This is a genomic window from Pseudoalteromonas sp. J2K-J031, from assembly GCF_058197095.2.
In genome coordinates this window covers 403,699-727,018 of the sequence record NZ_CM200280.1, presented here as the reverse complement: position 1 = coordinate 727,018, position 323,320 = coordinate 403,699, and the positions used below count along the sequence as shown (strand labels likewise).

At 41.1% G+C, this 323,320-nt stretch carries 278 protein-coding genes and 12 pseudogenes (1 of these 290 cut by a window edge); 177 read left to right on the top strand and 113 right to left on the bottom strand.

Translation table 11 applies throughout. From position 1 onward, the window contains the following. Nucleotides 1-410 precede the first annotated feature (410 nt). The 3 genes from AC3KZC_RS20435 (at nt 411) to AC3KZC_RS20425 (ending at nt 6,017) form a co-directional block, all read left to right on the top strand. The gene (locus tag AC3KZC_RS20435) at nt 411-1,646 is read left to right on the top strand and encodes an AAA family ATPase (protein WP_490577210.1); all 1,236 of its coding nucleotides are present in this window, start codon (nt 411-413) and stop codon (nt 1,644-1,646) included. A gap of 13 nt (nt 1,647-1,659) precedes the next feature. Then, nucleotides 1,660-2,631 carry a transcriptional regulator gene (locus AC3KZC_RS20430; RefSeq protein ID WP_490577209.1) on the top strand — a complete coding sequence of 324 codons (972 nt, stop codon included), beginning with the start codon at nt 1,660-1,662 and terminating at the stop codon, nt 2,629-2,631. 203 nt (nt 2,632-2,834) lie between these two features. Beyond that, the gene (locus tag AC3KZC_RS20425; RefSeq protein ID WP_490577208.1) at nt 2,835-6,017 is read left to right on the top strand and encodes a DEAD/DEAH box helicase; all 3,183 of its coding nucleotides are present in this window, start codon (nt 2,835-2,837) and stop codon (nt 6,015-6,017) included. A gap of 117 nt (nt 6,018-6,134) precedes the next feature. Here AC3KZC_RS20425 and AC3KZC_RS20420 read toward each other — a convergent pair whose 3' ends face one another. Continuing rightward, the gene (locus tag AC3KZC_RS20420) at nt 6,135-7,313 is read right to left on the bottom strand and encodes a benzoate/H(+) symporter BenE family transporter (RefSeq protein ID WP_490577207.1); all 1,179 of its coding nucleotides are present in this window, start codon (nt 7,311-7,313) and stop codon (nt 6,135-6,137) included. A gap of 112 nt (nt 7,314-7,425) precedes the next feature. On the opposite strand from AC3KZC_RS20420, the gene AC3KZC_RS20415 reads away from it, so the two are divergent. Next, entirely contained in the window at nt 7,426-7,989 is a 564-nt protein-coding gene (locus tag AC3KZC_RS20415) for a helix-turn-helix domain-containing protein (protein WP_490577206.1), read from the top strand. Nucleotides 7,990-8,622: 633 nt separating this feature from the next. Beyond that, nucleotides 8,623-9,447, top strand: coding sequence for a BrxR family helix-turn-helix transcriptional regulator (locus AC3KZC_RS20410; protein WP_490577205.1), 825 nt, complete (start codon nt 8,623-8,625; stop codon nt 9,445-9,447). A gap of 3 nt (nt 9,448-9,450) precedes the next feature. Here the strand turns inward: AC3KZC_RS20410 and AC3KZC_RS20405 are convergent, their stop codons facing one another. Then, nucleotides 9,451-9,675, bottom strand: coding sequence for a hypothetical protein (locus AC3KZC_RS20405; protein WP_490577204.1), 225 nt, complete (start codon nt 9,673-9,675; stop codon nt 9,451-9,453). Between the two features lie 246 nt (nt 9,676-9,921). Here AC3KZC_RS20405 and AC3KZC_RS20400 point away from each other — a divergent pair, with 246 nt between their 5' ends. The 9 genes from AC3KZC_RS20400 to AC3KZC_RS20360 all read left to right on the top strand — a co-directional run bounded on the left by AC3KZC_RS20400 (nt 9,922) and on the right by AC3KZC_RS20360 (nt 16,622). Beyond that, nucleotides 9,922-11,484, top strand: coding sequence for a DNA recombination protein RmuC (locus AC3KZC_RS20400; protein ID WP_490577203.1), 1,563 nt, complete (start codon nt 9,922-9,924; stop codon nt 11,482-11,484). A 4-nt stretch (nt 11,485-11,488) separates the two neighbouring features. Next, nucleotides 11,489-11,830: an HIT family protein gene (locus tag AC3KZC_RS20395; protein ID WP_490577202.1), complete on the top strand. Its 342-nt coding sequence runs from the start codon at nt 11,489-11,491 to the stop codon at nt 11,828-11,830. Next, nucleotides 11,830-12,942 carry a DNA alkylation repair protein gene (locus tag AC3KZC_RS20390; protein ID WP_490577201.1) on the top strand — a complete coding sequence of 371 codons (1,113 nt, stop codon included), beginning with the start codon at nt 11,830-11,832 and terminating at the stop codon, nt 12,940-12,942. The genes AC3KZC_RS20395 and AC3KZC_RS20390 overlap by 1 nt, the downstream gene beginning before the upstream one ends. Nucleotides 12,943-12,971: 29 nt before the next feature. Beyond that, nucleotides 12,972-13,232, top strand: a complete 261-nt coding sequence (locus AC3KZC_RS20385) for a DUF5062 family protein (RefSeq protein ID WP_490577200.1) — start codon at nt 12,972-12,974, stop codon at nt 13,230-13,232. Between the two features lie 13 nt (nt 13,233-13,245). Next, nucleotides 13,246-13,452, top strand: a complete 207-nt coding sequence (locus tag AC3KZC_RS20380) for a hypothetical protein (protein WP_490577199.1) — start codon at nt 13,246-13,248, stop codon at nt 13,450-13,452. 203 nt (nt 13,453-13,655) lie between these two features. Continuing rightward, entirely contained in the window at nt 13,656-14,042 is a 387-nt protein-coding gene (locus AC3KZC_RS20375) for a hypothetical protein (RefSeq protein WP_490577198.1), read from the top strand. Next, nucleotides 14,039-15,631 (top strand): PepSY-associated TM helix domain-containing protein, encoded by a 1,593-nt coding sequence (locus AC3KZC_RS20370; RefSeq protein ID WP_490577197.1) that lies wholly within the window; start codon nt 14,039-14,041, stop codon nt 15,629-15,631. The genes AC3KZC_RS20375 and AC3KZC_RS20370 overlap by 4 nt, the downstream gene beginning before the upstream one ends. Then, the gene (locus AC3KZC_RS20365) at nt 15,628-15,957 is read left to right on the top strand and encodes a DUF3325 domain-containing protein (protein WP_490577196.1); all 330 of its coding nucleotides are present in this window, start codon (nt 15,628-15,630) and stop codon (nt 15,955-15,957) included. The genes AC3KZC_RS20370 and AC3KZC_RS20365 overlap by 4 nt, the downstream gene beginning before the upstream one ends. A 326-nt stretch (nt 15,958-16,283) precedes the next feature. Then, on the top strand, nt 16,284-16,622 hold the full coding sequence (locus tag AC3KZC_RS20360) for a DUF3718 domain-containing protein (protein WP_490577195.1): 339 nt from the start codon (nt 16,284-16,286) through the stop codon (nt 16,620-16,622). Between the two features lie 106 nt (nt 16,623-16,728). On the opposite strand, the gene AC3KZC_RS20355 is transcribed toward AC3KZC_RS20360, so the two are convergent. Continuing rightward, nucleotides 16,729-17,118, bottom strand: coding sequence for a DUF2750 domain-containing protein (locus tag AC3KZC_RS20355; RefSeq protein ID WP_490577194.1), 390 nt, complete (start codon nt 17,116-17,118; stop codon nt 16,729-16,731). 219 nt (nt 17,119-17,337) lie between these two features. Between AC3KZC_RS20355 and AC3KZC_RS20350 the strand changes: the two genes are divergently transcribed. Next, nucleotides 17,338-19,074, top strand: coding sequence for a substrate-binding domain-containing protein (locus AC3KZC_RS20350; RefSeq protein ID WP_490577193.1), 1,737 nt, complete (start codon nt 17,338-17,340; stop codon nt 19,072-19,074). 114 nt (nt 19,075-19,188) lie between these two features. Next, nucleotides 19,189-19,953, top strand: a complete 765-nt coding sequence (locus tag AC3KZC_RS20345) for a hypothetical protein (protein WP_490577192.1) — start codon at nt 19,189-19,191, stop codon at nt 19,951-19,953. Nucleotides 19,954-20,051: 98 nt separating this feature from the next. On the opposite strand, the gene AC3KZC_RS20340 is transcribed toward AC3KZC_RS20345, so the two are convergent. The 3 genes from AC3KZC_RS20340 to AC3KZC_RS20330 all read right to left on the bottom strand — a co-directional run bounded on the left by AC3KZC_RS20340 (nt 20,052) and on the right by AC3KZC_RS20330 (nt 25,858). Then, on the bottom strand, nt 20,052-22,250 hold the full coding sequence (locus AC3KZC_RS20340; protein ID WP_490577191.1) for an ATP-binding protein: 2,199 nt from the start codon (nt 22,248-22,250) through the stop codon (nt 20,052-20,054). Continuing rightward, entirely contained in the window at nt 22,247-23,419 is a 1,173-nt protein-coding gene (locus tag AC3KZC_RS20335) for a sugar ABC transporter substrate-binding protein (protein WP_490577190.1), read from the bottom strand. Before AC3KZC_RS20335 ends, AC3KZC_RS20340 begins: the two co-directional genes overlap by 4 nt. Before the next feature lie 834 nt (nt 23,420-24,253). After that, the gene (locus AC3KZC_RS20330) at nt 24,254-25,858 is read right to left on the bottom strand and encodes an isocitrate lyase (protein WP_490577189.1); all 1,605 of its coding nucleotides are present in this window, start codon (nt 25,856-25,858) and stop codon (nt 24,254-24,256) included. 296 nt (nt 25,859-26,154) lie between these two features. Here AC3KZC_RS20330 and AC3KZC_RS20325 point away from each other — a divergent pair, with 296 nt between their 5' ends. Next, nucleotides 26,155-28,335: a malate synthase G gene (locus AC3KZC_RS20325; protein WP_490577188.1), complete on the top strand. Its 2,181-nt coding sequence runs from the start codon at nt 26,155-26,157 to the stop codon at nt 28,333-28,335. 713 nt (nt 28,336-29,048) lie between these two features. Here the strand turns inward: AC3KZC_RS20325 and AC3KZC_RS20320 are convergent. From AC3KZC_RS20320 to AC3KZC_RS20295, 6 genes are all read right to left on the bottom strand, one after another. Further along, on the bottom strand, nt 29,049-29,771 hold the full coding sequence (locus AC3KZC_RS20320) for a YebC/PmpR family DNA-binding transcriptional regulator (protein ID WP_490577187.1): 723 nt from the start codon (nt 29,769-29,771) through the stop codon (nt 29,049-29,051). Between the two features lie 258 nt (nt 29,772-30,029). Beyond that, a complete protein-coding gene (locus AC3KZC_RS20315; protein WP_490577186.1) occupies nt 30,030-30,659 on the bottom strand; it encodes a hypothetical protein in 630 nt (209 codons plus the stop codon). A gap of 302 nt (nt 30,660-30,961) precedes the next feature. Then, nucleotides 30,962-31,975: a low-specificity L-threonine aldolase gene (gene ltaE, locus AC3KZC_RS20310; RefSeq protein WP_490577185.1), complete on the bottom strand. Its 1,014-nt coding sequence runs from the start codon at nt 31,973-31,975 to the stop codon at nt 30,962-30,964. Between the two features lie 78 nt (nt 31,976-32,053). Then, complete coding sequence (locus tag AC3KZC_RS20305; protein WP_490577184.1) at nt 32,054-32,641, bottom strand: HAD family hydrolase; 588 nt, start codon at nt 32,639-32,641, stop codon at nt 32,054-32,056. 304 nt (nt 32,642-32,945) lie between these two features. Then, complete coding sequence (locus tag AC3KZC_RS20300; protein ID WP_490577183.1) at nt 32,946-33,440, bottom strand: DUF6702 family protein; 495 nt, start codon at nt 33,438-33,440, stop codon at nt 32,946-32,948. 5 nt (nt 33,441-33,445) lie between these two features. Continuing rightward, nucleotides 33,446-35,920: a M1 family metallopeptidase gene (locus AC3KZC_RS20295; RefSeq protein WP_490577182.1), complete on the bottom strand. Its 2,475-nt coding sequence runs from the start codon at nt 35,918-35,920 to the stop codon at nt 33,446-33,448. 168 nt (nt 35,921-36,088) lie between these two features. Between AC3KZC_RS20295 and AC3KZC_RS20290 the strand changes: the two genes are divergently transcribed. The 3 genes from AC3KZC_RS20290 to AC3KZC_RS20280 all read left to right on the top strand — a co-directional run bounded on the left by AC3KZC_RS20290 (nt 36,089) and on the right by AC3KZC_RS20280 (nt 37,700). Beyond that, a complete protein-coding gene (locus AC3KZC_RS20290; RefSeq protein ID WP_490577181.1) occupies nt 36,089-36,730 on the top strand; it encodes a glutathione S-transferase family protein in 642 nt (213 codons plus the stop codon). A 274-nt stretch (nt 36,731-37,004) separates the two neighbouring features. Further along, nucleotides 37,005-37,235 carry a hypothetical protein gene (locus AC3KZC_RS20285; RefSeq protein ID WP_490577180.1) on the top strand — a complete coding sequence of 77 codons (231 nt, stop codon included), beginning with the start codon at nt 37,005-37,007 and terminating at the stop codon, nt 37,233-37,235. Between the two features lie 231 nt (nt 37,236-37,466). After that, the gene (locus tag AC3KZC_RS20280; protein ID WP_490577179.1) at nt 37,467-37,700 is read left to right on the top strand and encodes a hypothetical protein; all 234 of its coding nucleotides are present in this window, start codon (nt 37,467-37,469) and stop codon (nt 37,698-37,700) included. 29 nt (nt 37,701-37,729) lie between these two features. On the opposite strand, the gene AC3KZC_RS20275 is transcribed toward AC3KZC_RS20280, so the two are convergent. Next, complete coding sequence (locus AC3KZC_RS20275; RefSeq protein ID WP_490577178.1) at nt 37,730-39,847, bottom strand: TonB-dependent receptor; 2,118 nt, start codon at nt 39,845-39,847, stop codon at nt 37,730-37,732. A gap of 447 nt (nt 39,848-40,294) precedes the next feature. Between AC3KZC_RS20275 and AC3KZC_RS20270 the strand changes: the two genes are divergently transcribed. After that, nucleotides 40,295-42,613, top strand: coding sequence for a S8 family serine peptidase (locus tag AC3KZC_RS20270; RefSeq protein WP_490577177.1), 2,319 nt, complete (start codon nt 40,295-40,297; stop codon nt 42,611-42,613). A 196-nt stretch (nt 42,614-42,809) separates the two neighbouring features. Here AC3KZC_RS20270 and AC3KZC_RS20265 read toward each other — a convergent pair whose 3' ends face one another. Beyond that, nucleotides 42,810-43,166: a hypothetical protein gene (locus tag AC3KZC_RS20265; protein WP_490577176.1), complete on the bottom strand. Its 357-nt coding sequence runs from the start codon at nt 43,164-43,166 to the stop codon at nt 42,810-42,812. Between the two features lie 492 nt (nt 43,167-43,658). Here AC3KZC_RS20265 and AC3KZC_RS20260 point away from each other — a divergent pair, with 492 nt between their 5' ends. The 4 genes from AC3KZC_RS20260 (at nt 43,659) to AC3KZC_RS20245 (ending at nt 49,538) form a co-directional block, all read left to right on the top strand. Beyond that, complete coding sequence (locus tag AC3KZC_RS20260) at nt 43,659-44,402, top strand: substrate-binding periplasmic protein (protein WP_490577175.1); 744 nt, start codon at nt 43,659-43,661, stop codon at nt 44,400-44,402. 81 nt (nt 44,403-44,483) lie between these two features. Next, nucleotides 44,484-46,526, top strand: a complete 2,043-nt coding sequence (locus AC3KZC_RS20255; RefSeq protein ID WP_490577174.1) for a glycoside hydrolase family 97 protein — start codon at nt 44,484-44,486, stop codon at nt 46,524-46,526. A gap of 173 nt (nt 46,527-46,699) precedes the next feature. Continuing rightward, on the top strand, nt 46,700-48,760 hold the full coding sequence (locus AC3KZC_RS20250; protein ID WP_490577173.1) for a TonB-dependent receptor: 2,061 nt from the start codon (nt 46,700-46,702) through the stop codon (nt 48,758-48,760). A 565-nt stretch (nt 48,761-49,325) separates the two neighbouring features. Then, nucleotides 49,326-49,538, top strand: coding sequence for a hypothetical protein (locus tag AC3KZC_RS20245; protein ID WP_490577172.1), 213 nt, complete (start codon nt 49,326-49,328; stop codon nt 49,536-49,538). A 33-nt stretch (nt 49,539-49,571) separates the two neighbouring features. On the opposite strand, the gene AC3KZC_RS20240 is transcribed toward AC3KZC_RS20245, so the two are convergent. From AC3KZC_RS20240 to AC3KZC_RS20225, 4 genes are read right to left on the bottom strand one after another with little or no spacing between them, the layout of a single operon-like run. After that, entirely contained in the window at nt 49,572-51,950 is a 2,379-nt protein-coding gene (locus AC3KZC_RS20240) for an ADOP family protein (RefSeq protein ID WP_490577171.1), read from the bottom strand. After that, nucleotides 51,935-52,609 (bottom strand): ABC transporter ATP-binding protein, encoded by a 675-nt coding sequence (locus AC3KZC_RS20235; RefSeq protein ID WP_490577170.1) that lies wholly within the window; start codon nt 52,607-52,609, stop codon nt 51,935-51,937. Before AC3KZC_RS20235 ends, AC3KZC_RS20240 begins: the two co-directional genes overlap by 16 nt. Nucleotides 52,610-52,612: 3 nt before the next feature. Then, on the bottom strand, nt 52,613-53,830 hold the full coding sequence (locus tag AC3KZC_RS20230) for an HlyD family secretion protein (protein WP_490577169.1): 1,218 nt from the start codon (nt 53,828-53,830) through the stop codon (nt 52,613-52,615). After that, complete coding sequence (locus AC3KZC_RS20225; RefSeq protein WP_490577168.1) at nt 53,823-54,350, bottom strand: thioredoxin family protein; 528 nt, start codon at nt 54,348-54,350, stop codon at nt 53,823-53,825. The genes AC3KZC_RS20230 and AC3KZC_RS20225 overlap by 8 nt, the downstream gene beginning before the upstream one ends. Nucleotides 54,351-54,960: 610 nt before the next feature. On the opposite strand from AC3KZC_RS20225, the gene AC3KZC_RS20220 reads away from it, so the two are divergent. From AC3KZC_RS20220 to AC3KZC_RS20185, 8 genes and pseudogenes are all read left to right on the top strand, one after another. Further along, nucleotides 54,961-55,266, top strand: coding sequence for a hypothetical protein (locus tag AC3KZC_RS20220; RefSeq protein WP_490577167.1), 306 nt, complete (start codon nt 54,961-54,963; stop codon nt 55,264-55,266). A gap of 89 nt (nt 55,267-55,355) precedes the next feature. Next, the gene (locus AC3KZC_RS20215; protein WP_490577166.1) at nt 55,356-55,859 is read left to right on the top strand and encodes a hypothetical protein; all 504 of its coding nucleotides are present in this window, start codon (nt 55,356-55,358) and stop codon (nt 55,857-55,859) included. An 88-nt stretch (nt 55,860-55,947) separates the two neighbouring features. After that, nucleotides 55,948-56,979: pseudogene (locus AC3KZC_RS20210) on the top strand (transposase). A gap of 407 nt (nt 56,980-57,386) precedes the next feature. Continuing rightward, nucleotides 57,387-57,818, top strand: coding sequence for a PH domain-containing protein (locus AC3KZC_RS20205; protein ID WP_490577165.1), 432 nt, complete (start codon nt 57,387-57,389; stop codon nt 57,816-57,818). Between the two features lie 161 nt (nt 57,819-57,979). Then, entirely contained in the window at nt 57,980-58,480 is a 501-nt protein-coding gene (locus tag AC3KZC_RS20200; protein WP_490577164.1) for a prepilin-type N-terminal cleavage/methylation domain-containing protein, read from the top strand. A gap of 582 nt (nt 58,481-59,062) precedes the next feature. Beyond that, a complete protein-coding gene (locus AC3KZC_RS20195; protein ID WP_490577163.1) occupies nt 59,063-60,598 on the top strand; it encodes a carbon-nitrogen hydrolase family protein in 1,536 nt (511 codons plus the stop codon). Nucleotides 60,599-61,101: 503 nt separating this feature from the next. After that, a complete protein-coding gene (locus AC3KZC_RS20190; protein ID WP_490577162.1) occupies nt 61,102-62,397 on the top strand; it encodes a S41 family peptidase in 1,296 nt (431 codons plus the stop codon). A 244-nt stretch (nt 62,398-62,641) separates the two neighbouring features. Then, entirely contained in the window at nt 62,642-64,180 is a 1,539-nt protein-coding gene (locus tag AC3KZC_RS20185; RefSeq protein WP_490577161.1) for an Ig-like domain-containing protein, read from the top strand. Nucleotides 64,181-64,495: 315 nt separating this feature from the next. Here the strand turns inward: AC3KZC_RS20185 and AC3KZC_RS20180 are convergent, their stop codons facing one another. The 8 genes from AC3KZC_RS20180 to AC3KZC_RS20145 all read right to left on the bottom strand — a co-directional run bounded on the left by AC3KZC_RS20180 (nt 64,496) and on the right by AC3KZC_RS20145 (nt 77,738). Beyond that, nucleotides 64,496-66,784, bottom strand: a complete 2,289-nt coding sequence (locus tag AC3KZC_RS20180) for a beta-N-acetylhexosaminidase (RefSeq protein WP_490577160.1) — start codon at nt 66,782-66,784, stop codon at nt 64,496-64,498. Between the two features lie 96 nt (nt 66,785-66,880). Beyond that, a complete protein-coding gene (locus AC3KZC_RS20175) occupies nt 66,881-69,403 on the bottom strand; it encodes a TonB-dependent receptor (protein ID WP_490577159.1) in 2,523 nt (840 codons plus the stop codon). A 117-nt stretch (nt 69,404-69,520) separates the two neighbouring features. Beyond that, nucleotides 69,521-72,211, bottom strand: coding sequence for a TonB-dependent receptor domain-containing protein (locus tag AC3KZC_RS20170; protein WP_490577158.1), 2,691 nt, complete (start codon nt 72,209-72,211; stop codon nt 69,521-69,523). Nucleotides 72,212-72,294: 83 nt separating this feature from the next. Then, nucleotides 72,295-73,332, bottom strand: a complete 1,038-nt coding sequence (locus tag AC3KZC_RS20165; RefSeq protein ID WP_490310619.1) for a FecR family protein — start codon at nt 73,330-73,332, stop codon at nt 72,295-72,297. Nucleotides 73,333-73,350: 18 nt separating this feature from the next. After that, entirely contained in the window at nt 73,351-73,887 is a 537-nt protein-coding gene (locus AC3KZC_RS20160) for an RNA polymerase sigma factor (protein WP_490577157.1), read from the bottom strand. 69 nt (nt 73,888-73,956) lie between these two features. Next, nucleotides 73,957-74,379, bottom strand: a complete 423-nt coding sequence (locus AC3KZC_RS20155) for a chitobiase/beta-hexosaminidase C-terminal domain-containing protein (RefSeq protein ID WP_490577156.1) — start codon at nt 74,377-74,379, stop codon at nt 73,957-73,959. A gap of 30 nt (nt 74,380-74,409) precedes the next feature. Next, a complete protein-coding gene (locus AC3KZC_RS20150; protein WP_490577155.1) occupies nt 74,410-74,541 on the bottom strand; it encodes a hypothetical protein in 132 nt (43 codons plus the stop codon). 278 nt (nt 74,542-74,819) lie between these two features. Beyond that, complete coding sequence (locus tag AC3KZC_RS20145; RefSeq protein ID WP_490577154.1) at nt 74,820-77,738, bottom strand: choice-of-anchor Q domain-containing protein; 2,919 nt, start codon at nt 77,736-77,738, stop codon at nt 74,820-74,822. Between the two features lie 496 nt (nt 77,739-78,234). Here AC3KZC_RS20145 and AC3KZC_RS20140 point away from each other — a divergent pair, with 496 nt between their 5' ends. The 3 genes from AC3KZC_RS20140 to AC3KZC_RS20130 all read left to right on the top strand — a co-directional run bounded on the left by AC3KZC_RS20140 (nt 78,235) and on the right by AC3KZC_RS20130 (nt 80,451). Next, nucleotides 78,235-78,918, top strand: a complete 684-nt coding sequence (locus AC3KZC_RS20140; RefSeq protein WP_490577153.1) for a pseudouridine synthase — start codon at nt 78,235-78,237, stop codon at nt 78,916-78,918. 14 nt (nt 78,919-78,932) lie between these two features. Then, a complete protein-coding gene (locus AC3KZC_RS20135; RefSeq protein ID WP_490577152.1) occupies nt 78,933-79,748 on the top strand; it encodes a spermidine synthase in 816 nt (271 codons plus the stop codon). A gap of 244 nt (nt 79,749-79,992) precedes the next feature. After that, a complete protein-coding gene (locus AC3KZC_RS20130) occupies nt 79,993-80,451 on the top strand; it encodes a hypothetical protein (RefSeq protein WP_490577151.1) in 459 nt (152 codons plus the stop codon). A gap of 72 nt (nt 80,452-80,523) precedes the next feature. Here the strand turns inward: AC3KZC_RS20130 and AC3KZC_RS20125 are convergent, their stop codons facing one another. Further along, nucleotides 80,524-81,447: a LysR family transcriptional regulator gene (locus AC3KZC_RS20125; RefSeq protein WP_490577150.1), complete on the bottom strand. Its 924-nt coding sequence runs from the start codon at nt 81,445-81,447 to the stop codon at nt 80,524-80,526. Between the two features lie 131 nt (nt 81,448-81,578). Here AC3KZC_RS20125 and AC3KZC_RS20120 point away from each other — a divergent pair, with 131 nt between their 5' ends. The 3 genes from AC3KZC_RS20120 to AC3KZC_RS20110 all read left to right on the top strand — a co-directional run bounded on the left by AC3KZC_RS20120 (nt 81,579) and on the right by AC3KZC_RS20110 (nt 84,234). Further along, the gene (locus AC3KZC_RS20120) at nt 81,579-82,274 is read left to right on the top strand and encodes a type 1 glutamine amidotransferase domain-containing protein (protein ID WP_490577149.1); all 696 of its coding nucleotides are present in this window, start codon (nt 81,579-81,581) and stop codon (nt 82,272-82,274) included. Between the two features lie 20 nt (nt 82,275-82,294). Beyond that, complete coding sequence (locus AC3KZC_RS20115) at nt 82,295-83,452, top strand: iron-containing alcohol dehydrogenase (RefSeq protein WP_490577148.1); 1,158 nt, start codon at nt 82,295-82,297, stop codon at nt 83,450-83,452. Nucleotides 83,453-83,625: 173 nt separating this feature from the next. Beyond that, complete coding sequence (locus AC3KZC_RS20110) at nt 83,626-84,234, top strand: glutathione S-transferase family protein (protein WP_490577147.1); 609 nt, start codon at nt 83,626-83,628, stop codon at nt 84,232-84,234. Nucleotides 84,235-84,687: 453 nt separating this feature from the next. On the opposite strand, the gene AC3KZC_RS20105 is transcribed toward AC3KZC_RS20110, so the two are convergent. Beyond that, nucleotides 84,688-84,966: a hypothetical protein gene (locus tag AC3KZC_RS20105; protein WP_490577146.1), complete on the bottom strand. Its 279-nt coding sequence runs from the start codon at nt 84,964-84,966 to the stop codon at nt 84,688-84,690. Between the two features lie 245 nt (nt 84,967-85,211). Here AC3KZC_RS20105 and AC3KZC_RS20100 point away from each other — a divergent pair, with 245 nt between their 5' ends. The 12 genes and pseudogenes from AC3KZC_RS20100 (at nt 85,212) to AC3KZC_RS20045 (ending at nt 94,670) form a co-directional block, all read left to right on the top strand. Further along, nucleotides 85,212-85,814, top strand: a complete 603-nt coding sequence (locus tag AC3KZC_RS20100) for a hypothetical protein (RefSeq protein ID WP_490577145.1) — start codon at nt 85,212-85,214, stop codon at nt 85,812-85,814. Between the two features lie 112 nt (nt 85,815-85,926). Further along, a complete protein-coding gene (locus AC3KZC_RS20095; RefSeq protein ID WP_490577144.1) occupies nt 85,927-86,562 on the top strand; it encodes an HAD family hydrolase in 636 nt (211 codons plus the stop codon). A gap of 557 nt (nt 86,563-87,119) precedes the next feature. Beyond that, a complete protein-coding gene (locus AC3KZC_RS20090) occupies nt 87,120-87,548 on the top strand; it encodes a glutathione S-transferase family protein (protein ID WP_490577143.1) in 429 nt (142 codons plus the stop codon). Between the two features lie 43 nt (nt 87,549-87,591). Beyond that, complete coding sequence (locus AC3KZC_RS20085; RefSeq protein WP_490577142.1) at nt 87,592-88,413, top strand: transposase; 822 nt, start codon at nt 87,592-87,594, stop codon at nt 88,411-88,413. Nucleotides 88,414-88,437: 24 nt separating this feature from the next. After that, nucleotides 88,438-88,704 (top strand): annotated as a pseudogene (locus AC3KZC_RS20080) (transposase); the annotation flags it as partial. A gap of 94 nt (nt 88,705-88,798) precedes the next feature. Further along, complete coding sequence (locus AC3KZC_RS20075) at nt 88,799-89,773, top strand: transposase (protein WP_490577141.1); 975 nt, start codon at nt 88,799-88,801, stop codon at nt 89,771-89,773. 268 nt (nt 89,774-90,041) lie between these two features. Next, nucleotides 90,042-90,728: pseudogene (locus AC3KZC_RS20070) on the top strand (transposase); the annotation flags it as partial. A gap of 255 nt (nt 90,729-90,983) precedes the next feature. Further along, nucleotides 90,984-91,577, top strand: a complete 594-nt coding sequence (locus AC3KZC_RS20065) for a hypothetical protein (RefSeq protein ID WP_214552263.1) — start codon at nt 90,984-90,986, stop codon at nt 91,575-91,577. 270 nt (nt 91,578-91,847) lie between these two features. Then, nucleotides 91,848-92,369: a GrpB family protein gene (locus AC3KZC_RS20060; protein ID WP_490577140.1), complete on the top strand. Its 522-nt coding sequence runs from the start codon at nt 91,848-91,850 to the stop codon at nt 92,367-92,369. 604 nt (nt 92,370-92,973) lie between these two features. Continuing rightward, on the top strand, nt 92,974-93,144 hold the full coding sequence (locus AC3KZC_RS20055) for a hypothetical protein (RefSeq protein ID WP_490577138.1): 171 nt from the start codon (nt 92,974-92,976) through the stop codon (nt 93,142-93,144). A gap of 138 nt (nt 93,145-93,282) precedes the next feature. Next, nucleotides 93,283-93,474 carry a hypothetical protein gene (locus tag AC3KZC_RS20050; RefSeq protein WP_490577137.1) on the top strand — a complete coding sequence of 64 codons (192 nt, stop codon included), beginning with the start codon at nt 93,283-93,285 and terminating at the stop codon, nt 93,472-93,474. Nucleotides 93,475-94,133: 659 nt separating this feature from the next. Continuing rightward, nucleotides 94,134-94,670, top strand: a complete 537-nt coding sequence (locus AC3KZC_RS20045; protein WP_490577136.1) for a hypothetical protein — start codon at nt 94,134-94,136, stop codon at nt 94,668-94,670. Nucleotides 94,671-95,986: 1,316 nt separating this feature from the next. Here the strand turns inward: AC3KZC_RS20045 and AC3KZC_RS20040 are convergent. Further along, nucleotides 95,987-97,762, bottom strand: a complete 1,776-nt coding sequence (locus tag AC3KZC_RS20040; protein ID WP_490577134.1) for an SLC13 family permease — start codon at nt 97,760-97,762, stop codon at nt 95,987-95,989. A 627-nt stretch (nt 97,763-98,389) separates the two neighbouring features. Further along, on the bottom strand, nt 98,390-99,475 hold the full coding sequence (locus tag AC3KZC_RS20035) for an SGNH/GDSL hydrolase family protein (protein WP_490577133.1): 1,086 nt from the start codon (nt 99,473-99,475) through the stop codon (nt 98,390-98,392). 390 nt (nt 99,476-99,865) lie between these two features. Here AC3KZC_RS20035 and AC3KZC_RS20030 point away from each other — a divergent pair, with 390 nt between their 5' ends. Continuing rightward, the gene (locus tag AC3KZC_RS20030) at nt 99,866-102,190 is read left to right on the top strand and encodes a TonB-dependent receptor domain-containing protein (protein ID WP_490577132.1); all 2,325 of its coding nucleotides are present in this window, start codon (nt 99,866-99,868) and stop codon (nt 102,188-102,190) included. 76 nt (nt 102,191-102,266) lie between these two features. Here the strand turns inward: AC3KZC_RS20030 and AC3KZC_RS20025 are convergent, their stop codons facing one another. The 5 genes from AC3KZC_RS20025 to AC3KZC_RS20005 form a co-directional block, all read right to left on the bottom strand. Further along, nucleotides 102,267-103,355 (bottom strand): MBL fold metallo-hydrolase, encoded by a 1,089-nt coding sequence (locus AC3KZC_RS20025; RefSeq protein ID WP_490577131.1) that lies wholly within the window; start codon nt 103,353-103,355, stop codon nt 102,267-102,269. 82 nt (nt 103,356-103,437) lie between these two features. Next, entirely contained in the window at nt 103,438-104,121 is a 684-nt protein-coding gene (locus AC3KZC_RS20020; protein ID WP_490577130.1) for an RES family NAD+ phosphorylase, read from the bottom strand. Beyond that, nucleotides 104,105-104,494, bottom strand: coding sequence for an MbcA/ParS/Xre antitoxin family protein (locus AC3KZC_RS20015; RefSeq protein ID WP_490577129.1), 390 nt, complete (start codon nt 104,492-104,494; stop codon nt 104,105-104,107). Before AC3KZC_RS20015 ends, AC3KZC_RS20020 begins: the two co-directional genes overlap by 17 nt. Nucleotides 104,495-104,578: 84 nt before the next feature. Then, a complete protein-coding gene (locus AC3KZC_RS20010) occupies nt 104,579-106,168 on the bottom strand; it encodes a Na/Pi cotransporter family protein (protein WP_490577128.1) in 1,590 nt (529 codons plus the stop codon). 221 nt (nt 106,169-106,389) lie between these two features. Then, entirely contained in the window at nt 106,390-106,836 is a 447-nt protein-coding gene (locus AC3KZC_RS20005; RefSeq protein WP_490577127.1) for an SRPBCC family protein, read from the bottom strand. Between the two features lie 227 nt (nt 106,837-107,063). On the opposite strand from AC3KZC_RS20005, the gene AC3KZC_RS20000 reads away from it, so the two are divergent. Then, entirely contained in the window at nt 107,064-107,642 is a 579-nt protein-coding gene (locus AC3KZC_RS20000) for a YceB family lipoprotein (RefSeq protein ID WP_490577126.1), read from the top strand. 133 nt (nt 107,643-107,775) lie between these two features. Next, complete coding sequence (locus tag AC3KZC_RS19995; protein WP_490577125.1) at nt 107,776-107,997, top strand: hypothetical protein; 222 nt, start codon at nt 107,776-107,778, stop codon at nt 107,995-107,997. A gap of 340 nt (nt 107,998-108,337) precedes the next feature. On the opposite strand, the gene AC3KZC_RS19990 is transcribed toward AC3KZC_RS19995, so the two are convergent. Beyond that, nucleotides 108,338-109,585 (bottom strand): glutamate-5-semialdehyde dehydrogenase, encoded by a 1,248-nt coding sequence (locus tag AC3KZC_RS19990; RefSeq protein WP_490577124.1) that lies wholly within the window; start codon nt 109,583-109,585, stop codon nt 108,338-108,340. Next, nucleotides 109,582-110,685, bottom strand: a complete 1,104-nt coding sequence (gene proB / locus AC3KZC_RS19985; protein ID WP_490577123.1) for a glutamate 5-kinase — start codon at nt 110,683-110,685, stop codon at nt 109,582-109,584. Before proB ends, AC3KZC_RS19990 begins: the two co-directional genes overlap by 4 nt. Nucleotides 110,686-111,213: 528 nt before the next feature. Here proB and AC3KZC_RS19980 point away from each other — a divergent pair. Continuing rightward, nucleotides 111,214-111,705, top strand: a complete 492-nt coding sequence (locus AC3KZC_RS19980; protein WP_490577122.1) for a MarR family winged helix-turn-helix transcriptional regulator — start codon at nt 111,214-111,216, stop codon at nt 111,703-111,705. A gap of 197 nt (nt 111,706-111,902) precedes the next feature. After that, complete coding sequence (locus AC3KZC_RS19975; protein WP_490577121.1) at nt 111,903-112,442, top strand: CIA30 family protein; 540 nt, start codon at nt 111,903-111,905, stop codon at nt 112,440-112,442. A gap of 107 nt (nt 112,443-112,549) precedes the next feature. On the opposite strand, the gene AC3KZC_RS19970 is transcribed toward AC3KZC_RS19975, so the two are convergent. After that, nucleotides 112,550-114,625: a GSCFA domain-containing protein gene (locus tag AC3KZC_RS19970; protein ID WP_490577120.1), complete on the bottom strand. Its 2,076-nt coding sequence runs from the start codon at nt 114,623-114,625 to the stop codon at nt 112,550-112,552. Between the two features lie 211 nt (nt 114,626-114,836). After that, entirely contained in the window at nt 114,837-115,496 is a 660-nt protein-coding gene (locus AC3KZC_RS19965; protein WP_490577119.1) for a hypothetical protein, read from the bottom strand. Between the two features lie 192 nt (nt 115,497-115,688). On the opposite strand from AC3KZC_RS19965, the gene AC3KZC_RS19960 reads away from it, so the two are divergent. The 3 genes from AC3KZC_RS19960 (at nt 115,689) to AC3KZC_RS19950 (ending at nt 117,354) form a co-directional block, all read left to right on the top strand. Further along, complete coding sequence (locus tag AC3KZC_RS19960) at nt 115,689-116,336, top strand: DsbA family oxidoreductase (protein ID WP_490577118.1); 648 nt, start codon at nt 115,689-115,691, stop codon at nt 116,334-116,336. 388 nt (nt 116,337-116,724) lie between these two features. Further along, nucleotides 116,725-116,934: a cold-shock protein gene (locus AC3KZC_RS19955; protein ID WP_009836427.1), complete on the top strand. Its 210-nt coding sequence runs from the start codon at nt 116,725-116,727 to the stop codon at nt 116,932-116,934. A 210-nt stretch (nt 116,935-117,144) separates the two neighbouring features. Beyond that, nucleotides 117,145-117,354: a cold-shock protein gene (locus tag AC3KZC_RS19950; RefSeq protein ID WP_009836427.1), complete on the top strand. Its 210-nt coding sequence runs from the start codon at nt 117,145-117,147 to the stop codon at nt 117,352-117,354. A 545-nt stretch (nt 117,355-117,899) separates the two neighbouring features. Here the strand turns inward: AC3KZC_RS19950 and AC3KZC_RS19945 are convergent. The 4 genes from AC3KZC_RS19945 to AC3KZC_RS19930 all read right to left on the bottom strand — a co-directional run bounded on the left by AC3KZC_RS19945 (nt 117,900) and on the right by AC3KZC_RS19930 (nt 123,437). Continuing rightward, nucleotides 117,900-118,403 carry a DinB family protein gene (locus AC3KZC_RS19945; RefSeq protein WP_490580450.1) on the bottom strand — a complete coding sequence of 168 codons (504 nt, stop codon included), beginning with the start codon at nt 118,401-118,403 and terminating at the stop codon, nt 117,900-117,902. 262 nt (nt 118,404-118,665) lie between these two features. Then, nucleotides 118,666-120,687 carry a S9 family peptidase gene (locus AC3KZC_RS19940; protein ID WP_490580449.1) on the bottom strand — a complete coding sequence of 674 codons (2,022 nt, stop codon included), beginning with the start codon at nt 120,685-120,687 and terminating at the stop codon, nt 118,666-118,668. A 1,103-nt stretch (nt 120,688-121,790) separates the two neighbouring features. Continuing rightward, nucleotides 121,791-122,492, bottom strand: a complete 702-nt coding sequence (locus tag AC3KZC_RS19935) for a hypothetical protein (RefSeq protein ID WP_490580448.1) — start codon at nt 122,490-122,492, stop codon at nt 121,791-121,793. Between the two features lie 270 nt (nt 122,493-122,762). Continuing rightward, the gene (locus AC3KZC_RS19930) at nt 122,763-123,437 is read right to left on the bottom strand and encodes a hypothetical protein (protein WP_490580447.1); all 675 of its coding nucleotides are present in this window, start codon (nt 123,435-123,437) and stop codon (nt 122,763-122,765) included. Between the two features lie 1,491 nt (nt 123,438-124,928). Here AC3KZC_RS19930 and AC3KZC_RS19925 point away from each other — a divergent pair. The 3 genes from AC3KZC_RS19925 (at nt 124,929) to dld (ending at nt 127,653) form a co-directional block, all read left to right on the top strand. Beyond that, complete coding sequence (locus AC3KZC_RS19925) at nt 124,929-125,486, top strand: DJ-1/PfpI family protein (protein WP_490579402.1); 558 nt, start codon at nt 124,929-124,931, stop codon at nt 125,484-125,486. A 64-nt stretch (nt 125,487-125,550) separates the two neighbouring features. After that, the gene (locus AC3KZC_RS19920) at nt 125,551-125,949 is read left to right on the top strand and encodes a ribbon-helix-helix domain-containing protein (RefSeq protein WP_490579401.1); all 399 of its coding nucleotides are present in this window, start codon (nt 125,551-125,553) and stop codon (nt 125,947-125,949) included. 15 nt (nt 125,950-125,964) lie between these two features. Then, nucleotides 125,965-127,653, top strand: a complete 1,689-nt coding sequence (dld, locus tag AC3KZC_RS19915) for a D-lactate dehydrogenase (protein WP_490579400.1) — start codon at nt 125,965-125,967, stop codon at nt 127,651-127,653. Nucleotides 127,654-127,781: 128 nt separating this feature from the next. Here the strand turns inward: dld and AC3KZC_RS19910 are convergent, their stop codons facing one another. The 4 genes from AC3KZC_RS19910 to AC3KZC_RS19895 all read right to left on the bottom strand — a co-directional run bounded on the left by AC3KZC_RS19910 (nt 127,782) and on the right by AC3KZC_RS19895 (nt 133,584). After that, a complete protein-coding gene (locus AC3KZC_RS19910) occupies nt 127,782-129,290 on the bottom strand; it encodes a polysaccharide deacetylase family protein (RefSeq protein ID WP_490579399.1) in 1,509 nt (502 codons plus the stop codon). Between the two features lie 244 nt (nt 129,291-129,534). After that, nucleotides 129,535-130,986, bottom strand: a complete 1,452-nt coding sequence (locus tag AC3KZC_RS19905; RefSeq protein ID WP_490579398.1) for a chitinase — start codon at nt 130,984-130,986, stop codon at nt 129,535-129,537. A 451-nt stretch (nt 130,987-131,437) separates the two neighbouring features. Then, complete coding sequence (locus tag AC3KZC_RS19900; RefSeq protein WP_490579397.1) at nt 131,438-132,517, bottom strand: DUF418 domain-containing protein; 1,080 nt, start codon at nt 132,515-132,517, stop codon at nt 131,438-131,440. Nucleotides 132,518-133,035: 518 nt separating this feature from the next. Further along, on the bottom strand, nt 133,036-133,584 hold the full coding sequence (locus AC3KZC_RS19895) for a GAF domain-containing protein (protein WP_490579396.1): 549 nt from the start codon (nt 133,582-133,584) through the stop codon (nt 133,036-133,038). A gap of 801 nt (nt 133,585-134,385) precedes the next feature. Between AC3KZC_RS19895 and AC3KZC_RS19890 the strand changes: the two genes are divergently transcribed. The 4 genes from AC3KZC_RS19890 to AC3KZC_RS19875 all read left to right on the top strand — a co-directional run bounded on the left by AC3KZC_RS19890 (nt 134,386) and on the right by AC3KZC_RS19875 (nt 138,574). Then, entirely contained in the window at nt 134,386-135,756 is a 1,371-nt protein-coding gene (locus tag AC3KZC_RS19890; RefSeq protein ID WP_490579395.1) for a DUF4397 domain-containing protein, read from the top strand. Nucleotides 135,757-135,867: 111 nt separating this feature from the next. Next, on the top strand, nt 135,868-136,464 hold the full coding sequence (locus AC3KZC_RS19885) for a thymidine kinase (RefSeq protein WP_490579394.1): 597 nt from the start codon (nt 135,868-135,870) through the stop codon (nt 136,462-136,464). 256 nt (nt 136,465-136,720) lie between these two features. Continuing rightward, nucleotides 136,721-137,404, top strand: a complete 684-nt coding sequence (locus AC3KZC_RS19880; RefSeq protein ID WP_490579393.1) for a substrate-binding periplasmic protein — start codon at nt 136,721-136,723, stop codon at nt 137,402-137,404. A 3-nt stretch (nt 137,405-137,407) separates the two neighbouring features. Then, a complete protein-coding gene (locus AC3KZC_RS19875; RefSeq protein WP_490579392.1) occupies nt 137,408-138,574 on the top strand; it encodes a carboxylesterase family protein in 1,167 nt (388 codons plus the stop codon). Nucleotides 138,575-138,586: 12 nt separating this feature from the next. On the opposite strand, the gene gloA2 is transcribed toward AC3KZC_RS19875, so the two are convergent. Next, complete coding sequence (gloA2, locus tag AC3KZC_RS19870) at nt 138,587-138,970, bottom strand: SMU1112c/YaeR family gloxylase I-like metalloprotein (RefSeq protein WP_490579391.1); 384 nt, start codon at nt 138,968-138,970, stop codon at nt 138,587-138,589. A 3-nt stretch (nt 138,971-138,973) separates the two neighbouring features. Further along, nucleotides 138,974-139,909 carry a 23S rRNA (adenine(1618)-N(6))-methyltransferase RlmF gene (gene rlmF / locus AC3KZC_RS19865; RefSeq protein ID WP_490579390.1) on the bottom strand — a complete coding sequence of 312 codons (936 nt, stop codon included), beginning with the start codon at nt 139,907-139,909 and terminating at the stop codon, nt 138,974-138,976. A 281-nt stretch (nt 139,910-140,190) separates the two neighbouring features. Between rlmF and AC3KZC_RS19860 the strand changes: the two genes are divergently transcribed. Further along, entirely contained in the window at nt 140,191-141,096 is a 906-nt protein-coding gene (locus AC3KZC_RS19860; RefSeq protein WP_490579389.1) for an alpha/beta fold hydrolase, read from the top strand. Here AC3KZC_RS19860 and AC3KZC_RS19855 read toward each other — a convergent pair. From AC3KZC_RS19855 to AC3KZC_RS19845, 3 genes are all read right to left on the bottom strand, one after another. Beyond that, entirely contained in the window at nt 141,093-142,529 is a 1,437-nt protein-coding gene (locus AC3KZC_RS19855) for a tetratricopeptide repeat-containing sulfotransferase family protein (protein ID WP_490579388.1), read from the bottom strand. The genes AC3KZC_RS19860 and AC3KZC_RS19855 overlap by 4 nt on opposite strands. An 88-nt stretch (nt 142,530-142,617) precedes the next feature. Then, nucleotides 142,618-145,236, bottom strand: coding sequence for a TonB-dependent receptor plug domain-containing protein (locus AC3KZC_RS19850; RefSeq protein WP_490579387.1), 2,619 nt, complete (start codon nt 145,234-145,236; stop codon nt 142,618-142,620). A 301-nt stretch (nt 145,237-145,537) separates the two neighbouring features. Continuing rightward, nucleotides 145,538-145,693, bottom strand: a complete 156-nt coding sequence (locus AC3KZC_RS19845) for an oxidoreductase-like domain-containing protein (RefSeq protein ID WP_490579405.1) — start codon at nt 145,691-145,693, stop codon at nt 145,538-145,540. Between the two features lie 160 nt (nt 145,694-145,853). Between AC3KZC_RS19845 and AC3KZC_RS19840 the strand changes: the two genes are divergently transcribed. The 3 genes from AC3KZC_RS19840 (at nt 145,854) to AC3KZC_RS19830 (ending at nt 148,444) form a co-directional block, all read left to right on the top strand. Beyond that, nucleotides 145,854-146,243, top strand: coding sequence for a hypothetical protein (locus AC3KZC_RS19840; protein ID WP_490579386.1), 390 nt, complete (start codon nt 145,854-145,856; stop codon nt 146,241-146,243). A 484-nt stretch (nt 146,244-146,727) separates the two neighbouring features. Beyond that, a complete protein-coding gene (locus AC3KZC_RS19835; RefSeq protein ID WP_490579385.1) occupies nt 146,728-148,089 on the top strand; it encodes a leucyl aminopeptidase family protein in 1,362 nt (453 codons plus the stop codon). Nucleotides 148,090-148,126: 37 nt separating this feature from the next. After that, nucleotides 148,127-148,444 carry a heavy metal-binding domain-containing protein gene (locus AC3KZC_RS19830; RefSeq protein WP_490579384.1) on the top strand — a complete coding sequence of 106 codons (318 nt, stop codon included), beginning with the start codon at nt 148,127-148,129 and terminating at the stop codon, nt 148,442-148,444. A gap of 95 nt (nt 148,445-148,539) precedes the next feature. Here the strand turns inward: AC3KZC_RS19830 and AC3KZC_RS19825 are convergent, their stop codons facing one another. After that, nucleotides 148,540-151,293 carry a choice-of-anchor B family protein gene (locus AC3KZC_RS19825; RefSeq protein ID WP_490579383.1) on the bottom strand — a complete coding sequence of 918 codons (2,754 nt, stop codon included), beginning with the start codon at nt 151,291-151,293 and terminating at the stop codon, nt 148,540-148,542. 76 nt (nt 151,294-151,369) lie between these two features. Here AC3KZC_RS19825 and AC3KZC_RS19820 point away from each other — a divergent pair, with 76 nt between their 5' ends. Next, nucleotides 151,370-152,122 (top strand): MbnP family copper-binding protein, encoded by a 753-nt coding sequence (locus AC3KZC_RS19820; RefSeq protein WP_490579382.1) that lies wholly within the window; start codon nt 151,370-151,372, stop codon nt 152,120-152,122. Next, a complete protein-coding gene (locus tag AC3KZC_RS19815) occupies nt 152,119-153,258 on the top strand; it encodes an MbnH family di-heme enzyme (RefSeq protein WP_490579381.1) in 1,140 nt (379 codons plus the stop codon). The genes AC3KZC_RS19820 and AC3KZC_RS19815 overlap by 4 nt, the downstream gene beginning before the upstream one ends. 25 nt (nt 153,259-153,283) lie before the next feature. Here the strand turns inward: AC3KZC_RS19815 and AC3KZC_RS19810 are convergent, their stop codons facing one another. The 4 genes from AC3KZC_RS19810 to AC3KZC_RS19795 all read right to left on the bottom strand — a co-directional run bounded on the left by AC3KZC_RS19810 (nt 153,284) and on the right by AC3KZC_RS19795 (nt 156,788). Beyond that, nucleotides 153,284-153,733 carry a GNAT family N-acetyltransferase gene (locus AC3KZC_RS19810; RefSeq protein WP_490579380.1) on the bottom strand — a complete coding sequence of 150 codons (450 nt, stop codon included), beginning with the start codon at nt 153,731-153,733 and terminating at the stop codon, nt 153,284-153,286. A 286-nt stretch (nt 153,734-154,019) separates the two neighbouring features. Next, a complete protein-coding gene (locus tag AC3KZC_RS19805; protein ID WP_490579379.1) occupies nt 154,020-156,158 on the bottom strand; it encodes a TonB-dependent siderophore receptor in 2,139 nt (712 codons plus the stop codon). Between the two features lie 130 nt (nt 156,159-156,288). Then, complete coding sequence (locus AC3KZC_RS19800; protein WP_490579378.1) at nt 156,289-156,558, bottom strand: hypothetical protein; 270 nt, start codon at nt 156,556-156,558, stop codon at nt 156,289-156,291. Continuing rightward, on the bottom strand, nt 156,555-156,788 hold the full coding sequence (locus AC3KZC_RS19795) for a hypothetical protein (RefSeq protein WP_490579377.1): 234 nt from the start codon (nt 156,786-156,788) through the stop codon (nt 156,555-156,557). The genes AC3KZC_RS19800 and AC3KZC_RS19795 overlap by 4 nt, the downstream gene beginning before the upstream one ends. 128 nt (nt 156,789-156,916) lie before the next feature. Between AC3KZC_RS19795 and AC3KZC_RS19790 the strand changes: the two genes are divergently transcribed. The 6 genes from AC3KZC_RS19790 to AC3KZC_RS19765 all read left to right on the top strand — a co-directional run bounded on the left by AC3KZC_RS19790 (nt 156,917) and on the right by AC3KZC_RS19765 (nt 167,123). Next, a complete protein-coding gene (locus tag AC3KZC_RS19790) occupies nt 156,917-158,086 on the top strand; it encodes an efflux RND transporter periplasmic adaptor subunit (protein ID WP_490579376.1) in 1,170 nt (389 codons plus the stop codon). Further along, complete coding sequence (locus tag AC3KZC_RS19785) at nt 158,083-161,259, top strand: efflux RND transporter permease subunit (RefSeq protein WP_490579375.1); 3,177 nt, start codon at nt 158,083-158,085, stop codon at nt 161,257-161,259. The genes AC3KZC_RS19790 and AC3KZC_RS19785 overlap by 4 nt, the downstream gene beginning before the upstream one ends. A 290-nt stretch (nt 161,260-161,549) precedes the next feature. Beyond that, nucleotides 161,550-162,299 (top strand): ABC transporter ATP-binding protein, encoded by a 750-nt coding sequence (locus tag AC3KZC_RS19780; RefSeq protein WP_490579374.1) that lies wholly within the window; start codon nt 161,550-161,552, stop codon nt 162,297-162,299. 20 nt (nt 162,300-162,319) lie between these two features. Continuing rightward, nucleotides 162,320-164,320, top strand: a complete 2,001-nt coding sequence (locus AC3KZC_RS19775; protein ID WP_490579373.1) for a TonB-dependent receptor — start codon at nt 162,320-162,322, stop codon at nt 164,318-164,320. A 12-nt stretch (nt 164,321-164,332) separates the two neighbouring features. After that, entirely contained in the window at nt 164,333-165,775 is a 1,443-nt protein-coding gene (locus tag AC3KZC_RS19770; RefSeq protein ID WP_490579372.1) for an ABC transporter permease, read from the top strand. Further along, the gene (locus AC3KZC_RS19765) at nt 165,768-167,123 is read left to right on the top strand and encodes a DUF3526 domain-containing protein (RefSeq protein ID WP_490579371.1); all 1,356 of its coding nucleotides are present in this window, start codon (nt 165,768-165,770) and stop codon (nt 167,121-167,123) included. Before AC3KZC_RS19770 ends, AC3KZC_RS19765 begins: the two co-directional genes overlap by 8 nt. A gap of 114 nt (nt 167,124-167,237) precedes the next feature. Here the strand turns inward: AC3KZC_RS19765 and AC3KZC_RS19760 are convergent, their stop codons facing one another. Beyond that, nucleotides 167,238-171,449, bottom strand: coding sequence for a DEAD/DEAH box helicase (locus tag AC3KZC_RS19760; protein ID WP_490579370.1), 4,212 nt, complete (start codon nt 171,447-171,449; stop codon nt 167,238-167,240). A 1,139-nt stretch (nt 171,450-172,588) separates the two neighbouring features. Here AC3KZC_RS19760 and AC3KZC_RS19755 point away from each other — a divergent pair. The 7 genes and pseudogenes from AC3KZC_RS19755 to AC3KZC_RS19725 all read left to right on the top strand — a co-directional run. After that, nucleotides 172,589-172,858 (top strand): annotated as a pseudogene (locus AC3KZC_RS19755) (response regulator); the annotation flags it as partial. Nucleotides 172,859-172,861: 3 nt separating this feature from the next. Next, nucleotides 172,862-173,881 carry a sigma-54 interaction domain-containing protein gene (locus AC3KZC_RS19750; protein WP_490579404.1) on the top strand — a complete coding sequence of 340 codons (1,020 nt, stop codon included), beginning with the start codon at nt 172,862-172,864 and terminating at the stop codon, nt 173,879-173,881. Nucleotides 173,882-173,892: 11 nt separating this feature from the next. Further along, the gene (locus tag AC3KZC_RS19745) at nt 173,893-175,203 is read left to right on the top strand and encodes a sensor histidine kinase (protein ID WP_490579369.1); all 1,311 of its coding nucleotides are present in this window, start codon (nt 173,893-173,895) and stop codon (nt 175,201-175,203) included. Nucleotides 175,204-175,675: 472 nt separating this feature from the next. Then, nucleotides 175,676-176,143 (top strand): nuclear transport factor 2 family protein, encoded by a 468-nt coding sequence (locus AC3KZC_RS19740; RefSeq protein WP_490579368.1) that lies wholly within the window; start codon nt 175,676-175,678, stop codon nt 176,141-176,143. A gap of 120 nt (nt 176,144-176,263) precedes the next feature. Further along, the gene (locus AC3KZC_RS19735; protein ID WP_490579367.1) at nt 176,264-176,569 is read left to right on the top strand and encodes a hypothetical protein; all 306 of its coding nucleotides are present in this window, start codon (nt 176,264-176,266) and stop codon (nt 176,567-176,569) included. 125 nt (nt 176,570-176,694) lie between these two features. Further along, entirely contained in the window at nt 176,695-177,108 is a 414-nt protein-coding gene (locus tag AC3KZC_RS19730; RefSeq protein WP_490579366.1) for a GNAT family N-acetyltransferase, read from the top strand. Nucleotides 177,109-177,214: 106 nt separating this feature from the next. Then, nucleotides 177,215-177,457, top strand: a complete 243-nt coding sequence (locus AC3KZC_RS19725; protein ID WP_490579365.1) for a hypothetical protein — start codon at nt 177,215-177,217, stop codon at nt 177,455-177,457. A 400-nt stretch (nt 177,458-177,857) separates the two neighbouring features. On the opposite strand, the pseudogene AC3KZC_RS19720 reads toward AC3KZC_RS19725, so the two are convergent. Beyond that, nucleotides 177,858-178,769: pseudogene (locus tag AC3KZC_RS19720) on the bottom strand (IS110 family RNA-guided transposase); the annotation flags it as partial. 528 nt (nt 178,770-179,297) lie between these two features. Between AC3KZC_RS19720 and AC3KZC_RS19715 the strand changes: the two are divergent. From AC3KZC_RS19715 to AC3KZC_RS19675, 9 genes and pseudogenes are all read left to right on the top strand, one after another. Beyond that, on the top strand, nt 179,298-179,468 hold the full coding sequence (locus AC3KZC_RS19715; protein WP_490579364.1) for a hypothetical protein: 171 nt from the start codon (nt 179,298-179,300) through the stop codon (nt 179,466-179,468). Nucleotides 179,469-179,606: 138 nt separating this feature from the next. Further along, nucleotides 179,607-179,798 (top strand): hypothetical protein, encoded by a 192-nt coding sequence (locus tag AC3KZC_RS19710; RefSeq protein WP_490579363.1) that lies wholly within the window; start codon nt 179,607-179,609, stop codon nt 179,796-179,798. Nucleotides 179,799-180,550: 752 nt separating this feature from the next. Next, nucleotides 180,551-180,805, top strand: coding sequence for a type II toxin-antitoxin system Phd/YefM family antitoxin (locus AC3KZC_RS19705; RefSeq protein WP_490313741.1), 255 nt, complete (start codon nt 180,551-180,553; stop codon nt 180,803-180,805). Next, nucleotides 180,798-181,067, top strand: coding sequence for a Txe/YoeB family addiction module toxin (locus AC3KZC_RS19700; RefSeq protein WP_490579362.1), 270 nt, complete (start codon nt 180,798-180,800; stop codon nt 181,065-181,067). The genes AC3KZC_RS19705 and AC3KZC_RS19700 overlap by 8 nt, the downstream gene beginning before the upstream one ends. A gap of 345 nt (nt 181,068-181,412) precedes the next feature. After that, nucleotides 181,413-181,825: pseudogene (locus AC3KZC_RS19695) on the top strand (hypothetical protein). 295 nt (nt 181,826-182,120) lie between these two features. After that, nucleotides 182,121-182,981, top strand: coding sequence for an alpha/beta hydrolase (locus AC3KZC_RS19690; RefSeq protein ID WP_490579361.1), 861 nt, complete (start codon nt 182,121-182,123; stop codon nt 182,979-182,981). A gap of 276 nt (nt 182,982-183,257) precedes the next feature. After that, nucleotides 183,258-183,539 (top strand): type II toxin-antitoxin system Phd/YefM family antitoxin, encoded by a 282-nt coding sequence (locus AC3KZC_RS19685; protein ID WP_053315988.1) that lies wholly within the window; start codon nt 183,258-183,260, stop codon nt 183,537-183,539. 218 nt (nt 183,540-183,757) lie between these two features. Further along, a pseudogene (locus tag AC3KZC_RS19680) lies at nt 183,758-184,010 on the top strand (transposase); the annotation flags it as partial. A gap of 147 nt (nt 184,011-184,157) precedes the next feature. Next, a complete protein-coding gene (locus tag AC3KZC_RS19675; protein ID WP_490579360.1) occupies nt 184,158-184,538 on the top strand; it encodes a VOC family protein in 381 nt (126 codons plus the stop codon). Between the two features lie 160 nt (nt 184,539-184,698). Here AC3KZC_RS19675 and AC3KZC_RS19670 read toward each other — a convergent pair whose 3' ends face one another. Then, nucleotides 184,699-185,640 carry a LysR family transcriptional regulator gene (locus AC3KZC_RS19670; protein ID WP_490579359.1) on the bottom strand — a complete coding sequence of 314 codons (942 nt, stop codon included), beginning with the start codon at nt 185,638-185,640 and terminating at the stop codon, nt 184,699-184,701. A 157-nt stretch (nt 185,641-185,797) separates the two neighbouring features. On the opposite strand from AC3KZC_RS19670, the gene AC3KZC_RS19665 reads away from it, so the two are divergent. After that, the gene (locus AC3KZC_RS19665) at nt 185,798-187,846 is read left to right on the top strand and encodes a TonB-dependent receptor (protein ID WP_490579358.1); all 2,049 of its coding nucleotides are present in this window, start codon (nt 185,798-185,800) and stop codon (nt 187,844-187,846) included. Between the two features lie 67 nt (nt 187,847-187,913). Here AC3KZC_RS19665 and AC3KZC_RS19660 read toward each other — a convergent pair whose 3' ends face one another. From AC3KZC_RS19660 to AC3KZC_RS19650, 3 genes are read right to left on the bottom strand one after another with little or no spacing between them, the layout of a single operon-like run. Next, a complete protein-coding gene (locus AC3KZC_RS19660) occupies nt 187,914-189,536 on the bottom strand; it encodes a PepSY-associated TM helix domain-containing protein (RefSeq protein WP_490579357.1) in 1,623 nt (540 codons plus the stop codon). After that, nucleotides 189,533-189,823 (bottom strand): hypothetical protein, encoded by a 291-nt coding sequence (locus tag AC3KZC_RS19655; RefSeq protein ID WP_490579356.1) that lies wholly within the window; start codon nt 189,821-189,823, stop codon nt 189,533-189,535. The genes AC3KZC_RS19660 and AC3KZC_RS19655 overlap by 4 nt, the downstream gene beginning before the upstream one ends. Continuing rightward, the gene (locus AC3KZC_RS19650; protein ID WP_490579355.1) at nt 189,813-190,079 is read right to left on the bottom strand and encodes a hypothetical protein; all 267 of its coding nucleotides are present in this window, start codon (nt 190,077-190,079) and stop codon (nt 189,813-189,815) included. Before AC3KZC_RS19650 ends, AC3KZC_RS19655 begins: the two co-directional genes overlap by 11 nt. A gap of 302 nt (nt 190,080-190,381) precedes the next feature. Here AC3KZC_RS19650 and AC3KZC_RS19645 point away from each other — a divergent pair, with 302 nt between their 5' ends. Beyond that, nucleotides 190,382-192,439 carry a TonB-dependent receptor gene (locus AC3KZC_RS19645; protein ID WP_490579354.1) on the top strand — a complete coding sequence of 686 codons (2,058 nt, stop codon included), beginning with the start codon at nt 190,382-190,384 and terminating at the stop codon, nt 192,437-192,439. Nucleotides 192,440-192,932: 493 nt separating this feature from the next. Here AC3KZC_RS19645 and AC3KZC_RS19640 read toward each other — a convergent pair whose 3' ends face one another. Together AC3KZC_RS19640 and AC3KZC_RS19635 are read right to left on the bottom strand one after the other, a co-directional pair. After that, nucleotides 192,933-193,577 carry an NAD-dependent epimerase/dehydratase family protein gene (locus tag AC3KZC_RS19640; protein ID WP_490579353.1) on the bottom strand — a complete coding sequence of 215 codons (645 nt, stop codon included), beginning with the start codon at nt 193,575-193,577 and terminating at the stop codon, nt 192,933-192,935. A gap of 242 nt (nt 193,578-193,819) precedes the next feature. After that, entirely contained in the window at nt 193,820-194,473 is a 654-nt protein-coding gene (locus AC3KZC_RS19635; RefSeq protein WP_490579352.1) for a DUF1826 domain-containing protein, read from the bottom strand. Nucleotides 194,474-194,703: 230 nt separating this feature from the next. On the opposite strand from AC3KZC_RS19635, the gene AC3KZC_RS19630 reads away from it, so the two are divergent. The 3 genes from AC3KZC_RS19630 (at nt 194,704) to AC3KZC_RS19620 (ending at nt 198,073) form a co-directional block, all read left to right on the top strand. After that, the gene (locus tag AC3KZC_RS19630) at nt 194,704-194,991 is read left to right on the top strand and encodes an MBL fold metallo-hydrolase (RefSeq protein ID WP_490579351.1); all 288 of its coding nucleotides are present in this window, start codon (nt 194,704-194,706) and stop codon (nt 194,989-194,991) included. 28 nt (nt 194,992-195,019) lie between these two features. After that, nucleotides 195,020-195,211 (top strand): hypothetical protein, encoded by a 192-nt coding sequence (locus tag AC3KZC_RS19625; RefSeq protein WP_490579350.1) that lies wholly within the window; start codon nt 195,020-195,022, stop codon nt 195,209-195,211. A 129-nt stretch (nt 195,212-195,340) separates the two neighbouring features. Then, complete coding sequence (locus tag AC3KZC_RS19620) at nt 195,341-198,073, top strand: CHASE domain-containing hybrid sensor histidine kinase/response regulator family protein (RefSeq protein ID WP_490579349.1); 2,733 nt, start codon at nt 195,341-195,343, stop codon at nt 198,071-198,073. A gap of 229 nt (nt 198,074-198,302) precedes the next feature. Here AC3KZC_RS19620 and AC3KZC_RS19615 read toward each other — a convergent pair whose 3' ends face one another. After that, entirely contained in the window at nt 198,303-200,288 is a 1,986-nt protein-coding gene (locus AC3KZC_RS19615) for a flavohemoglobin expression-modulating QEGLA motif protein (RefSeq protein WP_490579348.1), read from the bottom strand. 512 nt (nt 200,289-200,800) lie between these two features. Between AC3KZC_RS19615 and AC3KZC_RS19610 the strand changes: the two genes are divergently transcribed. The 9 genes from AC3KZC_RS19610 (at nt 200,801) to AC3KZC_RS19570 (ending at nt 208,320) form a co-directional block, all read left to right on the top strand. Next, nucleotides 200,801-200,935 (top strand): hypothetical protein, encoded by a 135-nt coding sequence (locus AC3KZC_RS19610; protein WP_490579347.1) that lies wholly within the window; start codon nt 200,801-200,803, stop codon nt 200,933-200,935. Nucleotides 200,936-200,962: 27 nt separating this feature from the next. Continuing rightward, nucleotides 200,963-201,505 carry an isochorismatase family protein gene (locus AC3KZC_RS19605; protein WP_490579346.1) on the top strand — a complete coding sequence of 181 codons (543 nt, stop codon included), beginning with the start codon at nt 200,963-200,965 and terminating at the stop codon, nt 201,503-201,505. 9 nt (nt 201,506-201,514) lie between these two features. Then, nucleotides 201,515-202,006: a rod shape-determining protein gene (locus AC3KZC_RS19600; protein ID WP_490579345.1), complete on the top strand. Its 492-nt coding sequence runs from the start codon at nt 201,515-201,517 to the stop codon at nt 202,004-202,006. 73 nt (nt 202,007-202,079) lie between these two features. Then, nucleotides 202,080-202,745 carry a YoaK family protein gene (locus AC3KZC_RS19595; RefSeq protein WP_490579344.1) on the top strand — a complete coding sequence of 222 codons (666 nt, stop codon included), beginning with the start codon at nt 202,080-202,082 and terminating at the stop codon, nt 202,743-202,745. Between the two features lie 492 nt (nt 202,746-203,237). Next, entirely contained in the window at nt 203,238-203,813 is a 576-nt protein-coding gene (locus AC3KZC_RS19590; protein ID WP_490579343.1) for a porin family protein, read from the top strand. A 177-nt stretch (nt 203,814-203,990) separates the two neighbouring features. Next, complete coding sequence (locus AC3KZC_RS19585) at nt 203,991-205,175, top strand: DUF547 domain-containing protein (RefSeq protein ID WP_490579342.1); 1,185 nt, start codon at nt 203,991-203,993, stop codon at nt 205,173-205,175. Nucleotides 205,176-205,607: 432 nt separating this feature from the next. Next, nucleotides 205,608-206,057, top strand: coding sequence for a GNAT family N-acetyltransferase (locus tag AC3KZC_RS19580; RefSeq protein ID WP_490579341.1), 450 nt, complete (start codon nt 205,608-205,610; stop codon nt 206,055-206,057). An 86-nt stretch (nt 206,058-206,143) separates the two neighbouring features. Further along, nucleotides 206,144-206,563, top strand: coding sequence for a thioredoxin TrxC (gene trxC / locus AC3KZC_RS19575; protein ID WP_490579340.1), 420 nt, complete (start codon nt 206,144-206,146; stop codon nt 206,561-206,563). Between the two features lie 686 nt (nt 206,564-207,249). Next, a complete protein-coding gene (locus tag AC3KZC_RS19570; protein ID WP_490579339.1) occupies nt 207,250-208,320 on the top strand; it encodes a DUF3083 family protein in 1,071 nt (356 codons plus the stop codon). Nucleotides 208,321-208,416: 96 nt separating this feature from the next. On the opposite strand, the gene AC3KZC_RS19565 is transcribed toward AC3KZC_RS19570, so the two are convergent. Further along, nucleotides 208,417-209,028 (bottom strand): superoxide dismutase, encoded by a 612-nt coding sequence (locus AC3KZC_RS19565; protein WP_490579338.1) that lies wholly within the window; start codon nt 209,026-209,028, stop codon nt 208,417-208,419. Nucleotides 209,029-209,040: 12 nt separating this feature from the next. Next, nucleotides 209,041-209,508: a DUF2753 family protein gene (locus AC3KZC_RS19560; protein WP_490579337.1), complete on the bottom strand. Its 468-nt coding sequence runs from the start codon at nt 209,506-209,508 to the stop codon at nt 209,041-209,043. 279 nt (nt 209,509-209,787) lie between these two features. On the opposite strand from AC3KZC_RS19560, the gene AC3KZC_RS19555 reads away from it, so the two are divergent. Next, nucleotides 209,788-210,237, top strand: coding sequence for a 3-phosphoshikimate 1-carboxyvinyltransferase (locus tag AC3KZC_RS19555; protein WP_490579336.1), 450 nt, complete (start codon nt 209,788-209,790; stop codon nt 210,235-210,237). Nucleotides 210,238-210,671: 434 nt separating this feature from the next. Here the strand turns inward: AC3KZC_RS19555 and AC3KZC_RS19550 are convergent, their stop codons facing one another. Next, the gene (locus AC3KZC_RS19550) at nt 210,672-210,812 is read right to left on the bottom strand and encodes a hypothetical protein (RefSeq protein ID WP_490579335.1); all 141 of its coding nucleotides are present in this window, start codon (nt 210,810-210,812) and stop codon (nt 210,672-210,674) included. Between the two features lie 374 nt (nt 210,813-211,186). Here AC3KZC_RS19550 and AC3KZC_RS19545 point away from each other — a divergent pair, with 374 nt between their 5' ends. Then, nucleotides 211,187-213,058: a collagenase gene (locus tag AC3KZC_RS19545; protein ID WP_490579334.1), complete on the top strand. Its 1,872-nt coding sequence runs from the start codon at nt 211,187-211,189 to the stop codon at nt 213,056-213,058. A 6-nt stretch (nt 213,059-213,064) separates the two neighbouring features. Here the strand turns inward: AC3KZC_RS19545 and AC3KZC_RS19540 are convergent, their stop codons facing one another. Continuing rightward, nucleotides 213,065-214,390 (bottom strand): IS4 family transposase, encoded by a 1,326-nt coding sequence (locus tag AC3KZC_RS19540; protein ID WP_518525921.1) that lies wholly within the window; start codon nt 214,388-214,390, stop codon nt 213,065-213,067. Nucleotides 214,391-214,486: 96 nt separating this feature from the next. On the opposite strand from AC3KZC_RS19540, the gene AC3KZC_RS19535 reads away from it, so the two are divergent. Continuing rightward, nucleotides 214,487-216,736 carry a collagenase gene (locus AC3KZC_RS19535; protein WP_490580207.1) on the top strand — a complete coding sequence of 750 codons (2,250 nt, stop codon included), beginning with the start codon at nt 214,487-214,489 and terminating at the stop codon, nt 216,734-216,736. Between the two features lie 258 nt (nt 216,737-216,994). Here AC3KZC_RS19535 and AC3KZC_RS19530 read toward each other — a convergent pair. Beyond that, a pseudogene (locus tag AC3KZC_RS19530) lies at nt 216,995-217,726 on the bottom strand (integron integrase); the annotation flags it as partial. A 203-nt stretch (nt 217,727-217,929) separates the two neighbouring features. Next, entirely contained in the window at nt 217,930-218,226 is a 297-nt protein-coding gene (locus AC3KZC_RS19525; protein ID WP_490580206.1) for a site-specific integrase, read from the bottom strand. 242 nt (nt 218,227-218,468) lie between these two features. Between AC3KZC_RS19525 and AC3KZC_RS19520 the strand changes: the two genes are divergently transcribed. The 13 genes from AC3KZC_RS19520 (at nt 218,469) to AC3KZC_RS19460 (ending at nt 225,502) form a co-directional block, all read left to right on the top strand. Continuing rightward, complete coding sequence (locus tag AC3KZC_RS19520) at nt 218,469-218,903, top strand: hypothetical protein (protein ID WP_490580205.1); 435 nt, start codon at nt 218,469-218,471, stop codon at nt 218,901-218,903. 116 nt (nt 218,904-219,019) lie between these two features. Beyond that, a complete protein-coding gene (locus AC3KZC_RS19515; protein ID WP_490580204.1) occupies nt 219,020-219,601 on the top strand; it encodes a tetratricopeptide repeat protein in 582 nt (193 codons plus the stop codon). Nucleotides 219,602-219,708: 107 nt separating this feature from the next. Then, complete coding sequence (locus tag AC3KZC_RS19510; protein ID WP_490580203.1) at nt 219,709-220,173, top strand: DUF4262 domain-containing protein; 465 nt, start codon at nt 219,709-219,711, stop codon at nt 220,171-220,173. 141 nt (nt 220,174-220,314) lie between these two features. Next, on the top strand, nt 220,315-220,701 hold the full coding sequence (locus tag AC3KZC_RS19505; protein ID WP_490580202.1) for a hypothetical protein: 387 nt from the start codon (nt 220,315-220,317) through the stop codon (nt 220,699-220,701). A gap of 113 nt (nt 220,702-220,814) precedes the next feature. Next, on the top strand, nt 220,815-221,105 hold the full coding sequence (locus AC3KZC_RS19500; protein ID WP_490580201.1) for a hypothetical protein: 291 nt from the start codon (nt 220,815-220,817) through the stop codon (nt 221,103-221,105). A 119-nt stretch (nt 221,106-221,224) separates the two neighbouring features. Further along, nucleotides 221,225-221,572: a DUF6176 family protein gene (locus tag AC3KZC_RS19495; RefSeq protein WP_490580200.1), complete on the top strand. Its 348-nt coding sequence runs from the start codon at nt 221,225-221,227 to the stop codon at nt 221,570-221,572. Between the two features lie 109 nt (nt 221,573-221,681). Further along, the gene (locus tag AC3KZC_RS19490; protein ID WP_518525930.1) at nt 221,682-222,098 is read left to right on the top strand and encodes a hypothetical protein; all 417 of its coding nucleotides are present in this window, start codon (nt 221,682-221,684) and stop codon (nt 222,096-222,098) included. Nucleotides 222,099-222,280: 182 nt separating this feature from the next. Continuing rightward, complete coding sequence (locus tag AC3KZC_RS19485) at nt 222,281-222,613, top strand: hypothetical protein (RefSeq protein ID WP_490580198.1); 333 nt, start codon at nt 222,281-222,283, stop codon at nt 222,611-222,613. A 104-nt stretch (nt 222,614-222,717) separates the two neighbouring features. Beyond that, nucleotides 222,718-223,008 carry a hypothetical protein gene (locus AC3KZC_RS19480; RefSeq protein ID WP_490580197.1) on the top strand — a complete coding sequence of 97 codons (291 nt, stop codon included), beginning with the start codon at nt 222,718-222,720 and terminating at the stop codon, nt 223,006-223,008. Nucleotides 223,009-223,131: 123 nt separating this feature from the next. Continuing rightward, nucleotides 223,132-223,623, top strand: a complete 492-nt coding sequence (locus AC3KZC_RS19475; RefSeq protein ID WP_490580196.1) for a hypothetical protein — start codon at nt 223,132-223,134, stop codon at nt 223,621-223,623. Between the two features lie 107 nt (nt 223,624-223,730). Next, nucleotides 223,731-224,183, top strand: a complete 453-nt coding sequence (locus tag AC3KZC_RS19470; protein ID WP_490580195.1) for a GIY-YIG nuclease family protein — start codon at nt 223,731-223,733, stop codon at nt 224,181-224,183. A 100-nt stretch (nt 224,184-224,283) separates the two neighbouring features. Further along, a complete protein-coding gene (locus AC3KZC_RS19465) occupies nt 224,284-224,685 on the top strand; it encodes a hypothetical protein (protein ID WP_490580194.1) in 402 nt (133 codons plus the stop codon). Nucleotides 224,686-224,887: 202 nt separating this feature from the next. Next, on the top strand, nt 224,888-225,502 hold the full coding sequence (locus tag AC3KZC_RS19460; protein WP_490580193.1) for a helix-turn-helix domain-containing protein: 615 nt from the start codon (nt 224,888-224,890) through the stop codon (nt 225,500-225,502). 28 nt (nt 225,503-225,530) lie between these two features. On the opposite strand, the pseudogene AC3KZC_RS19455 reads toward AC3KZC_RS19460, so the two are convergent. Continuing rightward, nucleotides 225,531-225,689, bottom strand: a pseudogene (locus tag AC3KZC_RS19455) (IS110 family transposase); the annotation flags it as partial. Nucleotides 225,690-225,907: 218 nt separating this feature from the next. On the opposite strand from AC3KZC_RS19455, the gene AC3KZC_RS19450 reads away from it, so the two are divergent. The 4 genes from AC3KZC_RS19450 (at nt 225,908) to AC3KZC_RS19435 (ending at nt 230,286) form a co-directional block, all read left to right on the top strand. Then, nucleotides 225,908-226,129 (top strand): hypothetical protein, encoded by a 222-nt coding sequence (locus tag AC3KZC_RS19450; protein WP_490580192.1) that lies wholly within the window; start codon nt 225,908-225,910, stop codon nt 226,127-226,129. Between the two features lie 208 nt (nt 226,130-226,337). Beyond that, nucleotides 226,338-226,808: a patatin-like phospholipase domain-containing protein gene (locus AC3KZC_RS19445; protein WP_490580191.1), complete on the top strand. Its 471-nt coding sequence runs from the start codon at nt 226,338-226,340 to the stop codon at nt 226,806-226,808. A gap of 198 nt (nt 226,809-227,006) precedes the next feature. Further along, on the top strand, nt 227,007-229,427 hold the full coding sequence (locus AC3KZC_RS19440) for a PAS domain-containing hybrid sensor histidine kinase/response regulator (protein WP_490580190.1): 2,421 nt from the start codon (nt 227,007-227,009) through the stop codon (nt 229,425-229,427). A gap of 469 nt (nt 229,428-229,896) precedes the next feature. Continuing rightward, a complete protein-coding gene (locus tag AC3KZC_RS19435) occupies nt 229,897-230,286 on the top strand; it encodes a hypothetical protein (RefSeq protein WP_490580189.1) in 390 nt (129 codons plus the stop codon). A gap of 126 nt (nt 230,287-230,412) precedes the next feature. Here the strand turns inward: AC3KZC_RS19435 and AC3KZC_RS19430 are convergent, their stop codons facing one another. Continuing rightward, on the bottom strand, nt 230,413-230,811 hold the full coding sequence (locus tag AC3KZC_RS19430) for a hypothetical protein (protein ID WP_490580188.1): 399 nt from the start codon (nt 230,809-230,811) through the stop codon (nt 230,413-230,415). Between the two features lie 312 nt (nt 230,812-231,123). Between AC3KZC_RS19430 and AC3KZC_RS19425 the strand changes: the two genes are divergently transcribed. Continuing rightward, on the top strand, nt 231,124-232,191 hold the full coding sequence (locus AC3KZC_RS19425; protein ID WP_490580208.1) for an endonuclease/exonuclease/phosphatase family protein: 1,068 nt from the start codon (nt 231,124-231,126) through the stop codon (nt 232,189-232,191). Between the two features lie 239 nt (nt 232,192-232,430). Here AC3KZC_RS19425 and AC3KZC_RS19420 read toward each other — a convergent pair whose 3' ends face one another. Further along, nucleotides 232,431-235,244: a bifunctional aconitate hydratase 2/2-methylisocitrate dehydratase gene (locus tag AC3KZC_RS19420; RefSeq protein WP_490580187.1), complete on the bottom strand. Its 2,814-nt coding sequence runs from the start codon at nt 235,242-235,244 to the stop codon at nt 232,431-232,433. A gap of 590 nt (nt 235,245-235,834) precedes the next feature. Continuing rightward, entirely contained in the window at nt 235,835-236,791 is a 957-nt protein-coding gene (locus tag AC3KZC_RS19415) for a calcium/sodium antiporter (RefSeq protein WP_490580186.1), read from the bottom strand. 742 nt (nt 236,792-237,533) lie between these two features. Between AC3KZC_RS19415 and AC3KZC_RS19410 the strand changes: the two genes are divergently transcribed. The 8 genes from AC3KZC_RS19410 to AC3KZC_RS19375 all read left to right on the top strand — a co-directional run bounded on the left by AC3KZC_RS19410 (nt 237,534) and on the right by AC3KZC_RS19375 (nt 247,012). Beyond that, the gene (locus AC3KZC_RS19410; protein ID WP_490580185.1) at nt 237,534-238,781 is read left to right on the top strand and encodes an amino acid deaminase; all 1,248 of its coding nucleotides are present in this window, start codon (nt 237,534-237,536) and stop codon (nt 238,779-238,781) included. A gap of 12 nt (nt 238,782-238,793) precedes the next feature. Further along, nucleotides 238,794-239,648, top strand: a complete 855-nt coding sequence (locus AC3KZC_RS19405) for a MurR/RpiR family transcriptional regulator (protein WP_490580184.1) — start codon at nt 238,794-238,796, stop codon at nt 239,646-239,648. A 2-nt stretch (nt 239,649-239,650) separates the two neighbouring features. After that, entirely contained in the window at nt 239,651-241,120 is a 1,470-nt protein-coding gene (locus AC3KZC_RS19400) for an N-acyl-D-amino-acid deacylase family protein (RefSeq protein WP_490580183.1), read from the top strand. After that, a complete protein-coding gene (locus AC3KZC_RS19395; RefSeq protein ID WP_490580182.1) occupies nt 241,113-241,496 on the top strand; it encodes a RidA family protein in 384 nt (127 codons plus the stop codon). Before AC3KZC_RS19400 ends, AC3KZC_RS19395 begins: the two co-directional genes overlap by 8 nt. A 129-nt stretch (nt 241,497-241,625) precedes the next feature. Beyond that, nucleotides 241,626-243,074: a sodium:solute symporter family protein gene (locus AC3KZC_RS19390; RefSeq protein WP_490580181.1), complete on the top strand. Its 1,449-nt coding sequence runs from the start codon at nt 241,626-241,628 to the stop codon at nt 243,072-243,074. Beyond that, entirely contained in the window at nt 243,067-244,056 is a 990-nt protein-coding gene (locus tag AC3KZC_RS19385; protein ID WP_490580180.1) for a PfkB family carbohydrate kinase, read from the top strand. Before AC3KZC_RS19390 ends, AC3KZC_RS19385 begins: the two co-directional genes overlap by 8 nt. Next, entirely contained in the window at nt 244,053-246,422 is a 2,370-nt protein-coding gene (locus AC3KZC_RS19380) for a beta-N-acetylhexosaminidase (RefSeq protein ID WP_490580179.1), read from the top strand. Before AC3KZC_RS19385 ends, AC3KZC_RS19380 begins: the two co-directional genes overlap by 4 nt. Before the next feature lie 341 nt (nt 246,423-246,763). Then, on the top strand, nt 246,764-247,012 hold the full coding sequence (locus AC3KZC_RS19375; protein ID WP_490580178.1) for a hypothetical protein: 249 nt from the start codon (nt 246,764-246,766) through the stop codon (nt 247,010-247,012). An 8-nt stretch (nt 247,013-247,020) separates the two neighbouring features. On the opposite strand, the gene AC3KZC_RS19370 is transcribed toward AC3KZC_RS19375, so the two are convergent. Next, nucleotides 247,021-247,263: a hypothetical protein gene (locus tag AC3KZC_RS19370; protein ID WP_490580177.1), complete on the bottom strand. Its 243-nt coding sequence runs from the start codon at nt 247,261-247,263 to the stop codon at nt 247,021-247,023. A 208-nt stretch (nt 247,264-247,471) separates the two neighbouring features. On the opposite strand from AC3KZC_RS19370, the gene AC3KZC_RS19365 reads away from it, so the two are divergent. Further along, nucleotides 247,472-248,628 (top strand): IS3 family transposase gene (locus AC3KZC_RS19365; protein WP_518525887.1). Its coding sequence is split into 2 segments (ribosomal slippage): nt 247,472-247,718 and nt 247,718-248,628, totalling 1,158 coding nucleotides; the frame shifts between segments, so codons are not numbered across the junction. An 815-nt stretch (nt 248,629-249,443) separates the two neighbouring features. Here the strand turns inward: AC3KZC_RS19365 and AC3KZC_RS19360 are convergent. The 4 genes from AC3KZC_RS19360 to AC3KZC_RS19345 all read right to left on the bottom strand — a co-directional run bounded on the left by AC3KZC_RS19360 (nt 249,444) and on the right by AC3KZC_RS19345 (nt 253,679). Further along, a complete protein-coding gene (locus tag AC3KZC_RS19360; protein WP_518525929.1) occupies nt 249,444-250,412 on the bottom strand; it encodes a transposase in 969 nt (322 codons plus the stop codon). Nucleotides 250,413-250,710: 298 nt separating this feature from the next. Beyond that, nucleotides 250,711-251,130, bottom strand: a complete 420-nt coding sequence (locus AC3KZC_RS19355) for an IS1096 element passenger TnpR family protein (RefSeq protein WP_518525928.1) — start codon at nt 251,128-251,130, stop codon at nt 250,711-250,713. A gap of 386 nt (nt 251,131-251,516) precedes the next feature. Next, on the bottom strand, nt 251,517-251,897 hold the full coding sequence (locus tag AC3KZC_RS19350; RefSeq protein WP_518525927.1) for a hypothetical protein: 381 nt from the start codon (nt 251,895-251,897) through the stop codon (nt 251,517-251,519). A gap of 807 nt (nt 251,898-252,704) precedes the next feature. Further along, a complete protein-coding gene (locus tag AC3KZC_RS19345) occupies nt 252,705-253,679 on the bottom strand; it encodes a transposase (protein WP_518525926.1) in 975 nt (324 codons plus the stop codon). 86 nt (nt 253,680-253,765) lie between these two features. Between AC3KZC_RS19345 and AC3KZC_RS19340 the strand changes: the two are divergent. Together AC3KZC_RS19340 and AC3KZC_RS19335 are read left to right on the top strand one after the other, a co-directional pair. Next, nucleotides 253,766-254,455, top strand: a pseudogene (locus tag AC3KZC_RS19340) (IS3 family transposase); the annotation flags it as partial. Nucleotides 254,456-254,464: 9 nt separating this feature from the next. Next, nucleotides 254,465-254,881: pseudogene (locus tag AC3KZC_RS19335) on the top strand (DDE-type integrase/transposase/recombinase); the annotation flags it as partial. Nucleotides 254,882-254,980: 99 nt separating this feature from the next. Here AC3KZC_RS19335 and AC3KZC_RS19330 read toward each other — a convergent pair. The 5 genes from AC3KZC_RS19330 to AC3KZC_RS19310 all read right to left on the bottom strand — a co-directional run bounded on the left by AC3KZC_RS19330 (nt 254,981) and on the right by AC3KZC_RS19310 (nt 258,701). After that, nucleotides 254,981-255,865: a TolB-like translocation protein gene (locus AC3KZC_RS19330; protein ID WP_490577508.1), complete on the bottom strand. Its 885-nt coding sequence runs from the start codon at nt 255,863-255,865 to the stop codon at nt 254,981-254,983. 502 nt (nt 255,866-256,367) lie between these two features. Then, nucleotides 256,368-256,829, bottom strand: coding sequence for an IS1096 element passenger TnpR family protein (locus AC3KZC_RS19325; RefSeq protein ID WP_490577509.1), 462 nt, complete (start codon nt 256,827-256,829; stop codon nt 256,368-256,370). A gap of 277 nt (nt 256,830-257,106) precedes the next feature. Next, nucleotides 257,107-257,556, bottom strand: a complete 450-nt coding sequence (locus tag AC3KZC_RS19320) for a hypothetical protein (RefSeq protein WP_490577510.1) — start codon at nt 257,554-257,556, stop codon at nt 257,107-257,109. Between the two features lie 273 nt (nt 257,557-257,829). After that, the gene (locus AC3KZC_RS19315; protein ID WP_490577511.1) at nt 257,830-258,150 is read right to left on the bottom strand and encodes a hypothetical protein; all 321 of its coding nucleotides are present in this window, start codon (nt 258,148-258,150) and stop codon (nt 257,830-257,832) included. Between the two features lie 290 nt (nt 258,151-258,440). Further along, nucleotides 258,441-258,701, bottom strand: coding sequence for a hypothetical protein (locus AC3KZC_RS19310; RefSeq protein WP_490577512.1), 261 nt, complete (start codon nt 258,699-258,701; stop codon nt 258,441-258,443). Nucleotides 258,702-259,612: 911 nt separating this feature from the next. Between AC3KZC_RS19310 and AC3KZC_RS19305 the strand changes: the two genes are divergently transcribed. Then, nucleotides 259,613-260,197: a DedA family protein gene (locus AC3KZC_RS19305; RefSeq protein WP_490577513.1), complete on the top strand. Its 585-nt coding sequence runs from the start codon at nt 259,613-259,615 to the stop codon at nt 260,195-260,197. Nucleotides 260,198-260,314: 117 nt separating this feature from the next. Beyond that, nucleotides 260,315-261,520, top strand: a complete 1,206-nt coding sequence (locus AC3KZC_RS19300; protein ID WP_490577514.1) for an MFS transporter — start codon at nt 260,315-260,317, stop codon at nt 261,518-261,520. 39 nt (nt 261,521-261,559) lie between these two features. Here AC3KZC_RS19300 and AC3KZC_RS19295 read toward each other — a convergent pair whose 3' ends face one another. The 4 genes from AC3KZC_RS19295 to nhaR form a co-directional block, all read right to left on the bottom strand. Continuing rightward, complete coding sequence (locus AC3KZC_RS19295) at nt 261,560-262,609, bottom strand: lipocalin-like domain-containing protein (protein WP_490577515.1); 1,050 nt, start codon at nt 262,607-262,609, stop codon at nt 261,560-261,562. 20 nt (nt 262,610-262,629) lie between these two features. Next, nucleotides 262,630-265,113, bottom strand: a complete 2,484-nt coding sequence (locus AC3KZC_RS19290) for an FtsX-like permease family protein (protein WP_490577516.1) — start codon at nt 265,111-265,113, stop codon at nt 262,630-262,632. Beyond that, on the bottom strand, nt 265,106-265,762 hold the full coding sequence (locus AC3KZC_RS19285; RefSeq protein WP_490577517.1) for an ABC transporter ATP-binding protein: 657 nt from the start codon (nt 265,760-265,762) through the stop codon (nt 265,106-265,108). Before AC3KZC_RS19285 ends, AC3KZC_RS19290 begins: the two co-directional genes overlap by 8 nt. Before the next feature lie 259 nt (nt 265,763-266,021). Then, a complete protein-coding gene (gene nhaR / locus AC3KZC_RS19280) occupies nt 266,022-266,921 on the bottom strand; it encodes a transcriptional activator NhaR (RefSeq protein WP_490577518.1) in 900 nt (299 codons plus the stop codon). 113 nt (nt 266,922-267,034) lie between these two features. Between nhaR and AC3KZC_RS19275 the strand changes: the two genes are divergently transcribed. Next, nucleotides 267,035-267,346: a hypothetical protein gene (locus AC3KZC_RS19275; RefSeq protein WP_490577519.1), complete on the top strand. Its 312-nt coding sequence runs from the start codon at nt 267,035-267,037 to the stop codon at nt 267,344-267,346. A 212-nt stretch (nt 267,347-267,558) separates the two neighbouring features. Here the strand turns inward: AC3KZC_RS19275 and AC3KZC_RS19270 are convergent, their stop codons facing one another. Beyond that, nucleotides 267,559-267,735, bottom strand: coding sequence for a DUF6435 family protein (locus AC3KZC_RS19270; protein WP_490577520.1), 177 nt, complete (start codon nt 267,733-267,735; stop codon nt 267,559-267,561). A gap of 419 nt (nt 267,736-268,154) precedes the next feature. Between AC3KZC_RS19270 and AC3KZC_RS19265 the strand changes: the two genes are divergently transcribed. From AC3KZC_RS19265 to AC3KZC_RS19255, 3 genes are all read left to right on the top strand, one after another. Then, nucleotides 268,155-268,457, top strand: coding sequence for a hypothetical protein (locus tag AC3KZC_RS19265; protein ID WP_490577521.1), 303 nt, complete (start codon nt 268,155-268,157; stop codon nt 268,455-268,457). Next, complete coding sequence (locus AC3KZC_RS19260) at nt 268,423-268,848, top strand: hypothetical protein (protein ID WP_490577522.1); 426 nt, start codon at nt 268,423-268,425, stop codon at nt 268,846-268,848. The genes AC3KZC_RS19265 and AC3KZC_RS19260 overlap by 35 nt, the downstream gene beginning before the upstream one ends. Nucleotides 268,849-269,133: 285 nt before the next feature. Next, the gene (locus AC3KZC_RS19255; RefSeq protein WP_490577523.1) at nt 269,134-270,459 is read left to right on the top strand and encodes a methyl-accepting chemotaxis protein; all 1,326 of its coding nucleotides are present in this window, start codon (nt 269,134-269,136) and stop codon (nt 270,457-270,459) included. Between the two features lie 174 nt (nt 270,460-270,633). On the opposite strand, the gene AC3KZC_RS19250 is transcribed toward AC3KZC_RS19255, so the two are convergent. Together AC3KZC_RS19250 and AC3KZC_RS19245 are read right to left on the bottom strand one after the other, a co-directional pair. Continuing rightward, entirely contained in the window at nt 270,634-270,855 is a 222-nt protein-coding gene (locus AC3KZC_RS19250) for a hypothetical protein (RefSeq protein WP_490577524.1), read from the bottom strand. Between the two features lie 371 nt (nt 270,856-271,226). Continuing rightward, nucleotides 271,227-271,883: a nitroreductase family protein gene (locus tag AC3KZC_RS19245; RefSeq protein WP_490577525.1), complete on the bottom strand. Its 657-nt coding sequence runs from the start codon at nt 271,881-271,883 to the stop codon at nt 271,227-271,229. Between the two features lie 121 nt (nt 271,884-272,004). Here AC3KZC_RS19245 and AC3KZC_RS19240 point away from each other — a divergent pair, with 121 nt between their 5' ends. Beyond that, entirely contained in the window at nt 272,005-272,943 is a 939-nt protein-coding gene (locus tag AC3KZC_RS19240) for a LysR family transcriptional regulator (protein ID WP_490577687.1), read from the top strand. 69 nt (nt 272,944-273,012) lie between these two features. Here the strand turns inward: AC3KZC_RS19240 and AC3KZC_RS19235 are convergent, their stop codons facing one another. From AC3KZC_RS19235 to AC3KZC_RS19205, 7 genes are all read right to left on the bottom strand, one after another. Continuing rightward, complete coding sequence (locus AC3KZC_RS19235; protein ID WP_490577526.1) at nt 273,013-273,744, bottom strand: hypothetical protein; 732 nt, start codon at nt 273,742-273,744, stop codon at nt 273,013-273,015. A gap of 194 nt (nt 273,745-273,938) precedes the next feature. After that, a complete protein-coding gene (locus AC3KZC_RS19230) occupies nt 273,939-275,606 on the bottom strand; it encodes a sensor domain-containing diguanylate cyclase (RefSeq protein WP_490577527.1) in 1,668 nt (555 codons plus the stop codon). 503 nt (nt 275,607-276,109) lie between these two features. Next, nucleotides 276,110-276,637 carry a hypothetical protein gene (locus AC3KZC_RS19225; RefSeq protein ID WP_490577528.1) on the bottom strand — a complete coding sequence of 176 codons (528 nt, stop codon included), beginning with the start codon at nt 276,635-276,637 and terminating at the stop codon, nt 276,110-276,112. A gap of 77 nt (nt 276,638-276,714) precedes the next feature. Then, a complete protein-coding gene (locus AC3KZC_RS19220; protein ID WP_490577529.1) occupies nt 276,715-278,031 on the bottom strand; it encodes a sensor histidine kinase in 1,317 nt (438 codons plus the stop codon). Nucleotides 278,032-278,035: 4 nt separating this feature from the next. After that, nucleotides 278,036-278,770 carry a response regulator gene (locus AC3KZC_RS19215; protein WP_490577530.1) on the bottom strand — a complete coding sequence of 245 codons (735 nt, stop codon included), beginning with the start codon at nt 278,768-278,770 and terminating at the stop codon, nt 278,036-278,038. Between the two features lie 31 nt (nt 278,771-278,801). Then, nucleotides 278,802-279,221: a DUF3019 domain-containing protein gene (locus tag AC3KZC_RS19210; protein ID WP_490577531.1), complete on the bottom strand. Its 420-nt coding sequence runs from the start codon at nt 279,219-279,221 to the stop codon at nt 278,802-278,804. Nucleotides 279,222-279,231: 10 nt separating this feature from the next. Beyond that, on the bottom strand, nt 279,232-280,263 hold the full coding sequence (locus AC3KZC_RS19205) for a MipA/OmpV family protein (protein WP_490577532.1): 1,032 nt from the start codon (nt 280,261-280,263) through the stop codon (nt 279,232-279,234). A 387-nt stretch (nt 280,264-280,650) separates the two neighbouring features. Here AC3KZC_RS19205 and AC3KZC_RS19200 point away from each other — a divergent pair, with 387 nt between their 5' ends. The 4 genes from AC3KZC_RS19200 (at nt 280,651) to AC3KZC_RS19185 (ending at nt 282,165) form a co-directional block, all read left to right on the top strand. Then, nucleotides 280,651-281,079 (top strand): VOC family protein, encoded by a 429-nt coding sequence (locus AC3KZC_RS19200; protein WP_490577533.1) that lies wholly within the window; start codon nt 280,651-280,653, stop codon nt 281,077-281,079. A gap of 7 nt (nt 281,080-281,086) precedes the next feature. Continuing rightward, the gene (locus AC3KZC_RS19195) at nt 281,087-281,302 is read left to right on the top strand and encodes a DUF6500 family protein (RefSeq protein WP_490577534.1); all 216 of its coding nucleotides are present in this window, start codon (nt 281,087-281,089) and stop codon (nt 281,300-281,302) included. Between the two features lie 153 nt (nt 281,303-281,455). After that, on the top strand, nt 281,456-281,953 hold the full coding sequence (locus AC3KZC_RS19190) for a DUF3429 domain-containing protein (protein WP_490577535.1): 498 nt from the start codon (nt 281,456-281,458) through the stop codon (nt 281,951-281,953). Further along, a complete protein-coding gene (locus tag AC3KZC_RS19185) occupies nt 281,950-282,165 on the top strand; it encodes a TIGR02450 family Trp-rich protein (RefSeq protein ID WP_490577536.1) in 216 nt (71 codons plus the stop codon). Before AC3KZC_RS19190 ends, AC3KZC_RS19185 begins: the two co-directional genes overlap by 4 nt. A 186-nt stretch (nt 282,166-282,351) precedes the next feature. On the opposite strand, the gene AC3KZC_RS19180 is transcribed toward AC3KZC_RS19185, so the two are convergent. From AC3KZC_RS19180 to AC3KZC_RS19170, 3 genes are read right to left on the bottom strand one after another with little or no spacing between them, the layout of a single operon-like run. Then, the gene (locus AC3KZC_RS19180) at nt 282,352-283,185 is read right to left on the bottom strand and encodes a hypothetical protein (protein ID WP_490577537.1); all 834 of its coding nucleotides are present in this window, start codon (nt 283,183-283,185) and stop codon (nt 282,352-282,354) included. Then, nucleotides 283,182-284,744: a hypothetical protein gene (locus AC3KZC_RS19175; RefSeq protein WP_490577538.1), complete on the bottom strand. Its 1,563-nt coding sequence runs from the start codon at nt 284,742-284,744 to the stop codon at nt 283,182-283,184. Before AC3KZC_RS19175 ends, AC3KZC_RS19180 begins: the two co-directional genes overlap by 4 nt. A 5-nt stretch (nt 284,745-284,749) precedes the next feature. Then, a complete protein-coding gene (locus AC3KZC_RS19170) occupies nt 284,750-286,222 on the bottom strand; it encodes an OmpA family protein (protein ID WP_490577539.1) in 1,473 nt (490 codons plus the stop codon). Between the two features lie 412 nt (nt 286,223-286,634). Here AC3KZC_RS19170 and AC3KZC_RS19165 point away from each other — a divergent pair, with 412 nt between their 5' ends. Both AC3KZC_RS19165 and AC3KZC_RS19160 read left to right on the top strand, forming a co-directional pair. Further along, nucleotides 286,635-288,776, top strand: coding sequence for a TonB-dependent siderophore receptor (locus AC3KZC_RS19165; protein ID WP_490577540.1), 2,142 nt, complete (start codon nt 286,635-286,637; stop codon nt 288,774-288,776). An 83-nt stretch (nt 288,777-288,859) separates the two neighbouring features. Further along, nucleotides 288,860-289,957: a PepSY-associated TM helix domain-containing protein gene (locus tag AC3KZC_RS19160; RefSeq protein WP_490577541.1), complete on the top strand. Its 1,098-nt coding sequence runs from the start codon at nt 288,860-288,862 to the stop codon at nt 289,955-289,957. Between the two features lie 127 nt (nt 289,958-290,084). Here the strand turns inward: AC3KZC_RS19160 and AC3KZC_RS19155 are convergent, their stop codons facing one another. The 3 genes and pseudogenes from AC3KZC_RS19155 to AC3KZC_RS19145 form a co-directional block, all read right to left on the bottom strand. Next, the gene (locus tag AC3KZC_RS19155; RefSeq protein ID WP_490577542.1) at nt 290,085-290,519 is read right to left on the bottom strand and encodes a BLUF domain-containing protein; all 435 of its coding nucleotides are present in this window, start codon (nt 290,517-290,519) and stop codon (nt 290,085-290,087) included. A gap of 124 nt (nt 290,520-290,643) precedes the next feature. After that, complete coding sequence (locus tag AC3KZC_RS19150; RefSeq protein WP_490577543.1) at nt 290,644-292,899, bottom strand: TonB-dependent receptor family protein; 2,256 nt, start codon at nt 292,897-292,899, stop codon at nt 290,644-290,646. Between the two features lie 638 nt (nt 292,900-293,537). Next, nucleotides 293,538-294,005: pseudogene (locus tag AC3KZC_RS19145) on the bottom strand (peroxidase family protein); the annotation flags it as partial. Between AC3KZC_RS19145 and AC3KZC_RS19140 the strand changes: the two are divergent. From AC3KZC_RS19140 to AC3KZC_RS19130, 3 genes are all read left to right on the top strand, one after another. Further along, nucleotides 293,981-294,376, top strand: coding sequence for a hypothetical protein (locus tag AC3KZC_RS19140; protein ID WP_490577544.1), 396 nt, complete (start codon nt 293,981-293,983; stop codon nt 294,374-294,376). The pseudogene AC3KZC_RS19145 and the gene AC3KZC_RS19140 sit on opposite strands and share 25 nt — an antisense overlap. A 68-nt stretch (nt 294,377-294,444) precedes the next feature. After that, nucleotides 294,445-294,978: a hypothetical protein gene (locus AC3KZC_RS19135; RefSeq protein WP_490577545.1), complete on the top strand. Its 534-nt coding sequence runs from the start codon at nt 294,445-294,447 to the stop codon at nt 294,976-294,978. A 635-nt stretch (nt 294,979-295,613) separates the two neighbouring features. Further along, complete coding sequence (locus AC3KZC_RS19130) at nt 295,614-298,265, top strand: glycosyltransferase (RefSeq protein WP_490577546.1); 2,652 nt, start codon at nt 295,614-295,616, stop codon at nt 298,263-298,265. A gap of 581 nt (nt 298,266-298,846) precedes the next feature. On the opposite strand, the gene AC3KZC_RS19125 is transcribed toward AC3KZC_RS19130, so the two are convergent. Beyond that, nucleotides 298,847-300,595: an LTA synthase family protein gene (locus AC3KZC_RS19125; protein ID WP_490577547.1), complete on the bottom strand. Its 1,749-nt coding sequence runs from the start codon at nt 300,593-300,595 to the stop codon at nt 298,847-298,849. A gap of 444 nt (nt 300,596-301,039) precedes the next feature. Here AC3KZC_RS19125 and AC3KZC_RS19120 point away from each other — a divergent pair, with 444 nt between their 5' ends. The 8 genes from AC3KZC_RS19120 to AC3KZC_RS19085 all read left to right on the top strand — a co-directional run bounded on the left by AC3KZC_RS19120 (nt 301,040) and on the right by AC3KZC_RS19085 (nt 308,868). Next, entirely contained in the window at nt 301,040-301,846 is an 807-nt protein-coding gene (locus AC3KZC_RS19120) for a helix-turn-helix transcriptional regulator (protein ID WP_490577548.1), read from the top strand. 94 nt (nt 301,847-301,940) lie between these two features. Next, nucleotides 301,941-302,495: a YbhB/YbcL family Raf kinase inhibitor-like protein gene (locus AC3KZC_RS19115; protein WP_490577549.1), complete on the top strand. Its 555-nt coding sequence runs from the start codon at nt 301,941-301,943 to the stop codon at nt 302,493-302,495. Nucleotides 302,496-302,901: 406 nt separating this feature from the next. Beyond that, a complete protein-coding gene (locus AC3KZC_RS19110; protein WP_490577550.1) occupies nt 302,902-303,831 on the top strand; it encodes a polyprenyl-phosphate transporter in 930 nt (309 codons plus the stop codon). A gap of 430 nt (nt 303,832-304,261) precedes the next feature. Beyond that, complete coding sequence (locus tag AC3KZC_RS19105) at nt 304,262-304,588, top strand: hypothetical protein (RefSeq protein WP_490577551.1); 327 nt, start codon at nt 304,262-304,264, stop codon at nt 304,586-304,588. Between the two features lie 334 nt (nt 304,589-304,922). Further along, nucleotides 304,923-305,189 (top strand): hypothetical protein, encoded by a 267-nt coding sequence (locus AC3KZC_RS19100; RefSeq protein WP_490577552.1) that lies wholly within the window; start codon nt 304,923-304,925, stop codon nt 305,187-305,189. Nucleotides 305,190-305,461: 272 nt separating this feature from the next. Next, nucleotides 305,462-307,720 (top strand): Orn/Lys/Arg family decarboxylase, encoded by a 2,259-nt coding sequence (locus tag AC3KZC_RS19095; RefSeq protein ID WP_490577553.1) that lies wholly within the window; start codon nt 305,462-305,464, stop codon nt 307,718-307,720. A 149-nt stretch (nt 307,721-307,869) separates the two neighbouring features. Next, nucleotides 307,870-308,394, top strand: coding sequence for a lipocalin family protein (locus AC3KZC_RS19090; protein WP_490577554.1), 525 nt, complete (start codon nt 307,870-307,872; stop codon nt 308,392-308,394). A 48-nt stretch (nt 308,395-308,442) separates the two neighbouring features. Continuing rightward, a complete protein-coding gene (locus AC3KZC_RS19085; protein WP_490577555.1) occupies nt 308,443-308,868 on the top strand; it encodes a hypothetical protein in 426 nt (141 codons plus the stop codon). Between the two features lie 16 nt (nt 308,869-308,884). Here the strand turns inward: AC3KZC_RS19085 and AC3KZC_RS19080 are convergent, their stop codons facing one another. Continuing rightward, nucleotides 308,885-309,295: a hypothetical protein gene (locus tag AC3KZC_RS19080; RefSeq protein ID WP_490577556.1), complete on the bottom strand. Its 411-nt coding sequence runs from the start codon at nt 309,293-309,295 to the stop codon at nt 308,885-308,887. A gap of 355 nt (nt 309,296-309,650) precedes the next feature. On the opposite strand from AC3KZC_RS19080, the gene AC3KZC_RS19075 reads away from it, so the two are divergent. The 3 genes from AC3KZC_RS19075 (at nt 309,651) to efpL (ending at nt 312,847) form a co-directional block, all read left to right on the top strand. Further along, nucleotides 309,651-311,669 carry an EAL domain-containing protein gene (locus AC3KZC_RS19075; RefSeq protein WP_490577557.1) on the top strand — a complete coding sequence of 673 codons (2,019 nt, stop codon included), beginning with the start codon at nt 309,651-309,653 and terminating at the stop codon, nt 311,667-311,669. Between the two features lie 118 nt (nt 311,670-311,787). Next, nucleotides 311,788-312,144, top strand: a complete 357-nt coding sequence (locus AC3KZC_RS19070) for a RidA family protein (protein ID WP_490577558.1) — start codon at nt 311,788-311,790, stop codon at nt 312,142-312,144. Between the two features lie 127 nt (nt 312,145-312,271). Further along, a complete protein-coding gene (gene efpL, locus AC3KZC_RS19065) occupies nt 312,272-312,847 on the top strand; it encodes an elongation factor P-like protein EfpL (protein WP_490577559.1) in 576 nt (191 codons plus the stop codon). A gap of 46 nt (nt 312,848-312,893) precedes the next feature. On the opposite strand, the gene AC3KZC_RS19060 is transcribed toward efpL, so the two are convergent. Next, on the bottom strand, nt 312,894-313,379 hold the full coding sequence (locus AC3KZC_RS19060) for a hotdog fold domain-containing protein (RefSeq protein WP_490577560.1): 486 nt from the start codon (nt 313,377-313,379) through the stop codon (nt 312,894-312,896). Nucleotides 313,380-313,585: 206 nt separating this feature from the next. On the opposite strand from AC3KZC_RS19060, the gene earP reads away from it, so the two are divergent. Together earP and efp are read left to right on the top strand one after the other, a co-directional pair. Then, nucleotides 313,586-314,719, top strand: coding sequence for an elongation factor P maturation arginine rhamnosyltransferase EarP (gene earP / locus AC3KZC_RS19055; protein ID WP_490577561.1), 1,134 nt, complete (start codon nt 313,586-313,588; stop codon nt 314,717-314,719). Nucleotides 314,720-314,765: 46 nt separating this feature from the next. Further along, nucleotides 314,766-315,338, top strand: coding sequence for an elongation factor P (efp, locus tag AC3KZC_RS19050; protein ID WP_490577562.1), 573 nt, complete (start codon nt 314,766-314,768; stop codon nt 315,336-315,338). 234 nt (nt 315,339-315,572) lie between these two features. On the opposite strand, the gene AC3KZC_RS19045 is transcribed toward efp, so the two are convergent. The 4 genes from AC3KZC_RS19045 to AC3KZC_RS19030 form a co-directional block, all read right to left on the bottom strand. Beyond that, nucleotides 315,573-315,926: a replication protein RepA gene (locus tag AC3KZC_RS19045; protein WP_490577563.1), complete on the bottom strand. Its 354-nt coding sequence runs from the start codon at nt 315,924-315,926 to the stop codon at nt 315,573-315,575. After that, complete coding sequence (locus tag AC3KZC_RS19040; protein ID WP_490577564.1) at nt 315,913-316,581, bottom strand: AAA family ATPase; 669 nt, start codon at nt 316,579-316,581, stop codon at nt 315,913-315,915. Before AC3KZC_RS19040 ends, AC3KZC_RS19045 begins: the two co-directional genes overlap by 14 nt. A 33-nt stretch (nt 316,582-316,614) precedes the next feature. Then, nucleotides 316,615-316,920: a PilZ domain-containing protein gene (locus AC3KZC_RS19035; RefSeq protein WP_490577565.1), complete on the bottom strand. Its 306-nt coding sequence runs from the start codon at nt 316,918-316,920 to the stop codon at nt 316,615-316,617. Nucleotides 316,921-317,081: 161 nt separating this feature from the next. Continuing rightward, a complete protein-coding gene (locus tag AC3KZC_RS19030; RefSeq protein ID WP_490577566.1) occupies nt 317,082-318,155 on the bottom strand; it encodes a ketoacyl-ACP synthase III in 1,074 nt (357 codons plus the stop codon). Nucleotides 318,156-318,383: 228 nt separating this feature from the next. Between AC3KZC_RS19030 and AC3KZC_RS19025 the strand changes: the two genes are divergently transcribed. The 8 genes from AC3KZC_RS19025 to AC3KZC_RS18990 form a co-directional block, all read left to right on the top strand. Then, nucleotides 318,384-319,694: a metal-dependent hydrolase family protein gene (locus AC3KZC_RS19025; protein ID WP_490577567.1), complete on the top strand. Its 1,311-nt coding sequence runs from the start codon at nt 318,384-318,386 to the stop codon at nt 319,692-319,694. Beyond that, on the top strand, nt 319,684-320,088 hold the full coding sequence (locus tag AC3KZC_RS19020) for a nuclear transport factor 2 family protein (protein WP_490577568.1): 405 nt from the start codon (nt 319,684-319,686) through the stop codon (nt 320,086-320,088). The genes AC3KZC_RS19025 and AC3KZC_RS19020 overlap by 11 nt, the downstream gene beginning before the upstream one ends. Nucleotides 320,089-320,129: 41 nt before the next feature. Continuing rightward, nucleotides 320,130-321,353 carry an ATP-binding protein gene (locus AC3KZC_RS19015; protein WP_490577688.1) on the top strand — a complete coding sequence of 408 codons (1,224 nt, stop codon included), beginning with the start codon at nt 320,130-320,132 and terminating at the stop codon, nt 321,351-321,353. A gap of 7 nt (nt 321,354-321,360) precedes the next feature. Then, a complete protein-coding gene (locus AC3KZC_RS19010; RefSeq protein WP_490577689.1) occupies nt 321,361-321,879 on the top strand; it encodes a response regulator transcription factor in 519 nt (172 codons plus the stop codon). 123 nt (nt 321,880-322,002) lie between these two features. Then, nucleotides 322,003-322,413 (top strand): DUF1761 domain-containing protein, encoded by a 411-nt coding sequence (locus tag AC3KZC_RS19005; protein ID WP_490577569.1) that lies wholly within the window; start codon nt 322,003-322,005, stop codon nt 322,411-322,413. Between the two features lie 42 nt (nt 322,414-322,455). Next, nucleotides 322,456-322,707 (top strand): hypothetical protein, encoded by a 252-nt coding sequence (locus AC3KZC_RS19000; RefSeq protein WP_490577570.1) that lies wholly within the window; start codon nt 322,456-322,458, stop codon nt 322,705-322,707. A 197-nt stretch (nt 322,708-322,904) separates the two neighbouring features. After that, nucleotides 322,905-323,162 carry a CBU_0592 family membrane protein gene (locus tag AC3KZC_RS18995; RefSeq protein ID WP_490577571.1) on the top strand — a complete coding sequence of 86 codons (258 nt, stop codon included), beginning with the start codon at nt 322,905-322,907 and terminating at the stop codon, nt 323,160-323,162. A gap of 22 nt (nt 323,163-323,184) precedes the next feature. After that, nucleotides 323,185-323,320: the 5' portion of a hypothetical protein gene (locus tag AC3KZC_RS18990; RefSeq protein ID WP_490577572.1), read on the top strand. The gene runs 851 nt beyond the window's last position; only the first 136 of its 987 coding nucleotides appear in the window; its start codon is at nt 323,185-323,187; the stop codon falls past the right edge of the window.

Sequence of the window (323,320 nt, the reverse complement as noted above, 5' to 3'; positions counted from 1 at the left end):
ACCTGTTAATTATACTTTTTTGGCTTTATAAAACGCCGTTTCACTTAGTATCTTACTGATCTGAATGCCAACTTCTGTTTATAACAATGTTGATAACCTGTGCTCATCCTGTATTTAACTTTAAAGGTAAGTATAATACTGATCTCTATGTACATATAAATCTGATCTTAACCAAGTAAAATACTGATCTAAGTTTTTATATATAATTCAAATATATCAGTTACTTAAGGTGGATTTATTCGCTCTTATCCTTTTATTACCTTAATACTAACCATATTCATCCTTATTTAATTATTCTAATAAAGTAATAAATTATTTTATTTATTACTTTATTAGAATGTCCTCTACTTTAATGGTTTACTTGTTTTTCAATGGACATTATACTATCTGCAATTAAGAGGGTTCATTGAATGACAATAAAAAAATCAGCGTTAGATACTTATAAATTGCTCAAAGCAACAGCGACAGTTGCAGAGCAATCTTTAGAAGGACGCATTCAACATTATCGAGCTCATATAAAAGCCGAAGACAAAGAGTTACGTACGTACACACAAAAAGCGGCAGCAGATTTACTAGGATGTAATAATAGAACCTTAAAAAGAAAGCATGACCAAGGTGATTTTGACATTCTTGATATAAAACGTGGAGCAAATGGTCACTACGCTTATACTTTAAGTAATATCTATGCAATGGCTGATATTATGGGGTTATCTCCGAGTCATCGTTCACCTAGTGATAAACTTCAAGTCATTGTGGTTAATTCTTTAAAAGGTGGCTGTGGGAAAACCACAAGCTTAGTGAATATTGCAGCAGCTTTAGCGACTACGAATATTAAACGTTACCGTATTGGTATTATAGATCTTGATCCTCAAGGCTCTTCTTCTAGTTTCTTCCCTCCTATTGCCCATGACCCAATCACGGTTGGTGATCTTATGCGTGATTGCATTGAACTTGATGAAAACGAAGTATGGTCAGATGTCGTTTCTTCTGCCTTTTTACCTACCCACATTCCTAATATTCGTATTTTACCATCAGGGATGGATGACTTTTATTTTGAACATGAAACAGCAACACAATTAAAAGATCATATTGGCTATGATCAAACGCGTCACTACCATAAATTATTAGAAAAAGTGATAGAACCTGTTGCTAGTGAATTTGATTTAATCTTAATTGACACAGCACCATCACTTAACTTCATGTTTTATAATGCATTAATGGCTTCTACAGCAATGTTAATACCTGTTCATCCAGAAGCGGTTGATTTCGATGCTAATAATAAATATTTGAAACGTTTAGGCGAGATTTATCACACAGTTGCGGCACTTGGCCATGATGGCTGGGATTTTATGCAGTTTTTAGTCACCAACTACGTCAAAGGCAACCACTCACAACGAGACATTGTTAAAGATGTAAGAAGTGCTTTTGGTCGTCAAGTAATGAGCTATCCGATAAATCACAGCGCTGCTATTACCGCCAGTTCGTCATCATTTAATACCATTTTTGATCAAAAAACGTCTGACAGCTTAGCAAGCAGAGAATCACTGATCAAAGCACAAGAAAATATAAAAGATGTTGTTGATGAGCTTGAAATGCTGATCCGTTCAAATTGGGCTTCGACCCAATGCACATTAGAGTCAGCATAAGTAAGGAACTTCCATGGTTAAAAAACGTAAAAATGACACTCGAATCGATCCATTCTCAACTTTTGTCGAAACGAGTAACCTTGATGCTTTACTTGAAAGTGCAAGTGTTGGTCAACAAATTACAATGCCAGCACCCGCAGATCCTACGCGATCAATCAAACTAACATGTAAGATCATTAAATATAATGAAATAGACCAAGTTACAAAGGTTTATGGTAAAAACCGTCGTGTTCAATCGTTATTAAATGAACAAGCGGTTGCTGATATCTTACCCGCTATCAAAGCAGATAAACGCAATCAACATCCAGCACTTTGTTGGTCAAAAGATGGATTTGAATATGTTCTTGCTGGCTCTCGACGCCGCAAAGCGTGTTTATTAGCCCATGCTGATTATATTGTTTTAACGTCTACTGATTTTACTGACGAAGATGCGAAAATTTTGGCTATATCATCAGATCAATACATCGCCCCAAGTTTATGGGAGCTAGGCCAAGCATACAGTGAAACAAAACAAGACTTGATTAACTTAGGCAAAAAAGGTTCATACCGCGAAATCGCTGAAATAGAAGGTGTTTCGCATACAGCCATCGCTGATGCGCTTAAAGCCTATGATAAAATACCCAATGAAGTCATAGCTCTTTACCCTACAGCTAATTTAGTGGGCCGTGAAGTAGCTAAAAAAATTATTGCGGCTATAGAGCTTAATCAATCAGCTTTTTTCGATTCTGTTGCTCAAATTAGAAATAATTTATCTCAGTATCAACAAGAAAGTGACGAAAAAACAGCCATAGCCTTAACAAAAGCGCTGGTAGAGCAGCCTGTTACGGTGTCTGAAACTCATCGTGAAAAACTCGAATTTAACAGCGAATATATTATCGGTCATCGAAATCAAAAAACCGGTGATTTAGTGATTAAAATAGATAATCGAGTACTGACAGATAAACGTTTTGAACAGCTAGAGAAATTACTAACAAATTTTAATTAAACTAGTCGATATGGTTAAACTGTTTATTTTTAAGCTTGAAGTTAGTATAAAATTGATCTGAGGTAAATTTATTACCTCAGATTTACCCTCATTTACTTCATATTATCATCAACTTGAGCAATTCTAATTTATACCTTTTAATGCTTTAGATCTCAGTTCTAACAGCATATACTGGCTGGATAATTCGATTTTTGCAGAGTGTTATGGCTAAAGGCTTTACCAAAAAAGATTTATTGTCCTTGTTTGATGAAATAAAAACAGAACAAGCCCGCGAATTTCCGCTTACTGAAATTTTTTTAAAGCGATACTTTAAACCTGCAGTACTCGAAAATGCTAAGCAATTTTTAACCAATAATCAAATTGGCCAAATTGATGCGAGTAGTGACTTTTCGCAGATCACCTCTGAAGTGTTTAATCATGTTTCAGAACCAAGTCATCAACATATACAAATTATTCGTGATAACGCGAATATCACCTTAAATGCGCATTGTTCGTGTAAAGTTCAGCGAAAATGTAAACATATTGCAGCTGTATTATTGAAGTTAAAAACAGAGCATTCAGGTGAATTTGGGCAGCATTATTTATTACACGACTGGTTTAATCAGCTCGAAAAATTAAAAGTAAATCAAAAGCCACAAAATAAAGATGTCATCTTATTTGTCATTGAGCCATTTAAAGACTCATTGGTTGTTACCCCAAAAGTTGCTTCAGTTGCAAAAAATGGCAAGTTTGGCCTTGGACGTTTATTGACCGAAAAACAGTTAAGCAGCCAAGTGACCCCCGAAAATATTGATGAAGCAGATTTTCGCTTAATTAGTTGGATCCGTTCACAAAATACTTTCGGTAAACTCATGCTCGAAGGGCAATGGGGAGCTATCGCCTTACTCAAATTGATAGCTACTGAGCGCTGCTTTTGGCAAGACTCTCGTGATCCTTTAGTGATGACACAAAGTCGGTCGCTTGAATTTAATTGGCACTCAGAAACTGATACTCTTTCGCTCCATGCCCATGTGATGGGAAGTAAAGCGTGGCAATTATTTAACACTGTCCCGCCTTATTTTATTGATATTGAGCAGTCTGTTATTGGTGAGCTCATCACACCCTTGCAAGGTGATGAAATTAAGCATCTTTTAACAATGCCGGTGATTAATAAGGCCATGCAAAGCCAGGTTGAAAAGCGTTTTAACCAGTTATTCGGTTTATCTGTTATCAAACAAGATGGCGAGGTAAGCCGTAAACTAAAAAAGTTATCAATTAAACCTATTATCAGTTATGACTCAATTCAACAAACTCCGTTGATACGCTTACAATTCCAATATCCAAACCAACTGTATAATAGCCAAAGTAATGCAGGAGTCAGTGCTGGTGAGCGCAACTTTAGTTTTGAAAACACCTGTATTAATCGACTAAAAAATGCTGGGTTTGTTGACTGTAAAGGCCCTTTACATGATGTTGAATATTACAGTTTGGCTATTTCAGCAGAGCGCTCAGCGCTGTGGCATTGTTTTGTGCATGAGATAGCGCTGAACTTGAAAAAAGATGGTTGGCAGATAAATGGCCAAGCGCTAGAGCTAAATGAAGTTTCTCAAGCTCAATTGTTAGTACACCTTAGCCGAGATAAAAAAAATAAACTTGTACTAGAACCTTACTTTTACTTATCAGAAAAACGCTATTCATTTGCTGATTTTCTCACTGTGAGCTCTCTATGTAATAATACAGCGCAGTGTTTTTATTACATTTGTTTGCCAAATGAGCATTGGGTGGCATTTGCCAAAGATGACGTTGAGATCTTACTTGGTTTTTATCAAGAGTTTTATCAAGGTAAAAAATATCCTAAACGCCTTAATTTACCCTTAGCTTATGCGCGAAAATTATCAGGCTTACACAAATCTCAAATTACCAGTGACGAACCTAACCTGCTAGAGCTTACTCAGCTGGTCGCAAAAGACGATTTTGGTGCAAAGCTACAAGTACCTAAAAAGCTCAATGCTACGCTGCGTGACTATCAGTTACATGGACTTCACTGGTTGCGTTTTTTAAAAAAATTCCAATTAGGTGGCATTTTAGCGGATGATATGGGCCTTGGGAAAACCTTGCAAACTATCGCTTTTTTACTTGCTGAGCAGGGTAAAGCAAAAAGTAAGTTGCCTTCTTTAATTATCTGTCCAACTAGTTTAGTTAACAATTGGCTGCAAGAATTACAGCGTTTTGCCCCAAGTTTATCGGTTGTTGTTAGCTTTGGTAGTCAACGACAGAAGCAGTTTGTTAAGCTTTCAAAAGCCGATTGCATCATTACCACCTACCCTTTGCTTGTACGTGATGAAGCCATTTTTAATGATTTAGTGTTTGAGCACGTTATTTTAGATGAGGCGCAAACCATCAAAAATATTAATGCTAAAGTATCTCGTCATGTTAAAGCGCTAAATAGTAATTTTAATTTGTGCCTAAGCGGGACTCCGGTTGAAAACAACTTAAGCGAGCTTAAATCCCTGCTAGATTTTGCAATGCCAGGATTATTACCGTCACAAACCCACTTTAAAGAGTTTTATCAAACGCCGATTGAAAAAGAGCACAATCAATTACGCGCCGATCAACTTAAAGAGCTGGTTAAGCCTTTTTTGTTGCGTCGAACTAAAGCACAAGTCGTCACTGAGTTACCGGCAAAAACTGAAATGGTCAAAATGCTCGAGTTGATGCCTTCTCAGCAAAAATGTTATGGCGAAATCCGTCAAAAAATGGAATTTAAACTCAAAGATCTCTTTGCTGAAATTGGGATTGATAAAAGCCGCTTAGCATTTCTTGAGGCCTTGTTGAAATTACGGCAAATATGTTGTTCGCCTCAATTGTTAAGCGACAATGGATCGCAGTTTAGCTTTACAGATAGTACAAAGCTCGATTGGCTTGCAAAACACTTACCTGAAATGCTGCAACAAGGCCGTAAAGTCATCATTTTTAGTCAATTTACGAGTATGTTGAGTTTAATTGAGCAGCAGTTACAGTTACTTGATTTAGGTTATGCAATTTTAACCGGCCAAACTCGTGACCGCCAAAGTGCGGTGGACTCTTTTCAGCAAGGTGAGAAAAGTATTTTTCTAATTAGCTTAAAAGCCGGAGGCACTGGGTTAAATTTAACCGCTGCTGATACCGTTATTCATTTTGATCCCTGGTGGAATCCAGCCGTTGAGCAACAAGCAACCGATAGAGCGTATCGAATTGGTCAGAAAAAACCGGTGTTTGTTTATAAATTAATTTGCCAAGATACTATTGAAGAGCGAGTTTATGAAATGCAGCAAAATAAAGCCGCATTAGCCGAATCGTTTTTTGATGCGGCCAGTAAGCAATTTAGTGTGAGCTCTGCTGAAGAAATTTTAGCGTTATTAAAATAATTTAATTATTTTTTGAACTTATAACTGGTTACTCGGTCTATCTTAATAGTTGTGATTTGTTACTCGTTACTGGTTTCAATTTGTTACTCCTTTGTTTGTTTTTGTCTAAAAGCCAACCTAATTAGGTTGGCTTTTTCTTTTTATAAATTTTTGAATTGCCAGTGTAAAACTACCGGCTAAAATCCCCCATAGTGGCGAGCCAATATTCATTAGCACTAAATCTGACGCAGTAACCAAAAAAGTGATCATGGCAGCTTCTAAATAATAGGTTTCAGATAACGCTAATTTTAAGCTGCTTGCTATGGTGCTAAACAATGCGATACCCGCTAAGGCAAGAATGAAAGCACTTGGCAGTGCATCTAAAACGCTTATTAACGTACCGCTGCCAATGGCAAGCAATATGTAAAAGAATCCGGCTGCAACACTGCCTAAAAACCGTTTTTTTGGGTCTGCATTCACTTCGGGGGTCATGCATATGGCTGCAGTGATGGCCGCAAAGTTAATCGCATAACCGCCAAAGGGTGCTATTAGTATATTTGTGGCGCCTGTAATGGATAATGTTTTTGAGATTGGCACACGATAATCATGCGCTTGCATAACAGCAATACCAGGTAGGTTTTGTGATGCCATAGTCACAATAAAAAGGGGTAAACCGATATTCAATAGCGCAGGCAAGCTAAATTGAGGTTGAGTGAAATGTAAGGTTGCTAGCGTAAACTCTAGAGAAGCAAAATTCAGTAATTGTAAAAACCAAGCCGAAATCAAGCCTATCGCGAGTACCAAAATCATACACCATTTTGGGCTTATCAATTTAGCAAAAAGATAAGTGGTTAACATGCTTGAGATAAGCACCGTGTGCTGCGGCAATAAATTAAACACTGCAATCCCAAAGCCCACTAAAATACCAGCAAGCATTGCACTGGCTAAAGGCAATGGAATACGGCGCATTAGTTTTTCAAATGCACCCGTTACACCAGAAATAAAAATAAGTACCGCACAAAAAATAAACGCACCAGTCGCTTGCTCAAGTGTAAAACCTTGCGTGCTTGAAATGAGCAATGCAGCTCCTGGTGTTGACCAAGCAATTAAAATAGGCACACGGTAAAGCACTGATAACGAGATCGAAAGTATTCCCATACTTAAACCCAGCACTAAAAGCCAGCTTGCAACTAAATTAGCATCGCCGCCTAAATTAATCACAGCTTGGTAAATAAGCGCTATTGAACTCGCAAAGCCAATTAATACGGCAATAAACCCTGCGGTTAATGCATTTACACCTTGGTGTATTTGTTGCATTTTTGGCTGTTATCCTGTGCGTTATAACGTATATTGATTTTAAACTAGCATTGTATGTTATAACGCACAAGCTGCCTTTGGTTATTTTTTGATACTTTTCTAAGGTAATATTATGAATATTCAGCCCTACAGCCTTGATGTTGGCAGGCAGTTAAAATTGGTCCGACAACAGCGTAATTGGAGTTTAGATTATTGTGCGCGCCATACAGGCGTATCTAAAGCTATGCTCGGTCAAATCGAGCGAGGAGAATCAAGCCCAACGGTGGCTACGCTTTGGAAAATTGCGACTGGCTTTGCTTTGCCCTTGTCTTACTTTTTATCAAGTGAGGGTTTAAGCACAGGGCTTAAAGAACCAGATGATACTTTTGCTCACAGTTCATCCTCCTCAGATGATTTACAAATAAAAACCTTGCTGCCTTTTGCAAGCGATACTCGGTTAGAGTTGTTTCAGATTGTGATTAAGCCAAATCATAGTCATTTATCCTTAGCTCACAATCAGGGGGTGATAGAGCATATTGTGGTGTTAAGCGGTGAAATGGAGTATTTGTGCAACGAAAAGTGGATGTGTTTAACTGCTGGTCAGGTCGCTAAGTTTTATGCCGATCAGCCTCATGGTTACCGTAACCAAACGCAGCAAGCAACACTGTTTCATAATTTAATTTTCTATGGGAACTAACGCACTAAAAATAAAAGTTTTTATCAGATATTAAATAACCTGAGCTCTGGATAATAAATTTATCTCCAGCGGCTACTTTCAACGCTAACCGCGTTGAATTTACTTACAATAGGCCAGCTATTGACGCGTAAATTCGCCTTGTTATCCTTAAAAGTTTCCGGCTACAGACTTGAAAAAACATTGACCAATTCAATATCAATACGTTAGTAAATCTCTTAACCAAAGCTCAAGTTAAATAATAATAAAAAGATTGAAGATTTTTTTGAACTTAATGAATTATCGCTAGTCTATATTTACAGTGCTTAGGCGCTATCCCTGATAGTTAGATTTCCCCCTTTGATTACTAAATTTAGTAATAATGGCCAACCAATAGGTTGGCTTTTTGTTTTGTGTGCTCGAAATTTTTTGTTTCAGTCTGTCGTAATAAAAGTATGTTTTTATTTTCAATTTATATTGAACTAAGTGATTTTAGTGCGGTCTATTAATACAGTTGAACTGCGTTATCCCTGTTAGTTTTAAATTGTTTTCCCCCGATTGATTACTATTTATAGTAATGTTGAAGCCAACCTTTTTAGGTTGGCTTTTTGTTTTTTCATTGTACTATCAACAAGGTATTTTTATTGGAGCTAGGCAATGAGAAAAGATGACTTAGTACGATTTCAGTTAATAGAAGTCATTTTACTTTGGGAGGGCCGTTTAACTGCGCGCCATTTAATGGATTATTTTTCAATTAGCCGCCCTTCGGCGCAAAAAAGTATTACTGATTACAAAGAGGTTAATCCAACGGGATTTGAACGCAGCAATAGTGAAAAAGGCCACCTTGCTGTAGCAGGGTTTGAACCTTTGTTTATCTCACGTGATTTTAGTCAATATCAGCAATTTTTTGCAGCGCAGCATGGATCTGGCTCTGCATCGCACTTTGCAATTGAAGTGCTGCCTATACCGCAGCGTAATATCACGCCTGAGTGGGTGCGTCCTATCTTACTGGCCATTAAACAATCCCTGCGTCTTGATATTGGTTATTTGTCTTTATCAAGCCCTGATTATGAAGACCGAATTATCCAACCCCACAGTATTGTTTATGATGGATTTCGCTATCACGTTCGAGGATTTTGTGAGAAAAATCAGGACTTTCGCGATTTCGTACTATCGCGTTTTAATGGTGAATTTGTATTTGAGGGTGAGGCAACGCACACTGGCGCTGACGATACACTTTGGCATACGTGGCTTGATGTCGTTATCTGCCCAGATCAGCGTTTAGGGTTAAAGCAACGTCAATTCATTGAGTTCGATTATCAAATGCAAGCTGGTAAAAAAGTGATCCGCACCCGTGCTGCATTACTCAATTATTTATTACAGCGCTTAAGAGTTGATATTTATCAAACAGATGCGCAATCGCAGCAAATTATTATAGAACCTGAATGTCGCAAGGTCCTGTCGCCATTTTTAAACCGCTAAGGATTAAAATAACCATAAAGTAGCCCAGCTTAGCACTAACATGCTCAATAAGCTCAGCGCTTCTAGGATTGGGATGATTATCTTAGTACTCCAATCTTTATATTGTTGTTTTTTTAGCTGCGTAATTTTATGGCTAATAAACGCTATTTTTTCAGGTTTTACCCAAGCTGGATTAATTGATCGATAGGCTTGCTGTAATTGTTTTAATTCTTGTGCAATTTCACTCATGCATTTGACTCGTTGATGTTTGTATATCGCCATTTAAGCGGATAAAAATCATCTTGAATAGAGCCGATTTTTTGACCTGTAAAGGCCCTTTACAGTATTGAGCGCTTCTGCTGATAAATGGACCATTATTGGCTGATTATATGTAAAGATCTTTTACATATCCTGCTCTTAGTTGGGATTTGATAGTCGCCTCAACGCCATTCAAGGGTATAATCAACTTTATAAGAATAACGGTAAAGGTATGTTATGTCGGTTGAATTTTCTTGGTTGTACTTGCAGCCTTATCTATTAGTTGCCTCATTTCCACTGTTGCTTTGTGCTTTAGTGTGTTTTTTTAAAGTTCGTCACCTCAATCAGATTTTATCCGATAGCGAAAATAAGGTGCTCGAATTAACAACGCTCAATCAAGACAATCAAATCGCATTGGCGCATGCTAAAGGGATAGAGCCGCAGCTTGAGTATCTCAAATCTGAGTTGCAAGTTGTGCAGTTGAATAATCAAGAGTTGCAGATTGAATTGCGTACGAGCAAAGAGCAGCAACAACATTTTAAAACGCGTTTAATTGAGTCGCAGCAACAAAGCAAACACTATCAGAGCCAATGGCAAAGTAGCCAGGAAAAATTAACCGATTTATCGGTGCAGTTAGCTGCTTTGCAAAGCAGTTTAGTTGAAAAAGAATTGAGTTTTAATGCACAACTAGCGCATATTGCGACCAGCAAGGCTGAGTTAGGTAAAGAGTTTGAAAACCTAGCTAATCGGGTTTTATCGCAAAAAAGTGCAGAATTTAAAACACTGAATCAAGAAAGTGTGCAGCAGCTATTGCGACCTATGCAAACTGAAATGAAAGGATTTCGTGATAAAGTTGAGGCAATTCATAGTGAAGAGTTAAAGCAGCGTAGCGAGCTTAAAACCGAGTTAATTAACTTACAAAAATTAAATCAAGATATTACCGCACAGGCTCAACAACTCACTAATGCATTACAAGGACAAAAAAAGGTGCAAGGCAATTGGGGTGAGCTAATGCTTGAAAACGTGCTCGACAGCGCGGGATTAAGGTTAGGCCTTGATTACAAGCGTGAGGTTAATTTTCAAACCGATGAAGGGAAGCTTCGTCCTGATGTGGTGGTGTATCTTCCTCAAAACCGCCATTTGGTTATCGATGCTAAAACATCTCTATCGGCTTATACCCGTTATGTGAATGCAGAATCAGAACTAGATGCACAAGTTGCTTTAAAGCAGCATGCGCAAGCTATGAACGATCGCATTAATGAATTATCGAATAAAGATTATTTTAAGTTGCCGGGATTAAACTCGCCTGAAGTGGTGGTGCTATTTGTGCCAATCGAATCGGCTTATGTTGAGGCGTTAAAATACCAACCTGACTTGTACCAAAAAGCGATAGAGCGCCAGGTTTTAGTTGCAACCCCGACAACGTTACTGACCAGCCTTAATATTGTTAAACAACTGTGGCGTTTTGAAGATCAAAGTAAGCATACGGCGGAGCTTGCCAACAGAGCTGAGCGTTTTTATAACAAACTCAATAGTTTTTTATCGAGTATGCAAGGTGTTGGTAAGCAACTTGATAAAGCTAAAGAAAGCTATGATAAAGCATTTGCACAGCTTTACAGCGGTAAAGGCAATTTAATTAAACAAGCGGCTGAATTTAAAGATTTAGGTGTGAGCGTGCAAAAAGAGCTCCCTGCCCCGTTGGTTGAGCAAGCACATTTAGAACTCGGTACTGCAAATAAGGATGATGAGCCTTCGGTACTGCAATTTAATAGTCAATCTGTCACTCATTTTAGGGAGTAATGTTATGAGCTATCAAGGAAATGATTTTTACTGCGATCAAGTATTGAGTGGCAAAATTAAGCCAAACATAGTTAAAGAAGATGAGCACTGTCTCGCTTTTTATCATACCAAACCCTTTTGGCCTGTGCATATTGTGGTGATCCCCAAGTTACATGTGCCTTCTTTGACGCAACTTGGGCCATACAGCGCAGCTGATTTACAGCATTTAATCGGTTTTGTAGCCGAGGTCGCTGCTATGGTTGAAGCGCAATATGGCGCAGCACGAGTGCTTACTAATTTAGGTCAATACCAAGATTCAAAACATCTTCATTTTCATGTCAATTTTGGTACTCCTAAGGAGGCATAATGGCGTTAATGAAACATGGGTTAGGTGAACCTGCCATCACCCGTATCGCCAATGCCATTGCCGGTGTAGACCCAAGCTTTGATGCTACCTTATTTATCAAATCAGCATTATGTGGTTTGGATGATTTAGCGCTCAAACAGCGCGTAAACCATCTTATTGAGTGTTTGCATCGTGGTTTAAAAAAAGATTTTGGCTCAGTCTGCCAGCTTTTTGTCGCGGTTATTCCTTATTGGCAAAAATCGGTATCAAATGAGCCTCATTCTACTTTTGCTGCTTGGCCGCTGGTTGATTATGTCGCCAAACATGGTTTAGATGAACCAGAGCTTGCACTTGATACCTTAAAGCAATTAACGTGTTTGTTTTCGGCCGAGTTTGCAATTCGCCCTTTTATTGAGCGTTACCCTGATCTTTGCCATCGTTATTTTTTAATTTGGGTAAAAGATGAATCCGAGCACGTGCGCCGCTTAGTATCTGAAGGCACGCGACCGAGATTGCCTTGGGGGCAGCGTTTAACTGTGTTTATTGACGATCCTACACCTAATTTAATGTTGTTAACCGCGCTTAATAATGATTCAAGTTTGTATGTGCGTCGCTCTGTTGCAAATCATCTTAATGACATTACAAAAGATCATCCGGATGTTGTGCTTAACACCTGTTACGCATGGCAATTAAAGTCTAGCCCGCAAACACATTGGATTATCAAACATGCAACGCGTAGTTTAGTTAAACAAGGTCACCCCGAGGTCTTTAAATTATTAGGTTATGGTGAAAATGTTGCGCTGATGCCTGTGGCTTTGTCTATCACACCATCACACATTGCAATGGGCCAAGTCATTGAGTTTGAGTTTTGTATCCATGCAATGGGTGATAGCGTTCAAGCTTGCGTTGTCGATTTCGCGATTGATTTTGTCAAAAGCAATGGCAAAACCAGCCGCAAAGTGTTCAAATTAAAAAATATCAGGTTACAGCCAATGGAGGCTGTGCACTTTAAAAAAAGTTTTTCGTTTAAAAAAATCTCTACACGACAATATTATGCAGGTAGTCATCAGCTTAGTATTTTAGTTAACGGCAATGAAGTTGCTTCACAGACTTTTATGCTGACAACGCCTTAATTGTTTTATGTATTACTCAAGGATTGCAGATGAAAAAACTTAAAAATGAAAGTGGGCTGTTAAAAAAAGCGATTGTTATTGGTGAGAAATACGCGCTTAATCGCGGTTTTAAAGGATTTGAACCAACGGTATCGGCCAATCAAAAAGTCGAAATTTTGTATCGTTTACTTATCAATGACAAGCTCATTCAACCTCTGGCGTTCGGCCATGAAGATATCCCTCACATGAAGCATAAATTGGCGATTTGGATCGCTAAGCAATTACCCAGTGATCATCCATTACTGCAATAAGATAGGCTTATTTATGAATGAAAAACATAACAATAAAAAAGAGTTATTAATTCTGCCCTTGGTATTAGTGGCAATTTTAATTCCTGTGGTTGGTCATTGGTTAATGCAACCGCGTTTATCGGATCATGATTGGTTAGTTTATACTTTGGCCGCACTGCCTTTTTTATTGTTTGTGTTGGTTATTTGGGCTTATAAAATAGCAGTTAAAAATGATCAATAAACGTCGTTATACTTCTTTGCGCTTTGCTTGAGATGAATTTACCCAATACGGGGTTGATTTATTAAAAGCAAAGCAAGGTAATGCAATACAGTTTAATGAGTTACACCTAAACAGTATTGCAAATGAGAACTACTATCTTTTGTGTTTGTCCTGTATATAATGTCATCCTTATTCGCTATTGTTATTTAAAATAAGGGATTAGGATGTTAGCACATCAATTTCGTAGTACTGATCAGCCCGATCAGACAACTCATTTATTACCAACGACGGCACTTCTTCGAACAAAACTTACTTTTTCAGCCTGTTTCACCGCTTCATTGCAGTATCGTTTGCAGGTATTGTCTCGTTTTTGCGCAGCCGTGCTTGGCGGCTATTTGCTTTGTGCGAGTTTAACCGCGTTTTTACCCTTCATTCTGCCTCTTAAACCTACCGATGCAGTGTTATTCACTTTATCGTTGTCGGTCTTGATGTATGCCATCAGCTTTATTTCAGCGTTTTATTTTCAGTCTTTAAAGTACATTTGGAGCTTTTTTATCGGTGGTACGCTGCTGTTTGTTGGTCTGAGCGTTTTGCTGCAGGGTTCGCTATGAAAGAGAGTTTTTTTCGCAGTATGACCTGGCTGCATACTTGGGTTGGATTAACAGTGTGCTGGTTGCTATTTTTAATCTTTTTTGCGGGAACGTTGAGCTTTTTTCGTCATGAAATAACGCTTTGGAGTCAACCTGCGTTTCATTCAATAGCGCCTACTCAGTTCGATATTCAAGCGCAAAATCAACAACTCGATTTTGCGTTTAAGCACTTATCTACCCGCGCGCCTGATGCCGATAATTGGCGTATTAGTTTACCTAATGATCGCGAACCTGCACTTGCTCTGACGACTCAAGCTGCACGTAACGAAGATAAAGGCAGAGGTCAGCGCGATACGTATTATTTTGACCCTAATACGTTTGATGAGTTAACGGATTATCGACCCACAGCCGGTGGTAACTTTTTTTATCGCCTACATTTTGATTTACATTATATTGATCGTACTTTGGCGCGCTGGCTTGTGGGTTTTGCGAGTTTGTTTATGTTAATTGCCTTGATCTCGGGCGTGGTGATCCATAAGCGTATTTTTAAAGATATGTTTAGTTTTAGGCGTGGTAAAGGCAGCCGTACTTGGCTCGATGGGCATAATTTAAGCTCTGTTATTGCACTGCCTTTTCATTTAATGATCACGTATACGGGCATAATTACATTAATTTTTCTTTTTTTCCCCTACCCTATCTTGAGTACTTTTAATGGCGACTTTAAAGCATTCACCCAAGAATTAAGCGCAACAAAGATACAATATCAGCGTAGCAATATTGCTGAGCAACACGCACCACTTGAGCAAATCCTGACTCAAGTTCATCATACTTGGCCTTATGTTGCGCTTGATTCTGTTACGGTAAGCTATCCATCAGATCAATCAGCCACAATGACATTTAGGGCAAGTACATTAAAAACACTGCGCGATGAACCCCCAACGTTGGTATTTGATGCCAATACTGCGCAATTATTAGCTTCATCTGGGTTAAATTTTAGCAATAGTGAAACACTATTTGATTCAATGACTGCGCTGCATACCGCTCGCTTAGCACAGCCTATTTTACGGTGGCTTTATTTTCTGTGTGGCATTGCTGGCTGCGTGATGATTGCTACAGGCTGCGTTATGTGGGCTAAACGTATCAAAGAGCGCTTAAAGTCCAATAACGCTCCTTCATTTGGTCTAAAACTGGTAGAAACACTCAATGTGGCAACCATTATGGGCCTTCCTTTAGCCACCGCAGGGTTTTTATACGCAAACCGTTTGTTACCCAATACCTTATTAAACAGAGCAGACAAAGAGATAGCATGCTTTTTTATCATTTGGGCAATGGTTTTAATCATTACTTGTTTTAAACGAGACCGTTTGGTGTGGCGATACTTAGCTTTATTAATTGGTGCGGTATTCACAGCGCTACCCTTGGTCAATAGTGTGGTACTTGATGGTAACGTATGGATTTACTTTAATGCCAAACAGTGGGTGTTACTGAGTGCTGACTTATTGTGCCTAATGGTTGCTTTTGTTGCCTTTATGCAATATCAAGCATTAAGTACACCAACAACACCGTTAGTAAAAAGTCGATCTGATTTGAAACAAGGGCTGACATCATGATTTCGTTGGTTATTTTTTCACTTACATTAGTAAGTTTTAACTGCTTTGCACTCGCAAAAGCCAATCATTATCGCGATGTCTTTCAAGTGCGCCCTAATCAACGGATCAGTTTTTTATTAACTCTTGTCGCTTGGATCATTATATTACTAACTATGGTGCTGTCTTATCACCATTATGAAGGGTACGGCATTTTACTTTGGTGTGGTTTTATGGCGGCAAGTGTACTGATTATTGCCTTGCTATTTACATATAAAGCTATATTAATTAAGTGGTTAGCGCTAATTTCGCTTCTTGTTAGTATGTGTGTCGGGCCTTTTTTTATTTAGGCTGTTATTAAACTTAAAGGGCTTGATGGCTTTTTTATTAGCGAGTGTTAGTAAAACTCTGCTCTGTAATGATAGGAGCTTTATTCGACGATAAAGTTCTTATCATTTTTTAGGTTTTATCTTTCAAACTGTACGATGAAATGTAAAATAATGTGTCCCTCCAAAAATCTCCCTTTAGGTATTTGACTGAATTGTAAGTAGTTACATACCTTGTAACTGTTTGGAACATCACGTTGACATTCTGCTCATGATTCATTGATAAAAGATTTTAGGCATCGACTAGAGTTAGCAATGTTCATTTTGAACATTATTAATTTGGAGGATGTATGAATAAGTTCACTCGTGCAATTATTACTTTAGCTGCAATTGCAGCGCCACTTTCTATTAGTTACGCAAAAATGGATCCCCATTTACACAATGCCTTGGTTGAAACTTGTATTGCAGTTAAAGCAAATAGCCCTTTGCAATTGCGTAATCAATTGAAAGAATACAATTTAAAAGTAGGTACAATTCGCGATAAATTAATGTGTAATGGCGAATCGGTATATCAATTTGCATTGACCCACAATGCAACACGCACTGCAAATGTCATTAATCGAGGTTCAGTTTCTATTTCTGAATTAGCGAGTTTGCCACAAGAAAAGTATTCGGTCTGGATTAATTAAACACTATTAAAAGGCTGGTTATGTGATAGCAATAGCGCAAAAAAATAAAAAGGGAGTAGTAAAACTCCCTTTTTATCTTTTATCTCAGCAAGTTCACTTAGCGTTATTATTTCTTTTTTGCTTGTGCAGTGAGTTCAAAGTCAAATTCATCTGGGTAGATAATTAAACCATCTTGATCCGGCACGGGAAATACAGCAATAGCTAATTCATCGTCCGCCAAGCCATTAGTCCAATCGTTTTTCCACTTTGTTAAACTAATTGCTTGTGCTTGGCAATCTTGCCAATCACCGGTAGCCCACAGCTCGGCAAATTCTTGATTCGGCCACACGGGTACACAATCTTCATCATCAGTATTGAGCATCACACAGCCGTGTTCATCCGTTAAAATCCAAATTTCATTATTGGCCACAACTTCTTTTAATAAATACTGATAACGTTGTTGGTTGTCGTTTTTTAAAATAGCAGCGATTTTTTGTGCTTCGAGCGCTGTACTCATAAAGTAGCCCCTTAATTAGAGTGATGTGTTATTGGCATAAATCCGATTTAAATATGGTAACAGCTTTGTAGGCGGTTTAATAAAAATAGTGCACACCTTAGCATCTGCTTTTTTATTTCTCAGCCAGCGTAAAATGTAAACCCCCTTTACAGTGTCATAAATATGCCATTAAAACTTTTTATTATGTGCGCAATTAATATAGTAATGAGGGGAATATCGGTGCAAAACCAATCGGTTAATCAAATCGCAGATCAAGAACGAGAGTTGCTCAGTCTATTTCAATCTTTAGAGCAACTGTCATTAAGTCAATTTGATATTACAATTTCCAGTCAAAAAATGTTTGATGATGATGAATACCGTAATCTTGTTTTATCTGAATTATATGAATTTAATCACCCCGAGTTTATCACTATCATTGACCGCTGCCATTGGCTATACAAACAAATAAATCAGGCTGCAGTGCATGCGGCTGCGCCTGAGGTGATTGCACAAACTCATTCAGCTAATAATAAAAAATCGATTTTAATGATTGTCAGTGGGTTAGTTTTATTAGTGTTATTACTTGTGACATATCAATGGATGTCCCCATTTCAATCTCAGTCGCCAGTTGTACCGAGCACAACACCGGTTGTCGCACCTTTGCCCGTGGTGTCGGCTGCACCTGTAGCCAATAGTGTTAATGGGATTAATTTACCTGTTCAACATGCCGAGGTTGCTTTTAGTGTGCATGGTTCAAATACAATAGGTGAAAAACTTGCCCCTGCATTAATCGAAGCGTATTTTTCGGAGCATGGAATTACAGAGTTTGTCTGGCAGCATGGCCTCAATCCGGTTGAACGTAATGTGCAATATGTTGCAGAGGGTCAAGTGTTTCAAATTAATTTACACGCACATGGTTCTACAACCGCATTTAAAGGTTTGGAGCTTGGGCATGCTGATATAGGGATGTCATCACGAAGAGTAAAACCGACTGAAGTTGAACGTTTACGCTTAACTTTGGGCGATTTAAGCAAAGTTGGTAATGAGCATATTATTGGCCTTGATGGGCTTGCGGTGATCGTTAATCAAAATAACCCAGTGAGTAAGTTGTCAACCGACACACTAGCCAAAGTTTTTGCTGGAAAAATCAATAATTGGTCACAAATAGGTGGCTCAGATTTACCCATAAAGTTATTTGCCCGTGATGTAAAATCAGGCACATGGGATACTTTTAAAAACTTAGTTCTCAGCAAGTTCGATTTATCACTTGCACAAACTGCTACTCGTTTAGAGTCAAGTACTGAGCTTTCGACTCTAGTCTCACAAGATGAAGCTGCAATTGGTTTTATTGGTTTAAATTACATTCAGTACAACAAGGCGTTGGCGATTTCTGAAGGCGAAGGCACTACCGCAATTTTTCCAACGCGCTTTACCATCGGAACAGAAGATTATGCCCTTGCGCGTCGCCTCTATTTATACACACCCACTAATGCCAGTAATCAAGTTAAAGAGTTTTCGCAATTTGCTATTTCGAGTGCAGGCCAAGCGATAGTTGAAAAAGCAGGGCTAATTTCGCAAAACATAAAAGTAGAAAGTGTTTACCCACAGGCCCAAGCGCCTGAAATTTATAATCATTATGCAGACTTAGGTAAGCGTTTATCACTTAATTTTCGGTTTAACTATGGCGATCAAGATTTAGATAACAAAGGTAAGCGTGACCTTGATCGGTTAATTGAATTTATGGAAGAAAATCCAGGTCGCCGCTTGGTATTAATGGGCTATTCCGACAGCATTGGAGCAAAACTTAAAAATACGCAGCTGTCACTTAATCGTGCTAAAGCGGTTGAAAAAGAATTACAAGCTCGGGGTATTGCAGTAATGGCGGTTGAAGGACTGGGTGAAGCTTTACCGGTTGCAAACAATGATAACGAAAGTGGCAGAGAGCGTAATCGCCGTGTTGAAGTTTGGTTATTATAGGGCTGCGCACTTGTGAGAGATTGCTGACAAAAAGGGGGGTGATTGCCCCTTTTTCATTTTATTGTCATATATTTTTTTTATCATGCGGCTAACAATGACAAAGGGGTGAATGAAATGTTTGCTGTTATTTCTGATAAAAACAATTTAATTGCGGTATTTCAAAAGTATTCAGTTGCTGAAGCGTTACAGGTGAAATACAACTTAAAGCATGCATTGGCTGCATTAAATATTCCATCCCCTGCTCTTTTAGCCAGCATGGCTGCTGAAGGATTATCGCTTGAAGATTTTGATAGCAATCACAAGCTCCCCCATCAAACCGCTAATGCTGATTCAGTATTGCGTAGCCATTTAAGACCACTTTTTTTAGATTTAAATCAGCTCAACTCTGTTCTATCGAGTTTAAGCATGCGCCAAGCGATTGAAGTGCGAGAGTTGTTTAGTTCGCTCATGCCGTATTTAAAATTACCTTCTGAGAACTTATTAGCCCAAATGGAGCAAGAAGGATTATCGCTTAATCGGTTAGGGGTAAAAAACGTGACACCGCAGGCTACTGTGTCGAATGATAAATTACAGAAAACAAAATCTTTGCTAGGTCAGGCATTGCAACAAAATCCTGAAAAATTGCGTTTGCAGCAGCAAATAGCCGCAGCGAAAGCAAAACTACAACACAATGATGTAACAAGAGCCAAAGCTGTGTTATCAAACGCACTTGACAGCAATGCCCACTTTGGCGAAGTCACTGTAAAAAAGCCTGAACTGAGCTTAGTACCCAATCGCGACCTCACACCGAGCAATGAGGCGCTTAATCATAATGCGTCGGCATTGACGCCAAAAATCTCTTTGCAAGAAGCACTTGAGCGGGCGTTAGCCTCAGGGTAATGGTCTTTAATACTCTTTTGAACCCGCAGTATTAGCACCATCAGTACAAGCAAAGTCAGTACTAACACTGTCAGTTCAAAACAGTTAGTTCAAAACAGTTAGTGCAACCACGTTTTTAGCAGCTCAACCAATTTTGAGTATTCAATTGGCTTAGCTAAATGCCCTACCATACCAATCTTAAGGCACTTTTCGATATCGCTCATCATTGCATTGGCGCTGACAGCAACAATGGGGGTCGAAAATTTATTCTGCGCCAGTAAAATCTCACTGGCATGGTAGCCGTCCATCACGGGCATTTGTATATCCATTAAAATCAAATCAAACGTATGATTAGAGGCCAGCTCAACGGCTTCTTGGCCATTATTTGCCAGAACCGCTTCAAGCCCTAGCTGCTGCAAAAACTTGGTAATGACTATTTGGTTAATTGGGTTATCTTCAGCAACGAGTAATTGATACGCTTTGTGACTAAATAGCGTTTTTGCATCTTCTTTTTGGTCAAGTTCTAACAATACGGGGGCGCTTTTTTTGAGGCTCAGCGCCACTAAAAATGTTGTTCCTACATGCTCTGTACTGCTTAACGAGATTGTCCCATCCATTAGCTCTACTAAGCGCTTACTAATGGATAAACCAAGCCCTGTGCCGCCAAAACGCCGAGTCGTATCAGCTTGGGCCTGAACAAAAGGCTTAAACAGGTTGTTAATCATATTTTCAGCAATACCAATGCCGGTATCACAGACACTGATCTGGAATTCAATCTGATCATCATCCACCGCCGCTGCGTGTAATTTCAAGGTCACTTTGCCTTTTAAAGTGAATTTAATCGCATTAGAAAGTAAGTTAGTAAAAATTTGTTTTATGCGCATTTCATCGCACCACACCCAATGAGCGGTTTGAGCCCGAAACTCAAGCTGAATGCCTTTGGCTTTGCTGGCCGGTTTAAACAAGGTGACCACATCGCTCAAAAGCTGCGTTAAGTTAGTGGGGGCAATATGCAAGGTCAGCTGATTGGCCTCTATTTTTGATAAATCGAGGATATCGTTAATGATGGTAAGCAGCATTTTACTCGAACTATTTATATGGTGGAGGTACTCGGCTTGCTCTTGGGTTAATTGAGATGTTTGCAGCAGCTGTACAAATCCTAAAATTCCATTCATTGGGGTGCGTATTTCATGGCTCATGTTGGCCAAAAATTGGGTTTTGAGTTGTTCAGAGCTTTCGGCATCGAGTTTGGCTTTGTTGAGCTTTAAAATATGGGTGTTAATTGTTTCAGCCATTAAATTTAATGAGTTAGCAATCGATTGAAACTCAATATAATTAAATGACATCTGTTTATTTTGGTAATCACCATTAGCAAAGGCGTCGCTCATAAGCTCAATTTGTTTTAATGGTTTGTTTAGTTTGTTGGTTAGTAACTTACTGAGATAAACACATAACACAATTAAGAAGCTAATTAAGAATCCTGCTAAAAACATGCTTTGTACGACCACGGCTAAATAGGGCTTTTCCGCTTCTAAAATGGCAAATTCGAGCGTTTTTTTGCTGCCGTCGTTTAAGTACACAGGCATGATTGGTGCTGTTTGGCGAATGTAGCTTTGCTTGTTTGGTACAAATGCATCGAATGACAGGTTATTTTCGATAAAGAGCTGATATTGATTAATGTCACCGTTTTCAACGCGCATGAGCCAAGTTAACAGATCAGAAAAAGCCAGCACATTGACCAGTGCACCCGTTATTTCATAAGGGGTGTCGAGTAAATCAAGTTCATGTATTAAAGGAGTAATAATTGCTAAAAAAGGCTCTTTTGGGTTGTTATGGGGAAATAATTTACTGATTTGTGTATCTTTGAGTACATAAACCATAGGTTCTAAATATTGATTTTTTAGCGCATTTAATACTATGGGCGAAAGTTGTTCGGTATTGACCGATAAAGATGCAAGCGGGTGTGATTCAACAACAAAACCATCAAGGTCAAAGATAAATGAGGCGCTAATCACCGGATTACTTTGGGCAAAGTCGTTTAAGTTACGAGCGGCTAAGTTTGAATAAATGATATTAATTGGTAACTGATTAATGACTTTATTATTACTGAGTCTGCGGGTAAGGTGCTTTTGCTCAATAATAAGTTGTTTTAAATCTGCAGCACTGTTTTTTGCATGCCAACTCACCGTGGTATTCGCTTGCGCCAAGGTATTGTGATAAAAATTAAACGAAAAGACGCCCGCAATAAGTAATAACGGGGTGATCACTAATAATAAAATACTAACAAAAAGAGTTCGGCTAAACTGTTTTACTTTCATTTAGCGGCCTTTCGTTCAATTGAGCGCTCAGCAATTCGTTGCATGTAAATTGATGCTTTTTCACTACTCATGGCCCCGCTGCCATATCGAGTAAAGCCTTTTAGCATGGCCTCCCAAATAATCGCCATATTTTGATTTACAGGCATAGGTATCGATTGCGATAAGGTGTTCATTATTATATTTAAGTCATGGTCATCAGAGCGTTTAATCTGAGCAAGAACCTTTTCATGTACCGGTAAATCATGAAGTTGCATCCTAATTTCATTTTGAATTGCTTCGCTTTGCATGAATGTGGCAAATTGGCTCAGGATTTCTTTTTTTGGTCCACTTAAGGCATTGTTTGGAAATGCAATCACGTAACTTGAATAATAAGAGCGCATTGCATGATGATTGATATTTGGCAGAGGCGCTAAACCAAAGTCGGCTCCTAATGCTTCTTTAAATGGGCCAAAAGCCCAGACTCCATTAATAGTATACGCAGATTTACCTTGGCTAAATTGGTCAAAGGCACAGCGGTAATCACATTGATTGTCTACTATTTTTTGCTTTGATAATTGCCAAACAAACTCAAGGGCATTTTGTACTTCATCATTATCAAAATTAGGCATGATGCCCACTACTGGCTTCGCCTCAAACGCAGTTAAAAATGGAATAAACCAATACATTTCCATAAAACTCCAGCTAATTAAAGGTAATGATGTTGGTAGTTGCTCGCGCTGAGCGATTAAGGTTTGCCAATCAGATGCGGCTTGTTTGATCCATTTTTTATTGTAATACAGCAATAAATGATTCCCTGAAATAATGGGAATACCTAATGTGCGACCATTAATGTTTGCGGTGGCTTGTGTATTTGAATGGGTATGGGGCGAAATGAGTGCCGCAGGTATTTCGCTAAAATTCACCTCTTTATCAAGCCCTAAATGGTCGGCCGGAAAAATCACTATGTCTGGCGTCGCATTTTTTTCAGCGCTACGTAAAATTCTGACCTTTAAATCGGCTTGATCAAGCCATGTTATTTTTGTTTCGATACCCGTGGCATCGCGAAATTTCTCTATTAAGAGTTTTAGTTTTTCATTTTCATAGGTATGTACAATTGTTATGTCAGCAGCAAGGCTTAATTGGCTTATAAAAAGCAAACTTGGGATAAGCCAGGCATTAAGATTCAGCACTGTATATTTCCTATTAATTTTAAAAAGCAATATTAGTTATGACATAAAAAAAGGAAAAAACCTATAAACTGATTGATTTAATTTGCCTTTTTTTGCCCTATCCGACTGCGACTCATTTAGTATTACAGCAGTTAATATTCTTTATTTTTTAGCTGAATAAAGCAGGTGTTCTAGCAGCGTTTAGTTGGTAAAAATCTGATCTATTGATGTTGTTGACTGTGATCATTGAAGTTGCGGTGTACGGGATCAGTAAAATACTTAGTAAAAATCTGATCTATGCATGTGTTGATGCATGCAAAAAGAGGTTTTTATTGGATTTGCGCGAGTAAAAGCGCTGTTATAACGGTTTATTTATATATTTTTAATGCTTTGGATTGTTAATGAGTTAGTAATAATACGATCCAAGACAGATTGGGATAAAATTCGGATTAGTTAGTAAAAAATTGATCTGGAAAAAGGCACAGGCTTTGAGTTAATAAAATAATGATCTGTAATGCTGCTTGAATATAAGGTGCTTTATATTTAAACAGTTAGACTCTTTCATTAACGAATTCCTGTTTATGTTCAACGGTGTTGCCAGATAACGATTGACTATTTTGCATTGAGATTGTTGGTAGGTAATATAGAAAATCATTTAAATTCAATTGGTTATTGTGTTTTTATGTTGTTGAGTTAAAGAAAAGGCGAGTACATTGTTTTACTAAGTGGTGCAGGGAGGGGAAGATTGATGGCACATTGTTCCCTTGGTATAAAACTGATCTCTATTTTATTTTGGCCATAAAAAAAGGCTGTTGCCAGCCTTTAGAATACCGTTAGGAAATAACAGTGTGTGGGTTAAAACTGATTCATGGTATTGGCTTCGCCACCTGCTTTAAGGGCGTTTTCACCTGAGAAGTATTCTTTGTGAGTATCGCCAATGTTTGAGCCTGCTAAGTCTTGATGCTTAACCGACGCTTGTTCGCGGCGAATTTCTTGGCGTTGTACATCACGTACATAAGCCAGCATACCTAAATCACCAAAGTAACCTTCAGCCAAAATATCTGTACTGAGTGCTGCGGTGTGGTACGTCGGTAACGTGATTAAGTGGTGGAAAATACCTGCCTCACGTGCGCCATCGCGTTGGAAATTTTGTACTAATAAATCGGCTTCTTTAGCAAGGTCGGTTGCATCCATCGTGCTATGCATTAAGGCTTTGGCATCCACACTTGGATCCGGATATGCGCTTACGTCTTTACCTTGCGCTTGCCATTCTTGATACACTTGTTCACGGAATTTTAGCGTCCAGTTAAACGAAGGTGAGTTGTTGTACACTAACTTGGCATTAGGCACGGTTTCTTTAATCTCGTTTACGAGTTCAGCAATTTGTTTAACATGTGGTTTTTCAGTTTCAATCCACAGTAAATCAGCACCAGATTGAAGGCTGGTTATACAATCGAGTACCACACGTTGTTTTTCAGTACCTTCACGAAATTGATATAAACCGTTATCTAAACGTACTGGTTTAACAAGTTGACCATCGATTTTCATCGTCATATCGCCATCTTTTAAGTCGTCAGGGCTGTTTACCGGTGTCGTATCTAAGAAGCTATTGTATTGACTTGCTAAGTCGCCAGGTGTGCGAGATACCGGAATTTTTTGCGTTAAGCTTGCGCCTAATGAGTCGGTACGCGCCACAATAACCCCATCATCCACTCCAAGTTCTAAAAACGCATAACGTACGGCGTTAATTTTCGCTAAAAAGTCTTCATGTGGCACGGTTACTTTACCGGCTTGATGCCCACATTGTTTAGCGTCTGATACTTGGTTTTCGATTTGAATACAGCATGCACCGGCTTCAATCATCTTTTTAGCCAATAAATAAGTGGCTTCTTCGTTTCCAAAGCCAGCATCGATATCAGCGATAATTGGCACAATGTGAGTTTCGAAGTTATCAATTTGATTAATAATTGCCGATACATCACCGCCAGTTGCACGGGCTTTATCTAAGTCTTTGTAAAGGTGGTCAAGTTCGCGTGCATCAGCTTGTTTTAAGAAGGTATAAATTTCTTCGATTAGGTTCGCTACAGCTGTTTTTTCATGCATGCTTTGATCAGGCAGCGGGCCAAAGTCAGAGCGAAGTGCTGCAACCATCCAACCGCTTAAATAGACATAGCTTTTTTTGGTGGTTTTTTGATGACGCTTAACTGCCATCATCATTTGTTGTGCGGTAAAACCATGCCAGCAGCCCAATGATTGTGTGTAATCGTTATGATCTTTATCGTAATCGGCCATATCTTGACGCATGATTTTAGCTGTGTATTTTGCAATATCTAACCCGGTACGAAAACGATTTTGTAAACGCATGCGAGTTGCGTATTCAGGATTAATAGCATTCCAAGCAGTGCCTTGGATTTGGCATAAGGTGCTGATATGGTCAATTTCTTGTTGATATGTCGACATAATAAAATTCCTTTAAACGGGTTGCGATACTAATTCAGTTATTTTCTTAATTGTGAGAGGCGACTAATTCTTCGGTTGTTTAGCGCTTAAATAAACACTAGGCCCATTTGAATTGATTTAGTTAATTTATACTTGTTATCACCAGTATTTACTTCGTGAATGGTATTTTTTGCCTCATAACGAGCTTTTTTACTTATTTCACGATAAGTTAATTAACAATCGTTAACGTGTGTGATTTTGAAAGTTGATTTAAACCGCACGTCACATTTTTCATTTCGCTTAGGGGTAGCAAGATTATGGCCGAACGAGTTTCGCATTCAGGGATGCAAATTGATTCACAATTATTTGAATTTATTAATTTAGAAGTACTGCCAGGTACAGGGATCAGCAGTGATAGCTTTTGGCCTAAATTTGCGGCGGTGGTGAATGAGTTAACACCGATTAATCGCGCCTTGTTGACTAAACGTGACGACTTCCAACTGCAAATTGATTTATACCATCAGAGCCATTTAGAGTTTGATCTAGCACAATATCGGACATTTTTAACCCAAATAGGCTACTTAGCCCCTGATGTGGGCGACTTTTCAATTACCACTGCGCAAGTTGAGCCTGAAATTGCTCTACATGGTGCGCCGCAGCTGGTAGTGCCTGTCAGTAACGCTCGTTTTGCGCTTAATGCTGCCAATGCTCGCTGGGGCTCTTTATACGACGCACTGTATGGTACGGATGTTATTAGTGAGGCTGATGGTGCAGAAAAAGGGGGAATTTATAACCCAGTTCGAGGTTATAAAGTCATTGCCAAGGGCCGTGATTTTCTTGATTTAGCTATTCCGCTTTCAACTGGTTCGCATCGTGATAGTACTAATTATTCTATCATTCATGGTCAATTATTAGTGACCCTTAATGATAGCCGCCAAATATGCTTAGCTCAGCCTGAAAAACTGCGTGGTTATGTTGGTCAGCCACAAAATCCAAAAACAATATTACTGCAAAATAATGGCTTACATTTCGAAATTAATATTGATCATGCCAGTGCTATCGGTTCGTCAGATCCGGCAGGTATTAAAGATTTAGTGCTTGAAGCTGCGTTAACCACCATCATGGATTGTGAAGACTCAGTTGCTGCCGTTGATGCGCAAGATAAAGTACAAGTTTACCGAAACTGGCTGGGTTTAATGCAAGGCACGCTCACTGAAAAGCTCGAAAAAAATGGCCAAGTGATCGAACGTAAATTAGCTCCAGATCATCATTATACTAACTTGCAGGGTGACAGTTTTAGCTTAAAAGGCCGCAGCATGATGTTTGTGCGCAACGTGGGTCATTTGATGACCAACCCTGCCATTTTAGATCAAAACGGCAATGAGGTTTTTGAAGGGATCATGGATGCGATGATCACTTCTTTAGCTGCACTGCATGATTTAAAGGGCTTAAGTTCTGTACAAAACTCGAGCGCTCACAGTATTAATATTGTGAAACCTAAAATGCATGGCCCAGAAGAAGTCGCATTTAGTAACTTGTTGTTTAACCGAGTTGAAGATGCGCTAGGTTTAAGCCGCAATACCATAAAAATGGGCATTATGGATGAAGAACGTCGTACAACTGTGAATTTGCCGCAGTGTATTTTTGAGGCTAAAGAGCGTGTGGTGTTTATCAATACAGGCTTTTTAGACCGTACCGGCGATGAAATTCACACCTCAATGGAAGCAGGCGTAGTTTCACCTAAAGCGCAAATTAAACAAGCTAAGTGGATCCAAGCTTATGAGCTTTGGAATGTTGATATTGGCCTTAAATGTGGTTTAAGTAACAAAGCCCAAATAGGTAAAGGCATGTGGCCTATTCCAGATCAGATGGCGGCCATGCTTGAGCAAAAACTGGCTCACCCACAATCAGGTGCGAATACGGCATGGGTGCCCTCCCCTACTGCGGCAACATTGCATGCAATGCATTACCATCAAGTTGATGTGTTTGCAGTACAAAAGCAGATTCTTGACCGTCCTATTGCTTCTTTAGACGATATATTAACCCCTCCCCTTCGCTCTTCAGACGTAAAATTAACTGCTGAGCAAATTCAAGCTGAGCTTGATAACAACGCACAGGGTATTTTAGGGTATGTGGTGCGCTGGATAGATCAAGGAATTGGTTGCTCTAAAGTGCCCGATATCAATAATGTTGGCTTAATGGAAGACAGAGCTACACTGCGTATTTCAAGTCAGCATATTGCTAACTGGCTTAGACATGGGATCTGTTCTGTTGAACAAGTCATTGAAACAATGAAACGTATGGCTGCGGTTGTTGATTCTCAGAATGTTTCAGATCAGAATTATACTAACATGGCAGGTTCAGAACAAAATTTTACTAACAGCATCGCGTTTCAAGCGGCTTTAGAGCTTGTGCTCGAAGGTTGTAAACAACCAAATGGTTATACTGAGCCTGTTTTGCATCGTCGTCGCCTCGAAAAAAAGTGCCAACTGGTATAATTTGAGCTTAAAACACCTTTTTACTAAGCCATACTGATTTCAGTATGGCTTTTTTCATTTTATCTTGTAATAAAATTGTAAAGGGGGTTTACAGTGTTAGATTCCTGTACTTCATTTCTCTTTGAGCTAGTAATTTATTGATCCAAGTGTGATTGAGTTAATAAAAATCTGATCCAACGCATAAAAATATTACCTATCGCTTGCTCAAATCTTCCTACTCTCTTCAAAATAAGGCTCAATTCAGTAATAAACAGAGACATAAAGCTTTTTTAGCTCAATTATTTAACACATTATGCGCTTTCACTGGGGATTTTAATGATCTGGGGGCTTAGTTAGTAAAAATCTGATCTTAAATAACTAGGTTAGTAAAATCGTGATCTGATTTTATTGTGTTAGTTAAAATCTGATCTGGATCATTGCTATATTTAAAGTTAATTATCGATTTAGAGGTTTGAGACTTGAGGTTTTATACCAATCACGATAAGTAAGTGATCAAAAATGGCGTAGGAAAAACGCTTGAGAACAAGGCATATTTTTTCGATAAGTCGTTATTCTACAATCAAAAAATCTAACGAAGTTATCGAGTGTTTTAACAAGCTAGGGTGAGCAGTTATTTATTACGATTGGTATTAGAGGAGGGTAATTAATTAAATTTTATAAGTAAAAAACCGAGTATTAAACTCGGTTTTTTATTCATGCCTAATCAGCTTTACTTAATTTTTAACGATGGCATTGTGATACACATGTTGTACATCATCAAAATCTTCAAGCATCGCCATAAATTTTTCAAATAATGGGATGTCATCACCGGTGATTTCGGTGGATGTTTGTGGCACAAAAGTGATTTCGTCTATTTCAAAGTTTACATCACCAAAGGCTTCAATAATGGCTGTTTTTGCTTTGAAGTATTCAGTAGGTGGTGCAAGTACCGAAATTAAGCCCTCTTCAGATTCAACATCGGTTACATCCACATCAGCCATCATTAATGCTTCAAGTACGGCATCTTCATCATCGCCTTGAAAGCCTAAAATAGCTAGGTGATCGAACATGTGAGCTGCAGTGCCTGGGCTACCAATTTTTGATTCTGTTTTAGTAAATGCTAACCGTACATCTTTAATGGTACGGTTTGGGTTATCAGTTAAACAATCGACAATCACCATACAGCTACCTGGACCAAAGCCTTCGTAACGCGCTGGTGAGTAGTCTTCCCCTGCTCCACCTTGGCTTTTTTCAATTGCTTTTTCGATTACATGAGCTGGAACTTGGTCTTTTTTAGCTTTTTCGATTAAACGACGTAAAGATAAGTTTGCATCAGGATCAGGGCCACCACTTTTAGCTGCTACGTAGATTTCCTTACCGTATTTTGAATTCACTTTTGTTTTGGCCGCAGCCGTTTTCATCATTGAACCTTTACGTACTTCAAATGCTCTGCCCATCTTCTTCACTCTTAATCTTGGGAAATTGTCGTTGCCCGATTTTACCAAGTGATGCTCTTAAGGGCTAGTAGCACATTTAATTTAGCTGCATTTTTTATTCATCCAATATTTATGAAATTAAAAACACCCATTATTTAACATAATGCTTAAGAAGCTTAATTAAGCCGTCTATATAATGTTAGAAGTTAGGTGCAAGGCTGCGATTTTTTGTTGGCAATTAACGGTTAAGTGAAAACAATTCAAAAAATTACTAACTCACTAAAGCTGTTTAAATGCTTCAAAAAGATTGGCTTCTAGAGTTGTATCTTGATTGATTGGAACAGATAACCTGAGGTTATAGCCTTCGGGCACTGTTGATATTTTTGTATAAATCATCGAACCCAGAGGATGATTGGCGGTTATTTTATCAAGAGTGGATTGTGCTTCGGCTTTAGAATTAAAATTTTGTGCTAATACGGCACAATAATTATGATTGCAGCCAACATCATAAAAATAGCCTGTCTCTTGGGTGTATAAATCAAAAATATTGTTGAGGAATTGCGTTTTTTGCGAAGCGGATAGGGTATTGTTTCCTTGAAAATGAGCAAGCCAGTCGAGATCATCACTGATTTTTGCAAGTTCAATCACAGTGGCAAAATAAGGTTCTTGCACCTCTGGGCCTTCTTCATCGGCGATGTCGGGTAAAACATTGATAGATGGCGATTGGGCTTTATTGTTTGATAAAGCTTGCTGCGGATGGTTAGTGTTTATAGTTGGTAGCTGCTTAGCGGTGACTTCATATTGATTGAGTGATTCAGTTTGAATATTTTTATCAGTTAAAATGTCACTTTTGAGCAGTAAAAAGCAAAGTGAAAATCCTAAAAGACCGCAGCCTAACTCTTTTTTCATCACATTCCTTGTTTGGTTTTTTTAGTCATTAATATAAAGTGGACTGCGAGTGTGGCAACTTATTTTATAAACTGAGCTGGTGAAAGTAGAATCATATCTATACTGTGCTATTGATATGATTTATTTGAGTTTATAGTTAAAAATGCTAAAGCGTTAAACATCCATAGTCAATTAATTTGTTTCTAATATGTGTTTTTTGATGAAGGTCCGTTAGAGAAAAATGACGCTTTCTCTAACGAATCAGTGATGCAACTGAGCCTTTGCTTGGCTGCGCTAGCTTTTTACTGGCAATGCTATAAAAACTAACCCGCTAGGATATGTTTTAGAGTGTGAACAAACTGTGCTATATCCTCTTTACTAATATCCAAATGCAATACCAAGCGCATTAAATGGTTTGGGGTGACTAGAATATCGTGTTCTTTAAGGGTGGCTGCAAGGGCATGAACATCAATGCTTGAGTCAATTTTTACAAACAGCATATTGGTTTGTATGTGATCGAGATTAACCTCAAGGCCTGTAATGGTGTTTAAACATTCACCTAAGTAGCGTGCATTGGCATGATCATCAGCTAAACGCTCTACATTTTGCGTTAGGGCAATGTGCCCTGCAGCGGCCAGTAAACCGGCTTGGCGCATGCCGCCGCCCAGCACTTTGCGCCAGCGTCTGGCTTTAGCTATCAGTTGTTCATTTCCAAGCAATAAAGAACCAATTGGAGCGCCAAGGCCTTTTGATAAACAAATGCTGACCGAATCAAAATGTTGGGTGATTTCGGTAATATCAACATTGAGTGCCACTGCCGCATTATAAACACGTGCGCCATCTAAATGCAGGCTAAGTTGATGTTGATTAACAAACTCTCGAGCTTTGGCTAAATAACTGAGTGGGAGCACTTTGCCATTGATGGTGTTTTCAAGGCTGAGTAATTTGGTGCGAGCAAAATGAGGGTCGTTTGGCTTAATCGCGGCTGCTAGCTTGTTAAAATCTAAGGAGCCGTCTTTTTCGTTTTCAATCGGTTGAGGTTGAATGGAACCAAGCACCGCCGCACCGCCGCCTTCAAATTTGTAATTATGAGCGTGTTGGCCACATAAATATTCATCGCCACGCTCACAGTGCGCCATTAAAGCCAGTAAGTTAGCTTGAGTGCCTGAACTACAAAATAAGGCAGCGGCAAAACCGTGGCGCTGCGCCGCAAATTGTTCAAGATGATTAACGGTAGGGTCGTCGCCATACACGTCATCACCAACCAAGGCATTGGCAATAGCTTCGCGCATTTGGGTGCTCGGGCGTGTCACGGTATCTGAGCGAAAATCAATCATAATCAAGGGCTCCAAAATCATCAAGGTTATTGATTATGCCAGATAGCCGCGTTGATACAATCGGTTAAAATCGGTAATTTAGCGTAACTTTTCAGTGAGTTGATCAAAGTGATGCACAATGATATCGGCCTTGTGTGCATAATGGGGGATCTCACTTTCCACATATAAACAGCTGCGCATGTTGGCATTAATGGCGGCATCAATATCGTAAACATAATCGCCAACGTACATTAACTCTTCGGTGGGAATTTGCCATTGGTTGGCCAATTGAACTAATGCGGTGGGGTCGGGTTTTGCTGGCGCATCATCGCGGGTGATTAAGGTGCTGATATTAATTTGGTTATTGCGCATTTTGATTTCAGCGGCTTGTTTAAAATTGCGCGTTACAATTGCTGTTGGCAGCCCTTTTTGTTGCAATGCAGTAAGAAAGTTCGCAACACCTGGGAGTATAACCGCATCGTAGGCATCGTCTAATTCATGCTTGTGCACATGCGCTAAAGCGTTTGCTTTTTCAATATCGCAATTGATATTGGCGATAAACGTCAGCAAATCTTGGTCGGTAGGGCAATTTATTTCTTTTCGGATGAGTGCAAAGTCGAGTTTTGAGCTTACTAAGGTGCCGTCTAAGTCAAAAATAAAACCACGGATGTTATTAATTTCTATCATCTATTCTTATCTTGATTAACTTTATTTGGCTATACGCGCTAGTATGGCAAATAGTTTTATTAGGGAACAGATTCTTTTTTACAATAGCGTTTATTTTGAGTGTAAAGGGGCTTTACACTCGAAGTTCATCACAGTGATACGTAACTGGTTTGGTGCTTCTTGGCAAGTCACTTTTTTAACTGTAAAGGGGCTTTACAGTATTAATTGCCTCGCTCGATTGGATTGTTAGCCTAGCAAAGATCTAACTACTCACTTGGGTTGAATAAGAAAGCCATCAGATTTGATGGCTTTGAGATGTTGATGTTTATTGTGATAGCTCAGTGCTTAACCATTGGTCTTCGCCAGTGAAGGTAAGGGTTTTTATCTCGCCTTTTCCTTCAATATTGACCATGTTGACTTGCGATGGCCAAAGCTCACGCAAAGCGCCATGGGACATTCTAAATCCCTTCACTTCTTTTGGCGTGGCTGTTTCTTGATAAACCCAAAAGAATTTACCTTCAACTTGATGGCCAACACTGTGTAAATCAAGTGGCTCGCCCGCTAAGCTTTGCAATTTAAATTGCCCCTCAACATAGCGAGCAAATTGTGCTTGTGTCGCGTTATCTTGCATTAAATCAGCATTTTTATTGTAAAGATGCTGAATGGCATGCTCACTATCGTGTAAATAAAAACGATGCATCACTTCAAGGTTATTGGTGCGCTCATTAAATAATACAGTGGTAATGGCTGCTTTGAGCTGATGCGCCCAAGCAGCCTGACTGAGTACTAATAATGTGACCATGATCAGTGCTTTAAACATAATAGTTAGTTTTGCTCCGTTTCAGTGGCATTTTTATCATCAGTTTTAGCGTCTTTACTGTCTTTATCGTCTTTTTCAGTTTTCAGCTCAGTTTTACTATCTTGCATAATGTCGCGATTAACTTTGCTGGTTGGTTTTTTCGCTTTAAATACTTCAATGCGTGATGGAATAATACGACGTGGGTAATAGTTGTTTTCGATATCAACATCGGCCGTTTCCCAGCTTGGGTCAATCGCAATATCTTTAAGTACTTTGGTTTTATCAGTCACAATTAATTTCTGTACTTTTTGACTATTACGACGCCAGATCTCCGCTGGAATGTATTGATCTTCTACTGTGCCATCGGTGTATGTCAGTTGCAGTAAAATAGGCATCACTAAGCCACCTAAGTTAGAAAACTCAAAGACATAATAATTTTTATCTTCATTGACTGCGCGCTCAAGAGTTTTACGTTCCCAAGGTTTTAACCCTTTAAGGAATTTGTTGTACTCATTGCGCTCTTTATTTGTGACGGTAAAGCGGTCATTTTCGTCATAAAAATCGGTGATATCTTTATTTTTATCAACCCACAATACTTTACCTTCTTCTTGATTGCGTTTGACGTGCATTGAAACCGGCTTATTGAGCTCTTCTTCACGTAAACGGTCAAAATCAATATCAGGATTTTTTGTATCTAAACGCAGTTGGTAGACTTTATCGATTGAGATATCAACGTGATCGGTGGTGTAAAACCAGCCACGCCAGAACCAATCTAAATCGACACCTGAGGCTTCTTCCATCGTGCGGAAAAAATCAGAAGGAGTAGGGCGCTTGTATTTCCAGCGGTTAGCGTATTCTTTAAAGGCAAAATCAAACAACTCACGGCCTAAAATCACTTCGCGTAAAATATTGAGTGCCGCAGCTGGCTTACTATAAGCGTTAGGGCCTAAGTTCAACACGCTGTCTGACTGCGTCATGACGGGCACTTGATTTTGTGATTTCATGTAATCTACGATATCACGTGCTTCTACACCCCAAGGGATCATTGGATCCCACTCACGACCAGCAACGCCATCTAAAAAGCTATTTAAGCCTTCATCCATCCAAGTCCATTGGCGCTCATCTGAATTGACTATCATAGGGAAGTAGATATGGCCAACTTCATGTATAACCACACCAATCAAAAAGCGTTTTTCGGCTTGCGTGTAGGTGCGACTACCATCTTTTTGTAGTTCAGTCCGTGGGCCGTTAAAGGTGATCATCGGGTATTCCATGCCACCGACAGGGCCATTGACCGATTGCGCTACTGGGTAGGGGTAATCAAACGAGAAACGAGAATACACTTCCATAGTGTGAATGACGGATTCAGTTGAGTATTTTTTCCATAAATCACCGCCTTCTTTTGGATAAAAAGACATCGCCATGACCAGTGGGCGCTCTTTACCGCCTTGCTGATACCCTTTGGCATCCCAGATAAATTTACGTGATGAAGCAAAAGCAAAGTCACGCACATTATTAGCTTTAAATTGCCATGTTTTTTGTTTATCTGTGCCTTCTTTTTCGTTTTCTAGCGCTTCTTCTTCAGTAACGATAAACACAGGGCGGTCGGCTTTTTTCGCCTGTTCTAAGCGTTTTTGTTGCTCTTTAGTCAGCACTTTGCTGGCATTAGTAAGCTCGCCCGTTGCAGAGACTAAATGATCTGCAGGCACAGTGATGGCTACATCGTAGTTTCCGAACTCAAGCGTAAATTCACCGCGACCTAAAAACTCTTTGTTAGTCCATGCTTCATAGTCAGTGTATGCAGCAAGACGCGGAAACCATTGGGCAAGTAAAAAGATATCGTTACCGTCTTCTTCAAAGTGCTCGTAGCCAGAGCGTGAATTAACCGCATCTTCTTCAACAATGTTAAAGCCAAAATCTAAGCTCAAATCAACACTTTTGCCAGGTTTGAGAGGTTGGTTTAAATCAACCCGCATTAATGTACCCACCACTGTGGCATTTAGGGCTTTACCAGATGAGTCTTTGATATTACTTAACGTGTAACCTAATTCGGTATCGCTCATAAACTGCTGACGACGCAATTGATTTAAGCTTAATTTTGCTGGTTTGCTTGATGGGCCGCTTTGTAAATCGCTGCTATAAGTGGTGGTCATTTCAGCGATAGAATCATTTTTATAGATATTTTGGTCTAGTTGTAACCATAAATATTTTAAGGTATCGGGCGAGTTATTTTGATAACGAATTGTTTGTGAACCTGATAAATAACGTTTTTGTTCATCTAGTGCGACTTTTATTTTGTAATCGACTTGTTGCTGCCAATATTGATGGCCTGGTTCACCTGCAGCATTTCGATAGACATTAGGCGTGGGGAGTACTTCATCAAGCTGGCGAAACTTATCGGCATAGTTGCCTTTAGTTTGTTCGACAACGCCCGCCTGTAACGTACTACTCACGACCAAGGGCAGCAAGAGTACTGCGATTTTTGATAACTTAAATTTCATGGCTGTTCCTGTAAAAGCAATGTTATGATTTTGTTATCGTTTGACCATTTCAAATCTGACATAAATAAGCAATCAATTCGCGACAAATGTCATAAATTTAAGTTAGTTGTACAATCGTTTGCATAATTGTTTGAGACACCCCCAATCTATAAATTTTACGAGGTTAACATGCTTACATTATTTGGTACTCCACGCTCTCGTTCGTTACGAGTTTCATGGTTGCTCGAAGAATTAAAATTACCGTGGCAGTATCGCTTTATTGATTTTGGGAAGGGCTTGCAGCGCCAAGCTGATTTTTTAGCGATTAGCCCCGAAGGCAAGGTGCCTGTTTTACAAGACGATACCGTAGTTTTGACAGAATCTGCTGCTATTTGTTTGTATATTGCGCAAAAGTACGGTCAAGGTAGTTGGTTGCCAGCAGCGGGCAGTGCGCAAAGTGCTCAACATTGGCAATGGTGTAGTTTTATTATTAGTGAGCTTGAGCAGGGCCTTTGGACCATGGCGAAACATAAGTTTGCACTGCCAGAAGCACAGCGATGCCCAGCTGTAATTGAAACTGGTTTGTGGGAATTTAACAAAGCGGCTCAGACTGCTGCTATTTGGTTAAAAGATAGCCCTTTTACGTGTGGTACAGAACCTTTGGTAGCTGATATTTTATTAGCGCACACTCTTAATTGGGCGGTTAAATCGGGGTGTGAATTACCGCAAAACCTAGACGCATTTCGTAAAGCGATGAGCAGCCGCCCTGCGATGCGTGTTGCATTAGATAAAGAAATTGAGGCGGCAGAGCAACAGAAGTTAAGTGATTAATTCAAGTGCTGATTTGGCATAATACCAATCGTAATAAATAACTGATCACCCTAGCTTGTTAAAACACTCGATAACATCGTTAGTTTTTTTGATTGTAGAATAACTACTTATCGAAAAAATCAGCCTTGTTCTTAAGCGTTTTTCTTACGCTATTTTTGATCACTTACTTATCGTGATTGGTATAAGCCGATTATTCCAAGTCGCCTATTTCAATTCATCAAAAGTTCAGCCTCGCTCTTTTATTGTAAGGTAAAGTCACAAGCTAGGTTGAGCGATGAATTATTATATTTTAGCCAAACGCCACAAGTTTATTGCCATCACTGCGGATCACCATATTTATCAGTATCATATTGCTCAAGGTTATATTTTTGTCACTAAAGTCAAAGCATGGAATGAAAAAGCTGCATTAAAAGCCGTTTCTCGGCATTCGGGTGTTATCAACACTATTTCATCGACGACTCACTGGCTATTATTGTTGGTTTTGATGGGATTTATTATTGCTTAAATTGAACTGTAAAGGGGCTTTACAATGATGCAAGTGCATAAAAATCGGCACTGTGCATTTTTGCTTAAGCTAATAACTAAAAAGTTAGTGAAAAGGGTTGTAATTAAGGCCTATTTGTAATTAAATTCGGCCCACTTTTTTGCAGTGATTATTGCAATAATCGATAGTTAATTTGTTGGCGTGTTGTAAACACTGTTTAAAACAATCAAAAATTAAAAGAATGGTGCGCAGATGGATTTTTATGTCCTGAAGAAAAATAACGAGCTCACTGCTATCCCTGCAGATGAGGTCGTGTGTAAAAACTATCTTGAATCTGGTTATAGTTATGTTGATAAAGTTGCAGCCTGTACCGAAGCTGCTGCAATTAATAAATTAAAAACTAAAAAATTAAAAGTGATGCGCTTGCCACTTTTGTTTAGCAGTGTTGTTGTATTAACGGCATTGTTTTTTTTAGTTAAGCGTTAAGCAGCCAATCCTTTGGCTGCCTGGTAGGATTAAAAGTCGAAACTGACGCCTAAGTTAACTGTGGTACCAATACTTTTTGTATTGTATCCCTTATACGTAAAACTTTGTGAACGTGCAGAGTAGTAATCTTGGTTAAAGAGGTTTTCGATACCAAAAAAAGCGTTATAGCCAGAAAACGCAATTTTCCCGCTCAAATTGACTACTTGATAGCTGTCAACTGGCCCTTGATCTCCCACATATTCCCCATTTACTTTCTCAAACCGTTTACGATTACCGACATGTAAATAGTTTAGGGTTAAGCTCGCATTATCGAGTGCTTGCCAACGTAAGTTAAGCGTTGCTTTTGGCGCTGATATTTGTTGCGCACCAAGATACACATCTTGTGCGGTATTTTTACCTTCTACCCAACTGTATGTGGCATTAACTGACAAGTCAGAATTGATTTGATAGTTAACTAATCCTTCATACCCCCAAATCTTTTGTGGTGCGCGTACGGGTTCGTAGACGCCAGTAGCGGCGTTAAATTTATTGGTCGTGCCCAGCTCAGAAGTACTTCGGTATGCGGCTACTTCAAAACGTAAATTATCAAATTCAGAATTAAAGCCTATCTCGTAATTGTCGATAATTGACGCTGCAGTTTGAATGTCTGCAATATCATTTACGGTTGCGGTACGTAATAAGCGGCCGGTATCGGAAATATCAGCACCCTGCGAAAAACTGATGAATGGGCTAAATTCTGGGAAAGCATTGTATTTTGCCCCGAGATTATAGGTTGTTGCACTGTAGTTTAAGGTATCGCCTTTAACTTGCATCGCGACGGAACACTGAGTGATTGTGCGGCATAACTTTAGCGTTTGATAATCATCAACTGCCAAGTCGATAGATTCTTTACGCAGGCCAGCTTTGAGCACTAAATCATCAGCGACAACCCACTTAGTTTGTAAAAAACCAGCGATATTATCCATGTCCATTTCAGGCACCCAAATGCGACCATCGACCATAGGTTGTGAGGTCACATCATTCAATGCGTCAATACCATAAATGAAGGTGCTTTCGACTTTATCAAAATCAAATTGGCTATTAGCGGTGAGGCGCAATCCTGATTTATCTGACTTAATTAGTGACTGACCACCGTCATATCCTTCACTTTGGTTAGCCAGTGCCGCAGAAAAGAAGAATACGTTTTCAATTGTTTGTTTATATAAATCAATGGTTAGCTGGGTATTGTCAAGCAATGCCAAGTCAGTGTACTTGAGCATAAAGTTATGATTGCCTCTGGGGCCTTGTGGTACACCTTTAATCTCAGTCCCTGCTGGGGCTTTTATCGCATAGGTTTTTTCGCCCGTATTGACGCTGTTTGTTACATCAATTAAATCGGATTGCTGTTGTGATTTATAAAAATTGTAAGTCACTTGCACTGACTTATCATCATCGATTTGATAACCCAATTTAGCAAAAACGTTTTGAGTTTCACTGTCAGAAAGGCCATACATCAAACCTGGGACATCACCTTGAGCATCGCGTTGTAAGCCGTTTTCTTCATATGAAGCACTCACAACATAACTTAGGCTGTTTTGTTGGCCATGAAGGTTTGCGTTGTAACGCATGCCGAGGCTGTCATCGAATTTTACCGCACTAAAGCGACTTGAAATGCTTGCTGAGCCTGCAAGTTGCTTATCGCTGGCTGCTTTTTTAGTGATGTAATTAATAATACCGCCTGCAGCACCATTACCATAAATACTGGTTGCTCCTTTGATTACTTCAATGCGTTCAATGGCGCTAGGGTCAAGGGATTTTATTCCTAAAGAACCATTACGAAGCGGAGTCGATTGTGGTACTCCATCAATCATCACAAGTGGTGCTCGGCCCCGAAGGGTTTGTGTCGCATTGCTTGCGGTACCGGTCGACGGCGCCATACCAGGCACGAGTTGCGCCAGCATATTTTGTAATTCAGGCGTTATTTTTAACTGTTCTTGGATGTCAGTTTGGCTAATGATGGTGATAGAAGCAGGAACTTCGTCAATATTTTCAATGACACGACTACCAGTGACGATAACGCGTTCAATGTTTTCACTTTTTTCATTGGGTGCAGCGTGAAGTAAGCCGCTTAAAGTGGCTGCAATTAAGGTTAGAGATGTACGTAACATATAGAATTCATTCAATAAATTTTAACGCATCTTAATGATAATCATTGCTATTTGCAATTGTTTTATCTATCAACTTTTGAGGGTCGTTCTCGTGACTACATAAAAGTGCCAGCGATGTCATTGCGTTCGATGCAATAAAATTGTTTTGCCATCATTTTTTAGGCCAAAAAATCATTAAATAGGGTGTTAATAGGTAATTGTTACTAAAATAATGGCTTTTATTGCCCTTTTTTATCTTTTTGTTGGCGTTTTAAGCCCTGCAAATCAAAAGTGCTTAATAGTACTTTATTTATTTTCCTTTAATTTCAGTGGTATAATTAATTTGTAAATTATTTGTTTACAGTCGTTAACAATATTGGGGTTAATTAATTGTTAAGTTTCTGTGTGTGGTGTTATCTTCAGACCTGTCCCTAGGGACAATAACTCGATTTATCACAGGAATATCTCATGCAAAATAAAACCAATAAAAAAGTAACTCAGTTACTGATCACCGCAAGTACGTTATCAATGGCGGTATCAACAGCGTTGTACGCAGCGCAGCCACAGGGTGTGCAAATTTCTGATGATGTAAATTCAGCGAAGAAAATTTCGCCATTACCAAAACGTTACATCGTAAAATATAAAACTGGCACTAATGCAACTTTCGCTTTAAATAATGTTGCTGCTGTGAGTGATGTAGACGTCAAAGCTAAATTAGCCAGTTTAGGTGCAAAAATTAAATCAGAGCATCCGGCATTAAATATGTTAACAGCCGAGTTGTCTGCTGCGGATATCATCGCATTGCGCCTTGACAGCAATGTTGAATATGTAGAAGAAGATTTACCACGCCGTTTGATGGCGCAAACTCAACCATATGGGATTAGTATGGTTCAAGCCGATCAAGTTGATGACTATGTTGCATCTGCAGCGGCTGGCGGTAAAAAAATCTGTGTTATCGATTCTGGATTACAGCTACCACACGAAGATATGGGCGCACGCAACGATACGATTGGTGGTACTAATGACAGTGGTACAGGTAATTGGTATGCGCACGGTGGCCCACACGGTACACACGTAGCCGGTACTATTGCTGCACTTAACAATGGGTTAGGTGTTCGTGGTGTGATTGGTTCAAATCCTAATCTACATATCGTTAAAGTATTTAATGAAGCAGGTTGGGGTTATTCGTCCGAATTAGTTGATGCAATTAATGCGTGTAAAAATGCAGGCTCACATGTTGTTAATATGAGTTTAGGCGGTGCAGGTTCAACAACAACTGAAAAAAATGGTATTAAAGCAGCTTACGATAGTGGCATGTTATTAATTGCAGCGGCAGGTAATGACGGTGTTGCAACAAGTACCACAGACGCAATGAGTTACCCAGCGTCCTATGACTCAGTCATGTCAGTTGCTGCCATTGATAGTGCAAAAGTACTGGCTGATTTTTCGCAAAAAAATAGCCAAGTAGAAATTGCAGGCCCAGGTGTTGATGTTTACTCAACCTATCCTAACGGTTTAGGTTCAGTGATTGATTTAAACGTTGCTGGTACAGCATACACAGCCAATGCGATGGAAAATCAAGGCCAAGCATCAGGATCACTGTATGACTTTGCAACAGGTGAAAGTATTGATAATGGCGCTGCAGGCCGCATCTGTTTAATCCAACGTGGTAATATTTCTTTCCACGATAAAGTGAAAAATTGTGAAAGTTCAGGTGGCGTCGGTGCTGTTATTTATAACAATGCTGCAGGCTCATTTGGCGGTACATTAGGTGATACAAATACCACTACTATCCCTGGTGTAACGGTATCAGACACTGATGGCGCAGCAATGAAAACTAAGCTGGGCTTATCAGCAAGTATCAATATTGGTGCGGGTGATTATGGCAAAATGAGCGGTACTTCAATGGCTTCCCCTCATGTTGCAGGTGTTGCAGCCCTTGTATGGAGTCACCACCCAAGCTGTACTAACGTCGAAATTCGTAATGTACTTAATGCGACAGCGCAAGACTTAGGTGCGACCGGGCGTGATGTTAAGTTTGGTTTTGGTTTAGCACAAACCAAAAATGCGATTGATTACATTACCGCAAATGGTTGTGATGGTAATGGCGGTACAACACCTCCACCACCGCCAACAGGCGATACTGTACTTGTTAATGGTGTTGCGAAAGCAAATCTTAGCGCTGCAACAGGTAATGAACTTGTGTTCACTATGGATGTGCCAGCAGGCGCAACAGCGATTAACTTTGCAACTGCCGGTGGCAGCGGTGATGTTGATATGTATGTAAAATTTGGCTCAGCGCCAACCGATTCATCATATGATTGTCGCCCATATAAAAATGGTAATGCCGAGTCATGTGATGTAACTAATGCGGGTGGTACTTACTATGTTCGCCTTAAAGCATACAGCTCGTTTTCAGGCGTTAGCTTAACGGGTGCTTTTACTGAAGGTGATACGGGTGGCGGTACAGGTGGTGAACTTCCTGTGATTGACCAAACTCAAACTAATGTATCTGTGTCACGTCGTAGCTGGACACGTTACACCATTGAATTAGCCACTGGGTATTCATCACTTGATGTAACACTTGCAGGTGGTTCAGGTGATGCAGATTTATTCATCCGTCATGGCGCACAATCAACAACATCAAGTTTTGATTGTAAATCAGAAAACTCATCTAACAATGAATCATGTACACAAGTTTCACCAGCTGCAGGTACTTGGCACATCGATGTATATGGTTACAGAGCATCATCGGGCATGACTTTAAGAGTTAAAGCAAATCCATAATAAGAATAAAAAGCGATGTAAGAAGCTTATTTAGCCAAAGGGTCACAGCAATGTGACCCTTTTTTATGGTTGAGTAAAACAGTAAAGGGGCTTTACAGTAACTCAGTTTTTTTTAGTAACCTAGCAGTACCTAATTGAAGGTGCGATGCATTAACTCAAATACGTTAGTCGTAGCCCAATAAAAATAGGCTGGTTTTTATTTACCGACGCATTCACACGATTGTTTTACGATACGACCATTTTTAGTGGTTGTAGTACACACCTCATCTTCGTTATCAGCATTACATGCCACAGCTTGAATATTGGTTGTGTCGCTGTGGGAGTTAAACATTGATGAAGGCATATTTTTTGATATAAACACTTTTATCCCGGTTACTTTGTCATGGGAAAGTTGTTTTATAAAATTATCGGAACGAGCTAATTCGGGGTAACTATAGTTCAGCTCTTTCAGAGCAAGTGCAACAGATGCATCCTGTTCTAATGTAGTATTAGCGGAGGCGGCCGTTATGGTGGCAGTCATAAATATGGCTAATAGTATTTTTACGCTTTTCATACCTATCCTTACTGTAAAAAGTTGTTTTGATAGCCAAGGCATTGCGTAATAATGCTCTTTATAAACCTAATCCTTGGTCAAAAAGTAACTTAGCACCCTAAAAATCCTTTCACAAGATGTTTTTAATATTGGTACGGTGTGGAGAGGATAACTTTTTTGTTATCAAGTCTGGTTTAGAGTAGTTGGTTTTAATGTTCAGTTGATTCTTGATAAAAATAAACAGGAAATATCCCTTTGGCGTTCAATCATGGTATTTAAGGGCTAAATAGCCAAGCTTGAAAGCAGAGCAATACTGAGCAAATTTTTAATTGATGGCGCAATTAGGCTTGCTTATGTGAAAGCGCATTGTTCACCATATTTAATTTGCCCCTCAAGGTAAGCTTTTTGTAAAGCCCCTTTACAGTGTAACTAATTAGCGATTACTGAGTTTACAGGCATAAAATAATTGTTTGCCTATACTTGTAAATACCTTGCGTTTTTTATCGACTTTTAATGATTAAAGAATTCTTTTTGCCTTTAGCTCTTCTTTTTGCATGTAGCACATCAAATGTGTTGGCAAATTCAATTACCTTACAAGTTGTCACTGAAGAGTGGCCGCCGTTTAACTACACTAATGAACATGGCGAGATTGTTGGCCGCTCTACGAAAGTAGTAAAGGAAGTGCTGTCACAGGCCAATATTGACTATACATTACACAGCTACCCGTGGATGAGAGCAATGCATATTGCCCAATCTCAACCGAATGTAATGATCTATTCTATTTACAAAAACGCAGAACGAGAAAACTGGTTTCAATGGGTTTGTCCATTAATTCCCGCGGTGAAAATTTATGTGTATCGTTTGCGTAGCCGCCCTGATGTACAAATTAAAAACATCGCAGAGGCGTCTAAATATCGCACTGGCAGCAATAAAAACGATAGCAGTCACAAGTATTTGCTTAACCATGGTTTTGTAGCAGGAGAAAATTTAGATCTCACTAATGATTCTGCCGCGACTATTCGTAAATTTGTTGCTGGCAGGCTCGATTTTTTAATGCAAACTGAGTATTCGATGATCACCCAACTCAAGGCGTTAGATCTTGAATACAATCATGTCGAAAAACTATTTGCGATTAAAGAATATGATTTTGGCGCCCCTTGTTTAGCCTTTAGTTTATCGACCCCAAAAGAGCTGGTTGAGCGAGTAAGTACAATTTTACAGTCCTACCCGCATGATGAGAAAAGCCCCCTCAATTAAATTGAATACGTATGCAAACCTTCTGCTTTTTTGTCATCTCAAGGTAATCTGAAGCCCCTCTCATAAAATAAGAATTTTAAAATGCGACTGATTAGCTTAGCGTTATTAGGTTTGAGCGCCACCGCACAGGCTCAAACTGTCACGGTTAGTTCGCCAGACGGTCAACTGACTGTTAGCATCAACGATGATCAAAATTATGTGCAGTATCAAGTGTCGTTTGCAGACCAAGTGGTTATTGCGCCGTCTAATTTAGGCATGGCGTTTAAGCACCAAGCAGCCTTTGCTGAAGGGTTTAAAATCAACAAAGTGAGCCGAACAGAACAAGACAGTACATGGCAACAGCCTTGGGGTGAGCAGCAAAATATTCGTGATCATCATAATGCCTTGACGTTGATGCTCCAAAGTGACGATAACCAGTACGGTCGTTATGCTGTCACCTTTAAAGTCTTCAATGATGGCATTGGCTTTCGCTATGAAGTACCTGCACAAAAGGGCTTTGAGCACAGTGAAATAACTGACGAGCTGACAGAATTTGCCATTGCTGATGCCAACCAAAGTACCGCATGGTGGATCCCCGCACGGGGCTGGAACCGTTATGAATATGTGTATCAGACCACGCCACTTGAACAAGCAGCCCATGTTCATACCCCGTTTACTTATAAAACCCGCAATAATGTTCATGTCAGTATTCATGAAGCGGCGTTGGTCGATTATGCGGCCATGACCCTCAATCAGCGTCGTCCGGGTACGTTTAAGGCCGATTTAACGCCTTGGTCTGATGGCATTAAAGTAAAAAAACAAGGCGGATTTACAACGCCGTGGCGCACCATTCAAATTGCCAAACATGCCACCGGCTTATTGAACTCACACTTGATCTTAAACCTCAATGAGCCAAATAAATTGGGCGATGTCTCTTGGGTCAACCCAGGTAAATACATCGGGATTTGGTGGGGTATGCACATTAACGAACAAACCTGGGGTAGCGGCGAAAAACACGGTGCCACGACTAAAAATACGCTTGAGTACATGGACTTTGCCGCAAAATATGGCTTTGATGGCGTGTTAGTTGAAGGGTGGAATATTGGTTGGGATGGCGACTGGTTTTTTAACGGCGATGTGTTTAAGTTTGACCAAGCCTATCCTGATTTTGATATCGATGCCGTGAGCGAGTACGGTAAAAAAGTCGGGGTGAAACTCATCGGCCATCATGAAACATCAGGCAATGTGACTAATTATCGCAACCAGATGCCCGCCGCTTTCGCGTTGTATAACCAAGCGGGTGTGGCGCAAATTAAAACAGGCTATGTCGCCGATGGGGGTAATATCAAACGCATTGACGAGCAGGGGATTGCCCGAAAAGAGTGGCACGATGGCCAGTTTATGGTAAATGAATACCTGTATAACGTTGAATTAGCGGCTAAATATAAACTCAGCATCAACACTCATGAACCGATAAAAGACACAGGGTTACGCCGCACTTATCCTAATTGGATTAGCCGTGAAGGCGCGCGAGGCCAAGAGTTTAATGCATGGGGGACACCGCCAAACCCACCAGAGCATGTACCGATGCTGGCTTTTACACGTATGTTGGCAGGCCCAATGGACTTTACGCCTGGCATTTTTGATATGGGTTTTAATGGCTTGGGCGATAAAACCAATCGACCACAAACAACACTTGCCAAACAGTTGGCATTATATGTTGTTTTGTATAGCCCGATTCAAATGGCGGCTGATTTACCCAAAAATTACCTAGCCAAACCTGATGCGTTTCAGTTTATTCAAGATGTGCCGACAGACTGGCAACAAAGTATTGCGTTGGCTGGAGAAGTCGGTGATTACGTGGTGTTTGCCCGCCAAGCAAAAGCCAATGCGCGATATAACGGCGATGATTGGTTTTTAGGGGCGGTCAGTGATGAAAACGCGCGTGACATCAGCGTTAAACTCGACTTTTTAGATGCCAAACGCCAGTACGAAGCGCAAATATACCGCGATGGCGACAAGGCCGAGTGGAAAAACAACCCATACGACTTAGTGATCGAGCAGCGCCTTGTAACCGCCAAAGACACATTAACCTTAAAGCTTGCTACCAGTGGTGGCACGGCTATTCGCTTTAAAGCCCTTTAAATAACTACGTTATAGCTAGTCAATAAGTTACTTGTCCAAAGCCCTGCGGTAAATTAAGCAGGGCTTTTTTGTATCTATCGTATTTATTGGTTGTTTATCGCGATTGGGTGAGCTGTGCACTAAAAGTCATTAGTATAACGTATCAGTTAGCCTTATTACTTAGTGGACACCTTATGACACTGCGCCGCTCACACCTCTTTGTTCTTCTTGCACTTTCGCCTACAGCGATGATGGCCAATGAGTTAGCCGATATCGAACGCATTACCACGACCGCAACCCGAAGTGCGGGCAAGTTGACACCATTGCCTTTTGTGATAAGCACAGTATCGCAAACAGATCTTAAATTAGTTGCACCAACCCATATTGAACAAGTGCTTAAACAAGTGGCTGGGGCGAATGTTCAGCATGGCAATGGCCAAGAATATTTACCAGCATTGCGATCGCCTGTGCTTTCCGGTGCGGGGGCGTGTGGCGGCATTTTAACAGCCGAAGATGGCATTGCTCTTCGCGCGGCAGGATTTTGTAACATTAACGAACTCTTTGAAGCGCACACAGAAATGGCCGAGCGCATCGAAGTGCTTAAAGGGCCGGGTTCAGCACTTTATGGCTCGAATGCCGTGCATGGGGTGATCAATGTTATTACACCCGACAGTACACAAGACCGCGGCTTTGCAGGGCTCGATTTAGGTTCGTTTGGTTATAAACGGGCTAAGTTTCAACAGGGCTATGACATGGGCGACTCAGGGCTTGGTATCAGTACCAGTGTGACGCGTGATAGCGGTTACCGCGACGATGAAAATGTCGAACAAGAAAAACTGAGCCTGAGGTATCGCCTTGAAACTGATGAAGTCTCGGTGATGTCGGGGCTGACATTTACTCATCTTGATCAACAAACCGCAGGCTTTATTGAAGGTTTTGAAAGTTATAAAGACCCAGACATAGCACAAAGCAATGCGTACCCTGATGCGTTTCGTAAAGCACAGGCGCTGCGGGCTTGGTCGCAATTTACGTGGCAAGACGAGCGCAGTACATTCGTCCTTACCCCGTACTTTCGGGATCAAAAAATGACCTTTTTTAAGCATTTTTTGCCCGGTACACCCCTTGAAGAAAACGCCCAAACCGGGGCCGGGCTGCAATCATTATGGCGATACCAAGCGCACACAGAACTGCGCGTTGACGTGGGGGTTGACGCCGAATATACACAAGCTCAAATGCAGCAATATCAAGCCAACCCCACTGAAGGCTCTGCTTTTTTAGTGGCCACTGTGCCGCAAGGCAAACATTATGATTATGATGTAAGCAGCACCGTCTACGCGCCGTTTTTTAATCTACATTCGCAATGGCAAGCACTGAGCATTGACGTAGGAGCGCGTTATGAGTACCTCAGTTATGACTACGAAAATAACATGGCAGCAGGGCGCAATCGCGATGATGGCACACCATGTGGAATGGGAGGGTGCCGATATAGTCGCCCACAAAGTGGTGAAAATAGTTTTAGTACTTGGTCGCCAAAACTGGGGCTGAGTATTGCCCTAAACGACAATAACGTAGTGTACAGCAATCTTTCAAAAGGTTATCGCGCCCCGCAAGCATCGGAGCTTTATCAGTTAGAGCGCAAACAAACCGTCGCCGATTTAGCACCCGAAACAGCAAGCAACTTAGAAATGGGCTTAAAAGGCAATATTGCAGCGTTAAGCTATGTATTATCCGCTTATACGATGGATAAAAAGCAGGTTATTTTCCGCGACAGTGACTTTTTCACCATTAACGATGGCAAATCATCTCATCGTGGCATCGAGCTCGAATTTGATTATGCGATTAACTCTGATTGGCAACTGCGCTTTGCCGCCACCCATGCCAAACACCGGTATGAGTCAGACCAACAGCTGGGTGAGATTAATATCAAAGGCAATGAGATGGACACCGCACCGCGTAATATCGCCAATGTGCAGTTAAATTGGCAACCGAGCGACTCTATCAATACCTCCTTGGAGTGGCACCATGTTAGCCGTTATTTCACCGATGCTGAAAACCGCTATGAGTATGAGGGGCACCAGTTACTGAATGTGCGCGCCAGCTGGCAACCGACAGTGCATCTGAACTTGACCCTGCGTATCAATAATTTAGCCGATACCGCCTATGCCGATCGCGCCGATTACACCAGCTTTAGCGGCGACCGGTATTTTCCAGGCAAACCGCGCAACTTAGCGATGACCATGCAATATAGTTGGTAATCGGTTGTTTTGTAGGTGCAAGCCTGCTTGCGAAGGCGAGCGAAGCTCGGCAGATTTTTTCTTTAAGATAATCAAATTTTTAAGCCAAAGGCAAAAAGCGAGCCCATTGATTCTGTGATTTTTCACCACAGAGTTCACTGAGGCGCTGCGCTACACCGAGCTTTTTAGGATTAAGTTGTTGGTGAATTGTAGTTCGGGTTTTAGCCTGACAGCTTTATCAAAGCATTCGTAGTTGTTAAATCAACAGCCGATTTTATAATCAAAAACTGCTTTTTAAATCGGCATCGTTGCCGCACTGGCGACGGCAGCCAAAGAGGGGCTGACGCTCACCCTCTTTGGACACTCTCAGCGCTACCGACATCACGCTGTATTCTGCAAATAATCAATTGATGTGAAATCACAGTAAAAGCAGCCATCAATTGTTTATTTTCATGGCGTGATCACGGGGGGGGATTGGCATCGGTGTGAGTTTTGAGGTTTGAGTTTTGCGTAGGTGCAGCTTGCTTGCGCAGGTGAGCGAAGCTCTGCAAAATACTCAAACTAAATCAAATTAGAGTGGGTGTCTTTGTTATTTGTTCTTTCTAAGCGTTATCAGTTTGCCTATCAGCTGCGATATTACGGCCATGGCAGTGCTAAAAGGCGTTACACCTTAGGCAATGACACTGAGCAGATGACTCAACAAGCTAACTTTGCTGATAAAAAAGATCTGAAAAGTGCTATTAGTCGTGGCTTTAAAACGTTTGCACCCATCAAGATGAAAAGCTGCTCGGTCTTATAAACGCGATTAAAGCAGCTCTTTGTCTTAATCAACTTAGTCTTCTCTTAAAGAGCTCATCGGGTTGGATTTATAGATGAACTTTCTAAGAGGGGCTATACAGCTGCTTACGACACATAATATAAACACTATGACAGTAATAATTAGGTAAAAAAATGACAGAGTGGAGAGGCTCTTTAGCACCTGTGTTAGCAGCCAAATACCACCCAATGACAGCACAACGGTCATCGTTAGCGCAAACCAAGTGTTTTTTGCTAATTGAAGTAAAAAATCGGTAATTAATCGTTGGGGGTGCGCCCCAAGTGCTAATTTCAATCCAAACTCACTTCGCTTTGATACGCATAGGTTGTAACACAAGCTGTAGCAGCTAATAGTGGCCACAACGAGTCCCACACCGAGTAAAATCACCGAAAAGACTAAAGTAATAAAAATCCGGCTGAGTCGGTTATTTTGTTCTTGTTCTAAATTAATGATGCTTGAAATATTGATATGGTGTTTAAACGGCTGCAGTAATTGCTCAAGCTCGTTGGCGGGCAATGACTTTTGGTGATCATGGCGAATAACTAAGTGATAGTTATCGGCCGAGTTGGTTGGGCTGTTTAATTTTAATGGCCAGTAAGCGATACCAATATCATGGTCGATAAAATGGGTAAGGAAAGGGTTGGCAATGCGCGATTCGGGCACGGTGCCTAACACTTTACGGATCCCCGCTTCGGCTAATAGGCTCTCACTATGTTGGCCCAGCTGTTGGATTTTGTCATGCAGTAATTCACTGGCAATAATATCGCCAGAATGGTGATATTGAGTTAATTTTGGAATTAATAATGGGCTTTTCATTACTGAAAAATAATTGTCACTGATGAATATTTTATGAAAGGCTAGATCACCCAAACCCGTTGCTTGGTACTGAATTAAATTACCGGCCAAGTCCAATGGAGAGCTACTGATTAGTGCTGCGTCATAATTGAGTTGTTGGGTACTTTTGAGTAAATGGCGAAAATGCGTTAAAGATTGGGGTTCCCCATGATAGTGGACACTCTTGAGTGCAATGGCGGTGATGCCGCTTACTTTATGGGTCCATGCTTGATAAAAAGTCGGTCCTTGCCACTGAAACAGCACCGATCCGCACAGCAACATAACCAAACTCACACACAGCTGTAATGAAAAAATCATGTTTTGCAGTGGCCCGTGTTGGCTTTTTGAGACCCCTTTACTGGCTGTTTTTATCAAGTTAGCCAGTGGTGAATGGATGATCTGTTTATTTGGGAGCCAGATCAATAAGGCGATTAATCCTAAGATCAGCCCCCCGAGTAGTAAGGTGATATCCAGCGGTGGAAACAACGAATGTGCACCAAGTTGATACAAACTGAAGCTTTGCACTGTTTTGCTAAATAACAATGAAATGGGTAGGGCGATAATGATCGATGCAGCTAAGAGTATCCCCAGTTCTATGGCTTGAGGGATGGCTAACTGCCATGCACTTGCGCCTAAGGTGAGTCTTAATGCATGGTTTGTTTTTAACGCTAGGGTTTGGCTGGTTAATAAATTGATTAAAGCGCATATCAAAACAGATGAAAAAATGCCCGTAGTGATGAGGTAAAAAAGGCTCAGCCATTTTGTGGCACCATTAAGGTGTTCAAGTAAAGGTGTGACGAGTGTGATCACGTTAGCATGGTGATAAGTGGTCGAACTGAGTACTGACTCGACCTGTTGTTTGTTTTTGGCTGTGAATGAATTAGCTTGGCCTATCAGGATAATGTCTTGGCTGGTATTGTCAGGTTGTTTGCGCTGTGCAAACCATAACGCTATCGGTCCTTTTAGTGTGGTGACCGCTTGAATATTTTTATAGGGAGGGACCCGGTAATCATGTGGTAGTACGCCACTGACAGTGATGATCTGATTGTTGCTAATTAACGTTTGGCCAATAATATCTGAGCGCCCAGATAACCTATCTTGCCAAAACTGATATGAAATCATCACTTCATGTGACTGCGCAGGTAATTGGCCCAGTAGTGGTGTCACGCCTGTAATCGCCCAATAGTCATCAGAAACATAACTGCTAAAATACTCTTGGAAGGCCCCATTGATGGTTCTGATTTTTTGAAGTTTCAGATACAAGGACGCAATGCGATCAAATTGTGTTTGTTGTCGGATAAACTGATTAATGATAACCAAGTTTACTGGGGCGTGATGCTCGGTTTGTATCGAAATATCATAAAGCGCCCCGATGTTCGGATACCCCAATTCTTGCTCGGTCAAGCCACTGGCTGTTTTGAGGCTACTCCCTAATAAGGCGATTAATATTGCAAAACAAAACACAATGGTGAGACTTTGTAATTTTCGGCTGTTTAAGCGAGAGCAAGCGACCTTGTACTGACAGCGCCAAAAATAGGAGTCAGTTAAACAGCTTGGCATGATTGCAGCTCACCGTCACAAATTCGTAAAATACGCTCTGCCCTAGATGCAAAGTTAAGATCATGGGTCACTAAAATGATGGTGCAGCCTTGTTTGTGGGCGTCATCAAGCAATGCCATTACGATTTCACCATTTTTACTGTCTAAATTTCCGGTAGGCTCATCGACTAACAATAATTTCGGGGCGGTCACCAAGGCGCGAGCTACAGCAACACGCTGTTGCTGTCCACCTGATAATTGATGGGGGAAATGGAGCAGTTTTTCGGTTAAATCGAGTTGTTTTGCAACGGCGTCGACTTTTTGTTGAATACTCAACTTATCAAGATTTCGGTAAAGGAGTGGCAAGGCAATATTATCAAATACACTCAGCTCTGCGAGCAAATGAAACGATTGGAAAATAAAACCAATATGTTGATTTCGAAAGGCAGCTTGTGTTTTGACCCCCATAGAGGTGACTTCTTCATTTAAAAAAACATACTGCCCTTGGCTGGGGTGATCCAGTAGGCCGAGTATCGACAGTAGCGTTGATTTTCCACCGCCAGATGGCCCTGTAATGGAGACATATTCACCTTGTTCAACAGTGAATGAAAGGTCTTTTAGTACATGCTGGGCACAGTGCTCTTCGCCATACCACTTATTGAGGTGTGTTATTTCGATCATCGCTTACAACACATTAATCGTTTGCTGACCTTGCAAGTCATCGAGTTGAGAGATCAGAATTTGTTCGCCTTGTTTGACACCCTCAGTAATTAATAAAAACTCACGGTCGAAATGAGAGATACTCACGGGTTGTTTAATAAGCTGCTGTTGCCCTAGACGATAAACAAACATGTGTTCGTCAGTATGACTAAAATAAGCCGGGCGGCGAATAAAGATACTGTCGGGCTTGATGGCTAACACGGCTTTTGCCGATACCTCGAGTTGATTACGAGCGTGAGGGAGTGCCAGATCTGATACATCTAATTGCACAACAACAAAACCATCAAGCAACTCACTTCGCACCCGTGTCACCTCAGCGGTTAAGGTGTGTTGTAAGTAGCTAATGTTGACCTGTGTCTTGGGAATAATGGCTCCAGCATCTTCAGCTGGAAACTTGAGCTCAACTAGGTTGGGTTTCAGTTGCTTAATTTGGGCAATTTTTTGACCAAATGATAATAAATCGCCTTTGTTGACTTCAATGTTTTCAATAATACCGGTACTGGTGCTGACAATTTCGAGCTTTTTTAAGTCTTCTTGTGCTTGTTCTACTTGTCTTTGTGCTTGTGAGATTATTAACTTTTCAATATTAATGCGCTGATTGTTATTTGAGCGGGTCAATTCTAATCGGCGTTGCAGTGACTTAACTTTGTTATGGGCTTTATTGAGTGCTACTTGCGCCTGATTAAATTGGATCTCTGAAATAATCTCAATTTCACGTAATGCTTGCTGAGCTTTAAAGTCAAGTTGCGCCACCGTTAAATCGTCTTTGGCATCGGTAATATCGTTTTCGAGTAGGAGTAAGGTTTGTTGTAAATCAGCTTGCAGCTTTTTTAGTTGGAGCTGTGCTTTATTTAACTCAGACTCTCGGGTTAATAACTCTCGCTCCAGATCGGGGTTATGCAGTAAAAATAAGGGATCCCCGGGTGTGATCTGATCCCCTGAATTTACATAAATCTCTTTGATTATACTGCTGGAGGGTGCTGAAAGCGTTATGGCTTGATTGGAGATAAACTTGCCAAAGCCATGGCTATAGTGGTGATAATCACCCAATTGCACGGTATCAAACACTAACGTATGTTTAGGCACCCCTTTGCTCGACAATGCGCTGTAAACACTGATGAGTAGTACTAAGAAGAGTGCGATTCCAATCCAAACTTTTTTGGAGAGCAAGGTGTTAAGCATTTGGTTGGCTCAATAAATATGCAATTGTTTCGTCGCTATAACCAATGTGTTTGTCAGTGACAATACCTTGCGAATTAATTTGATAAACCGTTGGAGTAAATGGGCTGTCAAAGTATCCAAAATGGCGATTACCTGATGCTTTAAGGTAAGTCACCTTCTGATTTGGTTTAAGGTTGGTGGGCAGCTCATTAAAATAGAGCACAATTAGTCGGGGGCTTGAAGGAGTCTGCTGTTCAATGAAGTCATTGACCATCAATTTACAACCAGGGCAACTCGCGTCAGCGAGTAATAGATTAACAGGTTGGTTTGTCATCTCGCTAAGTTGGATCGCTTGGCCAGATAAATTAACAATAGGCACATCTTGTATGAGGGGTTGGCCAATATCGCCGTTGTTAATGGTTATATGGACACGCTCTTGGTGAGACATTAATCCAAGTTGACCGCGCAGCTCCCCAGAAACGGTTATCGAGATGACCAAGGTGGTAATAATTAACAGGATGATGAGTTGAACTTTTTTCACAGTAACATTCCATTTTACTAGTAGGGAGCTTGGCTCCCTACTATTGACAATTTTAATAGCGGATTAGGGCTGTTCAGGAGCTGAGTCTGTTATACATGTTGTTGTACAGCTCTTATACAAGCCCCATAGGACACTTGTGCACGAAGTTGTGCATGAGGCTGCTGCCACATTCAGTGAAAACAGAGCAACAACAGCTGTCGCACTTAAAATTGATACTTTTTTTCATTATCAATTTCCTTATGTTGATATTTTATTTAAGCACTTTCGAAAGTACCAAATAAGGTACGTAGTATTTGTACCCAAGTCAACATGCGATTAATCGTGCTGATATTTTTGGGATTATGCAAGCTTGATGTGGTTTAGATGTGCTTTATTTGTGATGGTCGGCTTTTTTTGCGGGGTGGGACGTTTTTATTTATGAGCATGCATAACAAAAATTTATCTCATTAAACCAACAGATTTCGGAAATAACATTGACCCCCACTTTTATTTGTTGGCACTGTACGTTTGTTTTTTGATACTTTAACAGTGGGTCGAGTCCATATATGTCTTAGTTGTTTGTATATATAATGGTCATTCAAGCCTGTTCAGATGTTCATTTGGCACTGGTATGGCTCTAGTTGGAAGTGGTTTAGCTGTACTAGGTGCCTGTGTAGTAGAGCCAACTAAACTAATGGGTTTAAGCGCTGGAACTTTGTATGCTGGAGCAATTGTGCAACATTCAGATTCACAGCTAAGTTGCCAAAGAAGCTATAAAGCCGCTTTTAATGAATGGAAAACCTGTACTGAAAATAATCCAGATAACGGTTCTGGTGGTGGTTCTGCTGGTAGCGTATGCACAGAGACTACTCATCACGAAGTTTGCACCGGTGGCGGTTGCACTAGATGGAGCGAAATTAAGGTAGTCGCTTGTTAGTAATATATTAAAACTCGCATGCACCTATATTTTTGTGCATGCGTTTACTTAGCTAAATGAATTAAGTTAAATATTAAAAGGAATTTTTTGTGCAAGCTCTTATGAAAAATAGATATCAAAACATTGTATTATTTATTTGTTTTATAGTTATTGCTTACGCCTATATCACGGAAAAAACGTCCATAGCGGTTGCAAGTTTCGGTGTTTTTATCTTGTTATCGTTTATAAGTTTGAATACATTTAATAACTTCAAAAATCAAACTTTAAGCATAAAACTATTAAGCATAGCGTTTGTGTTTAGTGCTATCGGGCCTTTTCTGCTGTTTAATATGTCTTTACCAGCCAATACCGCTTTTTTTTATTTACCTGCATTATTATTAATCATCATTTATTGCAAACAAGCATATACAGCGGGTCAATACCAAACACTCAAAACTTATATAAAGAGCGTTCAAGCGCATAAAAAATTGATTTTTATAGTTACTTTTTTTATGTTCCTGCCTTCAGCATTTTTAGCTGAGTCAGCAAAGGTTCTAATATTGCACACGGGCTCGCTTTGCGTGTATCTATCAGTTCTGCTAATAAATAAATAAACTAATAAACAAGACACCCACTTTTATTTATTTGTTTTACACCTACTGCTTATTTTAAAATTATCTGATCAACAATTAGACAGTTAATATGGCAACGGCACGTAAAAGACAGGTGAGTCTGGTTGATACCAAATATTATCACTGTATTTCACGCTGTGTTCGGCGGGCATTTTTGTGTGGTGATGATAGGGTAACAGGTAAAAACTATGAACATCGCAGACAATGGGTAGAAGATAAGCTGCTAACGCTTGGCAAAGTATTTTGTATCGATGTATGTGCTTATGCTGTGATGAGTAATCATACGCATATTGTGTTGTATGTCGATGATAAAAAAGCGAAGCGGTTGAATGATAAAGCCATACTTATACGTTGGCATAGGTTATTCAAAGGCACGCCACTGACGCAACAATATCTACAAGGCGATAAGCTCGATAAGGCTCAACAGTTCTTTTTAAATCGCACAATTGCAGATTATCGTGAACGATTAGCGGATATCAGTTGGTTTATGCGTGTCCTCAATGAAGATATCGCCAGAAAAGCCAACAAAGTAGACAACTGCAGCGGGCGATTATATTCGCTGCCATCCATGGCGCTCACCCTTCGGGCTGCCTAGTGGCATTAAAATTCATTCCAGATGAATTTTTGGGAAGGACGCTTTAAATCTCAAGCACTTTTAGATGAAGCAGCATTAGCGGCTTGCATGGCGTATGTTGACCTCAACCCCATCAGAGCGAAAATGGCCAACACACCAGAAGACTCAGACCATACCAGCGTTCAAAAACGCATAAACGCCGCCAAAGACGCCAAACAACCTAAATCACTCGCCCGTTTTGCCGGAAGTCCCACAAAGCACCCACCTAAAGGGCTACCATTTGAGCTAATGTCGTATTTAGAGTTAGTTGAATTAACAGGCTGCTGTATGCGAGAAGGTAAACGCGGATACATAGAGCAACAAATACCGCCACTTTTAGCGCGATTAAATATTCTGATGCTCACTACACGCTTTACTAAGATGTTTAAAGGAGCGGTTGGACGACCCAATAAGCTTGGTGGCTACTATGCCCATTTAGAAAGAAAGCGGCGAACCAACATCAGCCAGTGTGAAAAGCTGCTGGGCTAAATCACCAATCAACCCTAAACAGACAACCACTCTAAGATGCTGACTAAGTAGATAAAACTGCGCCTGCCACTGCGTTGTCGAGCCCCAAACCTTCGAATAAAACCAAACAATAATCGATTGAGATACTTTTTGTGTGAAAATACACATGTATTGGCACTGTACGTTTGTTTTTTGATACTTTAACAGTGGGTGTCTACGTCATTCTATTATCCTGTTGTGAATAAGAATCCGTTGTGATCTGCTTTAATCCCAGATTCATTAATAATTACTTATAAGTGTCTGTTTACATAAATAAAATACATTGGCATTATAAAGTGGCACTTTCTTTAAAATCGCGAGTTTGCATGCTGGTATTTTTTTGAAAGTAGTGAGGTACATTTCGATAAATTTACAAAATAAGGATATATATGGGACGTTATATTGAAAGCGCGCTTACTCAGGGTGAGAATATTATTTATGAGGGTAAGACAAGTGTATGGTCTTTGCTGCCATTATTAGTATTAGGCTTATTTACTATTGTTTTATCTGGTATTGGAATTATTTTTTGGATCATAGCCGCAATACGCTATTTTTCAACAGAACTTGCTATTACGAATAAACGAGTTATCGCAAAATTTGGCTTCATTAGTCGCACAACAATAGAAATTAATATCCAAAGAATTGAGAGCATTCAGGTTAACCAAGGAGTTCTTGGTCGGTTCTTAAATTTTGGCTCGATCATTGTATCAGGTGCTGGTAACCCGCAAGCACCTGTGCCCGGTATTTCTGACCCTTTAATCTTTCGTCGAGAGTTTTTAAACACGCAAGAGCAGTTATCAAGTTCGACAATGTCCGTTTAAAAAAGCCAATTATTCAATGATATTTTTGATGTGTTTATTTACGAGTGGTGTGTTTGAGATATTTTGTTTTGAATGCATTAAATCAAGGTAAGTAATTAATATTAAAATTTATTTTGTGAACAATATATGGCGTATATCAGATCAATACGGACATTTTATTCATGTACAAAGTTAACACACATGGTTTTACCCTTATAGAGCTAATTATTGTCATTGTTATTTTAGGCATATTGTCGGTGACTGCAGGCCCGAAGTTTTTAGGTATGCGCTCGGAGGCGATTATTTCAACGTCTGAAAGCCTTAAAGGGGTGATAAATAACGCTTCAACTTTGGTATATATGAAAGCGGTAATTGCGGGTGTCGAAAAGTCACAGTCGGCATCAATCACTATCAACGGTCAGACTATTGAAGTTGTGTATGGCTACCCGGCAGGTACAAAAAACGGGATCAGTGCAGCGATTGAATTTGACGAAGGGGATTGGGCTAATAATCAGCGAGACAGCGATTGGCACAGTCGCGCGAGCATTTTTCCTGGTGCATGGGTGTATTGGCATGGCAGCTTTACTCAAGATGCAGGAGCGCTGCAATGCTATTTGCGTTATCGTCAACCTGTGGCCGTTAATACTAAGCCTATTATTGATTTTGAATTTAGAGATTGTTAACTAACCTGAGCTCTGGTTAAGAGATTTAGTAACGTATTGATTTAATTTATATAAAATTCCAGACATTCTCCATGCGGAGATTTACAGGGATAACAAGACGAGTTTACGCGTCAATAGCGAGTCTATTGCAAGTAAACTCAACGTAGCTATTGTTTAAAATAGCCACTGGAGATAGATTTATTATCAAGAGTTTAGGTTAACTAGTTCCAATTTTTATTTATTCGATTAGATATAACAGTATTGGGTGATAATTGGTTTAGTTTTCCGCAGTGTTTAATTATGCTTTTTTGTTTCAATATTTGCACACTGCGGTGCCGCTTATAAAACCTAGAAAATTCCCCGTAATTTTTATGGGTGGTTTTAATGTTGTTACAAGATTTTCTCAAATAAGGTTGCTTCTGATTTTATTTGAAAAAAATATAAATAAAAACAAGCAACTAATCAGTATTTTATTTACTGTCTTTGTTATTTGGATGTAAATTTTCACTGCTGGTCAGAGCTCATTTTTGATATACTAGAAATAACTTTTACGTAGCGCCGATATTTTATATTGGCAATGCATTGTTTTATATAGGAAAACTTATGGAAGCAAATAGCGTTATTGTACGTCATTTGACGTTACAAGACATGGCTGAATTACGTGCAGCAAGTGAGTCAGTTTATTTAAATCGTGCTTTAGCAACGTGGAGTGAACCGATTGTTGAAGCATTACTCACTAAGTTTCCTGATGGTCAAATCTGTGTCTGTGTTGATGGTAAAGTAGTGGGCTGTGCTTTTTCGCTTATTATTCGTTATGACGATTTTGGTGATGACCATACTTATTCGCAAATCACCAGCAATATGACGTTTGAAAGTCATGACCCTAAAGGTGATTCACTTTATGGCATTGAAGTATTTATTCACCCAGATTATCGCGGCTTGCGCCTTGCGCGCCGTTTGTATGATGCCCGTAAAGAGTTGTGCGAAAACTTAAATTTACGCGCAATTATGGCCGGTGGCAGAATGCCAAACTACGCCCAAAATTCCGATGTTATGTCAGCTAAACAGTACATCGAAAAAGTAAAAATGAAAGAACTGTATGACCCCGTATTAAGCTTTCAATTAGCCAATGACTTTCATATCCGAAAGCTTTTAACGGGTTATTTAAGTGGTGATAACGAGTCAATGGAGTACGCAACACTTCTTGAATGGCCAAATATTTTTTACACTAAATCGGTGAAATTAATTAATGCGCCTCGCTCAGAAGTGCGCCTTGGCTTAGTGCAATGGCAAATGCGCTCGATGAAAGGCATTAATGATTTGTTCGATCAAATGGAATTTTATGTTGATGCTGTCTCGGATTACAAAAGTGATTTTGTTATGTTTCCGGAGTTGTTTAATGCACCGTTAATGGCTGAATTTAATCATTTACGTTTAACCGAAAGTATCCGTCGTTTGGCTGAATATACTGACCAAATCCGTGAGAAATTCATTGAGTTAGCCATTACGTACAACATCAATATTATTACTGGTAGTATGCCGAATTTTGTTGATGGACAGCTTTATAATTCAGGCTTTTTGTGTCGTCGCGATGGGTCGTGGGAACGTTACGATAAAATTCATATGACGCCGTCTGAGGTTAAAAATTGGTCAATGGTTGGCGGTAAAACGCTAAAAGTGTTTGATACTGACTGTGGTAAAATTGGTATTATTATTTGTTATGATGTTGAATTTCCTGAATATTCAAGGATATTAGCTGACCAAGGTATGAACATTTTGTTTGTCCCATTCTTAACTGATACACAAAATGGTTATACTCGCGTACGTCATTGTGCCATGGCGCGAGCCATTGAAAATGAATGTTATGTTGCCATTGCTGGGGCGGTCGGTAATTTACCTAAAGTAAATAATATGGATATTCAATATGCACAATCAGCGGTATTTACGCCTTCTGATTTTGCTTTCCCAACAACAGGGATTAAAGCCGAAGCCACGCCGAATTCAGAAATGACGGTAATTGTTGATGTGAATATTGATTTACTTAAACAATTACATAGCCATGGCGCGGTTCATACTATGCGTGATAGACGCCACGATCTGTACACCATTAATGTGACTGAGAAAGCCATTAAATCGTAACAGATCTTAAAATAGACACTGGCCGAGGTAAGCAACGACCTCGGCTTTTTATTGCCTCTTTACTTCCTACCTCGTTAATTAACCGCAATATTTTCTTACAAATCAGTATGTTTTTTTATTGAATGTCGGTTGCGTGAGTGTTTTTATATTTATGATATCGTTCACTTAAATACTGGGTAATTACTTAACCTGAGCTTTGGTTAAGAGATTTACTAACGTATTGATATTGAATTGGTAGATGTTTTTTCAAGTCTGTAGCCGGAAAATTTTAAGGATAACAAGGCGAATTTACGCGTCAATAGCTGACCTATTGTAAGTAAATTCAACGCCGTTAGCCTTAAAAGTAGCCGCTGGAGATAAATTTATTATCCTGAGCTCAGGTGACTTATGTTCAGGCAGCAATTTTTAAAGTGAATTGTGCTGGCCTCAGGTGTAATGGGCCAAAACCTGTTATTGAGAACTCAAACTAACTCGAAGCACACAGCAAATAAGGACGTAGACGAATGACTGTAAAAATTGGCAAAGGATTGGCTCTTGTGATGTTAGCAAGTATGGCCACGTTAACCTATGGGAATGCTCACAAAACAGGGACGATAAGCGAAGAAGCCCAGCTTGACGTGATCAATACCTTGGCATTACAGATTGAGCAACAAAGTATTGACTCACAAGTGGGTAAACGTGTTGCTGAGCACTTAACTAAACAATATAACGCTTATAAATACTTAGGGTTTGATCAACCTGCAGACTTTGCCGCTAAATTAACCCATGATCTGCAAACTGTGTTACAAGATCCTTCAATTGTGGTATCGGCAATTGAACCCGACCAATCGCCAGTTGAAAGAACTACCAAAGCCTCGAATCACATCACACTCGTTAATGATGAAATAGCACTGATTGAACTTGATTTGCACAGTACACCCGCACAAATCGATACCCTTTTTAGCCAAGTAACAGATGCTGAAGTTTTGGTATTTGATTTGCGCCACAGCCGCAGCCCAAGTAATGCCAACACCGATGTGCTAGTGTACACCGTCAGTTATTTATTTGAACAACCTACAGAGTTATATCGTATTGATAAGGCTGACAAACAGCAGGCGGAAATCATTACAACTATTGCCACGGTGAACGGTACAAAACGGGGGCAAGTGCCCGTCTATGTGCTGACCAGCGAGCAAACTGGCGCGGTAGCAGAGCGTTTTACCAGTGCCTTGCAACACCTTAAACGAGCCTATGTTGTTGGCGCGCCGACTGCAGGGCAAGTTGATATCTTTAAGCAAGTAAATCTGCACCCACATCTTAAAGTGGCATTGCCGATTGGAAAGTTTATACCTGTAAATGGTTTAACACCACCACAAAGCCAGATGCAGGGTGTGCAGCCTGACTTATTGGTAACGCCATTTTTAGCATTTCAAGAAACCCAACCACTGGCCACGCAGTCGGCGATTGAATACCGAGTGTTACAAGGACGCGGCACACCACAAGAAACCTTTTCGCAAAATAAAGCGCAGATCCATTATTCAGATTGGCGCTTTTTTGGCAATGATTGTGCGCTTGAATACCGACTTTCAGAACCTATGTACAACGCCAATAATCAACGGTATCAGTTCGCCTATCAGCTGCGTTATTACGGACACGGCAGTGCAAAAATGCGTTATAGCTTAGGCAATGCCACCGAGCAAATGACCCAACAAGCCAATTTTGAAGATAAAACCGACATAAAAAGCGCCATCACGATAGGGTTTAAGTCGTTTGAAGCCATTAAGATGAAAAGCTGCGCTGTGGTGTCATTGAGTTCATGATAAAAGCACCTCAAAGAATAAGTAAGTTGTGTTAGTAAGTAAAAAATGAATAAGACTACAGCTTAAAAGGCTTTGTTTTTAAACATTTTTTTACAATTAACTCGCCTATTTCACTTGTTCCTTAAAGGGTACGCATGTTATATAAGGTTTCATCTTTTTATTACGTATCGGCCGTCAATTATTTGGCAAAAATGAGCTGATAAAAGGTCATGCGTTATTTTTCACATTGGAGGTGGTTTTATTTATGAAGCTCAAAATTTTAAGTTTAGTTATATCATCTGTATTGTTAACCGGCTGTGGGAGTTCTGATAAAAAAAGCACACAGACCGAAGTCCAAAGTGTATTTGAGGTCCAGCCAGTAATGACGGTTGCGGGCAAGGAAGATAGCCCATTAGCTGTAGTCATTACAGCCAATAAAGTCCCTGCTGGCACAGAGACCATCGTTTTAGAATTAGTTGCTCAACCTACGCTTGGCGAAATATCGGGCGTATACCCAAATTTAAACTATGTGCCGGTGGCAGACCAATTTGGTGATGATACTTTTAGCTTTAAACTAAAAAAAGGCACTAAAGAAAGTAGTACGGTAAAAGTTAATATTACCCTTGCGGCTGTTAACGATGCGCCAGTAATTACAGGAACTCCTGTTGCTGCTGTGCAAGCGAATGAAACGTATCATTTTGCTGCAGAGGCTTCAGATATTGATTCGCAGCAATTGAGTTTTAGTATCGACAATAAACCGGATTGGGCGTCGTTTGATACTGTAACGGGAGTATTAAGTGGTATGCCTTCAAACCAGCATGCAGGTACAAACAGTGGCATTGTGATACGTGTCTCAGATGGTGAGTCTGAAGCTGCTTTACCTGCATTTGATATTGAAGTGATTGCCGTTCCTTGGGTTAAATTCGGTGATTTACCGGGTTTTGAAGGTGCGCATTTAAATACTCAGTTAACCGGTAATGATCTGTATGCGCTGACACATCATTTTGCGATAGCCTCTGCTATGTTGTGTGCAAGTGCCGAACCGAGCGCTCCGATGTTGTCATATTGGGATATTGCACAAAATACTTGGCAAAAACTGAGCTCACCGCAATCGAGTCGTTATTATTATCAATCAGAACTTGTTGATAAAAAGCTTTATCTCTTTGGTGGTACCGAGGCGTGTTCAAGTGGTGCAAATGCACAGGCTAATATGGAAGTGTTTGATACACAAGAACAAACCTGGCAAACGTTTGCAGCACCAATCTTTGCGCCGTTTAGTAATCCGCTACAAGCGAGTTGTTCATTTAACGGTGAGGTCATTGCGTTTTCTAAAAATGGTCAACAGCAACGCCTTAATCGTTTAAATACAGTGGACAACAGCTGGCAAGCAACAGAGCTACCTGAAAACTTTAATGAAATACAGCATTGTTTTAGCAAAGGTGATGCGCTTTTTGTTATCCAACGTCAAGACGAGCAATTACTGTTAAGCCAATTTGATGTGACAACTCACAGTATTTTAAATTCAGAATTAATCCCTAATTTTAAGGCCGGTGTTTATTATGACACCGCACTGACAGGCAATACGTTATACCTGTTAAGTGCAAAAAACTTTGTGCAATTTGATTTTGATTTAATGCAATGGAAAACGCTTACTGCTAATCCGTTTGCGGTTGAGGTGCAAGATACAACTAGCTATTATTTACGTGACTTTAAAACGGTTGCCTATGGTAATACGCTGCTGTCGGTCGGTGGCGCTTATACTAATCATTATGGTAAGGCGATTTATCAATATACGCCGCAATAGTTTAGTTCATTGATACTGATTTAAAAGGGCTCGCAGAGCCCTTTTTTGTTGCTGATTAGCCTTATTCATTAAACTCAATACTGGATAATACATCAATCTCAGGCTGCTATTTTTAATGTTCGCCAGCAATTGACGCGTCACTTTGTCTTGTTGGCTTTTAAAATATCTAGCTAGAGCTAGATAACTTTAAAATTTACAGTTAATTCAATGCGTTGTTAAATCTATTATCCAGAACCGAGGTTCATTAAAAATCAAGCGTCTCGCGATGTGAGCGTTTTTGAGCCTAGCCATATTTAGTTTTAATTGTAATCATTATTAAAAAATCGCAATTTCATCAATATAAAGCGGCAATTTTGGGATTTGTGGATCGGTACTATTTTTGGCATTAACAGCATGCACTTTTACATAACGTGCGCTCTGTTTACCTAACTCTAAGCTAAGAAGGGGCCCATTTATTTCACTTGCCTTTAATTGTATTACTTGTTGCCAATGTTGCTTGTCATTCGATACCCACACTGATACTGCAATGGGTGGGTGTAATTGGCGATGCCGTCCAGCATCAATGCCCATCATAATGTGCTCAAATGAGGTTGGCGTTTCAAGGTCAATAATCGCCTCTAGGTCGGTATCATAAAAAATAGCGAAGTTATCTGCGCGGTAAAACTGGTCAAAACCAAAAATACCATCGTTGAGTTTTTGTTGCCCATTTTCTTGCGCTGGGTGCGTTAAGGTGATGGATTTACCAACCGCTTTATGGTGGGCAAAACTGATTTGTACAGGCAAAGAATAGCGCGACAAGCTAGGCTCAAATAGTCGCGCACTGACACTGACAATCTGCTTTGAACTGTCAACTAACACAGGTTCACTATAAAAATGCTCCAATGTCTCATGGGCGAGTTTAACTAGAATTTGGCCATCAATTTGGCTGGTGATTGTTAAGTGCGATTGACCCGGCTTGACTTGCTTAATGGTAATGTCAGGCACTAAATGACTGAGTGATAAATGAATGTTTTGCGCTTGATAGCGAGCAAATAATTGCGGTAATTTTTGCAGGAACATAGACCAATTGCGTTGTTTAGGTTGGCTCCAAACCCCTTCTGAAAAAGCGGCAATACGTGGAAAAAGCATGTATTGGGCTTGTTGTGGTGTTTTGATGTACTCAGTCCACAGTGCGCCTTGTGCACCTAATACTAAATGATGCTGTGATGCGGGCAGTGCCGCAGGAATAGGCTCATATAAATACACGTTTTTGAGGGTGGTTAAACCATGAATTGCTTTTGGCTCAGATTGCGACAGGGATTGGTAAGCATCAAAATAAACAAATTGGTAAGGGCTCATAATCACTTGATGGCCCAGATTTGCGGCTGTTACCCCACCTTCTTCGCCGCGCCAGCTGGTGACTAAGGTATTTGGGGCTAAACCCCCATCTAATATTTCATCCCAACCGATCATTTTTTTGCCAAGCGCAGTTACTATCTTGCTGACGCGGCCAATAAAATAACTTTGTACTTGCTCTGCGCTAGTAAGTTGTTGCTCTTGCATTAGTTGCTGTACAAAGGGGCTTTCGAGCCATTGTTTTTTGATGACTTCATCGCCCCCAACATGAATATAAGGGGCAGGAAAAAGCGCTGCGACTTCTTGATAAACTTGCTCTAAAAAAGCAAACGTTTGCTCGGTTGGGCATAAAACGGCTTCAAAAATGCCAAAGTTATCTTCAACTTCAGGGCGCTCACCGCTACAACCAAGCTCTGGGTAGGCAGCTAAAATGGCGGTACTGTGGCCTGGAATGTCGATTTCAGGAATGACCATTACATGCCTTGCTGCCGCATAAGCTACGACTTCTTTAATTTGTGCTTGCGTGTAAAGCCCCTTTACAGCTGTGGTATCAAACATGGGTTGGTAGTCATAGGTGTGGCCCAATACTGTTTGATTGCGGATTGACCCAACTTCAGTGAGTTTAGGGTAAGCCTTAATTTCGATGCGCCAGCCTTGGTCATCGGTTAAATGCCACTGAAATACGTTGAGTTTATGAAAGGCGAGCCAATCAATGTAGTTTTTAATGAAGGCAATATCAAAAAAATGACGGCTAACATCAAGGTGCATTCCGCGATAGCTAAAGCGTGGGCTGTCGTTAATCACTATTGCAGGAATATCCCAACTGCGTTGATTAATGGGGTGTGTGGCATAAATATCGGGTGGAAGTAATTGTAATAACGATTGCATGCCATAAAACAGTCCGGCGCTATCAGGGGCGCTGATCACGACCTGTTGTGGCGTGACAGTTAACTGATAGCTTTCTGGTGTGGTTTGGCTGCTATCAAGTTTGTTATCAAGTTGAAAATGAATATGGTTATTGCTCACCTTTGAGCGCTTTACTAGAGGTTGTTGGTAACCGGTGATGGGGGCAACAGTTTGGTAAAACAGGGTGGCAGTGGCGTGACTTGATGCACTGTCATAACTGATTGTGGTTTGGTTATTGAATGCAAAGACACCACTTGAAACCGTGATGTGTTGCGGCTGTGGCACTATGGTGATTAAAGGAGCGGCAAACAGCCAAAAAGAGCAGGCTAATAGGCTAATGCCAGTCAAAATTTTACAGTACATCGAGAACTCCAATAGAAAAAGAAAACCCAAGCGTTGGCAGACGTTGGGTTTTTGGTTAGGTTCAAGGGGAAGTTGAACAAATTTTAAAGATACAGGTTAAAAATCAAAGGTGAGTGATGCACTGATGGTGCGCCCTAAAATGGGGCGAGCATAGTAATACTCATAACCTGCTTGTTGGTCATTAATGGCACGAGGATTGCCTTCTGTTAAGCCAATTTCATCGGTTAGGTTTGCTGCTTTAACATGTAGGCGCAAGGCTGAGGTAAATTGGTAATTTACCCCTGCATCCCATGTGGTATAGGCGGGCAATTCAAATTTATTTTCGCCATCAGAAAAACGATCGCCTAAATGATGCATGGTTAAATACACATCGCCGTTATCAAAATAATAGGTTGGGGTGATGCGCAATTGCATTTTTGGGGTGCGTTTAACTTGGTTGTTTTCCCAATGCTTAAAATCGCCTTCAAAGCCCGACATTTTGGGATCTTGTACCACACCGGTTAGCTCAATTTTTAAATCATCGGTTGCGTGCCATGCGGCTTCAAATTCGATGCCATCGGTAATGGTATCGATGGTTTGATTGGCGACTGCACCGTTACTTGATGTAAAGTTACGCTCGGTTAAATCATTAAACTTGGTACGAAATAAAGTAGCAGAGGTCCCAATGGTATCACCAGAATAACGCAGGCCAAGTTCGCTAAAGGTCAAATTCACCACATCGCTAAAGTCGGCCGTTTTACCGCTGTGGATCCCTTGGCCATGGCTTAATAAGCGCGGCATTTCAAAGGCGTCGGCATAACGGCCAAACATCGCCATGTCTTTATTAAAGGTGTAATTAAACCCGACTGTCCATGCGGCTTCGGTTTCGTTGCGGGTTTGATTATAAAATTTACTCGATGGCATATCGGCATAGTTATTGGCCATGATGTTATCGCTGTCATCACCATTGGCATTAAACGCGCCCAAAATTGGCACAGCAAATTGCGTACCTGATGCGGTGCTATCCAAATTAAGCCATTCAATACGAATACCGGCATCAAGGCGTAAATCATCGGTGGCTTGAAATTCATCATTAATAAATAAGGAGTGTGAGCTTGAAGTACCAAATGCGGTGGCTTGGCCCCAGCCCGGAGCATAACCTGTTGAACCGTTATCGGTTAACTGGCCCACAACATCACCGCTGTTATTGACCGCAACGATATCAAGGCGACGGGCATTAGAACGTACTTCAGTTAAAAATTGTGATTCCCATTTGTCAACAGGTAGGGTATCGGCATCAACATAAGCAAACAACCAACCAAAGGTAAGGTTGTTTTGCTCGCCTTCGTAAGTGAACGAGGCTTTATTTACAAACTGCTCTGCTTGGTAGCTTGAAAATAATGGGTAACTCGTTGTCACTAAGCCATTGCCATTAAGTTGGCTTGGGTCGTTAATTAATTGCTCGTCTCCCACATATCGATACATAGCGCGCACAGCACCGTCATCAGCAAAGCGGCTTAACATGCCTTGTACATCGGGTTGTGTTAAGCGCTCGTTTGCATTCATTAAGGTTGAATTATCAAAGTTGAGCAATATGTACATGTCGTTATCAAATTTTGAATAACGCCCGGCGACGTTCATTAACCAATTATCATTAAGCTCCCAATCTAAATTAAAGCCAAGGGTTGAAAATTGGGTATGCTGGCCATCTTTAAGGTCGCGTGTTACGTAATTGCCATCCGCTTTGCGATAGCTTAATAAACGTTGGTCGTTGCCAATCAAAGTGCCACTTTGTGGATCAACTCCTGGGATCCCAGTTGGATTTTGTTGATCTTGTAATGGAATTGGCACATAAAAAGTGGTGTGATCATTGAGGTGTTTGGCTGATAGCGTTAACTGGCCTTGTTCAAATTCTCGCACCAAGGTCAGGCGGACTTGGCCACCATGATCAGCTGTAAAGCCCGTATCTCGCACACCTTCAGAATGACGATAAAAACCACCGACCGCCATTTTCCAATTGTCGCTAATTGGCGTGCCGTAAAACAGTTCGGTTTTGATCATGCCGTAATCAGCAGTCGATACGCGAAGTGTGCCTTCTTCGATATCATCGGGTTTACGGGTAATAAAGTTGACCAGAGCTGCTGGGCCATTGACCGTCAGTAAACCCGATGTGCCGCCTCGTACCGCTTCCATATTTTGAATGGTGATGTCTTGGCGCTGGTAAAAATCAACCCAGACTCCATCGTACACGACAGGCAAGCCATCCTCTTCTACGCCAATATACCGAAACCCTTCACCGCCGCGTAGGCCGCGAGGTGCAACATTGTTATTGGTTTCACCGCCGGAATCTTCGACCCAAAAACCAGGCACGACTTCGAGTAAGTCGGCAGTGCCAAGGGGTTGCTCTCGTTCGAGTTGTTTTGCATCTAAGGTTGTAATGGAGACTGATGACTCAAGTTTGGTTTGGCCACGACGAGTAGTACCGGTGACGATGATTTTTTCAAGATCGAGTAATTTTTTGCCCTCTTCAGCGGGGGCATTTTGCTCGGCAGCTGCAGCGCAGCAGAGTAACGCGCTGCTGATGGCCAAGCCAAGACATGAACGATTAAAGCGTGGTTGTTTTTTTTGTTGATTAGACATGTAATTTCCCTAGTTGACGATATTAAAACCCCGATTTTTAAACTCGGTTATTTGTTAAACGCTCGGACAACTCAATTTGGGAATATAAAAGTACGTTTATCTGCAAAAATGCTGCGCTTAAAATTGATAACTCATACTTAAGCTTAAAGCGCGGCCAAAAATAGGGCGGGCATAATATTGATTTTGTTGATGAATTAAGCCACTTCGTGGGTTGCCTTCGGTTAAGCCTATGGTATTAAAAAGGTTAGTGATACTGAGCCCAAAAGTGAGCTGTTCACTCAGTGCCCATTGTGCGCTTGCATCAACAACGTAGTAAGCAGGCAGTGCAAATTGGTTGGCCACATCAGAATAACGCGTGCCGATATACGAAGCGGTGAGCGCCAGCTCGCCCTGCGAAAAGCGATATTTAGGTGTAATTCGCAATTGGGAATTAGGGGTGCGGGTAATTTGGTTATTGTTATATTGGCTTTCTGAGAGTGTGGTTGGAATGCCTTTAAAACGTCCTTTTTGCCATACAGCTACACCACTGACGGACCAATGTTCCGAAAAATTTTTTGCAAATTCAAGCTCCATGCCATAGGTTTGTGTGCTAATAAAAATCCCCAGCTGGGTATTTTGGTTGCCTTGATAAACAGTAAAAGGCAATGGGTCGAATTGGGTTTCAAACAAACTGGCGCTGATGAATCCCGAGGTGTCGGCAATGCGCGTACCCCACTCAATAAAATGAAGCTCAACCGGCTGGCCAAATCCAAGAGTTTCAGGAATGGAATCAAGATAAGGGCCATAACCGAGGGTATTACCAAAGTTGAGTAATTTGGGCATTTCAAAGGCATTGGCCATACGAACATAGGTTGCAGCCGCATCAGCAAATTGCCAGTTAAGCCCTGCACTGATGGCGGTTTTGGTAAATTGCTCGGATTTTTCAAAATTATAAGGACTACTTTGATTGATGGTTTGATGCTGCGAATATTGGCTTTGCTGATCAGTCTTGGCGCTTGAGGTTAAATGTAACCACTCAGTTCGTGCGCCAAAATCAACCGTCAGTGTGTCGGTCATTGAGTAGCGGACATTGCCATAAACCGAATGAGACTTGGCTTCGCCTTGGCCTGTTATATAAGCGGGTCCCGAAAAGGATAAAATACCCGCCGGATTAAGCGTTGCCACTTTTTGGTTAAATGAATCAATTGCAACGGTTTCGATTGGGTTAGGTTGATGGGTGACATCTGTTAAAATTTGCCCTAACCAGCGATCATGAGGTAGCTCTGAAAAGTCATTATAGGCCCACAAAGAGCCCAGCATAAGTTCAGTGTGTTCATTGATTTGCCAATTAAGGCTTAGGCGATTAATCCACTGAATTTGCTGATATTCAGCATACAAAGGGTAAGAAAATGTCACTAAGCCATTATTGTTTAGTTGTCCGGGATTAAGATATTGCTGCGTCACAGGAGAATAAAGCGCAGCGGTTGTGCCAGGATAGTGTGCTAAAAATTGGTTTACGGGTGCACTGGTTAACCAATTTTTGGCGAGTAGTAATGTTTCATTACCTTGATTCATTAAAGTATATAACGTGGTGGATAAATCAGAAAGTCGACTTTTATTACTCAGTTGCAGTGTGTCACTCAGCGATAAATCAAGTAAGTGAGTCAGACTCATCGCGCGGGTTTTTTGTCCATCGGCCAAATCATAACGGCGTTCTTTTCCATCATGGGGTGCAAAAAAATAGCGTAATTGTGGGCTTAATAAGGTACTGGTGCCTGCATCTAACGAGGTAATGGCAGAGGGTTTTTTTTGGTTTTGCATAGGAATAGGTGAAAAGAAACTGGTTTTATCATCCAGATATTTCACCACCCATTGTTGGGTATAATGCGCCGCCATTTGATTGATTCGAATGCTGAATTGACCACCTTGGTCGCTGGTAAAACCAGGTTCACGAATGCCCGTTGATTGGCGATAAAATCCACCAAATAATACGTACCAGCTATCACTGAGTGAATGGCTATATACGCCATCAAGTCGTTGATAACCATAATTAATAGCATGGGTTAATTTTAATTTTTTCTGGTCACTGTCGCCAGTTTGGCCAATAAAGTTAACGTTGGCCGCAGGGCCATTGACGCTAAAAATACCGCTGCTGCCGCCGCGCACAATTTGAATGGCGGCGGTGGTAAAATCTTGGCGTAAGAAAAAATCGGGCCATATGCCATCGTAAACAACAGGCAAATCATCTTCAAGCAAACTAATAAAACGAAACCCTTCACCACCACGCAGCCCTCTGGGAGCGACATTATTGTTGGTTTCTCCGCCTGAGTTTTCGACCCAAAATCCTGGGGCGTTATTAAAGGTATCGGCGGTACTAAACGGTACTTGATTGTAAAGTTGGTCAGAATTTAAATACGTAATCGATAATGAGGAGCTTAAAATAGATCTATTTGAGCTGCCTTGACCTGATACTAAAATACGCTCAAAGACAGAGGCACTTTGATTACCCTCATCTACTGCCGATGGCCGTGTGGTGATCACCACGGTATTGAGCTCAGGGTATAAGGTGTATGTCCAAGGTGTATGCGTCAGGAGGTGGTCAAGCTCAGCGCTTAAACTTGCAGGTTGGGTTAATCTGCGCACCCTAGGTTCTGCATCAAGGGGGGCCATACTCAGTTGCCAATGATGGTGTTTGGCGACATTAAATAAGGCGTCAGTGAGGGAGAGTGTGCTTGTAGCGAGGGCGGAGAGATGCCACACACTGATGCACAGCATAAAGGCGCAGCGTGAGAAAATGTGTAAAAACGATGAATGCTGTTGCTTGGCCATGTTCCCTTTTTTGAGCAGTCAGGTGAGAGTTTTGACTGCTCAGTGTGTGTGAGTTTATGTCATTGAGCGATTGAACTTAAGTCTTACTCTTGTGACGCCCGCTTTTGCAGGATGCGGGTATTGTCGACCTTCACCAATTTTATTTGATATAAATGGGCAAGCGAGCTTAACCATTGCTCGACCTTATCGTGATGGACTTGGCCCGAATATTTGTAGCTTGCAATGTCGTTGTCGGCTAGATAAATATTGAGAGTGGTAAAACGTCTAATGTCATGCAAGACCTCACCCAGTGGTACATCATGGTATTCTAATAATGGGCTTTGCCATTCAAATACTTGATGTACATCATAAGGCTGCTTTGTTGGGATTAACGCTTGGCTAAGCTCGGTTTGTTCACCCAATTTCAGCGTCACACTGTGTGTGCTGTTTGCTGGCATCGCCGCTACTTTTCCTTCTAACACCGCGACATTGACATGATTAACATGAGCTTTAACGACAAACTCGGTGCCAATTGCGGTGGCGCTGTGCCCTTGGTGGCTCACGACAAACGGGCGCTTTGGATCTTTGGCTACTTTAAATACAGCGATACCTTGCAGTAACTCGATGGCCCGTTTATTGGGGTCAAAAGCGACACTCATTTTGCTATCAGCGCCAAGCGTGACTTGGCTGCCATCGGCTAATTGCCAGCTTTGGTGAGTGGCCGTTGTGGTTTGATAAATAATGGGGCTGTGGGCAGCCAAAATTGGAGTCGGACTATGTTTATCAATTAATTGTGATTGTTCAAATGGTATAAAACTAAACGTGATAACAAACAAGGCGCACGCCGCTATGCCCGCAGGCCACATCGGTGCTAAGGAAAAACGACTTTTAATTGTCTGGCGCACTGTTTGCCACCAGGTTTTAGCATTCGGCTTTGGTAATTCGTTTAGGCAATCTGTTGGGAGTTCGCCAGCCAACCCCCACATGATTTGTAGCTTGTTAAATTCCTGCTGATGGCGAGTGTCTTGTTCAAGCCATGCTTTAAAAGCTTGCTCAGTTTGAGTGCTGTTATCTTCTTCTAATGCTAATAACCAGTTCACAGCTTCATCTGCAATGCGGTTGGGCTCAGGTGTTGTTTTCATATTCATAGACTGCTTGTCTCAAAGTTCATGTTGCAAATGGTCATAGCAATGACGAATAGCACGTAACACATATTTGCGAACCATGCTTTGGGAAATGTCGAGTTGTTCACTAATTTGCTCATAACTGCATTCTTTTACTTTATATAAAATAAAGGCTTGTTGGCACTTTATCGGTAATTGTTTTATTAATACCGCCATTTGACCCAGTAACTGATGATGTTGGTTTGATTGCTCTGGACCGGATAAGGTATCAATTGAATTGATTTGCAGCTGTTCATCAAATTCAATGGGGCTTCTGGCCTGACTGCGTAATCTATCTATGGTTAAATTATTGGCAATTTTATATAAATAGGCCGCAATGTAACTTTCGATTTCTGGTTTGTCTAACCCTAACAGTTTAATAAAGGCTTCTTGAGCAATGTCTTCGGCTTCTCTTTGTACTAAGCCTTTTTTCATTATGTGATGAATCAGTTTTTGGTGATGCTGCTGATAAAGCTGCCGCACTTGTTCATTTTGTGATACCTGATCTTGTGGTTTGTTCAAATTGAGCTGCACCTAAGACTCCTATTTGGATAGAAAACGTGCGTTAATGGGGCAAACATGCTGCCCCATTGTTAAATACGATTACGGCATAACATAATCAGCGCGGCTGGTTTTCCCTGCGTGATTCTTGGTTCTCACCATCACTTTATCTGTGGGTGCAATATCAACGGGTTGATAATAAGGCAGCCAAGTTTGACCTTCATCCACAGAGTACTCTACTTGCATCCCAATAAAACGCGTATTAGCCAATAGTTTACCTTGCTCAATTTTGGCTCCAGCCAGTGGGATCCTAAAATTGACACCAGCGACATCGGTAATTTGGTTTTGTAAATCAACGGGTTTTACATAATTGAGTAACGGCAAGGCATACTGACCAAGCGTATTGGTAAAGGTATGCCATGCAGCGTCAATTGGAGAAACGCCATCTTGGTTTAATGGCGTTAATGCAGGCATATCTTGCACCCAAGCACGTTCGGCAGCGCCTAATAATTTAGGAAAAACCATGTAATCTAAATACAATAATAACGGCCAACCCTAATTGGTTAATGACTCAAGGCTATTGTTATGAATTGTCACGCTGCCAGAAAGTGTCGCAAAGGCATTCGGTGCGATAGTTGCGCATACTAAGCCAATCGCAAGAGGCTTTATTGCAGATTTAATCATCACGGTTTGTTTCCTGTTGGGTTAGTTATTATTAATTGCTATTAAAGGAAACGTTTTACGGCGCGATTTTGGGAATAAAAAAGAGATTAAATTTGAAAAGAGTGCACTGCCTCTCGTGAGTTGGGCACCCGAGCATCTTGAAAGACAACGGGTATAAACTTCTTAAGAAAAATATCTAATGGCTGACCCTGTTGGCTTTCGAGCTGAATGTGATAGATAATTACGTTATTATCTATCACATCAGTCTCGCGATTATAATCATTAAACTTAATCAATAAGCATTAGTTTATTTGAAACTCGAACGCACCAATATCAATCAATTTAGAGCCGTTATTATCACCATCTAAAGGTCTTTCAGTTCCATTAATATCAACATAAAGTGTTATGTCGGCACCTGCATCGATACTCGGTGAGTTAGCTTGTTGATAACCTAGATAATTAATGAGTGGATCCGCAAGCACACTGCCTGTCTCTTTTTGCTTATTCAGCATATTGAAAAAAGGAGTCTCAACGTCAAAAATAAGGTTGTTAAGGAGGTTAAAAGTAGATGCGGCAGAGAAGTCTTTTAAGGTACTACTGTAAGAGCCATTTTCTATAATAAACCGTGAGTTAGATATAATATTATTGGTCATATTGACCTCATAATGAGGTGTTACACCAGATCTATAGACTAACTCTAATACTCTGCCAATACCTTGAAAAGTATTATTATTCATGGTTATTTTAGCTTCAGGATAAGCACGAATAAAATCGCAGGCGAAGTAAATATCGGGGTGGGTTAGTAAGTTGCCTGAATACACATTATTTATTGCATTAATTGTTGTAGCTTTTGCATCTGTATAATAATCGCTAGTTTCAATAGAGGGGCAATGGTAGCGGTCGCGAATATAATCATAAAGATACCCTGTATCTAAAGCTGAACCTATGAAGCGATTTTGCGCTAAAGTCAGTGTGCTATTGTTCATGATAGTCGTCGAAGGTAAATGGTATTGTGTTCCATCGAACAGGTTATTGTTTATTTGCGAATGGCCTTCGTCAACCGTAATGTAGTGGCTTGCCAACGTAAAACCAATGAGTTGGCTACTTTGGCCAAGTTTAATTGTGGCTTCGTTAAAAAAAGGGTCGCCATCGCGATTGAAGTACAGTGTGGCGTTTTGTGATTGTGCTTGAAGTTGTATTTGCTTATTACTTAAGTCGAGCGGCCCCAAATAAATCCCATTTGGTACTGTGATTATGCTCATGCTTGAGGCTGTGTCTATCTGTTGCTGGATCCCTTGAGTTGGCTGCCCTACGACTAGCGGAAATTTTGCAAACCCAATCGCTTGCTCGTTAGTGGTATCACTTTTGGCTGTAAAACTGATATGCCCTTGACCTTGAGTATAACCAGAAATGGTTAATTTAAATTTATTATATGCATTCCTATAGCCGCTATTGTCAGTAAAAATCAGATGGTCATTTTCCAAGCAGTTATACCACGTATAGGTAGTTTGTTCATAACACTGGGCTGATAATAAGGTTGCAAATTCAGGCAGTTGAAGTTGAACTTTAAAATGATTCAACGGATCAATAGTACCTGAAGCGGTCTCTTTTTGTATAAAACTAAATTCAGCTTCTTTTTGGTTACCCACTAACATTACCATATTAAGTTGATCTGTAGGCACGTTAAAACCAAATTGAGCATCAATGGGAAGCCTGGCTATCTCGATTGTCGCATTATCATTTGTGGTATCAAAATCATGCCCTAAGTAGGTGACTTTAGCTAAAAGCGAGCTGGTAACTGCCAAAGTGTTATTTTTGTCTGCGGTTAAATACACTTTATGGTTTTGGCTACCCCCCGGTTTTAAATGATTAATTTGACAAGATAGCTGTAAAAGGTCCTCTGATACGGTACAAAGGCGATGTGATTGGTATGTTTTGCTATCAAATTGAGTGGGTGCTTGAGTTGTGTAGTTAACATTGGCAGTCGCAGTTTGGCTAGAATCAACATTGCTTGATATTAAGGCATCTACTTCAATAGTCGCACCATAACTTTTAGGCTCATGAGTGAGCGATATACTGATATCTGCTATCTTAGGGAGAATTTTAATATTAGTCGGGTGACCCCAATAGTGATACTCATCTAAGTTGCTATAGCCATCACCATCAAAATCGAGAGCTGCATCGGTGGCATCTAAGGGGTTAAATCCAAATGCGACTTCCCAGCCATTTGTCATCCCGTCGCCATCGTCATCAGCGAAGTCAAACAACATTGAAGCATTAAAGTATTCGTGTAAAAAAATGTATTCTGTTTGTGTTGCCGTGGCGTTAGCTGCATTTAAATGCGTTATTCGATAATAAGGGTAGCTTGAGGTAAGATTACCTCGTTGTTCACTATAAAACTCTACCGCAAGTGTTGAAGAGCTGTCGTTCGCGCCTTTAATGGTAAGGCTACCTTGTTCTTTAAGTGCCGAGCCTAGGGTTTCAAGCATAAAAAGCTCGGTAGTACGAACTTGCCAGTACCCTAAATCAGAGTCGTATATATCGCCTCTAACATAAAAACTATTATTATGGCTACACCAACCACTTGGACCGCCAACGCGGTAGGTCTTAAAATTAGAATAGAGCAGTTGATGCTTAGTTTGCGGGTCGGTAAATAACAAGTTATGGAGCTCTTCAGTTTTTGCACAATCCTCACCCAGCTCTTTGAATTGTGATGTGCCACTGAGTACTCTTTCACTGATTAAATCTGTGTTTAATAAGCTTTTGACTTGAATATTTTCAAAGATAATCGTGCTATCAATGAGTTCACCATTTGCTGAAAATTTATTTGCTCTGATAGTTGCTTTACCATTTGTGAGCATGCCATCTTCAGAGCAGTTATTAAAGCTAACTTGTTTTTCGTTATCAGAACTGCCATCTGCAATGCTTAAATTGCCTCCACCGCTACAAGTAGCCCCTACACTACCATGGTCATCGTTATAATCGGGAAGTAATTCTGGTGCGAGTAAGGCAATGTATGCATACACTTGGCCTAATGTTGCATTATTTAGCGCCGCGGGTGAAGCGTTGCCAGTATAAGCTTCTTTTACATTGATATATTGACTCAATGGGTCTGTTGAGGATTTACTTGGCTGTTGAGGGGATGTGTCGGGAGCACTATCAGAGCCGCCTCCACAGGCTGAAAGTAAACTAAAACAGCAGATTAGTATTATACGATTCATATAATAAACGTCCTTTTATTATTGTTATTTGAGCGCTTATTGAATTGAAAATATATAAGTCTCTGAGTCTTTTTGTGAGCCCAGATCATACCCTGCTATTTTAAAGTATTCAATTTGGAGACTGATAAAGTCTTATTTTTAACACGTATGCAGCATCATTTAAAAATAAAAATCATTTATATCTTTGAAATTAAATAATTTATTTTATTGCATTACTTACCTCATTATTTGATTGGGCTTTTCTATCAGCTAATCGCGTGGCTGCTAAATAGTGTTATGATTTATCTCGGTTTATAAAAAGCGGGCAATATTTCCCCTTTTTTCATGCAAGCTGCACTTTAAATGTAAGTCTTTATGCACAAAAGCAGTGTCTTTTTCTGGGTTATAAATAGTTTATATGATCGGGCTTTATATTTTTGGTGTATTTTGTTCTCTATCCTAAAACCCTTATTACTTGTAGTTACCTCTCAAGCAGTTAGACTAGCGACTGACTTTTATGTACGAGTACGTTTTTTTGCAGCCTTTACCTGACTCATTTATTGCGCCTAAGTGCGAGCAAGCCATTGAGATTTTATATCAAGATGAGGCGATTTTACTCATCAACAAACCAAGTGGTTTATTGAGTTTGTCGGGTAAAAATCCGGCGAATTTAGACTCGGTACATTATCGTTTATGCCAAGATTTTCCAGCGGCCACTTTGTTGCACCGCCTTGATTTTGGCACTTCGGGCATTATGTTGGTGGCGTTAAATAAAACGATTAATGCGGCGTTGATGAGTCAGTTTCAACAACGAGCCATTCAAAAAACCTATACCGCGATTTTAGCTGGGCAGTTAACACCGCTAAGTGGCTCAATTAATTTACCGATTGCTAAAGCTGAATTTCCGCGCCATGCGGTGTGTTTGCAAAGCGGTAAACACGCGCAAAGTGATTATGAAGTGCATAGCTATTGCAAACACACCGATAGCACAAAGGTGACTTATTTTCCGGTGACGGGGCGCACCCACCAATTGCGCATTCATAGCCAAGCCATTGGCCACCCGATTTTAGGCTGCGATCTGTATGGCACAGCGCACAGTTTAGCCCAAGCGTCACGTTTGATGTTGCATGCAACGTCGCTCACCTTTAGGCATCCTGCTACCTTGCAGCTTGTTGAAGGCGTGTGCCCATGCCCCTTTTGATAAGGTAACAGGCTATGTTAAAGCCCGACTTAACCACCAATTTAAGTATCAACTCAAGCACCTTAGACTTTAATTTGCCCAGCGAGTCGATTTTTTGTGAAACGGTTCACGATACGGTGCTTGACGTGAGGCAGCAGCACCACTACCGCTGGCTATCTATGACGCCAATTGACGCGCCGAAATCCTCGGGGTCTGCGGTGCAAGGGGTGATTGACTTACACCATCCCCATCAGCTTTATTTACCTTATTGCCAAGCTATGTTGTTATTTTTACTTTGGAAACCTTCGGTCACATCGGTTTTAAATTTAGGCATGGGTACTGGTTCGTTTGAGCGTGCGTTTAAAGCAGTACCTTACGTAAGTTGTACATCGGTTGAGGCTAATGCTACCGTTGTGGCACTTGGCAAACGCTATTTTGCTATTGCAGACAATACCCCTGTCGAAATCACTGCAGCGCAGCAATATTTGGCACAAACAGGGCCGCAATTTGATGTTATTTTGTGTGATTTATTTACTGATAAACACCCAAGCGAATGTATTTATCAAGGGTCGTTTTATCAAAATCTTGCAAAAACACTTGCTCCACAAGGCTGTGTGGTGATGAATATAATGGTTGAAAATGAGGCGCAACTCATTGAGATTTTAACTAGCCTACGTACGTATTTTGCATCAGTGATGTTGGTTGATTTTGCAGATTATCGAAATATTGTGGTGTTTGCATCGCAAGATTTATTGCCCACTCGCGCAGCTTTGCGTTCAGCCTTGCCTTTTAATAATAAGGTCTTGGCAATTGATTTTGAACCGTTTATTTCTCGCCTTATTACGCTTTAAACAGGTTTATAACGAAATAAATGTCATTTTGGGTACAGATCGGACCATTTACACTTTTTAAACGTTTATTATCTCACTGCTAGCATAATCCTTTTGGCTGAGGGTGAGATGACGAACCTTCCTGTAAAACAGGATGGTTAAACTCGGTCACTTCCATTTTTTATCCTTATTTGGCTTGTATGCTAGCGCCAGCATTCGTTTTATTAACCGTAATATCAAGCGTAAATCTTACAAGGGATTGAATATGGATACATGCCTTCAGCAATTTTTAGATGTGTGGCAGCCTTATCAAAAAGAGTTGTTTAGTTATGTGGATTGCGATTTAGATAAATTTCTCGACAATCATTGCACAACTTTAGGTACAAATCAGTTGATTGACGTAAAAAAGCGTAAAGAACTTATTTATGACTTATGTAAACAAGTGCAGTGCACGTTGCTCGATATTGGTGAAAGCAACTTAGTTATTTCGCCAATGTACCACTGGAATGAGCTGTTGGTTAAATACCCTAAAATTAATCAGATTGGTTTTCAAACCCCTTTTAGTTTTTTAAGCCATTGGCTGTCTTTACATCATTTAACGCAATTGACCAAAGAAGATGGATTTCGTGAGGCATTACTACTTGTTGACCGTTATATTGCTTTGCTTGAATACAAATACGAACAAAGTGCTGAGCGTGCCAAACACCCAGTCCAAGTTTCATAATCAGTTATTGGGCTGCCGTAATACGCTGGTTAGTCATGTTAAAAAGAGATTCAGTTTTCTTTACAGCTCTTTTTACCCTCGCTGAGCATGTAACGCTTGGCGGTCGATGCGAATAAAATAGTCTTTTAAATAATCAATTAGCAGCCTGAGCTTTTTTGAGCTGGCACTGCCGGGCGGAAACACGCCATAAATATCAATATTACTCAGTTGATAGTCATCTAAGATAGTTTCAAGGGTGCCTGCTTGAATTTTAGGCCAAGCATCGTACACCGGAATGCGCCCTAAACCGTGTCCACCTTCAATAAAGGCGGTACGTGCGGCGGCGTTATTGGTGCTGATACTGCCTTTAACCGCCACGCTGTAAGAACGGCTGCCTTTACTGAGCTTAATTGCCCCTGAGGTGAGTTTGTAAATTACCCAATCGTGTTGTTCAAGCTCGGTCGGGGTGGTGGGGCGACCATGCTTTTTAAAGTAATCGGGTGAGCCGCACAAACACGTGGCAAGGGTTGAAAGTTTGCTCGCTTGTAAGTTTGAATCAACCAAAGGTGCGCCCCGAATGGCCAAATCAATCCCCTCTTGCATAATGTTAACTACCTCATCGGTCAGCATTACATCAAGCTCAATTTTAGGATAAAGGCGGCGAAATTCATTCAGCGCGGGCACAATCATTTGCAAACCCGCATTAACTGGGCAGGTTATTTTTAATAGGCCTTCGGGTTCGTGTTTTAGGTTTTCTATTTGCTGATTAGCAAGGGCGGCTTGCTCGGCAATAATGCGACACGACTGATAATACTCATTGCCTGCTTGAGTCAAAGAGAGTGATCGTGTTGAGCGATTAAGTAATTTTACCCCCAATTGTGATTCGAGCTTTTTAAGATGATAACTCACCACCGCGCGCGATAAACCTATGTGTTTTGCTGCTGCGGTTAAGTTGCCTTGTTCAACCACTTGGGCAAACACCACCATGCTTTTGAGTTGTTCAAATGACACATTCATTGCGTTATTGTATCAATAATTCTAACAGTGAAGTTCATTTTATCCATATTGTTAGATTTAGCTAGTAGGCCTACACTGGTTTCACTGATTAAAGGTCAGTTAATCGTCAAACCCAATAACGAGGCGTCACAATGAATAATGTAGCAAGCAAACATGTATTAATGGTTCTCACTTCTCACGATAAATTAGGCAACCTTGATGAAAAAACCGGTTTTTGGGTTGAAGAATTTGCCGCACCTTATTATGCCTTTATTGATGCGGGCGTGAAGGTCACGCTTGCCTCACCGCTAGGCGGCCAACCGCCCATAGATCCAAAAAGTGAATTAGCTGATTTTCAAACTGCCGCAACACAACGTTTCGATAACGACGACGCGGCAAAAAACCAATTAGCCAATACCTTAGTACTGGCCGATTTAAACGCAGCCGATTACGACGGTGTATTTTACCCAGGCGGCCATGGCCCACTTTGGGATTTAACCGATAACGCCGCATCTATCGCTCTGCTTGAAGCCTTTTTAGCCGCCAATAAACCAGTGGCTGCGGTATGCCATGCAACCGCTGCCTTACTAAACATTAAAACTGCCACAGGTAACTTTGTCGTAAAAGGCAAAGCAGTAACCGGTTTTAGTAATACCGAAGAAGAAGCCGTGCAATTGACCGACGTAGTGCCGTTTTTACTTGAAGATGAGCTAAAAAAACGGGGCGCAGATTATCAAAAAGTGGCCGATTGGCATGCTTTCTCCGTACAAGATGGATTGCTGATCAGCGGTCAAAACCCTGCTAGTTCAGAATTAACCGCCGAAAAACTATTAACAGCAATGGCTTAACAATTAATTAGGAATAAAAAATGTTTAATTTTAGCTTTGAAAACAGTACTCATATTCATTTTGGCGAAGGTCAAATAGCAGCCATTACCGATGCCATTCCTAAGTCGGCACGCATTTTAGTGACCTACGGTGGCGGTTCAATTAAAAGCAATGGCGTGTACGACCAAGTAGCAACCGCACTTAAAGATCATACCTGGTTTGAGTTTTCAGGCATTGAGCCCAACCCAAGTTACGATACGTTAATGAAATCTCAAGCACTAATTCGTGAACATAACATTGACTATTTATTGGCTGTAGGCGGTGGTTCTGTGGTTGATGGCACTAAATTTATTGCCGCTGCAGCACTTTATGAAGGCGACGATCCGTGGGATCTGGTTGCAAAGCAACAGCCTATTAGCGCAGCGTTACCAATTGGTTGTGTACTGACGTTACCAGCCACTGGTTCTGAAAGTAACATTGCCGCCGTGATCACTCGCAATGGCGACAAGCTTCCGTTTATGAGCCCGTTGGTGCGCCCAGTGTTTGCAGTATTAGATCCTGCGGTAACGTTATCGCTCTCCGATCGCCAAATTAGTAATGGCGTAGTCGATGCCTTCGCTCATATTATGGAGCAATACCTGACTTATGACGTTAATGGCAAAGTGCAAGACCGCTTTGCCGAAGGCTTATTACTGACCTTAATTGAAGAAGGCCCCAAAGCCCTTGCAGATGAAACCAAACACGATTTAGCGGTACGTGGCAACATTATGTGGGCAGCCACCATGGCATTAAATGGTTTAATTGGTGCTGGTGTTCCACAAGATTGGACCACGCACATGATTGGCCACGAATTAACGGCGTCTTATGGCATTGACCACGCACGTACGTTATCAATTGTATTGCCTGCGGTTATGAAAGTATGCAGCGATGCAAAACGTGAAAAATTATTACAATATGCATCGCGCATTTGGCAACTGAACGATGGTGATGACGCATCGCGTATTGCCCATGCCATAGCCTTAACTGAAGACTTCTTTACCACCATGCAAGTGCCAACGCGTTTGTCGCATGTTGAACTTGCAGACGATGCGATTGATGGTTTAGTGAATCAACTTGCTGCGCATGGCATGGTGAAGTTAGGTGAAAAAGGTGCGGTAACGCTTGATGTAAGCCGTGAAATTTTAGTGGCAGCGCTGTAAATCGCTGCCTTGTAAGGAAAGCAAAATGACCTCAAAGGTAACGGCTACAAAACACAGTCAATGGTTACGGGCATCAGGTCCTGTTTGCACTCTAAAATTGAGTGATTTTAATTTTGCACCCAACACTTTTTTAATTTAATCGGTACGAGTTTTTTATTTTATAGGAAACAAATATGTTAACCGTTCATCATTTAAATCAATCCCGTTCAAAACGGGTTTTGTGGTTACTCGAAGAGCTTGGCATCGCTTATCAACGCATTGATCATCAGCGTGATGCCAATTCGCGCCTAGCGCCAGCGAGCTTAAAAGCCATTCACCCATTAGGCAAAGCCCCTGTGATTGTTGATGGCGACATCACCTTGTGCGAATCGGGCGCAGTGCTTGAGTATATTCTTGATCAAGCGGGCGACTCAGCCCTTCGTCCAGCACGCGGTAGCGCCGATTATTATCGTTATTTAGAATGGTCACATTTTGCCGAAGGTTCGCTGGCATTGCCCGTGATCACCAGCTTATTACTGACGATGGAATCACGCACCGGCACGCAACCCCTAGATGGCTATATCGACAAAGAAAAGCAGGTTGATTTTAGCTATATCGAAGCAACACTCACCTCTCGCCCTTATTTTGCTGGTGATAACTTTACCGCCGCCGACGTCATGATGGCCGTAATGCTCGAGTTTGCCGCCAACTTAGGTTTATTAGCCGACTACCCGCACACACTCGCATACCTAAAAACCATGCAGCAGCGCCCAGCCTACCAAACCGCCGCCCAAATAGGCTAACTTTTTGTAGGTGCAAGCCTGCTTGCGAAGGCGAGCGAAGCTCGGCCGTTTTTGTGGGTCGGGCTTTGCCCGACATTTGTTGCATTGTGATTTTTCACCACAGAGCACACCGAGGCGCTGCGCTACACCGAGCTTTTTAGGGCTAGGTTGTTGGCGAATGGTAGGTCGGGTTTTAGCCCGACAGCTATTTAACAGCATTACTCGTTTTCACAGCAACAACAGCTTTTAAATTGAAAAACCGCTTATCAAATTAGCATTGTTGTCGCGCGGGCATGGGCAGCCAAGGGGAGGCTATCGCCGGTCTCCCCTTGGAACCCTCGGCGCCCCAGATTTTCAAAAAATAGGCAAACGACTCTTCAAAAATACTTTTGATGTGAACCATAAACGCCATGAAGCGGCATCCATGCCTTAGCATGGCTTGCTCGACTTCCTGTCGCGCATTATTCATCAAATCTATTTTTTCAGGTTTGATTTAAGGGGGAATTGTTTGCATCGGCGTGAGCTTTGATATTTGCGTAGGTGCAAGCCTGCTTGCGAAGTCGAGCGCAGCTCGGCAGGTTTTTCTTTAAGATAAATTAAATTATTTAGCCAAAAAGCAAGGCGCGACCCCATTGATTCTTCTTTTAAGTCTAGGGTAGCACAATGCAAGACCTGACCCCGTGATTGTGCTTTGACCCCGTGATTGTGCTTAAAATCATAAATGGAGTTTAGAAACGGTGAGTGCGTTTTCATAGATACCTTCCTTAATGCATGTATATATATATACAGTGTTGATGGGTTTCTCGTATAGTCAAGAAAACGAGCCACTGGGTCGTTTTCACTCCAAAGTAATTTTAGCCTTATGAGGAAGAAGGCTTTTTGTAGCAATATGTTATCCAATATGATAAAAATTCCGGAAGTAGAAACTCGAGACGGTTCACGGTAGAAAAACGACCCAATCGCTCGATATTAAATTGTTATGATTCAAAGAGGGCTCGGTGGCTCAATTAGACTTTTACGCAAATAGACAAGATATGTTTGATGTAATTGATTATATGTTTGATTTATCTCCTATGAGGCTTTTTGAAGCGAATTCTAGAGTGGATCAAGAAATAATGGAGTTCAAATCAAGCAAAGAACTTTCTGACTACCTTAATCTTCAAGAAAATCATTATGGTGTTTTTGTCAGAGGTTTTTGGGAGTCTGTCACTGTCAAACCAAAACCAAGAAGAATTAACTTAAATCCATCCATTGGTAATTTTAAATATGATTTTAACGGTGCTGGTGTATTTCAACTTCTCCAAGGTAGACCCCATGATTTAGCTGATAACTCATTAAACTTAAGTTGTTTCTCTCATTGGAATGAGAAAGGAGCACTTCAAAGAGCAAATTACTCAGACGACGATATCATGGGAGTTAATTGGGCGGAGTTTAAAAGCCTGTCTGGTAAACTTCATAGACATGTTCGAAATAAAATGGTTAAGGCTAAACTCTTTAAACGGCCAATTCTAAATGGTGCATATTCGGATTTGGAAAAAGGCGGTAAACTTTTTGGACAACCTGGAGTTTATTCCTTAGGTTCGGTAGAAATTGAATCATAACAAGTCATTAAAGCAGGACAAAAAACAGTTGGTTTTTGCTCCTTCGTCGCTTATTTTAACCAACTATTTTTAGCCTCTTAATGAGGCGTTATAAGCCAAAGGAATCTGCACTGTGAATCACGTAATGTTTGATATTGATGGAACACTTATCGAATCATATGATTTTGATTCTGAGTGTTTTACCGAAGCAGTTAAGGAAGTCACTGGATATGAGATTGATACCAATTGGTCTCGCTATAAACACGTAACGGACACTGGAATCCTTAATCAGTTTTTTAAAGAAACGAACATAGAGAATTCCGAAAGTGCTCATGAAAGCATTAAGAGTGTTTTCTTATCTAAAATACAAACTCGAATTGCAAGGAAGCCAATTAGTGAAATAGTTGGTGCCTCTGCATTTATCGCCAGTTTAAAAGAGTTAGAGAATGTTACAATTTCGCTTGCAACTGGCGGTTGGTATGAAAGTGCCATTTTAAAATTAGAGTCTGCTGGCATTGATATTTCAGGCATTCCAATTGCTTCTGCTAATGATCATCACTCAAGAATCGAGATTATGAAAATTGCTGAAAAAAGAGCGGTTAAGGAAACTCGTTTATCATTCACATATTTTGGTGATGGAAGTTGGGATTTGAAAGCCTGCAAAAAACTTGGTGTTAACTTTGTTTTAGTTGGTGATAAACTCAAACATAATCAGTCAATTACAAACTTTAAAAAACCAAACGAAGCATTTGCGTATATTGGCTTATAACAAGTCATTTAAACGGACGCGTAACAGTTGGCTCGCGCTCGTTCCTCGCTAAGTTTAGCCAACAGTTTCGCGCCGCTTAATGAGGCGTTATATGCCAAAGAGTATGAATTGAATATCGTTATTTTTTTGATTTTATTTACCGCTTATTTTGGGTGCTGCTTAGTTGCTGTAAAACTCCATAAATACGTGGCAGATAAACTCAAAACTGTTAAGAAACAAGGGTGGTTTAATTTATTAGCTCAGTATTTTTGGTTTCTCTTATTCATCATTTCTTATATTCCGTTCAGCATATTTTTCCCAGCTTGGCTTAATTCACAGGTCAGAGTCCTTCAAGAGTCTAAAAATGTAACTGGTATCCTAATATTAGTCGGGTGTTTTACATTGGCAATTACTATGTGGTTAGGGTATAAAAAGTCTAAGCAGAACAATTGGTAACTGGCATATAACAAGTGCCTAAACCAAAGGACGCAAAACAGCAGGCTTGCGCTCCTTCGTCGCTAATTTTAGCCTGCTATTTTGCGCCGGTTAGGCAAGCGTTATATTAAAAAGGAAGTCCAGTGAAACTCTTCGGTCGTACAACGTCCTTTAATGTCCAAAAAGTACTTTGGTTATTAGAAGAATTAAATGTAAATTATGAGCATAAGGAACTTGGTGGCCGTTTTGGTGGGTTGGATGATCAAGACTTTATTAAATTAAACCCAATGAAAAAAGTGCCGGTTTTAATTGATGGAGGTAAATCTGTTTGGGAATCGCACACTATCTTGAGGTATTTAGCTGCGAGTTACGGAAATGAAAATTGGTATCCTGCCTGTCCTTATGAGCGCTCATTAAGTGAACGATGGTTAGATTGGTCGCAAACAGTTTTTCAGCCTGCGTTTATGGGAACATTTTGGGGCTATTACCGAAAGCCAGAAAATAAACGTGATATGGAAGCGGTAAATAAAATACATGACACCCATAAATATCTCGTTGAAAAACCACAATAGAGGGTCTAATTTTAATTAATCACTTCGAGTTTTGGTGGTTCTCATGGCACAAGCAAGACGTTCGTTAATTGATTTAGACTCCACACCTTATTATCACTGCATCAGTCGCTGTGTTCGCAGGGCATTTCTAGCGGGTTTTGATAAATACTCAGGTCAAAATTTTGAACATCGACGTGTGTGGTTAGTTGAGCGATTTAAACGGCTATCGCAAGTGTTTGCCATTGATATTGCGGCCTATGCGGTGATGTCGAATCATTACCATTTGGTGCTTAGGGTCGATAGAAGTAGGGCATTAAACTGGTCAAAGGATGAAGTGATTGAACGCTGGTATCAGTTGTATCACGGCACAATTTTGGTTGGCCGCTATCGTAAAGGTGAAAAGCTCGATAAAGCCTATATGTACAGCGTTGATAAAACGGTCGAAGTTTGGCGAGCTAGGCTTTACGACATCAGTTGGTACATGCGTAACCTTAACGAATTCATTGCCAGAGAAGCCAATAAAGAAGATAACTGCACAGGCCGATTTTGGGAGGGGCGCTTTAAGTCGCAAGCTTTACTGGATGAACAAGCCGTACTCAGTTGCATGATGTACGTCGATTTAAACCCAATCAGAGCCAAAATGGCCAATAATCTGCAAGATAGCGACTTTACGTCTATTCAAGAACGCATAGTTCATTATAAAAAACAGACCACATCAGAAAACATCGAACACACTACCCAGCAACCAAAGCAACTCATGGCGTTTGGCAGTAACCAAAACAATCAAACCATTCCCTTTAGGTTATTAGATTATTTAGAAATAAAATACATGACACCCATAAATATCTCGTTGAAAAACCACAATAGAGGGTCTAATTTTAATTAATCACTTCGAGTTTTGGTGGTTCTCATGGCACAAGCAAGACGTTCGTTAATTGATTTAGACTCCACACCTTATTATCACTGCATCAGTCGCTGTGTTCGCAGGGCATTTCTAGCGGGTTTTGATAAATACTCAGGTCAAAATTTTGAACATCGACGTGTGTGGTTAGTTGAGCGATTTAAACGGCTATCGCAAGTGTTTGCCATTGATATTGCGGCCTATGCGGTGATGTCGAATCATTACCATTTGGTGCTTAGGGTCGATAGAAGTAGGGCATTAAACTGGTCAAAGGATGTACATAAAATACATGACACCCATAAATATCTCGTTGAAAAACCACAATAGAGGGTCTAATTTTAATTAATCACTTCGAGTTTTGGTGGTTCTCATGGCACAAGCAAGACGTTCGTTAATTGATTTAGACTCCACACCTTATTATCACTGCATCAGTCGCTGTGTTCGCAGGGCATTTCTAGCGGGTTTTGATAAATACTCAGGTCAAAATTTTGAACATCGACGTGTGTGGTTAGTTGAGCGATTTAAACGGCTATCGCAAGTGTTTGCCATTGATATTGCGGCCTATGCGGTGATGTCGAATCATTACCATTTGGTGCTTAGGGTCGATAGAAGTAGGGCATTAAACTGGTCAAAGGATGAAGTGATTGAACGCTGGTATCAGTTGTATCACGGCACAATTTTGGTTGACCGCTATCGTAAAGGTGAAAAGCTCGATAAAGCCTATATGTACAGCGTTGATAAAACGGTCGAAGTTTGGCGAGCTAGGCTTTACGACATCAGTTGGTACATGCGTAACCTTAACGAATTCATTGCCAGAGAAGCCAATAAAGAAGATAACTGCACAGGCCGATTTTGGGAGGGGCGCTTTAAGTCGCAAGCTTTACTGGATGAACAAGCCGTACTCAGTTGCATGATGTACGTCGATTTAAACCCAATCAGAGCCAAAATGGCCAATAATCTGCAAGATAGCGACTTTACGTCTATTCAAGAACGCATAGTTCATTATAAAAAACAGACCACATCAGAAAACATCGAACACACTACCCAGCAACCAAAGCAACTCATGGCGTTTGGCAGTAACCAAAACAATCAAACCATTCCCTTTAGGTTATTAGATTATTTAGAACTCGCCGATTGGAGTGGACGGCACATAGACCCAAAAAAGCGCGGTGCAATTAGCAAAGCTCAACCCAAAATATTAGTCGAGCTGGGTATAGAAACTGCTGTGTGGCTTGAAACCGTACAAAATTTCCGGCGACAATACAGCAACTTCGCAGGCCAACCGAGTGTGCTTAGGCAATGCGCCCATCAACATCAACAAAGTTGGTATCGCGGAGTCGGCTAGTCACAATCTCTAATCTGTATTTAAGTAAACAAGGCATCAGCCTAGTTTTACCATGCCTGAAAACCGGATATTTCATATAAATTTATATTTACTCAATACTCACTAGCGGTTTTGTTGGTATAAAAGCGCAATATATATGTCTTTCAAGCAGTCGTTAATCAATCCATTACTCCCTTTGAAATAGACTTTGTATTGTTTTTTAATATAAATTATTTAAAATCAATGAGGTATTTATGAGTGTCATGTTTTTTGCTATGTTTTTTGCTGACAGCTTGATAAATTAAACACCGATAAAATCATAGACAAACACTCCATTAAATTTACCGCAGATAGTGGCTTTAACAGCGAAGCGAACCTTGAGTTCATGGCGCAAAGTGGCTTTGATAGTTACATAGCTGATAATCAGTTTAGAAAACGCAACCCGCTGTTTAAAGAGAGCGAAACCTACGAAACAGAGCAAGAAAAACGCCGATTAAAACGCAGTCAAGGCAAGCCACGGTTATTCACCTCAGATGACTTCCACTATGATGAAGCAACCCAAACCTGCCGCTGCCCCGCAGGCAATGAGATGTGGCGAAGCGGCATTAATGTAAACAGCCATAACCAACAATACACCCGGTTCTGCGGTTATTTAAAAGACTGTAAAATCTGCCCACTGCAACAGCAGTGCATGCGAAAAGCACCGATAAAAACAGGGCGGCAAGTGCAGTTTAAAAATGATGAATCGCGCAAAAAAGTCAGTTACATCGACAAAATGAAAGTCAAAATAGACAGCCCAATGGGGCGACGACAATACAGTAAGCGACTTGGCTGTATCGAGCCCGTGTTCGGGAATATTACGGTAAACAAAGGCATGAATAAACTGACCTTACGGGGTCAAACGAAAGTGAATGCGCAATGGCAACTGTATTGCTTGGTTCATAATATCGAAAAACTGCAAAATAGAATGCATTAAGCCGGGGAAACCCTTTTTACCCTTAAAAAAGCCGCAAAACCCCTATTGAAACCGCAAGAAAACCCACCTAAAACCTCGATTTAAAATATTAACTCAAAACAGCCTAAATGATTGAATCAAAATAGGAACTCAGTTATGGTTTGCTGATTAATAGCAACAAATGTAAAACGAGTAATTCTACAGACTCGTTATGTACTAAGGCACGGATATACAATCAGGAATTTTATAATAACCAAGGAAACCAAGGAGTAGTAAATGGTTAGAACATTAGTAGCTGCATCAATTCTATTATTAGCGGGCTGCGCGAGCCAACGTCCAGATCTTTCACTGGAAGAGTGGAAGTTAAGGGAGTATAAGAATCACAATAAAGAGGAAGTAATCGCAGCTGCACGAGAAGTTATTCGCCTTTCAGATCCAAGTGATGTCAACTTTGAAAATACTAGGGATGGATTTAATGCAACAAGAACATCACTTGGCTATTACGTAGTAGCAAATGAAATTGATGCATACGCATTTAATTTTGTCGCTCAAGAAAAAGATGGTGTTACAAGAACTAGATTAGAAATAGAAGAAACAGAGATAAATCAGAGCCTTCTAACTTTGGGGTTGCCAGTAGGTAAAAACGGAAAGCCAGACCACCCTTATGTATATGACCTTTTTTACGCTCGTATGGCATATTTACTCGGCGATAAAGATGAATGGCATAGGTGTGATGATGCAGTGAGTCGTGTATCTGCTAGATACGGTTTACCTAATGACGCTAGAAAGCTCGGAATGGCATCTATATGTGGAAAGTTTTCTGATGACAATATTCCTAATTCAGCATCTAAAAAAGTAGATCTGTTTTAAACAAAGCACATAACAAAGCGTTTAAGGCGGATTCGTAACAGTTGGCTCGGTTCCGCTTCGCTTCACATTTTAGCCAACTTTTACTCACCACTTAACGCGGCGTTGAGGCTGTAGAATTACTCTTTTTTAAGAAAAACAGGCTGTTTTCTGGGCTCCAAATGCATTAGCTAATGCCTTAAATGCGCTTAGAATTGATTACAGGAGCTCGTTTTTTAGTTAAATTTGGCTGTTGGAGTTTTTCTACAGTCTCGTTAGGAAAATGGAGGTAATATGAGCTTCAGAGTAGTAGAAGTTGTGGAATATCGAGATGAATGGGTAAGTGACTTCATTCGAGAAAAGAGAGTTATTCAGTCAGCGTTAAACTCTGACAATATTGTTGCTATTCATCATATTGGCAGTACTTCCGTAAAGGGTTTGTGTGCCAAGCCAATTATTGACATTCTTATCGAAGTGAAGAACCTTGATGCTTTAGATGCAAAAACTGATCATATGAACTCAATAGGTTACCGGGCAAAAGGTGAGTATGGAATTCCAGGTCGTCGTTATTTCCAAAAAGGTGGAGAGCAGCTTACTCATCAAATTCATGCTTTTGTTTCAGGCTCAGAGGGAGCGAATAGGCATCTTGCTTTTCGTGACTATCTTATTGCTTTTCCATCAGTAGCTTTAGCATATGGTCGTCTGAAACAAGAAGGTGCAGCAATATGTAACAATGACATTGGTGTGTATTGTGACTATAAGGATAGCTTTATTAAAGAGCACGAAGCTACAGCGTTGAAGTGGAAATTTGCCTAACAAGATAATTGGACTCCCAACCTATACACTGAAGTAGAAATTATTTCCGGAGCAAAAATATGTGACACCCACAAATATCTCGTTGAAAAACCACAATAGTGGGTCTAATTTTAATTAATCACTTCCTGTTTTGGTGGCTACTTTTTGCAAAAAAGGGGCGCAAGCAAGACGTTCGTTAATTGACTTAGATTCCACCCCTTCTATTCCCATTTAACAAAAGCACTGCATCAGTCGCTGTGTTCGCAGGGCATTTCTAGCGGGTTTTGATAAATACCCAGGTCAAAATTTTGAACATCGACGTGTGTGGTTAGTTGAGCGATTTAAACGGCTATCGCAAGTGTTTGCCATTGATATTGCGGCCTATGCGGTGATGTCGAATCAGCAAAATGCCGGGAGCATTTTACAACAGCGAAGCTGGTCGTTAGGTGTAAGGTAGGAGCCTGAAATATTACCATTTGGTGCTGAGAGTGGACAGAAGTCGCGCATTAAACTGGTCAAAGGAGGAAGTGATTGAGCGCTGGTATCAGTTGTATCACGGCACAATTTTGGTCGACCCTTTCTTAGGGATAGCAGGCGTAAAGGTGAAAAGCTCGATGAAGCCTATATGTACAGCGTTGATAAAACGGTCGAAGTTTGGCGAAATCGTTTATATGACATCAGTTGGTATATGCGTAACCTTAACGAGTTCATTGCCAGAGAAGCCAATAAAGAAGATAACTGCACAGGCCGATTATATTCGCCGCCATCCATGGCGCTCACCCTTCGGGCTGCCTAGCGGCATTAAAATTCATTCCAGATGAATTTTTGGGAGGGGCGCTTCCTTTTAAATTAAGAGCAATCGCAAGCGCTACTGGACGAACAAGCCGTACTCAGTTGCATGATGTACGTCGATTTAAACCCAATCAGAGCCAAAATGGCTAAAAACCTGCAAGATAGCGACTTTACATCAATTCAAGAGCGCATCGTACACTACAAAAAACAGTCCACGTCAGAAAACATCGAACACGATATCCAGCAACCAAAGCAACTGATGGCGTTTGGCAGTAACCAAAACAATCAAACCATTCCTTTGAAGTTATTGGCCTCTTTTATACTAACAGGCTAGAACTCGCCGATTGGAGTGGACGGCACATTGACCCAAAAAAGCGCGGTGCAATTAGCAAAACTCAACCTAAAATACTGGTCGAATTGGGAATAGAAACCGCCGTTTGGCTTGAGGCAGTACAAAACTTCCGACGACAATACAGTAACTTTGCAGGTCAACCGAGTGCGCTTAGGCAATGCGCCCATCAACATCAACAAAGTTGGTATCGCGGAGTCGGTTAGTCACAATCTCTAATCTGTATTTAAGTAAACGAGGCATCTGCCTCGTTTTACCATGCCTTAAAACCTGATAATTCGGAAAGTTTCAGTCAATTTATGCACCTAAACGGTGTTGATAGTAAAAAGCCGTAGCATCACATTCCCTCAAGCCGTAGTTATTCAATCTTTCACTTCCTTTGCTATTAAACTTGGTCTTGTTTTTTAATGCAAACTATTTAAAATCAATGAGATATATTTTAGTGTCGAATATTTTATTTATCTTAAAGAAGCCGCAACCCCCCATAGAAACCGCAAGAAAATCCATCAAAAACCCCGATTTAAAATATTAACCCAAAACAGCCTAAATAATTGAATCAAAATAGGAACTCAGTTATGGTTTGCTGATTAATAGCAACAAATAAAAACGAGTAATCCTACAGGCTCGTTAGGTAAAACGAAAGTATGGCGTTTCTTCTACTTTTTATTTATATCTGTTTAGTTTGTGGTGTAGTGTTTTATGCGAAAAAACGTAAAGCATATAGCCATTTCAGGTACTCAATAAGTGAATTGGGTGAGTTAGGCTCTGAATATGAAAAGCAGGTTTCATATTTTGTATTTTTACCCGTAGGACTGGGTTGCTTAATTGTTTCTTTTGTTACTTATACCAGTAATTATCCTGCTGCATTTTTATCTGGTGCTATTGGCTTGAGTTATCTTCTAAGTGCATTTTTTCCGTGCGATCCAGGAACACCTTTATTAGGAACTTGGAAAAACTCCATACATAATATTATTGGTGGTGCTTGTTATGCTGCGATGGCATATCAATTAAATGAATTAATGGACAGCGGAGCAACATGGTTTATAGAATTAACTTTTACATTGCTTTGTACTTTCCTATTAATATTTCTCGTTGGATTCCCTAAAGGTTTTATTGGTCTAGCTCAGAGGTTAGCTGAAACAAGTATATTTTTAAGTACGGCTTTGTTACTTTTGGTGTAAGTTTTACCAAACGAAAAACACATGATATCCATCAATATCTCATTGAATAAATAGGTTTTTAAACTTATGTGCTTATGATAATAACCTTTTAAACCTCGTTGTAGCGCAGTGCTTCGGGAGCTCTGTGGTGAAAATGTTTTATATCTGAAAAATACAAAACAGACTAAACGATTGATTCAAAATAGGAACTCAGATAAGGTTCACACCTTAAAAATTAATTATTCAACGAGTAATGTATTATATCGGTTGGGGTGTGATTGAATTACTCTAAATAGTCATTGTCAGCAACGTGACCTTTTGCAAGCACCACCGATAAACCTGAATTGATAACGTGTTTAGATGCAATTAATAAACGTTATTGCACAGGCATGCCTGCTTATGAAAGCCCCTATATTAGCTATGGCTATTGATACGGGCATTTTAGCAACACGATATACCGCTCTTGGGGCTAATACCAATCGTAATAAGTAACTGATCACCCTAGCTTGTTAAAACACTCGATAACTTCGTTAGATTTTTTTATTGTAGAATAACGACTTATCGAAAAAATCTGCCTTGTTCTCAAGCGTTTTTCTACGCTATTTTTGATCACTTACTTATCGTGATTGGTATAATATTTCAATTATTAGATCTAGACAAAAAAGCCCAATCATAGAGCGTATTGACGGATGCTGATTGGCTTTTTGTTACAGCGTGATAGGTTTTTTACCAATATAGTTAACATTAAAATGAAAAAGACAGAGCCTCTCTATGCCCGCCCTTTTAACTTTATCACTTTTTTTCCTCGTGGTGAAATGTACTTATTTGTATCCTGAGTCCTTTAAAGCCTGATTTTAATTCCTGTAAAAGCAATGAACTTTTGCTTTATTTTTAATCGGCTATTAACAAAAAAGATTGAGATAAAATAGGGACTAAGTTATCGTCTGTGCGTTGATTTAAATGAGATTTATTTGAGTAGTTTTACAGCTCGTTATGTGGTTATGGAGAAATATTAATATGCATTTATCAGATTTTATAACGGCTTGGCTACCGCTTATTCTTCTTTGGCTTATACCTATTATTTTAATATCCAGATCGAAAAATGTGTCAAAAAACGAGAAGTTAGCGTGGATTGTTGCCAGTATATTTATCAGTTGGGTATGCTTAATTTTGTTTTATTTACTTGCACCGCTTAAATCAGATCGCGAGTAGTTTCTTTATTCTCAACGGGTATTGGCAGGTGGTTTCTTATTATTTTTGTTGCTACTTATTTCTTTTTCTAAACAAGCCCTGCATCGCTGCCTGTGTATGCAGGGCTTTTTTAACCTAAACGGATATTAAGCCTGTAAAGGCCAAAATGTTGCCAGTAAAAACAGCGTGATAGTGCCAATGAAAATGTTCATCGGTAGGCCCACTTTAATAAAATCACTGAACTTATAATTGCCCGGTCCCATTACCATTAAGTTGGTTTGATAACCGAGTGGCGTGGCGAAACTGGCAGACGCCGCCATCATGATGGCCAGCACAAAAGGCTCGGGGTTTAACGCGGCTTTTTCGGTGATATCAAGGGTCAGTGGCAGCATTAATAAGGCCGCGGCATTGTTGGTGATGATCTCGGTTAACACTGACAAGGTGATATAAATTAAGATCAGCAGTAAGACAGCATTGCCCGCACTCATGCTGACGATGTTTTCTGCTAAAAAGCTCGACACACCGGTTTTTTGCAGTGCCGCGCCCAGCGCAAAAGAGGCGGCAATGGTGATCAGCACATTGAGATCTAAACTGCGTTCAGCCTGTTTAACACTTAAACACCCCGTAGCAAGCATCGCGCCTGCGGCAAGTAACGCCGCATTAAGCATATCTAGCCAACCAAAGGTCGCCGCAGTGATGGCGGACAGTAAAATTCCCCATGCCAGTTTAGCTTTATCATGGTTGGGGTGTTCGTGATCTAGCTCGTTAATTAACAAGAAGTCTTTATTGTATTTTTGGCGGCTCACAAACGCAGGGCGAGCTTCTAGCAATACTGTGTCACCCGCTTGCAGGGTAATGCCACCTAAGTTGCCAGTTAAACGCTCACCATTACGCGCAGCGGCCAGTACCACAGCGCCGTATCGGTTACGAAATTGTGCATCGCGGATGGTGCTGCCAATGGCTTCACAATGGGGCGAAATCACCGCTTCTACTAAGCGTCTTGCCGATTGATTATCTTGCAGTGACGACTCACTATCTAAATTATCGGGAGCTACAAGACCATTGATATTTAACAAGTCGGTGATTGCTTCGGTTGCGCCAGCAAATACTAAGCGGTCATTGCTGCGTAAAATTTCTTCGGGCGAGACGGCACTTAACACTGTGTCATTACGTTCAATTTCAATCAGATAAATACGCTTTAAATTACGAAGGCCTGCTGCGGCAATCGACTTTCCAACTAAGGGGCCATTTTCTTTCACCATCACTTCTAGGGTGAATTCACGAATGTTAGCAAATACGGTTGGGCTGGTGTGATGCGGTAATAGCTTTGGCCCAAACCAATACATGGCTGCTAAACCTGCAATAGCAACAGGTAAACCAATCAGGGTGATGTCGAACAAGCCAAAACCAGCGGTGCCCGTGAGTGTTTGATATTGACCATTAACCACTAAGTTAGTGCTGGTTCCTATGAGGGTAATCGTGCCGCCTAAGATCGCGGTGTAGCTTAGGGGGATCATTAGCTTTGAGGCTGGAATATTGATTTTTTTCGCCCATACATTCAGCGCAGGGATTAAAGTTGCAACAACAGGTGTGTTATTTAAAAAAGCGCTCAAGGTAACCACGGGTAGAAAAATTTTTAACAGTGCTTGGCGCTCGGTTTTGGGGGTTCCTAATGCTTTATTTACCAGTAAAGCAATACCGCCAGAGGCATGAATACCGGCAGCGACAACAAACATGGCGGCAACGGTAATTAAACCTGCATTGCTAAATCCGGCTAACGCTTCGGGGGCAGAGAGCACACCGCACACACTTAGTATGGTTAGTGCGGCCATCATTACTAAATGTGGGCTGAGTTTGGTTATGATTAAGGTAAATAACACCAGAAAGGTAAGGCCTAGAGTTAGCCAGCCATCAATGCTCATTTGTTGGATCTCATCGAGTTTAGTGCCGACATAATATTCCTTTTTTTATAACTTTGAATGGCTATTTTGCTGCAAGTATATTCTAAATAAGAATAGCAAATAACAAGAATAGCCCCCGAACGCTAGGCGTTGGTTTGATTTAATTATGATGGTTGGTTAAAGGTATGTTGGCGTGAAATGGCACGTTAATGTGAGGCTAAAGAGCGCATCACATCAGGCCGTTTATTTTAAAATACAGCTTAATACCAATCGTAATAAACCTGAGCTCTGGATAATAAATTTATCTCCAGCGGCTACTTTCAACACTAACGGCGTTGAATTTACTTACAATAGGGCAGCTATTGACGCGTAAATTCGCCTTGTTATCCTTAAACGTTACCGGCTACAGACTTGAAAAAACATCTACCAATTCAATATCAATACGTTAGTAAATCTCTTAACCAAAGCTCAGGTTAATAAATAACTGATCACCCTAGCTTGTTAAAACACTCGATAACTTCGTTAGATTTTTTGGTTGTAGAATAACTACTTATCGAAAAAACCTGTTTTGTTCTCAAGTGTTTTTCCTACGCTATTTTTGATCACTTACTTATCGTGATTGGTATAACTCAGTGCTTAGTTTTATTTTTACCAAATATCTTTGGTTTGTATATGGTTGATAATGGTATCTGCAAGTTGGGCATTATCTTTGGCTGAGGGATGAAAGTGGCAACCTTGATAGTCTAACTCGCTGAAAATGATTGAGTCGACATTGTGCATCCCATCGGTTTTGAGGGTCGCGACCACCTTGGTGACTTGCGTTGCAATTTCACCTGCTAATTGATCTGACGCCATTAAAATAAAATGGGTATTTGGATGGGCATTGTGCAGTGACTTAACAAAATGCACATAGTGATTGATGTAATCTTGTTGAAGCGCAGTGCGTGTTTTCCAGCGTTCGGTTTCATTAAGGTCGGTTGAAAAATCGTTAGTGCCTAAGCCAATCACCACAATGTGTGGTTGCCAATCACTGGCGTAAAGATCATGACTGTTGAGCTGCGTAAATGGGTAAAGGCTAAACAGGTTTTTATGTGGTGAATGGCCGTTGTAATTGCGTACCATGCCAAAACCAGAAGAAGCATTAATTTGGTAGTCTGCATTAAAGTGCTTGGCTACAAGTGGGCCAAAGGCCAGCTGTGAGTGAGTAGTGGCAAATACCTCGTCATCGGTACACACTCGAGTTTTTGAAGTGTTGCCATAACCAACTGTAAAGGAGTCACCAATAAATTCAATGCTGCGTTTTCTTTTGGGCATTGCTAATGCTTGGGTGTTTTTATCGCGATAAAAGCCCAAAAAACGACCGGTATTGGTTTGGGTTTCGGTTATTTTTTCAAGCCTAATTGTATGATTACCTGCTTTGAGGTTGTGTACTTGATACGCCAATTGTCCCGGTTTTTTAATTAATATCGGTGTTTCATTATCGATAATGAGCTGAAAATAATTGTTATCGTCATCGAATTTTAGGGTCAGTACATCGCCTGTTATTAAGGTTTTAAAGGCAGTTTCAAAGTAAATTGCAGGCCAAGAATAAGTGTACTGCGTATTGCCATTTGCATCTTGGGTGATGAGGGCGCGCCCGCCTAAATGTGCTGGCAGTTGCTGTAAATTAGCTGCGAAACAGGCATTAACAAAAAGCGATGCGCCGAGCGTTAAGCTAAAGATAATGCACTTCATAACAATCCTTTTAATCTTCTAAGTGTTTAATATTAAATCAAAATCATGCCACATCTATACGCCAAGCTGAAATAAATAATTGTGAAAACACAGCTCCATTTTTAACCTCAGTGTCGTGCTTTTTGTTTTCTTGGTGGCGCAATAATACTTTTTTACTTCACAACGACCGCTAATGCCGCGTTATGTGGCGATAAATCACATGCTCTAAATCAGGCAGTTTCTCAACATGCTTTTTATGGGGTTTTTAATCGGGGGTCGTGCCATTGCGTTATTTTTATCTGATACGCCATTTTTATTGTCATAAATGCAATTGCACATGCAAATGATAATGGTTATTATGCGCAACTTCGATATCAATGAATGTATTTAATTGCTTTTTAAGGAAGTACCATGAAACCTCGCCCGCTTTATTTAGCCTCAATTATCAGTGTATTACTCTCATCCGGTTCTGTTTTTGCTGAGGATGATGGCGCGCAAAATATGGAAGTCATGGTGGTGACTGCATCTGGTTACGAACAAAAATTAATAGACGCTCCAGCCAGTGTGTCGGTGGTAAGCCGTGCAGATTTACAAAATAAACCGTTTACTAGTTTGGCTGATGCACTACGTGATATTGAGGGCATTGATGTTGGTGCTGGGCAAGATAAAAACGGTAATATCAGCATTACTATGCGTGGTTTACCGGCCAATTATACCTTGGTATTGATTGATGGCCGCCGTCAAAGTGATGTCGGTAATATTGGGCCAAACAATTTTGGTAATAGCCAATTTATGTATATGCCACCGCTGGAAGCGATTGAACGTATTGAAGTGGTGCGTGGCCCAATGTCGACCTTATACGGTGCAGATGCTATTGGTGGGGTGATCAACATTATTACCCGTAAAAACATGGATAGCACGCATGGTAGCATGACATTGAGCAGTAATGTGCAAGAAGACAGCCAATATGGTAACGATAATAAAATTGATTTATACCTAACCGGCCCAAGTGGAGTTGAAGGGCTGACGTATGGCGTGCGTGGTAGTTTTTACGACCGCGCTGAAAGTGCACCGACGTATAGTGACAGCTTACCGCTACCGAATGGCTCAATGTGGGTCGATGATGGCAGTTTTGGCGATAAAAAAATTGTGGCCGCCCATAACTGGAATGCTGGTTTAAGTCTTAACTATCAATTTGATAGTAAAAATGACTTTGCGTTTGAGTATGACATTGCTAAACAGCGCTACGACAATACGCAGGGTCAAACAGGTACTTTAGATAGCCCTGTTAGTTTATGGCGAGTGAGTAAAGGGATTGTGCAACCACGTGTAGGTTATACGCCTTATCAACGTGTTGAGCGCGAGCAATTTGTATTTGCCCATGTGGGTCGTTATGACTTTGGTACGCTTTCAAGCAGCTTAACCCAAAGCCGCAGTGAAAATTTTGGCCGTTCTTTACCCCTTAATGTGCAAGAGCGTTTAGGTGTTCAGGCTATTTGGGATAACGCAGTGGCCGAGCAAGGCACCAGTAAACCTAAATTAACCGATGCTATTTATCAACAACTTGAAGCGCAATTTTTGCCACGTCCAGTGCGTACCTTAAAAATCGAAAATGTAATCTTAAATACCAAACTCGAATCAAATATCGATAACCACTATTTTGTGGTAGGCGCCCAATATTTTGATGCTTCGATGGAAGATGGCGTATTTGGTATGTATGGTGATGGCTTTCGCTCAGGGACCACGCAAGATCATCGCCAAAGCGCTATTTTTGCTGAAGATAATTGGGAATTAAGTCGCGAGTTAACAGCAACGTTTGGTGCCCGTTATGATCACCATAATATTTTTGGCTCACAAGTTAGCCCGCGTGCTTATTTGGCGTATGCGCCAAGCAATGAATGGACGTTAAAAGGCGGAGTGAGCACAGGGTATAAAACACCAGAGCCTAATCAGTTATTCCCTGGTATTACTGGTTTTGGTGGTCAAGGTACTAGGCCGTTTGTTGGCACGCCAGACTTACAACCTGAAACTAGCGTCAATTATGAAGTTGCCGCTTATTTTAATGGCAGCGAGGCATTAAGCGGTAATATCACCGTGTTTTATAATGATTTTAAAGACAAAATTATTAACCAAGACAATTTACCAAACTGTGAAGTTGCAGCCGCTAATACTCCCTGTGTTGAAATCGGTAAAGGTTGGGCGGGCGTTGGCAGCACCAGTTTTACTCAAGCAGCCAATGTGGATGAATCTCAAACTCGTGGTGTAGAAGTATCAGCGCGTTATCAATTTATTGAAACCTTAGCGCTTAGCGGTAATTTTACTTATACCGACAGTGAAGTGAAAAGCGGGCGTGACAGCGGTTTGCCGTTAGTGAACACACCAAAAAATATGTATAACGTGACGCTGGCATGGCAACCAATCGATCAACTGAGTGTGTCTTTGTTGGCTGAAATTCGTAGTGATCGGTTTCGTGGTACTGCTAATGTCGCAGGCCCTCAAGGGCCAGAAACACAAAAGTTATATTACAAGGCGTATGATTTATACCATTTAGCAGCGAGTTATAAGATTAATGAGAATCTTGCAATTAATGCACGTATTAACAATATCTTAGATGATGACTTATCAAGCAGAACGTGTTTGTTAGCAGCGTCACAAGACGAATATGAATGTACGTCTGATTACAATACAACGCAAAAAGCACGTAGTTACTGGGTGTCGCTCAGTTACAATTTTTAAGCAAAAGTAAAAAATTGTTTATCCCAAAGCCCGCGTGATTGCAGATCATGCGGGCTTTTTTATGACTTTTGGTTTATTACAACGTAACAGCATCACCTTCATTGAGTACAACAAGGGGCGTGGATGAACCCATTTGATCATACATATTTAATAAACGTACTAATGCCGAATGTGAACTGATGTCGCCCATTTTCCAACTGGCGTTACCATAACCCCACGGGATCATCACTTTACAGCCTAAGTCTTGGGCGGCTGTTAGGGCGTCTTCAGGAGTCATGTGCACATAGCGATACCATTTTGCATCCTCAGGATGATGGTAAGAAGCAATCGGTAATAAACAGATATCTATGTCGCCTAGTTGTTGTTTAATATCGGCAAAATGCGCCGAATAACCGGTATCACCGGCAAAAAAGAGCTTTTTACCTTTTGATTCTATAACCCAGCCATTCCAAGAGGCTTTAGCCCAATCTTCATATAAAAAAGGCACCCAAATTCGATTACTAAAATGATGGGCAGGCACGCTATGGATTGTGGTATCACCCACTTGCTGCTTGCTGTACCACGCCATTTCATTAATCTGATAACCGCCTTTTGGAAAATGATCGGCTAAACCCAGTGGCACATAAAAAGGCGTATTGGTCCCGATGTCAGCAATGTCTCGCTTATTAAAATGATCGTAGTGAACGTGTGAGTACATAATTGCATTGGCATGAGTGAGTTCTTGCTTACTTAATTGTGTAGGTAAATTACGATAAAAGCCGCTATTAAGTCGAAAGGCTAAATCAACCGGCCAATCAAATTGTGCTGTAACAGGGTCAAACAAAAATTGCTGGCCATTGTCAGTGGTCACTTGAAAACTGGCATGGCCAAGCCATTTGATTTTAAAACCACTGTTAAGGGCAAGCGTTGGCCTTGGGCCAATATATTGGCATTGCTCGGCGGGTTGGTCTGTTTTACATTGCAATTGAGGGTGAGGCTGATAACAGTTTTCTGTGCAGGTGAGCGGATAGGTTTTTTCACCGCTGTATTGGTTTACATAGCGGCCATCATCCCCTTTAAATACTTTACTTTGTGGTTGAATAATTTGGTTTATATGATTGGCTGTACTGCAGCCAGTGAGCAGGGTGATACTGCCAACTAATAGGATTTGAATAGAGTGTTTCATTGAGTTTTCAGGTGGTCAAAATTAACGCTAAAGCGATAGTAACCCGTTTAACAGAAGATTTCAGTAGCAAAATCTAAAGAGATTATTTCACTATACTGACTGCAAGCACATGTTCAATCTGTTGTTTTTTACCATTCCACACGTATTTATAATGGCCGGCTTGAATGGGAATGGTCACCGCTTTGGGTTTAAAGGCTGCAATGCATTGCCCGCCTTGTTCTCTAACACTGTTATAAATTAAGCCATTGCTGCCAAGGCTGCGTAGCTGTTTAGCAAATTGCTGGGGCGCAGAGTAATCATCTTGATGCAAATGTGCATAAGTATCTGCTCGAATATCATGCAGCGGCAGTGCTACTTTATTGATATAGCAGCGCATGGTGAGTTCGATATCGGGCTCTGCGGTGGCTGCTAAAAATTTTTCGCGGTGATAAATGGTTTCACTAAAGGCGGTATTGAGCTCTTTTGCACCGTAATATACGCCATATTCGCGGCCATCGGTAAAGCGTGTTGCAATGCCAATATGAGTAAATGCCGCCATCACCGGCGTTGAGCCAACCCCACAAATTCGCTCCTCACTGGGTACTAAAGCAAGGCAACCTGCTTGTTCGCGCAGCCTATCGTTGGTCAGTGATTCAATAGCAAAGACTATCTCTAAATCTTGTGGATCGGCAACATTTTCAAATAAATCAATAGGCGGAAAGTGACTCGGAACAAGGCGATAGACATTTTCCCAGTCTGGTAAACAACTATTAACCTCGTTGAGCATCAAGATACCTTCTTAAATCACTCAGTTGGATTAAGCTACCCTTGAGCATAAATTCAAGGGCGGTTTGGCCATTAAAGGCTTGGTTGGGTTTATGTGGCCACGCATCGGCTTGAGCGCGAGTTGGAAACAAAATCCCAAGCGCTTTATAAATCCCCATAATGTAAGAAATACGTTCAAGGGTATCGTAGGATAATGCCGATACTTTGCCTTTTTTCCAGTTGTAAAAGGTTGATTCGGCAGGTTTGCCAAGTAAGGTAATTTGATCTTTTCCTTTCACATGCCATGCATTCATGATGTTAAAAAACACGCTGAGTGCGACCTGTGCTGTTTTTTCGGGATGGGTATCTAATACCTGCGCTGTATTTGTTGACATGTTATGCCTCAACACCTTGCCTTAATAATGTAATGTTACTCTCCATATAAAGTAAATTCAAATTTTGCTTTATATTTGGTGTTTTTATTGTGGTGTCGATTCCAGTTCATCGGCTGACACTGTATTGCTATTATTTTCACTTAAGGGGGAGTCGAGTTGCTCAAAGGTATTTAATTGCAGCATTTGTTCAGTAAAACGTTTTGCTAAACTTGCACACTGCAATAAGTTATCTACTTCAGGCAAACCTTGCTGTAACGCGTTAGATAATATCGCCATTTTTAAATGCTGATAATCAGCCAGTGCCTCTTGCCAAGATTGTTGATCAGCAGTTTGGCATACATAGTGGGCTTGCTTTAACCATTGTGTCAGGGCTAAACGGGGTGATGCATCGTGCTGTGTACTTGCTAAATCAAGGCTCGAAATTTGTTTTAGTGCATTATTTGCATTATGTAAGTAATGACTTGCAATCAGTACTTGCGTGAAGCTATGGGCATGTTGTTCAGTTAATTGTTGCTGCGCGCAGTTTTGTACAAACAGGTTTAATTGATTGAGTCCTTGTTCAATTTGAGCCATCGCCGCCGGTTTTTGCTGTGGCTGTACCAAGCTTTGTAAATCAATGCTGAGCACCTGTGCGTAGAGTTGTTTTAATTCGGTTTGTGCGGCGCGCGTTGCTAAATCAGGGATTTGGCTAATATTGTTATCAAGCTGACTGGTTGTCCCTGTTCGCTTTTGATTAAAGCATCGTAGCAAATACGCTGACATACGAGGCTCTAGCGGCAGCATTAACATGACACCTAACAAATTAAAAACACTATGAAAAATAGTGACTGTTAAGGTTGCTGCTGAAGTAAAGTTTAAGGTGTGTTCAAGCCATGAAATGCCCAATAATAATGGACTGATAAGCAATAAAGCTACTACCGCGGTGACGCAGTTAAACAATACATGTGCAAATGCGAGGCGTTTTGCGTTTGCAGTCGCCCCTAATGTAGCTAATAAAGCGGTAGAGGTGGTGCCAATGTTGGCACCAATCACTGCGGCGGCTGCAAGTTCTAAACTGGCCAATTGAGTGGCAACTGCCGTTAAAATCAGCGCCAAGGCCGCACTGGATGACTGAGTTAATACGGTGAGCAAAGTACCTAATAGCAAACCTGCAATATAAGCATTACCAATCCATGCGCTAAACGCCGCTAAGTCAATTTGGCCCGTAAGTGATGAAAAGGTTTGTTGCAGCGCACCAATACCCATAAAGAGTAAGCCAAAACCAGCGAGCGCCATACCAAAAGAGCGTGCGCGATCACTCCAACCAAAAACTTTTAAAAATGCCCCGATACCAATTAAAGCAAATGTATAGGCATCGAGTTTAACGGTAAAACCAAATAAGGTGACGAGCCATGCGGTGAGTGTGGTGCCGACATTGCTACCAAAAATAACCCAAACAGATTGGCGAAAAGTCATTAAACTGGCATTAACGAAGCCGATAGTGGCAACGGTAACGGCACTGGACGATTGCACTAATGCGGTCACAAGCACTCCTGCAGCAAAACCTCGTGATCGGCTTTTGGTCCACGTGCCAAGTAAATGCTCAAGCGCTTTACCTCCCGCAAGCTTTAGCCCTTCAGTGAGTAACCACATACCAAGTAAAAATAATCCTAAGGCGCCAAGCAGTTGCAGCATAATGATCCTTGTCTTGTTAACGGAAAAAGTGCGCGTAAATACGCAACTTATAATTTACCATTTTAATAAACGTTATTGAAATCATAGAAGTATTACACATGATATTGATCAATGAAGTGTTAACTAAGGGAAAGTGAACAGGCTAAAAAGCACGATGAAAGCCAAAACGATGCTGTGAAAGTCGCAGCGCTGGATAAGAGATATATTATCCAGTTGTGAGTTTAATGAGTAATATTGGTTTCAACTAATTGAGCCAATAACTGCAAGGATTCTTGCCAAGCTAAATAGCAAGCTTCGGTTAAAATCACTTCAGGAATGCCTGCTTGTACAATGGTGACATCAGTTCCTGATATTAATTTTTTGAAGGTAATGGTGACGAGTACTTCACCGCTTAAATTAGGATCATCAAATTGGTCGGTATAACGAATACGCTGATCGGCAATGAGCTCTAAATAAGTTCCACCAAAAGAGTGTGCTTCGCCTGTGGCAAAGTTATGAAAGTTCAGTGAAAAAGTGCCGCCTTCGGTGGCATTGATATGTTCAACACTGCATGTAAATCCGTTTGGTGGTAACCATTTGCATAATGCAGGTCCATCTAAAAAAGCACGATAAACACGGCTTACAGGCGCGCGCAGGACGCGATGCAGCTCAATGGTGGATGTGGGCATAAAAACTCCTCTGTTAAGATAATTAGTAGGGTTTTTGTAATGTGACTTTTCAGTTATAGCAGAGCACACTAAGAGTGGTTAATTTTTAGCCTGATAGGAGTTTTAAACACTGTAAGCCATTTACTTTCTTAAAATCAGCACGTAAAGGCTTGAGTATTACTAAAGAAGCACGGTAGATTGGCGGCTATGATGAATTCAACGAAAAATTGTTAATACAAGAGGCGCATATGTCGTTAGTAAAAATGGGAAAAACGATTGTTGCTTTAGGGTGTATGGCGTATTTAAGTGCGTGTAGCAGTTTAAATTCAGTGCCTTTATACCAAGTGAGTGAAGCCAAACTCAACAGCCAAGTGGCTGGGCAATTGGCACAATTGACTCGTAATGAGCACATCATGGGGTTACCGGTCACGTTATCGGTGCAGCAAGCCGATTTTATTATTGGCCCTGAAGGGCGAGATGTTTTAAATATAGCCATCAAAGCGCAAGCGGCTGTGAGTGTGTTTGGTTTAAATTATCCGGTAACGCTTAACACCGCACTTGAAGCTTCACCTGAATATCGCAGCCAAGATCACAGTGTGTATCTTAATTCATTGCAAATTTTAAACTCCTCGATTAGCGCACCGGGCTATAAAGGAAATTTAAAGCCTATCGATCAGCGTTTTCAGAGTATGCTCAATGACTTTTTAGCTAATAATCCGGTGTATCGCTTAAATGAGGCTAATCCGACTGAGCGTTTATTAATGGCAATGCCATTAAATTTACGGATTAAAAGCGGAGCGATAGAGCTTACGCCTAAATTAAACTAGTACTTTGTCGCGTATCTTTACGCTTTGGTTGAGGGGGTCGATATGTTCATACACATTTGTTTACGATCATTCATTGGTGTTTTGTTATAATTTTGTTACTTTAATATCAGGTTCAAGCAGCGAAGAATAAAAGATGAATAATGATTTTAAAGGACTGTGTTTATTTTTAGGGCTAGTAGGGCTTGCCTATGTGGTCATGTTGCTTGTATTAGTGGCGTTTACAGGCCTTAAAATAGCTAAAAGTATTTTGTTTATTCTACTGTTGTCATCAAGTTTAATTGCATTTGGTTTAAAGCCCGAGGTTAGAGCAAGGATTATCAGTAGGGCAAAAGCAGCTTTTGGCCGTGCAAGCTAATCATCATTCAACATTATGATCACTGCCTGAAACCGATTTTTATCTCGTATTGATGTTACGCACGACTAAAGAGTCGCTTTTTAACAGTTTAAAATTAAAACGGTCGTTAAAGTAAACTTACTTTAACGACCGTTTTGGTTTGAGCTTAGATATTTTAAGCATCTAACACAACATTAGTAATACCAATCACGATAAGTAAGTGATCAAAAATAGCGTAGGAAAAACGCTTGAGAACAAGGCATATTTTTTCGATAAGTAGTTATTCTACAATCAAAAAATCTAACGAAGTTATCGAGTGTTTTAACAAGCTAGGGTGATCAGTTATTTATTACGATTGGTATTAAGCACGCACTTGGCCATTACCCGAGACTAAATATTTTTCGGTGGTCAGTGATTCAAGCCCCATAGGCCCATAAGCGTGCAGTTTTGTGGTGGCAATGCCGATTTCAGCGCCTAAGCCTAACTCGCTACCATCTGAAAAGCGTGATGAGGCGTTAATCATTACGACAGAGGCATCAACTAAACGTTGAAATAATGCAGCGCGCATGGGGTCTTCGGTGCAGATCACTTCGGTATGGTTACTGCCAAATTGATGAATATGATCTAAGGCTTGTGACATGTTATCGACCACTTTTATGGCTATTTCTAGGTCTAAATACTCTTCACCAAATTGATCATCGCCAAGTAACGTCGCGTCTTCAAAAAAAGCAAACGCGGTTTTACAGGCATTTATTTTTACTTTATGCATTTTAAAGGCATACGATACCAAAGGTAAAAATTGCGCCATAATATCGCGATGTACAATTAGGCCTTCTAACGCATTGCAGACACCGGTACGCTGAGTTTTACCATTAAGAAGTAGGTTAAGTGCTTTTTCTAAATCAGCTTCTTTATCAATGTATAAGTGACACACGCCTTTAAAGTGCTGAATCACCGGTATTTTACTGTTATCAGTAACAAAGTTTATTAAGCCTTCGCCACCACGGGGAATAATCACGTCGATGTGATCGCGTTGTTGCATTAAATCCATCAATAAAGCACGCTCCGCAGTAGGTACGACAGTAACGAGTGCTTCGGGTAAATCAAAAGAGCGCAATACACTTTGCAATACTTTTGCAATGGCTTTACTTGAATTGAGCGCTTCTTTACCACCACGTAAAATAACGGCGTTACCCGATTTAAAACACAGTGCTGCTGCATCAGCTGTCACATTCGGGCGCGCTTCAAAAATCATGCAAATTACGCCCAGGGGCATCCGCATTTTACTTATTTTTAAGCCATTCGGTTGCGTGCCTAAATCACGCAGTTGCCCCACAGGGTCGGGTAAACTGGCGACTGTTTCAATGCCATGAGCCATAGCTTCTATCCGTGCTTCGTTAAGCAGTAAGCGATCGAGCATGGCATCGGGAAGATTATCTTCTTTTGCTTGATTTAAATCGTCATGATTGGCCGCCAAAATAGCCGCTGAGTTGGCGCGTAATTGAGAGGCCATCTCGCGTAAAATTGTATTTTTTGTTTCTTCTTTTAAGGTTAATAACGTACGAGCCGCTTGAGCCGCTTGCTGTGATAACTGAGTAATGAGGTTCATACGTTCTCCAATAGCGCAAAATGTTTTTCTGAAATAATAGAATTATGTTGTGGGTGTGCAGTACCCACGATCTTAGGTGTGGTAGGTTGCTGTTTTACATAGTTAAGTAAACAGCTACTAAAGTTTGTAGTGGCCTTTGCCATGCGTGTACCATCATCACTTCTCAGTAAAATGGTATCCCCTACCGAGAATTCACCCTTCACCTCAAGAATGTCATCACTGGTGATGACCGGTGACTCAGGGCTAAAATGGTTTTTACTTTCATCAATAATGAGTTCGCCACATTCTTTGGTGGTGTGTGTCATCCAGTGTTGACTTGGTGAAAGCGGGCTTTGGCAAGCGACAAAATGTGTGCCTGGATTTTGGCCTTCAAGTAAATAATGGAACGACTGAGCTTTAAAACCATTAATGATGTACGTATCTATCCCTTGTGCTGCTGCTTTTTGTGCCGCCTCAATTTTGGTTTGCATACCCCCTGTGCCAGTGGTGCTGACAGCACCGCCTGCCATTGAAAAAATTTCAGGCGTAATATGGTCTACTTTCTTGAGTAATTGAGCATCACTGTATTTATGAGGGTTTTTATCATAAAGCCCATCTACATCGGTACAGATCAACAAGGCATCAGCATCAACAGCAGCTGCTGTCATGGCGGCTAAATTATCATTATCGCCTACTTTGAGCTCTTCTGAGGTGACTGTATCGTTTTCGTTGACTATTGGCATGATCCCACTATCGAGCAGTGACTCTATGGTGTCTTTGATACTGATGTAGCGTTCACGGTTACATAAATCGGCATGCGTTAATAAAATTTGCGCAACAGGCAAACCAAGCAGCTTATCCCACATAGCCATCATTGCGGTTTGGCCCGCTGCAGCCATGGCTTTTTTAAGTGCTGGGTTGGGTTGTTTGTCATCAAATAAATAGCGGCCGGCCGCTACTGATCCTGACGACACTAAAATGACTTGTTGGCCTTGCTGGCGAAAGTGGTGGATAAAATCAGCAATATTTTTTAGGTATTTTTCACTGCAGCCCCTGTCCGTTGGTGCAATAAGCGCACTGCCAACTTTAATAACTAAACGTTGCTTTTGTGTAATTGACATACGTCCTCTTTATTTAATTATCAGTGAAAAATGAGAATTTTTTGCTGTGACTACGCCTGCTAACTGCGCTTGTCTGAGTGATAACCAGCAAATATTAAGAGAAGTAAGATGGGATTGCTGATGAGACTGAGGTGCATGGTGCCCCATCAGGGTTTTGTAAAGCGTAGTGATAGATTGCACAGCCATACTACATTTAAGAAGGTTCATTTCATTCCTGTTTTAGATTGTATTCAATTTAATAATCGCGTGGGCTATTGCCAGAGTGATTAAGTTATTTCATATAAAAACCTATATGAAACAGTTGAATATTACTTTTAGTGTATCATCACTTTCAGTTTTAACGTCAAACTTGATTCACTACTAATAATTAGTGTTCTACCTATTATATTGCCCTTAAATTGGTTGCAATTCAACCTTTTTAAATTTTTCATTTTTAAGGTGTTGTTTTTAAACGCTTAAATATTTATTTTTATAATCTAATCTATTTTTGTTAGAATTGAATTAATTTGAGTTGTATTGAGTTGTGTTATGAAACAGTACCAAGAGCTTTTAGTATCAATAAGACAAGTGATCCGTGCCATTGATTTATATTCAAAAAAGCTAAGTAAAGAAACAGGCCTTACAAGCCCTCAATTGTTGGTATTACAAGCTATCTCACAGCAAGATGGCGTGATGGTAAAAGAAATTGCTGAACAAATTAATCTCAGTTCAGCCACCATTACCAGTATTTTAGATCGTCTCGAAGCAAGAGAATTAGTTATTAGAGAGCGTTCAACCACAGATAAACGTAAAGTAGGGATCTCTTTAACAAGTAAAGGTGTTGATATTATTAAAGATTCACCGACAGCACTGCAAGAGCACTTTATTGCCCGATTTGAATCCATGCAAGAGTGGGAGCAGTCACAAATGTTGGCGACGATGCAGCGGATCGTAAGCATGATGAATGCAGAGAACCTTGATGCATCGCCAGTCCTCGAAGTGGGGCAACTACAAAAGCAAACTACAAGCGAAAATAGTTAGAGTACAAACAATCAGCATTAAGGGTAAGCGTGTTCACATTAGTTTGGTGTGCTGAGATGTGATGCCTTAAGGTGCATTTTTGTGAGCTAAAATGTGAGCTAAAATGTGAGCTAAAATGTGAGCTAAAAACTGCGTTTATATCAGTCTAAATTAAGATTAGCTTCGTATTTAAAATATATAAAATCGGAGCTTAGTTTATGACCACACCTAACGTTGCCTTTTGCTGCGGATTATTACTCGCCACTTTACCGACATCTGCCGTTGATTTAACACAGCTTGAATGGGGTGTGGTGAACGATACCGTGATGGGAGGCATTTCACAAAGCACACTCAGTTTGATTGATAATAAAACGTTATTGTTTAGCGGCCAGTTGAGCCTTGCTAACAACGGTGGTTTTGCCTCGGTGCGCGCGCTATATTCGATGAAAAGCAGTGCACCAAACAAAATGCAATTGTCAGTAATTGGCGACGGTAAATTGTATCAACTGCGTTTGCGAGTTGATAAATACCTAGACGGCCCCGCATTTGTGTACCAATTTCAAACAAAAGCCAATCAACAACAGACTTTCATCCTTTCACCAAGCGATTTTACGTTGCAATTTCGTGGCCGCACCATTGAGTCAAGTTATCAATTACAGTTTTCGGATGTAAGATCGCTGGGCTTTTTAATTAGCGCCAAACAAGCGGGTGAATTTAACTTGGCGATAAATCAACTATCGCTTATTCAAGAAGCCTAAAAGTAAATCACTAAAGTTTTAGATAATAAAACTGCGAGGCAGCTATTTACTTTAAAGTGAGTTGATCATCTTAATGCTGTATTGAATGATCAACTCAGTGCAAAGGGTTATTTACCCACCACAAACATCTGTTCAAATAAATTCATTACTTGGCTGACGGCTTGTGGTGTGACGTGGCGCAAGTCACTTTGCCACGGATCTTTTATGCACTCTGTCACCATTTCATAACTCGGAAAATAATAGGTATCAGGGTGGGTCGATGTAAACTCTTCAGCTGCAACCCGAAGCACTGCTTTTGAATGAGTATTGGCTGAAATAACATGGTGGGTTTCGCCGCGACCAGTGGCTAAAAATGGCACAGGTGATACGCTGACGATTAGTTTAATCGTTGGATTATATTCTTTCAAAATGTCATAAAAGGTTTTGAGATATGCGACATTTTCAGCCACCGTTAACACCCTATGTTGCAATAAATGATGCGAGTTAGCTTTTGGATTGCGCGAGGCAAAAGTACCATCTCTAAATTGCCAGGCCTCATTTAAGCCTAACGTGATAATAAATACCTCACTTTGTAAAAAGGCCTGACGCACTGCCTCAACATGTTTTGGGTAGTCATTAAAAAAGGCTTGAGGAGAGCTAAAATCAACACCTTCGCGATAAGGATCGTACAAGCGGTTAAGTTCAGGGTTCCAAATTAAGCGCTTTTTGAAAGGCCGCTGGTTAAATGCTTTTTGGGCTAATTGGGTAAAGCTTGGGGTATTAAACAAAATACCATATTGCGCCGAATAGGCTGAAAACGGATCAAACGCTGAAAAAATATCATACATCACGCCGGTATATTCTTGAGGGATCCTTTCAGTAACTACATAGTTAAAACTATTTTTTTGAAAATATTTGGCGATTTCGACCGCAAAACAGCTGCCTGCACTGCCAACCGCCGTGGTTGGGGTGATAAATTTATGTGCTTTAACGAAGGGTAAAATACCATAAATCTCTCTGGGGTATTTTGCATGGCCTGGGTTGGGCCAAAATATTTTAGTATTGTCGATACGATATTTTTGAGTCGATGCTAGACTGGCTTCTTTAAATTGCGCCAACTCCCATAATGCTTGGTAAATTGAGCTTTGAAACTGCGTATTGTTGATTTCTAGCTTCAATAAATCATCGATAAACCCCAGAAAGTGAAATTGATCAGGGATCTGATCTTTGTCGAGTAAAGTTGATAAATTTTTCGCTAAATAACTGATTACTTTTGAGTCAGAGAAAATTTCGTGTAACTCAAACTCTAATTGCTCTGCGGTATGAATGGCGTTGGTTTTATCAATTAAGCATACCTCAGGCTGGTGAATGAGGTGCGGGTATTGGCTTGCGACATAATCATACAGTCCATTAACCAAAATCTGATTTATCGGTGGTTTACACAGTTGGTATATTTCATGCCATGAAATAGGAGAGGGCATTAGCGATAAGCACAAAATAGTATCGGACGGATTGAGCGAAAATTTAATGCACGCATCATGAATATTAAGCGCAATCAGCTCACCAAATGGTAGTTCAAGCTCGGTAATACTCGGCTTTTGATTTAAGTAATTGAGCACCTCAGTAATATCGTCAACTTTGTTATTAATGTCGTTGTCGAACAAATAGCCATAATATTTTAATATGTTGACATTATCGCGAGCTAAAAAACTGAGCGTTGTGCGGTTTTTTTCGTGGTTATTTTTACTGCTTGGGTGTGGGATCTTTAAATACAAATTGAGCGAATTTTGCGGTAAAGATTGATTACCCCATAATTGGTCTTGGGCACTTTGTTGGCTGATATACCTAAAACCCGCAACAAAAAAACGACTGCCAAAATGGGCCTCAATACAGTTAACTAACGCAGGCTGTAATAAACTTTCAAGTGTTTGCAGTGATATTGTTTGATTGTCAGCATCCTTGACTAACAAAGGGGTTGTTGCTTCAAGTTGATGTTGATCAAGCCCTTGTATAACCGAAGGTTCATCAGGCAATGCTTGCGTGCTACCTGAGTATAATTTTTTGGCCACACTGTACACTATGCCTAAGCTTAATTTGTGTTCAAAGTGATAATCATCGTAGAGGTATTTTTTCGCCCTTAAGCTGATAGTGTTACCATTTTTGAGTGTTATTTCAGTTAAATCATCAATGTGCATAAAGTCCATTTAATTCCCCTACTATTTAATGCTGCTTGTTTGATTATGAGAGTGATTCTATTTTTGCGCTGATTTGTACAATTTATTGGCACAAAAAACATAAAAACTAATCTAAGCAAGAAATAGTCCATTTTTAAATGGTTTTTAGGCAAAGAGCTGCGGGTATAAACGTTTTTTTAAATGCGTCTTTTTATAGGCTAAGCCGCATAAAGTGAAGCAATTAAAGGCGTGCGTGTAAGCGTTGCAAATAAGCTTTATTGGCTATAAGTGCGCTAAGTTCGCCTTCAAAACTGTAGATTTTCTTTATATTTGGAAACGTCAGACGACCCGTTAATAATGACAGTGCACAGGTTAAATTCACGAAATTAAAATACAAAATTAATTGCTGAATAACATCAGTTTGGCAAACATGTAAACCAAGTTTTTTAGCCGTACGGGGATTTAAAATATAACTGGTAGCATGAATTCGAATTGTTGTTGGTTTGTCATGCTCATGCTCAGCAATCAGAGTTAATAAGCCGTCAATAAGGGCACTCAACACCTGTTTTTTTCGCTCTTGCGCTGTCTGATTAAAATCGAGGGTAAAATAGTAATCAAACAAGCTGCCGCTATGGAGTACTAAACGATTATTTTTGATTTTCTCGCCAATCAGTAGGGGTGAGTAATAGCGCAAGCTCCCATTTTTTACCCCACTTGGCACATCGACAAAGGGCGCAAACACCGATAGCGAAATCGCAAAAACAAAGAAGCTTAAAAATAACAAGCCACAAAAGTTCAGCAGTACAGCAAGCACGATATTGAGCAAAATAAACAGGGCAGCGAGCTTTAATACAAACATACGTTGCTTCGCACTCGAAAGTGAATAAAAGGAATGTTCCATATTTGGCACCGTATTTATTAATTTTATCAGTACTATAACATTGGCAAGCGTTAAACGAACTTTAAATACAACATGTAAAAATAGTGGGTTTAACGATATTCATTTTTTCGATATCAAATAAAAGCCTTACTTGATATTTACAGTCATCGCCTGCATATCCAATCATCTAACCTGATTGATAAAGTGTAAACCATGAAAAAGCTCAAAATTGAAATCGTGTCAGACATTATGTGCCCGTGGTGCATCATCGGATATAAAAATTTAGAAGCTGCCCTTGGCCAATTAGCGGGTGAAATTGACGCTGAAATTAGTTGGAAACCCTTTGAACTGAACCCCAACATGCCAATTGAAGGGCAAGATTTAGCCGAGCATTTAGCGCAAAAATATGGTCTTAGCGAAGCGCAAGGCGTTGAAAATCGTAACCGTATTTTAGAAATGGGCGAACGTGCTGGTTTTGACTTTAATTTTAGTGGCAAACGTATCATGATCAACAGTTTAGATTGCCACCGATTACTCACTTGGGCGGCCACCGAGGGCAAACAAACCGAGCTGAAATTAGCGATGTTTAAAGCCCATTTTACCGATGGCCTATATTTAAACCAGCAAGAAACCTTACTTGATGTCATCGCAAGTGTTGGCCTTGATACAGAGCGTGCCAAAGCAATTTTAGCCGGCGGTGAGTTTTTTCAGCAGGTGCGCAGCGAGCAGCATGCGCTGCAACAAATGGGCGTTGCCTCGGTGCCCACGTTTATCATCAATGAACAATATGCACTGACTGGCGGCCAACCAAGAGATGCTTTTGTGCAAGCCTTAAAACAAATCAGTGAGCAAGAAGCCTAAGAGCTTTGCGCTTAACCGCTAGAGTGCTCTTTAGATGAATCAAAAAGTAAATAAAAATAATTAAAACTAATAGTTTAATTATTTTTATTTAAATCAATGGTTTACTTTTTTATATGTGGTGTAGCGTTGTTTTTAAGCACGTTTTACTAAATGTTACCTAGCCGAGCATCACGTTAAAAATTTATTTTCGCATATTTATAAATAAAGCTTGCTGTAGTGATGAGCTTGCTGTTACATTGCGCTCGTCGGCTGATAGCAAGCCTTGTTTATTTGTAAGTACCACGTTGTTTTAGTAATAATCCTTCGCGTTATCCTCAGTTAAATAGTTGTTTTTCCCGGCTCAATTGCCTTATTTAGGCGCACTTTTATTATTTTTAGGATATCGATTATGTCTACAACAACTACTGGTTCAGTTAAATGGTTCAACGAAGCAAAAGGTTTTGGTTTTATTGAACAAGCGTCAGGCCCAGACGTATTTGCACATTTTAGTGCTATTTCAGGTGATGGTTTTAAAACCTTAGCTGAAGGTCAACGTGTACAGTTTACTGTATCGCAAGGCCAAAAAGGCCCGCAAGCTGATAACATCGTTTGCATCTAAGTTTTATGTGATAGGTGTTATCACCTGTTACACACTACCTAAGTGCTACTAAGCACTTAGGTATAAAGTTTGAAAGAAGTTCTGTTTATTTGTACGTACCACGTTGTTATTAGTAATAATCCATCGCGTTATCCTCAGCTAAATATTCATTTTTCCAGCTCAATTGCCTAACTCAGGCGCACTTTTATTATTTTTTTTAGGATATCGATTATGTCTACAACAACTACTGGTTCAGTTAAATGGTTCAACGAAGCAAAAGGTTTTGGTTTTATTGAACAAGCGTCAGGTCCAGACGTATTTGCACATTTTAGTGCTATTTCAGGTGATGGTTTTAAAACCTTAGCTGAAGGTCAACGTGTACAGTTTACTGTATCGCAAGGCCAAAAAGGCCCGCAAGCTGATAACATCGTGTGTATCTAACTTGCTTTAATTAACCTGTTATCAAACAGGTTAATCGCTCACTCATCTGCCTATGATGAGTGAGGTATCGCATCACCCCCAATTTGCTACGACATTAAATCATTCAATTTCATGGTTTAATTAAAATAACTTACTTTATGCCTCATGTTTTAACTCACAAAACAAGTGATTTTTTCCTCTATTTTTAGATGTGTTAAGTCAGCTTCAGCCTAACAGCGTGTTCTTTTAAGTGTTTATTTATTCTGGCCATTTACATAGCAGATTATGGATGTGTGGTTTTTGTGCGATCAAAAAGCTTCACCACCGAGTACCCCGAGGCGCTGCGCTTCACTGAGATAAAAATACCTTACAACCCCAGCCCTAGCATGGCCAAATTAATCTTTTAAAATAAATATCTATTTGTAGGTCGTGATTTATCGCGACAAAGACTTGGTTGTTGCAGATAAAAAAGCCGCCAATATTTCTGATTTTTCATGCTTAAAATACAATAACTATGTTTACTTCAATGAGATATTTGAGGTTGCTTAGTTTTCGTAATTTATATATTAAATCCCCGAAGGTTCTCTTCTGGTTGGTTCTGCTCTATGAAGGTAACGGGTAAATGTGTCTTTGGGGCGTTCAAGTCCATTTTCAGCTAAGACTCTTGCAGCCATTCCACGATGATTACTGCTATGGGTCAATAAGTGCAGCAAAATCTCTTCAACGCTTAATTGCCCAAAATCACCATCAACGAACTGAAACATTATATTTCGTTTGAGTTCTTCTTGGGTGATGGATTGCGTAAAATTAACAAGCCATGAGTCATGATCTTGCATCGTCTGGCGTAAGTCCGATATTGAAGGTGTTTCTTTAGTATTGTCATTGCTGTACTTTTCTTGCTCACCTAAAATTCGGCTGATGAATAAGCTATCAACAACAGTGGTATGATTTAAAATCCGAACGAAAAAAGTAGCATCCCTTTGTGCTAATTTTGAATACTGTTGCTCTCCTAATTGAAGCAATTCTGCATTAGCCCATTTTTTATATTGAAATGCTCTAACAAACAACATGTTGTCTCCTTTCATTTTTAAAATGCTAAATACTTTGCAGGCTGAGGCTTTTACTTTTGTAAGTAAAAGGTAAAAACAAAGACCTCATGTGCTGAGGTTAACGTGAATTATAAGCACTTTCAATCATTCAAGCACTTACGCAGCTTTGCGAGGTGTTTTAAAGTGCAAAGCCAAATGTGTGAAGATGCAGGCGTTGGTTTCAATTTTTGCTTTTAAACGAAAAGGCCACCTAAGATATGGTGGCCTGTTGCAGATGAAGTGGCTATTTCTTGTATTTCTCAAACCATGCAATCGAATGTTCAATTTTGCTGATCATCCGAGAGGGTCTTCCTGCAATACCGTGCGGTGCGCCTGGAATTTTAACCAATACGGCGTCTATTTTACGTAGTTTAAGCGCTTGATAAAACTGTTCAGTTTCAGCCATTGGTGTACGCTTATCTTCTTCACCCGTCATCAGCATGGTCGGGGTTGTTACATTACCCACCAATGAAAGCGGTGAGCGCTGCCAGTAGTGCTCAACATGTTCCCACGGCATACCAGGGAATTGGGTTGGAATTTGCGTTAAACCGCTGTCAGCCGTAAGTACTTTACTCAACCAGTTAATAACCGGTTTTACGACCACCGCAGCGTTAAATCGGTCTGTTAAGCCGATTGCATACGCAGTTGCAATACCGCCTGCCGAACCGCCGGCAATAAAGAGGTTTTTCTCGTCGATAAAGCCTTTTGCTATTATCGCATCGATGCCTGAATTGTGGTCGGCAAAATCTTCTTTAGAGCTGTACTTGTACTTCAATAGCATCGCAAAACGCTCGCCGTATGAGCTGCTACCGCGATGGTTATCGTAAAATACCACGTAACCTTCGGCTGCATATCGTTGTAACTCAGCAGAAAAATGTGGGCCATACGCTAAATGTGGACCCCCATGAATTTCTAACAATAAAGGATATTTTTTGTTGGGATCGAAGTTAGGTGGCGTGATATACCAACCTTGAATTGTTTCGCCATCAAACGACGATTGATAGTTAATTTCATGTACTTGGCCAAGGGTTTTATGATCGAGTAAATCATCATTAAGGTGAGTGAGTTGTTTCACTTTACCGCTGGTTGTGGCCACTGCAACATCTGACGGGCGAAGCGCTGTGCCATGAGTAAAAGCAATGTTACCCGAATAATTGGCGCTAAATTCACCGCTGATATAAGGGCGCCCAAGCGTTGTGCCCGACAACGTATCAGTTAAATCGGTAATTTTACCTTTGGTGGTGATGGTCGCAAGTTTACGTTTGCCAAAGTCATCGTAACTGATGGCCAATGTATTGCTTGAAACCCATGTTGGATCTGCAATAGAGCGGTCAAAATCGGCGGCAATGAGTTTTGATTCTTTACTCGACCACGCCATGATGGCCAGCTTGTGGTTACGGTATGGGTTAAGTTCATTCGATGCAGTCAAATAGGCCAGTTGTTTGCCATCTTTAGAAAACTCAGGCGAATGTTCGCTGCCCGGGGCGTCGGTTAACTGCGTGAGTTTGCCATCAAAATCGATTTCAAATAAGTCGCTTTCAAGGCGCTTGTATTCCCAGTCGTCGAATCGATTGGCTGAAAATACCAGCGCGTTTGAGTCGCTGTGCCAAGTCAGTTTGCCACTGTGATGATAATTGCCTGAAGTGAGCTGGCGTGCTGTGCCGCCTTCACTTGGGATCACAAACACATGTCGATAACCTGGTTTTACAAGCCCTTGACCATCGGCTTGATAATACGCTTTATCAATAACAATGGCAGGCTCAGACCATTTTGCGCCTTTTGGTTTAGCGGGCATTTTTGCAATTACAGCTGGTTTTTCTGCCACTAACTGGCTAAAAGCAAGCCATTTACCATCGGGCGACCACGTTAACCCGCTGATGCCAGCTTCTAATTGCGATAACAACGCAGTACGATTTTCTGTTAAATAATGCACATGAATTTGCGTACTGCCCGATGCATTGCTTAAAAATGCCACCTTTGAACCATCAGGTGACCAGCGCGGGCTCATATATTGGTTTTCATCAGAAAACAACGGTGATTGCACACCGGTTTTTGTATCGACCAACCACAAGTTGCGGCGGGTGCTGTCTTTCATTACGTCGTTGCTATTACGAATATAAACGACGTGTTGACCAGACGGTGATAGTTGCACGTCTGAGGCATATTCAAGCGAAAAAATATCATTGGCAGAAAATAGGCTGTTTGCGAGGGCGACAGTTGGGAAGCACAAGCAGGCAACTAACGTCCGTTTGAGGTTGATTGACATAAGGTTTCCGAATCAAAAATAAAAGTAGAGTTTGATTGTTGACCACTAAATGGTGTTCGTCACCTGTTTGGCGATAAACGTACAACTTAAAGAGAGGAATGACAGGTTATTCAAAAGGTTGCTAAATTTTAATCACCTAGTGGAAAAAATTGCACCAGCGAGCGCAACGAGGCGCTGCGCTTCACCGAGGTTAAAACATGTGTGGTTATAACCGCGAATAGCTCAACCGATTGAAACGCATTTTGAGACAAAAACGCGAATGGTAGGTCGTGTGATTTATCGCGACAACACGTGGTTTTGGTGGGTAATTCCGCTGTAATTGTGGGATAAAACATACTTCACCACCGAGCTCACCGAGGCGCTGCGCTACACAGAGGTTAAAACATGTGTGGTTATAACCGCGAATAGCTCAACCGATTGAAATGCATTTTGAGACAAAAACGCGAATGGTAGGTCGTGATTTATCGCGACAACACGTGGTTTTTGTGGGTAATTCCGGTGTAATTGTGGGATAAAACATATTTCACCACCGAGCGCACCGAGGCGCTGCGCTACACAGAGGTTAAAACATGTGTGGTTATAACCGCGAATAGCTCAACCGATTGAAATGCATTTTGAGACAAAAACGCTAGTGGTAGGTCGTGATTTATCGCGACAAAACAGAGATCAGCGGCAAATAAAAAGCCTCAATTATTTCTGAGGCCAAATGTTTTTAATGCAGTAAAAAAATGATATCAATGAGATGTTTGTGGGTGTCACGTATTTTCCGTCCCCACAAGAAGTAATCAATGCTGGGTTTTAAACTGATTTCAAAATATGGGTTCAAATTTCACCTAGTACAGCTAACGAGACTGTAGGAAAACTCCAACAGCCAAATTTAACTAAAAAACGAGCTCCTGTAATCAATTCTAAGCGCATTTAAGGCATTAGCTAATGCATTTGAAACCCAGATAACAGCCTGTTTTTCTTAAAAAAGAGTAATTCTACAGCCTCAACGCCTCGCTTAACCGGCTCAAAATAGCAGGCTAAAATTAGCGACGAAGGAGTGCAAGCCTGCTGTTTTGCGTCCCTTGGTTAAAGCGTTTGTTAGGTGCGCGCCCAGATTAGAAAGGGATATCTCCAAGAAAGCTGTTATCACCCAACTCAACAACATCCTCTTTATTTATTTTTTTAATCAAAAGATTGAAAAAAGACTCTATTTCATACGATGCAAACTTTAAAAATGTATCCAATGATTCGCTATCAAATTTTGTTTTACCTTTAAATTCCTTGATATGTTTAGAAGCATTAATCTTTAGCGAATGTTTTAAGTCATTATTAACTCGTCTTAGGTCATCAATAAATTGGTGGCTACTTATTTCTTTCAAAACTACCCCATTGCTTTTAAAACATTCATTCAACGCATTTAGATTTGATAACTGGCTTGTTTTTTGAGAATAATGAGTAGAGATTATTTTCTTCAATCGAATCTCTATCTCTTTATATAAAAACATCACTTTCATTTCGATCAACGCTAACGCATGCAGCTCTTTAGCTTCGTTGAAGAAATCAAATTGAGCATTAGCAGCCATTTCTTCAAATCTTAGCTCTCGTTCAACACCATAATCATAATTGTGGTAATCGTAATCCTCTCCCATTTCTTCCATAGATTTCTGGGCAGATGAAATGTAATCAGACAGTTCCTTTTCGGAACGTCTTTTATATTCCAGATTGTCGAGATATTGCTTATCATGGTATTCATCTAGTACACCAAATAATGAGTATACACCTGCAAATGAGCCAATATCATCATCGAGTTTGTTCATTTGAATCTCCATCCTTAAGACAACGAGAGTACCTAACGAGACTGTAGAAAAACTCCAACAGCCAAATTTAACTAAAAAACGAGCTCCTGTAATCAATTCTAAGCGCATTTAAGGCATTAGCTAATGCATTTGAAACCCAGATAACAGCCTGTTTTTCTTAAAAAAGAGTAATTCTACAGCCTCAACGCCGCATTAAGGTGTGAGCGACGCTTGGCTATACTTGAGCGAAGCGAAAACGCCAAGCGTTGCGAATCACTCTTAAATGCTTTGTTAGTTTTTAACTTCGATAAAATCAATAATATCATTAAGATAGCTATTGATGTCATTTCTCCATAGATAGTTCGGATGGTAAGTTCTGAAAGACATTACAGGTAAGTGTTTCGATTGGAGCAATGATAACTGTCTTGGAGTTTTATCTGAAAGCTTCATGAATGTTACATCTTCAAACACCTGACACAAGAAGTTATCGTAGTTTGGACCAGAGAAAAAAATAACGACATCTGGTTTAGTGGTTGAAATTTCTTCAATAATGAAAGACAGTGCTTCCGCTTGCCAATCCAGAATAGTTTGGTTTGGTAAACCTTTTTCGCCCTCTTTGCCAATTTTTATAATGTTATTCCAGAGCAACCCAACGGACTTACCTGTGCGTGATTCCAATAAGTCTATTGTTCTAGAAACACCATTCCAGAATTGACCTCCATAGCTGAAACAGTAATCAGAATTAAAAAAATCCTCGTAGCAGCCTTTAAGCCATTGTTCATTATGTTTGTCACTATATGAGCCATGCCAGTCGTTCGTCTCTTGCCCAAAAACCATTACTTTAAGATCTGAATCGATGTAACGTTGTGAAACAGAGAGACAAAGCAGATTTGATGGCCTTTCACCATCAAAACTATCAGGGCAAGTACTGTCTAGTTGATCTAGTACTTTTCTGTAATCCAGCATAGGAACTCCAAATAAAAACTAACAGCTTATTAGATCCCATAATGGGGTGATAAAATCCCCCAAAACGGCGTATAAAACATATCCACAATATTTACACATTTTTATCTATAGTAAACAAGCAATTATGAGGTTTATCGAGATTGCGTTGTTATTATCCGACAAAACGGCGACTAACAATGTTATTGGACACTTCATCAAACACTGTTTGTAAGTACACTATTTATTGTAAAAAGTTCGTCATGCAGTCCGTCTTTCTCATTATGATTAAAGAGCAACAATCAATAGGGATTGATCTTTCTTTTTGCCTTTGATCATAAAAAAGTAAAACTTAACTTTCACTCCTATTTCACATTTTTAAGTGCAATAAGCAGCAAGGTTACTGATAAACTTCATAATAGACAATAAGATACAAGTTTATTTTCCTTACAACTTATTACAAGCAAGCAATTTTATAGCGATGAAAAAGCTGCCGAGCTTTGCTTGCCTTCGCAAGCAGGCTTGCACCTACGCCAATCTCAAAACATACGTCGATGCCAACAACTCCCCCGTTATCGCGCCCTGAAAATGAACATTAATTTTAAATCAATTTTTACGACAAAAACCCAGCCTTTCACTCAAAAGCTCGGTGTAGCGCAGCGCCTCGGCGTCCTCTGTGGTGAAAAATCACAATGCAACAATCTAGCGCCTAAAGCCCGAACTATAAAAGGCTGCCGAGCTTTGCTTGCCTTCGCAAGCAGGCTTGCACCTACGCCAATCTCAAAACATACGTCGATGCCAATAATTCCCCTGTGAGCACGCCCTGAAAATGAACATTAATTTTAAATCAATTTTTACGACAAAAACCCAGCCTTTCACTCAAAAGCTCGGTGTAGCGCAGCGCCTCGGCGTTCTCTGTGGTGAAAAATCACAATGCAACAATCTAGCGCCTAAAGCCTGAACTATAAAAGGCAGCCGAGCTTTGCTTGCCTTCGCAAGCAGGCTTGCACCTACGCCAATCTCAAAACATACGTCGATGCCAATAATTCCCCTGTGAGCACGCCCTGAAAATGAACATTAATTTTAAATCAATTTTTACGACAAAAACCCAGCCTTTCACTCAAAAGCTCGGTGTAGCGCAGCGCCTCGGCGTTCTCTGTGGTGAAAAATCACAATGCAACAATCTAGCGCCTAAAGCCCGAACTATAAAAGGCTGCCGAGCCTTCGCAAGCAGGCTTGCACCTACAGCAATATAAAAATCAACGCAGGTGTCTTAAATTCCCTTTGGCGGGTGTTGCCAGTGCGCTAACAGTGTTAATTTGATTGAGTTTTATCTATTTGCATGGTTCAGGGGTGTTTTTATTTTTTATGTAAACGCTCGTTAAAATAGGTGTGTAGTATTTGGATATTACCTGCTGTGGCTGTGTATATGATTTACTAAACATTCTTGTATTTGAACGCGCTTTAGGTTGCGGGCGAATACGCATTCAGCCTAACTAATCTGTGGAGCAAAACATGGCTAAAGTACTTATGATCACTGGCGATTTTGTAGAAGACTATGAAAACATGGTGCCTTTTCAAGCTTTATTAGCAATGGGGCACGCTGTTGATGCTGTGTGCCCTGATAAAAAAGCAGGGGATACAATTGCAACGTCGATTCATGATTTTGAAGGCGACCAAACGTATACCGAAAAACGCGGCCATAACTTTACGCTAAACGCGACCTTTGCCGAGCTTAATGTGGCTGATTACGATGCCCTTTATTTACCCGGTGGCCGTGCGCCCGAGTATTTACGTTTGAATCCAAAAGTCATTGATATTATTCAATACTTTGCTAAAGCGGATAAACCGATTGCTGCAATTTGCCACGGCCCGCAATTACTGACTGCGGCGGGTGTGATTGAAGGCAAAAAAGTATCGGCCTACCCAGCTTGCCAACCAGAAGTAAAAATGGCGGGTGCCAGTTATGTTGATTTGCCGATGGACGGTGCAATCACAGATGGTAAATTAGTTACAGCACCGGCATGGCCTGCGCATCCTGCGATGTTACAGCAATTTGTGGCGTTGTTTTAATATCAGTACTCATTTATCAGTACCATTTATCAGTACCATTTATCAGTATCTAGAGGTTAATTTTATGTGCCAACTTTTTATTAATGCCGATAGCCGTTTATGGACGTGTCGCACCAAATCTTTGCGTATTGATGGTGTTGTTACCTCGATCCGTTTAGAAGGTTTTTTTTGGGATATTTTAGAAGAAGTGGCATTTCGTGATCAGATGACCGTAAACCAAATGATCACTAAGTTGTATCTTGAGTCTCTAGATGCTGATCATGATATTAGTAACTTTACTTCTTTTTTACGTGTGTGTTGTTCACGTTATTTATCGCTTGTGGCCGATGGTAATTTAACTCGCGAAGAGGCATTGCCGTTAAATGAGGTTGATGCAACACATTTGCTTGAGCAAGAAAAGCTTCGCGCCAGCGTGCGTAAAAACCAATTTAACGATACCTCATTAAAGTCTTCACTCAATTAGAACTATCGAGCAATTATGTCGCAGTTACAGTTAATCGCATCCTTAAAAGAAATCGTTGGCGCTCGTTATGTATTAACCAGCGAGCGCGCTACAGCCCCTTACCGTAAAGGCTTTAGAGAAGGCCAAGGCCCAGCGCTTGCGGTGGTAAAACCCGCTACATTACTTGAGCAATGGCATATTTTACAAGCCTGTGTGAGCGCCAATGTTATTGTGATTATGCAAGCTGCGAATACCGGTTTAACGGGGGGGTCAACCCCGACACAAGGGTGCGAGCGCAATACGGTTATTATTAATACGACGCGGATCAGCGATATTCATGTATTACCTGCACAGCAGCAAATTGTTGCGTTTCCGGGGGCGAGTTTATTTTCGTTAGAAAAAGCCCTCGCTCCTTATGGCCGAGTGCCTCATTCAGTAATTGGGTCGTCGTGCATTGGTGCCTCGATTGTGGGGGGCGTTTGCAATAACTCAGGCGGTGCCTTAGTTGAGCGCGGACCTGCGTATACTGAGCTTGCTTTATATGCGCAAATAAACAGCGATGGCAGTGTGAGTTTAATTAATAATTTAGACATTGACCTAGGTGAGACGCCAGAGCAAATACTCAGCAATTTGCAAAATAAAAAGTACAGCGAGCACGATGTAAAAACAACGTCTAAAAAAGCATCCGATCGAGAATATGCCGACTGGGTGCGAAAAACGAACGACGATACTCCTGCACGTTTTAATGCTGATCCGCGGCGTTTACACCAAGCCAGTGGCTGCGCGGGTAAATTGGCTGTTTTTGCAGTACGTGTCGATACCTTTGCTAAAAACGAACAAGAGCTTACTTTATACCTAGGTACTGACTGCACCGCCGCATTACAAGCCGTACGCAAAATATTGTTAGAGCAAGCCTCAAGCTTGCCGGTGTATGCTGAGTATTTACACCACGATATTTTTGAGCTTGCAGATAATTACGGCCGTGACACTGTTTTATTAATCAAGCATTTAGGCACTAACTGGCTGCCTAAGTTTTTTAATATTAAGCGCCAACTAGACGCTGTGTGCCAAAAGCTGCCTTTTTTACCCAAAAATGCGGTTGATAAGTGGGTTTATCGCCTTGCTAAGTTATTCCCAAGCCAAACACCGCAAAAGCTAAAGCAGTGGAACCGACAATATCAACATCAATTAATTTTGACCGTTAAAGGGGCTGCTTACCCGCAAACCATTGAGTTACTTGAACACGTTAAAAAAAGCCACCAGTTGGATTATTTCGAGTGCACCGCGCAAGAGGCCAAAGCGGCCTATTTGCTGCGTTTTGCCGCTGCAGGTGCCGCTGTGCAGTATGCAAAAATAAACCACCATGAAGTGGAAGATATTCTTGCGCTAGATATCGCACTAAAACGCAACGATACCGACTGGTTTGAAAAACTGCCGCCTAGCATCACAGATAAGCTGGTGAGCCAGCTTTATTACGGCCACTTTTTGTGTCATGTGTTTCATCAAGATTATTTGGTGCGCAAAGGTGAAGACTGTAACGCCGTAAAAGCCGCTTTACTTGCGCTGTTAGAAGAGCGGGGTGCGCAATATCCTGCAGAGCATAACGTGGGGCATCATTATCATGCCAAACCTGCTTTGGCCGAAAATTACCGTGCCCTTGATCCAACCAATAGTTTAAATGCTGGCATTGGCGGCATGTCTAAAAAACGAGATTACGCCGAGTAATCTCGCAGTTGCGATTGGGCTAACTAACCTGAGCTCAGGTTAACTAAGGCAAGCTGCGCGGTGCTGTTTGCCTAAAGCTTGTAAATTATCGGGCAAAAGCCCGCTTAGCGTTTGCAAGTAAGGTCAAATTAGCGCGCTTTACCAATGCCAAACAACACATCTAAAGTAACAAAGCGATACCCTTCACTTTTATAATGGCTGATGATTTTATCAAGCGCGGCGACGGTATTACTGCGGTTGCCGCCGCCATCGTGCATTAAAATTACCGCTTCGGGATGGCTGTAGTGGCTGGCGGCAAATTCAATGTCTTGCTGATTGACCACCTGTGTGTGCCAATCACGGGTATCAATGGACCAATTAATAGTGCGCATCCCCCGTTTTGTTAAGTAGTCGATTTGATCGCCCCGAATGCGACCATAAGGTGGGCGAAACAGCCTTGGCGCATAACCAATGAGGTTATAAATGATGTCGTTGGTATTGGCGATTTCGTTTTGCCATAACAGGGTGTTGTCGCTAATGGTACTGCTGTCGGTATGGCGGTAGCTGTGGTTGCCGATAAGGTGGCCTTGTTGGTCAATGGCAATTAAATCGGCAGTTCGGTTTTGAATATTTTGCCCAAGTACAAAAAAGGTGGCGTGTATTTGGTGTTTTGCCAGCACTTCTAGCACCTGAGCTGTGTAGGCCGATGGGCCATCGTCAAAACTCAGTGCGACTTCTTTTTTATCGTGTAAACCATGTAGATAATAGCTGCTATGGCTTTGTTGTAGCTGGTGCATTTCGCTCGCGGGGACTTGGTCGTATTCACTGATGTCAGGCGTGCGCAGGCGCACTTCGCTTACTTGGGAAAGCTGTGCAGGTTCTTTTGCTAAAAATGGTAAAAAAGAGCCAAGTGGCAAGGTTGAAATGCTCACCAAGTCACTGCCTGGGTAGTTTTTGATGGTGTGCAACAGTGCGTGTTGCATCAATGCAATGCCTGAGCCTTGGGTGAGCGTTGCATCGCCGATTAACCAGCGCGAGTTTGGATTAAAAGCGGTGCTTGATGGCGCGGTTAGCTCTGCTTTTAAATCGGTAAAATCGTCTTGCGTGGTTGAGAAGCTTTGGTATTGATTATCAAGGTCAAAGTATTGTTCGGCAATTAAATGTGCCAGCGCTTGGCTAATTAGCACATCACTTAATTGCAAAGGCGTATTGGCAGTGTGCTGCTGTTGGCGCTTAGTTAAGATTAATTGGCTTAAAAGTTGTGTTTGACGCTCGCTGTCATTCGCGGCGCTGTTAATCGGTAAATAAAAATACGCATGTTGGGTGGTAATTGTTTGGTTGTTATCACTTAAATGCACGAGCCAAGGGCGTTGATGGACTGCAAAAGGTTCGCTCAGTGTTTTAATATCGGCCATTAACGCCAGCATGAAAGGGTTGTCGGCGGGTGCTAGGCTGTCATCAGAGATATACACGCTGAGCTCGCTGTGCGGCCAAACTGTATAGCTAATGTTATCAACAACTAATGGTGTAGGTTTAGTGATGACTGGCGATGTATTAACCGTTGTTGACTCACTCGATCCCGCCCCCCCGCAACCACCAAGTACTACGGCACTTAGCAACATGAACAAATAAAAGCGAATGGGTTGATGGCATAGCATAATTAATCCTTGGCAGTAGGGTCCATTTGAGTGTGTACCTTACTGGTTATTATGTTGTTTTTCATATGAAAAATATTAATGTGCTAGAAAAGGGGATGTTTTTGATTGCGTGTTTGGATGATTGTTAGTGATGTTTAAATCAGCAGGCAAAGGGGCAATAAACCTCAATACTCGATAATAAAAAAACCGCAGCAAGCTGCGGTTTTGGCTTATAAAAAACCTTAGGGGGATTTTTTAAAACTTGTTATGGCAATGCAGCCCAAGGGCCTTGCGCTGCTGGGTTATCACCTTGTGTCCACCATTTTGCTTGGTAGTGGGTGGTGACGCCATTTACGGTTACGCTGGCTTTATCACCTTTGAGATACACTTTGGTAGCAATCCACGGTGCAATGCCACCGACCGGAGGCATTTCAACTGGCGGTGGGGTGAGGTCTGCATCTACCACGCGAATAGCTGGCCAGCTAGCATGTGAGCCATAAAAATTAGTGACGCATTTTTCGTAATCGCCCGGTACTAGGGCTGAGTATGCGGTTTGAAAGCCCACTAACTCACATTCAAATGAGAAACCGCCTGGGCGATCGGCATAGTATTTCCAATTGCCATCCCAGTTGGTGTAAAGCACATCCGTTGCACCATTTAAATTAAGACTGCCGTAAGGGGTTTGTTGCCAGCAGGTATTTTCTTCGTCGGTTTCAACAGGTACGTTATAAAAGTGCGCCAGTCCTTCCCAGTATCGAATGCGATTAACAGGCTGACCTTTAGTTTTATTTTGTGCGCCGCACTCAATGCCGCCGTTGATCACGTTAATGGTTGTACCAAAGCCATAACCGATGCCGGCATCTTGTTCGCGTTGTGACGGTGTCCAAGTGCGATCGATCACATGAAGCATGGCCGGTTTTGGCGCTTGCGGGGTTAAGAAAAACCAAATGGCAGACGCTAAATTTAACCACGAATCGGCCACTAGGCCTGGGTTGTTGAGTAAAACCGTGGCATCGCCATTAAACATCACTTCTGAAAACATGCCGTAATTAAAATGGTAAGACAGCTGTTTTGCGCCGCGACCAAAATAGCCTTGGCCTGTGGCACATGGCCAACGTTTATTTTGCCAATCGTTTTGCCCACAGCCGGTGGTGTAACCCGGTTGCCCTTCTGACCAACCCATTTCGCGCACATGCACCAGTGCTTGCTGCCATTCTTCTAAGCCATTTGGATTATCGGAAGTATTCGTTTTTGCAATATGACCGCCTGTTTCTTGCGAAAAATGGGCAAATGCGGTGACAATTGATTTTTTACAAATGGCATCGGCGTTGCGGCCATCGGTATAATCGCCACAAAAGGCCGAAAACTTGCCAATTGCTTGTAAAAAGCGCGTATAGGTATATTCGGGTGCCGCCATTTGGGTTAAAAAATCCCACTCAGATTGTGGAAAAACCCGCTCAACTCGCTTTACGTTTTCAGGGTTGCTCGCCAAACCAGGGCGAATGGCTTCAACTATGCTATTGGCGCGAGTTTCAAGGGCTTTGGCCCAAATATCATACATTGGGTTTGGGGTTTTAGCATCTTGGGCGGCATTGATTTGAGCACGTGACACTATGTAACCATTGGGGTTATCAGGGTCGGTTTGGGGCGTCATGGCTAAACAATGGGCCGACACCAATGAGCCGATAACTACGCTAATAAGCTTGGGTTTAAACATGACGTTATTCCTTATAAAACCATTGCAATAAACAAAACACAACCAAGAGAAGTGATTATTTTGTATAACTTGTAAATATGATGTTTATTTTTGACATCGCTGTCAATACCTGTTTTAGGGATTTATGTTTTTTAATATGGGCTAGGGTAGAAAATATGTTGCTGATACTTGATGAAAATTCGCTGTGCTGAGCATGTAAATTGTATTTTATGCTTTTTCGCTGCACTTAATGTGTTTATATTGGTTTTTTGCTGTTTTGGCGAGTTAACTGTGTTTTTTGCAATGAATTGAGCGCGTGTTAATTTTAAGTTTTTTGTATCATTTTTATATCAATAGTGGGGCGAGCATTGATGATAAGCACCTCACCCCTTGTGCGTTCAAGCGTTAATTTAGCGCGACAGCATTGAATAAAGTAACCTGAAATCGATTTATTATTCAGTACCTTGGTTAGCTAGCTGGCTATTTTTTTAAACAGCCATTCGCATGGCCCTAATTTGAAAAAGTGTAGCCACACGACACTAAACATGGTCGCGCCAACGCAATAGATAAGCGCACTTAATAGGGCCGTTTCTATTACCTGACCGCTTAATAAGTTAAAGGCTTCTAGCGTTCCCATGCCAACTATCACATGGGCAATATACAAGGTTAATGACAATTGCCCAGTACGATAAAGCGATTGGCTTAACCTGTGTTTTTGATAATGTTCACCTACCCATAAACATGCCATTAAAATTAAGACTGCAGAGCTTGCAGCTGACACCATGTATTGCGGCAAAGGTGGAATAATACGGCTGGTGAGGAGTTGCTGGGTAACTTCTGGTGATATATGTAAATGCTCAACAGCAAGGTAACGCATTAAAAAAAGGCCCGTTTCAACACTGACAAGTACAATAAAAGCTGTTTTTGCTAGTTGTTTTTGCGTGCTCGGTTGGGTGAGCGGCTGGCGACCTAACCACATGCCAAACAATAAAAAGGCACACCAAGGAAATACCGGATGAAAGCCGTTAAATACCAAATGGCGCAGCATGCCTTGCCATGTCCATAAATCGGTATAGGTAAGGGTGCTCCACTGCCAGCCTTGGTTGTAATCAAGTAATAGCATCAGCGCAATAAAGCCAGTAATAAAACCAATACAAGCAAGTACTAAAGTGCGATTGGAGCTAAAACACAGGGCGGCAGCAATCACAAAATAAACGCCATAAAAATGCAAAATATCGGCAGGCCAAATGGGGGTATAAGCAATGCCAATAATAAACAACAGTGCTGCGCGTTTAAGTAAGCTTTTTTGGGTTAATGTTATTGCTGCTGCAGTGGGTGAACGTCGTGTTTTAGCACTCATTAAACTGATGCCAATGCCTGCGAGGATGACAAATAAAGCCGAGGCTCGCCCTTCAAATAAGCTGGCAAACCCTAACCAAAATGCTGAACCTGTATCTGCCGCCATAGCTATTTTGAAGTTGACAATCACCATGCCAAAAATAGCCAGAGCGCGTGCGATATCAAAGCCAAGAACCCGATTTTTAGTTGACATGCACTGTTCCTTAGTTGGTCAAAAAGCGCAAAAAGAATAGCAGAATCAATAACCACAAAGTGTAATAAAATGTATTGATATTAATGATTTGATCTTAGCTCTTTGTGAAAACGGTAATATTGATGACACTGCTCGATTTGCAGCTGTATGTCATGTTGCAAATGGTAATGTTGATGTGGCGAAAAAATACACGTAAAGGTTATTCGTTCCATGATGCGGTCAAGATGAAACAAGCGCTAATTATACCAATCGTAATAAATAACTGATCACCCTAGCTTGTTAAAACACTCGATAACTTCGTTATATTTTTTGATTGTAGAATAACGACTTATCGAAAAAATATGCCTTGTTCTCAAGCGTTTTTCCTACGCTATTTTTGATCACTTACTTATCGTGATTGGTATTACTGCGTTTTTGACACTAAGTGATTAAAGTCCTCCATGCGCGGCTTGCCAAATAGGGTAATAATACGTGTTTATCGTGTTGCGTAATCTGTTAGGTGGTTAGCTACTAAAAGTTTAAAGCTGTTCATTGGTGAGCGTGGCGATGATGTCGTTTTCGTTACAGCTCACACATTTTATTTCTTTGGCAAAAAAAAGCGTAGTAATGCTGGCAATGCGTTGTAAAGAGACAATATCTTGCTCTTGCCACTCAATTACTTCATCAAGATGCTCACAGCAAATAATACCAACTGGGGCAAAATCATCGTGAAAGATTAAATCGAGTAAGGAGTAAATATTCAGCGGTTCAAAATAGCTAGTTGTAAAGCAGGATGTCACAGGATGGTTACGTGCATCGCTGGCATTAAGTACCCGATCATTCAAAATAAAATTAAAATAAGGTGTGAAATCAGCTTTATACAGTTGTTGGCCAAATTGAAATTTTAAACTGTTGTCTTGGCTCATTAAACAAAAAATTTTATCGAACGAATCATTAAATGACCACAAACTCACTCGACTGGCATTGGGCACAGCGTGTTTAATAGTACGACAAATTGCTTTTAATTTATCACTCATTGATAAATTGGGATTGCTGAGTTTAATTGTTAGAGTAGCAATTGTATCCATATACGCACATTCTCATCGTAAAGCGATTTTATTCTTTAATCTTAGAACACTCTGCACGTTACATATATAAAAATCTACATTTAGTAAGTAATACAAGTATATGGGAACGAACTATCTATTTTAAGGTGACCAGATTATCGGATCGATCGGCCAATAGGCTAGCTGCTTGGGATGCCGATTAATTTACATTGCTTGTTAATATGTCATCGAGCTCATATACAGCTGAAAAGTTAGTTGGATGGGTTGCTAAAAATTCATTCGCAAGCAGTACTTCTTTAGATTGATCGTAATGACGGTAAAACCATCGGGGTATATCGAGCTTGCATCTGATTCATCCAAGGGAAAGACTTTTTACACTGCCTACACCACGATGCCGAAAAATCGAGATAAATCGCTTTTTCCCCTGATGCATTTTTCACAGTGTATTTAGTTGTGTTGAAGTGTCATTAGAGTGGGCCAAGCTCGTGCCTGTAAATACTCGGTTCAATAAAAAACAGGATGTAGCGATTATTTTTTAACATAATGAACTTAATGAGTGCCGATAATAAAACGTTAACAATGTTTTATTAAGAAAGTGTTAAGAACTAAAAATGTTATCTAAAACAAACACAACAGCGAGTTTATCGTTCAAATATAAAGTAGTTATAGCAGGAATAAAAAGTAAAAAGTGATTTTTTAATAGCCATTTTTAAAGATATTATTCTTTTTTAGAATAAAAAATAGACACTCGATTCTGATCTGAATAAAAAAACAGGCGTATCTATTAATGATTTTTTTACATACTTAATGGATAGGCAAACAATGAAAAAGATAGCTAAGAATATCGGCCTGATCGCTTTAGCGACCGCGTTAGTTGCATGTAATGATGACGATAACAAAAAGGTCGAAGTAGAAACAGCTCCTCCTGCACCACCCGTTGCTAAAACATACTTACGCGTACTGCATGCATCAGCAGATGCACCACTAGTTAATGTAAAAGTAAACAATAGCATTGTGGTTGAAGGTGCCGACTATGCTGTAGGTTCAACATTTTTTGAGCTTGATGCCAAAAGCTACAACATAGCCGTCGACGCAGTTTTGCCTTCTGAAAGCGCAACTGTGATTGGGCCTGTTGATTTAGATTTAATGGGTAATAAACAATATTCAGTGGTGGCATTAGGAAGCGTGGCCCAAGCAACCCTTGAGCCTTTAGTGATCAGTCGAAGCGTGGCTGAACTTGCCAGCGGTAACGTACGCTTGCAAGTGCTTCATGGTGCGCCCGATGTACCACAAGTCGATGTTTACGTGACCCCACCAGATGTTGCCTTAAGTAATGAAAGCCCTTTACTGAGTAATGTTGCTTATAAAACTTACAGCGATGCACTTGATGTACCTGTTGGTGATTACCAAGTGCGTATTACCTTAACGGGTCAAAAAGACGTAGTGTATGATTCTGGCACATTAGCGCTAGGTGAAGGCACCGATTTATTAGTGGTTGCAGTACCAAATACCAAAACGGGGACATCGCCGGTGATGTTACTTGCTCAGGGCACTGAATCGACGGGGGTTATTTTGGATAAAAACGCCTCAAGTCATGTTCGAGCCATTCATGCGGTGGCCGATGCGCCAGCTGTTAACTTGGTGGTTGACGATACCATTACAGCGCTAAGTGATGTGCCATTTAAATCGGTAAGTGACTATCTTCCTCTTGCTTCAACCAGCCATAATTTTAAAGTTGAACCCAGTGCTGCGGTTGGTACTTATGTGGTAGATGCGGATGTGACATTAGAAAAAGGCATGCATTATTCGGTACTTGTTGCAGGGCAACTTGCCGACAATAGCCAAGCGGCTTGGCCGGTAGTTGATATGCCAAGACGCGTTGCAACTGAAGCTAAAGTGCGTATTTTTCATGCTGCGCCTAATGCACCGAAGGTCGATTTGTATGTCACAGCCGATAGTGATATCAGCGATGATACCGCAGCATTTAGCAATGTGCCTTTTAAAGCTGAAACGGGCTATGTCAGCTTAACGCCTGGTACTTATTACGTAACGGCTACGGTTGCAGGTACCAAAGACGCTGCAATTGGCCCACTGATGCTGACATTTGAAGGCGGTAAAATTTACAGTGCCGCAGCGGTTGAGTCAGTCGGTGGTGGCTTACCATTGAGTTTGATAACGATGGATGATTTTTAAGTTTTAACACCTTTTTAAAGGCAGGTGGTGCAGCGGAGTCTGATCACTTGCTTTTATTTATCCGCGTTATTCTGTAGCATCGTGGCACTTTGAATAAACTGAGTGATCACCTTGGCCCAGCTGTATTTTTATTATTCTGCAATGAACGCAGGTAAGTCGACGACATTATTACAATCCTCTTTTAACTATCAAGAGCGAGGTATGAATCCACTCATTTATACCGCCGCCATTGATACGCGTTATGGTCAAGGTCTGGTTAGTTCACGCATTGGTTTAAGTGCCAAAGCGCAATTATTTGCACCTCAAACAGATATGTATGCAGCAATAGATGCTTTGCACAGGGCTAAAAAAATTGACTGTGTGTTGATTGATGAAAGCCAATTTTTAACCAAAGCCCAAGTCAATGAACTAACTGATGTAGTTGATAAGCTGGATATTCCCGTTTTATGTTATGGTCTTAGAACCGATTTTAGGGGCGAGCTTTTTATCGGCGCACAATATTTACTTGCGTGGGCCGATAAGCTGATTGAGCTTAAAACAGTGTGCCATTGTGGTCGTAAAGCCAACATGGTGCTGCGTACTGATGAGCAAGGTATTGCTATTGCAGATGGCGAGCAAGTCGAAATAGGTGGCAATGAGCGGTATGTATCGGTTTGCCGTTTGCATTATAAATACGCATTGGAACATGCAACGCCAGTTAAAGGTTAAATTAAGGGCAAAATTCTGCGCATTTAAGTTATAAATCTTAACTGTTAAATTCATCTAGCCGCAATGAGTTGGCGACTCAATACCTGCTTGGCAGAGGCCGCTTTTGCTAGCCTGCTGATGCCTAGCTTACATGCTATTTGCTATTGTAATTCAATGTCTTAATAAAATACTGTGGCTCAACTTATTGGCATATTGTTGATTGCACTTTTTGATAAATATTCCATACTTTTGGCTGAACCGTAAAAAAGGATGCAATATGGGGTGGTTTTTAAAAGGTTGCTTGAGCTTGTGTTTAACAATGAGCTCGCTGTGTATGGCACAAACCACACTGGCTCTTTCTGTTGCGCCTGAAATAAAACAAATCTTTCCTTTTTTAGAAAGCAATGTCAGCCAAGCGTTTAAGGAGCTTGGCATTACAATCACGTATGTCGAAGTGCCAACAGGACGTGGAACGCGTGAAGCAAATGCTAATCGGGTGGATGGTGATTTAATACGCACCGGAGAGTATAGCAATTACGTGCCTGATTTTATTGCTGTAGCAGAGCCACTTGGTACTGTAAAAATGCGCGCATATGCGCTTAAATCAAAAAAGATCGATACTTATGAAGCGCTTATAAACTCGACTGTTGCGACGGTACGAGGGGCTAAATTGGTTGATGATCTTCGAAATATATACCCGTTTAAAAAGGTAGAGTTACTCAGTTGGGAGCATTGTTTTATTCTGGTTTCGAAAGATAAAGTAGATGTCGCGTTATCAACCCCTCAATATGCTGCGCTGTTAATGGAAAAACATAATATTACCAATGTCGAAGAAAAACCGCTGGAACTAGGCGATGTAAAGTTTTACCTTTGGTTAAATAAAGAACACCATCTGATCGCTGAACAACTCACTGATATTTTTATAAAAATGAAAGCTGATGGCCAATTAGGGTTGTTTTAAGCTGTGTTAAACAATATTTATCGATTCGTGTTTATTGGTTTTTGCTTTGGTTGTTTTAACGCGGTATGCGCCAGTGGATTAGCGCCTAATTTAACCGCTTTTGAGATTGAAAAACAAAAGCTTATCGCACAGTTAACATACAACAGTGACGTGCCTGTTGGGCGCAGTTACCATACCCGAATTAATGACGTCGGCACTAAATTTTATTATGCCCTTGATATACCGCCAAATTACTCAGATAAGCATATTTACCCAGTCCATATTTTTTTGCATGGTTTAGTCAGCCGAGATAAAGGGCGGCAAAAACAAGCCCTTGACCCTTATTTAGCGGCACTTGCTTTACCACACAGTATTAATGTTTTTCCGATGGGCTGGAAAAAAGCGATGTGGTGGACAACGGCGCAAGTTGATAATATTCATCAGATTATTGAGGACTTAAAAGCGAGATATCCTATTGATACCAATCGGGTATTTTTACATGGTGTATCTGATGGTGGTCACGGTGTTTATTATTTCGCTGCACACAATCCAACCCAATTTGCGGGATTTATTCCAATCATAGCTTCTCCTTTTGTGCTTTCGCCACAAAACGGCGCCGAGCACAGCTCATTTTTAAGTAATCTGGTTAATAAACCTTGGCTTATTATTAATGCATCGCGCGACCAACTGTACCCGAGCAAAAATATTGAGCCATTCGTGTCGCATTTACGTAAAGCCGGTGCATCGGTTGAATTTATTTCTGTCGAAGGGGCAACACATACTGTGACTTGGTATGAACAATACCGAGATAAAGTGATTGATTTTGTTAAAAATGAAAAACGAAACCCGTATCCAGAGCGGTTTTATTGGGAGGTGGATGCACAATTGAGCTATCCCCGTTTTCATTGGCTAATTATTGATGAAGTGCAGCCAACTGATGATGCAAAATTCATCTCGTTAGTTCAACAAGGTAATCGGATTGTTATGACGACTGAGCATATAAGTCAATTGACCTTATTGCTTTCGCCTGAGCAATTCGATTTTAGCCAAGCGATCAGGATTGAAAATAACAATAAGGTCATTTTTCAAGGTAAAGTACAGTTCGATAACGCGATTTTAACCAAGTGGTATCAGGTTGATCGTGATATTGCGCAGTTATATGGCGCAGAGCTCAAGCTGCATGTGCAATAATTTAAGCTGGTGTTATTTTTCGTACAATTCTAAGGGTAAACCATCGGGATCGGCAAAAAAAGTAAAACGTTTCGCGGTATATTCATCGATACGAATGGGTTCAACTTCAACTTGATGACGTGTTAAATGCGCCACAACTTCGTCAATATCATCCACTAAAAACGCCAAGTGCCGTAAGCCACAGGCTTCGGGGTAACTTGGCCGCTTTGGCGGATTGGCAAATGAAAAAAGCTCAATTTGACCGCCATTGGGGAGCGCTAAATCTAATTTATACGATTGCCTATTGCTGCGAAAATGCTCTGCGATAACGTTTAATTGTAAAACTTCGCAATAAAAATGTTTTGATGTCGCATAATCGCTGCAAATAATTGCAGCATGGTGAATCGCTTGTAACATGGTTTAAGCGAGCTCTGCCAGTATGGTGCTTCGCTCTTCGCGATTAAAATAACTCCAAGCAATAAAGCGGCTTACTTTTTGCCCTTGTGCCATTTCAACTATTTTCACCTCTGCAACAGGGTAGCGTGTTAAATGTTTTTGCAAAGGGGCTAGGTGCTCTTTTTTCGACACGAGAGAGCTAAACCAAACAACTTGGTCTTGGTAATCGGCACTTTCAGAGATCATGGTTTTGATAAAGGCTAATTCGCCCCCTTCGCACCATAATTCGGCATTCTGGCCACCAAAATTGAGGTTGTTTTTAGCTGTGTGCCCGAGGTTTTGCCATTTTCGCTGTGTACCCTGTAAGGCTTGCTCGGGTGATGAGTGAAACGGCGGATTACAAAGCGTTAGACAAAATAAATCTTTATCGTTTATTACCGAGTGAAAGATATTATCTGCATTTTTTTGCGCCCGTAACTTAATGGGTAATTTATTAAACTGGCTAATTTGTTTGGCAACTTTGAGTGAGACGGGGTCGATATCCGAACCGACAAATTGCCAACCATATTCACTTTGGCCTGTGAGGGGGTAAACCAAGTTTGCCCCAGTGCCAATATCAAGTACCGATACTTTTTTGCCCGTTGGAATGGTGGCGTTATTATCTTGTGCTAATAAATCAGCTAAATAATGAAGGTAATCAACACGCCCTGGGATTGGTGGGCATAAATAGGTATCAGGAATATCCCAAAATTCAACGTTATAATGATGCATCAACAACGCTTTATTAAGCATTTTTACCGCCTGCGGATCGCTAAAATCAATGGTGTCTTGCTGATGTGGATTTTTGCTCATAAAGCCATGTAATTGTGGCAATGTTTGTACAAGGACCGAAAAATCATAACCATTATTGTGTTGATTGCGCGGGTGTAAGTTGGTTTTTAAAGGTTGAGATTTAGACATAATAAACTGTATAGCAAACAAGTTGGCCAATTATACACGCAAGGTTGGGTTATTTCGATAAAAGTAGCTAAACAATATGCCAGCTCAAAAAAGGCACTTCAATCTGGCTAAAAACAGATGCCGTAGCATTAAGCAATTCACTTTAATGTTGGTAAACGTGTTTATTTTTAACTATTTGGCTTGAGTCACTATTAAATGAATTAATTTGAGCAGAGCAATAAAATAGTTAGCATTTTTAGTTTTGACTGGTACGATGTGTTTAAAAAATAAAGATAATCAGCATGGAAAACGTTCAACAACAATCACTTTTTATCGACTTAGCCGATGGGCAACAACTTCATCTTCGATATATTTATCAACCTAATACGCGTGGGCCTGCGGTCTTTTTTATGCATGGGGCGGTCGAAAATGGCAAGATTTTTTACACACATTCAAATAAAGGGCTCGCTCCTTTTTTAGCTTCTCATGGCTACCAATGTTATGTTGCCGATTTGCGTGGGCGAGGTGAAAGCCGCCCTGCGATTGGCAAAGGCGCGAGTTACGGCCAAACTGAGGCCATCTTAGAAGATATTCCTGCTTTTTTAGCGAAAATTGAGCAACACAGTGGGCAACCTGCCGAATATTGGGTGGCACATTCGTGGGGAGGTGTGCTGATGAACAGTTATTTTGCCCGTGATCCTGCAATGATCAACAAGGTAAAAGCGTGTGCCTATTTTGGCTCAAAACGTTCGTTGTATAACAAACATCCCAGTAAGTTAGTGCAAGCTAATCTTTTGTGGTACGGCTTAGCGCCTTGGATTGCCAAGCGAAATGGCTATTTACCGGCCAAACGTTTGCGATGGGGCTCGGATAATGAAAGTATTAAATCACATTGGCAAAGTATGCAGTGGGCGAAAGTATCACCTTGGATTGATAGTGATGATCAATTTGACTATGCCCAAACGCTCAGTGACATTGCCTTACCACCTATTTTGCATATTGGTGCTGTAAAAGATAAAGCATTGGCTCAAGCGATTGACATTGAAAAATTTATGCAAGAGTCTGGTTTAGGGATCCAGCAGTTAAATATGTATGGTAAACGCCATGGTCATCAACATGATTATGATCACATCAATATGTTGACGCACCCAAAAGCATTGCACGATCAATTTTCAGATTTATTAGCATGGTTTGCACGCTACGCTTAAATTTTTGAAAATTTTACAAGTTTTGGTAGATAAGGCATCAGTGCCTGTGCGCGATTAATTGATTTGTTATGAAGTTGTTCTCGAATTTGCACGGCACTTAAGGTGTGAACGGTGAGCTTGTGCTGGTAAAACGCTAAACAATTTTCTTCAAACTCTAAATCTAATTTTTGTAATAGGGTACTTAGTTCGAGCTTAGGATGTGTCACAAGTGCTTCGTAATGCACTTGCTCAATATGCTGCCCATACAGTTGAGAAAAATGTCTCATGGTGCGCTGATAAAACCCAATATACAGTGCTAATTCATCCAAATCACAAAAGTAAGGCTCAGTCTGAGCAAAATTATTTTGGTAAATCGACAATGCGATATCGCTGTTATTTCGAGTTAAATCGATGATTAGTGCTGTTGGAAACATGAGCTCAATTGCCGCAATTGATTGAAAATTAGCGGGCAGTTTATCTATTACATAGCGTTTATTATGACTAAAACGCTGCATCTGAGTCAGGTAATAAGCTGCGCCTTGTTCAATCAGTTCAGGTGATAAAGATGCTAAACATTCAGGATAGGGTTTGGCGGTAAGCTGACATAACTTTGTAACGGTATCGGGCAAAAAAGGTTGCTCACCAGCATTAGCAATTTGACTATGACTTGCAAGCATTTGGGCTAATAAACTTGAACCTGTGCGTGGTAATCCGACGATAAAAATCGGTTTTAGCGTATCTTGAGAGTCGTTTCTTGGTGCTATTGATGCGGGTTTTAGCTCTGATAAAGTATTAAAAAAAGGTGCTAAGTCTTGGGTTTTAAAGTCACACGCTTGATATTGTAACTGATTTGCGTGTTCTAAATGCGCCGCAAATTCTGCCATGTTACCCAGATTAAAATAACACTGCGCCAAGGTGTAACTGAGTACATAAACGTGCTCTGGCTTTTGTAGTTTAACGTGCAACGAATGTGCAAAGCTAAGGTAATCTGCTGATTTTTCAGGTTGTATTTTAACTAAATCAAATAAGCTATATACGATCAGCCCGACGTTGCCTTGGCTTAATAGTTGCTCAAAAATAGGGGTTGCTTGGGTTATTTCACCTGTTGCAAGGTAGTGGCGTGCTAATTGATAACGTATTTCGGCTGCGTGGTTAAAACGCTTAAGCGCGTAAACAAGCACGGTGTGATGATCAACATCCGAACCAACAGCGCTAAAAGCATGTGCAAGGTCTAGCAATGGTTGCAATTGAGTTGGGCTTAGCTGACATACTTTTTGCAGCAGTGAAATTGCACAGTCGTACTGATGCTGTGCTAAGGCGATGCTTGCCAAGCCATACAAGGCGCCAGAATGAGTAGGTTGTTGCTGTAATACTTGCTGGTATAAGGTGCTTGCTGCTTGAAATTGCTGTTGCTGCAGATAGTGATAAGCACGTTTTATCAGTAAATCTGACATAAATTAGCTTCATTATTTAGTTGAACGAAAAGGCGTGATTATGCAATAAAAAAGAGCCCAACAGGGCTCTTTTTAACGATAACTTAGTTTAGAAGTTATACGTTGCTTTTAAGTAGTAGAAACCACCGTTGAAGCCGTATGGTGAAGTCTCGTAGTATTTGCCACCCCAATTATTGTTTGGAATGCCACCAGATTGCGCAGTGAAGTTCAGTTTTTCAGCTTCTTGGTCGAAGATGTTCTGAGCACCCAGCGACAAGGTGATTGATTCTGTTACAAAGTAGCTCACCTCAGCATCTACTGTTACCGTTGTATCGGCGGTAATAGCGGTTGCATCATAATCTACGTGCACACCTTGATATTCACCGTAATAGTTTACACGGGTAAACATAGAGAATATTTCCCAATCTTGTGACCATGTAAAGGTTGCACGGTGTTTTGGTAAATCATTTTCTAAACGGTTTACTTTAAAATCACCTGTGATATCAGACCATTTAGTAACGGTTGTTTCATTCCAGTTGTATGCCAAGCTGAATGTTGAACTACCATCAAATAAGTCAGCAGTGAAGTTTGCAACAATATCAACACCTTCAGTTGTGGTATCAAAGTCATTGGTAAAGAAGCTTACTTGTGCAAGGCCGTCTACGTTTGGAACACCCGCGGCTTTTAGCGTTGCTTTATCAGCAGCTGATAATTCAATTTTATCCGATTGGCTGATGCGATCATCCACTTCAATGTGGTAGTAATCTGCTGTAAAGAAGAAGTTATCAAAGCTATAAACTGCACCAAAGGTGTAGCTGCTTGATTCTTCAGGTTGTAACTCTTTACCGCCTAATTGCACTGAAATTGGGTTCGTTGGTGGCAATAATGCCGAATCTACTAACACACCGCTGCTTAAGTTAGTTTGTACGTTACTAACATTCGCTTGACCTACCGTTGGTGCACGGAAACCGGTGCTGACAGAACTACGAAGTGATAAGTCGTCAGTTGCATTGTACTGCGCTGTAACTTTGTAATTAGTTGTTGAGCCAAAGGTATCGTAGTCTTCAAAACGAAGTGCAAAACCCATTAAGAAATCTTCAGTGAATGGCGCTTCTACATCAACATAAGCGGCATAGTTACGACGAGTATATTCACCTGCTGCTGATGGTTGGAAACCTGGAAAACCATTGGAACCAATACCAAAGCCTTGATCAGTTAACGGGCCCACTTTAAATGATGGTTCGTCGCCTGCAATCACTTCAAATGTTTCTTCATGCCACTCAATACCACCGGCAACGTTAACATCGCTGTAGTAACCCGCATCAAAGCCTTTAGATAAATCAACGTTGAAGTTTTTCTCAAGTTGAATGTATTTACCAGGGCTAAAATCACGTGGTGTATCGGCACCTAAAGATGCATTTAACGTATTGTAAATAAAGAAGCGAGATTCACTGCGGCCTACGTTACCGCTGATGTCGTAATAAGCACCATTTAACAGGCCAGATTTAACTTCACCCTTAGTACCAATGGTGAGTGATGTATCGGTAATGTTGCCACCAAAATTTGGAGTAAAACCACCTGGGATCATTTCGTTAAACGCAAAACAATTCGGGTTGTTTTGTACACCATTAATATAGTCTTGCTGTGTACGTACATCGGCATTAACGATCGGAATAATTGGACAATCTATACCATCACCAAGGCCTAAGCCGTCATTGACTTGGCCAACAGGACCTGGGGTTAAGTCACCAACGAGTAATGTAGAACCACCATCATTTGAGTAAACACCTGGGCGAGTGTGTGGGTTACGGTAGTAGAAACCACCACGTACGTCACGCTCAGAGTAGTTACCAAACATATAAAATTCAGAGTTTGCTGTTAAATCTAAACCAACATTACCAAATAAGCTGATGTCATCTTTGACTTCAGGTGAACCCCATATTTGTGCTGGGTTACCTACACCAGGAACGCCAGCATCAATAAATGCTTTTGCATCCGGGCGTTGTGTGCTGCGGCTAGTCGCATCTGCATTTTTATATTGGAAGCTTAAGTTAACAAAGCCATCGTCAGTAAATGGCATACCAATGTTACCAGCCACTTCTGTTGATGCGCCATCACCTTCATAATATTCGCCGTGACGAACAACCATAGAGCCGCCTTCAGAGGCGTCTTTTAAAACAAAGTTCATTACCCCTGCAATCGCATCAGAACCGTATTGCGCTGCAGCACCATCACGAAGTACTTCAACTTGTTTCATTGCAATACTTGGAATAACAGAAATATCAGGACCTTGCGCACCATCATTGATACCGCCGCCTAAAAACGCAATAACAGAGGCGCGGTGACGACGTTTACCGTTTAATAAGATAAGGGTGCTGTCAGAAGGTAAACCACGTAAGTTAGCCGGACGAACTAAAGAAGCGGCGTCACTAATCGGGTTAGTATGTACGTTAAGAGAAGGCACTGAGCCTTTTAAAATTTCAAGCATGTCAGTATTACCTGACTTACCTAATTCTTCGCCACCGATAATATCAATCGGTACTGGTGATTCACCAATCGAACGTGGTGCAGCACGAGAACCAACTACGGCGATTTTTTCTACGTTTTTGTCTACAGCGGTTTTTTCTGCTTCTTCAGCAAATACGCCTTGTGAAAGTAAAAGACCAGCAGTTGCTGTTGATGTTAGAGCTAGTTTCACTGCTCTATGTAGCGCGTTATATTTTTTCATTCCAATCCCCAATCAGAATTATTATAAGATCCTTTTTACATGGTAAGTAAGAAAAAAGGATTAGCCGTTATATTTGGCTTAACCTAGTTTATACATACAGTTAACATTGGTTGCAATATGTAAATATTAAATATGTTGACTTGTTATATAAATGTTCCGAATTAGTATAGGAGATATTTTGAACTTTTTTGAAAAACGCTAACCTTTTATTTATTAAATTTTTATTTTGTTTCTAAGGGGTTGAGACCAAGTTATGTTGGATTGATGTTTTTAGAGCGCGGTAAAATAAAGCAAGCTGACTTTATTCAGTTTTATTTGAATTTAAGTTACTGTTTTTAAAGTCTTTAAGTGCCTTTTTGTATTCATCCCATACACAAGGGCAGCAACTTCCACCACCACAGCAGTCGCCGGGTTTAGGTTTTTCAGGGACAGTTAAAATAGGAATTGTAGAGTTCATAGCGCAGGATAAAAATAATAAAGGTGACATAGTGTCTTACAAAATGAGGGTGACGCCTATTAAAAATAACCTTCTTAGACATTAGTCGCTATTTGATGATATTTACACAATATTACTATTTAGTCTTAGTGCTTTATTTGACTCTATGTGACAATAACGTATGAGAATTATCTTTTTGCTCCATCGCGCCCCAGTAAGGGTGACAAAAATTACGATCGTACGAAGTAAATTAAAGCTGCGTCGTAGTATGCTGGAATTAAAGCAGGCTTTATCGCAAGAAAAAGCTGAAACAAAACAAATGTTATCCATCTATAAAAAATACAGCAAACGTCAAGCAACCGCTGAAGAGCTTAAATTTGCTAATAGCCAACTGTGTGATTTGTTAAAAGGTTTAGGCCTAAGTGTCTTTGCGGTGTTGCCTTTTGCGCCCATCACTATTCCGATTTTAATCAAACTAGGTAAGTTAGTAGGCGTTGATGTATTACCCAGTTCATTTAATAAGCCTTTACCTAAAGCTGAACAGCCTCCTTTGAATAATGATTTAAATTAACCTTACTTTGGTATTAAATTTATTAGAATTATGACGCGTCAAACCACCTTCTTATTATTAAAAACCTCATACTTCAAATTAATGGCTACAATAGCCATTTAACCTGAGCTCTGGATAATAAATTTATCTCCAGCGGCTACTTTCAACGCTAACGGCGTTGAATTTACTTACAATAGGCCAGCTATTGACGCGTAAATTCGCCTTGTTATCCTTAAAGGTTTTCGGCTACAGACTTGAAAAAACATTTACCAATTCAATATCAATACGTTAGTAAATCTCTTAACCAAAGCTCAGGTTATTTAAATTCAATGTGTTGCTAAAGTTATTATCTAGAGTTGATATAAGTTCGTTTTTATTACCCGCCAATGTTAAGTCGAATAATCGTTCAGTTTTGTTGCAAGATACGCATTTAATTTATCAGCTATACCTTTGTGCGGATGAAATTGGTATGCTCAAACGAGTTGAGTAACAATTTGAGTTAAATATGAAACAAGCATTAATTTTTGGCCAAACAGGCACACCCCTTGAAATATTAGCGTGCGCACAGTATCAAGATTGGCGTGCAAAACAATCGAGCTACGTACAAAACTGGTTAAGTGCAACGGGTTTTAGTGGTGAAGGGGTTGTTTTGGTACCGCAAACAACGGGGCAATTAGAACGCGTTGTGTTTTTTGTTAAAGATCTTAATTCTTATTGGCTCTGTGGTGATTTAGTAAGCCAGCTTCCTGTTGGTCAATACTTGCTCACCAATACCGATGCTGCTCTTCGTAAGCAAATTGCCTTCAGTTGGGCGCTGGGTCATTACAGCTTTGATAATTATAAAACTGTGGTCAAAGACAAAGCACAATTGGTGATCAATAACCAAGATGAATTGCAGCACTACTTACATTTAGTTAAAGGTACAGCCTTAGTGCGTGATTTAGTCAATACCCCAGCCGCAGATATGATGCCGCAGCATTTAGCTGAGGTGATGCAAGACTTAGCGCAGCAATTTAATGGGCAGTTTAGCGAAATAGTTGGCGATGAATTGTTAGAGCAAAATTATCCAACCATTCACATGGTTGGTCGCGCCAGCGAAAATAAACCACGTCTAATAGAACTCAATTGGGGTTTAGAGTCGGCTCCTAAGTTAACCCTTGTTGGTAAAGGCGTGTGTTTTGACTCAGGTGGCTTAGATTTAAAACCAGGCGCAGGAATGCGCTACATGAAAAAAGACATGGGCGGCGCGGCGCATGTTATTGGGCTTGCCTATTTAGTGATGGCGTTTAAATTACCCGTGCGTTTAAGAGTGTTAGTACCGGCGGTTGAAAATGCGGTATCAAGTAATGCATTTCGCCCAGGCGATGTGGTGCAAACTCGTAAAGGGTTAACCGTTGAAATTGATAATACTGATGCCGAAGGGCGTTTAGTGTTATGCGATGCACTGGCCGAAGCGCAAAGCCAAAATCCTGATTTAATTGTTGATTTTGCAACGTTAACCGGTGCTTGTCGTATAGCACTTGGCACTGAGTTGCCTGGCTTTTTTACTGATCATTATGACATTGCAGCAGGGCTCATTGCAGCCGGATTAAAAGTCGATGATGCGGTATGGCATTTGCCGTTGCACAAACCATATAAAGATTTAATCAAAAGTGATATTGCAGATTTATCTAACTGTGCCCCAAGCCCATTTGGAGGCGCGATTACCGCAGCGCTTTATTTACAAGCTTTTGTTGAGCCAAGCACGCCTTGGGTTCATTTTGATATTATGGCCTGGAATAACCGTAAACTACCGGGTCGTCCAATTGGGGGTGAAGCATTTGGTGTGCGCGCGGCATTTGAGTTTTTAGCAGCGCGTTACCAATAACTTTTTAGCTTGGGCCATTTTATAGAAGGATTTTAATATGCTATTGGTTACAACCGATACGGTAGCAGGCAAAGAAATAACGACACCGTTAGGTGTGGTTACTGGTAATGTGGTGCAATCTAAACATATTGGTCGCGATATTATGGCGGGGCTTAAAAGTATTGTTGGCGGCGAGATTCGCGGTTATACCGAAATGCTTACCGAAGCGCGAACCATTGCAACTGAGCGCATGATAGCGCAAGCCAATATGCTCGATGCCGATGCTATTGTGGGCGTGCGTTATACCACCAGTGCCATTGTTGATGGTGCTTCGGAGTTATTGGTATTTGGTACTGCGGTCCGTTTTAGCCGTTAATTATTGAGGCGCTTGATTATTTGAATCAACGTTATTAAAAAAGCCCGTAGTGTTTAAATAACATTGCGGGCTTTTTTTTTGCTTTATTAAATCAATTAAACGCGTTTTTTAATTCTTCGAATTCCAATCAACATGGCTAATAGCGAAAATATTGATAACGCACCGCCCGATGAACTTTTCTTGGGTTCTTCAGGAATAACCACAGGTGGCGGCGGCGGTGGTGTGACAACCTCAGCCCCTACAACTTTTAAGGTAACGCTATCGCGAGTACTAGCCCCGCGCTCATCCGTGACGGTAAGCTCAATAACGCAATCACCGGTTTCACTGCCCGTTTTAATATTTAAAACATGATCAACCACAGGTGTTAAGGCCACGGCCGGACCTGAGAGTTGCTTCCAGCTATACGTCAGTAAATCGTTTTCGGCATCGCTTACCGCTGCGCCCGTATAATCAAAACTGATATTGGTCGATTCTTCAAAATCTGGGCCTGCATCGACATTCGGCGCTTGGTTATTCTCATCATCTAAAATAGTGACTTGATAGGTGGTTTGTTCAATTAAGCTTGCATCAGTGTCATGGCTAAGTTGAATTTCTACCACTTCATTTTGTTCAGACTCGGTATCATCAATGATGTTAAAGCGAATGGTTTTATTACTAATATCGCCATCGGCCCATGTCAGTGTGCCTTGTGTTGTTTCAATATCTTGCACCGATGCAGACTTCGGTACAACGTTATAGTTGATAGTGAGGGCTCCTTCGCTGCCACCTGTTCGGATCACGGTGGCGGTGTAATTACCTTGGTTTTCTGCAATGGTGTTTTTACTTGAGCTGAAACTTACTTTGCCTGAGTTGAGTTTACCCGCAAGGTTAATACGCAAATAATGATGTTCGCCAAGGGTAACGCCATTTTTAGGGTCAAATAAGCGGACAAAAAACGATTGTTTTAGCGCATCTGGGGTTGCTGCCTTAATCGCAATATCAAACGTTTTGTCAGCAATGTCATTGCCATCCCATTCAAGTACACCTTTAACACCTTGATAATGCACGTTGTGCTGCGCACTGCCTGGAATGGTTTCGTACCCTACCTTTGTGGCTGTACCATCGGTTTTATTACGTTTTACAGTGATGCTCAAGCTGGTATCGCGCTCACTTGAAATAGCAGCACTTTGGAACGAGAGGCTGCCTTTTACAACATCTCGGGTGTGTTCTTTTAAGACATATAAACCGCTGTTGATGTCGCTTAAAAGAATTAAGCCCGAAGGTAAATAAGGGTAAACGCCCCATGCGCCATGATAAGCGTTGTTATCGGAACTTGGAAAGGAGTCGAAAAAACCAACTTCTTGAGGGCTGGTGGGGTCGGTGATATCTAAAATAGTCAAACCGCGCTCGTAGTTCGACATGTAATAACGATTGCCGCGCACAAACCCATTATGATCAATAGCTTTTGTCGGCCCTTGCCACATACCCGCCAAAGTTGGGGTATTTAAATCTTCAATATTTAATACCCGCACTGTGGTATTGAGGCCGCCGTAGTTTTCGTCCCACTCATCATGCACAAATACATATTGTTTATCGTCACTGAACCAACCTGAATGGACATATTGATATTCTTTCGCAACATCATCATAACCAATGCTGCTAAGCTCTTGCGTTTTTTGTGGATTAGTTACATCCCAAAAACGCACTTCATTTTCGTTAAAATCGACCATTAAGGTACAACCAAACTCAGTACCGTTGATGCAATCACGCTGGTTACGTTCATCATCAATTTGGATTGAGGTGGCATCGTGGGTGTAATTACTGCGAGATGACACAGCAGGCGTGTAAACACGGCTAATGTTTTTAGCATCGCTGAGTAAATAACTAATAAAGGCACCGCCAAAGCTGTTTGCGCCGACAATTTGCACCGCAGGTTCAGCATTGGTGAGCTTGCTGTTTAAGGTGTAATCGACATTGCTGATATAAATATTATGAGATGACCCCACAGAACTATCTCGTTTGGCAAGGGTAACTGATTGCGGTAAGTTATTTAAATCGATGATTTGAATGCCATCGCTGCCCTCAGAAGTAACATACGCATAAGCCCGATAGCTGGCAAAGTCGGCATCAAAATATTGATATACTTTAATATCGCGCCAGCTGGTTCTGGAACCGCTAATGTGGCCCACTTCAACAGGCGCGGCAGGGTTGGCTAAGCTAAATACTTTGGTGCCATTGCTATAACCCATAATGGCGTATTCAATGCCCGAATTTAAATCTACGTGCCCCCACACATCAGAGCCCGAAACACCGGTCGCCATTGGCGTATGCGATACTAGATCAACCTTATTACAGGCAAAATTACCTGCTTTGCCATTGGTACAGCTTAAATTTTGTTGCGCTTGGCTCAGCATCTCAAAATTAGCCAAGCGTTTGCTTAAATCGGCCGAAATATCAGCGCCCTTGGTATCTGCAATCACTTTAAAGCCAGCGTCACTTAAGGTTTCACGCAGTACTTCGGGTACGCCCGAGAGCACTGTTTGGTTAACATCAGGGCTTTGCACTTGGAAATGGTCAAATTTATTAAAGCCGCCTTTCACGGGGACCAGCTGGCTTTGTAAATAAAACAAATCTGATTCGTTACTCATGGCATAGTGGCCGCTGGCAACCAGCACTTTGTCGCCTTTATTGGCTTGTTGCACCGCATAATGAATGCTTTGGCAAGGGCGCACTGGGTTGTCGCATTTACCTGCATCTTTACCGCTTTGGGCGACGTAGCGGGCTTTATCATGTTCGGCATGTGCCAAAACAAATTGGCTTGAGCACAGTAAACTGAGGCCAAGCGGGATTAAAAAAGAGTGCTGGTTCATTGCGCGATCCTGTGGTTATAATCTGTTTTTGTTACTATTTCATTAACAAAATAACGGTTTATGAGTTGAGGTACAAGTGTATTTTTATAAACGATTAATCGGCGTTTTTGTCTGTTTATTATTAGTGGCGTGTCAGCCAAGCACTCCTATCACGTTTAAATTTATTCCTGTTTATAACGGCGCGCCAATTGACTGTGAGCAAACATGGTCTCATCAAAATGAAGCTGGTTTTGAAATCAGTACATTACAGTTTTTTGTTGCGAACTTAACACTTAGCAATAATACACAGCACCAAGCACTTACTTTGCACACCAGCGTTAATAGTAATCCTAACATTGGTTTAGTGGGTGGGCAGTGCCAGCAAAGCGAATATTGGCAGCTTAGTGCGTTATCAGCGCCCGATTTTGAAGAGGGAACATTAAGCTTTGATTTAGGAGTCCCGTTTGAGCTTAATCATAATAATCCTCTCAATGCTCCCGCGCCTTTAGATCAAGCCGATATGTTTTGGAGTTGGCAAATGGGCCATAAATTTTTACGGTTAGATATAGCGAATCAATCTGCTGCCCGTTCGTTTTCCTATCATTTAGGCTCGACCGGTTGTGATGCAGTATCAAGCTTACGCGCGCCAAAAACGCCCTGCCAGCATCCAAATTTAGTTACCATTACACTCAAAGACTTTAACGTAAATCAGCCAATTTACCTTGATTTAGCGGTATTGCTCAAAGGCGTGGCGCTTAATCAAGATAGCCGTTGTATGAGCGAGCAAAACAACCCCGTTTGCTTAAGTTTATTTGGCCAATTACAGCGCAATGAGGTCTTTTATCAGTGAATCGACACCTCTTTTTAAGCTTGGTTTTTCTAAGTATGCTTGGCTGCGAACAAAAAGTACCTGCACCAGACTATCAATGGGCTATCCCAGAGGGATTTCCAAAACCCCAAGTGCCAATTGATAACCCAATGAGCGACGAAAAAGTCGCCTTGGGGCGGTTTTTGTTTTACGACACCAATTTGTCGGCAAATCAAACACAAAGTTGTGCCTCGTGCCATCAGCAAACTTATGCATTTGCAGAGCCTTTAAAGGTATCTGTAGGTTCAACTGGAGAACCTCATCGTCGTAATGCGCAAGCCTTGGTCAATATTGCTTACAATAAAACCCTTACTTGGGCACATCCGAGTTTAGATTCAATCGAGCGACAAATGTTGCTGCCACTGTTTGGCGAAGCGCCTGTTGAAATGGGTATTACAGGCCATGAACAAAAAGTATTAGCACGTTTTAGCACAGCCCATTATCAAGGGTTATTTGTGGCCGCATTTGGCTCAACCGAAGTGACGTTTAATAAGATTAATCAAGCGATTGCCAGTTTTGTGCGCAGTTTAGTATCTTTTAGCAGCCCGTTTGATCACTACGCTTATGGCCTTGATGATAATGCCCTTAACGAAAGCCAACTGCGAGGCATGAACTTGTTTTTTTCAGAGCGCTTAGAGTGCCATCATTGTCATGGCGGCTTTAACTTTACTCAGTCGACCAGCCATGAAAAGCAGCTGCTTGACCGTCGCCCTTTTCATAATACCGGGTTGTATAATCAGGAAAACTCGTATCCAAATAAAGACATCGGCTTGGCGGAAATCACTTTAGAGCCGCGCGATAACGGTGCTTTTCGCGCGCCAACGCTGCGCAATATCGCCAAAAGTGCGCCTTATATGCACGATGGCAGTGTCGGCACATTAGCTGATGTGATTGATATTTACGCCGCAGGGGGGCGCAATGTGACTCAAGGTGACTATAGCGGCGATGGCCGCCAAAACAGCCACAAAAGCCCTTTTGTGAAAGGGTTTGAATTAAGCGAAAGCGAAAAAACCGATTTACTGGCTTTTTTAAACTCGCTTACCGATAACGCGTTTTTAACCAATGCCGCGTTTGGTAATCCGTTTGTATCTTCCCAAAACCAGCAAGCATTAAAATAGTGATTGTGATTATAAAGCGCTTGTTTTACAAAGCGCCTGGTGGTGTCCAGAGCATTTCATATTCATGTTCGGTTTCACCCACTTGTTTAAATCCTAAACGCAAATATAAGTGCTGCGCAGGATTTGATTTAAATACCGTTAAATAGACATCAGCGTGATCGTGCGCAGCTTGCTCAAGCAATTGGCTAACAAGGGTGTAGCCGATTTTACGGTTTTGAAAATCAGGGTGTACTTGAATTTGCACTAAAAACCATTGGTTTTTATCGGCTAAAAAGCAGGTTTTGAATAACCCCGCGGCTTGGTTATCGACCATGATGATTTGTGCGCAATCAAAACGGTAATTTACTCGCTCAAGGTAGTCTTCTTTACTGGTTGGAAGGCCCATCGCAGCAATATGCGGCCCCATAGTTTGAGCGCGAAGCTCAAGTAAAAAGGCAGAATCAGCGGGGGTGGCTGGTCTAAGTGCGATGTTCATGCTTACCTCTGTTTGGATGAATGACGGTATTTTTTATTATGTGGTGGCGATATTGATTAATAAACCAAGACGTTGTCATTGACATTATTCAGACACTTTCATGACTAAACGGCTCTTAAAGTCGCTTATAAATTATTAGTTTACGTTTCATTGTACATTGATTGAACGGCTGATTTAAAGACGTCAGTTTATCGTGTTGATTTTAATAGGTTGTGACTGTCTGTTGAAAATAGCTCAGGGGGGCTTTAACGTGGCTGCCACAGGTGCTGTAGCAGCCAACAAAAGATTAGAAAGAATAGTTCAGGGTGATATCAACTGAGCGAGGTTCGCCCGGCTGCACCCATATTTGTGTGTATGAGTTGGGGAAGTATGTGCGGTCAAATAAATTATGCACTTGTAATTTCACTTCAAATTGCTGCGTGACATCATATCGTGCAAACATATTGGCCACGGTGTACGCTGGCAAGTAAAAATCAGAGCCTCGTTGACCTAAACGTTCATCGACATAATTAGCGCCAATGCCGAGCGTGAGTGCGCGCTCAAACACGGGCAATTGCTTGCTAATGTGTAAGCTGGCGCTGTTTTGTGGAATGTTAAGCAGCGCATCACCTTGCTTTAATGCCACCCCAAGGCCGGTATCTTTTGCATCTTTATCTACTTGCGCATCTATATATGCATAAGAAAACCACACATCAATATCACCTGGTAACTGCCCAGTGACATCAAACTCAACCCCTTTGCTGCTCGCTTGGCCAATCGCAGTGTGGTAACCCGGATTGGCGGCATCTGCGACGATTATATTTTTTTGCGTACTATCAAAATAAGCCAGCGTAACGCCTAAATTGTTGTCGATCAGATTAAATTTAGTGCCGATTTCGCCCGAAGTCGTTTCATTGGGTTTGAAGCCTTGACCACTGGCATCAGTACCAAAATTCAGGCGATACCCTTCGCCGTAACTTGAATACACAGACCAGCTGTCATTTAATTGATAAACCACACCCGCTTGCGGACTGAAATGGGATTCAGATTGCTCCGCTGAGACATTTCGAATGCGATCATCGAGGGTTTGTTTTAAACGGTCAATCCGCCCACCAACGCGAACATGTAAATTATCCGTTAAACGCATTTGATCTTGCAGGTATAGGCCGGTCGCGATTTGTTCTTGCACTCTGACAATGGCAGGAACAGGTGTCGGCAATGCATGTTGGCCATAAAGAGGTTGGTATATATCAATCGCATGCAGCCTTTCATTACTAGGGTTAGTTGAAAGTGCAGGCGCGCGATAGACACGGTAATCGCGATCATAATCGAATAAATCGTAGTCAATGCCGACGATTAACTCATGCGTAATGGCACCAGTATCAAATTTCCCTGATACTTCTGAACGAATAACAAACTGATCGGTGTCGTAATCACGTTGACGTCTTTGACGAGTGAGCGTGCGGCCATTGTAATAGAGCTTTTGTCGCGAAGGTGAGACTTCTGCATCACTCGATGTACCGGTTAATTGTGTTGAACGATAACTCAAACCTGAATTAACGAACCAATCGTGCGCAAGCTCATATTGCCATTGTAGCTGATGACCGAGCACTTCGGTTGTTGTCGGGCCATCGCCAGGCTCACCTAAAAAGCGCTCAATGGGCATCATATCAAAATCGCCGGCAAGGGCGAGAATGCCTCGGTCGAATGGAATTTCTTGACGGGCAGCTTCTAATTCATATTGCCAGACAGAGCGCGCGCTTTGCTCAAATAATACCGAGGCCATGACGCCTTTTTTGTTGATGTCGATGGTATCGCGAAAGCTATCGCCGGTTTCGTAAAAACCAATCACTCGCGCGGCGGTTTGCTCTGTTAAGCCGCCACTCAAATCTGCCTCTATGCGACGTTTATCTCGGCTGCCCAATTCGAGCGCTATGTTACCTTGTTGCTCAAAAGTCGGTTGTTTGGTGATTAAGTTAATCGTGCCACCTGGCTCACCTCGGCCATACAGTGCCGCTTTGGGGCCTTTTAAAACTTCAACTCGTTCAATGCCCGACAAATCCCTAGGTCCTGAAAAACCGCGCCCTGCATTAAAACCATTGACTAAATAGCCGCTTGGGACATTTTCATCACCAAAAAATCCCCGTATCGCAAAACTATCCCATAATCCGCCTAAACTATTTTGCCGAGAAACGGAGGCTGATAAATCGAGCGCCTGAGTTAATCCTGTTACACCAGTGTTTTTAATGAGCTGTTGATTTATTTCAGAGACAGCTTCAGGCGTTTTTAATACATCAAAATTACCACGGTAAGTTTGGCGCTTAGCGGTCACTTCAATTGTTTCGATTGTTTGGTCAGTGTTCGCCAAAAGGCCAGTAGAGCATAAACTCAACGCAACCCCGAGGTGAATAGAACAAAGTTGAAATGAGCGAAGGCTGATGTGCATTGTAATTCCTTTAACAATATGAGAGTGGATACTTTAGATTTGTTATATCATAACATTTAGTGTGATTGTGTTGTAAAGCACTTATTTATTGGTTAGTTATTGAAATAATTAAAAATACTGTGCTGATTGCTCATTTCAACGGTACCATAAAACTTGCTTGGCCAATGAATGCGCCGGATTCAACGATTATTTTTGCATCTTTGTAATACACTAAATCATCAGATAATTTTTTTTTACAATGCTTTGGAAAGTAGCCTTCAAAACTCACTTGCTCGGTTTTATTGATGGTACGTTTAAACTTAAGATCAATATCTCTTAAGTAGACTTCGCCGGCTTTAGTGGCTAATTGATTATCCCAACAGCCGTAAATGATGCCCAGCTGTGAAATCCAAATCATCACTTCTTGCTTCTACCAATTTGTAAATAATCAGACATCATCAACGGTTGTTGTTGCTCAGCCAACACTTGGTTGGCAAATGTTTCATCTTGCTGGTTCGATAATAACGCCATAAAACGCGTGTACAGCGCCATGTTTGGAGCGGTAAAAGAATCATGGCTGATGTTTTTAATTGACTGAAATACATCACAAATTTGTGAGGCATATTGAGTGGCAGAGAATACAGGAATCATAAATACCTAATTTAGGAAAAATTGTTACACTTTATATTTTAAAAATGTTATAACATAACAAAATTCAGTGGTGCAAGTGTTTCGTTTTTAATTTGGGTACTTTGTAATATTAACAGGAAGTGATGTGTATGCTCGACAGGTTTAATGGCATCAAAGGACGGTGGTTTTTAACCCTCGCAATAGTCGGTTTAATTGTATTGGCGGGTTATTTTATCGCCCCTTCAGCCAACCCAAAACAGGGGGGGAGTGGTGAATTAATCAAGCCGTTACCTTTGATCAGCGTGACCTCTATCACGCCTCAATCTATGCATACGCAACTTGAATTATCGGGCATTGTTACGCCCATTGAAAATACTGATATCGCCTTTGAAGTGGCCGGTAAAGTGACCTATTTACACCCAAGCTTTGTCGAAGGGGGCATAGTTCAAAAAGGAGCGGTACTGATCACGCTTAACCCGTTTGATTTAGCAGCAAAAGTGACATTAGCAGAAGCAACTGTAGCCAAAGCCAGTGCGGAGTTTGAGGAAGAAAAAGCGAAGGCAAGCGTCGCTAAATCGACCCTTTTACTGGCGAATTCACCTGCTCATAATCCGCTTGCGCAGCGCGAGCCTCAGGTTAACAGCGCCAAAGCTGCGTTATTGGCCGCGCAAACTCAATTGCAAATTGCTCAAGCCAACCTGACTCGAAGCGAATATCGCGCCCCTTATGATGCACTGGTTCAGCAGCGCAAAGTGGGTCTAGGTCAAGTGATCACCCAAGGGCAAACTCTTGGGCGTTTAGCCAATGTCGCCAAAGCCGATGTGCATGTGGCGATTACCGATGACAAGTTACCTTTGTTGGCAGAGTTACCGATCAGTAATGTTCGTATTGATCACCATCAAGTTGAGCATACCGGGCGCTTAACGCGTAGTCTTGGGACACGTTCTACCGCAACGCGCAGTGCTACGTTTATTGTCGAAATTACCGATCCGTACGGATTAAGCAATGAAGGAAAACGCATTGAGTTTGGTGAATTTGTCCAGGTATCAGTGCCGACAAAAAGGTTTAAAAATGCAGCCCTTGTTGCACACCATATGGTGAATGATGGCCGCATTTGGACTTTATCGCAGGATCAGACTCTCCAATCGATCCCCGTTGAGATTGTGGGCAGTCAACAGCAGGATGTCATCATTGCGCTGCCCAGTCACCAGCCGATGTTGATAGTCGATAAACGCCCTGAAATTGTCAGAGAAAACATGGCGGTTAATGTCGTACAGTCGACGCTCGCAACAGCGCCTGTGAAGGGGCAATCATTATGAACGCACTGCCCGAAAAAGCACAGCCCGAGAAAACACCCCCCTATAAAAACAGTGTGATTGCATTTTTTTGTCACCGTCCTTTAGTTGCCAACTTATTGATGATTTTTATTATTGTGATGGGATTGCTGAGCTTTAGCAGCATTCAAAGGCAAATGTTCCCCATTGCTAAAGCCCCAGAGATCCACATTCAAATTCAATACTTTGGTGCATCAGCTAAAGAGCTTGAAGAGCAAGTACTCAAAAAAATTGAGCAGGCACTCAATAGCCAAGCAGGTATAAAGCGTATTGAAAGTGAGGCCAGACAGCACAGCGCCAGCATGATCATTGCGTTATATGCCAATCAATCAAGCGAGCAACGGCTTAACGAAATCAAACATAAACTCGATGCTATCGCTGATTTACCCAGAGCTATGGAGCCGATTGTGTTATTCAATAAACCACAATTACAAAATGCGGTGAGCTTAGTGCTCACAGGCCCTCAGGATAAGCTTGCTTTAAAACAATTTGGCGAACAGATCAAACGAGAGTTGTTGGCACGGGATGTGATAAGTCATGTCCAGGCGACCAACTTACCCGATGTTGAGTTTTCTATCGAAGTATCACGTCATGCGTTACAGCGCTACGGTTTGGCACTCGAGGATATTGCCGCCCTGATCCGTGCGCAATCGCAAAATATTAGTGCCGGTCAAATCGCCACCGAAAATGGCAAAATTAATCTGCAAGTTCCAGCACAAAAAGACACCCTGATCAGCTTAAATTCATTGCCTTTATTGACCACAGAGCAAGGTGAATTATTGACACTAGGCAGTGTTGCCACGGTTAAACAATCACTCACTGAGCAGTTACATCTTGCGCAGCTCAATGGCCACAATGCATTTTATATGCGTATTTTAGCCGATGAATCACAATCGATTACTGCCGTAGCTCAAAGTGTTCAAGCCTATTTAGCCTATAAAACGCCTCTGTTGCCTGCTGGGTATTCGCTCTATCAATTAGTCGACACGACTTATTATTTAGAGGGGCGATTGAATATGATGCTCAGCAATTTAGCCCAAGGTGCCTTGTTGGTATTTATTGTGTTGAGTGTGTTTTTACGTGTGCGTTTAGCATTGTGGGTGATGCTCGGTTTACCGGTGAGCTTTTTAGGTGCAATTTGGTTGATGCCATTTATTGGTATCACGCTTAATGTGGTCTCACTGTTTGCCTTTATTATGGTGTTAGGCATTGTGGTTGATGATGCCATAGTGATCAGCGAAAGTGCTGCACAAGAAGCTGCTGATAAGGGGCACAATGTTGAAAATATCATTGTTGGTGCCAGTAAAGTAGCAGCTCCAGCCACTTTTGGCGTGCTGACCACGATGGCTGTGTTTTTGCCCTTTATGTTCAGTACTGGCCCAAATTCTGGACAGTTTATTGCCATTGCAGGGGTTGCACTGCTGTGTTTGTTGTTTAGTTTAATTGAATCAAAAATGATTTTGCCCGCCCACCTTGCGCATAGCCCAATTAAGCCACTGCCTACAACTCACTGGCGCACACGGTTTGATGGTGGGTTATCGCGTTGGTTAACAGGGCGTTTTTTGCCTACTTTAAAGCAGGTGATTCATTTTAGGTATCCGGTTTTAATGTTGTTTATAGGTGTGTTAGTCGCAGCTGTGTTAATTTTAAAAGCTGGCGTGATTGGTTTTACTGCCGTGCCCAAAGTGCCCCATGATTTCCCATCCATTCATGTGCAAATGGATAACAATGCGTCCCATCAACACACATTGCAGGCAGTGAAACAGATTGAACAAATGGTGCTGCAAGTTGAGCAACAAACGCAGCAAAGCACCGGTAAAAAGCTGGTAAAAGATACCTATATTTGGCTCGATAATGACACCGAAGGCGAAGTGCTTGCGCCATTGGTTGATGAAGATAAACGCCCATTTGATGCATTTGAATTAGCCCGCCGCTGGCAGGCGGCCATGCCGACGCTTCTGGGGGTCAAAGCCATTACCATCGAATCTGATGTGATTGATATTAATCAAAAGCCAGAGCTTAGTTATCAGCTATACAGCGACAACTTAAGCAGCTTAACGGCCGCGACGCACGATTTGAGTGCGGCGTTGGCCGAGCATCAAGCCATCGCGCAATTAACCTCAAATCTCAATACTAATCAGCAAGAATGGCAAATTGAGCTGACACCCAAAGGCATTCATTTAGGGTTGACCTCCAGTGAGGTCGCCAAGCAGGTTTTTGCTTATTTTTATGGCATAGAAGTGCAACGAGTGGTGACGCAGCAGCAAACGGTGCGTTTTATGGTGCGTGCGCCTTTGAATGAACGCCAATCTTTCTCATCATTAGCAGCTCTGCCTATTCGTATTAATCACCAGTCACAGGTGCTTTTTTCAGACGTAGCAACACTCACCACCACACGCAGCAGTCACGAAATTCATACCGAACAAGGCAAACGCACCTTTACGGTATCGGCGTTTATTGTGCCCAGCCAAAAAGCTCAAGTCATGGCGATCCGTTCAGCGCTCGCAGCGCAGATCTTACCGACAATAAAAGCACGCTACCCTGATGTGGCATTTGATTTAGGGGCGCATTTAAAAGAGCAACAACAAGAGCAAAGCCAAGTCACTGCCTTTGCAATAATCGCGCTATTGGCGGTGTATAGTTTATTAGCTATTCCACTTAAGCGTTATTGCCAACCGTTATTGGTCATTATTGTTATCCCGTTTGCGACAGCAGGAGCTGTGTATGGCCATCTATTGTTGGGTATTCCATTAAGTATGATGTCAGTTTTTGGCATGATTGCCGCTGCAGGCGTGGTCATAAACGATGCGCTGGTGTTACTCACTCGCGTCAATCAGCTGCGCGATGTGATGCCACTTAACGAGGCAATTTTCCAAGGGACGATAGCGCGTTTTAAGGCCATTTTAATCACTTCACTGACCACTTTTATTGGTTTGTTACCCTTGATGTTTGAAAGCAGTTTACAAGCGCAGTTTGTGATCCCAATGGCGGTTTCACTCAGTTTTGCCGTTTTGTTTGCAACGTTTACGTCACTGATTTTACTGCCTTGCCTGATTTATATCGCCTATGAGTGCCAAGCAACATTAGGCGCATTGCTCAACATTTTGACTTTTAGGCGCCTAGAGGTTGCTTCGCAAGAAATAGCCAAGCCTAAGTAAGAGGCGCATCACTGATAATAACCGGGTCCGTGGTGGGTTGTGTTTCTTTCTAGTACTGCAAGCGAGGTCCCGCTAATGCGCGTTTTAAGATAAGTCACTGCCGCTATGGTTTGGATCAACCATTATTTTCGTGGCAATTACAGCATGTTATGTCGATGATTTATGAGCTGGCGACAGGGGGGAAGTGATATAAGTTTCAATAAAAAACATAACAAATGTTATGTTATCACATTTCGTTATGATATGTTATATCAACGCTATGTCTGAAAAATAACATGAAGGTGTATTTTATGATTGAAATGAATAACGTGAGTAAATCCTTTGGTGCTCATAAAGCCCTTGATTCACTCAGTTTAACGGTGCCAAGCGGTCAGGTAACGTGCTTACTTGGCGCCAATGGGGCAGGTAAAAGCACCACCTTAAATTTGCTGCTCAATTTTATCGAGCCCGATAGCGGCGAAATTATTATTGATGGCATGAATGTGCAAAAAGAGCCTGAACGCAGTAAACAGGCATTGTTTTATTTACCAGAGCAAGTCAACTTATATGAAGAGTTTAATGCACTAGAAAACTTGACGTATCTCGCCAAACTCAGTGGCGATGTCGTTACAGAGCAAGCTATTCGCGACGCCCTGACTGAAACGGGTTTACAGCAAAGCGCATGGCTTGAACCATTAAGCAGTTATTCAAAAGGCATGCGCCAAAAGGTCGGCATTGCCTTTGCCATTGTGCGCGGTGCAAAAGTGCTATTGCTTGATGAACCTACTTCAGGACTTGACCCAAGTGCCACACTCGAATTCATCCGCATTATCGAAACATTAGCATCACGAGGCGCGGCTATTTTAATGGTCACTCATGATCTGTATTGCGCCCATTGTTTATCTGATCAGATTGGCATTATGAAACAAGGTCAACTTAAAGCGCTGCTAGTGAATCAAAATTTAAGCCTTGAAAGCCTCGAAACCCATTATCACCAACACATTAATGATCACTCAACTGTCACTACAGAGTCGTTATCAGCCACCCCTCATTTAGCCTAATTTTGGAAAGTATTAGTAGTATGTTTATGTTTTCTCGCAAACCTCTTCGTTTAGCCATTTTAAGTGCTTGTTCAATCAGTTCTATTGCTTTTGCAGATGAGCAACAAAGCCAAGATTCGACCTTATTTATTGGTGATGTGATTGAAGTCACAGCCGCTAAAAATAGTGCAATTGACGCCCAGTTGGTCGGCTCGGTTGATATTTTAGGCCGTGATCAAATTAAAAATGAGCATGTGGATGTCACCATGGATTTACTCAAAAAAATCCCCGGAGTGTACTTTTCGCGCTTTAACCAAGGCATTATTTCGACCGATATAGCCATTCGTGGTTTTAATGCTGAAGGATCCATGCCCCACACCAAGTTACTCATTGATGGCGTGCCGAGTAATTTGCATGTCGGTTTGAGTGAAATGGATGCGTTGTTTCCGATGGAACTCGATTGGGTTGAAGTAGTCAAAGGCAACCATGATGCCCGTTATGGCCTGCATAATTTGGCTGGCAATATCAATATGCATAGCCGCCGTGATGAGGCAAAAGAAGTCGAAATGCTATTAGGTAGCTTTGATACGGTTGAGGCACAAGGCTATTTTGGCGATGTGGATGGTAATTTCTCACAGCACTATTTTGTCGGTGCACGCACCACCAATGGTTATCGCGAACATGGCGATTTAGACAAGCATACTTTTTCGGGTAAATGGTTTTATCAACCTAATACCGACACCGATATTGGCGTGATTGCGCGTTATTTTGATTATGAAGCTGATGCACCGGGCTATTTAACAGAGCAAGAAGCCAAACGAAACCCACGCCAGTCGGCCAGTTATGCCAACGATGACTCAGGTAATAAACAAACGCGTCATCTCAGTGTGCACCTTGATCACAGTGTCAGCCAAGCATTAGCGCTGAGCGTGAAAAGTTATTGGCAGCAATTTGACCGTCATCGTTTTGTCCGTTTCACTGCAGGATCGTCTTTGCAAGAGCGTCTTGAAGAAGATCAGCAATTTGGTGTCATCGCCACCTTAAGTTATGTGCTGAGCCCCGATTGGTTACTGACCGCAGGCCTTGACTATCAAGGGCAAGACAACAGCAACGAGCGCTTTGTTAGCGAAGGCCAAAACAGATTAAAACAAAGCCGTTATTGGGACTTTGATTACAATAATTACGGCGGGTTTACTCAAGCACAATATCGCGGTGAAAAACTTCTGATCAGTGGTGGCTTGCGCGTTGATGGCTTTGCTGGCGACTTTACCAATCAATTATCTGGGCAACAAAAACGGATTAACGATCCGGGGCTCACTGTTCAACCTAAATTCAATGTGTTGTACGAACTGCAAGAGACACTCAATGTGTTTGCTAACTACGGTGTCAGTTTTCAAGCCCCCACAGGCAGCGATGCGTATTTGGGCGACAACAACAGCGATTACGATTTTTCTAAAAATTATGGCTACGAAGCAGGGCTTAAATGGCAGCCTCTTGATTGGCTCGATACCCGTTTATCTATTTGGCAACAAGAGGCCAAAGATGAGCTGACTCAAAAAACCGATGGCTCTGGCGATTTTGAAAACCTAGGCAGTACAAAACGTGATGGCTGGGATGTCGGCTTTAGCGCCTATGTTAATCAACAATGGTCTGGGTTTGGTGCGTATACACGTCAAGAAGCCAAATTGGTTGAGCCAGGTGAGTCGCAATTGGCCAGTAAAGGCAATTGGTTGCGTGGCGTGCCTGAGTATACCGCGACTTTAGGTGTGATTTATCAGCCGATAGAGTTGCTAAAAGTCTCAGTATTTGGTCATTTTCAAGGCGATTATTATGTCAGTAATGTGCTGCAGACTAAGCGTTACGGTGATTACAGCATTATTGACTTAGCGTTCGATTATGACTTGGGCTGGGGCAATGCTGGCCTTCGCATTAACAATGTGTTCGATAGTTACCACGAATATGTTTACTTAGTTGGTAGCGAAACCATTCACTCACCGAGCAGTGGCCGTGCGGTCAACTTGAGTCTGTCTTATCGTTTTTAAAAGGGATTATTTATGATTAATTCAGTGAGCTTTAATGTCTGCCAGCATGAGCTGCGATTAAAGCTAAAAAATAATAGCCTCTGGCTGTTGTTTGCGCTCATGCAGCTGTTGCTGGCAGTGGCCCTTTGGACCAGCTGGCAGCAATATCAACACAGTCAGCAGTTGCAGCATACTTCACAAGCCATGGTCGAAGAGCAATGGAATGCCCAGCCTGATCGTCACCCGCATCGGGTGGCGCATTTTGGTCATTTTGCATTTCGACCGCCCAGCGCGTTGAGCTACTTTGATGTCGGCGTCAACAGTTGGGTTGGCCACAGTGTGTTTTTAGAAGCGCACAAACAAAATAGCGCTAACTTTGCCAGCGACAGTCACGGCAGTACGTTGCTGCGGTTTTCTGAATTGAGCGTGGCAAATTTATTACTGTTAGTTTGGCCTTTGTTGTTGATTGTGATGGCGTTTTCTTCCATTAGTGGCGAGCGGCAAACCGGCACGCTCAAGCAGTTAATATCGATAGGTGTGCAGTTCAAAGATATTCTGATTGGCAAAGGCTTAGCGTATTGGCTGTTATCGATGGGGTTTTTAGTGCCGGTGTTTGTTGCCACGATATTGATGGCACTCATGGGCGAGACCACCTTTAACAGCGATGTGCTGATACGGATTGGTTTATTGTTTATGAGTTATACCTTGTACTGTTTATTTTGGGTGGTATTGATTTTAGTGTGCTCGTGTTTAACCAGTGCACCAAAACAAAGCTTAAATGTGCTGATCACCATTTGGTTTGTCTTGACGATTTTAACCCCGCGGGCGGTGGCCGATATTGCAGAGCATCTTTATCCTCATAAAAATGCCAATGACTTAGCGCTTGCGGTCAAGTTAGATGTGCGCAAAGTGGGCAATAGCCACAACCCAGATGATCCACATTTTAATACCTTCAAAGAAACGGTTTTAGCGCAATATGGCGTTAGTGATGTGGCAGACTTACCCGTTAATTATCGGGGATTAGTGATGCAAGAAGGAGAGCGGATCACTGCTGAGATTTATCAGCGCCATGCGGATCAACAACTCGCACAATTTGCCGCACAGCAGGCGTTTGTGTCGCGGTTTTATTGGTTGAATCCGTATTTAGCCATTCGCGATTTTTCAATGGCAGTGAGCGCCAGCGACCAACGGCACTTTTTTGATTTTGAGCGCCAAGCTGAGCATCACAGGTATGAGCGCACGCAAAAGTTAAACAAGTTGCATACCGAAGAAGTGCATTTTCATAATGATCGCGATCAGCGTGTCTCGGCCAGTTTTTGGCAGCAGTTTTCTGCATTTGAATACACGAATCCTACTTTAGCTTGGTCGTTAAACGGTTTATGGCTGTCTATCTTTGCACCTTTGTTGTCGCTGCTGATCCTCATTTTTGTGCTGGCACGTGGTTCATTACAACGTAAGGCGGTGGTGTATGCTTAAGTTTGAATTAAAACGATTATTTCAGGGCACAGCAACTAAAGTCAGTTTGCTGGTTTTTATTATCAGTGGTTTATTGGCTATTTATTTAGGGGCCAACAGTTATAAATCGTTGCGCATTGATCAGGTTAAATCGAGCATCGTGTTTGAAAAAGAGCGCGAATACATCAAAAGCAAAGAGTCCATTCCTGAAATGGGATCGCTGGCTTATTATGCCTACGCGCCAACGGCTTGGCAGTTGTCGCCATGGGCGGCGCTATTTAATGGTCAAAGCCAAAATAATTTAGTGGCGATGAAAATTAATGCGCTGGCACTGCAAGGGCAAATTCACAATAAAGAGGCCATCAATCCAGCCAAACATCGTGCAGGAGGCTTCGATTTAGGGTTTGTACTGGCTTATATGTTACCTGTGTTAATTGGTGTGCTCAGTGTGAATTTACTCAGTGAGGAGCGCCAATCTGGGCGTTGGCGTATGCTCAGCGCCTTTGCCAATCATACGGCTAAAAAACTGATTTTCCGTGCGATTTTATGGCGTTACATTTTAATTGTTTTGATGATCACAGTGTTGTTTTTAGTCAGTGCCGCGCTATTAAGTTTACCCTTAGATGGCCTGTTTTTAACTTTATATGCCCTCAGTTGTGTCTATGCGTTGCTGTGGTTTTTAATTGCCACAGTGATCATGAGTTTTAACCAGTCGTCACTGTTTAATAGTTTGGCGTTTATTGGGACTTGGCTGTTGTTTGCTGTGCTGATCCCTGGGTTTATTCATCTGGCACTCAATAGTCAGTTTGATAATGCTGCGCCACTCAAAGCGGCCACTTCACAGCGGCTAATTTTAAATGATGGTTGGGATCAAGATAAGCAAGCAGCATTGGCCGAATTTACTTCGCAGTATCCAGAGTATGCTGATAAAACCGAGTATGAAGGTCGCTTTCATTGGAAGTGGTATTACGCCATGCACCAACTGAGTGATTTATCGGTGCAAGAGCAGTGGCACGCTCATTTGATGCAGCAACAACAAAGCCAGCGTTGGTTAACTCAGTTCAGCTTGTTGTCACCTACGTTGTTTTTTCAAAACCAGTTAAACCAACAAGCGGGGACAGATAATCAAGCTTATTGGCACTATTTAACGCAGGTGAGCGCCTATCATCAACAGATCAGGGAGTTTATTTACCCTTATTTGTTTAACGACACGCCCGTCACTGCCGCCGATGTCGATAGCTTCCCTTTGTTTGCTTATGTCAGTGAAAACAGCAATCAACCAGCACAAAGCGGCTGGTTGCTACTGGTGATGATGTTTGCTCTTGGTGTTATCAGTCAGATACGCTTTAAACAGCAGCGCTTTGTTTAAAACGCTAGCACAGTGAAATTGTGAAGCCAGTTAGATTAGTAACTGGCTTTTTTATTGCCTAACGTGTGCTGCGCTTTGAGATGAAGTCAGTAGGGCAGCCCCGCAGACACCTGATCAAAAAGTGTCTTTTAATAATCCTAACATGTCATCAACCGATAATTTGGTAGCCATTTCATTACCGGCTAGCAAGGTATCTGCTAAGTCGCGTTTATGCTGATGCATTGCGACAATTTGCTCTTCGATGGTGCCTTTGGCAATCAGCCGATAGACAGTTACTGGGCGTTGTTGGCCCATGCGATGGGCGCGATCGGATGCTTGTTCTTCCACCGCAGGATTCCACCACGGATCCATGTGAATAACATAGTCAGCTGCGGTGAGATTAAGCCCCGACCCACCGGCTTTTAAACTAATTAAAAATACATCACCTTCGCCGCGTTGAAAGGCATTTACGCGCTGTTGGCGCTCTTTGGTTGGGGTGCTGCCATCAAGATACTGATAAGCAATACCTTGCGAATCTAAATGCTGTTTTATTAAGGCTAAATGCCCAACAAATTGGCTAAAAATCAGGGCCTTGTGGTTATTTTGTTGCAGCTCAATAAGCAAGGTATTTAAAGCGGCTAATTTTGAGCTAGTCAATGTGCTATTGGGCATAATGAGCGCAGGGTGGCAACATGCTTGGCGTAGTTTTGTTAGTTCCGCCAGCATGCGAATACGCTGCTCTGCGGCATTGCTGTGGCTGCTAGCATCGGTTAATTTGGCAATGGCCGTTTGTCTGAGCGCCTCATAAAAAGCGTGTTCATCTTCACTCAACGTTATAGTGAGATTAATGTCGGTGCGCGGTGGCAGCTCGGTTAATACTTGGTGTTTCATGCGTCTGAGCATAAAGGGTTTGATCAGGGTTTTTAGGCCTTGGCGGGCTTTATGCGCGGCGGTTGGATCTTGTTTGGCGTTATCAATCGGTACAGAAAACCGCTGGTTAAAGCGTTTTAAATTACCCAGTAATCCAGGATTTATAAAGCGAAATAAGCTCCACAGTTCCGTGAGGTTATTTTCAATTGGCGTTCCGGTGGTAATGATTTTAAACGGGGCTTTGAGTGCGCACGCGGCTTGGGTGCGTTTTGCCAGTGGGTTTTTTAATGCTTGGGCTTCATCGGCAACAATCGTATGCCAAGTAAACTCTTGTAATAATTCACTTTCTCTTTGTAATAAACCATAGCTGATGATCATGCAGTCAAAGGGCCCTAATCCGCTTAAGAGCGCTTGGCGCGCCTCGCCTGCGGCGGTGTCTGAAAATATATGTAAATTAAGCGTGGGGGCAAATTTTCTCGCTTCTTGTTGCCAGTTAAAGCACACAGATGTCGGCGCTATGACTAAACTTGGGCCGTCTTTTGCGCGAGCCAATAATAAGGCGAGTGCTTGTAATGTTTTACCTAAGCCCATGTCGTCGGCTAAACAAGCGCCCGCCCCCCAATGAGCAAGGCGGCTTGCCCAATCAAACCCTGCAAGCTGATATTCGCGCAAGCTCGCCTGTAAAGTGCTTGGAATAGTGGGAGTAATTGCGTTGGCTTGGTGCATTTTTTTGGTTTGTTCATCCCATGCATCAAGGGTTTTCATGCGCATAGGGGTAATGGCATCTTGCACTTGCAAGCTTGCAAGGGGGTGAAATTGCCCTTCGTCAGTGGCTTGATTTAAGCTCACCAAGCGTTGTTTTAATTCATCAGATAGCGCAAGAATTTGTTGATTATCTAAAGCAATAAATCGGCCTTGTTGATTATCGACAAGCGCCAACAGCGCTTTTAACTCAATGACTTTTTCATCATTGACTTGTAATGATCCGTTTAAGTTAAACCACTGATTCTTTTTGGTCATTGCCAATTGCATGTGTTGGCTTTGCAGCGGTTTAGTTAAATGAAATTTTTTACCTTTTGGCCAGCGCAGTTTAATGGCAAGCGGGCTGTTAGGATCACTGCAAGCGAGCTCTAGCTGCTCAAGTGCTTCAAGAGCACTTTGTAAGTCTGGTAGGGCTAACTGATTATCATGCATGTTTAAAAAAGCAGGGCAGAGGGTATCGAGCACATCTAACTGCTGTTGCTCTTGCAGTAAATCTCGGGTGGTGGCAATACGAGCCTGATTAATTTCGGTGGTGATTTTTGCACTGCCGATGCTGGGTTTAAATGCGGGGCCTTGCTCACCAAAAGGCATGGTGTAGCAATTAAACTCAAGGCCATCCTGAAAAGGCTGCACATTTATGTATAAATGCGGATCAGCTAAAACGGTGGCTAAACCGGTATCGAGTTCGGCCAAGTCTGAATGAATATTAAGTAGCGGTGCAATGGCATTAACACTGGCCAGCACTTTGTCTTTGGCGGCAATAGGAATAGCCAACCCTTCTTCGCCAATAATTTTGGCAATTTTTAAATGCTGGGCTTCAAAAAGGGTAAATTCATAGTGGCCAGCGGCACTTTCGTAAATTGAAAAAGGCTGTGCGCTTTGGCTGTCATCGATACTCGGTACGTTGGCAATGCTTAAAATGTAATGGCTGCCTTGCTGGGTGACTAATAATTCAGGCTCTTTTTGGCTTAACGAAATGGGCGCAGCCAAGGCATTTTCTAGATATAAATTGGGCGCATTTTTGGCAGCCAACAAGGCTTTTGCGCCACTTAGGTAATACTCTTTTTGATTCGAATACCACCCTTGTGCCACCGAAATAGCATGGCATAAGGCGCGGTCTTGTTCTGTTAAATAACTAATTTGCTGTGGGTTTTCGCGCAATCGCTTTAAAGAAACGACCCGCCCTTTACTCCAGCCACTGGCGCTTTGTTTTTGTTCACGTGCACTAAACGACAGCTCATAAGGGCTGAGTGTCATTTCCCAAATGAGGCGTGTTGGTTTTTCTTCAGGTTTATCAATGGCTTCTGGGTTCAGTGCCAGTAACTGCTCAAGCGCAATGTCCCAGCTGTGCTTGGGCTCAATGATGGTTGCGATATTAAGTAGGAGTGGCTCGTTTATTTCAACGCCCTTATCTGCGGTCTGGTTGGCCAGTAATTGTTGAGCAAGGCGCGCGAATAAAAATAGCTCGGCTTGCTCAAAAAAATCAATCGCTTGCATTAGCAATGTTTGGCTTGGTGCACTTATTTGATGGTTAATCCAATGCTGTGATAAAGCATCAAGCCAATTGATCATATGAAAGTAAAAAGGATGTTGCTCGTTTAAAAAGTCTAAGGTGTGAGCATGAGAAAAATACTGACAAGCGTGGCTTAGGCTGCGCAAAGTGCCTAAGAGAAATTGAGCCACATAAAGGCTGTTATCGACTATTTTTTTCTCTTGTAACTCCCCTTCAATGTGCGCCCGTGCTTGCTCAAAAATGCTTGCATCGACCGTATTTCCTCTGATGAGCAACGTTAAAGTATGCAAGATACCAAGCGGGCCTGATAAATGTGGTTGCTTTCGTTTGCCGTATTTTTGCTTTGCAGCCAGTGCTTGGCTAAATAGTTGTTGCGCTTGTTCAAGCTGGTTGTTCATTAAAGTGAGGCTTGCTTGTAGTGCAAGGTAATAACAATTACTTTTTAATGGCGCGAGTAATGCCGCGCTTTGTGTTAATTGACCCACATAGAGGTATTGCTCTGCCAACAATAACGCTAAAAGTTCATATTCGGGCTGTAACTGCTGCACATTTTTTAATAAATCCAGCGCAAAGTGCACCGGTTCACCGTGTTGGCGAATGAAGTAAAACCAGCTCGCAAATGCTTGGTATTGTGTATCGGGGGGCAGGGTCACAAAGTGGTTTAAATCAAACTCGATAAAACAGCACTCAACTAATACCTGATTACGAACATGATTGACTGTTTGCGGGTTTTTATGAAACGCCAGCGTGTCTTCAAGGTGTTTAACATTACCCAGATAATAAAAGTCGCGAGCCAAACGCAGCTCGTCTTCTTCGGTGCGTTCCCATTCGTACATATTAAGCACCGGCACAACCTGTTCGGCGATGTCTAAAATAGTTAAAAAATGATTGTCTGCCAAGCTCTCGCGGGTCAGTCGCGCTGCCAAATAAGGTGAAATGTGCATGCCTTTATGACTTGAGCTGATAAAGCCTTGTGTGATCAATTGCTTTTTCATTTCAGGTTTTAAGCTAATAAACCCTTCAGGCCACTCAAACAAAAAATGTTGTTGATACAAACGCAAAAGCCGATTTATGTTGCCACTTGATACCGGCTTATAAATAACCGCAAGAATTTTGAGCAGCCACTGCTCGGGCAGGTTAAGGGCTAAATAAGCGTGATAAAGCGCCGCTGTTTTTTGCGACGTTTGGGCATTGATAATCATAAGAAATGCTGTGTTTTTGTTAGTAAAAGTGCAGTGCGGCTACTATAACGCGAGTCGTGATACAAAAACACACAGAATTACTTATTCGAATTTCATGAGTTTCACCCTTAGAGATACTTTGGTAACAACTCGGTGCGTTTTTATATCTTAAATCATAAATGTGATATCCGAGTGCCTGAATTAAAAAACAGCAAATGCACATTGTAGCGTTAAGGGGTCGGTGCAAGCCTGCTTGCGAAGACGAGCGAAGCTCGGCCGCTTTTTGTAGGTTGGGCTTTAGCCTGATGCTACTTTATTAAATTGTGATTTTTCACCGCCGAGTACTTTTTCACCACAGAGTACACCGATGCTTCGCTCACCGAGCAAAGCTAAGTGAGTAAAGCCAACTAATTAATAGCTTTTTCTTTCCTCTGTGTTTCTATTAACCTCGGTGGTTAACCTTCTTTTTCACCAAAGAAAGCTCAGTGGTTAAAAGACTTTCACCACAGAGGGCACCGAGCGCTGCGCACACCGAGCTTTTGATTGTTAATATCCGTGTTTGTTTTGAGATTTTATCGTAGGTGCAAGCCTGCTTGCGAAGGCGAGCGCAGCTCGGCAGGCTTTTGTGGTTGGGTATTAGCCTGAGGCGGCTTTAGCCCGACAGCTATTTAACAGCATTACTCGTTTTCACAGCAACAACTGCTTTTAAATTGAAAAACCGCTTATCAAATTAGCATTGTTGTCGCACTGGCGACGGCAGCCAAGGGGAGGCTATCGCCGGTCTCCCCTTGGAACCCCTCGGCGCCCCAGATTTTCAAAAAATAGGCAAACGACTCTTCAAAAATACATTTGATGTGAACCATAAACGCCATGAAGCGGCAATCCATGCCTTAGCATGGCTTGCTCAACTTCCTGTCGCGCATTATTCACCAAATCTATTTTTTCAGGTTTGATTTAAGGGGGAATTGTTTGCATCGGCGTGAGCTTTGATATTTGCGCAGGTGCAAGCCTGCTTGCGAAGGCGAGCGAAGCTCGGCAGATTTTTCTTTAAGATAAATTAAATTATTTAGCCAAAAAGCAAGGCGCGACCCCATTGATTCTTCTTTTAAGTCTAGGGTAGCACAATGCAAGACCTGACCCCGTGATCTTTATTCAAAAACCATGGGTTTTCTGTGCTCGAAGCCAGTGACTTAAGCCAAGCCAAAGAGCTAATACACAGCCAAACAATCGATTTAGTCTTACTCGATATGAACTATGAATTTGACACCACTTCAGGTGACGAAGGGCTGAATTTTTTAAAAGGGATGCAAGGCACCACTGCGCCGCCGATTATTGCGATGACCGCCTGGTCGAGTGTCAACCTAGCGGTTGAAGCCATGCAAGTTGGAGCGAAAGACTTTTTTGCCAAACCTTGGGATAACCACGCTGTGTTAATGATGGTGAAAAAACACTTAGCGCTCGCTGATATGGATAAGTCGGCTCGGGGAGCAGCGCCCACTGATGAGTTTACAGCGCCTTCAAGCGATGAATTGCTTTGGCATAGCCCAGCCATGCAGCAACTTAAGCGACAAATAGATCGCATCGCCAAAACCGATGCGACGGTGTTTTTACGCGGAGAAAATGGCACCGGAAAAACATGCATTGCCGAATATATTCATCAACAATCGCTTCGCAGTGGCGCTTTTGTTGCTGTTAATATGGCCGCTATTGCTGAAAACTTGTTTGAAAGTGAGTTATTTGGTCATAAAAAAGGCGCATTTACTGACGCCAAACAAGATCGGCAGGGCCGTTTTGCTGCCGCCTCTGCAGGCACATTGTTTTTGGATGAAATTGGCACATTAGGCCTCAGCCAACAAGCCAAGCTACTGCGAGTATTAGAATCCCAACAGTATGAGCGGGTCGGCGATAACAGCACCTTGATTGCCGATTGTCGGGTGATCAGCGCTTCAAATGCTGACTTTGAGCAATTAATGGCCGTGGGCGGGTTTCGAACAGACTTATATTTTCGCTTAAACACCATCGAACTCGTGATCCCGCCATTACGAGAACGAAAAGAAGATATTGCCGTATTAGCCGAGCACTTCTTAAGGCTCCACAGTAAAAAATATCAGCTCACGACTCCGACTTTAAGTGCGTGTGCGGTGCAAGCTTTGCACGATTACCCTTTTGTTGGCAATGTACGAGAGCTTAGTCATATGATGGCACGTGCCGTGTTGATGAGCGATCACGATGAAATTACCGAGGCTGATTTATCTCTTCGCACCGACCAAACAGCCACCGAAGAAGAGCCTGTCGGGCTGAGCTTAATGACATTGGAGCAGGCTGAACTCAAATTGCTCAAAATGGCCATGGCGCAAAGTCAAAATCAAGTCGAAGAAGCGGCGTTGTTGCTTGGGATCAGTAAAAGCGCGATTTATCGACGCCTCGATAAATTCAATATTAAAACCAAATAAGGTCATCACTGATGAGGTCATGGGCGCCTAAGTCTTTAGAGCAGTTACTGAATGGTTTAATGTTCACCACTTGTTTGCTGCTGGTGACGTTATTGGCCAGCATTTTTTACTTAGTTGATGCATCTGGCTTAGTGATTACGACCGTTTTAGTCGCCATCGTGATCCCGATAACAGTGGCGGCTTGGCTGTGTAAGACGGCTATTTTGAAGCCTTTTTATAATTTATCGGCGATGCTCGAAGCTATTCGCCATGAAGATTACAGTTTGCGCGCTAACTCACAATTTAGCCAAGGTGCAGTGAATACGTTATGTGATGAAGTTAAGTTTTTGGCCCGCGATTTACAAGCCAGAAAACATCTGTACGACCAACAAGCGGTGTTGGTTTTGGGTTTAATCGAGCAGCTGGCCACTCCGATTGCTTTATTTGATCAAGCTGGACGATTACAACATGGCAATGATGCGTTTTCATCGTGGTGTCAAAAGCCGTGGCGAAATTTAAAATCGAGTCACGCAACTCAACTGGGTTTACAGTGGCATGAGCAGTCCAATCAAGCCAACCAGTGGCGCTTTATGGATCCGCAATTGGCTGCTAAGTGGCAATTACGCCACAGCCAATTGAGCATGCAAGGTCAGCAATTCCAGCTGGTGGTACTGACAAACATTGAGCAAGTGGTGTACCAAACAGAGCAAGCCGCTTGGCATAAAATGACGAAAGTGCTGAGCCATGAAATCAATAATTCACTTGCGCCAATCAAGTCATTAGCGCAATCGCTTGAACAAATGCTCGTCGCGCAAGAGCCCGATGTGTTACATGCATTAAGTGTGATTGGCGAGCGCAGTGATGGTTTAATGAAGTTTGTAAATCGATATGCCAGCTTAGCCACCGATTACGATGTGCATTTAACAGCCGTGAACGTGGCTGATTGCTTAGAAAAAGTCATCACCTTATTTGACTATCCTATCGACAGTCAGCTAAACGCCGAGTTCGTCAGTGCTGACAAAGTATTGTTAGAACAAGTGTTAGTTAACCTGCTCAAAAATGCTATCGAAGCCAGTAAAGATAACGCCAAAATTTTCATTTCGGCTTTACGAAAAGGGCAATGGGTTGAAATAACCGTGCTCGACAGCGGCTGTGGTATCGCTAACCCAGACAATCTATTTGTGCCTTTTTATACCACTAAATCACAAGGCAAAGGCATAGGGTTAACATTATGCCGTAACATGATTGAACAACAAGGTGGCAAACTAAAAGTGAGTAATCGCGAAGAAACAAAAGGTGTGATTGCAAGCGTGGTACTGGCCGCGGCCAACCGATCTGAATGACTATTTTGATATCCGTGCTTCTGAATTAAAAAGACACAAAAATCGTGTTTTTTGGATAAACTTAAAACAAAACAAGCTGTTAAATTAATCGTGGGTATGTTTTTTGATCAGCCCCTACATTGGTTAACGGGCAAAATAACCCGCTTAGTAATGAACGAGGAGTCACCTGTGTTGTAGCAAGTATTTTGCGTCGCGACAAAGTCTGTATGCTAATGGGGATCGCGTTTTGATCTTATCACTAACAAATTAGCTGTATAAATATACAGTTTGGCTGTTGCGCTCCCATATTCAAGAAAATGAGCCAATAGCGCATTTTCTCTTGTCTGAGTATCTTTAGTACCGATAAAAAATTTATAGCTGGCAATGAGTTAAGTTATTTGTTAAAAATGAATTATGAGCGTGTCATCGGCAGAAAGATGCGCGAAGCGCGCACTATAAAATTGTTATGTGAATCTCACGGTAAGGAGTACCAATGAACAAATATATTTCAATTCTAGCGATTTCAATCACTTTAATTTCATCCATTGCGTTTGCAAAAGAAGATAAATTTGATTATGAGCAATTCGTTAATCAATATCATCAAGCAATGACTAATACTCAAAAGCCTGGAGCATCCAAAGAAGATTTAGAGAGTTATCTGTCATTATTGACTGAAGATGTGGGCAATCAGCATTTTCCGAATGCTCCAGATGATTCCAGAGAGCCTGATGGTAAAAAACTAATGCGTGAAGGTATGTCACGTTATTTAGGTGTTCATACAGAGTATGAAGCTAAAATTCTTGAGTATATTGTCGGTTATAATTCTATTGCACTTAAACATGCATTTTCTGCTAAAGGTTTACGTTCTGATGGCTCTGAGTTTAGTTACAGTAAAGTGGTACTCGATGTTTTAGAATTAGAAAATGGTAAAGTATCTGTAATTCGCAGGTACGGTAAATAATTCACATAACAAGCAAATTAATAAGGACAAATAACAGTTGGTTTTTGCTCCTTCGTCGCTTGTTTTAACCAACTGATATTTGCCCATTATTTGGGCGTTATATGCCACGGAGATTCGGCGATGGAAAATAAGCCTTGGCTCGAAATTTACAATGAATCGTATCAAGATTGCATTATCGGAAATCATGAAGGCTTAGTTGAATTAAAAAAGGCCATTGATAAAGCCTTGGATCAAGGTAATTATAAATTACCAGAGAGCTTAGATTCCGATTTTATATCTATACGTGCTACTGAGATAAAACCTCATGAAGAGGAAATACCTAAATCGGATAAGTTAATAGGTTTAGCTGTAATGGCTGGGTTATTTATTTGGGGGCTGGCTTTACCAATCTTTGCTATCTATCAACTTTGGCAATTATTTCAGTAGCATATAACAAGCGCATTAAGCACGGGACTGCTAACAGTTTGCTCGGTTCCGCTACGCTGCACATTTTAGCAAACTATTATCAGCCCCTTATGCGGGCGTTAGTTGCCAATGGGACGTGAGTAGAAATGGATATCAAGATTTCATCAGATAAAAAACTTCTGGATATAGAAGTTATCTATAGCTACATCAGTGAGCGTTCGTATTGGGGGCGAGGCCGTACTAAGGAACAGGTGAAGAAATCACTCGAGGGCTCTATTTGCTTTGGACTATACGTTGACGGGGCGCTTGTTGCATTTACTAGGGTGGTAACGGATTTGGTGCAGTTCGCATATCTTCTAGATCTTTTCGTCTTAGAAAGTCATCGTGGCAATGGTTACTCTAAATCATTACTTGAAGCAGTATTTGCACACCCAGAGCTTCAAACAGTATCTTTTTTGTTACGCACGGCGGACGCACAGAGTCTCTATAAAAAATTCGGCTTTGAGCCGTTGGATAATGAAAATGATTACATGCGCCGCAGCCCTAATCTTGGCAACTAACAAGCTAGTCAAGCAAGTTGCCGCAAAATACGCGGCAAGGGACATCGGCGCTCTGCGCCTTGCCCCTTACTAGAGCGTTAGCTACCTAAAGGAATTGGAGAAGTATATGGATATTATGGAGATGTTAAGAAGTGGTGAGTTGTCCTTAATGGCTGTGATTGTTCCACTTTTTATTATTGTAGAGGCAATAGCTGTTGGTGCCTTGTGTTTAATATTAGCAAAAAGTAAAAATAGAAATAAAGTAGCTGCACTACTAATAGGTATCGTACCATTTTTTAATATTTTGGCGCTCTTATATTATGTTGGAGTTCCCAAACTAGAAAACACTGTAGTGTCCAGCGGTAGCTAACAAGAAATTAAACAAGGACAAAAAACAGTTGGCTTTTTGCTCCTTCGTCGCTAAGTTTAGCCAACAATTTTTTGCCTGTTAATTAGGCGTTGGTATGACTCCCACTGTCAAGTTAAGCACACTGATCCTTGCCTAACTTTTTAAGCCATAATTACTTCAGCTCGAATTAGAGCGAGTTAATACATAGGATGAAGCAAGTAATGTCGTCGGTTATCTTGCTGATATTCGTTGGTTATTACTATTTCTAGTAACAGAGCAGACCTTACTTATTTCGTCGTAGCACCTGTCTTCAGTCTATGTTCGTGGTTCAATGCAGCGTTAGCTGCATTGCCATCCTAACGCCGTCGGTGGTTGTGCCACACCCGATGCTTGATCCCATGCACTAACTCTAATTCGTTTATCATGCGGGTACTCTTGCCAATCTAAGTTTTGCGTTCACTGGCGTAAGCACCACTTCTTTTGCAATTGCCCATATGTATGCAATCATTTCTCGGGCAATGGCGGTGACAACCAGGTTGTAGTGTTTCCCTTTGGCTATCATTTTTTTATAGCGCTTGCAGAGCCTAAGTTGTGCTTTCCACGCAATATCAATAATGTTTTTTGGTAAACCTTCTTGTCGTTTTTGCATATCTGTCGATATATTTGCCGCATACCGGTAAGTGTGTGCACCTTCAACGAGAAGGCGCCTTGCTCGGCCGTTTCCGCATTTTGTGATGGCGCCAATATGGCGTTTACCACCACTCGAGTATTCACTAGGTACAAGACCGAGATAACTCATTAATTTACGGGGATGGTCGAAGCGCGATAAATCGCCAAGCTCAGCAACAACGCCAGTGGCGACCAACAAACGAACACCACGCATAGCTTGTATTGCTTTTACTACAGGGTAATAGCGCCATTGATGGACGTGATGTGTTAGCTCATTGTCTAGGCGTTCAAGTCGGCTTGTTCGTTCATTAATCGTGTGTAAAAACTCTTGTAAAACGATGTGCTGCGCGGGATGTGGCAACACAAGCTCAGTGAGCCAACGTAAATGTTTTTGTGACCAATTTGCAGTGCCTTTGTAATTAATATTATTACGAAGCAGCAACGCCTTTAATTGATATTTGGCATCTTTTAAATCCTTCATAGCTACTTCGCGTGCGCGAGATAAATCGCGTACGGCTTCATCTTCAGGTTCTGGAACATAAATAGGTGTTAAATCTTCAGATTTAAGTAATTTAGCAAGCTTAAGGGCATCACGTTTGTCAGTTTTCACACGCTCCCCAGGCTTTTTAGGAATAAGCGAAGGGGCAACTACGTAAAATACATGACACCCATAAATATCTCGTTGAAAAACCACAATAGTGGGTCTAATTTTAATTAATCATTTCGAGTTTTGGTGGTTCTCATGGCACAAGCAAGACGTTCGTTAATTGACTTAGATTCCACCCCTTCTATTCCCATTTAACAAAAGCACTGCATCAGTCGCTGTGTTCGCAGGGCATTTCTAGCGGGTCTTGATAAATACTCAGGTCAAAATTTTGAACACCGACGTGCGTGGTTAGTTGAGCGATTTAAACGGCTATCTCAAGTATTTGCCATTGATATTGCGGCCTATGCGGTGATGTCGAATCAGCAAAATGCCGGGAGCATTTTACAACAGCGAAGCTGGTCGTTAGGTGTAAGGCAGGAGCCTGAAATATTACCATTTGGTGCTTAGGGTCGATAGAAGTAGGGCATTAAACTGGTCAAAGGAGGAAGTGATAGAGCGCTGGTATCAGTTGTATCACGGCACAATTTTAGTTGACCCTTTCTTAGGGATAGCAGGCGTCAAGGTGAAAAGCTCGATGAAGCCTATATGTACAGCGTTGATAAAACGGTAGAAGTTTGGCGAAATCGTTTATATGACATCAGTTGGTATATGCGTAACCTTAACGAGTTCATTGCCAGAGAAGCCAATAAAGAAGATAACTGCACAGGCCGATTATATTCGCTGCCATCCATGGCGCTCACCCTTCGGGCTGCCTAGCGGCATTAAAATTCATTCCAGATGAATTTTTGGGAGGGGCGCTTCCTTTTAAATTAAGAGCAATCGCAAGCGCTACTGGACGAGCAAGCCGTGCTCAGTTGCATGATGTACGTCGATTTAAACCCCATCAGAGCTAGAATGGCCAATAATCTACAAAATAGCGACTTTACATCAATTCAAGAGCGCATAGTTCATTACAAAAAACAGTCCACGTCAGAAAACACTGAACAAGTTACCCAGCAACCAAAGCAACTGATGGCGTTTGGCAGTAACCAAAACAATCAAACCATTCCTTTTAAGTTATTGGCCTCTTTTATACTAACAGGCTAGAACTTGCTGATTGGAGTGGGCGGCATATTGACCCAAAAAAGCGCGGGGCAATCAGCAAAGCTCAACCTAAAATACTGGTCGAATTGGGAATAGAAACTGCTGTGTGGCTTGAAACCGTACAAAATTTCCGACGACAATACAGCAACTTCGCTGGCCAACCCAGTGCCCTTAGGCAATGTGCCCATCAACATCAGCAAAGTTGGTATCGCGGAGTCGGCTAGTCACAATCATTAATCTGTATTTAAGTAAACATGGCATAGGCCTAGTTTTACTAGGCCTGAAAATCGGATATTTCATATTAATTTATATTCACTCAATATTCACCTGCGGTTTTGCAGATATAAAACCGCAATATATATGTCATTCAAGCAGTCGTTATTCAATCCATTACTCCCTTTGAAATAGATTTTGTATTGTTTTTTAATATAAATTATTTAAAATCAGAGAGATATTTATGAGTGTCATGTCTTTCGTGTCATGTCTTTCTTTAATATAAATTATTTAAAATCAGAGAGATATTTATGAGTGTCATGTCTTTCGTGATGTCTTTCTGATGCTGATGTCTTTCTGTCTGTTATTTGACAAACTAATTATGGCTCTGGCTTTAAGCTAACCCACGAAAATGCGGAGGCTAGCACCGTGTGGGAGTCATAATGTCTAGTTGCCTTATCAATATTGCATGTTCAATTTACTGTACAAGTATATGAGTGAAGACTATACTTGTTCTATTAAATGTACATGTGGAGGTTCTTATGAGAATCGTATCTTTTACTGAAGCTAGAAATGGCCTTAAAGGTGTTTTAGATGGTGTAGTTAATGACGCAGACACAACTGTCATTACACGTCGTGACTCTGAAGATGCTGTGGTTATGTCTTTAGACTACTACAACAGTCTTATGGAGACAGTGCACTTGCTGCGCTCTCCTCAAAATGCTGAACACCTAAACCGCTCAATAGCACAGTACCGAGCAGGTAAAACAACCGCACGAGAGTTAATCGATGAGTAGTAGCCAACGTTTACTATCGTGGACTGATGAGGCTTGGAGTGGCTATCTGTATTGGCAAACCCAAGATAAGAAAACCCTCAAGCGTATCAATAAACTCATCAATGATGTTAAGCGTTCTCCTTTTGAGGGTATTGGTAAACCTGAGCCGCTAAAAGAGAACTTATCTGGCTTTTGGTCTCGCCGCATTGACGACACGAATAGACTTGTTTACGCAGTCGATGATCAAGCAATAACAATAATTTCATGTCGTTACCACTACTAAATTCGGTCCAGCTGTCGGGCATCTAACAAGATAATTGGACTCCCAACTTCTCCACTGAAGTAGAAATTATTTCCGGAGTTCGATTGTGAATAAGTTAAGAATTGGTGTCGATTTAGCTCATAAATTAAAAAAAATACATGACACCCATAAATATCTCTTTGAAAAACAAGAATAAAAAATAAGACACCCACAAATATCTCGTTGAAAAAGCACAATAGTGGGTCTAATTTTAATTAATCACTTCCTGTTTTGGTGGCTACTTTTTACAAAAAAGGGGCACAAGCAAGACGTTCGTTAATTGACTTAGATTCCACCCCTTCTATTCCCATTTAACAAAAGCACTGCATCAGTCGCTGTGTTCGCAGGGCATTTCTAGCGGGTTTTGATAAATACTCAGGTCAAAATTTTGAACACCGACGTGCGTGGTTAGTTGAGCGATTTAAACGGTTATCTCAAGTCTTTGCGATTGATATTGCGGCCTATGCGGTGATGTCGAATCATTTTAAGTTATTGGCCTCTTTTATACTAACAGGCTAGAACTCGCCGATTGGAGTGGACGGCACATTGACCCAAAAAAGCGCGGTGCAATTAGCAAAACTCAACCTAAAATACTGGTCGAATTGGGAATAGAAACCGCCGTTTGGCTTGAGGCAGTACAAAACTTCCGACGACAATACAGTAACTTTGCAGGTCAACCGAGTGCGCTTAGGCAATGCGCCCATCAACATCAACAAAGTTGGTATCGCGGAGTCGGTTAGTCACAATCTCTAATCTGTATTTAAGTAAACGAGGCATCTGCCTAGTTTTATCATGCCTGAAAATCTGATATTTCATATCAATTTATATTTACTCAATACTCACTAGCGGTTTTTCAGGTATAAAACCGCAATATATATGTCTTTCAAGCAGTCGTTATTCAAACCATTACTCTCTTTGAAATAGACTTTGTATTGTTTTTTAATACAAATTATTTAAAATCAATGAGATATTTATGAGTGTCAAACATTTTTGTTTTGAGTGTTAAATATTTTGTTCGCACATTTAAGGAAAGTGATGTTATTTAAGTTTATTAAGTTAGTTTTTACTGTTGTTTTTTTCTCTACATCAATAAGTGCCGAGGAAAGTACTGAATTTAAAATTCGAAATACGCATACCCTGCAAATAAAATCTGAAGTAAGCGGATTGGAGTACGAACTGTATATCCGCCTACCTAACGATTACTCAGAAAACACCAAAAAATACCCGTTGGTTTTATTAAACGACACAGGTTATTCAGTTGCAGTGGCCAGTGGCATTGTGCATCTGATGGCCGGCAGGGATATTGAGGATGTTATTATTGTAGGGGTTTCATATTCCAAAGGGCATAATCCTTTGCTTAGTCGCACCAGAGACTACACACCAACATTTGCTCCAAATGAAAAAAGGGGGCATTCGCTCGAAGTTCAAAAGTATTCAGGCAAAGCCAGTCAGTACATTAGTTTCATTTCAGACGAGGTTTTACCTCTTATTAGTCAAAAGTATCGAATCAGGCAGGATAAAAAAGTATTTGTTGGTCATTCATATGGCGGATTGCTAGGCGCCAACATCTTGATCACTAATCCCGAACTATTTGATTACTACATCTTAGGTAGTCCTTCGTTCTGGTACGACAACAAAGCGATGTTTAGGCTTGAAAGTGACTATGCAAAAAGTAATAAGAGCATGAAAGCGAATGTTTTCATGTATATAGGTAGTCAAGAGGGGAGTATGGTCAAAGAAATGCTGGCATTTGAGAGTCAATTGAAATCAAGAGATTATCAAGGGTTAGTTGTGCGCTCCAAAGTATTGTCAGGATTGACTCATCACAGTGCTTTTGCAGTGCTATTAACGGATGGTCTTCAAAAAGCTATTCCAAGGCAAAACAAAGGCAGCTAACAAGTTTAGTCAGCGGATGCCAAACGGCACCGCTGCTAAAAGCGTTGAAGCTGTAGAATTACTCTTTTTTAAGAAAAACAGGTTGTTTTCTGGGTTCCAAATGCATTAGCTAATGCCTTAAATGCGCTTGGGATTGGTTACAGACGCTCGTTTTTTAGTTAAATTTTGCTGTTGGAGTTTTTCTACAGACTCGTTATAGCACAGAATCAACTTCTTGCTCAAAAAGGTTAATTGAACCATTATTTGTACGTTATTTTGTACCATTTGGAGTTCAATATGAGTCGTATTCATTTCGATCAAGATATTCAGCCGTTATCTGAATTTCGTGCAGGTGTCGCTTCTTACATCAAACAAATCAATGAGACTCGCCGTCCATTGGTCATCACACAGCGTGGCAAAGGCGTAGCTGTTGTTCTCGATGTTGCAGAGTATGAAGCAATGCAAGAGAAGATCGAGTTACTAGAAGAAATGCGCACAGCTGAAGCTCAATTAGCTTCAGGCCATGGTGTTTCAAATGATGATGCTCGTGCTCAAGTACTGGGGCGCATTAAGAAGTGAAAGTAGTTTGGTCTCCATTAGCGCTTCAGAAGTTAGGCGATGCAGCGGAATTTATTTCTTTTTAGGAATTAACACTACACTTCTTTCTTTGCTTGATTTTTAACCTTGAACCCACCGAATTACTGTGATCTAATCGTTATTATTCACCCTCGGTAAACTGATGTAGCTCTTTCGTTGGGTGAGGAGTCAAGCCTGACTTATCCTGCTAAAATAAATTCATTTTAATCAATTTCGCTGAGCAAATATTGCTAGGTACATTTTCGATCATGCGCTTTGTTATATTGTCGAAAATAAGCTCGATTTATCGGGCTTTGATACGTGGTATAACAATAATAAAATCGGCGTGTTCGCCTTCGGTGATGTTAAAGCCTGTGAGCATAATACTTTATTGATGAGACTCCCTGGCAATAAATAGCGGGTGATGTGCAATCGCATTACAGGTCGATAGGCGCCTTTGTGACTAAAATGCACTAGTAAATTGAACATCGAAGCGTGCTTGAAAGGTGAGTATCAGGATGGTTAAAAAATTTTTATTTTGCTTGTTTTTTATCACGCCCTAGACAGCCATAATTAGATGTTGCAGAGTATGTACAACATAATGAAATAAAGGGAATAAATATGTTTAGCCACATTATGATTGGTTCAAATGATATTGAAAAATCAAAGGTTTTTTACGATGCGATTATGGCGGTTTTGGGTTACCCAGAAGGGGTGATTGATGGGAAAGGGCGTTGTATTTATATGAGTAAAGAAGGTATTTTGGGGATCACAAAGCCAATTAATGGTGAGCCAGCGACACATGGTAATGGAATGACCATTGGTTTTAGGGTGGCTAGCCCTGAATTAGTTGAAGCATGGCATGCAGCAGGTATTGCTCATGGTGGCATGGTGTGTGAAGAACCGCCAGGTGTGCGCACTGTTGCCCAAAGGAGTTTGTATTTGGGTTATTTACGCGATCCTTTTGGTAATAAGCTATGTGCAACCCATTTATTGGGATAAGTTTGATTGTTTTTTAATCACTCACCTCATCATTGCATGAGGTTTTTTGCTTTTTATGGCGTTGAATTTCGCTGCGGTGATATTTATTGGCTGTGTAATAACACTGTGTAATAACACTGTGTAATAACACTGTGTAATAACACTGTGTAATAACACTGTGTTATTGAGCGGTGAGTGAGTTGGAATGGTTTACACTAGCGCCATGCTTTGAAAAGTAAGCCTTTAATATTTTAAGTACTTTTTTGACTTTGTAGGGTGTGTTATTACTTGGGGTGAGGGCATAAATTGGGTGCGAGGGCATGTGCCAGTTAGGCAAAAGCTTGACTAATTCGCCACGAGCAAGATGCGCTTGAATTTCTAACTCAGGTAGAATCGCAATACCTAGCCCTTGGCTGACATGGCTAATGAGCGAGTTTAAATCGTTAAACTCTATTTGGGGGGCGATTGTGAAGGTTACGCTTTGTTGGTGCTGCGTTGTTAAGCACAAATCACTCAGTACACCATTAAATCCTAGTGCTAACCAGGTATGATCCGTTAATGCTTGTGGCGTGGTGGGATAACCGCGCCGTGCAAGGTAGCTTGGGCTGGCATAAATGTGTTTAGTGCTGTGCCCAAGCGGGTAAAAATACAGTTGTGAATCTCGCGGTGTGCCGACATCAATTACAATATCAATACCTTGAGAGATTGGATCGATTAAGGCGTCATTGGCATAAATACAAATTTTAAGCTCGGGGTTCTCAATAATTAGAGTTGATAACGCTTGGGCAATAGGTTGAGTTGATAAGCCTACAGGCAGCGCAATGCGTAATTTTCCAGTTAATGAATGTTTGACTTCATGCACCGCGTTTTCGGCTGCTTTTGCGGCTTCGAGTGCTTTTTTACCTTTAGCATAATAACGCTCGCCTGCTTCAGAAAGGTCGAGCTTGCGTGTGGTGCGGTTGAGTAAGGTAATACCCAGTTCCATTTCGAGCCGAGAGAGGTGTTGGCTGATGGCAGATGTCGTCATGCCTAGCGATTTTGCTGCTTTGCCCATTGAGCCGCAATCGACGACCTGACAAAAAATCCCATTCAGTTTTAACCGTGCTAAAAATTGCCCGTCCATGAACGCCCTTTTGATTGTTAAGTACAGCTTAAAAGTATTGTAAGTAATACGTGTCTATTCGCAGCGAAACAAACTCTATACCATACGCGCACTCTAGTTTCGTGAATGATAATCAATATCATTTATGAAGTCTTGTTAATTTTAAAGGGATAGCGAAATGAATGTTAAGTACTCGGCCATTGCGTTGGCTTTATTGGCGGCCCAGAACGCAGTTGCAAGCGAGGTTACGCAGCTTGAATTGACTAAAGTGAAAACCGACAAAGCGTTAACGGCAATTGAAGTTGATGGCAAAGAACTTGAAATAAAACAGGTGAATGATTTAAAAGGTGCGCTCAATGCGGTGGCCGGTGTTTCTGTTAGTAATACTAGCCGTTATGGACAAAAAACCTATTTACGCGGTGTTGAAGAGCACTCGGCTAATATCACCATTGATGGCGTACGCCAAGATGGCCAGTTGTTTCACCACTCGGGCAATCAAGTAATGGATACAAGCATGTTTAAAGCTGTGTCGGTTGAGTTAGGGGCGACCTCGGTACTCAGTGGTTACGGCGCAAATACTGGGGCAATTAAGTATCAAACTAAAGATCCGAGCGACTTATTAGCTGCAGATGACAGCTTTGGCGCCAATGGCACTATTAGCATGGATTCAGCGACCGAATTCAGACAAGTTAACCTCAATGCCTATGGCCGTATTAATCAGCAATTGAGCTTACTGGCAATGATAACTGCAAACGAAAATGGTGATATTGACACCCCAAATGCAGATCCAATCGTAAACAAACACAGTGAACTTAAAAGTGGCTTAGTCAAAGCAGTATATGATTTCGATACGTCGCAAAAGTTAACGCTGAATTTACAATCCGTTGAAGATGGTGGTAATCGCGCTTTTTCGGGTGAAAAACCAGGAATGAGCGAAATAGAAAAAGAAGAGCTTTATAACGGTTATATCCGCGACACTTACAGCATGGTCTATCTCAATAACAGTGCTGATCCCCTTATCGATTTATATGTGAATGCGTATTTTAATGAAAAATCGATGAATCGAGAGCAAATCAAAGATTTAAATTGGGTAAGAGATGCTAAGGGGCAGTGGCAAATTGATGGCATCGCGCTTTACCCTGAGCGGGATTATTTTTATCAGACGACTGGTTTAGATATCCGCAATACGTCACATATTAATGGTCTAGTGTGGACCTATGGACTTGAATCGTTTAAATCTGAGCAGCGTATTGAAGCGCAAGGGCTGCAAAAAACGACTACAGGCAATGGCGATGTTACGACCCGAGCTATGTCGGTTAATAACGGCCCAACTGCCCGCTTAATCGGCGCTTATGTGCAAACTGAGTTTAGCTTAGGTGATGTGACCTTTATTCCTGGCATTCGTTATGATAGTTATCAGTTAGGTGGTGCGTATGATTTGTCATTTAACGAGTTTTCGCCGAAGTTTACTGCATCATGGCAAGCAAATAGCGATCTTAATTTAAAACTTGGTTACGGTAAGATATTTAAAGGCCCCGGTTTACCTGAAGTATTAATGATCAATAACCAAATAACCCAAGCTGACAAGGTTGCAGCTGAAAGTGGCCAACACCTTGAGTTTAATCTTAAATACGATTTAAGTATTGGATTGGGTTTACAAAGCGCAGCCCTATTTGCCAATGCCTATCAATTTACCATTGATGATAGTTTCCATCCTACAAAAAATACCTCTTTAGGGCGCGGGCGTTTTAACTTAGAAAATAATGGTGTTGAAGCGGGTTTTCGTTTTAGCCACCATCAATTAAGTGGTTATATTAATTACAATTATAACGACGCCGAACGTGATTATAGCGACTATAAAACCGATGATTTGTACTCAGGTAGCCACCAACTCAATGTCGGCTTAACGTATCAAGCAACCGATGAATGGACCACGGGTTGGTACAATACCTTGGTTGATAACGCATCACTGAAAGATACGTATATTAATCGTCAAGGCACGTTAGTCTCAGACCCAATTGAAAAAGTGGGGTATGGCGTGGCTAATATTTGGCTATCGTTCGAACCCAAAGCTGTTGCTGGGCTTAGGGTAAACCTCGCCATTAATAATCTGTTTGATAAAGCCTATCAAAATCATAAGAGTTTTGGCATGTATTGGGGTAATGCGGAATATAACGACAATGAAGTGGGTCGCAATATCAAAGCGTCCGTGAGATATCAATTCTAACTGATGAGCAACATAAAAAGCCGCAGCTAAGTACTGCGGCTTTTTATTAGAATCAATCTGTTGATGTTTAAGTGCTTTTTTCCATTGTTAACTGCACTGCGTGTGTGTTCGAGGTTGAGTTTTCAATAAACCAAATACTATTTTCTTCGCCCTGATAGGCACGTTTGATCACTTTTCGTTGGCCATAATATGCAATGATGGCAAACAAAATAGCGATTAATTCAACATACCAAGCTTGCCCTTGCATGATCAACCAAGGCGTCGGTAGGAAAATAGCCGTCGTTAAACTCGTGATTGGGATCAGGATACAAATAAGGGTAATTAGCGCTAGTAAATGAATGGCTGCTTTGGCTGCACCTTGCCAAAAAGCATAAAATAGCGCACTTAAAAATACGCCATAATAGACCCACATATAAAGCTCATTGACGTTAAGTAACGAAATGGTTGCCCATTTAGTGATTAACAGTGCAGCCATAACACCTGCTATCGATCCTAAACACACCCCGACAGTAAGAGCTGCCATGCGCGTGTAGCTTTTGTTTTGCTCTGCAGAGTGTTTATTTCGTCTTTTTTCTAACCAGAGTAAATTACCAGTATAAAAAAGCGCAGCGCCCGCTAAACCAAGAGCAAAATACACCCAACGGACCCATTCTCCCCCATAGCTACCAAAGTGCAGGGCGAAAAAACTCCCCACGATCCGGCTCCAAATCCCTTCATTGCCTGGATTAAAGGTTGAACCTGCGATTTCTAAAGTATAAGGATTCATGAAAAGATAGTCATACATTGGGCCACGCATCATTTCGTGTTCATTCAGCAGGGTCACGGTGAGCGAGGGGGTGGTGGAAGTCAGGCCGCTAAAACTCATGGCCTGTACTTGATAACCTTCAACATAAGATTGCGCAACGGCTATTTGTTCACTCAGGCTTGGTAAGGCGTCCAATTGATAGGCGACGGCAGCACCTACGGGTCGTGCAAATAGCGCAACTTCGCCGTAGATCAGGAATAAGCCACCGTAAAAAAAATCATGAAAAGTAAAAACAACTGCCGTTAAAGCAATAATGACATGGAAGGGAAAACTGGTGATCCCCAGTAAATTATGGGTGTCTAACCAAAAGCGGCTCGCCCCTTTATCTGTGCGCAGGGCAAAAAAGCTTTTGGTCAGGGTTGGGAGCAAAAATATGAGTCCTGAAATAAGGGCTAAAAAATACAGGATGGCTGCAATTCCAACTAGGTAGCCACCTGCGAGATGATGACCAATTTTACCGGGGATCCCTGCACTTTGGTGCAGATAGTCAATTAGGGTGCCCAATCGGTTTGGAGTTTGCATTGTGGTAATGAGCTGGCCTTGTTGATCTAACGTTGCATGGCGCATGTGGTCGTTGAAACCAGGCTCGCGATCACTGCCAGATTCGTACCAAGTAAGGGGGCTGTGCTCGGGGTTTAAATCAACCGTAAAGCTGTTTGCCATGTCAGGAAATTGCAACGCAGCTTGCTTGACTAAATGATCATAATGGATTGGTTCGGGATGGCTTAATACCGTATTAGGTGGCGAAGTCCATTGGTCGATAGGGGCTTTAAACATGGTTAATGCGCCGGCAAAAAAACCAATAAATAAAAATAACCCGGCAATGATGCCTGTCCAAGTGTGTAGGTTTTGATAGGTTCTTAAAATAGGACTGGGGATTCTCATTGGAGGCTCCAGAGTAAAAAGTACACCGAATAAACTAAGCCGTTTGCACCACCAAAATACAGTAATGCGTTGCGACGATTTGTGAATAAATAGACGAGGCTTAAAAAAGTTAACCAAAGGGGGGAAACCACCCACATATTAAACTGCACTTTGTCTTTGCCTTCTATGCCATGGGGGCCAAACCAAGCAAAAATAGCGACTAGACCATAGGCCAAAAACAGCCCAAAAAACACACCAATCAGGGTTTTGCTCCACCAATGGGGTTTGAAATGAGTATCAGCCTTCATTTTTTGCTCCTTTAAACAGTAAGGCGCACAAAGGCAAGCTCGCACCAATGAGCATTAATACAACGAGGACCGAAAACACACTGCTGACGACACTCATGCTTAACAATAAACTCAGCATTGATAGGATTATCAATCCGCATGCCCATTTTCGGTACTTTTTGTGTGCCGGTTTTTGTTGAATGTGTTGATATTTATTGGTGAGGTACAGCAAGCTAACAGCAAAAAACGCTAATAAGATAGCAAGTATTTCAAACACGATAATTTCGACTCCATGAAAAACATATTTTAACAAATCGCTCAATCGTCCGACGCTCAAATAGTGGTGTCTATGTAAGCAGAAGGTATGGCCACTACTGAGTTTGAGGGCTCGGTAGTGGCCATAAAACTGAAAAAAGCAATGCATTATGAAGGAGTTGAAATTTAAATTCAAATATAAATAGAAATGATTTCTATTTGATGTTGTGTTTTCTATTTGGTACATTAACGCTGATTTTTTCTTATACCACTTTTGCGCTAAGTATTTACTTAGGCTTTTTATTTGTTCTTACAGAGGGATGTATGACGGCAAATGTATTTCGATTAAGTGCTTTGGCACTATCTATTGTTTCAGTTTTATCAAGTGCTAGTGTATTGGCTGAAGATGCAGCTGATGATCCCATGACATCTATTGAAAAAATTACAGTAATGGGTGAAAAAACAGAACGTTCTTTAAAAGATACCACTTCGTCAGTATCGGTGATTAGTGCTGAGCAATTAGCAAATGGGCAATATTCATCTATTTCAAATGCGATTTCTGAAGTATCGAATGTCGTGGTGCTTAATGGATCTGCACCTGATATTCGAGGTGTCTCGGGCAATGGTTCTGCTGGGGGATTTAACTCGTTTACCGGCGGTGCAAAAGCACGTGTTTCAACCATTGTCGATGGTGTTGTTGATCCATTTATTGCTGATTTAACCGGTGATACGGGGCTGTGGGATATTGAACAAATAGAGGTCTTTCGTGGTCCACAATCGACCAGTAATGGCCGAAATAGTATTGCAGGTTCTGTCTTTATTAAAACCAAAGATCCGAGTTTTGATTGGAATGGAGCAGTTCGAGTTGGTTATCGCAATCAAGAGAATCATCTCGATAGCGCATTGATGCTGACTGGCCCGATTTTAGACGATCAATTGGCGTTTCGGATCACCGCTCAAAATGTAGATGGCGATACGTATAATAAAGGCGTTAATTATGAAACCAACCCTGCTAACTTTGATCTCAATGAAGTAAAAACGCAGCGCGTGCGCAGTAAGTTTTTGTGGCAGCCGCAGCAAAATGACGATCTTCAAGTGATGTATAGCTACTCATTTAACAAAGAGACAGGTGATACAGGCCGAAATTACTTTTCGGGTGACGATCCTTGGGCCTACATCCCTGTGTGGCAAAGAGATGTCAGCACAGAATCTAACACGCATGCAATCAATGCTGATTATCGCCTTAATAACAGCAGTTCGATCGACTTGATTGTAGCGATTATGGATTATCAGTGGGGATTTTATGGCTATGAACCGACCCCTGAGATGGACACCTTTGTTGATATGCAAGACGACAGCAGAACCATCGATGCGAAATATAACTTTGGTTTAGATACTCCGCATTTCAAAGGATTCATCGGTTTTGCGCATTATCAACGTACCCAAGATTTTGGCAGTACAGGAGCCTATGTGTATGGGGGAGATGATCGCAGCGACTCAAATGCGATTTATGGTGAAGTCAGTGTGGATGTAGGCGCTCAATACCGTGTGATTGCCGGTGGCCGAGTTGAAAAAGAAAAACAGCGACGCGATTTTGCCATGCAGTCTCGACATGGACTCGTAAGTGACAAATTAAACACAGATAAGACAATCGTGTTGCCAAAATTAGTGTTGCAGTATTTATATTCAGATGATACGACTATTTCTGCTAGTGCGCGCCGAGGGTATAACTCAGCAGGTGGCGCTATGTCACAAGACAATGAATATTATTATTTTGATGAAGAGTCGGTTAATACGTATGAATTGACATTGCGCAGTTCACTGGACGAAGGCAATGTGAATATTAGTGCCAATGTGTTTTTTAATAACTACAATGGTTATCAATCATCTAATATGCAACGCAGAATCACCAATATTGATAAAGTGACGACCAGTGGTATTGAGCTTGAAGTCTTTACAATGCTGACCCGAGATTTACAATTAAAAGGTGGCTTAGGTTTATTACAATCAGAGATAAAAGAAGCCCAACCAAGTTTTGGCTCTATCATCGGCAATGAGCTAAATAGTGCGCCGGGGATCACTGCAAATTTAGCCGCGACCTACTGGTTTAATGATGCCTTTAGCATGGCTTTAAGTAGTCAGTACATTGATGAGTATTATGCAGATTTTCAAAATACCAAAGAGCGTGTTGCCGGAGACTATATGTTGACGCGCTTAAATGCGGATTATGAACATGGCCAGTGGTTGATTAGTGGCTATATTAATAACCTGTTTGACGAAAAAGCATTAACAGTCAATGAACCACCAGGCTGGTATCCACATGGACATGTTGCGGTGGTTGATCCACAAACGTTAGGTATGTCCGTTACTTATTCTTTTTAAATAAAAGCATGAGTTCAGTTTATGTAAGGCCAGCAACACAAAGTGTGCTGGCCTTTTTTGTGACTGGTTATACCCGTCATCTTTCAAGATGCTCGGGTGTTGGCTACGAACTTTCAGCTCAATTACATAGCTTATCTAACCTGAACTTTGGTTAAGAGATTTACTAACGTATTGATATTGAATTGGTAAATATTTTTTCAAGTCTGTAGCCGGAAACTTTTAAGGATAACAAGGCGAATTTACGCGTCAATAGCTGGCCTATTGTAAGTAAATTCAACGCCGTTAGCGTTGAAAGTAGCCGCTGGAGATAAATTTATTATCCAGAGCTCAGGTTATCTATGCTCATGAAGATTCAGGCACTTGCCGCCTACGCGAATATTGAAATCCATTGGGTATATAGCTTAATCTTCTATAAAAAAATCACGCGCAAGCAGCACTTTTAAAGCAACACTGACTAATCAAAGTAACTTTGTGCTTTTGGTAATAGCGTGAATTAAAAGAGCTCATCTAGTTTAAAGTATTCTATTTTGGGGCCTGGTTGGTCGGCGATTTTTTGTATTTTAAGGGCGACTTGCTCGGCGCGGATGGGTCGGTATTTTTTGAGCGCAGGGAGTTTACACACAAAGGGTAATAAATAGCTCCCCATCTTTTCGCCTAAGCGAAAGTCATGATTGCGAGTGCCAAGCAACAGCGACGGTTGCACAATACTAATGCGTTTAAAGGGCAGGATCAGTATTTGTTGCTCAAGTTCGCCTTTCATTTTTAAATAGGAGCTTGTGCTGTTGACATTGGCACCACTGGATGAAACAAGAATGTAATGGGGAATGGCGTTGTGCGCTGCTAATTGGGCGGCACTAAATTGATAGTCGACATCAACTTTACGTTGATTAGCGATTGAACCCGCTCTTTTTTTCGTGGTGCCTAAACAAGAAAAAAGCACATCGGCGTTAAAAAGTGCGGCATGTTGCTCTAAATGGTCAAAATCAACCACCTGATTGATCACTTTGGCTGAACCATGAGGCGCAGGGCGCCGTGTAAACGTAATAATTTTTTGGTAGTTAGTCAGAATAAGTTGATTAACTAACGCATTCCCGACAAGGCCTGTTGAACCTATCACTATGGCGACTTTATTGTTCATTCAATTTACCTTGCTGTTTATTTAATTATCGAAAAACACCTTGTTTGTGCGCTGATTGTTGATGATATTAACGACTAAAACAATGCTTAATCTTATTTTTGAAAGAGTTATAGATGCAGGGAGTAACTCATTAGCTGGTAAAGATGACTCAGTTTTAATCGGTCGCATGGATAGGAAATAACCCGATGACTTTACTCTGGCTGTATTCTGTCAAATCAGAAATAGCCAGAGTTTGGAGACCATTAAGCTAAAAAATCAATATAAATACATAGCCTTGCATCGTGGCCTTTAAACTCAGGTGAAGCTGTGATCAAAGCATGCACTTCATGATCAATCCATTGCGAGCCTTTATATACGGCAATATCACCATCACAAAAGTGGTTAATAATGGATTGATTTGGCTGTTTAATCTGATGGCGAGTATCGTTAGGTTGCATCGGTAAAAATTCAGCATCTTCATGGGTGATCCAGCGCTCCCCTGTGCCACCAATTGTTGAGGTCATCCTTGCACTCATTTGATTTTGATGAAATGCGGGGCTATGAGCATGATCGCAACTTAAAATGCGAATGCCAATTTCTTTTGGTTCAAATAAAGTCACAAACATATCGAGCATCAGCATGGCATGGTTGGTAATTAAGTTACCGTGAGTGCTTGTCTGAAAAATAGCGCTAATATGTTCTGCTAAATCGTTATTAACAGCGCCTTGATATCGCAGGATTTCACCGTGTTTTTGGCTAGCAAATTTTTTAGCTGCTTGTGAAAGTGCCCAATTAGCAGGGCTGCAATAACAGGCTAAAGAGGCATTAACTTGATATATCTCGCTTAAAATATTGGCAGAATCACTAATTGGATAAATTGTAGTGGGTGTTTTATGTGTCGAGTGTCGAGCCATCATGAGTTATTGGATTAATGTTATGTGATAATGTATCAAATTTATCATTTAATCTTATCCAATACAAAAGTTTTGTCTCGTTAAAGAGCGCACTTTAGTTGCGCTTGCATTTATTGAAATGGAAACCGCTTTTTCGCTTACTTTTACTGCATGGGAAACACTTAATAATGAGCAAGTGTTAGCGTTTGAAAGCTGTTTAGTCACAATTCATCCTTTACGGTATTGAGTGCCCTGTGCCGGTTTTAAAATTATTTAAAAGGGCGTATTTAAATAAGCTTAGAATTGACGAATTAAACGCTGTAGGTGTGGGTTGTGGTCCGCATTACAATCAACTTCAGCGTGGGCAAGATGTGATGTACAACCAGCATCTTATTAAAAGTGCTGACGTTACTTACCCAAGCTGGCGGCCTCGTAAGGTTTTAATATGCGGTGATAATGAAAACCCAAACCTGTTGGCTAACGCATGTGCCGACATTGATTTATTGGTGCACGAAGCCACGTTTACCGGTGACGATTTATGACGAGTGAGTAAACATACTGGGCACAGTGATGCAAAACGGGTGGCGCAATTTTGCCGAGCAATGCCGTATTCTTCAAGTGGCGCTGTACCACTTTTCAAGTCGCCATCATGGCCCAAGTATGCTAAAACCTTTATCACTAGAAGTGAGGCAGTTTTATCACGCAAACCTTATCTTAGCAGAAGATGGTGGGGTGGTTGTGCTCCCTAAATCGACCAATTAATACGTTATGTTATTGATGGCAACAAAACACGCCATAAAAAATATCTAACAGAGAGTTTTTAGATAATTTCACTATAATCATGTTTATTCAATTGATATCGTAAAGTTATAAGGTGAACTTGGAATCAAAATGCACAGTAACCACGGCGCTAAAATAGCAAAACCCTTAAAGATATCGATCTCTGTGTTGATTTTTATTTTATCGTTTTCCATTCATTTTGCTTTAGTGCAAGTAGGTAGTTTATTTACTATCCCGTTTGGCTTTGCCAGTGTTATTTGGCCTGCGACAGGTGTAATACTGGGTTTGTATTTGTTATTTGGTTGGCCGGTATTAGTGGCTGCATTTTGTTCGCTCAGTATCGTATGGCTACAAGATAGTGTATTAAGTCAAGTCTCGCTCGGTTGGGCATTGCTACTTTCTGTTATTGGATGTATCCAATTGATGTTCTGCCGGTGGTTGGTCTTTAGGGTGTTTGCACTCCCTGTTAGAGTAAGCTATCCATTTGAAATAATTAAGTTTTTAATTGTAACAGGACCAGTGTCGTCCTTGGTAACAGCCCTTTGTGTAGGGGTTGTTTTGTGTGTTATAACGCCATTGTTACCTGAAGTTGTTATCTATATCGCAGTAACAAAATGGGTGGGCGATGCGTTTTCAATTATATTTTTAACGCCGATTATTTTATTTCTGTATCCAAATCGCTTTGTTAAAAAAGCCAAAAAACCATTTGCGGCAATAGTAACCAGCGTTGTCGCGTATTTGATGGTGAGTTTTATTTTTAGTGTTTCACAGGCTAATTTTGAGCGCGATAGGCGCGAAGAGTTTGTGAATACAACGGCTCCTTTTGTTGAGCAAATTAGCAGTGCGCAATCAACCATTAAATTATATTTAAAAGCATTAGAGGCATTTTTTCAGGCCAGTGCGCTTATTTCCCGAGAAGAGTTCAATGATTTTACGGCCATTGTACAAGATGAGAAGGTTAAAGTGAGGGCGATTGGCTGGTTGCCACTTATTCGGTTAGAAGATAAAGAAGCGTTCGAATCGGTTTTAGCTGCTGAATCATTTAATAATAAAGAAATTAAGCAGCTAACATCCTCTGGATTTATCAAAGCACCACAGCAAGACTTTTATTTACCAATTAAGTACCTTGCTCCGTTAGCGGGCAATCAAGCTGCTATTGGGCTTGATATTGCCAGCCACCCAATTGCTGGAGCAACGGCAAAAAATGCAATTGAAACACATACGTTTTCGATTACTCCCTTACTTTCGCTGGCTCAGCAACAAAATAAAACCACAGGTGTGGTTGTTTATTACCCTGTATTTGCTAAGTCTGAACCAAAAAATCTGCACTCGCTGATTGGCTTAACTGAGGTGGTTTTGGAGCTAGAGGTCTTGCTTGACCCTGTTTTTGGCCACGACGCTTCGCGACCATTTAGCTATCAATTACAATATGGTAATAATGTGTTTTCTAATGGGTCATTTGAATCATTAAATGCTTTGGTACACGCTGTTGAATTTAGTTTGTTTGATAAAAAAGCAGTACTGACATTTTCAAGCACTGATGTGTTTGAGCGAACCCTTGTTAATTGGGTTGATTTTGTGATTGTACTTATTGGCTCAATATTAGGGGTGATTTGCGTCTTTTTTGTATTTGTAATTGTGTCATTTAACTCACACTTAAAGAAAAAAGTCAGTAGTAGTACGCATGAGCTTCAGAAAAAAAATACCGAGCTTATCAAAGCCAATGAAGCTAAAAATTTGTTTTTGGCCAATATCAGCCATGAATACCGTACTCCGCTAAATGCTATTATGGGTTTTTGTGATATTGCCAAACGTGAAACCCATGAAGCGCATATTCAAGATTATTTAGCGAAAATTCATGACGCTTCGACCATTTTGCTTGGCACAGTTAACGATGTCTTGGATTTTTCAAAGATGCAAGCGGGCCAACTCGAACTCGATATGGTGCCGTTTAACCCTAAAACTGCGGTTTTGTCGGTGGTTGATATGCTAAATGATAAAGCTTCTACCAAAGGCTTAATCATTGCATGCCATTTTAATGATGAGTTTTCAACTTCGGTTGAAGGGGATGATTTACGTTTTAAACAAATCATGATTAATTTATTAAATAATGCGATTAAGTTTACTGATGAAGGCACAATTACGCTATTTGGCGAATGCTCCATTAACAAAGAAGAATGCAACTTGTTAATCAAAGTCGTCGATACGGGGATCGGGATCGCGTTGCATAACCAAGAAAAATTATTCCAATCATTTTCACAAGCCCAAGGATCAATTACCCGAAAATACGGTGGCACGGGATTAGGGCTTTCGATTGTTAAGCAGCTATGCGGTTTAATGGGCGGAAATGTGGTCTTACGTAGTGAATTTGGTCAAGGAGCTGAGTTTATTGTGACATTAACATTGCAAAAAGCATCTGCTGCAGAGTCACAATGCCAGTCATCAGAAGGTGACGCTGAAAATTTCGATTTCAGCGCAATGAAGGTATTAGTTGTTGAAGATAATAAGATTAATCAAATCGTTGTACAAAAACATTTGCAAAACTTAAACATAAATTGTGACATTGTTAATGATGGTTTAGAAGCCCTTGATTATTTAAAGTGTCATATCCCAGACTTGATCTTAATGGATTTACAAATGCCCAACATGGATGGCTTTACTGCGTCTGAGTTAATAAGGCAAGCTGAAATGTTACGGCATATTCCTATTGTAATTTTAAGTGCGAGTGTGGGCAAAGCTGAGCGAGACAAGGCCGCGGCGTTGGGTATTAATGGTTTTATCAATAAACCATTTAGTGAGACTGATCTTAAAGCGGTGTTAATTAAGCATCAAGTTAAGGTGTAGTTGATAAGGATATAGCAATAACGCGATAGATAACCTGACTCTTATTTAATAACTTGAATGTCTGTCTGAATTAACGATGTTAAAAAGTGCATCAAAGTGCATCAAAGTGCATCAAAGTGCAAAAGTGTCACTGAAATAATACTGTTCATCAGTGTGATGTAAGCTCACAATCGGCAAAAGGTTTTGTCATAGCCTGAGCAATCAGGCTATGACTGTAGCAATAAATACGTCAGTAAATGGCTGAAACCAGATAATCCATCACGCTCGGTGGTGTTGATGGCACAATTTTAAGTGAGAATAAACTCTGTGGTTTGGGTAAAAAGCCGCGTTCGACCATTTCATTTAACAGCGTAATATCACTCACGCCCGTTTTACCCACCAGTAATACACTTAAATCTTGGGTTTCACTCAAATTAAGCATGTCCCTAAATCCTTTTAGGTATAAATAATCTTTGGTAAAGCCGCCACCGCGATACACCCGTGTTGTAAGCGTGAATGCATCATTATCGGGTAATGCAAAGCGCTGTTGTAAAGTGTGAAAAGTATGCGAAAAATCACGTTGTGTCAGCATTAAGTTGACGGCAACCACCCGCATTGCCAATGTTTGTAGGCGGCGCAACGTTAAGCTGCCCGAACTATATTCACTTAAAATAGCTAACCCTTCTTGGGTGTGCGTATCACCAATTAAGCCTAATGACATCACTTTTAGCGGCTGTTTTTTGGCATTTAAGGTAGTCACCATATGAATACCCAGTTCATGGTGGGCAAACGCATTCAGTTCTTGATCAGAAAAGCACGTGTCTTTATTGATGTATAAAATGTGTTTTTCATTATTGACCATGGCTTTAGCCACTAATTTGGCTGACTTTTCGATTTTACAATCAAGGCCCCAGTCTTTGGCACGTTGCTTAAAATACGCCACAGCGGCATCGGCATTGTGCTCAAGTGGCCCTTCTTGATTGGCAATGACAGGAGCGCGCAATAAAAACTCTGCGTTAGCGAGGTCGTTTTTGTCAGGTTCACCATAATATTTTAACGAGTTATAGATAAACTCATTGCTGCCAATGGAGGTTAATAATTCAATTTTAGTGGCAAGATGATCGATAAAACGGCGATAAAACTGTTGTATGTCGGCATCTAAAATATTCTCAACCGGTAATTTATACAGTTGCTCACGAAATTGGTGCGGATTAATGTTGAGTTGTTTGTATTTAAACTGTGGCGTGTAACTGGTTTTGTTACTGAAAAACTTTTTACGCTCGCTGGCTAAATTAACAGGATTAATAAAGTTAAGCGTGCCGACATTTTTACACAGGGCATAGAGTTTTTTATCAACATCAAGTACTTCTTTCGCAATCGCTGAAGACAAAATATCTTCACGACGTGTTTTACGGCTGTGGCTAAAGCGACGCATAAAAAACGCGGCAGTTTCAGACACTGCTTGTTTAAGGCCGACTTTTAGCTCATCGAGCACTAAATGATAAAGCTCGCTTTTTGTTTCATTCAAAAAAACATCTTGTACACACAAGGGCAGGGCTAGGGTGTGATCAAAATGGGCGTAAATATGCGTTGTCAGGTAATGGTGGTTGTCTCTGTTAGCGGTTGCTTGCGCGCTCACTTCAAGGTTGGGTAAACGAATTTGTTTTAATTGGCGAACAAAATGCTGACTAATGTTGTTAAAACGTGAGACATCAAGCTGGCTAATATCTATAGCAAACGTGGTGGGCTGTCGTTTCGTATCAACACTGCAAAGGCTTACCACCATGGCATGTTTAAACAGCTGCTCGAGTTTTGTCACAAGCGCTTTAAGTACAGTATAAAAACAGTCATGCTTTTGTAGACTCAGGGCGCGTTGTTTGCTGGTCCAGCTTTTGTGCCACAAAGGTGTGCCGCAAGGTAGGCTTGATTTGATGGCATGGGCTTTCACCTGACTTAAATCGTATTCAAGGCTGCTGTCGTTTGCAATCAGAGTGATGGGAAACGATGAGAGTAATTCATCACAGTATTGGCTACTTAATGTTAAGCGCTCTTCTTGGCTCATGGTCGCAATTGCCGCTAAATCCTGACGAAGATTTTGACCACTTGTTAGTGCGGTGCACACTAATGGGCTGTACTCATCAATTTTTAAGGTAAATGCTCCCTCTGCGACACTTGCGTGAAAACATTGTCCTTGGTTGATGAGTTTAATGCATTCTTGTTCAGATAATGTGAGCATTTGTTATCGCTTGTTCAGATTTGGATTGTGTGAAAGTAAACTGCATGGCCAGATAGTCAATTTCCTAAATAGACACTTAGGTGCGCTGTAGATGCAGCGTTTAAATTTTGCGCTATATTTGTACAAATTTAAGCCTTTTAAAAATATAACACAGACGAGTTTTATTTTTGTTGTCTATGCCAAGAGTAAACGACTCAAATTGCTGCGAAAGTGTAGTCTGAATTAAGGCCTTTAGGTATCAATAAATACTGATAGAGCTTTATTTTTTAAGTAGCGTGACGGCAATGTTATGAGTCAATAGGGTTAGTGGGGATGGAGTTTTTAGCTGTGTATTGGACTATCGACTATGAGATTTTTAACTCTGATACCTGTAATGTGGGGTGAAATACAGATACAGGTATCATTTAAATGCGAGATTAGTCCACAATTGTTATACAAAGGTTGCGTAGTTTGATAAGTTTAAATTCATTATTTGCTTACAGATAAGCAGACATTTAACAAGGATGGTCAATATGAACAAGCACGACGCTGAAGAGTTGTCTGGTAGTACCGATAAAAGTCTTAAATATTTAGGTATTGTGTTAGGGGTGTTACTAGGTTGTGCGATTGGATATTTTTCGGTGCAATTATTCAAGAGTATTTTTTAGTTTTATGTGATTAGTTTTGGGGGCGTTATGTTGCATCAATCGACAACGGGGTTAATAGTGGTTGATATTCAAGGTAAACTCGCCACCTTAATGCACGACAGCCACACGCTAATTAGCCAAAATGAAACGCTTATTTTGGGGGCGCGCCAACTTTCTTTACCTATTTTTTGGTTAGAACAAAATCCATTAAAACTTGGTGCGACAATACCTTGCTTAGCGCAGCATTTAGCGCCAAATCAACCCATTGAAAAGTATAGTTTTGACGCTTGTAAAACCGACTCTTTTAACCACGCCTTAAAAAAACAACCAGGTATTAAACAATGGCTAATATGTGGTATTGAAGCACACATTTGTGTTTATCAAACGGCAATGGGCTTATTGCAATTAGGCCATCACGTTGAAATTGTTACCGATTGTGTTTCATCTCGAACTGAATTTAATAAAGAATTAGCATTAAAGAAATTAGTCAGTTTTGGGGCACATTTAACCTCAGTTGAAATGTGTTTGTTTGAGTTGATGTCTGATTGTGACGCGCCAGAATTTAAAGCCATTTTACAATTAATAAAATAGAGTAGGTCGATGTTTCGTTGGATACGAAGTTGTTTTTCGCATGATATTTTGGTCGAACTGAGTGAAAAACGCATACAAGCGAGGGTGTTTTCAAGCAGCTTTGGTTTTGATGATATTCCGCTGATAGCGATTGAGCGGATAAAAAACCAAGACGTGATCCGTGCCATCGGGCAAGATTGCGCCAATTTTAGCGGTTCAAATATTCAAGTAGTTAATCCTTTTTCGCATCCGCGTATGCTAGTGGCAAACTTCGTTTATGCAGAAAAAATACTGCAACATGCCGTTAAAACCTTGCATCAAGGCTGGTTCCGACCAGCACCGCGCATGCTAATTCATCAATTAGAAAAAACAGCGGGTGGCTTAACTGATATTGAAATTCGAGTGCTTCGTGAATTAGCATTAGGAGCAGGCGCACGGGAGGTGTTTATTTATTGTGGAAAAACCATTAATCCAACATTAAGCCGATTAGATGATTTTTTAGCCCCTCAAAATTTACTTTAACACTCTATACTCTATTTTAAATGCTGATTACTAACGCATACACTGGCGTAACAACGCTATAAGTATAGGTTTTATGGTAGCAACACTTCCTCGGTGGGTTGAATATGGGGCGTTTATTTTGGCTGCAGTGGCAGGCAGTGTGAATGCCATAGGGTTGATTGGTTTTGGGCATCAATCGATTTCGCATTTATCGGGCTCTGCCACCTTACTTGGCATGGGTTTGATTAGCCCTTTTTACGGGCAAGTGGTGCATTTAATTGGTGTATTGCTGAGCTTTATGGTCGGTGCTGCATTATCTGGTTGGGTGTTATCGGGGCAATCACTAAAGCTTGGGCGTTATTACGATGTGTTGCTGATCATTGAAGCCATGTTGCTGGCTATCTCAATGTACTTTTTAAATGCAGATTTAGCGTGGGGGCATTTTAGTGCATCTGCAGCCTGCGGTTTACAAAATGCATTAGCTACAACGTACAGTGGCGCGATTGTCAGAACTACACATGTCACGGGTATTTTTACTGATCTAGGTATCATGCTTGGCGCAAAGCTGCGCGGCGAAACGTTCGATAAGCGTAAAGCGATACTGTTTTTATTAATTATTATCGGCTTTATTGTGGGTGGAATGTTAGGTGCTTGGCTGTTTAGTTACTGGCAATTTATGGCTTTAGCCATGCCAGCGATTATTTGTTTGATGCTTGCGTTTGCCTATCGAATTTATAGCCGCCATCTGCATACACTCTGAGCGTGCAATGTCATTTAAGCAACTTAATCGCTAAATAATTGAGCAAGCGCTCACAGTAGTACCGTCCGAAGAGCTCAGTTCTATCATCAATTTCTACCTGTCTACGGGTTAAAAAATACAGGTTTAGCCTCTTTTATTACCAACAATGCCGATACGGTAAATACACCATCGAATTTGGGCTGGTTACCCGCCAATATCACTTTGTACTCTTTTTAACTAGGTTGATACATTTTCCAACAGTTATTAACAATGAAATTACCTAATATGGGCTAGAAAGTTAGAAATCCAGCAATTAAAAACACACGTTATACCAATCACGATAAGTAAGTGATCAAAAATAGCGTAGGAAAAACATTTGAGAACAAGGCAGATTTTTTCGATAAGTCGTTATTCTACAATCAAAAAATCTAACGAAGTTATCGAGTGTTTTAACAAGCTAGGGTGAACAGTTATTCATTACGATTGGTATTATATTTATCAGGAAGATACAACATGAAAAAAGGTTACTTATTAGCTCTCACAGCAGTATTTGGTATATGCACAATGGCGCAGGCGAATGGATCGCAGCCCTGGTATGTCGGTGCGCTTTACAACACCCAATCGTTTAACGACCATGATTTTGAAACGGTGGGCGTAATAGGTGGTTATAAAATTTCAGACTATTTAAGTTTAGAAAGCCAGCTCTCAACGGGTGTCTCAGGTTATCGCGGTGCAATGATGTTCGTTGATTATAAATATCAAGAAGATATTCAATGGCAAGCAGCATTGCTAGCGAAAGTATCGTACCCCGTTACTGATGTATTTAACGTATATGGGTTAGCGGGTGCGTCAAAATCGGTCTTTAAAATTAAAACCTCAACGAGTAGCTATAAAGATTCAGTCTTTATTGGCAGTGAGCCTTATAATTTAAAGCACACGAGTGATGGGTTTACCTATGGAGTCGGTGCAAGCTATCAAGTAATACCCCAATTGAGCGTATTTGCTCAATATCAAGTGCTACCCGATTTTAGTTCATATAACTCAACTAGTTCAAAAAATATGTCGCTAGGTTTCAACTATCAGTTCTAGGGCGTGTCATCTCGTTAATGGATAGGTTTAAGAAAAAACACGCGAGCGACAGAGCCAATTGCTTGAGTTTCATAGTAATTTCATTGAGATAATGAGTTGTAAACATAAAATTAACACTTGACTGTTAAATGAGCGGCTTGTAGTTTATTTTAGGTGTATCACCATGGATGAATTAAAATGAAACAATATTTGTTACTTGCTACGTTATTTCTTACACCTACCTTAGCTTGCGCCGATGAAACAAAATTAGCACCCGAATTCCAAGGGCAAACTTGGAATTCTAAATACACTCTGTCCTATGACGATTTAAATAATGTGCTTGATATTATGGTGCTCGATACCGGTTTATCTAATCGAGATAGCATGGGGAGTAATCGTGCAAACATTGGCACAAAGTTAAAAGCTAGCCGTAATAAACATACAGCTCTTGAGGCTAATCGTTTTTATTTTGAAGCGTTCAAAACAGATGAACTAAAAAATGTCTTTACAAAAATCAGGCAATCACTTGAGCAAGTACCCAATGAGTTACCGTTAAAAGAGCTTAAACGTAAAGAGCAGCTGGCTTATTGGCTTAATCTTTACAATGTAACTGTGCTTGAGCAGCTGATCAATCGATATCCTATTTCCAAGCTAGAAGATGAATTAACTGATGATGATTCATTTTTAAATGAAAAGTTACTGACAGTTGCGGGTCATAAGTTGTCGCTAAGACAAATTCAAGATGAAATTTTATTTGAAAAGTTTGGTGATCAACCTACTGTGATTTACGGCTTATATCAAGGCAATATAGGCAGCCCCAATATTCGAACAGAGGCTTATACTGGCGATAAAGTGGATTTACAACTTGAGCGTAATGCCACGGAGTTTATTAATTCAAATCGGGGCGTATTTCGCCATGGTAAAAATAAAGTCCGTGTGAGCCAGTTTTATGAGCAACATGCTAAATACTTCCCCAATTTTAAAGAGGATTTAGTTAAGCATTTATCCCTGTATTTAAAAGGCGAAATGAAAACAGCTCTCGTGGATGCCAAACGTATCACCACCGATATGGAAGATTGGAGCATCACGGATGTATATGGTTCATTACGCAGCTATGGCACTAGTGCAAATAATAATGGTGCCGCAATGCTCGACTCAGCATCAGCGAATTCAACCGATTCTAGCCGTGATGGTTCAGGGGGTGGGGTATCAGCTTACAATTTAGCGCTCATTTCGGATCAAGTGGCATCACGTACTCTTTCTTTTGGCCGTTTTAGTGCAGATCAAGCGGTTATGTTGCGTAAAATTCAAGATAAGAAAACGCAAACAGGTAGTTCAGTAACAGTCACTGACTTATCAAGTGATGAAAAAAACGATAATTAACACCTCTACGGGTAGATATAAAAACGGCAGAGTTTACTCTGCCGTTTTTATATCTAGGATTACCAATTATTTGTTTATGTTTGATTGAATCAAAATGTCGGCTTTGCTATGGTCACGTCACTCTTAAGTAACCTGAGCTCTGGATAATAAATTTATCTCCAGCGGCTACTTTCAACGCTAACGGCGTTGAATTTACTTACAATAGGCCAGCTATTGACGCGTAAATTCGCCTTGTTATCCTTAAAAGTTTCCGGCTACAGACTTGAAAAAACATTTACCAATTCAATATCAATACGTTAGTAAATCTTTTAACCAAAGCTCAGGTTAAGTAGATTACTTGGTTGTTGAATTAAAGTGCTTATTTTCAGGTCTAACTTCACAGCCTTCAGGCTGAATTTATATCCTATTTGTTTAAATTGTTAGGAGATATTTATGGTAAATAATTTTGCCATTTCACATGCGGTTAAAGCTGATCTGCCTTTTATTTATCAGCTCGATCATGATTCGTTTACTGGTGAAGGGTACCCCGCTTTTTTTCTGCGTCAGGCATTTGATTGTTGGCGCAATCATTTTTGGGTGATGAAAGAAAACGGTGACGTGATTGCCTATTTATTGTTGGTACCCTCTAGTGACATCATGGGCGATGGCTGGATTTTATCGCTTGCAGTCAGTGAACATGCAAGAGGGCAAGGGATCGCCAAAGCAATGGTCACACATGCGATTGTTCATGCAACTGATTTTAAGCGTTTATTATTGACCGTAAGCCCTGATAATGACGTGGCTTTAGCGTTATACCAACAATTTGGTTTTGCTGAAATTGCACACGAAAATGATTATTTTGAGCAAGGTGATAGCCGGGCTATTTTGGCGCTAACGTTATAGTAATTAGCTTGGTGTTTGTTGGTAATGGGTCGTTTTGATTGTTATGTTTAATTTTGTAGCTAGTTAGTCGCGTTTTTGGAGATGTTATGATTATTGCGTGCCCACAGTGTAATGGCTTAAATCGAGTTCCGGACGGTAAAGTCAGTGAGCAACCTAAATGCGGTAAATGCAAAGCCTTACTTTTTACGGGGCAAGTGCTTGATTTAACCAGTGACAATTTTATCGCTCACAGTCAAAAATCTGAACTGCCGTTGGTGGTTGATTTTTGGGCTAGCTGGTGCGGCCCGTGTCAGCAATTTGCCCCTATTTTTAATCAAGTGGCGAGTCGAAAATCCACCCAATTTCGTTTTGGTAAAATAAATACAGAACAACAACAAGCCTTAGCAGCGCAGTTTAATATTCGTTCTATACCCACCTTGATGATTATTAAACAAGGAACAATCGTGGTGCAACAAGCGGGCGCTTTGCCTCAATCGGCTTTTGAACAATGGCTCAATTCACACTGAGTTTAAACAAATTGAGTTTTTGAGGTAAGGCAAAAGTTTGTTAGGATCGGTACATACATTATTATCGAGCTATAGGGCTTAAATATGCTTAACTTGTGTAAATGGATGATAAGCAAACTCCCACTTTTATTGTTTATACTCTTACCAATTGGATTCATTATTTACCCGTTTGTCGATACGTTTATTTACACTCAAGAGACCTATCCGCAGCTTGGGAGTACAAAGAGTTTTGGTTATCATTTGGGTAAAAACTTTGCATCATATTTACCCGCTACACATACTGGCATGTTGTTATTGAGTTTGGCATCGTTGATCGGTGGCTGTTTATATTCAGTCATTCAACACGTATATCACTATTATATGAAGGTAAGGTCTGTTTAAAAATTAGGCTTTCAACCTTTGTTTAGCACGTGAGATTACTCAATGTGAACAGCGCTGACTGTACATAATATGGATACGGTAAACTTATATTTTGAGGCTTGATTTTTAAATTAATGATAAATTTATTTTATATTTATCATTAGTTTAGGGTGTTAATAAGTCTTTTGTTTAACAGTAAAATTAAGTACTAAAACCTGCTGTTTTTGGCCTTAAGTTTGTTCTAGCGCAATAAATGGGTCATCAATAGCTCTTACACTGCTTGTAACTTAACTTACTTCATTGTTCAAGATTAAAGGAATAGGTAAATGGCCTCACAGAGTCAGCATCGTGTTTATATCCCAAGCAACGCGCGTTCAAATCAATATATTTTGGCTGAGTTTAAATTGGATGATGCGTTTTATCAGCAATTTTCAAGCCCCGCAGAGGCGTATCAAAAAATAAGTGAACAGCTCTTTGCGCTGTGTGAAGAGTCGAATTTACATAATGTCCATTTGATTGCCAATGATAAGCTGCCAATCGTACGTTTTCATGAAGAAGCGTATTGTATGCAAACTAAAAAACAGGTGATGTTTTTTTATAATCCTAAATACCATGAGTCATATACGAGTATTTGTGATGAGCACTACGTCGCTAAAAAAATTCGCATTGTATTTTTAGCAACCGGTGATGAACTGCGCGCTAATGCAGCCCAATTTCACATGCGTGTCGCTGCGGTCATTAAACAGTTTAAACTGACATTGCCTGAGTCGATTAATACGATTAAAGTGCGTGATCATCAGCATTTAACCTACGATTTATTTGCCAATGCAAAAGGCAATAAAGAAAGTTATGGTTATAAGTTACGAAGCCTAGCGCCGCGTTATCAAACTCGTGAGTGTCCATTACCGGCCAAGCACAGTGAAATGACGTATGCCACGGTGAGTATTCCCCTAACTCGCGCCATTAAAACGCAATTTTTACCGCAAGGTGATCAAGGGTACGCTAATTTATACCGTTATTTAGAAGATACGTTTTTAACCGCATGTGGTGGTAAAAAATTACAGCGTATTGCCATGGTCGCCAATGACCGTATTCCGTTGGTGCGCAACAGCCAAGTTGATGGTAATGCACACAATAGTGAGTTACAAAAAATCAGTTTTGATCCTGCTAATCATGACACCCAATATTATGGTTTTTGGCAAGACGATAAATTAGTGCAAACGGTTTATTTTATTATTGCTGCTGGTGATGAAGATAAAAATGACATCGGTTTTGGTAAGTTTATGAACAGTGTTGAGGGGGCAATGCGAAGCGTTGCAGATAAACTTCAAATCCCGGCAAACCAACAAAATGTCACGATCCGTTTTTATCAGCATGTGAGTTATCACCACGATTAATCGGTCGATAAAATAAATAAGAGGCAGCCAGTAGGCTGCCTCTTTGCTTTTGGCTCTAAGGGGGAAACCAAACAGTACTCGTTATCTTACATGCTGTTACGCCATCGCGTCGCAATAACGGCGGTTGACTTCTTGCCAATCAATTACGTTATAAAATGCATTAATATATTCAGGGCGGCGATTTTGATATTTTAAATAATACGCATGCTCCCATACATCCAGCGCTAAAATCGGCGTATTACCATGCATTAAAGGGCTATCTTGATTGAGCGAGCTTTCAACCACTAAGGTTTTTTGGGGCGTTACAGACAACCACGCCCAGCCACTACCAAAACGTTTTAATGCCGCAGCGGTAAACGCATCTTTAAAATTGCTAAACCCACCTAACTCGTGATCAATTGCAATCGCAATGTCATCCGTCGGTACGCCACCGCCATCAGGTGACATTATTTGCCAAAACAGGCTGTGATTTGCATGACCGCCTCCATGATCGCGCACCACAGGTTTGAGTGATTCAGGCAGAGATGCAAATGTCAGTAATACGTCTTCTATTTTGTATTTTTCATAATCGGTACCTGAAAGTGCCGCATTGATGTTATTGACATAAGTGTTGTGGTGCAACGTATGGTGAATCTCCATTGTTCTGGCGTCAATATGAGGTTCAAGTGCATCATATGCATAAGCAAGTTTTGGAAGTTGATAAGCCATAACGGTCCTTATTTAATGTAAAACACGGGAATTGAAAGGGAGGTGTATGGTTTGCGGTGTGTAGGCCGCACCATGTTGTAGCCATTGCTGATAACAGCGCCGACTTTGTCTTGCGGCTACTTCGGCAATATTAGGGTTGCGATGTAATGTTAGTCTCATCATGGCTTCATAGGCATGGTAAAGCTGTATAGCACCTTGATCGGGTTGATTTTTTGCTTTTAAGCAATCTGCAATATTGTGCATCGTTACCACCCATGCAGCCGCGCAATGAGCAAATGTTTCAATAGCGGCTTCATCGAGCGAATTACTCAGCAACATACTCATTTGGTTGGCGCTGGCTAACTCAGCGGCTTGATAAGTTGCGAGTGCTTTATCGTAGTGGTGCTCGATAAAGGAGCGATTAGCGGCTTGCATCAGTTGTTGCCAGTCTTGTAAAAGCTGTTGGTGGGTCTGTAGCTGGCTTGATAACTGTGATTGCATAATAACTCCATTTGATAATGATTCTCAACTAGAGGCAGTCTAACCTAAATAAATGCAAATGAGAATTGTTTTTAATTGGTTTTTTGATGAAAGCGTGAGAGGTAATAAAATGCTTTCTTTGAAGGTGCTTCCGTTTTAATTGGCTGAGTATTTTAGGCTATTTAGCTGCAATATATTTTTCAAAAAACAATGCAAGATAATTATTTTGTTGAGTTTTTTCTTTGTGATTCAATAAAGTTGCTAGCATTAGAAGTAATTATTACCTTTGAAGCAAAGTAAATGGCCAAGTTCGACCAAGATCAGCTGGATATTGAAAACCAACAAGCACGCTCGGATATTCGCAGCGACAGCGCGATTCAACACTTGCTTGAAAGGATGCCAAAAGACATACAAGACAGCTTTAGTGAAGCGCAGCTATCGCATTTGCGGGTAGCACTTGGAGCCCGAAGTTGGGGAAATCATAAGGTTGATATTCGAAGTACGTTTAAGTTATTTAAATATCGTTATTATTATGTGTTTGTCGCAGGGCGCAATCGTCGAGAATTGTCGCGTCAAGAAAAGCAGTTTGCACTGATGGTGCAGGCGTTGTTTGTATCGGGTTTTATTATTTTCAGTGCCTTATTTGGTATATTTGTTTTGTACATTATTAAATCGGCTTTAGGCATTGATATCTTTCCGAATTTTTCTTTTGGTGTGTGGGGCTGGTTTAAAGAAACGTTTTTAACTTAATTGATAACTTTCGATTGATTGAATTTGGTGATGGCAGCGTTGTTAGATAAGGCGAAATAACGATTCTCTTGGTCTGGTTGTTTGCTTTTTTGAGCTTTATTTTTTGCTCAATTTTATCGCTCTATTGGACACAATCGGCCATTGTGAGACACCCAAATTGACTTCATTTCCCAGCGGCAATTAAATGCAACTGTACAAGGATCTTGCTGAGTAAAGTATGTTTTATAATTGTTAACTCAACGCCAACCGGGCTTATGCCGCTAGGGCTACGACTGTCCAATTAGCAGGCAAGCCGATGCTGCTTGCACCGTTCTTGTTTCCCACTCTGGAAAACGAGAGTTTGCATTACCAAACGAACATTGGGTATGGCATTTTTTATATGTCACATAGGTAAGTTCAGTGCGGTAATTACAAACATATACTCTGCGCTCATTCTAGTAATCGCCACAATCAGTATTTTGCACTTGAATATCATAAAAAGTAATAAAATCAATTACTATGGTTTTATTTTTAGTTGCCAAAGTACCCAATAAAATCAGGCCAAATAAAGCCGGTAGTCGGGTGATAATGTTCATTTTTATTCCTTCCCAAGTTATTTCTTCCCGAGGCATTCAAAGTAAATGAGCGGCTACCTAAGTAATGCTCTCGTTCCTTTATTGTATTTTTTAAATCACCATTTATAGCTACTGCTGGTGACGCTCATTGCTAAATACTTCGTAAAGTGCGTGTTCAAATATAAAATAAAAATAAACTTATTGGATATTGTATACATTTTAATGTATAACGTTTGTGTCTCAAATGATAATTAAATGTAAATATAGGTTTGAGTGACAGATGGATCCTATAGGGGCTGCTGCCAGATTTGTAATCAGGTCATGCAGTAAAGGACGTGTCTAATGCAGCTTTGCGTTAACCCGACCCTAGTAATATTCCAATAAAGTTGATGACTATGATACTAACAACTAGAAAATCATTCCTCGCCAGTGCCATTTTTATGTCGCTAAACATAGGGGCTGTGAATGCCGCGGAGCTATGTGGCGAAAAAACGCAGCCTCGTCAAGGCGAAGTACCCGCCAATCAAACACAGTGTATGACCGATTACGGCCATTATTTATACGTCAATGTGCCATACGAAAACAGCGATGTGTCGATCACCACCAGTGGTGGGACCTTCACAGGCTCTGATGCCACCATTATTTTGTATGATGGCAATGACTGGAGCGGCAATGAGCAGCTTCGCAGTGCCAATACAGGCACCAATGATGAAAGTGTTAGTTTTGTTTCACACGCTGGAAATCGTTACTTTGCGATTAACGGTAATATTGCTCAAACCTCACTGCTCGTGACGGTCAGCGGCGGCGATGTGCCACCGCCAATGGGCGACTACATCGTGTTTGATACCGATATCAATGTTACGGTCACTAGCCCAGTCATTAGCTCAAAAAATCAATACGGCGCGATCATTCCAACGATATTAACCGCAGTGTATGACGACTTTGAAGGCCTTGCCAGCGCAACAAACGATCCACTTACTGATGTTACTCAAGCCATCCATTATTTAGCAAGCGCTGATAATATTAGCGATCCTGATTTAAATCAGTTGTTGTACTTTTTAGGCTCGTATAAATTTTATGCCCCAGCCATGAGTGAGGCAGAAGCCCAAGCGCTCAGCGATGCGATGGTTGCAGTGGCTAAAATGAGTGATTTTTTAACCAATAAAGGCGGCGTCATTCAAGAAGGGTTCGCCAAAGCGTTGAATAACTTTGAACGCGGTGCAGGCGCGCAGCATTATCAAGATTTACTGCCACATGCACTTGCTGCTTTACAATACCACTCTTTACAAGCGAACCCATTTGCAGCCACTAATGCTGGCGATGCCACCATGGCGCTGTTAAGTGCTTTGGGCTCTGCGGCCTATTATGGTGATGCGCCGACCAAGGCGGCATTTAATAATCGCATGCTTGATGTGCTTTCGGTACTGCGCTCGTTTGCGCATTTAGGTGAAACAGCTGTTGATTTACGCTGGACGAGTGAAGCGGATCGCAAATGGATTGTGCCACACAGTTTTATTGCACTGGGTAAAATTGCCAGTATTGCCACTGATGAAGCCAAAGCCCGCTTTGATAGTACAGTGCGTGAAGCACAAACGACGCTGCAAAACTCGCTCAGCCTTGAAACAATTGAAACCATTACGACTAAAAACTACTTAGAATCAGCAGGGCGAGAATGTGCACAGGGTGATGCGTTGTTTGGCCATTGTGTTGTGCCACCCAAAGAATGCGATATTCTGACGGTTAGCCACCAATGTAATGAGTTTATTACTATTCGCGCGCAAAGCTCGATTAGCCAAGCGACTCTGTCGCAATCGTGCGCCGATATGGCGACACAAGAATCTGAATTTCATGCCTTCTTCAACACCCAAGGCAACCCTGTGGCAGGAGATCAAAATGCACACCTTGAAGTGATCGCGTTTGCCAGCCCTGATGAATACAAAAAATATGCCCCTGAATTTTATGGCATCGATACCGATAACGGCGGCATGTATTTAGAAGGCACGCCCGAAAACGAAGGCAATCAAGCGCGCTTTATAGCCATGCAGTGCCCAGATGATTGGGTCGGCGGCTCGTGCCAATATGAAGATCAAATTTATAACTTGCGCCATGAATACGTGCATTACTTAGATGGGCGTTACATCAAAGCGGGGTCTTTTGGCTATTTTGATTACAACGTTTCATGGTCAGAAGGCATGGCAGAATACATGGCTAACGGCAATGATCATTCTCGAACCCTTGAATCGTTAAAAGGGCAAGTGATCCCCTAATGCCGTTCACTTAAGGTGAGCGGCTTTTTTATTTTTAGCCACAGGGTAGCGGTTTTTCGATACTTTTAGTGTTCTTGGGTAACTTCGTTCTCGTTTTCCCTCTAGCTTAAATTGACTGGCATTTCTTTCTATTTCCAATATCTGTCCGGGGACATTACCGGGCGCATAAATTGGCATCATAGTCAGCTTATGGATGATGTGTGATGAGGCATCTCTAAAGCTTAGTTGGTTTGGGAAAACACTCTTGAGCGACTTCGCCATCAGGACCATCTTATAGCGGATTAAGTTGTACGCCAACAGCACCCCCCATAACTCCTGTCTAATGAGCTCTGGTAAGTTGCTTCTTAACGTAAACCTACTTGCCAACAAGTGTTGCTTCATTTCTCGGTAGCCCATCTCTATTTCCCAGCGATGGCTATAAAGGTCGACTATTTCTGCCGATGGATATGCCATAGGGTCGACCATGGACGTGAGTATTTTGACTTCTTTTCCTTTGATTAGTTTGGTGATAAGTCGCACGTCCATTGTTAAGGGCAACTCTGGTCGCTTTTTTCTCGCTTGAGGTGTGGTGGTTAGGCGGATGAGTTTATCTTGCCTGCCAAGACGTTTGATTTCCTCATACTGTACGTTCTTCTTTAGCGGTAATAACCAATGTGTGTTGATGCCTTTATGCTGCCAATCATGTAACAAGCCTAGTGAGTAAAAGCCTTTATCAAACAATGTTAGGCTGTTATCTGGTACACGTGCTATGAGCTGTGCTGCCAGTGTCATCTCATTTTCACTCACGCTACTCAATGCACTATCAAGAATTAAGTGGCTACTAAGCTCCATCAGACATACCATTCGTACCTGAGGATAGCCTGCTTCACTGGCTTTATTCGCTGTACGGGCAAAGGCTGCGCTGTTTTCTTTACTATCGGGCGTGCGCCATACAACGCCATCTACACCAAATAAGTTCAGACCACACCAATGGGGATGCTCAGCTCGCTCATGCCACTTCTGTGCTGAAAGATGAAATACATCTCGAACCACATCACTGCCTAGCTTCTTTCTCGCTTGTGTCACGGCACTGCGTGCGACGTAATCCACATCCTGCGGTAATACAATATCGAGCTTGTTGATGAGCAGGCGGACTGATTCAGTGCGAAAAAGTGACATACCTATCACGGCCCAAATCATTGCATCCATAGGCAGCTTGCGTTTACGCAATGTGGCCACACCATTAGAGGCTAAACACGATTGAATAATTTCGGGGTCTAGGACATCCGCTAATGACGAAAATTCGGTAAGGCGGTTAATTGAGGTGCGTGCTAAGGCTTCTGACAGTTCCATAAAAAATCCGATGACATGTGGGCTCATCGGATTGTTACATCTACAGAAGATCGGTCAACCGATCAGTAAAATATTTCTTAACTGATCGGCATTAAAGTGATCCCCCCTTTATATAACTTATTATTTATGGCGTATGGCTATGATGAGCTCTACCCGTGGAGTTACTTTGCAATGCGTTATTTAGCGCAAGAGCATAATGACGACATTCATTTACTCACCGCTGCGATGCGCTCAGGCAACAAAACTGATTATGTGAGTACGTTAAAAGCAATCGAAGCGCGAACTCAAGCAGGTTTCGAAGCATTTGTACTTGCCAACTCAGAAGCCGTTGCGCCGAAGGCCGAAACCTTACCTGCACCCGATAGCATAGGTAGCTGTGATTTAGCCCAGCAATATGTGCGTAAAGTGGATGCTGCAAAAACTAATTTTACCATTAGCAATACCACTAACACGCCGATCTCGCTGTTTTGGGTCAACAATAATACTGGTAAAGCGAATTTTGCTAAAAACTATCAAACCCTCAATCAGGGCGAAAGCTATAGCGGTACAAATTGGAGCGAAGGGGATCGCTTAATGCTCAGCGATGGCAATTTAAACTGTGTAGGCATGGCGGTTATGGGTGAACAAAACAACACCTTTAACATCGATGCAGAGCTCGTTAAAAACATCGTGCCAGAAGTCATCCCAGAGCAAAACCAGATGGGCAGCTGCGCGTTAGTGCAACCGCACGTTATTAAAGATACCTCGCATGGCTTTAGTATTACGAACACCACAGATACCCCTGTGCGTTTATTCCGTATTGATAACTTAACCGGCAAACCTATGTATGCCAGCGCGGCAACAGGATTTGATTTTGGTTATGGCACTTTAGCGCAAGGTGAAACGTACAGCTCAGATGTTTGGTATGGCGATCGTCGCCTTATGGTGACTGATGCGCGCTTAAACTGTTTAAGTGTGGGCGTACTTAATCACCAAACGGCAGCGTTCACAATCGATCAGAGTATGGTTGCCACCGCAGAGCCAGCCGAAATCATTCCAGCCGCCAATACGTTAGGCAGCTGTGACTTGATGCAAAAACACTTAACCGGCCCATTTGAAGCAGATTTTTCATTTGTGAATACCAGCAATACCCCAGTGCGTATTTATCGCGTTGATAACGAAACTGGCGAGCTGAGTGAAAGCTTTGGCTTTAAAACACTCAATACTGGCGATACGTACGATAGCGCAACCAGTTGGAAATGGTTTGGTAATCGCCGTGCAGCAGTGACGACCGAAACCGGTCAGTGTTTAGCAGTAGCGGTCATGAGCGAAGAAAATTCGGTCAATAGCTATGAGATCACCAATGAAACGGTGGGTGACACCACCCCACTTGACAGTGATGGCGATGGCGTCATTGATTCAGAAGATGCGTTTCCGCTTGATCCTAACGAGAGTAAAGACAGCGATGGTGACGGTGTCGGTGACAATGGTGATGCCTTTCCACTGGATGCGAGCGAAAGCAAAGACAGTGATGGCGATGGCTATGGCGATAACAGCGACGCCTTTCCAAATGATGCGTCAGAATGGCTCGACTCGGATGGCGATGGTCAAGGTGACAACAGTGATCCCTACCCGAACGATCCAGATAATGGCGGCGGCTCAGTGAGCAACTGTGGTGAGGCAACCATTAGTTCAGGCCGTTTAAACTTAGCCAGCACAGAATGTGTAGCCGGTGGCCGAGGCTCGTTTTATGTGTGGGTTGAAAACGACAATACTGACTTAGTCATTGCCACCGCAGGAGGAGAGGGCGATGTTGGCATTTACTTTAATGCCGATACATGGGCCACACAAAGTAATGCCCAAGCGCAATCGGGTAACAGTGGCACAGCGCAAACCTTAGCCGTGACTGCAAATCGAGGATGGCGTTATATCAGCCTTGAAACGAGTGGCCAATACCAAGGAGTGAGTTTAACAGTCACAGAAGGGCAGGCTGACGGGGGAGACAACGGTGGTACTGAGCCGCCAGTGGACGCCGCGATTGCCAATGCCTGTGCAACGCAAAGTGCCTTTACTTATGGCGCAGTTGAGTCGGGTAAAGCAATTTGTACCGGCCAAGGCCATAACAGTTACTACATTTATTTTACTGGTAACGAAAGCGAAGTGACCATTCAAACTGCTCATGGTGCAGGCGAAGTGAAATTATACTCAGATATTTCGTGGGCAAGCGCCACGCAATATCAGTATAAGTCGACAACAGCAGGTACAACGGTGCAAAGTATTACGGTCAGTAACCCTAGTGTGGGTTGGTACTACATTACCGCTGACACCACAGCCGCAGGGGTCGCCTTGCAAGTGGATGTAAAATAACACCTTAATGTGTATGGCGTGTTTCTTTAAAGGGCGCGCCACTACACCATTCATTTTCCTACACAACAATGCAAAGCAGCACTCCCCCAGTGCTGCTTTTTTAGTTGGAAAGAACCTATATTGTCCCTGCGCTTGTATGCGTCATGGAGATTTAAGGTCGGGTTTAAGTGTGATTCAACAGCCTTGGGTGAGCGGTTTTTAACCACACAAAACGTCGATAATTAGCATTCAGAATCAGCAATATTGCTCTGTATATCTTTAAAGCAGTGTCGATAGCGGGCTAACCACACCATTCGCGCCTTGCTGTAAAACATGGGTATAAATTTGTGTTGTTCTCACATCGGTGTGGCCTAATTGGGCTTGCACAGTGCGAATATCAGCCCCGTTTTGTAGCAAGTGGGTGGCAAAGGAGTGGCGTAAAGTATGCGGTGTAATGGGTTTTGTTAAATGCGCAGCTTTGGCAGCCTGTTTAATTGCTTTTCGGATCCCGGTTTCATGAAAATGATGACGGCGGATTTCACCCGTTTCCGGATCAGCACTGAGTTTGTAAGATGGAAAAAGATACTGCCAAGGCAATGATTTATTGGCGCTTGGATATTTTTTAGCAAGCGCATGTGGCATCCAAGCGCCCGCAAACGTTGGTTTTTGTAAGTCGAGTTTTAAGTATTCATCTACCTGATGGATTTGATTTCTAAGTAATGGGAAGAGCTCAGCTGCCAAGGTGACTATTCTGTGTTTGTTGCCCTTGCCGTTCCAAACACGAACACACTTATAGTCAAAATCAATATCTTGAACCCTAAGCTGGACAGCTTCCATAACTCGTAAACCACTACCATACATTAATCCCGCGATTAAATAATAACGTTTGCCCAAATGCGACATAAGCAGTTTGACCTCTTCGGGTGTCATCACGACCGGAAGTTTTGCTTGACGTTTACTCCTCACAAAGTTCAATGAGCAATTAAGCTCTTGCTTAATAATGTGTTTATACCCAATTAACCTGGAGATGCTTGATTTCAGCAAGAGTTTACAGGCGTTTAGGCAAGGTATTGATTGCAGGTAATGGTGTCCCCTTATCAAAATCAATCACGCCGCATAAACGCCTGTAAAACTTGCCCCTTGGGAGCGTCACCGTGTATCCACTACGTTGTTACGCTAATTTAAAAGGTGCCTACATTCCTGCATTAGCGCGCCTAGTATTGGAAACACGGTGGGGCTCTGAAACAGGCATCTTCAAGTTGATTGGGTATATAAAAGACCAGTGCGTTTAACGCTGTTGCTTGAGTTTTGGGTGATACATTGTCGTTTAAGACTAAATGATCAAGGTACTGTTCGACCTCATTATCACCCATTGAAGCTGGATGACGCTTATTATGAAAATGGATAAAAGACGAAATCCATTTAAGGTACGTCTTGATTGACCTTAACGAGTATTGACGAGTTAACATAAAATCATAAATGGAGTTTAGAAACGGTGAGTGCGTTTTCATAGATACCTTCCTGAATGCATGTATATATATACAGTGTTGATGAGTTTCTCGTATAGTCAAGAAAACGAGCCACTGGGTCGTTTTCACTCCAAAGTAATTTTAGCCTTAGAGGAAGAAGGCTTTTTGTAGCAATATGTTATCCAATGTGATAAAAATTCCGGAAGTAGAAACTCGAGACGGTTCACGGTAGAAAAACGACCCAATCGCTCGATATTAAATTGTTAGATTTATTCGGAGAATATATGCTCGCGTATCTAAAATATCGAAAAGAGCTACATTCTCTGAAAAAGAAAGTGGCAAAACTTGAGAATGAATATGTTGAAATTGAAAAAAGCTATGAGGATAAAGATGATCAAGGTCATTTGTCTTTTTTAGCATCTCAACAGCATGATTTGGATATGTGGATAGAATATAGAAAAACTTCATATTTTAAATCTAAAGCAGATTCGTTGCTTATCCCAATGCCAGACGAAAGTGAACCGCTTATGTACACCAACCATGATTTTGGTGATGAAAGTGGTTCAGTAAAAATTTTAACTCTAAATGGTATTCACCATTTAAGAACTAAAATAAGGGACGAGCAAAAGGCAAAGCGTGAGGTAATCGCTTTTTATTTCACTTTATGTACTGGTTTAATTGGTGCTGTGATAGGACTTGTTTCGGTGTTAAAAAAATAAATCTAACAAGTCGTTTAAAAGGACAAAAAACAGTTGGCTTTTGCTCCTTCGTCGCTAATTTTAGCCAACAATTTTTTGCCTCTTAACGAGGCGTTATGTTTCTCAAGGAAGGTAAAGTGTCAAATTTAGAGCGAGTTAAACAATTTGTAGAATCAATCTCTCAAGAAAACCTTAATGATGAGGAATTGCTAGCGAGTTCAAATCAGTTTTTTCAAGAAAACTGCTCGGAAATAGATGCCGAGTTCATCAATACACTCCTTTCGAGCAAAGCCGACGGTATAAACGCTGGCTTTGAGTTAATGGAAGAATATGCATATAAAGGGTCTCCGGCAGCTCAGTTAGCTATAGGTTCCCTAAAAGTAGAAGGCAAAGGCGTTGAGAAGAACATCCCCGAAGGAATCTTCTGGCTTAAACGGGCGTTTATTGGAAAAAATCCAAAATCTGGATTCCTTCTTTCATCAATTTATGCAAATGGTATAGGTGTGAGTGAGAACATGGTAAAAGCTAGAGAATACCTTAAGGGCTCAGCTGATTTAGGTGTTCCTAAGGCTCAATATTACTATGCAGGTATGCTAATTGATGGAGAGGGAGGCGCAATTGACGAGGACACAGCAATAGATTATATGTTTTTGGCTGCAAATAACGGCTATGAAGATGCGATAATTTTTCTAAAAGAAAATGACTTAATCGAAACATAACAAGCAAATTAACAGGGACAAAAAAGTGTTGGCTGTTTTTCGTTCCTCAAACATTTTAGCCAACAATTTTTAGCCCATTATTTGGGCGTTAAATTGAGAACGTACAAATGGACGAGCATGATCTTAAAGCACTTGAAAATATTGAGAAACATGGCTGCCATGTTTTAAATATATTTGAAGAGGAAGGTCAGCCTTGTTTTACCTATTCTATAGGCATAGAAAAAAAGCAAAATAAACCCGAATTAATTGTTGTTGGTCTAAAATCTGAATTGGCTCATTTTATTATCAACGAATACTGTCAGCGCTTGCTTCAAGGTGAGGATTTTATTCCCGGTAAATTTTATTCTGACTTTATTGAAGGGTTTGAGATTACTTTCATTGAAATGGATAAAAAGCACTATAAAGAATATCTTGGTTGGGGCTTATGGCTATACGCAGGTGATGACTTTAGAGCTTATCAACTTATTTGGCCTGCTACAAACGGCATGTGGCCTTGGTCTGAAGAAAAATCAGAATACTATACTTGGGCGCAACCAATATTAAACTCATCAGGTAAAATACAAAAAATTTAACAAATCGCTCAAGCTCGCACACTACGTGTGCTGGACAGTCTTTAAGTCGCGCCTTTGCCATTCGCTTCGCTCATTTTATGGCAAAGCCACAACTTAAAGCCTGCCGCTTAGCTCGGCGTTATGTTTTTAAATGGAGTTAAAATGAAATATCGAGTGTTATTTATATCTTTGTTATTAAGCGGTTGTACTTCAACAGAAGTACAGGTTAATTCTCAGAGAGTTGATCCAATAAGTACAGAATTCGCAGAATTAACTATTAATCATAAAACTAAATCTATAGATCTAAAGTGCATCCCTAAAAGTGAAGTAGCTGGTGAAAGTGTGGTTTGGGTAAAAGACTGCAATGATTTAGCATTTAACTATTTAAGTAATGAAATGAGTCAAGGTGTCGTTCTTAAAAACACACTTACTAAAAAGCCTTTCGGTATGGCAGCAGATTTTATGGGTAAATCATTAATGGCTAACCCGTCAAATTTTACTGCGGTTAGTATAGGGCAAAGCTTTGAGTTGGTGCGTAACAAAACATAACAAGAAAATCAACAAGGACTAAAAACAGTGGGCTGTTCGCTTCGCTCCATTTTAGCCCACTATTTTTAGCCTGTTATTTGGGCGTTATGTTTTAATCGGAACTGGATATTGATATGAACATAGAAGTAAAAATGGATATTTTATTCGCAGGGTTGTTACTAATCCCTGTTCTGGTCTTGGCTGTTCCTTACATCAAAAATAAGCTAATCGCTTTCGCGAAAACTAAAGCGATTTCGGTTGTTTCATTGCCTATATCAGCTTTCTTGATTTATGACATTTCAATTGAAAGTAATTTTTTGGGGCTTTTTGGTTTGTCCGCAGGTTATATCGTTTTCTTTTTTACTTATGCAGTATCGGTTTCGTTGTTGGCGTCCACTGCAAAAAGCAAAAATATGGTGCAATAAAAACATAACAAGCCAGTCAAGAATGGACGCAAAACAGTTGGCTTGCGCTCATTCTTCGCTAATTTTAGCCAACTATTTTGCGCCGCTTACTGGGGCGTTATGTTTTTCTAGAGGTATGAGTGCAATCTAAGCTGTTAAAAATTAAATTGAACCCCAATTCTCGAAGTGATTTAGATACTTTGATCTCTTATATGCGTGAAAATATTGAGTTTCCAAAAAGCGAAATGGAACAAAAAGGGTACTTCTGGGATTCTGTATTTTATGAAAAAGACGATGAATTTGAATTCATCTATATTGTTATCAAATCCGCTGATTTTTCTAAAATAATGATGGATGAAAGTGAATTAATAGTATCGCCGTTTAGGGATGTTTATGAAAACTTTAGAACCACTTGTTGGGCTCCAGAGCCTTACAAAGATTTAGAACCAGTATTCTGTTTTAATTCATCATTTACATTTTCAGGTTAAAGTAGAGTTATCAAAAACATAACAAGAACTTCAAACGGAAAAAATACAGTTGGCTGTTTCACTCCGTTCACATTATAGCCAACTATATTTTTCCGCTTAAGTAGGCGTTATGACTACCCAGATGAATGACTACGAACGTAGAATAAACAAGCTCATTACTAACTACTCGTCTTCACTGATGAATAATACCAAGTGGAGAGAAGTGTTAGATTTGGTAGGCAAGCATGGAGTCGCAATTAACTTTTCGTTCATAGGTGATGAAGAGTTTTTGAGTGATGTTTTCTTTCCCGAGGATGGAGTACAAGGTGATCATACTAAAGACTGCTGTGTGCATGGACCGTTCTATCTGAAAGAAATCTTTGCGATAAAGTGCGCCAAGTATGAAGCTAAGCGAAATCCAATTAGCGGAGCCAAGTATCTAGATGATGCTACTTATCAAGCATTTCTATCGGATATTAATAGGTTAGGTAAGCTACCGCTAAAGGAGCTAGATGATCATTTGATTATCCATGGCTATCAAAAATAGTCATAACAAAGCCGTGCACAGCGAGCAATTTTTCCGTCGCTTTTTTTGTGGCGGGCGCTACGCTGCCACAAAAAACAACTCCAAAGTTGCCGCGTGACGGCGGCGTTATGTAGCAAGGAAGCATGTTGAACTGGTCGAGTATAATAAAATTTTCAGGATTCCATTTTATAGCGCTCACGTTAGTGAGTACGTTAACAACGTTGTTAATTGGAGCCGATAATTTAGAGCAACAAACAGGACGTGACTTGCTAATTTATTTCAAAGTACCAGCATTCATTGTCGGTTCAATTATCCTAACGCTATTTGCTAAAACACAAGGTTCCAAGGTTCTATTGCACCTTTTTATAACCGTTGTAATAAGTTCAACTGTAGCTTTTGTTATCGTTTCTGTACTTATGGGATCTGTATTTATTTCACCAACATGGTTTATTGATTTACCCATTTCTGCAATATCTATTTTGGTAGCAATATTCATTGGCGGTTATTTTCGTGGTATAACTAAAAATGCTACATAACAAGCTAATTAATAAGGACAAAAAACAGTTGGCTGTTTTCGTTCCTCAACATTTTAGCCAACAATTTTTTGCCCATTATTAGGGCGTTATGAAACTTTAGAATTATGATGCAACCTGCTAACCCAGTGACAGAATTAAGGCAACTAATCAAAGATGCTCGATGGGCAATTTGGTCATTCTTTATTATTAATGCTTTTGTGCTGCTTTTCTTTTTAGTCGATGGCATTTCTAATGAGTTTGTTTTTGTAGCCTTATTTGTTCAGGCTTTTTTGTTTATCGTTTGGCTTTTACCTGTATTTTGTTATCAGGTATTCATTAAAAGGCTAAGTGTTAAATATGCCTTTTTTAAAGCAATGGCATCATATAAAGAAGCACTAGGACATGTATCGTGGTAGCGTTTCATAACAAGGCGTTTAATTCGGACGGATAACTGTTGGCATTGGTTCGTTCCTCACAATTTTACGCCAACAATTACTCGCCGCTTAACGGGACGTTATACAACTCTATGGTTTTGATGAATGTCACAACACTTTCTTCCTAGCAAATTTAAAGCTCCAATCAATTTAGAAACTGATAAGTTTCATATTTTCCCATTAGCACTAAACGTTGCGACAATGGATTATGAAGCTGTAATGTCTAGCCGAGCGGAACTTCAAGGGATATTTGGCCAAAATTCTGATTGGCCAAAATCAAATATGACATTACAGGAAAATATGAGTGACTTAAAAGTTCATGAATATGAATTTAAAACTAGAAAAGCCTTCGCATATTCTGTATTAAATAATACTAAAACCAAATGCTTTGGTTCTATTTACATAGATCCAAGTCGTTCCAAAGATTACGATTGTGAAGTTCATTTCTGGATTCGCTCTGACAGTATTAAATTTGAAGAACAGCTTTTTAAAATAATATCGGATTGGATGCAAAGCGATTGGCCTTTTAAAAATATTGCTTATCCAGGTAGGCTCATTTCATGGGAAAACTGGGAAAAACAGATAAAAGTTGTATAACAAGCAATTCAAGCGGGACTGCTAACGTTTGGCTCGGTTTCGCTTCGCTACACAGTTTAGCCAAACATTAACAGCCCCTTAATTGGGCGTTAGCTGGAAGGGAAGTCATGAGCTATATCGATGAACTTATAGAGAATTGTAGGTTGGCAAAAAAGGCTGTACCAATAAGAGAGTTTGAGCTTAAAGAACTATCTGATCTAGATGATATAGAAAAAGCAATTTACATAATTGAAGAAATAGATGGGCAACCGGAGAAAACATTTATAGATTATTCGGTGTACAAAAAATCAAGAGAACGTTCCTGTTCAAAATTAAATTCACCATCGCCTGTAATGTATGTCGGTTCTTCTACAACTGGAGTCAAGAAGCGAATTGAGCAGCACTTAGGTGATGGTCCAAAAGGTACTTATTCGCTACATTTGAAGCATTGGTTTAAGGGTAGGCAAAAAATTACCGTCAAGGTTTATAATGAGTCGTTGGCCGTCCTCCAAATAATTGAAGATGCCTTATCTCATGATCTACAACCAGCGTTTGGAAAGCAGGGTGGTAATAATAAGTGAGCGAGTCAGCTAACAAGGCAAGTCAAAATCGTGGCGTTTCACGCCACTGGACTCGCTACGCTCGCCTTTGCTTGCGCCGTTATATCTCAAGGAGTGAGCTGTGAGTTTTGAGTTAATCTTCCTACTTATTTTTATTTGCTTCTTCTTATTTATTCTCTCGTCTTTTTCAAAAAGCAGTGGATGGTCAAAATTAAGTGAGAAGTATAAAAATAAAGAAGATTTTGATGATGTGATAATTAAAAATATATCGGCAAACTTTACTAAGAATGATTATTTTAATGGGATTTTAAATATTGGTGTTAACGATAATTATATGCACTTATCTATAAATCCATTCTTTAAGTTTTTTACGCCAAATTTACTTGTGCCAATTCAAGATCTATCGTTTTCTATTGAAAAGCGCAATTTGATATTTAAATTTAAAATAGAGTTTAAAGAGTACCCTGATATATTCTTTTGCATAACACAAAGAAATGCCAAAAAGCTAGGACTTGAGATATAACAAGTCACTCAAGCAGGACAAATAACAGTTGGTTTTTGCTCCTTCGTCGCTTATTTTAACCAACTATTATTTGCCTCTTAGTGAGGCGTTATGCTTGTCGGTCAGTTTGGCGTACGTTTTACGGGTGATGGCGGTAAAGTGGCGTGGTAAAGCTTCTATTTATCTAGGATACTAAAGGCTCTATTATTTAAAGGAGCTTCAAATGGACATTAATATGAAAATCGATTCTGAAAAGGTACGTAACTTAAGAAATAAAAGAGGTTGGTCACAAGAACAGTTATCTGCCTTATCAGGTTTAAGTTTACGAACAATTCAACGAGTAGAGGCTGAGGGAAATATTTCTAGAGAGTCAAAAGTGTGCTTAGCGGCAACGTTTGATATTAATTTAAGTGAATTAGATTTGGTTGATGCTTTAAAAACTAACATGGACTCTGTAGCAAAATATAAACCAAATAAAATTGTAATATCGGTAGGTTTATTCTCTTTTTTAATATCAGTTGTTGGTTACTTATTTTTTACAGAACCAAGTTACATATTTCTTATAGCTAATATGTTCGTTCTTTCTGCAATAATGCACTCGTTATTTAATTGGTATTTCTCTGAAAGTACTAAAAATCACAGTGTTTTAAAACGTAGCGTAAGAGTATTTTTTATCTATGTATTTTGTTACTTCGCTTTTTCATTAATTGGTGGTCAAAGTACAAATACTTTATTAAATGGCCTTTTTTCTGGCTTTGTTTTTTGTATTATTTATTTTCTTATCGACTTAAAATTAAGTACAGGTAAAGGTTCAAACTCCATTGCAAAACAAGCCTAACAAGAGACTATGGCGTCAATAGCTAATTTTAAACTTTTGGCGCTTCCCACATCACCCCGTCTCTGAGCATCGAATTTAAGATTACAATCATCTTCCTAACACATGCAATAAGCGCTACTTTTTTCGGTTTCCCAGCAGCAACTAATCGCTGATAAGTTGATTTAAAAACAGGGTTTGATTGGATGGCTTGAGAAAAAATACATGACACCCATAAATATCTCGTTGAAAAACCACAATAGTGGGTCTAATTTTAATTAATCATTTCCTGTTTTGGTGGCTACTTTTTGCAAAAAAAAAGGGCACAAGCAAGACGTTCGTCAATTGATTTAGACTCCGCTCCTTCTATTCCCATTTAACAAAAGAACTGCATTAGTCGCTGTGTTTGCCGCGCACTTTTAGCGGGGTTTGATAAATATTCAGGTCAAAACTTTCAACACCGACACACACGGCTGCTTGAGCGATTTAAGTTGTTATTTTTACTCAACGAATGAAGACCTTGCGATTGATATTGCGGCCTATGCGGTGATGTCGAATCAGCAAAATGCAGGGAGCATTTTACAACAGCAAAGTTGGTCATCAGGTGTAAGGCAGGAGCATGAAATATTACCATTTGGTGCTGATGGTTGATAGAAATCGGGCATTAAACTGGTCAAATGATGAGGTGATAGAGCGGTGGTATCAGTTGTATCACGGCATAAATTAGGTTGAGTATTGGGAACGAGAATGTAGCGTGACGTTGATTTTCTACAGTTTATTACAAATAAAAAACATTTTACCCACATTTTCATAACTCATTTTTGGCTATAGTGAAAAAAAACATGAAATGGAAACAAAAATGAAAAAATTACTTATCCCTTTCTTACTCCTTTCAGGTTGTTCAACTTCTGGCGTTGATAGAGCCGACCAAAATGAAATCATTAAAGAGTTTTACGTATCTATTGTCTCTATGCAGCAAGTCAGGCTTTCATCTCAAGTGAAAACAGGGATTGCAGGAGGCGCAGCTATTGGTGTGATTGATGAATTAGACGGAGATCATGAGGATATGATTGCCGGTGCACTTGCGGGTGCATTAGTCGGTGGATTGTTTACCGCCTTGTTTGAAGGCGGAGATATCGCTTATGAATATAAATTGAAATCAGAAACAGAAGGCGAATTTACGCTTATTCAAAAAGAGAAAATAAATATCGAGTCAGGCTGTGGCAAGGTTCATGTAAGTGCAAAAGTCACAATCGACGAGGCTTTAAAAGTAAACTGTGCCAATAACTCATCGAATGAGCATGACGGTACCGATATAAAAGGCCTGTAAAAGTTGCTAGCTGCAAAGCAGTTTTTATGTTGGGAAAAAAGTGGGTAACCTAAGCAAGGAGGCAAAAACGCATCAATACTTTTATATGGTAATAATTGATTTCAGCGAAACCTAAATTATATTTCAAGCTGTTTTATGCTACTTTTATACAAGTAATTTGTATGGTTGCAGCAACGATAAACAATTTGAGAGTAAGAAATGCCAAACACTCAACATACTCTGTTGGAAGAAGAAAATGAGCGCCTAAAGGCTCAAATTCAACATCTTACTTTCGAGCGAGACAAATATAAGACACTTTTTGATGTCTCTGCCGATGCTTTATCGATTATTGATTTAAACACGGGCAAATTTGTCGAATGTAACCAAGCTGCGGTTGCTCTGCACGGTGTTTCGAGTCAAGATGCGTTTCTAAAATTAAGGCCAGCGGACTTATCCCCCCAATACCAGCCTTGTGGTGGGGCTTCACAAGCGCTGGCTCAAGCACACATTGAAAATGCTTTTCGTAATGGTTCAGAGTTATTTCAATGGACGCACACCCGATTAGATGGTTCTGAATTTTCATGTTTGGTGTCGCTAACTGCTGTGAAATTAAACGGTGCTAACTTGTTATTGGCTATTGGTCGCGATGTGAGTTCGCTTGTAAACACACAAGAGCAGCTAAGTAAGGCATTGACTGATATTAAACGCTATCAAAGCGCTTACCTACTTGAAAAACAAAAATTTGAGATCTTTGTCGATTTAGCCCCCATTGGAATTGCTATCAATGCATTTGATAATGGTGCTTTTAATTATGTTAATCGCGAGTTTAGTCGTTTTACGGGTTATAACGTAGATGAACTCAATAACATGGATTATTGGAAACTCACGCCACAATCTTATCAAGAACAAGAGCAACAGCAATTAAGTTTACTATCTGAAACAGGCCGATATGGCCCATACCAAAAAGAATATATCCATAAAAATGGTACTCCCTATCCTGTTTTATTATCGGGCATAAAAATAACTGACGAGAATGGAAACCATTTTATCTGGTCCGTTGTTCAGGATATTTCGAAACAGAAAACAACAGAAGAACAATTAATTGAAGCGAAAAAGCAAGCAGACGCGAGCACTCGGACCATGCAATTGGCGAACGATTCTGCTGGTATTGGAGTGTGGGAGTGGGACTTAGCAAGCAACGAGTTAGTTTGGGATGATTGGATGTACAAATTGTACGGTGTTTTACCAGAGCAGTTTTCAGGTGCTTTTGATGCATGGGAAAACAGTGTTCATCCTGATGATATTGAAGAGGCTAAAGCGAAGTTAGCGTCTGCAGTGGCTGGTGGTGGTGAGTATAGCCCTGAATTTAGGGTGATACATCCTGATGGTAGTGTGAAGACAATTAAAGCCAGTGCCGAAATCTTAAAAAATGAACAAGGACAGGCAATTAAAGTGGTGGGTGTTAACTATGACGTTAGTGAGAAAGTGGAAGCCATCAATACATTAGCCAAAGCTAAATTAGCTGCTGAAAATGCAGTAAAGGCTAAAAGTGATTTTTTAGCTAATATGAGCCATGAAATCCGCACTCCAATGAATGCTATTTTAGGTGGTTTACAATTACTGCAAAATGCCAGCCTTGATAGGAATTTACGCACCATACTTGATAACGCCTCTTATTCAGCGCAAAGTTTGCTCACCATTATTAATGATATTTTAGATTATTCAAAAATTGAATCGAACAAGCTTGAGCTAGAATACGCACCTTTTTCTTTGCTAGAAGTGATTGATTCAGTTAAATATGATCTTGATTCACAAATCAGTAAGAAGGGTCTTGATTTTGTAATTACTATAGATGAATCATTTGTTGATGGTTGGCTTGGCGATTTTGTTCGGGTCAAACAAATTTTATTAAATCTAGCCTCAAACGCGGTAAAGTTTACCGAACAAGGATGCGTTCAGGTCACTATAGGTCACTCGCGTTATCACGACAAGCAAGCTTTATGTATTGCGGTAATTGACTCGGGCATTGGGATGAATGAAGAGGTACAACAAAAAATATTTGAGCGTTTTTCACAGGCTGATACTTCCACAACTCGGCAATATGGTGGCACGGGGCTTGGAATGTCAATAACGAGTAATCTAGTGGCGTTAATGGGGGGCCATATTGAGTTGACCAGTGAGCTTGAAAAGGGAACAAAAGTTAACGTGTTATTACCTTTGGAGAAAACGACTCTTTCGGTTAAGGAAAAAAAACCTCAATCGTTGCTGGCACCCGATTTGAGCGGTAAAAAAATACTTATCGCAGAAGATAATAAAATCAATCAAATTGTAATCCAAACGATGTTAAAGGCCACTCATGCACAACTCACAATGGTCGAAAATGGGCTTTTAGCAGTCGAACTATTTGAAAAGCAAGGCTTTGATTTGGTGTTAATGGACATTCATATGCCAGAGATGGATGGGGTAGAGGCGCAACAAAAAATTAAAGAGATAAATAAACAAATCCCCGTCATTGCTTTAACAGCGAATGTCATGGCGAATGATGTTACAGCATATTTGGCACAAGGTTTTGTTGCACATATAGCCAAGCCCATCGATATGAAAAGTTTATATGGCGTGCTTAAGCAGTACTTTTTATAAGCATGAAAACTTAAAAGGCACGAAGCTGATGATTATTTTAGTTTTGTGTCGCGTCTTTTATTCGGCTTCTTAAATTCTCGCTTTTTTGGGGCAAGATTTCATTGGCCCGTCTGCTAATAAAGCCTACAAATCATAAGTTGTTAGTCAGTAACTTTATTCGAGGTTTACTTTTGGCTGTTATTTTTAACGCAATAGGGGAGCGTTAAATTTTGAATAGATCTGCAATTTAGACACCCACTCGTTTTGTTATCTTCAAAATTCGTACCTATAACCTAGGTTTTAAAAATGTTAACTATTTCAAGTTGATTTGTAAAAAAAACAAGTCATCACACTATGGTTTATTTAATTAAAGGTACAAAAGTTATTGAAATGTTAATTTTATGGGTGTACCTTATTTACGTACCTTGATTGGCGCTAAGTTTATCTCTTTGCTCATGATAGATATTTCAATAAGTTAAAGGATTTTATAATGAAAAAAGTACTAGGTTTACTATTTTTGGGGTTGCTGGCTAGTAACGCAAATGCAAATAATAATGATGTTGAAGCGGCTGCATTAGCAAATTGTGGTCATTGGGAATATTACAATGTTCAAGTGTGTGATGAAAGGCAAGTACCTGTTATAAAAGAAGTCACTTCCTGTGAATATATCGAGAAAAACTTCACTGGTTATGGTGAGCCAAGAGAGTTGTTTCGCAGTTATGAAGGTCATATCGAGTGTCCAACATTAAACCGATTTAATTTAATTTACCAAAGTCATTCAACTAAAACAGTATATGAAACAGAGAAATACAATTGTAGAACTGAGCCGCGCCGTGTTTGGGTGCGAGAAGGCGGTCCTTATTGTGGTATTGAGCCTTAATAAAAATATAATTTTATAAATGAAGGCGCCTACAGGGCGCTTTTTATTGTCTATAAAACGGATAGTCTGTTGTGAGAGTCAATAAACGTTATTTGTGCAGTACACCATATCAATGGTTGATTTAATTTAATACACTTCAATCTGTTCTAAAATCTCATCATTATGTTTTTTCGCAGAGTCTTTTTGAGACTTAATGTTGATAATTTCGCTGCTTGGTGGTTGCGTGATAATAATGCCTTTTTTTACACACGCTTTTCTGTATTGAGTGAACTGTGCTTTTTGCACGATAGCCCGATTGATATCATCAACTGACTCGCCCGCTAATTGAATTAAACCGCGAATAAAAAAACAATCAGAGGTAGTGCAGGTATTTTTTGCGCGGTATTGATTCGGTGACGGTTGAATTACTTTATAAATATGGTCGCACTTGGGATCATAAACTTCTTCATAATGTACAGGAGCACTACAGCCTGTTATGACAGTTGATGTTGTGATGAAAATCGCTGTTCTAAAGATTCGTTTCAACTTAGTTCCCCGTTTACTTTTTCGCTAGAATATTTGTTTATAGTTTTAATGCTGTTATCAAACTGTTTTAAATTGTTAAAATACCTTTTTTATAGTATTGCGATGCCTAGGTATTAATGAGGAGGGGCTATTGTTGATCGCACAAGGTGAAATGGTCGTATAAAATTATAATAAATAAGTTGTATCTTTTTAATTTTGTTATTTATTTTTATATTTTAAGTGGTGGGTGCTATTAGCAATCTTGGTTTTAAAATACATACGGCACAGCTGTCGGGCGTAACAGATAACACCGGTGATTTAGCGCCGACTGACATTAAATTCGCAACCTTTAATTTATTCAATTACCTTGAGCCTCCGAATGCATTTTATGAATTCGAACGTATATATACAGCTGAGCAGTGGGCGAAAAAACAACGCTGGATTACCAATTACCTGTCTGAATATCAACCAGATATTATTGGTTTCCAAGAAGTATTTAGCATTGAGTCATTACAGACGTTAGTGGCTGCACAAGGCTACCCGTATTTTGCTGTGATTGACCAGCCTGAAGTTATTGATGGCTTCATTTATAAGAGCCCTGTGGTGGCGATTGCCTCGCGTTTCGCGATTGTAGAAACTGCAGCGGTTATGCCTGATAGCGAGATTGTCGCTCTGCTTGGCTTAGTTGCTGGGTTTTCGTTTAGCCGACAAATACTCAGAGCCACCATTGATGTGCCGCACATTGGCCACACCGATTGCTACGTGGTTCATTTTAAATCTAAACGCTCAATGCTTGAATTTGATCAATACAACACCGAATATTCTGCACAAAAAGCCATCATCGAAGGTTTGAAAAGCCAGCTAGCTGGAGGTTGGGCGTCGACGATACAACGTGGCAGCGAGGCCACATTGTTAATGATTGATATGATTGTGCGACGTGAAGCAACCCAGCTGCCAATGGTCTTAATGGGTGATTTTAACAATAACCTTTCTGATGGAGTGCTTAGTCATTTGTTGACTAATACCCTACGGTTTGTTTTACATGGCGAACAAACGGCACATTTGGCTAAATATTGTTTAAGTGATGCGTGGGATTTATATCAAAAAGGGCGGGCGAACGATGCCGCTAAGTTAGGTGTCAATGATGAAAAAGCGAGTAATTCAGTAATAGAACCTAGGACTGATTTATTCAGGACTCCAACACATTATTTTGGCGCTACACATAGCGTGCTTGATTATATTTTATTGTCATGTGAATTTGATGCGGGTTATCAGGGCAGCTTTTTTCAAGTAAGTAATTACCACACCGCCGACCGCCATTTAATTAATCCGCTCTTTGAACGTGATGATCAAAGTACCGATCATGGCGTAGTATTAGTGACTTTGACATTAAGGCGCTAACGCAGATGCTAAACGTATATATGAGTAAGGTTGAAGCGAAATAGACCAATACTCATGTGTTCTATCGCTGCGAAAAATCAATTCAAAAACTGCAATATAATGGTTAAGAGTGGTATGACTTGGTATTTTATGAGCCCATTTTTAGAATGAAATGATTGCCATGATTATGTCAATTTTACTCATCAACACATAAAAAAAGCGCGTTAGCCGCGCTTTTTTAGTCAATTAACTCATTCGAATTAGTTAACAACCTTCACAGGTACTGCTTGCTCAGCACTGAACTTAGTTGTCATTGCTTCTTCAACCGGTGTGAACGAAGTAAGGTCGATGCCTTCAACCGCAGACTTGTATTCTTCAATTGTTGGGAAACGGCCTAATACGCTTGAAAGTACAACCAAAGGTGTAGAACCTAGCAGTGATTCACCTTTTTTCTCTGATGTATCGGCTACAACTCGGCCTTGGAAAAGACGCGTTGACGTTGCGATTACAGTGTCACCAGGCTCTGCTTTTTCTTGGTTACCCATACATAAGTTACAGCCTGGGCGTTCTAGGTATAAGATATTTTCGTACTTAGTACGTGCAGCTGTTTTTGGTTTTGCATCGTCAAATTCAAAACCAGCGTACTTAGCTAAAATATTCCAGTCGCCTTCTGCTTTTAGTTCATCAACAATGTTGTATGTTGGTGGCGCAACAACAAGCGGTGCTTTAAATACGATAGAACCGTTTTTCTTTTCAAGGTTACGCAGCATGTGTGCAATGATTTTCATATCGCCTTTATGTACCATACATGAACCCACAAACGCTAAGTCAACTGGTTTGTCTGTGTAGTATGAAACAGGGCGAATGACGTCATGTGTATAACGCTTAGACACGTCATCGTTGTTTACATCTGGATCGGCAATCATAGGCTCTACGATTTCATCTAGATTCACTTCCACTTCTGCGTAGTATTTTGCTACATCATCAGGAGCAAGAGCTGGTTGAGTGCCCAATTTAACTTCTTCAATACGTTTGTCAGCAAGATTAATTAAGCCTTGTAACGTTTGCGCTTTGTTATCCATACCTTTGTTGATCATGATTTGGATACGGCTTTTCGCAAGTTCGATTGACTTGATTAAGGTTTCGTCGTTAGAAATACAGATTGACGCTTTCGCTTTCATTTCTGCAGTCCAGTCAGTGAACGTAAACGCTTGGTCAGCCATTAAAGTACCAATGTGCACTTCAATTACGCGACCTTGGAATACGTTTTCGCCGCCAAACTGTTTAAGCATTTGCGCTTGCGTTGCATGAACAACATCACGGAAATCCATGTGCTTGGCCATGCTGCCTTTGAAGGTTACTTTCACTGATTCTGGAATTGGCATCGCTGCTTCACCTGTTGCCAGTGCCAATGCTACAGTTCCTGAGTCTGCGCCGAATGCTACGCCTTTAGACATACGAGTATGTGAGTCACCACCGATGATAATAGCGCGGTCATCTACCGTAATATCGTTTAATACTTTATGGATTACGTCGGTCATTGCATGATAAACGCCTTCTGGATCACGTGCTGTGATCAGACCAAATTTATTCATGAACGCCATTAATTTAGGAATATTAGCTTGTGCTTTGCTATCCCAAACTGATGCTGTATGACAACCTGATTGGTATGCACCATCAAGAATTGGTGAAATAACCGCAGCAGCCATTGCTTCTAATTCTTGTGCCGTCATTGGGCCAGTTGTATCTTGCGAGCCAACAATGTTTACGTTTACACGTACGTCAGAACCTGCGTGTAGTGGTGTTTTAGATAATACGCCCACAGCATTACGGTTGAAGATTTTTTCAACCGCAGTTAAACCTTGGCCTGGATGTGATATTTCTTTTGCAGGTGCATAAACAAGTGGTGTATCAATACCTAGAGTTTTAGCGGCAAACGTTTGTAGCTTTTTACCAAATACGACGGCATAAGAGCCGCCAGCTTTCATAAATTCAACTTTTTGTGGTTTGAATGCAGACGATACATCAGCAAGAACTTTGTCGCCGTTGTATAGTTTTTTCTCTTTGGTATTAATGGTAAGTACAGTACCCGTAGCAACGGAGTAAGCTTCTTCAAGTACTGGATCACCGTTTGCATCTGTCACTGTGTTACCGTTTGCGTCTACTTTTTTAACCCAGTTTTTAAGGTCAAGACCAATACCGCCAGTCACATCAACTGTGGTTAAAAAGATAGGTGAAATACCATTTGTACCCGCAACAACCGGCGCGATGTTAATAAATGGCACGTATGGGCTAGCTTGTTTACCAGCCCAAAGTGCAACGTTATTTACACCCGACATACGTGATGAACCTACGCCCATCGTGCCTTTTTCTGCAATCAGCATTACTTTAGCATTTGGGTGTTTTTTCTGAAGTTCAACAATTTCTTGTTGCGCTTCAGGAGTAATCATACATTTGCCGTGTAATTCACGGTCTGCACGTGAGTGCGCTTGATTACCTGGAGATAATAAATCAGTAGAGATATCACCTTCACCAGCGATATAAGTGACTACATCGATTTTTTCAGCGATGTCAGGCAGCTTAGTGAAAAACTCGGCTTTCGCGTAACTTTCAAGTAGATCTTTTGCAACTGGGTGGCCTGCTTTAAAAGCAGCTTTTAGACGAGCCATGTCGGCATCGTATAAGAATACTTGTGTTTTAAGTACTTCAGCGGCTTGTGAGGCGATTGTTGCATCATCAGCAAATGCTAAATCAAGCAGGATCTCGATAGAAGGGCCACCTTTCATGTGTGAAAGTAGTTCGAATGCAAATTCAGCGCTGATTTCAGCAACCGCTTCTTGGCCTAAAATAATTTCTTTTAAGAATTGTGCTTTAACGCCCGCAGCACTTGTTGTGCCTGGCAGCGTATTATAGATAAAGAAATTTAATGAATCTTTACGGTGCTCATTGGTTGTCTCTTTGATTTGAGCGATGATTTCAGATAGTAGCTCTGCGCTATCGATTGGTTTTGGGTTTAATCCAAGTTCCGTTTTACGGGTTTGGATTTCTTCCATATATTTTGTATACAAACTCATAGAAAACTCTCGGTATTTTTACTTGATATGAAGTTAAGCATTTTAACTGATTTTACAGTGTCTCGTAATGCCCAAATGAAAAAAGCTTTTGTGCCCAACCACAATAATAGCTGGTTTTACTTGCGATATTTTGACGATATCTACTACACGATTATAGATCGTATCGCACTTACATCATAATTTGTATATATGAAATAAATGTTCGTTATTTATTTTGTGAATGTAGCCGGCGCTCAATATCAAAAAGCACCCTTTATAAAATGAGCAAAGCGTTTTTTGAGCCTTTACTGTAGTTCAAAAAATAGCTTAAAGCGTGAGATACAAAGATAATATTGATAAGCAGATGCGTATAACTTTGCTCATATCATCGCGAAACACCGGCTATCTTGCGTATTTCCCACAGAATTAACATTCATTGTGGACAGGCTGAATTTTAAACGCTTTGAGATTTTTATGCCTGTGTGTGGCGGGGAACATCAGATTAAAAACGAGGGATGAAAAGTAAGACAAAGGTGCTAAATATTGTATCCCATTAAATAAAAAACCTAGCCGCAAAAGTATATGGTGCGGCTAGGTGAGAACTTGCTTAGTTATAACACTAAAAATACGCTGTAAGTGATGTAGGCTGAGACTAACAAAAAGCCTTCAAGACGATTGATCCTAGAGCGATTTTTAATCGCAAAACACATACTTAACAACACAATGGTTAATCCCATCATCACAGCCCAGTCTCGCCATAATACTTCAGCAGCGACATTGAGTGGTGCAATGATGCCTGCAATCCCCACTACAGCCAAAATGTTAAACATATTTGAACCGATAATATTGCCTATCGCAATATCATGCTGGCCTTTGCGTGCAGCCATGATAGAAGAGGCAAGTTCGGGTAATGACGTACCAAGAGCAACAATCGTTAGGCCGATGATAAGCTCACTGACGCCGAGCTCTGTTGCCACCGTGACCGCACCCCAAACCAGAAAACGAGAACTAATAATCAGTAATACTAATCCGACAATCACCCACAAAATTGCTTTTTTAAGAGGCATCTCGTTGGTTGCTAACGCCTCGTCGACTTCATCACTGAGGGCATCGTCAGGGGTTGTTTTAGAGCTTTTAACCGACCAAATTAATACTGAAAAAAATCCGGCCAGTAAGATAAATGCATCAAGACGAGAAATATCACCATCTAAAATTAAGCCACCAAATATTAAGCAGATCACTAGTAGCATGGGTAATTCTTTACTGACAATGCCTGATTTTACGATGATGGGGGAGATAAGAGCTGTGATCCCTAAAATCAATGCGATATTGGCAATATTAGACCCAATCGCATTACCTAAAGCGAGGTCGGAGTTACCATCCATTGCAGCCATCGCTGAGACCACCATTTCTGGGGCTGAAGTACCAAAACCCACCACGATCATACCAATCAATAAAGGCGGTAAACCCGCATACTTGGCCGATACGGCCGCACCATCAATAAACTTGTCCGCACTCCATACGAGTAACGCCAAGCCAAACACAATTGCCATAATTGCTAACGTCATATTTTCACCATTACCAGATAATTCAGATTTGAACCTAATATTCAAATGTAGAGAGAGCTAAAGTAAAGCAACTTTAACGTGCGGAGCATACTTGGTTTAAACACTAATAAATAGCGAGCTTGGGCCTAATTTTAAAATAAAGTTGTAAAGATTTAGCGGCCAATCATCACAGATAAAAAAGCGCCTTAATTGAAGGGGAAACGCTCTTTTTAAGATGCTTAAAATTAACAGCCTCGAGAGCGAGGGTTGTAGGTATTAGAAAATTGTTTACATCTTTAAGTTGTGCTTTTTGTACCTATAATAGCGGTGGATTGTGAAATATGTATGTGGGTAATTTGTCTGAAAATGTTTAATTTTGTAGCCAGATGTATAGAGTGTTAAACGTGCTCACATTGATGTAAAAAAACCAGTACAACTCAAGGGGGGTTGTACTGGTTTTTGATTTGGTAACACAGCGTTATTCAATGGTTGAATTTAAGCTTGTTCATCTTCTGGGCAGAAGTGTACCAAATTTGGTCTGTCGCATTCTGAGTCTTGTCCCCGTTTATGCGTTTAATCTGTTTATTTCACGTCTAACATTCAAGGTTAATTAATAACAGTAGTTGATTGTTGTTGTGTTATTAATTAACATCACTTTTCTTGAAAATGCAACTGCGATTCTATTGATACTGGATCTTTTTTTTAAATAGAATGTATGCTTTCAGCCTAACCTGATGATTTAAAATAATAAGAGTTTTTAGTTATGCAACAGTTTGTGACACAAGAGGGCGCTAAAACCTTTCGGTTGAACAAGGGATTGGGTGCGCACGATACAATTAAAGCCCTAGGGTGGAATGTTGCTCAACACGATGTGAGCTTGCCGTGCGCGTGTATTTATCAAAGCCGTTTAGATAATAACATTGCGTGGATGGCACAGTTTGCTGCACAAAGCCAGGTTAAGTTTTCACCGCACGGTAAAACTACGATGTCGCCGCAAATATTTAAAAAACAGCTCAATGCAGGTGCGTATGCGATTACTGTGGCAACGGTTCATCAAGCTGTCATTGCGGTCGCAGCAGGAGCCAAGCGAGTCATTATGGCTAATCAATTGATTGGTCGTGCCAATTTTAATGCACTGGCACAGCTGCTACAGCAGCACGACATTGAGTTTTATTGCTTGGTCGATAGTAGCGATAACGTTGCTGCATTAGGGGCTTTTTTTCAGCCGCTGGGTTTAACACTCAAAATACTCATTGAGTTAGGTGTGGCTGGAGGGCGCTGCGGTGTGGTTGAGCCTGAAACATTAAAGACGTTAATTAAGCAGATTAAGCAATATAGTACGTTGCAGCTGGCGGGCATTGAAGTCTATGAAGGCGTATTACCCGACGAAGCGAGTGTTAAAACGTTTTTAGCGCAGGCTGTGGCCCAGTGTAAAGCCTTAATTGCCGATCAGGTTTTTGATACTGAAGAAGTGATGATCACCGCTGGCGGGTCGACATGGTATGACTTGGTGTGCGAGGCATTTTCACCCCCAAACTTACTTACAAACATGATACCGGTTATTCGCCCTGGGTGTTATGTGGCACATGATCAAGGTATTTATGAGCTGGCTCAGCAAGATGTATTAGCGCGCAGCCCTTTGGCATGTAATATCGGCAGTGACTTACAGTCGTGTTTAGAAATCTGGGCGTATGTACAATCAATTCCACAAGCTGGTCGTGCCATTATTGGTATGGGTAAACGCGATGCGGCCTTTGATGCGGGCTTGCCCATACCAAGTTTACACATTGATGAATATGGCACAGTGAACCAAGCAAAGTCAGATTGGGTCATTGAAAAAATAATGGATCAACACGCCATGCTGCGCTTTGATCCGACTTACCCGTTAAAAGTGGGCGATATGATTGCTTTTGCGACTTCGCACCCTTGCCTTACATTTGATAAGTGGCGTTATATCAACGTGATAGATGATAGCTATACCGTTGTTGATATTTTTGAGACCTATTTTTAGGAGAATAATCCATTGGATATTGTTTCGCGCATTAAAGAGCGCCTTGGGCATTTGCGCCAATCAGAACAGCATGTCGCACAATTGATTTTAGAAAATTTACAGTTTGCCGCATCGGCCAGTATTACTGAACTGGCACAGCGTGCCAATGTCAGCCATGCCTCGATAACGCGTTTAGCCAAAGCGCTCGATTGTGACAATGTGCGAGATATGAAATTGCAATTGGCGCAATCGTTAGCGGTCGGCGAGCGTTTTATTAATGAAAATACTTCATCGCAGCGAGAAGACATTCCGGCAATTTATAAAGCCATTCACGATATTTTAGATTTAAATGCTGGGTTGATTGAGCAATCTGATGTTGAAGAGGCGGCACGGTGTATTGCAGGCAGTCGCCATACGCTTATTTTTGGTGTCGGTGGCGGAAGCTCTGTGGTGGCACAAGAATGTCATAACCGCTTGTTTCGCCTTGATGTATTAAGTAATGCCTACAGCGACCCAGTGATGATGCGCATGACCGCAGCAAGCGTTGATGTCAGTGATGTAGTGCTGGTGTTGTCACTGACGGGGTTACCACAAGATTTAATTGATGCCGCCAGTATTGCCAAAGACTATGGCGCCAAAGTCATTGCAATTTGCCCAGGCAGCGCACTTGCTGATGTCGCAACGCTTCATTTACCGATTAAAACCAATGAATCGGATTATATTTTTACCCCAAGTACTGCGCGATACGCCATGTTAGCGGCCGTTGATGTATTAGCCAGCGAAGTGGCAATTTTGACTCAGAAAAAATCGCGCGAAAAATTACGCCGTATTAAACACGAGTTAAATGAATACCGCCAAGGGCCAGACAGAGTCCCATTAGGAGATTAACGATGGAGTATGGACACTCAAACACTGTTGATACAATCATTTATCGCGCTTGGGTATTTGATGGGCTTGGCAATGAGCCCACATGCATGGATGTAGCGATTAAAGGCGAGCGTATCGTGGCCGCTGGCGAGTTATCACATTTACACGCCACGCATAAAATAATGGCCGATGGCTTATGTTTAGCCCCAGGCTTTATTGATGTGCACACCCATGATGATTTAGAGCTGCTGCGCAACCCTGCCATGGCTGCCAAAATCAGCCAAGGGGTGACAACCGTTATTATTGGCAACTGTGGCATTAGTGCCGCCCCAGCAACGCTTAAAAGCGATGCGCCTGATCCCATGAATTTATTGGGCGCTAAGTCAGAGTTTATTTTTGGCCAACTGCGCGATTACATCGGCGCTTTTAATGTTAAACATGCCAATGTCAATGTTGCTGCCTTGGTTGGCCACACTACGTTACGTAACAATGTAATGGATAACTTAGCGCGTGCTGCGAATGCGGATGAAATAGCAGCCATGCAACAACAGCTTGAGCAAGCCATTAGCCAAGGCGCATTAGGGTTAAGCACAGGGCTTGCCTATCACAATGCCAAGTGCGCCCCAGAACAAGAAATACATGCTTTTGGTGATATTTTAAAAAAATACGATGCCCTTTACACCACCCATTTACGCACCGAATTTGATGGCGTGCTCACCGCGATGGACGAAGCGTTTGCGATGGAAACACACTTTGGCATCAAAGTGATTATTTCGCATTTAAAATGCGCAGGTAAAAACAACTGGGGGCGCGCGCCTGAGTTACTAGCCAAATTTGCCGAGCGAGGCAAGCATTCAAAGTGCAGCTGCGATGCCTACCCGTATGCAGCAAGCTCCAGCACCTTAGATTTAAATCAAGTGACCGATGATTTTGATATTTTTATCACTTGGTCAGAATCGCATCCAAAAATGGCCGAGCAATTATTAGGCGATATCGCCAAGCAATGGGGCATGAGCTTGCTTGATGCGGCGAAAAAACTCCAACCGGCTGGCGCTGTCTATCACGGCTTAAACGAAGGCGATGTAAAAACCATTTTGGCCTTTGAGAAAACCATGATTGGTTCAGACGGTTTACCGTGCGATCCGCATCCACATCCCCGTTTATGGGGTTCATTTGCACGGGTGCTTGGCTATTACAGTCGTGAGCAAGGGCTTTTTTCGCTCGCAACGGCCATTCATAAAATGACGGGGTTAAGTGCCGCCAATTATCGCTTGCGTGATCGCGGCGTGATTAAAGTCGGGAATTTTGCTGATTTGGTGCTATTTGACGCTGATAAAATTATCGATAACGCCACCTTTGTAGATTCGACACTCCCTGCATCGGGTATTCACCGCGTATGGACAAACGGGCAAACCACATTAAAAGACAAACAGATTTTACCGGCATTTTCGGGCAAATTTTTAGCCTCACAAGGAGCAAAACAACATGATTAGACGCATAGGTATTGAAGGTGGCACGGGCACGGGTGGGCAACATTTACCTTTTGCTCGCGCGGTTGAAGCGGGAGGCTGGTTAATGGTCTCGGGGCAAACACCGATGAAAGATGGCGAAGTGGTTGAAGGGGGCATTATCGAGCAATCGCGTTTAGCGATTCAAAACTGTGTCGATATCATGACCGAAGCCGGTTATGAGCTTAAAGATGTGGTGCATGTGACAGTGATTTTAACCGACTCACGCTATTTTCAATCGTTTAATAAAGTGTTTAAAGAATATTTTGGTGCCAACCCGCCTGCACGTATTTGTGCCGTGGCTGACTTAGTGGTTGACTGTAAAGTTGAAGTCGATGTCACCTGTTATAAAGGGCCTTAGCAGAGCAATCTTATTTAGCGAGCTCATTGGCAATCGTCATTGAGTCTCACTGCTTAATAACACAATAAAAAAACAATTAAATTAAGCAGCTTACGTTTCATCAACAGCATAATAATAAAAGAGCGTAGTATGAAGTGGCAATTACTTATGGCCTTTTTGGGCTATTTAGGATTTATGATTTGGTTTGGCTGGTGGGTCAGTCGCAACAGCAAAGGGGGCGATGACTTTTTACTGGGCGGGCGTAATTTACCGTTTTTTTTAACCCTAGGCACAACAGTGGCAACCATGGTGGGCACGGGTTCATCCATGGGGGCGGTGGGCTTTGCTTATTTAAATGGCTGGGCTGGCATGATTTATGGCCTTGGCGGTGCGTGCGGCATTTTACTGCTCGCCAAAATATTTGCGCCAGTGCGCGAACACCAGTTTATGACGATGAGCGAAGAAGTTTCGTATTATGTTGGCGCACACCCCATGGTAAAAAATACCATTGCCATCTTTATTTTTGTTGCCAGCATTGGGTGGCTTGGGGCACATATTTTGGGCGGCGGGATGTACCTTGCGTGGTTAACTGGATTATCCCCTTTTTGGGCAAAATTAATTATCGCACTGGGTTTTAGCATTTATGTGGTGATTGGCGGTTATGTGGCTGTGGTTTGGACGGACTCAATTCAGGCGTTAGTCTTGTTTGTTGGTTTTTTCTTGATGGCAGGTGTCGCTCTTTATGAAGTTGGGGGTGTTGCCGAAATGGCCAGCGCCCAGCCTGTGCTCAATCAAAGCTTTTTATCCCTTGATAAAGTAGGGCTAGTGCATGGCCTGTCGTTATTTTTTGCCGTGTTAGTCGGGGTGCTTGTTGCGCCTTCGTTTCGCCAGCGCATTTATTCGGGCAAACACGTAAGCAGTATTCGGCAATCATTTTACACCTCTGGCGGATTATATTTAGCGTTTGCTATTGTGCCTGCGATTATTGGCATGGCGGCCTATAAGTTAAATCCCGGTCTTGAAAACAGTGCGTATTCGTTTCCTTACATGGCGATGGAGCTTTTACCATTTGGCTTGGCGGCGTTAGTCATTATAGCGGGGCTGTCGGCTACGATTTCAAGTGCGAGCTCCGATGCCATTGCCGCTGTGAGCGTGCTTATTCGCGATATTTATAGTTTGGTATTTAAGCGCATGCCTCATGCCAATGAAGTAGTGATGCTGTCACGCATGGGTTTAGTGATGACAATCAGCATTGCGCTGTTGCTCGCATTATTAACCGATGATGTGATTGGCTATATCACCAATATGATTGCCACTTTGATGTCGGGTTTATGTGTTGCGGTATTGCTTGGGCATTTTTGGCCACGCTTTAATTGGCAAGGGGTAATGACAGCGTTGTTTGTTTCATTACTTGTTTCGTTCGCAATTATTTTAACGCCCAATTGGCTGGCTTATTGGAGCAACCCGATCATTCCCGCCATGCTGATTTCTGCGCTGTTATCGGTGATTGTGACTTTGCTCACCCCAGTTCAAGCCACGACATCATCACAGGCGCTGGCTAAGCTACAAGCCCAGCGTGAGGAGATGCAGCATGATTAATATCGTTTTTTTTGGTGAAGCCATGCAAGAACTCTCGCCTGATAATGACGTGCGCTTTGGTGGCGATACTTACAATACGGCGGTGTATTTAAAGCGATTGTTATGGCGCAGCGCCGAGGTGGGGTTTGTCAGTGCCATAGGGTGTGATGAGCTCAGTATTCATGCTCAAACCCTGTGGCTGCATCAAGGATTAAATTTGCAGTATTTGCAACACTCGACAGCTCGCACTCTCGGTATCTATGGCATTACTACCGATGAATGTGGCGATAGAGTGTTTCACTACAATCGTAAAAACAGCGCTGCCAGAACCTTTTTTGAGCTTGATCAGCAACAGATTTTTTTAACCGCATTAAAACAAAAACAGTGCGATTACTTGTATTTTTCGGCCATTAGCATGGCGATTTTAGATCAAGCCGCATTGCAGTTATTTATGGCGCATGTTGAGGCGTACAAAAAAGCGGGTGGGCAAGTTATTTTTGACAGTAATTACCGTGAGGTACTTTGGTCAAATAAAGCACAGGCGCAGCACTGTTATCAAGTAGCCTTTAACCTTGCGGATATTATTTTTGTCACCAATGACGACCACTTTGGTGTCTTTGGCCATTGTAGTGAAGCGCAATTATGCAGGTTTTATGAGACATACTGCCATGCCCTTGTCGTGATAAAACAGGGCGTTGATGACACCTTGGTCATGCAAAATAGGCCCCCCTACAGTGTGAAAAATCACAATGCAGCGCAACAAAACACAGCGCAGCGCTACCCCGTTACCCCTGTTGCGAGCGTGGTCGATACCACCGCCGCAGGTGATGCATTTGCAGCTGGCTTTTTAGCAGAATATTTGCTTGGCCAACCTATCAAGGTTGCTATCAATACAGCGCAGCGCCTTGCTGCACAAGTGATCGCAAGTAAAGGCGCTATTGTCACGACCAGTATTTTACCTCGCTCGACCGCTGAGTTGCCTTTGGAAGGATCATCATTATGAATCGGTGTATTCACCTTGTGTTTTTTGTCACATTAAGTACTTTATTTACGTTCAATTTGGCCAATGCAACACCCGCCCTGATGCCAATGCCGGCCAAAGTGACCTTGCTAGAGGGCCACACCGAGCTAAAGGAGGTGTTGACAGTGCATATTGTTCAAGAGCAGCAACCCACAATTGCGTCATTATTGGCGCAATCTCAACTGGCAACGCAGTTTTCTGCTATTAAATGGGCCGCACAGGGCAACGCCCTGCTGCAACTGAAGGTCGATAAGCTCGATGCCCCTTTGCCGTATTTAGGTATGGATGAACGCTATACCTTGAGTATTGAAAATCAGGTCATCACCTTAAGCAGTGCCAATCAATACGGCATGTTGCGCGGCCTTGCCACTTTATCGCAGTTGGTGTTTTTGGCTGAAAAACCAAAGCAACTGGCTAATCTCACCATTACCGATAGCCCTACATACCCGTGGCGCGGGTTGTTATTTGATAGCGTGCGCCATTTTTTGCCGATTGAGGATGTCAAACGCACTTTGCGCGGGCTTGCCACGGCTAAATACAACGTTTTTCATTGGCATTTAACCGACGATCAAGGCTGGCGCATTGAATTAAACAGCTACCCTAAATTGCACCAAAAGGCCTCCGATGGGCTATTTTATACTCAAGCACAAATTAAAGACGTGGTCGCGTATGCGGCGCAGTTAGGTATTCGTGTGGTGCCCGAGTTTGATGTACCAGGCCATGCCAGCGCGATTGTTTTAGCGTATCCAGAGCTTGGTAGCGGTACAACTTTAACTAAAATGGAGCGTCATTGGGGCGTATTTAAACCCCTGCTTGACCCAAGCAATCCGAAGGTATATCAATTTGTTGATGAGGTAGTGGCAGAACTTGCGGGGTTATTTCCAGACCCTTATTTACACATTGGCGGCGATGAGGTGGACGACAGCGACTGGCAAACAAACAGCCAAATACAAGCGTATATGCACGCTAAAAACCTGCACGACAGCGAAGCCTTGCACGCCTATTTTAATCAACGCGTTGCCACCATTTTAGCCAAATACAACAAAAAAATGATTGGTTGGGATGAGGTATTGCATCCGAGTTTACCGAAAAATACCTTAGTGCAATCGTGGCGTGGCCACCATTCATTAGCGGCTATTCGCGAGGCAGGGCTCGATGGTTTGCTCTCTAGCGGCTTTTATATCGACCAGCCCCAGTGGACGAGCTACCACTATCGTAATCACCCCGTACCCGCGCTAACAAAAAAAGTGGTGGCGCACACGTTCAAAGGCAGTGTTACGTTTACGCTCACCCGATTAAAAGGCAGTGCCGTTACTGGGCAGGTTGATGTGTTTACTAATCAACACAATACAACCTTTGCCCGTGTTGAAATAAACGGCAAAGGGCAATTTATCAGTCACAATATCACGCACACTGACGGTGTGTATCAGGTTACGCTCGATACTTGGATGGGGCCAACCCAACTGCGTTTTGCACTTAGCCAAAACAGCCAACTCGACGCTTTTATTGGCAATACGCCCTACACCTTTGCCGCGCAAACCAATAAAACTAGCCTTGCGCACTTAAATAGCCAATTAATTGCCGAGCAGCAGCGTGAGCAAAGCGGCAATGTGCTGGGCGGTGAGGCCACTATTTGGTCTGAGCTCATTACAACCGAGAACCTCGATACCCGATTGTGGCCAAGGCTGTATGCCATTTCCGAGCGGTTTTGGTCATCGCCAACCCTCACCAATGAGCGCGATATGTATCAACGGCTGGCAATCATGCACCGTTATGCTGATGAACAAGTGGGCTTATTGCATCAGCAACAATTGGTAAAGCGGCTGCAACAGGTGGCGGGTGGGACAGTAAAAAACATGGATGCACTAATCACCTTTAGCCAACTGATTGAGCCAGCTCATTATTATACCTTGCACCATTTGGCCTATTTACGTGATGAATATCACCAACTGGCCCCCCTTAATAAATTAGTCGACGCGCTCCCTGTAGAAAGCTTGGCGTTAAAACACTTTGATTATCAGGTTGCCGATTATCAATTACAGTGCTCCGCTACTGCGCTGGTGGGCATACAAGCGCAACTGCAAACATGGCAAAATGAACTTGAAAAAAATCGCCAGCTGTTTATGTCTATAAATGAGTTGCAAGCGAGTTATCTTGCCATAGTACAAGCGCTAAAGCAGTATCACACGTTAGCAGTTGGGAGCGAGACGAAGGGGGCAGTGAAGGGCGCCTTTAACGGTATGGCTAACAATGAGGTTGAAACCCCAGTTAAAAACCATAATGGCACCATCACGCACGTTATTGCGTCTATTAACCGTTTAAAACGCGCCCAACAACTGTGTTTATAGCAAAAAACCACACTTGTTTAGCGCAGATTAACGCGCTGCAGTGGCGCTTGAACTTTATTTAAGAACTTGATTTCGGAGTTAGAATTGAGAGGCGCAGGTGCAAGCCTGCTTGCCAAGTCGGGTGCAGCTCTGCCGCTTTTTGTAGGTCGAGCTTTAGCCCGACAGGTCATATCACACCAGACATATTGGCAGTTTTTTTCAGTATAAAATTTCAGTGCCAATCAATGACTCTGCCAAGCTTTTATTTGCCAATCAATGAACTTTTTTCAAAAGCATGCGTATACTGATTAAACAAACAAGAGCGTTTGATTGCGCTTTACTACACATTAGAGACATAAAAAATGAACAAAATTTCAGCTGTTCTCTTAGCCATTCTAATCACCATAAGCACCTTTATCTCCCCCTTTAACACCGCATTCGCACAAGATGAAAAAACAGTTTTAGTACCTTTACCCTCAGTTGATGACTTCACAAAAGGCAATAATGGCTGGGCGTTTGGGCTTGGCCTTGGCGTTGAATATGAAACAGCGTACGAGGGCTCAGATGAATTCGGTTTAGAAATTCAGCCAGCTGGGGCTGTCCGCTTTTAAACTGTTTGTTATACATCGACAACTTCACAATCCCAGTTTTCTATACTTGATTTGAGCTCTGAAATGAAAATTAAAACAAAAGCCAATACGCCAAATGCAATACATAGCCAAATAGGAAGCACTCTTTGAGCAATCCCAATTCCTGCTAAAGCGCCCAGAATTATAGGGGGTATCCAGTGATAGAGTGGCTTTTTGGGTGGTTTTATATATTTAAGTTTATAAAGTTTTACCAGCACGCCTTCTTTGTTCAAAGAGCACTCATTTCGACCCTTAATTAAATCTTTACTCTCGAAGGTAATTTCATATTCAACACCGTCTACCATGAATTTATGATTAGATTTCAGTTTGTAATTCTGGCTTTCAGAAACTAGTTTTCCATTAACAGAGACAAATTCTTTGTTGTGGTTGAATTAGCAGGACACTTTAATAAAGGAATATAATGCCATTATTGAGGTGAATATGACTAAACGAATAAATAAGCAGTATCCAAACGATTTTAAACAAGAAGCAGTGGCTTTGGTGCTTGAGCAAGGTTACACAATAGTTCAAGCAGCCGCTTCTTTAGGTATCACAGATAAAATCCTTTACAGCTGGGTTTCTAAACACAAAAAGCAGGCACAAGGTGATACCTTATCTGTCGATGAACGCACCGAACTTATGCTGTTACGCAAAGAGAATAAACGCTTATTAATGGAGCGTGAAATCCTAAAAAAGGCCAGCGCCTTCTTTGCGAAAGAAATGAAGTAAGGTACTCATTTATCAAGACTCTTGTGTCGAAATATCCTACTTCGATGGCGTGCAAAGTGATGCAGGTCAGTACATCAGCGTATTACGTTTGGCTTAAAAGTCCTGGTGAGCTTATCACTGCCGATACACTCGCATTGTTTCGTCGAGCTAAAGCATTATTCAAGGCCAGTCGAAACAGCCTAGGTAGTCGAGAGTTAGCTAAAGCGCTACGCAAAGAAGGGTTTAGTATCACACGTTATCGCACCATTAAGTTAATGGCGCGACTGAAGCTGCATGTGACGCAACGTCTGGCTTATAAGGTCACCACAAAGCGTAAGTACAGTGAGAGTGTGGCTGACAATTTGCTTAATATGAATTTTAATCCTGTGGGGCCAAACCAAGTTTGGGCAGGTGATGTGAGCTATCTTAAAACAGGCGAAGGTTGGCTGTATCTCGCAGTGGTAATGGATTTGTATTCTCGCAGAATCGTCGGCTGGAACATATCTAAGCGAATGACGCGAAGCTTAGTGGAGAAAGCATTTTTAAAGGCTTACAACTTGCGCAAACCACCTAAAGGCTTGGTATTTCATAGCGATAGAGGTTCGCAATATACCAGTAAAGGTTATCGACGTTTATTAAAACAATTGGGCTGTCGAGCAAGTATGGGTGATGTGGGAGCATGTTGGGACAATGCTGTTGTAGAGCGATTTTTTGGTAGTTTAAAGCATGACTGGTTGTTAAAAGTACCACAGCCAACCCGTCAACATATGCGTGATGATGTGGCGGAATATATGAAATATTACAATGTAGAACGACTGCATTCGGCAAATGCTGATCAGTCACCGATAGATTTTGAAATCTCTTTTAGAAAAGTGTCCGGTTGGAGTTGACCAGAACACTTTACCAGAGAAAGGACTACACTGATAAACGATTTCATTCGAGTCAACTTGAAAAATGAAAGTAGCCCCTTCTTTAAATGAAACTTCCACAAATTCATTAATTTTCATCCAGACTCCTTTAGATGTATAATATCTTAGTATTTATGCGATAAAAAATAATAAAAAATAAAATATTTGACACTCACAAGTATCTCATTGATTTTAAATAGTTTGTATTAAAAAAAAAGACCAAGTTTAATAGCAAGGGAAGTGAAAGATTGAATAACTGCGGCTTGAGAGAATGTGATGCTACGGCTTTTTACTATCAACACCGTTTAGGTGCATAAATTGACTGAAACTTTCCGAATTATCGGGTTTTCAGGCATCACAAAACTAGGCTGCTGCCTAGCTTGCTTACATGAAGGCTAAAAGGTGCGAATTAACCGACTCCGCGATACCAACTTTGTTGATGTTGATGGGCACATTGCCTAAGCGCGCTCGGTTGGCCAGCAAAGTTACTGTATTGCCGCCGGAAATTTTGTACGGTTTCAAGCCACACAGCAGTTTCTATACCCTAAAATATTTGACACTCACAAGTATCTCATTGATTTTAAATAGTTTGTATTAAAAAACAAGACCAAGTTTAATAGCAAGGGAAGTGAAAGATTGAATAACTGCGGCTTGAGAGAATGTGATGCTACGGCTTTTTACTATCAACACCGTTTAGGTGCATAAATTGACTGAAACTTTCCGAATTATCGGGTTTTCAGGCATCACAAAACTAGGCTGCTGCCTAGCTTGCTTACATGAAGGCTAAAAGGTGCGAATTAACCGACTCCGCGATACCAACTTTGTTGATGAGCGCATTGCCTAAGAGCACTGGGTTGGCCTGCAAAGTTGCTATATTGTCGTCTAAAGTTTTGTACGGCTTCGAGCCAAATGGCGGTTTCTATACCGAGCTCGACTAATATTTTGGGTTGAGCTTTGCTGATTGCACCACGCTTTTTAGGGTCAATATGTCGCCCACTCCAATCGGCAAGTTCTAGATAATCTAATAACTTAAAAGGAATGGTTTGATTGTTTTGGTTACTGCCAAACGCCATCAGTTGCTTTGGTTGCTGGGTAGCATGTTCGGTGTTTTCTGACGTGGTCTGTTTTTTGTAGTGGGTAATTCGCTCTTGAATTGACGTAAAGTCGCTATCTTGCAGGTTATTGGCCATTTTTGCTCTGATTGGGTTTAAATCGACGTACATCATGCAACTGAGCACGGCTTGCTCGTCCAGTAGCGCTTGCGACTTAAAGCGCCCTTCCCAAAATCGCCCTGTGCAGTTATCTTCTTTATTGGCTTCTCTGGCAATGAACTCGTTAAGGTTACGCATATACCAACTGATGTCATATAAACGATTTCGCCAAACTTCGACCGTTTTATCAACGCTGTACATATAGGCTTCATCGAGTTTTTCACCTTTACGATAGCGGTCAACTAAAATTGTGCCGTGATACAACTGATACCACCGCTCAATCACTTCCTCCTTTGACCAGTTTAATGCCCTACTTCTATCGACCCTAAGCACTAAATGGTAATGGTTCGACATCACCGCATAGGCCGCAATATCAATGGCAAACACTTGCGATAGTCGTTTAAAGCGCTCCACTAACCAAGCCCGTCGGTGTTCAAAATTTTGACCAGAGTATTTATCAAAACCCGCTAGAAATGCCCGGCGAACACAGCGACTAATGCAGTGATAGTAAGGTGTGGAGTCTAAATCAATTAACGAACGTCTTGCTTGTGCCATGTGAGCCACCAAAACAGGAAGTGATTAATTAAAATTAGACCCAGTACTGTGGTTTTTCAACAAGATATTTGTGGGTGTCTGTATTTTCTATTTCCATGGGTGAATAATATCTATTAGATCACAGTCTCTCGGTGGGTTCAAGGTTAAAAATAAAGCAAGGAAAGAAGTGTATAATCAGTTCCTGAAATGGGTATCTCTACAGCCTCAACGCTTTGCTAAGCGGAAAATAATGGTTGGCTACAATCGCGAAGCGATGGCCAACTGTTATTTCTCCGTTTAAGCAACTTGATAGGTAACACTACTCACCCCACTCAGGGTACTGCTCTGGTTTAACACCGCTTTCGTGTACCACTCTAGGATAAAATGTATCCGGTTTTTCACTAAAACACTTTTTACGACTTTTATTTATTTGAAACAACCAGCTATCGCCATAATCAAACATATAAAAGAGCTTCTTGCCTTTTGCTTTTGAGAATATAGTTTCAATTGTTTCTTTAGTTACTTTGTCATCATCACATGATATGCGCTGCGCATTTCTAGAATAATAAGAGCTCGCAATACAAAACTCATACATGTGGTCATTACCAAAACCTACAGCACACAAAATTGCCTGATGTAATTCATCTAAGCTATGGTCAATCGGGATTTCTAAAGCACATTCCCATTCATTATGAGCGTGCATACCATCAAGTAATTTTATCTTTAAAGTTTCAATCATACTCAGACTTTACCGTGTTACCTAACGAGGCTGTAGAATAACTCCTACAGCCAAATCCAATTAAAAAACAAGCTCCTGTAACCAACCCTAAGCGCATTTAAGGCATTAGCTAATGCATTTGAACCCAGAAAACAGCCTGTTTTTCTTAAAAAAGAGTAATTCTACAGCCTCAACGAGACTGTAGAATTACTCCAACAGCCAAATTTAACTAAAAAACGAGCTCCTGTAATCAACCCTAAGCGCTTTTAAGGCATTAGGTAATGCATTTGGAACCCATAAAACAGGCTGTTTTTCTTAAAAAAGAGTAATTCTACAGCCTCAACGCCTCGTTAAGAGGCAAATAATATGTTGGCTAAAATAAGCGACGCAGGAGCAAAAGCCAACTGTTATTTGTCCTGCTTTAACGACTTGTTATATTCTCTGTGCTTCGCAAAGCTTATTACCATAAAACTAACCATAATAATGATAATCAGTTGAGCTATAGCTTTTGCAACATCTAACCCTTTAATTGATAACTCAATTGACTCTTGCTCTGCAGCTAAGCGCTGATAATAAATGGCTTTCAAAATATCTAAGTCTTGTTTTTCAATTGCTAACTCATAAGCTTTCTTCTCAAGCTCTAAAGTGTCGTTGTGAACATTTTTAACGTAGCTTACTGATATATATTCATCTTGATATTTTATGTACGGAATTTTCTCAAAAAAGATAATTAAAAAAGAAAGCAAAGTCACAATTGTTCCGCAAATATAAAATCCTTTTGAATGCACCGTACTCTCCGAGAATATAACATTTAATATCGAGCGATTGGGTCGTTTTTCTACCGTGAACCGTCTCGAGTTTCTACTTCCGGAATTTTTATCACATTGGATAACATATTGCTACAAAAAGCCTTCTTCCTCTAAGGCTAAAATTACTTTGGAGTGAAAACGACCCAGTGGCTCGTTTTCATGACTATACGAGAAACTCATTAACACTGTATATACACACATACATGAAAATACCCCTGCAGCCCCTCTTTGGCTGCCGTCGCCAGTGTGACAACGATACCAATTTGAAAACCAGTCATGTTTTTAAACAACATTCGGGCTAAAGCACCGACAAAAGCGGGCAAGCTTCGCTCGCCTTCGCAAGCAGGCTTGCACCTACGCAAATCTAACGCCGATGCAAGCAATTCCCCCGTGATCATGCCCTAAAAATAACCAATTGATGGCTGTTTTTTTCTGTTTAGTTCACATCAATTGGTTATTTGCAGGATAAAGCGTGATGTCGGGGCGCAGGGGTGACGAAAGGCCAAAGCATCGCTTTGCAGCTTGAGGAAGTGGAAGCATGGATAAAAAATATTTGACACTCACAAGTATCTCATTGATTTTAAATAGTTTGTATTAAAAAACAAGACCAAGTTTAATAGCAAGGGAAGTGAAAGATTGAATAACTGCGGCTTGAGAGAATGTGATGCTACGGCTTTTTACTATCAACACCGTTTAGGTGCATAAATTGACTGAAACTTTCCGATTCAGGCATCACAAAACTAGGCTGCTGCCTAGCTTGCTTACATGAAGGCTAAAAGGTGCGAATTAACCGACTCCGCGATACCAACTTTGTTGATGTTGATGAGCGCATTGCCTAAGAGCACTGGGTTGGCCTGCAAAGTTGCTATATTGTCGTCTAAAGTTTTGTACGGCTTCGAGCCAAATGGCGGTTTCTATACCGAGTTCGACTAATATTTTGGGTTGAGCTTTGCTGATTGCACCACGCTTTTTAGGGTCAATATGTCGCCCACTCCAATCGGCAAGTTCTAGATAATCTAATAACTTAAAAGGAATGGTTTGATTGTTTTGGTTACTGCCAAACGCCATGAGTTGCTTTGGTTGCTGGGTAGCATGTTCGGTGTTTTCTGACGTGGTCTGTTTTTTGTAGTGGGTAATTCGCTCTTGAATTGACGTAAAGTCGCTATCTTGCAGGTTATTGGCCATTCTAGCTCTGATTGGGTTTAAATCGACGTACATCATGCAACTGAGTACGGCTTGTTCATCCAGTAGCGCTTGCGACTTAAAGCGCCCTTCCCAAAATCGCCCTGTGCAGTTATCTTCTTTATTGGCTTCTCTGGCAATAAACTCATTTAGGTTACGCATGTACCAACTGATGTCATATAAACGATTTCGCCAAACTTCGACCGTTTTATCAACGCTGTACATATAGGCTTCATCGAGCTTTTCACCTTTACGATAGCGGTCAACTAAAATTGTGCCGTGATACAACTGATACCACCGCTCAATCACTTCCTCCTTTGACCAGTTTAATGCCCTACTTCTATCGACCCTAAGCACTAAATGGTAATGGTTCGACATCACCGCATAGGCCGCAATATCAATGGCAAACACTTGCGATAGTCGTTTAAAGCGCTCCACTAACCAAGCCCGTCGGTGTTCAAAATTTTGACCAGAGTATTTATCAAAACCCGCTAGAAATGCCCGGCGAACACAGCGACTAATGCAGTGATAGTAAGGTGTGGAGTCTAAATCAATTAACGAACGTCTTGCTTGTGCCATGTGAGCCACCAAAACAGGAAGTGATTAATTAAAATTAGACCCAGTACTGTGATTTTTCAATGAGATATTTGTGGGTGTCTGTATTTCTAGGTAGTCGAGAGTTAGCTAAAGCGCTACGCAAAGAAGGGTTTAGTATCACACGTTATCGCACCATTAAGTTAATGGCGCGACTGAAGCTGCATGTGACGCAACGTCTGGCTTATAAGGTCACCACAAAGCGTAAGCACAGTGAGAGTGTGGCTGACAATTTGCTTAATATGAATTTTAATCCTGTGGGGCCAAACCAAGTTTGGGCAGGTGATGTGAGCTATCTTAAAACAGGCGAAGGTTGGCTGTATCTCGCAGTGGTAATGGATTTGTATTCTCGCAGAATCGTCGGCTGGAACATATCTAAGCGAATGACGCGAAGCTTAGTGGAGAAAGCATTTTTAAAGGCTTACAACTTGCGCAAACCACCTAAAGGCTTGGTGTTTCATAGCGATAGAGGTTCGCAATATACCAGTAAAGGTTATCGACGTTTATTAAAACAATTGGGCTGTCGAGCAAGTATGGGTGATGTGGGAGCATGTTGGGACAATGCTGTTGTAGAGCGATTTTTTGGTAGTTTAAAGCATGACTGGTTGTTAAAAGTACCACAGCCAACCCGTCAACATATGCGTGATGATGTGGCGGAATATATGAAATATTACAATGTAGAACGACTGCATTCGGCAAATGCTGATCAGTCACCGATAGATTTTGAAATCTCTTTTAGAAAAGTGTCCGGTTGGAGTTGACCAGAACAGTATTCTCGCAGAATCGTCGGCTGGAACATATCTAAGCGAATGACGCGAAGCTTAGTGGAGAAAGCATTTTTAAAGGCTTACAACTTGCGCAAACCACCTAAAGGCTTGGTGTTTCATAGCGATAGAGGTTCGCAATATACCAGTAAAGGTTATCGACGTTTATTAAAACAATTGGGCTGTCGAGCAAGTATGGGTGATGTGGGAGCATGTTGGAACAATGCTGTTGTAGAGCGATTTTTTGGTAGTTTAAAGCATGACTGGTTGTTAAAAGTACCACAGCCAACCCGTCAACATATGCGTGATGATGTGGCGGAATATATGAAATATTACAATGTAGAACGACTGCATTCGGCAAATGCTGATCAGTCACCGATAGATTTTGAAATCTCTTTTAGAAAAGTGTCCGGTTGGAGTTGACCAGAACAGTTTTTCTTAAAAAAGAGTAATTCTACAGCCTCAACGCCCGAAAAAGGCGCGCCGCTTTTGGCGTCGCTCTTACTTCGATTGTTATATGGATTATTGTTTGGGCCTGAGCATTTCTATAACCTGCGAATCCACCCAGTAAATATCGCCTTCAGGTTGAGTGCCATCTGTATCCCGAACGGGTTTTCGGTTAAAGAAAAGATACTTGCCATCTGGAGATACATAGCCACTCGCTTCTGTTCCATCAGTGTTGATGCTATCGCCTAAGTTTATTGCACTACCCCATGCACCATCCGGCTGGCGAAAGCTGATATACAGATCCGTATCACCAAATCCCTGTTCTTTCTCACTATCCCAGATAATGTAAGACTCATCAGGAGCGATAAACGGATGAGCAGTCCACTTGCCAGAATTAATATGATCGGCCAGCAATCTCGGCGTCTGGCGCTGGCCGTTTTTAACCTCAGAGATTCTGAGCACATCATTGCTTTTGTAATCATCAAATATATAGGTACCATCGGCTGCTGCTGACAGGCGCATAATGCCCCAATCTTCGCGGTCAAACATCGGGCCAAGGCTTTTTACCTCTGACCAGCCATCCGCGGTGCGCACCCTGTATTTGTTACCCAAATGCAGGGTATTGCCATCTGGTGACAGTATCGGCCGGCCAATTCTGGGGCCAATCACCGACTCTTGCCACTGGTTATTCTCAAGTTTAAAACGCATTAACCACCACTGTTGCGTATCCACGTCCCTTCTGGAGAAGTAGAACTCGGTTAAATCTGGCGTGAACGAGCCGCTAAAGTCGCGATGCCGGGTTGAAACATAACCCGGGGCAAATTTCTTCGGTGTTAAACCTGGCGGTACCTGGCCAAGATAAGGTCCTGCTAACAAGGGTAAGACTTGCTGAGCGTTATTATCTACTGCCAGAACCGACGCAGACAGCAAAAGCGCCACAGATAGCCACACATACTTCATCCGATATTCCTTAAACATTATCCAGTACCGCCTTGTTTATTTTCGCTCTTTTGTTTGGGTGTGCTTCAAATTGCTGAGCGTTATCACCAATTTTCAACCAGGCTGGTTTATCCGCAACAAACTCGTGAAATTGTTTTCAATATCGATTTCACCGTCAATGCAATGGGCATTGATAGGAAAAAGAAATGTGCCTGTCCTATTTTTCCTTTTCCTAAAAAGGTTATTGAATTAAAACTGAATTCAATGCCAACACTACCTAACCTTAACAAGGGAGTAAACATACCTAAAATAAAACCTGACAATATGTACACAATACAGTTAATTTGCTCTGAAATTTAAATTTATTACGGAATTAGAATAAAGGGGTCATAGAATAAAGGGGTCAAATCTTGAATTCATACATCATAACGTGTGATTGACCGCAATTTACTCAACACTCACACCGATGCCAATTTCCCCCGTGATCACGCCCTGAAAATAAACGATTGATGAGCCATGTATTTCATGGATGAAATACAAGGTGAAGCTTGGCCATGGATGGCCTATCTTCGCCCCACTCAGGGTACTGCTCTGGTTTAACACCGCTTTCGTGCACCACTCTAGGATAAAATGTATCCGGTTTTTCACTAAAACACTTTTTACGACTTTTATTTATCTGAAACAACCAGCTATCGCCATAATCAAACATATAAAAGAGCTTCTTGCCTTTTGCTTTTGAGAATATAGTTTCAATTGTTTCTTTAGTTACTTTGTCATCATCACATGATATGCGCTGCGCATTTCTAGAATAATAAGAGCTCGCAATACAAAACTCATACATGTGGTCATTACCAAAACCTACAGCACACAAAATTGCCTGATGTAATTCATCTAAGCTATGGTCAATCGGGATTTCTAAAGCACATTCCCATTCATTATGAGCGTGCATACCATCAAGTAATTTTATCTTTAAAGTTTCAATCATACTCAGACTTTACCGTGTTACCTAACGAGGCTGTAGAATAACTCCTACAGCCAAATCCAATTAAAAAACAAGCTCCTGTAACCAACCCTAAGCGCATTTAAGGCATTAGCTAATGCATTTGAACCCAGAAAACAGCCTGTTTTTCTTAAAAAAGAGTAGTTCTACAGCCTCAACGCCCTAATAATGGGCAAAAAATTGTTGGCTAAAATGTTGAGGAACGAAAACAGCCAACTGTTTTTTGTCCTTATTAATTAGCTTGTTAGGTGTTTTTTTTGACCTAGCTAGCTTTAATGCTTTTTATACAGTTTGATGATAAATCTATTGGTTCCATACTATAACGAATACCAGCAACATCTGTTTTATTAGGAAAGCTATAAGCTTTAATTAACTCCAATGTATCCATATTTAGCATAAATGTATATTCAATATTTTTAGCTGGATGAGTTGCTATGATATTAAAATATGGCGGTAATTTACTTCGAGTGTGATACCAAGAGCTTGAAAATGAAAGCTCACTTTTAGCTAAAAATCTAGAGATACACTCAGGAATTAACAATTGTCGATTGGCTATTTGCAAAGTTGAGTTTTTGGATTTGAAAGTTGCAGGTAAATATTTAGCAGGCAACCCTTTCAAATTTCCACTTTCGTCAAGAGTAATACCTGTATCTTTATGAGCGAAACTAAAGAAACTAGAAAACATTAAAAATAGTAAGAAAATTAATCTCATCCTGAGAAACACCTAACGAGACTGTAGAATAACTCCAACAGCCAAATTTAACTAAAAAACGAGCTCCTGTAATCAACCCTAAGCGCTTTTAAGGCATTAGGTAATGCATTTGGAACCCATAAAACAGGCTGTTTTTCTTAAAAAAGAGTAATTCTACAGCCTCAACGCCTTACTAATGGGCGCATAAATGCTTGGCTAAACTTAGCGACGAAGGAGCGCAAGCCAAGCATTTTGCGTCCTTTTGAGTAACTTGTTAGCTACCGATTTATGCAATTATGAATATTTTTTCTTAGCTTGAACAAAAACAAGAACAGGATAAAAAGATATAACTGTAAGAATTAGAGCAAAAGTCAAATACCCTACAACCTGAACATATAAAAGCAGCGAAACGATAAAAAACACAACTCCCGTATTTATTAGGCTGCGCCCCATTGCTTTTGTAAATTCAATTGGACTAGATAACTTTGAAAAATCTACACCATTTATCCAATGTTGTTTTTCTTTAAAAGCTATTTGGTATCCAAGAAACACAAACGTTAAACCAGTAACAATTGATATTGAAAGACAGAATAATAAAATTTCATTTGGACTCATGATAATTCCTTTTAGGTAGCTAACGAGACTGTAGAATAACTCCAACAGCCAAATTTAACTAAAAAACGAGCTCCTGTAATCAACCCTAAGCGCTTTTAAGGCATTAGGTAATGCATTTGGAACCCATAAAACAGGCTGTTTTTCTTAAAAAAGAGTAATTCTACAGCCTCAACGCCTCAATAAGAGGCCAAGTAATGCTTGGCTAAAATATGTGAGGAACGAACACGAGCCAAGCGTTACGTGTCCGACTTTATTGACTTGTTATGTGCCATGATTAATACACCATAGACTTACAATACAAATGCCAGCTCACCCTTGATCGTCGAATAAACTAAAATGCTTGCCGCAATCAAGATGCATGCAAAAACTTTGGTCTGAGCTTTACCGAGATGAACTTTTTTACTCTTTGTATACTTGCTATTGTCATCAACTCCACCGTTTATTTTTGTAGGGCCTGCCGATAGTGTTAATTCGAGTTCATTTTTGGTTAGAAAATAAAGACCAGCAATAAGAATTAACAGCGCAACAAAATCGTATTCATATATTTCCATATTTCACCAAATTTAGCGCAATACAACGCTGAGAATTTTAACTGTTCCAGCTGGCACATAACATTTAATATCGAGCGATTGGGTCGTTTTCTACCGTGAACCGTCTCGAGTTTCTACTTCCGGAATTTTTATCACATTGGATAACATATTGCTACAAAAAGCCTTCTTCCTCTAAGGCTAAAATTACTTTGGAGTGAAAACGACCCAGTGGCTCGTTTTCATGACTATACGAGAAACTCATTAACACTGTGTATACACACATACATGAAAATACCCCTGCAGCCCCTCTTTGGCTGCCGTCGCCAGTGTGACAACGATACCAATTTGAAAACCAGTCATGTTTTTAAACAACATTCGGGCTAAAGCACCGACAAAAGCGGGCAAGCTTCGCTCGCCTTCGCAAGCAGGCTTGCACCTACGCAAATCTAACGCCGATGCAAGCAATTCCCCCGTGATCATGCCCTAAAAATAACCAATTGATGGCTGTTTTTTTCTGTTTAGTTCACATCAATTGGTTATTTGCAGGATAAAGCGTGATGTCGGGGCGCAGGGGTGACGAAAGGCCAAAGCATCGCTTTGCAGCTTGAGGAAGTGGAAGCATGGATACAGGCAGCCAAACCGAGCTTCAGGGGTGAATGCTAACAGCAGCCCCAATTTAGAGATCCTGCCTCTCTTTTTATCAGCCCCCCAATCAAACTCACCTCACTTAACTGCGGCTTGTGGCAATCTAAACCTGATTTTTTAACGTATTAACAATTAAAACACTCGCATTTTGAGTTGCGGTTTTGGGTTGTTGATTTTTCATCAGTGATTTTTATATATCGGCGTTTTTATCGCTTAATGGCTCTTTTAGCGATGGTTTTTTTTAACTTACGTGACTTTATTTCTCTTGCGTTTTACTAAGGAGTGACATGCAAACTGTGCTTGATTTGTTAACTGAATATGGGGTGGTGGTGTACCTTATTTTGTTTTGTTACTGCGCCCTTAAAAGTGGCTGGTTGCCGCTGTTTGCCGGTTACGCTGCGTATGCGGGGGCGCTTGAGGTGCATTACATTGTGATCGCGACTTTTTTAGGCGGGTACTTAGGGGATGAAGTGCGCTTTTTTGCTGCCAAAAAATATGGCGTGCGATGGATTGCGCGCTCGGGCACGTTTTCATCGTTGTTTACCCGCGCACAAGCACTGGCCGAGCAACATGGTACGGCTTACATTTTTATGTATCGCTATCCTAAAGGGCTGCGCACAATTGGCGCGCTGCCCCTTGGGCTTACATCCCTGCGTTGGAGGTCGTTTACAGTACTCAATGCTGCATCGGCGGCAACTTGGACGGGTGTGATGGTTGGCGGCGGTTACTTTTTTGGCGAACGTTTTGATGCGTTTGGTATCGAAAACCTCACGGCCATCAGTATTTTACTGCTGGGGATTTTTTTAGCCTCGCTCTATCGGATCTGGAAAAAAAGCCAAGTTTCGCTTGCTCCCGCACCGAGTGAACAATAAAGCAACAAATAAAGCAATCGGTAATTAACCATAATAAATTGCAAAAACCGCTTTACCTCAAGTTAACTTTAGGTTTTACAGTGCAAGTCAATTTAGACTTTCAGTTGGAATAATGCAATGGTACTTGGCAGTAAAAACAGAACACTCCCCTATTTATCGGGCCGCTTTTTTGATGGCATTTCATCTGGGTTATTTATGATGGCGCTGTCTTGGATCTTGTTAGAGCCCGGCAACATGGGCACATTTGTAGCGGTGTTAGCGCTAGTGTGTACTGCAACGTCGTTTGTATTTACGCCTTTTTTTGCAACGTTAATTGACCGCCACTCTCGTAAAGCCATTTTGGTGTGGGTGCAAGTATTTCAAAGTGCCACAGCAGGGCTGGTGATGGTGGCCGCCATGTTTGACCTTGATTCGAATTGGCTGCTTGGTGCGGCCCAGCTGATATTTTGGGTATCGAGTAATTTGGCGTGGTCAACCAACAATGCGTTTACCCAAGAAAACTACGACAGCCACGAATACGCCTCTATTTCGGGCAAACAAGAAATGGTTTTGCAAAGCACCACCTTAGGCGCCGGAGCATTAGGAGTGATGTTACTAAAATATTGGGGCATGCTGGAGTTTGCCGCGTTTGCTGCCAGCGCATCATTCCTTGCTACCATCAGTTATTTAGTTACGCCGTATCGACAACAACTGCGCGAGCAACATGCAGTGCGCTTCATCAGCCAAATGGTGCAAAGCAAAGCCATTTTTAGCCAACAACCTCGGTTTTATGCGTTAATTTTATTGTCTTGCTTGTCGTATCCGGTGCTGACATTTTTAAGCAAATTAGTGCCTATTTGGTTTGCTGAGCTTGGCATGTCTGGTGATTGGTTTGCGGCGTACAGTATTTTATTTGGTTTGGGCTCGCTATTAACGGGCGTGCTAATTAGTAAACTGCTGGGCTTGGCCAGCCATCGGGTGACGTTAGTGTATTCTATGGCGATGCTGGCGCTGGTTCTTATTGCCGTTAGCCTGACACTCAGCCCAATGTATTTACTGATTTTTACTGCATTATTAGGGTTTTTCAATGCACTTAACCGCATTACACGCACAAACTGGCTTCATCATACGGTGGCAATTAACCAACGTGGGCGTGTCGAAGGTGGATTAGTGTTGTTTTCAACCTCAGTGCAAAGCTTAAGCTATGTAGTGATAGCTTTATTGGCGCATTACGATCTCACCCAATATGGTTTTGCCATTGCCGCACTAACGGTGAGTGTGGCAGCCATCATCATGTATTTACTTGCCAGCCAAAGTAAGTTTAAGCAACCGGTAACGTTATAAAAAACCGCGTCATGAATTAAGGGATCATGTTATTGGCCGCTAATACCCTGCGAGCTCAGCATAGCCCTTGCCATTAAAGCCGCCAGTTGCGCTGACTCTGCCTTCCCAATATTGTATTGAGAGCCTATTGAGCGAATCTTTGGTGAGGGTTTCAATGAAAATGGGGGCAATGTGTGGGAGTGTAATTTGCCATTTACTGGGGTAGGAGGTGCCATCAAGCGTGATATATTCAAGGGCTTGTAATTGAATATCGTCGCGTGAGAGTGCGTTTGCTTGCCCATTTTGTGCAATACGGGTTCCGCTGCAGTAATCATAGTGTTGCTGCGCATTGCGAATACAAAAAAGCATTAACCCTTCTTTATGGGTGTCGTTGCTGGTTAAGCTAAACCAATCCCAACCTTGTTGGCTTTTATCTAACAAACTGGCCGACCATTCTCTGTCGTACCATGCATTGCCCTGCACTTTATATTGCTTACCTTTAAAGGTAACCGTGCCAGTTGCTTCAAGAAAAGGGTAGCTAAAATAGTAAGAGGCATGGCCGCTCGCGGTTTTTTGGCTATAACCCTTGTCGCCATGGATTACCAGTGGGCTATTGCTGAGCGATACATCAATAGCGTAGTCATCTTGTTTGGCGTGCATCTGCAGCGGTAAAAAGTGTTGCTCTGTGCTTTTTAGTGACCAGTCATCTAATTGTGCCGAAAAAGGGCTGGCAGTAACATGTGCTTGCCCTGCACGGGCAAAGCGTTCAAAGGCAACATGAGATTGCTGATGTTGCAGTGCAAAATGGGCGAAATACAGTTGGTTGTCCCACCATGTGGATTGAACGGGTTGCGGCATTTGGGTTCGGAATAAAGTCCACTGCGCGCCGAATGTCTCGCCCGACTCTGTCTCGAGGTTGGCGGTGATGTACCACCATTCAATGCCTTGCGCTAAGTGTGGACCATGATCAGAAGGAAAAACCAGCCCTGTATTTTTATCCACAGGCTCACCGCTTGATATTTGCAGTGCTTGGCTGTGTCGTGGTTTTTGCGCAGGCTCACAGCCCAAAACCAATAATACGGTTAGCAATAGTAAAACGTGTTTTATCATTTAGTCATTTCCTTCATCATTTAATCCCTTCCTTTGGCATGTAAACGGGCGGTGAGTTTTTTAATCGGCAGATAGGCACACAGCACCGCTGTAATCAGTAATAACAAACAGGTGGTGAATAGGGCTGGTAAGTCTAAATTGAAATGGATAGTCCAACCAAAGGCGATGGGCATGACAAATTTTAATAATGCGAACCCTAACGCAAACCCTAAGGGAATAGCAAAAAGGCAAGTAAAGCCAACCAACAAGCTAGTTTGCACGAGCTTAAGAGTTTGTAACTGAGCTGCATCGACCCCTAGGCTATGTAACACCGCTAATTGCTTGGCATGTTGGGCGCTTAAACTCAGTAAACTAATGCAAAGGCTCACTAACGCAATGGCGAGAATAAACCCATTTAAAACTTTAGTGACCTTAAAGGTATCGTTAAACAGCCCGTTGGCAATTTCTTTAAAGCGTTTATTTTCAGTGATGGTGGCGCCCTCAATCTGGTAATCATTGATCAGCCGCTCGGTGAGCTGCAAAACAGGGGTTTGCGGGTTAAGGCTGAGCGACAAGCCATACACCTGCCAATGCAAAGGGCTTGCTGTTAGTGTTTGCTCTTGCGTCATAAGCGAAAGCGCGGTGTTGCCATAATCATAAGCAAAAGCTGAAATTCGACAGGTAAAAATTGCGTTGTTTTGCTTAAATTCGACAAGTTCGCCCAGTCGATAGCCATGTTTGATGCTGGCTTGCTCGTTGGCAATACAGCCATTATTGGCAAAGTGCGCTGCGTTTACCGCTTCGCCCGAGGTGAGGTTAATGTGCGCAAACGCCGCTTCGCCTTGGCCAAAACTGGCTAGTTTGGTGGGCATTTTATTAAGGTAGCCATCGGCAGCCATATAAATGCCAACACGCTTTATGTTGGCGTCGGCGCTTAAACGGGCGCGTAGTGTGGGGTCGTATTTATCAACGTGAAGATATACATCGGCGCTGAGTTGTTTTTCAAGGTGCGCGTTTAGGGTGTGGCTAAAACTTTTGACCATAATTTGCATGCCGATGGCACTGCCAAGGGCCACTAATATGGCAACAATCGCCAGTCGCAGCTCTTTTAATTGCGATTGGCTGTCGGCATACAACCATTGCCACAAAGGGTGTACAAAGGGGTTGTTAAAACGTAGTAAGCGCCCTAAACATTGGGGGGTGATCAGCACAAAAAACAGCAAAATAAAAAAGCAAAATAATAGCGCATCAAGCTCTGATTGGGCATTAAAGTACAAGTAACAAAGCGGGGTAATAACCATTCCTAATGCCACATAAAATACTTTGTTGCCTGTGTGTGCAAAAGTGCTTTTTTGTGTGAGTAGCATCAGTGCCAACGTGGCAATGTTAATAGTAAAGCCCAGTGCTAAGGTTTGCCATTGCCAGCCGATGGTCAGGGCTTGGTCGAGTTTATACAGCCCCATCAGGGTGCGGTTTATATCAAGCACCAACGCATTGGCAATCACAAAGCCTGCAAGGCTGCCAAATAGTGCGGTTATAAAACTCATTAAGGTAAATTCAATGATTATGGCGCTGCGAATGGCCTGTGGCGTGCAGCCTAAAATACTCAACTGTTTGAGGAGCTTTTTGCGCCCCGCAATCGAGAGCTTAATAGCATTAAAACTTAAAAAAGCCGCCACAATGTAACCAAGCAGCGCCAATGCCGCAAGGTTAAAAAAGAACGCCTCAGATAACGCATCAAAGTCTTGCTCTTGCGTGGCCACAAGGCGTGCAGTGGGAGTCAGTGTTGAGTTAGTGGGTGAAGCATTGGTAAGTGCTGAGTTGTTGACAGAGAAATTGGCGAGTATGGATTCAACCTGCGGGATTTGCTCGGGCGTTAAACCAATCAACTCAATAAAGCTCAATCGGCCTTGTGCCTGTAAAAGCATATCAGCATTGGCTAGATCAGTGATTGACCATATTCCTATGTCATTGAACAAATAATAGCTCGGTGTATCGCCACTATTGGCAAGTTCCAGTGTGGTACTGCTTGGTTCAAGCTTAAGCCTTTGGCCACTTTTGCTGTCAATAAAAATGGCATCAAGTGAAAAACCCGTTTGTTGGGGCGAATGTTGAGTTGATTGTTGTGTAGAGTGTTGAGCCGGTTGCTGCGTGCGGGTTGGGGCTGGGTTATTTAACCAAACAAGGCTATCAACGCCTTGTAAATAAAGCGTTTTACCCGATGCCAGTTTGAGTTTTCCCCTTAATACGGGCTGTGCATTGGTAAAACCCTGCGCGCGAAGCGCTAACCACAGTTGCCCGTCAAGGTAGGTTTGGCCTATCGGCGGTTTTATGAGATGGCTCACTGCGGCATCGGTGAGTGCCGAAGACGTTTGGTGTCGATTTTTCGCTTCTTGGTTGAGCCCGGCAATGGCACTGAGCAGCGCACTGCCTAAACTCAAGCCAACAATAAACAATACTAACAACCAAGGGTGCTGCCTAAAATACGCCAGATGCGTACGTAAAATAAGATTAACCTCAGTCATTGAGCTGCCCGTTGGCAAGTACTTTTACGCGATTAAAATAGCGAGTCAGTTGCTGCGAATGCGTGACCATAATTAAGTTAATTTGCCGCTCTTTGCATAAGTTTGTTAGCATTTCAACCACTTGATGTGAACGTGCTTGATCAAGGTTGCCAGTTGGCTCATCGGCTAAAATCAGTTTCGGCTGGTTAAGTAAGGCTCTGGCAATTCCCACCCGTTGTTGCTCGCCACCCGACAGCTGGCTTGGTAACTTATTGAGTTTGTTGCCTAACCCTAATTGTTCAACCAATTCGCTTAGCGCCGTAGGGGGTTGTTTAGGAAAATTAAGCTTATGTTGAAACAGGATATTTTGCTGTACCGTGAGGCAATCAAGTAATTGATAGTGTTGAAAAATAAGGCCTATTTTACGACGGTAATGCGCCCGTTGTTGTTCGTTATAGGTTGAAATAAGCTCGCCATTGACGTTAATTTTCCCACTATTTGGGCTAAGTAAACCGGCTAATAAATGCAGTAAAGTGGTTTTACCCGAGCCACTGTCGCCCACTAAAGCCACTTGCTCTTGTGCTTCGAGGTTAAAACTTAAACCATCAAACAGAGTTTGTACTTGATCGCCATCTTGCCTGCGAAAGCATAAATCGGTCACACTTATCACTTTAATTCCTTGTAGTTCAGTGTTTTAGTTAGGGCATAGTAACGCTTGCAGGTTGTTTTGTCAGCTAGGTTGCTGGGATTAAAAAAACGCCAACGCACCCTAGTATCACCTTCGTCTTTCAAGTTGTTCGGGTGTTGGCCACACGCCCTCACACCAATCACATAGTGCATTTATGCTCATGAATATTGAGGCGCTTGGTGCCTTCATGCACTTTGAAATCCATTGGGTATATGAAAATATCACGCTAAAAAAGCGAATGTTAAAAAGCACTCAATTGTGCATGTTTTACAAATTCAGAATAAATAGAATCTTTAATTAACCGCTCTGGTGTAAATGCGTAATAGTGTTGGTAGGCATTGTCAATAGTGCCTATAAAATGCACATCATAATGGCGTTCAATTTCGGTTTTTACCAGCATGGGCGCCGGAAAAACGCCAAAGCCTTGCTCACCGAGTGCTTTCATTAGCGCGCTGTCATCAACATGCCCGCTTACGCTAATTTCTATGCCTAACTCTTGCAGCCAATAATAAATAGCTCGGTTAACTGGGCTGCCTTTAGCGGGCAGCACAACAGGTTGTTGGTTCAGAGAATGTGGAAAATCAGCAGCTAGCCGTTGATGCCAATCTGTATTGCCAAAAAAAGCCAGCTGGCTTTTACCAATTTCATGACAAAAAACTTTAAAAGGCAATGAGTTATCAAGCGGTTTATCGGTTAACACAAGGTCTATTTTATGGGTGGCCATTTGCGCAAGTAATTCATCTTGTTGGCCATCAATGCAATGTAAGTTGCTAATGCGTTCGTTATCGATAAGCGGCGCAAGCCATTTAGAAACTAATGATTTGGGTAAAACATCTGAAATCCCCACTCTGAGCGTTTTAGATAATTGGCTAATATCGCCTTGTGTGGTTTCTAGCCATTCTTCAGCAATGGCAAACATATCATTGGTATAGCGCATTGTGATGTGGCCAAAATCGGTGAGCCTTAAACCGCGACCTTCTCGAATAAACAGCGGTTTACCTAAACGTTGTTCTAGGTTTGTTATTTGAGCACTTACAGTTTGCGGGGTTAAATGCAGTATTTTACTTGCTCCTGCAATGCTGCCGCAGCGGCTGACTTGCCAAAAATAGTACAAGTGATTGTAGTTGATGTTGGTTATCATTCGAAAATACCTGTTCTTATGTAAAAAATAATCAGCTTTTCTCTTTTTGGTTACGTTAGTAAATTAGGCCCAAGCCTGCAAGCCAGGTGCGACTACTAAAAGGTGGTATTGATATGAAGTTAAAACTGACAATCAAAAATAAACTGATCCAATCGGGTATAACGGCCTCACTGGCGAAGTTAGTCAACACTAAACTTGGTAAATACGCTTTGCATATTCGCAAAGTTGACATACAGGTTGATGACATACCGACCCGTCAACATGGCCCCTTGAAGGAGTGTAAAATTAATATGTTGCTGCCAGGTTTGCCCAGCATCATGGTTAAAGCGAAAGGAAAAAATATGTTGCATGCGATTCAACGTGCCTTAAAAAGTGTGCAGCACGTGTTAATACATAAATACTCATTTTCATCACTGCGCCCTTAATTTTTGCAACTAAGCGGTTTAATTAGCAGTAAACACAACATTATCCTTTGTTTCATGTGTATCCTAAAAACACTTGCATAGGCAAGGACGCCTATTATTGAAGCCCATCAAAATAGCTCGCGCGCAGCGAGCTATTTTTTTGTGTGGATAATAGCGGTTAGAGTTACTTTTAGTTCAATATATTATTTTTTAGCCACAGCTGAGATTCAAAGTTACTTTTTTTGTGCCTCTAAACTTTGAATTTTTTGCCAAACGTTTTCGGCATCTAACGTCAGCATCGAATAACCGCGAATATCGCCTTTTCGTTGCGCCTGCATCGCTTGCTCTAACAAAATATCGTACTGTTTTCTCAACTTTTTAGTTGGATCAGATTTAAAAAAACTAAACATTGGCGGCTCTTTTACTGATTTTGAGTGTTAGCCAATACGTATGCTTGTTTAAATATGATCATAAAAATTCTAACTTATGCTCAGAGTGAACTAAAGTCGGTTTTTTGGCGTAATGAAACTTGCGATTGTAAGTGTAGTGTGCACGCAATGAGAAGATTCTCACCATAATGGGCTTTACTTTTTCATCGAAAAATAGCGAGAAGATGAACATTATTGATGAGTTTGATCAGACGCTTAGTTAAATTTTGAGCCGTTCAAGTGCTGGGGTTGCCAATTATAATTCACCCTTTGATCCTTTAATTTATAGGTTTGATTAACAATGAATTTATTTACTTAATTTGTTAGCAGTCTGTAATGGGGGCGTTTATTTCAGCTACAGTTAAGTGGTTTCTTTAAATATAAAGGTGAGTTGTACAATTATGCTGCTTTCACTCAAAAATAAGTTAATGCTGGTTATATCGATAATAACAACCCTGTTTACGCTTGTATCGGTGTGTATTATTGCTTATTTTTCTATCGCAAGTATGAAAACCGCTGCAATCAACAAAGCGGAACAAGATTTAGTGTCAAAACGAGTGTTAATAACAAAAGAGCTTAATAACTATATTGGCACCATAGAAAAGCAAGCCGTGGTAATGGCAAAAGATGTGTCAACTCAAGAAGCTGCATCTGGCTTTAGTCATTTTTTTGGCAACAAACAGCGCTATAGAGTCAAAAAATGAACTAAGCCGTTATTATAACCAGCAATTTTTAAACGCTTATAATACGCAAAATATTAAGTCTATCGATCCCCAAGCCTTATTTAATAAATTAGCGCCATTATCTTTGGATTTTCAAGCAAAATATATCGCGTCAAACCAATATCCTTTAGGTGAAAAAGACACACTTGATGCCCTCAGGGACGGTACTCAATACGATGACCTTCATCAAAGATACCATCCCTCAATCCGCACATTTTTAAAAGAATTTGGCTATTACGATGTATTTATTGTTGAACCCGACACCGGCTATGTGGTGTACAGCGTCTTTAAAGAAGTAGATTTTGCCACCAGTTTAAAAAATGGGCCATATAGCCAATCGGGTTTAGCCACAGCCTACAATGGCGCAATGTAATTAGCTGATGGCGAAACATTTATCACTGATTTTGAACCTTATCTGCCGTCTTATAATAATACGGCCAGTTTTATTGCTACGCCGATTTTTAAACAAAACCAACGAGTGGGTATTCTTATTTTTCAAATGCCAATTAACAGAATCAATAATCTAATGACTCAAAATCAGTAATGGCAAGACAATGGCTTTGGCCAGAGCGGTGAGACTTATTTAATTGGTAAAGATAAAACATTAAGAAACGAAAGCCGATTTTTTGTCGAAGATAAAAAAGGCTACATCGCTTTAATGAGTCAAACCAAGTTACTTGATACTAAGTTGTTAGAAAACAAGCAAACATCCATTGCAATTCAACCTGTTAATACTGTGGGTGCTCAAAAAGCACTAAACGGTGAGACCGGATTTGAAAAATTTAATGATTATCGTGGTGTGCCAGTATTTAGTTCATTTGCTGCGGTCAAGGTGGGCCAACAACAATGGGCTATTTTATCTGAAATTGATGAAAGTGAAGCGCTTGCGTCTGTCAATGAGTTAACTCAGTACATTTGGCAAATTGGTACGTTACTTGTTTTAGGTGCCATTGGCGCTGCGTTAGTTTTTGCACTTGTTTTATCACGCTCGCTTGCCTTGCCATTAAATCAATTGGCCGAGCGTTTTGCATTACTATCAGCTGGGCAAGCTGATTTAACGGTAAGATTAGACTATTCAACAACCGCTGAGATTAACCAAATTGTGACCGGATTTAATGGTTTTATGGGAGTGATCAGTCAGGTATTTATCAATGTGAAAGATTCAACCTCTCGAATATCCTCAACAGGTACAGAGCTTCGTATTACCTCAGAGCAAACCAGCCAGACACTTAAAGAACAAAAAGACTCGATTATAAAAGTACAAGAGTCCATTGAGCAATTTACTCTCTCGGTGAGCGAAATTACTCAGCAAGCGAAAGAGGCGATGAGTGAGGCCAATGAAGCACAAGCAAAAACACAAGAAAACTCAGAACGAGCAAGTTTAGCTTCTGAGAACATCAAACATTTAGTTCAAGAAGTTGATAATTCATCAAAAACCATTAAAGAACTGCAAGTCAGTGTTCAAGACATTGGTGAAGTGTTAGGTGTCATTAACGCAATTGCAGAGCAAACAAATTTACTTGCGTTAAATGCGGCTATCGAAGCAGCAAGAGCGGGTGAACAAGGCCGTGGGTTTGCCGTTGTGGCCGATGAGGTGCGAAGTTTAGCCTCAAGAACGCAAGAGAGTACCGTGACTATTCAGCGCCAAATTAATAAACTCACTGAAGTGGCTGGGACCGCATTTGATTCGATGGAGCGAGCCAGTATTTCGGCAGAAGGTGGCATCCATCTTGTGGAAAACGTGAACGAATCACTGCATGAGTTAAAAGAAGTGATGCAGCGGTTAAATAATATGAATTCTGAAATTACCTCAGCAACACAAATGCAGGGTTACACCATTGCTTATATTCAGGAAAGCGCGGAAGAATTAAAGTTAAGAGCCCATGAAATTACCGAGTCTTCGGGCCATGTTACCAGTGCCGCAAGTGAATTATCTATGGTGGCTGAGACGTTAAAAAGTGAAACTGACGGCTACAAGGTGTAATGCGCCACAAAATGAAAAATGTGAGTGTTAATTCACATGGCTGAGCCGTTCAATATGCTGTTAGGCAGCAGAGGAAGCATGTTACAAATCAATTGTTGGGTTGTTGGCACTTGCCGGCAACCCAATATTTTAAATAATGCTAAAGAGTAATAGCGAATTTATATTTAAGGTTACTTACAGGTTTACTGGTGTGGCAGATGGTGCAATATCTTTTTTAAGAACTAATACAGCCAGATAAATAAAACCAAGCGGTGGGATTAGTGTTAATACACCCCCTAAAAATCCTGCTATAACAGGGTTTTGCGTTTTACGGCGGCCTAAGTAATAACATACTGCGCCCATAATCAATGCTAATAAAAATATAATCTGACCTAATAGTGTTCCGTTGATATTCAAAATAATGCTCCTTGCAAATTAATATTAAGTTATAAAACCTCTTAAGCCTATATTAGTTCCTATTTTATTTCAATGATTTTATCAATAGAGATATAAACAGCCTGCTTGACCACTAAATACAGTGAGGCGTGGCGCTATACCGAGGTATGGTGAGATAAAAATAAGGAGTCCAATTTGCAAAATCACTCACGAAAGGTTAACACGCCCAAGTAACGTATAGTGGTTAAATGATATTTTGCTAATACAACAGATGAAACGTATCGAAACGGTAATTGATTCAATTGTTCAAAATACCTAGGCGATGTATTGGATCTTGTTGTAAAGACCCGATAGTTCGAATCTAGCGGGTCAGTTAGCTGTTTTATGTGTGATTAAATAACTTTGATTACTTGCTCTGCCGCAAGGCGTGATTTTGGTAGGGCAGCATTATAGTCTTCACTTGGTAAGTGATAGCCTAACGCAAGCGCCACATCACACACATAACCGTTTAACTCGTCTTTAAAAATTTCACCGATCAGGACGCTATCAACGCCTTCCATAGGGGTAGAATCAACCCCTAAACGGGCTGCTGCATGCATGGTATTACCCAGTGCGATATAGGTTTGTGCTTTGGTCCATGTTGCATTGTTGCCGTTTTCATCAGTGTTTAAGTCAACAAACGCAAATGCGCCAAATGCTTGTTCGCGATTTTCAGCTTTGGTACGGCCATTTTTTATGTCGGCCTCAATCACTTGGGCATAATTTTCGCGGCGATACTGCGGTTGATGCGCAAACAAAATAATATGCGAAGCAGCTTTGATATGCGGTTGATTAAACTGAAATTTATTAGCAAAAGAGTCATGCATGCGCTGCTTAGCTTCATGAGACTCAATCACAATAAATTTCCATGGTTGTGAATTAATGGATGACGGCGATAAGCGCATCGCTTCGTAAATTACGGCTAAATCTTCAGGTGCAATTCGTTTGGTTGCATCGTATTTTTTGGTGGTATAGCGTTTGTTAAGATCGCTAATAATTGGGTGTGTCATGAGGCTCTCCTCGGCAAATTAATGGGGTAAAATCAGAGTGATTGTGCGGCTATGGTAGCCCTTGCTTTGTTGTAGTTAAATAGGATAATGATTGAATCATTATCAAAAAAATATAGATAATATGCTGATTGAAGACTTACAACTGATTTTAAAAGTGGCTGAGTTTAGAAGTATCACCTTAGCTGCAGCAAAACTAGATATGCGTATTGCCACCGCAAGTGCGGCCATTAAACGTGTTGAAGCGCAGCTTGGTACACAATTATTTGTCCGTACTACGCGCCATTTAAGGCTTTCGGCCGCAGGAGAGCGTTATATTCCACAGTGCGAACAAGCGCTTATGGTGCTTGAACAAGCAAAGCAAAATTTAAAAGGTGAGCATGATGAAATTGAAGGGGAGCTGCGTGTGGCGCTCTCCTCTGATTTAGGGCGCAATTTAGTGATCCCCTGGATAGATGAGCTGATGGATAACTATCCTAAAGTGAGTTTACGCACACACATTAGTGACAGTAATATTGACTTTTATCGTGACTCTGTTGATATTGCGCTGCGCTATGGCTCCCCAAGTGATAGCACTATGTATGGCTTTAAAATTTGCCAAGTGCCACGCTTATTATGCGCCACCAAAGACTATCTTGACCAACATGGCTATCCCGAGCATCCTGATGAGTTAAACCAGCATCAAGGGCTGTTTTATCAGCTGCAAGATATCATAAATGATGTATGGGAATTTACTGATGGCACGACCAAGTTTAAAGTAAAAATGCAGGGGCGTCGGGCATCCAATGATGGCGATTTGGTGCGGCGTTGGTGTGTGGCAGGCAAGGGATTAGCGGTTAAATCGGCGCTTGATATGGCACCTGATTTACTCAACGATAACCTGGTGTCGATTATGCCTAATTACCCCCATGTGAGTGGCGAGCTTTGGTTGATTTGCCCCAGTCGCCAATCAATTACCCCTGCGGTGCGGTTGTTACGCGATGTGTGCCGAGCAAAAAGTGCAGACCTATTAAATCGCCTCGTTGAAAAAGGTATTTTGGATAAAAAAGCGCTGGTGTTTTAGGCCATTTTTAATGGCCCAAAGGCTTTATCTAGAACAAATATTTATAAGTTCAGCCAGTTTACCTACAGGCTAAACTGGCTCACCGAGCACTAAGAGGTGCTGATAAGTCTTAAAATAGTCGCTCATAAAGCGTTCGGCCTTGTCGCTAATGGTATCAGTATTGCTCTGCGACATCGGTACATTAATTAAGCCATCGGCTTCAAAACAAATCACCTTACCATTGCCTTTACCATCAAGATAAATAAAACCGGTGTAAGCACGCGCTTGCCCTTTTAAGCTAAAAATAACCTGCTCATTTAAGCGATATATGCATTGGTACGTATGCGCATCACGCCAAATGGCATCATCAAGCGCATTGGGTTGCACTAACTTTTGTTTTAGTTGCAGCCATTGCTGTTGGCTATGATTGGCCTTGTTAAGCAGGGTTTGGTTACGCTCTTTGAGTTCTTTGATTTTTGCACGCACTTTTTTGGCTGTGGGGGCAATGGTTTTAAATTCGGCCAATTGTTTTTTGTATTGCTCTAGAGCGTTGTTGACGCCCGTGTTGGCAACGGTTTCAGTTTGACGTGCCACTAACTGTGTTTGTAAGGCATCGCGCTCAACCACTAATTGCAAATTTTTGGCTTGTAACTGGGTGATGTGCTCTTGCAGGGCATTGATTTGCTGTTTTGACTGTTCTAAGGATGTATGCAGGTGTTCAAATTCAGACACATCCTGATTACACGACGTGATCAGCGCTTCAAGGATATCGCTGGTTTCAAGCGCTTGATTAGAAAGCAAACTGGCTAATGCGGTATTCATCACTAAGGCTCACCTTTTAAAAATTAAATTCATGTCTGCGCGCGCAATTAGACCGATCCGCGCAAGCTGTACTTTGTTTTTTAAATACGTGTTTAAGACCGCAACAGTTCACCAACCCACTCGTAATGTGGGTATTTCAGATGGGTATATTTGTGCTGTAACTACAGAGCAGTGCTATAAAAGGCTATTCTTAACTAGTCAGCGTTGTGAAAAACGGAAGCTGATTTTTGTTTTTTTTGTTGGTACATTTTTTTGTCTGCTAACGATAAACATTCTGATGGCGATTGCCCTTTTTTATTGCCTTCTATGCCAAAGCTTATGCCTGTTTGGGGCCATATTGTTTTAATTTGAGCGTTGACTGAATTCATTAAAGCGGTGTAATGGTCGAATAATTCGGGTGCAGAGTGTGCTGCTGATCTGGTAATAATAGCGATAAATTCATCCCCTCCAACCCGAAAAACATGACCGTTTGTTGCGAGTGATTTTGCGAGCGCCTTTGCGCCGTATTTAATTAACTTATCACCTTCATTATGCCCCAGTTTGTCGTTTAGTAATTTTAAACCATCAAAATCAATATAAATAACAAGATACTGCTTGGGCAGAGTACTGAGTGTTTCTTCAAGGGCGTAACGGTTCCCTAATTGGGTAAGTGGATCAATGCGCGACATATAAAAATGACGATTATATTCATTTTGTTTTAATTTAAACCACTCCGATAGCGACAAAACAATACAAATACAATCGAGCGCAAGTGCAATCACTACCATTAATTCTGGGTATTCAAGCGGGCCAAAACGTTGGCTATGCGATGCCATATAATAAAGCAGCGCCCCACTGTAAAGCAGGTTACCCACCAGAAAATATTTAGCCCTAAAATCCTTTTCTTTTAGCATGTAGCAGCCAATGTACAAGGTAAAGCATATCCATACTATGGCTAAAGCATGAGAAAGGTAAAATACCAGCTTAAACGGCATAAAGAGCATCACAGTGCCAAGGCCCAGCCCAAAAAAAGTGAGCAGAGTGAGTGCTTTGTATAAGTGTATAAATCGTGTTTTACATTGAAATAAATCAGCGACAAATTGACTGGCGCACGCAATGGCAAATGGAAAAATATACATGCCGAGGTAGCTAAAATTAAGTGTGGAATGCATCGAAAAATCTTCAATTAAGCCTGATGCTGCTGCCCAACCTATGCCATGGAGCCCGACATATCCAGCGCAGCTGATGGCGATGCGTTCTTGGGTGCGTATGAAAATTAAAAAGGTTAATAGGCTGAGCAATAACATAATACTAATGGCTGCCAAAGAGAGTGAATTACTCACACTTTGATAGTGATAAAAATGGGCTTCGTCATACAGAGTAATCGAAGCCGCGGTGGCATAATGTTTTGCTGACATATATACCCATAAGGTCCCTGTTTCACTTTGCTTTAATGACAGTGGCAGCGCTTGAAAATGCAGTAGCTGAGGTGTTTGTGAGGTGGTTAATTGTGAAAAATTTTTTAATTTTATAACCGTACCGCGTGTTGGTTGCCAGTACGCTTGCCCTAAATCGACAAAATTAGCATTTGGCACTAAGTACCATGTTTTTTGGTCTTCATTTTTGATGGTCAGTTGCGCTAAATACAGGCCTGATAAGCCGACAATGGTAGACTTTGCAGGGTGTGAGCGTTTCCAAACCTCAGATGGATTTTCAAGTTCAGTGACATCTTGAGGCACTTTTCGCCATAAATAGTTATCTTCGATAAACAACGAGGATTGATGATTAAGTGTTAAAACGGGAAGTGCAAAGACTCGAGAGGAAAATACCACGTATAAAATAAAAGTCAGTAATTGACACATTTGTAAAAATGGAGCTTTCAAATAACCTACCTTACATTCACGCTTTCATTTAACACACATACTATTGTTATCAATACCCTTCGAGAGTGCCTACTTTTGTTTAATGATAGGTGACATTAATATGTTGGCGTTGAGTTAGTTTATAAGCCTAACCTAAACGAGTTGGTTTAACTTTTTATATTAGACCTTGAAATATGTTTATGTATTGGCATTAGTGGCTTTTTTACGATTAAATTGAGTAAATAACAGGCATTATGCATTATTTTAGTCAAACAGCGGCTCAGATGTTGTTTTTGGCGTTAAAAATCAAGAAAAACACGCTATTGTGTAAACTCACTGGTTGTTTAAGGAGTCTATTGGTCAATGTTATTTCTCTGCTCTTTTGGTATGCAATATGGCAGCTGCACATTGAAATTGGCCTACAAAATACTGTTGCGATAATCGTTTAATCGTTCATAACACCCTCATTTTATTTCTGTTGAAACGAGTTCTAGCTACAATTTATTTTTCGACTTTTATCTTAACTAACCTGAACTCTGGTTAACTAGGTAGCGTGTAACTAAACGTACCAGTTTGTGCACTGCCCATGCCATCGCCGCAAAAACAAGCCCGAATACTGCGGGTAAAAATGCACCAAATCCATAGCTTGAAACCACCACATAACCGAGTAAAAACGGAGCTTGGTAGACCGGGAAAAACAATGCGGCGACTAAAATAGTGGGTACTGCCAACATGGCAACGAGGTGTTGATGGCCGCTATAAAATAATACGGTAATAATGAGTGCATAAAGGCCCGCGGTTGCCAATTGCAACCAGATTTTTTTGGGAAAGTGTTCGCCGTATTCTTTGGTTATTAAGCTAGTGAGCACCCAACTATACAGAGGTAAAATTATAAGCCCCCACCAATTTGAAATTTTAGGTAAATTCGGGTCTGCAAACAAATGGTGCGCAGGCACGCCTGAGGTTAAGTATTGCCATGTTAAGGTTGTTACAATATACATGCTGACTAATAAGGTGAGCACAATGCGATGTTGTTTAAATAATGAGTTCATATTCATGCCTTATTTTTTTGGTTGGAATTAGCCAAGCGCGCTTAGCTGATTTAAACCAGTAAAGTGGGTCACACAATTTATTGCTGCTCTATTGAGTTATTTTTCACGATTTTTTTCGGTAAGCTCAGACTAAATTTAGCGCCGCCTAAGGTATCGTTTTTGCCGATAGTGAGAGTACCATTGTGCCATTTGGTGATTCTTGTTGCGATGGCAAGCCCCATGCCAAAGCCCTTAATGGTTTGGCGATGCAGCTCTCCGCGCGTAAAAGGTTGCAGCATGGTTGCGTAGTGCTCGGGTGCAATCCCTGGGCCATCGTCACTGATATCAATGCAGACTGTATCAGGGCGTTCAAACACCTCAATGGTGACGTGTTGCTTGCAATATTGCAGTGCGTTTTGTACTAAGTTATTGATTAAAATATTTAAATAAGCTTGGTCACCATCGATAAAATACGGCGTTGCTGCAGGGCGGTAGTCAAGCGTTAGCCCATCGCAGGTTTTGTTTTTTAGGCAATGTGTCACTAAGTCATTCACATTAACGGCCGATTTTGTAAGGCTTATCATGGCTTGGTCGAGTCTGGCGTAATTGAGCAGGGTTTCGACTAAGTCGACCATTTCATCGACGTTGTCGCTAATTCGTTGCTCGTAGCGTTTACGCAGTACGGGGTCGTCTTCTTCTTGCAAGGTATCGATACCAAAACGGATACGGGCAAGAGGCGTGCGCAAATCATGTGACACAGCGCTGCTGAGTAATTTAACATCATTGACCAGTGCTTCAATGCGCTCAGCCATGTGGTTAAACTCGGTTTCGATGTCTTTAATATACGAAATGCTGCCCACACTAATACGTTGATTTAATTGCCCTTCACCAAATAATTTTGCGGTTTTGCGAAGCGCCAATAGGCGAAGTGCAAGCGGTGCCAGCCAAGCCACCATTAAAAGTAGCATGACAAAATAAAATAAGCTGGTGAGCACTAAGCGTAAATCGGCGTTATCTCGATTTGGATTCAACATAGGAGCACGCAGTATGAGCACACTGGCATGGTTGGCGAGATAATAATACAGCGTTAAGTCGGTATCGGTTTCAAGTACTAAGGGTTTACCGTTAAGTAAATCGTTTTTAAGCGCCGGTGGTATAAGCGTTTGGTTGATTGACGTTAATGCGAGCGTATAAACATTATTTTTTGGCCAATCGGTAATAAATTCATTGGGATGAGGCTGGCTATTGAGCGTATCGGCCATGTTTTGCCCAAGCGGTTCTAAAACTATTAACGGATCATTTTGATTGAGTTCGCTCTGTTCGCTGTATTGGTTATACAGTGCATCAAACATCCAACCTAAACCAATGGTAGCAATTAATACCACACCAAGCAGCGATAACGTTAAATTTCGCATTGGCTTACCACACGTCTTTGGCAAATAAATAGCCTTTGCCCCAAATGGTTTTGATGCGAAAGGGTTCTTGGGGGCTGTCGTTGAGCTTTTTGCGGATACGAGAAATACGCAAATCGATAGAGCGATCGAATCCATCGTATTCAAAGCCCCTAAAATGGCTCACTAAATCATCTCGTTGCACTACCTCACCCGCGCGGGAGGCTAAAAACCACAGCACATCAAATTCATTGGAAGAAAGCTTAATAGACTCGCCATCTAAATGAACGCTGCGCGTTAATTGGTTAATACTCAAACCATTAAATTGCAGTAAATGCACCGAAGCTGCTGGCGTGCTGTGGGGTAATTCACTCACAGGATTAAATCGCTCTTGTTGGCGCAGCAGCCCTTTGATGCGGGTCAATAATACCCGAGCGCGCACGGGTTTGGTGATGTAATCATCGGCGCCCATTTCTAGTCCTAGAATTTCATCAATCTCTTCATCGCGCGCGGTGATCATAATAATTGGATTAATAAAGTCAGGGCGTACGGTTTTACAGACTTCAAAACCATCCATACCTGGCAACATGCCATCGAGTAAAACACAATCTGGGTTGAGATTTTTGATGAGCGTGACCGCTTCGTCGCCACGATGACAAGTGGTAACGTTAAACCCGCGCGCCGATAAGTATTCTTCAATCCAGGTAGCGAGTTCAACATCGTCTTCAACCAACAGTAAATGGGCGGTGTGCAAAGTGTCCATGAGTTACCTTTAATATCTGAAAGATTGGCGACTAAAATAGTCGCCATGAGAGCCGTGGTTTCCCTTTTTTCTTATGCACCCACGCAATTTTTAATTGGCTGGTGGCCAAAGGTTCATTGTTTTGCTCAGCGCGTAACTCAAAATCGACATTTTGATTTGTTTTCATTTCTTGTTTAAACACGCCTTGTTGCACATTTTGCCAGCAGGTAAGTACTTGTTGAGTTTGATTGGCATACAAGCAAACATTCAGTTTTGCAGTACTTTGCCACTGTATTTCAACGTTAACATAACAATCTTGCCCTTGTTGCATTGCAATACATTGCTCAGGACTAAGCGTCATGGTTGCTTGCTCAAGAGGCTCAGCCATGGCTTGAGTAAAAGGCAAATAAGTCATTAAGCCAAACAGCACCCATATATAAGCAAGATGGGGTTTTGTTTTAAAGTGCATCATAGTGGCCACCTTAAAAGACAAAACTGAGTAACATGCCCGCTCTAACACCATCGTTAGAGAGTTGCGGGCGCTCAATAATAGTGCGATTAGAGACTTTGTTGTAACTGACAAACGTACCAAATACCCAGTCTGTGGTAATGGGGTATTCAAAACCAATTTCAGCAGCGCGGCTTAGGCCATCACTTTTAGATAAACCGCTGCGAGTATCGTATTGCACTAAGTCACTTGGTTTTGGCAATACGTCACGAGAGCGATATTGCATGCCTAGGTTTGCATAGTAACTCCAGTTTTTAAACTGTCCGTTATAGCTATATGAAACCGACGCTTCAACCCCATCGCTGCCCACATCATTACGGCTAAAAGGTGAATAAATGAGTTCTAATTGGCTGTTATCAAAATAACCGGTTGCTCTTAAGCCACCACGTTTATCGAGGTTGCGAATTTGTAAGCCTTCGAGGCCTTCAATGCCTTTGTTATTGCGTTGATAAAAGACATCAAATGACCAAGTATCGGTATTAATTACATTAAAGCCCCATGCAGGCAGCGAATACATACCATGCATACGGCGGGTGCTTAAGCTCGGTGATTCAATAAAAAAACCAAGCAGTTGTACGCGGTAACTTAAGTCGATATCAAATTGTGAACTTGGTTCGTCATCAGAAGGATAACGAAAGTCATCACCAAAACTGCTAATGGCACTTAAACCTAAATAAAAGCCATCGCGCGGGTTAGACTCAAAACGAAAATCAATGTCATTGTCGTCATCAACCTCGTCATCACGGGTAATTTCGATACTGTGCTGACGGTTTACTTTGCAATCGATTTTGCAGTTGGTTGCTTGTTCTTTTTCAAAGGTAATTAAAATCTGGCGATAATCATCTTGGGTCAGCGGTGCGTCTGTTTTGTTATCCTCATTTTTGGGTGCCTGTTTGGTTGCAGGCTCAGCAGGGGCTGGTTCGTGAGCCGATGCATAAAATGAGGGGGTCAGTAATAATGTGGTTGCCACAACGCTTGCTAAAATACTGTATTTGAAGTGTGTCATAAAATCCCTGTGATCGTTTTTGTTTGTTGGGACAAGTGTATGAGCATGGCCGTTAAAAAGACGTATCACATATTGTGCAAATGTATCACTTTGTATCGGTTAAGTGCGCTATTACAGCAAATACAGGGGGTTAACACAAGTTCACCGAAGGTCACTTAAGGCTGCTTTGGCGCTAAGAGTTAACTTTGTTGTCAGCTATTCGCGTTGTCCATCAAGGTTAAGCTGTTGTATCGTATAAGCTTGCAGGGTTTGGTGAGTAGGTTTTAGACAAAGCGCTCATTGGCGTGCAATCATTTAGTGCCACTTCGCGCCATATTCGATAGCCGATAAGATACCAACGCAGAATACCAATACAGGATATCTTCATAGCATAAAAAGGAGCTCACAATGTTACATATTTTAGGAATTGATCATATTGTGCTGCGCACCACACAGTTAAATAGCATGGTGGCGTTTTATACCAAAGTGCTCGGCTGCCAAATTGAGCGCACATTACCAGAGCTTGGCCTCACACAACTGCGCGCAGGCTCTGCCCTGATTGATTTAGTTGAGGTTGATAAATCACTGGGACAACAAGGCGGTGGCGCACCGACAAACACAGCCAATAATCTCGATCATTTTTGTTTGACGCTTAAGCACGTATCGCAAGATGATATTCGTGCTCACCTCACAGCGCATAATATAGAAGTCGGCGATTTTACAGCGCGTTATGGCGCGCAAGGTTATGGTGAATCTGTTTATATTCATGACCCGCAGGGCAATACGCTAGAGCTGCGCTGCGAACAAGCTTTTAATCCAATTAATCCAAAAGGTTAAACGAGTAATGCAACAGAAGTTGAAACAAAAAATAATCGCAGTGTGCGATAAAAAAATTGCAGCTAAAGGCGAGGGTGTTGGAGTATCTTTTTATGCTTTTTTTGCTAATAAAAATAATGATCCAGCCCTCTTGATGGAAGCGGCCACATGGTGGATCCAAACCCATCAACTCGATCACTTTGAAAAAGCAGTTAAAATTAAAGCCATGATCGAAGCAATGTAACCTTAATTTATTGCGCTATTTTAACAATCACGGTTTTTTAGACGGGCCAAATCGCCATTATAGTATGATGGGGGGTGGGTTGATGGCGCAGTTGATCGCTTATCACTGACTACACGTATTTAACGCTACATTGTTATTATCACCGAGAACCTAATGTCTGCGACCCATCATGTAAACCTCAGCTATTTAGGCTTGTTGCCATTTTTGATGTTAACAGGCGGCTATTTTTTTACCGAAGCGCCGTCGATCCTTCAAGCATTTGTTATCTACAGCGTCTGCATTTTAAGTTTTGTTGCAGGCAGTCTGTGGCAAGCTCCTTTTAATACTCAACACAAACAAAGTGATAAATATCGTCAAGGTAGCGTTGAGTCGTTAGAGCAATCAACTGCTCGCAGCCAGTCAAGTACTCAGGCATGGCTGATTGTACTGGTGACGTTGCCACTACCTCTAGGGATGTTTGTGAGTGTCCAAACGAGTTTACTGTGGTTGGCCGGTAGTTTTGTGTGGTTATTATTACTGCAAAAACGCTTACCCAATTGGCCTTTATTAAGCAAAGAATACCAACAAATGCGGGCTAAAATAACTTCAGTTGTTTTGGTATGCCATTTGTTGATGTGGGCACAATTGAGCCATTTAGGAGTGGTTGCATGAACCAAATTAATCCAAAAGCGCTGCTACACAGTAAGTGGACGGCTGCTACACCAGTAAACCGAGAAAAACACTTTGCTGTGACGGAAGTTGAATTTAATGAAGATAAAAAAGTGATTCGATGTGTTATTCAAGCCGTTTACAACGATAATGAATATGAGATTAATTGGCGAGATTTAAAGCAACCCATGCTTTGGCGCCAAGGTTGGTGTTAATGTTGGTGGTAAGTGCAAGCCTGCTTGTGAAGGCGGGCGCAGCTTGGCTGCTGTTGTTGAAGGAATAAATATATGCCAGATATTTATTCTTGATATTTCTTACTGTAATAGCCCGTTTATTTAACTTAACCCAACATGGTTTTTTTAAAACAGCACGTTGGGTTAGCTTACAAACGTCTATTAAGGTTAACGAATATCAGTTAATAATTTTGGTGAACCAAATTGTTGTAATTTGCCACCGGCATGTTCGATGATCTTGGTCCAAAATAGTTTGAGCGAGTTTAGATCTGCCGCAGATGAGTATGCTTTACCACCTTGAGCATAGCCACCCCCAATAATATATACCTCAACAGAAGAGAGTGCTGTTGAAGAAATCGTTGCTGCATACTTTTTAAATTCTACATCCGCATTAATAGATCTAATCTTTCCTGAAGCATAAAAACTAGAGATATCAGAGTTTTCTAGCATATCAGAGACTAGGATCATAATACGGCGCTGAGCATTATTTGATGCGTAAATCGTAGAAGATACATCTAAAATCGAGCCAATAAGTTCCGTTTTCGGGTAGTTCTGATCACTATCATGGAACGAGGCTTTTAGATTTTTATGGACAAGCTCGATTGCTTTTTTACCTTGAACTTCCATGCACTTATCAAATTTATTTAGCTTTATCCGATTCATTGCATTGCGTTGTTCATCTGTTAGTGGTTGGTCAAACTCACCATCAAAAGTGATGTCAGTATAGCGTCCCTTTGCGTTTGCAGAGAAAGACACCAGCCGGATCCGATCTCCTTGGCTGACAAGTTGTTGTACTTGTTGATGCACGCTCTTTTTTAGGTTTTTATCAAGATTGACGGTTTGATCAACTAAAACAACAATGTCTCTTATTGGATGCGTTGGTTTAAGTTCTGCCACATCAGCATACGTATAGCATGAGATAATGTCGCTTTTATCTGCCAGTGCAAAGGCGAGAGGGCTCGCCATTACTGTCAGCAACATGAGTGTGACTTGTTTTATCATAATTTACCTTCAGCTTTTAACTTTTCTAAAATACGCATGCGTTGTTCTTCGGGAGTTTCTGTCTTTTTACTCAGGGCTTCGGCAATTAGCTGCTTTTCTACTTCTTCATCACTCATAGCCTGTTGTTGGTGTTGCGCCAGAAGCTGTTTTTCGAGCTCTTCGTCCGATAAGTGTTTCGTCTCATTATTCGTGCTTTGGCTCGCTGATTTAGAAACGATGTCTGAGTGTTCGCGATCACGTTCAAGCACGGTTTGTGTTTGGCGATTTCGACTTGAAAGCGATTGTTCAGACTCTTGCTCTACATAACTTAAAAATGAGCGTTCAGATGTCTGTTTAAGTAAATCAGCAATACGGCTGTTCATCGTACTATCCATAAGTGCTTTAGCCATTCGAGATTGTAAATCACCTAAGGTTTTTTGGGCGCGCTGTGAGATTTTTTTAGCCTGAGCGTCCATTGCTGCTTCATATTGGTTTTTAGTATTGTATTTGTGGGTGTTTTTCCAAGCTGATTTAGAATGTTTGCCGACAAAGCCAAACTTAAACGAAATCCATGTTGCAAAAACCTGTAAAACGAAAAATAAAATAGCGAGCATACCAAATGTGGCCCAGCTTCCTTGTTTTGTTGCCTGACAAATTTCGGTTTCACCTTGTTCTAGCGCTTCAGTGGCTATCTTTTGTGACTCTACTGGTGGTGGCGGTGTCGCACTGTATAAATCATCCAAACTTGTTGAGTACGAACTTGTTACTTCAGCATGGGGCTGGCACATGGCATCTTGTGTTTGTGCCACTTCTAACGTTTTAACTCGCACAAAGGTAATAATGACACCAATAACAATGATTGCTAACACAGCCCCTATTGTGAAAGTGTGCTTTTTCATCGGAGAATTAACATCTAAACGGTTTAGCCGCTGTTTGTATTTTGGCTCATTCTCATCTGAGAAATTGTCAATTTCATAATCAAAATCAATATTATCTAACGTTGCAGGTCTGCTGTTTGTATCATCGACTTGCCAGTTATTACGGATCCTGCCAAGAATGCTATTGCGATAAAACTCATGTCCCATCATATGGGTTAAAAAAGCGAGTATGACTGCAAAGGCAATGGCAACAATCCAAGTCATAATCACACGGGTGTTTTCAGATGCACTGAGGTCAATAAAACCAGACATGGTGTAACTAAAACCCCAAGCCTCTAAAACAAGGACTGCGAACAGCCCAAGCATCAGAAAAATACCTAAGGGTCTGCGGCCCGATTCTCCAACGATTGACAGATACTTTTTACTGGCTTCGTAATAATCACCGTCTTTGTGAATGTTAGAATACAACTCAACATAGTCTTGGCAGACCACGGTTTCTGAATGAAACCAACGACCCGTTGTATCGGGATTTTTGGCAAGTGAACGTAATTTACCGAATAAAACGTTATGATATTTAAATCCTTTCCACCAGAGGCTTAGTGCGTCCCAATTGGTGTAGGTAATGTACGCAAAGATCCCTAGCGTTGCTGCGATAACAACAAGGATATCGCGATAAGTTTGTAAGAGGCTGATTAAGTCCATCGTTTTTATCCTTTGACTAATGTCATGTTAAAGGCTTTTGCCATTAATTCATTGTTTTGCTGGTAAATCACCGCGCTAGCTTGTGTTTTGTTCGAGCCATTAGTGCTAAAAACGACATCACTACAGCGTATCAAGGCGTTATCTTCTTGAGCAAACATGCGGACTAATACCGTGCCATCGCCACGGTATGTCTCGACATTAACGGGGTATTTGAAGTCAGCTTTAGTTGCTGTACCGTCATATTGTTTGTAAAAGCTAAAATAGGGTTTGTGTGTCGGATTGAGGGTTTCTTTTTCAATTCCAATCGGGCCGAGTGTGACTGCTGTTGTATTGGCCATTCCGTACCACGCAGTACCATAAAGATTGGTAATACTGTCGGCCACTTTTGCGGCTTTAATTGGCTTGCCATTGTAAAGTTTTAACGTAGAGCGAACCACGGGTGCGGAATAGGCACAGCTACCAATAAAATCAGAGTCGTTGGCATGCGCGGCGGCAAAGAAAGTCATAACAGATTCTTTTTCTATTTCACCTAAGGCGGCTGTGACATAGCTTTTATCGAACTGAGCTAGTTTAACCCCATCTAAATCAAGGCTTTGATCTTGTGTATGATTACTTATTGAAATGGTTGGTTTGGGTACTGATTTGTTAGTTTTTTCAATTACAGGCAAGTCATTTCTTACGTTTTCAATGCGCGTTTTCTTTGCACTGGCGACTTGGATAACTTGTTCATCGGGTACTGCGATGAGAGGTGTTGCTTCATTTTTTTTATCCATCAACACATCGAGCAACTCAAAGCGACGGTTTTTACGCTTGCCTTCCTCTGTTTGATTGCTAGCTATTGGCTGTGATTCGCCAACACCTTCGTAAAATAAAATGTCTGGATGTGCGCCTGCTCTGACCAATTCACTGGCAATAAATTTTGCCCGTTTTTCTGATAGGAGTTGGTTAAATTGCGCTGAGCCTGAGCTATCGGTATGACCAACAACATAAATTTTTGATGTTTTATCAAGTGATTGCACATAGCCTTTAAGGAACCCGCGTAAACTGGCGAGTTGCTGTGGGTCGGTTACTTCAGCTTTAGCTGATTCGAACATCGGCTTTTCAGTCGTTAATGAAACTTGTGAAGCGATGACGTTTTGTGTGGCGTTAGTTGAGAAGCTACTGCCATTTTTATTATCATTTGAGATGCGTTCAAACTCTGGTTTTAGAGAGTTTTCTTTTGCAAGTTTTGCTAGCTCTTCTTCTCTTTTGTCTAAATAAGCACCAATGCCGCAGCCTGCAATAAATCCCACTCCAGCGCCAATAATACTCTTTTTTGTGTCACCAGTGACCAAGAATGTACCCAAAGCGCCCACTGTTGCACCGCCAATACAACCAATTGTGGTATTAGAAATACCCTCAGTTGATGCGCAGCCGTTTAATACGAGGGGAGCACACAGCGCTAAAGCTACCGATTTAGTGTGATTTGTCCATTCCATCTTTTTATTGTTCCTTTTTAAAAATGGTTTTTCTTCGAATGCGCAGTCAAGGATGTAAAAATATTGCATTCAAAGCACAATGTACTCTGAATATATTAGTTATTCAATGGAATCAATGTTTTATATTAGGAAGTGTTCAAATGATAGAGTGGCTTCAAAGCGAGTTTTATAGTTTATATACGCCTTTTGGCAGACCCTATCAAACTTAGTGTTAAACATAGATATGATACAAGCATGACCGCCATGAAGCTTCGTACCAATCGGTACTGATATGACTCATTGCTTAGGTTTTTATTTTGTCTATGAATCATTTATCACACTAATTATCCCAATTAACGCAATTGCTTTTGCAAATCATTCTCATTTCTATTATATTGCATCGCGATTTGATAATTACTTTTTAGGCTTCCTGATGACACGTCGTACTTTTAAATTAAGCGCTCTTTTTGTTGCTACCTCGGTAATGATTTCTGGTCATGTTTTTGCTGATGATGGCAAAACAGGCATCGAGAAAATCCAAGTGTTAGGTGATAAACACAGTAACTATTTGGCTGTTGAAGCCGAAACGGCCTCTAAGCTGGGTATTTCAATTAAAGAAACACCGCAATCGGTACGTGTGGTCACTCGCGCGTTGATGGACGACTTTTCGTTAGATGATGTGAATCAAGTGCTTGAAACCACCCCTGGTGTATCGGTCGAAAAGATTGAAACGGATCGTACTTATTTTAAAGCGCGTGGCTTTGATATTCTGAATTTTCAAGTTGATGGCCTCGGTTTGCCACAAGACAGAGGTGCTTTGCAAGGGACTCTTGATACGGCGATTTACCAACGAGTCGAAGTGGCAATGGGCGCTAATGGCATGATGACTGGCGCGGGCAACCCTTCAGCTACGGTCAATTTCATTCGTAAACGCCCTACAGCCGATTTACGCGCCGATGTGTCAGTCACTGCGGGCTCTTGGTCTAATAAACGTGTTGAAGCCGATGTCTCGGGCAGCTTTAACGAGGTGGTGTCGAGTCGTGCGGTGGTTGTGAAGCAAAAACGTGACTCATACCTTGATCGTTATGCAGTCGATCGTGACGTTTTTTATGGCATTGTAGAATTAGCGCTTACGGATACCACCACTTTATCGTCGAGCCTAACTTATCAAAGTAATGATGCAGACAGCCCTCTTTGGGGGGCGCTGGCATTATTTGATAATAAAGGTCAGCCAACACAGTATGACGTGTCGACATCAACCGCTGCCGATTGGGCGTATTGGAACAATACCTCAAAGCAAGCATTTGTTGAGCTTGAGCAACTGATTGGTGACAATTGGAGTGTTCTGGCACGTTATGCACACACTCAAAATGAGCAAGATTCAAACTTATTTTATGTCTACGGCACACCCGATGCAGAAACAGGCTTAGGTTTAACGGGCTACGCCAGTGACTACCAATTGCGTGACCGTGTGAACTTGTTTGATGTGTATGCGCGTGGCAGTGTTGAGTTATTTGGCCAAACACACTTACTTGCATTTGGCGCGAGCGAAGCTGATATGTATTATTTTGATCGCTCATTGTATGACTACCAAACGGGCAATGGATTTCCACCTATGCCAAATTTAAATGAGTGGGATGGGGTTGCGCCCGTACCAACTCTGGTCGATGTAAATCCCAAAGCGCCAGGCTCAGATGTGCACAGTGAGCAAAGCTCGCAGTATGTCTCTGCCCGTTTTTCGATTACGGATGAGTTGAAACTACTCAGTGGGCTCAGATACACCCATTGGGAAACCCAAGGTGTGTCGTATGGAAATGACAAGGGCCGCGAAGAAAGCAACACCAGTGCTCATTTTGGTCTTGTCTACACAGTGAATGATGATATCAACGTGTATTCATCCTACAGCGACACGTTTGCACCACAGTCAGAAAAAGACATCACTGGCGCACAACTTGCGCCAATAGAAGGTGACACCCAAGAACTTGGTGTTAAAGCGGAACTATTTGATTCAAGCCTGATGTTAAACGTGGCTTTATTCAATGCTGAACAAGAAAATATCGCGGTGGGCGATGCCGCCAATTCTACCCCTGATCAGAGCGTACATAAAGCCGCACCGGGCATTCAGTCTAAAGGTTATGAGATTGAGCTAAGTGGTGATTTAGGTTATGGCTTTAGCGCAAACCTTGGTTACACCCACACCACTATTGATGTGTCTGATACCGTTAATGCCGGTAATATCGAAGCACAGCTTGTGAAAGATTATACTCCTAAACAAGTATTTAAGTTGGCAGTCAAGCATGAGGTTGCAGCTATTGAAGGTTTGAGCTTTGGTATGAATATGCGCTGGCAAGACGATATTAGCCGCATTCAAAACCCACAGCCTTTAGTGGTCACTAAGCAAGAGGCTTATGCCATTGTTAATGTGATGGCCAGTTATGACATTAACGAGCACGTTAACCTCACCTTTAATGCCAATAATGTCTTTGATCAGCAATACCTGAACTCATTGTATTGGGCGCAGGGTTATTATGGTGCCCCCCGTAATTTTGCAATGACGCTTAATTGGTCATTGTAAATTAATCATCTTATTAAGGCCGCATTCGCGGCCTTTTGCGGTTTATCGCGATCGATTTTTAGTAATTAATAGGGGCACTAAGAATGAAGAAAACACTCCATTTATGGCATCGATATTTGGGCTTAGCGGTTGCGATACCGCTGATTATTATTTCGTTAACTGGCAGTATTTTAGTCTTTAAAGAAGAAATCGATCACTTTCTCATGCCAGAGTTAGCCGTTGTGACGGGGACTCCAGGACAACGGATAAGTTATGATGTATTGCGACAAACAGTCAATTCAACATTAAATGGCTATGAAATTGGCAGTTGGGAAGTATTTGATGATGGTCAAACAGCCGATCGCATTTATGCACTGAAACAGGGCACTAATGAATGGTTTAAAGTGTATGTCGATCAGTATCAAGGTGAGGTGCGCTCGCAGCCCGTTGCAGTTAACTACTATCTGACCGATTGGTTGCTCGACTTACATTATAAGTTTTTAATCGGTGATACTGGGCTGTGGGTCACGGGCGTGGCATCGCTAATTTTGTTATTTATGGGGATCTCTGGGCTAGTCATTTATCGTCAGTTCTGGAAAAAATTTTTTACTTTACGGTTAAAAGTAAAGCGTATTGCTTTGTTTAGTGATCTGCATAAGCTTGTCGGTATTTGGTCTGCACCTATCTTACTTGTGATTGGTTTTACTGGCGTGTATTGGAATGTCTCTGAGATTATCCATCATGAGCTAGAGCACAGTAAAGAACAGCAGCATGTGATCACGGGGCGACTGTATAATCATCAATTATCGCTCGATAAAATGATGGCAGAGGCAAGGCAGCAAATGGGTGGTTTTACCGCGACCTACTTATTGTTTCCCTATGAGCCAGAGTTACAGATTACTTTTTTTGGTGAAGTAGCCGATACCAGTTTTGTCACCAGTGAATACTCTTCAACCGTGAGCTTTGATAAACACACTGGGGAGCGGTTATCGAATTACGACATTCGAGAAGCACCGTTTTATTTAGTGGCGGTCGATAGCTTTAGAAAGCTCCACTTTGGTTATTTTGCTGGTTTACCCGGTCGGATCATTTGGTGCTTGATAGGGCTGACGCCACTTATTTTTGCAGTGACAGGTTGTTATATGTGGCTAAAACGTCGCAGGCCTAAAAAACGACAATTGTGTGTTGCACAACCTATTTGATCAATAGCCAGAGCAGTCTCTGGCTTTTTTGTAACTGAATAATTACTGGATAAGAGACTTTTAAAGTTAGCAAAGCGGATTGGGGCAGATAAAAGGCGTTAGATTAAAAAGGAGGTTACCCCCCTTTTTATGATTTAATTGCTTTTGGCTCGTAGTCGTGACTAAATATACGCAGCAATTTGATGGGTAATGGTATTGCTATTTGGCCTTCTTTATAAGATTCCATCGTTGCTTTAAGTTCGCGGTACTTGCTGTCTTTATCGGTATCTAAATTGATCATGCCCATAGTCCACTTTGAAAAAACACGTCTGTCTGTGGGGCTTGAATGCATTAAATTACAGTCTTTATGGCGTGTATCTTTCATTATTTTTTCATACAAACGCTCGATGATTTCTTTGTCACCTTCGAGAACTTGTATAATCCAACCACCGTTATAAAACAAACAGCCAGTGATATTTTGGTTTTCGTTGTTACGTCTTGCAACTTCGAGTAATTGAACAAAATCATGGCTGGTGTATTTATGTGCTTCTCTACTTTGATAGATTAACTGATGCAACGACATAACAATCCTGCTTTTTTAGTTAGGGCTGTTAAATATATAACCCTAAAATGAAGATCCGTCATTTTTTAAGCCCAAATAACTTTAGGCTGCCTTGTTTTCATTATTAGGCAGCCATTGGCCAACGTTAAAACTGGTAGCTTAGCCCTGCTGATAATTGGCGTGTTCTTCCTAATACCATGCCATCAACGCGGCTGGTTAAATAGCGCTTGTCTGTTAAGTTTTGGGCATTGAAGTAAAGGGTGAGTTGCTCCGTTGGACGGTAGTTAAAGGCAAAATTGAACACCGTATAAGAAGGAATAATGCCTTCTTCGCCACTTTCTGATGGATTTTGAGTATTAGCGGCATCGACAAATTGCTCACTGAGGTAATTGAGGCTCAGTCTTGCATCAATGTTGTTTTGCGCATTTTCAAAACCGACAGCAAAAGAGAGCATTTGTTTTGGTGCATACGGTAGGCGATTACCAATTTCAAACGAGGAGGTCGCAATGATGTTTTCGCCTTTATCATCAAATGTTTTTTGTAGGCTACGGAACTCTGCTAAAAATAAGTTTGTATAGTTAGCATGTAAATAAACATTGTATGAAGTGTGGTACAGCTCAGCAAAATTAAGCTGACCGGTTAATTCTAAGCCTGCTTGATGAGAGCGCCCCGCATTAATATAGCGCCCTTGTGTCGATTGAATAACGATTTGGTCAAAATCCGTGTAAAAAAGCGTAGCATCGAGCTGCGTTGCAGGTAAAGCGGCACTTCGAAATCCCACTTCGTAATTGATACTTTGCTCAGGTTTAGTGCCTAAAAAAGAAGCGTCGGGTTCTTCGTCTTCAATGTCACGATTTGGCCTTGCGGGCGAAAAACCTTGGTGAATGCCAGCAAATAAGGTGGTGTCGTTGGCCATTTGGTATGTTGCGCCAAGGCCGGGTAATAATATACGATAACTTTGGGTGAATTGTTTCTCAGGATTAGTGGGCGCGGCTCCTTCGGTTCTAAGGTAATCGGTACTCCAGGTAACATCTTCTAGGCGAAGGCCGGGTGTGATGGTCCATGCGCCAGTTTTAAAGGCATTTTTAATATAATAAGCGCGTGCAGTGACATCAATTTGAATGTGTTCTTGATGCCAACCTGCTCGTTGTGCATCTTTATCAACATCTCGATAACTTTTGGCAAAATCAAGAGATTGAAAACGTGCATCGTAGCCTCTAAATTGATGGCGTTGAATGTCTTCGCGATGATAGCGTGCTCCGATAATCGCATCGCTGTCTACGCCTAACCATTGGTGTTTAAAGGTAAGTCTAGGTTCGATACCCCAATAATTATAATAACGTGGTCGCCAACGACCTCCGCATATTTGAGCGTTTTCTTCGGTTGCGCTCAGTGCACGTCGTGCACCGGGTACATCTGCTAGCCCGTCGATGGTTGGGCAATATTCAATTGCTTCGCCAGGGCCATTAATTTGCCTCAATGACGCTCGGTCGTTATCAACATGGTAAAACTGAGTCGACAGGCCAGCTGCTTTATTGATATTAAAGTCATGAATGATGTGTAAAGTATCGCGTTGTTGAATAAACCGATCGATGCTGCCTGTCGGTGCTTGAAATGGATTTTGGGCAAATTCGGCTTCAGATAATCCTGTTTCGGAAATATGTGAATCTTCTTCAAATTGAGCATATTTTGCGGTGATATGGTGTTGATTATTGATATGCCATGAACCTTTGATGGAATAGTCACTCAAAGACATTGAATGATCGGTGCGGATCCCATTACCGTTTTTATTTACGGCGCTTAATAGCACTCCGCCATCCGAGTTCCCCATGCCTAAGCGTGCGTAATAACTCCGAAAGTCATTCTCACCTACTTCGGCATTAAGTGCGCCTGAAATTCCATTTTCGGGAACGGGTAAGGTCACAAAATTAATCATGCCGCCAATGGTTTGAGGGCCATTAAGAACTTGGCCTGCGCCTTTAACCACTTCAATATATTGCATATTATCTAAAGGCGGTGAGTAGTGAGCGGATGGGTCGCCATAAGGTGCCAAAAAAAGTGGCATGCCATCTTCCATCAACAAGGTTCGTGAACTGCGACGAGGGTCAAGTCCACGCATACCAATATTTAAATGAGTTGAAAAGACATCTTCACCTACCACATTAATACCCGCGATATTTTCAAGTGCTTCTTTAATCGAAAATGGCCGTTGTTGCTCGATTTGCGCTCGGTCTAAAGCGACGATTGCACCAGCGATGTTGTGCTGATTGGCGGTAATAATATGCGTGATTGTGATTTGCTCAATCGCTAGGTCTTCAGCGTTTGAGGGCTCATTGGCAAAAGCAGCCATTGGGAGGCCAATAGCATAAAAAAAGATACAATAACGAGGTGTCGGTTTCATAGTTTTAGCCGCAATAAAAGAAAAAATTTGTATGAAAGATGAATGAAAGTGTTCTGTGCATTCAAAATACACTATAGCATAATCAAGTAATTACAAGTTTTTGAGGTGTAAATAAACGTGTTGAGGTTACGATATTTAGCTTACTGCCTTAGCTAAATTTATACACAACAGCAAAACTATGATTAGCGTTTATAGCTATGCCATTTTGTGTGCTCGCTATTTAAGATTATCGAAAATACCTAATAAACCTGAACTCTGGATAATAAATCTATCCCCAGAGGCTATTTTCAACAATAACTACGTTGAGTTTACTTGCAATAGACCCGCTATTGACGCGTAACCTCGCCTTGTTATCCCTGTAAATCTTCGACTGGAGAGTTTCTTGATTTTTATATAAATCAAATCAATGCGTTACTAAATCTATTAACCCGAGCTCAGGTTAATAAAAATAAATAGATTGCGTATTCTAAGGCTTTGATTGATGATTTTTAGTGCTATGTACAACACTAATATTGTAGCGGGTGAGAACGAATAGCGAATAATCAACATAAAAAAGCGGCTGAAGCCGCTTTTTTATGTTTTTACATAAGAGCTTTAAGCTTGGGGTGTTAATCCCACGCCCTCACTATTTAAAAAGATTAACGTAAATCAAAACGGTCGAGTGTCATTACTTTGCCCCATGCGGCAGCAAAGTCTTCAACAAATTTTTTCTCAGCACCTTTAGCTGCATACACTTCAGTCATTGAACGAAGCTCCGAATTTGAACCAAAAATTAAATCAACCGGTGTTGCTGTCCATTTTAGTTGGTTTGTTTTGCGATCATGGCCTTGGTAAACGCCTTCGGTATCTGATTTTGTCCACTTAGTAGACATATCCAGTAAGTTAACAAAAAAGTCATTGTTTAATGTGCCCGGTTTTGCCGTCAATACACCATGTTGTACGCCATTGGTATTGGCATTAAGCGCGCGCATACCACCAACTAAGACCGTCATTTCTGGCACTGTTAAGTTCAGTAAGTCTGCACGTTCAATCAGCATTTCGGCCGGCGAGAAATAACTGTCATCGCTGTAAAAGTTACGAAATGCATCGGCTTTGGGCTCAAACACATGTATTACTGAATGCAATGGCCCAAGAGGCAACGTTTAAACAATTTGACATACTCAATAACCAGCTTCAACGCACAGCGCAGACTTCGAGCGAGACACTTGACCCATTTTACTTTTTTATTCGCGGTTTTAGTGAGCTTAATTTTTCTTTCTTTTCGGCAAATGAAGACATTAAAAACGTGGAAGATCGAGAGCATCAACGTTTTATCACGTACTTTACTGAACATCCTGTGGCTATCAGGGAATTTCATCGTAGGGCAGTCGCGCAGCATAAGTCACAGCTTGAAGAACAGTATCAAGCCATCATCAAGCACTTTCCAGAGCAGGAAATTGACACTGTTGATGATTTTTTTAACGTTCGCTGCCCTTAAGACGATCGCACATTCAATTGAATGCGTATTAATGCACAACTAATACAGTTTTATGTTGAGAATACAAAATGTTAAAAATAATGCTCAGTGGCTTGTTAATACTTGTTTTATCAGGCTGTTCAACCCAGTATCCGAATCAATCCTTGCTTGGTAAGTCGTTTCCTGTGGTATCAGGCGAAAGCTTGGAAAAAAAGGAAATGATACTGCCAACCGATTTCGACCACGACCAGACTCTTTTATTGATTGGATACAAACAAGACAGCCAGTTTGATATTGACCGTTGGTTGATTGGTTTGGACATGACAGATACCGTACTGCCGACGTATGAATTACCGACTATTCAGGGCATGGCACCGCGTATGTTTAGTACGTTAATTGATAACGGAATGCGCAAAGGGATCCCAAAAGAAATGTGGGGCGGGGTCATCACCATTTATAAAGACGGTGATGCCGTGCAACAGTTTACGGGTAACGAAAACCCGAATAATACGCGAGTGGTTTTAATTAACCGATCGGGTGAGATCGTGTACTTTTACGACCGTGGTTTTTCTGTCGCAGCCCTCAATGATCTCAAAGCCGTGATAAAAAACAACAAGGGTTAGCGAGCGTAATGGCTTAAGTCCTGAACTAACAATACGGTAACACTTTTGGCTTTTATGGTTTGTTAAGTAAATATAGGATAACGACTTACAAGGATGTGAGGTGAAGTTTAAACAACTACCCTTAATAGGTTTAGTGATATGCGCAGGTTGCACTGTCATTGATAAAAAATCACAGACAGTGTCACCCAGCGCTATGTCACTCTAAATTTTGCTAAGGGTGCAGCCAAAAACAAATTAATGTATGGCATTGAGTGGGTTTTTCTTTTGGAGTACTTTTTTGCAGTATTAGTTAGCCGATTTTATGTACCTGACCTGATTTATGATTAATAAAGATATCAAAGCATTGAGCTATAGATGCATATTTTATTACTCACTTGCTAGGGATTGTTCTGGGAGTCATGCCAATTGCTTTTGGTCTATGTTGTCAGTGTTAAAAAAGCTGTTTAAAATAGGTTTATTACTCAGTATTTAGAATATCGTCTTGATTCGAATGATTTTTAGTCTCTAAGTGCGACTTTTTTTTACTAAATACTTATTTCTGCATTTACTCGCTATGCTCAGTGGCTTATGGCTACTATAATGCCGGATTATTAACATAAGTTCATGTTGGCCTTTTCATTTCGAGGTAGTTAAATTTGAGTCGCGCATCCGTTATTTATCCACTTTTAATCGCAGGTCTGAGCGTGTTGCTTTGGGCATTACTCAATCAGCCCGATCGGTTGCCGCCTTGGCCACAAACCGTTCAAGGCTTTTCATTTAGTCCGATGCAAAGGCATAACGATCCTACACAAGGTCGTTTCCCTACCGAACAAGAAATTGACCGAGATCTCGCCCTGTTAGAAGGCAAGACCTATGCAGTGCGTAGTTATACTGTTGAAGGCACGCAAGGGCAAATTGCTCATTTGGCCCAAAAATATGCGCTTAATGTTGCTGTAGGTGCTTGGATAAGCGCTGACTTGAAAAAAAATGATGAGGAAATTGCGCGCCTCTACAAAGTATTTTTAAAAAATCAACGTAACATTGTGCGAGTTATTGTCGGTAACGAAGCATTGTTACGTAAAGATGTGAGTATTGAGCAATTAAAACTCTATCTAGATAAAACACGTAAGGCGCTTAAGGTGCCAATTAGTACCGCAGAGCCTTGGCATATTTGGCTAAAACACCCAGAACTGGCAGATCATGTTGATTTTATTGCAGTACATTTATTGCCGTACTGGGAAAACCTAGACGTTGATTATTCAATCACTTTTATTCAAGAAAAAATGCAAAAGCTACAAGAGACTTTTCCTGATAAAAAAATAGTGATCAGTGAAGTTGGCTGGCCAAGCCGCGGGCCGACACGTGGTGCAGCTAAGGCGTCGCTTGCGAATCAGGCCCGTTTTTTACGTAATTTTTTAGAGATGGCTGAACGCCAAAATTATACCTATTACATCATGGAAGCCTTTGATCAGCCTTGGAAATCAGGGATAGAGGGTGAAGCTGGGGATTTTTGGGGCGTTTATAACGCAGACCGTACTTTAAAATTTCCGCAAGCAGAGCCGGTGGTGAGAGTACCGGAGTGGCGTACCCTTGCTGGAATTTGTGTGGCTATTTCGTTAATTTTGGTGAGCTTTTTGTTTCGCGACAGCAAAGGGTTACACCATAGAGGACGAGGTTTTTTAACTGTTCTTTCGTTTGCGATAGCGACGGGCACCGTTTGGATCGTGTACGATTTTACTCAAAGATACATGACAGTGGGCACCTTTATTACGGGGGTGATCATTACACTTTCGGCTTTAGGTATTGGTGCTGTTGTATTAGCTGAAGCGCATGAATGGGCTGAAGCGCAGTGGACAAGAGTATATCGACGCACTGCAAAACGGATGTTGCCGAGCCAATATCAACCTAAAGTGTCTATTCATGTCCCTGCTTATAATGAACCGCCGGAAATGCTTAAAGCGACGTTGGATGCGTTGAGTCAATTAGATTACCAAAACTTTGAAGTTATCGTCATTGATAACAATACCAAAGACCCTGAGGTCTGGCAGCCCGTTGAGCAACATTGTGCGTTATTGGGTGATAAGTTTAAGTTTTTTCATGTTGACCCGCTGTCTGGTTTTAAAGCAGGTGCGCTTAATTTTGCTCTGGAACAAACGGCGCAAGATGCCGAAATTATTGCGGTTATCGACAGCGATTACCAAGTGACTCCCGAGTGGTTAAGTGAGTTTCTGCCAGCCTTTGAAAACCCGAATATGGCTATTGTGCAAGCGCCACAAGATTACCACGACGGTGATGAGTCACTGTTTAAAGCGATGATAAATGCTGAATATCAAGGCTTTTTCCACATTGGAATGGTAACGCGTAACGAGCGCAATGCGATTATTCAACATGGTACGATGACGATGGTACGTGCTCATGTATTGCAAGAAATGCGCTGGAGTGAGTGGTCGATTACTGAAGATGCTGAGCTTGGTTTACGTATTTTGGCAGCAGGTTACGATGCAACTTATGTACCGCGTAGCTATGGTCAAGGCGTAATGCCAGACACCTTTATTGATTACAAAAAACAGCGTTTTCGTTGGGCGTATGGCGCTGTCGTGATTATGCGTGAACATTTATCTACCTTACTTGGCATGAATAAAACCAAGTTAAATAAAGGCCAGCGCTATCACTTTTTGGCAGGATGGTTGCCGTGGTTAGCTGATGGGATTAACTTATTTTTTAATATCGCTGCTATTTATTGGACCGTATTAATTGTGTTATTTCCCGAGCACTTTACCACGCCAGAAGCGTTACTTTCGGTGCTGCCATTAGCCTTCTTTGTTTTTAAACTCAGTAAAATGTTTGTCCTTTATCGACGTCGGGTTGGGACTAATTGGCGACAATCAATCGCTTCATGTATTGCAGGCCTTGCACTATCGCATACTATAGGGCGTGCCATGGTTGCGGGTTTTGTGACAAGCAAGATTGGTTTTTTCCGTACGCCAAAGTTAGCTGCAAAGAATCGCCTGTTTAAAGCATTGTTAGATTGCCGAGAAGAGTTGCTGTTTGCTATCGCCATGTTAGGTGGGGCTTATCTGATTACTTTGGGTATAAACGATGGTAGCCTCACGCATAATGTTAGTTTGCTTGACCTGTATATGTGGCGCTTGGTGATTTTAATGCAAAGTATTCCCTTCATTGCTGCAGTGGTTATTAGTTTGGTTAGTGCAATGCCTGGTATTCCGGCAAAGCTAATCGGGCCAATGAAGCCTATCAATCGCGAAGAGCATATCGTGAAAAAAGAAGAGCAAGCTGTAAAAAAATAAGGGCTTGGTTTTCAAAAGTAAAAAACAGCCACTGTCATTGTGGCTGTTTTTTTATGTGTAGCCAAAACTAAAGTAGTGAACGGAAAAGTCATGCTACCTAACCTGATCTCTAATTAATAAATTTAGTAACGTATTGATTTTATTTATATAAAAATCCAGAAGCTCTCCAATCGGAGATTTACAAGGATAACAAGGCGAGTTTACGCGTCAATAGCGGGTTTATTGCAAGTAAACTCGCATTGTTAATGTTGAAAATAGCCATTGGAGATAGATTTATTCTCTAGAGTCCAGGTTACCTAGCTTATGTGCTGGATAAGCGATTTAACAACGTATTGAATTAACGGTAAATTTTGAGGTTATCTAAAGGCGTTATGTCAAGGTTAAACGGGATGGGTTAACAGCCCATCACTAGCAATAGAGCTATCAATCTGTTTTGTAAGCTGCAATCCTATTTTATCTAACCTCAGCTCTGGATAAGAGATGTAACAATGCATTGAACTAAAAGAGGGTTATTTATGTGTTTAGATAAACAACCGCTCTTTAGCTCGTTAAAGACTATTTATTGACTTTAATCTTTACGTTTAGTTGGGTTTGGCCAAACTCCACTGTGTCCCTCTAAAAATATCATCTGAGATAACATGCACTTGTTTTAACCACTCGTTATAAATTTGGCACTCTGGCTCTTGTGATTGTTCAGGGCATAGCATTGGTTCGCCTTGCTTTGGTTGCACAATGCTGATCCCAGCAAGCGGGCGCACAATAGCAGGAGCGGGCGGGGTTAATATGGTCATTAGGTTATCTTGATCATCACCAAGTAATGCCAATATTTTACGCGGTAACTCATACATCGCAATTTCGCCCCATTGCTGTGGTCCATTTTTGCCATCAATGACAATTAAAGGGGTGCGCAGAGAATCGGCAAACATTTTGGCACTAAACTCTGATTTTTTCGATTTTAAGAAGCCAGTTTGAGTGTAGCCATCATAATTTGGGCCTAAAAAGGGCAAATGATCACCAAAAAGTACAATAATAGCGGCCGGATCTTCTTGGCGTACTTTAAGCACAAAGTCCATGATTTCTCGGGTTTTATAGTACACTTGGTTGGCATATTTTACGGCCATTTCATTCGTATTTGTTGCACTGATCATTTCAGGGCGGCGCTCATTGAGTGGGTAATCTAAATGACCAAAAATAGTAACAATGTAGTTAAATGTAGCCTGATTTTGCGCTCTATTTACCGCTGTTTTATCCCAAATTTGCTCTAATAACGATACATCACTCATGAAATTGCGGTTCATATCTTCTTGAGTAAAATCATTGATTGACCAATATTGTTCAAAACCAACGCGGTTATAAGCATTCACTCGATTCCAAAATCCCGCATAATTAGGATGTGAGGCAATCGTTTGGTAGCCAGCTTGACGTAAGTAACGTGGTAAACACGGCACTTTATTACGCAACCAGCCTTCAAAAAATACCGCATTTTGCGTAACAGGAAAGGCACATAAGGATTCAAACTCACTGTTTGCTGTGTAGCCGCCAAATACTGGCGCTAAAATAGTGCTATTTCCCGTTGCTTGCCATAACTGACGAAAGCGAGGATCAAATGGATCTTCGTTAAAACCGACGTCACCGAGCGCCATTGGATCCCAAAAAGATTCTAAAAGTAATAAATAAACGTTTCGCTTGTCGCTGATATTTGCGGTATCAGCTAAGATATTTTTTGGAAAAATAGCACGTTGTGCTGTCGCAACTTGTTCAGGTGTGATTTTAGTTTGGCCACGAGAAATTACCCGGCTGCCTTCAACCACTAAATGTAAAATTAACCCGCGATCTTTATAATTACCAGGTTGGTTCCAAACTCTGTCACCCACATGTTTATCAAACCAAAGCTGTAACGGTGTGGCTTGTTGCACATAGAGGACACCAGACACACTAAGGGTCAGTAATAATGCCCACGTTATTTTACGTTGCCACGCAATCGCCATTAATAAGCCCAGTGCAGGGATAAGCAACGCCGCCCACATAGCCCAATAGCGCCAATCGTTAAATAACTTAAACATATTGCCAACAAGGCTGAAATCGTCGGGCATGATCGGGCTGCCCAAAATCATTTGTTTCAAGGCATTGCATACTTGTAAAACAACAATAAAACTCGTGAATACCCAAGCCCAAGCAAAAAAACTGCGACACAATAAAAAAAGCACCGTAGCCAACGCAATATGAATTAAGCCATCTTTAAGCCACACACCCGACCAAACCGCAAGGTCGAACGACCAAAGCAGACTGGCTTGGATCACCGTGTATAAGCCAACAGTGTATAAAAGCATATTGAGCCAAGGCCTGCATAGGCTGAACTTTTCGTGTAAAAAACGTTTCAATGAATGTGTTTGGTTCTGTTGCATATCGCCCTACATCTGATGCGCAAGTGTGCGCTGAAGAATCCGCAGTATCATACTTAATTTACTGAAATTTAATAGCGCAATAAAAGACGAAAAACATGACTTTTTTCATCAAATATCGGCTTAATGGTTAACTTTAGCCGTATCGAAAGGTTAACAGGGTAAAGTTTGGGATGATTTTTCTGTAATACCATATTTCAACAGCCTGTATTTATTTATATAAACATAACTTTATACCTTATCATACTGAGCTTTAAAAACGATATTAAGCGTCATGGTTTATTGGTTTGCCCCTATTTTATAAACAAAGCCAGCCAAACCATAAACACAATCATCACCATGGTATTATGTTTCGATAGATGAAGGATGAAGATGAACAAGCTACAAAATAGTATCAACCTGCATCATAGTGATGTTGAACCTTTACCCTACGCGATTTACTCGTCGGTGTTTGAGCAGCATTTATTAAATGTTCCAATCGTAAGACCAGTGCTGATAGCCGTGTTAAGTGGTGAAAAACAGTTAGAAGGTGAATTTTCAGTGTGCTGTGGTGCGGGGCAGTTTGTTTTTTTATCCAATAGCCCTGCGCTTTGTATGCGAAATATTCCCAAAGAGTCATGCTATCGTGCCTTACTGATTGAATTTGAGATCAGTGATTTTGATGATGTAGTATCTATAAAAACTCCAGAGCGAGCACTATGTTATGGCGAAATTTGTCATCGTTTAAATGCCTGTTTAGCGCAATTTGTTGAATGGGCTCATATTGTGCCATCGGTTATGTGGGCTATGAGGCGCAAAGAGATTATTCAGTTATTGATTCAATTAGGTCACAGCCATGTGGGTTCATTGGTTCACAGTAATACGCTGAGTAATCAGGTACATCACATCATTGCCAACAAGTATGAACTGGACATTACGCTCGAATTATTATGCCAACGGCTTGCAATGAGTGAGTCAACTCTAAGGCGAAAGCTAAAAGCCGAAGGCGTCACTTTACAAGAAATAAAAGACCAAGTTCGCCTTGGTCAAGGGTTGCATTTATTACAAAGTACCCATAAATCAATTGGCACGATTGCCAACTTATGTGGTTATCAATCGCAATCGCGGTTTAACGACCGCTTCAAATATCGTTTTGGCATCACCCCCTCACAATTGCGAAAAACTCAAATGGCGGTTTAGGGCGAAAAGTTGACGGTTTTAAGGCTAGTTTTTATGGCACTAAAAGCTACACTGTTTAGCACTTACTTTATTGATAGTTAGAAGGAATTTTTTAATGCGTACCTCATTTATAGCTACGGCACTGTTATCGTTAAGTGTATCCCTGCCTGCGATGGCTGATGTTTTTACCTTGAGCAGCCAAGACATTGCAACAGGTCAGTTTATGACTAAAACCCATGAATTTAATGGTTTTGGTTGCACTGGCGAGGATTTATCGCCGCATTTAGCTTGGTCAAATGTGCCAGCAGGCACAAAAAGCTTTGCCATTACTGCCTATGATCCCGATGCGCCTACTGGCAGTGGTTGGTGGCATTGGCAGGTAGTGAATATTGCAAAAGACGTACAAGAATTAGCACGCGGTGCTGGCAGTCTAAATAGCATCACTCTTGGCGAAAACGCTAACCAAATTGGTAATGATTATGGCGTAAAAGCCTTCGGCGGTGCATGCCCACCTGTCGGTCATGGCGTACATCATTATCGCTTTACTGTTCATGCACTTTCAGTTGAAAAGCTGGATTTACCCGCTGATGCATCGGGTGCGTTGGCTGGCTACATGATTAATGCCAATACAATAGCCTCTAGTACGATAGAGGCTTTGTATCAGCGATAATACAATACCAGAGTGTCATTAATCTCATAGCTGGTTACTTCAATCTTTTGGGCTAAGATGAATAATTGAGAGGTTAAATTGAAATCCAATGCCTTGCTAAATCGCTTCTGTAATAATTAGGGTAATTAATATTGTTGATTTATAAAGTAAAACAACCACTTAGATGGCGCTAAGTGGTTGTTTTTTTACTTAAGTGATAGCGTGATGAGCTTTGGCTTTTTAAAGTTATAGAGTTAAACCTAGCGGTTAGTTTATTTAATTTGGCGCCTATTTTACTTTGTATGTTGTTCGTCATTTACGCAAAGAAGAGTGCGGTGCTATTTGAAAGATATAAGAAGATTTTTCATACTTTTCCTCTGCATTTGTTTGTATAATCCTCACCCTCTTTAGACCAAAATGATTGACTATGAATTACTTATCCACCTTTTTAAAAGGTATCGCTATGGGCGCAGCCGATGTGGTGCCCGGTGTTTCAGGCGGCACGATTGCTTTTATTACTGGTATTTACGACATGTTGTTAGAAAGTATTCGTCGTATTAACCCGAGTTTGATCCGTCGAATTAAAGACAATGGTTTTGCCGACGCTTTTCAACACATTAACGGTTTGTTTTTAATTACTTTGTTTGGTGGCGTGTTTACCAGTATTTTAACCTTAGCCAAACTTATTACATGGTTACTTGTCACGCATCCTATTCCATTATGGTCGTTCTTTTTTGGTTTAATATTAATTTCAGTCGTGCATGTTCTCAAACAAGTTGAACAACGCACACTTAGCCGTTTAGTGTTTTTAGTTTTAGGTGTGCTCTTTGCGTATAGCATTACCGTGTTGCAACCGATAGATTTAGATCCAACCCCCTTGAATATTGTTATCGCGGGTGCGATTGCCATTTGTGCCATGATTTTACCGGGTATTTCAGGTAGTTTTATTTTGTTATTGATTGGTATGTATGCGCCCATACTCGGGGCAGCAAAAAGCTTGCAATTTGATGTGTTATCGTTATTTTTACTCGGTTGTATTAGTGGTATTTTGTGTTTTTCTCACCTGTTATCGTGGCTTTTAAAGCGTTTTAGAGACATTACCCTCGTGTTTTTAACCGGCTTAATGTTAGGCACTCTACCAAAAATTTGGCCTTGGAAAGAAACCATCAGTTGGCGCACTAACTCACAAGGTGAGCAAGTTCCTCTCGTGCAACAAAACCTCACCCCTTTTGAATTTACGCAATTAACCGAGCAACCATCTCAATGGGGCATGGCACTAGTTATGATGCTCGTTGGGATTGGATTAGTATGGGGATTAGAACACTTCTCTCAACGTCAGCCCAGAGGTGAATCATAGCGTTAAGTGTGGGCTGTGCTAAATTAGGTGGCACAGCTATCTTCAATTAAAAACACACTACAACAACCCAGCTTAGGCTGGGTTTTTTATATCTAGCATTATTCATTTTTTGTAATATAACCTTACAATTAAGTGGGTTACATTCATACTGAACACATTATTATAAGTGAGGTAACTCTTACATAGTGTGTCAGATTGAGACGCAATTTGATAAGGAACCTTGTGTGATGAAGAAGCTATTTAGTTTTCAAGCTTGGTTTAAAGCCTGTCTTAGTTTTTTTGTGGTGATATTGTGTATATCTCGCAGTCGTATCGCCGATTAGTACGTGGTGCCAACAGGCTCAATGCAGCCCCTGTGAAGCGCTGAATTCTGTACCTTGAGGTGGCTTGGCTATATAACAGCAGCATTAGATAAAAATAAGGAAATAACATGGATTTATCCTACCAACAAGAAGTAATTAATCCCTATTCGATTAAAAAAGTAATCATTCTTTCGTTACTGTCAATTTGTATTATTGGGCTCAATATTTATTTATCTAGCCAGTTTATAGGTGAATTAAAACGCTTTAATTTAGATGCAGATGAAAAGCAGGCTTTTTCAATCTTTAGTGCTATTGGGTTACCATTAGCCTGTCTATTTATTTCACAACTTTTTATAAAATGGCGTGGTTTAAAAAATGCGGTAAAGTCTACTTTAATCGGCTCGTTAATTGTTTTAGTTGGCCAAGTTCCTGTAATATTTTTCTTGATTAACTAATTACTTAAAGAGGTTTTAGCGTCGATTGCTAATTTTAAGCTTTTGGCGCTTTGCATATAATATCACCTCGATATTGCAGTAAATTAAAAGGCAAAACGCTAGGCTTGCCAGTGTTGCTCAAAAGAGCGAATGGCTTTGCACTTTTAGATCTGTTTAAGTGGTACATATTTTATCCCTTTCCCGAAGCAAGTTTTTAAATTTGTTTTGTTTCCTTTTTCTAGTGCTAAGGCAGCATCGAAAGACGAATTGGCAAAACAATTAAACCGGATAAAAGCACACGCCCTAATGAGTTGACCCAGATGCATATTTCAGGTGAGTTTGGAGTAAAAATGCGATGAATAACAGACCTCCTCCTTCTAAGAATGGGGGCGATTTAGCCGCTGAGCATCAAAGTGATGTAGAGGCCCTGATCAAAAAATATAAACAAAAACAGGCGCAATCAGCCAAACTCGCCACGCAAATGGCTAAAAACGATATATTTAACGATGCCTTTTTGACGTTAAATCATACGCCCTTTACAGCCGATGAACGCGAGGCAATCGACACTTTGTTAGACACCATTGAGCTTGGGAAGATTGATGGGGTTAGACGGTTAAAATAAGTTTAAAGTCTATAAACACCCAAAGTTAAGGTTAAAGTGTGCAGATTATGCACAATTGGGACTCTTCGATGAAGTTAATGCATGGTTATTAAGGTTTTTTAGATATGTATTCGTAAATTGTGGTCGGTTCGGTATATACTGCACCCCATAAAAAACGGGTTTATCGTGTATTCATTGCCAAAGCAATAGCTAAGCCCTGCATAAGTCCATGCTTGCCAATTATTTGAATTAATAGCATGAATAACTCAGCTACTCATTTCAAGGAATCCATAATGAAGTTTCGCTTTCCCGTCGTAATTATCGATGAAGATTTCCGTTCAGAAAATATCTCAGGCTCAGGCATTCGCGATTTAGCTCACGCTATTGGTGAGCAAGGCTACGAAATCGTAGGGTTTACCAGTTATGGTGATTTAAGTGCGTTTGCACAGCAAGCCAGTCGTGCTTCGTGTTTTATTTTATCTATCGATGATGAAGAGTTTGGTAGCGGTACACCAGAAGAAGTCGAACATGCGTTAGTATCATTGCGTGAGTTTATTGTGCAAGTGCGCCGTCGCAATAGCGATATTCCTATTTTCCTTTATGGTGAAACACGCACCGCTGAGCATATCCCAAATGATGTATTGCGCCAGTTACATGGCTTTATCAATATGTTTGAAGATACTGCTGATTTTGTTGCCAAATACATTATTCGTGAAGCGAAAAAATATTTAGACTCTTTGGCTCCGCCATTTTTTAAAGCGCTAATGAATTATGCCAGCGATGGTTCTTACTCGTGGCATTGTCCTGGTCACTCAGGTGGCGTGGCATTTTTGAAAAGCCCTGTTGGCCAAATGTTTCACCAATTTTTTGGCGAAAACATGCTTCGTGCCGATGTGTGTAACTCGGTTGATGAGTTAGGCCAATTGCTTGATCACACCGGCCCTGTTGCGAAAAGTGAGCAAAATGCGGCGCGTATTTTTAAAGCCGACCATTTGTTTTTTGTTACAAACGGTACTTCTACATCGAATAAAATTGTTTGGCACTCTACTGTTGCGCCGGGTGATATTGTCGTGGTTGACCGAAATTGTCATAAATCGATTTTACATTCGATTATTATGACGGGAGCTATCCCTGTATTTTTAATGCCTACGCGCAACCATTACGGCATTATTGGTCCTATCCCGAAACATGAATTTTCGGCAGAGTCGATTAAAGCAAAAATTGCAGCGCATCCATTTGCTTCTAAAGCAAAAAATAAAAACCCGCGTATTTTAACCATCACCCAAAGTACCTACGACGGTGTGCTTTATAATGTTGAGCAAATTAAAGAAGAACTGGGTTCATATGTTGATACGCTGCATTTTGATGAAGCATGGCTACCTCATGCAACGTTCCATGAATTTTATCAAGACATGCATGCCATTGGCGGTGATGAGCGTCCGCGTTCGAGTGATGCTGTGGTTTTTGCGACGCAATCAACTCATAAGCTATTAGCGGGTATTTCTCAGGCATCGCAAATTTTGGTGCAAAATGCCAAAAATCGCCCGCTAGATACACACAGATTTAACGAATCATATTTAATGCATTCGTCAACTAGCCCACAATATTCAATTATTGCTTCATGTGACATTGCTGCTGCCATGATGGAGCAACCGGGTGGGCGAGCTTTGGTTGAAGAGTCACTTTCGGAGGCGATTGATTTTCGCCGTGCGATGAGAAAAGTAGCTGCAGAATTTGGTGATGATGATTGGTGGTTTAGCGTTTGGGGGCCAAAAAACCTCCCAGAAGAGGGCATTGGTGGTCGTGAAGATTGGTTAGTGAAAGCCCAAGACGATTGGCACCAATTTGGTGATATTGAAGCTGGCTTTAATATGCTCGACCCAATTAAAGCAACTATTATTACCCCGGGTTTGGGTGCTGATGGTAGTTTTGAGGCAACCGGTATTCCTGCCACTATTTTAACTAAATATTTAGCAGAACACGGTATTGTGGTTGAAAAAACCGGCCTGTATTCATTCTTTATTATGTTTACTATTGGTATTACAAAAGGTCGTTGGAACTCAATGGTGACTGAATTACAACAGTTTAAAGATGATTATGACCAAAACTTGCCACTTTGGCGCATTTTACCGGAATTTGTGGAGCGTAATCCTCAATATGAAAAAGTGGGTTTAAAAGATTTGTGTCAGCAAATTCATGCGATTTATCAGCAGTTTGATATTTCAAAAGTGACCACAAATATGTATCTTTCAAGCATTGAGCCAGCCATGTTACCTGCAGATGCATGGACAAAAATGGCGCACCGTGAAATTGAACGTGTCAGCATTGATGAGCTAGAAGGGCGCATTACAGCTATGTTAGTAACGCCGTATCCACCGGGGATCCCATTAATGGTGCCAGGTGAGCGTTTTAATACCATTATTGTTGATTATCTAAAATTCACTCGTGAATTTAATGAACGTTTTCCAGGCTTTGAAACCGATGTTCATGGTTTAGTGCGTGAAAAAATTGATGGCATTAATCATTATTTTGTTGATGTGGTTGGTCAATAACAACAGAGCGTTTAATTTGATGTTGTAACTATTTTAAACCAGCCTACTAGGCTGGTTTTTTGCGTTTAAGAGCATGATAAGCTCAACTACTGTACTTTAATGCACAATGAATATGATTACCGTAAGTGCTTCTAAGAGGCTGAAATAAAATGAGAAAAGTTAACTATGTTCTGTTATTGGTTTTGATGATTATGCTCGGCGGCTGTTTGGGAATGCCACAAGGGGTTAAGCCTGTTGATAATTTTGAGCTTAATAAATACTTAGGCACTTGGTATGAAGTGGCAAGGCTAGATCATTCTTTTGAGCGTGGGCTTGAGCAAGTAAGTGCACAATATGTGTTGCAAAATGATGGCAGCGTTGCGGTTATTAATCGTGGTTTTTCGCTGACAAAGCAGCAATGGCAAGAAGCGAATGGGCGCGCTTATTTTGTTGAGTCTTCTGATATAGGGTATTTAAAAGTATCTTTTTTTGGTCCTTTTTATGGCTCTTACGTTATTTTTGGCCTTGATAAATCAGATTACCAATATGCGTTTGTTTCAGGGCCAGATCTTGATTATTTATGGTTATTATCTCGAACCAAAACCCTATCACCTGAGGTTTTCACTCAATTTATTGAGCAGGCGCGTTCATTTGGTTTTGATACGGATAAATTAATATTCGTAAATCATCCATAATGGCTAATACTGCTAGAGTGCATTTTGTCTTTCTAGCAGGATAATCATATGGTTAAAAAAATTATTTTATTCGCACTTTTTTGGTGTAATACGTTACAAGCAGAATCTTGGTATTTAGGGCAATGGCGTGTCATTGATGTGCTGGTAACAGGAGACAGTGTATTAAATCTTGATGATGCACAGCACTGGATCAGTAGAAAAGCCACACTTCGCAGTGATAAAGCTTTTTTTAGAACATGGCAATGCGAGAAGCCTCGTTATAGCCAGGTTACTTTATCAGAAAAGCAATTTTATGCTGATTATCGTGTGAGTTTTGAGATGCTTGAGATTAAAAGTAACCGTGTAAGTATTCTAGATATTCAATGCCCTTTAGACAGCTCAGCTAAAGCAGCGCTGCTCATTCAAGGGGAAGAAAATGAACCATTTAGTTACAGTTTTTGGGACGGTCTTTTTTTTAAAATGTCGAAAATATAAGCGTTGTTATATTTGTTTAACCAATTGAGAGATGTTCGATGAGTGCTGTTCGTTCAGGGTATTGTGCTAAATATTGAGCCGTAGTGTCATAAAAACTCACTTGAACGGGTAAACCTTGCCATAACTTTTTAAGGTAAAATGCAGCTATTGTGTTGCCATTGAGCAAGTAGTCAACGTTGGTATAGCCTCTTTGTGCCATGTTCTCAAACATTTTCCGGCCCTGCTCCAAACTCTCTGCAGTGCCTAATTGCCAATCAGTTAAATTAACTATTGCATAATTGATTGTGTGATTGGGGTGTTTTTGATATTCCAAAAACATCGCATTACGAAATTGAATAACTCCTTCTTTGTTAAAACCTGATAATAATTCAAGGTACAAAAAAGGAGCTTGAATGACAAAACGGTATTTACCATGACCCTCAAACATGCTTTTTCCTTCTGTAATGCAATCACGTTCACTTTTTATGATATGTCATCAAAAGGCGTTGGCAAAGTAATTGTGATTTATTATTAAATTTCATTTAGGCTATAACGTTCATAATAACTATAAATAGCTGAATTATTTAGCTTCACCCATTAATTTTGGCTATTTACACGGCCAATGGCGAGTCAACGGTACGTTAATGTCACACGGCTAGCTTTGAAAATAGTAACCTGCTAACAGGTTACAATATTATTGGCGTAATGAGAGGTAATTCCTCTTGTAGAATAGAAAATGGCTGAGCTTAATATTTATCCCGACTATAATTAGCAAAAATGCATTAATAAATAAGAGTGAGTAATTGAAAGCTAAATCGATTGATTTGACGGCTATATTTCAAAGCTGGATCCATTCAAGGTATTTATTATCATTGCGTGAGTCTTTTATTGCTTTATTGCCTTATTTTGTCAGTTCAGCGCTGGCTATATTACTTATCAATGGTGCGGTAAATATTAGTTTAATGGAAAGTGGCAGTCGCTTTAATCAAACCATTGAACAAAGTGCGCAGCTAATTTTGCTTTTATTCCCTCTCATGGTGACGTTATCAGTTGGGTTTCATTATTCAAAAAATTTAGGTCATAGCGCCGTTGTTGGGGCGATTTTGGCATTATTGAGCTTTGCTGTGCACAGCCACTTTTTAGAGTTTAATCAAGATGACATTAGTTTAAATCCAACCGGTTCGAGTGCGTACGCCATTATAATTCCTTCACTGACGAGTTTATTGCTACATTACTGTTTGATACTGGTGCCAAAAAACAATCGTTATTTAGACGGTGTGAGTGAGTTTTTAAAAGATAAGTTACTGTTAATATTACCCTTTAGCGCTGTTTTTTTTGGATTGTTTTTAGTAATACCTATGTTTGATTGGTTGGGCATCCAAATTATGTGGGTGTTAACCCCAGACCCTACAGCCAGTGTGGCTCAACTTACTTTTGAGCGAATGTTAACAGCGCACTTGTTTTGGTTTTTTGGAGTACATGGTGACAACATGTTTACCATGTTATTTGAACAATCCTTTCTTGATAAAGACATTATAACGGGGTTAAGTGCCAAAACGTTTTATGATACGTTTGTTTTGCTAGGTGGTACTGGTTGCTTTGTGGGGCTGATTATTGCCGCGCTGGCGTTACCTAAACATAGTCACGAACGCAATATCGCGAAATTATCGATCCCGTTTACTTTGTTCAACTTTTGTGAAATTTTATTATTTGCCTTGCCGGTTTTTTTAAATCCAATTTTACTGCTGCCATTTATTTTAGCCCCCAGTATTAATTTTTTACTGTCGTATCTTTTTTTATCGTCAGGTTGGGTTGGTTTTGCACAAACTGAAATTAGCTGGATGACTCCTACCTTAATGAATGGCTATCAAGTGGGGACTGATTTAGGTGCAGTTTTTTTACAGCTTTGCTTAATTATGCTCAACGCTTTGATTTATTATCCATTTTTAAAATGGAGTGCTGAAAAAACGAATTATCACTTAGCATTACAGCGCTTAAAAGAGCAATTACAAGTATCTCAGCAATACGCAGCGACCAGTGAACGACGTTTTTTACATCAACAACGTTTATCAACACAATCCACTCAAATCTTAAATTCAGTACTTAAGGAAATCGCACAAGGCAAATTACAATTGCATTATCAGCCTCAGGTGTGTTTATTGACTGGAAAAATTTGTGGTTTTGAAGCGTTATTACGATTAGAAACGTCAGAAGGGAAATTGGTTGGGCCTTACTTTCTTGATACGCTTATTGCACATCAACAAACTGAGCTGATTGATTTATGGGTGATGGAGCAAGCTGCAAGAGATTTGGCTTTGTGGCATAAGCAAGGTTTTGCGCCCACGATCAGTATCAATCTTAATCCTAATGTATTAACGCAGGCCGAGTTGGTTGAAAAACTCTGTCAATTGTTTACCCAATACCCTAACCAGCTAAAAGTAGAAATAGTTGAATCGAGCTATTTGACTGATCAAGCGAAAGTGAGTGAACACATTCTTAAGCTTAAATCTTATGGCATCGATACTGTGATTGATGATTTTGGTACGGGATATTCAAGCCTTTTTATGTTGGCAAATTTACCGGTTAGACACGTTAAATTAGATCGCCAATTTTTGGTGCAAGCACAAACCGAGAAAGGAAAGTTACTTTATCAACATATGGTGCATATTTTTATTCAAATGGGCTACAGCATTGTGGCTGAGGGCGTTGAAACGCAGCAAGAGCTCAATTGGATTAAGGGCGTAGGAGTGCAAATAGCTCAAGGTTGGTACTACGCCAAAGCGTTACCGGCGCAAGATATTATTGAATTTAGGCTGCACTAAAATCGGTAAATTTTTTGATTGATTTAAAGCCTGGGCGAGGCTTAGCCATTGAATAGATTGAATTGGTTGGTTTTTTTTCGGTATGATAGGCGTTTATTGCAATCTACTCGGAATTTAAATGGATATTAAGCGCATAAACCCCACACAACGCTGGTCTGATATCACAGTCTTTAATAACACAGCTTATTTTGTTGAAGTTGCTGATGATGCCAGTGCTGATATTGAAAGCCAAATAAAACAAGTATTTCAGCAGGCTGAGCGTTCTTTGGCCTCGGTGGGCAGTAATTTATCATGTTTGTTGTCAGTCACTATTTATTTACCCGATTTGGCACATCTTGCCTTATTTAATCAACTTTGGGATGCTTGGTTACCCCAAGGACAAGCGCCAAGTCGTGCGTGTATCAATGCTCAATTGGCCGATCCTAGTTTATTAGTTGAAATCACTGTGGTGGCGGCCATTTTACCTTCAGTTTAGTGATAAAAATAAATCGTTAATAAAGATAATGGCTACTTTTGCGCTATGTCTTGAGCCCAGAATACTTGCCCGAAGATATCATCATGGTATGTTTTGTGGCGCAAAAATTTTTATAAGGAATGCTTCTATGCCAAAGGCGAGTGACGTTAAAAAAAGCACCGCAATTGAACACAACGGCCGTGTTTTAATGATCAAAGACATAACCCGCTCTGTCCCTCAAGGCCGAGCTGGTGGCAGTTTATACCGCATGCGCTTGTATGATGTGGTTACAGGTGCAAAGGTTGATGAAACCTTTAAAGATGTCGATATGTTAAAGTTGGCCGATTTGCTGCGCCGTGAAGTGATGTTTTCGTATGTTGATGGCACAGAATATGTGTTTATGGATAATGAAGACTACACGCCTTACAGCCTTGATAAAGAAATGGTTGCCGATGAAGTGCCATTTTTTAATGATGAAACACAAGGTTTATATGTCATTTTAATAGGCGGAAAACCAGTTGGGATTGATTTGCCACCAAGTGTTGAGCTAGTTGTTGAAGAAACCGATCCGTCGGTAAAAGGCGGCTCTGCCAGTGCTCGTACAAAACCTGCTCGTTTAAGTACTGGGCTAACGGTGCAAGTACCAGAGTATATTGCTGTTGGTGATCGCCTAAGAATTAATACGGTTGAACAGCGTTTTATGAGCCGTGCTGATACAAAATAGTAGTACTTGACTCATTGAGCCTGAGCCTATTTGGCTCAGGCTTAGTTTATGCTTTGGGTTTTTCGGAGATCCATAATTTGATGTGGCCTTTAACGACAATTGTTCCTTCATTGTCATACGCAGTCACCGGCACGAACATATCACCTACCGCCCATTGTTCAGGTTCAACCTCTGCCACACAGCGAATATCACTGCCTGCTTTTGCGGTGTAATCAACATTCATGCCTTTTGGGATCCAGCGTAAATGTTTTGGCACCGACGCTTCTGCCATTACCCCCATCGCCATTTCTAACCCATTACAAATTGCAATGACATGAACGGTTTTTATGTGGTTAAACACAGCACGGCGCTTTGGAATTAAACATTCACAGTAATTGACTCGTAAGTCAGTGATACGCGGATTAATGGTGCCAAAATAAGGTGCCATTCTAGCAACTAAAATAGAAAATATTTTTTGACCAAATGGCCAAGATTGCAGTTTTGTGTACAAAGCCATCACTTTATTTGGTTTGTTGATGTGTTGTTGGCTCATAAGTCCCCTGTACATGGTTATATTTAATCTGGTCTGATGAGTGTAGCATTCAACGCGAATAAAAATCCATGCTCCAATTAAGCCAACGGGAGAATGTTGATTTGTGTCATTCGACGATGTATTTAATTATTACTGGTTCAGAAACAGCCGCCTTTTGAGGCATAATACTGGTCAAAAATGGGATAAGTGCTTTAAAAGAGATAAAAATGCGAGCAAAGTGGGATATTTTTTGTTGTGTTGTTGATAACTTTGGCGACATTGGCGTGACTTGGCGTTTGGCCAAACAATTGGTGGCAGAGCAAGATGTTGATGTCTGTTTATGGGTTGATGAACTGGATGCGTTTGCCCGAATTTGCCCGCAAGCCAATGCAACGTTACCGCAACAAATGCAGCAAGGTGTGACTATTCGCCAGTGGCCAGTTAAATGGCAAGCATGTGATGCGGCCGATGTGGTGATAGAGGCATTTGCGTGTGAATTACCCCATGATTACATTCAAGCGATGGCAAAACGAGAAAAACCATCGTTATGGCTTAACCTAGAATATTTAAGTGCCGAGTCTTGGGTTGAAGGGTGTCATGGCCTACCTTCGTTACAGTCTAATGGTTTACAAAAGTACTTTTTCTTTCCTGGGTTTACGCCTAAAACGGGGGGGCTTTTTAAAGAACATAGCCTCATTTGCGAGCGCGATTTATTTTTAAGTCATCCTAAATATCGCGAACAATTTTTAGAGCAATTGGGTGTTATGGTTGCTAAAAATACTTTTTTGATCTCTCTTTTTGCCTATGAAAATGACAGTTTAGCTAGTTGGCTTAAGTGTTTGGCTGATGGTGACGAGCCAGTGCATGTATTGGTTCCTGAAGGGCGAGTGATCCCGCAAGTAATGGCGTTTTTAGGTGTCAATGAACTTAATGTGGGTGATGTTCATATTATTGGGCAGTTAACTATCCAAATTATTGCGTTTATGAGCCAAGAACAATATGACCAATTGCTTTGGAGCTGCGACTTTAATGCGGTGCGGGGAGAGGATTCATTTTTAAGAGCGCAATGGGCTGGTAAGCCTTTTATGTGGCATATTTATCCCCAAGAGGAAGACGCACATTTGCCAAAGCTAGATGCTTTTTTAGCGCTTTATTGTCCAAATCCACAAAAGTTGCACCAAGGTGCATTGTTGGAGTTGTGGCGTCAATGGAATGTTGGTGAAGATATAAGCAATAATTGGCTAACTTTACGTAAAAATTGGCATGAGGTGTCTGAACATAGCAATAAATGGTGTGAACATCAGGCAAAACAAACAAATATTGCGCAAGCTCTAGTACAGTTTTATTTAAATTGGTTATAATGCCCGTTCAATTATTTTATGTATTCATCCTTTTTCGGAAATTAATATGAAAACTGCACAAGAAATGAAGCCTAACAGCGTTGCGCTTATCGACGGTCAACCATGGCTAATTCAAAAAGCTGAGTTCACTAAATCTGGTCGCTCTAGTGCTATCGTTAAAATGAAGTTGAAGAACTTATTAACCGGTTCTTCTACAGAAACAGTTTACAAAGTTGACGATAAAATGGAGCCAGTAATTCTTGATCGTATCGAGGTTACTTACTCTTATACTGCTGATGACTTATATGTATTTATGGATGCTGAGTACAATCAGTATGAAATCAATGCTGAAGATTTAGAAAGCGTATTACCATATATTGTTGATGGTATGAATGACATTTGTACTGCTGTTTTCTTCGAAGGCAAAGTAATCACTGTTGATTTACCAACAACTATTATTCGTCAAATCACGTACACTGAAGGTTCAGCTCGTGGTGACACAACAGGTAAAGTAATGAAGCCTGCACAATTAGTAAATGGCACAGAAATCAAAGTTCCTGATTTTTGTAATATTGAAGATTGGATTGAAATCGATACACGTACTGGTGAATACAAATCTCGCGCTAAAGCGCCAGTTTAGTATTTCATTAAGCGGGTGGTATTACTGCCCGCTAGTATTTTTAAGTTATAGCCATCGCTTATCTAGCTTACCCTATTTTATTTTTATTTAGCTTGCTCCTCTTTTTGTTGCTCGACTCTTACTTAGCCCACTAGGTTACAAACCTCGCGACACGATTAAATCTCCCCTAGATTGAACAAATTGCAATCCACAAAGGTCAACACGCCCTAGGCAAATTGTCATCGTATTTATTCTTCATTCACCATTTTTTAATGTATCGGTTTTTAATGCATTGAGTAAGTGTTCAATATCATCATCACTTTGGTCTGCTAGCTGTTCAATTAGTAGTCGTAAAATGCGTGATTTTGCAAATCCGGTGTGTTCAGCTAAATGGTTTAACTGTTCAATATGCTCATGACTGAGTGTGAATGTCGCATTTTTAAAGTTTCGAGCTCTCGCATTTTTTTTTCGTTTTTTAGCTGGCAAAATCGGTTGTGCTAACACCGAGTGTCCTTGTGCATAAGCTGTGGCGTCTTCTATAAACTCATCAACATTTAACTTTTGTAGTTTTTTAGCCGCCGCTTTTTTTTTCAGATCAGCTAAACTCATGGCTTGTTCCTGGTGCGATAGCCAGCATTTCTTCTGCGATGGCTATTATTTCTTCTGCGGCTTTACCTGATGGATCAATCTCTATCACTGACTCGCCATTTTCTTCACTGTCATCATAAATATTACGACTATAGGTAATGGCATCAAGTACATTAATCCCAAATGATTCACATACTTCTTTTGCTTCAATGATCCGGCTTACTTGATTGGGTAAGGATGGGCATTGGGTCATTACAAACGAGGCATTCATTTTAGGGTTAACCATTTTACAGGTTGAAAGAATGTCTTCCATGTGCGGCACGGTTTTTAAATCACGACGTTTTGGTCTAAGTGGAATTAATACATGATCTGCTACAGACATGGCCGCTCGAAGGGCTAAGTTGTCTTGGCCACCGCAATCAACCACTAAATAATCATAGTGATTTTCTAGGCTTATGAGATCATTGCGAATTTTTCCATACAATTGTACGCAGTTGATCATGGGTAACTTAGGGTTTGCCGAACGTGCTTGGATCCAATCTGATGAAGTGCGCTGTGGATCACAATCTACCATTAAAACCGTTGCTTGCTTATACTTTGCTAGGTAAACCGCAATGTTTTGTGCTAAACAACTTTTACCGCTACCACCTTTTTCACCACCAACTAAAATAATCATTGTAAATCCTTAATACGTATTCAGGTAAACTCATTATTTTTTAGAAAAGATAAGACCAATATCAAACCAACCGTGACTTTGCTGCTCGGAACGAATGACAGTAGCCAAACGTTTTATGGTGAGCGATTGGCGAGGTTTGAAATGCACTGTAATTTGAGCGTCAATTGGAATGCTTTGCTCTAAGCTAAAACGTAATCCACCACTTGATACATCTACGCACATTACATCGCGGTTTTGTTCTATGCCATTGGCATCACGCCATTGGATTGAAATGAGTTCTTTTTCCATATCAAGGCGAAGAGAAGACCGTCTGTCATGAAAGGTAGGCTCATCAGTCATATCTACTGCTCCATTTTTAATTTAAAAAACCTCTAATGAGGTGTATTTAAAAATGTAGCTGATGTTTATAAAAAAACGAGTTTAATGAAGATTTTGCAAAAATAGTGCGAGGGGAAGATGGGCGGCTACGCGCACGCCCAGTGTACTTGATACTTTAAAAATTAGATTGATTGGCAGGCTTTTATTGCGCCATCAAGCAGTTCAAGTGCCGTTTTTGTGTTTTTGGGTAGCTCGGCTGTGGGTTGGTTGATAGGGGAGACACGTTCAGACCATTTAATATAAGAAGCTCCCCACGTTAAACCAGCGCCAAATGCGGCCGACATAATGTTGGCATTAGGTTGAATAAGCCCTTGTTCTACGGCTTCACACAATGCAATAGGCACAGTTGCGGCCGAGGTATTACCGTATTTGTTAATGTTCACCATGATTTTATCATCTGACACATCTAGACGCTGGGCAATGGCTTGAATAATTCGCAAATTGGCCTGATGTGGGATCAGTACATCAATGTCTGTTAGTGCTAAATTGGCTTGTTGCAATACATCATCACACGCATCACTCATGCCTTTAACGGCACGTTTAAATATTTCACGCCCTTCAAATAATAAATCGGAAGGTCCTACCGGAGCATCGTATTTGTTGATGTCAGTACCAAAATTAGTGATGTGTAAAATGTCTCTTTCGGTGCTATCGCAGCCTGTTTTGGTTGCCATCAGGCCACAGGGTTCATCGCACGCTTCAATGACAATAGCACCTGCGCCATCACCAAATAATACGGCACTGTCGCGTCTGGCCCAGTTTACGTACCAAGTCATCCGTTCGGCACCGATCACGACTGCTTTTTTGATCATTCCGGCCTGAATTTGCGCAGTGGCGTTTTGTAATGCATATAAAAAACCAGAACAAGCAGCATTTACATCACAGGCTGCAGCACCGGCGGCACCAATATTTTTTTGTACTAATGAAGCGGTATTGGCCACCATAGTGGATGGGCTGCACGTTGCAAGCAAAACCAAATCGATATCACTGCCATCAATACCGGCACATGCCAATGCATTTTTTGCAGCTGCGGTTGCCAAGTCTGCGGTAGACACATGGCTGACACGGCGTTCGCTAATGCCAGTACGCGATGTGATCCACTCATCGTTGGTATCAACTACATCACTGAGTGCTTGATTGGTAAGAATTGCCGGAGGTAAACATTTACCCCAGCCAGTAATTTTGCCATATAACATGTGTGTTCCAAAGTGTTTGAGCTTGCATCCAGTGTAGTGGATATCACGCGGTTTGGGTGTGGTCAGAGGAGTTATAACAAAATCTAGAATTGAACTCTAGCAAATTCACTCAATCGTTTTTTTAACGCAAATAATTTGCATGATTTGCGCGTAATTAACGCAAAGTGATAGGTTTTTAGTCTATTTGTGATATCAATAGCAATATAAGAATAATAAAAGGTAATTAAGATGTTTAGACTTTCTGCTGCGCTATTAACGAGTGTAATGCTCATGACAAGCTCGTGTGTGTTTGCTCACGTTGATGCTGTTATTTATGGCGGGACGGTATTGACCATTCCTGGTACGCCAGCTCTTAAAGAGCAAACATTAGTTTTGAAAGAGGGTAAAATTAGTGCAATACACCAAGGATATCGCACTTTAGCGCAATTAGGATTAACAGATGCTCCTGTCATTGACCTTAAAAACAGTTATGTCATGCCCGGCCTAATTGACATGCATGTTCATTTAACGTTTGAGCGAGATCCTGCAGCGAATCCCCATGCTTGGCTAACTCAATACGATTCAGATTCAGCCTTAGCATCAATCCCGTATCTTGAAAAAACACTTAAGGCAGGCTTTACCACTGTGCGTGATTTAGGTGGGTCTTACAAAGTGATATTCCCGTTAAAGCGAGCGGTTAATAATCAGACCATCGTTGGGCCACGCATTTTTGCCGCTGGTGATTTTATTTCAGCCACTGGCGGCCATGGTGATTTACATGGTTATCGTCATGATGTTACAGAGCTTATTACAGGCGGATTGGGCATTTGTAACGGCGCAGATGATTGCCAAAGAGCGGTGCGCGAGGTAGTTAAAAGTGGCGCCGATGTAATTAAAATAACGGCTACAGGCGGGGTGCTCAGTAATACGGCAGCCGGAGTAAAACAGCAATTCACCGACAAAGAACTCAAAGCGATTGTGACTACAGCACATAATTTAGGCCGTAAAGTAACGGCACATGCGCATGGTACCGATGGAATTAATGCTGCAATTCGTGCGGGAGTTGATTCAATAGAACATGGATCGTATCTTGATAAAGAATCGATTCGTTTGTTTAAAAAACACCATACCTATTTAGTACCAACCTTGTTAGCGGGTGCCACAGTATCTGAAGAGGCGCTCATTAATCCAAATATGCCTGCTGCAATTGTGGCAAAAGTAAAACAAGTTGCTCCTTTGATGGAAGAGGCATTTCGTACAGCATTAAAAAATAAGGTAAATATTGCCTTTGGCACCGATTCTGGTGTCTCACGCCATGGTCAAAATGCTAAAGAGTTTGCCCTAATGGTGCAGTATGGTATGCCGGTGAAGGATGCAATTGTCAGTGCTACACTCAGTGCTGCAGCCTTGCTTGGCATGGAAAAGCAGCTTGGCAGCTTAGAAGTAGGTAAATTTGCCGATATCATTGCCCTTCAAGGTGATCCAGAACAAGATATCAGCGAATTATCTCGAGTATCATTTGTTATGAAAAATGGGGTGATTTATAAAAATGAAAAGTAATTTACCTGTAGAACTGTCCTTATCACAACACTTAGTAATGTTAGAACTTTCATTATTAAAACCTAATGTGCGGGCTTCTTCAGCCATGCTGGATAATTTGCTTGCAGATGACTTTGTTGAATTTTCTGCAACAGGAAAGTCTTTTGATAAACAGCATGTATTATCGCGTTTACCATCAGAAATGATGCCAGATTTTCATAATCAAGATTTTGATGTGCGCTTAATTCATGCTGAGATAGCACAAGTAACCTATCGGGCGCGATTGGTACGCGATAAAGAACCCCGACCGCAGTTTTCAAATCGCAGTTCAATTTGGCGTAAAACGACAAATGGTTGGCAAATGGTATTTCATCAAGGCACACCCTGTGCCGAATTTACGATAGATAAAAAATAGGGTAGGCAGTGGTAAAATGGTCTTTTGGTAGCAGTCGTCCGATGGATAAGCTGCTCCTGTTGCGCAGTGGTGCAATTGTTATACAACTTATAACCGTGTTTGCAGTGTACTTCTTAATGGCGTTAGATATTTCATTAATGCCATTAATCGTGGTTATTTGTGGTGAAACGATATTTCATTTAACCAGCATCTTGTTTTATCGTCGGCGCGATATTCGCCAACATGACTTAGTCTTGCAATTGCTTGCCGATGTGGTGTTTTTAACACTGTTATTGTCTCTAAGCGGTGGTGCAACCAATGCGTTTGTATCGCTACTTTTGTTGCCGATTGTAATAGCTGCGGTCACGTTACCCACTCGTTGGTTGGTTTTAGTGTCAGGTGCAGCAATGGCAGCCTACAGTATTATGTTGTTAAAAATGCCCAGCCACAGTATGCATCACATGGACATGACAAAACACTTTGTTGCCATGTGGGCTAATTTTATCTTATCGGCACTGGTGGTGACCTTAGTTGTGGGGGCACTGGCTCGAATGATCCTTGAGCGTGAAAAAGCAATTGCTGAACAACGTGAAGAACAATTGAGAAGTGAGCAACTGCTTGCGCTAGGAATGGCCTCAACGCAAGTCACCCATCAACTCGCTACGCCACTTGCCACGATTCAGCTTCTTTACGATGAACTACTTGAAACAACCCCTAATCACCCTGCGTTGCAAGAGATGGCAGCCCCACTGAATACTTGTGCGGCTCAGTTGGCTTCATTTCGAGAGTTAGCCAGTGCTGTGCGTGAAAAAAAATCTCAACGATTGAAGGTATCTCTCCTGGTTGAACAATTAAAAGAGCAGTTCCAATTGCAATTTCCACTGCAACAATTAAACATATCGGCTTTACCAGCGGGTTATATTGAAGCGGATGCCTTGCTATTGCCCGCTTTATTTAATTTATTGCAAAATGCGGTGCAAGCAAATGATGTGCAAGGTCAGCAATGCGTTGAAATGGACTTAAAGCAGCACCAAAAGGAATGGGCGACTACCTTAGTGATCACCATTCGTGATTTTGGCTTGGGGTTGAGCGATGATCAGAGTATTAAACTTGGTGTACAGTTGATTAAAAGCGAACAAGGTTTAGGGATGGCGCTATTATTGTCTAATGCTACAATCGAGCGTTTTTCTGGCAAACTTCACTTACAAAACCATCCAGAAAAAGGCATGCAAGCAATCGTTGAATTACCGTTTTATCCTCTTATTCAACAGACCCGTTATGAGTAACGATTTAATGCGATTATTGATCATTGAAGATGATGTTGCTTATGCCAATGTGTTAGCTCGGCGTTTAACGCAGCAAAGGTTTACCTGTGAAAAAGTGCATCACAGCTGTGATGCACTTGCGAAGGCAATGCAGTTTAGTCCAACTCATATCCTACTCGATATGAAACTTGAAAATGACAATGGCTTGCATTTAATTAAGCCACTTCGCACGGCATATCCGAAGTGCCACATAGTGTTATTAACGGGTTTTGCAAGTATTGCTACGGCCGTGGAAGCCATGCGATTGGGAGCGAGTGATTATTTAGCCAAACCTGCCGACACACAAACAATACTCAAAGCCCTTATCGGAGAAACCGACGATTGTATTATTGAAGAAGCCCCCATGTCGGCAGAGCGCCTAGAATGGGAGCATATTCAGCAAATTCTGAATGCGAATAATGGAAATGTATCTGCGACTGCGCGGCAACTTGATATGCATCGACGCACGTTACAGCGTAAATTATATAAAAAACCCGTTCAGCGCTAAATCACAGCGTTGAGTTCTGTGAGTGTCGTTATGTCGTTGCATTGTGTTTATTGCAATAAACTTGAGTTATTGCCCAATTCTGGCTAGCTTTTGTGTATCTGTTGTTGAAGTGTACCTCACCAAATGTTTGATATAAGCAGTCTCAATTTAGGCGCAATCTTAGTTGCCACATGCTCTTCGTTTTTATTATGGGGGATTTGGTATTCACCTTGGCTATTTGAGCTCGCCTGGCTTGAAACATCGGGGTTAACCCCATTTGACATCAAAAAAGCAGATCCGTTAAAAGTGATTGGTATTGCTTTTTGTGCCACTTTTTTAATTAGTATGCTGTTTGGGTTTATCGTAGGAACGCACCCGAGTGTATTATGGTCAACATCCTTAGGTTTTATTGTCGGATTGTGTTGGGTCTCGACCGTATTGGCAATTAATTATGTGTTTGAACAAAAGCCGCTAAAACTCTTTTTAATCAATGCGGGTTATCACACCGCACAATTTACCCTCATTGGCCTCGTGTTTGGTTTATGGCCTTATTAAATGCGTTACACTCTGATGTAAGTATCATTAAAGATTAACCTCATGGCTCGTCCAAATAAAAATGCACCTACTCGCACTGTTGATATATTTTGTAAAGCGTGCCAAACAAAACTTTATAAATATCAAAAAGGTGGTAAGGGGGCGCTCGTTAAATGCTTTGTTGAACGGATCAGTCAAGATTTTACAACTCAAGTGGGGCAATGCCCTAATTGCCAGCAAGTATTTGCCCGCCAGTGCCTTATTCGGGGGATCCCTGCTTTAAAAATGATTGGTGGAAAAGTTCATAGCAAATAAAGTGGAGTGAAAAAGAAGGTAAGTCAGTCCAAATAAGGATTTATGTCCTTGTTCGCCTTAATTTAGCATCCTAAACTATGCAACCTTGTCGGATACCATTTAGGTATCTCACTACAAGCTGTTTCATGGAATGAAAAACGTCCTCCCCACGGATAGGGCCAGCAGATCTGGACGAATATTAAGCTTGGAGTTGTGTAATGACTGATTTAATTTTTGATATTATCGGTATGTCAGGTACGTTTTTAGTGGTGGGTGCTTTTTTTCTACTACAATTAGGAAAAGTCAATCCTCAGGGGTTGAAATATAATTTGATGAATTTAACAGGCGCTATCTTGTTATTAATAAGTCTTTGTTATAACTTTAATTTAGCAAGCTTTGTTATTGAATTATTCTGGATTGCAGCCTCTTTAATCGGGTTGTATAAATACTTCAGCAAACCCACAGCCACCACCTAATTTAGGATAAAGGGAGTAAAAAATGCAACTGGTTCTTTACCCCTTTTGTTTAGCATTAATTGCCTGTTTGAGTTTACCAAGCGCAGCAAATGAAGAGCCAGTACCTGCGGTGTTAACGGCCAATACCGCTTCAACCACTGACGCTTCAACCACTGACG

What these genes read in the sequence shown, in the direction of transcription:
- AC3KZC_RS19775 (WP_490579373.1), top strand. Translation starts at nt 162,320, where the DNA reads ATGTTTATGTTTTCTCGCAAACCTCTTCGTTTAGCCATTTTAAGTGCT.
- AC3KZC_RS20385 (WP_490577200.1), top strand. Translation starts at nt 12,972, where the DNA reads ATGAAAAAACTTAAAAATGAAAGTGGGCTGTTAAAAAAAGCGATTGTT.
- AC3KZC_RS20330 (WP_490577189.1), bottom strand. Translation starts at nt 25,858, where the DNA reads ATGTCGACATATCAACAAGAAATTGACCATATCAGCACCTTATGCCAA.
- AC3KZC_RS20345 (WP_490577192.1), top strand. Translation starts at nt 19,189, where the DNA reads ATGTTTGCTGTTATTTCTGATAAAAACAATTTAATTGCGGTATTTCAA.
- AC3KZC_RS20105 (WP_490577146.1), bottom strand. Translation starts at nt 84,966, where the DNA reads ATGAAAACGCACTCACCGTTTCTAAACTCCATTTATGATTTTAAGCAC.
- AC3KZC_RS20125 (WP_490577150.1), bottom strand. Translation starts at nt 81,447, where the DNA reads ATGAATGTGTCATTTGAACAACTCAAAAGCATGGTGGTGTTTGCCCAA.
- AC3KZC_RS20085 (WP_490577142.1), top strand. Translation starts at nt 87,592, where the DNA reads ATGGCACAAGCAAGACGTTCGTTAATTGATTTAGACTCCACACCTTAT.
- AC3KZC_RS19175 (WP_490577538.1), bottom strand. Translation starts at nt 284,744, where the DNA reads ATGGACTTAATCAGCCTCTTACAAACTTATCGCGATATCCTTGTTGTT.
- AC3KZC_RS19305 (WP_490577513.1), top strand. Translation starts at nt 259,613, where the DNA reads ATGCAAACTGTGCTTGATTTGTTAACTGAATATGGGGTGGTGGTGTAC.
- AC3KZC_RS19330 (WP_490577508.1), bottom strand. Translation starts at nt 255,865, where the DNA reads ATGAAGTATGTGTGGCTATCTGTGGCGCTTTTGCTGTCTGCGTCGGTT.
- AC3KZC_RS19580 (WP_490579341.1), top strand. Translation starts at nt 205,608, where the DNA reads ATGGTAAATAATTTTGCCATTTCACATGCGGTTAAAGCTGATCTGCCT.
- AC3KZC_RS19035 (WP_490577565.1), bottom strand. Translation starts at nt 316,920, where the DNA reads ATGACTGATGAGCCTACCTTTCATGACAGACGGTCTTCTCTTCGCCTT.
- AC3KZC_RS19675 (WP_490579360.1), top strand. Translation starts at nt 184,158, where the DNA reads ATGTTTAGCCACATTATGATTGGTTCAAATGATATTGAAAAATCAAAG.
- AC3KZC_RS20320 (WP_490577187.1), bottom strand. Translation starts at nt 29,771, where the DNA reads ATGGGCAGAGCATTTGAAGTACGTAAAGGTTCAATGATGAAAACGGCT.
- AC3KZC_RS19950 (WP_009836427.1), top strand. Translation starts at nt 117,145, where the DNA reads ATGTCTACAACAACTACTGGTTCAGTTAAATGGTTCAACGAAGCAAAA.
- AC3KZC_RS19225 (WP_490577528.1), bottom strand. Translation starts at nt 276,637, where the DNA reads ATGAACTCATTATTTAAACAACATCGCATTGTGCTCACCTTATTAGTC.
- AC3KZC_RS19830 (WP_490579384.1), top strand. Translation starts at nt 148,127, where the DNA reads ATGCTATTGGTTACAACCGATACGGTAGCAGGCAAAGAAATAACGACA.
- AC3KZC_RS19215 (WP_490577530.1), bottom strand. Translation starts at nt 278,770, where the DNA reads ATGGACACTTTGCACACCGCCCATTTACTGTTGGTTGAAGACGATGTT.
- AC3KZC_RS20305 (WP_490577184.1), bottom strand. Translation starts at nt 32,641, where the DNA reads ATGATAGAAATTAATAACATCCGTGGTTTTATTTTTGACTTAGACGGC.
- AC3KZC_RS20120 (WP_490577149.1), top strand. Translation starts at nt 81,579, where the DNA reads ATGAATAATGTAGCAAGCAAACATGTATTAATGGTTCTCACTTCTCAC.
- AC3KZC_RS19520 (WP_490580205.1), top strand. Translation starts at nt 218,469, where the DNA reads ATGCTCGCGTATCTAAAATATCGAAAAGAGCTACATTCTCTGAAAAAG.
- AC3KZC_RS19395 (WP_490580182.1), top strand. Translation starts at nt 241,113, where the DNA reads ATGATTAGACGCATAGGTATTGAAGGTGGCACGGGCACGGGTGGGCAA.
- AC3KZC_RS19320 (WP_490577510.1), bottom strand. Translation starts at nt 257,556, where the DNA reads ATGAGATTAATTTTCTTACTATTTTTAATGTTTTCTAGTTTCTTTAGT.
- AC3KZC_RS20025 (WP_490577131.1), bottom strand. Translation starts at nt 103,355, where the DNA reads ATGAAACACTCTATTCAAATCCTATTAGTTGGCAGTATCACCCTGCTC.
- AC3KZC_RS20165 (WP_490310619.1), bottom strand. Translation starts at nt 73,332, where the DNA reads ATGAAAACAACACCTGAGCCCAACCGCATTGCAGATGAAGCTGTGAAC.
- AC3KZC_RS19975 (WP_490577121.1), top strand. Translation starts at nt 111,903, where the DNA reads ATGACCACACCTAACGTTGCCTTTTGCTGCGGATTATTACTCGCCACT.
- AC3KZC_RS19415 (WP_490580186.1), bottom strand. Translation starts at nt 236,791, where the DNA reads ATGACGTTAGCAATTATGGCAATTGTGTTTGGCTTGGCGTTACTCGTA.
- AC3KZC_RS20420 (WP_490577207.1), bottom strand. Translation starts at nt 7,313, where the DNA reads ATGCAACAAATACACCAAGGTGTAAATGCATTAACCGCAGGGTTTATT.
- AC3KZC_RS20145 (WP_490577154.1), bottom strand. Translation starts at nt 77,738, where the DNA reads ATGAATCGTATAATACTAATCTGCTGTTTTAGTTTACTTTCAGCCTGT.
- AC3KZC_RS19640 (WP_490579353.1), bottom strand. Translation starts at nt 193,577, where the DNA reads ATGAACAATAAAGTCGCCATAGTGATAGGTTCAACAGGCCTTGTCGGG.
- AC3KZC_RS19420 (WP_490580187.1), bottom strand. Translation starts at nt 235,244, where the DNA reads ATGAGTTTGTATACAAAATATATGGAAGAAATCCAAACCCGTAAAACG.
- AC3KZC_RS19510 (WP_490580203.1), top strand. Translation starts at nt 219,709, where the DNA reads ATGGACGAGCATGATCTTAAAGCACTTGAAAATATTGAGAAACATGGC.
- AC3KZC_RS20050 (WP_490577137.1), top strand. Translation starts at nt 93,283, where the DNA reads ATGGCTAAAAACCTGCAAGATAGCGACTTTACATCAATTCAAGAGCGC.
- earP (WP_490577561.1), top strand. Translation starts at nt 313,586, where the DNA reads ATGCGAGCAAAGTGGGATATTTTTTGTTGTGTTGTTGATAACTTTGGC.
- AC3KZC_RS19205 (WP_490577532.1), bottom strand. Translation starts at nt 280,263, where the DNA reads ATGACACACTTCAAATACAGTATTTTAGCAAGCGTTGTGGCAACCACA.
- AC3KZC_RS19080 (WP_490577556.1), bottom strand. Translation starts at nt 309,295, where the DNA reads ATGTTTGAGGGTCATGGTAAATACCGTTTTGTCATTCAAGCTCCTTTT.
- AC3KZC_RS19920 (WP_490579401.1), top strand. Translation starts at nt 125,551, where the DNA reads ATGTGCCAACTTTTTATTAATGCCGATAGCCGTTTATGGACGTGTCGC.
- AC3KZC_RS20265 (WP_490577176.1), bottom strand. Translation starts at nt 43,166, where the DNA reads ATGAAAAGCGTAAAAATACTATTAGCCATATTTATGACTGCCACCATA.
- AC3KZC_RS19645 (WP_490579354.1), top strand. Translation starts at nt 190,382, where the DNA reads ATGACGGCAAATGTATTTCGATTAAGTGCTTTGGCACTATCTATTGTT.
- AC3KZC_RS19150 (WP_490577543.1), bottom strand. Translation starts at nt 292,899, where the DNA reads ATGAAACCGACACCTCGTTATTGTATCTTTTTTTATGCTATTGGCCTC.
- AC3KZC_RS20295 (WP_490577182.1), bottom strand. Translation starts at nt 35,920, where the DNA reads ATGAAATTTAAGTTATCAAAAATCGCAGTACTCTTGCTGCCCTTGGTC.
- AC3KZC_RS20005 (WP_490577127.1), bottom strand. Translation starts at nt 106,836, where the DNA reads ATGCCCACATCCACCATTGAGCTGCATCGCGTCCTGCGCGCGCCTGTA.
- AC3KZC_RS19605 (WP_490579346.1), top strand. Translation starts at nt 200,963, where the DNA reads ATGTTGCATCAATCGACAACGGGGTTAATAGTGGTTGATATTCAAGGT.
- AC3KZC_RS20370 (WP_490577197.1), top strand. Translation starts at nt 14,039, where the DNA reads ATGAAAGAGAGTTTTTTTCGCAGTATGACCTGGCTGCATACTTGGGTT.
- AC3KZC_RS19570 (WP_490579339.1), top strand. Translation starts at nt 207,250, where the DNA reads ATGGCCTCACAGAGTCAGCATCGTGTTTATATCCCAAGCAACGCGCGT.
- AC3KZC_RS20030 (WP_490577132.1), top strand. Translation starts at nt 99,866, where the DNA reads ATGAAACCTCGCCCGCTTTATTTAGCCTCAATTATCAGTGTATTACTC.
- AC3KZC_RS19315 (WP_490577511.1), bottom strand. Translation starts at nt 258,150, where the DNA reads ATGAGTCCAAATGAAATTTTATTATTCTGTCTTTCAATATCAATTGTT.
- AC3KZC_RS19880 (WP_490579393.1), top strand. Translation starts at nt 136,721, where the DNA reads ATGGGGTGGTTTTTAAAAGGTTGCTTGAGCTTGTGTTTAACAATGAGC.
- AC3KZC_RS19325 (WP_490577509.1), bottom strand. Translation starts at nt 256,829, where the DNA reads ATGATTGAAACTTTAAAGATAAAATTACTTGATGGTATGCACGCTCAT.
- AC3KZC_RS20395 (WP_490577202.1), top strand. Translation starts at nt 11,489, where the DNA reads ATGAGCTATCAAGGAAATGATTTTTACTGCGATCAAGTATTGAGTGGC.
- nhaR (WP_490577518.1), bottom strand. Translation starts at nt 266,921, where the DNA reads ATGATAACCAACATCAACTACAATCACTTGTACTATTTTTGGCAAGTC.
- AC3KZC_RS19590 (WP_490579343.1), top strand. Translation starts at nt 203,238, where the DNA reads ATGAAAAAAGGTTACTTATTAGCTCTCACAGCAGTATTTGGTATATGC.
- AC3KZC_RS19595 (WP_490579344.1), top strand. Translation starts at nt 202,080, where the DNA reads ATGGTAGCAACACTTCCTCGGTGGGTTGAATATGGGGCGTTTATTTTG.
- AC3KZC_RS20290 (WP_490577181.1), top strand. Translation starts at nt 36,089, where the DNA reads ATGCTTACATTATTTGGTACTCCACGCTCTCGTTCGTTACGAGTTTCA.
- AC3KZC_RS19710 (WP_490579363.1), top strand. Translation starts at nt 179,607, where the DNA reads ATGGCCAATAATCTACAAAATAGCGACTTTACATCAATTCAAGAGCGC.
- AC3KZC_RS19855 (WP_490579388.1), bottom strand. Translation starts at nt 142,529, where the DNA reads ATGTCAGATTTACTGATAAAACGTGCTTATCACTATCTGCAGCAACAG.
- AC3KZC_RS19790 (WP_490579376.1), top strand. Translation starts at nt 156,917, where the DNA reads ATGCTCGACAGGTTTAATGGCATCAAAGGACGGTGGTTTTTAACCCTC.
- AC3KZC_RS19550 (WP_490579335.1), bottom strand. Translation starts at nt 210,812, where the DNA reads ATGAACATTATCACCCGACTACCGGCTTTATTTGGCCTGATTTTATTG.
- AC3KZC_RS19410 (WP_490580185.1), top strand. Translation starts at nt 237,534, where the DNA reads ATGCAACAGTTTGTGACACAAGAGGGCGCTAAAACCTTTCGGTTGAAC.
- AC3KZC_RS20175 (WP_490577159.1), bottom strand. Translation starts at nt 69,403, where the DNA reads ATGTCTAATCAACAAAAAAAACAACCACGCTTTAATCGTTCATGTCTT.
- AC3KZC_RS19490 (WP_518525930.1), top strand. Translation starts at nt 221,682, where the DNA reads ATGACTACCCAGATGAATGACTACGAACGTAGAATAAACAAGCTCATT.
- AC3KZC_RS19085 (WP_490577555.1), top strand. Translation starts at nt 308,443, where the DNA reads ATGGTTAAAAAAATTATTTTATTCGCACTTTTTTGGTGTAATACGTTA.
- AC3KZC_RS19245 (WP_490577525.1), bottom strand. Translation starts at nt 271,883, where the DNA reads ATGACACACCCAATTATTAGCGATCTTAACAAACGCTATACCACCAAA.
- AC3KZC_RS19185 (WP_490577536.1), top strand. Translation starts at nt 281,950, where the DNA reads ATGAACCAAATTAATCCAAAAGCGCTGCTACACAGTAAGTGGACGGCT.
- AC3KZC_RS20425 (WP_490577208.1), top strand. Translation starts at nt 2,835, where the DNA reads ATGGCTAAAGGCTTTACCAAAAAAGATTTATTGTCCTTGTTTGATGAA.
- AC3KZC_RS20065 (WP_214552263.1), top strand. Translation starts at nt 90,984, where the DNA reads ATGGTTAGAACATTAGTAGCTGCATCAATTCTATTATTAGCGGGCTGC.
- AC3KZC_RS19500 (WP_490580201.1), top strand. Translation starts at nt 220,815, where the DNA reads ATGAACATAGAAGTAAAAATGGATATTTTATTCGCAGGGTTGTTACTA.
- AC3KZC_RS19310 (WP_490577512.1), bottom strand. Translation starts at nt 258,701, where the DNA reads ATGGAAATATATGAATACGATTTTGTTGCGCTGTTAATTCTTATTGCT.
- AC3KZC_RS19610 (WP_490579347.1), top strand. Translation starts at nt 200,801, where the DNA reads ATGAACAAGCACGACGCTGAAGAGTTGTCTGGTAGTACCGATAAAAGT.
- AC3KZC_RS20220 (WP_490577167.1), top strand. Translation starts at nt 54,961, where the DNA reads ATGGCTCTAGTTGGAAGTGGTTTAGCTGTACTAGGTGCCTGTGTAGTA.
- AC3KZC_RS19700 (WP_490579362.1), top strand. Translation starts at nt 180,798, where the DNA reads ATGAGTAGTAGCCAACGTTTACTATCGTGGACTGATGAGGCTTGGAGT.
- AC3KZC_RS20230 (WP_490577169.1), bottom strand. Translation starts at nt 53,830, where the DNA reads ATGCTTAACACCTTGCTCTCCAAAAAAGTTTGGATTGGAATCGCACTC.
- AC3KZC_RS19895 (WP_490579396.1), bottom strand. Translation starts at nt 133,584, where the DNA reads ATGGATACAATTGCTACTCTAACAATTAAACTCAGCAATCCCAATTTA.
- AC3KZC_RS19670 (WP_490579359.1), bottom strand. Translation starts at nt 185,640, where the DNA reads ATGGACGGGCAATTTTTAGCACGGTTAAAACTGAATGGGATTTTTTGT.
- AC3KZC_RS20270 (WP_490577177.1), top strand. Translation starts at nt 40,295, where the DNA reads ATGCAAAATAAAACCAATAAAAAAGTAACTCAGTTACTGATCACCGCA.
- AC3KZC_RS19945 (WP_490580450.1), bottom strand. Translation starts at nt 118,403, where the DNA reads ATGTTGTTTGTTAGAGCATTTCAATATAAAAAATGGGCTAATGCAGAA.
- AC3KZC_RS20055 (WP_490577138.1), top strand. Translation starts at nt 92,974, where the DNA reads ATGTACAGCGTTGATAAAACGGTCGAAGTTTGGCGAAATCGTTTATAT.
- AC3KZC_RS19960 (WP_490577118.1), top strand. Translation starts at nt 115,689, where the DNA reads ATGAAAAAGCTCAAAATTGAAATCGTGTCAGACATTATGTGCCCGTGG.
- AC3KZC_RS19270 (WP_490577520.1), bottom strand. Translation starts at nt 267,735, where the DNA reads ATGTTTAGTTTTTTTAAATCTGATCCAACTAAAAAGTTGAGAAAACAG.
- AC3KZC_RS20130 (WP_490577151.1), top strand. Translation starts at nt 79,993, where the DNA reads ATGGATACATGCCTTCAGCAATTTTTAGATGTGTGGCAGCCTTATCAA.
- AC3KZC_RS19120 (WP_490577548.1), top strand. Translation starts at nt 301,040, where the DNA reads ATGAACAAGCTACAAAATAGTATCAACCTGCATCATAGTGATGTTGAA.
- AC3KZC_RS20015 (WP_490577129.1), bottom strand. Translation starts at nt 104,494, where the DNA reads ATGTCAACAAATACAGCGCAGGTATTAGATACCCATCCCGAAAAAACA.
- AC3KZC_RS19635 (WP_490579352.1), bottom strand. Translation starts at nt 194,473, where the DNA reads ATGATGGCTCGACACTCGACACATAAAACACCCACTACAATTTATCCA.
- AC3KZC_RS20135 (WP_490577152.1), top strand. Translation starts at nt 78,933, where the DNA reads ATGTTAAAGCCCGACTTAACCACCAATTTAAGTATCAACTCAAGCACC.
- AC3KZC_RS19005 (WP_490577569.1), top strand. Translation starts at nt 322,003, where the DNA reads ATGTTTGATATAAGCAGTCTCAATTTAGGCGCAATCTTAGTTGCCACA.
- AC3KZC_RS19905 (WP_490579398.1), bottom strand. Translation starts at nt 130,986, where the DNA reads ATGTTTAAACCCAAGCTTATTAGCGTAGTTATCGGCTCATTGGTGTCG.
- AC3KZC_RS19770 (WP_490579372.1), top strand. Translation starts at nt 164,333, where the DNA reads ATGATTAATTCAGTGAGCTTTAATGTCTGCCAGCATGAGCTGCGATTA.
- AC3KZC_RS19105 (WP_490577551.1), top strand. Translation starts at nt 304,262, where the DNA reads ATGGATTTATCCTACCAACAAGAAGTAATTAATCCCTATTCGATTAAA.
- AC3KZC_RS19585 (WP_490579342.1), top strand. Translation starts at nt 203,991, where the DNA reads ATGAAACAATATTTGTTACTTGCTACGTTATTTCTTACACCTACCTTA.
- AC3KZC_RS19040 (WP_490577564.1), bottom strand. Translation starts at nt 316,581, where the DNA reads ATGATTATTTTAGTTGGTGGTGAAAAAGGTGGTAGCGGTAAAAGTTGT.
- AC3KZC_RS20250 (WP_490577173.1), top strand. Translation starts at nt 46,700, where the DNA reads ATGACACTGCGCCGCTCACACCTCTTTGTTCTTCTTGCACTTTCGCCT.
- AC3KZC_RS20110 (WP_490577147.1), top strand. Translation starts at nt 83,626, where the DNA reads ATGTTAACCGTTCATCATTTAAATCAATCCCGTTCAAAACGGGTTTTG.
- AC3KZC_RS19835 (WP_490579385.1), top strand. Translation starts at nt 146,728, where the DNA reads ATGAAACAAGCATTAATTTTTGGCCAAACAGGCACACCCCTTGAAATA.
- AC3KZC_RS19785 (WP_490579375.1), top strand. Translation starts at nt 158,083, where the DNA reads ATGAACGCACTGCCCGAAAAAGCACAGCCCGAGAAAACACCCCCCTAT.
- AC3KZC_RS20430 (WP_490577209.1), top strand. Translation starts at nt 1,660, where the DNA reads ATGGTTAAAAAACGTAAAAATGACACTCGAATCGATCCATTCTCAACT.
- AC3KZC_RS19300 (WP_490577514.1), top strand. Translation starts at nt 260,315, where the DNA reads ATGGTACTTGGCAGTAAAAACAGAACACTCCCCTATTTATCGGGCCGC.
- AC3KZC_RS20240 (WP_490577171.1), bottom strand. Translation starts at nt 51,950, where the DNA reads ATGCCAAGCTGTTTAACTGACTCCTATTTTTGGCGCTGTCAGTACAAG.
- AC3KZC_RS20285 (WP_490577180.1), top strand. Translation starts at nt 37,005, where the DNA reads ATGAATTATTATATTTTAGCCAAACGCCACAAGTTTATTGCCATCACT.
- AC3KZC_RS20140 (WP_490577153.1), top strand. Translation starts at nt 78,235, where the DNA reads ATGTACGAGTACGTTTTTTTGCAGCCTTTACCTGACTCATTTATTGCG.
- AC3KZC_RS19935 (WP_490580448.1), bottom strand. Translation starts at nt 122,492, where the DNA reads ATGAACAAACTCGATGATGATATTGGCTCATTTGCAGGTGTATACTCA.
- AC3KZC_RS19165 (WP_490577540.1), top strand. Translation starts at nt 286,635, where the DNA reads ATGACACGTCGTACTTTTAAATTAAGCGCTCTTTTTGTTGCTACCTCG.
- rlmF (WP_490579390.1), bottom strand. Translation starts at nt 139,909, where the DNA reads ATGTCTAAATCTCAACCTTTAAAAACCAACTTACACCCGCGCAATCAA.
- AC3KZC_RS19360 (WP_518525929.1), bottom strand. Translation starts at nt 250,412, where the DNA reads ATGGCACAAGCAAGACGTTCGTTAATTGATTTAGACTCCACACCTTAC.
- AC3KZC_RS20400 (WP_490577203.1), top strand. Translation starts at nt 9,922, where the DNA reads ATGTCGGTTGAATTTTCTTGGTTGTACTTGCAGCCTTATCTATTAGTT.
- AC3KZC_RS20115 (WP_490577148.1), top strand. Translation starts at nt 82,295, where the DNA reads ATGTTTAATTTTAGCTTTGAAAACAGTACTCATATTCATTTTGGCGAA.
- AC3KZC_RS19910 (WP_490579399.1), bottom strand. Translation starts at nt 129,290, where the DNA reads ATGCTATGCCATCAACCCATTCGCTTTTATTTGTTCATGTTGCTAAGT.
- AC3KZC_RS19240 (WP_490577687.1), top strand. Translation starts at nt 272,005, where the DNA reads ATGCTGATTGAAGACTTACAACTGATTTTAAAAGTGGCTGAGTTTAGA.
- AC3KZC_RS19555 (WP_490579336.1), top strand. Translation starts at nt 209,788, where the DNA reads ATGGCCAAGTTCGACCAAGATCAGCTGGATATTGAAAACCAACAAGCA.
- AC3KZC_RS19140 (WP_490577544.1), top strand. Translation starts at nt 293,981, where the DNA reads ATGCATCGGCTTTGGGCTCAAACACATGTATTACTGAATGCAATGGCC.
- AC3KZC_RS19000 (WP_490577570.1), top strand. Translation starts at nt 322,456, where the DNA reads ATGGCTCGTCCAAATAAAAATGCACCTACTCGCACTGTTGATATATTT.
- AC3KZC_RS19295 (WP_490577515.1), bottom strand. Translation starts at nt 262,609, where the DNA reads ATGATAAAACACGTTTTACTATTGCTAACCGTATTATTGGTTTTGGGC.
- AC3KZC_RS20275 (WP_490577178.1), bottom strand. Translation starts at nt 39,847, where the DNA reads ATGTTACGTACATCTCTAACCTTAATTGCAGCCACTTTAAGCGGCTTA.
- AC3KZC_RS20315 (WP_490577186.1), bottom strand. Translation starts at nt 30,659, where the DNA reads ATGAAAAAAGAGTTAGGCTGCGGTCTTTTAGGATTTTCACTTTGCTTT.
- AC3KZC_RS20235 (WP_490577170.1), bottom strand. Translation starts at nt 52,609, where the DNA reads ATGATCGAAATAACACACCTCAATAAGTGGTATGGCGAAGAGCACTGT.
- AC3KZC_RS20205 (WP_490577165.1), top strand. Translation starts at nt 57,387, where the DNA reads ATGGGACGTTATATTGAAAGCGCGCTTACTCAGGGTGAGAATATTATT.
- AC3KZC_RS19795 (WP_490579377.1), bottom strand. Translation starts at nt 156,788, where the DNA reads ATGATTCCTGTATTCTCTGCCACTCAATATGCCTCACAAATTTGTGAT.
- AC3KZC_RS19620 (WP_490579349.1), top strand. Translation starts at nt 195,341, where the DNA reads ATGCACAGTAACCACGGCGCTAAAATAGCAAAACCCTTAAAGATATCG.
- AC3KZC_RS19930 (WP_490580447.1), bottom strand. Translation starts at nt 123,437, where the DNA reads ATGCTGGATTACAGAAAAGTACTAGATCAACTAGACAGTACTTGCCCT.
- AC3KZC_RS19995 (WP_490577125.1), top strand. Translation starts at nt 107,776, where the DNA reads ATGAATAATGATTTTAAAGGACTGTGTTTATTTTTAGGGCTAGTAGGG.
- AC3KZC_RS19705 (WP_490313741.1), top strand. Translation starts at nt 180,551, where the DNA reads ATGAGAATCGTATCTTTTACTGAAGCTAGAAATGGCCTTAAAGGTGTT.
- AC3KZC_RS19745 (WP_490579369.1), top strand. Translation starts at nt 173,893, where the DNA reads ATGAGGTCATGGGCGCCTAAGTCTTTAGAGCAGTTACTGAATGGTTTA.
- AC3KZC_RS19690 (WP_490579361.1), top strand. Translation starts at nt 182,121, where the DNA reads ATGTTATTTAAGTTTATTAAGTTAGTTTTTACTGTTGTTTTTTTCTCT.
- AC3KZC_RS20170 (WP_490577158.1), bottom strand. Translation starts at nt 72,211, where the DNA reads ATGGCCAAGCAACAGCATTCATCGTTTTTACACATTTTCTCACGCTGC.
- AC3KZC_RS19345 (WP_518525926.1), bottom strand. Translation starts at nt 253,679, where the DNA reads ATGGCACAAGCAAGACGTTCGTTAATTGATTTAGACTCCACACCTTAC.
- AC3KZC_RS19125 (WP_490577547.1), bottom strand. Translation starts at nt 300,595, where the DNA reads ATGCTTTTATACACTGTTGGCTTATACACGGTGATCCAAGCCAGTCTG.
- AC3KZC_RS20035 (WP_490577133.1), bottom strand. Translation starts at nt 99,475, where the DNA reads ATGAAGTGCATTATCTTTAGCTTAACGCTCGGCGCATCGCTTTTTGTT.
- AC3KZC_RS19400 (WP_490580183.1), top strand. Translation starts at nt 239,651, where the DNA reads ATGGAGTATGGACACTCAAACACTGTTGATACAATCATTTATCGCGCT.
- AC3KZC_RS19665 (WP_490579358.1), top strand. Translation starts at nt 185,798, where the DNA reads ATGAATGTTAAGTACTCGGCCATTGCGTTGGCTTTATTGGCGGCCCAG.
- AC3KZC_RS19565 (WP_490579338.1), bottom strand. Translation starts at nt 209,028, where the DNA reads ATGGCTTATCAACTTCCAAAACTTGCTTATGCATATGATGCACTTGAA.
- AC3KZC_RS19190 (WP_490577535.1), top strand. Translation starts at nt 281,456, where the DNA reads ATGTCTGCGACCCATCATGTAAACCTCAGCTATTTAGGCTTGTTGCCA.
- AC3KZC_RS19750 (WP_490579404.1), top strand. Translation starts at nt 172,862, where the DNA reads ATGATGGTGAAAAAACACTTAGCGCTCGCTGATATGGATAAGTCGGCT.
- AC3KZC_RS19375 (WP_490580178.1), top strand. Translation starts at nt 246,764, where the DNA reads ATGAACAAAATTTCAGCTGTTCTCTTAGCCATTCTAATCACCATAAGC.
- AC3KZC_RS19290 (WP_490577516.1), bottom strand. Translation starts at nt 265,113, where the DNA reads ATGACTGAGGTTAATCTTATTTTACGTACGCATCTGGCGTATTTTAGG.
- AC3KZC_RS19235 (WP_490577526.1), bottom strand. Translation starts at nt 273,744, where the DNA reads ATGAATACCGCATTAGCCAGTTTGCTTTCTAATCAAGCGCTTGAAACC.
- AC3KZC_RS20060 (WP_490577140.1), top strand. Translation starts at nt 91,848, where the DNA reads ATGAGCTTCAGAGTAGTAGAAGTTGTGGAATATCGAGATGAATGGGTA.
- AC3KZC_RS19715 (WP_490579364.1), top strand. Translation starts at nt 179,298, where the DNA reads ATGTACAGCGTTGATAAAACGGTAGAAGTTTGGCGAAATCGTTTATAT.
- AC3KZC_RS19655 (WP_490579356.1), bottom strand. Translation starts at nt 189,823, where the DNA reads ATGAAGGCTGATACTCATTTCAAACCCCATTGGTGGAGCAAAACCCTG.
- AC3KZC_RS20255 (WP_490577174.1), top strand. Translation starts at nt 44,484, where the DNA reads ATGCGACTGATTAGCTTAGCGTTATTAGGTTTGAGCGCCACCGCACAG.
- AC3KZC_RS19155 (WP_490577542.1), bottom strand. Translation starts at nt 290,519, where the DNA reads ATGTCGTTGCATCAGTTAATCTATCAAAGTAGAGAAGCACATAAATAC.
- AC3KZC_RS20365 (WP_490577196.1), top strand. Translation starts at nt 15,628, where the DNA reads ATGATTTCGTTGGTTATTTTTTCACTTACATTAGTAAGTTTTAACTGC.
- AC3KZC_RS19200 (WP_490577533.1), top strand. Translation starts at nt 280,651, where the DNA reads ATGTTACATATTTTAGGAATTGATCATATTGTGCTGCGCACCACACAG.
- AC3KZC_RS19045 (WP_490577563.1), bottom strand. Translation starts at nt 315,926, where the DNA reads ATGAGTTTAGCTGATCTGAAAAAAAAAGCGGCGGCTAAAAAACTACAA.
- gloA2 (WP_490579391.1), bottom strand. Translation starts at nt 138,970, where the DNA reads ATGTTACAAGCGATTCACCATGCTGCAATTATTTGCAGCGATTATGCG.
- AC3KZC_RS19195 (WP_490577534.1), top strand. Translation starts at nt 281,087, where the DNA reads ATGCAACAGAAGTTGAAACAAAAAATAATCGCAGTGTGCGATAAAAAA.
- AC3KZC_RS20190 (WP_490577162.1), top strand. Translation starts at nt 61,102, where the DNA reads ATGACTGTAAAAATTGGCAAAGGATTGGCTCTTGTGATGTTAGCAAGT.
- AC3KZC_RS19740 (WP_490579368.1), top strand. Translation starts at nt 175,676, where the DNA reads ATGAACAAATATATTTCAATTCTAGCGATTTCAATCACTTTAATTTCA.
- AC3KZC_RS19435 (WP_490580189.1), top strand. Translation starts at nt 229,897, where the DNA reads ATGAAAAAAGTACTAGGTTTACTATTTTTGGGGTTGCTGGCTAGTAAC.
- AC3KZC_RS20195 (WP_490577163.1), top strand. Translation starts at nt 59,063, where the DNA reads ATGGAAGCAAATAGCGTTATTGTACGTCATTTGACGTTACAAGACATG.
- dld (WP_490579400.1), top strand. Translation starts at nt 125,965, where the DNA reads ATGTCGCAGTTACAGTTAATCGCATCCTTAAAAGAAATCGTTGGCGCT.
- AC3KZC_RS19840 (WP_490579386.1), top strand. Translation starts at nt 145,854, where the DNA reads ATGAGAATTATCTTTTTGCTCCATCGCGCCCCAGTAAGGGTGACAAAA.
- AC3KZC_RS19470 (WP_490580195.1), top strand. Translation starts at nt 223,731, where the DNA reads ATGAGCTATATCGATGAACTTATAGAGAATTGTAGGTTGGCAAAAAAG.
- efpL (WP_490577559.1), top strand. Translation starts at nt 312,272, where the DNA reads ATGCCAAAGGCGAGTGACGTTAAAAAAAGCACCGCAATTGAACACAAC.
- AC3KZC_RS19560 (WP_490579337.1), bottom strand. Translation starts at nt 209,508, where the DNA reads ATGCAATCACAGTTATCAAGCCAGCTACAGACCCACCAACAGCTTTTA.
- AC3KZC_RS19955 (WP_009836427.1), top strand. Translation starts at nt 116,725, where the DNA reads ATGTCTACAACAACTACTGGTTCAGTTAAATGGTTCAACGAAGCAAAA.
- AC3KZC_RS19780 (WP_490579374.1), top strand. Translation starts at nt 161,550, where the DNA reads ATGATTGAAATGAATAACGTGAGTAAATCCTTTGGTGCTCATAAAGCC.
- AC3KZC_RS20260 (WP_490577175.1), top strand. Translation starts at nt 43,659, where the DNA reads ATGATTAAAGAATTCTTTTTGCCTTTAGCTCTTCTTTTTGCATGTAGC.
- AC3KZC_RS19060 (WP_490577560.1), bottom strand. Translation starts at nt 313,379, where the DNA reads ATGAGCCAACAACACATCAACAAACCAAATAAAGTGATGGCTTTGTAC.
- AC3KZC_RS19275 (WP_490577519.1), top strand. Translation starts at nt 267,035, where the DNA reads ATGAAGTTAAAACTGACAATCAAAAATAAACTGATCCAATCGGGTATA.
- AC3KZC_RS19845 (WP_490579405.1), bottom strand. Translation starts at nt 145,693, where the DNA reads ATGAACTCTACAATTCCTATTTTAACTGTCCCTGAAAAACCTAAACCC.
- AC3KZC_RS19180 (WP_490577537.1), bottom strand. Translation starts at nt 283,185, where the DNA reads ATGATAAAACAAGTCACACTCATGTTGCTGACAGTAATGGCGAGCCCT.
- AC3KZC_RS19110 (WP_490577550.1), top strand. Translation starts at nt 302,902, where the DNA reads ATGAATTACTTATCCACCTTTTTAAAAGGTATCGCTATGGGCGCAGCC.
- AC3KZC_RS19980 (WP_490577122.1), top strand. Translation starts at nt 111,214, where the DNA reads ATGAAACAGTACCAAGAGCTTTTAGTATCAATAAGACAAGTGATCCGT.
- AC3KZC_RS20185 (WP_490577161.1), top strand. Translation starts at nt 62,642, where the DNA reads ATGAAGCTCAAAATTTTAAGTTTAGTTATATCATCTGTATTGTTAACC.
- AC3KZC_RS20040 (WP_490577134.1), bottom strand. Translation starts at nt 97,762, where the DNA reads ATGAGCATTGATGGCTGGCTAACTCTAGGCCTTACCTTTCTGGTGTTA.
- AC3KZC_RS19890 (WP_490579395.1), top strand. Translation starts at nt 134,386, where the DNA reads ATGAAAAAGATAGCTAAGAATATCGGCCTGATCGCTTTAGCGACCGCG.
- AC3KZC_RS19095 (WP_490577553.1), top strand. Translation starts at nt 305,462, where the DNA reads ATGAAGTTTCGCTTTCCCGTCGTAATTATCGATGAAGATTTCCGTTCA.
- AC3KZC_RS20325 (WP_490577188.1), top strand. Translation starts at nt 26,155, where the DNA reads ATGGCCGAACGAGTTTCGCATTCAGGGATGCAAATTGATTCACAATTA.
- AC3KZC_RS19015 (WP_490577688.1), top strand. Translation starts at nt 320,130, where the DNA reads ATGGATAAGCTGCTCCTGTTGCGCAGTGGTGCAATTGTTATACAACTT.
- AC3KZC_RS19725 (WP_490579365.1), top strand. Translation starts at nt 177,215, where the DNA reads ATGGATATTATGGAGATGTTAAGAAGTGGTGAGTTGTCCTTAATGGCT.
- AC3KZC_RS19990 (WP_490577124.1), bottom strand. Translation starts at nt 109,585, where the DNA reads ATGAACCTCATTACTCAGTTATCACAGCAAGCGGCTCAAGCGGCTCGT.
- AC3KZC_RS20155 (WP_490577156.1), bottom strand. Translation starts at nt 74,379, where the DNA reads ATGGTTTTTCCTAAATTATTAGGCGCTGCCGAACGTGCTTGGGTGCAA.
- AC3KZC_RS19525 (WP_490580206.1), bottom strand. Translation starts at nt 218,226, where the DNA reads ATGAAAACGCACTCACCGTTTCTAAACTCCATTTATGATTTTATGTTA.
- AC3KZC_RS20360 (WP_490577195.1), top strand. Translation starts at nt 16,284, where the DNA reads ATGAATAAGTTCACTCGTGCAATTATTACTTTAGCTGCAATTGCAGCG.
- AC3KZC_RS19265 (WP_490577521.1), top strand. Translation starts at nt 268,155, where the DNA reads ATGCTGCTTTCACTCAAAAATAAGTTAATGCTGGTTATATCGATAATA.
- AC3KZC_RS20045 (WP_490577136.1), top strand. Translation starts at nt 94,134, where the DNA reads ATGGCGTTTCTTCTACTTTTTATTTATATCTGTTTAGTTTGTGGTGTA.
- AC3KZC_RS19760 (WP_490579370.1), bottom strand. Translation starts at nt 171,449, where the DNA reads ATGATTATCAATGCCCAAACGTCGCAAAAAACAGCGGCGCTTTATCAC.
- AC3KZC_RS19810 (WP_490579380.1), bottom strand. Translation starts at nt 153,733, where the DNA reads ATGAACATCGCACTTAGACCAGCCACCCCCGCTGATTCTGCCTTTTTA.
- AC3KZC_RS19025 (WP_490577567.1), top strand. Translation starts at nt 318,384, where the DNA reads ATGTTTAGACTTTCTGCTGCGCTATTAACGAGTGTAATGCTCATGACA.
- AC3KZC_RS20180 (WP_490577160.1), bottom strand. Translation starts at nt 66,784, where the DNA reads ATGTACTGTAAAATTTTGACTGGCATTAGCCTATTAGCCTGCTCTTTT.
- AC3KZC_RS18995 (WP_490577571.1), top strand. Translation starts at nt 322,905, where the DNA reads ATGACTGATTTAATTTTTGATATTATCGGTATGTCAGGTACGTTTTTA.
- AC3KZC_RS19900 (WP_490579397.1), bottom strand. Translation starts at nt 132,517, where the DNA reads ATGTCAACTAAAAATCGGGTTCTTGGCTTTGATATCGCACGCGCTCTG.
- AC3KZC_RS19600 (WP_490579345.1), top strand. Translation starts at nt 201,515, where the DNA reads ATGTTTCGTTGGATACGAAGTTGTTTTTCGCATGATATTTTGGTCGAA.
- AC3KZC_RS19660 (WP_490579357.1), bottom strand. Translation starts at nt 189,536, where the DNA reads ATGAGAATCCCCAGTCCTATTTTAAGAACCTATCAAAACCTACACACT.
- AC3KZC_RS19135 (WP_490577545.1), top strand. Translation starts at nt 294,445, where the DNA reads ATGTTAAAAATAATGCTCAGTGGCTTGTTAATACTTGTTTTATCAGGC.
- AC3KZC_RS19625 (WP_490579350.1), top strand. Translation starts at nt 195,020, where the DNA reads ATGCAAAACGGGTGGCGCAATTTTGCCGAGCAATGCCGTATTCTTCAA.
- AC3KZC_RS19850 (WP_490579387.1), bottom strand. Translation starts at nt 145,236, where the DNA reads ATGAAAAAATATAACGCGCTACATAGAGCAGTGAAACTAGCTCTAACA.
- AC3KZC_RS19090 (WP_490577554.1), top strand. Translation starts at nt 307,870, where the DNA reads ATGAGAAAAGTTAACTATGTTCTGTTATTGGTTTTGATGATTATGCTC.
- AC3KZC_RS19210 (WP_490577531.1), bottom strand. Translation starts at nt 279,221, where the DNA reads ATGATGCACTTTAAAACAAAACCCCATCTTGCTTATATATGGGTGCTG.
- AC3KZC_RS19965 (WP_490577119.1), bottom strand. Translation starts at nt 115,496, where the DNA reads ATGGAACATTCCTTTTATTCACTTTCGAGTGCGAAGCAACGTATGTTT.
- AC3KZC_RS19445 (WP_490580191.1), top strand. Translation starts at nt 226,338, where the DNA reads ATGAAAAAATTACTTATCCCTTTCTTACTCCTTTCAGGTTGTTCAACT.
- AC3KZC_RS19380 (WP_490580179.1), top strand. Translation starts at nt 244,053, where the DNA reads ATGAATCGGTGTATTCACCTTGTGTTTTTTGTCACATTAAGTACTTTA.
- AC3KZC_RS19805 (WP_490579379.1), bottom strand. Translation starts at nt 156,158, where the DNA reads ATGCACATCAGCCTTCGCTCATTTCAACTTTGTTCTATTCACCTCGGG.
- AC3KZC_RS20415 (WP_490577206.1), top strand. Translation starts at nt 7,426, where the DNA reads ATGAATATTCAGCCCTACAGCCTTGATGTTGGCAGGCAGTTAAAATTG.
- AC3KZC_RS19735 (WP_490579367.1), top strand. Translation starts at nt 176,264, where the DNA reads ATGGAAAATAAGCCTTGGCTCGAAATTTACAATGAATCGTATCAAGAT.
- AC3KZC_RS20200 (WP_490577164.1), top strand. Translation starts at nt 57,980, where the DNA reads ATGTACAAAGTTAACACACATGGTTTTACCCTTATAGAGCTAATTATT.
- AC3KZC_RS20405 (WP_490577204.1), bottom strand. Translation starts at nt 9,675, where the DNA reads ATGAGTGAAATTGCACAAGAATTAAAACAATTACAGCAAGCCTATCGA.
- proB (WP_490577123.1), bottom strand. Translation starts at nt 110,685, where the DNA reads ATGTCAATTACACAAAAGCAACGTTTAGTTATTAAAGTTGGCAGTGCG.
- AC3KZC_RS19385 (WP_490580180.1), top strand. Translation starts at nt 243,067, where the DNA reads ATGATTAATATCGTTTTTTTTGGTGAAGCCATGCAAGAACTCTCGCCT.
- efp (WP_490577562.1), top strand. Translation starts at nt 314,766, where the DNA reads ATGAAAACTGCACAAGAAATGAAGCCTAACAGCGTTGCGCTTATCGAC.
- AC3KZC_RS19825 (WP_490579383.1), bottom strand. Translation starts at nt 151,293, where the DNA reads ATGAACCAGCACTCTTTTTTAATCCCGCTTGGCCTCAGTTTACTGTGC.
- AC3KZC_RS19765 (WP_490579371.1), top strand. Translation starts at nt 165,768, where the DNA reads ATGCTTAAGTTTGAATTAAAACGATTATTTCAGGGCACAGCAACTAAA.
- AC3KZC_RS20410 (WP_490577205.1), top strand. Translation starts at nt 8,623, where the DNA reads ATGAGAAAAGATGACTTAGTACGATTTCAGTTAATAGAAGTCATTTTA.
- AC3KZC_RS19685 (WP_053315988.1), top strand. Translation starts at nt 183,258, where the DNA reads ATGAGTCGTATTCATTTCGATCAAGATATTCAGCCGTTATCTGAATTT.
- AC3KZC_RS20300 (WP_490577183.1), bottom strand. Translation starts at nt 33,440, where the DNA reads ATGTTTAAAGCACTGATCATGGTCACATTATTAGTACTCAGTCAGGCT.
- AC3KZC_RS19970 (WP_490577120.1), bottom strand. Translation starts at nt 114,625, where the DNA reads ATGGACTTTATGCACATTGATGATTTAACTGAAATAACACTCAAAAAT.
- AC3KZC_RS19460 (WP_490580193.1), top strand. Translation starts at nt 224,888, where the DNA reads ATGGACATTAATATGAAAATCGATTCTGAAAAGGTACGTAACTTAAGA.
- AC3KZC_RS20340 (WP_490577191.1), bottom strand. Translation starts at nt 22,250, where the DNA reads ATGAAAGTAAAACAGTTTAGCCGAACTCTTTTTGTTAGTATTTTATTA.
- AC3KZC_RS20010 (WP_490577128.1), bottom strand. Translation starts at nt 106,168, where the DNA reads ATGCTGCAACTGCTTGGCGCCTTAGGATTATTTTTACTTGGTATGTGG.
- AC3KZC_RS20380 (WP_490577199.1), top strand. Translation starts at nt 13,246, where the DNA reads ATGAATGAAAAACATAACAATAAAAAAGAGTTATTAATTCTGCCCTTG.
- AC3KZC_RS19030 (WP_490577566.1), bottom strand. Translation starts at nt 318,155, where the DNA reads ATGTTATATGGCAAAATTACTGGCTGGGGTAAATGTTTACCTCCGGCA.
- AC3KZC_RS19540 (WP_518525921.1), bottom strand. Translation starts at nt 214,390, where the DNA reads ATGGAACTGTCAGAAGCCTTAGCACGCACCTCAATTAACCGCCTTACC.
- AC3KZC_RS20075 (WP_490577141.1), top strand. Translation starts at nt 88,799, where the DNA reads ATGGCACAAGCAAGACGTTCGTTAATTGATTTAGACTCCACACCTTAT.
- AC3KZC_RS19475 (WP_490580196.1), top strand. Translation starts at nt 223,132, where the DNA reads ATGTCACAACACTTTCTTCCTAGCAAATTTAAAGCTCCAATCAATTTA.
- AC3KZC_RS19255 (WP_490577523.1), top strand. Translation starts at nt 269,134, where the DNA reads ATGAGTCAAACCAAGTTACTTGATACTAAGTTGTTAGAAAACAAGCAA.
- AC3KZC_RS19220 (WP_490577529.1), bottom strand. Translation starts at nt 278,031, where the DNA reads ATGCGAAATTTAACGTTATCGCTGCTTGGTGTGGTATTAATTGCTACC.
- AC3KZC_RS20355 (WP_490577194.1), bottom strand. Translation starts at nt 17,118, where the DNA reads ATGAGTACAGCGCTCGAAGCACAAAAAATCGCTGCTATTTTAAAAAAC.
- AC3KZC_RS20435 (WP_490577210.1), top strand. Translation starts at nt 411, where the DNA reads ATGACAATAAAAAAATCAGCGTTAGATACTTATAAATTGCTCAAAGCA.
- trxC (WP_490579340.1), top strand. Translation starts at nt 206,144, where the DNA reads ATGATTATTGCGTGCCCACAGTGTAATGGCTTAAATCGAGTTCCGGAC.
- AC3KZC_RS19115 (WP_490577549.1), top strand. Translation starts at nt 301,941, where the DNA reads ATGCGTACCTCATTTATAGCTACGGCACTGTTATCGTTAAGTGTATCC.
- AC3KZC_RS19925 (WP_490579402.1), top strand. Translation starts at nt 124,929, where the DNA reads ATGGCTAAAGTACTTATGATCACTGGCGATTTTGTAGAAGACTATGAA.
- AC3KZC_RS20390 (WP_490577201.1), top strand. Translation starts at nt 11,830, where the DNA reads ATGGCGTTAATGAAACATGGGTTAGGTGAACCTGCCATCACCCGTATC.
- AC3KZC_RS20000 (WP_490577126.1), top strand. Translation starts at nt 107,064, where the DNA reads ATGTCGTTAGTAAAAATGGGAAAAACGATTGTTGCTTTAGGGTGTATG.
- AC3KZC_RS19020 (WP_490577568.1), top strand. Translation starts at nt 319,684, where the DNA reads ATGAAAAGTAATTTACCTGTAGAACTGTCCTTATCACAACACTTAGTA.
- AC3KZC_RS19545 (WP_490579334.1), top strand. Translation starts at nt 211,187, where the DNA reads ATGATACTAACAACTAGAAAATCATTCCTCGCCAGTGCCATTTTTATG.
- AC3KZC_RS19070 (WP_490577558.1), top strand. Translation starts at nt 311,788, where the DNA reads ATGGATATTAAGCGCATAAACCCCACACAACGCTGGTCTGATATCACA.
- AC3KZC_RS19160 (WP_490577541.1), top strand. Translation starts at nt 288,860, where the DNA reads ATGAAGAAAACACTCCATTTATGGCATCGATATTTGGGCTTAGCGGTT.
- AC3KZC_RS19390 (WP_490580181.1), top strand. Translation starts at nt 241,626, where the DNA reads ATGAAGTGGCAATTACTTATGGCCTTTTTGGGCTATTTAGGATTTATG.
- AC3KZC_RS19615 (WP_490579348.1), bottom strand. Translation starts at nt 200,288, where the DNA reads ATGCTCACATTATCTGAACAAGAATGCATTAAACTCATCAACCAAGGA.
- AC3KZC_RS19100 (WP_490577552.1), top strand. Translation starts at nt 304,923, where the DNA reads ATGAATAACAGACCTCCTCCTTCTAAGAATGGGGGCGATTTAGCCGCT.
- AC3KZC_RS19355 (WP_518525928.1), bottom strand. Translation starts at nt 251,130, where the DNA reads ATGATTGAAACTTTAAAGATAAAATTACTTGATGGTATGCACGCTCAT.
- AC3KZC_RS19440 (WP_490580190.1), top strand. Translation starts at nt 227,007, where the DNA reads ATGCCAAACACTCAACATACTCTGTTGGAAGAAGAAAATGAGCGCCTA.
- ltaE (WP_490577185.1), bottom strand. Translation starts at nt 31,975, where the DNA reads ATGATTGATTTTCGCTCAGATACCGTGACACGCCCGAGCACCCAAATG.
- AC3KZC_RS19480 (WP_490580197.1), top strand. Translation starts at nt 222,718, where the DNA reads ATGATGCAACCTGCTAACCCAGTGACAGAATTAAGGCAACTAATCAAA.
- AC3KZC_RS19170 (WP_490577539.1), bottom strand. Translation starts at nt 286,222, where the DNA reads ATGGAATGGACAAATCACACTAAATCGGTAGCTTTAGCGCTGTGTGCT.
- AC3KZC_RS20375 (WP_490577198.1), top strand. Translation starts at nt 13,656, where the DNA reads ATGTTAGCACATCAATTTCGTAGTACTGATCAGCCCGATCAGACAACT.
- AC3KZC_RS19860 (WP_490579389.1), top strand. Translation starts at nt 140,191, where the DNA reads ATGGAAAACGTTCAACAACAATCACTTTTTATCGACTTAGCCGATGGG.
- AC3KZC_RS19730 (WP_490579366.1), top strand. Translation starts at nt 176,695, where the DNA reads ATGGATATCAAGATTTCATCAGATAAAAAACTTCTGGATATAGAAGTT.
- AC3KZC_RS19010 (WP_490577689.1), top strand. Translation starts at nt 321,361, where the DNA reads ATGCGATTATTGATCATTGAAGATGATGTTGCTTATGCCAATGTGTTA.
- AC3KZC_RS19505 (WP_490580202.1), top strand. Translation starts at nt 220,315, where the DNA reads ATGAAATATCGAGTGTTATTTATATCTTTGTTATTAAGCGGTTGTACT.
- AC3KZC_RS20020 (WP_490577130.1), bottom strand. Translation starts at nt 104,121, where the DNA reads ATGCTCAACGAGGTTAATAGTTGTTTACCAGACTGGGAAAATGTCTAT.
- AC3KZC_RS19940 (WP_490580449.1), bottom strand. Translation starts at nt 120,687, where the DNA reads ATGTCAATCAACCTCAAACGGACGTTAGTTGCCTGCTTGTGCTTCCCA.
- AC3KZC_RS20280 (WP_490577179.1), top strand. Translation starts at nt 37,467, where the DNA reads ATGGATTTTTATGTCCTGAAGAAAAATAACGAGCTCACTGCTATCCCT.